This is a genomic window from Mycobacterium cookii, from assembly GCF_010727945.1.
Classification (GTDB): Bacteria; Actinomycetota; Actinomycetes; order Mycobacteriales; family Mycobacteriaceae; genus Mycobacterium; species Mycobacterium cookii.
Genome location: NZ_AP022569.1, coordinates 2,351,109 through 2,802,227, shown reverse-complemented (window position 1 = coordinate 2,802,227; position 451,119 = coordinate 2,351,109). Strand labels below are relative to the sequence as shown.

Here is a 451,119-nt window from a genome sequence, read left to right as displayed (position 1 = left end):
AGAACTTCTCCGCCGGGCACGACCTGGGTTCGGAGTTGGCCCTGGCCGAACGTGCACCCGGACCCGACCAGCTCCCGAGCTTCCGGATCAACGGCGCCAACCGCGATGCCGTCGCCGAAAAAACCTATCTGCAGGAGTGGCACTACTTCTTCCAGAACACCTGCCGCTGGCGTGATCTACGCAAGATCACCATCGCGCAGGTGCAGGGCAACGCGATCTCGGCGGGGCTGATGCTGATCTGGGCGTGCGACCTGATCGTCGCCGCCGACAACGCCAAGTTCAGTGACGTCGTAGGTGTGCGGATGGGCATGCCCGGCGTCGAATACTATGCCCACCCTTGGGAATTCGGCCCGCGCAAAGCCAAGGAGCTGCTGCTTACCGGCGACTACCTGGACGCCGACGAAGCTTACCGGCTCGGCATGGTCTCGAAAATCTTTCCGACCGAAGAATTGGCGGACAAGACTTTGGAGTTCGCCAAGCGCATCGCCGAGCGGCCCACCATGGCCGCGCTGCTGATCAAAGACTCGGTGAACGCGGCATCGGATGCGATGGGCTTCACCGAGGCGCTGCGGCACGCGTTCCACATCCACGAACTCGGCCACGCACACTGGGCGGCGCACAACGAGAATCGGTACCCGATCGGGCTGCCGCCCGACGTCGAGGATTGGCGCAACGCGAAGCCGTCGAAGCAGTCCCAGCGCGATACCCCGTGAGTTTGTAGCGACCTCTCCGCAGGTGGGCAGTGTTTGTGCCCGCCTCTGAGCGACAACTTGTCGCTTTAAGGCAGGCATATCGAGTTCGTCGACCTCCCGGCGTCTGCTATGACTAGAACCTGTTTCAGTTTCGGCCGCGAAGGAGCTGGCATGGAGCTTTCGTTCGAAGACCGGACCTATCTGGTTACCGGTGGTGGCAGCGGAATCGGCAAGGGGGTGGCCGCCGGCCTGGTCGCCTCGGGCGCCTCGGTGATGATCATCGGCCGTAATCCCGACCGGCTGGCCGCCGCCGTGGCCGAGATCGAGGCCGCCACGGGAAACGTCGGCGCGATCCGCTACGAGCCCGCGGACGTCACCAATGAAGACGAGGTCACCCATGCCGTCGATGCGGCGACGGCGTGGCACGGCCGATTGCACGGCGCGGTGCACTGTGCGGGCGGCTCGCTGACCGTCGGCCCGATCACTCATACCGATTCCGAGGCATGGCGACGCACCGTCGACCTGAACGTCAACGGCACCATGTACGTGCTCAAGCACGTCGCGCGCGAACTGGTCCGTGGCGGCGGCGGCTCGTTCATCGGCATCTCGTCGATCGCGGCCAGCAACACCCATCGCTGGTTCGGGCCGTACGGGGTCACCAAATCAGCCATCGACCACATGATGATGTTGGCCGCCGATGAGCTTGGCCCGTCGTGGGTGCGGGTGAACAGCATCCGGCCGGGCCTGATCCGCACCGATCTTGTCGACGCGAGCGTGATCCAGTCGCCGGAGATCAGCGGCGACTACGCACTCTGCACGCCGATCCCGCGGGTGGGTGAGGTCGAGGACGTGGCCAACCTCGCGATGTTCCTGTTGAGCGATGCCGCTACCTGGATCACCGGGCAGTGCATCAACGTCGACGGCGGTCATATCTTGCGCCGCGGCCCGGACTACTCCTCGATGATGGAGCAGATGTTCGGAGCCGACGCGCTGCGCGGCGTGGTCGGATAGCGATTCGACGTCCGCTCACTGAGATGGTGATCTTGCAGTCACGGACTAACGCGGAAGGCTAGCCTCGAGAACAATAAGGCCGGAGGACTCGATGGCTACAACATGGGACACAAGCGACCGCTACGTCGTGATCTCAACGGACACTCACGCCGGCGCCGACCTTCATGATTACCGGCAGTACCTACCTGCGCGTCTGCACGACGAGTTCGACGCCTGGGCGAAGACGTACGTCAGCCCGTTCGACGACCTGATCATCGCGACCGCAAGCCGGAACTGGGATCACAAGCTCCGAATCAGCGAGATGAACGCCGACGGCGTAGCGGGGGAAGTGTTGCTGCCCAACACCGTTCCCCCCTTCTTTCCGACTACTCCCAACATCACCATCAGCCTGCCCCGGACCCGCGACGAGTTCGAGAAGCGTTGGGCGGGCGTGCAAGCGCACAACCGCTGGCAGGTCGACTTCTGCTCGCTGGCACCGATGCGTCGCCGCGGTCTGATTCAGATCTTTCCCAACGACATCGAATTGGCGTTGCAGGAGATTCGCTGGGGTGCGGAGCAGCACTGCTTCGGCGGCGTGCTCCTCCCGCCGGTCTCACCCGGCGATCCGAACGTGGCGCCTCTGTTTCACACTCGCTACGAGCCGATTTGGGCGCTCTGCACGGAATTGGACCTGACGGTGGTCCAGCACGCGGGAGCAGGTAGCCCCGAGATGCCGATGGATCAGCCCGCATCTAACGCGGTGCTGATAACCGAAATGGCGTTGTGGGCACAACGCACGCTGGGACACCTGATCCTGGCCGGTGTCTTCGAGAGGCACCCGACACTGCGGTTCGTCCCTACCGAGCAGGGCACGCTATGGGTGCAATCGCAACTGGCCGTGCTCGACGCCATGGTGCCCACCATGAAGTCGGAGGCGGGTAACCGGACCTACGGGATGTTCGGCGGGTCGTCGGTCGATGCGCTGACGCTGACGCCGAGCGAATATGTCAGGCGCAATTGCTATTTGGCGAGCGAGCTGACGCCGTACGAGTCCGGGATGATCGATTTCATGGGGGCGGACCACATCATGTGGGGGAGCGACTACCCGCACGAGGAGGGCTTCACGCCTCACTCGACGCTCGCGATCCGTTGGGCGCTCCACGACAAGTCGGAGAATGTCTGCCGAAAGATACTGGGCGGCAACGCCGGTCGGTTGTACCGATTCGACCTCGATGCACTGGCGGCCGTCGCTGCGGAGATCGGACCCACAGTCGCCGAGGTGCGCACTCCGCTCGAAGACACCGGCTATCGCGCCCCGGCCGCTTTCGCCTATCGCCCGTTCGAAGGCGGACTGGCGCTCAAGCGTCTTGCCCCGGCCCGCAGCTAGCCGGGGGATCCGCGGTCCTTCGGGTGGATGAACACGCCCTCGGCCTCGACAGTGACCCCGCGCGCATCGGCAAGGTGGCCGATGGCGAAGGTCTTGACCCCGTGCACCCGATCGACCCGGGCTTCCGCGCGCAGCGCACCGAGTGACGTGCCGCGAAGGTAGCGAATGCGAAGTGTGCCAGTGTATGCGGGCCGTCCCGGTTGGTGCGCTGTCGCGCCGAGAACATGGTCGAGCACCATTGCGCACACCCCGCCGTGCACGTGGCCGGGCGGCCCTTCGTAGGCCGCACCTAAAGTGAAGTCACTCCACACCAGACCGTCGGCTCCGTGGTTGATCGACAGGGGAGGGGCGATGGGATTGCGTACACCGATCATCACGTTGCCCCACGCCATTGGCCGGCCGCTGTCGGATTCCTGCACGCCGAAAGAATCCGGCATCGGTGCTGCACTCAATTCACCTGTAACAGCGTCGATTTTCGCTTGGGCTGCAGCGAGAGTTGCCGCATCGACTTGTGTTCTCACCGTGGCGTCGATGAGCCGGCGTACCGACTCCGCGAGTTGTCGAGACGCCGACTCCAGCGTCGCGAGTTCGTCGGTCATCGCACCTCCGTCGCAAATCGGGCGGACAACAGCGTCTATCGCCGAGCGCACACCCGGCAACGCCGTGTCCCGGCCAGCGGTCAGTTACTCCGAACCGGCGGCTCGGAGTTGTTAGCCTGGCGAAGTGGAGGACGGCAATGCGGCGGGCAGGCAGAATCTTGCGGCGACCAGCTGGGCACTGCTCGGCATGCTGTCCTACGAACACGAATTGTCGGGCTATGACATCCGTAAGTGGATCGACTGGAGCATGCGGTTCTTCTACGGCAGCCCCGCCTTCAGCCAGATCTATTCGGAGCTCAGGAAGCTCGAGAAACTGGGCATGGTGACGTCGCGCGTGGAGAATACCGGCGGCACCCGTAACCGCAGGCTCTACAAGATCACCGCTCAGGGACTGGACGCGGTGACCCGATGGGCAAACGAGGCACCGGTCGATCCGCCGACGCTTAAGCACGGACCGCTGCTGCGCGTGACATTGGGACATCTGACCAGTCCGGCGCGGCTCAAGCAGACGCTGCAACAACATGTCGCGTACGCCGACGAAATGCACCGCAAGGCGGCGAAGGATGCGCGGTGGGCCGGCGCGGATGACTCGTGGGCATACGCTCGCGTCGCGTTGCAATGGGCAGAGCGGTATTACGCCAACGAGCGTGAGCTGGCCTTGAAGATGATCAAAGAACTTGATGAGGCGGAAGCTGCGTTCCCGCAACGGGAAAAAGGTGGCCCCATCAAGATCCCCTGGCCTACACCGGACTTCTGGTACGAGATCGAGAAGAAAGCAGACGCCGAAGAACCGGACTGATCAAAGGCTTGCGGCGTGCCGGGCGGCGATGTGGCCGTACACCAATCCCTGGGCGATGGTCGCGCCGGCGCCGGGATAGGTGTTCCCGAACGCGTTGGCCGCGGTGTTCCCGATCCCGTACAAACCCTCGATGACGCTGCCGTCTTCGCGCAGTACCCGCGCGTGATCGTCGGCCCGCAGGCCGCCACAGGTGCCCAGATCACTGAGCACCATCTTCACCGCGTAGAAGGGCCCTTTGTCCAGGGCGCGGAGGCTCGGATTCGGGGTGACGGTGGGATCGCCGTAGTAACGGTCGTAGGCGCTGCTGCCGCGGTCGAAGTCGGCGTCGCATCCGGCCCGCGACATCTCATTGAAACGCGTTACCGTGGAACGAAACACCGGCGCCGGCACGCCCATCTTCTCGGCGAGTTCGCCCAGATCATGAGACCGATGGGCGATGCCTGCCGCGTACCAGGATCGCGGTAGCGGCATGCGCGGAAACAGCGCGCCGGCGAAGACATAGCTGTTGCGGTATTTCTGGTCGAAGACAATCCACATCGGCTCTACCGGGTGGCCCGAGCGTTCGCGTTGCAGCACGAGCTGTCCGAAGGACATGTAATCCGTTGCCTCGTTCGCGAATCGGGATCCGCTGTGGTCGACGATCAGGGAACCCGGCAGCGATCGTTCGGCCAACAACACCGATGGGCTTCCCCCGGGCAGGGGGGCGACGGCCGGAAACCACCATGCCTGATCCATCAGATCGATTGCGGCGCCGAGGTCTTGGGCGGCGTGGATCGCGTCACCGGTGTTTGTCTCGGCTCCGAGGCTGAGATGCTCGCCGAGGGATTCGGACTGAAACTTCCGCCGCATGCCCATGCTGTGATCGAACCCGCCGGCCGCCAACACCACTCCGCGTCGCGCCGTGACGGTGACCTCGCGTCCGTCGTGACGCAGCACGGCGCCGGTGACGCGCTCTCCCTCGGTCGTCAACTGCTGCAACTCGGTGTCGGTCCACACCGGGATGCCCGCGCGGATGACACCGGCGAACAGGCCGGCGGCCAGAGCCTGTCCGCCCGCGACGTAACGTCGGCCGAGCAGTAGTCCGCCCACCCCCTGAGCCAAACGCTTGGCGATCGTCGGCAACCCTTTGCGCGGAACGCGGGTCATCAAGTTCATCCAGCGATAATCAGCGGTGGTGGTGGGCATCGGGATCTTCACTTCCATGACCCCGGGCCGCAAACGGGTCAGGTGCTCGCCGAGGATCGCGGAATTCAGCGGCCGGCATTCGCAGGTCCGTCCGCCGGCGGAGCCGCCTGGCTTCTCCGGGTGATAGTCGGAATAGTCTCTGGCCCAGCTCAATCGGATCGGAGTGGTCCGTCGCAGCATCTCGACGGTCGCCGTGACGTTGCGGAGGTAGCCGATCGACCGATCGACCGGTGCGCTGCCGGCGACCACGGACCGCAGATAGGTTTCGGCTCGCTCCATGGTGTCGCCGGGGGCCTGCTCCTCGAGAATGGAGCTGGCCGGTAACCACAACGCGCCGCCCGAGCGTGCGGTCGAGCCGCCGACATAGGACGACTTCTCTACGATCACCACCGTCAACCCACATTCGTAGGCGGTCAACGCCGCTGCCATACCCGTCCCGGAACCCACGACGAGAAGGTCGACGGTCAGGTCTTGCACCGCTGTACCGGCCGAAATTCTGGTGGGGTGCGCTGACGTCACAACGTTGACCTTAGGTCGCAGAATCGGTGCGGCGAGCGCTTTTCCCTGCCAGCGGGACACCGAGCGCCACATCGACGCCAACCGTTGTACAACGGCGATATGACGTTGCAGGCGAACACCGACGAGGTCCGACGGATCGAGGCCGAGGCCACGCCATCCCGATTTGCTCGCGGCTGGCATTGCCTGGGGCTGGTCGAGACATTCGGCGACGGTAAGCCGCATGCCGTCCATGCATTCGGACGGAAGCTGGTGGTCTTCCGGAGCGGGGACGGGAACATCAGCGTTCTCGACGGCTACTGCCGCCACATGGGCGGCGACCTGTCCCAGGGCGAGGTGAAGGGCAACGAACTCGCCTGTCCGTTCCACGATTGGCGCTGGGGCGGTGACGGCCGCTGCAAGAGGGTGCCCTACAGCAAGCGGGTCCCGAAATTGGCTCGGACCGCGACGTGGATCACGTTGGAGCAGGACGGCATGTTGTTTGTGTGGAACGATCCCGAAGGCAACCCCCCGCCGGCCGGCGTGACGATCCCGCGGATCGCGGGTGCGCTCAGCGACGAGTGGACCGACTGGCATTGGTACACCACCACCGTCGACACCAACTGCCGCGAAATCATCGACAACGTGGTGGATATGGCGCACTTCTTCTACATCCACGGTTCGTTGCCGACACACTTCAAGAACATCTTCGAAGGGCATGTGGCGACCCAGTACATGGACAGCGCGGGCCGCCCCGACCTCGGTGACACCGAAGGCGCACGAATACTCGGCACGACATCGGTCGCGTCCTACTACGGCCCCTCGTTCATGATCGATGAGCTCACTTATCACTACGGGGATGCCGACCACGAAACCGTGCTGATCAACTGTCACTATCCAATTGACGCGAATTCCTTTGTCTTGCAATACGGCATCATCGTGAAGAAGTCCGAGGTGCTGTCCGAGGAGCTCGCAATGCAGACCGCCGTCGCTCTCGGCGACTTCGTCAAGATGGGATTCGAGCAGGACGTCGCGATCTGGACGAACAAGGCGCGTGTCGACAATCCGCTGCTATGCGAAGAGGACGGGCCCGTGTACCAGCTTCGACGTTGGTATGAGCAGTTCTATGTCGATGTCGCCGATGTGACAGCGGACATGGTCGATCGGTTCGAGCACGAGCTCGACACCACAAGTCCACGTGAGGAGTGGATGAAGGTAGTCGAGGCGAACCTGGCTTTGAGCTCTCCGGCGGGAACCGGCTGATGCCGGTTCCGATTGACAGCCGGCTATCGGACTGTCCGATGGTGACAGTGTCCTGCCGACGTTGTGGCGGGCAGATGTTGGCGCGGAAGAGCAGCTGGAATCAGACCAGTGTGCAGTGGAATGCCGAGGCGTCGGCCGGCTGCGTCGAACGTCGACACCCCGCTGCTCAGCGACAGGGGGTCTTCATGGCTTGCTCCGCGCTGGCCGAGTCGATTGCCGGCGCGGTGCGCGACGGTAATGTGCCGATCGTGGATGAATCACTTTGATGTATAGGGCTTTTCGTGATTTAAGCCAGCTGGAATGCGCTGATCGGCGCTTCGTCCGGATAGGTTGACGGGCCGCCGAGGTCGTAGGCTGCGTTGAGGGTCGCGATGAACTCCGGGTCGTGCAGCGGGTCATCGGGTATCGCGAGTTTGATGCCCCGCGCGTTGACGTCCTTGGTCAGGGTGTCGATCGCCTGCTCGATGCTCAGATCGTGGGAACCTTCCATGTTCTTCTTCAGTTCGTCGTAGTCCGCGAAGACCTCAGCCGACCAGTGCACCAGGAACCGCAACTCGTCGGTGTGATGACGCGCTATCTGCTGGTCGCCGTTCATCAGCAGCCAGTAGTCGTTGTCGTCGGGATCGCCGGTGAACACGGTGTCGAACGCCAAACCGGCCGGGATCTGTTGATCCAGTGGGCCGTTCGCCTCGCCGCGATGCACCATCATCTCGTTTTGTACGACGACTCCGCGGTTGTTGATCGGGGGCAGAACCCGGTTGGGTGGGCGTAACGGCCCGTCAGGCCAATAGGTGAAGCCGCTGCCGCCGTCCAGCGAGAACCAGGTGATCACCTGGGCCATCTTGATCAGATACTCCCTGAACAACCCGGACTTGCCCATGACGCTGGTGAGCCACGTCGGCGCGTTCTCGTGCCGCACGCCGCGGAAGCTCGGCGAATCCAAATGCCCCGGATCGCGATTGGCGCACGGACCGTTGATGTTGAACAGCATCAGCTGAGGCTTGGCGTAATCGGCGTTCCAGTAGCTCTTCGCCATGTCCACGAATCGCTGGTTATAGAAGCAGTCATGTAGTTGGGGATAGAGCACCGCGCCGTAGTTGGCGAGATAGCCGCGGAAGGTCGGCGTGAGGAAGAGGTCCAGCGACGGCGTGAAACCCTCCGGGAAGACCCCGCTCATCGTCGCGATGAGTTCCTCTGCCGACGCGAAGTGCTGCGCGATGATCAACTTCCACGGGCCACCGGTATGGACGATGTCGAGCAGACGCGCGCGTTGGTCGGCGGAATAGACGTTGTCGATCTCGCGAGGCGGCGCCGCCGGACGCAACACGTCGGAAAGCTGCATTCGTCGCTCATCGGTGAGCATCAACGGCCCCCTTCTGCTGATTGCGCGGTCGTCAGATTGTCTGCGGCAGCGCCGCGGCGCGGTTGCCCGATGTCCGGTGACCGGGACGCGGATACCAGCGGGTGAGCGAACTTTGCCCGGAGCAACGCCCCGACCTCGGCGACGGCCAGCCGACCTCTGGCCGTCGCGTCGGACCGCATCAGAAAGCCGTGGTACATCCCCGGATAGCGGGTGGCGGTGGTTTGTACACCGGCATCGCGCAGCCGGGTCGCGTACCGCTCACCCCAGTCCCGGATCGGGTCGCAGCCTGCGGTCACGACGATCGCGGTTGGCAGACAGGACATGTCGTCGGCATCGGCCGGAACCAGATACGGGTGATGAGTCGGCCCGACATCGCCGTCGGCCACCTCGTGGAGGTATTCGATGTCATCGCGGGTGAGCATCGGTGCATCGGCCAGCGCGGTGATCGACGGCGCTGTCATGTCGCGATCCAGGCCCGGGTACAGCAGGACCTGTGCACAGATCGCCGGGCCGCCGCGGTCGCGCGCTGCCAACGCGACGCCGGCCGCCAGCGCACCACCTGCGCTGTCACCCACGACAGCGAGACGCTCCGCGTCGAGCCCGAGGCCGCCAGCGTTCTGCGACACCCACGCCGTCGCGGCGAAGGCGTCGTCGAACTGTGCCGGCGGCGGATATTCAGGCGCCAAGCGATAGTCGACGGCCACCAGGGTGGCGCCCGATGTCGCCGCCAGCATGCGGGCGAGTGGCTCGAACGAGTGGTTGGAACCCATGACGAGTCCGCCGCCGTGAAAGTACACCAGCACCGGTTGTCCGGGATCGTTTGTCGGGCGGTAGATTCGGATCGCGATCGAGCCGGTAAGGCCGGGGATCGCGGTCTCAGTGATGTCAACCATGTCGGGCATGTCGTCGGGTAGCGGTGCGGATTCGACCGCGGCGCGCAACGCCGCTAGGCCACGCCGGCGCATCGGGGCAACATCACCGAATGAGGCGACCCGAGCGGCCGCGTCCGAATCCAGCTCGGGTGTGCTCATACGAGCGTCGGTGGGCGTTGTGCGGCAAGGGTTTTGGCCCGAGTAGTCATCGCCGCACCCACCGACTGCTGGGTCAGCAGGTAGAATTTGCCGTCGGCGGCCTGCTCGAAAATCGTCTCGGCGGCCGCCAGCGGGTCCATCGCCTCGGCCTTGATGCGGAGCATCGCTTCGCGCTGCGCGTCCGCGGCGGCGACGTCGCCGGTGTCGACCCCGCCGGCCGATTCGAAGATGTTCGACTCGACCGCGCCGGGCAGCACGGCGTGCGCGCGAATGTGGTCCCCATGGCCGGCGGCCTGAAGATCCAGATAGAGGCATTCGGTCAGTGCCAGTACCGCGTGCTTGCTCATGATGTAGGGCGCCTGCAACGGAATTGCCACCACCCCGCCGACCGACGACAAGTTCCACACCCAGGCACGCTCGCCGGCGGCGATCATCTTCGGCACGAACGCGCGCACGCCATGGAAAACCCCGCTGACGTTGATATCCACCACGCGTTGCCAATTGGCGACCGGAGTGTCCCATAGATAGCCGAACTGCTCGATGCCGGCGTTGTTGACCAACAGGCGCACTGGGCCGAGGTCCTGGTACGTCTTGTCGGCGAGATCTTGGACGGCGTCGACATCGCGCACGTCGCAAGCCACGTCAAGGGCGACACCGCCCGTCATGGACAGCTCGTCACGCAGGGCAGCGATGGCGCCGGCATCGACATCGGCCAGTACGACGGTCATTCCCAACCGACTTGCGTATCGGGCGATACCCGCGCCGATACCGGCACCGGCCCCGGTGATGACGGCGACGCCACCGGAAAAGGTCTGCCGCGCGTTCACGACCCCGCGGCGCTGTCAGCGGTGAGCTCGGACTGCGGGACCGAATTCTGGGTGTCCAGCACCACGTCCATCGTGGTGAACTCCAAGCCGTCCCGGCCGCGGCGAACGCCCACGCTGACCACACCACTGGACACCGCGAACGGCACGAAGTTGGCGATCTGGTTGACGAGAATGTAGAAGTGGGCGTTGGTGATTGCGCCGTCGGCGCCCGTCCGGTGGATGTTGGTGGCGTGGTGTCGTAACGGGTAGGGGCTTTCCTGGCGATGCTGCATCAGCCACGTCATCACCGCGTCGCGTCCGTGGATCTCGGGGGACATCAGGTTCTCGAACGGGCTGGTTCCGGTGTCGCTTCGAGTCAGATAGTGCACGTCCTCAGCGAAGCTGGCGGCCAGATCGTCGTAGAGCGCTTCGTCGTAGTGGTACCAGAAGCCGGCGATGAATTCCTGCAGTTCCGACAGTGTGATGTCGTTGGTCATGCCGGCCAGTCAACTCCGTTGTCGTCTCGCCGATCGCCCGGTCGCCCGGTCAGTGGAACATCGTCTGCCAGAGGTGGCCATTGGCTTCGATACTCGTCACCGTGACCGCAGCCAGGGAATCGATGCCGGTGGGCGGGCCCGCCGCGCCCGAACACGATGAGCTGCGCGAAAACCTGCGACAGGCCGACCCTGGAGTTTTGACGGCAGTCCTGGCCCAGCTCACCGGTGACCCGGCTGTGATCGAGGCGTACGCCGCGAAAATCTCATACATCCCCGATCCGCCCGAGCGGGCCGGTGCGACCGATCCCGATACGGCCGCGGCGTTGGTCGACGCCGTCATCGACGCACTGGGCACGCCGCGGCGTGCCCAGGCGACACCTGCTGACGACCGCGAATTCTTCGCGCGACTGCTGCCGATCGCACTGGGTTCGAAGGTCGACGACGAACAGGTGGATCTGTTGCTCGAGCAGGGCGGTTTCCAACGGTCGCAGCCGACGCTGCCTCGCACCGTGCCGATCCCGGACAGCGTGGAGATCGCCATCATCGGGGCGGGCATCGCCGGGATCAGCCTCGCGCTGGCGGCCGCCGAAGAAGGCGTGCGCTACCAGATCTTCGATCGAAACGCGGAGGTAGGTGGAACATGGTGCACCACAACCTATCCGGGCATCGGGGTGGACACGCCGTCGGCGTACTACTCACTGTCGCGTGAGGTCAATCCGGACTGGAGCAGTTACTACCCCGCAGGTGCGGAGTACCAAAGTTATCTGGTTACGTTGGCCGACAAGCACAAACTGCGCGAGTGCACCCGGTTCGGCACCGAGGTGCAGGCACTGTGGTGGGACGAAGGCCGCAGGCAGTGGCAGATCCATTCGGTGGACGCCGACGGCCGTCGCGGTGTCAGCTTCGCCAGCGTGGTGGTGACCGCGACAGGCTACTTGAACCGCCCGCGCTGGCCCGACATCAAAGGCCGGGAAACGTTCGCGGGCATCAGTGTTCACTCGGCGCTGTGGGATTCGTCGCTGAATCTCGCGGGAAAGAGGGTGGCGATCATCGGAGCCGGTTGTACCGCCGTGCAGATCGTCGACGCCTGCGTCGACCAGGTGGATCACCTGACGGTGTTCCAACGCCAGCCGCATTGGGTGGCGCCGCGGAAACGGCTCACCGACGATGTGCCGGCGCACAAGCGTTACCTGGGCAGGCACCTGCCGTACTACGCCAAATGGAATCGACTCAAGTCCTATTGGGGCACTGCGGACAACAACTACCCAGTGATTCTGCAAGATCCGGAGTGGGCGGAGAACCACCTGTCCATCTCCGCGGCCAACGACGTTCTGTTGCAGATGTGTCTGGAATACATCGAGCGAATGTTCGGCAAAGACACCGCACTGGCTAAGAAGGTCACCCCGGACTTCGCGCCATACGGCAAGCGGATCATCCGCGATCCTGGCGGCTATTACGCGGCCCTGACCCGCGAGCACGTCGATGTCGAGGCCAGCGAGCCAGCCGAAGTCAACACCAAAGGCATTGTCACCCAGAGTGGTCGGCAGATCGATCTCGATGTCATCATCTATGCCACCGGTTATCACCTGGACTTCCTGTCCACCATCGACATCAGGGGCCGCGACGGAAAGAAGCTGGTCGACGAATGGGGCGACAGCCCTCGCGCTTACCGCGGCGGGACCGTACCCGGCTTTCCGAACTTGTTCACGATGTCGGCACCGAATTACAGCCCCGGCCACGGTGCGGGAGCGAACTTCTCGATGGAGGTGCTTGCGCACTACATCATCGAGTGTCTGCAGTTGATGGCGCTGCGCGGCACCAGCACCATCGAAGTCACCCAGCGAGCGTATGAGAAATACGTGGCCGAGATCGATCAGGCGATGAGCCGTACCGTGTGGTGTCACACGCCGAGCGCGCACACCTATTACCGATCCGGGTCGGGCCGCGTCGTGGTGGCTACACCCTACCGACTGGTCGACGTCTGGCAGCAGCATCGCGCGCCGGACGAAGAGGATTTCGTCCTGCGGTGAACCAATTACTCTCCGGTAAAACAGCTTTGGTCACCGGCAGCAGCCGCGGCATCGGGCGCTCGATCGCCCAACGTCTCGCGGCAGAGGGTGCGACTGTGGCCGTGACGGCGCGTGCCCACCACCCGTCGCCCTCGATCCGGTCCGGCGCGGCATCGACGGTGCCGGGCACGATCGTCGAGACCGTAGCGCTGATCGAAGCCGCGGGTGGATCGGCGTTCGGCATCACCGCCGACCTCGAGGACGCCGCCGCGCGCAACCGCATGATCGAGGCCGTGCTGGCCCGCACCGGTCGGATCGACATCCTGGTCAACAACGCCGGTTTCGCCGATTACGCGGTCGTCGAGAAGATGTCGCTGGACACTTTCGACAGGACTGTCGACCACTATCTGCGGACACCGTTCGTACTGACCAAGCTCGCCGTGCCGCACATGCGCAGACAAGGCGCCGGCTGGATCGTCAACATCGGGTCGGTCACCGGTGTCGCCCCGGTCAGGCCGTACCGCGATTACAACAAGACCGCGGGCGACGTCATCTACGCGTCGTGCAAGGCCGCTCTACACCGTTTCACCCAGGGAGTCGCCGCAGAGTTGGTTGACGCCAACATCGCCGTGAACTGTGTTGGGCCATCGACAGCAATACGCACACCTGGTGCAGCACAATTGATTCCGGACGACTTTCCCACCGAGCCGGTGGAGTATCTGGCCGAGACCGTGCTGGCGATGTGTCATCGTCCGGCCGTCGAGCGCACCGGCTTGGTGGCGTTCAGCCTGCATTACCCGTCGTCGCAGCAGTTGCCGGTGCACAGCCTTGACGGCAGGATCGTCCTGCCATCGTTGGATCCGCCGGCCAGTGCGAACCCCAACATCGTCGCGGCCGGGGTTTGAGCCGGCGCCGTCACATCCCCAGGGCATCGTGCTGACCGACGTGACAAAAGCTGTGGCACAAACGATCTCGAACGATCAGATCGGGGCATTCCGGATCGAACCAGCGGTCTACCACCGCCCAGTGGATCGGATGCATCAAATATGGTCCCATCAGTCCGGCGACGTCACTGAACTCCTGCTCGAACACATGCGTCCACGGCGAGTCCCCGATCGCATCGTCCACCCGGCTCAGCTGCCAAGCCTTGATCGCCGGTATGTAATGCGGCATCGACCGCAGTTCGTCCTCGAATCGCGCGACGGTGTCCGCATCGGTCTCGGGCGACACACTGAGCAACAAGGTGCGATAGACCGTGCCCGGGCCGCCGCTGCCCCGCGTCGGCCTGCCCGAGTAACCGGCGCCGTTGATTCGGGTGATCGCGCGGTCCGCCAACAAGTCGGTGAAATACGAAGCGGCGGAAAGCCAGTCACGCTTGGAGGTGAACCGAAGGTGGATCAGCACGTCGCCGCCGTTCCGCGACCCCGGTAGCGTCGGCTCCACGAGGCGATGGCGCGCGCGGGTCGTCTCGGCCCCTGATCGGACAGACGCGACGACGCGGTCCCGTTCTTCGACGGTGACGTCGAGAAGCCGGGTGACGCTATACATCGCAGAGCACGTCGACGTCGGCGGTGGCAGCGGCGACTGAACGGGTCCGCTCGTCAACCAAGTCGCTGATCCGCGACCACCATTCACCCAGAGCCGGGTCCGGCCGACCCTTCCAAGTCATCTCCCACCACGCCTGCGGGCCAGGCAGCGTCCAGATGACCGTGACGGTGTTGACCTGGTCCTCCGACCAGATCGGCGGGCTGACAAGAACGTCGCGCAACGTCATGCCTCGCGCGCGGGCGCCGGGCGCGTAGTCGGCGAGATAGGCATCGACGAATTGTCTGGCACACCCAGCCTTGGTCACCACCCTGTCGATGACGAATACTCGACCGTCAGCCATGGCCGAGCAACCGGTCCAATTCCACGCAGGCCTGTCGTCTGGCCTCATGAGCAATATCGAGCATCGGCATTGTCATGAACCCGTGCACGCCGCCCTCGAACAGGCAGCGAACCGTCTCGACGCCCGCCGCCTCCAGCGCGTGCGCGTAGGCGATGCCTTCGTCGCGGAGTGGATCATGGCCGGCGACAACGACAATCGCGGGCGGCAGCCCCACCAGGTCAGCCCGGAGCGGCGAGGCGTACGGATGGTCCCGATCACCGGTTGCCGGCACGTACTGGTCCCAGTACCACTGCATCGCAGGCCTAGGGTTGTAGAAGCCCTCGCCGAACAAGCGATAGGACTCGGTGTCGAAGTCGGCCGCGATCACCGGGTACAGCAGCAGCTGACCCGCGAGCGGCGGACCCTCGCGGTCGCGTGCCATCAAGGTTGTGACGGCGGCCAGGTTTCCGCCCGCGCTGTCGCCGCCCACCACGATGCGATTCGCGTCGCCACCGATGGCGCCGGCGTTCTCCGCGGCCCATCGGGTTACCGCATAGACATCCTCGGCCGCGTCGGGCCACTGATTCTCTGGAGCCAGCCGATACGCCACCGAAATCACCAAGGCAGGAACGCGATTGGCGATATTCCGACACAGCCCGTCGTGGCTGTCGAGGTCGCAGAAGACGAACCCGCCCCCGTGGGCGTAGACCACTATCGGCAGGCGACGATCGTCGAGCGGGACATAGATCCGGATCGGGATATCGCCGCCCGGCCCCGGGATAGTCGTGTTGCGGACCTCGGCGACCGCTTCGGGTGCGGGCGGCGGCACAAACCGTGACCGGATGGTCGCTCTGGCCTGCGCCCCGGTCATGGTGTGGACGGGCGGAAAGCCGGCGTCCAGGTCCTCGATCAGCGGGGCGAGCTGCGGATCGAGGCTCACGCGTATTGCACGGCCGGCCACGGCGGCCCCGCGGGACACCGGCGCAGCGGCCGGACCGGTTGCAAGGTCGGGGCAACCCGAACGGGCCCGTCTTCGACACTGCGCCAAATCCGCATCGCCGTCATCCTCACCGGGGCAACCAGCCGTTGGTCGAACATCATCCGATTCATCGGGCCGCACACGGACACCGCCGCAACCGCTTCGCCCGGGCAGCCGATTGGTGCTGCGACACAGCCAAACCCGAGTTGCGACTCTTCGCGCTCGAATGCGACGCCGTGTGCGCGAACCTTGGCCAGTTCGGCAGCGAGCTGAGAGCTGCTGAAGATCGAGTATTTGGTCTTGCGGATGTCAAGATCCACCGCTGAATCGTCGTCACAGAAAGCCATGATCGCTTTGCCGACTGCCGTGCAATGTGCGGGTTGGCGGCCGCCGACCCGGGAGGGGATCGCCGACATCAACCGGTCACCGACCTTCTCCAAATAGACCACGTCGGGCCCGTCCAAAACTGCAAGGTGTGCGACAAGTCCTGTGGCGCGGTGTAATTCGCCCAACAGCGGGCCGGCTGCCCGCACCAGACGGTCCTGGTGCACCGCGAGTGAGCCCAGCTCCACCAGGCGCATGCCGAGCTCGTAGTCGCGACCGCTGCGGCGCAGCCAGCGCAGTTGCACCAGGCGCTCGAGCATCCGGTGCGCCGACGAGCGCGGCAGGCCGGTGCGGCGGACGAGTTGCGCCAGCGTCAGCCGCCCGGGCCCGTCGAACGCATCGAGGACCAGTGAGATGCGGTCGATGACGGCACTTGGGGTGGCCGACTCGGCGGCCTCGCTGACGCTGACGGCTTTGGGCATCGTTTCTCCAACCGTTGCATACCTGAGCGGCATATGACTATTAGTCATAATGAGTTGTAGCACAGAGGTGTGGCCGATGTCACCAAAGGCGCCACAAGTCGAGACGATTTCCGATGGCGAAAACGGATCGGCGCAGGTCAGCCCTTGACTGCGGACCGCCCCGCCCGCCGACCGTAGAAGCTGCCGTCACCCAGCGAGACACCGCTGGCGTAGCCCCACGCGGCCAGGCCGGCGGTCGATCGGCCCGCTGCAAAAAGCCCCGGAATCGGCTGGTCGCTGACGTGCAGCACCTCGGCGTCCAACGTGGTCGCGAGCCCACCCAGGGTGAAGCCGCCGGTGCTTTCTCGGAGATCGACGGCGCCGACCGGTGAGCCGATCGGCTTGACCCACTCCTTCTTCTTGTGCAGCAGCGGATCTTCGCCGCGAGCCGCACTTTCGTTGTAGGCGGCCACGGTCGCCTGCAGTGAACCGGCCGGCAGATCGATCTCGCGTTCCAGGTCGGCAACGATGTCGGCCACCCACGTCGCCGGTCGCAGCATGAGTTTCGGTGACCAGGACGCCATCGCCTCATCCTGGGCTTCGCCGTCGATGATCAGGTAGGCGATGTTGTCCTGCTGGTAGAGGGTGAGCTGGCCGACGCGGCCGGGGTAGGTGTCCTCGGCGACGTAACGCTGACCGCGGCCGTTGACCAAGATGCCGCGGACCAGTTGCTGGGGGTCGATGAAGATCGCGACCTCGGTCGCGTCCATGTGGGCCAGGTCCGCACCAAGTGCCTGGGCCATCCGGATGGCCTGACCGTCGTGCTGTTCGATCGATGCTGCCGGACGGCCGGCGATCCGTGGGGCGAAGCGTTTTACCATCGCGTCGTTGTAGGCGAAGCTTCCCGTCGCAAGGACAACCCCGCTGCGGGCCCGGATCGTCATCTGGGTGCCGTACTGCCGGGCGCGGACGCCGACCACCCTGCCGTCGGATTCCACAACCAGGCACTGCACCCGCGCGTCGTAAAGCGCCCGCGCCCCGGCCGCCGTCGCCGTCTCGACGAGCGGCTTCATCAGCATGTAGCCGGCGCTGGCTTCGCCCTGCTTCTTGTTCTGCATCTGCGGCACGTGACCGCGTGGGGCCGGCGTGGCAATGGTGTTGAACGGGAACGAATTTTCGCCTCCGCTGTACATCAATCCCTGATCGCCCATCGGCTCCCAGCCCGGTTCGGCGAAGAATTCCGCTTTGAACGGAACGCCGCAGCCGATGAGCCAGTCGAAGTGCGCGACGCTGCCTTCGCAGTAGTCGCCTATGCGATTCTCGTCGGCGCCGGGGCCCATGGCGACATTGAGAAACGCCGCCATGTTGTCAACGGAATCGGTGAACCCGCAGGCTTTTTGCAGCGCCGTTCCACCGCCGAGATAGATGAATCCACCGGCCATCGCCGCTGCACCGCCCCAGGATCCGGTGCGCTCGAGGACCAGGACGTCGGCGCCTGACCGCGCGGCCTCGACCGCCGCTGCCGCGCCGGCGACTCCGTAACCCGCGATCACGACGTCAGCCTCGTGATCCCACGACCCGATCGATGACGCGGGGATCGGCGTGACGTCGTCGTCGGGTGTCATAGCCGCATGGCCGCTGGCATCTCACCGATCCATTGATGGCCCCAATAGCTGTCGGCGGTGATTTCCTCAGCGGTGTAGAAGGTTTCGTCGACCCGCATACCGTCGGTGCCGAATTCGATATCCCAGTCGCCTGGAGCGCGAACGTAGAACGACACCATCTTGTCGTTGGTGTGACGGCCGAGCGTGGAGGACAGTTGGAAGCCCTCGGCGTTGACCCGATCCAGGGCCTGGCCGACCGCGTCGAGTGTGTCGACCTCGACCATGATGTGAACCAGGCGCGGATCGCGCTGGTGTGCGGCCGGCACGACCGCCAAGCTGTGGTGGCGTTCGTTGATGCCGAGGAAGCGGACGCGGACCGGGCCGAATTCCTTGGGTAGCGGAACACGGAACGCGCCGCGAGACCGGAACCCCAGCACCTCGGTGTAGAAGTCGAACAGACCGTTGGGATCGGTTGCCGGCAAGACGACGTGACCCATACCTTGGTCACCAGTCACGAACGTCGCGCCGAACGGTGTGACCACCGGGCTGTGGTCGAGCACCGCACCGTGGAACACCTCCAGGGCGGTGCCGGCCGGATCGTCAAAGGTAATGACTTCTTCCACCCGACGGGCCTCGGCCTCGTCTGTCGACAATTGTTTGAAGGGCACCCCTGCGCCGTCCAGGGCTGATTTGACCCGCTGCAATGCCGGGTGATCCCGTACCTCCCAACCGACGGCGAGCACCCGGTCGGAATCCCCTGGCACGACGATCATGCGGGCTGCACGCTCGTCCATCCGCAGATACAGCGCAGACGTGTCTGGTCCCTTGCCTTCTGCAAAACCGAGGACCCCGAACGCGAACTGCCGCCAGCGCTCGATGTCATTGGTCGAAATAGTGATGTAACCAAGGCTTTTCAGATCGCTCACGGTCGGTGTCTCTCTAGATCAACGCCCGCAGCGGGCCCTCGGGTGGATCGATGCCCAGCGAACTGAGCGCCGACGCGTGGTAAGCAGTGCCGGGGACATGGATGGCGTGCGCCTGGCCGACGTGCACATCGCGCCAATACCGCTGCAGCGGTTTGTCCATCCGCGCCGCGTTCCCGCCCGATCGGGCGAAGATCTCGTCGACCGCGGAGACCGCGCGCCACACCGCGCGAATCTGGGTGCGGCGGCCGGCGGCACGGTCGGCGAAGGACACCTCCTTGCCGGACGCCACGATGTCGTAGATGCGGTCGGCGTTGGCCAGTAATTCCTGGCGGGCCGCGTTGATGTCGGCGGCGGCCTCACCGATGCCGTACAGGACGTAGGGGTCGTCCTTGATCGCGGTCCCGGTAGCGGCGACACGCTCCCGTTGGTAGTCCAGATGCGCCGCGAGCGCGCCCTCGGCAATGCCGATGGTCGCCGCCGAGATACCCAGCGGGAACATGGTCGACCACGGCATCAGATACAGCGTTTCGGTCATGCCGGCCTCGCGCTGCGCGGTACCGTCCATCACCTTGGCCGCGTCCATCGTCCGATACGCGGGCACGAACGCGTCTTTGACGATCACGTCCTTGGAGCCGGTTCCGCGCAGCCCCACCACATTCCACGAGTCTTCGACGATCTCATAATCCTTGCGCGGCAGGATCATGTGCAGCATCTGCGGCGGCATCACCGGTGCACCGTTGGCGTCGCCGAGCATGGCGCCCAGGATGATCCAGTCGCAGTGGTCGGTGCCCGAGCTGAACCCCCAGCGGCCGTTGAAGATGTAGCCGCCGTCGACGGGCCGGGCAACCCCTTGCGGTGCGTACGGTGAGGCCATCCAGGTGTCGGCGTCGTCGGCCCAGACCTCGGCGGCCACCCTGGGGTCTGCGTAGGCCAGCTGGTAGGGGTGCACTCCCACCACACCCACGATCCAGCCGGCGGCCGGGTCGAGCGCTGCGGTGGCCATCACGGTCTCGGCGAACTCGCGGGGATGGACCTCGAACCCCTGATAGCTCTTGGGCTGCAGAAGCCGGATCAGGCCGGCTGCCTTCATGAGCTTGACGGTGTCGTCGGTGAGTCGTCCGATCTGCTCGGCTTCGGCCGCTTGGTCGCGTAACTGGTCGGCCAAGTCCACCACGCGGTCGATAACACGTTCGCTCATGATGTCGTCCTTAAGTCGCTGGGCTTACTGATGGTCTACCGCAGTCGAAGGCCTGTCCGCTGCCGATCCCGATGAGCGGGCGAAAATCCTTGCGTCGATCGCCGGTGTCCAATGACCGGGAAACCAACGCGGCGGGCGGGCAGGCTTATCTACAGTGATTGCTTGTGACGCTTGACGAACCCTTGGACGCGTTGGTGGTGGGCGCCGGATTCGCCGGCCTGTACGCGTTGCACAAACTTCGCGCCCAGGGGCTCTCGGTTCGAGTGCTCGAGGCCGCGCCTGAAGTGGGCGGCACCTGGTACTACAACCGGTATCCCGGCGCGCGCTGCGACGTCGAGAGCGTCGACTATTGCTATTCGTTCTCCGATGAACTCCAGCAGGAGTGGAACTGGACGGAGAAGTACGCCACCCAGGCCGAGATCTTGCGTTACCTGAAATGGGTTGCCGACAAACTCGACCTCCGTCGCGACATCGTGTTCAACACTCGCGTGGTCTCCGCTGTCCTCGACGAGTCGCGGCTGCGCTGGACCGTCACCACCGGTGCCGGCGAGGTGCTGACGGCGCGGTTCTGTGTGATGGCGACCGGCGCCCTGTCGGCCGCCCTGACCCCGGACTTCCCCGGCTTCGCGGAGTTCACCGGCGAGATCTACCACACGGCGCACTGGCCGCATGATCCCGTCGACTTCACCGGCAAGCAGGTGGCCGTCATCGGCACCGGATCGTCTGGCATTCAATCGATTCCGATCATCGCCGAGCAGGCCGCGCACCTCTACGTCTTCCAACGCACCGCTAATTTCAGCGTCCCGGCCGGAAACACGCCGTTGTCCACCGCCGAGCTCGACGAGATCAAGGCTAATTACGCCGAACGTCGTCGGTTGTCTTGGCGCAGCGGCGGCGGGTCGCCCCATATCACCGCGCCCCGGCCGACGCTCGAGTTCGACCCGCAGGAACGTCGAGCGGCGTTCGAGAAGCGTTGGCAACTCGGCGGTGTGCTGTATTCCAAGACATTCCCCGATCAAATGACCGACTTGGCCGCCAACGAGGAGGCCCGCAAGTTCTACGAGGAGAAGGTACGCGCGGTCATCGAGGATCCGGCTCTCGCCGATCTGCTGATCCCTACCGACCATCCAATCGGAACCAAACGAATTTGCACAGACAGCAACTACTTTCAGACTTTCAACAGGCCCAATGTCAGCCTGGTGAGCGTTCGCGCCACCCCGATCGAATCTGTCGACGCCACGGGAATCAACACCACCGAAGCGCACTACGACCTCGATGCCATCGTTTTGGCGACGGGTTTCGATGCGATGACTGGAGCGTTGACGCAGATCGACATCATCGGCCGCGACGGTAAGACGCTGCGCGACGATTGGGCGCACGGGCCACGGACCTACCTCGGCCTGGGTATCGACGGGTTCCCCAACCTGTTCGTGATTTCGGGACCGGGAGCGCCTGCGGTGCTGGCGAACATGGTGCTGCACGCCGAAGCACACGTGAATTGGATCGCTGACGCGATCGCCTATCTCGACGATAACGGTTACGCCGCAATGGAACCGACGCACGACGCTGTCGACCGCTGGGGCGCCGAATTGGCCCGCCGGGCCGACGAGTCGTTGTTCACCAAAGCCGAATCTTGGTACATGGGTGCGAACGTCCCCGGTAAGCCTCGCGTTTTCATGCTCTTCATCGGCGGCTTCGCCGCGTACAACGACATCTGTGCCGACGTCGCGACTGCCGGATACAAAGGATTCGTCCTGCTGAAGGGCCCAGCCGCCAGCGGCCGGCAGACGGCGGAAACTGGTTGTGATGCAGAGTAATTCAGCACAGCTCACCGGGAAGGTCGTCGTGATCTCCGGTGGCGCCGGCGGTCTCGGCGCGGCGTTCGCGCGGCTCATCGTCGACCGCGGGGGCAGCGTCGTGCTGGCCGACCTGCTGGATGACCAGGGCGCGAAGCTGGCCGGCGAACTCGGTGCGCAGGCGCGCTGCACCCATCTCGACGTCACCGACCCGGAGCAGTGGTCGGCCGCGGTGCGCTACACCCTCGACGAGTTCGGCTCGCTCACCGGGTTGGTGAACAACGCCGGCGTGTCGACCGGTCAGCTTCTCGAGCACGAGCCACTGGAGCACTTCCGAAAAGTGCTGGACATCAACCTGACCGGGGTGTTCAACGGCTTGCAAGCGGTCATCAAGCCGATGCGCGCGGCCGGTGGCGGATCGGTGGTCAACATCTCTTCCGCGGCGGGCATGTTCGGCTTGGCGTTCACCGCCGGCTACGGCGCCTCGAAGTGGGGCGTGCGCGGACTGTCCAAGATCGCGGCGGTGGAGTTGGCACCCGACCGCATTCGGGTCAACTCGGTGCACCCGGGCATGGTGTACACGCCGATGACCGTCAACATCGGCATTCAACCCGGTGAGGGTAACTACCCCAACACCCCGATGGGACGCATCGCCGAACCCGAGGACATCGTCGGCGCCGCCGGCTACCTGCTGTCCGATGACGCCGCATACGTCACCGGGGCCGAGATTGCGGTGGACGGCGGCTGGACCGCCGGACCGACCATGAAATACGTTATGGGCCAATAAAATCCGACAGGAGTACAGATGAAGCGACTCGACCGCAACCGGATCCTGGTGACCGGTGCCGCCTCGGGGATCGGACAAGCAACCGCGCTGCGACTGCTCGACGAGGGCGCCGCCGTCGTCGCCGCCGACATCGCCGCCGACGGCTTGGAGAAGACCCGCGCCAAGGCGCAGGAAGCCGGCTGTGCGGAGCGCCTGACAACGCTCGAGATGAACGTCGGCGACGAGCAGTCGGTCGCCGACGGGGTGCGCTCGGCGGTGGAGACGCTCGGCGGGTTGGACTCGTTGGTGAACGCGGCCGGGATCTTGCGCGCCACTCACACCGACCAGATGAGTCTGGATCAGTGGAATCAGATCATCGGAATCAACTTGACTGGAACTTTTTTGGTGGTCCGGGAAGCGCTGCCGAGCCTGCTGAAGAACACCCGCAGCGCGATCGTAAACTTCAGTTCGACATCGGCGTCCTTCGCGCACCCCTACATGGCGGCCTACGCGGCGAGCAAGGGCGGCGTGCAGTCCTTCACGCACGCGGTGGCGCTGGAGTACGCGAGCAAGGGAGTGCGCGCGGTGTGCGTTGCACCCGGCAGCATCAAATCCGGAATCACCGATGCCACAGCCGGATACCTCCCGCAGGACTCCGACTGGTCGCTGTTCGGCAGGCTGATGCCGATCATGCCGACCACCGAGGAATCCAGCGGCACCGGCATGGCATCCCCGTCGGCGGTCGCCGGTGTGATCGCGATGCTGGTGTCCGAGGACGGCGCGTTCATCACCGGCACCGAGATCCGCATCGACGGCGGGACCCATGCGTGACGCACCTGAGTTATGACGAGACCTTGCGCGAAATCACCACCGATGCAGGCGTTCTGCGCTACCACGAAGCGGGGTTGATCGACTCGGGGCCGCCGTTGCTGCTGCTGCACGGCTCCGGCCCCGGCGTGACGGGATGGCGCAACTTCCGCGGCGTGCTGGGCGCGTTCGCCGAACACTTCCGCTGCCTGATTCTGGAATTCCCGGGTTTCGGCGTGAGCGACGACTTCGGCGGTCACCCGATGATCACCGCCCTGGACGCAGTGGTGCGCTTCGTGGATGCGCTGGAGTTGGACACCGTCGACATCATCGGCAATTCGATGGGCGGCGGCGTTGCGCTCAACTTTGCCATCGCCTACCCCGAACGGGTGCGCCGCATCGTGACCATCGGCGGGATCGGCCGGAACATCCTGACTCCCGCTCCCTCCGAAGGGATTCGGCTACTGCAGGAGTTCACCGAGGAACCGACCCGGGATCGCCTGGTGCGCTGGTTGCATTCGATGGTGTACGACCCCGCGACGGTAACCGACGAGCTCATCGAGGAGCGCTGGAGTCACGCCACCGATCCGCAGACGCTGGCCGGCGCGCGGCGGATGTACAGCAGGGAAGCGTTCGCTCAGATGATGAAGGCTCTCGAGTCGTCCAAGGGGCCGCAGCCATGGGCGGCGATGCACCGGGTGAAGGCGCCGACGCTGATCACCTGGGGCCTCGACGACCGGGTCAGCCCGCTGGATATGGCGTTGATCCCGATGCGCACCATCCCGAATGCCGAGTTGCACGTGTTCCCCAACTGCGGCCACTGGACGATGATCGAGGCGAAAGAAGCTTTCGAAAGCGCGGTGTCGGCGTTCCTGCTCCGGAAGGATCAGTTGACGCAGGGCACGCCGCCACCGTCGATCGGCACTCCCTGATCGGGGGTCGCCTCGGTGGTGTCCGTCTGCTTGCCCGACTTGTAGTCCCAGTTGCCCCAGCTACCTGAGAAGCCGGAAACCGTTGACGGCGTGGTGGATTCGTCCTGCGAGGGCGCCGAGAAGTTGTCGTCGACGATGACCTCGACGTGGCCGTATTGCAGCGTGCGGTTGGGGTGGTCAGGCGGGTCGATGCCGAGCATGCTTGCCACTTCCTTGGCATCGGACTCGGCGCCGGGGGCGTACTCGATCGTCGTCGTGCTGGGTTCGCCTTTGACCCGGTCGCGGACCGAGCCGGTGGTGTAGCCGTCATGCTTCAACGTGCGCGCCACTTTGGTTGCGAGCCCGCTGGTGCTGCTGGCGTTGATCACGTCGACAACCGTTGACGGGCTGGGCGATTCCGCAATCGTCGACGGCGTGGACGACGAGCTTCCGAAGGCCGCGGCCACTTCGGCCTTGATCGCGGCGGGATCGATGATGTTGACGTCCTGACCGTTGATGTTGTCGTAACGCACGACGGGCAGGGTCCGGTATTCGATGGACCCGCCGGCCAGGGCGCCCATCCGGCGGAACTGGTCCTCGTCCCAGCCTGACGACAAGACGACGTCTTTGCGTGCCACCGCCATCAGGCCTTTGAGTTTGCCGATGTCGGTGAAGGTGCCCGAATCCTGGAGTTGATGCATGACCGCCGACAGGAACGCCTGCTGACGGTGAGTGCGGTCGAGGTCGCCGTTCTCGAGGCCGTGGCGCTGCCGGACGAAGGCCAGCGCCTGCTCGGCGTCCAGCGTCTGGCGTCCCGCCGGGAAGTCGGCGCCGGAGTACGAGTCGTACACGGCGTGCTTCAAGCACACGTCGACACCGCCCAGACTTTGGGCGAGATCGTAGAAGCCGGCCAGATTGACTTCGGCGAAGTAGTCGATCGGCACCCCGGTCAGCTTGCGCACCGCCTTCAAGGTGGCGGCCCGGGCGGCTTCGCGGCCCTTGGTCTCGAGTTCCTTTTGGTCGCTGACGCCCTTGTTGATCATCTTCTGCTCGACGTACTGCTTGGTGAGACCGTAGGCCTCTTTGATCTTGATGTGGTTGTAGCCGGGCACGCCGTTGAATGACACCCAGTCGTCACGCGGGATGGAGAATGCGGTCACTTTGTCGTCGGCGCTGATGTGCGCGAGGATCAGCGTGTTGGTGTTGTAGCCACCGTCGTCGGAATCGCCGGCGTGCAGATGCTTGAGCACCGACCACGGCAAATCATCGCCGTTCTGGTCTTTCCGCGAGTCGAGGCCGATGAGCAGAATGTTCTGTCCGTCGCCGGTGGACTTCGGGTCTTCGGCACTCAGAGCCTGCGAGACGGTGATCCCTTTGAGCACGCCGTGGGCCATCCAATATCCCGACCCGGTCGCGGCCATCGCCCCGACGGCTACCAGCGTCCAGCAGGCATGCGCCAACCTGCGGCGCCGGGCCCTGACCGGTGTCGCACGGTGGCGGTGTGAAGAGCTGGAAAGCTGCTGGTCTCCCATGACAATCTTGGTGGTATTCGGGGTGTGCGCCTGACCCGGGATGCGATGCGCGCTCAAAGACTACTTGTGGCCTAGTATGCGGCAGCTTGCTGAAGAACGCGCTGTGGCCCATCTAACCGCTCACGCAGGGTGCTCGCTGTCAAAAGTGCCCCCACCTGCGACGATACGCTCGGCGCCGCTGACTTTGCGGACTGGCGGGGCCGTCAATTTGTGGCCAAATCGTGCCGCTACAGGTCTAAAACTGCCCCATCGGTCGCAGTAGTAACAGCCGCGAACCGTGCCTGAGCGGCCGTTTGCGTGTGCTCGGCCACGTCCGGCAGGGGGTGACTGTGGGTGAGTACCAGCCGTGACACACCGGACTCAGCGGCGATGACGCCGGCCTCGTCGCCGGAGGTGTGTCCGCGCTCGGCGTTGACGGGTTCCCAGGCCTCGTGCAGCAGCGTCGATACCCCCGCGACCTGCCGGATGGTCTGCGGGTCGAATTCGGTGTCGGTGCAATAAGCGACGCTGCCGCCGATGCGGAACCCGGCCGACGGCAGGGGGTGCCGGGTCTGTTCCCATATCTGCACCTCGTGGCCGGCGAAGCTCACGGTGTCCCAGCCCAGCTCCGCCCAGCGTGCCGACGCCAGCGGCGACGTCGTCTGCAGCGGGGCGGCCAGCAACTGGGCCTCGACGATGGTTCGGGTGGGCCGGCCGTAGGACAGCGAGCCGGGGCCGGCGATGGTGAGTTCCCGTCCTCCCAGGGCTCGCCCGCTGACGAAAGCGAGGCCCGTCACGTGATCGAGGTGGAAGTGGCTGAGCGCCACGGTCACCGTGTCGACGCCGTCGAGCAGCGACGGGTCGATGTGCAGGGCGCCCAAACCGGTTCCGGCGTCGAGGATCAACGCCTCGGTGCCGGCGGTGATCAGATAACAGCTGGTCTGCCGGGAGCTGGTCGGGATCCATCCGCCGCTGCCGAGAACTGTCATCCGCATGGTTACTGAACTTACGGCGACAACCCCTGCTGCAGGGCGGCTACCGTCTCCAGATCGCCGAGCGCCGCGACGCCACGTCGAACACCCTCCAGTGCAATGCTTTCCACCTGCATTCCGCCCATCCCGGCGGTGATCAGGGGTGCGACGTAGGCGTACAGCGCGCCTTGCCGGTAGTGCAGCCACAGTTCGTCGGCATCGAGTTCGGGGCCACCGGCGGCGACCAGAGCACGCCGGTAGTCGGTGAGGAGGTCACGCTCGGCGGCCTGCCGGTCGGCGGGCGTCATGCCGGTGATGAGCGTGTAAGCCAACTCGCGGCCCGGATGTCCGCGGCGAACGGCCTGCCAGTCGAGCAAACCGGCCTCATCGTTGCGGAAGTAGACATTGCCGGGATGCGCATCGCCGTGCATGACCGTATTCGGCTGTCGGTCAATGAGTTCGGCGACCGCTCGATATTTCTCGATGATGAAGCGACCGTCCTCGACCCCGATGTCGGTTCGCTCGGCCAGCCGACGGGCCGAGGTGTTCAGCAGCGGTGCGGTCAACAGCGAAGTGTGATCGCCGGACGCGGAGTAAGTCCAGGCGGGCAGTCGTTCCCAGAAGGCCGCATGCAGCCGGGCCAACAGCTCGACGATCTGGCTCGCCTGGTCTATGTCGAGCGGATGCAGGGTGTCGGGAAACACGCACGGATCGACCGCCAAGTCCTCCAGGACGAGCACGAAGCGTCCGGTCAGCGAGTCGAATGCCGACCCGTATGCCACGGGTAAGCCGGTGAGCTGCGGCGCCAGGTCGCGATAGAACAGCACCTCGGTCTGGGCGAGCCGACCGAGTTCGCCCATCAGCCGGGTGGCAACGGTTTCGGCGGGCATCTTGACGAAGACCGACTCGGGAACGCCGTCGCCGGTCAGCGCGAGCCTTGCCCGGGACGACGTGCCCGCGTCGCCGCCGATCATCGATATCGACGTCACCGGTCGCCCGATGATCTGCGAGAGCGACCGGGCGTCGAGGTCGGCGATCGTTCGTGGCAGCGTCCGCATCCGGCCGATCACGGTATCGGTTGCGACGCGCTGCATTCCACGGCCGAGGTGGGCTGCCAGCCCGAGGACCGGCACCACCCGCCGCGATGTGTAAGCCACCGATGCATCTTTACAAGACGGAACTGATCTGTAAAGGCGTGACGGCCCGATGAGTTTGGCGTCCGACGCCTGTCTAACTCGATGTGATGGAGTACAGGGATATGGCGAAGTCCGAGCACGACGACCTGTGGGCGCTGGTGCACACCGAGCGGGCAGCGCTCGCCGGGGACCTGGCAGGCCTTGACGCTGAGCAGTGGCGGCACGAGACGCTGTGTGGTTCGTGGAACGTCGAGGAGGTCGTCGCCCACCTGACGGCCGCGGCGAGCCTGAATCAATGGCGATGGTTGCGCAGTATGTTCTGGGCGCGCTTTCGTCCCGATGTCCACAACCGTCGTCGGCTGGCAGAGCATCGCGGCGATACTGCCGCCGAGACGCTGGACCGGTTCCGTGCGGTCGTCGCAAGCACCGTCGCACCGTCGCCGCATCTCCCCGCTTACCTGGGTGAGGTGGTTGTCCATGCCCAGGACATCCGTCAGCCGCTGGGGCTGGAGCGAACACCGAGCCTCGGAGCACTGACGGCGGCGGCGGAGTTCTTCGCTCAGCGAAACTTCGCCGTGCCCAGCCGTAGTCGCATCGCCGATCTCCGGGTCGAGGCCGACGACGGACTGTTCCGCGCGGGCAGCGGCGCTCTGGTCACCGGGTCAACGCTGGCCCTCGTGATGGGCATGGCCGGACGCATGGCCTATGTCGATGAGCTCAAAGGTCCAGGCGTGCAACTCCTTCGGGCCCGGAGTGGCTAGCATCAGCCGAATTCGATGGGCAGGCTGGTCGGCCCACTCATGCCGAGCAACGGCTTCCACGGCGTCGTTCCGATTCGCCGTGGGTTGGGCAGGCGCTGGGAGAGGATTTTGAGCGCTTCGGCGAGTTCTCGCCGCGCCAGGTTGGCGCCCAGGCAGTAATGCACTCCTCCGCCGAAGGTCAAGATGGGGGGTGGCTCGTCTCGAGTGATGTCGAAGCGCGTCGGATCGTCGTAGACCGCGCAATCACGATTGGCCGCGTAGGTGTTCACCAAGATGAAAGTGCTTGCGGGGAAGGTGTAGTCGCCGATCTCGACGTCGCTGTTGACGCTGCGTACGGTGCTGCACATCGATGGTGAATGTCGCATCGTTTCCTCGACGGCACGCATTGCCAGTTGGGGTTGATCGCGCAGCAGTGCCCACTGCTCGGGGTGATCGCAGAGCACCTGCATGGATGCGGCGAGTTGGCTGCGCGTCGTATCGGTGCCGGCCACCAGAATGCTGAACGCCAACATGCGCAATTCGCCGGCGTTGAGGCGGTCACCCGCGTCCTCGATGGCGATCAGCTCGGATAGCAGATCTTCGGTCAGGCGTTGACGCCTGCGCGCGACCATGTCGTCGATGTAGTCGTCGAACTCGGCCCACGCTTTCAGGACGACAGGCTCCTCTTTGGCGAGATCGCAGTCGAAGCTCACGATTTTGAAGATGTCCTCGGCCCACCGTGAGAATTGTTGCCAATCCTCACGAGGCGCACCGAGCAGCGCGCAGATGATCGGTATCGGGTAGGGCCGCGCGATGTCGGCGACGAACTCGCAACGGCCCGAGTCCGCGACGTGATCGACGAGCTCGTTGACGACGACCTGGATCGTCTCGTCCATGCGCGCTGTCGCCCGCGGTGTGAACGCCTTGGACACCAGGCCGCGCAGCCGGCGATGCTCGTCGCCCTCCATGTTCAAGATGCTGTGCGTAACTCTGTCCCACAGCGGTCCCGACGTGATCCCGTGGGCTGAGAGATGTATTCCCGGAGGAATCACGAATCGTGGATCACGGAGCACGGTTCGGGCCAGCTCGTACGAAAGTATCTCGGGCCCAATGGGTCCCAGAGCGATCGGCGCCTGCTGCTGCGCTGCTCGGAACTGCGGATAGATCTGCTGTGGTGTGTCGGTGAGGTCATAACTCAGAGTCGGTAGTTCAGCGTCGAAGACGCTCGGCCTGACGGCGTCAATGGTCACGACATCTCCTCGCTGATCGGCTCGTCACGGGATGTTGGTCGACAGTAGGGTCAACGGCAGGCCGAGTACTGACAGGTCGATTTCGTCGAGATACGAACCCTCGCCGGAAATGCTCTGCCGGAAACGAATTTTCGACCCGTAGCGTTCGGCGACGGCTTCGGCGTCGGATGCCCCCGGGACGCGGAGCACCACGGTGTACACGCCGTCGCCGTTGCGCTCCACGAAGTCGCTGACCGACGCCGCCACGTCGGCTTTGGCGCCGGGCACCGCGCTGATCAGTTCGATGCCGCCGCTCCAATCCAGATAAATCGTCAAACCGAGTTCAGTCAGCTCGGTGCTGTCGAAGCTGAAGCCGAGTTCGGTGAACATCTTCGCGACGGCCGCCTGGCGCTCCGGCGCGACGGCGAACACCACGTGATGAAGCTGCGTCTCCCGTTCGGTCATGTTCGCAGGACTCCGCGCGGAAGTAGCAGGGGCAGATCGTTGTAGGTCGCGATGCCGGGTGGCGCTGCGACGACGGCCGGTATCGCGGTGATGGCCGGCACGGCTGTGATGGTCAGACCGAGCAGGATGTATTCCTCGATCGTCTCCGCTACGAAATCTGCGGGCGGCTCGAACGCCAGCGTGGTCTTGATCGTCGGCCGACCCTCGACCGTGACGTTGTATCCGAAGCCCATCGTCCACGTCGGCTCCAGCGATTGTCCCTTGGTCCACACGCCACGTACCTCGACGACGTCACGCTCACCGACAAAGCCCTTCCAGCTCACGTCGATTCCGGCCACACAGCCCTTGGCGATCACCCAGTCCCCGGGAAGGTGAACGTCTTCGGTGGCCTGAGCATACTGTGCCTCGCAACGAATCTCGTCGAGCTCAACCCCCAATGCATCGGCGACGATGAGAACGGCCTCGCGAAATATCCCCGACCCTTCCTCAGTCACCGCCGGCAGGTCCGGGTAGTCGATCGGGTATCCGAATCCCATGATCTTCTCGGTCTCCGGTGAGTTGTAGATCGTGGTATCAAACGATTCCACGATGCGCACCCTCTCGATCCTGTCCGAGAGTCCGGCAGAAACGATCGCGAAGAGTTCGATGAAGCCGGGGTTCAGGCCACTGCCGAAGATCGTAGAGCCACCGCGTTCGCAGGCCTGCAGGATGCGTCCGCGCCCTTCGCCGAGTCGATGGCCGGTGATGAACTCGGACGTGGTGACAACGTTGATGCCCGCTTCGAGAACGCGGACCAGATCGTCGACGTCGGCGAACATCTGGTTGTACACCACACAATCAGGCTCGAGGCCGATCAGCGCGTCGATGTCGTGGGTGGCCCGCACGCCGAGTGGCGCGATCCCGCATAGTTCCCCGACGTCGCGGCCGACCTTGTCCGGCGACCACGCGTAGCATCCGACAAGCTCGAGCAGTGAGTTCTCGACGATCGCGTGCACCGACTTCGTGCCGATGTTGCCGGTCGTCCATTGAACTACCCGATAGGTCTGCCGCTCAGCACTTTTCGGCCTACCGTCGATTACGGCGGTCACGGATGCTGAGCACCTTGCTGCTGCCGGGCTACCCGCGCGTCGTGGATGCGCACCAGTTCGCGGAATTTCAGCCGGTGATATTTCGGAACCGGCTGGATGCCCCATTGGTCGCGGGCGGTGTCCTTACCCTCGGCGCCCTCGGGTGGCCCGAACATGGGATACGGAACTTTGCACTCCAAGGTGTCGTCGGAGTAGCGGACCTTGAGCAGTTCGCTGCAGATCTGAGTCAGGCTCAGCGTCGGATAGCCGTAGTAAACCGCCATGAAGGGCAGCGTGAAGGCACCTTCGATCACGAGGGCGACCAGACAGACGATGACGGCCCGTTTGATGTACTTGTGCATCCGGGCGTAGTACGGCGTGGTGCCAGGCGGTAAGTCCTCGCCGGGATCCGTGTCTTCGGTGGACGCCGGTGCGGGTAGTGGTGAAGTCACAACTGTGCTCCTTAAAGTGTTCAGTCGGTGAAGATTTCGCGGTTGACCGTGTGCAGGTACGGGATGGCCAGGAACGGCGTGATGTAGAAGATGTCGTAGAGCCACCAGCCGATGACGGGGAATACCACGCCCGCGTAGCGCACGTCGGCGTACATGGTCATGTTGAACACGTAGGCGCACCAGATCACCACGCCCATCCAGCAGGTGATGACCATCCATTGGTGGCCCCACCGCTTCATCTGCAAGAAGCCGATCGCCGCGGCACAGCGCATTGCGAACACCGTCAGGATCAGCCCCGCCACATACGCTTTCTCGCCGGGGCCTGCGGCGCCGCCAACCCACAGTTCGTTGTAGTGCCAGAAATAACCGGCATCGAACATGTTGCCCCAGCCGACCATCAGCACCCGGTTGATCAACGTGTGATTGGCAACCAGATCCAACGCCCACCCCAGGCTGTTGAGTGCTCCGTCGATCAGCACCAGATAACCGATCAAGGTCACGATCATCGGCCGCACCGACAGGCCTGCTCGTAAAGCCTGGCGCTGCAGCCAGACTCCGCGCATGAAGATGGGGAAGCCGATCAGGCCCGGCGCCCACATCCCCATCAGAGCGGCGCCGACGATCATCCATTTGTCGGCCCGGCGCTGTGCTAGACGAGATTCGTCGTGATGGTCCTCGAGGCTGACCGGGTTGTCAGAGGACCGGTTCAGTAGCGGAAGATTCACAACTCCCACCAGCCGCGCGCGAAGGACATGTAGAGCTGGATGCCGAACATCAGCAACAGGTAGCCGTAGATGACGATCTGCAGGATGATGAGCGCCTTCTTGCGCTGTCGTTCCTTCTGATCCACGGTGGTTGGCTCCTTTCCCAGTTTCTCTGTTAAGGGGTGCGTCAGGCGTCGGCGGTGGCGAGGCTGGCGACCGCGACCTCGCGTAAGCCGTCGTTGATGGCGCCGTCGGTCGACAGTGGCGCGAGGATGCAGGCCTCGGCAGCCTCTAATTCGCTTGCGCCGGAGGCGATCAGCTGCGCGGCGGTGACCAGCACACGGGTCGACGGCGGTTCGAAGTGAAAGGCGTGGTCGGCGGTGCGGATGGCGGTGGCGCAGGCGACCAGTCTTGTCGCGGTCGACGGATTGATGCCCGCTTCGGCAACGACGACCTCGGCTTCTCGGACCGCGGGCAGGTATCTCATCGCAAGAGTGACGAACCGCTGACGGAAGGACGGCTTGAGCTCCTTCAGTGAGCTGCGGTAGGCCGGGTTGTAGGAACAGGCCAGCATGAAAGTGTCCGGCGCTGTGACGACTTCGCCTGCCCGGTCGAGGTAGAGAGCGCGGCGGTGGTCGGTCAACGAATGCAGGATCGCCAGCGAGTCGTGGCGTGCTTCGACGACTTCGTCGAGATAGCAGATGGCGCCGGCCTTGACGGCCCTGGTGAGCGGGCCGTCGGTCCACACCACGTCGCCGCCGGTCACCATGAACCGGCCGACGAGGTCGGAGCTGGTCAGGTCGTCGTGGCAGCTGATGGTGACGACGGGTCGGTTCAGCAGCAGGCCCATGTGCTCGACAAGCCGGGTCTTGCCGCAGCCGGTCGGGCCGGTGAGCATCACCGGCAGCCGCTGCTGGTAGGCCTGCTCGAACAACTGGACTTCGTTGCCGTTCGCGAAATACGTGTTGGTGATCATCTGGTCCTCAGCGTGTTGGCGATCATGCGGTTACCAGCTCACGGTGAACGTGGGCCAACACCCGCGGAAGTTCTTCGACTCTCCGGATGCGTTGGGAGCGAAGGGGTCCGAAGACCTCGGGCAGTGGGTCAACGCGGGTCGGTCCGACACCCAGGTAGTAGATGGATACGCCCGCGTCGTTGGCTTCCTCGACCGCGTGCGCGACATCGGCCCACGCATAGCGACCCTCGTAGCCCTCGTCGGAGATCAGCCCGTCGCCGATCACGATGAGCAGTCGCCGCTCGGAGGGCTGGGCAAGAAGCCGACTGGTCAAGTGGCGCAACGGCGCGCCGAGTCTGGTGTAACCGCCGGTCACCAGACCGAGCCGGCCTGGCGGCACGAAACGCCGATCCTGGAAATCCTTGAGGCAACTGACTTCGACGCGGTGTCGGGTGTTGCCGGTGAATACGAATATTCCGTGGCGCTCCCGGGCCAGGGTCATCGCTTTGGACAGCGCATCGGCGCAGGTCAACTCCAGCTTGAAGATCCGTCCGCCGTGCACACCCAAAGATGAACTGCCATCCAGCAATAGCGCGGTGGTGACGTCGCGGCTGGCGGGCAACAAGTCGCGGAAGATACGCGGTTCGATCGCCTCTCCGGTCGCCAGGTCAATGTAGTGGCGCACGTACTGCTCGACGTCCAGGTCTGAGCCGTCCTCGAGGCGGTTCGTCATCGCCCGGTGGGTGTGTTCTTCGAACCACTTTCGCAGCTCTGCGGACACCGGCTCCGGCGCGCGCGTCGCGGTGGCATGCGTGCGCTCGACGACGGCGACATGGTCGCGCATGAAGCTGTTTGTCCAGGAATTCCACTCGGGGTAGGGGATGCCCGGCCGGTGCTCTGGAGTGACATCGAGGTCGTTGTCCTGAGGCCGGCTGGGTGGTGGCAGGTTGGGGTTACGCACGCCGCCGTCGCCGCCGACCGGCACCGAGTAGGGCCGCGGCAGGCGCTTTTGCGTTGTCGTCCAGGGCATTCGGCCGAGGCTGCGACGCAGCTTCTCGGTCAAGCCCTGCGGCGCCGTGTAGGCCAGGGGCAATTTACCCAGGAGCGGGTCAACTTTCAGCGCAGCCGAGGTGCGTGACATCGAGATCGCCCGGTTGATGATCTCGACGGCATCGGTGTCGGCTGGCAACGCGGTCAGCTCCGGCAGCATCCGGCGTGCTTCCTCGAGCAATCCGGGCCAGTTCGATGCGATCCACCCCAGGGCCACACCGGCCTCGACGAGTGTGACTGCGCGCAGTTCGCGGGCCGACAGCTCGCCGAGCCGATATTCGGTGATCTTCTCCTTGGATGGCGAACATTGAAATGCCACACCGCATGTCAGTGTCCTGCGTGTCCAGTGCCGTGCGATCAGGGGATACGGAACGTGTACAAAATCCAGTGTGGTGCTCAAGCCGAACTCACGACGCTCACCGGTCACCAGACGCACGCCCTCGCGACGGCGCCCGCTCAGGGCGACAGCCGTCACTGCGCAACTGCGTTCGACCGCCATTGCATGTGCGTCGGAGAGTTCGATCATCGACACTCAGAATGTGCCGAGGTTCGAGAACATCCAGTACCAGAACCAGATGACCAGGCCCGTGCCTCCCCACGCTGCGACGTAACGCAGTATCTCCCAGATCCAATCCATGTCAGGCCTCCTTGTCGATGTGCTGTGGCATGCTCCTTGACGTCACCGGATCTCCAAACCTCGCACGGCTGTGGCAATCAAATTCGCCAGCATCGTGGCGCGCGTGTCGGCACTGTCGGTCGTGGTGAGGACGCCGTAGATGCCCAGCAGAAAGAACGTCGCGCTGTAGAAGGCGTCCACTTCCGGATGCACATGCCCGTCGCCTCGCGCCCGTTCGATCTCGTCGACCAAAAGCACGATCACAGGATGATCGCTCCAGTCGTCTTTAGTGGGACGTGTCGGCGAGAAATGCAGCGCTAAAAGCTCTTTGAACAGCAGCGGACCGAGTCGCCGCTCCAGGGCGGTCACAAGACCGACCACTTCGGTCAACGCGTCAGGAAGTCCGTGTGGGTCCTCGAGATATTCTGCGAATGCCGCGGCGATGCCTGCTTCTTCGCTACGTTCCAGCTCAAGCAGTACATGTTCCTTGCTGGGGAAGTGGAAGAAGAACGTCCCGTGGGCGACTCCCGCGGCTGCGACGATCGCATTCACGTCGGCGCCCGTCATCCCCGAGCGCTTGAACTCGGCGATCGCCGCGCCGAGTATGCGCTCCCGGGTTTGTCGTCGACGCATCTCGCGTGCGGTGGCCTTGACCTGTGGCGTCATGGTCTAGCCTTTCTAGCAGTGATTACTGACTAGAGTCAATGATTTAAGTCAATAGCTGGTCAAGTCAGTCGGTGAAGATCTCGCGGTTGACCGTGTGCAGATACGGGATGGCCAGAAACGGCGTGATGTAGAAGATGTCGTAGAGCCACCAGCCGACGACGGGGAAGATGACACCGGCATAGCGGACGTCGGCGAACATCGTCATGTTGAAGACGTAGACGCACCAGATCAGCACGCCCATCCAGCAGGTGATGACCATCCATTGGTGGCCCCACCGCTTCATCTGCAGGAAGCCGATCGCGGCCGCGATCCGCATGGTGAACACCGTGAGGATCAGGCCGACTTCGAGGGCTTTCTCGCCCGGCCCCGCCGCGCCACCGACCCACAGCTCGTTGTAGTGCCAGAAGTAGCCGGCATCGAACATTGCACCCCAGCCGTTCAACAGGATTCGGGCCAGGATGGTGTGATTGGCCACCAGGTCGAGCGCCCACCCCACCGTGTTGATGGCGGCGTCGATGATGACCAGGTAACCAAGTAGCGTCACCAGCATCGGCCGGACCGCCAGGCCGTCGCGTTGCGCCTTGCGCAGCAGCCACACCCCTCGGAGAAACAGCGGGAGGCCGAAGATACCGAGAGCCGCGGTACCGATGAGGATGCTTCCCGAGATGAGCCACTTGTCGGCTTGCCGCTGGGCGAGGTGAGACTGCTCGAAGTGTTCGTCGAGCTGGCTGCCTGTGGTGGTCATCGTGGGCGAACTCAAGGATCCCTCCTACCGGTCGGCTGGCCCGATCCTCCCGAAATGACTGACTCTCGTCAATCAGCTACCGCGTTTCAAGACTCCGCAGCGCGCTGGCGACGTAGTCGTCGAGCATCGCGCTCTGGGTGGGCCAGTCGTGCGTGGTGGTCAGCAACGCATAGAGGCCCAGCAGGAAGAACACGGCACTATTGACCGGAACAACCTGCGGTGCAACGCGACCCAATTGCTGGGCCCGCTCGATCTCCTGTGCGACCCGGACGATGACCGGATGTTCTTTGCTCTCGTCGGTGGGGCGGGTCTGTGAGAAATGCAGAGCAAGAAAGTCTTTGAACAGGCTCGCGCCGAGCCGACGCTCGAGGCCCACGACGAGACGAACCGCCTCCTTGAGGGTGGAGGACAGATCGGGGGCAGCGTCAAGGTAGCGATCGAGCTGTTTGGCGATGCGCTCCTCTTCGCGCCGTTCGAGTTCCAGCAACACGTGTTCCTTGGTCGGGAAGTGAAAGAAGAACGTGCCGTGCGCAACTCCTGCAGCCGCAACGATCGAACCGACGTCGGCGTCTGCCATGCCGGCACGCTTGAACTCGGCGATAGCAGCTCCCAGCAAGCGCTCGCGCGTCTGCAGGCGCTTCGCCTCTCGCGCCGAAGGCTTTTCCACCGTTGCCATGGTCCGTTTCCTCTGATCCCCGTACCCCGCCCGATCTGCAGGATAGCTGCAGCCGCGGCCGCGGGCACCCTTTCATTCCGTTGACTAAAGTCAGTTTTGTTTGTTAGATGAGGACCACGTAATGCCGACGAGAGGATCGGGATGGCGCTTGAGCAGTTCAATCTGGACGGACAAGTCGCGATCGTCACCGGCGCGGGGAAGGGCGTCGGGCAGGGCATTGCGAGAGTCCTGGCGGAGGCGGGCGCAACAGTGGTCGGGACCGCACGTACTGAATCCGATATCCGCGCAACGATTGCCGGTATCGAAGATGCCGGTGGCAGCGGACTGGCGATGACCGCCGATGCCATGAGCCGCCCTGACGGTGAGCGGGTCGTCGCTGCGGCCATGGAACACTTTGGGCGCGTTGATATTCTGATCAACAATGTCGGCGGCTCGACTTATGCACGATTTCTCGACATCACCGACGAGGACTTCCGGCACACCTTCGACTGGTGTGTGACGTCGGCGTTCATCATGAGCCAGCTCGTGGCGCCGCACATGATCGAGGCAGGCCACGGCAACATCGTCAACATTTCCTCTGGCTCAGCCCGTTTCGGTATCCGCGCGCTGACGGCGTACTGCGTCGCCAAGGGCGGACTCGAGGCCCTTACCCGTGCAATGGCGCAGGAACTGGCGCCGAAGATCCGCGTCAACGCGATAGCCCTGGGCTCGTTCGCCACCGATGGCTTGCAGGGAAGCCTCGACCTGATGCCTGGATCGCGAGAAAAGATGGAGGAGACGACACCGCTGCATCGCCTGGGCGACGTCGCCGACCTCGGGCGGCTGTGCGTTTATCTGTCCACCCGGGATTGTTACGCAACCAACGCGATCTTTCATGTGGACGGCGGCATCGACTCGAACAACTCGCCGTTGCCGATTCCCGACTACTGATCAAGGACGGACGCGGGATGCGCAGGGTAGTTCAATTTTCGACCGGTAATGTCGGGGTCCATTCGCTACCGGCGATCATCGGGCGCCCGGATCTAGAATTGGTCGGCGTGCACGCCGCCAGCCCGGACAAGATCGGTCGTGACGCCGCCGATCTGTGCGGGCTGAGCGAGCCGACCGGCATCATTGCGACCGATGACATCGACGCGCTCATTGCGCTGAAGCCGGACTGTGTCGTCTACACCGCACAGGGTGAGACGCGGCCGATGGAAGTCATCGAGCAGATGTCGAAGTTCCTTTCTGCGGGCATCAATATCGTGGCGACATCGATGGTGTGGCTGGTCACGCCTCGCCAGGCCGACGACTGGCTACGGGTGCCGCTGCAACAAGCCTGCGAGGCCGGCAACGCTTCGCTGTATGTCAACGGCATCGACCCTGGCTACTCCGGCGACACCGAGGTGCACTCCGCGCTGAGCCTGGTCACCCGCGCCCGGGCGATCACCGTGCAGGAAATCTTCGACTACGCCAACTACGACGATTACGAATTCACTGGCAAACAAATGGGTTTCGGTGTCAGCGCCGAGGATGATACGCCGATGCTGTTCCTGCCGGGCGTCCTGACCACGATGTGGGGCGGCGCGGTTCGCAACCTCGCCGAGCAGCTGGGAGTGCAACTCGACGAGGTGAGGCAACGCATCGAGCCGTGGTACACCGACAAACGGATCGAATGCAAGATGGCGACGGTGGAGCCGGGTCAAATGGCCGCGGTGAAGTTCGCGGTCGAAGGGGTTCGTGACGAAGTTCCGGTGATCACCATGGAACACATCACGCGACTCACCGCCGACTCGGCCCCGGGCTGGCCCTATCCGCCCGACGGCCGTCCGGGCGTACACCGAGTCGTCGTTGACGGGGATCCTCGCGTCGAGCTGAACACGCACGTGTCACACCCGGGGCTTGACGTCACCGAGGCGGGATGTCTTTCCACCGCAGCTCGGGTAGTCAATGCGATCGACTGGGTCTGCCGCGCGCCGGCAGGGCTGATCGCCGTCGAAGACATCCCTGCGGCAGAAATTATCAGCGGACTGATGTGGTGACTGGACCTAGACCGTCGATCGGACGGGTCGCAGGCAAACGAGTCCTGATCACCGGTGCCGCACGCGGTTTGGGGCGCAGTCACGCGCTCAGACTCGCCGAGGAGGGTGCCGATCTCATTCTCGTCGACCTCTGTGAGTCCCTGCCGGCGCTCGAATACGACTTGGCCACAAAGGACGATTTGGCAGAGACGGTGCGCTTGGTCGCCGAGCACGGCGGCCGCTGCGTGAGCCGAGTCGCTGATGTCCGCGACGAAGCGGCATTGCGCTCAGCTGTCGACGAAGGCGTGGACGAACTGGGCGGATTGGACGGCGCCGTCGCCAACGCCGGTGTGCTCACCGTCGCACCTTGGGACAGAACAACTTCCGATCACTGGCGCACAGTCGTCGATGTGAACCTCATCGGGACGTGGAACACCTGCGTCGCGGCGATCCCGCATCTGCTCGCCCAAGGAGGCGGCAGCTTGGTCAACATCAGCTCGGCGGGTGCGATGAAGGGATTCCCGCTTCAAATTCCCTACACCGCAACCAAGTACGGTGTTACGGGCTTAACGATTGCGCTCGCCAATGAGCTTGCTGCACAGAGTATCCGGGTCAATTCGGTGCATCCTACCGGGACGCCCACCGGTATGGTGCCGCCGTCGTTCGGCGCCACTCTCGGCGAGGAACGTCCGGACCTGATACCGATGTTCGTCAACGCCATGCCCACGCCATGCATCGAACCCGTGGACGTCAGCAACGCGGTGCTGTTCCTGATCTCGGACGAATCGCGTTTTGTCACCGGACTGCAGTTCAAAGTCGATGCGGGAGTGTCGATCAACTAGTGATCATGAAACCGAAGGAGGAGCAATGACGACGGTCGAGCAAGGTCACGCAAACGCAACCAGGTCCCCGGTCGACAAGAAGTATCGCGTAATCCAGTGGGGCGTCGGAAACGTCGGAACGATAGCGCTTCGCCATTTTGCCCATAACCCCGCCTACGAATTGGTCGGGGTGCTCTGCAACCGTCCAGAGAAGGTCGGCAAAGATGCCGGCGAACTCTGCGGTAAGGCACCGACCGGTGTGCGCGCCACCAATGACAAGGATGCTATCGAGGCATTGGAAGCCGACTGCGTCTTCTATGCGCCGCTGTGGTCTGACCCCGACGAGGTCTGCCGACTGCTGCGCGGAGGCAAGAACGTCGTCGCCTCTGGGGGCGCATGGTGGTATCGGACCGAACACAGTCAAGCTGATATCGACAAGATCCACGCGGCGTGTATCGAGGGCGGGACATCGTTTCACGCCGGGGGCGTCAACCCCGGTTTCGCTGGAGACCTGCTCGTTCTGACGCTGGCGCGAATCGTCAGCCAGATCGACACCATCCACATCTACGAGGTGGTGAATTTCGGCAGAGACACCTTGAAGTATCTGTACGAGATGGGCATGGGCAGTGATCCGGCCGGTTTCGAAGACGGCCCCAATCTGCTGGGGCAGGCATGGCCGTTGTTCGCACAGTCGATGGCCATGATCGTCGAGGGAATGGGCAAGACAGTCGACAGGTACACCACCGAGGTCGAGCTCGGGGTCGCCACCCGCGACATCCCGTTCGAAGGCGGCGAGACCAGCGATATGCCGGGGTTCAAAGGTGTGATCAAGGCAGGCACCGTGGCGCGGCAGCATCATAAGTGGACGGCGTGGGTGAACAACAGGCCGCTTGTCGTCTTTCACGAGATCTACACGATGGACACATTCGATGCTATTGAGCCGCAAGAGGACTGGCCGCAGCACTACCACTACCGCATCGTGATCGAGGGTGACTCATCCACCGAGCTCATCCTCCAGGGGGCCGCGGATCCCGACGGCGGTTACGCACTTCCCGGGTACACCTGGACCGCGATGGGACCTGCGAACGCGATACCCGCCGTCGTGGATGCACCGCCAGGGTTCATGAGCCACAACGAACTCGGGCTGATGCCCTTGCGTGGGGTCATACGCGAATAGCATTTCGGACCATTCGGACCTGCCCGAGTGGGCAGATGATCGGTCTTCGGGCCCGCGACCACACGGTTCGGTCGACGCGGGTGTAACGTTGTCAGTGCTGGTGCTCACCAGCGCATCCGGAATGGCTCAGTTTCTCTCGCTGATTGGCCCGAGCATCTGCTCACACCGGACACACGTGGCACTCGCCACAGACACATGTGGCAACTGCCAGTCGGGATAACACTTTGAATGCTTCATCTTTGGCCCAATCGTTGATCGCACCCTTTGGGGCGCAACACTTCTCGTATGTGCCGCGGTTCGGCATCCTCAGCACCTATTCGCCGACGGCGTGCGGGCTCGCGACATTCACTGCCGCGTTGGCGGACAGTTTGACCGCTCGAGGCGTCGACGTCCGTGTCGTACGCATCGCTGACGATCAGCCCTCGACGGAGTCCCTCGTCGTCGGGGAACTCGTCAATGGAGACCCCGCGTCCGCCACCGCCGCCGCCGAAATGCTCAACCGTGCCGACATCGCGCTCATCCAGCATGAGTACGGCCTCTACGGTGGACTCGACGGGGACGAGGTCGTGCAGATCATGGCGGCGCTGCGGGTGCCGTCCATCGTCGTCGCTCACACGGTGCTCAAACACCCGACGCCGCAACAACGTTCGGTGCTCGAACGAGTGATGGCCCTGACCGACCAAGTGGTCGTGATGTCGGAAGGGGCACGCCAACGGCTGTGCGACGGCTTCGTCGTCGACCATCGCAAAGTCACCATCATCCCGCACGGGGCGGTCCTGCCCGCCACCACCGATGTGCGGCATCAGGACAGACCCAGCATTCTGACGTGGGGACTGATCGGCCCGGGCAAGGGCGTTGAACGCGTCATCGACGCTATGACGTCGCTGAAGGACCTGACGAACCCCCCGCGCTACCTGATCGCCGGCCGCACCCACCCCAAGGTGCTCGCCTCCCAGGGTGAGGCATACCGCGAGGCGCTCGGCGCCCAAGCCCGGCGCCTCGGCGTCGCCGACTCGGTGTCGTTCGATGCGGAGTACCGCAGTCCAGCCGCCATCACCGAGCTCATCCAGGCTGCCGCCGTCGTCGTGCTGCCCTACGACTCGAAAGACCAGGTCACCTCTGGCGTACTGGTCGACTCCGTCGCCAGCGGTCGCCCCATCGTCGCCACCGCCTTTCCGCACGCTGTCGAGCTGCTGGGTAGCGGCGCGGGTACCGTCGTGGCCCACGACGATCCGGATGCCCTCGTCACCGCGCTGTCGCGACTTCTGACCGATCCGCACGCGGCCGGCGCCATGGCGACGCGCGCCCGCGAGTTGGCCCCGGCAATGGCGTGGCCCGTGGTCGCCGGCACGTACATCGAGCTCGCGCAACGGCTGGTTGCCGCCCGCTTGGCCGTGGCATGACCGGCCCCGCGCCCCGTCCGGTCTTCGCACACCTGCTTCGCATGACGGACCATCGCGCCACCTTCGAGCACGCCTGCATGGCGGCACCCCGCCGCGAACACGGGTACTGCACCGACGACATGGCCAGGGTGCTCGTCGTCGCTACCCGCGAATCCGACGCACCGGGTCTGGTGAACGGGCTCGCCGGCAAGGCCCTGCAGTTCCTGAACGACGCGCAGTCCCACAACGGCTCCTGCCGCAACCGGATGGACAGCGCGGGCAATTGGACCGACCAGCCCACCACGGGCGACCACTGGGGCCGTTGCATCTGGGGGCTCGGCACGGCTGCCGCCCACAGCGACGTGAGCCTGGTGCGCCGGCTTGCGGTCATTCAGTTCGAGCGCGCCGCCAAGGCCAGGTCGCCGTGGCCGCGGGCGATGGCGCACGCCGCCATCGGCGCCGCCGAACTCCTCACCTTCGAGCCGGGTAACCCGGCCGCCCTGCGATTGCTCGGTGACTACGCCGCCACCGTCGCACAACCCAGCAGTACGCCCGAATGGCCTTGGCCCGAGCCAAGACTGACCTATGCGAACGCGGTTCTCCCGGAGGCGATGATTGCCGCCGGCGTCGCACTCGAGGACGCCGACCTGAAACAATGTGGCCTCGATCTGCTGGAGTGGTTGCTCGACTGCGAAACCGCCGACGGCCACCTGTCGCCCACCCCCGTCGGCGGTCGGGGACCGCACGACGATAAGCCCGCCTTCGACCAGCAGCCCACCGAGGTGGCCTCCCTCGCCGACGCCTGCGCACGCGCCGCGGCCACCGACCCGCGCGCACTCTGGCCCGACGGTATCCGGTTGGCCGCCGCCTGGTTCGAAGGCGCCAACGACGCTGGGCTGCAGATGTGGGAGCCGGAGGCCGGCGGGGGGTACGACGGGTTGCTCGCCGACTGCGTCAACCTCAACCAGGGCGCGGAGTCGACGGTGTCGGTGATCTCCACGCTGCAGCATGCTCAGCGCTTCTCACCTGTGCCGCAATGACTTTGACACACGCCGGACTGGTCACCCGCAACCCGGAGCGGATGGCGGCGAACCCGGCGCGAGTGATCGCGCAGCTCTTCGTGCCCGGGCAGGAGGGCTTCGAGCTTCAGGAGTCCCGTGCGGGCGTGGTGCTCAAGCGCATCCTCGCCCTGACCGACGACGACGTGCACTCGGCCTTGGACGACGTCATCGTTCGCTTCGACGGACGCCACCGCGACCTCGCGGGCACCTTCCGCCGGCACGCCAACGAACTCGCCGATCGGCTTGATCCGACCATCACGCTCTCCGATGCGCGAATGCTCTTGCTGGGTGCCACGTTTACCAGCGAGTACGCCATCGAAGGGGCGGCGTTATGCAATCCGAGCATCGTCGTCCATCCCGATCAGACCGGCACGGCGGCGGGGAGCTTGCGCTTCGCCATGAGCGTGCGGGGAATCGGGGAAGGCCACCGCTCGTCCATTGGATTCCGCACCGGCGTCGTCGACGCCGCGGGCCGGGCCCGGATCGACGAGCCCGCACCATTCGCGGCGAAGGGCCGCGCATCGGGGGCGCTGCTCGACGCGGCGGTGTTCCGTGGTGAATTCGCGTGCCTCGGCGACGTCGGCGAGGCCGCGGACTACGTCTTCGACGCACTCGACGACCGCTTCACGCGCTCCGACCTCGACGAGCGACTCGCCGACCTTCGCCGCCACATGCGCACCCGTGGACACGGGGAACGCACGGCTGCCCTGATCCGCACCATCGCCGACCGCTTCTACTCAATCGAATTCCCTAGTGGCGCTGCGCTTTCCGAACGCGTCCTGTGGCCTGCGATGGAAGCCGAGCAGGCCGGCATGGAGGACGCCCGGTTCGTCCGCTTCGTCGACGACGACGGCTCGGTCACCTACTACGCCACCTACACGGCCTACAGCGGGTCACATATCAGCCAGCAGTTGCTCGATACCAGGGATTTTCAGTCCTTCAGCTCGAGGCCGCTGGTTGGAAGGGCCGCGGCCAACAAGGGCTTGGCGTTGTTCCCGCGTCGCATCAACGGTCGCTACGCCGCCATGTCGCGTTCTGACCGCGAGACCAACACCGTCGCCTTCGCCGATCATCTCGCGGTCTGGACCACCGCGTCGCCCTGCCAGCGGCCGATCGAATCCTGGGAGGCGCTGCAACTCGGAAACTGCGGTCCGCCAATCGAAACCGACGCGGGCTGGCTGGTACTCACCCACGGCGTCGGGCCTATGCGCACCTACAGCATCGGTGCGATCCTGCTCGACCTCGACGACCCGACGACAATAGTCGGCCGGTTGCGTCGCCCGCTGCTCAGCCCTGCGCCCGACGAACAGAACGGCTACGTGCCCAACGTCGTGTACTCGTGCGGCGCACTCGTTCACGCCGACACCTTGGTGATCCCGTACGGGATCGCCGACAGCGCCATCGGCCTTGCCACCGTGCCACTTCCAGAGTTGCTTGCCGACATGAGGTCACTGTGAGTACGACGAAACGGGCCACTGACGACGTGTCCAACCCGCTAGGAGAGTACGTCCTGCACATGGGCGCGGGTTTCGTCGCAAAGGAACGTCCGCACGTGCTGCGGACGTTGGCCACCCTCGCGCCGCATCTCGGCCGGTGGGACCCGCTGGACGTCAAACTCGAAGTGTCGCTGCAGGACCGGGGCCGTAGGGAACAGCGCGTCACGCTGCGGACGACCCTGCCCGGGCTCAGCCCGCTCGTCGCGGTCGCCGGTCATCCCGACATCACGCGCGCGCTGCACGACGCCAAACACGAGTTGATCCGGCAGTTGGAACATCAGAAGTCAACGCACGCGCCCACGCACAATCGCCAGACCATCCGTCACCCTGGTGCTTCGGCCCACCGACGCCGTAGTTAGCAGGTCACGCCCTCACGATCGGCTGCCTGGACTTGTCGGAGTTGTAGGACTCGTCGAGCTCGTTGGGGTCGTAGGACTCGTAGGACTCGTAGGACTCGTAGGACTCGTAGGACGTGCGGGGCTCGTCGGCGTCGTAGGGCTGGTCGGGCTCGTTGGGGTGGTTGGACTCGCCGGCGTCGTGCTCGCCAGGCCTGGCCCCTCGCCGCACCAGTCGGCCACATCCTTCGGGTACTGGTCGAGCGGAGGAGGGCAGCGGTACCCCGGCGGAAAGTTGGCGCCAGCGTTGAGCAGGTCGCAGGGAACGAGGACCTGCTTGCCTTTTTGGGTGTTGCTCACACACTTCACCGGTTGACCCGGCGGCACCGATGGATCGGCGTGAGCTGGGAGCGGGGCGACGGCGGCCACCAATACAGTGCCGAGCATCCAGGCAAGCCGGCGATAGCTCATGAGAACTCCTTTGATCCTTGAGCCCCCTGTCAGGATTGAACTGACGACCGCTCGCTTACAAGGCGAGTGCTCTACCACTGAGCTAAGGAGGCCGGTTTTAACCGGTGACAAGCCTAGCGGGGCGACGATGCGGGCCGGAACGGCCCGCTGAGGAGCCGCGCGATCGGGCTCTGCGGGGCGACGATGCGGGCCGGAACGGCCCGCTGAGGAGCCGCGCGATCGGGCTCTGCGGGGCGACGATGCGGGCCGGAACGGCCCGCTGAGGAGCCGCGCGATCGGGCTCTGCGGGGCGACGATGCGGGCCGGAACGGCCCGCTGAGGAGCCGCGCGATCGGGCTCTGCGGGGCGACGATGCGGGCCGGAACGGCCCGCTGAGAAGCCGCGCCATCAGGTCCGAACTACTCGTCGTGCTCGATGATGCGCTGGGAACGCACGGTCCGCGGCGGCCCGGTCCGTCGGGGGCGACGGCCCGGCAGCGGAATCCGGTCGGCGATATTGCTCAGCGGGTTGACGACCAAGGTCAGCGACGTCACCGCGTCCTGCAGCGTGGCGATGGCAGGCTCCAACGCCTCCATCCCGGGCGCAAGCCGGCTCAGCGTGTCGGCGACCGCGGCCAGCTGCTCGAGCGGCCCGTTGCGGGCGGTCAGCTTGTCGATGAGACCGCCCTCGGCGAGCAGGCGGTCGGCCAGCCCGTCCTCGGCGAGCAGCCGGTCGATCAGCCCGTCGTCGGCGACCAGCTGATCCGCGAGCCCGCCCGGCTTGAGAGCTCGCTCCAGCCCGCCGCCCTCGGCGGTCAGCCGGTCGAGCAGGCCGCCTTCCTGAGTCAGCATGTCGACGACGCCGCCCGGGCGCAGCAGCCGATCGATCGGCCCGTCGGTGGCCAGGGCACGGCCCAGCGGCGCGTCGTCGTCCAGCAGTCGGGCCAGCCGGTTGGCCCGGGTGATCGCATCGTCGATGCCCAGCATGTGCGTGACGGCGTTGGACCGCCCCTCCGTGCCCGCTTCGCCGAGGCTGCGATGCGCCATGCCGAGTGCCGTGGTGGCGACGCCGAGGCCCGCGTCGGCAGCCGCCAGGCCGACCCGCACCGGTGCGGTAGCGAGGTTCGCCAGACTTTTGCCGAGGTTCATCCCCCGAGTCTATTCAGGCGTTACAGAAATCCGTGGTGATTATTGTCAACCGGCTTCCAACTAACTCTCAGCCTGAGCACAGCTAGCTTGGAGGATTCCCTTAGCTAAGTGCGAGGGAATTGACGTCATGTCAGCAGCAATGCACGAATCGCTACCGGAAGCACGGGTCCTCGTCGTCGATGACGAGGACAACATCGTTGAATTGCTGTCGGTGAGCCTCAAATTCCAGGGCTTCGAGGTCCACACCGCCACCAACGGAGCGGCGGCGCTGGACCTGGCCCGTGAGGTCAAACCAGATGCGGTGATCCTCGACGTGATGATGCCCGGAATGGACGGCTTCGGGGTGCTGCGCCGGCTGCGGGCTGACGGCATTGACGCGCCGGCCCTGTTCCTCACCGCGCGTGACTCGTTGCAGGACAAGATCGCCGGGCTGACGCTCGGCGGCGACGACTACGTCACCAAGCCGTTCAGCCTGGAAGAGGTCGTGGCCCGATTACGAGTCATCTTGCGGCGCACCGGCAGAGGCGTCGTGGAGAACCGCAATGCCCGGCTGGCCTTCGCCGACATCGAGCTCGACGAAGAAACCCACGAGGTGTGGAAGGCCGGCGAGCCGGTTTCGTTGTCGCCCACCGAATTCACGCTGCTGCGCTATTTCGTGATCAATGCGGGCACAGTGTTGAGCAAGCCGAAGATCCTGGACCACGTCTGGCGCTACGACTTCGGCGGTGACGTCAACGTCGTCGAATCGTATGTGTCATACCTGCGTCGCAAGGTCGACACCGGCGAGAAACGCCTGCTGCACACCCTGCGTGGCGTGGGCTACGTGCTGCGGGAGCCACGATAGGAAACGCGCGGTTGTCTGCACCACCCACGACGTTCCGTCGAATAATGTTCTGATGCTGAAGCGATTGCGGGCCGCAGTGCCGCTGCGGGTGAGCCTGGTCGCGGCGACCCTGGTGCTGGCGGCCTGTGGTCTCGCGGTCTCGGGCGTCGCGGTCGAGGCGATCTTGCGCAACAGCCAGATCCACCGCGTCGACCGCAACCTGCTCGATGCCAGCCGCGGCTGGGCGCTGGCCGCCCGAACGACATTGCCGGGGCGGCACAGTCCCACCGCCGATCGCCCGCCGTCGAACTACTACCTGCGCAGTACGTTTCCGGACGGCCGAACCTGGTCGGTGGTCAACGACAGGAGAGCAGAACCGGCACTGCCGGCGAACAACGACGTCGGTGCTGTGCCGGTGACCGTTGGCTCGGTCGATCATTCCGGCACGAAATGGCGTGCGGTCTCGGTGCATAGTGGGCAAGGGCGGGTGATGACTGTCGCCTACGACCTGTCGGATTTTCTGCAGACCGACCGGGCGCTGGGATGGCTGCAGCTGGGCATCGGCGTGGCGGTTCTGTTGGTGCTGGGCCTGGCCAGCTATGCGGTGGTGTCGCACAGCCTGCGGCCACTGGCGGAAGTCGAGAAGACCGCTGCGGCAATCGCTCGCGGTCAGTTGGATCGCCGTGTGCCCGAACGTGATCCGCGGACTGAAGTGGGCCGGCTGTCCTCAGCGCTGAACGGCATGCTGGCGCAGATCCAGACGGCGGTGGCGTCGTCGGAGTCATCGGCAGGATTGGCCCGCCGGTCCGAGGAGCGGATGCGCCGGTTCATCACCGACGCCAGCCACGAGCTGCGAACTCCGCTGACCACCATCCGTGGCTTCGCCGAGTTGTATCGCCAAGGTGCGGCCCGCGATACGGAACAGACGATGGCACGGATCGAGAGCGAAGCGCGCCGGATGGGCCTGCTGGTCGAAGATCTGCTGCTGCTGGCGCGGTTGGATGCACAACGCCCGCTGGAAAGCCAACGAGTGGACTTGCTGGCGCTGGCCGCCGACACAGTGCACAACACCCGAGCGATCGCACCGCAGCGCAAGATCACGCTGGATGTGGTTGACGGGCCGGGGATTCCAGAAGTGATCGGCGACGAGGCGAGGCTGCGCCAAGTGCTCAGCAATCTGATGGTCAACGCCGTCCAGCACACCCCGGATACCGCCGACATCGCGGTGCGGGTCGGCACGCGGGACGGCTCCGCGGTACTGGAAGTGATCGACGACGGGCCCGGCATGGCCGAGCAGGACGCGCAACGCGTTTTCGAGCGGTTCTATCGCGCGGACACCTCGCGAGCCCGCAGCAGCGGCGGTTCGGGCCTGGGATTGTCCATCGTCGACTCACTCGTCCGCGCGCATGGCGGCACCGTCGCAGTGACGACCGCACCCGGTCAGGGCTGCCGCTTCTTCGTCAGCCTCCCGCGGATCGTCGACGTGGCCGCGCGCGCTGATTCAGTCGGTTAGCTCGGCGATGGCCGCCTTGATCTTGCGCTGCGCCTCGTCAAGGGATTCCGCGGACGGGTTGCGGTCGACGTTGGCGAAGCCGAAGTCGCTCAGGCTCTTCGCCGGGAAGACGTGGACGTGCAAGTGCGGGACCTCGAGTCCGGCGATGATCACCCCGGCCCGGTCAGCCTCGAACGCTTTCGTGACAGCCTTGCCGATCAATTGGGCGACCGACATGATCCAGCCGAACACTGCCGGATCGACGTTCTGCCATTGATCGATTTCTGCTCGCGGCACCACCAGCGTGTGTCCCTGGGTCATCGGCTCGATGGTCAAGAACGCGACGACGTCGTCGTCGGAGTACACGAACCGGCCCGGCAGTTCGCCGTTGATGATCCTGCTGAAAAGGGTGGGCATCGCTTCAGCATAGGTTGTGCTGCGAGCGGCTAGTCAGTGCCGCCGTCGAGCAACGCCGAAAGCTCGGCCACCGACCACGGCGGCGAATCGTGGTGGTCCCGGTAAGCGAGCAGTGTCGGCGCGGGTTTGGGGAACCGACCGACGAATCCGCCCGAGGCGGCGAAGATCTCACCGGTCCGGTGCCGGGCGAGCTCGCTGGCCAGGTAGACGTAGATCGGGGCGGCGTAGTCCGGTTCGGCGACGTCCAGCGAGCCCTGCATCGAGACGTCGTCGAGCAGGCCGCGGCGATTCAGCTCGGTGATGTGGGCGACGTACTCCGGCCCGGTCGACAGCCGCGTCTTGGCGCCCGGGCACACGACATTCGCCCGCACGCCATGCTCTTTCAGCTCGGCCGCGATCGACAGTGTCAGGCTGTTGACTGCCCCCTTGCCGGCCGGATATCCCGTGCCGCCGTAGTCGCCGAGGAACGCGAACGAGCTGGTGTTGACGATGCTGCCGCTGCCCCGCGCGACCATCTTGGGCGCCGCGGCGCGGCAGGTCGCGAACACCGTGCCCAAGTGCGCGTCGAGCAGAGCGGCGAACTGGGCGGCGGTGATGTCGAGGATCGACGAGCCCGGCGGCTCGGCGATGCCCGCGCAGTTGATCAAGATGTCGATGCGGCCGAATTCTTCAATACACCTGTCCACCAACGACTCTGCGGCCCGCTGATCGGACGGTGAACCGGTATGGGCGACCGCCCGCCCACCGACAGCGGTGATGTCCGCCGTGGTGGACTCGGCGGCGTCGATGTCTCGACCGTTGACCACTACGGCGGCGCCGTGCCGCGCCAACAGCCGCGCGACCGCCGCACCGATGCCCCGCGACCCGCCGACCACGACCGCGCCGCGGCCAGCGAGCAGTGGGCTCACTCCTCGTTGCCGAAGGTCATCGCCTCGAGGTTCCAGTAGCCGCGCATGTTCGCGATCCGCCCGGCGTCATCGACCCGGTAGGTGAACACACCACGCACCTTGCTGGTAATGCCGTTGTCAAACTTGCTGCGCAGCACCAAGATATGCGCGATCTCGGCGGGATCGCTGGACGGAAACGTCTCCTCGCAAGTGATCGTCAACTGGTTGGTGGCGATGTTGGTGTCGTAGAACTCGCCGACGGCGTCCTTGCCCCGCACGCCGTTGCCGCCGGGATTGGTGATCGATTTGCCGATCGGATCCTCGATGACGACGTCGTCGGCCATCAACGCCAGCCAGCCCTCCCGGTCGTGGGCGTGCACGCAGCGCCACGACGACTGCGACGCCGTCAACGCGGGGGACTGCTCAACGGTTTCGGCGGACATGGGGATTACCGGTCGGCGTCGGTGTAACGGATCACGCCGCGAATGTTCTTGCCGTCCAACATGTCCTTGTAGCCGTCGTTGATCTGCTCCAACTTGTACTGCCGGGTGATCATGTCGTCGAGGTTGAGCTTGCCCGCCTTGTACATCGTCAACAGCTGCGGGATGTCGAACTGCGGGTTGCCGCCACCGAAGATGGTGCCCTTGATCGTCTTCTGCATCAGGGTCAGCATCGCCAGGTTCAGTTGGACGTTGTTGTCCAGCAGACTGCCGATCGCGGTCAGCACGCAGGTGCCACCCTTGGCGGTCAAGATCATGTAGTTCTCCACGTCGGCGCCGTGCAGCTCGCCGACGGTGACCACGACTTTGTGGGCCATCAGGCCGTGCGTCACTTCCATAATCCCGCCCATGGCGGCGAAGATGTCGGGGTAGACGTGCGTCGCGCCGAATTTGAGCGCCTGGTCGCGTTTCCACTCGACCGGGTCGATCGCGAAGACGTTGCGCGCTCCGGCGGTCACCGCGCCCTGCAACGCTGCCATGCCGACACCGCCGATACCGACGATCGCGACGTCCTCTCCCGGGCGGATGTCGGCGGTGCGGACCGCTGAACCGTAACCGGTGGTGACACCGCAGCCGACCAGCGCGGCGACCTCGAAGGGGATGGACTCGTCGATCTTCACCACAGAGCTGCGGTGCACGACCATGTACGGCGAGAACGTGCCCAGCAGCGTCATCGGGAAGACGTTTTCGCCACGGGCCTGGATGCGGAACGTGCCGTCGGATACCGCTGCGCCGCCGAGCAGCCCGGCGCCCAGGTCGCAGAGGTTACGCAGGCCGGACTGGCACGTCGGACACTGCCCACAGGACGGGATGAACGACAGCACCACGTGGTCGCCCGGTGCGATGTCCTCGACGCCGGGGCCTACTTCAGTGACGATGCCGGCGCCCTCGTGTCCGCCGAGAACCGGAAAGCCACCCATCGGAATGCCGCCGGTGACCAGGTGGTGGTCGGAGTGGCACATCCCGGCCGCTTCCATCTGGATCTTGACTTCGTCTTTCTGGGGGTCGCCGATCTCGATTTCCTCGATCGACCACGGCTGGTTGAACTCCCAGATCAGCGCGCCTTTGGTCTTCACCGTGAACCTGCTTTCGTCATTGAACGTCGGTTGTGAACGGCCCGAGCTCCACGCAAGCAACCGCTTGGTTGAGTGTAGGTCAGTGGGTGATCCCGGTCACCAGGGGAGCGGTACCCGATCACCAGATCGGCACCGGAGCCTGGCCGAGCGGGTAGTAGCCAGGCAGCTTCTCGCCGGCGATGCTGCGTTGGATCCGGTTCTGCATGCCGGTGCTCAAGTCGCCGGACTCGATCAGGTTGGCGAACATCTTGGCGACGTGCCCGAAGTCGAAGAAGTCCCGCTGCCACTCGATGAGCTGGTCGTCGTTGAGCCGGAACCAGCTGCCGCCGATGCCGTAGATCTCGTCCTGGCTGCCATCGTTCTTGTTGACGATCTGCTTCCAGAAGCCGACGATCTCGCCTTGCTTGTCGTCGATCAGCACCTTCTGGTACTCGTAGACCCAGTTCTCCAGGCCCTCCATCTCCATGCCCAGTGCGACGTCGCGGATCTCGTCGACGCCGACGCACATCACGTCTTCCTTGGGGCCGATGTTCCAGCCGTAGGTGGCCTCGGGGGCGTAGAAGTCTGCCAGCGGTCGCCAATCGCCCGCCTTTTCACAGTCCTTGTTGGCCTGGAGCCAACGGTCGACCCAAGCCTCGAGTTGCTCGCGCGGGTGTGACGCCATTGTCAATCCTCTTCCTGTTTAATGAATAAGGCATGGGTTGGGCACATTTCGACCGCCCGCTCGATTTCGTCGCGGGCCTCCTCGGGTGGCTCGGGATCGACGATCTCGACCTTGCCGCGCTTGGGCACCCGAAAGTAGTCGGGCGCCTCCAGCTCGCACATCGCGTGGCCTTGGCACAAGTCCAAGTCGGCTTCGACGCGGTACCCCATCATCACTCCTTGCCGCGACGGCGATAACGCACCTTGGCCGGCCTGGCCAGCTGCACCACCATCTTGGAATGGTCGTTGTGGTAACTGTCGGCCGGCTGCGCCATCTCGAACTCGTACTCGCGCAACAGAACCGAGAAGATCGCCTTGATCTGCATCTGGGCGAACGCCGCGCCGACACAGCGGTGACGCCCTGCTCCGAACGGAATCCAGGTCCACCGGTTGACGACGTCAGCCTGCTCGGGTTTGTTATACCGATCCGGGTTGAAGGCATCAGGGTCGGGGAAGTCCTCGGGAATCCGGTTCGAGATCGCCGGCGATGCCGCGACGAAGTCACCCTTGTGAATCGGAAAACCCTCGACCTCGAATTCGCCCTGGGCGACCCGCATCAGGATGATCAGCGGCGGGTGCAGCCGCAGGGTCTCCTTGAGAACGTTGTCCAGCTTCGGAATCTGGCGCAGCGCATGGAAACTCACCTCCTGGCCGTCGGCGTAGAGGTCGTCGAGCTCGCGAACCACCTGCGCGTAGGAATCGGGGTGGCGCAGCAGCTCGATCAGTGTCCACGACGAGGTCCCCGAACTGGTGTGGTGCCCGGCGAACATCAGCGAGATGAACATGCCGGTGATCTCGTCGGCGGAGAAGCGGGGATTACCGTCGTCGTCTTTGATCGACACCAGCACGTCGAGCATGTCGCGGTCGCTCTTGTCCGTTGGCGGATTGGCGATGCGCTGGTCCATGACCCCCTGTACCAAGTCGACCAGTGCGGCGCGCGCCTGATCACGGACTCGGAAGCTTTCGATGTCCAGGTAGGCGTCGACGTAGCACAGTGGATCGGTGCCTCGCTCCAACAGGTGGTAGTACTCCGCGAAGCGGTGGTCGAGCTGGTTGCGGAACTTCACGCCGATCAGGCACGCCGTCGAGGTGTAGATGGTCAGCTCGGCGAAGAAGTCGAGTAATTCGATCTCGCCTTCCTCGCCCCAGCCGGCGATCATTTTGCGGACCTCGTTCTCGATGGTCGCCGCGTGGCCCTTCATGTGCTCGCCCCGTAAAGCGGTGTTGTGCAACATCTCGGCACGGCGTTCGGGGCTGGCGTCGAACACGACGCCCTTGCCAAAGATCGGGGTCATGAAGGGATACGCCTCGGCCTGATCCAGATCCTCGTCGGCGGAACGGAAGAAGAACTCGTTGGCTTCGGCGCCGGACAGGAAGATGACGTGCTTGTCGACCAGCTGGAACCAGCCGACGTCACCGCATTCTTCGCGGACCCGCGTCATCAAACCAATTGGGTCGGTGCGGAATTCCTCGAGATGGCCGTGTTCTTCTTCGCCGCCGGAGACCCGGGGCACGGTGGCAGTCGAAGTCATGAAGGCATCCCATCTTCGCCGAGCGCGAGCTTCTGGCGATCCGTGTTGTCGGCCAATGGAGCTTCGGGCTGAAGTTCCATGTTCGCGATGAAGCCACCGCGCGGGGTTTCGGCGACGAACGTGATGGCCCGACCCAGGTCCGCGGCGCGCAGGAAGTAGTCGTGACGGGCCTGGCCCCACTTGGCCCAATCCTCCAGTGCGGGGCCGATTTTCTCGGCCGGCAGGCTCCAGCCCATCGATGTCTTCGTCGGGCCGGGGTGCACGATCGAGGCCCGCACGCCGGTGCCCTCGAGCTCCATCTGGAAGTTGGTGACCATCGCGACCAGCGCGGCCTTGGCGGCGCCGTAGGCGCCCATGTGCGGCCGCTGACGCAGCGCCACATCGGAGCCGACGAAGATCAGGTCGCCGCGCTGCCGGTCCAGCATGCCCGGCAGCACCGCTGAGGCCAACCGGAAGGCGCCGACGAGGTGGATCTGCAGCTGTGACTCGAACTCGTCGCCTGCGATCTCCGCAAGCTTGCCGAAGTAGGTGTCGCCCGCGCCGGCCACCAGCACCTCGATGTCGCCGAGCGCGTCGACCGACTGTGCGACAAAGGCTTTGACCGAGTTCGGGTCGGTGACGTCCAGATGGAATCCGACAGCTTCGCCGCCGTTGGCGTTGATCTTGCCGACGATGTCGTCGAGCTTCTCAACCCGGCGCGCCCCTAAGGCGACCGGGAAGCCGTGCGCGGCGAGTTCGACGGCGGTGGCCTCGCCGATACCGGAGGAGGCGCCCGCCACGATCGCCGGCCGACGTTCTGGCAGCGGAGCGAAGCGGGGCATCTAGGAGACCTCCAGGGTCATCGGAAGGTGCGCGAACCCGCGCACGTTACTGGAATGGACACGAACCGAATTGGCCTCGTCGACCTGGTAACCCTTGATCCGCCCGAACAACTCGGTCAGCGCCACCCGGGCCTCCATCCTGGCCAGGTGGGCACCCAGGCAGAAGTGTGCACCGCTGCCGAAACTCAAGAGCTTGGAACCGATGTCGCGGCCGATGATGAAGTCGTCGGGTTTGTCGAATACGCGTTCGTCGCGGTGTCCCGATCCGGGCAGCAGCAACAGCACATCGCCGTCCGGGATCGTCGTGTCATACAGCGTGAGATCGCCGGATACCGTGCGGGCCAGGATCTGGCTGGAGGTGTCGTAGCGCAACGTCTCCTCCACCCACAGCGGCACCCGCGCGGGGTCGGCGTATACCGAAGTCAGCTGATCGGGGTTGCGGTGGCCCCAAAATGCAGCATTGGCAAGGAGTTTGGTGGTGGTCTCGTTGCCGGCGATCACCATCAGGAACATGAAGCCGAGGACTTCGTCGTCGGTGAGCCGGTCGCCGTCGATCTCGGCCTCCAGCAGCGCCGTGGTCAAATCATCGGTCGGCTTCTTGCGACGCTCGGCGACCATCGCCTGGTAGTACACGATGAGGTTGAGCGATGCCTCGATCGCTGCGGCCGGCACATCGGTGACACCTTCGTCGCGGTGCATGACGCCGTCGGCCCAGGCGCGTACCTCCGCCCGATCCGGGTCGGGGACTCCCATCAACTCGGAGATGACGTCCATCGGCAGCTTGCCGGCGAACTCGTCAACGTAGTCGACAGTGCCCGATGCCGCCTTCTCCAGCATGGTGTCGAGGTGGCGCGTCGCGATCTCGGTGACGCGCGGCTCCAGCTCGCGAATTCGCCTGGGCGTGAAGCCTTTCGACACCAGCGTCCGCAGCCGCAAATGAGCCGGGTCGTCCATGGCCAGAAACGACATGGTCTTGGAGGCGTGCGGTCCCCTGGATGCGGGGTCAAGCGAAACGCCGAAGCGGTTGGACAGCGTGGTGCTGTTTCGGAAACCCTGATGGACGTCGGCGTGCCGGGACAGCGCCCAGAAACCCAACTCCTCGTTGCGATACAGCGGGGCTTCGTCGCGCAGCCGCTGGTAATAGGGGTAAGGGTCTTCGTGGAAGTCGTAGTCGTAGGGATCCAGCAGCGGCTTGTCGACCTGCAGGGTCATCGAGTTTCCCCCTTGTTGAGAATGAGGCCGACCGCGTAAGCGAGATGGTCGGCGATCTGGTGATAGCTGTAGGCCCCGCTGGCGGCGTTGACCAGTGCCCCGAAGAACGCCATCTCCAGCACCGACACGGTGCGCGGATCGGCGTCGGGACCGATGGCTGAGGTGATGCGGCGGTGTATCTCGGCGCCGATCCGGTCGCGCGCGATCCGGACCGCCGGGTCTCCGCCGCCACCGAGCAGCGCCGTCGTGCAAGCCGCGGCAACTTCGGGTTCGTCGGCGACCACCAGAGCAAGGTGGCGCAGCGCCTTGTCGACCCGAGTCGGCATGGGCTCGTTGACATCGGTGAAATAGGGCACCTGTCGCACCAGGTCCAGGTACACCTCGGCGATCAGGTGATTCTTCGACGAGAAATAGGTGTAGGCCGTCGCCGGGGCCACTTTGGCCCGCGCGGCGACCGCGCGCACGGTCAGGTCGGCATAGGACGTCTCACGCAAGACATCGACTCCCGCGGTGAGCACCTTGCGGAACGTTTCTTCTTGTCGACGGTTGCGCGGTACGTCCCGGGCCGGGCCGCCGGCGTCGGGAGTGATCGTGACCACTGGGTCGCTGGACACATGTCCAAGTTATCCGACGAGCTTGATTGGTGGCAAGCCCGTTTCGGAAAACAGCACTTGAACAGCAGCATCTGCGGGCAATGGCAGCCAGGCTCTTGCACTTCGCGGCCGGTGGCGACTATGTTCGACGAAATAATTCCGGACATGTGTCCACTCGACGAGGCGCGGAGGCAGAGATGGCATTGCTGGCCGATGGTGTGAGCTCCCTGCTCATCGACGGCAAGCTGACGAGCGGCAGCCAAGGCACGTTCACGACCGTCAACCCGGCGACCGAGGAAGTTCTGGGCGTCGCCGCCGACGCCGGCGCCGACGACATGGGCCAGGCCATCGAGGCGGCCCGGCGAGCGTTCGACGACACCGACTGGTCGCGCGACACCGCGTTGCGGGTGCGCTGCGTACGCCAGCTCCGCGACGCGATGCAGCAGCACCTCGAGGAGCTTCGCGACCTGACCATCGCCGAAGTCGGTGCGCCACGGATGCTCACCGCGATCGCTCAGCTCGAGGTCCCCGTCAACGATCTGGCGTTCGCGGCGGACACCGCCGAATCGTATGAGTACAGCCAGGATCTCGGCCTGGCGTCGCCTATGGGTATCCCTACCCGGCGCACGATCGCCAGCGAGGCTGTCGGCGTCGTCGGCGCGATCACCCCATGGAACTTTCCGCACCAGATCAACCTCGCCAAGATCGGACCCGCCCTGGCCGCGGGGAACACCGTGGTCCTCAAACCTGCACCGGACACACCCTGGTGCGCGGCCGTACTCGGCGAGCTCATCACCGAGCACACCGACTTCCCGCCCGGCGTGGTCAACATCGTCACCTCGAGCGACCACGGCGTCGGCGCGTTGTTGGCCAAAGACCCTCGGGTGGATATGGTTTCGTTCACCGGGTCGACGGCAACCGGTCGCAGCGTGATGGCCGACGGGGCCGCGACGATCAAAAGGGTGTTCCTCGAATTGGGCGGCAAGTCGGCATTCATCGTGCTCGACGACGCCGACCTGGCCGGCGCGGTGGGTATGGCGGGCTTCTCGGTTTGCATGCACGCCGGGCAGGGCTGCGCGATCACGACGCGGCTGTTGGTGCCCCGTGCGAAATACGACGAAGCCGTCGCCACCGCGGCCGCAACGGTGGGCGGAATCAAGGCCGGGGATCCCACTGATCCCGGAACCATCTGCGGGCCAGTGATTTCGGCGCGTCAGAGGGACCGGATCCAGGGCTACCTCGACTCGGCGATCGCTGAGGGCGGGACGTTCGCATGCGGCGGCGGCAGGCCGGCCGACCGTCACGTCGGCTACTTCATCGAGCCGACTGTGATCGCGGGGTTGGGTAACGACGCCCGCTGCGCCCGCGAGGAGATCTTCGGCCCGGTCCTGACGATGATTCCCTACGACGGCGACGACGACGCCGTGCGGATTGCCAACGACTCGCCATACGGCTTGTCCGGCACCGTTTTCGGCGCCGACCCGGACAGGGCTGCACAAATTGCCGCACGGATCCGGGCGGGCACGATCAACGTCAACGGCGGTGTCTGGTATTCGGCCGATGCGCCGTTCGGCGGCTACAAGCAGTCCGGCAACGGCCGCGAGATGGGTCTGGCCGGTTTCGAGGAGTACCTGGAAACCAAAACCATTGCGACAGCGGTCAACTAGAGGGAGCCCAGAGCGTGAGATTCGAAAACAAGGTCGCGATCGTCACCGGATCCGGTGGCGGTATCGGTCAGGCCTATGCCGAGGCGCTGGCCGCCGAAGGGGCGGCTGTCGTCGTGGCCGATATCAACGCTGAGGCGGCCGACGGCGTGGCCAAGCAGATCAATGCCGACGGCGGCAAGGCCATTAGCATTCCGGTCGACGTGTCCGACCCCGCGTCGGCCAAAGCGATGGCCGACCGCACACTGGCCGAATTCGGCGGCATCGACTACCTGGTCAACAACGCCGCGATCTTCGGGGGCATGAAACTCGATTTCCTGCTCACCGTGGACCCCGAGTACTACAAGAAATTCATGAGCGTCAACCTCGATGGCGCGTTGTGGTGCACTCGCGCTGTCTACAAGAAGATGGCCAAGCGCGGTGGCGGAGCGATCGTCAACCAGTCGTCGACCGCGGCGTGGCTGTACTCGAACTTCTACGGTCTGGCCAAAGTTGGGATCAACGGACTGACTCAGCAGCTGTCCCGCGAACTCGGTGGCCAGAACATCCGGATCAATGCGATCGCGCCCGGACCCATCGACACCGAGGCCAACCGGACCACCACTCCCCAGGAGATCGTCCAAGACATCGTCAAAGGTCTTCCGCTATCCCGGATGGGAAAGCCTGAAGACCTGGTCGGCATGTGCTTGTTCCTGCTTTCCGATGAGGCGTCCTGGATCACCGGTCAGATCTTCAATGTCGACGGCGGACAGGTCATCCGATCATGACGGACCATGTGAAACTGGGCTACATCGGACTGGGCAACATGGGCGCGCCGATGGCCAAGCGAATGACCCAATCACCTGGTGGTGTGACGGTTTACGACATCCGCACCGAGGCGATGACGCCGCTCGCCGAAGCCGGGGCGAGCCTGGCCGACAGCATCGCCGACGTCGCCGCCGCCGATATCGTCCACGTCACTGTGCTCGACGACGCTCAGGTGCGCCAGGTCGTCGGCGAACTCGCCGGCCACGCGAAGCCAGGCACCGTCATCGCAATCCACTCCACGATCAGAGACACCACCGCTGCGGAACTGGCGAACGAATTGAAGCCGCAGGGCATTCACATCGTGGACGCTCCGGTCAGCGGTGGCGCGGCCGCTGCCGAAAAGGGTGAGCTCGCCACTATGGTGGGCGCCGAGCGCGAGGTGTACGAGCGGATCAAGCCGGCGTTCAAACAATGGGCTGGCATGGTGGTCCACGCCGGCGAACCGGGCGCGGGAACCCGAATGAAGCTGGCCCGCAACATGTTGACGTTCACCTCCTACGTCGCGGCGTGCGAGGCCATGAAGCTGGCGGAGGCGGCCGGGCTGGATCTGCAAGCACTTGGCCGGGTGGTGCGTCACACCGACGCACTGACCAGCGGTCCCGGTGCGATCATGGTCCGCGATGACATGAAAGACCTTGAGCCGGAACACTTCCTGTATCAGCCATTCCTGCACACCCGCGGGCTTGGGGAGAAGGACTTGAGCCTGGCGCTCGCCTTGGGCGACGCGGTGTCGGTGGAGCTTCCGCTGGCGCGGCTGGCCTACCAGGGGCTGGCGGCCGGACTCGGGCTGCCGCACACAGAGAAAGAGGCTTAGATGGACGAGCTTCGCCGCAAAGGCCTCGAGAAGATGAACGAGGTCTACGGCTGGGAGATGCCCAACATCGAGGGCGACGCCTATTTCGACCTGACCGTCGATCACCTGTTCGGCTCGATCTGGACCCGACCCGGGCTGTCGATGCGCGACAAGCGGATCATGACGCTCACCGCGGTGACGGCGATCGGCAATCGCGACCTGGCCGAGATCCAGATCAACGCCGCACTGCTCAACGGCGAGCTCAGCGAAACCGAGCTCAAGGAAATGGCCGTCTTCCTCACCCACTACCTCGGCTTTCCGCTGGGTTCTGCGCTCAACGGCGCCGTCGACGCCGTGGTGAACAAACGGAGGAAGGCCGCGGCCAAGGGCGTCGGTGAGGACAAGAAAGCCAACGTCGAGGGCGCGCTGAAGATGCACTCGGGCGAGTAGGCCGTCAATCTCAGTACGGCTGAGCGCCTTTCGGCATGACATACTCCGACGTCGGCGCGGTCACACCGTTGACTGTCGTTCCGCCGTTGAGAATGCCCGGCGCCATGTCCAGCATATTGTTGGGGAATCCGAACCTCGGCTTGGTGAGCGCGTCGAGTCGGGCCAGTTCGTCTGCGCTGAGGTCTACGTCGACCGCTCGGACGTTGTCGTCGAGCTGCGAAAGCCTACGGGCGCCGATGATCACGGACGAGACGCCAGCCTGCGCGTGTACCCAGGCCAGCGCGACGCTGGCGACGTTGGTCTGATGCGCTTCGGCGATGACTTCCAATTCATCGATCAGCGCATAGGTCGTGTCGTTGAGAAAGGCATCGACCATCGCTCCTCGATCGGCGCTGCCCCCGCCGCCGTTGGCGCGGGTGTACTTGCCACTCAGCACACCGCTTTTCAGCGGCGACCACGGCGTGATGCCGAGGCCGAATTCGCTCGCCATCGGCACCAGTTCTTGTTCGATGGCGCGTTCGAGCAACGAGTACTCGACCTGCAGGCCGATGAAGCTTGACCAGCCGCGGAAGCGGGCAATCAGGTTGGCTTCCACGATCTTCCACGCCGGGGTGTCGGAAACACCGATATAGCGAACCTTGCCGGCAGCGACCAGGTCATCCAGGGCGCCCATCGTTTCCTCAATCGGCGTGTTGGCGTCCCAGATATGCAGCCAGTACAGGTCGATGTAATCGGTCTGCAACCGCCGCAGGGAGTTTTCGCAGGCGTTGATCAACGACTTGCGGCCCGAGCCGCCACCATTGGGGTCACCCGGATACAGGTTCCCACTGAATTTCGTTGCCAGCACCAGACGGTCGCGTCGGGCGGCGTGGCGGCCGATGTGGTCCCCGAGGATCTTCTCGGAGTGGCTCCGAGTGTAGAAGTTGGCGGTGTCGATGAAGTTGCCACCAAGTTCAATGTATCGGTCGATGATCTGTTGGGACTCTTCGACACTGGTGCCCCAGCCAAGATCTTCGCCGAACGTCATGGCGCCCAGGCACAGCGGGCTGACGCGCAGGCCAGATCGTCCGAGTGTCACGTATTGATCCAGAGGCATGATGGCGGCTTTCTGGTAGATTGTTCGATTATGCGTTTGTTCATATTCAAACTAGTTCGTATCTGAACGACCTGGCAAGTCGATGTCCGATGCGGCCAGAATCTGGTCCCTGAACTACCGGGTGCTGTTGTCGGTCATCTCCTGCGCCGAGGACGAGATCTGCGCGTTGGGCCTGGAGTCGAAGGAATTGTTCCTGCTTGCCGAGATCGATGAGCATCCCTATCCGGCCGAACTCGCCACGGCGTTGAGCATGCCCAAGGCGACGGTCACCGTGTACCTGAAGCGACTCGAGGCGTCGGGCTTCGTGCGTCGCGAGATCGATCCGTCCGATCTCCGGCGCCATCGCTTGCTACTCACCGCGACCGGGCGCAAGGCCGCCACGGGCGGCATGTCGGCGCTGTCGGAGGAGTTCGACAAGCGCCTTCGGCGCCTGACGGCCGCGCAGCAGAAGGAACTGAAAACCCTGCTCGAAAAGATCGTCTGACCGTCGTCGCACGGCGCGCATCGCCACCCCGCTAAAGTGACTCTCCGTGCGCGTCCTGGTGATCGGCTCCGGTGCCCGCGAGCACGCCCTGTTGCTGGCGTTGCGGGCTGACCCGCAGGTCGACGCACTGGCCATCGCCCCGGGCAATGCCGGCACCGCATCGATAGCCGACCAGCACGACGTCGACGTCTCGTCCGGCGATGACGTCGTCGCGCTGGCGCGCAAGGTTCACGCCGACCTGGTGGTGATCGGTCCCGAAGTGCCCTTGGTGCTCGGCGTGGCCGACGCCGTGCGTGCCGCCGGTATTGCCTGTTTTGGGCCGAGCAAGGCCGCCGCGCAGATCGAGGGTTCCAAGGCCTTCGCCAAAGACGTGATGGCGGCCGCCGGCGTGCGCACCGCGTCCAGTGAGATCGTCGACAGCCCAGCGGATTTGGACGCCGCCCTGGACCGGTTCGGTCCCGGGGCCGGCGATGCGGCCTGGGTGGTGAAAGACGACCGGCTGGCCGCCGGCAAAGGTGTGGTGGTCACGCCGGACCGCGAAGTCGCGCGCGCGCATGCGGCGAGCCTGCTCGAGTCCGGCCACCCGGTGCTGCTCGAGTCGTTCCTGGACGGCCCCGAGGTGTCGTTGTTCTGCGTCGTCGACGGCCAGACTGTGGTGCCGTTGTTGGCGGCGCAAGACTTCAAGCGCGTCGGAGACGGCGACAGCGGCCCCAACACCGGCGGCATGGGTGCCTACGCGCCGTTGCCGTGGCTGCCCGACGACGTCTACCGCGGCATCGTCAGTCAGATCGTGGAACCCGTTGCCGCCGAACTAGTTCGGCGCAATGCCGGCTTCTCCGGTCTGCTGTACGCTGGACTGGCGATCACGTCGCAGGGGCCGGCGGTCATCGAGTTCAACTGCCGATTCGGCGACCCGGAGACGCAGTCGGTGCTCGGCCTGCTGGATTCGCCGCTGGGCCAGCTGCTCTATGCCGCCGCCACCGGCACGCTGGCCGATTTCGGCGAACTGCGTTGGCGCGACGGTGCGGCCGTGACGGTGGTGCTCGCGGCGGAAAACTATCCGGGCCGCCCGCGCGTCGGCGACGTCATCGTTGGCTCGGACGCAGACGGCGTTCTGCATGCCGGAACCGTCCGCCGCGACGACGGCGCGGTGGTCTCGTCGGGCGGACGCGTTCTCTCGGTGGTGGGCACCGGACCGGATCTGGCGGCGGCACGTTCGGCCGCATACGACATCCTGGCGTCGATCAAATTGCCCGGCAGCCACTTTCGCACCGACATCGGTTCGGCGGCCGCCGAAGGCAAGATCCACCTCTAGAAGCCGGCCGCCTGGCCGTCCCGGCGCGGGTCGCTGACCGCGAGGTATCCACCGTCGAGTCGCCAGATCGCCTGGCAACTGCCGAACTGGTTGTAGTCGTCGGTGCTGACCAGCTGGTGGCCGCGCCGCCGCAGTTCGTCCAGCGTGGATGGCGGAAAACCCTTCTCGCAGCACACTTCCAACCCTTGCACCCAGCGGAAGCGCGGGCCGTCGCAGGCTGCTTGCGGATTCTGGCCGTGGTCGACGATGCGCCCCACGACCTGGACATGGCCCTGCGGCTGCATCGGGCCGCCCATCACCCCGAAGCTCATCACCGGTGCGCCGTCTTTACTCAGAAAGCCTGGGATGATCGTGTGGTAGGGCCGCTTGTTGGGTCCGACTTGATTCGGATGCCCCTGTGCGGCAGTGAAATCCGCGCCGCGATTTTGCAAGGCGATGCCGGTGCCGGGTACCACGACGCCGGAGCCGAACCCCATGTAGTTGGACTGAATCATCGACACCATGACGCCGGACGCGTCGGCAGCGGTGAGGTATACCGTTCCGCCGCGCGGTGTCCCGGCGGTCGCCGGCCGCGCTTTGTTCCGGTCGATCAACGCCGCTCGCTCACGCAGATACACCTTGCTCAGGAGCTCGTAAGGGTGCACCGGCATGTGGTCGATGTCTGCGACGTAGGCCTGCGCGTCGGCGAGCGCGAGTTTTAACGCCTCGATCTGCAGATGCACACTGTCGGCGGAATCGACTGGGTACGAGGCCATGTCGAAGTTCTCGAGAATGCCGAGCGCGGCCAGGGCGACGATGCCCTGGCCGTTGGGCGGTATTTCGTGGACCGTGTACCCGCGGTAGTCGCCGGAGATGGTGCCGACCCAGTCGGCGTGATGTGCGGCAAGGTCACTGGCCCGCATGGCGCCGCCGTGTGCGATCGAATGCGCCTCGAGCCGGGCGGCCAGCTCGCCGCGGTAGAAGGCCTGGCCGTTGGTGGCGGCGATCGTCTCCAGCGTGGCGGCGTGGTCGGGCAATGTGACCTGCTCGCCGGGTTTCGGGGCACGGCCGGCCGGCATGAATGTCTCGGCGAAGCCGGGCTGGGACCTGAATAGTGGGATTTGTGCCGCCCACTGCTCGGCGATCGTCGGCGAGAGCAGAAAGCCGTTGCGGGCGTAGGAGACCGCCGGCTCGAAGAGCCGATCGAAGGGCAGTTTCCCGAATTTCGCATGCATCTCAATCCATGCCGACACGGCGCCGGGGACGGTCACCGAATTCCAGCCGAGCGCGGGTACGCCACTGTCGCCGAAATACTCCGGCGTCCACGCGGCGGGGGAGCGCCCGGACGCGTTGAGCCCGTGCAGTTCATCGCCGTCCCACACGATCGCGAAGGCGTCCGAGCCGATGCCGTTGGAGACCGGCTCTACCACCGTCAGCGCAATCGCGCTGGCGATCGCTGCGTCGACCGCGCTGCCGCCGTCGGCCAGCATCCGCAGACCGGCCTGAGCCGCCAGCGGTTGCGTGGTGCACACCACATTGGCTGCCAGCACCGGCTTGCGTGGCCAGGCGTAGGGCAGGTCCCAGGTGAAGGGTTGCACCCGATCAGCCTACGGAGCAGCGGATCGACGCCCAATATCGTCGCCGCTACGGTAATTGATACGATTTACGCTTCTCGCCCATTTTGTAACCCGCACGCTTCCGAATCGAAGGTCGACCACATGTCCCAGCCCGTCATCGTCAGCGCTGTCCGGACCGCCATCGCGACGTCTTTCAAAGGCTCTCTGGTCAACACTCCGCCCGAGGTACTGGCGACCACCATCCTGCAAGAGGCTGTGCGGCGGTCCGGGGTCGAGGTGGCCGACATCGACGATGTGATCTTCGCCGAATCGCACTACGGCGGCGGTGACATGGCCCGCTATGCGGCGTCGGCCTCGGGTATGTCGACGGTCCCGGGTCAGGCGGTCAACAGGCACTGCGCCGGCAGCCTCACCGCAGTAGCGAACGCAGCCGCGCAGATCGGCTCCGGCGCGGAGAAAGTCGTCGTCGGTGGCGGTGTGCAGTCGCTGTCGATGACGCCGCTGATGAACTGGCGCATCCCGGGCCCGACCCTGGAATTCGAAGAGAAGTGGATTCCGCCGACTCACGTCGAGACACCCGAAGCGCCGGGCCGCGACATGTCGATCACCGTCGGATGGAACACCGCGCAGTCAGTCGGAATCAGCCGCGAAGAGATGGACGCCTGGGCATTCCGGTCGCACCAACGTGCCATCGGAGCGATCGACAGGGGCGCGTTCGTCGAGGAGATCGTGCCGCTGAAGATCAAAGGCCTCGATGACGCGCTGATCGAGTTCAGCGTCGACGAGCATCCGCGCCGCGACAGCACGCTGGAGAAGCTGGCCTCGCTGAAGGTGCTGCACCCGGAGATCGAGGGCTTCTCGATCACGGCGGGTAACAGCAGCGGCACCAATGACGCGGCCGCCGCGCTAACGCTGGCCGACGCGGACTTCGCGCGAGCGGGTGGGCTGAAGGTGCTCGGCTCGGTCAAGGCGTGGGCCACGGCCGCGGTTGAGCCGAAGGACACCGGTCTGGGCGCGGTCAAGGTGATCGGCAAGGTGCTGGACCGGGCCGGCCTGGCGCCCGGCGATGTGACGCTGTGGGAGATCAACGAGGCGTTCGCGTCGGTGCCGATCGCCGCGTGCCGTGAATACGGGCTCGACGAGGATCTGGTCAACATTTACGGCAGCGGCTGCAGCCTGGGCCACCCCATCGCTGCCAGCGGTGCGCGGATGCTGACCACCCTGGTGTACGAGCTGGGCCGGCGCGGCGGCGGGATCGGCGTGGCGGCGATGTGCGCGGGTGGCGGCCAGGGTGGCGCCGTCGTGATCGAGGTCTAACTAGCCTGCGTCGATCAGCCGGCTGGCGTGATCGAGGATGCAGTTCAGCCCGTACTCGAAGTTGATGTCGTCGGCCGCCCCGATGCGGTGGCCCTTCTGCGTCAACTGCGCGATCAGCGGCATGGTTTCAGGGTCGACGACCGACATGCCGCTGTGGCGCGGGGATTCGGCGTCGGTCGATTTGTCGTTCAGTCGCTCCAGCACCGCGACACCCTGGGTGTGGACCGAGATGCTGGAGTAGGTGTCGAACGCGTCCTCGGCTGACAGGCCGGCTTCGACCAGCGTGGCGATCGCCTTCTCCAACTTCTGGAAGGCGGCCAGTGTCGCCTCGCGACCGAAGGTGCCGCGGATCAGGATCAGGTCGCAGAGAATCGGGTTGTCCCGGAATGTCTGGCGCATTTTGCGAGCATGCGCGCGCAACGACTCACGCCAATCTTGGCCCTCGACAAAGGGTGTGGCGAAGTCGTATTGGCCTAGGGCTCGATCCGTCATCGCGTTGAGCAGATCGTCCTTTTTTCGGAAGTACCAATAGATGCTCGTCACACCGACGTCGAGGTGCTTGGCCAACAGCGGCATGCTCAAGCCGTCGACCGAGACCTCCGCGGCGACGTCGAAGGCGCCGTTGATGATCTCGTCAACGCTGATCGATCCACGTTCACGCCGTTGCCGCTTGTCCGCGACGGCCTGCCTGGCCAATGTGGGTTACCTCCGTGCTCCCAGCCTGCAATGTAGCGGGCTATCGTATCAAATATCGTAAGGCTTTTGATAGTGGCCGCCGGTCTGATCGGCTGCCCGGTCACGCAGTGAGCAGCGGTGCCATCCAGGTCAATTCGGCAGGCAGTTGCGAACTCCAGAACGACGCGTCGTGGCCACCGGGAGAGAACCCGCCGGCGGGCGGGTTGGGTAGCTGGCCCACGAACTGCTTGGTCGCCGAATAGAACGGGTCGCTGTTTCCGCAGTCCACCCTGATCGGGATCGACGCCAACGTGGGCATCCCGTACACCGAGTTGCTCGCGAAGTCGTCAGGGCCGTCGAACGCGCCAGGCGCGGCAGCTCCCGACGCCAACCACAGCGCCGGACTCACCGCACAGATCGCCGCGGTTCGGCCCGGGCCCAGTCGACCACCTAGCAGCAGGGCGCCGTAACCGCCCATCGACCAGCCCAGAAACCCGACCCGCGAGGTGTCGAGTCCCTGAGAGTTCAGCATCGGGATGAGTTCGTTCAGCACCATGGCGCCGGAATCTTCACCGGAAGCCCTTCTGTGCCAATAGCTTCCGCCACCGTCTACCGCGACCACAGCGAACGGAGGCAGGCCGGCGTTCACTGCCTGGGCCAATCCCTGTTCGACGCCACCGTCCATCACGGTGGCAGCACTGCTGCCCTTGCCGTGCAGTGCGATCACCGGCCGGAGCGGTTTGGTTTGGCCCGGCGGCCGGGCGATCGCCCAGTTGGTGGCGACCCCACCACGTGCCGCCGACACGAATGAGCCGGTCATCATCGTCGGCGCCGCGACGGGCGGCGGGTCGAGCGGAGGGTGTGGCGCCAGCGGAATCCCGGTGCCGGTCATCGTCACCGGCGTCGTCACCGGTGGTCGGCCTGCAAGCAACCGGTCCATCGCGTAGGCGCCGAACACTCCGGCCGCCGCACCGGTGCCCAGGCGCAGCACGGCGCGACGACTCAACTCGGGCATCGGGTCATCATAAAGTGCCGCGGCATCATAAAACCCCGCTGCGCCGGTCGAGGGGGTTTGTCCGAAAGGGGTATGCGGCACCAGCCTGCCTGGCAGCATGTCTGAGGTGACCGCGGCCGTCGCTCCCCAAGGAGCTGTTGCTCCTGAGGTAGCTGTGGCTGCGCCGACCATTGCCGCCGCGCCGGCACCGGTCGCTTCGACGTCTGCCGTCACCCCGAAGCCTGCCGCAACCCCCAAAGGGGCCGTCACCCCGAAGGGTGAACGACGGCGGTACGAACTGGTCAACGCTGCTGCCGATCTGCTGCGTGAGGGCGGATTCGAGGCGGTCCGCCATCGCGCCGTCGCGCGCCGCGCGGGCCTTCCATTGGCGTCGACCACGTATTACTTCTCCAGTCTCGACGATCTGATCGCCAGTGCGGTCAACCACATCGGGATGCTGGAGGTCGCCCGGTTGCGTGCTCAGGTGGCGACGCTGTCTCGCAGGCGCCGCGCCGCCGAGACCACTGCCGATCTCCTCGTCGACCTGCTCGTCGGCAGTGAATCCGAACCGTGCCTTACCGAACAGCTGATCTCGCGATACGAGCGCCACATCGCCTGCGCCCGGCTGCCCGGATTGCGCGACATACAACGCCACAATTTGCGTCAGCGCGTCGATGCCGTCGCCGAGGTCATCGAACGCTCCGGCCGCTCGGTACGCACCGAGGTCGTCTCGGCGTTGATCTGCACGGTCGACGGCGCGGTGGTGTCCGCACTGGTGGACGACAGCCAGGATCCGCGTACTGTCGCGCGCGCAACTGTGATTGATGTCATCGACGCGGTGGCACCGTTCGACCGGGGACCGGTACGGATCTGACGCATCTGCGCCGACTGCGCCTGTCACGCGGCTGTCGAGCGCGATTAGTGAATTCTTGCAGGGCTTTTCAAGCGCCTTGACAGTGAATGCGCAGCCTTCCCGCGTGCATCGTCATCGACCTATTTTTGATGGCTCGACTCCTCCTCACGCGGTTCCCGCGTGCATCGTCATCGACCTATTTTTGATGGCCCGACTCCTCCTCACGCGGTTCCCGCGTGCATCGTCGTCGACCTAGATGTCGAGCGCGTTGCGGATCACGCTCAACTCGCGCTGCGCCTCGTCGAGTAGCGCAGCCACTTGCGCGACTCGCGCACGCAATTCCTCGGTGTCGGGTTGCGGCTTGACGCGATGACGCCCCGTCGGAGCCAGCTTGGCCGGCAGCGTCGGCGTGACGATGTACCCGGTGGCGAAGTCGCCGTACACCGTGACGTCTTCTGGCCGGTGGTACCAATACAGCGCGACGTAGGCGCACAGCACGGCGTCGACGGGATCCTCGTCTCGGTCGAGTTGGACCGGCCGAGTCGCCGCCTCGACACGCTTGCGCAGTTCCACCCAGGACACGTTGTGGTTCACCCGTAGCCGCGGTGTTGCCTTATCGAGCTCCTCGATCAGCGTCATCAGGCGCAGCAGCTCACTGCGTCGGGTCTCGACCGAACCCTTCTTGTACTTCAGTGTCTTGTCCAGCCCGAACAACACGACCGACGCCGGGTGCGGATAGACCTCGATCGCCCGTCGCTGCGAGCTCGAGGCGGGATCCATGTCGAGCGTCAACGCTGTCGCGATGCGGGCGCCACGCGGTTTCCGGAACGCGGGGTTCTCGGTGTTGGCCGGATGCGCCCCCGCCTCGAACCGGTGGAAATCGCGATTCAACGCCGTCTCGCAGGGCCGGGCTCCGGCCGGGTTCCGCACGATCAGCGGCGCATCGATCGCCACCAGGCAGTCGTCGCTGACGTATTGCTCCACTGCGGCCTCGATGCTCTCGTCGTCGTGCGCGGCGCCGACGTGCAGCAGCCGGCCGTCGGCGTCGACAACCGCCACACCGGTGTTGTTCTTCTCGCCCCAGGCGAGATCGAGCCCAACAAAGTGCATGCGCCCCACTGTGCCTGATCCGCGTCGACTGCGGCGCCGTTAAGCTGTGTGTTTGTGACGATCCCCAATGTGCTGGCCAACCGGTACGCCAGCGCCGAGATGGTGGCGATCTGGTCGCCGGAGGCCAAGATCGTCGCCGAACGGCGGCTCTGGCTGGCGGTGCTCCGGGCCCAGGCCGAATTGGGAGTCAACGTCCCCGCCACCGCTGTCGCCGACTACGAACGCGTTCTCGACGACGTCGATCTCGCGTCGATCGCCGCCCGCGAACGGGTGCTGCGCCATGACGTCAAGGCCCGCATCGAGGAATTCAATGCGTTGGCCGGCCACGAGCAGGTGCACAAGGGGATGACCAGCCGCGACCTGACCGAGAACGTCGAGCAGCTACAGGTTCGCCGGTCGCTGGAGTTGGTGTTCGCCCACGGCGTCGCGGTGGTGACCCGGCTGGCCGAGCGTGCGGTGAGTTACCGCGACCTGGTGATGGCCGGGCGCAGCCACAACGTCGCCGCGCAGGCCACCACGTTGGGCAAACGCTTCGCGTCAGCGGCGCAGGAGACGCTGCTGGCGTTGACCCGGCTGCGGGAATTGATCGACCGCTACCCGCTGCGCGGCATCAAGGGCCCGATGGGCACCGCGCAGGACATGCTCGACCTGCTCGGCGGCGACACCGCCAAGCTGACCGATCTCGAACAGCGCATCGCTGAGTTCTTGGGCTTCGCAACGGTTTTGACGAGCGTCGGGCAGGTGTATCCACGCTCGTTGGACCACGACGTGGTGTCGGCTCTGGTGCAGCTGGGTGCGGGCCCGTCGTCGCTTGCGCACACCATCCGGCTGATGGCCGGCCACGATCTGGTGACCGAAGGTTTCGCGGCCGGGCAGGTCGGATCCTCGGCGATGCCGCACAAGATGAACACCCGCAGCTGCGAGCGGGTCAACGGGCTGCAGGTCGTGCTGCGGGGCTACGCCTCGATGGCCGCCGAGCTCGCCGGTGCGCAGTGGAACGAAGGCGACGTGTTCTGTTCGGTGGTGCGCCGAGTGACGTTGCCGGACAGCTTCTTTGCGGTCGACGGGCAGATCGAGACCATGCTGACGGTGCTCGACGAATTCGGCGCCTACCCGGCGGTGATCCAGCGTGAGTTGGACCGCTATCTGCCGTTCCTGGCGACCACCAAGGTGTTGATGGCCGCCGTGCGTGCCGGCGTGGGCCGCGAAGCGGCGCACGAGGTGATCAAGGAGCACGCGGTCACTGCGGCGCTCGCGATGCGCGAGCAGGGAGCCGAGCCCGATCTGCTGGATCGGCTGGCCGCCGATCCGCGACTACCGCTGGACCGCGCCGAGATCGACGCCGCACTCGCCGACCGGAAAGCCTTCATCGGTGCGGCCGCCGATCAAGTCGACGCGGTGGTCGCCGAAGTCGACGCGCTGGTGGCCCGCTATCCCGATGCGGCCAAGTACATACCGGGTGCCATCCTGTGACGCTGGCCGGGGCGCTTTCCCAGATCGACTTCACCGATCTGGACAACTTCGCCAACGGCTTTCCGCATGACCTCTTCGCGGTACACCGTCGCGACGCACCGGTCTACTGGCATCGCCCGACCGAGAACACCCCCGATGACGAGGGGTTCTGGTCGGTTGCCAGCTACCCGGAAACCCTTGCGGTGCTGAAGGATCCGGTGACGTTCTCGTCGGTGACCGGCGGTGACCGGCCATTCGGCGGCACGCTTCTGCAGGATCTGTCCATCGCGGGCCAAGTGCTCAACATGATGGATGATCCGCGGCATTCACAGATCCGCCGGCTGGTCAGCTCGGGGCTGACGCCGCGAATGATCTCCGCTGTCGAGGACGATCTCCGGGCCCGCACCCGCCGACTGCTCGATGCGGTGGTGCCCGGCGAAGCGTTCGACTTCCTCGTCGACATCGCCGCCGAACTGCCGATGCAGATGATCTGCATCCTGCTGGGAGTGCCGGAGTCCGAACGGCATTGGCTGTTCGAGGCGATCGAGCCGCAGTTCGATTTCGGTAGATCGCGCAAGGCGGCGCTGTCCCAGCTGTCGGCCGAGGAGGCCGGCTCGCGAATGTACAACTACGGCCAGGAACTGATCGCCTCGAAGCGGGCCGAGCCGACCGACGACATGTTGTCGGTCGTCGCCAATGCGACGCTCGACGATCTCGACAGGCCGGCCATGTCGGACCTCGAGCTATATCTGTTCTTCAGTCTGCTGTTCAGCGCCGGCGCCGAGACGACCCGCAACGCGGTCGCGGGTGGGCTGCTGGCGCTGGCCGAGCATCCTGGCCAATTGCGTTCGCTACGTGACGATCTGGACGAGTTGCCGGTCGCCGTCGAAGAGATGGTCCGGTGGACATCGCCATCACCGTCAAAACGGCGCACCGCAACCCGCGACGTCACACTCGGCGGACAGACGATCGCCGCGGGGCAGAAGGTACAGATCTGGGAGGGCTCGGCCAACCGCGACGCCGAGGTATTCGACCGAGCCGACGAGTTCGACATCCACCGGAATCCCAACCCGCACTTAGGTTTCGGCCAGGGAATCCATTACTGCCTGGGTGCCAACCTGGCGCGGCTGGAGCTACGCGTGCTGTTCGAGGAACTGTTGTCACGCTTCCAGGCCGTGCAGGTGGTGCGCGACGTGGAATGGACTCGCAGCAACCGCCATACCGGCATCCGGCACCTGGTCGTCGAACTGCGCTAACGCTTCCTGACCGCCATTCCCGCCGAGCGCAATTCGATGGCTGCGAGGCCGTGAATCGCATGCGGATCTCCGGCCCGCCACGCCCCCACCGGATCCGGGGTGACGGCTGCGAGCCGGCCGAGGGGCCGGTTGGCCAACGCCCGCAACGCCAGCAGCTGTGCACCGGCCGGGGTGGCGGCCAGCGCGCCCACGGTCAACTTGCGCCGCACGAACCTGATACGTAACACCAGCCATGGCACCAGCACCCCAAGGGTCGGGGGCGCCGCAACCGCCAGCGCCAGCACGATCGCCAGCCAGCTCGCGGTGGTGTCCAGGTTGTGGCCGGCGCCGGCGATATCGAGTGCGGCCTTGCTGGCCGCGGTGAGCGGCTCGCTGACAGTGCTGCCGACCAGCGGGATGCGGTCGGCACTGTGGCCTGCCGACTTCAGGCTGTCGGCGACACCGTCGGCACCGCCTTGCACCTGTCGACCCACGTCGGCGATCGTCGACACCGCGCTGTGCACCGCCAGGCCGACGAGCGCCCACACGAACGACCAGATCACGACCATGGTGTCGCCGCACAACTGGGCCAGCAGCCGGCCCGGAGTATTGGCGTAGGGAATAAACCGCGACTTCATACCTTCGATCCCAGCACAGGGTCGGTCTGTAGATCGCATTTATGCAGACCGCTCGGCTGGATGGCCGGGTTCCTCAGCGGGCCTAAGTGGCCCGCATCGTCACCCGGCTAGGCTGTCCCGATGCGTCCTGCCCTGTCCGACTACACCCACCTGGCCAGTGGCAAAGTCCGCGAGTTGTACCGCATCGACGACGGCCATCTGTTGTTCGTCGCGACCGACCGCATTTCCGCGTTCGACTACGTGCTCGACAGCGTGATACCCGACAAGGGACGCATCCTGACCGCGATGAGCGTGTTCTTCTTCGACCTCGTCGAGGCTCCCAACCACTTGGCCGGTCCACCGGACGACCCGCGCATTCCCGAGGAAGTTCTTGGCCGGGCCCTTGTGGTGAACCAACTCGAGATGGTCCCGGTGGAGTGCGTCGCCCGCGGCTACCTGACCGGATCCGGTCTGCTGGACTACCAGCAGAGCGGCACGGTGTGCGGCATCACCTTGCCTCCCGGCCTGGTCGAAGCCAGCCGTTTCGCCACGCCCTTGTTCACACCGGCGACGAAAGCCGAACTGGGAGAACATGATGAGAACATCTCGTTCCCGCAGGTGATCAACATGATCGGCGGAGTCCGCGCGAACCAGTTGCGTGACCGCACATTGCAGACCTACGTCCAGGCCGCCGACCACGCGCTGCGAAAGGGAATCATCATCGCTGACACCAAATTCGAGTTCGGCGTCGACGCCAACGACAACCTGGTGCTGGCCGACGAAATCTTCACCCCTGATTCATCGCGGTACTGGCCTGCCGCCGAATACCGTGTCGGCGAGGTGCAGAACAGCTTCGACAAGCAGTTCGTCCGTAATTGGCTGACCAGTCCCGGGTCAGGTTGGGACCGCGGCGGATCGAAGCCGCCGCCCCCGCTTCCGGACAGCATCATCGACGCCACCCGCGCCCGTTACATCGAGGCCTACGAGCGGATCTCCGGCCTCCGGTTCGACGACTGGATCGGTCCGGCCGCATGACCGAACCGACACCGCCGGTCGCCAAACGGGTCGACACCCGGCGAGAGTTTCACGGCGACGTGTTCGTCGACCCCTACGAGTGGCTGCGCGACAAGTCCAACCCTGAGGTGATCGCCTACCTGGAGGCCGAGAACGAGTACGCCGACCAGTCGACCGCGCAGCTCGAGCCGTTGCGGCAGAGGATCTTTGACGAGATCAAAGCCCGCACCAAGGAAACCGACTTGTCGGTGCCGGTCCGCCGCGGCGATTGGTGGTATTACGCCCGCAGCTTCGAAGGCAAACAGTACGGCGTCCAATGTCGTTGCGCGGTCATCGATCCCGATGACTGGAATCCACCGGTGCTCGACGAGGACACCGAGATTCCGGGTGAGCAGGTCTTGATCGACGAAAACGTCGAGGCCGAGGGACATGACTTTTTCTCGCTCGGTGCCGCCAGCATCAGCCCAGACGGAAATGTGCTCGCCTACTCCGTCGACGTGGTCGGTGACGAGCGATACACCCTGCGGTTCAGGAATCTTCGCACCGGAGAGCAATATCCCGACGAGATCGTCGGGGTCGGTGCGGGTGCGACGTGGGCCACCGACAATCGAACGGTCTACTACGTCACCGTCGATGCGGCGTGGCGCCCCGACACCGTCTGGCGGCATCGGCTCGCTTCGGGGCTGGCGGCCGAAAAGGTCTACCACGAAGCCGACGAGAAGTACTGGGTCGCTGTCGGCCGAACCCGCAGCGACGCCTACATCCAGATCGCCTCGGGGTCCGCGATCACCTCAGAGGTGCGTTATGCCGACGCCGCGGACCCGCACGCCGAGTTCGTCGTCGTGCTGCCGCGCCGCGACGGCATCGAGTATTCGGTGGAGCATGCGATTGTCGGGGGCCAGAACCGGTTTTTGATCCTGCACAACGACGGTGCGGTGAACTTCACCCTGGTTGAGGCGCCCGTCGACGACCCCAGCGCGCAACGCACGCTGATCCCGCACCGCGACGATGTTCGACTTGATGGCGTCGACGCGTTCGCCGGCCACCTCGTCGTCAGCTACCGCGGCGAGGCCTTGCCCCGAATTCAGCTGTGGCCCATCGACGGCGACGGATACGGGCGCGCCGAGGAGATCTCCTTCGACTCCGAGCTGATGTCGGCCGGCCTGGCCGGCAACCCGAATTGGGACTCGCCGAAGCTTCGGGTCGGCGCAGGATCGTTCATCACGCCGGTGCGCATCTACGACCTCGATCTGGTCACGGGTGAGCGCACCCTGTTGCGCGAGCAACCGGTGCTCGGCGATTACCGGCGCGAAGACTACGTCGAGCGTCGCGACTGGGCCCAGGCAGCCGACGGCACGAAGATACCGATCTCCATCGTGCACCGTGCCGATATCGAATTCCCTGCTCCGGCGCTAATTTACGGATACGGCGCATACGAGATGTGTGAGGATCCGCGCTTCTCCATTGCCCGGCTCTCGCTGCTGGACCGCGGAATGGTCTTCGCGGTAGCCCATGTCCGCGGCGGTGGCGAGATGGGTCGACTCTGGTACGAGCGTGGCAAGCTGCTGGAAAAGACGAACACTTTCACCGACTTCGTCTCAGTCGCTCAACATCTGGTGGACACCGGCCTCACCCGTCCCGAGCACTTGGTCGCACTGGGCGGCAGCGCCGGCGGCCTGCTCATGGGTGCGGTCGCCAACATCGCGCCTGATCTGTTCGCGGGCATCCTGGCGCAGGTACCGTTCGTCGACCCGCTGACGACGATCCTGGATCCGTCGCTGCCATTGACTGTCACCGAATGGGACGAATGGGGAAACCCGTTGAGCGACAGCGATGTCTACCATTACATGAAGTCGTACTCGCCCTACGAGAACGTCGCCGCGAAGGACTACCCGGCCATCCTCGCGATGACGTCGCTGCACGACACCCGGGTCTACTACGTCGAGCCGGCGAAATGGGTTGCGGCGCTGCGACACACCAAAACCGACGGCAACCCGGTCCTGTTGAAGACCCAGATGACCGCCGGCCACGGTGGTATCAGCGGCCGCTATGAGCGCTGGAAAGAGGTTGCCTACCAATACGCATGGCTGCTGGCAGCCGCAGACCGCGACCACTATGGCAGCGGCCAGGTTGACGATCTCTTAGTGGACCGCTAACCGCTTGCCCGCCGGCGGCGGCTTGTTGGGCAGGAACGCGACCGGCAGCAGGGTCAGCGCGACGACCACAATCGCCACCATCAGGACCAGGGTGTAGGAGTGGGTGAGGTCGTGCATCAGCCGGACGGTGAAATCTGCGGAGACCTCGTGGTGCGACGACGGCGCCGGCGCACCGTGCTTGCCGAATTTTCCGCGCAGGATCCCGAGTTTTTCTGCGGTGCGGATGGTTTCGCTGCGATTGAACTGACTGGTCAAGATCACCGACATCAACGCGGTGCCGACCGCAACTGCGACGTGCTGATTGACGCTGAGTAGCGTCGACCCGCGGGCCACCTCGTGGGGTGCCAATGTCTGCACGGCAGATCCGGACAGCGGAGTCAGCGTGCAGCCCAGGCCGATGCCGGTGATGACCAGCCCCACCAGCAGAATCGGCTGATAGGCCGCCTGTTGCCACGCGCCATATGTGAATACCGTCAACCCAATGGCGATCGATGCGATGCCGACCAACAGCACGTTGCGGGGTCCGCGTTTGTCCATCAGGGTGCCGGCCAGCGGCATCGTCAGCATCGCGCCGAGTCCCTGCGGAATCAGCTGCAGGCCGGACTGCAGCGGGGTTTCGTGGAGCAGCTGCTGAAGATAACTAGGGATCACCAGGACCGCGCCGAAAAAGCCCACCGAGAACGCGAACATCGCCGAGTTGGACAGCGTCACCGCACGATTCTTGAACAGCGCCAGGTCGATCAGCGGATGCCGGGTGCGGTACAGCGCATGCAGAACAAACGCGGTGATCAAGGTGATCCCGATGAGCCCCGGTATCCACACGTGGTTGTCGGTGAAGCTGTCACGGCGCGGCACTGAGGAGATCCCGAACAGCAGTGTCGCCAATCCCGGTGACAGCAACAGCATTCCGACGAAGTCGAACGCCTCCGACGGGCGGGGACGATCCCGCGGAAAAATCAGCGCCGCGGACAACAGCAGGATGACCCCGACCGGCAGGTTGATCCGGAAGATCCACTGCCAGCCGTAAGCGCTGATCAGCCAGCCGCCGAGGACCGGCCCGCACATCGGGGCAAGGAGCATCGGGATGCCGAGCACCGCCATCAACCTGCCGAGCCGTCTCGGGCCCGCTTCGCGGGTCAGGATGATCAGCGTCAGCGGAACCAGCATTCCACCGCCGAGTCCTTGGATGATCCGAAAGGCGATGAGCTCGGTGATGTTTGACGCCATCGAGCACAACAGCGATGCCAGGGTGAACCACAACGCCGCGCCCATGAACAGCCGCTTGGTGCCGAACCGGTCGGATGCCCAGCCGGCCAGTGGGATCACTGTGGCCTGCCCGAGGGTGTAGCCGGTGATCGTCCACGCGACGACGGCCTGGGTGGAGGCGAACTCGCCGATGAATGTCCGCTGCGCGACGCTGACGACGGTGCCGTCCAGGATGGCCATCACCGAAGCGAGAATGCAGACGCCGGCCATCCGCAGCAGTCCGGCGTCGAGGCCGTCGGGGTAGTCATGCGGGTCGACGGCAGCCGGTTCGGTAGTCGCGGCCGACGGCGCCGCGGGAGAGGACATGATCCCACCATAACGAGTATTTAGCTAGCCGACCAACATACTTTGCGCTCGATGAGAGCGGGTAGCGTCGCAGGTTATGACTGTGACCGAGATCGCTTTGACCGGCCTTGATGGCCACCCGACGTCTCTGGCCGACTACAGCGACCGCGCGGTGCTGGTGGTCAACGTGGCGTCCAAGTGCGGACTGACGCCGCAATACGCCGCGCTCGAGCAGCTAGCCCGCGACTACGCCGACCGCGGCCTCACCGTCATCGGCGTTCCGTGTAATCAGTTCATGAGCCAGGAGCCCGGCACCGCGGAAGAGATTCAGACGTTCTGCTCCACGACCTACGATGTGACGTTTCCGCTGTTAGCCAAGACGGAAGTCAACGGGCCGAGCCGACACCCGCTGTACACCGAGCTGACCAAGACGGCCGACGCCGACGGGCAGGCTGGTGACGTGCAGTGGAACTTCGAGAAATTCCTGATCGCCCCGGGTGGCGAAGTGGTCAACCGATTTCGCCCGCAGACGGTGCCTGATGCGCCGGAGGTGATCAAAGCCGTCGAGGCGGTCTTGCCGAATTAGCTGGCAGACGGACTGAACGGACGCTTGTTGTCCGCGTGTATGTCACCGTCTGGACACCTGGCATCGTCAAAATCGAGGTGTGTCTGGGAAGTTGATCGTCTCAGTGTCCGGGATCAGTGAACGCACGTTGGACGACGTCGCCACGTTCTGCGAGACGATGGCTGCGCGGTCGGTGCCGGTGTCGTTTCTGGTCGCCCCGCGCCTCAAGGGTGGTTACCGGCTGGACCACGACCCGGGCACCGTCGAGTGGCTGAGCGACCGGCGTTCGTCAGGTGACGCGATCCTGCTCAACGGATTCGACGATGCGACCACCAAGAAACGTCGCGGCGAGTTCGCGGTGCTGCCCGCGCACGAGGCCAACTTGCGGTTGATGGCCGCAGACCGGGTGCTCGAACACCTCGGACTGCGCACCCGGCTGTTCGCGGCGCCGCGGTGGACGGTGTCGCCGGGCACAGTTACCGCATTGCCGCGCAACGGTTTTCGTCTTCTTGCCGACCTGCACGGGGTCACCGACCTGGTCCGTCACACGACGGTGCGATCGCGGGTGCTGGGCATCGGTGAAGGGTTCCTGGCCGAGCCGTGGTGGTGCCGCATGCTGGTGCTGTCGGCCGAGCGGGTGGCGCGCCGCGGCGGCGTCGTGCGCGTCGCGGTTGCCGCTCATCACCTGCGCAAACCCGGCCCGCTGCAGGCGATGCTCGACGCGGTCGATCTGGCTCTGCTGCAGGGCTGCGAACCGACCGTGTACCAGTGGCGGGTGGATCAGGCCATTCTCGACGCGGCCTGACCACTCAGGTCGCTACTGTGTAGCGCCATGAGCGATACCCACGCAGACGTCGTCATCGTCGGGGCGGGCCTGGCCGGCCTGGTGGCTGCCTGTGAGTTGGCGGATCGCGGCAAGCAGGTGCTGGTCGTCGACCAGGAGAACGCCGCCAACCTCGGCGGGCAGGCGTTCTGGTCGTTCGGTGGCTTGTTCTTCGTCGACAGCCCTGAGCAGCGTCGGTTGGGCGTCCGCGACAGCCACGAACTCGCGCTGCAGGATTGGCTGGGCACCGCGGCGTTCGACCGGCCGGAGGACTACTGGCCGAGGCAATGGGCGCATGCCTACGTCGATTTCGCGGCCGGGGAGAAACGCAGTTGGCTGCGTGCCCGGGGTCTGCAGATCTTCCCGTTGGTCGGCTGGGCCGAGCGTGGCGGTTACGGCGCTCAGGGCCACGGCAACTCGGTGCCTCGCTTCCACATCACCTGGGGCACCGGCCCGGCCATCGTCGACATCTTCGCGCGCCGACTGCGTGACAGGCCCAATGTCCGGTTCGCACATCGGCATCAGGTCGACGAGCTGATCGTCGAGGGCGACGCGGTGACCGGGGTACGGGGGAGCGTGCTGGAGCCGTCGACCGAGCCGCGCGGTGTCTCGTCGTCGCGAACGGTTATCGGGGAGTTCGAGTTTCGCGCTCAGGCCGTGATCGTCACCAGTGGTGGTATCGGCGGCAATCATGAACTGGTGCGGGCGAACTGGCCCACGCGGATGGGACGGGTTCCCGAGCAACTGCTCGCCGGAGTGCCCGCGCACGTCGACGGTCGGATGATCGCGATCACCGAGAAGACCGGTGCGCGGGTGATCAACCGGGACCGGATGTGGCACTACACCGAAGGCATCACCAACTACGACCCGATCTGGCCGCTGCACGGCATCCGGATCATTCCTGGGCCGTCGTCGCTGTGGCTCGACGCCACCGGAAAACGGTTGCCGGTTCCGCTCTATCCCGGCTTCGACACCCTGGGAACGCTGGAGTACATCGCGAAGTCCGGCTACGACTACACCTGGTTTGTGTTGAACGCCAAAATCATTGGCAAGGAGTTCGGGTTGTCGGGTCAGGAGCAGAACCCCGACCTGACCAGTCGCAGTGTCCGTCAGCTGCTGTCGTCGCGGGCCGGATCGGGTGCGCCTGGCCCAGTGCAGGCCTTCCTCGATCGCGGCATCGACTTCGTCAGCGCGGACTCGTTGCGCGAGCTGGTGTTGACGATGAACAAGCTGCCCGATGTCGCGCCGCTGGACTACGCGACGGTGGCCGACGAGGTCACGGCCCGCGACCGCGAGGTCGCGAACCGCTTCACCAAGGACGGTCAGATCACGGCGATACGTGCGGCGCGCGGGTTTCTCGGCGACCGGCTGGGCAGGGTGGTCGCGCCGCATCGGCTGGCCGATCCCAAGGCCGGCCCGCTGATCGCGGTGAAGTTGCACATCCTGACGCGAAAGACGTTGGGCGGGTTGGAAACCGACCTGGATTCCCGTGTGCTCAAGGCCGACGGAACTCCGCTCGACGGGTTGTACGCGGCCGGCGAGGTGGCCGGTTTCGGTGGCGGCGGGGTCCATGGCTACCGGGCGTTGGAGGGAACGTTCCTGGGTGGTTGCATCTTCTCCGGGCGTGCTGCGGGCCGCGGTGCGGCAAGCGACATCGCCTAGCCGTGCGACTGGTTGCACACTCGGCGCAGTCCTAAAAGCGGACCGAACTTTCCTCGGGCAACACCTGGAAGTCGGTGTCGGTCATCTCGGTCAGCCTGCCGTAAAAGATGCCGCGCGCGTCCGGGGCGATGATGCCCTGGTGGATGGGCACCGCCCGGGCGGGCGCCACCGCCCGCAGGTAGTCGACCGCCTCGGAGATCTTCATCCACGGCGCGGCCGCGGGAGTCGCCAACACGTCCACCGGCTCGTCCGGGACGAACAGAGCATCGCCGGGATGCATGAACCGCGCGGGGTGGTCGCCGTCGCCGACGAGGTAGGAGATGTTGTCGATCACCGGGATCTCCGGATGGATGACGGCGTGCCGGCCACCGAGTGCGCGGACGGTCAGCTCGCCGACCGACAGTTCGTCGCCGACGTGCACGGCTTGACACGGTGCATCGAGCTGCGCGGTGGTCTGCGGGTCGGCGTAGAGCGCGGCGCCCGGATTGGCGTCGAGCAGCGCCGGCAGCCTGTCCTCGTCCACATGGTCGGGGTGCTGATGGGTGATCACGATTGCGGAGAGACCGGTGATGCCCTCGAAGCCGTGCGAGAAGGTTCCCGGGTCGAACAGCACGGTGGTGTGGCCGAAGTCGGCGAGAACGCAGGAATGACCGAAATGCGTGAGTTGCATGTCTACGATTGTGCGCTCATGGGGTGCACCGCATGCGCCTAGTCCTGGCGGCGATCCTGATCGCGAACGGTCTGGCGGCGATGTGCGTGCCGCCGGCCGTCGCCGATCCGGAGACCTGTCCGCCGGTGTGTGACCAGATTCCCAATACCGCGTGGATCTCGTCCTCTGCGATACCGCTGGACTCGACCTACCACTGGCCGTCGCTGGCCTCCTCGGCGGTGCCGATGACCGGGACAGCGACGCCGCGCTTCCGGTTCGAGGAGGTCTGCGCGACTCCCGCGTTCGCGCACGACACCCGCGACTCGGCTGTCGCCAGCCGGGCGACGGTGAACAATCCCGCGGGTCAATGGCAGCTGCGGGCCCAGGTCCTGCACTGGCGCGGCGATACCGCGCGTGGCGGCCAGAACGCGTCGTCGGTGTTGGCGATCGCCGCGGCCGCGTTGCGCGGCTGCCAACTGGGCGCCGCGACGGAGTCACCGTCGGTCACCGTCGACGAGCCCGACCGGCTGGCCGCGGTGGTCAGCGGACCGGTGATCATGCACACCTATCTTGTCGCGCAGCCGCAGAACAGCACGCTCAGCGAGCTGACACTGTGGGCGTCGGATCCCGCCCAGCCACCCTGGCCGATAATTTCCGACGCCCAGGTACTGGATGCGATGGGCTCGCCGCTCTGCGCGGCCTACCTCGGCTCGTGCTAACCGGGCGGTCGGCACGTCGACCGGTAGAGTTACCGCCGAGCAGCCAGATCAGTAGGAGGAGTGCCGGTGGCCCGGGTGGTGGTGCACGTGATGCCCAAGGCCGAGATCCTCGACCCGCAGGGTCAGGCGATCGTCGGAGCGTTGGGTCGGCTTGGTCACGGCGGTATCTCAGAAGTGCGGCAGGGCAAGCGGTTTGAGCTCGAGGTCGACGACAGCATCGACGACGCGGCGCTCGCCGAGATCGCCGAGTCGTTGTTGGCCAACACGGTGATCGAAGACTGGACAGTAAGCCGAGAACCGCAGTGACGGTGCGGATCGGCGTCATCACCTTCCCCGGCACGCTCGATGACGTCGACGCTGCCCGCGCCGCGCGAGCGGTCGGGGCCGAGGCGATCAGCCTGTGGCACGCCGACGCCGACCTCAAGGGCGTCGACGCCGTGGTGGTACCCGGCGGGTTCTCCTACGGCGACTATCTGCGCTGCGGCGCAATCGCGAAATTCGCCCCGGTGATGGGCGAGGTTGTCGCCGCCGCCGGCCGCGGACTGCCAGTCCTGGGCATCTGCAACGGTTTTCAGGTGCTCTGCGAGGCCGGGCTGCTGCCGGGTGCGCTGACCCGCAACGCCGGTCTGCACTTCATCTGCCGCGACGTGCGGCTGCGGGTGGCGTCGACGTCGACAGCATGGACGTCACGCTATGAGACCGACGCCGACCTGCTGATCCCGCTGAAGTCCGGTGAAGGCCGTTACGTCGCTTCCGCCGAGGTGCTCGACGAGCTGGAAGGCGAAGGGCGCGTGGTGTTCCGCTACCTCGACAACCCCAATGGCTCACTGCGCGACATCGCCGGCGTCAGCTCCGCCAACGGTCGAGTCGTCGGGCTGATGCCGCATCCCGAGCATGCCACCGAGGCGTTGACCGGTCCGTCCGATGACGGGCTCGGCTTGTTCTTCTCGGCGCTCGACGCGGTGCTGACCGCCTGAGATCAGCGCAGCGCGTGTTCGACTTCGACGGGGCTGTCGCTGTCGGAAAATCCTGCAGCACTGCGTAATTCGCTGAACGCCACACATAGCGCATCGGTGGCCTCGTGCGGGTCGCCGAAGGTCTGGTCGTCGGTGAGCACCGCGATGCCGAGCTGATCGACGTAGCTCCACACCGTGATGTTGACCGGTGCGCCAGGGGACAGCACGCCGGTCGAGTAGATCTCGCTGACCGGCGCGCCACCGAAGTGGCCCCGTTCGCGCGGCCCCGGAACGCTGGAGACCGCGACGTTCATCAGCTTGTTGTGCGCGTCGCGCGAACCCAGCCACCGGAATGCCGCCGGGGCGATCGCCGTCGGTAGGTAACCCAGCATCTGCCCGTACAGCCGCGGACCGAGAATCTCGTGGTCCTCCTTGGCGATCTTGGTCGACAGCGCCACCAGCCCGGCCCGCTCGGCCGGATCGGCGATATGCACCGGCAGCGAGATCATCAGCCCGCTGATCTCGTTGCCAGTTACCCGTTCCGACTTGTCGGTCGCGGTGGGGACCGACGCAATGATCGGACGGTCGGCGGCGCCGTCATAGCTCAGCAACAGCTGCCGCAGCCCGCCGGCGGCGATCGCGAGCACTAGGTCGTTGATCGTGATCCCCAACGCCTTGGCGGTCTCCTTGACGTCGGCCAGCCGGAGGGCGGCGGTGGCGAATCGGCGCTGCGGCGAGACCACGTGGTTGAGGAAGGTTGGCGGCGCGTCGAAATTGTCCGCGAGATCCGGGTGATCGCCGCGCTCCTTGCCGCGGCGGCGCACCCGGGTGAACCCTTTGGCGGCATTTCTGAGCAGGCCGGGCAGCTCCGCGATCTGCGTGACGTGGTCACGGGCGGCGGCCCGCAGCAGCCCCGACGTCGTCGGCGAGACCCCGGCCACATCGTTGTCCCGCTCGTCCGGCGGTGCGTCTTTCAGGTCCATCGCGCGGGCCAGCAGGTTGACCGAGGCGACCCCGTCGGCCAGCGCATGATGGACCTTGCCGATCAGGGCGAACCGTCCGCCGGCCAGCCCTTCAGCGAAATGGAACTCCCACAACGGGCGGCTGCGATCCAGCGGCGTCGACGCCACCGTGCCGATGACGCCGTCGAGTTCGCGACGGCCGCCGGGCGCGGGCACCTGGACCTGGCGCAGGTGGTAATCCAGATCGACGTCGCAGTTCTCCAGCCACATCGGGTGATGCAGTCGCCACGGAATGTCGACGAGCTTGTAGCGCAACGGTTCCAGCAGGTGCAGTCGGCGGCGCAGGTGGTGGCGGAACGTGTCGAAGTCGAATTCGGCGTCGCTGCCAGCCGGATCGATGACCGCGACCTTCAGCGTGTGCGTGTGCAGGTTCGGCGTCTCGCTGTACAGCAGCATGGCGTCCATACCGTTGAGTCTCTTCACGCCCCACCTCTTCGTGTGTCGACATGTCCATGCAACACCTACGCCGAGGCGAATTCGCCGGAATCGCAGTTTCCGGCGAGCAGTTCCGTGGGCTCAGCCGAGGACGGGTAAACGCCGTTGGCGGGCAAGCCGTTTCAGTGCGGTCTGCATCACCTCGCGCACGTGGGCGTCAACCTCGTCGACGTCGGGGTCATCGCCGAAGCGGGCGGTGACATCGATCGGTTCCAGCACCTCGGTGACGATCTTGGCGGGCAGCGGCAGGTTCGGCGGGAAGATCACGCTCAGTCCGAACGGGAAGCCGAAGCTCATCGGCAGGATGTCCATCCGGGCTTTGGTGAGGCCCAGCTTGCGGGCCAGCCAGTTGCCCCGGGTCAAGAACAGCTGGGTCTCCTGCCCGCCGATCGAGACGGTCGGCACGATCGGCACGCCGGCCTCGATCGCGGTCCGGACGTAGCCGGTGCGGCCGTTGAAGTCGATGGTGTTCTCGCTGAACGTGGGGCGATAGGAGTCGTAGTCGCCACCGGGGAACACCAATACGACCGCGCCCGAGTGCAGCGCCTTGGCGGCATTTTCCCGACTGGCCTCGATGACGCCGAGACGGCGCAGTACACCGTCGAGTGGACCCATGAAGATGCCGTAGTGCCCCAGTGTGTAGACGGGGCGGTCATAGCCGAACGCGTCGTAGAACGCCGGCGAGAAGATGAACACGTCCGGTGTCAGCATTCCCCCGGAGTGGTTGGACACCACCAACGCTCCGCCGGCAGCGGGGATGTTCTCGATATTGCGTACCTCGGCGCGATGCCATCTCTTGATCAGCGGGCCGACGGTGTCGGCGACCTGTTTGGTGAACGACGGATCCCACTTGGCGGTCTCGTGCTCGTCGTCGGTCATGGCTCCCCCGCTCATGTTGATCGGCTCGATTGCCCGTGACGATACGGTTGGCAACCGGCAGCTACCGGCGAATATGCTACTCTCCGTTTCCGAGAATCTCATATTCACTTGTGGACGGGCGGAAGATGACCGAGACCGTTCTTGTCACCGGCGCGTTCGGCTTGGTTGGCGCGCAGACGGTGCGGCGCCTGGCCGAGGCCGGCCACCGCGTCGTCGTGACCGACCTCGGTACCCCTGCGCAGCGCAAGACCGTGCTGCCCGCGAACGCCGAGGCACGCTGGGCGGACCTGACCGACCAGGGCGAGGTCGACCGGTTGATAGCCGAAGTGACGCCGACCGTGATCGTGCATCTGGCCGCCGTGATCCTGCCTGCGATGTACCGCATCCCGGCGATTGGTCGGCGCGTCAACGTCGAGGCGACCGCCGCTTTGGTGCGTGCCGCGCAGTCGGCGCCGCGGCCGCCCCGTTTCGTACTGGCGTCCAGCAACGCCGTCTACGGCGCGCGCAATCCGCACCGTAACCCGGAAAGGCTGCGCGCCGACTCGCCGCTGGCTCCGTCCGAACTCTATGGCGAGCACAAGGTCGAGGCCGAAAACCTGGTTCGCGCATCGGGTCTGGACTGGGTGATCCTGCGTCTCGGCGGCGTCATCAGCGTCGAGCCGGGTGCGATGCCGATCAACGGCGACGCGATGTTCTTTGAAAGCGCACTGCCGACCGATGGCCGCATCCACACCGTCGATGTGCGCGACGTGGCGACCGCGTTCACCAAGGCCGCCACGGCCGACGTCGTCGGCGAGGCACTGCTGATCGCCGGTGACGACTCGCATCTGCTTCGGCAGAAGGACGTCGGCTTGGCGATGGCCGCGGCACGAGGCCTGCCGAACGTATTGCCCGCTGGGCTGCCCGGCGATCCGGACAGCGACGAAAACTGGTTTGTCACAGACTGGTTGGACACTTCCCGAGCTCAGGAAGCGCTCTCGTTCCAGCAGCACTCCTGGCCGGACATGCTCGCCGAGATGCGCGCCGCCGCCGGTTGGCGACGTCACGTGATGTTCCTCGTCGCCCCGTTGGCGCGGGTGTTTCTCAATCGGCGGGCCGCGTACCGCAATGCGCCGGGCCGTTACGCCGACCCGTGGGGCGCCATCCGGTCCCGGCTCGGTGACCCCCGCCCCGACTAGCGGGCACTGACGTCGATCTGCGCCGGGTACCCTGCGCGTAATACCGCGACTGTCGACGGCGGGGTGAGTACCGGCGCGGAACCTGTTGTTGGCCTGGGGGATTGCTCACGGTAGGTGTACCCGCTGTCGTCCCAGACCGCGAGGTGATCGCCGACGACTACGGCCAGACCTTGCCCGGTGTCGACGAACACGCCGTCGGGCAGGCTGGTCCACGGCAGGGTTGGTTCGGCCGGGCTTGTCCGCTCGCGGTGCAGTTGGTGGTCTATCTCCTTTGCGTATGGTGTTGCACAGCACTGGCTTTCGCTCCACGCCTGCCGGTACGCGTGGTAGTCGCTGCGTCGGCATTCGGCGCACGGACGATGGCCGGCGGCGAAAGCGACGGCCTCGTCGAGAAAGAACAGCTGGGTGTAGTGATTCGGCGCCCACTGTGGTGCGTGGCGGCCCTTGAACTCCAGCAGGCAGGTGATCCAGGCCTTCGATTGATGGTTGCGGACGATGTCGCGGGCGCCGCGGCCCTCATGCAACCGACCACGGTTGCCCATCCACCCGCCACGACCCGCGACAGCGACGATCTCACCGCGCGGCGTCACCCGGTTGCGTGCGGGCGTCATTGAGCGCCTTCGAGATCCAACAGGGTGCGTTTGGCGACGGGTCCGCCGCGATACTGACCCATCGTGCCGTCGGCGCGGACGACGCGGTGGCACGGCACGACGACGGGGATGGGGTTGGTCGCACACGTCGTTCCGACCGCGCGAACTGCCTTGGGTGAGCCCGACAGCCGCGCCAATGTGCCGTAGCTGGCGGTGGTGCCGTAACCGATGTCGGTCGCCAGATGTTCGAGCACCGTGCGGCGAAACCCCTTCGAGAGTTGCCAGTCCAGCGGCACATCGAAGCGGTGACGGCGTCCGGAGAAATACTCGTCCAGTTGCGATGCGACGGCATCGAGACGCGCCGGCGCGTTCAGCACCCGCGAGCTGATCCGGTCGGAAAGGCTCTGCAGCACAGCGTCATTGCCTTCGCTGTCGAAAGCCACCCGAACCAACCCGATCGGGGTCGCGGCAATCAGCAGTGAACCGACGGGCGAGTCGACGGTACGGTAGGCGACGTCGAGCACGTCGTCGTGTTCGGCAGCGGTGGCTAGTCGGGTGTGCAGGCGGGCGATGTCGGCGTCGTCGACGGGATACAGCGCGGCAAGGTCAATCGAGGTCATGGTCGGACTCCGTGTCGTAGGTGCGCCGCAGCGTGGCGATGCCGTCGGCGGCTGCGCGGCGGGCGGCGGCGGGGCTGCCGCCGAGCAGTGTGGCGATCTCGGCATAGGGCAGCCCGGCCAGGTAGTGATAGGCCACCGCCTGACGTTGCTTGGCCGGCAGCGCCGCAACCGCATCGGTCAACTCGGCGTGCGGTGCGTCGGCGTGATCCGGCGTCGTCGCATCCGGTGTGTCCGCGACGAGGGTGGCCCGTCGAGAAGTGGCCCGGACGACGTCGATTGCCTTGCGGTGAGCGATCGTCACCAGCCAAGCCTCGACGTTGGCGTCGGCAGGCACATCGGGGTAGGCCTTCATCGCGGCCAGGAACGTATCGGACCAGGCGTCGTCGGCGTCGGCGTGGCCGAGCACAGCGCGAACCACGCGCAGCACGGTGGGACCGTGCTGCGACACGATCGTCTCGAACGGCAGCTTTACCACAACGATTGCGGCGCAACCGGTATCGCCTTCTCCAGCTCGAGCAGATATTGCTTGCGGTCCAGGCCGCCGGCGTATCCGGTGAGCTTGCCGGTCGATCCGACCACGCGATGGCAGGCGATGTAAATCGACAGCGGGTTGTGACCGACGAAGCCGCCGATGGCGCGTGGGCTGATGCCCTCGCCGACCGCGCGGGCCAGTGCACCGTAGGTGGTGGTCTGGCCGTAGGGGATCTCGGCGAGCAGCCGCCACACCCGCTGTGCCCGGTCGCTGCCCTGCGGGTTGAGCGGCAGATCGAAATCCTTTCGCTCACCGGCGAAGTACTCGTTGAGCTGCGTGACGGCGTCATCGAATTCCGGGTCAGCGGTGGCGTCGACCCGCGGGCCGAACGTCGTCTGGTCCGGGTGAGTCCAGTGTCCGGGGTAGTAGAGGCCGGTCAGGCCGTCGTCCTCGCGCACCAGGGTGAGGGGTCCGATCGGCGAGTCGATGACGGCGTGGCGGGTCGTGGTGGTCGCGGTGGACATGTGAGCCTCCGAATTCGGCTGAAATGCTGACTACTGAGTAGACGTCTCATCCGGCCGATGTGTGAGGTTGGCCGCCAAATCGGGAAGATTCCGCGCGACGACGTCGGGCTGCGGCAAGCCGGACACGGGAAACAGCGTGTTGCCGGGGCGGGTGATCAGCGCGCCGCTGTAGCCGACCGATTGCGCGCCGATGGTGTCCCAGACGTGGGCGGCGACCATCATGCACTCCGCCGGTGCAACGTCGAGCTGGTCGCACACCCGCTGGTATGTCGCCGGGGCCGGTTTGAACGCTCGGCTCGCGTCGACGCTGAATTGGTGTTCGAAGAAGTGACTCAACCCGGCATGCTCCAAGGGACTCGGACCGTCCGGGTTGGGCGGTGAATTGCTCAGCGTAACCATCCGAAAGCCGTTGTCTCGCAACGATGCCAGCCCGTCGGCGGCATCAGGGTGAGCCGGCATGGTCAGCATGGCCTGCTTGATCGCGCGCACGTCGTCGTCGCTGATCTCGACATTGTGGATATCGGCTAGCATCCGCAACGCACCCTGTCCGAGACTGAAAAAGTCGACATAGTTGCCCGACAACGTCACTGTCATCGAGTACATGACCAACTGGTTGAACCACCCGCGCATCGCCTGCCGGTCGCCGAAAATACGCCCGAAAATCGGCGCTATGGAGTCGATGTCGATCAGGGTTTCGTTGACGTCGAACACCAGAACCGACGGAGCGGCAATCATGCTGCCATCATCTAGTGGTCATTCCACGACGACAACCATTTTTCCGCCAGCCTCACCGGCCTCCATGATCCGATGCGCTTCGCGGATCTCATCGAAAGAGAAGATCCGAGACGGTGCCGCTTCGAGCTGACCGGCTGCCACCTGGGCCGCGATGTCCTGAAGGGGTACGTCGGACAGCGGGAAACCTGGGTTGCCGAAGACGAAGCTACCGAAGAACGACCAATTCACCCCACTGGCCATGCGTAGCAGCGGGTTGAAGTCGACGATCGGGTCCAGACCGCCCAACCATCCAGCCAGGCATGCCGTGCCGCCGCGGCGGAGCATGTCGAGCGAGTCGAGGATTGTGCTGTTGCCGACGAGATCGAGCACGGCATCGATCTGCTTGGCTTCTGCGATCCGCTCGGCCAGTATTGGCGACTCCAATTCGACGCGGAAGACGCCGAGTGCCTCCAGCATGGCGAAACGTGTGCGACTGCGCACGGTAGCGATGACACGTGCGCCCGCAGCAACCGCCATCTTGACGGCGGCCTGGCCGAATGACGAAGTCGCGCCGCGTATTACGACGGTCTGGCCTGCCGATAGTTTGAGGTTGCGGAACAGGCAGGTCCATGCCGTCGCATACGTCTCGGGCAGCGCCGCCAAATCGGCCCACGGCAGTTCCGACTCGATCAGGGCGACGTTGGCCGCGCGTACCCGGGTGTATTCGGCGTAGCTGCCGTTGATGGTTCGTCCCAATCCTCCCATCAGGGCGGCCACCTTGGCGCCGACCGCGAATTCGCCGGAAGGGCACGCGTCCACGGTGCCCACACATTCGATCCCGCTGACCTCGGCGGCTTCTGCCCATTCACCCCGACGCATGTGCGCCTCGGCGTGGTTGACGCCAAACGCCCGGATTTTGATGATGACCTCGCCATCCCTGGGGAGCGGCTTTGGGATGTCGCTGTAGACCAGGCTGTCCAGGCCGCCGAACTTCTCCAGCACGATGGCGCGCATGCTCTCCCCGCCCGGTCGTTCGCGGACCACCGCGGGGGCAGATGGTAGGGCTGTCACGAGGCTCCTCTAAACCATAGTGGGATATGTCGCCCATTATTATGGGACATCTAACCCATAGCTGTCTAGCCGCGGGGCGCAGGTGGCGCGAACGAGCGCGCGTAGTCGACCGCGCCGTAGATTGTTGCCCGCAACGGTTCTGGATCTTCGGTGATGAAGGTGACCATGGCGCCGCCCTGATGCGCGGCGACAAGGGAAACCGCGAGATGCCGTGGGTCTGCGTCGGGGCGTAGGTCGCCACGCCGGCGCATCTCGGTGAGGCCGTTTTTGAACAACGCGATCCACCTGTCGTAACCCGCAGCCAGGTCTTGGTGGATCTCGGCGTCGGCGCCGATCAACTCTCCGGCCAGCGAACCGTAAACGCAGCCACCCCGGCGGTACACGGTGTCGACGTCGGCCATGGTGAGGTCAGCCCATGCTTGCAGGGCCGCGAGGCTGTCGAGGTCGCCGAGTCGCGGTTGGGTGTGAAATGACTGCACGTGTTCGCGGCGCGCGGTGATGACCTTTCGGGTCAAGTCGCGTTTGCCGTCAAAGTAATGGGAGATTTGCGATCCGCTGACCGACGCCGTCGTCCGTACGTCATCAATGCTGGTGTCGGCTACACCACGCCGGAACATCAGGTCGGCGGCGACGTCGACGATCCGCGCACGAGTTGCACGCCCCTTGCGAGTAAGTCCCGATGCTGCGTCGTCGGGCGCGCTGCCGCCAATCTCGCGCCGACCACGGGGTCGACGCGCAGCGCGCGCCACGCGTTCGGCGGGGTTTACGGCGAACAGTCGCGCGTAGTTGAGCGCGAATCGCAGCGCGTCGGCGTGCGGCCATTCCGCTCGATAAGTGAAGCTCAGGGTCGCACCGCCTTGGTGAGCGCTGACGACGAGCAGGGCCAGCTTTCGCGCATCGGCGTCGGAGATCAGGATGTGACGATCTTTCATGCGCTGAAATGAATTTTCTAACAACATGATCCACTGCCAGTAGCCCGCGGCCAGGGTGTCGCGCGTGGTCGCGTCGGACTTTCCGAGTTGTCCGGCCAGAGCGTGATACGTGGGCGTGCCTGAGTAGCCGGTACGCCGCAGATAACGCATGTTCAGATCGATCCAGCGCTCGAAATCGTCGAATGTATCCAGCGTCCGCAGCTTCGGCTGCCGGTGAAAGTCCAGCACGACGTTGGTCTGGCGCTCGACCACCGCACGAATTAATTCCCCTTTGTCGGTGAAGTAGTGGGCGAGTTGCGATCCGCTGACCGACGCGGCTCGGCGCAGCGCGTCCATGTTGAAGGACGAGACACCCTCGCTGAGAATCAATTCGGCCGCGATCTGCACGATCCGATCGCGGGTGGCTTGACCTTTGGCGGTCAGGCGCCGGTCGTCGTGCGGATCGGCCTCGGCCATGGCGTCAGGCTAACGCGCATGTATCGCCGATTATGGGATGTTCAACCCATCAGTACACGGGGTGTCGTCAGATCGTGGAATGGACTCTGGCGAGGAAGGCTCGGATCAGAGCGGTCGTCTCGTCCAGTGCCGACTCCAACAGGAAATGGCCTCCGTCGAGTAGGTGGATCTCAGCGTCGGGTAAATCGGCAGTGAAAGCCTCTGCGCCGGCCGGACCGAAGATCTCGTCACCGCGCCGACGGGTGGCGCGTCGGAAAGGCCGAATCCCAGGTGATCCGGCGCGATGACGTGGTAGCTGTCCGCGAGCGCGGGGACCAGGGCTCGGAACATGTAGGAGCTGGTCGGAAAGCCATGTAGCAGAACCACTGTGGGTGACTGGGGATCGCCGGCCTCCCGAAAGAACAGGCGGTGACCATCCACATTCGCGTAGCGGTGATGTACAGCCGGCATGGGCAATTTCTCCTTTGCCGAGTAAGTGCTGCATAATGGGTCAGACAGCCCATTATGCGCCTTGAGTCGTTACGGCACAAGGCCCTAGCGTTGATCTTCCGGGTAGGCCGCCTATATTATGGGATGAATGACCCACTCTTGCGAGCGACAGGAGTCGATGTGATGGGCGGCGGATTGCGTAACAAGACCGTGGTGGTGGTCGGCCGCGGCAGCGGGATCGCGCGTGCCGTCGTCCTGGCGGCCCGATCGGAGGGCGCGCACGTCGTCGTCGCCGGACGCGACAGAGGCGCATTGGCCGACGCCTACGCCGACGTCGCCGACGCGGGAATCAGCGCCTAAACGGTCGACGTCACCGACGACGACTCGATCGCGGCGTTGGCCGACCGACTGGGCCCCGTCGACCATGTGGTGTCCACCGCGTCTGCTCGCGCCCGTGGAGAGTTGGCCGACCTGCAACGGGAGAATCTGCGGCTATCGTTCGACACCAAGGTCATAGGGCCCACGATGCTCGCCAAATACCTTGCTGCGCAGATGAATCCGGGGGGTTCTTTCGTCCTGTTCTCCGGTGTGCATGCCTTCAAGCTCAACGTCGGCTATCTCGGCGTGGGCATCACGAACGGCGCGGTGGATTTCTTGACCCGGTGGCTCGCGGTCGAGCTTGCCCCGATTCGAGTCAACGCGATCTCGCCGGGCGTCATCGACACCGGTGCGTGGGACTCACTGGGCGATGAAGGTAAGCGGGACTATTTCGCGCACATCAGCTCCCAAAACCCGGTGCGCCGGATCGGAACAACGCGAGACATCGCCGAGGCCGCGCTGTTCGCGATGACCAATACCTTCATGACCGGTGTGACGCTGCGGGTCGACGGCGGCGAATCGCTGACCTAGTGCTACGGGCTCAGCGCTACCGCCGCCTCGGCGGTGTAGTTCAGGAACGTCAGGGTCTCCTGGAGATACAGCTGCACGGTGTCGGCGTCGTGTTCGAGGTAACCGATCGAGACGTCGGTACCCAACTGTAAGTCGAAATCGCCACCGCGCGTGGTCAATACGAATGCGCCGTCGATTGCGGGCGCCCAGATGATGTCGCCGTTCACCAGCCGGTTGATGTGCTCGAGAATCGGATATCCGTGCTCGGTGGTTTCGCTGACCTTGGTGTAGACATCGGCGGACAGCAGAACCGAGTACGGGCCGTCGACACCGGCAAGCCGCAGCTCGGACAGCGCCTGGGTGATGATGTCCGGGATGGCACGCGGATCACCGGGCAGCTTCAGCGGCGGATTGCTGCTGGCGTTGCGAATGCCGTCGATCGACGCGGCGGCGTAGCCCTCGAAGATGGCGCGGTCCTCGGCGAACGCCAGCTTCTTGGCGGCCGCCTTGACCGGGTCCCAGTCGGAGTCCTGCGAACCGCGCTCGACGTCGTCGATCTCCGAACGGGACAGCGTGAACGGAACACGGAGCCGCACAAGGGGCTGACTGGCACGCAGGTGGGTGACCACGCCGTCGGAAGGTGCTTTCACGTCGAGCAGCCGTCCGGTGCTGATCGCCGCCGTTGTCGGTCCACCCGGCTCGCTGACGTCGACCACGCGCCGGCCGGCGATGTGGCGCTTGAAGGTTCGCGTCGCCTCGACTTCGATTTCTGCCCAGGCCTCGTCGGTGATTGGCGCAAGATCGCGGTACAGGTTGTTCATTGCGGGATTCCTTTCAAACTGCCGATCGCCAACGAGCCATCTGCGGGCACGCCTATTGTCGCCGGAGCCGCTTGCGGTGCATCCGGCAGCGGCGGCGGATCGTCGAGGAAGTCGACGGTGGGGGAGAAGAACAGTCCGCCGGTGACGGCGGTGGAGAAGTCCAGGATGCGGTCTGTGTTGCCCGGCGGGTCGCCGAGAAACATGTTGCGCAGCGCCTGCTCGGTGACCCGCGGGGTGCGCGAATAACCGATGAAGTACGTGCCGAATTCGCCCTTGCCGAGCTCGCCGAACGGCATGTTGTGCCGCACCATCTTCAGTTCGTTGCCATCGTCGTCGGTGATGACGTTCAGGGCGATGTGCGCGTTGGCCGGTTTGTCGTCGTCGTCGAGTTCGAGGTCTTCCAACTTGGTCCGGCCGATCACATGCTCCTGCTCGGTGACCGACAGCGCATCCCACGCGCCGATGTCGTGCAGGTACTTCTGCACGTGCACATAGCACGAGCCGGCGAAATCCGGATCCTCGTCGCCGACCGTGGTGGCCGAAACCGCCAGCGCGCCATCGGGATTCTCGGTCCCGTCGACGAACCCGAGCAGATCGCGGTTGTCGAAGAACCGGAAACCGTGCACCTCATCGACCACCGTGACCGCGCCGTCCATCGACCGCAGGATGTGATTCGCCAACTCGAAGCACACGTCCAGCGTCTCGGCGCGAACATGGAACAACAGGTCGCCGGGCGTGGCCGGGGCCTTGTGCCGCGGACCGTCCAACTCGACGAACGGATGCAACTCGGCGGGTCGCGGACCCGCGAACAACCTGTCCCAGGCCTGCGAGCCGATCGAGGTGATCACCGACAGCTTCTTGGCGGGGTCGCGGAATCCCGTCGCCCGCACCAGCCCCGAAATGTCCGGCAGCGCGTCGTGCACGATCTCTTCGCCACCCTGGTCGATGGTGAGCACCAGAAAGATCGCGGCCGGCGTCAGCGGCGCGAGCACCGGTTGCGGGGTGGGGGCGGGCACGGATTCGACCCTAACGTTTCAGGCGAGCCCGTGATGAAAAGATGGGCCCATGGCGGCCACTGCGCAGGGTCTATGCGAATTCATCGACGCGTCCCCGTCGCCGTTTCACGTCTGCGCCACCGTCGCGTCCCGGCTGCGCTCGGCCGGTTACACCGAGCTGGCCGAGGCGGACGAGTGGCCGCGCGCCGGCAAATTCTTCATCGTGCGGGCCGGGTCGCTGGTGGCCTGGGACAGCGGCGACGACGCGGGCGATCGACCGTTCCGTGTCATCGGCGGCCACACCGACAGCCCCAACCTGCGGGTCAAGCAGCACCCCGACCGTGAGGTCGTCGGTTGGCAGGTAATCGCCTTGGAGCCCTACGGCGGTGCCTGGTTGAACTCGTGGCTGGATCGCGATCTGGGCGTCAGCGGGCGGCTGTCGGTGCGCGACGGTGCGGGCATCGCGCATCGGCTGGTCCGCATCGACGAGCCGATTCTGCGGGTGCCGCAGCTGGCGATCCATCTGGCCGAGGACCGCAAGTCGCTCACGCTGGATCCGCAGCGCCATGTCAACGCGGTGTGGGGTGCGGGCGGCGCATCGCGGTCGTTCCTCGGCTACGTCGCCGAGCAGATCGGCGCCGATCCCGGTGACGTGCTCGGCGCCGATCTGATGACTCACGATCTGACTCCGTCCAGACTTTCGGGCGCCGCCGACGAGTTCGTCAGCGCCCCGCGGCTGGACAACCAGGCGTCGTGTTATGCCGGTCTGGACGCGTTTCTGGAAGTGGCGTCAACCGGATACCTGCCGGTGCTTGCGCTGTTCGATCACGAGGAGGTCGGCTCCACCTCGGATCACGGTGCCGACTCGGAGTTGCTGCTCACCACACTCGAGCGGATCGTGCTGGCCGGCGGCGGTGGCCGAGCCGACTTTCTGCGGCGAATCTCCGGGTCGATGGTGGCCTCGGCGGACATGGCGCACGCCACCCATCCCAACTACCCGGAGCGGCACGAGCCGGGCCACCTGATTGCGATCAACGGTGGCCCGGTGCTCAAAGTGCACCCGAATCTGCGCTATGCCACCGATGGCCGCACCGCCGCGGCCTTCGCGCTGGCGTGCCGGCAGGCCGGGGTCCCCCTCCAGCGTTACGAGCACCGCGCCGATCTGCCGTGCGGCTCGACGATCGGCCCGATGACCGCGGCCCGCACCGGAATCCCGACCGTCGACGTCGGCGCTCCGCAGCTGGCGATGCACTCCGCACGGGAACTGATGGGCGCCAACGACGTTGCCGCGTATGCGGCGGCATTGCGGGCATTCTTGTCACCGGGCTGACCTACCATCCCGGTATGGCACTCAACGTGGAGATGATCACTTTCGACAGCACCAACCCCGCACCGCTGGCCGACTGGTGGGCGCAGCACTTCGACGGTCAGACTCAGGAACTCATACCAGGGGAGTTCATCGCGGTCATTCGACCGGACGGGCCTCGGCTGGGCTTCCAAAAGGTCGACGATCCGACACCCGGCAAGAACCGGGTACACCTCGACTTCGGCGCCGGCGACGTCGATGCCGAAGTCGACCGGCTGAAATCCGCCGGAGCCACCGAGGTCGGCCGGCACAGCATCGGCGACAGCTTCCGCTGGGTGGTGCTGGCCGACCCCGACGGCAACGCCTTCTGCATCGCGGGCAGCGGGTAGTCGCCGAGACTCAGTTCCCGGTCACGAACAGCGGGTCGTAGCGGATGACGTTCTCCACGACCATGCCGTCGCGGGTGCGGACCCGGTCGAGCCCGCGGATCTGAAACGGCCCGTCCGGGCCGGTGCCTCGTCCGGTGTAGTGCAGGAAGATCAACTGCTCGCCCGGGGCCGCGCCGTCGACGGTGGCGCTGTCGACGACCTGGAGCTGCAGATCCGATGCTGCATCGAGGATTTCGGCGATCTTCGCGGTGTAGGCATCCAGTCCGCGGACCGGCTCCGGGTCACCCGGCCAGTAGCCGACGATGTCGTCAGCCAAGATGTCCATGCCATGCGACAGGTCGGGTGCGGCCCAGAACGCCGCGAACAGCTCGGCGCTGAACTTCGGGGCAGCAGATTTCAGGTCGGTCATTGTTCCTCCCGGGGTTGGGCGCTTCGGTCGAGCGCGTCACGGCCAGCGTGTCGCGGCGCCGTGCGGCAGCACAATTACCTCCGAGGTCATCGCCGCGGGTAAGCAGTGGTGGCTACGGTTACGTCGTGAGCCAGGCGACGGTCGGTGTCCTGCTGCGTGAATGGCGGACGCGGCGACGGGTGAGTCAGCTGGACCTGTCGCTGAGTGTGGGCGTATCCGCGAGGCACCTGAGTTTCATCGAGACCGGACGTTCCCGGCCCAGCCCCGAGATGGTGATCGCGCTCGCCGAAGGACTCGACATTCCGCTGCGGGAGCGCAACACGTTGTTGCTCGCCGCCGGTTTCGCTCCGCGATATCAGTCCCGTCGACTCGAGGACAGCGCGCTGTCGCCGGCCCGCGACGCTGTTGCCCGTCTGCTCGAGGCGCACGACCCCTACCCGGGTGTGGTCATCGATCGCTGCTGGAACATCGTGGGCGCCAACGCCGCAGCGTCGGCGTTGACCGCCGGGTTGCCCGACGAACTGCTCGGCCCGCCGGCCAACGTCTACCGGCTGTCGCTGCACCCCGACGGACTGGCCGGGCGCACCGTCAATTTCGACGAATGGGGTGGCTACCTGCTGCACCAATTGCGTCGCACTGTTGCGCTTACCGGCGACCCGGCCGTGCGGACGCTGGAGAAGGAAGTATCGGCGTATCCGGGCGTCGAAGCGTTGACGGCGCGGGGCGCGCCACCGGACGCCACGTCGCTGCTGGTGCCGTTCGTGCTCGATGTCGGCGGCGGCCAACGGCTGTCGATGTTCACCACGCTGACGACGTTCGGCACCCCGCTCGATGTGACGCTGGCCGAACTGGCCGTCGAGCTGTTCTATCCCGCCGACGACGCGAGCGCCGACCTGCTGCGCGCTAGCCGGGAGCGCACTGGCCAGGGAATCTAGACTGTCCACCGTGACTGCCTCCGGAAGCGCAACCAGGTGATCGATACCGTCGAGCACGCCGCGGCCACCCCCGACCACCCGCAACCGTTCCGCGAGCTCGGCCTCAAAGAGGACGAGTATCAGCGGATCCGTGACATCCTCGGTCGCCGGCCGACCGACGCCGAGCTGGCCATGTACTCGGTGATGTGGAGCGAGCACTGCTCCTACAAATCGTCCAAGGTGCACCTGCGCTATTTCGGTGAGACCACTACCGAACAGATGCGGGCCGGCATGTTGGCCGGGATCGGCGAGAACGCCGGCGTCGTCGACATCGGCGACGGCTGGGCGGTCACGTTCAAAGTCGAGTCACACAACCACCCCTCCTACGTCGAGCCGTACCAGGGCGCGGCCACCGGTGTCGGCGGCATCGTCCGCGACATCATGGCGATGGGCGCGCGGCCGGTCGCGGTGATGGACCAGCTGCGGTTCGGCGCCGCCGACGCCCCCGATACCCGCCGCGTGCTTGACGGCGTGGTGCGGGGCATCGGCGGCTACGGCAATTCGCTGGGCTTGCCGAACATCGGCGGCGAGACCGTTTTCGACGCCTGCTATGCCGGCAACCCCCTGGTCAACGCGCTGTGCGTCGGCGTGCTCCGCACCGAAGACCTGCACCTGGCGTTCGCTTCCGGCGCGGGCAACAAGATCATCCTGTTCGGGGCGCGGACCGGACTCGACGGCATCGGCGGTGTGTCGGTGCTGGCGTCGGAAACCTTCGGTGGTGACGAGTCGGGCGGCGGGCGAAAGAAGCTACCGTCGGTTCAGGTGGGTGACCCCTTCATGGAGAAGGTGCTCATCGAATGCTGTCTCGAGCTGTATTCCGCCGGCCTGGTGATCGGTATCCAGGATCTCGGCGGTGCTGGAATATCCTGTGCGACTTCTGAATTGGCATCAGCCGGTGACGGCGGCATGCACATCGACCTGGACACCGTTCCGCTGCGCGCGGCGAACATGACGCCCGCCGAGATTTTGTCCAGCGAGTCGCAGGAACGGATGTGTGCGGTGGTGGCGCCGGAGAACGTCGACGCGTTCATGGCGGTATGTCGCAAATGGGAGGTGCTGGCGACCACCATCGGCGAGGTCACCGACGGCGACCGGCTGCGGATCACCTGGCACGGCGAGACCGTCGTCGACGTGCCGCCGCGGACCGTCGCGCACGAGGGTCCGGTCTATCAGCGTCCCGTCGCTCGCCCGGAATCGCAGGATGCGCTCAACGCCGACCGCTCCACCGGCCTCACCAGGCCGAAGACCGGCGACGAGTTGCGCGCGACTTTGCTTGCGCTGCTGGGCAGTCCGCACCTGTGCAGCCGTTCCTACATCACCGAGCAGTACGACCGCTACGTGCGCGGCAACACCGTGTTGGCCGAGCATGCCGACGGCGGCGTCCTGCGTGTCGATGAGACCACCGGTCGCGGCATCGCGATCTCGACCGACGCGTCGGGCCGCTACACCTACTTGGACCCCTACACCGGCGCCCAGCTCGCGCTCGCCGAGGCGTACCGCAACGTCGCCGTCACCGGCGCCACCCCGGTCGCGGTGACCAACTGCCTCAACTTCGGATCACCGGAGGACCCCGGGGTGATGTGGCAGTTCTCCGAAGCCGTCCGCGGATTGGCGGACGGCTGTGTGGCACTGGGCATTCCGGTCACCGGCGGCAACGTCAGCTTCTACAACCAGACCGGGACGACGGCGATCATGCCCACGCCGGTGGTGGGTGTGTTGGGCGTCCTGGATGATGTGAGCCGACGTCTGCCCACGTCCTTCGGCACCCAACCGGGCGAGACGCTGATTCTGCTCGGCGATACCCGCGACGAACTCGACGGCTCGATCTGGGCGCAAGTCACCGCGGACCATCTGGGCGGCCTCCCGCCGACGGTCGACCTGGCGCGCGAACAGCTGCTGGCCGACGTGCTCAGCACCGCCTGCCGTGACGGGCTGGTCTCCGCGGCGCACGATTTGTCGGAGGGCGGATTGGCGCAGGCGATCGTCGAATCTGCGCTGGCGGGCGAAACCGGTTGTCGCATCGTGCTTCCCGAGGATGCCGACCCGTTTGTCATGCTGTTCTCCGAGTCTGCCGGCCGGGTGCTGGTCGCCGTGCCCCATACCGAGGAGACCCGCTTCCAGGAGTTGTGCGCAGCGCGCGGCCTGCCGGCCACCCGGATCGGCGTCGTCGATCGAGGTTCGGACGCGGTGGAGGTCCAAGGACTGTTCACCGTGCCGCTGGCGGAGCTGCGCAGCACGTCCGAAGGAGTGCTGGCCGCACTACTGCGATGAGCGCCGCCCGCCAGCACGCCGATCCGGCCAAAACCCGCGACGCCGTCCGCGTTATTGAAGGCTGGTTACGCGACGACACAGGTCCCGCGCCGAATCGCGTGGCTCTGGCCGCGGCGGTTCGGCTCACCGCGCGGACGCTGGCCGCGGCCGCGCCGGGCGCCAGCGTCGAGGTCCGGATTCCCCCGTTCGTCGCAGTGCAGTGTATTTCTGGGCCGAGGCATACCCGAGGCACGCCGCCCAACGTGGTCGAGACCGATCCTCGAACCTGGTTACTGCTGGCGACCGGGCTGCTGCAGTTGACAGAGGCGAGCGCCGCCGGGACGGTCCAGCTATCCGGCTCGAGGGCCAATGAGATTCAGATCTGGCTACCGCTCGTGCGGCTAGCCGGCTAGGTGTACTGACCACGGACGTTGGTGACGGCGTGGTGTGGTGACAAAGCGAAGACCTCCGAGTGAAGTGCGAGCTGTCTAGGAAAGCACTCACACACCGGAGGTCTTCGTGTCTCACCGTAATGCCCCTTTGTCGGAGCTGGGCCGTCTGCGTTTAGCGCGTTGTGTTGTCGAGGATGGTTGGCCGCTGCGGCGGGCCGCAGAGCGCTTCCAGGTTGCGGTGAGCACCGCGGCGCGCTGGGCAAGCCGGTATCGCGCGTTCGGTGAGGCCGGCATGGCCGATCGGTCCTCGCGCCCGCATCACAGCCCCAACCGGACCCCGACGCGCACCGAGCGGCGCATCATCGGGGTGCGTGTTACTCGACGCTGGGGACCAGCACGTATCGGTTACCTGCTCGGAATTCATCCTCGACGGTGCATCGGGTCCTGACCCGATATCGGCTGGCCAAATTACGCTGGCTGGATCGCCCGACCGGGCGCGTCGTGCGCCGCATGCACTCCGAGCACTGTGGGGATCTGGTTCATGTCGACGTCAAAAAGCTGGGCAAGATTCCCGCCGGCGGTGGTTGGCGCATGTTGGGCCGCTCGGTAGGCCAACGTCACCCCAGGCCGATAAGTCCAGCGGGAAACGCAACGGGTACCGCAATCCTGTGCGCGGCTATCACTTCCTACATACCGCCCTGGATGCACACTCTCGACTGGCCTACAGCGAGCTGCTGGCCGACGAGCGAAAAGACACCGCAGCAGGGTTTTGGCTGCGCGCTAACGCATGGTTCGCCGAATCCGGCATCACCGTACGGAAAGTGTTGACCGACAACGGCTCCTGCTACCGCTCGCACGCCTTTGCTGACGCCCTGGGTCACATCGAACATCGCCGGACCCGACCCTATCGACCCCAGACCAACGGCAAAGTAGAGCGGTTTCACCGCACCCTGGCCAACGAATGGGCCTACGCCCGGCTCTACCGCAGCGACGCCGAACGCTGCCAGGAATTCACCACCTGGCTGCACACCTACAATTTCCACCGCGGCCACACCGCACTCGGCGGCCAACCACCCGCCACCCGCGTACCTAACCTCTCAGGTCAGTACAGCTAGGTCAGTACACCTAGGCCAGCGGCGCAAATCCAGAACGCACCAGATCGACACTGGTGGCGACGATTTCGCCGAGATCCCCGGTACAGCCGTCGTCACCCCATCGTTGGACGGCCATCACAAGAGCCGCTGCGAGGGTGGCTCCCGCGACCTCGGCGACGAGGTCCAGGTTGGCAACGCCCGCGTAGCGCGTCTTGATGAAGTCGGTCAGCACCGTGGCGAAGGACGACTGCACGACGCGCAAATGCGCGGCGATGCGTTCGGCGGATATCAACGTCGAACGGGCCAGCGCGGCTTGGCGAACCACCTCCACGTCGTGCGGAAAAGTCGCCACGCTCGCTAACACGGCATCGAACAGCGACTCCGATGCGGGTCGTTGCGACAACGCCTCAGCCAGCCATTCCAGGTGGGTGTCGTAATCCTGGAACAGAACGGCTTCCTTGCTGGGGAAGTGCCGGAAGAAAGTCCGCTCGGTGACGCCGGCTTCGGTGGCCAGCTGCGTCACCGTCACATTGGCGAACCCCTTGCTGGCGAACTGCGCCAGCGCTACCCGGCGTAACGCCACATGCGTCGATCGCCGGCGCAGCTCATGAAGGTTGGTCGGCTCTGTCATCGCGCCAGATGTTATCTCGAAGTTCCGTAGCATGTCAGGGCTGACATCTTCCAAATGTGTCAGTACTGACATATTCTGCCAGCATGTCTGACTATGACGCGATCGTTGTCGGCGCTGGGCACAATGGCCTGACGGCGGCGGCCATCCTGCAGGGTGCGGGCCTGCGCACGCTCTGCCTGGAGGCCAACACCTACAGCGGTGGAATGGCCGCGACGGTCGAACTCATCGACGGATTCCGCTACGAGATCGCGGGATCGGTGCAATTTCCCACCGCCCCCCAGATCACCAAAGAGCTTGGTCTGGACGCTCTTCCGACCGTCGACGCCGAAGTGATGTCGGTAAACATCGGCGAGTCCGGTGAGGAGCCGATGGTCTTCTACCGCGATCCGATGCAGCTGATGACGCATCTCGGCGAGAAACACGGCGCCGACGCGATCATGGGCATGGCCGAGTTGATCGCCTGGAGTCAAGGGCCCGCGAAAGCGCTGGGCCGGTTCGAGGTACGCACACCGCCGAAAACCCTCGACGAGATGTACGCCTGCGCGGCCAACGAAGCCGAACGTGCCGCCATTCATCAGATGCTGTTCGGCTCGGCGATGGACGCCATCGACCGCTGCCTGCCGGACAGAGAAAAGCACGCAATCATGCGCGGGATGCTCGCGTTCCTGGCCGTCAACTCCACCTATCGCGGTCCGTACACGCCCGGCAGCGCGACCTGCCTGGCCTTCGCACTGGCAGTGCCCGACGACAACACCGCGATGATGACCAAGCTCGCCGGCGGTATCGGTGCGCTCACCGAACACCTGCACGAGCTATTCGTCTCCCGCGGCGGCGAGATGCGCTTCCGGACCAAAGTCGACAAGATCCTGGTGGAAAACGACCGCGTCACCGGTGTCCGACTCCGCGACGGGTCAACGATCAGCGCACCCGTTGTGGTCTCGAACCTCGCGCCCGACCTCACTCTCACCGATCTCGTCGGCGCGGACTGCCTGCCCGCGGACTTGATCGCGAGGCTGAGCGGTCGCGACCACCGCGCGGCATTCATCCAAATGCATTTCGCTCTCGACGGACTGCCGGAGTTCGCTCCGCCCTACGAGCTGCTCAACGAGCCCGGTATGCAGCAGTCCATCGGGATCTTCGGCTCACCCGAAGAACAGCAACGTCAGTGGGAGATGTGCACCCACGGATTGGTGCCCGACAATCCGTCGCTCGGTATGCAGATACCGTCCTGCATGGACCCCGGTCTGGCGCCGGCCGGCAAGCACGCCGCGAGCGCGTATGCGTATGCGTTTCCCGTCGAAGCCAGCCGAGACCAGCACGGCCGTCTGAAAAATGAGATGGCGCAACGGGTTATCGAGAAGATCACCCGCGTTGCGCCCAACTTCCGGGACATCGTCATCCGGCACATAACGTTCGCGCCGTATCACATGCAGACGATGTTCGGCGCCCCGTCGGGCGATTTCTGTCACGGACTGTTGCATCCGGACCTGATGGGGCCGAACCGGCCCGGACCCAAGGGCTTCATCGACCTGCCGATTCCGGTTGAAGGACTGTATTTGGCAAGCGCCGGGTGCCACGGCGGTCCTGGTATCACCTTTACTCCCGGGTATAACGCGGCATATCAGGCGCTCGACGATCGGGCGGTGGGCTAACTGCTCTGCCGAGCCAGCTAGGGACCTGTGTGGCGTATGCGACATCTGGCCTAGCCTGGGGCTCCTGAGCTGAGCAAATCGGCTCCGAGATGGCGCAACACGCCGGATCGATTCGTTAACACGCTCGCCGTTTCCGTAGACTTCGTCTTGTCGCCATCCGCCCTCAGGGAGCCGCCGCACCGTGACCACAGAGCTGCCAGTGCCCGACGAGAATCCACCCGGCGAAGAATGCGGAGTATTCGGCGTCTGGGCCCCCGGGGAACAAGTCGCCAAACTCGCCTACTACGGCCTCTACGCCCTGCAGCATCGCGGTCAGGAGGCCGCGGGCATCGCGGTCGCCGACGGATCGCAGGTGCTGGTGTTCAAGGATCTCGGGCTGGTCAGCCAGGTCTTCGACGAGCAGACGCTGGCCGCGATGGACGGCCACGTCGCCGTCGGGCACTGCCGATACTCCACCAGCGGATCCACCACCTGGGAGAACGCCCAGCCGGTGTTCCGCAACACCGCGGCCGGCACCGGAGTTGCGTTGGGGCACAACGGCAATCTGGTCAACAGCGCTGACCTTGTCACCCGTGCCCGGGAGGCCGGACTGATCAGCGCCAAGGCCCCCGGCGCGGCGAACACCGACTCCGACATGCTGGGCGCGCTGTTGGCGCACGGGGCAGCCGATTCCAGCCTGGAGCAGGCTGCGCTGGAACTACTGCCGACCGTGCGCGGCGCGTTCTGCCTGACCTTCATGGACGAGAACACCCTCTACGCCGCCCGCGACCCGTACGGCGTGCGGCCGCTGTCGCTGGGTCGGCTGGACCGCGGCTGGGTGGTCGCCTCGGAGACCGCGGCCCTCGACATCGTCGGCGCCTCGTTCGTCCGCGACATCGAGCCGGGCGAACTGCTGGCGATCGACGCCGACGGCGTCCGCTCGACCCGCTTCGCCAATCCCGAACCCAAGGGCTGCATCTTCGAATACGTCTACCTGGCCCGGCCGGACAGCACGATCGCAGGCCGATCGGTGCACGGCGCCCGGCTCGAGATCGGCCGCCGCCTGGCCCGCGAAAGCCCGATCGACGCCGACCTGGTGATCGGTGTCCCGGAATCCGGCATCCCGGCCGCGGTCGGCTACGCGCAGGAGTCCGGCATCCCCTACGGCCAGGGCCTGATGAAGAACGCCTACGTCGGTCGCACCTTCATCCAGCCGTCGCAGACCATCCGCCAGCTCGGCATCCGGTTGAAGCTCAATCCGCTCAAGGAGGTCATCCGCGGCAAGCGGCTGATCGTCGTCGACGACTCGATCGTGCGCGGCAACACCCAGCGGGCTCTGGTCAGGATGCTGCGGGAGGCCGGCGCCGTCGAGGTGCACGTGCGGATTGCGTCGCCGCCGGTGAAGTGGCCGTGCTTCTACGGCATCGACTTCCCGTCGCCGGCCGAGTTGATCGCGAACGCCGTCGAGGACGAAGACGAGATGCTCGAAGCGGTCCGGCATGCCATCAACGCCGACACCCTGGGTTACATCTCGCTGCGCGGCCTGACCGCCGCAACCGAGCAACCCACGTCGCGGCTCTGCTCGGCCTGCTTCGACGGCAAGTATCCGATCGATTTGCCGAGGGAAACGGCGTTGGGCAAGAACGTGATCGAGCAAATGCTCGCCAACGCTGCCCGTGGTGTCGGACATCCGGACATCGCCGCCCTCGAGATCTCGCCGGAGGCCGAGCAGGCCGCCGTGCTCAGGCATCCATAGCCTTACGGTTTATTGGCAAGAGTGGCGATACCCGCGCTGAGCGCCGACCGGTAGCCTTTATCGCGATGACCGACCGCGGAAAAGACCCGGCAAACCCGGGCGTCACGTATGCATCGGCCGGAGTGAACATCGAAGCCGGGGATCGCGCCGTCGACCTGTTCAAACCGCTCGCGTTGAAAGCCACCAGGCCCGAGGTCCGCAGCAAGCTGGGCGGGTTCGCCGGGCTGTTCGCATTGCGCGATTACCGCGAGCCGCTGCTGGCCGGGTCCAGCGACGGGGTGGGCACCAAACTTGCGGTCGCGCAGGCAATGGACAAGCACGACACCGTCGGCCTCGACCTGGTCGCGATGGTCGTCGACGACCTGGTGGTCTGCGGCGCCGAACCGCTGTTCCTGCTGGACTACATCGCGCTCGGCCGCATCGTGCCCGAGCGGCTGAACGCGATCGTCGGCGGTATCGCCGAAGGATGCGTGCGGGCAGGTTGCGCGCTGCTGGGCGGCGAGACCGCCGAGCATCCCGGATTGATCGAGCCGGATCACTACGACATCTCCGCGACCGGCGTCGGCGTCGTCGAGGCCGAGGACGTGCTCGGACCCGAGCGGGTCAAACCCGGAGATGTACTCATCGCGATGGGATCGTCGGGGCTGCACTCCAACGGCTACTCGCTGGCCCGCAAGGTCTTACTGGAGATCGACCGGGGGAACCTGGCGGGACACGTCGAAGAGTTCGGCCGCACCCTGGGCGAAGAGATGCTCGAGCCGACCATCATCTACGCCAAGGACTGTCTGGCGCTGGCCGCCGAAACTCAGGTCCGGACGTTCTGCCACGTCACCGGCGGCGGGCTGGCCGGCAACCTGGAACGCGTCATCCCGAACGGGTTGGTGGCCGAGGCGGACCGCGGCACCTGGACGCCGGCACCGGTCTTCGCGATGATCGCCCAACGCGGCAGGGTTGCCCGCGCCGAGATGGAAAAGACGTTCAACATGGGCGTCGGCATGATCGCCGTCGTGGCACCGGAGGACACCGACCGGGCGCTGGCGATCCTGACTGCCCGGCATTTGAACTGCTGGGTGCTGGGCACCATCAACAAGGGTGGAAAAGAAGGCCCGCGAGCAAAGCTCGTTGGGCAGCATCCACGGTTCTAAACTTCGGCTCGACGCCGATGCGCGCGGAGGACGGCGTCAGCGACGCTCGTCACTCCAGGGATCGTCGCCCTCCGACTGGTCGGCGTCGTCATTGCCCGACCCGGACAGCTCCTGCTGAAGCCGATCGAAATCGGTCTGCGGTGAGCTGTACTTCAGTTCTCGAGCAACCTTGGTCTGCTTCGCCTTAGCCCGGCCGCGGCCCATGGGGGAACCCCCTCGCGCAATAACGGAGCGGCCCAACAAGTAGGCGGCTCCGATCTGTGGTCTTTATTGTCCTGGCGACAGTTTACCGTGCCCGGTGGTTGCGCGCTGTTGCGCCCCGCGGGCCGTGTAGACGGTCAACGCACCGTTCCCCGAAGTCGTTCCACGGCCAGCCGACCGGCGCCGGGGCCGTCGAGCGTCGGGAGTGACGCAGCGTCGATCATCGCCGCGACGTCGGCATCGGCACCGGTGCTCAGGGCGGTGTCGGCCGGGATCCCGCGCTTGAGCAACGCCAGGGCCACCGGGCCCAGATCGACGTGTTCGACGACGGTCCCGAGCCGGCCGACCGCGCGGCCGCCCGCGAGCACGGGGTCCCCGGTGACCGGCCGGTCCACCGATCCGTCCAGGTGGAGCAGCGTGAGCATCCGGGGCGGTTTGCCCAGGTTGTGTACCCGCGCGACGGTCTCCTGACCGCGGTAGCAGCCCTTGTCGAGGTGAACGGCCCCCAGACCGGGGCCGCCGATCCAGCCCACCTCGTGTGGGATGGTGCGCTCGTCGGTGTCGACGCCGAGCCGCGGGCGGATCGCCGCGACCCGGTGGGCTTCATACGCCCACACCCCGGCCGGGCGCACGCCGGCCTGCGTCAGCCGCCGCTGCAGATCGGCGACGTCACCGCGGCCGACCAGTACGTCCAACTCGACCTGACCCGGTACCGCCTCGGTCATGCGGCGCGCAAAGCCGCCACCGGCCAGCGGCGTCGCGGTCATCTCGGCGGGCAGTGTGTCGAGTCCGAGTGCGTCGAGCACTGCCCGCTCGCTGAGCTTCGGTCCCAGCAGCGACACCACCGCCAGATCGGCCGGAGCGACGGCGACGTCCGACCAGAACACCATTTTGCGGAGATAGTCCAGAAGCGGCGCGGCCCGCCACGGCTCGGTGTCGAGATAACTGACGCCGCCCAACTCGGTTTGCAGCCAGTGATCTTCGACGCGGCCTTGTCCGTCGAGGCTGAGATTCTGGGTGCTCGCGCCGTCGGCAAGCTCGGCGACGTGCTGCGTCGAAATGCTGTGCAGCCAGGTCTGCCGGTCGGCACCGGTCAGCGTGAGCACGCCGCGGTGTGAGCGATCCACCAGCACAGCCCCGGTCTCGGCGGTGCGCTGTTCGCCCAGCGGATCACCGTAATGCCAGATCGCACCGGCATCCGGGCCGGTTTCGGGGGCGGGAACGGCGGACACACGTCAACTCTACGGGTCGCGACGATAGGCTCTTCGTCCATGACAGGCGTGATCGTCACGCTCGACGGCAAGGTGCACCCGGTGGATGCGCCGCTGTTGTTCGCCGACGACCTCGCCGCCGTGCGCGGCGACGGTGTCTTCGAGACATTGCTGGTCCGCGACGGCGCCGCGTGCCTGGTCGACGCACATCTGGGACGGCTGGCTCACTCGGCCAAGCTTCTCGACCTGCCCGAACCTGACCTGACGGCCTGGCGGCACGCCATCGACGTGGCGGCGCGGCAGTGGACCCGCGACACCGACGACGAGGCCGCGATGCGTCTGGTCTACAGCCGTGGCCGGGAAAGCGGTTCGGCGCCCACCGCTTACGTGACGGTGAACCCGGTCGCCGAGCGGATCGCCGCGGTCCGCCGCGACGGACTGGCGGCGATCACGTTGCCCCGCGAATTGCCGTCGGCCGGTGTCGAGGCGATGCCGTGGCTGCTGGCCGGCGCCAAGACGTTGTCCTACGCGATCAATATGGCCGCGCTGCGGCACGCCGCCCGCCGCGGCGCCGGCGACGTCGTCTTCGTCAGCTCCGACGGCTACATCCTGGAAGGCCCCCGGTCGACGGTCGTGATCGCCACCGCCGGCGACGACGGCAATGTTTGCCTGCTCACCCCGCCGCCCTGGTATCCGATCCTGCGTGGCACCACCCAGCAGGCCCTGTTCACGGTTGCCCGCGCCAAAGGCTACGACTGCGACTACCGCGCCCTGCGAGTGGCTGATCTGTTTGCCGCGCAAGGAATTTGGCTGGTGTCGAGCATGACGCTGGCCGCGCGGGTGCACACCCTCGACGGGCGACAGCTGCCAAGCGCTCCGATAGCGGCGGAATTCGCCGGGCTCGTCGACGCTGCGATTGTCAGCGATCGCTGAAATCGGTTGTCTGCGTGAAGCGCGACGGGTACCTTCGCCAGTACACAGGAAGGGAGGTGGTCCGAGAAATTGATAGCTTATTGGACATGTGAGGTGGCTGCCCGCTAGCTGCACCAGGCGAGGAATCACCTGCGCGCGCTGGCGAATTCCCCGCAGTCACCCGGCCCCCGAGCCTCCGGTTCGTCCAACCTGGAACTACGGCTCGGGGGCTGCCCATTTTCTGGGTCAGCCCCAAACACGGTGTACGGCAACGGCTACAGCGGAGCTGCTACCCCGCGAAACGGGAGAGACGAGCGGACAGGTGTGGTACCAGCCCGCCGTCGGCGTCCACCCGTTCCTCGACATAGGCCAAGTCGCCACCCTCGACGATCCCGTACAGCCGCTTGGCACCGCCGACGAGCACGCCCGATCGGCTACGGGCCAGCGCATCAGTGGCCAATTCCCACGACGACTGATTGAGCGGGCGCCCATAGAACAATTCGATGTAGCCCGCGGAATGCGCCAGCAACAGCTCGATGGCTTGCGACTCGGACGGGTCATCTGGTTCGTCGACGAAACGCCAATAACCTGTTTCCCGTAAGTCGGGTGCGTGGTAGTCGCCGGTGTCGGTGATCCGCCACGACCGAGCTTCCCAGTTCAAGTAGTCCCCACCGTCGTGGGAGACCGTGATCTGTTGTCCGAAGCGGTAATCGCCGTCGGAGCCACGGCCCTCGCCCTCGCCGCGCCACACCCCGACCAGCGGAAGCAACGCCAGTAGAGCATCGTGCAGATTGGCGCCCTCGCGCAGGTTCGCGGTGTCCGCGGGGATCGGCAGGTCGTCGAAGACAGGGATGTTGCGGCCCGCGGTCACCCGGGCTCGTTCAACCGCGGCGGCCACGGCACGGTCCGCGGAACCGGGCAAACGGCCCGTCTCTGCATCGTCGTCGGCGGTACTCAGGCGCCGCTCCTCAGCATCGCTTCGCTCTGCATCGTCGTCGGCGGTACTCACGATTCGTCGGTGACCATCCGGTACAGCGCGTACAACGCGAACCAGCCGATCAGCACGACGGACGCGACGAGCATGATCTCGAAGAACAGAACCACGACGACGAGTCTAGTTTCGGCAGACCCGTCAGGCGATTTTGACGTCGACCTCGTGGATGCCCGCGCCTTTCGGCTCGACGATGGCGTCTCCGTTGCCCGCGGCCGACAGCGCCCGCAGCGTCCAGGATCCGGGTGCAGCGAAGAATCGGAAGTCACCGGTGGCCGACGCGACGACCTCGGCGGTGAATTCCCCGGAGGAGTCCAGCAGCCGCACGAAAGAACCGCCGACGGTTTGGCCGGAGCCATCCACTACGCGGCCGGTGATGACCGTTTCCTTTTCCAGGTCAACGCTGGCCGGCAGGGTTTGTCCTTGCTTCGGCGCAGAGCACATATCAGCTTCCCAACTCGATCGGGGCTCCCACCAGGGAGCCGTATTCGGTCCAACTGCCGTCGTAGTTCTTGACGTTGTGGTGTCCGAGCAGTTCCTGCAGGACGAACCAGGTGTGCGATGAGCGTTCGCCGATCCGGCAGTAGGCGATGGTCTCCTTCTTGCCGTCCAGACCGGCGTCGGCGTACAGCTTCGCCAACTCGTCGTCCGACTTGAAGGTGCCGTCGTCGTTCGCGGTCTTGCTCCACGGCACATTGATGGCGCCGGGGATGTGGCCGGGCCGCTGGCTCTGTTCCTGCGGCAGGTGCGCCGGTGCCAAAATCTTGCCGGAGAACTCGTCGGGCGATCGCACGTCGACCAGGTTCTTCTCGTGGATCGCAGCGAGCACCTCGTCGCGGAACGCGCGGATCGAGTTGTCCGCTGGCTTCGCGGTGTAGCTGGTGGCGGGCCGCTCGACCTTGTCGGTGGAGAAAGCGCGCCCGTCGAGCTGCCACTTCTTGCGGCCACCGTCGAGCAGCTTGACGTCCTCGTGCCCGTACAGCTTGAAATACCAGTACGCATAGGCGGCGAACCAGTTGTTGTTGCCGCCGTACAGGATCACAGTGTCGTCGTTGGCAATGCCGCGGTCGCTGAGCAGCTTGGAGAACTGCTGGGCGTCGACGAAATCACGCCGGACGGGGTCTTGCAGATCGGTACGCCAGTCCAGCTTCACGGCGCCGGCGATGTGGCCGTCGTCGTATGCGCTGGCGTCTTCGTCGACCTCGACGAAGACGACATGGTCGGCGTCGAGATTGCTCTGGGCCCAGTCTGCGGAGACCAGGACGTCGGAGCGTGCCATGGAGGGGATCCTTTCGGTTGCTATCAAGAAGTGCTGGCGGCCGGCTTGAGCCGCACCACGAGCGGGTAGAGCTGGCAGCCCAGGCAGATGCCGAAGGCTGCGTTGAGGAATGCGGCCACCAGTGCGGCGCCGGTCGCGATGACGCCGAGCAGTGAAGCGCTAGAGGCGAAACCGGCGACGGCCACCACCGCGAAGATCAGCCCGACCAGCTGGGCGAATTTCAGCGGCGCGACCGGCTCACGCTCGCGGACCGGTGCCACCCGCGGAGCCACCAGCTTGGCGAATATCAGGCCGTAGGGGTGCCGGCGCGGGCCGGCCGTCGCGCCGATCGCGAAGATGACGGCCTGCACGCCCAGGATGATCGCGGCGGCCACGGTGCTGACGCCGGACACAAGCAGGCCGGCTACCAGCACCAGGGTTGTCACCCAAGCGGCGAATCGAGGTCCGCGGACGTCGACCTGGTCAGCGGTGTTGATGTTTGACATGGTGCTGCTCCTGATTGGTCGTTGCATGAACGGCGGGATGGCGCGCCAGGAGGAGTGTGTTCCTGGCAGCTCCGAGTGCGGCGCGAGAAGGCGCGGCTACTCAGCGGCTACAACAACAACAGCAACAGCCCGCAACGCGGCACAGGTCAACCGTGCGGCGTTTGGTGAGCACAAGCTCGATGCGGGCGGACACGCTCAGCAGCTTACCCAATGGCGACGTCATCAAGCTAATAGCGGTGCCAGCGTGGACCGCAGGTCATCAGCTTTGGGTACACCCGCGGTCCGATAGCGCTGTCGTCCGTCGGCGTCGAAGATGAACGTGGTCGGCAGCGATAGAACCGACAGCCGCTTGGCCGCGCCGGGGTTGTCGTCCATGTCGATCTCCAGATGGGCCACGTCGCCGAGGTCGTCACAGACCTGGTCGACCACGCGGCGCACCTGTTTGCACGGCGAGCACCAGGTCGCGCTGAAATGCACGACAGTCGGCCCGTCGCGGGACAGTCCCAGGTCGCTGGTGTCGACTTTCTCGGCGGTGCCCGGATCGGTCGCCCGAAGGTCACCGGATCGGCGGTTCAGCAGCCAGCCGATCACCGCGGCCAGCACCAGGGCCGCGACAAGCCCGACGATCGCTGCCGTCATCCGCCGAGCTCCTCTCCGGGCCCCCGCCCTGGTGAAGCTGAAATCATTTACGCCGCTCCTCCGGCCCTCTACGGATCGCACTGCCCTGTTGATCGTCGCAGGCTGAGATCATGCCTGGTTGAACCCGTCGAGCGTGATGGTTAATCCCGTCGTGATGCCTTCGATGATCACGTCGGAGCCGCGGGCGCCCTCGTGTGTCGGTGCTACGTCGAAGGGCAGTCTCTGGTCGGGCAGCCTGCCCGCGAACGTCGCCAGCACCGCGTCGCGCTTGTCGTCGGGAACCGGTTCGTTGGCGGTATTGGGCCCGGTCATTACGCCGGTCGGGGTGAACACCAGCGTGGTCTTGTCGGCCATCGACAGATCCACGGCGACGCTGACCCGTTTGTCGAAGTGGGCCGCCCGCGGAGTGCCGGTGAAAACCAGGCCGTGGCTGCCGGAGATGCCGGACTCGGTGGTGCCGCCGGTGGAGCTGTTGGTGACCTGCGGTGGCGCCTCCACGATCAGGTCACGAATGCCCAGGTAGAGGCCCAGATGCCGGGAGTCGATGATGATGCGGCTCTCCAGTTTGCCGACCTTAAACTTGGCGTTGGGTCCGATCAGCCACGACGCGTCGGTCAGGTCGACCGAGTGCATGGTCGCCTCGAGGGTGGCTTTACCGATCACCGGACGGTCGACCGCGCTGGCCTTTATTTCCAGCTGCCGGTAATGGTCCCGCATCGCCTGCGGAATGAGCGGAAACGCGATGATCGCAACGAACGGGTCAAAGCCCAAACGGGCACTCTGACGCACCGACCGCGCGAACCGGTATTCGGCGTAAATACTGGTCCCGAAATCGACGCCGGCGGCTGCGACCAGCACAATCACCGCAGTCAGCAGTACTGCTGCCGCCGCGAGCAGCACCTTTCGCATCCGCATATTGTGGCGTACCCAACCGTAGTCACCGCGCTAAAGACAGGCATGCACGCTATCGTTTAATGACCCTGCCGTTAACTTCACATCTCACCATGAATTTGGGAGACGCCTTTCCCACGACGCTGGAGGGGCTTGCTTGGACCTGTTGCTGCTGACCTCAGAGCCGCACCCCGATGTGGTTCTGCCGTCGTTGTCGCTGCTCGCGCACACCGTACGCACGGCGGCGCCGGATGTTTCTTCGCTGCTGGAAGCGGGCAGCGCGGACATTCTGATCGTCGATGCGCGACTCGACCTGCCCGCCGCCCGCGGCTTGTGCCGGTTACTCGGTTCGACCGGTCGGTCGATCCCGGCGGTCGTTGTAGTGAACGAGGGTGGGCTGGTGGCGGTCAACGCGGACTGGGGTCTGGACGAGATCCTGCTCCCCAGCACCGGGCCCGCCGAGATCGATGCCCGGCTGCGACTACTGGTCGGTCGTCGCGGCAATCTGCAGGACCAGGAGGGCGTCGGCAAGGTCAGCCTCGGCGAACTCGTGATCGACGAGAGCACCTACACCGCGCGGTTGCGCGGACGACCCCTCGACCTCACCTACAAGGAATTCGAGCTGCTGAAGTATCTGGCGCAGCACGCCGGCCGGGTGTTCACCCGGGCGCAGCTCCTGCACGAGGTGTGGGGATACGACTTCTTCGGTGGTACGCGCACCGTCGACGTGCACGTGCGACGGCTGCGAGCCAAACTCGGGCCGGAGTACGAAGCGCTGATCGGCACGGTCCGCAACGTGGGTTACAAGGCAGTCCGCCCGACCCGCCGGCTACCGAGCGGCGAGGCCGACGGCCACGACTCCGAAGCTGAGATCGACAACTACCGGGATCCACTGCCCGATCCGCTGCACAGCCAGTGACGTCACCTCAGTGGCGGGCCGGACTGGCCGCTGAGGATCAACAGCGCATACGCGAAATCATTACTGCGGCAAGCGATGTCGATAAGGTCGCGCCGGTCGGTGAGCAGGTGCTGCGCGAGTTGGCGCAGCAGCGCACCGGGCACCTGGTGGCCGTCAGCGGCGGGCGGGTCGTCGGCTATCTGAATCTTGCGACGGGGCCCGGGTCCGGCATGGCGGAGTTGGTGGTGCACCCGGACGCTCGAAGGCAGGGCATCGGTGCCGCGATGATCCGGGCTGCACTGGCGAAAACCGATGGAAAAAACCAGTTCTGGGCACACGGAACACTGGAATCCGCGCAGGCGACGGCTTCGGCGCTGGGTCTCGAGCCGGTCCGCGAACTCGTGCAGATGCGCCGCTCGCTGCACGGCGTCACCGAGCCGATGGTGCCCGACGGGGTGCGCATCCGGACCTACGCCGGTACCGCCGACGACGCCGAGCTGCTGCGGGTCAACAACGCCGCTTTCGCGACCCATCCAGAGCAAGGCGGCTGGAGCGCCGCCGACCTCGACGAACGGCGTGCCGAGTCGTGGTTCGACCCTGAAGGCCTGTTCCTGGCGTTCGACCCACACACCGACGCGCTGCTTGGTTTCCACTGGACGAAGGTGCATTCCGATCAGGCCGGACTCGGCGAGGTCTACGTCGTCGGCGTCGATCCCGCCGCCCAGGGCAGCGGCCTGGGTGGGCTCCTCACGGCCGTGGGTATCGCACATCTGGCGCGTCAGCTCGGCGGTTCGGCGGAACCCACGGTGATGCTCTACGTCGACGCGGACAACACCGCTGCGCTGAAAACGTACCGGCGGTTGGGATTCAACCAGTTCAGCGTCGATACCGCCTACGCCGCTCGCTGAGCTGTTTACCCGGCGTTCACTCGACCGGTGAATCTTGTCTACGCGCGACGCTTACGTTGCGCGGGGGAATTATCTTCGGAAGCGAGATCAGTGAGGCGCGACGGGCTCGGCGCGGCGCTAGCCAAGGCGCTCACGACGGGCGTTGTCGGATGTGTGGTCCTCGCTGGCTGCGGCAGCGACAAGAATCTGAGCGGAGTATCGCCCGCGCCGACCGGCCCGGTGGACTGCGGCGGCAAGAGCGATCTCACCGCCGAGGGATCGACCGCTCAGCAGAACGCGATCGCGTTGTTCAACAAGGAGTGGGCCGAGCTGTGCCCCGGCAAGAACATCGCCTACAACCCGACTGGATCGGGCGCCGGTCGCGAGCAATTCATCGCGCGCCATGTCGATTTCGCCGGTTCGGAGTCGCCACTGAGCCGCGAGCAGATCGAGCCGGCGACCCAGCGCTGCAACGGAAATCCTGCCTGGCATCTGCCGATGGTGTTCGGGCCGGTCGCCCTCGCCTATCACGTCGACGGGGTCACCTCGCTGGTGCTCAACAGCGATGTGCTGGCCAAGATCTTCAGCGGCGTAATCACCGACTGGAGCGATCCGGCCATCGCGGCGCTCAATGCCGGCGTTGCCCTACCCGATTCCAAGATCACACCGATCTACCGGTCGGACTCCTCGGGTACCACCGACAACTTTCAGAAGTACCTGGCGGCGGCCGCCCCGAACAGCTGGACCAAGGGCGCCGGCAGCGAGTTTCAGGGCGGGGTCGGCGAAGGTGCGCAGAAGTCGGCCGGCATCGTGCAGGCGGTGAAATCGACCCCCGGCGCCATCGGGTACGTGGAGAAGGGCTTCGCCGACCAGAGCGGTTTGCCCTATGCGCGTATCGACAGCGGCAGAGGCGGGGTCGCGCTGACAGACGACGCCGCGCGCAAGGCGATCGACGGCGCAACGTTCGCCGGCGACGGGGATGACCTGAAATTGGATCTGAAATCGATCTACAGCACCACGGTGGCGGGCGCCTATCCGCTGGTGCTGGCTACCTACGAGATCGTCTGCTCCGACGGGTATGACGCTTCCACGAGCGCCGCGGTCAAGTCGTTCTTCACCATCGCCGCCGACAACGGTCAGGGCGGCCTGTCCGCCGCCGGATACGTGCCGTTGCCCGACAAATTCAAGCAGCGCCTGCTCGCCGCGATCAGGGCGATCCAGTGACGACCCCGGACCCGAACACCGCAGGTTCCGGCGAAGTCATCGCCGCGCCCTTCCGTCAGCCGAGGGTGACCCCGACGCTGCCGTGGGGGACGACCGCACCCCATCGCGGCGAGCGACTGTATCGCAGGGTGTCCGCCGGATCCGGTGTACTGATCGTCGTCCTGGTCAGCGCGATCGGCCTCTTTCTGCTGTGGCGCGCGATACCGGCGCTGGCCCGTGACAAGGAGAACTTCTTCACCTACGGCGGGAACTGGGTCACCACCAACACCTCGGCGATGCACTTCGGCATCTTCGACCTCGTTCAGGTCACCGTGTGCGTCGCGCTGTTCGCCCTTGTCCTCGCTATGCCAATTGCGTTGGGGATCGCCATCTTTCTCACGCAATACTCGCCACGCCGGATGGCCGGACCGCTGGCGTACATGGTCGATCTGCTCGCCGCGGTCCCGTCGATCATCTACGGCGTCTGGGGCCTCTACGTATTGGCGCCCCAGCTGCGGCCGGTCGCAACCTGGCTCAACGAGCACCTGGGCGGGGTGTTTCTGTTTGCGACCGGCAACGCGTCGGTGGCCGGGGGCGGCACCGTCTTCACCGCGGGGATTGTGCTGGCGGTGATGATCCTGCCGATCATCACAGCAGTGACCCGCGAGGTGTTCATCCAGACACCGCAGAACCAGGTCGAGGCCGCGCTGGCGCTCGGGGCGACTCGCTGGGAAGTGGTCAAGACCACGGTGCTGCCGTTCGGACGCTCCGGCTACATCAGCGGCGCGATGCTCGGCCTGGGTCGAGCCCTCGGTGAGACCGTCGCGTTGCTGATCATTCTGCGCGGCACCCAAGCGGCGTTCGGCTGGTCGCTGTTCGACGGCGGCTACACCTTCGCGACCAAGATCGCCGCCACCGCTTCGGAATTCAACAACCAGTACAAGGCGGGCGCCTACATAGCCGCCGGGCTGGTGCTGTTCCTGTTGACCTTTGTGGTCAACGCGCTGGCGCGCGCCGGCACGCGCGGGCGAGCCGGAGGCGACGCTCGATGACGTCGATCCTGGACCGCCCGCTCAAGGCCCGCAGATTCACCGGTGTCAGCCTGCGCCGCCGAGCCGCCAACGTCGTCGCCACGGTGCTGGTGACGTCGTCGGTCGCGCTGGCGCTGGTGCCGTTGATCTGGGTGCTGTATTCGGTTGTGACCAAAGGATTCCGGACGGTCAAGTCCACGGTGTGGTGGTCGCATTCACAAGCCGACATGACGGCGTTCCTCGCCGGTGGCGGCGCGTATCACGCCATCGTCGGCACGGTGTTGCAAGGCTTGGTGTGCGCGGCCATCTCCATACCGATCGGTCTGTTCGTCGCGATCTATCTGGTCGAATACGGCGGCGACAGCACGCTGGCCAAGCTGACCACGTTCACCGTCGACATCCTCACCGGCGTGCCTTCGATCGTCGCCGCGCTGTTCATCTACGCGCTGTTCATCGCCACGCTCGGCTTCCCGCGGTCTGGTTTCGCGGTGTCGCTGTCGCTGGTGTTGCTGATGCTGCCGGTGATTGTGCGCGCCACCGAGGAGATGTTGCGGATCGTCCCGCTGGATCTGCGCGAAGCGAGTTACGCGCTGGGTGTGCCGAAGTGGAAGACCATCACCAAGATCGTGCTTCCCGCCGGCCTGTCCGGCATCATCACCGGAGTCTTCTTGGCGTTGGCCCGGGTGATGGGTGAGACCGCCCCGCTGCTGCTCCTGGTGGGCTATTCGCAAGTGATGAACTTCGACATGTCCAGTGGCTTCATGGGTTCGCTGCCGGGGATGATGTACGACCAGACCGCGGCAGGCGCGGGCTCCAATCCCATTCCCACCGATCGGCTCTGGGGCGCTGCCCTTACGCTGATCGTGCTGATCGCCGTCATCAATCTTGGAGCCAGAGTGGGCTCCAGAGTCTTCGCACCCGAAAAGCTAGGCAGGAGCTCTCATGGCTAAGCGGTTGGACCTCAAAGACGTCAACATCTACTACGGCTCGTTCCTTGCGGTCGCCGACGTGTCGCTGTCGGTGCTGCCGCGCAGTGTGACGGCGTTCATCGGCCCGTCGGGCTGCGGGAAGACCACGGTGCTGCGCACGCTCAACCGGATGCACGAGGTGACTCCCGGCGCGCGCATGCAGGGCTCCGTGCTGCTCGATGACGACAACATCTACGGCAACGGTGTCGACCCGGTCGGCGTGCGTCGCGCGATCGGAATGGTGTTCCAGCGACCAAACCCGTTCCCTACCATGTCGATTCGCGACAATGTCGTCGCCGGACTGAAACTGCAAGGTATGCGCAACCGCAAACTGCTCGACGACACCGCCGAACAGGCGTTGCGCGGCGCCAATCTGTGGGACGAGGTCAAGGATCGGCTGGACCGTCCGGGCGGCGGGCTGTCCGGCGGTCAGCAGCAGCGGTTGTGTATCGCGCGGGCTATCGCCGTGCAACCGGATGTGTTGCTGATGGATGAGCCGTGTTCGGCGCTGGACCCGATTTCGACGACGGCGATCGAGGATCTCATCGCGGATCTGAAGCAGGATTACACCATCGTCATCGTCACGCACAACATGCAGCAAGCGGCGCGAGTCAGCGACCACACCGCGTTTTTCAACCTCGAAGCCGTCGGCAAGCCGGGCCGACTGATCGAGATCGACGACACCGAGAAGATCTTCTCCAACCCGACCGAGAAGGCCACCGAGGACTACATCTCCGGCCGGTTCGGCTAGATCGCCGCCAAAGGGGTCAGCCGGAGTTGGCGACGGGTTCTTCGTCGGGTAAGTGGCCGGTCGCCTGGAAGATGACGCGGCGCGCCACCTCGACGGCGTGGTCGGCGAACCGCTCGTAGAAGCGGCCGAGCAAGGTCACGTCGACGGCCGCGGCCACGCCGTGCTTCCACTCACGGTCCATCAACACGGTGAACAGGTGGCGGTGCAGGTCGTCCATCGCGTCGTCTTCTTCGCGGATGCGGGCCGCCTTCTCGGGGTCACGAGTCGACAAGACCTCTTGCGCACTGTTACCCAATTCGACCGCGACCCTGCCCATTTCGGCGAAGTAGCCGTTGACTTCCTCGGGGAGTGCGTGCTGCGGATGGCGACGGCGGGCAATCTTGGCGACGTGCAGCGCCAGCGCGCCCATCCGGTCGATGTCGGCGACCATCTGGATGGCGCTGACGATGGACCGCAGGTCGCCGGCGACAGGTGCCTGCAGCGCGAGCAAGACGAAGGCACTCTCCTCAGCCTTGGAACTGAGTTCGGCGATCTGCTCGTGGTCGGAGATGACCTGCTCGGCGAGCACCAGATCGGCCTGCAGCAAAGCCTGTGTTGCGTGTTCCATCGCGGCTCCGGCCAGCCCGCACATAGCGCCGAGCTGCTCCGAAAGCTCAGCGAGCTGTTCGTGGTAAGCGGTGCGCATGCGGTCAAGACTACGTTCTCGATCTCCGGGCGGGCATGAACCCGCACGAAGTTGGGGATGAACTCGCGGTGAATGCCGGTTCGCCCGACGAACGTCGACGGAGGTGTTATTCGCAGGTGGTGTCGGCGGCGTTGGTCACCGTCAAGTCATCGGGAAGCCTGGTCGGTTGGGTGCTGCTGTTGGCGTTGCGGTCGATCTGCACGCTCACCGACGAGCCCACCGGCGGGGTAGCACCGACCGAGGAGAAGTCCGAGCCGAGCACCACCTGCACGACGTGCCCGGTCCCGGTGATCTGCTCGACCTTCGCATTCGCGAACTCTGCGGCAACCGTCGCGGCGGCCTGCTCGTTACCCGGCGAGAACAGCACGGTGGTGGTCTTGAGCGCGGTCGGATAGTCGTCGGGCGCCTTGACTTTGAACCCCTGGCGCTTGAGCTGACTGCTGGCCGTGCCGGCCAGGCCCGACTTGGCGGTGGAATTGGACACCTGCACGGTGACGTCGCGCGGCGAGGCCGTCAAGGCCTCGAGCCGCTCGGGATGCGGGTCGGGAGCCTTGCTGGTCTGGCTCTGGTTCGCCTTGCTGGTCATCGTCTTGGTGGGTGGGCTCGTCGTCGCATTGAGGTCGTTTTCGCCGGGCAGCGGCTCGTCGTTGATGATCGCGTTGAACAGCGCGCGCATGTCCGCGGTCCGCGGTGGCTCGTCGCCGTTCTCATCGGTGACACCGGTCGGCACCGTCACGAACGAGACGTGGCCCGCGGTCATGCCCTGCACCGACTGGCCCAGCTGGACGAGGTCCCTGGTCTTGACGTTGTCGACGTAGCTGTCGCTGATGAACAGGTTGACGACGTTGTTGAGCTTGTTCACCGAGAAGAACGTGTCCTTGGAAATCAGCGAGCGCAGCAGCGAGGACAAGAACAGCTGCTGACGCTTGATGCGTCCGTAGTCGCCGTTGTTCTCGGTGGTGACGTTGCGGGCCCGCACGTAGTTCAGCGCGGTCTTCGAGTCGATCAGCTGGCGTCCGGAATGCGCGAGCACGGTGCCCAGCTCATAGTCTTTGAGCGGAGTGGAGCTACACACCTCGACGCCGCCCAGCGCGTCGACCATCTTGGCGAAGCCGGCGAAGTCGACGGCGATGAACCGGTTGATGCTCAGGCCGGACAGCTTCTGGATCTCCTTCACCAGACACTTCGGCCCGCCGAACGAGAACGTCGAATTCAGCTTCGTCTCGGTGTAGACGTATCGGGACCCCCACTTCTTGGTGTCCGCGTCATACAGCGGACCGTATTCCCCGGTGTCGGGATTCCATGCCTCGCACTGGATCGGGGTGATCGCCAGGTCGCGCGGAAACGACACTGTTACAACACGTTTCCGGTTCGCCGGGACATTGACCAGCATGATGGTGTCAGACCGGGCTCCGCCGGCGTCCGCGGTGTCGCCGGCGCCCATGGACGCGTTGGCCCCGGCGCGCGAGTCCATCCCGACGATCAGGAAGTCCTCATCGCCGAACTGTGCGTTCGGGTCGACGATGTCGCGCGACTGCGGGTCCAAGGCGCTGATGTTGTTCAGCCGGTGGTTCTTCGAGGTGCTCCATTGCCAGGCTCCGCCGGTCATCGCCAGTGCCGCCGCGGCGATCGTGGCAGCCGCCAACCGGCCGGCGATCATCAGCGCACCGCGGTGGCGTTTCCGCTTCGGCGCCGGGTGTTCGTCATCGTCTTCGTCCAGCTCGTCGAGGTCGGCCGGCTCGGTGGCTGCGGGCGGGGGCGGGTCGACAAGTCGCGCCGGCCGCAGCGGGGCCGGCGTTGTGGGCAACACCGCGGTCCGCTCGACAGCGGCAGCCGCGAGCAAATGATCGGGCTCGGGAGCGGCGTGGTGATGACGCGGCCGATCGGCGACCGGGACGCCCATCTTGGCGATCAGGTCGGCGACGGTCAGCCCACCCTCGGCGTGGGATCCGCCGGCGTCATTGCCGTCCTCGTCTTCGGTGGCGTGCTCGACGGGCGGGCGCGACGCAGCTGCGGGCGATGGCCGTCGATGGGCGACGGCGACCGACCGCGGCGCCGATCCGAACCGTTCCCACGGCGCGGCGCCTCGCGATCCTTGCGGCGTTCCGGTAATCCCTAACTCGTTGCCGTCGTGGTCGCGAGTGGGTCTACCGGCGCCTTGGTCGCCGTCACTCATGTCTTACCCGGCCTCCGAATCTGGTGGGTGCCCCACGCGTGCGTGCACGCACATCCGCGCGGCGCTGCCGGCATGGCAGCGTGGCGCAGCGGTGGCAACGGGCTCGGCCCCCAGTGCGTGTTGCAACAAGTTCCACATCGTACTGAGAGAGCCCCTCGAACGCGATCTCGGGAGGGTCTCGCTTTCAGCCGCCCGAGTGCATCACGTCGGCCCCGACCGGGACCGTGCAGTCGTCGCGGTCGGTCAACCAACCGTCCGGCAAGGCGACCCGGGACGGTGAGCCCTGACGTCCACGAGGCCCGCCGGCGGCCGCCGGAAACGGCGCCGTCGGGTCGAGCCGGCCCAGCAGCGAATCGAGTTCATCGCACGTCTTGACCAGCGCCAATGCTCGTCGCAGCTCCGATCCGGCCGGAAAACCATGCAGATACCAGCCGATGTGCTTTCGGATGTCGCGCATGCCCTTGTCTTCGCCGAAATGGGCAGTCAACAGCTCGCCGTGCCGACGGATGATGTCGGCGACCTCGCCCAGATTGGGTGGCGTCGGCGACGGGTTGTCGGTGAACGCCGCCGACAGCTCGGCGAACAACCACGGCCGGCCCAGACAGCCCCGGCCGATTACGACGCCGTCGCAGCCGGTCATGGCCATCATGGTCAGCGCGTCGCTGGCTTCGAAGATGTCGCCGTTGCCCAGCACCGGGATCGTCTGGACATGCCGCTTGAGGGCCGCGATCTGCTCCCAGTCCGCGGTTCCCGAATAACGCTGCGCAGCGGTGCGGGCATGCAAGGCGACGGCCGCGGCACCTTCTGATTCCGCGATCTTGCCGGCGTCGAGGTGAGTGTGATGCTCGTCGTCGATGCCGACCCGGAACTTGACGGTCACCGGGATGTCGGTGCCTTCGGTACCGCGCACCGCCGCGGCGACGATCTGGCCGAACAGCTGCCGCTTGAACGGCAGCGCCGCCCCGCCCCCGCGCCGGGTGACCTTGGGAACCGGGCAGCCGAAATTCATGTCGACATGGTCGGCGAGCCCGTCGTCGGCGATCATTTTCACCGCTTTATAGGTGGTCGCCGGGTCGACGGTGTAGAGCTGCAGCGATCGCGGCGACTCGTCGGCGGCGAACGTGGTCATATGCATGGTGACCGGATGCCGCTCGACGAGAGCGCGCGCCGTCACCATCTCGCACACGTAGAGCCCGCTGACCGTGCCGACGCGCGCCTGCTCGAGTTCACGGCACAGGGTGCGGAACGCGACGTTCGTCACCCCGGCCATCGGCGCCAACACCACCGGGCTGGCCAGCGGGAAAGGACCGATACGCAAGGCCGGTTACCTCCGGCTCAGGGACAGCGTGCCTTCGGTGCGATGCAGCTCCATGGCGGTGATCTTCTTGCCGGTGCGGGCTTCGCGCTCGAGCTGGCGATGCTTGGAGATCTCGAACTTGTCGCACGACGCTTCGAGCTCTTTGATCAGCACGGCGAGGTCGTCGCGCTCGCGCGCGGCCTGTCCGGAGAAATCTTCGCGTTCGAAGATGCGCCACTTCTTCAGCACCGGCATCACGACCTCGTCGAGGTGGATGCGCGGGTCGTACACGCCGCCGACGGCGATCATCACGGCCTTACGGCGGAACTCCGGCACCGAGAATCCGGGCATCTTGAAGTTGCGCAGCACCCGGTGCAACGCATGCATCGCCCGGTTCGGCGCGATCTCCAAGCCCGCTTCGCTGACGTCGCGGTAGAAGATCATGTGCAGGTTCTCGTCCTGCGAGATCTTGGCCAGCAGCTGGTCGGCGATCGGCTCGTTGCAGGCCTTCCCGGTGTTGCGGTGTGAGACGCGGGTGGCCAACTCCTGGAACGTCACGTAGACGACGGAGTCGAAGAGGTTCTCGGCGAGCAGATCACCCTGCTGGTTCTGGCCCGGGCTGAAGCCGCGGTTCACCACCTCGAGGCGCAACTTCTCCAGCTCGATCGGGTCGACGGCGCGGGTCACCACGAGGTAGTCGCGCAACGCGATGCCGTGCCGGTTCTCCTCGGCGGTCCAACGGTTCACCCATTCGCCCCAGGCGCCGTCCATGCCGAAGCTCATCGCGATCTCGCGGTGATACGACGGCAGGTTGTCTTCGGTCATCAGGTTCTGCACCATCGCGACCTGCGCGACATCGGTCAGCTTGGTCTGGCCCGGCTCCCAGTCCTGGCCGCCGAGGGCGTAGAAGTTCTTGCCGTCCGACCACGGGATGTAGTCGTGCGGGTTCCAGGCCTTGTGCACGCTCAAGTGCCGGTTCATGTACTTCTCGACGACCGGCTCGAGTTCACGCAACAGGTCCAGGTCTTGTGGATCCGGCACGACGCCCCTCCCAGTTATCTGTGTCTGTCGGTTTCATCAATATATCTGTGTCCGTCGGTGACATTCAAGTTCCGTGCAGGCGAGTCACCGGGCGGCGGCGCACCACCGGTGCCCGCTAGTGTGTCTCGACCCTGCTGAGCAGCATGTCTACGCAGTAGTCGATGAACTGCTCGCGGGTGGCCGCCAGCCGCCCGTCCAGGTAGGCGGTGAACAAAGCGGTGAGGCCGCCGATCAGGCTGGTGGCGATCATCTTCTGCCGCACCGGGTCGCCGATCTGGGTCAGCTTGCCTTGGAGCAGGTCGATGAAATTCGGCATCCACTCCGCACCCGACTGCACCAGTACCGGTTCCACCGCCGGGGCCAGCAGCAGCACCCGGCCGCGCACGGGGTCGTCGACCATCAGCGCGACGAACCGCTCGACAGCTTCGCGCGGCGTCGTCGCCGACATCAGCGCCGACATCGCCCGGGTGCAGACGTCGTCGTAGACGGCGCGGACGAACTCGTCGCGATCGGCGAAGCTTTCGTAGAAGTAGCGTTCGGTCAGCCCGGCCTCCCGGCACACCGCCCGCACGGTCACCGCCGGGCCGCTCTCCCCGCCGAGCAGTTGCACGCCGGCGCCGACGAGTTCGTCGCGCCGCATGGCCTGGCGATCTTCCAGCGGAACACCCGACCAGCGACGCGCGCGTTGACCGGACGGCACGGCACTCCTAGACTCTTGTTGACAACGCATGTAGTCAGTTTGACCGAATCGAACAGGAAACTTAATCAGTGACTCAAGATACGTCCGAGGTGCGCCCGGTCGGGACGGGTTGCCCGGTTTCGCCGCTGGGATACGAAGCCCCGCCACAGCCGCTCGGACCCGACTCGCTGACCTGGCGATACTTCGGCGACTGGCGCGGCATGCTGCAGGGCCCGTGGGCCGGTTCGATGCAGAACATGCACCCTCAACTGGGCGCGGCCGTCGAAGACCACTCGACGTTCTTCCGCGAGCGCTGGCCGCGACTGCTGCGGTCGCTGTATCCGATCGGTGGCGTCGTCTTCGACGGCGATCGCGCGCCGACCACCGGGGCCGAGGTGCGCGACTACCACATCGACATCAAGGGCACCGACGATCTGGGCCGCCGCTACCACGCGCTGAACCCCGACGTCTTCTACTGGGCACACTCCACCTTCTTCGTCGGCACCCTGCACGTGGCCGAGCGGTTCTGCGGTGGCCTCTCCGAAGATCAGAAGCGGCAACTGTTCGACGAGCACATCGAGTGGTACCGGATGTATGGCATGAGCATGCGCCCGGTGCCCAAGACGTGGGAGGACTTCCAGGTCTACTGGGATCACATGTGTAACGAGGTGCTGGAGAACAACTTCGCCGCGCGCGAGGTGCTCAACCTGGCAGAGTTACCGAAACCGCCTTTCGCGGAATGGATTCCGGACCCGGTGTGGGCGCTACAGCGCAAACTGCTGCACCCGTTCTTCGTCTGGGTGACTATCGGGCTCTACGACCCGCCGGTGCGGGAACTGATGGGCTACACCTGGTCGCGGCGCGACGAGTGGTTCCACCGCCGGTTCGGCGACCTTGTGCGACTGGTCTTTTCGGTCGTGCCCTCGCGCTACCGCAAGCATCCGCGGGCCCGGGCCGGCTTCGACCGTGCTAACGGCCGGATCCCGATGGACACCCCGCTGGTGCAGACGCCGGCGCGCAACCTGCCACCGCTCGACGAGCGGGATAATCCAAAGCACTACTGCCCCAACGTCTGACGTTCCTTCCACAACCGGTAGACCTCGACTGCCGCATCACGCGGATCGTAGCGCATCGGCAGCCGCCGCTGCTGCCAGTCTTTGCCGAACTCGTCGTAGAACGTCGACAGCTCGAAATACTTCCGGTCGTCGGCGTAATACGGCGCATACTGCTCGCGCGATGTCAGGAAGACGACCTCGTCGGGCGAGCAGTAATACAGCGAGCCCAGGCACATCGGGCAGGGGTGGGCCAGCACGTAGATGGTGGTGCCGGTCAGATGCTCGGTGCCGAGTTTCACGCACGCTGCGCGGATGGCCAGGATTTCGGCGTGAGCCGTCGGATCATGGCTCTGCGCAACCTCATTGGCGCTTTCGGCCAGGATCTCGCCGTCTTTGACGATCACCGTGGCGAAGGGCCTGCCGCCTTCGGCCACATTCTGCCGGGCGAGATCGATGGTCCGCTGCGCGAAGTCCATCAGTGGACGTGCTCGTGCGCCTCCTCGAGCCCGGTTTGGTGCACATGGGAATGGGTGTGCTCGGTCCCGTCATCGTGGGTGTGGGTGTGCACGTGCTCGATGTGCTGATGGTCGTGGCTGTCATGCGGGTGCGCGTGCTCGACGCCGGCGTGCGCGTGCTCGTGCGAGTGCGCGCCTTCGTGGGTGTGCTCAGTCATTGTCGATACTCTCCTTTGTTGCGAAAACTCTTGTCTGTCTTCACTTCTTGACGACCCGTAGCCCGTCATCGCCGCGATGATGGCGCGGGACTCCTGGGCCGGCGTGCTCGGCGTTGTGGACGGCGTCGACGACAAGCTGCCGAACGTGGTTGTTCTCCAGGCTGTAGAAGATCGTCGTGCCCTCCCGGCGGGTCTGTACCAGTCGTGCCATCCGCAACTTGGCCAGATGCTGAGACACCGACGGCGCCGGTTTGCCGACGTGCTCGGCGAGGTCGTTCACCGACATCTCGCGGTCGGCCAGGGACCACAGCACCTGCACACGGGTGGCGTCGGCCAGCATGCGAAATACCTCAACGACCAGGCTGACCTGATCGTCGGGCAACCGGACGTTCTCATTACCTGCATGCATACGCAGATATTAAGGCATGCGCGACGGAATGCCAATAACTAGGTGATCTATATTGTTTCGAGACGATGGGAGCCGCGATGTCGATACGCAGCGAAAGCGACAGCTGGGATCTGGCGACGAGCGTGGGCGCCACGGCGACGATGGTGGCGGCCAACCGGGCTTTGGCATCCGAGGCCGGCCTGATCGACGACCCGTTCGCCGCGCCATTGGTCCGCGCGGTCGGCATCGACGTCTACACGCGACTGGTCAACGGCGAGATCCCCGTCACGGACAGCGCCGAGTTCGACCCGGCCCGGATGGGCCGGAGCATGGCGGTCCGCACGCGGTTCTACGACCGGTTCTTCGTCGACGCGACCCGCCATGGCATCCGGCAGGCGGTCGTCCTCGCCGCCGGTTTGGATGCGCGGGCATACCGGTTGCCGTGGCCGCAGGGCACCGTGCTCTACGAAGTCGACCTGCCGGACGTCATCGAATTCAAGACGTCGACGCTGGCTGCCATCGGCGCTGCGCCGACGGTCGAGCGCCGGACGGTCGCCGTGGATCTGCGCGACGATTGGCCGGCCGCGTTGCGGGCCGCCGGTTTCGACCCGCAGGCGCCGTCGGCGTGGAGTGCCGAAGGGCTCGTCGTCTACCTGCCGCCCGAGGCGCAAGACGCCCTGTTCGGCAACATCACCGACCTCAGCGCTCCGAAGAGTCAGGTGGCCTCCGAGTTCGTGCCCGACACAACGATTTTCAACGACCCGCGCTGGCGCAGCCATCACGACCGGATGAGCGAACTGGGTTTCGAGATCGACTTCAACGACCTCGTCTACCACTACGAGCGCAGCCACATCATCGAGGACCTGACCAATCGGGGCTGGCAGGTGTCGCATCGCACCGTCGCCGAGATGCATGCCGCCAACGGTTTCGTCTATTCCGACGACGAAGTCGCGCAGGCCTTCAGCGACATCACCTATCTCAATGCGGTTCGCAGCTGATCAGTCGGTGAAGTCGATTCGCACCGACACCGGCGTGGTCTCCAGCGCCTTGACGACCTTGGACCCCACTCGCCCGAACTTGCGGCCGCGCGCGACGACATCGTCATCGGGCCGGAATGTCGCCACCCCGGCGCGCCATCGAGCACCTTGTCGGACACGGACGTTGGGGTTGTCGGCGATATTCCTGCCCCACCCGGACCGGGTGCCGTGCTGAGAGATGACCCATGCCCCGCGGTCGTCGAACTGCGCTGAAACCGGAACCCGGCGTGCCTGACCGGTCTTGCGGCCGACGGTTTCCAGTTCGGTGGCCAGCGCGGTCCGCAGCCCGAGTCAGCTCAACGCTTGGACGGCCGGGTTGAGCACTCGTCCGACAGCTCGTTCTCTGCGGAACTTGCGCAGCGTCTTGTTGTCATTCGTCACGGCTGTCTCCGATTGTGAAGGGTTCGACGTGTTGCCCTCACGGTAGTAGACCAATCGGTATAGTTCAACCCATGTCCGCACGAGATGCGCTGATCGCCAGCATCACCGGGCTGGTGCAACGTCGAGGTGTCGCCGGCGCCGGCCTCGGTGCCCTCCTGGAGGACAGCGGCGTCGCGAGGCGAACCGTCTACCTGAACTTCCCCGGCGGCAAAGCGGAACTCGTCACCGAAGCCACCCGCATCGCCGGCCAGTCGTTGAGCGCCGTCATCCGGTCGGCCGATGACAGCGCCGACCCGGTTCAGGCGGTCCGGACTTTCATCGACCAGTGGAAGGTGCATCTCCGCGCAACCGACATGGAAGCAGGCTGTCCGATCGTCGCCGCGATCCTCGGCCGCTCGGAAGCGCCGGAAGCCACGCGGGCCGCAGCCGAGGCCATCGACGAGTGGCGTGCCATCCTCGCCGATCGACTTGTCAGTTCCGGCGCCGACCCGGATACCGCCCGTTCGCTGGCGACGATGGCGATCGCAGCGATCGAGGGCGCGGTGGTGATCGCACTCGCCAGCGGATCGACGGATGCCCTCGATGACGTCGGACGTCATCTGGTCGAGGTCATCCGGCTGCACCTGCCGGCCGAAAGCTGACGGCGCCGGCTGCGAAAAGTGGCTGAGCGACCCGACCTTGCGGCCAACTACCAATTTCCTGGCAACATACTGTGCACGGATCGCGGCTGCTGGTTATGCTGATCCCGGCGTAGCTAGGCCGGTTCGGCGCGTGCCCGGTCGCCAAGCTTTCGCAGAGGGGCTCTTTGCTGAAATAGCCACTGAGGGAACAAAATTGTGTTAAAGCACCCTCGCACCATTGTCGACATGGTGTCCGCCAGGTCTTCGTCGCACGACCCCGCGTACATCTTTCTCTTAGACGGCACGGCGGCGTCCGAATCACGGTGGACCTACGCCGACACCGCGGAACGCGCGGCGGCAGTCGCGGCATGGCTGTCGTCTCGGGGCGTAGGCCGCGGATCACGCGTCGTGTTGGCCGTCAATCCGAGCCTCGACTACATCGCCGCGCTGTTCGGCACCATGATGCTCGGCGCCGTCCCGGTACCCTGCTTTCCGCCGTCTCGTCCCAAGGAACTGGACCGCTTCCACGCGATTGTCTTGGACTGCATCCCGCACGCGATCGTCATCGACGCGATGTACGACGCCCAAATCGAAGCGCTGCAGCGCAGGCTGGCGTGCGCTGGCATCGATCCGCTGATTTTTTACATCGACGAACTGGACACCCGCGTCGAGGCGGTGACCCCCGCGCCGTGCTCACCCGATGACCTCGCCCTGATTCAGTACACGTCCGGGTCGACGGGATCGCCGAAGGGCGTCTGCATCACCCACGACAACCTGATGAGCAACTGCGAGGTGTTGTCCCGCAGCATGGGGCCGGACCCAAACCGGGTCGGCCTCTCGTGGTTGCCGCCGTACCACGACATGGGGTTGATGGGCACGATCATCCTGTCGCTGCACCACGGCTGGCCGCTGGTGCTGATGTCGCCGTTGCACTTCGTCCAAGACCCCCGCCGCTGGTTGGAGGCCATCACCGACTACCGCGTGTCGATCACCGTCGGCCCGAACTTCTCGCTCGACGCCTCCGCCGAGGCACTGGACGACGATCTCGAAAACCTCGATCTCTCAACCGTCAAGGAGTTCTACTGCGGAGCCGAACCCATCAGCGCGCACACCCTGGCCCGCTTCGAACAGCGTGCGGTACCACTCGGATTCGACGTCACCGCGCTGATTCCCTGCTACGGGATGGCAGAGGCGACGCTGTTCGTCGCCGGAAAACGAAAAGGGCGCCGCTACAACACTGTCGATGGCCCCGACGGTGTCGTCGTCAGCTGCGGTGAAGTCGATTCCGAGCACGTCGTGCGGATTGTCGACCCTGAATCGGACCGTCTGGTCCAACCCGGTGAGATCGGTGAGATCTGGGTCCGTGGCCGCAGCGTCGCCACCGGCTATTTAAACCGAGATGCACTGACGGACGCAGTATTTCACGCGCGGATCGATGGAGAGGACGCCGATTATCTGCGCACCGGCGACCTCGGTTTCATCCGCGACGACGAACTGTTCGTCACCGGACGTATCAAGGACCTGATCATCGTCAGCGGGCGCAACATCTACCCGCACGACGTCGAGGCCAGTGTGGTGCGCGCCGACCCGTCGCTGCGGCGTGCGGTGGCGTTCTCGGTGCCGGGCGACGGAACCGAACGTCTGATCGTCGTCGCCGAGGCGCCCACGTCGCAGATCTCGATCGACTGCCGCACCAAGCTCGCAGACGCCGTGCGCTCCAGCGTGACGTCGGAATTCGGTGTCGGACCCGACGTCCACATCTGGCCGAGGAAAACCATTCCCACCACCACCAGCGGAAAGGTCCGGCGGCACGAGGCCAAACGGCTCTTCCTGGCAGACGCGATACAAGGGGTGCTGGCATGAGCGCCGAATTCGCCACCACCCCTTCGGTTCACGACCGCGATGTGCTGGCTTCACGACTGGCATATCTGACCGTCGGACTACCAGTCGCGGGAACTGTGGGCGCGGTCGTCTACGCGTTCTACTTCGGGGTGACAGCATGCGACGTGGCGTTGTTCGTTGGCATGTATCTGATCACCGCGCTCGGTGTCGAGGCAGGACTGCACCGTTACTTCACCCACCGGTCCTTCGAGGCGTCCGAACCGGTCCGGGTTTTCCTCGCGATCGCAGGGTCGATGGCCGCGCAGGGGCCGGTTGTGTTCTGGGTTGCCAACCATCGGTTGCATCACGCTTTCGCCGACACCGACCGTGACCCGCATTCGCCCAGGCCGCGGGGCACCGGGTGGCGGGGACGTGCCAAAGGCCTGTGGCACGGTCACGTCGGGTGGCTGTTCGACGTCAAGAAGATCGACTGGAGCCGGCATACCCGGGACTGGCTCGCTGACCGCAGGGTGATGAAGATCAACGCCTGGTATTTCACCCTGGTGGCGCTGGGGATCGTGATCCCCGGTGCCGTCGGCGGGCTGGTCACCCAATCGGTGCACGGCGTGGTCGGCGGGATTCTCTGGGGCGGCTTCGTGCGGATCTTCGCCCTGGATCAGGCCACGTGGGCGGTGAACTCGCTGGGCCACACGATCGGCACCCGTACGTTCCCGGTACGGGACCAAAGCCGCAATATCGCCGCGCTGGCCCCGCCCACGTTGGGCGGGTCGTGGCACAACAACCACCACGCCCGACCCGCACTGGCCCAGACCCGGCGGCAGTGGTGGCAGCTCGATCTGGCCGGCGATTTCATCCGACTCCTCGACCGACTCGGTCTCGTGCACCAGGTGCGGTACGTCAACTCGCAGTCCGACCTTGCAGATGGGGCGCCATGACAGCCGAAATGCACGATGCCGCAATGTCATCGCCCACACCGTCGTCCGGTCAGGGAGAATCGCTTGCCAAGGCGATCCTGCAACTGAACCCGACCAGCGCACGGGCCAAGCGGGTGGTCGCGCTGGTCACCATCGGCATCCCGGCGCTCGGGTTCGGCTTCGGGGTCTACCTGGTTGCCGCGGGGCGGGCCACCGTGGTCGACTATGTTCTGTTCGGCGTGTTCTACGCGATACAAATGTTCGGGATCACCATCGGATTCCACCGCTACGTCGCCCACAAATCCTTCAAGACGTCGCGGTTCTTCGAGGGTGTGCTGATGATCGCGGGCTCGATGGCCCTGGAGGGACCGCTGCTGTTCTGGGTCAGTACGCACCGCCGTCATCACCGCTATGCCGACGAGCAGGGCGATCCCCACTCGCCGAACCTGAGCGGCGGCACTATCGGCGGCAAGCTGAAAGGTCTTTGGTACGCCCATATTCCGTGGATGTTCAGTGACCAGGAATCCAGAGCGACGGTGTTCGCCCCCGACGTGCTGCGCGATCGCCGACTGTACAGCTACAACCGGAGCTACCCCATCTGGGGACTGGCCGGGCTGCTGGTACCCGCCGCCATCGGCTGGACCGTCGGTGGCACCGTCGCTGCGGCGTTGTCCGGCTTCATTTTTGGTGGACTGGCGCGGGTGTTCGTGGCCAATCAGGCGGCGTGGTGCGTCGGCTCGGTCAGCCACATGATCGGGTCGCGACCGTTTGCCAACCGCGACGACAGCGCCAACAACTGGCCGGTGGCCTTCTTTACTTTCGGCGAGGGACTGCAGAACAACCACCACGCTTTTCCCGGCGCCTATCGACACGGAATGCGCTGGTGGGAACCGGATCTCAGTGGCTGGGTGATCGCGGTGCTGGCGAAATCGCACATCGTCTGGGACCTGCACATGCCCAGCCGCGCGGCGATCGACCACCGACTACGCCGCAACCGCGCCACCGCGGCTGCCGTGTCCGCCCAAGGGGAAGGGTGACGATGTTCAGGAGAAGCAAGACACCGGCGATCGATGGACCGCTGACCCACGAGTCGTTGCGTTCCTGGCTGGTGGCCGATCTGGCACGACGGGTGAAATGCCCGGAGTCGGACGTGGACACCGCAAAACCCTTCGAAGCCTACGGACTCGACTCACGAACGGCGGTCCAGGTATCGGGCGCGTTGGAGAAGGTCGTCGAGCGACGACTCTCGCCGGCAATCCTGTTCGACCACGGCACGATCGACGACCTCGCCGCGCACCTTACCCGCGAGCTCCATCTTCCGGACTGAGCATTTCTGAAGGAGCCAGCCATGACGCAGACGCAATCTCGACCTGACCTTCCGACCAACCCCGACCCGGGGTTCGTCGAGTTCATCAGGAAGAGCAGGGCGCTCGAAGGGCAGAAGTTGACTGCGGTCATCCCACGGGAATACATGCAGCCGTCGATAATTCGCGGTCTCGCCAGCCTGGCGATGAGCCTGACGCTGTACGCCGGCTCGCTGGTCGGCATCGCCTGCGTCGACCGGTGGTACCTGATCGTTCCGTTGATCGGGGTCGCAGGGCTGGGCGGATGGGGACTGCACTGCATCGGACACGATTGTGGACACGGCTCCTTTTCCCGCAACCGCCGATTGAACTTCGCGATCGGCCAATTCGCGCTGCTACCACTGATGTACCCGTTCCACGCCTGGCGGCACGAGCACAACAACCATCATTCCCACACGAACAACCTGGAGTTGGACGAAGACTGGCGCCCGATCTCCAGAGAGGTCTACCGCCGGATGCCGCTGGGTCACCGCTTCGTCTACTTCAGCACACGCACCTGGGCACTCGGTACCGGTTCCATCCACTACTGGCTCAAGTCCAGCTTCAAGCCGTCGCGCTTTCCCAAACGGCGAATGCGACGCGAGGCTCGCCGGTCGATCGGGATCGTAGCGGTCGTGGGTGGTGGATATCTCTGCGCGCTCACCTATTTCACCGGCGTGCAGGGTCTGCTGCTGTACTTCGTGGCACCGTGGTTCGCGACCCATCTCTGGTTCTCGATGACGACGATGATGCATCACAGCGCCGAGGACATTCCGTATCTGCCGAACCAATATTGGACCCGAAATGCAAGCCGGCTGCTGGTGACCACCGACTACCTCTACCCGCGGTGGTTGTTGTTCTGCACGCATTACATCTCGCTGCACACCGCCCACCACGTCGCTCCGTCGGTGCCTCACTACCACCTGCCGAAGGCTCAGGCCGCGCTCATCCAGCGGTACCCGGACATGGTTCGCGTCGAGAAGGCCAGCATCGGCCGACTCTGGAACATTATCCGCAAATGCCTGTTCTACGACCCGGTTTCGGGTCTCTACGGCACACACCCCATGCCGAGGGCGTCGGCTCCGACAACCACCGCCGGCGCAGCGTGAGGGGGCGCGGGATGCTCGCCGCGGCAACCGCACGTGGCTACCGTGTCGTGCCGCGATTGGCCGGCCGCGTTCACGCGTCGACGTTCGTCGACACCCGGGGCCTCGGCCGGGCGCCGAGCGATATGTGTCCCTTGGGTGCTCGCCGGATCGAGATGACCGATGTGTACCGAGTCGCCGCCGCCTACCAGTGGGGCGACCGTGAGCCCGGTGTGCTCGCCACCCATGGCTGGGGCACAGACAGCACCACGATGTCGGCTGTCGTGGATGTCGCTGTAGCGCATGGTGAATCGGCAATCTGCTTTGACGCTCCGGGACATGGCGTATCGCCAGGCTGGCAGTCCACCATAGGTGAGTATGCCGATGCCATCGCCGCTGTGCTACAGCGCTTTCCGAGCATCCACACGGTGGTCGCGCATTCCCTCTCGGCGATCGCGGCCGTCGACGCAGTTGCGAAGACGAGCCCCGCGGTGCGGGCGCTACTGCTGCTGGCACCTGTGTGCTCACTACGCACCGTCATAGAGAGTTGGGTGGCACAGCAGCGGCTCCCGAGTGGTGTGACGGAATTGATTGCAAACGAGTTGAATCGGCGCGACGGTATCCCGGTACCGGACTGGGACATCAGGGCTATGGAGCTGGCTCCCGCCGTGCAAGTCTGTATTCTGCACGACCCGCAAGACAATTCGGTTCCGGTCAGCCACGCCCACCAGATAGTCGCCGCGGTGGGGGCTGAGCTGATCGAGACGCCCGGCCTCGGGCACCAAGGGATTCTCGGCAGCGCGCAGATGCGCACCGCGTTGACCTCACTCCTGGCGCGCCAGGACCTTTGCCAGCCGCCACCTCGAAAGGCAGCCCGATGACGATGCCAGGCCCCGCAACCGGTTCCGTACCGGCCGTGCTTCGCGAACGCGCGATCCTGCAGCCGAACGAACCTGCGTTCACCTTCGTCGACTACGACGCCGACCCGGATGGTGTTGCGGAAACTCTTACGTGGTCGCAGCTGTATCAACGGACCTGCTGCGTGGCCACAGAGCTGCGTCGGATCGGCGCGCCGGGCGACCGGGCCGCGATCGTCGCGCCGCAGAGCCTCGACTACATCGTCGGTCTGCTGGGCGCTTTCGAGGCGGGGCTTATCGCTGTGCCTTTGTCGGTGCCGCACGTCAAGCTCCACGACGAACGGGTCAACCGGATCCTGGCCGACTCGGCCCCGACCGTCTTACTGACCACCTCAGCCGTTGCCGGCGGAGTCGCCGAGTATGTGCGCGAACAAGAAGTGCCGTGCAACGCCAAGTTCCTCGAAGTCGATGCGTTGGATGCCAGTGGCACAAAGGGATTCGCCGGACGCAGCCCGCAGGACGGCACGGCGTTGCTGCAGTACACCTCAGGATCGACGCGCTGGCCGGCCGGCGTGATGGTGTCCCATCACAACCTGGTGGCGAACTTCGAACAGGCGATGACCGGCTACTACGGCGACACCGACGGTATCGCGCCGCCGGATGCCACCGTGGTCTCGTGGCTGCCGTTCTACCACGACATGGGTCTCTTCATTGGGGTCTGCGCACCGATCCTGGCCGACATGCACAGCGTGCTGACGAGTCCGATGGCGTTCCTGATCCGGCCCGCACTGTGGATGCAGTTGATGGCCTCCCAGCCACAAACCTTCACGCCCGCACCGAATTTCGCCCTCGAGCTGGCGGTGCGCAAAACAAGCGACGACGACATGGCAGGCCTGGATCTAGGCGGGGTGACCCACGTCGTGTGCGGCGCCGAGCGCGTCCATGTCGCGACGGTGGACCGATTTACCGAGCGGTTCGCCCGATTCAACCTGCGGCCCGAAGCGATTCGCCCGTCGTACGGGCTGGCTGAAGCCACCGTGTACGTGGCGGCGCGTGCGCCGGGGAAGCCGCCGCACGTCGTCCACTTCGAATCCGACAAGCTCTCGGCCGGCCACGCCGAACCGCTCTGCGACTCGACCGGTACCGCGTTGGTGAGCTACGGCGTTCCACTGTCGCCGACCGTCCGCATCGTCGATCCGGACTCCAGAACCGAGCAACCAGCCGGCGCGGTCGGGGAGATCTGGCTGCGCGGCGACAACGTTGCGCGGGGCTACTGGGGACGACCCGACGCGACGGCCGAGACGTTCGCCGGGCACCTCGTCGAACCGTCGGACGGCACACCCGCGGGGCCCTGGCTGCGCACCGGCGATCTCGGTGTCATCAGCGACGGCGAGCTGTTCATCGTGGGCCGGATCAAGGACCTGCTGATCATCAACGGGCGGAATCACTATCCGGACGACCTCGAGGCGACGGTCCAGGAGATCACCGGAGGCCGCGTCGCCGCGATCTCGGTTCCGGGTGCCGTCAATGAGCAGGTGGCCCTGGTTGTCGAGTACAAGGTGCGCGGCAGCTCGGACGACGAGATCGCAAGCCGGGTCGACGGGGTGAAGAGCGACGTCAACGGGGCGGTGGCGATCAGTCACGGCATCCGCGCCGTCGATCTCGTGCTGGTTGCGCCCGGCTCGATCCCGATCACCACCAGCGGCAAGATCCGACGCCAAGCTTGCGCCCAGCTGTACTGCGAGGACCGGCTGACGCGAGTCGGCTAGCCGTTTCGGTGCCCCCACCAGGGCTCGAACCTGGGACCTGCGGATTAAAAGTCCGTAGCTCTACCAACTGAGCTATAGGGGCGCGAGGCACAAGGATACTGTGTGCCCGTTTGAGGATTCGGTACCCGGTGACCTAAGCTGACGTGGCTCCAACGAACCACGTTGCGAGTACCCCCGAAGAGATTCGGTTCTGGCCCCCATCGTCTAGTGGCCTAGGACGCCGCCCTTTCACGGCGGTAGCACGGGTTCGAATCCCGTTGGGGGTACGTGCGACGCGCTAGCGCGGAGCAGGTGGTAACAGCAAGGCCCTGTGGCGCAGTTGGTTAGCGCGCCGCCCTGTCACGGCGGAGGTCGCGGGTTCGAGTCCCGTCAGGGTCGCAAGATATGTGGTGAGGCACTCCGGTTGGACCCCAATCCGGTTAACACAGTGCCTTCCGGCCAGGTAGCTCAGTTGGTACGAGCGTCCGCCTGAAAAGCGGAAGGTCGCCGGTTCGATCCCGGCCCTGGCCACCAGCCCGGCCGACGTCAGATTACGTACGGCGCTATCAGAGCGGTAGCACCCAGCACCGCCAACCCGATCACGAACGCGACAATCGTAAAGCCCATCACCTGACGGACATTGAGTTTCGCAATCGCCAGCAGGGGCAGCAGCCAAAACGGCTGGACCATGTTCGCGACCCCCTCACCGACCGCCACCGCCATGGAGATCAACCCGAGATAGGCCGGCGAGTGTTGACCGATCGCCAGCGCCGAGCCGACCGCGATCGGGCCCTGAACGGCCCAGTGTCCGCCGCCCGACGGCACGAACAGGCTGATAACCAGTGAGCCGATGAAGGTCAGGAACGGCAGTGTGTATTGCGTCGCACCACTGACGACCGCCTGGGCCAGCAGCGTCTGCAGCGGCTTGGCCCCGGTGGCCGCATGCGTTGGCAGATAACCGAGCAGGCCCACCAAGCCGCCGTACAGCGGATACTGCAGCAGCAGCGGACCGGACACCTTCGCGGCGTCGGTGAATGCCCGGATGAATCGGATCGGTGTGCGGTGCAGCAACGCGCTGGTGATCGTGAACAACATGATCATCGACGAGATGTTCAGCGCGAAACCGCTGATGCAGAAGTAGGCAATGCCCGCGGCGAACACGAGGACGTTCAGGATCCACAGGTCTTCCAGCCATTCAGCAAACGTTTTCGGGCCCTCGGCCTCGACCACCGGCCGGTCCTCGTCGTCAAACACTGCGGCATCCGGCGCCAGGCTCTGCGCCGGCTCCATCCGCCAGATCGCGATTGCGAGCAGCGCCAGCACGACGATCACCGACAGCCAGCTGTAGGGCTGGAAGATCGTCAACGTCAGCGGCACGGTGATGCCGGTCATTTTGTGGATTACGTTGATCGGGCTGCCGTTGTCCGTGTTCGCCAGCGCAATCGATGATGAAAGTCCTTGCGTCCAGACGATGAAACCCATGAACGCCGCCGCAATGAGGTAGCCGAAATGTGCTTCGGTAAAGCGCCTGGCGACCTGCCGGGCGACCAGCGCACCGGCCACCAGCCCGAGTCCCCAGTTCAGCAGGGAGAGCACCGCGCTGACGCCAAAGCACAGCAGAGCTCCCTGGACCTGCGTCGACGGTTTTCCGGCGATGTAGACGATGGCCCGCTTCAGGACCGGCGCCTCGGCGAGCGTGTAGCCGGTCACGAGGATCAGCACCATCTGGAACGCGAACGTGAAGATGTTCTGCGGTCCCCACACCCCGCCGTACCACGCCTTGAGCATGCCGCTGGGCGCCGCGCCGTTCACCAAAAGGGCGACCAGCGCGGCGACGATCAGGGTCAGGATGACGGCGAACAGAAACGGGTCGGGCATGAGGCGTTCGACATACCGGACGCACAGCGCGGTGAAGGACGGCAGCACGCCGCGGCGTTTGGGGTCGGCCTCAGGCTCCCGGCTCGTCATTGGCTCACCCTAGTGGGCCGGTCAGCCATGATTGGTCGAAATACATTGGTGTAGGCGAGAACTCCGCGAGCTAGTCGAATTCGATGGGCAGCGTCAACGGCCCGCTCAGGCTCACGACGGGTTTCCACGGCGCTGGTCCCGCACGCCGCGGGTTGCGCAGTCGAGCCGTCAGCACATTCAGCGCCTCGGCGATCTCACGCCGGGCCAGATTGGCGCCCAGGCAGTAGTGCACGCCTCCGCCGAAGGTCAATATGGCCGGCGCCCCCTCGCGGGTGATGTCGACGCGATCCGGGTTGTCGTAGACGGTCGGATCCCGGTTGGCCGCCGCGGTGTTGACCAGCACCATGGTGCCCGCCGGGAAGATGTAGCCGCCGAGTTCGACGTCGTCGACCACGAGTCGCAGTGTCCCGCCGGCGATCGGAGAGTGGCGCATCGTCTCTTCCACCGCCTGCATGGCCAGGTCGGGATGCGCTCTGAGCAACTCCCACTGATCCGGGTGTTCGCAGAGCACCTGCACCGAGGCGGCCACCTGGTTGCGGGTGGTGTCGGTGCCCGCCAACAGCAGACCGCCCGCGAGCATGCGCAATTCGGCGGCATCGAGACGATCCCCGTCGTCCTCGGCGCGAATCAGATCGGAGAGCAGGTCGTCGGTCAGGTTGTGCCGGCGGTGCGCGACCATGTCGTCGACGTAGTCGTCGAGCTCAAGCCAGGCCCGCATGACGACGGGCTCGAGTTGGCGAATGTCGGCGGTGAAGCTGAAGGCCTTGAAGATGTCGTCCGCCCACGACGAGAACTGTTGCCAGTCTTCGCGAGGCGCGCCGAGCAACGCGCAGATGATGGGGACGGGGTAAGGCCGCGCGAGGTCGGCGACCACATCGCAGCGCCCGGCGTCGACGACCTCGTCGACGAGATCGTTCATCACTCCGACCATCGCCTCGTGCAAGCGCGCAACGGTCCGCGGGGTGAACGCCTTGGAGCACAGACCGCGTAACCGGCGATGTGTCTCACCCTCCACGCACAGCAGGCTGTTGACGACCTTGTCCCACAACGGACCCGAGGTAACGCCCTGTGCCTGCAAGACGATGCCGGGCGGGATCTGGAACCGGTCGTCCCGCAGCACGGACCGCACGAGGTGATAGGACAGCACTTCGGGTCCGATCGGCCCGATCGCGACAGGCGCCTGCCGTTGAGCTGCCTGGAAGCGGGGATACACCTCGGCGGGCGACTCGTCGGGGCTGTAGCTCAGCGTCGGAAGATCGGCGTCGAAAATCCTGCGGGGAGCGGTACCGACGGTCATACGACCTCCTTTGGCGGCCCCGTCAGCATAAATGCGGTCTTCGCGCGAACCGGAAAACCTAGGTAAACTACAGACATGTAATTCGGCGTCGACGCGGGCGCGGGCCGCCCCCGTCGGCAGAAGGAACAGCTGATGGACCCACTCAAGATATGCAGTGTCGAATTCGACGATCGGGATCCGTACCGCGCGACCTTCAACGTCCACCTGTCCCGCGACATGACAGATTTCGAGCGCCAGACCCTCCCTCCGTTGCTGTCCGGCGGTTTCTCGCCGTCGGAGGCGCGAGGTTCGGCGGTGGTGGCCATCAGGAACGCGACCATCACGATGATCGAAGACCACCGGGACCTGCTCAAGCAGATCGTGGCCGAAGCCGAATCGCTGGCCAAGACGATGGAACACGAGTTGCGCGCGGTGGCCAGTCACGTCGCGGCCAGGGTCGAGGACGTGCGGGAGCGTGCGGCCGCCATCGACTGGAGCTGAAAACACGCCCGTTGACGGCAGACTGAGGTCTATGGCCGTTGCTCGTTTTCTTGTTGCTCTGCTTCTCGTCATCGTCGGCGGCGCCGCCCGTGCCTACGCAGACGTCCCGCCGCTGAGTGCTCAAGCACGTGCCGCGGGATTCGTCGACGTCCGCTCGGTGGTCCCCAACGCGCTGATCGATCTGCGCTATGCGACGACGAACAATTTCACCCACGTCCAGCTGTATCCCGCCGACGCCCGCTGCCTGGTGCACGAATCCATGGCACATGGGCTCGCGTCGGCCGCCAAGGCGCTGGCGGCGACGGGAGACTTTCTGGTCTTCTGGGACTGCTATCGGCCGCACGACGTGCAGGTCAAGATGTTCAACGTCGTGCCGAACCCAGCGTGGGTGGCAAAGCCCGGCAACTATGCGAAGAGTCACGAGTCGGGGCGTTCGGTCGATGTGACGATGGGCAATACGGCCGAGCAGTGTCCGCGCTGCCTCGTCGACATGGGCACCGACTTCGACGACTTCTCGCCGCGGGCAACGGCTTTCGCCACCGACGGGGTTAGCACCGGTCAGCAAACGAACCGGCGCCGACTGCGCGACGCAATGAGCGCCGGCGGTCTGTCGGTGTACTCCGGTGAGTGGTGGCATTTCGACGGGCCCGGCTCCGGAACGCAACGGCCGATCCTCGACGTCCCAGTCGATTAATCTGTCTCAAAATATGAGACTTCTGTTTCGTATTATGAAACAGTCGCCGTAATCTGTTGCTATGGCAGGTAAGCGGCAAGCGGTCTACACCCACGGGCATCACGAATCGGTACTGCGCGCACACCGGCGGCGCACCGCCGAGAACTCCGCCGGCTACCTCCTGGCGCACGTGCGACCGGGGATGTCACTGCTCGACGTGGGCTGTGGGCCCGGAACCATCACCGCCGACCTTGCTGCGCGGGTCGCGCCCGGCCGGGTCACCGCCGTCGAAATGACCGACGATGCGTTGGATTTGGCGCGCGCCGAAGCGCAGGCTCGTGGACAGTCGAACATCGTCTTCGCGACGTCCGATGTGCACGCACTCGACTTTCCCGACGACACCTTCGATGTCGTGCACGCCCACCAGGTGCTCCAGCACGTCGGCGACCCGGTGCAGGCGCTCCGGGAGATGCGGCGAGTGTGTAAACCGGGCGGCGTGGTCGGGGTGCGGGACTCCGACTATGCGGGCTTCATCTGGTTCCCGCAGTTGCCGGCGCTGGACCGCTGGATGACGCTGTACGTCACGGCGGCGCGGGCCAACGGCGGCGAGCCCGACGCCGGGCGGCGACTGTTGTCCTGGGCGCAGCAGGCCGGGTTCGACGACATCGCGCCCACGGGCAGCCTGTGGTGTTTCGCGACGCCGGAGGACCGCGACTGGTGGGGCGGGATGTGGGCGGACCGGATCGTCGAGTCGGCCTTGACTCGACAGTTGCTCGACTCGGGGCTCGCGACCCCCGCGGAACTCGAGGAAATCTCAGCGGCGTGGCGGGAGTGGGCCGCGGCGCCCGATGGCTGGTTCGCCATCCCAGCCGGCGAGCTCGTCTGCCGGAAGTAGTTGATCTCTGCAGGTCAGAGGCTGCGGTATTGGCATTCTCGTTTTTTAGAAGTACGTTATCGAACAGCGATAACGATACTTTGGAGGGTTCCGTGCGTCTCGGAGTGATGATCGGTGCCGAGCGGGGCGATTCGGCGCGCAAGGTCACCAAACTGCTGGCCGATATCGAATGGGCCGAGGCCGCAGGTATGGATACCGCGTGGATTCCTCAGGTGCCCAACGACTTCGACGCGCTACTGGCTGTCGCGCTGATGGGCACCCGCACCACCCGCATCGAACTCGGCACCGCCGTCGTGCCATTGCAGTTGCAGCACCCGGTTGCGTTGGCCCGTCAGGCTTTGTCGACCCATGCCGCCACCGGAGGTCGACTCGCGTTGGGCGTCGGGCCGTCGCACCACTGGATCATCCAGGACATGCTCGGGCTGCCTTACGAGAAGCCCGCCGCTTACACCCGCGACTATCTGGAGGTTCTGCGCGCCGCGTTCGCCGGGCCCGGCCAGATCGACGTCGAGAACGAACACTTCACAGTGCACAACCCGAACGATCTCGCCCCGGTGGCACCGCTGCCCGTATTCGTCGCGGCACTCGGACCGGTGATGCTGGCCCTGGCCGGCGAGCATGCCGACGGCACCGTGCTGTGGATGGCCGACGAGCGATCAGTCGCCGAGCATGTGGTGCCGCGGATCACCAAAGCCGCCGACAACGCCGGCCGGCCTGCGCCGCGAATCGTCGCCGGGATACCCGTGTGTCTCTGTGCGGCAAGCGAAGTCGACGCAGCCAAAGAACGCGCGAATAGGATCCTGGGTGAAGCCGAGGTGTCGCCGAACTACCAGCGGCTGCTGGACTATGGTGACGCGCGCGATGTCGGCGACATCTGCGCGGCCGGCGACGAGGAGGCCATCCTGACGCGGATGCGGCGGTTCGCCGACGCCGGTGTGACCGACCTGTCGGTGCGGCTGTTGCCGATCGGCGAGACCCGCGACGAGCTGGTCGCATCCAAGCGACGCACCCGCGAGGTCATCGCCGATCTCGGCGCCCAGCTGCGCTGATCGGCCCGGCACTCGAAGCGTTAGCCCCGCTGCGGATTGGTGTAGACGCGGGTCGGCGAGATCAGCACAGCGGTGCGACGCTCGTCGCGCATCACTTGGTCGTAGGTGTCCCAGTCGTCGTGGGTGCCGCCGGCCGCGGTGAAGATTTCCCGCAGCAGCAACCGGAGTCGTTCGTCATCGACCCCCGCGTGCGGATCGTCGGGCCCGATCAGTTGCGCCCGTCCCTCGACGGTGGCCCACTGCCACCCCGCGCGTGCCGTGACGGTGGTCCGCGGATCGGCGCGCAGGTGGGCCAGCTTCCGGGCGCCGCCGATCGCCACCAGTGCGACGACCGGTTCGCCCGTCAGCGGATGGGTCGAGACCCCCGCGTTGACGACCGATGACTGAGCGCTGCCGTCGCTACGCAGCGTGGTGAATACGACGAGTCCCTGTTCTTTGGCGAGCAGCGCAGCGAAGGCGGGCAGATCGGTCATGGTTGTGGATCCCTTCCGGTCGGATAGTGCTGTTCAGCCCCGGAAAGCCGCATTCCATTCCCTACTCGTACAGCACGGTGATCGACGGGGTATCGGGCACGGCCTGACAGGTCAAAATGTAGCCGTCGGCGATCTCGTCGTCTTCCAGCACGTCGTTGGTCCGCATGGTGGCGGCGCCGTCGATCAGTTTGGCCATGCACGTCCCGCAATTGCCGGCCTCGCAACTGAACGGCGGGGACAGGCCGGCGCGCCGCGCGCTCTCCAGCAGCGTCTCGCCCGGCACTCGCGGTACCGATGCCTTCTTGCGCTCCAGACGGATCGTCACGGTGCCACCCGCATCGACGTCGCCGGCGGCTTCGGAGACAACCGGTGCGGGCGCCTTGACCGGAGGCGATGCGTCGAAGTCTTCGACGAGCACCCGCATGGAGGTGGGCAGGGCAGCCCGCACCACGGTCATGAAGCCCTCCGGGCCGCACACATAGCAGTCGGCGTCGGTGTCGGTGCCGACGAACTTCTCGACGGCGGCCGCGTCCAGCAGCCCGTGCTGGTCGTCGAGACGGCGGTCGACCGTCAACCGGCCGGGGTACTGCGCTGCCAGGTCGTCGATCGTGGTCTCGAAGATCACCGAGGCCCGATCGCGGTCGGCGGTCAGAATTCGGACCGACCGGTCCGTGGTCGCCAGCGCGCTCTTGACCAGCGACAGGATCGGTGTGACGCCGCTGCCACCGGCGAAGGCCAGCAACGGGGCTGAATTCTGGCTCAGCACAAAGGTTCCCGCGGCCCGGGTCATGGTCAGTTGGTCGCCCTCGACCACGTTGTCGACGATCCAGTTCGAGACTCTGCCGCCGTTGACCCGCTTGACCGTCGTCGTCACTTCGGCGTCGGTCTCCGGTGCGCTTGACATCGAATAGGAGCGGTACAGCTCCTCGCCGTCGACGGTCACTTTGAACGTGCAGAACTGCCCGGCGCGATAGTGGAACGGCTGCTCCTCGGGGGCGAGCACATACGTGCGGCTGTCCGCGGTTTCTTTGATGATCCGGGTCACCGTGGCCCGGTGAAACACGTGGCGGTCCGCCATTCCTGCACCTTCCACACTTTGCGTTCTTCGCTTCAGAGAATACTATTCTCTCAAAACGATAGGATGTTCTCAATTGTCCTCGCTGCCGCTTAGCCCGTTGTCGAAGCTCGCTGAGCCGACCGTGCTTGCGTTCGAGGACCAGTCCTACACCTTGGCCGAGCTCAACGCGCTTGCCGACGGTCTGGCGGCGCGTCTGTCCGAGCACGGTGTGACGGCCGGCGGGCGGGTCGCGTTGATGACATCCAATCGCCCGGAATTCGTCGTCGCGCTGCACGCCATCTGGCGGTTGGCCGCCGCGGCGGTGCTGATCAGCCCGGCCTGGAAGCGGGCCGAGGTCGAGCACGCGCTGGCGGTGACGGACCCGTCGCACGCCGTCGGCGACCAGGCGGTGTTGTCGGAACTCATGCCGATGCTGAACCTCGATGAACCCATTTCGCCGGGGAATCCGGTGCCGGGTTCGACGCCGAGGCCGGACGCCGACGCGGTGCTGGCGTTCAGCTCCGGTACGACGGGCCTGCCGAAAGCCGTTCGGCACAGCCACAAGTCGCTACAGGCTGCCGTCCGGAACTGGCGCGGCGCGCTGAAATTGACCGCCCGCGACCGGATTCAGATCGCCACGCCGCCGTCCCACATCCTCGGTTTGCTCAACATCATGACGGCGATGCAGGCGGGAGCGTGGATGCGACTGCACCGCCGTTTCGACGTCGACCGGATGCTGTCGCACATCCAAGACGACCGCATCACCGTCGAGATGGCAGTCGCGCCAATCGCTTTGGCCATCGCCTCGCATCCCGGTCTGGAATCCTACGACCTCTCGTCGCTGCGGTTCATCGTGTGGGGTGCGACGCCGGTCAGCGCCAGCATCGCCGAAACCGTCACCCGGCGCACCGGTGTCGGCTGGTTGCCCGCGTACGGCACTACCGAGTTGCCGGTCATCGCCTGTAATCCGATCGGCGGCGCCCGCCTCGACTCGGTCGGCCGGCCGGTGCCCGGCGTCGACGTCCGGGTGACGTCGCTGCAGACCGGCGAGCCCGTCGGACCCGGTGAGGTGGGCGAGATCCAGGCCCGCTCGGATTCGCTGATGGCCGGTTACCTGCCGTGCGAGGCGACCCGGGATGTCATGTCCGACGACTGGTATCGGACCGGCGACGTCGGCTATCTCGATGCCGGCGGCTGGTTACGGATCACCGACCGGTTCAAGGAAATGATCAAGGTCCGCGGTTTCCAAGTGGCGCCCGCCGAAGTCGAGGCAGTGCTGCACAGCCACCCCGCCGTCGACGACTGCGCGGTGTTCGGAATCCCGAATGGTGCCGACGGCGAGTCCGTTGTCGCTGCCGTCGCGGCCCGTCAACCGGTCGAGGCCACTGAGCTGGTGGCGCTGGTGGGCGAGCGCCTTGCGTCGTACAAACGTCTGAGCCGTGTCGAGTTCGTGCCCGAAATACCTCGGCTGCCTTCCGGAAAGGTGCTACGCCGAGTTCTCAAGGAGCGCTATGGATGTACGTCTGACAGCTGAACAGCAACAACTGCGCGACGCCGCGGCGAAACTAGCCGACGACCTCGGGCCGGGATCGGTAGCCGAGCTCGCCGACGACGCACGAATCACCCGGCTGGACAAGCAGATTCATACGACGGGCTGGCGATCGCTGCGATCTGACGAGGCCTCTGGGGTGGAGGTCGCCATCGTTGCCGAGGAATTCGGCCGCGGATTGGTCGACGCGCCGTTCCTCGGCCCGGTGCTGGCCGACGACCTGGCCCGCCATGTCGGCGGCGACGGCACCGGCTCGACCATCGCAATAGACGGACACGCGATCGACTCTCGCGGCTTCCGACGCGCATTGACGTTGGACGGTACGACCGTGTCGGCCAGCGAGATCGGTTCCGCGCGCGACGTCGTCGACCTCACCAGGGCCGCCGCTGATCTCGCCGGAAAGCCCTCGGCCGTCGGCGAAGTCGACTCCAACGCCGCGCAGCGGTGGCTGGCGCTCGCGCTGGCCACCACGTCGGCGGACCTGGTCGGCACCGCCCGCGGCGCGCACACCTTGGCGTGCGACTATGCGAAAATCCGCGAGCAGTACGGCAAGTCGATCGGCTCGTACCAGGCGATCGCGCATCTGCTCGCCGAAAGCCTGGCGCTGATCGAAGGGTCGATCAGCATCTTGCGGCACGCCGCGTGGGCGGTGGACGAACTGTCGCCGGCCGAGGCCATCCGCGCCGGCCGGTACGCCAAGGTCTACTGCGCGCGCGCCGCGCGCACGGTCTGCGAAACCGCGATCCAGGTGCACGGCGGCATCGGCAACACCTGGGAGTGCCTCGCGCACGTATATCTGCGCCGCGCGCTGACCTCGACTCAACTGTGGCCCGTCAAGCTGGAGGAGATCGACGTTGGACTTCCGTGATTCTGCCGACGAAGCCGAGTTCAGGGAGCGGCTGAGAGGTTGGCTTGCGCTGCACGCCAAGGACTTTCCGAGCTCGGGCGACGAGTACTGGTCGCGGGCGGGGGAATGGCACCGCGCGTTGTATGAGGGCGGCTTCTTCGGGCTGTCCTGGCCGAAAGAATATGGCGGCCAGGAACTGCCGCCGGTCTACGACGTCATCCTCGACGAGGAACTGGCCCGCGCGGCCGCCCCGCCGCGGCCCAGCCTCGGCTACCTGGTCGCCGGCCTGAGCCGGCACGCCAGCACGGAGCTCTGCGGCCGGTTCCTGCCGGGAATGATCAACGGCACCGAGCGGTGGTGTCAGGGCTTCAGCGAGCCCGGCGCCGGTTCGGATCTCGCGTCGTTGACCACGACCGCCACCCGCGAAGGCGACAACTACGTCATCAACGGCCACAAGATCTGGACCAGCTACTCCGACGTCGCGGACTGGTGTCTGCTGTTGGCCCGCACCGATCCGGAAGCCAAGCGCCACCGCGGCATCTCGGCGTTCATCATCCCGATGAAACAGCCTGGCGTGCAACAGCGTCCGCTGCAGATGATCAACGGCGTCACCACCGAATTCGGTCAGGTGCTCTTCGACGGCGCGCTGGTGCCGGCCGAGAACATGGTGGGTGCCCCCGGCGAGGGCTGGCCGCTGGCGATGACGGTGGTCGGTCACGAACGCGAACCCTCCACGCTGGGCTACGCCGCGCGCTACGGGAAGCTCGTCCGCCAGCTCGCCGCGCGGGTTGATGGGCCGCCGGATGAGGAACTCGCTTGGGCCGCAGTGCAAACCGAGATGCTGACCCACCATGTCCGCCGGCGGCTGTCCGAACAGCTCGACGGGGTGACACATACCTCGGACGGGTCGCTGGACAAACTGCTGATGACCTGGGTCGAGCAGTCGGTCGGGCACGCGGCATTGGCCGTGGGCGGCATCGACGACCCGAATTCGCTGAGCGCTTACCTTTACAGCCGTGCGCAAAGCGTGATGGGCGGGACATCGCAGATCCAGAAGAACATCATCGCCTCACGAATATTGGGACTGTGAAGCGGGTCACGACCATCAAACAAGGAGCCTGACATGTATGGCATGCCGACCGAAATCGACGTCCAAGCCGACGGACCGCTGCGGATCATCACGCTGAATCGGCCCGAGTCACTCAACTCGGTCAACGACGACTTGCATCATGGGCTGGCCAAGCTGTGGCAGCGGATGAGTGACGACCTCAGTGCCCGCGCCGCGGTGATAACCGGTGCGGGACGGGCGTTTTCAGCCGGCGGTGACTTCAAGTATCTCGAAGAGTTGTCCAACGACGCGGCGTTGCGGGCCAAGACCATTGCGGATGGACGCGAGATCGTGCTGGGCATGGCGCGCTGCCGCATTCCGGTGGTGGCCGCGGTCAACGGGCCGGCGGTCGGCCTGGGCTGCAGCCTGGTCGCGCTGAGCGACATCGTCTACATCGCCGAGGACGCGTATCTCGCCGACCCGCACGTCCAGGTCGGACTGGTGGCCGCCGACGGTGGACCGCTGACCTGGCCGCTGCACATCAGCCTGCTGTTGGCCAAGGAGTACGCACTGACCGGTGCCCGCATCTCGGCTGCGCGGGCCGTCGAGCTCGGCCTGGCCAACCACGCCGTGGCCGACCCGCTCGACGAGGCGGTCAAGGCCGCCAGGAAGATTCTCGAATTGCCGCAGCAGGCGGTCGAGAGCACCAAGCGGGTGCTCAACGTTCACCTCGAACGCGCGGTGCTGGCGACGATCGACTATGCGCTGTCGGCGGAGAACCAGTCCATGCAGACAGAGGACTTCCGCAACATCGTCGCCAAGTTCAACGCCGGCAAGAACTGACGTAAACCGGCACGCGACCGAATTGTCGCTCAGAGGAGGGCAATTCGGACGTCGCGCAGACCGGGCCGGTTACTTCGGCGGGAACCGCAGCGCGCCGTCCAACCGGATGACCTCACCGTTGAGGTAGTCGTTCTCGATGATGCTCTGCACGAAGGCGCCGTATTCGCTCGACCGTCCCATCCGCTTGGGGAAGGGAACCTGCGGACCCCAGTACGCCTCGAGCTGGTCGCCCGCTTTGCCGTACGCCGGGGTCAGGAAGGTGCCGGGCGCGATGGTGACGACGCGAATACCGAGCGGGGACAGGTCGCGCGCCGCGACCAGTGTCATGCCGACGACGCCGCCCTTGGCTGCCGCGTAGGGCAACTGGCCGATCTGGCCCTCGTAGGCGGCGATCGATGCGGTGTTGATGATGACGCCGCGGGCACCCTCGTCGAGCGGCTCCTGGCGGGCGATCGCGGCAGCGGCCAGCCGCAACACGTTGAAGACGCCGGTCAGGTACACGTCGATCGTCGTCTTGAAGCCATCCAGGTCGAGCGGTGAGCCGTCTTTGCCGACCAACCGGCCACCGCTGGCCGGGCCGCCATGGGCGTCCACCGAGATGCGCAGCGGGCCAAGTGATTCCGCCTCGGCCAAAGCTGCATTCACATCGTCGGTGTTCGTCGCATCAGTGCGGACGTAGCGGGCGTCGAGCTCGTCGGCGAGCGCGTTGCCTTTGTCGTCGGCCAGGTCGGCGATCACCACCTTGGCTCCCGCGGCATGCAGCCGGCGAACTGTGGCCTCGCCCAGACCGCCTGCGCCGCCGACGACAATCGCTGAACTCCCGCTGATCTGCATTAGTGTTTCCCTTCTTGCAATTCACGCTCTCACACTGCGAGAATACTATTCTCGCGTCGCCGCGAGCGCTGGGCCCTGCTAGTCGAATCGGGGAGAGTCATGAACAACGAAGTTCTGGTCGTCATCGGTGTCGGTGGAATGGGCGTATCGATCGCCCGTCGCGTCGGTGCCGGGAAAACGATTGTGCTCGCCGACATCAACGCCGCGGGACTGGAAGCCACTGCGAGCGGGCTCACCGACGACGGTCATCACGTGCTGACCCGCGAAGTCGACGTCACCTCGCGGAGCTCAGTGGCCGCGGTCGCCGAAACGGCCCAGGCGGCGGGCCGAGTCACCGCGGTCGTGCACACCGCGGGTCTGTCGCCGGAGCAGGCGTCGGCGGAGGCCGTGCTGGCCGTCGACCTGCTGGGTGTCGCATTGTCTATCGACGAGTTCGGCAAAGTGATCGAGCCCGGCGGCGCCGGTGTGGTGATTGCCAGCATGGCCGGTCATATGCAGCCGACGCTGGACCCCGCGGTTCAACAGCAGTTGGCTACGGTGCCCCCCGAAGACCTGCTCGGTCTGGACGCGTGCGCAGGCATCACCAGCAGCCAGGCGGCTTACCCATTCGCCAAGCGGGCCAACCAAATTCGGGTTGCCGCAGCGGCCGCGGCCTGGGGTGAACGCGGTGCCCGGATCAACTCCATCAGCCCCGGCATCATCTCCACGGCGATGGGACGACTGGAGTTGGGCGGCCAATCCGGCGCGATGATGCGCGCGATGGTCGACAACTCCGGCCTGCGGCGTCTCGGCACGCCCGAAGACATCGCGGCGGCCACCGAATTCCTGCTGGGTCCGTCGGCGGCGTTCGTCACCGGCACCGATCTGCTCGTCGACGGTGGGGTCGTCGGCGCAATCCAGACCGGCACAATCGATCTGGCGAAAGCGTTCGCTAACCTCTAGTCGACGGACTTTCCGGTCGCCGCGGCGTGGCCAGCGCGGTAGCCGAAAACCATTGCCGGGCCCAGGGTTCCGCCGGCACCGCCATATGCGCGTCCGGTCACGCCGCCCATCGCGTTGCCGGCGGCGAACAGGCCCGGTATCGGTGCGCCACTGACGTGCAGCACGCGCCCGTCGCGGTCGGTGCGTGGACCGCCCTTGGTTCCCATGGCGCCGACCGAGATCGGAACGGCGTAGAACGGCGCGGTGTCGACCGGGCCGAGTGTCTTGCCGGCCAGCGTGGTCGCGCGGTCGTCTCCCCAGTAGCCGTCGTAAGCGCTTGAGCCACGGCCGAAGTCAGGATCCGAGCCGTCCTCGACGTGGTGGTTCCAGGCCTCGATGGTGCGGGTGAGCCCGTCAATCGCGATGCCGGTCTTCTCGGCCAGCTCGCGCAGGTCCGCCGACTTGCAGAACCAGTCGGGAACGGGGCCCTCTGGCTCGACACCGAGGAACCCGTAGCGCTTCAGGTGCAGCGAGTCGAACACCATCCAGGCCGGGTCGTTGATGTAGCCGTCGCGCGGGTCGAGGTAGTGAAACGCACCGGCCATCGAGTTGTAATCGCATGCCTCGTTGACGAATCGCTTCCCGGCCCGGTTGACGATGATGCAGCGTGGGCGGGTGCGCTCGAGTCGCACGCTGCGACTGCGGGGATGCCCGTCGATCGTGTCGCCGGGGATCTGCACGACCGGCACCCACCATGCTTCGCCCATATTGGCCAGGTCGGCGCCGTGGGCCATCGCCATCCGCAGGCCGTCGCCGGTGTTGTTCGGCGGCGAGACGGCGCCGTGCATCGGCCCACGCAGAAAAGCGTTGGCCAACACCGGATCCCACTCAAAGCCGCCGGTACCCAGAATGACGCCGTGACGGGCGCGCACAGCCAACTGCCGACCGTCCGAATCCACTCGCACCCCGACGATCTCGCCGTCTTCGGCGATCAGTTCCACCGCGCGGGCATTGGTCTGCGGCGTCACCCCGGCGTCCAGCAACCCCTTCAGCAGGCCGGCGATCAGCGCCGTGCCGGCCACGCAGAGGTCGGCGTTTTCGTCCGCCCCGGCATGCAGGCGGGCCCGGGTCTCGGCGTCGAAGCCGACGTTCGACCAGTCCTGGGGGAACGCGGTGATGCGGTCCCGCCACTCGCCGAGTTGGTTGAGGTCGACCGGAGTCACGGTCAGCGAGCGGCCGCCACCCGGCTGGCCGCCGGGCAGTTCCGGCTTGTAATCGGGAAAGCCGGTGGCGATTTCGAAATGCAGGCGGCTGTGTGCCTCGACGAAGTCGAGCATCGCCGGGCCGGTCCGAACGAAGGTGTCGACCATTGCGTCGTCCATCGAACCCAGCGACTGCGCGCGCAGATAACTCAACGCGTCGGCGACCGACAGCTCGCCGTCGGGTGAGCGGTCGTGCGCCGGAATCCACACCACGCCGCCCGAAACCGCGGTGGTGCCACCGAACGTCGCGGATTTCTCGTAGACCGCCACCGAGGCACCGTTAGTCGCGGCGGTCAGGGCAGCCGTGAGAGCGGCTCCGCCACTACCGAGCACAACGACGTCGACGTCGTGGTCCCAGGCAGGCATAAGAGTTTCCTTCCTATTCGCGTCAGCTCAGGCTGGGTCAGTTGAGAATGGCCGATAATTCCTTGGCCGCCTTGATGACTGCGTCCTTGCCGCGCACGACTACGTCTTCGCGATGCGAGATCAAGTTGATGCACGCCGGCGCAGACGGCGGGTCGCGATGCACCGGGACCGCCAAACCGTAGGTGTTCGGCTCGATCTCACCGTGGGTGATCACCCAGCCTTGCTCGCGTGCGCTGACCACCAGGGCACGCTCGTCGGGCCGAGGGGGCAGGCTGGCCAGCAGCGCGATACCCGCCGCGCCCCGGTCCAGCGGATACCGACTGCCCTCGTGGAACGCCAACTGATAGGCGACCTGCGTCGGTACGATCACCGCGATCGCGACCTGTTGGTCGCCCTCGGCGACCAACAACGACACCGTGGTACCCAGGTCGTCGGCCAGAGCGCGCAGGATCGGCACGCTCAGCTGGCGGACATTGCGATCGAACGACGCGCCGAGCACCGCCAGACCCGCAGCCGGCCGGTAGCGGCCGTCTTCGCCCTTGGCGACGAATCGGAACTGCGCCAGCGTGGCCAGCAGACGGTAGGCGATCGTCCGGTGCACGCCGATCCCGTCGGCGACCTGCTGGACGGTCAGCCCAGCGGGGGCATCGGCCACCAGTTGTAGCGCGGTCAGTCCCCGGGCAAGCGTCTGCGATCCGGGTGCGGTGTTCGGCGGTGCGTCCCGCATGTCAGCGCGCCGTTCTCGGGTCGGTGAATGGGACACCGACGTGCCTTGACAGACACCCCGTCGAGCGTGATGCTCTATACATAATGCACATCAGTGTGCGATTTTAGCACACAGCATTAGTGGAAGACGAGAACAAGATTTCCGCCAGAACGGCAAGAGAGGGACCGGTGGCCGAGCACGAAAGCGTGTGGAGTGACCTGCAAGGTGTGTCGTTCACGCAGGGTTACCTGGACGCCGGCGGTGTGCGAACCCGTTACCTGCACGCGGGTGATTTAGCCCAGCCGGCACTGATCCTGCTGCACGGTTCCGGCGGTCACGCCGAGGCGTACGTCCGCAACCTCGAGGCGCACGCCGAGCATTTCTCGACGTGGTCGATCGACATGCTGGGGCACGGCTACACCGACAAGCCTGGCCACCCACTGGAGATCAGCCACTACGTCGATCATCTGCTCGCCTTTCTCGATGCGATCGGTGTGCAGCGCGCCCACCTGTCCGGCGAATCGCTCGGCGGTTGGGTGGTGTCCCGCGCCGCCGTCGATCACCCCGACAAGGTCGACCGGTTGGTACTCAACACCGCGGGCGGTTCGCAGGCCGATCCCGAGGTGATGAAGCGGATCATCACGTTGTCGGTGGCTGCCGCCGAAGACCCGAACTGGGAAACCGTTCAAGCGCGGATCAAGTGGTTGATGGCCGACAAGTCGAAGGATTACGACGACCTGGTCGCGAGTCGGCAGCGGGTCTACCGTCAACCAGGTTTCGTCTCGGCGATGCGTGACATCATGGCGTTGCAGGACCCCGAGATCCGGGCTCGTAACCTGTTGGGTCCGAACGACTATGGCTCGATCACCGCGCCCACCCTGGTGCTGTGGACCAGCGACGACCCGACCGCCGACGTCACCGAAGGCCGCCGGATCGCGTCGATGATCCCCGGTGCGCGGTTCGAGGTGATGCCCGGTTGCGGGCACTGGCCGCAGTATGAGGACGCCAAAACCTTCGACCGCCTGCACATCGACTTCTTGCTGGGCCGCTGATGGCGACCGCTGGGCACAATGGCGCCGAAGCCGACGTCTACGATGCAGACGTCGTGATCGTCGGCGCCGGCCCAGTGGGTCTGACGCTGGCGAACATCCTTGGCCTGCAAGGTGTTGGCGTGCTGGTGCTCGAGGAGCGGGAATCGCTCATCGACTACCCCCGCGGCGTCGGACTCGATGACGAGTCGCTGCGCACCTTCCAGGCGATCGGTCTGGTCGACAAGATCCTGCCGCACACGGTGCCCAATCAGATCCTGCGTTTCGTCGACGCCAAACGCCGGGTGCTCGCCGAAATGGCCCCGCCCGACGCGCGTTTCGGGTGGCCGAAGCGCAATGGCTTCGTGCAGCCGCTCGTCGACGCCGAATTGCTCCGTGGCTTGGACCGGTTCGACCACGTCGAGGTCCGCTGGGCCCATCCGATGGTGTCCTGCAGCGAATTCGCCGACGCGGTCACCGTCGAAGCCGGCAGCGACGGGCGCACGTCCACCGTGCGTGCCCGCTACCTGGTCGGCTGCGACGGTGGACGCAGCGCGACCCGTCGGCTGATGGGTGTGAGCTTCGACGGCACCACGTCGCCCACCCGGTGGCTCGTCGTCGATATCGCCAACGATCCACTCGGACACCCCAACAGCGAGGTCGGCGCCGACCCGCAGCGCCCCTACGCCTCGATCTCGATCGCGCACGGTATCCGCCGGTTCGAGTTCATGATCCACGCCGACGAAACCGACGAGCAGGCTGAGGATCCCGCGTTCCTGGAGCGCATGCTCGCCATGTTCGTGCCGTATCCCGATCGCGTCGACGTCATTCGGCATCGCCTTTACACTCACCACTCCCGCATCGCGGATGCGTTCCGCCGTGGGCGGATGCTGCTGGCCGGAGACGCCGCGCACCTGATGCCGGTGTGGCAGGGGCAGGGCTACAACAGCGGAATCCGCGATGCGGCGAATCTCGGCTGGAAGCTGGCGGCAGTGGTGAACGGCGCCGCAGGCGACCGGCTGCTGGACACCTATGACGTCGAACGCCGCAAGCACGCCCGGGCGATGATCGACCTGTCCACCTTGGTCGGCCGGGTGATCTCGCCGACCAACCGCCGCGTCGCCGGCGTGCGCGATGCGCTGATCCGGTCGGCCTCGATTGTGCCGACGCTCAAGCGATATGTGCTCGAGATGCGGTTCAAACCGATGCCGCGTTACGAGCAGGGTGCTGTCGTGCACTCGCAGCCCCGCAACCCGGCGTCTCCGGTGGGCACGTTGTTCATCCAGCCCACCGTCGACACCCGGGAACGGCAGAACGTCCTGCTCGACGACGTCCTCGGTGAATGGTTCGCGGTGCTGTGCTGGAACAACAATCCGCGGGCAATCTTGGGCGACAAAGCATTTGCGCAGTGGCAGCAGTTGGGCGCGACGTTCATCGCAGCGCGGCCGCAATCGCAACTGCAGTGGACCGGTCACGACGATCCGGACGTGACGATCGTCGGGGATCGCACCGGGCAGATCAAGGCCTGGTTCGACACCCAGAAGGAATCCGTGCTTTTCCTGCGCCCCGATCGCTGTATCGCGGGTGCGTCCATCGCCCAACTCGCTCCGGAGCTGAGCGCGTCGCTTTTCGACGTCCTCACCTTGACACCGGGAGGAAACCGTGCCGCTCGCCCTGTGCTGCATGTCCCACAGCCCGCTGCTGAATCTGCCCGGACCGTCGCAGGACCTCCTTGATGACATCGACGGCGCGCTCGGCCAGGCAAGGGATTTCGTCGCGGACTTCGATCCGCAGGTCGTCGTCATCTTTGCTCCCGATCACTACAACGGCTTCTTCTACAAGCTGATGCCTCCGTTCTGCATCGGCACCGACGCGCAAGGCGTCGGTGACTACGGCACCCACAAAGGCCCGCTCGATGTCCCCGAAGCCACGGCTGTTGCCTGCGCGAAGGCGGTGTTGTCCGCCGGAGTCGACGTCGCGATTTCGGCGAGCATGGACGTCGATCACGGCACCGTGCAGCCGTTGGAGATGTTGTTCGGCAAGGCGACAGCCCGCCAGGTGATCCCGATCTTCATCAACTCCGTCGCCACGCCGCTGGGACCGCTGCACCGGTGCCGGACGCTCGGCACGGCGGTCGGTAGCTACCTGGCGACATTGGGCAAGCGCGTGCTGGTGGTGGGATCCGGTGGCCTGTCGCATGATCCGCCCGTTCCGACGTTGGCGACGGCGACACCGCCGGTGGTCGAGCGGATCGTGCACGGCAAGCCGATGACCCCCGAGGGACGGCAGGCGCGGCAGACCGCGGTGATGAACGCGGCCAGGAGCTTCGCGAGCGGAGACAGCGCCCTTCAGCCGCTCAACCCGGAATTCGACAAGCAATTCCTCGACATCCTCGACAGCGGGCACCTCGACGAGCTGGACAAATGGTCGAACGCCTTCATCGCGAAGGAGGGCGGTAACTCCGCGCACGAAATCCGCACCTGGGTCGCGGCTTTCGCGGCGCTGGCGGCGGCCGGGCCGTACCAGACGGATGTCCGCTACTACCGGCCGGTGCCGGAACTGATCGCCGGCTTCGCGGTCCGGACGGCGGTGCAGGCGTGACAGACTCGGACAAGATCGTCGACGTCCTGGTCGTCGGCTCCGGCGCAGGCGGAATGACGGCGGCGCTGGTCGCCGACGCTTCCGGGCTGGACACCCTCGTCGTCGAAAAGTCGCCCCAGTTCGGCGGTTCCACGGCGCTGTCCGGCGGTGGCATCTGGGTGCCCGGCGCGCCATCGCAGCGGCGAGCCGGCTTTGAACTGCGGCCAGACGATGTCGTCGAATACATTCGGCAGATCACCGGCGGCCTGGTCAGCGACGCGCGCATTCGGCAGTACGTCGATGCGGCGCCGCAGATGATGGAATTCCTGGAACACCTCAGCCCGTGGTTCGAGTTCGTCTGGAAGCCCGGCTATGCCGACTACTACCCCGAACTGCCCGGCGGCTCCGAGCAGGGCAGCACGATCAATGTGCCGCCGATCGATCTGCGCAAACTCGGCGAAGACGAACAGCTGCTGCTGACCCCGCTGGCGCTGGCTCCGCGAGGAATCTGGCTGGGCCCCAAGGAGCTTCGCTCGTTTTATCAGGTCAGGCAATCGTGGGCCGGTAAAGCTGTTCTGGTCAAGCTGGTCTGGCGGATGATGCGAGCGCGGGTGTTCGGTGAACGCATCGCGGCCATCGGGCAGTCGCTGGCCGCGCGGCTGCGGCTGGCCATGAAGGATCGTGGAGTGCCGCTGTGGCTGAACGCGCCGATGACGCAGCTGCTGACCAGTCCCGACGGCGCCGTCACCGGCGCGGTCGTCGTGAAAGACGGTCAACCGCAACGTATCCAAGCCAGAAGAGGCGTCGTGCTGGCCACCGGGGGATTCGACCACGACCTGGCCTGGCGCAAAGAGCACCTGCCCGAGGTCGACCAGGACTGGAGCTTCGGTAACCCGGCGGCCACCGGCGACGGCATCCGCGCCGGCCAGCAGGTGGGCGCCGACACCGATCTGCTCGACGAGGCGTGGTGGTTCCCGGCCATCCAATGGCCGGACGGCCGAATGCAATTCATGCTCAACGAACGCATGATGCCGGCACAGTTCATCGTCAACGGCGCCGGCAAGCGGTTCATCAACGAGGCGGCGCCCTACATGGACTTCGGTCACGCGATGATCGAAGGCCAGAAGTCCGGCGTCACCCACATCCCGTGCTGGCTCATCACCGACCACAGGTCGTTCAACCGCTACGTGGTCGCCGGACATCTGCCGATCCCGAAGATCCCCGGCGCCCCGGTGCCGACCGGGCGCAAAGTGCCCAAAGCCTGGCTGGAGTCCGGAGTGGTCAAAGCGGCCGACAGCTGGGATGAGCTCGCGGCGAAAATCGACGTGCCGGCCGCGCAACTTCGAAGCACTGCAGCACGTTTCAACGAGCTCGCGGCCGGCGGCCACGACGACGATTTCAACCGAGGTGACAGCGTTTACGACAATTACTATGGAGACCCAACCCTGCCCAACCCCAACCTGCACCCGCTGGGCAAACCGCCCTATTACGCATTCCGGATGGTCCTCGGCGATCTGGGCACCTCGGGTGGATTGCGCACCGACGAACACGCGCGGGTATTGCGCAGCGACGACACGGTGGTGCACGGCCTCTACGCCGTGGGCAACACCTCCGCGCCGGTGATGGGGCGCAGCTACGCCGGTGCCGGGGCAACCATCGGGCCGGCCATGACCTTCGGCTACGTCGCAGCCCGACACCTTGTCAGCGAAAGCTCAACTCACTCAATTGTTCCGGGAGGTACACATTGAAAATCTCACTGTTCTACGAATTCGCTCTGCCCCGTCCGTGGTCGGACGACGACGAGCATGTCCTGCTCAAGGACTGCCTCGACGAGGTCGAGGCCGCCGACAAGGCCGGCTTCTCCACCGTCTGGCTGACCGAGCACCACTTCCTGGAGGAGTACTGTCATTCCACCGCGCCGGAGATCTTCCTGGCCGGGGCCAGCCAGCGAACCAAGGACATCCGGCTGGGCTTCGGCATCATGCACCTGCCGCCGGCGGTCAACCATCCCGCCCGGGTCGCCGAGCGCATCGCCACCCTCGACCTGATCTCGGACGGGCGAGTGGAGTTCGGCACCGGTGAGTCCTCCTCGATCGGCGAACTCGGCGGCTTCAACATCGATCCCGCCGACAAGCGCGCGCAGTGGGAAGAGGCGCTGGAGGTGTCGATCCGCTGCATGATCGAGGAACCCTTCACCGGGTTCAAGGGCGAGCACATCGAGATGCCGGCCCGCAACGTCGTCCCCAAGCCGTTGCAGAAGCCACACCCGCCGGTGTGGGTCGCCTGCACCCGGCCGGCCTCGGTACAGATGGCCGCCCAGAAGTGCATCGGCGCACTGAGTTTCGCCTACACCGGTCCGGGTCCGCTGACCGAGCGGGTGAACGGCTACTACAAGGAGTTCGAAGAGAGCGGTGTGCCCATCACTCCGGCGATCAACCCGAACATCCTCGCCATCGGCGGCGACCTGTCGATGATGGTCGCCAAGACCGACGAGCAGGCGATTCAGCGCCTCGGCATGGGCGGCGGCTTCTTCTCGTTCGGGATCATGCATTACTACCTGACCGGTGTGCACACACCGGGTCGCACCGGGGTCTGGAAGCGTTATCTCGAAGAATGCGAAAAGGATCCGACGCTGGCCTACGGTCCGGGTCGCGGGGCGATCGGGTCACCGGCCACCGTCCGGGAATTCCTCCGCGGCTACGAGGAGAGCGGTGTCGACGAGATCATCCTGCTGCTCAACCCGCGCAGCCACGAGGGCACGATGGAGTCCATCGAGCTGATGGGCAAAGAGGTGCTGCCCGAATTCATCGAGCGCGACCAGAAGGCGGTGGCCGAGAAGGCGAAACGGCTGGCGCCGGTCATCGAGAAGGTGGAGTCCCGTCGGCCCGAACCGGTCGCGCCGAAGTTCGACGAGAACTACTCGTTCGGCGGGCTGCCCACCGGACGCGGCGGCAAGTTCACCGCGAGTGAGATTCCCGAGGCCATGGCCGAGATCAACGAGGGCCGTGTTCAGGCCGCTCAGCGCCTGAAAGATGCGAAGTCCTGATGCCGGAAGCCGTTTGACACTTGGCAAAAATCGACGAGCTGTGGCGTTACGACGGGCGCCGCGTGGTGGTGACCGGGTGCGCGTCGGGCATCGGCGCGCACCTCGTCCGGCAGCTCACCGAGCTCGGCGCCGACGTCGTCGGGTTGGACAAACAGCCGCCGGGCGCTGACGTCGCGGAGTTCCACGCCCTCGACCTCACCGACCCCGCGTCCATCGACAACGCGCTCACCGCGATCGGCGGACCCGTCGACGCGTTGTTCAACGTCGCCGGCGTGTCCTCCGGGATCGGCGATCCGCTGCGCGTCGTCACGATCAACTTCCTCGGCCTGCGCCATGTCACCGAAGCGATGCTGACCAAAATGCCGGCCGGGTCGTCCATCGTCAGCGTCTCCTCGCTGGCGGCGCGCGACTATCGCGAGCATCAACTGCTCGTCGCCGGTCTGTTGGACACCCGCACGATGTCCGACGGAATCGACTGGTGTCAGCGTCATCCCGACGCCCTGGCCGACGGGGGCTACCGGTTGTCCAAAGAAGCGATCATTCTGTACACCATGCAGAACACCGCGGCGCTGGGCGCCAACGGGATCCGGATCAATTGCACCGGGCCGGGTGTCACCGAAACCCCGATCCTCGATCAGCTGCGCTCCGCCTACGGGCCGGCTTTTCTCGACGACATCCCCAAGCCGCTGGGCCGGGTCTCCGATCCCGAAGAGCAGGCCGCCGTTCTGGTGTTCTTGAACAGCCAGGCCGCCAGTTACATCTCGGGCCAGGTGCTCTGGGTCGACGGCGGCAATCTCGGCGCCGCGACGGCACGCGAACTCGAGGAAGGCCGCAACCTGTGGCCGGCCTGACCGACTTCCGCCGAGTCGCCGGCGAGGTCCGCAACTGGGGAAGGTGGGGCGACGACGACGAACTCGGCACCCTCAACTTCATCACCGCCGACAAGGTCGCCCAAGCAGCCAGTCTGGTCAAGCACGGCAAGGTGTTTCCCTTGGGGGTGGACTTCGGTTCATCGGGCCCGCAAGGCGCATTCAAATACCGGCACAACCCCATTCACACGATGACGGTCGATGGTGGCGACGCGCGTTCACTGCCACGGTTCGGTCTGGATTGGTCCGCCAACTCTGCCGCCCAACAAATGGCGGGGTACTTCCAGGACGACCTCTTTCGCTTCAACGACGACATGGTCGTCATGCCGCTGCAGTGCGCCACCCAGTGGGACGCGCTGTCGCATGTGTACTACGAGGACCAGCTCTACAACGGCTTTCCAGCCGACTCGGTGACCAGCTTCGGTGCGCTGCACTGCGGTATCGACAAGGTCGACGGCAAGGGCATCACCTCGCGCGGGGTCCTGCTCGACGTGGTGCGGCATCGCGGGGTCGAGACATTCCTCGAACTGGGCAATCCGATCACCCCTTCCGAGTTGGATGAGGTGGCTCGGGCGCAGGGGGTCACGGTCGGCCGAGGTGACATCGTTGTAGTCAGAACTGGTTGGTGGGCAAGGTTTTTGGAGACGGGCGACGGCGGCGAGCCTGGCTCGGGTTTGGACTGGCAGTGCGCATCCTGGCTGCATGACCACGACATCGCTGCGGTGGCTGCCGACAACCTGATGGTCGAGGACCCGATATCCGGGGTGCAGGGAACATTGCTGCCCATGCACATGCTGTGCCTGCGGGACATGGGGCTGATGCTCGGCGAGTACTGGGATCTCAACGCGTTGGCGGCGGATTGCGCCGCCGACGGAGTGTATGAGTTTCAGCTCATCGCACCGCCACTGAGATTTGTCGGCGCGGTGGGTTCTCCGGTGAATCCCATCGCGATCAAGTAAGGGCAGCATGGATATTCAGCACAGGACCGCGGTCGTCGATGGTCTGATCACCGGCTATCTTGAAGCCGGCGACGGTGACCCGGTCATCCTGCTGCACGGCGGCGAGTTCGGCGTCAGCGCCGAAATCGCTTGGGAGCACACCGTACCGGCGCTCGCCGCCGAGTACCGGGTGCTGGCTCCGGACATGCTGGGATTCGGGCAGTCGGCCAAGGTCATCGACTTCAACGATGGACGCGGCATGCGGATTCGCCACATCGCCCGGCTCTGCGAAGTGCTGGACATCGACTCGGCGCATTTCGTCGGCAACTCGATGGGTGCCATCAACCTCTTGGTCGACGCCACCTCGGAGTCACCCGTCTTGCCGATGCGCAGCCTGGTGGCGATCTGCGGCGGCGGCGACATCCAGCGCAACCAGCACATGGAGGCGCTGTACGACTACGACGCCACGCGGCCGGCCATGCGCCGGATCGTCGAGGCGCTGTTTCACGACCCGTCGTATCCCGCCGACGACGACTACGTCGGGCGCCGCTACGAATCGAGCGTCGCGCCCGGAGCCTGGGAGTCGCTGGCCGCGGCGCGTTTCCGGCGCCCCGGCGCACCGCCGCCGCCGAGCCCGTCGAGCAAGCGCGCCTACCAGCGCATCACGGTTCCGTCGCTGGTGGTCGAGGGTGGCTGCGACAAGCTTCTGCCACCCGGATGGGCCAAACAGATCGCTGATCAGATACCGCAGGGGCGCTCAGCCGTCGTCGACGCGGCCGGCCACTGCCCGCAGATCGAGCAGGCCTCAATCGTCAACGAACTGCTGCTCGAATTCTTCGCCAGTGCCGGTCCGACCAGCTGATACGCCCACACGCAAAGCTGCCACAAAGGCGGCATTCATCTTTTATTAAGCTCCAGGCGGTTTGCTGTTAACGGTAAGTTGTCCCGTTACAACCAGACGGCGCGCCGAACAGGAGTTGTTGTGAAGTCCACCCGATGCACCGCGGCGCTGAGCCTGCTGGTCGTCGGCGTCCTGCTGTCGGCGTGCGGCGGGAACAACAGCGCCTCGACCCCGTCGTCCGGGTCGAATCACTCATCGGTGCCGGTCAACTGTGGCGGCAAGAAGAAACTCATGGCCAGCGGCTCGACCGCGCAGACGAATGCGATCGAGCAATTCGTCTACGCATATATCCGCGCCTGCCCGGGTTTCACCATGGACTACAACGCGAATGGCTCCGGCGCCGGCGTGCAGCAGTTCGTCAGCAACGAGACCGACATCGGCGGCTCGGACAAACCGCTGGACCCGGCCAAGGGCGAACCCGAGCGGGCGCAGCAGCGGTGCGGTTCGCCGGCCTGGGACCTACCGGCGGTTTTCGGTCCGATCGCGGTCACCTACAACCTCGACGGCGTCACGACATTGAACCTGGACGGCCCCACCGCCGCGAAGATCTTCAACGGCGCCATCACCACGTGGAACGACCCGGCCATCAAGGCGCTCAACGCCAGCGTCAACCTGCCCGCGACGCCGATCAACGTGGTGTTCCGCAGTGACAAGTCCGGCACCACATTCAACTTCCAGAAGTATCTCGCCGCCGCCTCCGACGGGGCCTGGGGTAGAGCCACCGACGAGACGTTCGACGGCGGCGTCGGACAGGGCGCGGCCGGTAACGAGGGCACAGCGGCGGCGCTGCGATCCACCAATGGAACGATCACGTACAACGAATGGTCATTCGCGGTCGGCCACCAGCTGAGCATCGCCCAGATCGTGACGTCGGCCGGTCCGGATCCGGTGACGATCACCACCGACTCGGTGGGCAAGACGATCGCCGGGGCCAAATTCGCCGGGCAGGGCAATGACCTGGTGGTCGACACGTCGTCGTTCTACAAACCGGCGCAGGCAGGCGCCTACCCGATCGTGTTGGCCACCTATGAGATCGTCTGCTCGAAGTATCCGGATTCCGCGACCGGCGTGGCGGTGAAAGCGTTCATGCAAGCCACCATCGGTGCAGGGCAGGACGGCCTGGACCAATACGGCTACATCCCGATGCCGAGCTCGTTTCAATCGAAATTGGTTGCGGCCGTGGACGGTATCTCGTGAACACGGGTTCTCGAGTCGGGTCGTGGTTCGGGCCCTATCGGCTGATGCGGCTGCTGGGCCGCGGCGGGATGGGCGAGGTCTACGAGGCCGAGGACACCCGCAAGGGTCGCGTTGTCGCGCTCAAGCTGATTTCGCCGCAATTCTCCGACGACCCGATGTTTCGTACCCGGATGCAGCGCGAAGCCGGCGCCGCCGGCCGACTGACCGAGCCGCATGTGGTGCCGATCCACGACTATGGCGAGATCAACGGGCAGCTGTATCTGGACATGCGGCTGATCGACGGCGCCAACCTCGCTGCCGTGCTGAAGCGGACCGGGCCGATGAGTCCGCCGCGGGCGGTGGCCATCGTGCGGCAGATCGCGGCAGCACTGGACGCGGCGCACGCCGGTGGGGTGACGCACCGCGATGTGAAGCCGGAGAACGTGCTGATCACCGGCGACGACTTCGCCTATCTGGTGGATTTCGGGATTGCACGCGCCGCCGCCGACCCGGGGCTGACCCAGACCGGTGCGGCGATGGGCACTTACAAGTACATGGCACCGGAGCGGTTCAGCGACAACGAAGTCACCTATCGCTCCGACATCTACTCGCTGGCGTGCGTGTTGGGCGAATGTCTCACCGGGACACCGCCGTTCCGCGCCGACAGCATTGAACGGTTGGTCGCCGCACATCTGATGGAACCCGCCCCCCGGCCCAGCCGGCTGCGGCCCGGACGGATCCCCGCGGCGCTGGATGACGTGGTCGCCAAGGGCATGGCCAAGAATCCCGCGGAGCGTTACCTCAGCGCCGGTGACCTGGCCAACGCAGCCCTGCACGCACTGACCGCACCCGAACAGCACCAGGCCGAGAGCATCTTGCAGCACACCGAGGACGCCGCCAATGCTCACACCCTGATTCGCCCGGCCGCCGCCGCCGGCACGGGCGCCCGTAGTTGGGCGGCGCCCCCCGCCGGCGGGGGCGGCTGGAGCAGTTACCCCCCGGCCAACGCGACACCGGACGGCGCCCACCAACCCGACTTCACTCCCAGCGGGCCGCCGCGTCGCGACAGGCGCAAGCTGTGGATGCTGATCGGCGCCGCCGTCGTCCTGCTCGTCGCTGCGTTCGGATATGTCGTCAGACCGCACCACGGCGCGTCGACGGCCGAGGCGTGCGGGCAAAATGTGTTGCCGTTCAACGGACTCAACTTCCGTCTCTCACCCGGCGGGGTGGCAGTGGATTCGGCGGGTGCCGTGTACGTGACCAATCAGGGCATGTACGGCCGGGTGGTGAAGCTGACTCCTGGGTCGGATACGCCGACGGTCCTGCCGTTCACCGGTCTGTACCAGCCCCAGGATGTGGCGGTGGATTCTGCCGGAGCGGTGTATGTCACGGACTTCAACCACCGCGTCGTCATGCTGCCGGCCGGATCCAACAACCAGACGCAGCTGCCGTTCACCGGCCTGAGCTACCCCGAAGGCGTGGTGGTCGACAGCGCCGGCAACGTCTACGTCGCCGACCGGGGCAACAACCGTGTCGTCAAGCTACCGGCCGGCACCAACACCCCGACCGTCCTGCCGTTCAACGGTCTGAATAATCCCGACGGGGTGGCCGTGGACGGCGCAGGCGATGTCTACGTCACCGACTCCGACAACAACAGAGTGGTGAAGTTGGCGGCAGGCTCCAGCGAGCAAACGGTCTTGCCGTTCAACGGAATCGGGGTGCCCTGGGGCATCGCCGCCGACGGCGAAGGCAATGTCTTCGTCAGCGAGCACGACAACAATCAGGTGCTGAAACTGCCCGCCGGCTCCAACGTGGCGACCCCGCTGCCGCTCGACGGCCTCAACACACCGCTGCAGCTCGCGCTCGACAAAGACGCCAATGTGTACGTGGCCGACCGTGGTAACGACCGGGTGCTCAAGCTTCTGGTGGCCGGGTGCGCTAAGTAGTCGCGCGACCGGCCCGCTTGGCCTTGGTCAGCGCCACCGGATTCGTCATCAGCCGACTGGCTACGGCGGCCATCAGATAGATCAGCGCGACGACGATGATCAACGTCAGTGCGGCACCCCAAACCCGCAGGAATCCGGCATGTTCCGGGTTGTTGAGTTCGGAGTAGATCAGCAACGGCAGCGACGCCATATTGCCGTTGAATATGTCGAAGTTGACCGATCGGCTGTAACCGACCAGCACCAGCACGGGTGCGGTCTCGCCCATTACTCGTGCGATCGCCAACAGTACGCCGGTGATGATGCCCGGCAACGCGATCGGGACGACGATGCGCATGGTGGTCTTCCACTTGGGAATCCCTAACGCGTAGCTGGCTTCTCGCAGATCGTTGGGCACCAGCCGGAGCATCTCCTCGTTGGAGCGCACCACGACCGGCAACATCAGCAGGACCAGCGCGAGTGACACCGCGAACCCGCTCTGCTGAAATCCCATGGTGGCGATCCAGAGGCTGAAGATGAACAACGCCGCCACGATCGAGGGCAGCCCGGCCAGCACGTCGACCATGAAGGTGGTGTATCGGGCCAGTCGGCTGGTCTGATATTCGGCCAGGAGCACCGCGGTCATGAATCCCAGTGGCACAGCGATAATAGCCGCCACAGCTGCCTGGGCCACCGTGCCGAACAGTGCGTGATAGACCCCGCCGGCAAACTGCTCGGGCAGCACCCCGCGCAGTGAGTGGCTCCACCAGCCGGGCTGTGTGATCGCGAACCAGCCTCGTTGCACGACAATCCACAGCAGCCAGACCAGTGGCACCAACGCGATGACGAACGACGCGACGAAAAACGTTGCCGCGACTCTGTTTTTGAGCCTTCGACCGATACTGATCGGCGCGACGGCCGACGCCTTGACAGGCACGCTGAGCCGCGGCCCGCTCATACTTTGACCGCCCTGCCGACGACCGCGCGCGCGGCGGCGTTCACCAGGAACGTCAGGACGAAGAGCACGAATCCAGCCGAGATGTACGCTCCGGTGGGCAGCGGTTCGCTGAATTCGCTTGCCGCGGAGGCAATTTTAGACGCAAACGTGTAGCCGCCGTCAAACAGTGACCACGCCCCCGCGGAAGCGGACGCGCGCAGGATGATCAGCACCGCAACGGTTTCGCCCAGAGCGCGACCCAACCCGAGCATCGATGCGGCCACGGCTCCGCTGCGACCGAACGGCAGCACGGTCATCCGTACCACCTCCCATTTGGTCGCGCCCAGCGCCTGCGCGGCTTCGGTGTGGCTGGTCGGGGTCTGCCGGAACACTTCGCGCGACACCGAGGTGATGATGGGCAGGACCATCACTGCAAGCACCACGCCGGCCGTGAAGATGTTGCCGCCGCCGGCCATGGACACGTCGCCCGCCTTGAAGAGAAACAGCCACCCGAGCTCGCGGTTGAGCAGTGACTCGATCGGTTCGAGCTGCGGAGCCAGCACGAAGATTCCCCATAACCCGAAGACGATCGACGGCACCGCGGCGAGCAGATCGACGATCGCGCCGAAGGGGCGTGACAATCTGGCCGGTGCGTATTGGGTCAGGAATATCGCGATGCCGATCGCAATCGGTACCGCCAGCGCCATCGCCCACAGCGAGCTCAGCACCGTCACCATGAACAGGTCGCGGATGCCGAACGCCAGGTTGCCGCCGGTGGTGTCGAACTGCGCGCTGGTGAAGAAATTCGCGTGGTTGGCGCGCAGTGCGGGGATCGCTTTGATCAGAAGGAATATCCCGATCATCGCCATCGCGATGATGACCGTCGAACCGGCCATGGCGGCGAGCGCTTTGAACACTCGGTCACCCACCCGCGCCCTCGGCTTTTCGCTGGTTTTAGGCACGGGCACCGCCGCGGTCGACGTGAGGGTCATCGCTCAGGAGATGGCGTTGACCGCTGTTGACAGCCCTGTCTTGAAACCGTCGGGGATAGGGATGTAGCCGTTGTCCGCCAGGCCCTTCTGGCCGGGTCCGATCGTGGCCTGCAAGAACGCCTTGACCGCGGTGCCGACCTGGCTGTCGGAGTACTTCGAGCAGACAACCTCATACGTCGCCAACACGATCGGGTACGCGCCCGCCTGCGTCGGCTTGTAGAACGACAGCGTGTCGAGGATCAGGTCGTTGCCCTGACCTTTGATCTTGGCGCCGGCGATCGTCTTGCCGACCGAATCGGAACTGATCGCTACCGGGTCGGGTCCTGCCGATGTGACGATCCTGGCCATGTTCAGCTTCTGGCCCTGGGCGAACGACCACTCGTTGTAGGTGATCGATCCGGGAGTGCTCTTGATCGCCGCGGAGGTGCCGTCGTTGCCCTTGGCGCCCTCACCGACACCGCCGCTGAAGGACTTTCCGGCGCCCTTGCCCCACGCCCCGTCGGATGCGCCGTCGAGGTAGTGCTGGAAGTTGTCGGTCGTGCCCGACTGGTCACTGCGGAACACCACGTGAATGGGCAGATCGGGCAGCGTGGTGCCCTTGTTGAGTGCCCCGATTGCCGGGTCATTCCAGTTCTTGATCGCGCCATTGAAGATCTTCGCCGTGGTCGGCCCGTCCAGGGCCAGCGTGGTCACGCCGCTGACGTTGTAGGTCACCGCGATCGGCCCGAACACCACCGGCAGATCCCACGCGGGCGAACCGCACCGCTGCTGCGCCTTGGTGTGCTCATCGTCGCTCAGGGCCGAATCGGATCCACCGAAGTCGGTCTGTTTGCCGACGAACTCGTTGATTCCGGCACCCGACCCGTTGGCCGTGTAGTTCAAGGTCTGACCCGGGCACGCCTGCTCGAAGGCGTTGACGAACCGAGCCATCGCATTTGCCTGCGCGGTGGACCCGCTGGCTTTCAGGGTCTGCTTTCCGCCGCAGTTAACGCCCGACGCCGACGACTTCGACGTTGCGTTGCCTTCGTTTGCGGTGTTGTTGTCGCCACACGCGGACAGTATGAGTGCGCCGGATGCCAGCACGCTCAGCGCTGCGCCAAATCGGTTGAGTCGCAAATCGATTCCTTTGAACGGTCGGGTTGATGAGTTTCTTTCACTGCGCCACGGGACCAAGCCGGACCGCAAGCCAGTGCCGACAGTCGGAAGCGTGGCTGCTCTAAACGAACGCTGGGAGGATTTGAAGTAAACAAATCGGCTCACCACGCCGAACGTAGCACCGCGGTCTACGTCGCAACTTGGCGCCGCATAAATCAATCACTTGACTTAAGTAGCGCTGCGCCGATTAACTCATCGACATGGTCAACGAACTGATCGGCAAGGTCGCGATCGTCACTGGCGGCGCCTCGGGCATCGGTGCCGGCATCGTCGAAAAGTTCGTCGCCGAGGGCGCACGGGTGGTGATCGCCGACATCGAACGCGATCGCGGCGAAGACTTCGCCGCCACGATCGGCGCCGACGTGACGTTCCGGTCGGTCGACGTCTCCGACCCGGCGCAAGTCGGCGCACTGGTCTCGAGTGCCATCGAGACCTTCGGCCGCCTCGACGTGATGGTGAACAACGCCGGCATCTCCAGCAAGATGCATCGCAGTTTCCTCGACGACGACCTCGCCGACTTCCAGCGCGTCATGGCGGTGAACGTCCTCGGCGTGATGGCGGGCACCCGCGATGCGGCGCGGCAGATGGCGACCAGCGGTGGCGGGTCGATCATCAACATGTCATCGATCGGAGGGATCCAGGCCGGCGGGGGAGTCATGGCCTACCGTGCATCCAAGGCGGCGGTCATCATGTTCACGAAGTCGTCCGCAATCGAGCTGGCGCACTTTGATGTGCGGGTCAACGCCATCGCGCCGGGCAGCATCCCCACGCCGATCCTCGCGTCGTCGACCTCGGGCAAGACGCGTGAAGAACTCGAACGCTTCGAGCAGAAGCTCCGCGCGCAGATGCGCGCCGACCGCCCGCTGCAACGCGAAGGTACGCCCGAAGACGTGGCCGAGGCCGCGTTGTATCTCGCCGGCGACCGGTCCCGTTACGTCACGGGCACCGTGATGCGCGTCGACGGCGGAACGGCCGCCGGGAAAGTCGTACGCCGTCGGAGCGAAGAAAAGAATTAAATCAATCACTTGACTTAATCAGTGGGGTGGCGTTGACTGGCCGGGTGACTACTGCGAGGGCCGCGCGCAGCGAGCGGGCCAGCACCACACAGGAGGCGATCCTGACCGCGGCCGAGCGGCTGTTCGCCGAGCATGGTGTTTTCGCCGTTTCCAACCGCCAGGTCAGCGAGGCTGCCGGGCAGGGAAACAACGCCGCGGTCGGCTATCACTTCGGCACCAAGACGGATCTGGTGCGGGCCATCGAGCAACGGCACCGGGAACCGATCGAACGTCTGCGGGAAGACATGGTCGCGCGGACCCTGCAGTCCGATGAGGCCGGCGACATGCGGAGCTGGGTCGCCTGCCTGGTGCGCCCGCTCACCGATCACCTTGCGGCTCTGGGCAATCCGAGCTGGTACGCGCGCTTCGCCGCGCAGGTGATGACCGATCCCGCGTACTACAACATCGTCGTCAAGGACGCGCTGTCGTCCGACTCGCTGGTTCAGGTGATCGACGGGATCAACCGGTGTCTTCCCGAACTTCCGGTCGACGTCCGGGTGGAACGCAATCTGATGGCGCGCAACCTTCTGATGCACACCTGCGCGGATCGTGAACGGGCCTTGGCCGCCGGCGCATCCGCGCCCTGGTCGTCGTGGGAGGCGGCCGGGACCCGTCTCATCGACGCGGTGGTGGGTCTGTGGCTGGCGCCCGTCACGCCGCACGATTAGAAGAAGTTGATGATGAAAGTAACTGTGGATCAGGACAAATGCGCATCATCGGGAAATTGCGTGATGCATGCGCCGGAGATCTTCGACCAGCGCGACGATGACGGAGTCGTCGTCGTTCTCGACGAGAACCCGCCCGCCGATCAGGCCGACAACGCTCGCAAGGCCGAGGCAGGCTGCCCGGCACTAGCCATCCACATCGAGGAGTGAGAAGTGTCCGACACGCTCACCGGTAGCGCCACCGAGACGATCCCGGACGTCCCGGAATATCCGATGGCACGGGCCGCAGGCTGCCCGTTCGCACCGCCACCAGACGTGATGGCGCTTGCCGAGGCGCGGCCGCTGTCCCGAGTCAAGATCTGGGACGGCAGCACCCCGTGGCTCATCACCGGATACGAGGCGGTACGAACGCTGTTCTCCGACTCGCGCGTCAGCGTCGACGACCGGCGCCCCGGCTTTCCGCACTGGAACGAGGGCATGCTGTCGACAGTGCACAAGCGTCCGAGGTCGGTCTTCACCGCAGATGCCGAGGAGCACACCAGGTTTCGCCGGATGTTGTCGAAGCCGTTCACCTTCAAGCGGGTCGAAGGTCTGCGGCCGGCGATCCAGCAGATCACCGACGACGCGATCGATGCCATGCTGGCTGGGCCGCAGCCCGGCGAGATCGTCTCGGCGCTTGCCCTGCCGGTGCCCTCACTGGTGATCAGCCAACTGCTCGGCGTGCCCTACGAGGACGCCGAGATGTTCCAGCACCACGCCAATGTCGGCCTCGCGCGGTATGCCGCCGCCGAGGACACCATGAAGGGCGCGATGAGCCTGCACAAGTACCTGGCTCAACTCGTCGAGGCCAAGATGGAAAATCCGGCCGAGGATGCGGTGTCGGATCTGGCGGAACGGGTCAAGGCCGGCGAGCTCAGCGTCAAGGAGGCCGCGCAGCTGGGCACCGGCCTGCTGATCGCCGGTCATGAAACCACCGCCAACATGATCGGTCTGGGCGTACTGGCGCTGCTGCAATATCCCGACCAGGCGGCGGTGCTGCGCGAGACCGACGACCCGAAAGTCGTTGCGAACGCCGTCGAGGAACTGCTGCGCTACCTGTCCATCATCCAGAACGGCCAGCGCCGGGTTGCGGCTGAGGACATCGAAATCGCCGGTGAAGTCATCCGTGCCGGCGAGGGCATCATCATCGACCTGGCCCCGGCCAACTGGGATGCCGAGGAATTCACCGAGCCCGATCGGCTGTACCTGCACCGCTCGGGTGCCGGCCAACACGTCGCGTTCGGTTACGGTCGGCATCAGTGCGTCGGTCAGCAGCTCGCCCGGGCCGAACTGCAGATCGTTTTCCACACTCTGTTCCGCCGGATTCCCACGTTGGAACTCGCCGTGCCGATCGACGACATTCCGTTCAAGCACGACCGACTCGCCTATGGCGTCTACGAACTGCCGGTGAACTGGTGAAAACGCTCGCCAGCCGACCCGGGATAACTAGTCTCGAAAATATACGAATCCGATTGGAGGGCCACTGATGTCGCCTCAAACAAGCACGCTTTCGCTGTATCCGGCCGGAGGTTTCGGAGCGCCCAAGGACCGACACGGACACGCCGAGAACATCAACGTGGGCCTGCCGGAGGGGACGGTCGTCTTCTCCGCGGACAACCACATTTCGCTGGCCGACGACATCTTCTACAACCGCTTCCCCGAGGCCCTCAAAGAAAAGGCACCGCGGATCTGGTACGAGGACGGTGCCTACCAAGTCGGCCGCAAAGGGCAGTCGTTCCTGCCCGGCGACTTCAGCGCGGTGCTGATGCAGTACGACGATCTGCCCGGCGCGGCGAGCACCAACATCGAGGCCCGGATTCAGGAGTTGCGCGAAGACGGTGTCGACAAGGAACTCGCGTTCCCCAACGCCATCCTGGCGCTGTTCCACTACCCGGACAAGGAACTTCGCGAGCTGGCATTCCGGATCTACAACGAGTACATCGCCGAATTGCAGGAGCAGTCCAACGGGCACTTCTATGGCGCCGGGTTGATCAACTGGTGGGACCCCGAAGGGGCCAAGCGGACGCTGGCAGAACTGAAATCGTTGGGGCTCAAGACCTTCCTGCTGCCGCTGAACCCGGGCAAGGACGACGACGGCAACATCATCGATTACGGCAGCGACAGCATGAAGCCGGTCTGGGACGAGATCGAAGCCGCCGGGCTTCCCATTACTCACCACATCGGGGAGACGCCGCCGAAGACCCCGTGTCAGTTCAACAGCGTGGTCGTCGGCATGATGATCAACATCGACGGCTTCCGGGAACAGTTTGCCAAGTATGTGTTCACCGGAATCCTCGACGATCACCCAGGCCTGCGGATCGGCTGGTTCGAAGGTGGAATCGCCTGGGTGCCTTGGGCATTGCAAGACGCCGAGCATCTGGTCGCGTCATACCAGCACATGTTCAACCGGCCGCTGGAGCACGACGTGAGGTACTACTGGGACACCCACATGAGCGCGTCGTTCATGGTCGATCCGCTGGGGCTTCAGTTGATCGACCAGATCGGCATCGACAAGGTGATGTGGTCGTCCGACTATCCGCACAATGAAAGCACGTTCGGCTACTCGGAGAAATCGCTCGCCGCAGTCGTCGAGGCTGTGGGGCCGCAGAACGCCACCAAGATCGTCAGCGGTAACATCACCAGATTCCTGGGCCTGTAGGCCAATTCGATGACGTCAACCACTTCGTTCTCGGCCACAGTGTCGTCTGCCGACGATATTCCGGAGACACCGGACATCGAACGGATGCGTCGCGAGACAGGTGCGCGGCTACGTGCGGCGATGGCCGATCGTGGTGTGGACGCGCTGATCCTGCTGGGTAACAACAGCGTGGTGTATGCGACCGGGGTGAGCTGGCCGCTGGGTGACGCCGGGTTGTCGCATGTCGAGCGACCGGTCGCGGTCGTTCTCGCCGACGACCCGCACCCGCACTTGTTCCTGCCTTTCCGCGAAGGCTCGGCATCGGAATCGGGTTTGCCCGCAGACCATTTGCACGGTCCGGTGTACCTGGAGTTCGACGAGGGTGTGGAGAATTTCGCGCGCGTGGTCGAGGAGCTGGTGCCGGCGGCGGCCGTCATCGCGGTCGACGAGCTCACCGGCGCCATGGGGCGCGCGCAGCGACGGCTGTTCCGCTCCGGACGGCCCGTCGACGCAGCCCAGATTGTCGGCGCAGCCAAGCTGATCAAGACGCCCGACGAAATGGCCTGCATCCGAACCGCGGTGCGGATCACCGACACGGCGATGGTGGACGTCCAAGCCGCGCTGGCGCCGGGAATTCGGCAGATCGACCTGTCGGCGAAGTTCACCCGCCGGACGTTCGAACTGGGCGCGATGGCCAACATGCTGGATTCGATCTGGCAGGTGATGCCGAAGAACAAAGCGGACGGGGTGTGGACCACTCACGGCGATCTGGCTCTGCCGCTGTTGACAACTGAGCGCGAACTGGCCGCCGGTGATGTGCTGTGGACCGACGTCAGCATCACGTATCAAGGCTACTGTTCCGATTTCGGCCGCACCTGGCTCGTCGGTGCCGAGCCGACACCCCGTCAACACGCGCAGTACTACAAATGGCAAGAGATCATGGACGCCGTGCTCGGTGTGACGCGCGCCGGCGCCACCGTCGCCGACCTGGGTCGCGCGGCGACCAAGGCCAACGGCGGTGCGCGCCCGTGGCTGCCGCACTTCTACCTCGGGCACAGCATCGGCGTCAATGCTGCCGAAACACCCATGATCGGAACCGATCTCGGTGACGAGTTCGACGAGAACTTCGTCCTCGAGCCGGGCATGGTGATGGTCCTCGAGCCCGTGGTGTGGGAGGACGGCACCGGCGGTTACCGCAGCGAAGAGATCATTGTCATCACCGAGGACGGGCATATCCGGTTGACCGACTACCCCTATGCCCCGTACGGAGAACACTGATGCCACGCGCCGACGACGATGCGGAGCGCAGCGACGGGGAGGAGTGGCGCCAATGAGAACCGAGGTTCTGGCCGACGACCGCGCTCTGCGCGTCGGCCGCCGCGAACGCGCACTGGCGCAGATGGAACAGCACGACCTCGACGTGCTGGTGCTCGGACGGCAGGCCAACGTGCGCTACGTGTCCGGCGCACCCCAGTTGTGGGTCGCCGGGACGAGGCCGTTCGGGCCGACATGTGTGGTCGTGCGGGAGACCGGCGCGATCCATCTGCTCAGCACCTGGGACGAGGGCGTGCCGGACGATATCCCGCACGAGAACCTCTATGGCATCGCCTGGAATCCGATGAACACCATCGCGAATCTGCAGCGCATCGAGGGCGCGTCGACAGCGAAGCGTGTTGGTACGGATGCGCTTTCGCCCGGGTTCGCACAGCTGCTCCCGACTGCGTTCCCGAACGCCGAGCTGGTCGACGGTGAGCTGGCCATGCGCGCGGCCCGGCGGATCAAGACCCCCGAGGAAGTGACGGCGCTGCGCGAGGCGATCCGGGTGGCCGAACTCGGCCTGGCGGCGGCCGTCGCCGAACTGCGGCCTGGCATCAGCGAAAAGACCTTGGCGGGTGTGTTGTTGGAGGCGATGGCGGCCGGCGGGGTGAGCACCCCGTCCACTCAGGACGCCGCCTGGGTCACTTCCCGAGAGCATCCGTGGCGTCGCGCCAGTCCCGACGGATTGGTGCACGACGGCGACCTGGTGGCGTTTTCGTCCGGGGTGCTCGACGGCGGCTACACCGGTGAGGTCGGCCGGACCTGGCCGGTCGGCGACGTCGGCGCTGCCTCTGACCTCTACCGCCGTTGGGATACGCTGTGGCACCGGCTTTATGAGGCATGCGAGCCGGGTGCGCCGGCGATCGACCTGCTGGCCGCCTACCAGGCCGCGGGCGAGGAACTGCCACCGATGCCGATCGCGCGGGGTCTGGGTTTGGGATTCGACCCTCCCGTCGTGTCGCAGCATCTGCCGGCCACCGCCGCCGAGGAGCGGCTGGAAGCGGGCATGGTGCTCGCGGTCACCGGGTATGTCTGGCAATCGGGAGTCGGTGCCGTGTTCGGGCGAGAGGCGGTGTTGATCACCCCCGACGGTCCCGAAATCCTGACGTCGAGCCCGTTCGCGAATGTCGCAGTCGGTGCCTGACAGTGGCTGAGAATACCAGGCCGTCCGCCGAGGAGATCATCCTCTACGACAAGGATCCGACGACCAAGATCGCGACGATCACCTTCAACCGGCCCGAGTTCCTCAATGCGCCGACCGCGGCGGCCCGCCTCCGCTACGCCGACCTGCTGCACGGCGCCAACGTCGACGACGACGTCAGGGTGGTCGTCATCCGGGGTGTCGGCGACGATTTCGGCAGCGGCGCAGACCTTCCCGAGGTGATGGAGGGCGCGGACTCGCCCGCATTCCGGCTCGCCGAACTGCGGGTGGACAACGACGACGTTCGCTATCCGCCCAAGGGTTCGTATCGGCACGGCGCGAACATCGGTGCGTGGTACGCGAATTCGCAGGCCGGTAACCGATCGCTGCAGGAGTTCAAGAAGATCAGCATCGTCGAGGCCAAGGGATACTGCTACGGGTGGCATTTCTATCAGGCCGCCGACGCCGACCTGGTGATCGCCAGCGACGATGCGCTGTTCGGCCATCCGTCCTTCCGCTACTACGGGTGGGGGCCGCGGATGTGGACCTGGGTACAGACCATGGGGCTGCGCAAGTTTCAGGAAATGGTCTTCACCGGAAGGCCGTTCACCGCCGACGAGATGTTCCAGTGCAACTTCTTGAACAAAGTGGTGCCCCGCGACCAGTTGGAGGCCGAGGTCGACAAGTACGCGAACTCCTGCGCCCGCAACCGCCCCACCGACACCATCTTTATGCAGAAGGCGTTCTTCGAAATGGTGAAGCAATACCAAGGTGAATACCTGGGCAGCATGATGAGCGCGATGTTCGAGTCGATGGGCAGCCTGGTCAGACCCGATGCCGGCGACCTGATGCTCGGAGATGCCATCGACAGCGGGCTCGCCGACGCGGTCAAGGACAACGACGCCAAGTTCCCGCCCGACTTCAGACTGAGTAAGTCCGGCCGGGCGAAGAAAGATTAGACGGTGGCGGCAGAGACGGGTCCGCTTCATGGCTACACCGTGGTCGAGTTGTCCACCGGAATCGCCGGGTCATACTGCACCAAGATGATGGCCGATGGCGGAGCCCAGGTGATCAAAATCGAGCCCCCGCAGGGTGATCCGCTGCGCCAGTGGTCGGCGTCCGGTGCCGAGATCCCGGCCGGCGGCGACGGCGCCCTGTTCGGTTATCTGGCCGGCGGCAAGCACAGTGTGGTCGCGGATCCAGACGTCGACGCCGAGTTCGTCAACCAGCTGCTGGCGGGCGCGGACGCGGTGGTGTGGTCGCGGGGTTCGTCGCTGGCCGAGAGCGACGCCTTCACTCCCGCCGCGCTGCGGCGCAACCATCCGGACTTGACCGTCACGTCGATCACCCCGTTCGGTTTGGACGGCCCGTGGTCTGAGCTGCCGGCGACCGAGTTCACGCTGCAGGCGTGGTCGGGTGGCATCGTCGGCCTCGGACGCGGATCACCGGACCGGGCACCGGTATTCGTGGGTGGCCAAGTCGGCGAATACCTCGCCGGTGCGTTCGCCAGCGCGGCGACATTGGCATCGCGACGCCGCGGCGTCGGTGAGCTTCTCGACCTGTCGATGCTCGAAACGCAGATTGCCGGACTCACGTATTACCCGGTCACCTTTTTCCAGATGCTCGGACGGCCGTGGCGCGATGCCCGCAAGCTCACCGTGCCGGGTATCGCCTGCGCCAAAGACGGTTTGGTGGACGTCGGCTGCGGCACCGCGCAGCAATGGTTCGACCTCTGCGCGATGATCGGCCACCAGGACTGGATCGACGAGGAATCGCCGCTGTCGATCACCGAGCAGGCCAACGAGAAAGCCGCCGAGATCTATTCGTGGTTCCAGAGCCAGAACATCGACGACATTCGCGACCTCGCCAGCGCCTTCCGAATCCCCAACGCGCCGGTGGCCAACGGCGCCAACATCACCGGGCTGGACCAGTTCGAGTATCGGCAGACCTTCCTCGACAATCCCCGCGATGGCTTTCGACAGCCCGGCCCGCCGTATCGGATGCAGCCGGCGAAGCTGTCCCCGCCCCACGCAGCTCCGCGGCTCGGCGAGCACACTGCGCACTACCGAAAAGCCAGGCCGCCCGTGGCCCACAAGCCCGATGGCACCGCGGATCGCCTGCCTTTCAACGGCTTACGCGTGCTGGACATGACGACCTTCTGGGCCGGACCGAGCTGTACGCATTTTCTCGCCATGCTCGGCGCCGAGGTGATCCATGTCGAGTCGACTCGCAAACCCGACGGCACCCGGTTGATCGCGGGCATCCCGGTCACCGAAGAGCAGTGGTGGGAGAAGTCGCCGATATTCTCGGCACTCAACACCAACAAAAAAGGCCTGACCCTCGACCTGCAAACCTCGGCGGGCCGAGACCTGTTGCGCCGCCTCATTGCAACCTCTGACATCGTCGTCGAGAACTTCACCCCCCGGGTATTGGACCAGATCGGCATCGACTTCGAAGTGGTCCAGACGATACGCCCCGACGCGATCCTGCTGCGGATGCCCGGGTTCGGGCTGGACGGCCCGTGGCGCGACAACCCGGCTTTCGCCTATGTCATCGAAGCAGCATCCGGAGTGAGCTGGCTGACCGGCTACCCGGATCGCAACCCCTACGAGCCGTACTCGGTCGGCGATCCCAACGCGGGTGTGCACGCGGTCAACGCGTTGTTGTTGGCGCTGGAGCATCGCCGTTGCACCGGTGAGGGCCTGTTGATCGAAGCCGCTATGATCGACGCGGCGGTGAACATCGCCGCCGAGCAGGTGATCGAATACTCCGCGTACGGAGCGCTGTTGCAGCGGGCCGGTAATCGCGGACCCACGGCCGCACCGCAGAACCTCTACCAGACCGCCGACGTCGACGAGTTCGGCCGCCTCGACAGTTGGGTGGCGGTCGCGGTCGCGAACGACGAGCAGTGGACAGGGCTGTGCGAGGCGCTCGGCCGACCGCAGTGGGCCGTGGATCCCGTCCTGAACACCGTCGCCGGCCGCCGCGAACGACATGACTTCATCGACGATCAGCTGGCTGCATGGTGTCGGGACCGCAGCGGCGATGACATCGTCCAATGTCTCTGGGATGCAGGCGTTCCGGTGGGCAAAGTCATGCAGCCGCACCGCCAGACCGAGATTCCGCAGCTGCAGTTCCGGCGCTTCTTCGAGGACGTCGGCCACCCGGTCAACAACCGCGTACCGCACAGCACCGTGCCGGTGCGGTTCTCGGCCGGACCTGACCGATTCCATCGGCGGCCCGCGCCACTGCTCGGCGAGCACAACTACGAATTGCTCACCGAACTCGGGCTGAGTGAGCAGCAGATCGCTGAGTTGGAGGCCGACGGCGTCATCGGCCGTGCGCCCGGCAGCGCGAGAAGGGCCGCGGCGCGGTGACCATCAGCCCGTCGGACATCATGCTCACCGGCCGTGTCGCGGTGGTCACCGGAGGCGGCGCCGGCATCGGACGTGGCGTCGCCGCCGGCCTGGCGGCGTTCGGCGCCTCGGTGGCGATCTGGGAGCGTAATCCCGACAGCTGCGCAGAGGCCGCGAAAGCCATTGGCGCACTGGGCATCGTCACCGATGTGCGAGACAGCGATCAGGTCCACGCGGCGTTCGACCAGACGCTGGCCGAACTCGGCCCGGTGACGATCCTGGTGAACAACGCCGGCGGTGTGTTCTTTTCTCCGCTATTGGATACCAGCGAAAACGGTTGGGACGCTTTGTACAAAGCGAATCTGCGGCACGTGCTGCTCTGCACTCAACTTGTGGCCCGCGCCCTGGTGAACGCCGAATTGTCGGGCAGCATCATCAACCTGACGTCGATCGAAGGGGTACGCGCGGCACCCGGCTACGCGGCGTACGCCGCCGCCAAGGCCGGCGTGATCAACTACACCAAAACCGCCGCGTTCGAGCTGGCGCCGCACGGTATTCGAGTCAACGCGATCGCGCCCGACCTCACCATCACTGAGGGACTGATGGCGCTCTCCCCGGATGGACTGGCACCCGAGTTGGGCCAGGCGATCCCGCAGGGGCGAGCCGGGCACGTCGACGAAATCGCTTGCACGGCAGTGTTTCTGGCTTCGGACATGGCGAGCTACATCACCGGCCAGACCATTCACGTCGACGGCGGAACCCAGGCCGCGGGTGGCTGGTATCACCACACCGCCACCGGCGGATTCAAGTTCGGACCCGGCTAGCTAGTGACTCCATCCTTCGCCGGCCTGATCGTCGAAAGTCTGGTCGATGCGGTCGAACCGGCGACGGATTGACGCGCGAGCGGCGGAGTGCGGCAACACGTACAAGCGGTTGGCCACAATCGCGTCGGCGGTCAGGCGCGCCACCTCGTCGACGTTCAACGTGTCGGGAAGCGCCGGAGTGCTCGTCGACGCCAGCCCGTAATCGGCGCCGCGGATCCGCTCGGAATTCGACACCAGCTTGGTCTCCACGACCATCGGGCACAGCACCGAGACACCGATGCCGTCGTCCTTGACCTCACGGGCCAGGTTCTCGGCGAGGCCCACGACGCCGTATTTCGCGACGCTGTAGGCCCCGAGGCCGACATTGGGCATCAGGCCGGCGAACGACGCGGTGAAGGCGATGTGGCCGCCGCTGCCCTGCGCGAGTAACCGTGGCAGGAACGCCTCGACGGCGTGGATGGAACCCCACAGGTCGATGTCGATCACCCAGCGCCAGTCCTCGTGGTTCATCTGCGCGATCGGGCCGGCGACCACGATGCCGGCATTGCTGAAGACGACGTCGACCTGGCCGAGAAGGCGAAACGCCTCATCGGCGAGGTGGACCATCTCGTCGAGATGCCGGACGTCGCACATGACGCCGTGGGCGTCGTAGCCCTCGCCGTGCAAGTGTGCCACCGCCTGTTCCAGCCGGGGCTTGTCGACGTCGGCGAGCACGATTCGCGCTCCACGACGGGCGAATTCAGTGGCAGTGGCGAACCCGATGCCGTTCGCGCCACCGGTGACAACAGCGCCTTTACCGTCGAATCCGTCCATGGCGCGACGGTAACCGATCGATCCGGGCGAGCGACGACGGCCCCGTGCTAGCTCGCGATGGAATCCAGCGCGGCGCGGGTTTCGAGGTCGACGAAGGCTTCCGCGTAGCGCTGCGCCAGCGCCAGGCAGATCTCGGCGCTTTGCCAGGCGTCCCCGCCGCTGAGCGTGGCCATCCAAATCGCCAACCCGTGCGCGACCGACGAGCGATAGCGCAGCCACACCTCGTCGGCGCTCGGCTTGTCATCGTCCGGCAACGTCAGCGCGGACCGGTATTCCTCGACGAGTTCGCGCTCACTGGCACGACGGTCAGCGGTGGTCAGCGCCCCTTGCAGGAAATAACCGAGGTCGAGGGCGAAGTTGCCGCGACGCGCCATCTGCCAATCCAGGAATCCGACGGTGTCGTCCGGCAGCACATAGGTGTTCCCGATGTGCGGATCACCGTGCAGCAGCGTCTGCGGCGTCTCGGTCAGCGTGCCGATGTAGCGGGCCCAGATGTCGACGAACAGTTCCTTACCTGTCATCGCCGGGATTTCGGCGGGAACGGAATCGCCCAGGCGTTGGTGCGCGATCTCCAGTGGTGCGTACTCCAGACCGGCGAACGCGACGAACGGCTCGACCCAGTTGAGCGCTGGATTGGCCGTGGTCTTCGCACCCCAGAATTCGCCATGCAGCCTGGCCAGCCCGCGAACGCCGCTGGCCGCCTGATCGATTGTCAACGGCCGCGTGGAATCCCGCGGGTCGGCGCCGCGCGCGACGACATCCTCCATGATCATCACGAAGTTGGACGCCTCTTCGTCGATGATCGCAGTGTAGACGGTCGGATGATCAAGCGGCAGAACGACTCCCGAGGTGAACAGTCGCGGCTCGTGAAACAGTCCACTGGTCAGCGCGACGAGCTCGGCATGCGCCGGGTCCACTGCCTTGGCGAACACGGTGGCCGGTCCGGTTCCGGCGAAATATTCCAGCCCGAGCCGGGCTCGCCGGTTGGTGCCGTCGTCACGAAGCACCACCTCGACGTCGCCGACAACGGCGTCAGGATGGCTGCGGCTCAGGGCCGCGGTCATCCACGCCGGGGTGATCTCGTCCCAGTCGTTGGGAATCGACAATTCGGCGAGCGTCACTTCAGGCAGCTACCACCGTCGACGGGCAGCGTGACGCCGGTGACGTAACGCGCTTCGTCGGACGCCAGGAACAGCACCGCGTTGGCGATGTCCTCGGGCTCGACCCAGCCGATCGGCAGGGTGTGCATCAGCTGCCCGACGACCTTCATGTCCTCGGGGCCCGGGTTCTCCAGGTCGGGGCGGAACAGCCGCATGGTGCCGTCGTTCATGAACAGTGGGGTGTTGACGTTGGTCGGGTGCACGGAGTTGACGCGGATGTTCTGGGCGCCGAGCTCGACGGCGAACGTGCGCATCAAGCCGACCACCCCGTGCTTGGCGGCGACGTAGTGACCGGTGTGCGGGTAGGCCTTGAGCCCACCGACCGAGCTGGTGAGGATGATCGAACCGCCGTTGCCACCCGCGATGATATGCGGCACACCGGCTTTCACGGTCTTCCACACACCGCCGAGGTTGATGTCGATCATGGCGGTCCAGTCTCTTTCGCTGGTCTTGTCCAGCGTCTGGCCGCCGTTTCCGATGCCTGCGTTGGCGACGATGATGTCGAGCTTGCCGAGCTGCTCGACGCCGGTGTCCACCGCGGCCTTGAGCGCGTCGTAGTCACGGACGTCGACCTCGGCGGTGTAGATCCGGCGGTTGAGTCCCTTCACCAGGTCGGCGGTCTCGGCCAGATCCTCTGGTGTGGAGGCGGCGATCAGGTCGACGGTGTCGATCTTCTTACAGATGTCCACCGCGATGATGTCGGCGCCCTCCTGCGCCAGTCGCACCGCGTGCGCGCGGCCCTGACCGCGGGCCGCGCCGGTGATGAATGCGACCTTGCCTTCGACTCGACCCGCCATCGTTACCTCTTCCTATTGTGTGGATTGCTCAACCGACGATCGCCGGCATCGTGTCCCAGCCGCGCACGGTGGACGTCGGAGACAATGCGGCACGGCTGAGGTCGACCTCCCATTCCGGGAAGCGCTTCAGAATCTCTTCGAGCGCGATGCGCCCCTCCAGCCGGGCCAGCGCCGAGCCGAGACAGTAGTGCGTGCCGACGCTGAAGGACAGGTGCTGGCGTGGCTCGCGGTGAATGTCGAAAACGTCACCGTCCGGCGGGAATTGACGATGGTCGCGGTTGGCGGCACCGATGAGCATCATCATCGCGCTGCCCTCCGGAACCGTCTGGCCGTAGTACGTGACGTCGCGCGTGACGTAGCGGGCGACGTGCGGGGCCGGCGGCTCGAAGCGCAGCAGTTCCTCGATCGCCGCGGGGATCAGGGCCGGGTTCTCGGCCAGCTCTCGCCGCTGATCGGGATGCTCGGCCAAAACTTTTCCGGCCCAACCGATCAGCCGGGTGGTCGTCTCGTTGCCCGCGCCGGAGACCACGCTGATGTAGGTCAGCAACTCTTCGCGGGTCAGCCGCCGCGTGACGCCCTTCTCGTCGACGAATTCGACGTTCAGCAGATCGGTCATGATGTCGTCGGAGGGGTGCTCGGCGCGCCAGTCGATAAACTCGGCGAAGAACTCACCGCTGTTCATGCCGGCGGCGGCATCCATGGGTTTGCCTGCCTCCGTGCGCATTTGGTCGCTCGTCATGTCGCGCGCGGCTTCCTGGTACTCCTCGGGAACACCGAGCAGCATGCCGATGACCCGCATCGGCATCTGGGCGCCGAGGTCGCCGACGAAGTCGAAATGACCGGAGCCGACGATGGGATCCAAACTGTGCGCACAGAATTCGCGGATCTTCGGTTCCAGCGCGGTGATCTTGCGCGGGGTGAACATCCGGGCCAGCAGCTTGCGGTGCACGTCGTGCAGTGGCGGGTCCTCGAAGATGATCACGCCGGGGGGTATGTCGATGTTGGCTTTGATCAGCTCGATGATGGCGCCGCGGGCCGAACTGAATGTCGCGTGATCGACGATCGCGTCGTCGACATCGGCATAACGGCTCAGCGCATAAAAGTCGTGCTGCTCGTTGTAATAGAGCGGTGCCTCTTCGCGGATCGCCCGAAAGGCCTGATAAGGGTCGGCATTGATCTCCACGTCGTACGGGTCGTAATAGACGCCATCGGGAGCGGTGACGGTCAAGGGTTTACCTCTCGGGCAACTTGTCGTTGGCACTGGAAATCTGCGGCAACTCTGTCATCAGCTACCGGTGGTGTCAACGACGAATCCGTTTTCGCTACCCATCATTCTGCTGCGAGGAGAATATCATTCTCCTACGCTCTGAGCTGGTGCGATATGCGCACGGTTGTTGTCGCCGTCGTCGCGGAAACGCAACAGCGCCTCCTGGGCATACGAGGCGACCAACTCGCCGCCTTCGGTGAGAACGTCGCCACGGCCAAAGCACCGGCCGTGAGCCAGGACTGGGCTGTGCTGACGCAGCAGCAGCCAGCGATCGGTGCGGAACTGCCGGTGAAACCACACCGTGTGCGAGGTGACGGCGGAGGTGAACAAGGTGCCGTTGCCGCTGTGGGTGTAGCCCTCGATAGGACGCAGCGCGGTGCCGATCAGCGTGAGGTCGGTGGCATAGGCCGTCAGCGCCGGCGCGAGATGCGCGTCGACAGGCGGCGTCCGCATCCACACTTCGAATCGTGGTGGGCCCGCGGCGACAGCGCTCAGATCGTCGGCGGAGCGGGTTTCCCAGGGGATCAGGTCAAGGTCGACCCGATGATCGTCGTCCAACACCGCCGAAACGGCTTCGCAGTCTTGGTTTTCCGGACCGTCTTCGACGGCGTGCATGCTGACCGCGCTGCTGGCCAGCACGGCATGAGGTTGGTGGGCGGTGATGGTCAGGCTGGCAAACGACCGACCCTCGTGCTGACGCGTCGCGTGGTAGCGAACCGGATCGGCCGCGCGGCCTTCGCGGGCGAACACCGTGTGCACCGACTTGACGGCCTTGTCGGGACACGTCAGGCTCGCGGCCCAGATGAACTGTCCGAGAAGTTGACCACCGAACACCCGGTGGTAGTTCAGCTGTTGGCTCGCACCGTCAAACGTCGAGTCATCGGCAGGACCGCGCAGATCCAGGCAGCCGAGCAAGTCGGTCCACAGATCGGGCACGCGATCAGTGTAAGTTAAATTCTCACCGAGCGGTAATGAGGTTCTCGTCCGTTAATCGCCGACGAATCCACGCGAGCAGAAGTCCCAGACCTCGTCGGCGGTGATGGGTTTGACCGTCGCCTCGTCGGACCCGCCGCTGGACTGCGCGATGAACATCACCGTCTGCATGGTCATGGCAGCCATCCGCTTCGGGTTCACGCCCGCACGCAGTTCCCCGGCTTCGCTGGCGGCCTCCATCAGCTCGGTTAGCAAACTCACCAATGGTGCATGAGCTACCTTGACCTCTTCGGGGTGTGAAACCAGCAATCGTGGTGCGAAGTCGGTGAACAGCGGCCGCTTGGCGGTCGGGTCGGGTCGGGACGCCTCGAAGAGCAACTCGACCGCGACTTTCAGCCGCTCGGCGGGGTCCGAGTGATTGTCCGTTGCGGCGCGGATCTGGTCGGCCGAGCGGCTCAACGCGTCTTCGAAGAGCGCGAGCAATAGCTCGTGCTTGCCGTCAAACTGCAGGTAGAAGCTCCGCAGCGACTGCCGGGACCGGTCGACGACCTCTTGCACGGTGAAGTCCGTGCTGCCCTTTTCGATGATGATGGCCTGGGCCGCGTCGAGGAACCGTTGGACGCGCTGCGCCGCCCGCAATTTCGCCGTCTTAATCGACCGCTCAACCGCGCGCTGCTTCCAAGCCGGCTCTTCGCTTGGGCTGGTCACGGACGGCTCGGGTGATTGCCGCGAGGGGAGAACATGGTTGGACTGTACCGGAGAACGCCGTGTCATTGGTGTGCTCTCCCCCTCGCGGGACGACGTGTTTGAGATTGTAACTTTCTCGCCACGAGAATACTATTCTCTTGCTGCTCTCCGGGGAAGCAGAATGGCAATAGCCGGCCGCTGATCGGCATCAGAAGGAGCTCAGATGCAACTGACCTTCGATGCCGACGTCGAGAAATTCAGAGCGGAATTCGTGGCGTTTCTGGACGCGCATCTGCCGGACGACGCCGAAACCATGCAACGGTCGCGCTCGTCGTCGGACGTCCCGCCGTGGGCGCGACGGTGGCAGCGACTGCTGTTCGACCACGGTTGGCTGCTGCCCGGCAACCCGCCGGAATTCGGCGGCCGCAACGCCACGGTGCTGCAGCAGTACGTGCACGCCGAAGAGTTGTCGCGGCGGCGGATCTATCCGAGCTTCAACCCGCAGGGCGTCGGCATCATCGCCGCCTCGATTCTGTCGTTCGGCACGTCCGAGCAGAAGCAGCAGTGGGCGGTGCCCATCCTGCGTGCCGAGATCGCCGCATCGTTGGGGATGAGTGAGCCGGGCGCCGGTTCGGATCTGGCGTCGCTGAGTACCAAGGCGGTGCGGGACGGCGACCATTTCGTCGTCAACGGCCAAAAGGTGTGGACGTCGGGTGCCCACGACGCCGACGTCTTGCTGACGTTCGTGCGGACCGACCCCGATGCGCCCAAGCACAAGGGGATCAGCGTGCTGCTGATCCCCACTGACAGTCCCGGGTTGTCGCGCAGGCCATTCGCGTCGGCGTCGGATCGCGAGGACTTGGATTTCAACGAGGTGTTCTTCACCGACGTACGCGTGCCGGCCGAGAATCTCGTCGGACCGCTGAACGAGGGCTGGCGGGTCGCCAACGGGTCACTCGGGCACGAGCGCACCATGCTGTGGATGGGATATGCCGACCAATTACAGGAATTGACGGTCGATTTCAGTCCGTCGGGAGCCCTCGAATGCGATCACTACGCGACGTTGGCGATGGACTGCGAGGCGCTCCGGCTGCTCGGGTCGGTGGCCGTCGCCCGGGCCGCGCGCGGCGACGAGGATGTGGCGGCTATGTCGGTGCTGAAATTGCTTGGCTCCGAGGCGGTTCAGGCTGCGACCGGACATGTGCTGAGCTCGGCGGGTGGTGACGGGCTGATCCACCCCGCTCTCACCGGACCGTATGCGCCGTTGAACCTGGATTCGCATTTCGCCAGCTGGTTCGACCGCTACTTCCGCACCTTCGCGGCGACCATCGCCGGTGGTACGTCGGAGATTCAGCGCAACATCATCGCGCAGCGGATCCTCGGCCTGCCGCGCAATTGACGAGTGCTCGCCGGCTCACAGCTGGGCAACGCGCGGTGCAAACCCGTTGGTGCGTAACATCGCTCCCGCTTCCCGGGTGAGCTCGCGCGAACTGCCGAGCAATCCGTCCAGCACCAGCGTGCGCTTGACGTGCCGGTGCAGTTCATGCTCGGCGGTGAAGCCGATACCGCCGAGAACCTGCTGGCAATGGCGGGCGGCGGTCAGCGCCGCTTGGCCGGCCGCGGCCTTGGCGAGCAGGTAGCTCAAGTCGTCGGGTGCGGCGGCAGCCGCCGCCAGCGTGGCTTCCGCGCCTTCGACGGCGACGAGTGTCTCGGCCAGTCGATGCCGAATCGCCTGGAACGACGCGACGGGCCGACCGAACTGCGTGCGGTCCAACGCATGTCGGCGAGCCAACGCCAACATCGCGCGGCCGGCACCGACCAACCACCAGCCGAGCGCATAACGTCCCGCGCCAATCGGCACCGAATCACCCTCAGGCACCGGGTGTATCGGCAAATCCTCGCCCAATACCGAGCTGGGCTCGCCAGTCCGGGCCCAGATGACCCAGGAGTCGCCGGTGTACCGCATGGGTACTACGCCGCCGCCTTCGCGCCCGGCCGCACGCAGCAGTACGTCGTTGAGCACCGGAGCGTGCGCGCCTGTCTCGCCGAGCAGCCGAAAGACCAAAGGTACTGCGGCGTATGGCATTTCATCCAACATCTCGAGCCAGCCCAGCTCGGCCAATGCGGCGTCGAGTTGCTGGCCCGACGCCGACGCCATCGTCTTACGCAGGCCTTCCTCCAGCAGCTGCAAGGATTCGGCGTCCACGCTCACTCCTTGCCCAGATCCAGCAGCCGGCGCGCGATGATGTTGCGCTGGATCTCCGCGGTGCCGCCGTAGATGGTCGCCGCGCGGGAATAGAGGTATTCGGAGCGCCACGGTGTGTCGTCCAACTCCACGGTTCCGGGCAACAGATCGCGCACGGTGTCATAGAGCCGTTGCTCGGCGCCGGCCAGCAGCACCTTGTCGATCGAGGTGTCGGGTCCGAGTCGTGCCCCGTCGAGCAGTCGGTGCTGGGTTTCTCGCGATCGGCAGCGCAGCGTATGAAGCGCGAGATATGCCGCACCGAGCTCATATTCGTCAGGATCGCGTGCTTCCGCGATGAGCTCGTCGAAGCGTGAGTAGAGGTAGGCGATGCGCTGCCAGAAACAGCTCGAGCGCTCATACGGCAGCAGGTCCATGGCAAGCTGCCAGCCGTCTCCCGGCTTGCCGAGCATCCGGGTTGCCGGGATCACGACGTCGTCGTAGTACACCTCGCAGAATTCATCGACGCCGTGCATCGTCTGCAGCGGCCGGATGGTGATGCCGGCGGTATCCAAGTCGACGAAGAACGCGGTGATCCCGTCGTAGCCGGGCGCTGTGCGAGTGAGCAACACGCACCGCGTGGAGAACTGCGCGTAGCTGGTCCACACCTTCTGCCCGTTGACGATCCAGTTGTCGCCGTCCTGCACCGCGCGTGTGCTCAGCGACGCCAGGTCGCTGCCGGATCCTGGCTCGGAAAACCCTTGGCACCATTGCTCTTCGCCCCTGAGTAGCCGCGGCACCATTTCGGCGGCGAGCTCTGCCGGGGCGTAGTCGATCATGGTGGGCGTGAGCACCTCGAGCATCGAATACGGGCCCGGTTCGGCGAGACGGCGGCCCACCACTTCTTCGCCGACGACTGCGCGAAGGATGGCCGGACCGCCCAACCCGCCGACTTCGAGGGGCCAGCCGTATCGCATCCAATCGGCGTCATACAGCGCCCGGCTGACGCGACGGTACTGCAGCATGTGTCCCTGCAGCGTATGGTCCGGGCCCGGCGTCAGATCGTTGTCGTCGAGCCAGGCCCGCAAGCCCGCGCGGAACTCGTCGACTTTCATGCTTGAGCTGAAGGCCGCCCGATAGCGTGCGGGCGCCCTGAGTCGTGCACACCGCTACGCCGAATGAACGTCATGGCGCGGGTTTTCAACCGCCAGCCGTCATCCGTCCGCACGTAGGTGTCCTTGTAGTAGCCGATACGCATGTCGTGGGTGGCGTTGTCGATGAAGCACAGCGGCTGCGTTCCGGTCGCCGTGTCACCGTCCAATTCGATGACCGGTGTCGCGGTCATGAACAGACCCTTGGGCGCGGCATCGACGAGCACCGGAAACCGGTCCAGCGAATAGGTTTCGCCGAACGCGCTGTAGGTGCCGTCCGGCGTGAACACGGCGATCAGGCCGTCGATGTCTTCCTGGGTGATCGTGACCGCGTAGCGGGCCAGCAACTGCTGGATCTCGACGAGGTCCTCAATTCGATCCGACATAGACTTTGCCGCCTTTCATAACAAAGTTCACATGCTGGGTAACCGTGATGTCTTCCAACGGGTTTCCCGGTACCGCGATGATGTCGGCGAGCTGGCCCTCGGCCAGCCGGCCTCGGTCGGTGACATTGATCAGCTCGGCTGCGGTCACGGTGGCGGCCCGCAACACCGCCAGTGGCGGCATACCCCATTCCACCAACGTGACGAGCTCATCGGCGTTCTTGCCGTGCGGGATTGCCGGGGCGTCCGTGCCGACCGCGATCTTCACCCCGGCCTGGTAGGCAGCCTTGATCGACGTTTCGGCCTTGGGGAACATCTCGGCCGCCTTGTCCTGCAACGCCTTCGGAGCGCGGGACACATCCATCGCCTGGGCGAGCCTGCGGGTCGTCACCAGGAACCGGTCGTTGTCGACCAGCATCTGGATGGCCTCGTCATCCATCAGAAACCCGTGCTCGATGCAGTCGATCCCGCACGCGACCGCGTGCTTGACCGCTTCAGCTCCGTGTGTATGCGCCGCGACACGCAGCCCCCGCCGGTGCGCCTCATCGACGATCGCGCGCAATTCCTCATCGGAATAGTGTTGCGCCCCAGCCTCACCGGTCAACGACATCACGCCGCCCGAAACGCACACCTTGATCAGCTGGGCGCCGTGCTTGATCTGGTAACGCACAGCCTTACGGATTTCGTCGACTCCGTTGGCGATGCCCTCTTCGACTGTGAGCTCGAGTGCACCGGGCATGAACGCGGCGAACATCGTCGGGTCCAGGTGCCCGCCGGTGGGCGTGATTGCGTGGCCGGCCGGGACGATTCGGGGTCCTTCGATCCAGCCCGCGTCGATGGCCTTGCCCAGCGCGACGTCGAGCAGGTAACCGCCGGTCTTGACGAACAGGCCCAGGTTGCGCACGGTGGTGAATCCCGCCCGCAGCGTGCGGCGGGCGTTGCCGACCGCACGCAGCACGCGCGTCGGGGGATCGTCCTGCACCTGGGACAGCCCGGGCGTCTCGCCCCGCCCGCCCATCAGCAGATTGACTTCCATGTCCATCAGTCCGGGCAGCAGGATCGAGTCGCCCAAGTCGATGATGTCCCCCTGGGGTTGCCCGCCGAGGCCCACGATCCGGTCCTCGTCGACGCGCACGATCCCGGGCGAGACGATCTCGCCGGCGTCGATGTCGAGCAGTCCGGCGGCCTTGAGCGTCAGCACAGTCTCAGATCACCGGCTCCCGAAGCACTTCGACCCAGGCCGCCCCGCTGTCGGGCACTCGCGGCTGCTTCCACGCTTCGATCGGGAACGACACCATCACCAGCGATTGCATGATGTGCATCAGAGTCCTCGCGTCCTCGGGCAGGTCGTCGAGCGGGAACTTGTCGCAGTACTCGATCACATCGTTGAGCTTCGGGAAAGCCACATCGTAGAACGCCTGCATCTCGGCCATCGAAGAGGCCAGCCGCTTGGCGTAGCGCTCGGGCTCGGTGGCCAGATCCCACTCCAAAAACGGCTCCAGTGCCGCGAATTCAGACGGAAGCGCCATTGCTTTGATACTCCTTCACGTAGTCACCGGTCGTCTTGTGCAGATGACGGATCAAGATCTCCTGGTCGCACAGCAGGAACTGCTCGACGGCCCGGGTGCCGATCATGGTCTGGGTTGCTTCCAGCGTATTGGCGTCCTGCAGCGCGTATTCCTTGAACGTCACGGCAGCCAACTCCTGGGCCAGGCGTTCGCGCGCATTGCGCGGCGGGACGAAATACAGCGTGGACTCGAAGATGTGCTTGTCCACCGCGGTCGGCCAGTAGTGGTAGGTCAGGAACCAGCCCGGTTCCCAGATCAGCAGCATGAAGTTCGGATAGAACAGCCACGAGTCGATACCCCACTGCGGAACCCGCTTGACGTTGACTCCTGGTGGCAAGTCCAGGTTCTCGATGATCTCCGGTTTGTCCCACGGCCCGAACAACCCGCTGCGCAACACCTGGTCCAGGGGCTTGACCATCGACATGTCCGGGGGAGGCGCCTGACCACCCCAGGTCGACTGCAGGCTGTGCGGACCGGCCACTTCGTAGTGCAGCGCCTCGTAGCCGAACTTCTGGATCTTGGCGGCCTCTTCCTTGGTGTACTGCCCTTGGTGCAGGATCGGCGCGTGGTAGAACTCGACGAACGCGTCGATGAACAGCTTCCAGTTGCTGCCGACCTCTGCCCGGTAGGAGTAGGTCTCCGTCATCTCGCCGAACGGGTAGCCCTCGATGCTCTTGGCGAGCGGGCCCAGATAGTCGACCAGCGGGGCCGCGTTGTTGTCGAAGTTGATGAAGATGAAGCCTTCCCACACCTCGCAGCGCACCGGCGCCAGGCCGTATTTGCTCTTGTCGAGGTCGAAGAATTCGTCTTCTTGCTGGACGAAGGTCAGGTCACCGTCCAGGCTGTAGCGCCACGCGTGGTACTTGCAGGTGAACTGGCGGCACGTTCCCGAGGTCTCCTCATTCGGAAAGTCGTTCCACACCAACTTGTTTCCGCGGTGGCGGCAGACATTGTGGTAGGCCTTGACCGAGCCGTCCTTGGTCTTGACGATGATGACGGATGTGCCTTTGCCCGCCGACGGCAACTCTTTGGTGAAATAGCTGCCAGTGCGCGGGAGCCGGTTGACCCGGCCGACGTTGAGCCAAGTCTTCTTGAACACCGCCTCGCGTTCGGCTTCGAAGAACTCCGGGTCGATCGAGTCGCTGTAGTCGACCGGCGCCGTCCCCAGCTCGGGATAGTTCTCTGTCCAGCTGCCGGCGGCCGGTTTCGGAAAGTGTGCCAACGTCCTTACCTCTCTGGTGTCTCGTCGCCGTGGTCTCCTTCGACCTCGACGCCAAACGTGTTCAGTGCCATTGCAAGTGCGACGTAGTTACCGACGGTGAAGACCAGGTCCATCCGCTGCCGCTCGTCGAGTTGTGCGCTGAGCGCGGCCCACGTCTGGTCGGACATGTTCGACTTTTCGTCGAGCTCGTCGACCGCGCACAACAACGCGCGGTCGAAGTCGTTGTCCGCGTTGCCGGATCGCACGGCCTCGATGTCGGCGTCCGACAAACCCACTTCGTGGGCCATCTCCACGTGGTGCGTCCACTCGTAGCTGCAGCCGCGACGATGCGCAACGCGCAGGACGACCTGCTCGCGGATGCGGGCCGGCAGCGTCGACCCGTAGAGCAGGTAGGTGCTGAAGCGCAGATACGCCCGGGTGAGCTTCGGGTGGCGCACCATGGTGGACAGCAGGGTGCCCGCATCGTCCGGATTGCGCCGCTCCTCGGGCAGCATGCCTGACACCGCGTGCCGGGCAGCGTCGTCCCACTCATCCGCCGGCAACGGGGGCAGACGCATACGGCCTCCTCACTTACGAGAATCATATTCTCATATTTGACCAATAGGTTTCCACGAACGCTTGGATTGGTCAATCTTTTGCCGTTCAGCTGGGGCAACGACGTTCCGGCGGGAGGCGCGGATGGCGACGCCGTGGCACCCCGGAACGTGGCAGGGGTAGCCTCAAGATGTTGATTCTCGCGAACTGAGAAGCTAATTTCCATTACAGGGGCGAACTCAACGGCGAAAGCTATTGGTCGACGGATCGGCCACTAGCGCGGCGATCGCCGACGAATCGCAGGCCGACGACCAGGGGGCCCCGAACGGAGCCCCAATGGAGAGGAACGGGCAGTGAATAAAGAAGACATGATTTTGATCAGTGTCGACGACCACACCGTCGAGCCGCCGGACATGTTCAAGAACCACCTGCCGAAGAAGTACGCCGACGATGCGCCGCGCCTGGTGCACAACGAAGACGGCTCCGACACCTGGCAGTTCCGCGACACCGTGATCCCCAACGTCGCGCTTAACGCGGTCGCCGGCCGGCCCAAGGAGGAGTACGGGCTGGAGCCGCAGGGCCTCGATGAGATCCGCCCGGGTTGCTACAACGTCGACGAGCGAGTCAAGGACATGAACGCCGGCGGCATCCTGGCCTCGATCTGCTTTCCGTCGTTTCCCGGTTTCGCCGCGCGGTTGTTCGCCACCGAAGACCACGACTTCTCCATCGCGCTGGTGCAGGCATACAACGACTGGCACATCGAGGAATGGTGCGGCGCGTACCCGGCCCGCTTCATCCCGATGGCGATACCGGTGATCTGGGATGCCGAGGAGTGCGCCAAAGAGGTGCGACGGGTTGCGAAGAAGGGCGTGCACGCGCTGACCTTCACCGAGAATCCCGCCGCGATGGGCTACCCGAGCTTCCATAACGATTACTGGAAACCGTTGTGGGAAGCGTTGTGCGACACCGACACCGTGATGAATGTGCACATCGGATCGTCGGGCCGGCTGGCGATCACCGCGCCGGATGCGCCGATGGACGTGATGATCACGCTGCAGCCGATGAACATCGTGCAAGCCGCCGCAGACCTGTTGTGGTCCAAGCCGATCAAGGAATATCCGGACTTGAAGGTCGCCCTGTCCGAGGGCGGCACCGGCTGGATCCCTTACTTCCTGGAGCGGGCCGACCGGACCTACGAGATGCACTCGACGTGGACGCACCAGGACTTCAAAGGCAAGTTGCCCAGCGAGGTGTTCCGCGAGCACTTCCTGACCTGCTTCATCAGCGACAAGGTCGGAGTCGCACTGCGCAACGAGATCGGCATCGACAACATCTGCTGGGAGGCCGACTACCCGCACAGCGATTCGATGTGGCCGGGTGCCCCCGAGGAGCTGTGGGACGTGTTGTCGCGGAACAATGTTCCGGACGACGAGATCAAGAAGATGTCGTATCAGAACGCGATGCGCTGGTACTCCTTCGATCCGTTCAGCCACATCACTGAAGCTCAGGCCACGGTTGGTGCGTTGCGCAAAGCCGCTGAGGGACACGATGTCTCGATCCGGGCGCTGTCGAAACACGAGCACGGTGGCGCCAGCTTTGCCGACTTCGCGGCCAGCGCCAAGGAACTCACCGGAAACAAGGACTGACGCGCCACCGGTCTTCGTCTGCCCGTGGCGGTCGCAAGTGCGGCGAAGCCGGACGCAGCGGGCCGGCACCGAAAGCCGGTGCGGCAATTCATTCAAAGGAGATTTCGCAGTGGCCGGCGGTGGGATGAACTTCGAGCTGACCGATGACCAGGAGCTGATCCGCAAGTCGGTCGCCGAGCTGGCGTCGAAGTTCGACGACCAGTACTGGATGGAAAAAGACCTGGCGCACGAGTTCCCGCAGGAGTTCTACGACGCGATCGCCAAGGGCGGCTGGCTCGGTATGACGATCCCCGAGGAGTACGGGGGCCACGGACTCGGCATCACCGAGGCGACGCTGCTGCTCGAGGAGGTGTCGCGCTCGGGTGCGGCCATGAACGGCGCCAGCGCGATTCACCTGACCATTTTCGGCATGCAGCCGGTCGTCAAGCACGGCTCTGATGAGTTGAAGGCCAGGACGCTCCCGCGGATCGTCAACGGCGATCTGCACGTGTGCTTCGGCGTCACCGAACCCGGTGCGGGCCTTGATACATCGCGTATCACGACGTTCGCCAAGCGCGAAGGCGACACGTACCGGATCAACGGGCGCAAGGTCTGGATCTCCAAGGCGCTGGAATCCGAGAAGATTCTGCTGCTGACTCGTACCACGCCGTTCGATCAGGTCACGAAGAAGACCGACGGGATGACGCTGTTCCTCACTGACCTCGATCGCGACCACGTCGACATCCGGCCGATCAAGAAGATGGGCCGCAATGCCGTCAGCTCCAACGAGGTCTTCATCGACGATCTGATCGTCCCGGTCGAGGACCGCGTCGGCGAAGAGGGGAAAGGCTTCAAGTACATCCTCGACGGTCTCAACCCGGAGCGGATGCTGATCGCCGCCGAAGCGCTCGGCATCGGACGTGTCGCGTTGGACAAGGCCGTGAAGTACGGCAATGAGCGAGTCGTGTTCAACCGCCCGATCGGTATGAACCAGGGCCTGCAGTTCCCGCTGGCCGACTCGCTGGCCCGTCTCGACGCCGCGGAACTCATTCTGCGCAAGGCGACCTGGCTGTACGACAATGGGAAACCCTGTGGGCGCGAAGCGAATACCGCGAAGTACCTGTGCGCGGACGCCGGATTCGCAGCGGCCGATCGGGCGCTGCAACTGCACGGCGGGATGGGCTACTCCGAGGAGTACCACGTGTCGCGCTACTTCCGCGAGTCCCGCCTGATGAAGATCGCGCCGGTCAGCCAGGAGATGATTCTCAACTTCCTTGGCGAGCACGTGCTCGGCTTGCCGAGGAGCTACTGATGGCGCGGTCGCTGTTCGACCTGACTGGTCGCTCGGCGCTGGTCACCGGGTCGGGCACCGGAATCGGCGCTGCTGTTGCCGGAGCGTTGGCCGCAGCCGGGGCGGCGGTTCTGGTCAGCGATGTGGACGCCGACGCGGCTTCGGCTGTCGCCCAACGTATCTGCGCAGACGGCGGGAAGGCGGAAAGCACCGCGCTTGACGTCCGGGACCGCGCGGCGGCTGAGGCGGCGGCCGAACACGCGGCCGGACTCTCCGACGGCGTGCTGCACGTTCTGGTCAACAACGCCGGCGTGACGGCGCCGGGAATGTTCGCCGACCTCACCGACGAGAGCTTTCATCGGGTGCTGGACATCCATCTGATGGGCGCCGTGCACTGCGCGCAGGCCGCGCTGAAGTTTCTGCCCACCGACGGCAGGGGCCGCATCATCAACGTGGTGTCGTCGGCTGGGATCACCGGCACACTGGGCCAGGTGAACTACTCGGCCGCCAAGGCCAGCATCATCGGGTTCACCAAGTCGCTGGCCCGCGAGATGGCGCGCAACAACATCCTCGTCAACGCGCTCGCGCCACTTGCCGCTACCAAGATGACCGAGACCATTCGGACCAACGAGAAATTCGCGGAGAACATGATGAACCGAATTCCGTTGAAGCGCTGGGCCGAACCCGCAGAGGTTGCCGGTGCATTCGTCTTCCTGGCCTCCGATGCCGCCTCCTACATCACCGGTCAGGTGTTGCCGGTGGATGGCGGCATGGTGATGTGATGCCGGAAACCCGAGGGCCGCTGACGGGCGTCACCGTGGTGGCCTTGGAGCAGGCGGTCGCCGCGCCGATCTGCACACGGGTGCTCGCCGATTTCGGTGCTCGTGTGATCAAGGTGGAAAACCCCAAGGGCGGCGACTTCGCCCGGCATTACGACGACGTCGTCAATGGCCTTGCCGCGCACTTCGTTTGGGCCAATCGCGGTAAGGAATCGGTGACCCTCGACCTGAAGACCGAGGCGGGACTCGACATTCTGCACCAGCTTCTCGACCGGGCCGACGTGTTGGTGTCCAATCTCGCGCCCGGCGCGGTCGCCCGGCTCGGCGTCGGCGCAGCCGATCTGGAGCAGCGCCATCCGAACGTGATCGCGGTCGAAATCGACGGCTATGGCCCGGGCGGACCGCTGTCCCACAAGCGCGCCTACGACCTGCTCGCGCAGGCGGAGTCCGGTGCCTGCGCGGTCACCGGTCATCCCGGCGCGCCGGCCAAACCCGGACCGCCGGTGGCAGACATCAGCACCGGGCTGTATTCGGCGCTCTCGATCGTCGCTCTGCTGTACTCCCGCGACGCCCAATCGTCTCCCGGCCGGCACGGCAACACGGTCGCGCTCAGCCTGCTCGACACCATGACCGAGCTGATGGGGTATCCGCTGACCTACACCCAGCACTCCGGGATCGACCAGCAGCCGTTGGGAATGAGCTCGCCCGCGGTCGCGCCCTACGGCGCCTATCGCACCGGCGATGGTCAGACCGTCGTCCTCGGCACCACGAACGATGCCGAGTGGCAACGACTGTCGCGTCAGATCATTCATCGCGACGACCTGGCCGACGACCCCCGGTTCGCCAACAACTCGTCACGGTGTGCGCACCGCGCCGAGCTGGACGAGGCCATCGGTGCCTGGTGCGCACAGCACGACCTGGACCACGTGCAGAAAACGGCGGACGCCGCCGGCATCGGGAACGCGCGATACAACCTGCCCAGCGAGGTGCTGGTGCACCCTCAGCTGACCGCCCGGGACCGCTGGCGAGAAGTCGACACGCCCGCCGGCCCGATCCAGGCGCTGCTTCCCCCGCCGGTCATCTCCGGCTTCACGCCGGCGATGGGCGCGGTGCCCGGGCTGGGGCAGCACACCGACGCTGTGCTGGCCGAACTCGGTGTCGCCGCAGGCGAGATCGACCGACTGCGGGTACTGGGCGCAGTAGGACCGGCCTACTCACCATGACCGACCAGCCGGTGCTGCTCTGCGACGACCGTGACGGTGTCCGGACGTTGACGCTGAACCGACCGCGGCGCAAGAACGCGATCAACCGTGAGCTGTGGGTCGCGCTGGCCGAGGCGCTCATCGCCGCAGGCAAGGACCGTGGCGTGCGGGCGGTGGTGATCACCGGTGCCGACGGCGCATTCTGTTCCGGCGCCGACATCTCGACGCCCGACGACAGCCATCCGGTGCACAAGCTGCAACGGCTGACCGATGTGGCGCTGGCACTGCACGAATTGCGGGTGCCGACGATCGCCAAGGTCAACGGCGTCGCGGTCGGTGCCGGCTGGAACCTGGCGCTCGGATGCGATCTGGTGGTGGCAACACCGGAATCGACGTTCTCGCAGATCTTCTCCAAACGTGGCCTGTCGGTCGATCTTGGCGGCTCCTGGTTGCTGCCGAAAATTGTTGGCCTGCAACAAGCCAAGCGGCTGGTGCTGCTGGCCGACACCATCGATGCGGCGGAGGCGCACGCGCTGAACCTGGTCACCTGGGTGGTCGGCGCCGCCGAGATCGACGCGTTCGTCGCCGAGGTGGCCGCGCGGCTGGCGGCCGGTCCGCCCATCGCGTTGGCGCACAGCAAGGCGCTGCTGAACGAGGGCGCCGACCGGACCATGCGCGATGCGCTGGCCAACGAGGCCCGCGCCCAGGTCGGCAATTTCGCGACGGTCGATTCGGCGGAGGCGTATGCCGCGTTCGCCGAAAAGCGCGACGCGTCGTTCACTGGTCAATGGGCAGTACCGAGATCGGAGCAGAAGAATGCGTGAAACAGTCATCGTCGAGGCAGTGCGAACACCCGTCGGCAAGCGAAACGGCGGCCTGTCGAGCATGCACGCCGCCGACCTGTCGGCGCTGGTGCTCAACGAGTTGGTGGCGCGCACCGGCATCGACCCCAACATCGTCGACGACGTGATCTGGGGATGCGTATCCCAGGTCGGCGACCAGTCCAGCAACATCGGCCGCTACGCGGTACTGGCTGCGGGCTGGCCCGAAAGCATCCCGGGCACAACGATCAACCGGGCGTGCGGGTCCAGCCAGCAGGCTCTCGACTTCGCGGTGCAGGCGGTGATGTCGGGCCAGCAGGACGTCGTGGTGGCCGGCGGGGTCGAGGTGATGAGCCGGGTGCCACTGGGCTCGGCCAGGGCAAGCGGACAGCCCTACGGCCCCAAAGTCCTTGAACGATATGACGGTTTCTCGTTCAACCAGGGCTTGTCGGCGGAGATGATCGCCAAGAAGTGGGGGTTTTCCCGCACCCGGCTCGACGAGTATTCGTCGTTGTCGCACGAACGGGCCGCAGCCGCGCAGGACAACGGCGCGTTCGCCGACCAGATCGTCCCGGTCTTTGTGGACGACAAAGCAGTCACCGCCGACGAAGGAATCCGGCGAGGCACGACCGTCGAAAAACTGGCCGGCCTCAAGCCGGCGTTCGACGAGGCCGGAGTGATCCACGCCGGCAACTCGTCGCAAATCTCCGATGGCGCAGCGGCTTTGCTCGTGATGACCTCGCAGATGGCGGTCGAGCTGGGCCTGACCCCACTGGTGCGCTACCGGGCCGGCGCCGTGACGGGAGCTGATCCGGTGCTGATGCTTACCGGACCCATCCCGGCCACCGAGAAAGTGCTGAAGAAGGCCGGCGTCTCGATCGGCGAGGTCGGTGCGTTCGAGGTCAACGAGGCTTTTGCCCCGGTGCCGCTGGCGTGGCTCGACGAAACCGGTGCCGACCCGGACCGGCTCAACCCGTTGGGCGGAGCGATCGCCCTCGGCCACCCGCTCGGCGCATCGGGCGCGGTGCTGATGACCCGCCTGGCGTACCACATGCGCGACAACGGGATTCGCTTCGGACTGCAGAGCATGTGCGAAGGTGGCGGCACCGCCAACGCCACCCTCGTCGAACTTGTTGCCTGACTGGGGAAGTCATGCGTCGAGACCTGTTCACCGAAGATCACGAATCATTCCGCGGACTGGCCCGGGACTTCATCGAAAAGGAAGTCGTCCCGGCTTATCCGCAGTGGGAGAAGGCCGGGCGGATGCCGCGCGACGTCTTCAAGCAGATGGGTGCGCTCGGGATGCTCGGGATGGCGATTCCCGAGGAGTACGGCGGCGGCGGGATGCCCGACTACCGCTACAACGTCGTGCTGCAGGAGGAGGCGGCCAAGGCGCTGGTGACGCTGTCGACCGTCCGCACCCAACTTGAGGTGATCCTGCCGTATTTCCTGCACTACGCGAATGAGGAGCAGCGCAAGCGCTGGTTCCCCGGTCTGGCCGCCGGGACGCTGCTGACCGCCGTCGCGATGACCGAACCCGGCACCGGATCCGACCTCGCCGGCATGCGCACGACGGCCAAACGGGACGGCGACCACTGGATTGTCAACGGCGCCAAGACATTCATTACCGGTGGCATGCAGGCCGACCTGGTGATCGTCGTCGCCCGCACCGCGACCGACCCCGACAACCGGCGCAGGGGCCTGACGCTGTTCGTCGTCGAGGACGGGATGGAGGGCTTCACCCGCGGTCGCGAGCTGGAGAAAATGGGCTGCAAGGTGCAGGACACCGCCGAGCTGTCGTTCGTCGATGTCCGGGTGCCTGTCGAGAACGTGCTCGGCGACGAGGGTGAGGCGTTCGGCTACCTCGGCCACAACCTGCCGCAGGAACGTCTGACGGTGGCTGTCGGTTCGGTGGCGCAGGCGCGCTCGGCGATCGCCGCGGCCATCGACTACACCAAAGACCGCAAGGCATTCGGCACCCCGGTCGCGTCATTCCAGAACACCAAATTCGAGTTGGCCGCCTGTTCGACCGAAGTAGAGGCCGGCCAGGCGATGCTGGATCGCGCGGTCGCGCTGCACGTCGAGGACGAGCTGTCGGCCCCCGACGCCGCGCGCGTCAAACTGTTCTGCACCGAGATGCAGCAACGGGTCATCGACCGGTGTCTGCAGCTGTTCGGCGGCTACGGCTACATGATGGAATATCCGATCGCCCGGCTGTACACCGATGCACGCGTGGCCCGCATCTACGCCGGCACGAGTGAAGTGATGAAAGTGATCATCGCCAAGTCGCTGGGTCTGTAGCGGCGGCGCGACAGAATGTTTTCGGCTGAGACCCTTGTCACACTCGGCCCAACCAACCTACTGTGTGCTCAGTTAGTTGGTTGAACGAAGGAGCTCGGTGCCCGAATCACGGCCGTACGACTCGTTGCGCGCCAAGGGCGAGGATCGCAAACAGCGGATCCTGTCCGTCGCGCAGCGGTTGCTCACCCGCAACGGGTGGCGCAACACGACGCTGGCCCAGATCGCCGGCGAGGCCGGTGTCAGCCCCGCCGGGTTGCTGCATCACTTCGAATCCAAAGAGCAGCTGTTGAACGCGGTGCTCGACGTCCGCGACGCCGACGACGACTCGCACGCGGACCGGGCGGGCGACCTGATCTCGGAAGTTGCCGCCGTCGCCGAGCGGTACTACCGATCACCCGAGTTGATCGGCACGTACGCGGTGCTGCTCGCGGAGAACGTGCACCCCGACGCACCGCTGCACGACCGGCTGCAAAGCCGGTATCGCGATGCGACCGCGATCATCAGCGAGCTGATCCGACGCGGCCAGCAGGCCGGTCAGTTTCGGATGGACATGGATGTCAGCGTCAAGGCAGTGCAGATTCTTGCCTTCATCATCGGAATGGAGACCACATGGTTGCTCAACCCTTCGATACCACTGACCGAGGTCTTCAAGGAGTACGCGGAATCGTTGGCCCGGGACATGGCTCCGCCGAACCCGACATGAGGTACCGGCTCGACGTCGTCGCCGCCGATGTCGCCGATGTGGTGCGCTTCGCGGGCGGGTGGCTGTTCGACCGGGCGATCGCCGGGTGGGACGTGACGGTCCTGGTCGCCGACCATCCGGACGAACGACCGTTGCGGATTCTCGGCGCCCAGATCGTCGACCTGGAGTACGCATTGGCGACGGCGGGGCACCGGCTGCCGCCGCAGACCCTGGCCGTGGCGGCCGACCTGTTCGACTGCGACCCTCGCGTTCGCGAAGGTGTCCTGCAGGCACTCGACCAGGGCGCGACCGAGGTCACCCTGTGGGGGCAGACCTGGCCGGCCGAGTTGGATGACAGCGTCGGCCTGGTTCAGCACCGGCTCAGCGCCGCCGCGCAGGCCTTCAAGGCGCAGGCCTTCGCCGCGGCGGCTCTTCCCCCGATCCCGATCGAGCCGATCGAGACGTTTCGCAGCCGGGTGACGGCCAGCCCGGCCGTCGAGGCCGACCTGATCCCGGCCGGCTGAGCCGATTTCCTTCTTCTCGACGCTGGATTCGCAGCGCGTTGACGGCGCCGCCTGCGGTATGGAAATCTAATGCTCATCTCTGAGAGGCTCATTCTCACGAGCCGAGATTGGAACGGTGCGAGATGGTGAACGACTTCGCCGATAAGGATTTTTTCCGTGGTAGCGAGCTGATCGCCGACCCCTACCCGTTTTACGAGGCGCTGCGGCAGCAGTGCCCGGTGGCCAAGGAGAAGCACCACGACGTCACGATGGTGACCGGCTGGGAAGAAGCCTGCGCGGTCTTGAACGACGCCGAGACGTGGTCGTCGTGCAACTCGGTGACCGGCCCGTTTCCCGGCTTCCCGGTCAGCCTGGAGGGCCTGGGTGACAGCGACATCACCGAGTTGATCGAGCAGCACCGCGACGAGCTGCCGTTCAGCGATCAGCTGCCCACCCTCGACCCGCCGACCCACACCAACCACCGCTCGCTGCTGATGCGGCTGATCACCCCGAAGCGCCTCAAGGAAAACGAGGACGCCATGTGGGAGCTCGCCGACCAGGTGCTCGACGACTTTCTGGCGCCCGGCGAGGGCGACTGGATCAAGGGCTTCTCCGGTCCCTTCACGCTGCTGGTGATCGCCGACCTGCTCGGCGTGCCGATCGAAGACCGCGACAAGTTCGTCAAGGGCATCCGCGAGAACTCCGGTGGCGGCGTCGGGGGCACCGGCAAGGAATCGCTGGCGCACAGCCCGCTGGAATTCCTCTACGGACTGTTCTCCGACTACGTCCGGGATCGTCGCGCCGCACCCCGCGACGATGTGCTGACCGGCCTGGCTACAGCCACCTATCCTGACGGCACCACGCCCGAGGTCGAAGACGTCGCCCGGGTCGCGGCCAATGTCTTCTCGGCAGGTCAGGAAACGACTGTGCGGCTGCTCGGTGCGTCGCTGCAGACGTTGGGGGAGCGGCCCGACATCCAGGCGCAGTTGCGCAAAGACCGCAGCCTCATCCCGAACTTCATCGAGGAGTCGCTGCGCCACGAGAGCCCGGTCAAGGGTGACTTCCGGTTGAACCGCAAGCCGGTCAACATCGGCGGCGTCGACCTGCCCGCGGGCACCACGGTGATGATCGTGCAGGCCGCCGCGAACCGCGATCCGCGGCGATTCGAAGACCCGACCACGTTCGACCCGGCCAGAAAGAATGCCCGCCAACATATCTCGTTCGGACGCGGTATTCACAGCTGCCCAGGCGCTCCGCTGGCCCGCGCCGAAACACGGGTGGCCCTCGAGCGACTGCTGGACCGCACGTCCGACATCAGGATCAGCGAGAAGCATCACGGGCCCGCCAATGACCGCCGCTACCAATACGTTCCGACGTACATCCTGCGCGGACTGACCGAGCTGCACCTGGAGTTCACGCCCGTATGAAAGTCTGGGTAGACGATCAGCGCTGCCGTGGCCACGGGGTGTGCACCACGCTGTGCGAAGAGGTGTTCAGCCTGACCGACGACGGGTACGCGGTGGCAATAGATTCCGAGGTGCCGGCGCAATTCGAGGCTGCCACCGAAGAGGCCATCGCGTCCTGTCCCGAGCAGGCCATCGTCAAGCGTTGACCAGATACCAAAGCCGGTAAGGAGTTTCACGCAACTATGCCAAAAGGGTATGTCATTCTCACCGAAGCGATCAACGATCCGGAAGGCATGAAGGCCTACGGCCGGGCTGCCGGAGCGGCGATGGACGGAGTCAACATCCTCGCGGTGGACACCAATCCCACGGTCATCGAAGGCGATTGGCACGGCGACCAGACAGTGGTGCTGGAATTCGAGTCGGTGGACGCGGCTCGCGCGTGGTACGAGTCGGAGGCCTACCGGAACGCCGCGAAGTTACGTCAGGCCGCCGCTGACTGCAACGCGGTGATCATCTCCGGATTCGGCTGAGCCGCAACCGCTTACGTCAGGGATGCACCCCGATCTCGTCGCAGATCGGCGGAATGATGATGAAGGCTCCGCGAGGGGTGCAGAACGGGTGCGGCGGCGCCGGTGGCGGCGGAGGTGGAGGAGTGAAGATCGGGGCCGGGATGTCCGCCGAGATGAAGCTGTCCAACGGATTCCCGTGGATGTCAACCATTCGCACGTTGCCCTGACCGAACGGAACTTCATACCAGGTGTGGCACACACCCATGTCCCACTGAATGTTGCCGAACGGCAAAGCTTGCCCGGGGCACCAGGTGTGGGGCTGCGCAGCAAATGGGTCGGCTTGGGCGGTACCTGCGCTGAGTCCTGCCCCGGTGACCGCGACGCTGCCGGCCAGCAGCGCGCCCGAGATGATCTTCTTCAGCGTGCTGGTGTTGTACATAGCGGCTTCCTTTCACGTTTGTCGTGTGGAAAATTACCGCCTACCGCTTGATAGATTCTTAACATCTACTCCGCCGCTGATCCCAACGCGGCGACGAAGTGAAATCGCTTTTGCCCGAACAACGCTCGGCAGTTAACTACTCGCTGATGGAAATGGCCTGCCGCGGGCATTGACGAACCGCCTCGAGCACCAGCGCCTCGTTCTCCGGCGTGACTTCGTCCTGCAGCACGGTCAGTGTGTCGTCATCCTCGAGTCGGAAGACCTCCGGCATGACGCCCATGCACACCCCGTTGCTCTCGCACAGACCCCAGTCGACTTCGATCTTCTTCGTCATCGCAACACCTTCACCGGGACATTCAGCCAGCCCGCGACGTTCTGCATGGTGACTCGCCGGCAGCCGTCCCAGTCGACCTCGTAATTGGGCATGAAGTCGAGCAACTTCTCCAGGGCGACGCGGCTTTCCATCCGGGCCAGTGCCGCGCCCAGGCAGCTGTGGATCCCGTATCCCAAACCGAGGTGCTGCGCTTCGGTCTGGTCGCGGTCGATGTCGAATGTGTCGGCGTCGGTGAAGGCGTCCGGGTCGCGGTTCGCCGCGGCGTTCATCACGAACACCGGCTTGCCCGCCGGTATGGTGCCGCCGCTGGTGTGCGCTTCTTTCAACGTCCAGCGGACGTTGTACTGCACCGGGCCTTCGTAGCGCAGCAACTCTTCGACGGCGCCGGCCAACTTGCTGCGGTCCGCTTTCAGCTTCTTCCACTGCTCCGGGTTGCGGGCGAAAAGCACCATTGCGCTGCCGATCAACTTGGTCACAGTCTCAGCACCGGCACCGCCCAAAAGCGTGGCGAAACCGCATATTTCGATATCGTCCAGCTTGCGGGTCTGACCGTCTTCGCCGGGGATTTCGGCGGCGATCAGCTTGCTGATCATGTCGTCCTGCGGGTTTTGCCGCCGTTCCTGCACCAGGCCGAAGTAGTACATCGCGGTGTCGATGTTGGCCTGCATTCCCGCTTCGCTGACCTCGATCTGTCCGGGTTCCCGGGACAGGCTGGTGTCGATCCAGTGCCGCACCTGCTGGCGGTATTCCTCCGGAACCCCGGCCATCCGGGTGATGACCTCGACAGGGAAAGGTCCGGAGAAGTCCTGCACCACGTCGAAGTTGTCAGGGTCGACGGCACCGAGATATTTGTCGATCACTTCGTGAACGGTCTCGGTCTGCGATTGCACGGCCCGCGGGGTGAAGGCTTTGTTCAGCAGGCTGCGCATGTGCCGATGGTCCGGCGGATCCATGAAGATGATGGATCTCATCTCGGGCGATAGGCCTTTGCGCACCATCGCCAGATCGCAGCCCCGGCTCGATGAGTAGGTCTCGTAATCCTTCAGGGCCGCCGCCACGTCTTCATGACGGGTGATCGCGTAGAAGTCCTCTTTTTCGTCGTAGTAGAGCGGAGCGTCCTCGCGCATTCGGCGATATATCTCGAACGGATTGGTGAAGTACTCGTCGGAGAACGGATCAAAGACGACCTTGGCTTTGGTCATGACACCCTCCTCAGCGCCGAATAAGCCGCTGAAAACCTTTACGACGGAATGCTTGACTGTAACGCTAACGGTAGCCGCATCTTCGCGGACCGAAAAGACCTCATTTCGCCGTCGCGCCCGCGTCGATGGCGTCGTCGAGCACACCGAGGTCGCTGCCCAGTTCGGCGGCGATACCCCTGACCACGGCAAGGTCTTTGCCGACGAATTCGCCTGCGGTTTTGATGAACGAGGCGATGGATCCGCCCGCGGCGACGATGTCCAGCACCCGGCTCGATGCGCTGCCGTGGGGAAGAGCGCTGAGCAGCGCCGACTCTGTCACGCCGAGTTGCGCGCCCAGTCTGACGGCCTCGGCGAGCAGTCCGATGTGGGCCGCGAACAGGGCGTTGTTGACCAGTTTCACCTTCTGACCCGCTCCCAGCGGGCCCACATGCAGGACCGGATCGCCGTAACAACTCAACACCGGTCGGACGCGCGTCAGGGTGTGGTCGGCGCCGCCGACGAACAAGGTCAATGTTCCGGCCGCGGCGTTGTGCGGGCCTCCGCTCACCGGTGCATCCACCACCTCTATGCCGCGGGGCGTCGCCCGCTCGGCGATGCTCTCGACGGTGCGGGGGCTTCCGGTGGTGTGCAGCACCAGAGCTGAGCCGGCCGGCATCGCCGCGACCACACCGCCAGCCAGGCAGACCTCACGGACCTGCTCGTCGGTGAACACACAGACCACCGCGACTTCCGCGGCCGCGCACACTTCGGCGATCTCGGCGACGGATCTCCCGCCCAATTCGGTGATGGCGGCGCGCTTGTCGGCGGTGCGGCTCAGGACATCGACATCGTGTCCGGCCCCGACGAGACGGGCCACCATCGGACGTCCCATCCGCCCGGCGCCGATGAATCCGATTCTCACCGTGGGTGTTTCATCAGGGCCAGCGTGGCGTCGGCGGCATCCAGCACAGCTCCGCCGGTAAAGTTCGCGCGGTCGGTCAGGTCGGCGAGCAGCCGAATGTCCTTTTGCAGCAGTGCGCCCGCCAGGTCTGCCAGCCGATCCAGACCGCTGTCACCGCCAAGCACGTTGAGACCGAAGCTGTTCCCGCTGCCGCGAGAGATGACTTCGGTAAGGCGATCAGGCAGTACGCCGAGCGCCTCGCCAAGTGCCAGGGTGCTGGCCGCCGTTCCCAGGTTCGCGGTGAAGAGCAGATTGTTCAGCAGTTTCGCGGTCTGTCCGGAGCCGAGCTCACCCAGGTGCACAATCGGGTCGGCGTAGCTCTCGAACACCGGGCGGCAGCGGTCGACGACGTCGGGCTCGCCACCGGCCATGACCAGCAGGCGTCGTTCCGCCACGGCCGGCGCACCCCCGCTCACTGGCGCGTCGATCACTGAAACATCCTGTGCTGCCGCCTTTTCTGCCAATTGATGGCAGGTGTTGGGGTGCACGGTGCTGTGGATCGCGATGATGCCGCCCGGCTTGAGCCCGGTCAGCACCCCGTCCTCACCCGTCGCGACCTCCTCGACGTCCGCATCGCCGACCACGCAGAGGCACACTAGATCGCTGTCGGCCGCGAGTTCGGCGGGCGACGCTGCGACTTTCGCGGCGGTGCCGGCATACCGCTCCAGCGACTCCGGCCTGCGCGCCCACAACGTGGTGGGGAACCCGGCGTCGATGATGCGTCCGGCCATCGGGCCGCCCTGGCTGCCCAATCCGATGAATCCGACGTGCATCACCCGGTCTCCACGCCGATGCAGGTGTCGGCGAACTCGAGAACCGACGCGTGATAGTCCGCAGCGGTGTGGCCGAGGCTGATGTTGTGTGCTGCCCCGCGCTGCTCGTTGAGTCGGAAATTGGGTGCACCCGAGAACAGCGACGCAATCTCCTCCAGCGCAGGCTGATCCGAGAGCCAGATTTTTTCGTGCTCGGCGACGCTGAACTGCACCGGCACCCGAACTTCAGGCGCAATGGCCGGAAAGTCCTGGCGGGCCCAGTTCAACACCATCTGGGTTTCGTAGGGTGGAGCCCCTTGGTAAACCGTTGCACCGCTGAGGACTTCGGGCGGATAGAGTTCGGTGGGATGCCACAACAGCTCGCGCATGCCGGCGGGGCGGTGTTCGAGGGTTGTCGCTTTGAGGATCTCGCGGGCCGCGGGATGATAGCGACGGCCGGTGCCGGCCAGTTCAACGCCGAGCAGGTCGTCGCGCTGCGTCTCCGCGGCCATCCGCAGTGCCAGTTCGCAACCACCGGAATGGGCCATCAGGAAGAGTCCGGCGCCGCGGGGCCGTTCGTTGAGAACCTTGTCCACCGCGCCATATGCGAGCGCGACCCGTTGCCCGGGTTCGGCCATCGCCTCGGGGTAGGCCGCGGAGCTGCCGTACCCGGGCCGGTCGAGCGCGACGACGGTGTATCCGCGCGCCGCGCCGGCCCGCAGCAACGACGACTCGGGGTGGCCGGGACAATCGAAATACAGTGCGGTGGTGCCGCCGCCGTGAATCGCAACGATTACCGCACGCGGGTCGGGCACCTCGGCGACGAGAGCCGACATCGGAACCCCGTCGACGATGACAAGTCTCGGCTGAATCATGCGCCGCTCCTCAGCATCGCTGCGTCCCCCTCGCCGCTGCGCGGCTGGAGGCACCCCCACTGCATCGTCGTCGGCGCGGGCCGAATCATGACTCGGCTCGCAGCAGCAGCACCCCGCTCGGCGTCAGGCCGCCGCTGCTGACCACTCCGACGCGGGCGCCGGCGACTTGTCGCTCACCGGCTTCACCGCGCAACTGGGTGATCGCCTCGTGCAGCAGACCCATGCCGTGCGTTCGACCGTGCGACAGCTGCCCGCCATGGGTGTTCAGCGGGAGTTGTCCGTCGCGGGCGATGTTCTTGCCGCCGTCCAGAAACTCCTTCGCCTCGCCGATCCCGCAGAAACCCAGCGCTTCGATCCAGGACAGGCAGTTCATGGTGAACCCGTCGTACAACTCGGCGACGTCGACGTCCTGCGGTGTGAGCGAGGTGCGCGACCACAGGTGCGCGGCTTGGCCGAGCACCTGCGGTTCGTGGGTCAATGTGCTTTGGTCCCAATCGATTCGCTCGATGATCTGGGTCCCGACCGCGTCGACGAGCACCGGCGGTTTTGCGGTGTCGCGCGCGGCATCGACGGCCGACACGATCACCGCGATCGCGCCGTCGCACGGCACGTCGCAGTCGTAGAGCCCGAACGGCGTGGTGATCGGACGCGCGTTGAGGTAGTCGTCCATGGTCATCGGTGACCGGTACACCGCGGTGGGATTGATTTCGGCGTTCGCGCGCTGGTTCAGCGCGATCCAGCCCAGCGTCTCTTTCGTCGTGCCATAGCGGTGAAAGTGCCGCTGCGCGTTCTGCGCCAAGGTGTGTGCCGCCGACGTCGCACCGAACGGCAGCAGCCAGTCGGCGCGACGGCCCCCGGACACTGGAATTTTGCCCTGTTTCATCTGCTCGTTGAAGGTGGCTTCCCACAGCGTCCGGAAGCACAGCACATGGCGGGCCAGCCCGCCGGCGACGGCGAGCATCGCGGCGATCACCGATCCGCCGGGACCGAAGGTTTCGATCCCGCCGTTGTGCCATGTCGGCCGAATGCCCAGCGCCGCTTCGAGTGCGGTGACGCCGCCTTCGCCGAAGCCACCGAGGTTGCCGCCGCCGGGGTAGGTCGACAAGCCGTCGATGTCGTCGAGGGTCAGCCCGGCGTCGGCGACGGCGGCCTCGCAGGCCACAACTGTCAGCGACAGCGGCGGAACCATCAGCCGTCGGCCGATCTCCGACATGCCGATTCCGGTGAGCGCCACCTTGTCTTCGAACTTGTCCGCCGTGAGCATCGGCCGGACGTACTCGCCGAAGCGTTCCGGTGCGATCTCGTCGATCGGCAGCGCGGCAGGGGCGGCATCCTCGAGGAGACGAAACAGCGGCAGCCAGACGTCCTCATGCTGCTCGAAGACCACCTCGACCTGTTGGCCCAATTCCAGTTGCTCCGGGTCACATTCGACGATGTTGGTGGTCAGCCGCACCCGTGGGTCTTCGGCGAGGGCGACTTGGGCGACGACGTACGGAGCGGGCAAGCCGGGCACACTGAATCGATGGTTGACGGTGAAGCCGGCCAGCGTGGCCCGGCCTGACACCGCCCGAACGGTCAGGTTGTGCGAGCGACAGTACCGGCACACCGGTGCGGGTGGATGGATGAGGGCAGTGCAATCCGCACATTCCTGCAAGCGCAGCTTTCCGTCCGCGCCTGACGTCCAGAAGAATTCGTTGTCTTGAGTGATCAGCGGCAGCGGGCGCCCGGTCAACGGGTGAACCCCCACTCGGCTTCGTTCGCTTCGGTTTTGAGATGTTCGGCCGGATCCTCGTCGGTGCACTCCGACATCGGATGCGGACCGCCGCGATGCTCACCCCACTCGGTGATCGCGTGCACCGGGCAATCCAGCAACGCCCGCATCACCGCGTCGCGGTCAGCTTCGGCCACGTCGCCGCTGCCCTCCAGCGACGCATAGCCCCAGTCGTCGAGCGAGAAGTATTCCGGCGCGTGCTTGGCGCATACCCCGAAGCCGTCGCACACCGTGCGGTCGAGACGGATTCTCACGCGTGGCTCACCGCCTCCACCTCGTAGGGTCGGTCGGCGACGAAAGCGCCGACTTGGCATGTCTGGCAACCATTGTCGACATGGCTGCCGACCTCATCGGCAAACTTGTCGAGCAGGCTCGCGGCGACGTTGGTCGCGGCGTCCAACGTCGCGCAGGCGCCACGTCCGCGAAGCACCACCGACCACCGGCGCAACCGGGCGACATCCTCATCGGTGGCGACGCCGTCCCGCAGGGCGGTGGCGACCGCGGCCATCGCCGCCGTCCCGTTGAAACACGAGCCGCACTGCCCGGCGTTCTCGCGGTCGAAATACGCCAGCACCGAAGCCGCGACGGCGACCGGGCAGTCGTCGGTGATCACGGCAATCGCGCCGTTGCCCAACCCGCAGCCGAGCCCGCGTAGCGTCTCGTGGTCCAGCGTCGCATCCAGCACGCGGCGGTCGAGCAAGCCGGCGAAGTAGCCGCCCAGCAGCGCACCTCGGACTTCGTTCGGTGAAACACCGTGCAGGGCAAGCAGCTCGGTGAACGGCAGACCGTGCGGTACTTCGTAGAGGGCTGGCGGCCGACCGGCACCGGTGAGCGTGACCAGGAAGCTGCCGGGAGACAGCGACGTGCCCAGTGATCGGTAATCGGCTGACCCGTGGCGCAGCAGGTATGGCAGGTTGGCCAGCGTCTCCACATTGCTCACCAGCGTGGGTAGGCCCCCGACGCCCTCCTGGAACGGCCGCGGCGGCTTGTCGGTGGGTTTGACCGGACCGCCGTTTATCGCGCGGACCGCCGCGGTTTCCTCGCCGGCGATGTATCCGGGCTCGACATTCCACACCTCAACCGCGATGCCGCCGAACACTTCCGGCCCGACCTCGGCCAGAGCGGCTTCGACACTGGACGTGGAATCGGGGTCGGACACGTAGACGTAGGCACGGTCGGCGTTCACCATCGCGGTGGCAAGCCGCAGCCCGTCGAGAATCAGATGCGGCCGGTGCCGCAGCAGCCACCGGTCCTTGATCGAAGCCGGTTCTCCCTCTTCGCCGTTCGCCACGACGATGGCTCCACCGGCAGGCCGACCGTTGTCGCGCACCGCCCGCAACTTGACTGCGAGCGGAAAACCGGCCCCACCGCGACCCAGCAGCCCAGCGGATTCGACCTCGCCGAGCAGTTCGTCCGCACCGGCAAGAGGCTGGTAGCCACCGAGTCCGCGGTACGCGGTCAGATCTTCTCTGCCAGGCCCGGGTTGACCGCCGATCAGCCTGGGCGTGAAGCCGGGCGACGAGGCGATGGTGATTGACGGTGCGGCGCTGGTCTCCATCACTTCGCTCCCGACCTCACCGTTAGGCTTGCGCACATGCGGACCGCAGTCGTGCGCGTCAATGTCGACCCCGACAACGTGCTGGCGCCTGAACAACTAACCGAGTGCATGACAGTGCTCCTCGGCAGTGCCGGCAACGTGGGCGTCGACGTCGTCATGAAGGACCTCGGAGCGATGCCCGCCGGCCGTCGCGAGGTCGAGCTGTTGATCGCCTGCACCGATGTCGACGTGGCCAAGCACACGGCGATCGAGCTGTGCGCGAAAGCTTTTCCCACCACGCCGGTTGCGGGCGTGGTCACTTTCGTCAGCCGGGGAACCGACGACGATGCGCACGGCGTGCTGGCCGGGTTCGGGCTCACCGGCGAGATCGAACGGACGCCGGACCACGAGGGTTTCGACGTTGTCTACGTGACGTTGCGTGAGGACGACCTCGAGCACATTCCGGAGAGCCGGATATACACGGCGCTGGCGGCGTCGCTGAACTGCGAGGTTCACCTCCGCGTGGTGTAAAGCGCTGCGGCACATCACGATTTCAGGAACTTCAGGATGGCCGGGGCGGCCTGCACCCAGGTGTCGAACATATTGAAGTGCTTGACCTCGCCCCGTGCGCGTGCCTCGGATGCGCGCTCCCACGCATCCTCCGGCCACGGCGGGTCGATCAGCTTTGAGCCCTTGATCAAGCAGCTGACTTCCAGCGATGTCCGCTTCGGGTGATCCATGTCGTTCTCACCACCGCGAATGATCAACGTGGGAACCTGAATTCGATCGAACATCTCGTCATCGACACCCGGAATCGTCTGTCCTGGTTTGGACACGAAGGCGTTGAGCCACCGCAGCATCAATTTGAGGAACTGATCGGAGTCGAGGTCGAGGAACCGTTTCTCGTTGTCGGGGTTCTCCTCGATGCGCTCGCGCCATTCCGGAACCTTGATCACACCGTCCATTCCGGTGCCGCGCACCGCGAGAATGCTGGGGACGATGTAGTACGACCCGAGGACGAACGTGCCGTAGATGCCGCCGACGATGTTCCACACCACGAGCTTCTCCACGAGTTCGGGGTACAGCATCGTGGTGAGCATGGAATCCCTTGCGCCACCGGACCCGCCGGCAAGGATGCACCGGTCGAAGCCGAGCCCGGTCACGAGTTTGTGCAGGGTCTCGGCGCGCATGTGCGATTCGCTCTGCCCGTAGAACTGCACGTCGGATGCGCCGCAGTTGGGGCGGTCCCACATCAACACCCGGTAGCCTCCGGCGGCGAGCGCCTCCGCCAGCGGGCGCAGACCCGGGATCTCTTTGCTGAACCGGCCACCGGGTGTCAGGGCGATGAGATCGCCTGACTCGCCGAGGATTTCGTAAACGACCTTGCCACCGTTGACCTCGACAGAAGACACTGATATCCCTTCTACGTCAGGCTTGCACCACGACGTCGTCGCCGACGACTCGCACCGGGTAGGTGCGGATGCTCCATTCCGGCTTGACCGCGGTCGTGCCGGTCGCCAGCTCGAAACCCCATTGGTGCCAAGGGCAGTAGATGTATTCCATATCGCGCACCATCACGGCATCACCGGGCGCGGTCTCGTCCACGATGGTGCGTCCCCGGGGACGCCCCGAGCACAGCGGACCGCCTTGGTGCGGGCAGTAATTCGCGATGGCGTAGAAGGTGCCGTTGACGTTGTAGACGCCGACCCCGTGCCGCCCGATCGGGACCATTTTGTGCTTGCCCGGCGGGATTTCGCCGACGGTGGCGACAACGTGCTCGCGACCCTGGGCAAGTCGGGGCTCGGGCCGCTTGGTCTCTGGCCCTGCGTTTTCGGAAGGCAACTCAGAGCACCCGGACTTGACCCTCAAGGACGGGAACCGTCTCGGGAAGGTGGTAGGTCGCGATGCCGTTCTTGTACATCACCGCATCCCGGGCGTGCTTGGGCAGGTGCTTGACCAACCAGCGCGGGTCGTCGAAGGTCCAGTGCGGGTAGTCCGAGGAGAACAGCAGGATCTTCTCGCACTCCATCCACTCCAGCGTGCGGGTCAGCTCGGTCTTGTCCTCCGGGTAATCCAGCGGCTGCGTGGTGAATTTGATGTGGTCCTTGACGTATTCCGACGGCTTGCGCTTGATGTCGACCCACGACTTGCGCGCTTCGTAGATCGCGTCCATCCGCCACATCAGCGGCAGGATCCAGGTGAACGCGTGCTCGACGAACACGATCCGCAACGTCGGGAAGCGGTCGAAGACACCGTCGAAGATCAGGCTCATCACCTGGTTGGCGGCCAGCAGCGAGTAGGTGACCATGAAGTCGTGGTTGTAGCTGGGGTATCCCACCGGCGGGGCCGGCAGCTCGTCGAACTGGCTGCGGGACAGGTGGCAGCTCACGGGCATGTCGTGCTTGCTGGCTGCGGACCAGATCGGGTCGTACTTCGGGTGGCCCCATGACGGCCTCGGTTCGGCCTTGATCAGAATCTGCGCCATGTAGGGGTGCCCGGCCCACTTCTCGATCTCGCGAGCCGACTCTTCGGGCTCCTCGATCGCCGCGCAGATCGATCCGCGCCACCGCTCGTGCCAGTTGTTATGGCTGTCGAGCCAGTGGTGGGCCTGCCACTCATTCAGTGCGGCGGCCATCGCGTGCTGCGCCTCGGGCATCCGGGCCGGGTAGGCGCCGGGTTCCAGAATGCCGATGTCGGAACCCGCTTCCATGATCAGCTGGCGGAACGCCATGTCCGGGTCGCTGCCGGGGAACTCGCCGTCCGGCGGGAAGGCATCGGTGCGCATCGCGTAGGCGTGCGCGTAGTCGGGGGCGTCGTAGTAGATCTGGTCGCCCACATTGCGACTCAGAAAGTACTTGCTGCGCCACGGTTCGGGGATGTACGGGACCAGCTCGCCGCGCCGCGGCACCGGGTGGACATCCGAGTCGACGCACCGCACGGCGATGCGCTCCGCGGCCGGAACACGCTCCTGCGAATGGGTCAGCGTCATCTCGATCTCCTCGCTCTCCCTGATTTCCTTCTACTGTGCGCCTGAGCCGACGGCGATGTCTATGCCGTAGAGCTCGGCGGCGTTGCGCCAGCACACCTTGTCGCGCTGCTCGGTGGAAAGGGCCTTTGGCAACTTCTTGATGTCACCGCACTGCCAGTGCGGGTAGCTAGAGCCGAACATCACCATGTCGTCCTTGCCGGTGAATCCGAACCATTCGCCGGCGAAATCGGTGTCGCCGGGTCCGTCGAGGCTGCCCTGGACGAAGTACACGTGCCCGGGCAGGTAGTCGCTGGGAATCCGCGGCGCCCATGGAGTCTGCTCGAGGTGCGGCCGGCCGAAGGTGTCCATCCGCCAGATGAACGGCGTGATGAAATCGGCGGCGCCGTCGCCCCAGACGAATTTCAGGCCGGGAAAGCGCTCGAAGACTCCCTCGGCGATCATGTTCATCTGGTGGTACACGTAGTTCAGCGCCATGAAGCTGACGTAGTGCTCGTAGGTGCGGGTGTTGCCGTTCGGCGTCGGTGGATTGGCGATGCCCGAGCCGACCTCGATGTGCGCCGCGACGGGTAGGCACGCATCGGCCGCCGCTTCCCAGAGCGGCCAGAACTGCGGTTTGCCGTAGACCTCGCGGGACTGCAGCGGGATACCGATTTGCACCACCCGAGGGTGGCCGCGCCACTTTTCGATCTCCTTCAGCGCGCCGGCGATGTCGTCGGGGTTCACTCGAATCGTGCCGCGGAACCGGTCGCCGAACTGGCTGTGCTCCAGCCACTTCGACACCATCATCTCGTTGTGCGCGGCGTGCAGCGCGGAGCCCAGATGCCGGTCCGGCATGATGCCGCGCGCCATCGGATGCAGGACGGCCACATCCACCCCGCGCTTCGAAAACAGTTCGTTGCCGACGATGTCGGGGTCAGAGCCCGGGTACTGGCGATCGGGTCCCTCGGTGTTGGGCGCGTATTCGCCGCCCGGCGCCCCGTACCAGTCCATCTCGTAGTCGGGGAAGCCCCGGCTCTTGAACGGCTCGCGCAGAACCGAGCGCAATTCCTTGTTGGACGAGAAGAAGATGTGCACGCTGGCGTCGATCAGCGGTGTGCGCGTCCCGTCCGGGTGCTCGATCACCTAAACCACCCTTCGCGGCTCCGACGTCTGTGTCGGGCCTTCTGACCCAATACGATAGCTAAACTAACATTTGCCTAGGGCGTTACTCAATGGGTTTCCGGTAAGCATTTCGATTAATCATAAGGCCTGATAGATGTCAATATTGCCGGTAGCCGCCGTAAGCGTTGTTCTTCGCTGGCGATAATATCATTCTCGCTTTCTACGGGCGCCGACAGTGATGCCGGCCGCCCGCTCCATCGGCTTGATCGCCGACGTGAAATCGGAGTCGGCGCCCTCCTCGGCGAGCGTCGCTTCCCAGAGCCGCCGCACGGCTTCGGCGATCTCGACGGGCACGCCGAGGGCTTTGGCCTCGTCGAGGTAGAGCCGGACGTCCTTGACCATCAACCCGGTGGCAAACCCGTAGTCGAACGTGCGGGGCAGGATCGCCCGGGGGAACTTGTCGCGACTGGCACTCGTCGCACCCGAGCTCGCGTTGAGGACGTCGATCATGACTTCCGGGTCGAGGCCGGACTTGACGCCCATCACGACGACTTCCGATGTCGCGACCAGCACCGTGGCGGCCAGGATGTTGTTGGCCAGCTTCATCGTCTGCGCCGAACCGGGCTGCTCCCCGACGTGCATCGGTCGGCCGATCGTCTCGAGCACCGGCCGTAGGACGTCGAATTCCGGACGGGGTCCCGAGACCATCAAGGCCAGGGTCCCGGCTTCGGCTCCGCCGACGCCGCCGCTGACCGGGCAGTCGATCGCTGCGATGTCGTGTTCGGCGAGCAGGCCGTGGATGCGCACCGCGGTGTGCGTGCCGACCGTCGACAGGTCGACGTAGCGGGCGACCCGGTCACCCTCGGCCACGCCGGCGGCCACGTCGAGCGCCGCCGCCGGGGAGGGCAGGCTTGCCAGCACGGTGTCGGCGGCGTCGGCAACCTCCTTCGGCGACGACGCCGGATTGGCGCCCAGTGCGGCGAGGCGGTCGAGGGCCTCGGCGCGGGTGTCGAAGGCGGCCACCCGGTGTCCCGCGGCGACCAGACGTCGCGCGATCGGAAAACCCATGTGGCCCAAGCCGATAAAGCCAATGTCCATCGTGATCGCCTACTCCTCGCGCACGCGTGCCCTGCGGCCGGACCATTTCCTGCGAGATTGTCACTGTGCTATTAAGAGAATAGTATTCTCACTCCCAAGTTAACTGTTCTAAGGAGCTGGCCGGGATGCTGTTGGAATTCGACGAGGATCAACGGCTCTGGCAGGAAACCGTGCGCGACGCCGTCGGCAAGCAATGCCCTCCGGCGCTGGTCAGGGGTATCGCCGAGGACGGCGTCGACCCGACCCCGGTGTGGAAGGCCTACGTCGAGCACGGCTGGACCGAGATGAACGATCCCGAGAACGCTGTCGAGTTGGCGATCGTCCTGGAGGAATTGGGCCGCGCCACCGATCCCACTCCGTACTTGGCGACGATGAGCCAGTTTGCGCCGTTGGCGGGGGACCGCTTCGATTCGCGGGTATCCGGCGCCGCGGTCTACAACGGGGTGACGGCCCACCGCGACGGCGACGGCTGGGTGCTGGACGGCACCGCCCGCCATGTTCTCGACGGCGACCGCGCCGAGCGACTCGCCATCGTGACCGACGCCGCCGTCTTCGTCGTCGACGTCGATGAAGCCGGCGGGCAGGTCTCCCGGCGGCGAAGTTCGGTCTTCGACCCGATTCTGCACGTCGCGGATCTGAGCGTCGACGGGTTGCGCCTGCCCGACACCGCCCGGGTCGCCGTTGACACCGAGCGGGCGCAGCACATCGCGCTGATGGGTATGGCGATGACGATGGTCGGAGCGTGCCAACGCATTCTGGACCTGGTGCTCGACCACGTCCGCAGTCGCCACCAGTTCGGTGTGCCGATCGGATCGTTCCAGGCGGTCCAGCACAAAGCCGCCGACATGCACGTCGCGATCGAGCGGGCGCGGGCGCTGAGCTACTACGCCGCGCTGACGATCGCCGCCGACGACTCCCGCAGGCGGTTGGCCGCCACGATGGCCAAAGCCGCTGCGGGCGAATGCCAGGCCCTGGTATTCCGGCACGGTCTGCAACTGTTCGGTGCGATGGGCTTCACCTGGGAGAACGATCTGCAATTTGCGCTCAAGCGCGCCAAAGCCGGCGAGTTGATGCTCGGCGGCACCGCTGAACATCGAGCAAAGGTCACCGAGGAATACCGTGCAGCTAACCTTTGATCCAGACGTCGAGTCATTTCGCGACGAGTTCGTCGCCTTCCTCGACAAGCATGTCCCTGCCGCCGCTGCCGAAGCCATCGAGCGGCCGAAGTCGGTGTCGCACATGCCGCAGTGGGCCCGGCGCTGGCAACGACTGCTCTTCGACAACGGCTGGCTGCTGCCCACCCAACCGCCTGAGTTCGGCGGCCGGAACGCCTCTGTCCTCCAGCAATACGTGTACCTGGAAGAGCTGTGTAAGCGCCGGATCTACCACAGCTTCAATCCGCAGGGCGTGAATATTATTGCGGCGTCGCTGATTTCGTTCGGCAGCGATGAGCAGAAGAAGCGCTGGGCGGTGCCCATCCTGCGGGCCGAGATCACCGCGTCGCTGGGCATGAGCGAGCCGAGCGCCGGTTCCGACCTGGCCTCGTTGCGGACCAAGGCAGTCCTCGACGGCGACCACTTCGTGGTCAACGGGCAAAAGGTGTGGACATCCGGCGCCCACGACGCGGACGTCCTGCTGACGTTCGTGCGCACCGACCCGGATGCCCCGAAACACAAGGGAATCAGCGCACTGGTGATCCCCACCAATACCCCCGGCGTGACGCGACGACCGTTCCCGGACATCTGCGGTCAGGACAACCTGGACTTCAACGAGGTGTTCTTCGAGGACGTGAAGGTGCCCGCGGAGAACCTGGTCGGGCCACTCAATCAGGGTTGGGGGGTGGCCAACGGGTCACTCGGACACGAACGCACGATGATGTGGCTCGGCTTCGCCGACCGTCTCGACAACGTCATCTCGGACTTCGAACCGAAGGATGACCTCGAGCGCGATCACTACGCCACGGCGATCATGGATCGACAGGCGCTTCGGTTGCTCGGATCGGTGGCGCTGGCCCGCGCCGCTCGTGGCGAAGAGGACGTGCCCGCGCTGTCGGTGCTCAAACTGCTCGGTTCCGAAGCCGAACGGCAAGCCTGCGAAAACGCCTTGTCCGCAGCGGGTTCCGACGGTCTGCTGCATCCCGTCCTGACCGGGCCCTACGAGCCGATGAACCTTGACCACTACTTCGGCAGTTGGTTCGAACGCTACGCACGCAGCTTCTCCGGCACCATCGCCGGCGGAACCTCCGAGATCCAGCGCAACATCATCGCCCAACGAGTGCTGGGGCTGCCCGCCCGCTAGTGAGCGCCGACTTCAGAACCGAACGAGACTTAACGGCCAGCTGGCGGTTCCGCCCGGCGCGCCACCACAGCCGGCGTCAAATGTGGAATCCACCGAACCGCTCAGCGTCACCGCATCCCACGTATACGTGTCGTGCGACGGCAGGAAGTAGACCGTGCAGCGCACACCGTCGGGCACGTCGACAGTCGTCGTGTAGCGGCCGTTCGCCAGATGTGCAACGGCGTACCACGGTGTCGCTTGGCCATTCGGCCTGGGCTGGGCCTGCATCTGGACGCAGTCAGCGGGGTGTCCTGGCTCGCACGGCCGGATATCCCACAACCACGAATGGCCCGGGTCGCGTGGTGACTGCACTTCGTAGTTGCCGTACGGCATCCCGGCGTGTGCCACCGGAGCCAGCGTCAGCGCCGCGGTCATCAACGGAACGCTCAGCGTCAACGATTTCACGTCCTGCCCCTCCGTTCGTCTCCTGGAAGACCTGGGTCGGCTGAATATAAGCCGTCTGGTCGCGGCCTTGCGTGGTATTGCCAAGTTAAGTGCCGACGTAGTGAAGCGTTCAGTCGATGACGGCGGATTCCTTGCGTTCGGTGATCGGCAGCGCCAGCTGCTGGTCGTCGCAAATCCGCTGCAACTTCTCCAGCGTCTCGTCCAGCCCGGCGCCGAGGCGCTTACCCGGGGTGAAGGTCGCGGGCAGATGCCGCATGCCCTGGATGACGCCGATCGTCTCGTAGTGCACGGTGCCTTCGGGATCGCACTGGTAGTCCGGCATCCGGTCGAGCACCGCGGTCAGCATTGATTTGAACACGGTACGCGCCACGTTGGATCCGATGCAGCGATGGACGCCGAGGCCGAAGCTGAAGTGCCGGTTACCTTTACGGTCGAGGACTATCTTGTTCGGATCGCTGAACACCGACGGGTCGCGGTTGGCCATGGCCCACGAGATCCACAGCCGCTCGCCCTCTTTGAACTGCGTTCCTTCGATTTCCACGTCGTCGGAGAAGGTGCGCCCGTCGCCCGGTGCGGGGGTGTAGTAGCGCAGGAATTCCTCGGTGGCGGAGTCGAGCAGGGTGTCGCGCTCGCGGCTGAGCCGGGCGCGCTCGTCGGGGTGCTGGGAGAGCCACTCCATCGAGTGCGCGGTCAACGCGGTGGTGGTATCGAAGCCGCCGCCGATCACCAGCCCGAGGTTGCCCATGATCTCCAAGTCGGGCGCGGGCTCGCCGTCGATGCGTAACTGTAGGAGCCCGTTGACGATTCCCGGTCGAGGGTTCTCCCGGATCTCGATCATGTTGTTCAGCAGATCCAGACCCATTTGCCGATGCATGGCGACGATCTTGTCGATGTCGGGGGAATGCTCGGGCGTGTACACCGATGCGTGCACCGGTTCGCTGTACATCGACCAGTTCTTCAACGGGATGCCCAGCATCGCCAGCGTCAGCACGGCGGGCACGATGTTGGCGAGGTCGTCGACGAAGTCGATGTGGCCGCTCTCGATCTTCTCGTCGAGGCACGCGCGCGTGACCTCGTCGATGAAGGGAGCCCATCGTTTGACCGCGGCCGGTGACAGGTAGGGGTTGAGCACGGTGCGATAGATGCGGTGCTCGGGTTCGTCCATCTCCAAGATGCCGCCCCGCACCCCGCTGGCGCGCTTGGCCTTGGGGATCGAAATGCCTTGATAGCCGCGGCGTTCGCCGTTGATGTCGTGATCGTTTGAGACGACTGGGCATCGGGCGAGTTCGAACACTGCGTTGCTGCCGCCCGCCACCCAGTGACCGTCGTAAGTGTCGGACCACGCGACCGGACACTTCTCGTGGATCTCTTCGGTGATCTTTTCGAACTGGATGCGGTACTCGGGCGTGTGCCGGTCGAAGTGATACCGGTTCTTCTTGCGATCGCTGTCGCCTGCGATGTCGTCGTCGACGCTCACGATGGGCCCTCCGTGATCAAGATGGCTTGCTCGGGGCAGGAGTGCGCGGCCTCCCGCACGACGTCTTCCTGGTCATGCGGGACGTCTTCGGAGACTGCTGATGCGTGACCTTCGATGTCGTCGAGCACGAACGAATCCGGCGCGATCATCGAGCACAGCGTGTGCCCCTGGCAACGCTCTGGATCAACCCGAACTTTCACTAGTCTTCCTCGCTCCTCTGAAGATTCCGCAGCCAAATCCGTGCGGCGGCTAGGTGTTTCGGCCGCCGTTCACACCCAAGATCTGACCGGTGATGTATCCGGCTTCCTCGGACACCAGGAACGCGCACGCCGCCGCGATGTCTTCGGGCTTGCCCATCCGCCGCACCGGTGTTGCCGCAATGGTCTTTTCGATGTCGCCGAGGTTGCCGCGCTTCTCGGCGCTGCGCAGCATCGGAGTGTCGATGAAGCCCGGGGGAACGGCGTTGACGGTGATGCCGTTCGGCCCGTACTCCAGCGCCAGTGACTTGGTCAGCCCGTTGACGGCCGACTTGGCGGCGACATAGTGCGACATGAAGGGTGCGCCGGAGTGAGTGCTCGAGGAGGAGATGTTGACGATGCGTCCCCAGCCCGCATCGAGCATGTCGGGCAATACGGCCTGGATCATGTGGAAGACCCCGTTGAGGTTGACGTCGATCAGCCGCTGCCATTCCGCGAACTCGATGTGCGCGAAACGCTTGAACCCATCGAGCCCGGCCGCGTTGACGAGAACGGTGACCGGACCGAGTTGTTCGCGGATGCCGGCCAGCGCGGCGTCGATCTGCGTGCGATCGGTCACGTCGGCGGTGAACGCGGACAGGGCGTCGGACGGCGTGCGGTCCAGGGTTGCGACCTGTAATCCGTCTTTGCGGAGTCGCTCCGCGACGGCCAGGCCGATTCCCGAACCGCCCCCCGTGACAACGGCCGTCCTCATGTGGTCACCCGGTCGAAGACCGCCTCAAGCACAAAGAATCTCCCTTCCGAATATGAGAACCTTACTCTCACGTTCCGGCCGCTCGCAAGACGGCCCAGAAACCCTGCTCAGCCTGCGAAGACGGCGGAATTCATGATCACCCATATCGGTTCCGAGTATGCCAGTCTCGTTTCTCCCGTTTGGTTGAATTCTCGTTGGCGGAATGTAAGATTCGCCCGGGATGAGAATGAAATTACCCGCGTGTCGAGGAGTCTGGAATGCCATCGCACGACACGGCCACAGCCACCATGAGCGATAGCTCGCCGACGGAAGCTGGGGCCGCGCACGCCAATTGGCGACTGCTGATCAATGCAGCTGTTCGCGGGGCGGCCTGATGGGCGGGCCGTTGGAGGGCATCCGGGTCCTCGAAGTCGCCATGTACGGGTTCGTCCCGTCCGCGGGCGCGGTGCTCGCCGAGTGGGGCGCCGACGTCATCAAGGTCGAGCATGCTGTCACCGGTGATCCGCAGCGCGGCCTGCGGCAGACGGGGTTGCTGCGCGTCGAGGGTGATCCCAACCCGAACATCGAGCACGCCAACCGGCGCAAGCGCAGCGTCGGGCTGGACATGTCGGTGCCCGAGGGCAAAGAGGTCCTCTACGAGCTTGCCCGCCGATCGGATGTTTTCCTGACCAGCTTCCTGCCGGGGCATCGGAAGAAGTTCGGCATCGACGTCGACGACATCCGCGCGGTCAACCCGAAGATCATCTACGCCAGGGGCAGCGCGCTGGGTCCGCGCGGCGCCGAGTCGGAAAAAGGCGGCTACGACATGACCGCGTTCTGGTGCCGAGCCGGAACCGCCGCCACCATCACCCCGCCCGGAACCGAGGGCATGGTCGGTCCGCCCGGACCGGCGTACGGCGACACCATCTCCGGGACCAACCTCGCCGGTGGCATCGCGGCGGCGCTGCTCAAGCGCGAGCGCACCGGCGAACCGTCGGTCGTCGACGTCTCGCTGCTGGGCAGCGGCCTGTGGTCGCTGGGACACACGGTGGCGCTGACCACGCACCTCCATCAGCGGATGGAGGCATTCCCGCCGGGCGTGCACGGTTCGCCGATCAACCCGCTGGTGGGCCTGTATGCGACGTCGGACGGTCGCTACATCTCTTTTGTGATGATGCAGGCCGGCAAGTTCTGGGCTGACGTGTGCAGGCACATCGACCAGCCCGAGCTGGCCGACGACCCGCGCTTCGACACGAGCGAGAACATCGCCGCCAACACCGCCGAGGCCGTGCAGATCCTCAGCAAGGCCATCGCCACCCGCAGCCTCGCGGAATGGAGCGAACGCTTCGCCACGCTCGCCGGACCGTGGGCGCCGGTGCAGGACACCTTGCAATCGGCCAACGACGCTCAGGTGCGCGCGAATGAATATGTAGTGCAGGCCGGTGAACTCGAGCTGGTCGCCAACCCGGTGCAGTTCGACGTCGCCGCACCGGTGTCGGGGCCTGCCCCGGGGTTCGCCGAGCAGACCGACGAGATCTTGGTGGAGCTCGGGTTGGACTGGGACCGCATCATCGAGCTCAAAACTATCGGTGCCGTCACTTAATTCGGAGGTCCCTCTGTTGTCAATTTTCACTCCCGCCGCTCTCGGCATGGGTCATAATCGCCGGACGCTTAACGAAGTGGGAATTGTCCGGCCCGCCCTGCTCGAGAGCGCGATATCACGCGAGCGATACGGAGGGACGGTGGGCACCGATGGCGATTAAGGGAGCGGAGCGCTGGTCCACGGGTATCAGCTTGCCGAACGGTCTCTCTGGCGCAATGCAGGCCGTCGGCGGTCTGTTCGCGATGAGTGCCGACGCGATCAAGTTCGCGTTCCGCAGACCGTTTCAAGCACGCGAGTTCTTGGAGCAGTCCTGGTTTATCGCACGCGTGGCGTTGGCTCCGACGTTCTTGGTAGCCATTCCGTTCACCGTCTTGATCAGCTTCATCCTCAACATTCTGTTGCGGGAATTGGGCGCCGCGGACCTCAGCGGCGCCGGTGCGGCTTTCGGCGCAGTCACCCAGGTCGGCCCGCTGGTGACGGTGTTGATCGTGGCCGGTGCCGGCGCGACGGCGATGTGTGCAGACCTCGGCTCACGAACGATCCGTGAAGAGATCGATGCGATGGAGGTGCTGGGCATCAACCCGGTCCAGCGTCTGGTGACGCCCCGGATGCTTGCTGCCGGGTTGGTCGCGCTATTGCTCAACAGTCTGGTCGTCATCATCGGAATCGTTGGCGGCTACGTGTTCTCGGTGTTCGTCCAGGACGTCAACCCCGGCGCGTTCGCCGCGGGGATCACCCTGCTGACCGGGGTGCCCGAGGTGATCATCTCCTGCGTCAAGGCGGCACTGTTCGGCGTCATCGCCGGCCTGGTGGCGTGCTACCGGGGGCTGACCGTATCCGGCGGCGCCAAGGCGGTGGGCAACGCGGTCAACGAAACCGTGGTGTACGCGTTCATGGCGCTCTTCGTTGTCAATGTGGTCGTTACGGCGATCGGCATCCGATTCACGACAAAGTGATGGTGGGGGACATGCCGTGACGTTAGTGCGTTCGCTCAGGATGACCTATCCGCGGGCATTCCGCGTGTTCGGTCAATGGCGCAGGCCTGTCGGCACTCTCGCCTCGGTTGGCGACCACACCGTGTTCTACGGAAAGGCATTGGCCGGCATACCCTTCGCCGTCACTCGCTACGGGCGAGAGATCATCCGTCTGATTGCCGAAATCAGCATGGGTGCGGGAACATTGGCAATGATCGGCGGAACCGTTGTGATTGTCGGCTTCCTGACGCTGGCCGCCGGTGGCACGCTCGCGGTCCAGGGCTACAGCTCGCTGGGTAATATCGGCATCGAGGCACTTACCGGATTCTTGGCGGCGTTCATCAACGTCCGTATCGCGGCACCGGTGGTCGCCGGAATCGGTTTGGCCGCGACGTTCGGTGCCGGTGTGACAGCGCAGTTGGGCGCCATGCGGATCAGTGAAGAAATCGACGCGTTGGAAGCGATGGCGATTCGGCCGATCTCGTACCTCGTCAGCACCAGGATCGTGGCCGGCATGCTGGCGATAACCCCGCTTTATAGCATTGCCGTCATATTGTCTTTCCTCGCAAGCCAATTCACGACCGTGGTGTTGTTCGGCCAGTCGGGTGGCCTGTACAACCACTATTTCAACACCTTCCTTAACCCGATCGACTTGTTGTGGTCGTTCCTGCAGGCGGTGCTGATGGCCCTCGCCGTCCTTCTCCTGCATACCTACTACGGGTTTTTCGCGTCAGGCGGGCCGGAGGGCGTCGGGGTGGCAACCGGCAATGCGGTACGCACCTCCCTCATCGTCGTGGTATCGGTAACGCTGCTGGTTTCGCTGTCGATCTACGGCTCAAACGGAAACTTCAACCTCTCGGGATAGGAAACACATTCCATGCCCCACAACGGGATTCGCGTACTCACGGGACTGGTGTCCGTCGCGGTTGTCGCCGCGATCGTTGCCGTCGCTGTGGGCTTATTCCGGGGCAGCTTCACCGAAACCCTGCCGGTGACCGTGCTGTCTCCACGGGCCGGCCTGGTGATGAACCCGGACGCGAAAGTGAAGATGCACGGGGTTCAGGTGGGCAAGGTTGCCTCGATTGAGTCGCGGCCCGACGGTCAAGCCGTCCTGCACTTGGCGATGTATCCCTCTGAGATGCACCTGATTCCGGCCAATGTGCTCGTCGACCTCACCGCGCCAACGGTGTTCGGCGCCAAGTTCGTCGAGCTGGTCCCGCCGGCGGAACCATCAGCGCAGCCCCTGCATGCCGGTCAGATACTCGACAGTCAACACGTCACCGTTGAGGTCAACACGGTGTTCAAACAGCTGACATCGGTGCTGGGCACACTCGACCCCGCGAAGCTCAACGAGACCCTCGGTGCTATCTCGCAGGCACTCAGCGGGCGGGGCGAAAAGATCGGTCAGGCCTTCAGCGACCTCGACTCGTTCCTGGCGAAGTTCGATCCGTCCCTTCCCGCGCTGAGCCACGACATCGCAATGTCAGCACCGACATTCAGGGCCTACGGCGATGCGTCGGCGGATCTGGTGAAGACCCTTGAGAACTCGGTGAAGATCAGCAAGTCGATCGTCGACGAGCAACGCAACCTTGACGCATTCCTGATCAGCGCGATCGGTTTGGCCAACGTCGGCAACGACGTCCTGGGCGCCAACCGGAAGGGGCTGACGGACGTTTTCCACCTACTGGCGCCGACTACCGATCTCCTCAACGAATACGCCCCGGCGCTGACGTGCACTTTCGCCGGTGACGCGGAGTTGTCGAAGACGCCGCCGTTGCCGGAACCGAGCATCGCGATCTCAGCCAGTCTCACGTTCGGTGCCGAACGCTATCGGTATCCGCAGAACTTGCCCAAGGTTGCGGCGACAGGCGGCCCCCACTGCATGAACCTTCCCAGGATTCCCTTCAACAGCAAGGCGAAGGTTCTCATCGCAGATACCGGCTCCAACCCGGTGGTGTACGGGAATCCGCAGTTGCTGCTCAACTTCGATGGCCTCAAACAGCTCTTGTATGGCCCGATTGACGGCCCACCGCGCAATCCCGCTCAGGTTGGACAACAAGGATGAGGGGCTCACTGGGCCCGACGCTGGTCAAGTTCGGTGTCTTTGCCGTCGTGATGTCGGTGCTGACCTTGTTTTTGTTCTTCACCTTCGGCCAGTACCGCACCGGTGCAGTCACCGGCTATTCGGCGCGCTTCAACGATGCGTCACGTCTGAAGGCCGGCGACTCGGTGCGGGTCGCCGGCGTCCGGGTGGGCACCGTCAACGGTGTTGCCCTGCAGCCGGACAAAAAGGTGGTGGTGAAGTTCGACGCGGACCGGTCCGTCGTGCTGACCGACGGCACCAAGGCGGCGGTTCGTTACCTCAACCTGGTCGGTGACCGGTACCTCGAATTGGTCGATGGCCCGGGGTCGACTCGGCGGCTGCCGGCCGGCGGGCAGATCAACGTCAGTCATACCGCGCCCGCGCTTGACCTCGATCTGCTGCTCGGAGGACTGAAACCGCTTATTCACGGCCTGAATCCGCGAGATGTCAATGCGCTCTCGTCAGCGCTGTTGGAAGTGTTCCAGGGTGAGGGCGGCACCCTGCAGTCGCTGTTCAACAAGTCGACGTCGTTCACGAATACGCTGGCCGACAACGACCAAACCATCGAGCATCTGATCGACAACCTGAACACCGTGGCGGCCACCCTGAACAAGGACGGCGGCCAATTCTCCGGGGCAATCGATCGTCTCGAGAAGCTGGTGACGGGACTGGCGAACGACCGCGACACCTTCGGTCCCGCCATCGACGCGCTGAGCAACGGCACCCTCACGTTGGCAGACCTATTGGGCAAAGCAAGGCCACCGCTGTCCGGCACCGTAGAACAGCTCAGGCGGCTGGCCCCGAACCTCGATAGCGACAAGGACCGCCTCGATGCCGCACTTCAGAAGGCGCCCAGGAACTTTCGCAAGCTGGTCCGGCTCGGCGTGTTCGGCGCGACCATCCCGTACTTCCTCTGCCAAATCACGATCCGTGGCACGGATCTGTCAGGCAAGACCGTGATTGCTCCCTGGTTCACATCCCATGAGCAGCGGTGCGAGGAACCGGAACCGGAACCGGGGAGACACTGATGCTGAAATACCGCGGAACCGGGCTGATCAAAGCTGGATTCATCGGCGCCGTCCTGATCGGGATGCTCATCCTGGTGGGCCTGTCGCCCGATCGGATTGTGGCGCTGGCGACCAACGTCCGCTACCAGGCGATGTTCTCCGAAGCCGGCGGGCTTGCCACCGGCAACGCGGTAACTGTGTCGGGAATCAAAGTTGGCACGGTGTCGGATGTGTCGTTGCACAACGGCGATGCTCTCGTCACGTTCACGATGAAAGGCAACGTTCCGCTCGGCAAGGACACCAGCGCGCACATTCGCACCGGCACTCTGCTGGGCGAACGTGTGCTGACCCTGGAGTCGGCCGGCGGCGGAACAATGCATCCGCTGGATGTCATCCCGATATCCCGGACCTCCTCGCCCTATTCGCTGACGCAGGCGGTCAGTGACTTCACGGCGTACGCCGACCAGACAAACACCGCGACCCTGAACCAGTCACTGGACACGTTGTCGGCAACTCTCAACCAAATCGCCCCACAATTGGGACCTACCTTTGACGCAGTCAGCCGGTTGTCGCAGAGCCTCAACAACCGCAACACGAGCCTGGCCGACCTGTTCAAGAGTGCCAGCGCTGTCACCGGGATCCTGTCCGAACGCAGTCAACAGGTCAACAAGCTCATTCTGAACTCCGACGATCTGCTGCAGGTCTTGGCGGGGCGGCGGAACGAGATCGTTCAACTGCTTGCGGCTACGTCGATGGTTTCCAAGCAGCTTTCCGGATTGGTGCATGACAACGAAAGTAAGTTGGCGCCGGCACTGCAAAAGCTTAATTCGGTGACTGCGGTGCTGGAAAAGAACCGCGACAACTTCGAGAAAGCAATACCCGGCCTCGCAAAATTCGAGATCACCGTGGGTGAGGCCATCTCCAGTATGTATGCCTACTCGGCGTTCGTCCCGAACTTCCTTGTCCCGCAAATCTTCCAGCCCTTCATGGATTACCTCTGGGGATTCCGCACCTTCGATACTGGGCGCGGTCCGGGATTCCCGTCGCCGGTACCGCGGTCGCTCGTCCCGCAGCTGTATAACGGCGCTCCGCTGTGCCCTGGCTGTACGTATGGCGGCCGGATCGGGGGAGGGCAATGATGTCGGTGACCTCGAGGATCTCCCGACTTCCGCGCAACAGGCTCACGTCCATCGCCGCCGTAGTCCTGGCGGGGCTTCTCGTTGCCGGTGCGGCCTTCGCGGTGCGACAGATCTTTTTCGGCCCGAACACCATCACCGCCTACTTCACGTCGGCCACCGCGATTTATCCCGGTGACCAGGTGCGGGTTTCGGGTGTCAAAGTCGGCACCATCAAATCCATTGAGCCCCAGGGTACGAAGGCGAAGATGACCTTGCACGTCGACCGCGACGTGCCTATTCCGGCTGACGCGAAAGCGGTTATCGTCACCCAGAACCTGGTGGCCGCCCGGTACGTTGAGCTCACTCCCTCCTACCGGACCAGCGGCCCGGTCATGGCTGACGGTGCGGTGATACCGGTCGAGCGCACGGCCGTTCCGGTGGAGTGGGACGAGGTCAAATCCCAATTGATGCGGTTGGCAACGGATTTGGGCCCGAACGCCAAGGTGTCGACACCGTCGATATCGCGGTTCATCGACAGCGCCGCCAACGCGCTAGAGGGTGGTAACGGCGAGAAGTTGCGCCAGACGCTGGCTCAGCTGTCCGGAGTGGCGCGGACCATCTCGAACGGCAGCGGCAACATCGTCGACATCATCAAGAATTTGCAGATCTTCGTCACCGCGCTGCGCGACAGCAACATTCAGATGGTGCAGTTCAACAACCGACTGGCCACGCTCACCAGCGTGGTCAACGACAACAAATCCGAGCTGGACGCGGCGCTGACCGACCTGTCGTCGGCGGTCGGCGAGGTGCAGCGTTTCATCGCCGGGACCCGCGATGAGGCCAGTGAGCAGATTGACCGATTGGGTAAGGCCATCCAGCCTCTCGTCGATCAGCACATGGGTCTGGAGAACATTCTGCACGGCGCGCCGACCGCGCTCAGCAACTTCTTCAACGACTACAACGCCGATACCGGAACCATCGTGGGTGGATTCGGGATCGCGGATTTCGCCAATCCCGTGCAGTCCGGTCTGCTCCTTCCGCTGCCGATTCCTGGGTGCGGACAAGTCCAAGCGATCGGGAACGTCACGTCAACCGAATCGGGCAAGCTGTGCTCGCTGTTCCTCGGGCCCGGTTTGCGGGTGCTGAACTTCAACAGCCTGCCAATCCCGATCGATCCATTCATTCAGAAGTCGGTCGACCCGGCCAACGTCGAATACAGCGAAGCGCGGCTCGCACCCGGCGGCGCGGGCCCGAAGCCTGGACCGCCGGAAACCCCGCCGGCCGTGTCTGCGTACACCGGACTGAACGGTGACTCGGCTGTACCCGGCCCGGCACCGTCGGTGCCACTGCCCCGGATACCGGGGGCGGCGATGCCGCTGCCGCCACCGCCGTCGAGACCGGAGGCCCCGCCGCCGGCGCCGAGCGTACCGGGAATGCTGCTTCCAGCCGAAGGCCCGCAACCGTGACCGCCCGGATCGCGGTGCGGCGACTGCTCGCCATCGGATGTTGCGTGATGCTGACCGGCACCGGTTGTGCCTTCCACGGCCTGAACTCGCTGCCGTTGCCCGGCGCGGTGGGCCGCGGACCAGATGCCGATACCTATCACGTTGAACTGGCGAATGTCATTACGATGGAGTCGAATTCGCCGGTGATGATCGACGACGTCGTGGTTGGCAGCGTGGGCCCGATGACGGTGAAAGACTGGCACGCAGACGTCCAGATCTCGGTCAAGCACGATCTCGCCATCCCTGCCAACGTGGAAGCCAGCATCGGTCAGACCAGCCTGTTGGGCTCCATGCACTTGGAGCTCAATCCGCCGCTAGGGCAGCCCGGTGTGGGCCGGCTGCGGCCGGGCGCCACCATCCCGCTGAGTCGATCGTCGACCTATCCCTCGACCGAGCAAACTCTGTCGTCGCTGTCGCTGATCATCAACGGTGGTGGACTGAGCCAGATCGGCGAGATCATCCACAATTTCAGCGCCGCACTGGCCGGACGTGGGGGCGCCGTTCGCGATTTGATCAATCGCTTCGACACGTTCGTGGGGACACTCGACCAACAGCGCGACAACATCGTCGCGTCCATCCAGGCACTGGATCAGCTTGGCGGCACCTTCGCGGCACAGCGCGACGTCATCACCCAGGCGCTGCGTCAGGTCCCGCCCGCGCTCGATGTGCTGATCAAGGAGCGGCCACGCCTCACGGCCGCTCTGGACGCCCTGCGCAAATTCAGCAACACCGCTACCGGGCTGATCAACGACACTCAGGCCGACCTGGTCAGAAATCTGAAGAATCTGGAGCCGACCGTCAAGGGGCTCGCCGACGTCGGACCCGACCTTGATACTGCGCTCGCGGCATTGACGGTGTTCCCGTTCACGCAGAACTTCGTCGACCGCGCCATTCGAGGCGACTACTTCAACCTGCACGTCATACTGGATCTTTCGATTCCACGGCTCAAGCAAGGCCTGTTCCTCGGGACGCACTGGGGACAACTCGGGGAACAGCAGATACCCGCGCCCGGGGACCCGCCCTACCTGCAGTACACACGTGATCCGTTGCACGGGGGCTTCGGGCCGCGGCCTGGTCCGCCGCCACCCGGCGCGCCGGCGCCACCGGCCGGGATACCGCCGGCCGGCCCACAGGCGCCGCCGCCACCTGGCCCACCAGCGCCGGGGCCTCAGCCGAATCTTCAGTTCAGCGCTCCCCTGCCGGGACCCGCCGCTGCATCGCCTCCGGGGCCAGCTGCGCCGAATGCTGCACCGCCGCAAGGGATTCCGCCGTCGGAGGGGGGCAGGTAGATGCTGACGCGCTTCGTCCGGATTCAGCTACTGATCTTCACGATCATCGGGATCATCGGCGTGGTCGCGATGGCCCTGTTCTACGTACAGGCGCCGACCCTGCTCGGTATCGGTCGGATGACTGTCACCCTCGAGCTGCCGGCGACCGGTGGTCTTTATCGGTTCTCCAACGTGACCTACCGCGGAGTGCAGGTCGGCAAGGTCACTGCCGTATCGCTTACCGCGAAGGGCGCCAAAGCGACGCTGTCGCTGGGCACTTCGCCCAAGATCCCGGCGAACCTGCAAGCCGATGTGCTGAGCGTGTCCGCGGTGGGCGAGCAATTCGTGGACTTGCGGCCACGCACCGATTCAGGGCCGTATCTGCACAACGGCTCAGTTATTGCCATGCACGACACCACGATTCCGCAAGCGGTCGGACCGATGCTCGATCAAGTGAGCGCCCTGGTCAAGAGCCTTCCCAAAAACAAGATCGGTCAACTGCTCGACGAGTCCTTCCAGGCCTTCAACGGGGCCGGATACGATTTAGGGTCACTGACCGATTCGGCGTCGCGAATCTCCGCCGACTCCAATAGCATTGTCGAGCGCACGCGCGCCCTCACCGAAGACGCACAGCCGCTGCTCAACGCGCAGGCGCAGACGACCGACTCGATCCGGCTGTGGGCGCGTAGCCTTGCCGGGATTTCGGATGTGCTGGCCAACGATGACTCCCAAGTGCGCACGGTGTTGCAAAACGGTCCCGGGGCGCTGGACGAGGCCTCGCGGCTCTTCCAGCAGATCAAGCCGACGTTGCCGCTGTTACTTGCCAACCTGACCACGATCGGGCAGATCGGCATCACCTACCACCCCTCGATTGAGCAGCTGCTAGTGCTGCTGCCGGCGGCGGTTGCCTACGAGCAGACGGCGGGCAGTACGAACTGGCCCGACGGTCAGTCCCGGGGCGACTTCGCGCTCACCGTTGACGATCCGCCGATTTGCACTGTCGGCTTCTTACCGCAAAGCCAATGGCGATCCCCGGCCGACACGAGCGATATCGACACCCCGGATGGGTTGTACTGCAAACTTCCGCAGGACTCACCGCTTGCGGTTCGCGGCGCCCGCAACTATCCGTGCATGGGGCATCCCGGAAAGCGCGCGCCCACCGTCGAAATCTGCAACAGCGACAAGCCGTACATGCCGTTGGCAATGCGCCAGCACGTGCTCGGCCCGTCTCCGCTGGATCCCAACTTGCTTGCCCAGGGCATACCACCCGACGACCGGGTCACCGCGGACAAACGAATCTTCGGCCCGATCGAGGGAACACCGCTGCCGCTGGGGGCTATCCCACGGGGAACACCCGCCGGTCCGCGGGGAGCGACTCCACCGCCGGGCACGCTGGGCGCGGCCGTACCACCGGTGCCGTCGGCGGCCAACATGTCGACGCAGGCGGCGGACTTTCCGCCGATAGCGCCACTCGACGTACCGCCGCCGGCCGCCCTGCACCGGCCGCCTGCGCCCCCGAGGCCACCGGCAGTGATCGACGGAGGCCGGCCGCAGGCGGCCCCAAGTTCGTTCGGCGGCAAGACAACTAAGCCCGTCCCGTCGGTCGCGGTCGCCACGTACGACCCGCGTACCGGTCGCTACCTCACTGCGGACGGGAAGTTTTACGAGCAGTCGGACCTGGCAGCGTCGGCGGCGCCCAAGAAGTGGCAAGACCTGCTTCCGACATAAACGAACGGCTGATCGATCGACTGCCGGTCAGCCGATCTTGTCTATTCGAATCGGCATATCGATGCTCAGCCACTGGTTCTGCCCGCAGGCGCCGCTCGGGCCGACCGTCTTGTTCCGGCCGGCCATTACCGGCGACCCGAGTTTTATGAAACCGCTGCCGTCGGGATCAACGGGATAGAAAGAGAAAGTCTGCTTTCCGGTGAACGCGGTGCCGTCTTCACACCGCTCCCAGTTCGGCACTTCACGTCTGGCGTACCACGAGGTCCCGTCAAGCATGTATAACCGGGCGCTCCAGCCCTCGTCGCTTTTCACCGTGCCGTCGCATTCCATGTAGGTCATGCACGTGGAGCTCAGCGTCCAGGTTTGCACCGTCGTCGGCTCGCCGTTGTACTGCTCGTTGTACTTGGCCCAGTTGCCGATCGACGTGACGCGGTACGTGCCGTTGAGAGCGACGTCTTCCTTCGTGTACGCCCGAGCCGTGAACGCCGGACCTACAAAGCCAACTGCACTGGTAGCCAACAGCATTGCTGTGGCGACGGTCCCAAGTGGTCGCATCGTCTGCTCCTCGACGCGCTCAATCCAACTGTGTCGGAGCCGGTGACGGCACCGGTAGCGGCGTTCTCGCCTGATGAGAATAACACCGGCACGTTCGACCTGATATGGGTTCGAATGAGAAGACGCGGAGCTTATGTCACCGGATCCAATTTCGAGATCAACCACGAGCCGCCGACCTTCGTGAGCGTTATTCGCACGGCGCTCGGGGTTATCAACGGTTGCGGCTTGTCCTTGCCTGTTGTGGTTTCGTTGAGGAAGACCAGCACGACGGCGGAGTTCTGCTCCAGTTCGGACACGGCCGCTCTCACCACCGCGGCGGTCTGCCCGAGGTGCTTTTGCTGCACCGTCGGAATGACGAACTCTTTGGTGAATTTGTCGTAGTAGGCGAGAAAGTCCCCGGTGAGATGTGACCTCGCCCTGGCGAAGTCACGATCCATGTTCTCGCTCGAGTAGGACAGCGCCGCGACGGCGCCTTCGGAGGCAGCTTGGATCGCCCGCTGGGCCGCGGCGTCATCGAGCTGTCGATCCGGACGGTACTGAAGAACGAATAGGCACGCAGCCAGTCCCACCGCCGCGATGACCGATGTCGTCAAAAGTATTGAAGCCCAGTGCGCGAGAAGGCGAGACGCCACCAGGTCGACCGCAGCCGCTCTGTCGGGACGTGGCTCGTCGACAGAAGGAGCGTCGCTGCGGACGTTCTGCGAGTCTGGATCCTCGTCGGCGATCTCCGCATCGTCGAGCGGCGACTCTGGCTCGGAATTCATTGGACGAAATCAAGTTTCGACATCTTGAGCCGATCCCCATCCCGATCGATATTGACACTGAGTCGCCAGAAGACCGGCGGCCGCGCCGACTTGTCGGGGTTGATGGTGTCGGACTTCGCGACCACCAGGACCACTGCCGAATCATCTGTCATCGACTCGACCGCTGCATCTTGCACGGTGGCCTTGGTGGTGACCTGCGCATCCTGAGCATTTTTGGCCATGTAGCTCGACGTCGCTTCCAGCTGGCTCTTGAGCGCTCCTGTTGTTTCGTCGATGCTGCGCTGGACGTTCTCCGTAGCGTGCGCGGGATCAATCGACATCATTGTTTCAATTCCCTCCCGGGCCGCGGCGACGAACTCTTCCGCGTGCTGGCGCCGCTGCACGAGCGTGCGGTGCTGCCAGACGATGTAACCGCTGGCCGTCAGTGCGGCGCAGAGCAGTACGATCGCGGAGCCGACGCCCACCGCTTTCCCGGTAGGACGACGGAGCCGCCGCGGCCACCGAAGCCTTGATCGCCGGCGAGCCGGCTTGGCTTCGACAATGTCAGCGTCGTCGGTCTGTTCGCTTGAACCGGCGTCGGCCTCTCGGCGCAATTCGGCCGCGCGTGCTCGTGCGGCCTCGGCGCGCTCCTCGGCACGAACGAGCTCTGCTTCCGCTTCCGCGAGCGCATCTGGAGCTTCGGTGGTGGGTGAGTCGGCGTCGGAGTCCGTCACTGGTCCTGGGCAATCGCCGTCGCGAGCGCACCGCTACTCACGGCTCGTTCCGGGCTACACACGGAGAATCACGTTATCACCCCAAAGTCGCTGGCCGGACCGGGTGTGGTGGCGCGCAATATCCCCGCGCTACCACCTGCATGTGATCTTCTCCGAAGAAGAGAATTTTCTTATCGCCCATGCAAAACTATTTTGGTGCGTCTCATCGTGGTGATGGTGGCTGCGCTGATCGGAGTTGGCGCGCTGATGCCGCCGACGGCTGCCGCAGGGCCGACGGTCTGCGACTACCCGGCCTGCACTCCAGGCATCGCTCCGAACATGGTGTTGGGCGCGCCGTGCGACAACACCACCTACTACGCATTCGGTGTCTCGGGCGGTTATGTGCCCGCCACCCAACCCGGACGGCTGATGTTTTGCGGCTCGCCTAGGCGATACCAGCCGCGATGGTTCCGCTCACCGCCGATGGCGGGCATCAAGGACGAAAACGCCGACTGCGGGAAGTTCTTGAATTACGTTGCGCAGGCGCCCGACGGCCTGTTCCTGATCTGCATCGCGCAGGAGGGTCACGCCTTCTGGACCCGCGCCGACACGTAAGCATTGCTGCCGCAGCGTATTTGCCCCTCAATCCTGCCGGTGCAGGAAGCCATGCAGGATCGCTTGGACGAGTTCGTCGACGATCGCTTGTTTCGGCGGTGGCTCGTTTCCGAAGTAGGTGGAGCGCAACGCCGCCATGCCGGCGATCATGGCGACGGTCGAATGGGCGGGCAGGTCGGGGTTGTTGCTGCGCAAGCCGCGGATGCGCATGCCTTCTGCGCCGATCTGACTGAGCACGTTGAGGGCTCGCCTGATGTCGGCGATGCCCGTCTCGGCGAGTTCTCCTTCGCTGAGTGCCTGGGCAGCCATGAGCGTCAACAGCAGGCCCTGGTGTTCGACGAAGAGGTCGTAAAGCTCGCCGACGAAGCGCCGGGTCAACTCTTGTTCGTCGGCGTCCTCGTGGACGACCGACTCCCACGTGCGGCCGAAATCATCGACGAATTCGGTGAACGGCAAGACCAGGGCTTCGCGAAACAACCCTGCCTTCGAGCCGAAGTTGCGGAACAGCAGGTGTTCGGTAACGCCTGCGGCCTCGGCGATTTCGCGGGTGGTAGTGCTGCGGTAGTCCTGACGGGCGAACAGGTCGCGGGCCGCGGCGAGCAGAAGCTTGCGTGGTTCACCCCGCGGCCGACGTAGCACCGGGGCCGCGGCCTCAGCCGGCTTACCGGCAACAGAACGCTGAGGCACGGGTAATCACTCCTCGACGTGGACCTGATGGTTGACTGTTCATAGGATAGTCGTCACTATCTAAAGGGATGCATTCCTCACTGGAGAGGTGTTGGGCGTGGGTGCTGTGATCATGCTAGGCACGTTGTTCGGCTTGATAGCTCTGGTATTCGGCTTGGTCCTGCGTTTCGACCCGGAAGCGCGACGCGCTTCCAGCATCGAGCGCCGCCCGTGAGCGACAAGATGACGCCATTGCTGGAAGGACAGATGTACTTCGCGTACATCTCCGGTATCGCGTTCTTCCTCATTGGTGTCTACCTCAGCTTCCGCCGCCGCCGCCTGCACCCGCTGTTGCTGTTGTGCATCTCGGCGCTGTCGTTCTCGTGGATCGAATCCCCGTATGACTGGGCGATGTATGCGCAGTTCCCGCCCGCTCTGCCGCGAATGCCGTCATGGTGGCCGCTGAACGTGACGTGGGGCGGGCTGCCGTCGTCGGTGCCGATCGGCTACATCTCCTACTTCGTACTGCCCGCGCTGACCGCCGCTGGTCTGGGGCGCTGGCTGAGCGCAAAATTCAACTGGCGCAGGCCGATCACTCTGCTCACGGTCGGCCTCGCCGTCGGCTTCTGCTGGGCGTTCGTCTTCAACGCCATCACCGGCGCTCACTTCGGCAACTTTTACTACGGCTACGTGATCCCCGGACTCGCGATCTTCGAGGGCACCAAACACCAGTACCCGCTGTATGACTCGCTGGCCATGGGCATCGAGATGATGGTCTTCACCTATCTATTGGGCCGCACCGATTCCGAGGGCCGCAACGTCATCGAGATGTGGGCCGACAGCAAGGCGAAAAACCATCTCCAGTCGGCGGTGTTGTCGATCGTCGCCGTGATCGTCGTCGGGCACGTGGTCTACGGCTCGGTGTTCGCGCCGCATCTGATCACGAAGCTGGGCGGCTGGGTGACGGCAGGACCCACCGAACAGCTCTTTCCGGGCACGCCCAATCAGCCCCGCTAGCAGAAGGCAGATCTTGAGCAATTCGACGACTGAGCTGTACTACGACCCGTTCGATCACGCCATCGACGACGACCCCTATCCGGTGTGGAAGCGGATGCGCGCCGAGGCGCCGCTGTATTTCAACGACAAGTACAACTTCTACGCGCTCAGCCGCTATGACGATGTCGGACCGGCGTTGCACGATTGGCAGACATACCGGTCCGGACACGGCACCACCGCCGATGTCTTGTTCAGCGGCATCGATATTCCGCCCGGCATTCTGCTGTGGGAAGACCCGCCCCTGCACGATCTGCATCGTCGCCTGCTATCCCGGGTGTTCACTCCGCGCCGCATGCTCGCGGTCGAGGGCATGGTCCGCGACTTGTGCTCGCGCGCACTGGATCCGCTGCGTGGCTCGGATGGATTCGACTTCGTCGGCGATCTCGGCGCGATCATGCCGATGCGGACGATCGGTTACCTGCTGGGCATCCCCGAGGAGGGTCAGCAGCAGATCCGCGAGCGAAACGACAAGAGCATCACGGTCGAATCCGGGGGCAGCCTGCTGAGCGCGACGACCCTGGAAGAGTCGATCGGCCAGTTCGCCGACTACATCGAGTGGAGAGCAAGCCATCCGTCGGACGACTTGATGACAGAACTGCTCAATGCGCAGGTCGAAGAACCAGACGGGACGATGCGCCCACTCGACCGGGGCGAGGTCATCGCCTACACGGCGATGATCGCGGGCGCGGGCGGTGAGACCACCGCGCGATTGATCGGCTTCATGGGTGAGTTGCTCGGTGAAAACCCGGATCAGAGAAGGGAATTAGTAGCTGACCCGTCGCTGATTCCGTCGGCGGTCGAGGAGACGTTGCGCTACGAGCCGCCGTCACCGGTGCAGGGGCGTTACGTCGCTCAGGACACCGAGCTCTACGGCCAGACCGTCACCGAGGGCTCGTACATGCTCTTGCTCAACGCGTCGGCCAACCGCGACGAGACGCACTTTGACGACCCGGATCGCTACGACATCCACCGCACCGGAGGGCATCTGAGCTTCGGCCAGGGTCTGCATTTCTGCCTCGGTTCGTCGCTGGCGCGGCTGGAAGCGCGGGTCGCCTTCGAAGAGGTGTTCAAACGCTGGACCGACTGGGACGTCGATTACCAGAATGCCAGCAGGGCAAGGACTTCCAGCGTACGGGGCTGGGCCCGGCTGCCCGTCAAAGTCGCATGAGCCAACTCAGGAGGAAACTATGACCGCAGGTAAGTATCGCGTCGTGGTATGGGCCACGGGCGGGATCGGGTCGATCGCCATCCGCACCATCACCAACCGTCCCGAACTCGAGCTGGTCGGGGTGTGGGTGCACTCCGACGACAAGGTCGGCAAGGATGCCGGCGAGCTGGCCAACGGCGATCCCATCGGTGTCACCGCCACCAACGACGCCGACGCGCTGATCGCCCTCAAGCCGGACTGCGTGGTCTACGCAGCCAGCGGACCCGAACGCGACGCGCTAGCGATTCCGGACTACGTGAAACTGCTGGAATCCGGGATCAACGTCGTCACCACCAGCACCACTCGACTGGTCAACCCGCACGCCTACGAACCTGCCGAGTGGCGCGAACAACTCGTCGCCGCGGCCAAACAAGGGCAGGTGTCGCTGTACGCCTCCGGGATCGAACCCGGCTTCGCCGCCGACTACCTGCCGCTCGTGCTGTCCACGCAATCGTCGTCGATCGAGAAGATCCACTCCTATGAGATCGGGCTGTACGACGACTACGGCGTGCCCGACATCATGATCAACGGACTGGGCTTCGGCCAGCCGCTGGACTACCAGCCCTGGATCTCGTTCCCCGGCGCGATCGCCGGCGAGTGGGCGGGTCAACTCCGATTGATCGGCGACGCCTTCGGGGTCGAAGTCCAAGAGGTCCGTGAGGATTTCGACCGCACCGTCACCAACGAAACCCTTGAAGTCGCGATGGGTACCGTCGAGGCGGGAACGTGTGGTGCAATCCGCATGAAAGCCATCGGCGTCGTTGACGGGCGCGAGGCAATCATCGTCGAGCACGTGACCCGGCTCGCGCACAGCGTTGCCCCGGACTGGCCGACCGGTATCGGCGACCTGTCCTACCGCGTCATGATCACCGGCGATCCCGACATCGACTGCACTTTGGCGGCAACCCTACGTGACCCCCGTCGAGCCGGTATCGGCTCGATGACGTCGGGTGCCGGCGCGATGGTGGCCACCGCGATGCGCGTCGTCAACGCAGTGCCCTATGTCGTCAACGCCGCGCCCGGCCTGCTGAGCGCCGTCGACCTCCCGTTGACCATTCCCAAGAACGTCTTTGCCACGCAACAAGTTTGAGTAGAGCGTGACTACCCGGGTCATCCAGTGGGCTACCGGCCCGGTGGGATCTGTTCAGCTCGCTCGATATCCCGATGACGTTGCCGCGGAACGCATTCGGCTGAGCTAGCGAGCCGGCTCCAGCGCGGGACGCGGCGTGAACGTGAGGTGCAGGTCGCTGAGCCCACGCAGGATGTAGGTCGGCTCGAAGGTGTAACGCCGCCCGTCGGCCGGCCCATGCTGGGTTTCGCTGATCGCGATGTCCGACATCCGGTCCAGGATCCGCTCGATCGACACGCGACCCTCGACGCGCGCCAACGGTGCACCGGGGCAGGAATGCACGCCGCGGGCGAACGCCATGTGCTCGCGGACGTTCTTGCGGTCGAGCTGGAATTCGTGCGGGCTGTCGAAGCGGCGCGGGTCACGATTGGCGGCGCCCGGCAGCACCATCACGACGGTGCCGATCGGAATGTCAACGCCGCCAACGGTGGTCGCCCTGCGGGCCAGCCGGGAGTCGCTCTTCACCGGGCTCTCCATCCGCAGCGACTCCTCGATGAAGTTGGGAATGAGGCTGCGGTCCTCACGCAGCTGCCGCTGAATCTCCGGACGGTCGCCGAGAGCCTGCAGGGCGGCCGAGAGCAGCTTCGCGGTGGTTTCCTGTCCGGCGGCGAAAAGGAAAGTCGCCGAACGACTTACCTCGATGACGTCCGGCGTCGAGCCGTCTGGGTACTTCGCCGTCGCCAACGACGTCAGCACGTCGTCGCGGGGAGCGCTGCGCCGATCTTCGATATAGGAGCAGAACTTGTCGTCGAGCCACTCCAGCGGGTTGATGCCCACCGACTCGAGATCGAGCGCGCCCACCCGCGCACCCGGACGGTCCGCGCCCAGTACGGTGCGGAACTGCTTGTGGTCTTCTTCCGGAACACCGAGCAGGTCGGCGATCACCAGCGTGGCGAACGGCTTGGAGTATTCGGAAATGAACTCGCACTCACCGTTGTCCAGAAACTCCTCGAGTTGGCGGTCGGCGAGGCGCCACATGAACTCTTCGTTTTCCTTCAGCCGGCTCGGCGTGAGCAACCGGCTCAGGATCGAACGCGCCCGGGTGTGGTCCGGCGGGTCCATGGTGACCATGTGCTCGAACATCGGGAACTGGCTGCGGTGAGCATCGATCAAGGGAGTGAGGTCATCGCCCTCGATCTCGAACGGCAGCGGTGGAAACGGACCGCCGAGCGCGACGATGTTGGAAAACGTCTCCGGATCCTTGTAGACCGCGTTCGCCTCTTCCCAGCCGGTGACCGCGACCACGTTGTGGTGCGGCAACCGCAGCACCGGGTTCTGACTACGCAGGTAATCGAAGTACGGGTGCGGATCGGGAACCAGGGACTGATCGGTGAAGAAGTCGATCGAATCGAAGTTGCTCATCTAAGCGCGCCTCCCGAGGCTGGTCTGCCCATTGATGTTTGGGCAACCGTGGTGTGGGGCGGCGGGCTGCTATGAGCCTTTGCGCCGTCCTGGACTGAGATCAACGAAAGTGCAGTAATTGCTGAGCACCTGCTTAGCATGACGCTAATGTCGTGGTCAAGGCGAGAGCGACGCCTGACATTACGATCGGCACGTTCAGCAACACATCGACGGGAGCGTGGAGCCAAGCCATGACGTCGGAGCGCAGGATCGGGGCGCCGGAAGCCAAGAACCGCGGCGTCCTGCTCGACGCTGCCGAACACCTGATGCTCGAAGAAGGCTATGCCGCAGTCACTTCGCGTCGGGTGGCGGAAAAAGCGGCGCTGAAACCACAGCTGGTCCACTACTACTTCCGCACCATGGACGACTTGTTCCTCGCGGCGTTCCGGCGTCGCGCCGAAGCGGGCCTCGAGGTGCAGGCGCAGGTGCTGCAATCCCCGCAACCGTTGTGGGCGCTGTGGCGGTTCAGCACCGATCCGGCCGCCACCGCGATCACCATGGAGTTCATCGCGGTGGCCAACCACCGCAAAGCGCTGAAGGCCGAAATCGCCTACTACGCGGAGCGCTTTCGCGAGGAGCAACGCAAAGCGCTGACGACGATCCTGGATCGTTACGACGTTGCCCGGGTGCAAATCCCGCCGTTGGTGTGGTCGGTGCTGATGACAAGCGTGTCCCGGGTGCTGGTGATCGAGCGGGCGCTCGACATGTCCGCCGGGCATGACGAGACGATCGAGATCGTCGAGAGCTATCTGCGCCATTTGGAAGGCGACCCCGAAATCTAGTCGCCTCACCAGTTACGCAGCGAACAGAGCGCGCCCTTCGGCCCATCCTGCGAGGCCTTGACGACCCCGTCGACGATCAGAGCGCAGTGAAACATCGGCGTGCCCGGTTCGGTACCGGTGCTGACCGCGACCATCGCGTACTGGTCGGGATTCGCCAGCATCACCGGCGGTGACACCCAGGGATGGCCCGGCGCGATGTCGGCCTGGACGTTGGGCGTGAACTGGTACGGGTTGTGGCTGTAGTTGGAGAACTTCCCAGGGTCCTGGTCGAGGTAGTAGATGTCGGCCCAGATCGGGCTGGCCGCCGTGATGACGTACTTGACCTCGTGCATGGGCGGGTCATCCGCCCGAGCCGGCACGGCGACCAGCGCACTCGCCGCGGACAGCGCGGCAATCGCGATCGTGCCTTTACCGATGGTTGTCATGCGCACCTCCGGCCACCCATTGACGCAGGGGCGATATCGGCATTCTCCTCGGCGGAGAACAGCATCACCATTGCCTGTCACATGACCCTAACGTCTGCCGGTGGGGGGCTTGCGCCAATGCGCAAAATTCCCGTCGAACCTGTCGCTCAGCACCTGAGGGCATTGCGGTAGCCTCGGACTGAGAATAGTATTCTCACAAACTGGTAAGGAGGATTTCATGGGCCAGCTGTCGCACCGGGAAGACGTCCCGTTTCCGATCTTTGACGCCGACAACCATCTCTACGAACCGCCGGAGGCGCTGACCAAGTTCCTGCCCAAGGAGTACAAGGACTATGTCCAGTACGTCCAGATCAACGGGCGGACCAAGATCGCGATCCGCGGCCAGATCAGCAACTACATCCCCAACCCGACCTTCGAGGTCGTCGCCCGGCCGGGTGCCTGGGAGGAGTACTTCAAATACGGCAACCCGGACGGCAAGACCAAGCGCGAACTGTTCGGTGAGCCGATGCGGGCCATCCCGGCGTTCTTCGAGCCCGGACCACGCCTGGAGGAGATGAACAAGCTGGGTCTGGACCGCACCCTGATGTTCCCGACGCTGGCCAGCCTGCTGGAGGAGCGGCTGCGCGACGACCCGGTCGCCATCCACGTCCTGGTCCACGCGCTCAACGAGTGGCTCGATGAGGTCTGGGGCTTCAACTACCAGAACCGGATCTTCACCACCCCGGTCATCACCCTGCCGATCGTCGAGAAGGCGATCGAGGAGTTGGAATGGGCGGTCAAGCGCGGTGCACGCTGCATCCTGGTCCGTCCGGCACCGGTCCCAGGCTTCCGCGGCCCGCGGTCGTTCGCGGTGCCCGAGTTTGACCCGTTCTGGGAGCGGGTCGTCGAGCACGACCTGCTGGTCGGTATGCACTCCAGCGACAGCGGCTACTCCCGCTACACCTCGGAATGGGACGGCGCCGACCAGGAGATGCTGCCGTTCCAGACCAACGCGATGGGCATCCTCAACGAGTGGCGGCCGATCCAGGACTCGGTCGGGTCGTGGGTGATCCATGGTGCGCTCTACCGCCATCCCAAGCTGAAGGTCGCGATCGTCGAGGCCGGCTCGAAGTGGATGACCCCGTTGCTCGACGGACTGGCCGAGGTCTTCCGGAAGGCCCCGGAGGCGTTCCCGAGCGACCCCGTCGAGATGGTCAAGAACCGGATCCACGTCAGCCCGTTCTTCGAGGACGGCATCGACGATCTGGTCAACCTCGTCGGCGTGGATCAGGTGTTGTACGGCTCGGACTGGCCGCATCCGGAAGGACTGGCGGAGCCGACCTTCTACGTCAACGCGCTGTCGCACCTGTCCGTGGACGACCAGGCGAAGATCATGGGCGGCAACCTGTCTCGTCTCGTCACGGTATAGCGGCCCCTGAAGATTCAAAACTGGGAGACCATCCCCGAGATGGTCTCGAGCGCAGCGGACCGCTTCGGTGACGCAGAAGCGATTGTCGACGGTCCGCTGCGCTACACCTTTCGCGACGTTGTCGACCGGATCCGCTGCGCTGCGGGAGCTTTCGCTGACCTAGGCATCGCCAAAGGCGACCGCGTCGCGCTCTGGGCACCGAACTCGGCGGAATGGATCATCGCCGCCTTCGGACTGCTCACCGCCGGGGGCGTGTTGGTGCCGGTGAACACGCGGTTCAAGCCGGAGGAAGCCGGCGACATCATCACCCGCAGCGCGGCCAAAGCTGTCCTCGTCCACAAGGGTTTCCTCGGTCAGGATTTCACCGCACCGGCCGGCATACCCGTCATCGACCTGAAGTCCGATTTCCTTTCCAGCGGCTCACCATTCGAGCGATCGGTCAGCGGCACCGATATCGCCGACATCATCTTCACCTCCGGCACCACCGGACGCCCCAAGGGCGCGATGATGAACCACTACCAGACGCTGCGGATGTACGAGGAATGGGCCACGCTCGCGGATCTGCGCGAGGGTGACCGCTACCTCCAGATCAACCCGTACTTCCACACTTTCGGCCTGAAGGCGGGCTTGATCTCCTCGTTCCTGCGTGGTGCGACGATGCTGCCACTCGCGGTGTTCGATGTCGACTCGGTGGTGAATCTCATTGACCAAGAACGCATCACAATGCTGCCCGGTCCGCCGACGATGTACCACTCGTTGCTGACGGTCTCCGATAAGACCAAGCTCGCGACGCTGCGGGCAGGGGTGACCGGTGCCGCCGACATCCCGGTCGAACTGGTGCGCCGCATCCACGACGAGCTGCCCTTCCAGACGCTGATGACCGGCTACGGCCTTACCGAAGCCGGCAACGTGACGCTGTCGCGGCCCGGAGACTCGTTCGAGGACGTGGCCACCACCGCGGGCCTGCCTTGCGAGGACGTCGAGGTGCGCATCGCCGACGACGGCGAGGTGCTGGTCCGGGGATACGGGGTGATGCAGGGCTACCTCGACGACCCCGTGGCCACCGCGAACGCGATCGACAGCGACGGCTGGCTGCACACCGGAGATCTGGGGAATTTCGACGATGCCGGTCGGCTGAGGATCGACGGGCGTAAAAAGGACATGTTCATCGTTGGCGGCTTCAATGCCTACCCTGCTGAAATCGAGGGCTTCATGCTGGAACACCCCGCGGTCGCTCAGGTCGCCGTCGTCGGTGTGCCCGACGAGCGGCTCGGGCAGGTGGGCAAGGCCTTCGTGGTGACGAAAGCGCCTGTGTCGGAGTCCGACCTGATGTCGTGGTGCCGCGAACGGATGGCTGGGTTCAAGGCCCCGCGATATGTCGAATTCCTCAGTGAGTTGCCGTTGAACGCCACTGGGAAGGTGATGAAGGACCAGCTTCGATGAGTCCAGGAGGCCCGCCTTCGCATTCGATGGTGATCGCATCGGACTACCGCGTGCCCGACCCGGACCAGGTGTGGCCACTGCTGCAGCGCCGTAGGTCCGCGCTGGCCGGCATCGGTGCGCACCATGTTCTGGTCTACACCTCGACACACGATTACGGCCGCGTGCTCGTGACGATCGGAGTGCGCAGCCGGGAACCGATCGTCGAGCTGTTGCGGTCACGGGTGTTCTTCGACTGGTTCGACGCCGTCGGCGTCGAGGACCTTCCGGCGGTGTTCGCCGGCGAGATCGTCGAACGGTTCGGATCCGTCGACGTGCCAGCCCGCACGGCGCCCGGCGTCGTCGTCGCCGCAATGGCGTCAGTAGACGATGTGGCCACGCTGACCACTGAAATCCGTGGTGCCTTGCCGAGATTCGAGGCCGCCGGCATCCGGGAGACTCGGCTGTTCCGTGCTTTCGACGATGGTCACGAGGTGATGATCCTGCAGGAACTCGACGACGAGGACCGCGCGCGGCAGTGGATCGAAAATCCCGACCACGCCGCCCCGTGGATAGCGGGTGCCGGCAGGGGCGCCTATCCACCGGTGTTCGTCGGCACGTTCTCCGACATGATGCGCATCGAAGAATGAACGGGCCGTTCGGTGTTCGTCTGCTTGTGTAACGGCATCACCAGCCAGGTGGTGGCCGATGCCATCGCCGGCGGCGCGTCGACGACCAAGGAGATTTCGAAAGCCTGCGGGGCGGGCGCCGAGTGTGGCCGGTGCCGGCGCACCCTGCGACTGCTGCTCGGCGCGCAGGGTGGCGACCGGAAGCGCCTGCGCCTCTAGCGCTTAGCGGCGCGGGCTGCCGTCCGCGGAGGTGGGCGCGACGAGTTGGGTCAACAGGTCGGGGATGTCGAGTCGCGGCACGACCGCCTCGATCAACACCATCCGGTCGCGGTGATCGGCCGCCGCGACGAACGCGTCGTCGAGTTCGCCGTAGTTCTCGGCGCGGAAGAAGAGATGGTTGGTCACGCCGAGCGCGGTGGGAATGTCGGCCCAGCGCCACGCGACGATGTCGTTGTAGGGCGCTGTTTTTCCGTGAATCATCCGCTCGATGGTGTAACCGTCGTTGTTGACCAGGACGATCACCGGCGACAGTCCCTCGCGCGAAAAGGTGCCCAGCTCTTGAACGGTCAGCTGGGCGGCGCCGTCGCCGATCAGCAGCACCGGCCTGCGATCGCGTTCGGCAAGTCCCGCGCCGAGGGTGGCCGGCAGCGTGTATCCGATCGACCCCCACAACGGCTGGCCGATGAACGTCACGCCCTGGGGTAGCCGGTGGGTGGCCATGCCGTAAAACGAGGTGCCCTGATCGGCGAGGACGATGTTGCCGGGGGTGAGCGCGTCACAGAACCTGTCCCACAACACTTTTTGGCTCAGCGGTAGGTCGCGGTCGGGCTTGCTCGGTTGCACCTGGTGGGACGGCGACGTGACCGCCGGCGACTTGACACCCCGCTTGGTGAGAATCGAGGTGACAGCATCCAGCGCGGCTCCCATCTCCAGCGGCGCGAACACCAGGTTGCCGACCGTGCTCTGCTGTACCCCGACGTCGATGGTCCTGGCGGGATCGATGCGCTGACTGAAGAAGCCACTGACCATGTCGGTGAACACCACGCCCGCGGTCACCAGCACGGGCGCGTCCTCGATCGCACGACGGACCGGTTCGGCGCTCGCCGCGCCCGCATAGATGCCCAGAAATTCCGGTGCACTCTCGTCGACCAGGCTCTTGCCCCACGTAAGCGTGGCGTGTGGGACCACGTCGGCTGCCAGCAGCGCCTCGAGCTTGTCGACGGTGTTGAGGCGGTGCACCAACAGGTCGGCCAGCACGGTCAGCTGCTGGTCGGCGATGAGTTCGGCTGCGGCATCGGCGAATTGCGCCAACGCCCGCGGGCTGGTGCCGCCGGTATATCGGGGCAGCGGGGCGGTCGGGGGTTCGGTTTCGAAGCGGGCCACATCGGTGGGCAACAGCAGATACCCGGGCCGTCGCTGTTCGCGTACTTCGCTGAGCACCCGGTCGATCTCCCTGGTCGCCGTCGCCGGCATGAGATTGGCCTGGGCACAGGTGATTTCCCGGCTGACGCGCAGGAAGTGCTCGAAGTCGCCGTCGCCCAGCGAATGATGCAGGGCCCGGCGGGTGCCCTGCGCGTCTTTCGACGGCCCGCCGACGATGTGCACCACCGGCACGTGCTCGGCGTAGCTACCCGCGATCGCGTTCGCCGCCGACAGCTCGCCGACCCCGAATGTGGTTACCACAGCTGATAATCCACGCAGCCGGCCATAGCCGTCGGCGGCGTATCCGGCGTTCAGCTCGTTGGCGTTGCCGACCCATCGCAGCTGCGGGTGCGCCACGATGTGGTCCAGGAATTCCAGGTTGTAGTCACCGGGCACGCCGAATACTTCGGTGACACCGAGTTCGGCCAGGCGGTCCAGCAGGTAATCGCCGACGGTGTAGGACGGGTCATTCACGAGGACGACGGTACGCGTCTGCGGTCGAAAACGCCGTCCGCGCGGCGTCGCCTCGCTATCGTCCGGACATGGCAATCAACGAAACCCGCGAAATCGTCATCGAGGCCAGCCCGGAGGAGATCCTGGACGTCATCGGCGATCTGGACACCGTGACCGAATGGTCGCCGCCGCATCAGAGCGCCGAAGTGCTCGAGAAGGACAAGAACGGGCGCCCGCTCAAAGTGAAGATGAAGGTGAAGGCGGCGGGCATCACCGACGAACAAGTGGTGGCCTACACGTGGAGCAAGAACAAGGTCAGCTGGACGCTGATCAGCTCCGGTCAGCAACGCTCGCAGGACGCGTCGTACACGCTGACGCCCGACGGTGACAACACCAAAGTCACCTTCGAACTCAGCGTCGACCCGGTGGTGCCGCTGCCCGGTTTCGTCCTCAAGCGCGCCATCAAAGGAACGGTCGACACCGGGACCAAGGGTCTGCGCGACCGGGTGCTGGAACTCAAGAAGGGCGACGCTTGACCGGCCCCCTGGACGGGGTGCGGGTGATCGAACTCGGCGGCATCGGACCGGGCCCGCACGCGGGGATGGTGCTCGCGGACCTGGGCGCCGACGTGGTGCGGGTACGCCGGCCCGGCGTGGCGATCGCGAGCGCGGCGAAGCCGGGTGAAGCGGGTCGCCACCGAACGACACTGACGATGCCCGCCGAGGATCGCGACCTGCTGCACCGCGGCAAGCGAACCGTGGACTTGGACGTCAAGGCCGACCCGAAGTCGCTGCTGGATCTGGCCGCGAAGGCCGACGTGCTGCTGGACTGCTTTCGCCCCGGGACCTGCGAGCGACTCGGCATCGGCCCGGACGACTGCGCGGCGGTCAACCCGCGGCTGATCTTTGCGCGCATCACCGGATGGGGACAGGACGGGCCGCGGGCCAGGACCGCAGGCCACGACATCAACTACCTGTCGCAGACCGGGGCGCTGTCGGCGCTCGGTCATCGTGACCGGCCGCCGATGCCGCCGCTGAATCTGGTCGCCGACTTCGGCGGCGGTTCGATGTTCGTTCTGTTGGGCATCGTGGCCGCGCTGTACGAGCGGGAGCGGTCGGGCAAGGGTCAGGTGATCGACGCCGCGATGGTCGACGGCGTCAGCGTGCTGGCCCAGATGATGTGGACGATGAAGTCGACCGGCGCGCTGCGCGACCAGCGCGAAGCGTTTCTGCTCGACGGCGGCGCACCGTTCTACCGCTGCTATGAGACCGCCGATCGCAAGTACATGGCCGTCGGCGCTATCGAGCCGCAGTTCTTCGCCCAGCTGCTCGCCGGAGTGGGCCTGGCGGCCGACGAGGTGCCCGGCCAATTCGAAATTGGTTCGTACCCAGAGATGTTCGAAGTCTTCACCGAGCGATTCGCGAGCAAGACGCGCGACGAGTGGGCGAGCGTCTTCGACGGTACCGACGCGTGCGTCACGCCGGTTTTGACGTGGAGTGAAGCCGCCGCCGACCCCCATCTCACCGCGCGGGCGACGGTGATCAACACGGGCGGAGTCGACCAGGCCGCACCGGCGCCACGGTTCTCCCGCACACCGCCCGGACCGGTTGGGTCGCCGCCGGCCGCCGCTACCCCGCTCGACGAAATCGGCTGGTAATTCCGCAGTTGCCGATGGAAAGCGGACCGCGTTGCTAGCTTGAGTGACAGTGGCTGTTCGAGCATCTCGAGAGATCGTCATCGACGCGCCGCCGGGGGTCATCCTGGAGGCGTTGGCCGACGTCGGGTCGTTGTCGTCGTGGTCGCCGGTGCACAAGCGGATTCAGGTGCTGGACTGGTATTCCGACGGTCGGCCCCATCACGTGAAGGCCACCATCAAGATCTTCGGATTGGTGGACAACGAGATCCTGGAGTACCACTGGGGGCCCAACTGGGTGGTCTGGGATGCCGCCGACACATTCCAGCAGCGCGGGCAACATGTGGAGTACAACCTGCACCCGGTCGGTGTGGACAAGACCCGGGTGCGTTTCGACATCACCGTTGAGCCGGCGGGGCCGGTGCCGGCGTTCGTCGTGCGGCGGGCCAGTGAGATCGTGCTCGACGCCGCGACCAAGGGGTTGCGGGACCAGGTGATGGCCGCCCGGGGATCCGAGTCGTCGACATAGCGATCGCGTCGAGTTAAACGGTGGCCCAGCGGTGGGCAGCACTGGCACGGTAGGACCTCGTGCGGGTGTGGCTGAGCGGCTAGGCAGCGGCCTGCAAAGCCGTATACACGGGTTCGAATCCCGTCACTCGCTCCACGGGCTCAGCTTGAGCAGGAGAGCAAATCCTGGAAGGCGTGCTCCATGCATTCGGCGTATGTCGCAGGGTCGGGCAGCGCGTCGCGATCCGCGGTGGCGCCGATCGACAAGATGCCGTTGTAGCTCGCCACGACGTGGATGAGGTTCAAGCCACCGATCAGCGGCCCGAGGCCGGCGGCGCGGAGCAACCGCGCGCCGGCGAAGAAGATCGGCTCGGTAGGTCCTGGCACGTTGGTCACGGTCGTGTTGGCGACGGTCGGGCCGGAGAACGGAAGCACGCTCGCCGCTTTCGCCGCCACACCGAGCAACGAGGTCGGCACCGTTCCGATCAGCTCGACGAGTTGAGTCCTCGTCGACTGATCGGACTCCGAACGGCTGCCCGCCGTCGACGCGGCGATTGCGGCCAGTCGCTCGAGCGGGTCGGCGATATCGGTACCGAGCGTCTGCAGCCGACCGAACAACATGTTGCCCTTGCCGCCGCTGTTGCCCGCATCGCGCAGCGAGATCGGACAGGCCGCGACGAGTGAGTCGTCGGGAAGTTCGCCGTGGCCGTCCAGATATCGGCGAAGGGTTCCTCCCACGTAGGCGAGTGCGACGTCGTTGACCGTCGAACCGGGCACCCGCGCCTTGATCCGCTTGAAGTCGGCGAGGTCGTGGAACCGGGCCTCGAAAACACGGTGCGGTGACACCGTTTCGTTGAAACGGGTCGTCGGGGGAAACGACGGTGCGCCGGCCTCGGCGACCCTGGACACTCCACGGACCAGCTGGCCGGGCAGACCCGCCAAGCCGCGCACGACCTTGGGGGCGCTCGACGCGAGCACCGTGCCCGCCCGCACCGGATAGAGCGCCGCCTTGATCATGCTGTGCGACAACAAGTTTGCGGTCGTCGGCAACGGGGCGGGCTGCCAGGGGCGGTCCGGCGCCGCCGGGCGTGGGCCATCCGCGGCGAGGTCGTGCATCGCGGCGATCATCTGCACGCTGGCCATGCCATCGACCGCACAGTGATGCAGTTTGAGCGCCATCGCGAACGAGCCCTTCGGCACTCCCGGAATGGAATTCAGCCCTTCGATGACGGTGATCTCCCACGGCGGACGTCGCAGGTCGATCTGTCGGGCGTGCAGCCGTGCGACCTGAATGCACAGCTGCCGCCAGTCACCGGGCTGAGGCAGCCCGATGTGGCGGACGTGATATTCGAGATCGAAGCTGGGATCGTCCACCCAGTACGGTCGGTCGAAGCCGCCCGGCACCTCAATCAGCCGCCGCCGGAAGACGTCCGCGAGGTGCAGCCGCGCGTCGAGTTCTTCGAGGATCCCTTTGAAGGTGACCTTGCCGCCCGGGGCGGTCGAGGGGTCGTAGATCAGCAGCATCTGGATCTGCAGCGGGGTGGCAGACGTTTCCGCGCGCAGCATCATGTCGTCGGTCCAACTCAGCTGCTGCATTTTCCCAACACTAGGCTCCGCGAACGCGGTTGCGTTGCTAGTTTGCTAGTAGTGGCCGTACAAGCATCGCGAGAGGTCGTCATCGATGCGCCGCCGGAAGTCATCCTGCAGGCGCTGGCTGACGTCGGCTCGGTCCCGTCATGGTCGTCGGTGCACCGCAGGGCCGAAGTCATCGACTCCTATCCCGACGGCCGTCCGCATCATGTGAAGGTAACCGTCCGGGTGTCCGGCATCGTCGACACCGAAGTGCTCGAATACCACTGGGGCCCGGACTGGCTGGTGTGGGACGCCGACAAGACTGTGCAGCAGCATGCTCAGCACGTCGAGTACACGCTGCAGCGCGAGACCGAGGACAAGACGCGGGTGCGCTTCGAGATCACGCTGGAGCCGTCGGTGCCGATACCGGAATTCCTGGTTAACCGGGCGCGCAAGAAAGTTCTCTACGCGGCCACCGAAGGACTGCGACGGCGGGTCATGGAAGCCGCCGGCTCGGATCGGTCGACATAATCGGTTCGTCGCGCAGCCGGCCGAGCCGGCGGATCGCTTCGTCGATGGTGTCCTCACGCTTGCAGAATGTGAAGCGCACCAGGTGATTCCACCGATTCCAGTCCTCCGCGGCGGGATCGCAGAACGCCGTGAGCGGGATCGCGGCCACCCCGACCTGCTCGGGCAACGCCGCGCAGAATGCGGTGCTGTCGTCGTAGCCCAGTGGACGCGGATCGGCGCACACGAAGTAGGTGCCCGCGCTGTCGTGCACCCGGAAGCCGACCTCGGTCAGACCGCTCGTCAGCCGATCCCGCCTGTGCTGCAATGACTTTCGCAGCCCGGCCACCCAGGCGTCCTCGGTGTTGAGCGCGTCGGCCACCGCCCGCTGAAAGGGTGCGCCGCCGACGTAAGTCAGATACTGCTTGGCGGCCCGCACCCCGTGCAGGAGTTCAGCGGGTCCGCACGCCCAGCCGATCTTCCAGCCGGTGCAGTTGAACATCTTCGCCGCGCTCGAGATCGTGACGGTGCGTTCGGCCATCCCGTCGAAACTGGCCAGCGGAATGTGCCGGTGATCGTCGAATACCAGGTGCTCGTAGACCTCGTCGGTGATCACCAGCAGGTCGGCGTCGACCGCGATCTCGGCGATCGCGGCCAGCTCGTCCTCACTGAGCACGGTGCCGGTGGGGTTGTGTGGGGAGTTCAGCATCAGCGCCCGGGTGCGTGGGGTCACCGCACGGCGTATCGAATCGACGTCCAGCGCGAAGCCGCGGCCGTGCGGCACCAGCGGCGCGACCACCCGCTGCGCGCCGGCCATCGCCACCACCGGCGAATAGGAGTCGTAGAACGGCTGGATCAGGATCACCTCGGAGCCGGGTTCGACCAGGCCGAGCACCGCCGACGCGATGGCTTCGGTGGCCCCGACCGTCACCAGCACTTCGGCCGCCGGGTCGTAGTCGATCCCGTAGGTCCGTTTGCGTTGGGCGGCGACCGCCTCGCGCAGCGCCGGGATGCCGATTCCCGGCGGGTACTGGTTGACGCCCTCGGCGATGGCATCCTGGGCAGCCTTGAGCATCGCGGGCGGCCCGTCTTCGTCGGGGAACCCCTGGCCGAGGTTGACCGCGCCGACCCGGGCCGCCAGCGCCGACATTTCGGCGAACACCGTGGTTGCGTACGGTCGCAGTCGCGACACCGTCATGGGTTCTCAGGGTAAAGCGTGCATCTGCCGGCAGACGGTCCAGCACTCCCAACCAACAGGTTGGCCGGGCACTTTGTTACGGTGGCGCCCAGAGGACTAGCGTCGCAAGCATCCGATACCCGATTTTCGAAGAGGAATCAGCCATGTCCGAAGAAGCCTTCATCTACGAGGCCATCCGCACGCCACGCGGCAAGCAGCGCAACGGCTCGCTGAACGAGGTCAAGCCGCTGAACCTGGTCGTCGGCCTGGTCGACGAGCTGCGCAGGCGGTTCCCCGACCTCGACGAGACCCTGATCAGCGACATGATCCTGGGCGTGGTGTCGCCGGTCGGCGATCAGGGTGGCGACATCGCCCGCACCGCGGTGCTGGCCGCCGGACTGCCGGAGACCACCGGTGGCGTGCAGCTGAACCGGTTCTGCGCCTCGGGCTTGGAGGCGGTCAACACCGCCGCGCAGAAGGTGCGCTCCGGCTGGGACGACCTGGTGCTGGCCGGCGGTGTCGAGTCGATGAGCCGCGTGCCGATGGGTTCCGACGGCGGCGCCTGGGCGACCGACCCGGAGACCAACTACCGGATCGGCTTCGTGCCGCAGGGCATCGGCGCCGACCTGATCGCCACCATCGAGGGCTTTTCCCGTGAGGACGTCGACGCGTACGCGCTGCGTTCGCAGGAGAAGGCCGCGGCGGCCTGGTCGGGCGGCTACTTCGCGAAATCGGTTGTGCCGGTCCGCGACCAGAATGGACTGCTCATCCTCGACCACGACGAGCACATGCGGCCCGAGACCACGCTGGAAGGTCTGGGCAAGCTGAAGACCGCGTTCGACGGCATCGGTGAGATGGGCGGATTCGACGACGTCGCGCTGACGAAGTACCACGCCGTCGAGAAGATCAACCACGTCCACACCGGCGGCAACAGCTCCGGCATCGTCGACGGTGCCGCGCTGGTGCTGGTCGGCAGCGAGTCGGCGGGCAAGTCGCAGGGCCTGACCCCGCGGGCCCGCATCGTGGCCACCGCCACCAGCGGCGCCGACCCGGTCATCATGCTGACCGGCCCGACCCCGGCCACCCGCAAGGTGCTGGACCGCGCCGGCCTGACGGTCGACGACATCGACCTGTTCGAGCTCAACGAGGCCTTCGCCTCGGTGGTGCTGAAGTTCCAGAAGGACCTCAACATCCCCGACGAGAAGCTCAACGTCAACGGCGGCGCCATCGCGATGGGCCACCCGCTGGGCGCCACCGGCGCCATGATCACCGGCACCATGGTCGACGAACTCGAGCGCCGCAACGCACGACGCGCGCTCATCACACTGTGCATCGGCGGCGGCATGGGTGTCGCCACCATCATCGAGCGGGTTTAAGGGTTAAGGAACAAAAGCCATGGCAGAGAACACCATTCAGTGGGACAAGGACGCCGACGGCATCGTCACGCTGATACTCGACGACCCGACCGGCTCGGCGAACGTGATGAACGAGCACTACGCCGAGTCGATGCACAACGCGGTGGAAAAGCTTGTCGCCGAGAAGGATTCGATCACCGGGGTGGTCATCACCAGCGCAAAGAAGACCTTCTTCGCGGGCGGTGACCTCAAGGGCATGATCAAGCTCGGCCCGGAGAACGCCGGTGAGGCGTTCGACACAGTCGAGTCGGTCAAGCGTGACCTGCGGGCGCTGGAGACGCTGGGCAAGCCGGTGGTGGCCGCCATCAACGGCGCCGCGCTCGGCGGTGGCCTGGAGATCGCGCTGGCCTGTCACCACCGGATCGCCGCGGACGTCAAGGGTTTGGTCGTCGGTCTTCCCGAGGTGACGTTGGGCCTGCTGCCGGGCGGCGGCGGGGTGACCCGCACCGTGCGGATGTTCGGCATTCAGAACGCGTTCATGAACATCCTGTCGCAGGGCACCCGGTTCAAGGCCGACAAGGCCAAGGAGACCGGCCTGGTCGACGAGATCGTCGGCTCGGTCGAGGAGTTGGTGCCCGCCGCCAAGGCGTGGATCAAGGCCAACCCGGATTCACACACCCAGCCGTGGGATGTCAAGGGCTACAAGATGCCTGGCGGTACTCCGTCCAGCCCCGCGCTGGCCGGCATCCTGCCCTCCTTCCCGGCGCTGCTGAAGAAGCAACTCAAGGGTGCGCCGATGCCGGCACCGCGGGCCATCCTGGACGCGGCCGTCGAGGGTGCGCAGGTCGACTTCGACACCGCGAGCCGCATCGAGAGCCGGTACTTCACCCAGCTGGTCACCGGCCAGGTCGCCAAGAACATGATCCAGGCGTTCTTCCTCGACCTGCAGCACATCAACGGTGGTGGATCGCGCCCCGACGGCATCGAGCCGGTCAAGATCAACAAGATCGGTGTGCTCGGCGCGGGCATGATGGGCGCCGGTATCGCTTACGTCTCGGCGAAGGCCGGATACGAGGTGGTGCTCAAGGACGTCGAGATCGCGGCCGCAGAGAAGGGCAAGGCGTACTCGGAAAAGCTTGAAGCCAAAGCACTTCAACGTGGCAAGACCACCGAAGAGAAATCCAAGGCGCTGCTGGACCGGATCACCCCGTCCGCCGACCCGGCCGACTTCAAGGGCGTCGACTTCGTGATCGAGGCGGTGTTCGAGAACCAGGACCTCAAGCACAAGGTGTTCCAGGAGATCGAGGACATCGTCGAGCCCAACGCGTTGCTCGGCTCCAACACCTCGACGCTGCCGATCACCGGTCTGGCGACCGGCGTGAAGCGCCAGGAGGACTTCATTGGGATCCACTTCTTCTCGCCGGTCGACAAGATGCCGCTGGTGGAGATCATCAAGGGCGAGAAGACTTCTGACGAGGCGCTGGCCCGGGTGTTCGACTACACCCTGGCGATCGGCAAGACCCCGATCGTGGTCAACGACAGCCGCGGGTTCTTCACCTCTCGGGTGATCGGCACCTTCGTCAACGAGGCGCTCGCGATGCTCGGCGAGGGCGTGGAGCCGGCCAGCATCGAGCACGCCGGTTCCCAGGCCGGGTACCCGGCGCCGCCGCTGCAGCTGTCCGACGAGCTCAACCTGGAGCTGATGCACAAGATCGCGGCCGCCAGTCGCAAGGGCATCGAAGACGCCGGCGGCAAGTACGAGCCGCACCCCGCCGAGGCTGTCGTCGAGAAGATGATCGAGATCGGCCGCCCGTCGCGGTTGAAGGGCGCCGGCTTCTATGAGTACGTCGACGGCAAGCGCACCCGCCTGTGGCCGGGTCTGCACGAGACGTTCAAGTCGGGTTCGACCGAGCTGCCGTTGCAGGACATGGTCGATCGGATGCTGTTCGCCGAGGCGCTGGAAACCCAGAAGTGCCTCGACGAGGGCGTGCTCACGTCGACCGCTGACGCCAACATCGGCTCGATCATGGGCATCGGGTTCCCGCCGTACACCGGTGGTAGCGCGCAGTTCATCGTCGGCTACGAAGGTGCGCACGGTGTCGGCAAGGAAGCCTTCGTCGCGCGGGCTCGCGAGCTGGCCGCCAGGTACGGCGACCGGTTCCTGCCGCCGGCCTCGCTGACCTAGCCGGAGCGCTGGAAGAGGTAGTACCGCGTCGGGGTCTGCTCGGCGTCGAGTTCCCGTTCGGAGCCGGTCGACAGCAATGTCCAACCGGGGGCGAACCGTCGTTTCATCTCGGCCGGTTCTACGCCGCGTACGCCGAACCGGCCGCCGGGAACGAACGCGGTAATGAGCAGCCGTGCTTGTGCTACTGCGACGGCGGTGACCTCGTTGACGTACGCGTCGCGGTCGGCGTCGCTCATGTTGTGCAGGCAGCCGTTGTCCACGATTAGCTCGAAGTTGTCGCCGAGTCCGGCCGAGCTCAAGTGGGTGACGTCGGCGCCGGCGAAATTGACGGTGGCGCCCCTGGCGTCCGCCTTGGCTCGCGCCTTGTCCAACGCCTGCTTGACGTAGTCGACCGCAGTGACCTGCCAGCCATGCTCGGCCAAATAGATCGAGCAGTCGCCGGTGCCGCACCCGAGTTCGAGTGCGTTGCCCGGCGGCAGGGCGTCGCTGCCTTCGATCAGGTTGCGCAGGCTCTGGGCCAGCGGGTGGCCGTCCCAGGGCGTGAAGCCAAGTCGGTAGAAAATCCGAAACAGTGTCTGCTTGGAGCCCAGCAGGTCAACTTTCATGGGTGTGCTGCCAAACCTCGGTGTAGTCAGGCACCCGCATCGAGTCGTACATCCGCACTCCTTTGCTGTTGAATTTCGCGACCGTTCTGGTGATCGATGCAGGCAGCAACGAGACCAGCCGGAGGGCCTGCGTCACCGCCCACACCGCGGTAGCCGAGCCCGGGACGAGACTCTTGGCGGCCCCGCGCGCAAAGGCGCGACTCCGCAGGACGGGTTCGCGCATTTCTCGCTCATAGGCCGCGAACGCCCGGCCGAGGTCGCCGTGCGCCCGGGCCAGCTCGCCGGCGAGCACATAGGCGCCGAGCACCGCGAGGCTGGTGCTGCCGCCCACCGCGGGCCCGGGACAGTACCCGGCGTCGCCGACCAGCGTCACCCGTCCGCTCGACCAGGCGTCGAGTTGTAACTGGGTGATGGAGTCGAAGTAAAACGACGGCGTCCGATCGAGCTCGTCCAGCCACCGATCCACCTGCGGATCCATCCCCGTGAATGTGGCGCGCAGTAGTTCCTTCTGCCGCAGAACATCTCGGTGGTGGTAGTGAAGTTCCTGCTTGCTGCCGAACATGAACAGCGCGCGCGCATCCGTCAGATGCTCGGCGCTGTAGATCCCTGCGAGGCGACCGGCGCCGACGTGCAGGACCATCTCCCCCTGATCGGCCAGTGCTTTCGGCGCCGACACCACCGCCAGATAGCCACCGATGAACCGGGTGAGCCCCGCCTCCTCGCCGAAGGTCAGGCGCCGCACGTTCGAGTGCAATCCGTCGGCGCCGACTATGACGTCGAAGCCGCGTGGCGGCGCGTGTTCGAAGGTCACCTCGCCGTCGGGGGATATTGCCGCGATCGAGTCGCCGAACAGGTACTCGACGTCGTCGCGGCCGGCGTCGTAGTAGACCTCGCTGAGGTCGTCACGCATGATTTCAACGTGCCGATCCGACGCCGCACCAACGATTTTCGTGAGATCGATACGCGCTGGACGGCGCCTGCCCTCCCGATACAGCCGCAGTGTGTCTGTTCCCGTTGCGAGCGCCTCGATGCGCGGCAACACGCCCATCTTCTCCGAGATCTCCATCGATGGCCGGAACAGGTCGACGGCATGGCCGCCGGTTTTGCGTAAGGTCGGGGCGCGCTCGACGACGGTCACGGTAAAACCACGCCGGGTTAGCCAGTAGGCCAGCACGGGCCCGGCGATGCTGGCGCCCGATATGAGGATCCGCATCTCGCACCTCCGCGGTCAACGTTAGAAGCCTCGGCGGGCGGATACCACTGCGGTGGTCGGCACCTTTTTGCCCGCCTCTCAGCGACAACGGCGGTCCGCAGGGCCAGCACGCGTTGGTGAATCCGGTATTCGGTCGAACGCGGAATGTAGGCGGGGCCGTAGCGGCCGCGGCCGAGTCGGTGCACCCGCCCGTGCTCGATCTCCCAGCGCAACGCGTCGGAGACCGCTTTCGATGGCCGACCACGAAGGCAAAAGCCGTGGTAATCAAGGGCATCGATTAGCTCGACCACCGTCGCCGGGCCGTGCAGAGCCAAGTGCAGGGTGAGCACGTAACGCAGATCGGTGCCTCGAAGATCCATCGCCGCACCGTCGCACGCCGGTCCGACACCGCGCGTGGTTGTCGCTGAGAGGCGGGCAAAAAGAGTGTCAGGTCAGCGCCGCCGCGAGCCGGCGCCACTCCTCGCGTGGATAGGCCTTGGCGTCGCTGAGCAGTACCTGGACGCACACGTGGTCAGCGCCGGCCTGTCGATGTTCGTCGACCCTGCGCAGGATCGCCGATTCATCGCCCCAGGCGATGATCGCGTCCAACAGGCGATCGCTGACCTGCGCCACATCGTCTTCGGTGAAGCCGATGCGCAGCATGTTGTTGGCATAGTTCGGCATTGCCAAGTACGAGCGCAGCCAGCCGGCGCCGATCTCGCGGGCCTCGTCGGCATCGTCGGTGAGGATCACCGTCTGCTCGGGGAGCAGCAGCGGACCCTCACCCAAAGTCGAACGGGCAGAGGCGGTGTGGTCCGGGGTCACCAGATACGGGTGGGCACCGCCCGCGCGGTGCGCGGACAGCGACAGCATCTTGGGACCGAGCGCGGCCAGCACACGACGGTCGACGGGCACCGGTTGCTCGGTGGCATCGATGCCGTCCAGGAACGACTCCGTGGCCGCCAACGGCTTGCGGTATCGCCCCGGCTCACGGGCGTCGATCAGCGGCGCGTGGCTCACCCCGATACCCAGCAGGAAACGATCGCCATGAGCGCCGGTCAGCCGCGCATACGACGACGCCACGTCCTCCGGCGAGTGCATCCAAAGATTCAGGATGCCGGTGGCGATCACCGTCCGACTGGTGGCCGCAAGCAGGCTCTCCACCGCATCGAACACCTTGCCGCCGACGTCGGGAATCCACAGCGCTGGATAGCCCAGCTCGTCCAATTCGGCTGCGGCCTCGGCGGATTCCGCCGGGTCGCCGTAACGCAGCTGGCTGCTCCAAATACCCACACCGGAAAGTCGCATACGGTTCATGTTGCCAGACTCCAGGGCCGTTTCCGGGCCCGGCTAGAGTCCCACAATATGCAGTTCGGATTCTTCATCCCGCAGGGCTGGCGTCTCGATCTCGTCGGCATCGACACCAAAGAACACTGGGCGGTGATGCGCGACCTTGCCGAATACGCGGACCACAGCGCGTGGGATTCGGTGTGGGTCTACGACCACTTCCACACAGTGCCGATGCCGACCAGCGAAGCCACCCACGAGGCGTGGTCGTTGATGTCGGCCTACGCGGCGACCACATCGCGGGTCAAGCTCGGCCAGATGTGCACGGCGATGAGCTACCGCAATCCGGCCTACCTCGCCAAGGTCGCGGCGACCGCCGACATCATCTCCGGTGGCCGCATCCAAATGGGCATCGGCGGCGGCTGGTACGAACACGAGTGGCGCGCGTACGGATACGGTTTTCCGTCGGCCGGCGCGCGGCTGGGACGACTCGACGAGGGCGTCCAGATCATGCGCGATGCGTGGCGCGACGGGAAGGTCAGCTTCGCGGGTAAGCATTACCAGGTCGACGGCGCGATAGTGTCACCGAAACCGCTGCAGCACAACGGGATTCCGCTGTGGATCGCGGGCGGAGGTGAGCAGAAGACGCTGCGCATCGCGGCAAAGTACGCGCAGTACACCAACTTCACCGGCGAACCCGAAGGCTTCGCCCACAAGTCCGAAGTCCTCGCCGGGCACTGCCGCGACGTGGGCACCGACTACGACGCCATTGTCCGCTCGGTGAACGTCAACGCGGTTGTCGGCACCGACGAGAACGACGTCAACGACCGCATGCGGCGCATCCGCGACCGACTTGTCGGCTCCGTTCCGGAGTCGGCGGCCGACGCGATGCTCGGCGGAACCAGCGGACCCGATTCGGCCGTCGGCACACCCGAGCAGGCGGTCGAGCGGCTGCAGCGGTTGCGTGACCTCGGCTGCGAATATGTGATCTGCTACTTCCCGGAGGCCGCCTACGACCGGTCCGGGGTGGAACTCTTTGAGCGCGAGGTGATTCCGGCGCTGAGCTAGACGTCGCTGGTGTTGTAACGGATCTTGACCGGCGGGGCGGCCAACAGCGGAGGAAGCTGGGTGATCTTGCCCGGGCCCGCCCGAAAGGCGCGGTAGGCTTCGTCGGCCTCGACCGACTCCCAGAGTTCGTAGATCAGCCAGTGCGCTTCGTCGTCTTCGTCGATGAGCACGTCGGTTCGCATGTTGCCGTCGAAGGCACGGGTGTCCTGCAGCACCCGTCCCATTAGCTCGCGCCCCGCGGCGACCTCCTCGGGCTTGAATCGCAGTTCCAGCGTCACCGTGACCGTCATCGTCATCTCCTCGTGTCGTCAGGCCGTACTGCTCACCGGGAGCATGCTATTGAACCTACGGTCGACCCATCGGACGAAGTCGGGCGCCTCCGGAATCTGGTCTGCTTTGGCGAACAAATCGGCCAGCCGCTGCAGCCGCTGCCACAGTGAAAAGCCAAGAACGTCAGCGGTTTCCAGCAGTTTGGGGTCGACCTGTCTGGCCTCGACCCAGGGCGAAAGTCCGACCGCCACGCCCAGCGCGACCCCGGTGAGACCACCGAACAGCAGACCCTCGACGACGCGCACACCGGACACCTGGAGAGCCTCGACGAGCTTCCCGCTCTTGATCAGTTGCCACCCGGCATCGACGATCAATTGTGGTGCCGGCACGACGTCCGCGGACAGCAACCCGGTAGCGCTGAGCAGCTGCCAGGCCACCACGAGCAGCACCGGCGACAACAACCGGATCACGCTCCACTGATGAGCGCCCCAGAGAAGCCTGACGGTCGATGTCGCGGCAGCATCGGCACCCGTGCGGGCAGGACTGCTCACCATTGCCACGACGGTGGCAGACCGGTCGGTCGGGTTGAAGGTTTTCACTCCGGATGAAACGAAAGCGCCCGCCCTCGATCAACAAATGAGAATGCGGTTTCCGCTTTTGCGGAATGCTGTTGTACGGTCTGGTGAGCGCATTATCGTCCCGGCGGATGACGGAGGACCCGCGATGCAGAAGGCAATCGATCCCAGCATCTCTACCTGGCCCGACGACCATCCGCAGCTGATCGGGAGTCGATGCGGCGACTGCAATGCCACCACCTTCCCGGCGCAGGACCTGTGCCCGCGGTGCAGCGCCGCGGCGATGACCGAGCACCTACTGCCACGCAGCGGCACCCTGATCGCCTGGACCACCCAGGGCTTCCCGCCGGGTGCGCCGTACGCCGGTCCGACCGGCGATGACTTCGTCCCGTTCGGGGTGGGCCTGGTGCAGCTTGGCGACGAGATCCGGGTCGAGGGCCGGCTGACCGAGAACGACCCCGCCAAATTGAAGTTCGGGCAGTCGGTCGAGCTCACCATGATTCCGTTCGCCACCGACGCGGACGGCAATGAGATCGTCACGTTCGCGTTCCAGCCGGTCTAGTGGTGATCGCAAGCGCGGCGGAGCCGGGCGAAGCGGGTCGCCACCATCTATAAGGAGAAACCATGACCAACGATGTCGCCATCATCGGTGTGGGCCTGCATCCCTTCGGCAGGTTCGACAAGACAGCCATGCAGATGGGCGCCGAAGCCATCCAGTTCGCGTTGAAAGACGCCGGGGTCGGCTGGAAGGACATCCAGTTCGGCTTCGGCGGCAGCCACGAGGTGTCCAACCCGGACGCGGTGACCCGGCTGGTCGGGCTGACGGGCATCACGTTCACCAACGTGTTCAACGCCTGCGCCACCGCGGCCAGCGCGATTCAGCAGACCGCCGACACCATCCGGTTGGGCAAGTACGACATCGGGATCGCCATCGGGCTGGACAAGCACCCACGCGGCGCGTTCACCGATGACCCCGCCAAGCTCGCGCTGCCGCAGTGGTATGCGAACAACGGGCAGTTCGTCACCACCAAGTTCTTCGGGATGAAGGCCAACAAGTACCTGCACGACCACAACATCTCGCAGGCCACGCTGGCGAAGGTGGCGGCGAAGAACTTCCGCAACGGCGCGATCAACCCGAATGCGTTCCGCCGCAAGCCGATGTCGGAGGAGCAGATCCTCAATTCGACGGTGCTGAACTACCCGCTGACGCAGTACATGTTCTGTGCGCCCGACGAGGGTGCCGCCGCGGTCATCATGTGCCGGGCCGACATCGCGCACAAGTACACCGACAAGCCGGTCTACGTGCGCGCCAGTGAGATTCGCACCCGCACCTACGGCGCCTACGAGGTACACGCCACGTTCGCCCCGCTGGACGAGGACGTCTCGCCCACCGTCTACGCGGCCAAGGCTGCCTACGAAGCCGCGGGCATCGGGCCTGAGGACATCGACATCGCGCAGCTCCAGGACACCGACGCGGGCGCCGAGGTGATTCACATGGCCGAGACCGGTTTGTGCGCCGACGGCGAGCAGGAAAAGCTATTGGCTGACGGCGCAACCGAAATCCACGGCTCGATGCCGGTCAACACCGACGGCGGGCTGATCGCCAACGGCGAGCCGATCGGTGCGTCGGGCCTGCGTCAGATGCACGAGCTGGTCCGCCAATTGCGCGGCGAGGCGGGCGAGCGTCAGGTGCCCGGCAACCCGCGCGTCGGCCTGGCCCAGGTGTACGGCGCTCCCGGCACCGCCTCGGCGACCATCCTGTCGCTCTGAGGTTGGGGACTGTCTACAGGGCCGGCCCCAGCAGGTCGTCGGCGTCACGAATGACATAGCCATAGCCCTGCTCGGCGAGAAAACGCTGCCGGTGCGCGGCGTATTCGGCGTCCAGGCTGTCGCGGGCCACCACCGAATAGAACACCGCGCCGCCGCCGTCCGCCTTCGGCCGCAACAGCCGGCCCAGACGCTGCGCCTCTTCTTGGCGTGAGCCGAATGTCCCCGAAACCTGCACCGCGACAGAGGCTTCCGGCAGATCGATGGAGAAGTTCGCGACCTTGGACACCACCAGCGTGCTGACCTCGCCGCGGCGGAAAGAGTCGAACAGCGCCTCGCGCTCTGCGGTCTTGGTCGAGCCCTGGATCACCGGGGCGTCCAGCACCGCGCCGAGTTCGTCGAGCTGATCCAGGTAGGCGCCGATCACCAACGTCGGCTCGTCGGGATGCTTACTCAGAATCGACTGGACCACAGCGATTTTCGAATGCGCCGTCGAGCAAAGCTTGTAGCGCTCCTCTGGTTCGGCGGTGGCATAGATCATCCGCTCGTTGTCCGTCATCGTGACCCGCACCTCGATGCATTCGGCCGGCGCGATCCAGCCCTGAGCCTCGATGTCTTTCCACGGTGCGTCGTAGCGTTTCGGGCCGATCAGCGAAAACACGTCGCCCTCGCGGCCGTCTTCGCGGATCAGCGTCGCCGTCAACCCCAGCCGTCGCCGCGACTGAAGGTCGGCGGTCATCCGGAACACCGGCGCGGGCAGCAGATGCACCTCGTCGTAAATGATCAGGCCCCAATCGCGGCTGTCGAACAACTCCAGGTGCCGGTATTCGCCTTTGGTGCGACGGGTGATCACCTGATACGTCGCGATGGTGACCGGCCGGATCTCTTTACGCTCGCCGGAGTATTCGCCGATCTCCTCTTCGGTCAACGACGTCCGGGCGATCAGCTCGCGCTTCCACTGCCGGCCCGCAACGGTGTTGGTGACCAGGATGAGCGTCGTGGCACTGGCTTTCGCCATCGCGGCGGCACCGACGAGCGTCTTGCCCGCCCCACAAGGCAGGACCACCACGCCCGAGCCGCCCGCCCAGAACGAGTCGGCCGCCATCTCCTGGTAGTCGCGCAGCTGCCAGTCATCCTGCTGCAGGCTGATCGGATGCGCCTCGCCGTCGACATAGCCAGCGAGATCTTCTGCGGGCCAACCGATCTTGAGCAGCATCTGCTTGACTCGACCACGCTCACTGGGATGCACGACAACGGTGTCGTCATCGATGCGGGTCCCCAGCATCGGCGCAATCTTCTTGTGGCGCAACACTTCTTCGAGTACCGCCCGGTCCAGGCTGACCAGCGTCAGGCCGTGCACGGGGCTCTTCACCAGCTGCAGCCGGCCGTAGCGGGCCATCGTGTCGACGATGTCGACCAGCAGCGGCTGCGGCACCGCGTAGCGCGAGAAACTGACCAGCGCGTCGACCACCTGCTCGGCGTCGTGGCCCGCGGCGCGCGCATTCCACAGCGCCAGCGGCGTGATGCGATAGGTGTGCACATGCTCCGGCGCACGTTCCAACTCGGCGAACGGCGCAATCGCGGCACGCGCAGCGCCGGCCAGCTCATGGTCGACTTCGAGCAGCACCGTCTTGTCGGACTGCACGATCAAAGGTCCGTCAGTCATTCAGTGCCGCTCCTCCTCATCACTTCGTTCTGCATCGTCGACGGCACGCATAGATCTCTATTATCCGTTCTCCGCCGACATGACCGACGTGATGCGGTGAATCGCGAACTCGCGGGCCCGGCTGGAAGCCGAGTCGAACGCCATCAGCTGGCCCCCGGTCACCGCGATCGGCGCGACGACCCGTTGGGTGGCGACCCCGGCCGCATCGACATAACCGATGAGCACCGTCTCTTGTTCCCGGGCGGCGCGCTGCAGCAACGACATCGCCACCGCCGGATCGATCCGCATATGGGCGAACGGCGCGGTCGTCACCTTGCGCAGCACCGAGACAACCGCGCTCAGCGTCTCGCTGCTCGGGTGGGACACCGGCCGGTGCGGCCGACGGCGCTGCGGCGCGGCGACCCGCGCCCCGCGGGCCCGGATGTCGACGACGGCTCCGGTGGAGTCTTCGGCCGCCGGGGCGAAACCGGCGTCCTGCAAGGCCGTAAGCACTTCGCTGATCGGCGCCTGCGATATCGCGACGGTCGGGGCCAGCACCCGCAGCCCGAGAGGCTCGGCGGCGGCCGCTGCCTGGGCCAGCAACGTCGGGTCCTCGCATCGTACGAACGACGCCGCCATGCCGATCCGCAGTTGCCCGTGCCGGCGGGCGACGTCGTCGATCAGATATGTCAAACCTTGCGGGACAGGTGTTTTCGAATGCCTGCTGAACAGCGTATGCAGCTCGTCGGCGGTTTTGCCGACATCCAGGGCATGCCGGATGGACTGTTCGCTGACGCGATACACCATCGCCGTACCGGCCGATTCGACAGTGGCCACCGTCGCCAGTTGCTCGGCCAGATCGCGTTCCAACGGACCGGGCACCACGACGGTCAGGTCGGCCTGTACCAGGAAGTGATCGATCGGCGTCGGCAGGGCGCGCGCCATCGCGCTGACGGCGTCGGCCTCGTCACCGCCGATGAATGCGCGCCCGGGTGTGCTGATCGCGCCCCGGCCAACGAGGCCCAGCTGGTGTGCCTCGTCCAACAGGTCGGCGACCGGGCCGGGCTGGAGTCGCTTGGACCATCGCGGCCTGCGCCAGATCAACGCCGTCGAAGCGGTGTCTTTGTCCACGCCGGCACCGGCGGGCAGTTGGGCCAGCATCTCAAGCAGCAGCCGGCGGTCCAGCGGGGCGGCTGTCGAATACAACGAATCCGACAGGGCGGCATAAGGTTTGGCGTCGGGTCCGCGGCTACCGATCAACGCCGGCCGCGCGGCCAGGTCAAGCCATGTGGTGGCCAGCAGATGCCAGCGCTCGGCGATGGGCGCCTCGGCGAATCGGTCGGCGGTCACCGTCGGCGCCCAAAAGGGCGGATCGCCGCTGACCGGCTGCGGCTCGGGGACGCCGCTGGCGATCAGCCCCGCGGCGGCGGTCAACTCCAAGAGCAGACCCAGCCGGGCCTCGTCGATGCCGGTCACTTTGGCCAGACGCCTGACCTCCCGCACGCCCAGGCCGCCACTGCGCAGCTCGGAAATCGGTGCCGCGCTGAGGGATTCGACGAGGAGATCCACTTCGCGCAACAGGTCGATGACGGCGCCTGCCGCGACGGCGTCGATGTCGGCCGACGTCGTTGTGGACACCACCGGGTCGGGTGCTGCCAGCCGCACCGGCCCGGGCTCCTCGCCGCGCAGCACCTGGCCGACATGACGCGGCAGGATCACCGTGTCGGCGTCGATACGGCGCAGCAGCCCGAGGGCGAGTAGTTGCGGCACCGGGCGATCCGCGGGCGCGCCGGGCGCGGCGTCTCGGGTGCGGCCCAGCGGGGAACCTTCCAGCAGCCGGTCCAGCAGCTCCCGCTGCGGATCGTCGAGGCCGTCGATCAGCTCGGCGATCTGATCGGGGTTCACCGAGGCGTCTTCCAGGGTCACCTGGCCGGGATGCCAGGGCAGTCCGGCGCCGGCATCCTGCGCCACCCGCAGCTCGCCGTCGCCCCAGGCGAGGGCGCGGTCCTTGAGGTCGGCCAGTGCATTGAGCACCTCGGCTTCGGGCGCCCGGTCGCCGATCAGCGTGAGCAGCTTGGCGACGGGGACCGGCGTCGTGTCCGCGTGCAGCACCACCAGCGCGTCGATGACCGCCAGCCGCAGGAAATCCAGCTCGTCGGTGGCCGCTTTCAGCGACTGGCGAGCCTGAGCGCGGGCGGCGAGCGCGGCGATGCTGCCGGGCGGCGGCTGGGCCAGGTCGGGTCGCAGCTCCAGCAGACGAATGAGCCGCTCGTCGGGCAACTCGGCCAGCCAGGACCCCAGCGGGACGCCCTGGGTGTGTTCGGTCATTGCTGACCAGCGTAAAGCAGCCGAGCGAGTCCGCATTCCGGTGCCGGGTGACGACGGGAATCGGAGAGCCGAGCACTCAAGATGGTCGCAGACCTGTCAGAATGTAGCCGTGGCTGACAACGGCAAGAAGGCGCAGAGGACCCGGTACGTCGACAAGGGTTGGCCGACGACCGACCCGGACGACCATGCGGTGAGCGAACTGGCGTCCGACCGAACTGGCGCGCTGTCGCCCTTCGGCGACCTGGTCTTCCCGCTGCCCGCCGACGATCTGCCCTACGTTCACCCCGTCACGGACGTCAGCCGCTGAGTGCGGCGCTCGCCGTATCTAGGCGAGCGACGACAGCGCGGGGTTTCCGTTCACACTCTGCGACTGAATGGCTTTCAGCACGTCCGTGAGGTAGCTCGGGTCCATACTCTGTGGCGCGACGGTCCACTGCGACACGGTGCTGGCCTGGTGAACTTCCTGCGATGCGTCGGTCGGTGAGGTCATGTCGACGGTCTCGGCCTGCGGGGCCGGGGCGGGCGGCGCGGGGTCCTCGGCAGGCGGCGGAGCGTCTGGCGCGGGCGCCTCAGCGGCGACTTCCTGCACCGGCGGGGCCGGCGGAGCGGGCTCGGGCGGAGGGGGCGGAGCGTCGACCGCGGCCGGCTCGGCCGGCGGCGGGGGAGCAGGCTCCGGCGCAGGCGGCGGGGGCGGGGGATCGGCCGGCGGAGGCGGTGCCGGGGCGTCGAATGCGACAGGCACGACCGGCGGCGGCGCGTCCGGTGCGGGTGCGTCGGCGACGACGTTGCGCGGGGTAGCGCCGGACAGTCCGCGACCGCACACCGGCCAGGCACCGCGGCCCTGGGTCGCGAGCACCCGCTCGGCGACCGCGATCTGCTGGTCCCGGGTGGCCTGGTTCGCCGACGTGGCGTACTCGCCACCACCGTGCGAGGCCCACGTGCCCTGCGAGAACTGCAGTCCGCCGTGGTAGCCGTTTCCGGTGTTGATGGCCCAGTTGCCGCCCGACTCGCACGCGGCAACACGGTCCCATTCGCTGTCGGGCGCCGCTGCTGCATTGCCGGCGAGGGCGATACCGCCACCGCCGATCACCGCGCCGGTAAAGGCCAGTTTGGCAACGCCGACGGTTGACGTGGTGGGTTTACGGTGACGTCCGCTCATACCCCAGTGATTCCTCTCGTAATGCGCCTGCGAGGTCAGCTGTCGGGTTCGGGCGGAAGAGGTCGCCCGGCCTTCGTCGAATCCATGGGAAACGCGTCGGCTTCACCCCAAGGAACCGCGGGCGGTTCCTGGTCCTAAATACGGCGGACCGTTGGGTCCCCCGCCTCCATCCACGGGTTTCGTTGTGCTCGCCTATTGGATGGAGCTCGGCGCTATAGGCGAGAAGACCAGCCGCTCTGGGTGTCTCGGGCGAGTCCGTCGACGACGCTAGCTTCTGTTTGCGGCCGAGTCATTTTCTGCGAAATCCAGCGTTTCGCCTCCGGCGCAGTCGGAAAACGCCAGGAGCGTCGTTCGTTTGCGCTGGTCGAGGGCACCGCAATCGAGCCGTTGCCGCGCCGTGATCATTCCGTTATGTGACTGATCTCACATGACTCAACACACATAACCCCCGGTCACGTGACGGTCAGTTTCGCGTCGCGCTCGGAGGCGCCCACGGAGCCGGGCGATGCACCGGCACGATCTCTTTCCCCAGCGGCACCAGCGATACCGGGATCAATTTCAGATTGGCCAGCGCCAACGGAATCCCGACGATCGTGGCGGCCATCGCAACGGCGCTGACCAGGTGTCCGATCGCCAGCCAGATCCCGCACAGCAGCAGCCAGATGACGTTGCCGATCAGGGCGCCGGACCCGGCGCCGGGCCGGTCGACGATCGTGCGCCCGAACGGCCACAACGCGTAGGACGCGATGCGCAGCGACGCGAAACCGAACGGAATGGTCACGATCAGCAGGAAGCAGATCACCGCGGCCAGCACATAGCCGAGTGCCAGCCACAGGCCGCCGAAAACCAGCCAGATGACGTTCAGGATCAGCCGCATTGAGTACTCCGACGCATGCATCCGGCTACCGAGAAACTCCGGTGCTCAGCCGGCACCGGCCCGAGTAGGATCGGACGGCATCGCGTCCTGCGCAGGCGGGGCGTTTTGTTGTGTAGCCCATCGAGTTATCCGTCAGACAAGCAGGTGAGACCGGTGCCGACTGGCAAGGTGAAGTGGTACGACGCTGAGAAGGGATTCGGGTTCTTATCTCAGGAGGACGGCGAGGACGTCTATGTCCGTTCCTCGGCGTTGCCCGCGGGAGTCGAAGGACTCAAGGCCGGTCAGCGCGTCGAATTCGGCCTCGCTTCCGGCCGCCGCGGCCCCCAGGCCCTGAGCCTGAAACTGATCGACCCGCCACCGACGCTGGCCGGCCGTCCGCGCCGCGAAGGGCCCGCCGAACACAAGCACAGCCCTGATGAGCTGCACGGCATGGTCGAGGACATGATCACGCTGCTGGAGGGAACGGTGCAGCCCGAGCTGCGCAAGGGCCGCTATCCCGACCGCAAGATCGCCCGCAAGGTCTCCGAGGTCGTCAAGGCCGTCGCCCGCGAACTGGACGCCTGATCGGGTGTACCCCGCGACCCCGCGGGGAACCCTCACAGTCGAATTGCCGCAGGAGCCGATTCGAGTGAGGGAAGTCCGATGGCACAGCAAGCGCACGTCAGCGAGGAACAAGCACGAGCGGTAGCCGAGGAGTCCCGGGAAAGCGGTTGGGACAAGCCGTCGCTGGCGAAGGAACTATTTCTCGGTCGTTTTCCGCTCGACCTCATCCATCCGTTCCCCGAGCCCTCGGCGGACGAGGCGGCCCGGACCGACGCATTTCTGGGGAAGCTGCGTAAGTTCCTCGACACCGTCGACGGCAGTGTCATCGAGCGCGATGCGCAGATTCCCGGCGAATATGTGAAGGGCCTCGCCGAATTGGGTTGCTTCGGCATGAAGATCCCGTCGGAGTACGGCGGGCTGGGCCTGTCGCAAGTCGCCTACAACCGGGCGTTGATGCTGGTGTCGACCGTGCATGCCAGCCTCGGGGCGTTACTGTCCGCGCATCAGTCGATCGGTGTGCCGGAGCCGCTCAAGCTTGCCGGCAGCGACGAGCAGAAGCGAAAGTTCTTGCCGCGCTGTGCCGCTGGGGCTATATCGGCGTTCCTGCTCACCGAGCCGGATGTGGGCTCCGATCCTGCGCGGCTGGCCTCGACGGCGACTCCCATCGACGGCGGAGCCGCCTACGAGCTTGACGGTGTGAAGCTGTGGACGACCAACGGGGTGGTCGCCGAACTGCTGGTGGTCATGGCGACCGTACCGAAGAGCGAGGGGCACCGCGGCGGCATCAGCGCGTTCGTCGTCGAGGCCGACTCACCGGGAATCACCGTGGAGCGGCGCAACAAGTTCATGGGATTGCGCGGCATCGAGAACGGTCTGACCAGGATGCATCGCGTTCGGGTGCCCGCCGAGAACCTCATCGGGAGAGAGGGCGACGGCCTGAAGATCGCATTGACGACGCTGAACGCCGGGCGGCTCTCGATACCCGCGATCTGTGCGGGATCGGCCAAGTGGTCGCTGAAGATCGCCCGGGAGTGGGCCGGCGAGCGGGTGCAGTGGGGCAAGCCGGTCGGCGAACACGGCGCCGTCGTCGAAAAGATCTCGTTCATGGCCGCAACGAGTTACGCGCTGGAATCGGTGCTGGAGTTGTCCGGTCAGATGGCCGACGAGGGCCGCAACGACATCCGGATCGAGGCGGCGCTGGCCAAGCTGTGGTCCAGCGAGATGTCCTGCAGGATCGGCGACGAGTTGCTGCAGATCCGCGGTGGGCGTGGCTATGAAACCGCGGAGTCGCTGGCCGCGCGTGGCGAGCGGGCGGTGCCGGTCGAGCAGGTGGTCCGCGACCTGAGGATCAACCGGATCTTCGAAGGGTCCAGCGAGATCATGCGACTGCTGATCGCCCGTGAGGCCGTCGACGCCCACCTCAGCGCCGCTGGTGATCTGGCGAACGCGAAAGCCGACCTCCGGCAGAAGGCGAAGGCGGCGGTCGGTGCGAGCGGTTTTTACGCAAAGTGGTTGCCGCAGTTGGTGTTCGGCGAAGGCCAGCGGCCGACCGCGTATCGCGAGTTCGGCAACTTGGCCACACACCTGCGATTCGTCGAGCGGTCCGCGCGCAAGCTCGCCCGCAACACCTTCTACGGGATGGCGCGCTGGCAAGCAGCCATGGAGCAGAAGCAGGGATTCCTCGGCCGTGTCGTCGACATCGGTGCCGAGTTGTTCGCCATGGCGGCGACGTGTGTGCGGGCCGAATCGCAGCGAGTCGCCGACGTGCGACGCGGTGAGCAGTCCTACGAGTTGGCCGAAGCGTTCTGTCAGCAGGCGACGCTGCGGGTCGAGGCGCTTTTCGAAGCCCTGTGGACCAACACCGACGGCACCGACGCGGAGTTGGCCCGCAACGTGCTGAAGGGTCGCTACACCTGGCTGGAAGAGGGGATCGTCGACCAGTCCGAGGGCACCGGGCCGTGGATCGCGCACTGGGAGCCCGGTGAGTCGACCGAGACCGATCTGTCGCGGCGCTTCCTGACCGTGGCTAAAACCTGACAGGCGCTATGCGCCGTGGCCTGTCGGCACTCGCTCGCCGTCGGCCACCGGACCAGGTGGTGTTCCTTCGCCAAAAGGCTTGCCCCCGAGAGCGTCCCGGCCGTGCGAGGTCAGCCAGGTGCTGAGATCAGGCCCCTTGGGCACGATCCCGGTGGGGTTGATGTCGGTATGCACCAGGTAGTAGTGCTGTTTGATCTGGACGAAGTCGGTGGTGTCGCCGAACCCAGGTGTCTGAAACAGGTCGCGTGCATACGCCCACAACACCGGCATCTCGCTGAGCTTGGACCGATTGCATTTGAAGTGGCCGTGGTAGACGGGATCGAAGCGGGCCAGTGTGGTGAACAACCGGACGTCGGCTTCGGTGATCGTCTCGCCGACGAGATAACGCTGCGTCTCCAGCCGGCTGCTGACCCAGTCAAGCGCTGTGAACAACCGGTCGAACGCTGCGTCGTAGGCCTGCTGTGAACCAGCGAAGCCACACCGGTATACGCCGTTGTTGATCTCGGTGTAGATCCGCTTGTTGACCTCGTCGATCTCATCGCGCAGCGGTTCGGGGTACAGCTGGGGAGCTCCGCGACGATGGTAGGCGGTCCATTGCGTCGACAGGTCCAGCGTCATCTGGCTGAAGTCGTTGGTGACCACCGCACCCGTCGGCACGTCGACGATTGCCGGCACAGTGATGCCCTTGGGGTAGTCGGGAACGCGTTTGAAATACGCGTCCTGCAGCCGGGGAATCTTGAGGACCGGATCGACGCCACCGGGGTCGAGGTCGAATGTCCAACTGCGCTTGTCGTGAGTCGGGCCGCAAAAGCCAATGGAGATAACACTTTCCAGGCCCAGCAGTCGTCGGACGATGATCGCTCGATTGGCCCACGGACAGGCGCGGGCGACGATCAGCCGATATCTGCCCGGCTCGACCGAATAGCCGTCACGGCCGTCTGCGGTGATGCGGGTGGTGATGTAAGCGGTATCGCGGGTGAACTCGCCCGCACCGGCAACGTAGGACGCCATGACTCCGACAGTGCCTGATCCGTCGAGTTCGGTCCACCGCGAATCTACGGGATCGCGTTCTAACCTAATATTTGGTCAACGGAGAAAGGGCTCGCCGTGGACGTCGACACTTTGCTCACCACAACAAGGTCTGCCCGCAGATCGCTCGACCTCGAGGCGCCGGTGGATCTCGACGCAATCAGCGAGTGCCTGCGCGTCGGACTGCAAGCGCCCAACGGATCAAACCAGCAATCGTGGCGGTGGCTGGTCATCGCAGAGCCGTCGCTGCGCACGCGAATCGCCGACCTTTACCGCGAGGCCTATCTGGAAAAAGTCGGCGGGCAGCTGATCGCGGGATTTCTTCCAGCCGGGTCCCCGGAAGCACGCCTGATGTCGTCTACGGAGTGGCTGGTGGAACACCTCGGTGAGGTTCCGGTGCTGGTGATTCCTTGCTACCAGCCCACCTACCCGCGCACCGACGGCGACGAATCGTTCTATCAGGCAACGCTTTACGGCTCGATATTCCCCGCGGTGTGGAATTTCCAGCTCGCGTTGCGCACCCGCGGGTACGGCACCTGCATCACAACGCTTCACCTGCAACGCGAGCGGGCCGTCGCCGATCTGCTCGGTATCCCGCAAGGCTACGTCCAGGGTTGCCTGCTGCCGGTGGCGAAGCTGAAACCGGGTTGCGCGGTCAAGCCCGCGCAACGCCGACCTATTGACGAAGTCATCGGTATCGACGGATGGAAAGGCGGCAACCACTGATGGGTGACGACGAGCAGTTGAAAGAGCAAGTCAGGAACTTGACTGACCGGGCGGAGATCCACGACTGCTTGCAGCGCTACGCCCGGGGTATCGACAGGCAGGATCGCGAGCTGCTGCGATCGGCCTACCACGACGGGGCGGTCGACGATCACGTCGGATTCGTCGGCCTGGTGGATGATTTCATCGATTGGGCGTTCGCCTATCATCAGACCCAGACCCGTCACCAGCATTATTTGCTCAACCACAGCGTCGACATCGACGGTGACACAGCCCATTCCGAGACCTACTACCTCTTCGTGGGCACCGACCGCGAACCCGCCAATCACCTCACCATCTCCGGCGGCCGCTACGTCGACCGACTCGAGCGTCGAGATGGTCGATGGGGCATCACTCATCGTGTCTGCGTGGTCGAATTCAACGCCGAATCGCAGTCGCAGATCACCGACGAGGTGATCGCGATGATGCCCCAGGTCAGATTCGGCACTCGCGACACGACGGACCCGTCCTACGACCGACCACTGGTGGCGGCGCGGGCGACGTCTTGACCCCGGCCTCCTCGAGGTTTCGAAGTGCCTGCTGGGGGACATTCTGCTGACAACCAACTGCTCAGAGGAAGATCTCGCGTGAACCAGCCGGACGACACCCCTGCTCCAATACCCGAGGACGCCAGGGAGGTCACCGAGTACCAGCGCGAGGAGCAGGATCAGCTGGAGCACCAACACGATGACCCGGACGCGCCAGGCACGCAGCAGACTCAAGGCGATATCGCTGACGAAAGTTCGCGTTAGCTCTCCGATTTCGCGTCAGTCTCGTCGTGCCGCCGCGGTCCGCTGGTTGCTGCCGTCGCCCTCCTGCTCGACCATCACCGGCCGGTTGCCGCCGAGGCCGGGGATCAGCGAGTCGCCGTGGAAGCTGACCACGGTCTGCGCCAGACCCAGAATCAGCACCGAGCCGACGACGCTGAATCCGACCCACAAATCGGTGTAGAGCAGGACACCCAGCGCGCCGCCGAGGACCCAGGCCAACTGCAACGTCGACTCCGAACGTCCGAACGCCGACGCGCGCGACTCCTCGGGCAGGTCGTCCTGCAGCGACGCGTCCAGCGCCGCCTTGGCGATCGCGCTCGAACCCGACGTGACCAGTGTCGCGACGGCGGCCATCATCAAGTTGCCGGCCACCGCCGCGGCCAGCGCGATGCCGGTGACCGCCAGAGTGCAGCGCACCGCCAACACCGACGGCCGGCCCAATCGCAGCCGCGCGCTGGCGAAGTTGCCGGCGAAGTTGCCGATGGCGGCGGCCGCACCGATCAAACCCAGCATCCCCAGTTGCACCCAGCCGCTGGCCTGATGAGCTTTCGCGACGAACGCCGGATAGAGGAACAAAAAGCCGACCATGACCTTGATCGTGCAGTTGCCCCACAACGAGGTGATGATGTTGCGGCCCAACGGTTGTCGAAGCGCACCGCTCGCCCGGCGGACCTCCTCGGTCCAACTGCGGCGCTGGTTGTCCTGGCGGTATCGCAGCGTGGCTGGAACTTCACCGGCCGTCACTTCGACCCAGCGCGGAATGTGCATGGACAACATCGCGCCCGCCACGGTGACCGCGACAACCACGAACAGCGCGCCGGGCAACTGCAAGAGGTGGTTGCAGGCGTACTCGATTCCGCTGGCGATGCCGCCGCCGACAATGGTGCCGCCCAGCAGACCGAACATCGTCAACCGCGAGTTCACCCGAACCAGATCGATCGTCGGCGGCATCACCCGCGGGGTGACGGCGCTGCGCAGCACGCTGAACGACTTCGAGAACACCATCATCGCGAGCGCACATGGGTACAGCACCCAGGATGGGTAACCGCCGGTCGCGCCGTCGTAGTTGGCGATCAGCACCACCGCTAGCACCGTGCGCAGCGCGAACGACGCGGCCAGCGCCACCCGCCGGCCGTGCTGCAGCCGGTCGAGCGCCGGACCGATCAGCGGCGCGATCACCGCGAACGGCGCGATGGTGATCAGCAGGTACAGCGCAACCTTGTCCTTGCTCTCACCGGTGGCGGCGGCGAAGAACAGCGTGTTGGCCAATGCGACGGCCATCGCGGCGTCGGTGGCGAAGTTGGCCACCACCGGCCAGGTCAGGGCGGTCAGGCCGGACTTGTCGGCGCCGTCGGCGGTGGCGGCGCGCTGGACCAAGTCGTACATTCGCGAACCCATTTCGCGGCTGCGCTGGGCGGCGGCGCGGGTCACGGTCACGCGTTCACCGCCCTGGGTGGAGCGCTGCGGCTCAGTGCGGCGCTCGGGTTCGGTACCGCGGTTCAGCGGTGGCAGATATCGATTGGCGCTGGGCATGGGCTCGCGCGGCGACGATGCAGAGCGCGTAGCGCGATGAGGAGGAGCCGCGCCATCAGGCTCGCGCGGATCCGGCGGGCGGCGGCGGTAATCCGCGTCGTCGGTCGGATAGTTGGCCATGCCCGGGTGCTCGCCTGCTGGGGTACGGCCACGGGCCGGCGGTCGGCCCGCATCCGGGTGATCGCGGCGCCGTCCAGACATGTATCGATTGTCACCCACGCGGGCCGCGGCGTTGCGTAGGCGACCGGTGTGGCCGTGCGACATGGATGTACGGCAGAATTGGGGGCCAATGGAAACAACGGACGATGTGACCGGATCGCCCGCAGGAGCGGGACCGGCGACCACCGAGGAGTGGTCGCCCGAGTTGGCGACGGTCTTGACCGGTTCGGCCGAACTGGCCCGGGCGGCCATCGCCGAGTTCAGCGGCGACGACACGGTAGGCGACTACCTCGGCGTGGGTTACGAGGACTCGGCCAGCGCCACCCATCGTTTCCTGGCCAACCTGCCCGGTTACCAGGGCTGGCAGTGGGCGGTCGTGGTGGCCGGCTACCCCGGCACCGATCACGCAACGGTCAGCGAAGTGGTGCTGGTCCCGGGGCCGACGTCGCTGCTGGCGCCGGAATGGGTGCCGTGGGATCAGCGGGTCCGGCCCGGCGACTTGAGCCCGGGCGATCTGCTGTCGCCGTCGCCGGATGACCCGCGGCTGGTGCCCGGGTTCATGGCCTCCGGCGACCCGCAAGTCGACGAGACGGCCGCCGAGATCGGGCTCGGCAGGCGTCAGGTAATGAGTGCGTGGGGTCGCACCGAGGCGGCTCAGCGCTGGCACGACAGCGAGTACGGGCCGCGTGCGCAGATGGCGCAGTCCACCAAACGGATATGCCGTGACTGCGGATTCTTCCTGCCGCTCGCCGGTTCGCTGGGAACGATGTTCGGGGTGTGCGGCAACGAGCTGTCGGCCGATGGGCATGTCGTCGACTTCGAGTACGGCTGCGGAGCGCACTCCGACACCCCCGCTCCAGCTGGTAGCGGCTCGCCGATGTACGACCCGTACGACGACGGCGTCCTCGAGGTCAGCGAACCACCCGCCGAGCCGAGCTAGCCGCTTTCGGCGGCGGCCTTGATCCTGGCCAGCGAGGCGTTCATGCCCTCGACGAGCTCGCGCTCGAAGCTGGCCGTTCCGCCGAAAAGCGCATTCACGGCCATGTCGGACACCGCTTTGACCCCGTTCTCCGCGTGCCGGCTCTCGATCACCCTGGTGCCGCCGGGGATTTGCTCCAGCTCGTAGCTCCAGATGGTGTTGTTCATGTTGACCCGGAACGCCAGCTTCTCCTCCGGGACCATCTCGACGACGGTCGACGTCGTCGTCCAGAACATCCGGTTGCGCCGGTTCAGGTTGAGCGTGCGGGTGCCCTGCCGGACTGGACCCAGTGGCCGCATCAGTCGACATTGCGGACTCCACTGTGGCATCCGACGGAAGTCGCTGATCAGCGCCCAGACCTTGGAGACGGGTGCATTGATATCCACTTGAGCTTGCAACAGCGGCGCTGCCATCGACGCGTACCTCCTGGTCAGTCGGGACTGCGATGAGTCGTCAGCCCCGTTTGGGCGCCACGCGCGCCCCGGCGGGCAGCATCACGCTGCCACAGAAAGATCGTGGTGCCCAGCACGCCGACCCCAAGCCCCGCCAGCGTCATCGGTCGCCAGTCGGCTAGAGCCGGTACGGCGAACGTGGCCACCGCGGCAATGAGCCAGGCCAGCGCCCCGACGGCGATGACCGGCCACGGGTCTAGCAGCACAGCGGGCAACCGCGGCGGTGTGGGTTCGTCGGACATGGCACTCAAGATAGCCCGACGACGATGCCGGCCGCTTGCGGCCGGAGGAGGAGTGGGCACTCAAGATAACGCGGTTAGTCCCGACTCCGTGATTCATGGCAGGCGGGTGGGCGTTCTGTCGTAGCGTTTCCGCTGTGATCGATGGCGATAGCCGATTGGCCAGTGACCTGTCGCTGGCGGTCATGCGGCTTTCCCGGCAGTTGCGGTTTCGCCGCCCACAGTCGCCGGTGTCGTTGTCGCAGCTGTCCGCCATGGCCACGTTGGCGAACTGTGGCCCGATGACGCCGGGCGCGCTGGCGATCAGGGAGCGCGTCCGCCCGCCGTCGATGACGCGGGTGATCGCTTCGTTGGCCGAGCTGGGTTTCGTGGACCGCGTGGCGCACCCCGACGACGGCAGGCAGGTGCTGGTTTCGGTGTCCGCGGCCGGCGCCGAGTTGCTCGAGGCCGAACGCCAGGCCAGCCAGGAGTGGCTCGCGCAACGGCTGGAGACGCTGGGCGCCGCCGACCGCGATACGCTGCGCGTGGCGGCCGACCTGATCTTGGCCTTAGTTGACGAAAGCCCTTGACCGCGAACCACTTTGATCGCGTTGACGGCGTGCACGTCTGCGATATCACTGATCCCGACGACGTGCGGCTCGATAATTTCCGCGACCTGAACAGCATCGACAGACGGCCCGACCTGCCCAGCGGCAAAGGCCTGGTGATCGCCGAGGGCGTGTTGGTGGTGCAGCGGATGCTCGCCTCACCGTTCACGCCGCTGGCATTCCTCGGCACCGACCGCAGATTGACCGAACTCGCAGCGGATCTGGCCGGCAACCCGGCGCCCTACTATCGGGCGTCGGCCGAGGTGATGGCGGCCGCCGTCGGCTTTCATCTCAACCGCGGAGTGCTCGCCGCGGCGCGGCGGATACCGGAGCGCAGCATCGAGCAGGTGGCCGAACACGCCCGGACCATTGCCGTGCTCGAAGGAGTCAACGATCACGAGAACCTGGGCTCGATCTTCCGCAACGCCGCCGGCCTCGACGTGGACGCCGTGGTGTTCGGCAGCGGTTGCGCCGACCCGTTGTACCGGCGCGCGGTGCGCGTCTCGATGGGCCACGCCCTGTTGGTGCCGTATGCGCGGGCCGCGGATTGGCCTGCAGACTTGAATACGTTGCGGCAGATGGGCTTTCGATTGCTGGCGATGACGCCCGCACCCGGCGCGACAACCCTGCCGGCGGCGATGACGGCGACGCACGGTGAGCGGGTCGCCATTCTGGTCGGTGCCGAAGGGCCGGGTCTGAGCCACGCCGCGCTGAAGGCGAGCGATCAACGGGTGCGCATCCCGATGTCGCGTGGCACCGACTCGCTGAACGTCGCCACCGCTGCGGCGCTGGCGTTCTATGAACGCGCTCGGGCTTGATTGCCCGATTTTCCCCCGCAAGCGGGAGGTGCCCCCACCTCATCGCGCTTCGCGCTCTGCATCGTCGTCGGGCTAGGCTCGGCCGGTGACCGACGAATCTACGCCGTGGGCAACGGGTTTGACCGTTGCCGGATTCGTCGCCGCAGTCACTGCGGTCGCCGTTGGGGTGCTGAGTCTGGGGCTGATACGGGTGCACCCGTTGCTCGCCGTCGTGTTGAATCTCGTCGCGGCCGGCGGGTTGGCGCCGACGCTGTGGGGCTGGCGGCACACACCGGTGTTGCGCTGGTTGGTCCTCGGCGCGGGAGTGGGCGTGACGGGCGCGTGGCTCGCCCTGCTGGCGATGACGCTGCTGGGTTAGCGCTGCCCGCTGGAGCGAACGCCCAGCAGCACGTCTTCCCACGCCGGCACGGCCGGCTTGCCACGGCGGGCGCGTGCCGTCGGCTCGGCCTTGGGTTCAGGCTCCGGAGTCTCGGCGGGCTCCGGCGGCGCAGGCACCGGCTCGTCGAAGTCGAGTTGGGCGACCGCGGCGACGGGCCGCAGCGGACGGTCGAAGTTCGGGTCGATCAGCTCACTGGCTGCGTCGTCGACCGCAGTGACCGTGCCGCCGTGCGCGCCCGGGCAGAAGCGAAAGTGCGCGACGTTGTCGGAGCGACCGGCCTTCCAGCCCAGCTGAACGGTCCAGCGCCCGTCTTCGTTGCGCCAGGCGTCCCAGCTGCAGTTGTCCGGGTTCAGGCCCCGCGCCACCAGTGACGACGTCACGGTCTCCAGCAGCGTCAGCACTGCCGGGCCGTCGGCGAGAACCGGATGCGCGGCGGTTGCCAGCTCGGCCGCTCGCGCGCGCTCCAGCAGCACCGGGTGGGCGAACCGTTCCACCCGTGCGATGTCCACCCCGTTGGCTTCCGCGAGTTGTTCAACCGACGCACCCGACCGGATGCGGGCCTGAATCTCCTTGGGGCTGAGCATGTTGGTGACCTCGATGTCGATGTGAGTTTGAGCCACCCGGGCCCCGTCGCCGCGCAATGCGGCACGCAATCGGTCGTCGACGCGGATCTCGAACTTGTCGGCGGGGTCGTCACCCTCGCAGATGATGTGTTTGCCGTCGAGATCGAGTCCGACGATCTTGAGTTCCCGCATGATGTCTCCTCGCAGGCTCCTCCCGAGTCCAGCTCGCCAGGCCTGCCCACGCGCACTGTAACTCAGTCAGCGGCCGCCAACAGGGCGGACACGCGGCAATAGCTGGGGTTTTTGTCCCGCGCGCGTCAGAGGTGCTCGACCACCCAGTCGACGCACTCGGTCAGCGCGCTGACATCGTCGGGCTCGACGGCGGGGAACATCGCGACCCGCAACTGGTTGCGGCCGAGTTTGCGGTACGGCTCGACGTCGACGATGCCGTTGGCGCGCAACACCTTGGCGACCGCTGCGGCGTCGACGTCATCGTTGAAGTCGATGGTGCCCACCACGTGCGAGCGCAGCTTCGGGTCGGCGACGAACGGCGTGGTGTACGCCCGGTCGGCCGCCCAGCCGTACAACCTCTGCGACGAGTCGGCGGTGCGCTTGACCGCCCAGTCCAGCCCGCCGTTGCCGTTGAGCCAGTCGAGCTGCTCGGCCAGCAGCACCAGCGTCGCGATGGCCGGGGTGTTATAGGTCTGGTTCTTCAAGCTGTTGTCCACCGCGATCGGCAGCGACAGGAAGTCGGGCACCCAACGGCCGGACTCGGCGATCGCGTTGATGCGGCTCAGCGCGGCCGGGCTCAGAATGGCCAGCCACAGGCCACCGTCGCTGGCGAAGTTCTTCTGCGGCGCGAAGTAATAGGCGTCGGTGTCGGCGATGTCGACCGGCAGGCCGCCGGCGCCTGAGGTGGCGTCGATGACGACCAGCGCGTCACCGGAGCCGTGCGGCCGGGTGACCGGCACCGCGACACCCGTCGAGGTCTCGTTGTGCGCCCAGGCGATCACGTCGACCGACGGGTCGCTCTGCGGGTCGGGCGCGCTGCCCGGCTCGGCCTTGATGATGATCGGTTCACCGACGAACGGGTTCTTGGCCACCGCCGAAGCGAACTTCGAGCTGAACTCGCCGTAGCTGAGGTGCAACGACCGCTTGTCGATGAGGCCGAATGCCGCAGCATCCCAGAACGCCGTCGCTCCGCCGTTGCCCAGCACCACCTCGTAGCCGTCGGGCACCGAGAAGAACTCCCGCAGTCCGGTGCGTACCCGGCCGACTAAATCCTTGACCGGGGCTTGCCGGTGCGAGGTACCGAACAGCCGCGCCGCGGTGGTCGACAAGGCCTTGAGCTGCTCAGGCCGAACCTTGGACGGGCCGGACCCGAAGCGTCCGTCGCTGGGTTTGATGCCGTCGGGAATCGTCAGTGCCTCAGCCATGATCACCAGGCTAGTGCCCGCCATCGTGTGAGCTAGACCACACCAAAACAGAGGATCGCGCCTGAACCACACCGCGGCGGAGGGTCTAGTAAGTTTCCGATACCTCCGGTACTGTCTTGGACATAGCACGTCCAAATGTAAACCTCGTTGGGGAGGCTAAGTAATGGTCCAGGCAGGGACGGCCCAGAAGCGGGCTAGGACGAAAATCGTACGCCGGTGGCGTCGCAACATGGATGTCCTGGACGACCCGAAGTACGTGGAGATGCTGAACACGCTGTCCGAGGGGTCAGTGCGTCGCAACTTCAACCCGTACACCGACATCGACTGGGATTCGCCGGAGTTCAAGGTCATCGACAACGACCCGCGCTGGATCCTGCCGAAGACCGACCCGCTGGGTAAGCACTCCTGGTACCAGTCGCAGCCGCAACAGCGCCAAATCGAGATCGGCATGTGGCGGCAGGCCAACGTGGCGAAAGTCGGTTTGCACTTCGAATCGATCCTGATCCGCGGACTGATGGAGTACGCGTTCTGGGTTCCCAACGGCTCGCCGGAATACCGGTACTGCTTGCACGAGGCCGTCGAAGAGTGCAACCACACGATGATGTTCCAGGAGATGGTGAACCACATCGGCGCCGACGTGCCCGGCATGCCGCGACTGCTGAAGTGGATCCAGCCGGCCATCCCGCTGGTGGCCGGGCCGCTGCCGATCCCGTTCTGGTTCGGGATCCTGGCCGGCGAAGAGCCGATCGACCACACCCAGAAGAACGTGCTGCGCGAGGGCAAGGAACTGCACCCGATCATGGAGCGGGTGATGGCCATTCACGTGGCCGAGGAGGCTCGCCACATCTCGTTCGCGCACGAGTACCTGCGCAAGCGGGTGCCGGAGTTGCCGCGCCGCAAGCGTTTCTGGCTGTCGCTGTTCGTGCCGCTGACCATGCGGATCCTGTGTTCGGCGATCGTGGTGCCGCCCAGGGCTTTCTGGCGCGAGTTCGACATTCCGCGGCAGGTTCGCAAGGAGGTGTTCTTCTCCTCACCGGAGTCGCGCCAGATGTTGCGCGACATGTTCGGTGATGTCCGGATGCTGTGCCGCGACACAGGTTTGATGAACCCGTTGGCCAAGCTGATCTGGCGGATCTGCAAGATCGACGGCAAGCCGTCGCGCTACCGCAGCGAGCCGCAGCGTCAGCACCTCACGGCCGCTGCCTAGAAGACTTATGCCGCACGTCATTACCCAGTCGTGTTGCAGCGACGGGTCCTGTGTTTACGCCTGTCCGGTGAACTGCATCCACCCCTCGCCGGACGAGCCGGGCTTCGCGCAGGCCGAGATGCTGTTCATCGATCCGGTCGCCTGCGTGGACTGCGGGGCCTGCGTGAGTGCCTGTCCGGTGGGCGCTATCGCGCCCGACTCGCGACTGACGCTCGAGCAGCAACCGTTCATCGCGCTCAACGCGTTGTTCTATGAGCCCGTCCATGCGTCCCGCCCGGCCGGCGAGAAGCTGCCGCCGACATCCAAACTGGCGCCGGTGATTCCGGCGCCGGAGGTGCACGCCGACCACGGCGGCCCGCTGATGGTCGCCATTGTGGGATCCGGGCCGGCGGCGATGTACGCCGCTGATGAACTGCTCACCCAGCAGGGTGTTCGGGTCAATGTCTTCGAAAAGCTCCCTGCCCCTTATGGATTGGTGCGCGCCGGGGTGGCCCCGGATCACCAGACCACCAAGCGGGTCACCCGGCTCTTCGATCGGATCGCCCGTCGCCGCGAATTCCGGTTCTTTCTCAACGTCGAGGTCGGCAAGCACCTGAGCCACGACGACCTACTGGCGCACCACCACGCGGTCATCTACGCGAGCGGTGCGCCCAACGACCGCCGGCTGGACATCGACGGGATGGATCTGCCCGGCACCGGCACCGCCACCGAGATGGTGGCCTGGATCAACGGCCACCCCGACTTCACCGATCTGCCAGTCGATCTCAGCCACGAGCGGGTCATCGTCATCGGCAACGGCAACGTCGCCCTCGATGTGGCCCGCGTGCTCTGCGCAGACCCCGGCGAGCTCGCTCACACCGACATCGCCGATCACGCGTTGACCGCGCTGCGTGCCTCGCTGGTGCGGGAAGTGGTGATCGCCGCTCGGCGCGGACCGGCGCACTCTGCGTTCACCCTGCCGGAGTTGATCGGTCTGACGAATAGCGCAGAAGTGGTACTCGCGGCCGCCGACCGCGATGCGGTGCACAACGACCTCGCCACCGTCTCGGACAGCTTGACCAGGCAGAAGCTCGAGGTCTTGAGCGCGCTGGGTGACGCCGCGGCACCGGCAACCTCGCCGCGGCCGAGGATCCGGCTGGCCTACAACTTGACACCCAAGCGCATCCTGGGCGAGCAGCGAGCCACCGGGATGCTGTTCGACGTCACCGGCACCGACGAGGTTCAGCAGCTCGACGCCGGCCTGGTGTTGACGTCGATCGGCTACCACGGCAAGGCAATCAAAGACCTGCCGTTCGACGAGGACGCGGGCGTGGTGCCCAACAACGGCGGCCGGGTGGTGGACGCGGACTCCGGCAGGCCCGTGCCCGGAGCCTACGTGGCGGGCTGGATCAAGCGTGGGCCGACGGGGTTCATCGGCACCAATAAATCGTGTGCGGCGCAGACGGTGCAGCGGCTTGTCGACGACTTCAATGCCGGCGCGTTGGCGGCACCCACCGCCAAGTCCTCGGCATTGGACAAATTCGTCCGGTCCCGTCAGCCCGACCTCGTGGACGCCGACGGCTGGCGCGCCATCGACGCCGCCGAGGTGGCCCGCGGCGCCGTCGACGACCGCCCGCGCAGCAAGTTCACCTCGATCGCCGACATGCTCGATGTCGCGGCCGCCGCGCCGGCGCCGTCACTGCGGCACCGGCTCGTCGATCGACTGCGCGAGCTCGCCGACCTCGCCTAGCCTGACTGGCCCACAAAGGCGGCAATCTCGTCATAGCTGACTTCGCGCACCGGCTGTCCGAGTGACCATTGGTGACCGAAGGGATCGACGACCATGCCGTAGCGGTCACCCCAGAACTGCTCGTCGAGCGGCATGACCACGGTGGCGCCCGCGTCGAGTGCTCGTTGAAACCTGGTGTCGACGTCATCCACCGTCAGGTGGATGGTGACCGGCGTTCCGCCCAGCGACGTCGGCGTCATCGACTTACCGCCGGACATCTCCGGAAAATCGTCGGCGAGCATCACCAGGAATCCGTTGATCCGCAAAGCGGCATGGATGAGCTTGCCGTCAGGCCGGGGCACTCGCCCGATCTCGACAGCGTCAAAAGCTTTGATGTAGAAGTCGATCGCCGCGGCAGCGTCGTCGACGACCAGATGCGGGGACAGCGCGGGTTCAACGGGAATCGCCATAGTGGCCTCCTGGGTGGCTTCGGATGAAACGGTCGGACACCTGTATGACTCCGACCGCGATGAAATCTCATCACCGACCACCGACAAGGCGTCAGGCCTTCGGGATCCGATCCCAGCCCGCGACGGACTCCGGGCTGCGCGGTCCGGGACCGACGTAAATGGCGGCCGGGCGAACCAGCTTTCCCAGTCGCTTCTGCTCCAGGATGTGCGCGCACCACCCGGCGGTCCGTCCGCAGGTGAACATCGCCGGCATCATCCGGGCCGGAACCTCGGCGAAGTCGAGAATGACTGCGGCCCAGAACTCGACGTTGGTCTCGATCGCCCGGTCCGGACGTCGCTCCCGCAGCTCGGACAGCGCAGCCTGCTCGACGGCCAGGGCCACCTCGTAGCGCGGCGCGCCCAGCCGCTTGGCGGTCGCGCGCAGCACGCGCGCGCGTGGATCCTCGGCGCGGTAGACGCGGTGACCGAAGCCCATCAGCTTCTCGCGGCGGTCGAGGATTCCCTTGACCAGGGCGCGCGCGTCGCCGGTGCGCTCGGCCTCTTCGAGCATCGGCAGCACCCGGGCCGGCGCGCCGCCGTGCAGCGGGCCACTCATCGCCCCGACCGCACCCGACAGCGACGCGGCGACGTCAGCGCCGGTCGACGCGATCACCCGGGCGGTGAACGTCGACGCGTTCATCCCGTGCTCGGCGGCCGAGACCCAGTATGCGTCGACGGCCTCGACATGCTTGGGATCGGGTTCGCCCTGCCAGCGAGTCATGAAACGTGCTGTGACCGTTGAGCATTCGTCGATGATCCGCTGCGGCACCGCAGGCTGGTAGATACCCCTGGCCGACTGGGCGACATAGGACAGCGCCATCACCGACGCGCGGGCCAACTGCTCGCGGGCGGTGGCATCGTCGATGTCGAGCAGCGGCTGGTAGCCCCAGATCGGCGCCAGCATGGCCAGGCCGGCCTGGACGTCGACGCGGACGTCGCCGCTGTGAATGGGGAGCGGGAACGGCTCGGCGGGCGGCAACCCGCGGCCGAATTCCCCGTCGACCAGCAAAGCCCAGACGTCACCGAATGTGACGCGTTGACCGACCAGGTCTTCGATGTCGACACCGCGGTAGCGCAGGGCGCCACCGTCTTTGTCGGGCTCGGCGATCTCGGTGGTGAATGCCACCACACCCTCGAGTCCGGCAACGAAATTCTCCGGGACCTTGTCCGAGATGACAGTCATGGCCAGATTCTCCCACGGCGGCGCACACTCGTTGCTACCGGTCGGTAACTAGCAGTAGCGAAGTGATCGTGAGCTCTCAGCACCCGATGCTGGCTCGTAGCGTGCGATACCCCTCGTGAGGGCGCCCCGATGTCCACGACGCAGTGGGCGGCGGGCAGTGCGAACCAGTTCTCTTGTCCCGCAACTTGTTTGATTGGCGTCGGCGACCACGCTAGTTGTTTGACGGTGGTGGTTGGGGTTGGAAGGGTTCGTACCACCACCAGTCGGCGCGTTCCCCGGTAGGTCCCGGGCAAGGTGCGACCGCGGGCGGGGGTTGAGTTGGTGGGCGTGCCAGCGATCCCGGGCGCAGGGATCGACCCTGGTCGTCGGTGATGACGAGGGCGCCGGCGGTTCCCTTGATGGTGATGACGCCGCGATGGTGCAATCGGTGGTGATAGGGGCATAGCAGCACCAGGTTGGCCAACTCGGTGGGGCCGCCGTCTTCCCAGTGCCGGATGTGATGGGCGTGCAACCCACGGGTGGCATCACAGCCCGGAACCGCGCAAGTGCGGTCGCGATGCTCCAGCGCACGGCGAAGCCGCCGGTTGACCAGCCGGGTCGCCCGGCCCGCACCGATCACCTCGCCGTGACGTTCGAACCACACCTCGCACGTGGCGTCACACGTCAGGTATCTACGTTCGGCGTCGGTGAGCAGCGGACCCAGGTGCAGTGCTGCAGCACGCTGCTCAACGTCGACATGCACCACCACGGTCGTGTGCTGCCCGTGCGGCCGGCGGGCCGCCTCAGCGTCCCAGCCGGCCTCGACCAGGCGCACGAACGCCTCGGCGGTGCTCGGCAACGGGGGCCGCTCAGCTGAAGTGCCCGCGTCGTTGCCGTGATCGTGCTTCCATTCGGCGATCAGCGCATCACGATGAGAAGCCAGGGCGGCCTCGAACTTCGCGGCGTCATGGTGGCCGAGTGCGATCCGATAGCAGCTGCCATGCTCGTTGGTGGTCGTGGTGATTGAGCGCTCGGGCTCGGGCCGAGGATTGGGTTCAGGTCGCGGTTCCAGCTTCACGGCGGTGCGGAGCTGCGTTACCGTGGCGCAGCGCGCCAACTGCGCGTAGTGCTCATCGGATCCCGTACCGCCACGCGCCGCAATAACGCCGACCTGGTCGAGCGATAGTCGGCCCTCTCGCATGCCTTGAACACAGCGCGGGAACTCGTCCAGGCGGCTCGCGACCGTGGTGATCGTCTGCGCATTTGCCGGCGACCAGCCGGTTTTCCACGCCACCAGTGCCGGCACCGATCGCGCGCCGGTGGCGCCGCCCAATTGGTCGCGATCGATCTCGGCCACGATCTCGACTAAGCGCCCATCGATGGCGTTGCGCTGACCGGTCAACTCGGCCAACTCCTCGAACAGCACCTCAAGACGCTCGCTGGGACTTCCCACCAGAGCGCCAGCGGATGCAATAGAGGACATGACGTCAGCATCGCAGCCACCTACGACAAATCCGGGCCAGCCGATTTCCGCTTGCGACTACCGCTACATCCTCACCTCGTTCATTCAGCCGCGAGTAGCGTGGGCGCGATGGTGGCACCCGACAACGAGCACCTCGCGAAGATGCGCAAGGAGTATGGCTCGAAGGAGCGGGACGGCAGCTCGGACCTCGACGCCGACTGGCTCGATGACGGATGGCTTGCGTTGCTGCGCACTTGGATTGGCGATGCCGAACGCGCGGGCATCGCCGAACCCAACGCGATGGTGCTGGCCACCGTCAGGGACGGCCGACCGGTCAGCCGGTCGGTGCTGTGCAAGGGCGTCGACGAGGACGGCATCACTTTTTTCAGCAACTACGACTCGGCCAAGGGCGACGACTTGGCGGCGACGCCGTACGCGTCGGTGACCTTCCCCTGGTACCTGCTGAACCGGCAGGTTCATGTCCGCGGTCCGGTGACCAAGGTCGACCCGCAGGACACCGAGAGCTACTGGTCGAAGCGGCCGCGGGGCTCGCAGCTGGGCGCGTGGGCGTCGCGTCAGTCACACCCGATCGCCTCCCGTGCCGCGCTGGTTGATCAGTTGGCGCAGGTGACCGGCCGGTTCGCCGAGACCGAGCAGGTCCCGGTGCCGCCGAACTGGGGCGGCTATCGCATCGCGCCCGTTGAAGTCGAGTTTTGGCAGGGGCGAGAAGACCGTCTACACAACAGGATTCGTGTCGTCGGCGGACGGATCGAACGCCTGCAACCGTAGCCCGGTGACAATGCGCACAACCGCCGTCGAGGCAAGAGGTCAGGCCCTTAAACTGGCGCGGTACGATGCGCCGGGCGGTGGGCCCACGGCCTCCGAGAGGGGACATTGCCCCCGCGCAGGCGCACCGCCCGGATAACGACTACCTTCACTTATACGCATTCTGTAGGGCCAGCATCAGCCGAGACCGCAAAGGGGTTCCCGTGGCCGCAACCGACGAGACCGCCACTCTTAAGTACCCGGGTGGTGAGTTGGATCTCAACATCGTCCACGCGACCGAAGGTGCCGACGGCATCGCGCTCGGCCCGCTGCTGTCCAAGACCGGCTATACGACGTTCGACAACGGGTTCGTCAACACGGCGTCCACCAAGAGCGCCATCACCTACATCGACGGCGACGCGGGCATCCTGCGCTATCGCGGCATCCCGATCGATCAGCTCGCCGAGAAGTCGACGTTCATCGAAGTGAGCTACCTGCTGATCTACGGCGAGCTGCCGACCACCGAGCAACTCGCGGCTTTCACCCGGCAGATCCAGCTGCACACCATGCTGCACGAGGACCTCAAGCGGTTCTTCGACGGCTTCCCCCGCAACGCCCACCCGATGCCGGTGCTGTCCAGCGCGGTCAACGCCCTGTCGGCCTACTACCCGGACTCGCTGGAGCCCCACGACCACGAGCAGGTCGAGCTGTCCACGATCCGGCTGCTGGCCAAGCTGCCCACCATCGCCGCCTACGCCTACAAGAAGTCGGTCGGCCAGCCGTTCCTCTACCCGGACAACTCGCTGACGCTGGTGGAGAACTTCCTGCGGATGACGTTCGGCCTGCCCGCCGAGCCCTACGACGTCGACCCCGAGATCGTCCGGGCGCTGGACATGCTGCTGATCCTGCACGCCGACCACGAGCAGAACTGTTCGACCTCGACGGTACGGCTCGTCGGGTCGTCGCAGGCGAACTTGTTCACCTCGATCTCCGGCGGCATCAACGCGCTGTGGGGCCCGCTGCACGGCGGGGCCAACCAGGCGGTGCTCGAGATGCTCGAGAATATCCGCGAAAGCGACGACGACGTCAGCGATTTCGTTCGCAAGGTGAAGAACCGCGAAGAGGGCGTCAAGCTGATGGGTTTCGGCCACCGCGTCTACAAGAACTACGACCCCCGCGCGCGGATCGTCAAGGAGCAGGCCGACAAGATCCTGGCCAAGCTCGGCGGCGACGACGACCTGCTGGACATCGCCAAGCAACTCGAAGAGGCAGCGCTCACCGACGACTACTTCATCGAGCGCAAGCTGTACCCCAACGTCGACTTCTACACCGGGCTGATCTACCGGGCGCTCGGGTTCCCCACCCGGATGTTCACCGTGCTGTTCGCGCTGGGCCGGCTGCCCGGCTGGATCGCGCACTGGCGGGAGATGCACGACGAGGGCGACAGCAAGATCGGCCGTCCGCGCCAGATCTACACCGGCTACACCGAACGCGACTACACCACCATCGACGCCCGCTAACTCTGAGCAAACTCTAGTACCGCCATCGCGGCGTTGTGGCCGCCGATACCGGAGACCGCTCCGCCGCGTCGCGCACCCGATCCGCACAGCAGTATCCGGTCGTGCCCGGTGGCCACGCCCCATCGCCGCGCCGGGGTGTCCAACGGATCGCCGTCGTCGGCGAACGGCCAGCACAAGCCGCCGTGGAAGATGTTGCCGGCGGTCATGCCCAGCCGCTGCTCCAAGTCCAGGGTGGTCGTCGTCTCGATGCAGGGCAGCCCGTTGGCGTCGGCTAACAAGACATCCTGAATCGGTTCGGCGAGAAGCGAATTCAGCGACGACAACACGGCATCGGTGAGGGTGTCACGCGCGTCGCCGAATGCCGGATGCGGCGTGTGCAGACCGAACACAGTCAACGTGTGCGCGCCGGATTCGCGCAGCGCGGGGGAGACGATGCTCGGGTCGGTCAGCGAATGGCAGTAAATCTCGCACGGCAGCGGATCCGGCAGCACCCGCGCGGCGGCCTGCGAGTACGCCGCGTCCAGCTGCGTCCAAGTTTCGTTGACGTGCAGCGTTCCACCGAACGCCTGCTCGGGCGTCACAGCGCTGTCGCGAAGTCGCGGCAGCTGCTTGAGCACCATGTTGACCTTCACCTGTGCGCCGGCGGCGCCCGGTCGCGCCGGCTCGCCGAGCAGGCCGGCCAACGTCGCGGGCGTCACCCCCGAGAGCACGAATCGGCCGTGCACCACATGCTCCTCGTCGCGTCGGCGGTAGCGCACCTCGCCGTCTGGGGTGACGGCGAAAACCTCAGCGCCGGTGATGATTTCGGCGCCATTCGCCGCTGTCGCCAGGGCCGCGCTGACGGCGCCCATGCCCCCGACCGGGACGTGCCAGTCGCCGACGCCGCCGCCGAGCAGGTGATACAGGAAACAGACGTTCTGCTCCAGCGACGGGTCGTCGAGTCGGGCGAAGGTGCCGATCAGCGCGTCGGTCGCGACGACGCCACGGACCAGATCGTTGCCCAGCGTCGCGGTGATCGCCTCGCCGATCGGCCGCTCGACCAGGTCCCGCCAGACTGCCGCATCACCGACGTGCGCGCGGGCCTGCTCGCGGCTGCGCAGCGGCTCCAGCAGCGTCGGCCAGAGCCGTCCGGTCACCAGCCGGCAGCGCCGGTAGAACTCCGCGAACGCGGCCTCGTCGCCGCCGGCGCCGATGGCGCCGAATGTGCTGCGTGGGCCGACCAGCAGGCCAGTGCGTCCCGCGGTCGCCGGGTCGGGGGTGTAGGACGAGTACGCCCGCGGGGCGAGCCTGATCACGGCGCCCAGGTCGTCGACGATGCGCGACGGCAACAGGCTCACCAGGTAGGAGTACCGGGAGAGCCGGGCGTCGACGCCGTCGAACAGCTGCGCCGACACCGCCGCGCCACCGACCTCGTCGAGTCGTTCCAGCAGCTGGACCCGCAAGCCGGCCTGCGTGAGGTATGCGGCGGCGACCAGACCGTTGTGGCCGCCACCGACGATGACCGCGTCGACGTCACGCGCAGTCATCTGCTCAGCCCAGGTAGCCCTCGACCTCGTCGGCGGGCCGCACCGCGGCGTCGCCGGGGTCGCCGCCGGTCTCGCGCAGCGCGCGCCGTTGCCGCAGCAGATCCCAGCACTGGTCGAGCTGGATCTCTATCTGGCGCAGCCGCTTGTGCTCGTCGGATTCACTGATTTCGTGGTGCTGTAGCCGCTCTCGCAGCACCTTCTCCTCAGCGACGAGCTCGTTGATTTGCGATAAAGCTTCGGTGTCTTCCACGCGTCAAGTGTGCCCGACTCGAGCCTGATTGTCGGGCTCCTCAGCGGCCGATGCTCGGCCGCATCGTCACCCGACTGAAGCCTGATGATCGGGCTCCTCAGCGGCCGATGCTCGGCCGCATCGTCACCCGACTAGGGTCGTCTGGGTGTCAAGCAAACCTGAGATCGAATTTCCCAGTGGCCCAGCTCCCGCACAACTCGTCATCGAAGACCTGGTGGTCGGTGACGGACCCGAAGCGGTGCCCGGCGGCACCGTCGAGGTGCACTACGTCGGCGTCGACTACGACAGCGGCGAGGAATTCGACAGCTCGTGGGGTCGCGGCCAGCCGATCGCGTTCCCGTTGCAGGGCCTGATCCAGGGCTGGCAGGACGGCATTCCCGGCATGAAGGTCGGCGGCCGCCGCCAGCTGATCATCCCGCCGGAGCAGGCGTATGGGCCGACCGGCTCAGGTCACCAATTGTCCGGTAAGACACTGATTTTCGTCATCGATCTGCTCAGCACCCGCTGAGTCAGCGCGGCGGCGGAAGCTCCAGCAGCAGGCGCAGTCCGCCCAGCGGGCTTTCTTCCAGCGTCGCCGTGCCGCCGTGCAGATGGGCCTGCTGGGCGACCAGTGCCAGGCCCAGCCCGGAGCCCGAGTGTGACGCGGTGGAGCCGCGGGAGAACCGCTCGAACACGATTTGGCGTTCCTCTTCGGGCAGCCCGCTGCCGTTGTCGTCGATGGCGATCTCGACGCCGGCCCGCGAGCTCACCGCCGACAGCTGGACGCGGGTGGCGCCACCGTGTTTGACGGCGTTGGCGATCGCGTTGTCCACGGCAAGCCGAAGTCCGGCGGGCAGTCCGACGATGATGCAGGTCGGCGACGGCGCCAAGGACACATCCAGGTCGGGGTAGATCCGCATGGCGTCGTGCGCGGCGCGGTCGAGTAATTCGGTGATGTCAACCGGCACATGGTCTTCTGAGGTCGACAGCTCGCCTTGGGCCAGCCGTTCCAGCGCCGACAACGTTGCCTCGATGCGGGACTGGGTGCGGATGACATCGTGCAGCACCTCTTTGCGTTGCTCATCCGGAAGGTCAAGGGTGGACAGCACTTCCAGGTTGGTCCGCATCGCGGTCAGCGGCGTGCGCAACTCATGCGAGGACACCGCGGCGAAATCCCGAGCTGAGGCCAACGCCTCGATCGTCCTGTTCTGCTCGTCCCAAATCCGTTGCAGCATGCCGCGCATGGCCTCGGCGATTTCGACGGCCTCGCTGGCGCCGCGCACCTCGACCTGTGGTCGCTCGTCGCCCGCGTCGATGGCCCGGGTCTGCTGTGCCAGCCGTTTGAACGGTCGTACCGCGAAAGTGGCCAACAGCCAAGCGAATACCGCTGCCGCGCCGATCGAGAACAGACATATCAAGATCACTCGACGGTGCAGATTATTGGTGTCGGCGATGGTGGCGTCATAGGTCGCGCCAACGGCCACCAACATCGGATGCGGCGCAGGGATATTCACCGTGCGCACGCGGTAGCGCACACCGTTGACGTAAGTGTCGGCGTAGCCGGCGGGCAGCTCGGGCAGCGTGACCGTCGTGTTGGAGGTGACCTCCCCGTTGACGTGACGCACGGTGATCACCGCGTCCTGGTCGTTGGGGGACTTGGGAATCTGGCCGAGGCCGCGGGGCAGGAACGGGATCGCGAAACCGGCCGCCTCGTCGAGACGGCGGTCCAGCCTTTCCTTGCGGTCGTTGGTGATGCCGACCCAGACGACCACTCCGACGATCAGCACCGGGATCGCCGCGCCGATGGCAGTCGCCACCACCACCCGGGCGCGTAGCGACGGTGTGCGGGTCAGGATTCTCGACAAGAAATTCATGTTCAAGCCGTCACTGCATGCGCAGTACGAAGCCCACGCCGCGCACGGTGTGCAGCAGCCGGGGGCCGCCGTTGGCTTCGAGTTTGCGGCGCAGGTATCCGATGAAGACATCGACGACGTTGGTGTCAGCGGCGAAGTCGTAACCCCACACCAGCTCCAGCAGCTGCGCACGGGACAACACCGCGGTCTTGTGCTCGGCCAGCACCGCCAGCAGGTCGAACTCGCGCTTGGTCAGGTCGACGTCGACGCCGTGCACCCGAGCGCGACGGCCCGGGATGTCGACCTCCAGCGGCCCGACGGTGATGGTTTCCGACGACGATGTCGCGGTGGCTCCGCGCCGGCGCAGCAGCGCCCGCACCCGCGCCACCAGCTCGGCCAGCACGAACGGCTTGACCAGGTAGTCGTCGGCGCCTGCTTCCAGGCCGGCCACCCGGTCGTCGACCGAGCTGCGCGCCGACAGCACGCAGACCGGGACGTCGTTGTCCATCGCGCGTAGCGCGGTCACCACGCTGACGCCGTCGAGCACGGGCATGTTGATGTCGAGAACGATTGCGTCCGGCCGGGTTTCGGTGGCGCTACGCAACGCCTCGGCGCCGTCGACCGCGGTCGACACCTCGAATCCGGACAACCGCAGTCCGCGCTCCAACGAGGCAAGCACGTCGGAGTCGTCGTCGACAACCAAAACCCGGGGTGAAGACCCAGCAGCGTCCATGCCGCCCATGATGCCTGATTGTTGCCCTTAGCTGTGGGAACACCCGCTCGACGCACCCAGCTCAATTCCCGCGGGACGGCGGGAATCGCCTGGCGCCGGGTTCCAGGGGCAGCTGCAGGGAGTTCACCAGGTAGCTGACGGTGCGATAGGTGCCGGCCAGCATGAGCAGTTCGAGCAGCGCCGCGTCGCTGTGATATCGGGTGAGATCCGCCCAGAGCGCGTCGTCTACCGTGCACTTCTCCTGCAGGCTGTCGCACAACCGGATTAGCACCCGATCGGCCTCGGACCAGCAGGTGTCATCGGGTCCGCCGACGGTCAGCGATGTGATGTGTTCTTCTGTCAGGCCGGCTTTCGCAGCGAACGCGCTGACGTGCACACCCCACTCGTACTCGGCGCCGCAGGACGCCGTCACCCGGTCGATGACGATCTCGCGTTGCCGGATGGTCAGCTGCCCCCGGTCGAGCAGCCCGGCGTTGAAGAACTTGAAGAACAGCCGACGGTCGCGCGCCAGCGTGGTGAACAGCGCCAGGGGCGGGCGGCCGCGCATGATCGCGTCGATCGCTTGCTGCATGTCGTCAGGAAACGGACCGGCGGCCGGCGCGATGCGGGCGCTATCATTTTTATAGCGTGTCATGTGACCGAAATTAGCCCTGGTGCTACAAAATGTAAAGCATGAATTCGCCCCGCATCGGTTCGTCGGCCCGCGGATCGCGATCGGGTCGGCCGGTCATGGTGGCCCTCGATGTGCTCGGTCGCCGCGGCGCGCTGCGCCTGCTCTGGGAGTTACGTGCCGGGCCGCTGACGTTCCGGGCGTTGCAAACGGCCTGCGATACCAACCCGAGCTCGCTCAACACTCGGTTGAAGGAGCTGCGAGAGCTACGCATCGTGGACCACGGGGACGCGGGTTATTTCTTGACGCGACATGGTCATTCGCTGATGGCGGCACTCGGGCCGCTGCAGACCTGGGCGCACCGCTGGGCCGCCGACACATTCGAGTCAGCGGTAGACCAGACCTGACAGCCGCCAGGCCAGCTTGGTGCGCACCGCCGGGATGCCGGCGGCCAGTCGGGTCAACCCGTTGCGAGCCGGGCGCGCCGCCCGTGGCAGCGTCGCCAGCCGGGTCAGCCGTCCGGTCGTGGTCAGCACTTGTCGCGCGACCGGCCTGCGGCTGGCGCTGTAGGCGTCCAGCGCGCTGTCGCCATCGCCATTTAGCGCGTCGCGCAGGCCGTCAGCGAGCGCGACGGCGTCCTGGATGCCGAGGTTCATGCCCTGTCCGCCGGCGGGGCTGTGCAAGTGGGCGGCGTCGCCGGCCAGCAGTAGCCGCCCTGCGCGATAGCTGTCGGCAACCCGGTGGTGAATCCGGAATCTCGATCCCCAGATCAATTCGGTGACAGTGGTGCGCCCCGGGCCGAACCCACGAGTGTCCAGGATGTTCTGGACGAACTCGACCGACGGCTGCTCCGGCGCGTGGGCGGTCGGCGCGATGACCCGGTGGATGCCGCCGGGCAGCGGCGCCAGCACATTCATGCCGCTCATCGCATAGAACAGGATGATCTCGGCGTCGGGCGCCTCCCCGGCGAGTCGGACGTCGGCCAGCGCGAAAGCTTCGGCGTATTCGCCACCGGCAAAGCCGATGCCGGCCAGCTGACGCACGGTGCTGCGCGCGCCGTCGCAGCCCACCACAAATCGCGCCCGGATGGTCTCGCCGTCGCCGAATGTCGCGGTGACGCCGTCGGCGTCCTGCGACAAGCGGGTCAGCTCTTTAGGCCGGCTTACCTCTCCGCCCAGCTCGGCCAGCCGCTCGACGAGCAGCGCCTCGGTGGTGGCCTGCGAGAGCATCAGCGTGTACGGGTAGCTGGTCGGCAGTTCGGAGAAATCGATCGCCATCAACGTCCGCGTGCCATCCCGCATGGTGAAACGAGGGGCGATGAGCCCCGACTTCACCATGCGTCTGGAGACGTCGAGGTGTTCTAGCACCTCGAGCGTGCGGGCGTTGACGGCGGCCGCGCGCGATGTGTTGGCGCCCTCGACCAGGCGGTCGACGACCATCACCTCCGCGCCGTGGCGCAGCAGTGACGCGGCGAGTGTGAGCCCGGTCGGGCCGGCCCCCACGACGAGGACGTCGGTGTCGATCATGGTGGTCTCCTCTCGATTGAGTCAACGCTTGTTGGCATAGCCATCGTGCGCTGATTTCCGAGCGAAGTCAACACCCGTTGGCCTACAATTGTTGGCATGCGGAAATCGTCGGACGACACCAAGGCCGCCATCCTCGCGGCGGCCAGGGAGCGATTCGGCAAGGCAGGTTTTCAGGCCGCCACAATTCGCGCGATCGCCGCCGATGCCGGCATCGACCCTTCGATGGTGATGCGGTACTTCGGCAACAAGGACAAGCTGTTCGCCGCCGCGGCGGAGTTCGATCTGCGGCTTCCGGACCTGGCCGCGATCGACCGCACCGCGGTGGGCTGCGCGCTGATCAGCCATTTCCTGCAACGCTGGGAGGGTGACGAGGCGCTGGTGATCCTGTTGCGCTCCAGTGCCACCAACGGTGACGCCGCACTGCGCATGCAGCACATCTTCACGACGCAACTGCAACCGCTGGTCGCGACCCTGGTTCCGGCCGACGAAGTCCGGTGGCGGTCCGGGCTGATCGCCACCCAGATCCTGGGCGTGGCGTGGTGCCGCTTCGTCTTGAAGTTGCCGCCGGTAGTCGACATGACCCAAGCCGACATCATCGACTTGGTCGGGCCGACGATCCAGCGTTACCTCGGGCTGCCGGACCGCTAGCGCAGTCCGATGTTGCGGTAACGCCGTAGCCGGGTCGCCATCCGGTCGGGCATCGCACGCAGCGCGTGGAGTTCGGCCGCGATCGCCGCGGACAGTCGTTCGGAGAACTCGACCGGCTCGTCGGCGGCATCCGGGTGCTCGGGCACGACGGCGTCGACGATGCCGGACGCCAACAGGTCGGCCGATCGGACGCCCTGGTCGGCGGACAGCTCGGCAGCGTGGGCGGTGTCGCGAAAAACGATCGCGCTGGCGCCCTCGGGTGGCAGCGGCGCCAGCCAACCGTGCAGCGCCGACAGCACCCGGTCGGCGGGCACCATCGCCAGCGCGGGGCCGCCGCTGCCCTGGCCGAGCAACACCGACACGGTCGGGGTGTCCAGGGTGACCAGCTCGGCCAGGCAGTGGGCGATCTGACCGGCCAGCCCGTCCTGCTCGGCTTCGACCGACAGCGCCGGGCCGGCGGTGTCGATGACCAGCACCAGCGGTAACCGCAGACCGGCGGCCAACGACATACCGCGACGCGCTTCGCGCAGGGCGGCCGGCCCGACCAGTCCGCCGATGACACGCTGCTGGCCGAGCAACACCGCGGGTTGACCGGCGAACCGGGCCAGCGCCAGCAGCATGGTCGCGGCTTCGCCCTGCCCGGTGCCCGACAGCAACACCTGGTCGGTGCAGCCGTGTCGCAGTAGGTGCCGGACGCCGGGCCGATCAGGTCGCCGCGAGGCCAGCACCGAGTCCCAGGCCGGGATGTCGGGCAGCGGCTCAGTCCCGGCCGGCGGTTCCGGGGCCGGGCCCGGGTCGTCCGCGACGACGGTCAGGGCCCGGTCCAGGATGCCGCGCAGTTCGTCGAGCGGTACGACGGCGTCGACCACACCGTGCCGCTGCAGATTCTCGGCGGTTTGGACGTCGGGGGGAAACGGTTCGCCGTAGAGCTGCTCGTATACCCGTGGCCCCAGAAAACCGATCAGGGCGCCGGGCTGCGCGAACGTGACGTGGCCCAGTGAGCCCCACGACGCGAACACCCCGCCGGTGGTCGGATGACGCAAGTAGACCAGATACGGCAGGTGCGCCTGTTTGTGCAGGTTGACCGCGGCGGCGATCTTGACCATCTGCAAAAACGCGACGGTGCCCTCCTGCATCCGGGTGCCGCCCGAACACGGCGAGGCCAGCAACGGCAGCCGCTCGGCGGTAGCGCGTTCGATGGCCACGGTGATCCGCTCGGCGGCGGCGACCCCGATCGAGCCGGCGAGGAAGTCGAACTCGCAGACCACCACGGCCACCCGGCGGCCGAACACCTGGCCCTCGCCGGTCAGCACCGATTCGTCGCGTCCGCTGGCGGCGTGTGCCTCGGCCAGTTCGCGGGTGTAGCTCTCGCCGGCAGAGACGGCGATGGGCGTGCTGTCCCAGCTGACGAACGATCCCTCGTCGAGTACCGCGTCGCGCAGTTCGTCGGTCCCGATCCGGCTCACGAGGCCGGTGTCGGATCCAGGATGACGCCGGTGTCCTCGACGTAGCGGTCCCACAGCGTCAGCAGCTCGGCCAGCTTCTCGGGGTGCGTCGCGGCCAGGTCGTTGATCTCGCCGGGGTCGGCGGACAGATCGTAGAGCTGCCAGTCACCCGGTCCGTACGGCTCGGGCAGGTGCAGAGCTTTCCAGTCGCCTTGCCGAATTGCCTTGCGGCCGAACAACTCCCATCCGGTGTCGGCCGTGTCGGCGTGCACCGATCCGGCGCCGGACAGATACGGCAACAGCGACCGACCGCGCATGGGCGCAATTTCGCGCCCCCGGTATTCGGTGCCCGGGTGCTCTACGCCGGCCAGCTCGAGCACGGTCGGCGCGATGTCCATCACCGTGCTGAACGCGGTGCCGATCTGCTGCTGGCGGTCGAAGCCCGGCCACGTGACGAACCCGACCACGCGGATGCCGCCCTCGGCGGTGAACGCCTTGTGCAGTCGCGACGGCGCCGTGGCGGCCTGCGCCCAGCGCGGGCCGTACCAGATGAACGAATTGGACGCTCCGGCGTTGTCGAGGCTGTTGTCCCAGTTCTTCTCGATCTCGGCGGCGATCGCGCCGCCGAGGATCGGCAACGACTCGAGGATCGCGCCCTCGGCGCCGTTGTCGGACAGGAAGACGACGACGGTGTTGTCCAGCTCGCCGGTCTCGGTGAGGTAGTCGATCACCCGGCCGATGTTGTGATCCATCCGGTCCACCATGGCCGCGTAGACCTCCATGGCCCGGGCGGACGCGGCTCGCTGCTCGGCGGTCATGTCGGCCCATTCCGGCTCCCCGTCGGCGACCACGGGGTGGGCGACGACGTCGGGTGGGCACAGCCCGAGCTTCTTGAGCGCGGCCAGTCGCTGTTCGCGCAGCGCGTCGGGGCCGTCGTCGTAGCGGCCGCGGTATTTCGCGATGGTGTCGGTCGGTGCCTGCAGCGGCCAGTGCGGCGCCTGGAACGGCAGATACGCGAAGAACGGCTGTTCGGGGTCGGTGCGCTCGCGGAAATACCGCAGCAGCGTGTCGGCGTAGAAGTCCGACGAGTAGAAGTCGTCTGGAACGGTGACGAACTGGTCGTTCTCGGTGTAGCGCGACATCATCGGGATGAAGTCGCCCGGAACGTTGCTGTAATGGCTTGCGCCACCGGGCAATAGCGCGAACGACCGATCGAATCCACGGGACCACGGCGAGGTGTCGATGGTGTTGCCGAGATGCCACTTGCCCGCCATCAAGGTCAGGTATCCGGCGTCCCGCAGCAGTTCGGGCAGGGCGACCACCCGGTCGTTGAGATGTCCCTCGTAGCCGGGCTGTCCGCGGAACTGCGGGGCGACCTCGAGCATGGTGCCGATGCCCGCGATGTGGTGGTCGGTGCCGGTCAGCAGCATCGACCGCGTCGGTGAACAGGCGGGTGCCGAGTGAAAGTCGGTGAACCGGAGTCCGGCGTTGGCCAGCCGGTCCAGGTTGGGGGTCTCGATTTCGCCGCCGAATGCGCCGATGTCGGAGAAGCCGAGGTCGTCTGCCACGATCACCAGGAAGTTAGGCCTTGTCACGGTGAAGCATCCTGTCAGGTGTTTCGGCCGATGGGAACGCTCCGCCTACCGCCGAGTAGATGCCGTCTGAAACGTCACTAGGCTATGTCCCATGATCGGTCTGACCCGTGTCGAAGACGTCTTGACCATTGAGTTGCAACGTCCCGAACGACGCAACGCGCTCAACTCCCAGTTGGTTGAGGAGTTGCGCGAGTCGGTGGAGAAGGCGGCAGGCGAGGATGTCCGGGTCGTCGTGCTGACCGGTCAGGGCACCGTGTTCTGCGCCGGCGCCGACCTCAGCGGTGACGCGTTCGCCGCCGACTATCCCGACCGGCTGATCGAACTACACAAGGCGTTGGACGCGGCGCCGATTCCGGTGGTCGGCGCGATCAACGGGCCCGCGATCGGCGCGGGCCTGCAACTGGCGATGCAGTGCGACCTGCGGGTGGTGTCACCGGAGGCGTTCTTCCAGTTCCCGACATCGAAATACGGCCTGGCGCTGGATAACTGGAGCATCCATCGGCTGTCCTCGCTGGTCGGACACGGCCGCGCGCGGGCGATGCTGCTGACAGCGGAGAAACTGACCGCCGAGACGGCGTTGCAGACCGGGATGGCCAACCGGATCGGCACTCTGGCCGACGCGCAGGCCTGGGCCGCCGAGATCGCCGGCCTGGCCCCGTTGGCACTGCAGCACGCCAAGCGGGTGCTCAACGACGACGGCTCGATCGAAGAGCCCTCGCCGGTGCAGAAGGAGTTGTTCGACAAGGCGTGGGGCAGTCAGGACGTCATCGAGGCGCAGGTCGCACGAGTGGAGAAGCGGCCGCCGAAATTCCAGGGGGCCTGATCGGATGTTGCGGGGGGCGTTGCGATTCGCGGTGGGCACGGTCTCACTCGCGACGGGCGGATGGGTGTTGCGAGCGCTGCACGGCGCGCCGGCCGCGCTGGGAGCCCAACCGTCGGACATCCGCGCGGTCGCCGATCGCTCACCGAACTTCCGCGACGGGGTGTTCGTCAACCTGGAGCCGGCCTCGTTCAACATCGACGCCGAAGAGCAGCGAAACATCCTGTGGGAGTTGATCAGTAGCCGGAATCAAGCGCGGCCCACGGCGGAGATCCCGCTGGACACCCCCGAGCCGCGGGCCTTCGAAGCTCCCGCCGGCCAGATCGCGGTCAGCTGGTTCGGTCACTCCACCGCGTTGCTGGAGATCGACGGCTACCGCGTCCTGACCGACCCGGTGTGGAGCCAACGCTGTTCACCGTCGGACGTCATCGGACCGGGACGCATGCATCCGCCGCCGGTGTCGCTGGAGGCACTGCCCGCCCTGGACGCGATCGTGATCAGCCACGACCACTACGACCACCTCGACATCGACACGATCGTCGCACTCGCCCGCAGCCAGTGGGCGCCGTTCGTCGTTCCGCTGGGTGTCGGTGCGCACCTTCGTAATTGGGGCATCCCGGATGAGCGCATCATCGAACTCGACTGGAACGAGCAGACCAAAGTCGACGAGCTCACCCTGGTCTGTACCCCGGCGCGGCACTTCTCCGGCCGTTTCCTGAACCGCAACGGCACCCTGTGGGCGTCATGGGCGATCATCGGCCCCGCGCACCGGGCGTACTTCGGCGGCGACACCGGCTACACCAAGAGCTTCGCCGATATCGGCACCGACCACGGACCGTTCGACGTGACCCTGATGCCGGTGGGCGCGTACAACAAGATCTGGCCGGACATCCACATGAACCCCGAGGATGCGGTGCAGGCGCACCTCGACGTCAACGGTGGACTGCTGGTGCCGATCCACTGGTGCACCTTCCGGCTGGCGCCGCACCCGTGGGCCGAACCGATCGAGCGGTTGCTCGCCGCGGCCGAGGCCGCCGCCGTCAAGGTTGCCGTCCCTAAGCCGGGCGAGCGGGTGGACCCCACGGCGGCGACCGAATCGGAGCAGTGGTGGCGGCTCACCGATCAGCCGTGATACCCCTAATCACAAGTTCCAATGGATAAAGGACGCGACATGGGATTTCTGGACAAGGCCAAGGACCTGTTGGCGCAGAACGCCGACACGGTCGGCTCCGCGATCGACAAGGCCGGTGAGTTCGTCGACTCCAAAACCGACGGCAAGTTCAAGGACACCGTGAACCAGGTGCAGGAGGCGGCGAAGAACGCCTTGAAAGACGGCACCAAGGACGAGCAGTAGAAGTCACCCATGGCGAAACTCTCCGGATCCATCGATGTACCGCTGCCACCCGAAAAGGCTTGGGCCAACGCGTCTGATCTGTCCCGCTACAAGGAATGGCTGACGATCCACCGGGTGTGGCGCAGCACGCTGCCCGAGCAGTTGGAGAAGGGCACGGTCATCGAGTCGATTCTCGAAGTCAAGGGCATGGCCAACCGGATCAAATGGACCATCGTGCACTACAAACCGCCGGAGTCGATGACGCTCAACGGCGTCGGCGTCGGCGGTGTCAAAGTCAAGTTGTTGGCCAAGGTCAAACCCAACGCCGGGGATTCGGTTGTCAGTTTCGACGTGCACCTGGGCGGCCCGGCGCTGTTCGGGCCGATCGGCATGATCGTCGCCGCGGCACTGCGCAGCGACATCGACGAATCGCTCAACAGGTTCGTCACGGTGTTCGCACCCGCCTGACGCTACTGTCGCGGTATGTCCCGCCTGCGCCCCGGATGGCTGGTTGCGCTGTTCGCCGCGATGGTCTCGATCAGCGCATGGCTGCCGTGGTTGACGACCCGCGCCAACGGCGGCGGTTGGGCCAACGCGATCGGCGGCAGCATCGGCAGCCTGCACCTGCCACACGGGTTCGGGCCGGGCCAGCTGATCGTGTTGCTGTCCTCAGCGTTGCTGGTGGCCGGAGCGATGGTGGGCAGAGGCCTGTCGGTGAAGCCGGCATCGTTTGTCGCACTGGCGGTTTCGCTGGTCGTCGTCGCGCTCACGGTGCGGTACTACGCGGTCAACGTCAAGCCGCCGGTTTCGGCTGCCTACGGTTTGTACGTGGGCGGTGTCGCGGCGGCCGCTGCGACGCTGTGCTCGATGTGGGCGTTGGTGTCGTCGTTCCGCGGTCACCGCTAGCCGACGCTGACCTGGTCACCCGTCAGGGGCAGCGCGCATTGATCGCAGGTCAACAGCCCGAGGAGCGGCTTGCCGCAACAGATGTGGGTGATCAGTACCGCCGGGCCTTCCGGTGCGTGGAACCATCGCTGGCCACACTGCAGCGCGGTGACGATGACGGGGAAGAACGCGCGGCCCTTTTCGGTGAGCTGGTAGCAGGTGCGCGCCGGGCCGGTTTGGCGCGACACGCACAGCACACCGTTGGCGCAGAACGTCTGCAACCTGCTTGCCAGTAGCGACGGCGGCGCCCCGAGCTGAGCCTGAAAATCGGTGAAGCGACTGGTACCCAGGAATGCGCATACCAATAGCGCTGCTGCCCAACGATTTCCGAACACGCTCATGGTCTCCGGAAACAGACCGGCCTGGCCGCGGCTGGTGTCGCCCGTCGATCGGCGACGAGTCACCGCCTCGGGCACCGAGCGTGGCCACGAACCACTCGGGCCCCATTGCGCGGTTACCTCTTTCTCGGTCACCACCTCGCCGCACGATTGGCAGCTCAGCGTGGGCGCGAAATCGCTGTCGCAGGCCGTGTGCCGCATACCCGGAAGGCGGTCGGCCTGCTCAGGCACCCATCGTCGTTCCCATTCCCAGATCGACAGCAGCACCGGCCACAACGCCCGCCCGCGTTCGGTAATCAGATATTCGGCGCGCACCGGCCGGGACCGGTACACCGTGCGATCGAGCAGGCCGTTCTCCGTCAGCGCCCGCAACCGGTTGGTCAGCACCGAATTCGAGATGGGCAGGCGCTCCATGAACTCGCCGTAGCGGGTCGCCCCCAACAGGGCCTGCTGGATGATCAGCAGCGTCCACTCGTCGCCGAGCAGACCCAGGATCCGGCCGACGGCGTTGATGCCGCCGGGTGTCAGCGCGGTCGGCTCGGCCGCGTCGGACGTCACAGCCCGATGGCGCCGGCGGCTGAGTCGGCGTCCCGCCAGCGGCGCAATTGCGACCCCGACGCCCAGGTGGCGTGGGTGCCGCTGGAAATCCGTTCGGGCAGCGCCAGTTTGCAGAGCGGACCGTCGCCGACGCGGGCCGCATCGAAGATCAGGCAGTACGAGGCGTCGGCGTTCATGTCGGTGGTCAGCGTGATCAGGTAGCCGTCGTCCTCACCCGTGGCTCCCGGTCGCGGAGCCATCGCTGCCTCACTGCCGTAGACGCCGTCGCTGAACCGGAAGTGCTCCTCACCTCCGGTGCGCAGATCATGCTTGACCAGGCCGTCGAACAGGAACCAGCCCGGCTTGCCGGTGGCGGCGTACGCGTAGCGGTAGTCACCGGACGTGTAATCGGGGTTCATCACCCCGAACTCGGTGATGGACTCCGACAACTGCTCTTCATGCACGGCGCCGGTGACCAGGTTGAACCGCCAGCGGTGCAGCCGGGCCTGTAGACGGTCCAGCGCCAGGAAGCGAAAGAGCTTGTCCCACTTGTTTCCACCGGTGTCCAGGGGCTGGGGCGCTCCTTCGAAGAACCCGTCGAGCACGATCTCGTCGCCGTCCTCGTAGGCGTTGACGAAATGCAGCACGAATGTCGGGTCGGCCTCGAACCAGCGGATCCGGTCGCTTCCGCCGCGGCGCGGCAACACCGCGAAGCGGGACGGCATGTCGGGATAGAACCGCGGTAAGTGCACGTCGTGTTCGAGCAGCTGCGGATCCCAGAACAGCGGGAAATCGTTGAGTATGACGTAGTTTTCGGTGAACGCCATGTCGTGCGGCAGCCGTGGTCCGGGTAGCGGAACATCGACGTAGTGCGCCAACTCGTTGCGCTCGTCGACGACGCCGTAGTGCATGTATGGGGCCTGCTTGCTGTAGTTGAAGAACAACAGCTCGCCGGTCTTGCCGTCGACTTTCGGATGCGCTGAGACTCCCCAGTCGCTGGGGAAGTATCCGTTCCAAGTTTCCTTGCCCAGCGTGTTCCCCGACAACGGGTCGACGCGGTAGAGATCGCCGCACTGGTAGAAGCTGGTAAGCGCGACTCCGCGGTGGACGATGACGTCGGTGCTCGACGCGTCCTTCATCCGGGTGCGCGCCCCCCAGCCGTCGTCGCGTTTGGCGAGTTGCACTGGCTCGGCCAACCCGGGCCACAGCGGCCCGCCGGCCTCGTTCTCCGCCGCAAACCCGTCTGTGCGGATAAACCGGTTGCGGTAGAACGCTTTTCCGTCGCGAAACCCGACAACGTGCACCATGCCGTCGCCGTCGAACGGATGATACGTCTTCAGTGACGGATGCAGCGGGTTCTCGGTGTTACGCAGGTAGACGCCGTCGAGATCATCCGGAATCCGGCCTTCCACGGCCGTCAGGTCGTCGGCGTCCCACTCGCTGGTCTGCGGCCGCCACGGACCGGTGCGGTACGGGTGATCGTCGTCTTCGGGCAGGGTCGACAGGAACTTGCCGACGACTTCGATATCCATCAGTGCACCTCGCTGACGACGAAGCTGACCGTGGTGGCGGTGCTGCCACCGAAGTTCAGCGTGCCAAAGGTTTTCGCGTTCTCGACCTGGTAGTCGCCGGCCGTGCCGCTGACTTGCTTCGCCGCGTCGAGAAGCATCCGCACACCCGACGCACCGACTGGGTGGCCCCCGCCGATCAGCCCGCCACTCGGGTTGATCGGCAGTCGTCCGCCGTTCTCGATCTCGCCGTGCTCGATGGCCTTCCACGATTCGCCGGGCCCGGTCAGGCCGATGTGGTCGATGGCCAAATACTCACTGGGACTGAAGCAATCGTGTACCTCGAAGCCGTGGACGTCGTCGAGCGTCACCTGTGCTCTTCGCAGTGCGTCGAGCACCGCACTGCGGACATGCGGCAGCACGTACGGGTCGTCGGCGGCGCGGTCGAGCTTTTGCTGCAGGCCCAGTCCAACGGTGCAATGACCCCAGCCGGTGATCCGGGCGATCGGTCGCGCGTCGGGATGCTCGCGCAGGTAGTTATCGTTGACCAGGACGACTCCCGCTCCGCCGTCGGTCATCTGGCTACAGTCGAACCGCCGCAGCCGGCCTTCGATGAGCGGGTTGCTGACGTCGTCGTCGCTGATCGGTTGAGGCACAGACCATTCGCGGGTCTGGGCGTTGGGGTTGCGCCGCGCGTTGGCGAAGTTGAGTTGCGCGATCGCCCGCAGATGGCTGTCGTCCAAGCCGTAGCGGCGGTCGTATTCGTCGGCGACCTTCGCGAACATCGAGGGCCACAGGAATTTGGCGTCGGCGCCCTCGTGGCCCGTCCATGCCGCGGCGCCAAGATGCCGGGCCGCGGTATCGCCAGGCACGGTCTTCTCCAGTTCGACCCCGAGCACCAACGCTGTGTCGTAGTTGCCGGACCGCAGGTCGGCCATGGCGGACAGCGCCGCCACGCTTCCGGACGCGCAGGCGGCTTCGTGGCGGGACGCCGGCGTATCCCACAGCCCGTCGCAGACGGTGGCCGGCATCGCGCCGAGGTGGCCTTGTTCGGCGAACATCTCACCGAACGCGTTGGCGACGTGGACCACCCCGATATCGGAGGCGTCGACTTTCGCCGCGGCGAGGGTGGCGTCGACGACTTCGCGGGTGAGGTCCGCGAAATCGAGGCCTTCTCTGGTGAGGTTTCGGGCGAAGTCGCTCTGATATCCGGCGAGGATCCAGACATCCGTATTCATAGCCACACGTTAGTTCAGTTAGAAGAGTGACACACATGGAGTGGCGTTTTTAGGACGGCCCCGCCGGCTCTCGGCTGAACCGACAGGACCTCGGCGCACGCATAGGTCGACCTAAGCGCTTGCCTCTGCACGCGCATTGCCCTCGATGGCAGATGACAAACCTTTGTCGGGAAATCCGGACTAATCGTTTCCGCGCGCGACAGCCCGCGCGGGGTCGGAACTCCATTGCGACCAGGAGCCGGGGAAGAGCGCTGCTTGGTAACCGAGCGTGGCGAGCGCCGCGACCGTGATGCTGGCTGTCACGCCGGAACCGCAGTACGCGCCGAGTCGGCCGTCGTGGTCGGGCACCAGTCGCGCGAGCGCGTCGTCGGCCAGGAACGTCCCGTCGTCGGCGAGCACGCGGCCGCTCGGCAGGTTCTTCGCACCGGGGATGTGCCCGGCGACCGGATCGATCGGCTCGACGTCGCCGCGGAAGCGTTCCGGGGCGCGGGCGTCGAGCAGCGCGACGTCACCGACCTCCTCCGCAGTCAGCGTCGGCAGCGCGCCGGCGTACAGGTCGTCGTGCAGCACGGTCGCATCGCCGGGGGTGGGCGTCACCGGGCCGGAGTCCACCCCGCCGCCGGCAGACCGCCACGCGGACAGGCCACCGTCCAGAATGCGGACGTCGCTGATCCCGGCTGCGGTCAAGACCCACCAGGCCCGCGCCGAGCCCGCGCGGTTCCAGTCGTCGTAGACGACGGTCGGCACGCCCTGCCGGACGCCCCAACGGCGCGCGGCGGTTTCGAGATTTCCGCCCGACGGCAGCGGATGGCGGCCGCGGGCCGTGACGGAGTTATCGCTGAGCTCGTCTTCGAGCGAGACATACACCGCGCCGGGCAAGTGGCCCTCCAGATAGGTTGCCCGGCCGTCGGGCTCATCGAGCCGCCAGCGCACATCGAGGATCGTCACCGGATCGCCGGCCGCGACCAGGCGGGACAACTCCGCGGCGGTGATGAGCACCTGACCGCGAAAGGTCAAGGCTTGAAACCCAAATCGTGCAAGGCATCGACGCAGCCGGCCAGCCAGTCGTTCATGTTCGCGGGCGCAGGGCCGCCGCCGACTTCCACCTGGCAGGCGAGTCCGGCGTCGTAGCCATGCTTCATCTCGTCCGCGAGGTACGCATGATTTTGCGGGTTCGAGAAATAGTCGTGCTCGGCCTTATAGCCGTCCTGATACGACGGGCCATGGGCCGCTTGGCTACTCGAGCCGTGCGTACAGGGTCCGGGCTGGCACTGCGGATCCGCGCCGGCCGGGGCGGGCGCAATCACGGCGGCGGTGGCGGTGGCTGCCACCAGAAGGATCAAACGGTCGAGCATGTGGCGCATCATCCCATGCTCCGACGGTGGCCTGGCAGAGAATCAGGGCGTGACCAACCGCATTCAAGCACTCCTGGGCGTCCAGTACCCCGTAGTTCAGGCGCCGATGACCTATATCGCCAGGGCTGAATTGGCCGCCGCAGTCTCCGAGGGCGGCGGCCTGGGCATGATCGAGACCCTGACGCCCGAGGGTCGCGCCGACCTGCGCCGGGTCCGTGAACTCACGGCCCGCCCGGTCGCGGCCAACCTGATGATTCAGGGCTGGAAACGTGATCCGTCGATCGTCGACGAGTTGGCCGCCGCCGAGGTTCGCCACGTGTTCACCTCCGCCGGTGACCCGGCACTGTTCACGAAACGGCTGCACGACGCCGGGATGACCGTCGTGCACGTAATCGGATCGCTGAAGGGCGCGATGAAAGCCGTGGACGCGGGCGTCGACGCGCTGGTGGTCGAGGGAGTGGAAGGCGGCGGGTTCAAATCCGCCCTCGGTGCATCCACGCTGGTGCTGCTTCCGCTGGTGGCCGATCGTGTCGACCTTCCGATCATCGCGGCGGGCGGGATCTGCGACGCCCGCTCCGCGGCGGCCGCCGTGGTGCTGGGCGCCGAGGGTGTGCAGATGGGCACCCGAATGCTGGCCAGCCATGAGGCCGCCGTCCATCACAACTTCAAGGACGCCATCATGGCCGCCGGCGATGACGGCACCGTCATGCTGGATCTTCCCGGCAACCCGACGATGCGGGTGCTGCGAACCGGTCTCGCGGCCCGCGTCGCAGCGGCCGACTCCGAAGTACAGCTGCTCGGCCGGATCACCGACCTGTACTTCGACGGTGACATGGAAGCCAGCGTCGCCAATACCGGTCAGGTGTCCTCCCGCATCGTCGATCTGCAACCGGCGTCGCGGATCGTCGAACAAACCTGGGCCGAGATCGAGACCGCTTTGACCGAAAGCCGATCTCGGCTCGGCCGACGCGGCGCAGCACAATGAGGCCCACGCGGCTGGCGTACGCTGCCGGTGGTCAATCGAATTCGCTCAGTCGTCGGTGTGGTCTGTGAGCTTTGGGTTGTCGGCGCGTAAAGATCGGCTTTATCAGCTCCACACCGAGACAGAAGAGTTGCCATGCCCGTCCCCAGCCCGTTCATCGACCAGAAGACTGGGCGGATCTCTTTTCCCGACAACAGCAGCCTTGTCCGTCATGTCGAGCGGTGGGCCAAGATGCGCGGGGATCGGTTGGCCTACCGCTACCTCGATTTCTCGACCGAGCGCGACGGCGTCTACAAGGACCTGGCCTGGTCGCGGTTCAGTGCGCGCAACCGCGCCGTCGGTGCGCGACTGCAGCAGGTCACCAAACCGGGCGACCGCGTCGCAATCCTCGCTCCACAGGGCCTGGACTACATGGTGGCGTTCTACGGCGCGCTGTACGCCGGGGCTATTGCGGTGCCGTTGTTCGACCCCGCAGAACCAGGGCACACCGGCCGGCTGCACTCGGTGCTGGGCGACTGCGCGCCGTCCGTCATCCTGACCACCGCCGACTCCGCGGACGGGGTCCGCAAATTCTTTCGCCAAGACCGCCCGGCCAACGAGCGGCCCCGTGTCATTGCCGTCGACGCCATTCCCGATGAGGTCGCCGAAACCTGGGAGCCGATAGTGGCGGACCCGGACGACATCGCCTACCTGCAGTACACCTCCGGATCCACCCGCGCCCCGGCCGGAGTGAAGATCACCCACCGGGCGGTGGCCACCAACCTGGCGCAGCTCATCACCTCGCTACAGGTCGAAGAGGGCCAACGCGGCGTCATGTGGCTGCCGCTGTTTCACGACATGGGCCTGGTCACCGCCATGGTTCCGTCGGTCGTCGGACACTGCATCACGATCATGAGCCCGACCGCCTTTGTGCGCCGCCCCAGCCGATGGATACGGGAGTTGGCGGTTCAGCCCGACGACGACGGCCCGACCTTCTCGGCGGCGCCGAACTTCGCCTTCGAGCACGCCGCGTTACGGGGCCTGCCGAAAGACGGTGAGCCAGAACTCGATTTGAGCAACGTGTTCGCCTTGCTCAACGGCAGTGAGCCGGTTTCCACCGCGTCGATGCGCAAGTTCAATGAGGCGTTCGCCCCGTACGGCCTTCCGGCGACTGCCATCAAGCCGTCCTACGGCATGGCGGAGGCGACGCTGTTCGTCTCCACCACCGACATGAAGCGCACGGCCACCACGATTTACGTGGACCGCGACGAGCTGGGCCGCGGGCGGTTCCAGATCGTCGCCGACGCCGCGCCCACGGCTGTGGCGCAGGTGTCGAGCGGAGTCGTCGCGATCGACCAGTGGGCCGCCATCGTCGATTCCGCCACCGCTGCAGAGCAACCCGACGGCCACGTCGGCGAGATCTGGCTCCACGGCAACAACATCGGCGCGGGCTATTGGGGCCGCGACCGCGACTCCGAAGAGACCTTCGGCAACACCCTCACGTCACGCGCGACACCGTCGCACACCGAGGGTGTGCCAGACGACGGCCGATGGATGCGTACCGGCGATTACGGCGCCTACTTCGGCGGCGAGTTGTACGTCACCGGCCGGGTCAAGGACATGGTGATCATCGACGGCCGCAATCACTATCCACAAGACCTCGAGTACACAGCGCAGGAAGCCAGTAGTGCACTGCGTGCCGGCTATGTGGCTGCCTTCTCCGTGCCGGCCAATCAGCTGCCGTCGCAGGTGTTCGACGTCGACCCGGAGGACTCGTCGGAGCAACTCGTGATCGTCGGCGAGCGCACCCCCGGCGCGCACAAGTCCGACATCGGTTCGATCGTCGACGACATTCGCGCCGCGATCGCGGTGCGTCACGGCGTGACCGCGCGTGACGTCATCCTGGTGCCGGCCGGCGCGATCCCGCGGACCTCCAGCGGCAAAGTCGGCCACGCCGCGTGCCGGGCTGCCTACCTCGACGGCAGCCTGCGCGGCGGCTACGTCACGACGTGAGTGCCCCGGCTCGGCCAACGGTCGGCGGGCTGCGCCTCAGCCGACATCTGAATAAGTGATCGGGGGGTCCCACTCTTCGGGACGGCCCGATGCGGGCGGGGCGGATGTCCGCGACCTGTCCTGCAGTATCGGATCGGTGTCTGCCGTCGCAATGGCCGCGGTCAGCGCCTCAACTACCTGACAAGCCTCAGCTGTCGTGATCGGGTCACCAGGGATGTCAACAGCAATCCGCCTTTGGATGCGCCCGTCAAGGTCTTGCTTGCCGATGACAGCGACGGTGATGGGGTAAGACCGTCCGTTGTGGGTCGTGTGCTCGACTGTCCAGCGCTGCCCGTCGAAAAGTCGTCGGCCGTCTTCCCAGGGCCCGATCCATGTTGCGTCTTTAGGTTTGCGGGTCAAGCTGGGCTCCTCTGTAGACCCCCCTGGCGCGAAACAATACGCTACGCAGCGTAACTATTTTCTTGGGTTCACCGGTCTAGGAATCCTTAACCGAAAAATGGCCTCTGACGTGCCCCCGGCAGGATTCGAACCTGCGACACCGGCTTTAGGAGAGCCGTGCTCTATCCCCTGAGCTACGAGGGCTGAAAACATCGTTAAACCTAGCCGCTCGGCCGCGTTGAGCGAGTGCGGGTCTCAGATCCAGACGAAGATTCGCGGATTGCCGGGGCCGTCGGGTGCGGGCTCCCGCGGGAACGACACCGGCGCCTCGATGCCGGCGAGTTTCACGTTGACCGCTGTCGCATCGGCGGCGATGGCGACAATCTTGCCAATGTCGTAGCTGCGCTCGTCGTCCCATTTGATCGTGGCGCTGCGCCCGAGGTGATGCACGGACAGGTCTTCGGGCGCGACCTCCGTCGACTCCGGCGGCGCGGCGCCGTCCAATTCCTCTTCGGCCGGCGCGGGCCCGGCGTCGTCGGCCCAGGCCATTTCGTCGCCGAAATACTCGCCGTCGTCGCCGGCTTGCTTGAGCCGCCCCAGCGCTGGTTTCGGCGGCTGCTCGTCCGGGGTCTCGTCATCGATCCACAACCGCCAGCCCGGGGGTGGCGGCGGCCAGGCCGGATCCGGCGACCAGTCCGGGTGCGGCACCCATCCTTTTGGCGGCTTCGGCCAGTTGGGGGGCGGGTTGTAGCGCATCAAACCACCATACGGAATGCGGCGCTCAACGCAGTTCTGCGATCACTTTCGCGATCGTGTCGACATGGTTTTCCTGGAAGGTGAACGACGTCAGCCCGTAGGTGTCCCGGTAGCCGCTCAGTGTGTCGGCGATGTCGCGCGGCGATCCGCTGAGCACGGTGGGCAGCGCGAGCAACTCTTCGTCGGAGAGCTTGACGAACCTGCGGGCGAGTCTGAGATCGGGCTTGCCGGAGCTGTCCGAGGGCACCGCGTTGATCCCCAGGTTCAGTTCCAGACTGTCGAACCGGTCGCCGGCGGCGTTGCGAACGAAGTCGATGCGCTCGGCCAGCGGGTCGGCCACCTCAGCGTTGCCGGCACCCGTCAACCCGATGATGTCGGCGTGCTGCGCGGCGATCGTCAGCAGTCGATTTCCGTTGCCCGCGATCAGGATCGGAACATTCGGCAGGTGCTTCTTGAGGTAGGTGGTCATGTGCTCGAGGTAGTCGACGCGCTGCCGCGCGGTCGGGTAGGGCAGCTCGGCGGCCTCGAACTCCTCACGCACATAGCCCGCGCCGAGGCCGAGGTCGAGACGGCCGTCGCTGAGCTTGTCGAGTTCGCCGGCATCGCGCGCCAGCAACGCGGGCTTGTAGAACCCGGCGTTGAGGACATAGGTCCCCAGTCGCACCGTGGACGTCGCCGCCCCGATCGCCGTCAGCACCGGAAACGGTGCCGGCGCGCCGAGGTGGTCCGGCAGATGCAGAACGTCGAAACCGATGTCCTCCAACCGTTTTGCCTTGTCGCGCAGTTCCGCACTCGACTTGGCGGAGTGGATACCCACCGCGAAGCGAAAACCTTGTGTGGCCACCGGCCACCTCCGATCGTGTCGTTAGGGGGACTGCAATTTCCAGGTGCGGGCGGCGTCCGCAAGACCCTGCACCAGAGCCGAGGTGATTGGCGACAACCCGTCGTCGCCGGGGAGGGGACTGCGTGGGCTGATGCCGCGAACGCGGGTGGGCAACTCCAATTGCGTTCCACCGCAGCGGGTCTGGTTGACCGGGTTCTGCGGATGCAGTCCGCGCAGCTCGACGGGAATCTCGTCGAGGTCGGTGACGACGCGGTATCCCGGCAGGTCGAGGTGATCGGCCAGGTGGGCGGCCAGCGTGCGGTTTCCGCCCCCGGCCAGCAGCTGGGTGGCGCGCCCGATCCGCCCGTAGCCGTGCAGCGACACCGCGACGTCGACGTGGCCGAGGAACTCGTCCAGCCGTGCCGACTCAGTGCGGCGGAACTGCGCCGACGACAGGTGGTGCGGATAGCGGTCGGGGTGCCGGATCGAATACACCGACGCGCCGGCTTTGTCGGCGGCCCGTTCGGCGATCACGTCGGTCATTTCTTCCAGGCCCCCGCCGTGGATCGCCAGAAAACCGAACCGCGACCGCAGCAGGCTGGTCTCGACCACCCCGCTGTCGGACAGCAGCTCGGAAAGTGATTGCGGCGCAGGCGTCGTGGGACGCGAGCGGGGCCGGGGCCAGCGGGCCGGATCCCAGCGGCGCAGGAAATCGATCCAGCGCTGCGGCAAACCATGATGCTGGGCGCCGTCGATGATGCGCTCCAGGTAGCCGGGCCGCGGCGGGCCGGGATTGACCCGGTGGTCGATATAGACCCAGGCGTCCCAGGGCCCGCCTTCGGTTTGCACGGTCAGCCGGTTGCGGCGGTAACGCTCCGGCACGCCCTCGGCGCTGTCCAGGGTGGCCAGATCGTGGTCGGAGATCTGCCAGACGACGCCGTGCACCTGCGTTCCGTCGAACGGCTCGACGGTGGCCACGCCGCGCTGGTTGATCAGCCAATCATGGTCGGCGAGGACTGCCCGTCGCGGATCGGAAGCATCGGGACAGCGTGCCGCCATCTGCCGCACGCACAGGTTGGACCCATACGCGAAATAGGAATGACGGCGCCGGTGCGTCACGCGTTCGATGTTAGCCGAGCGAAATATCCGGGTCGGTGTGCGACGACGGCGATCTGAGCCCGCAGTGACCGCGAGGTTAAATCCGTGCGTCGCCGTGCCGGCACCGCCGGGATCGGTGGCAGGATTGATCGATGATCGACGCGGGCTACGACGACACGCGAGATCGCGACACCATCGAGCGTGAGTTGCGACTGCTGGTCAGTGTCCGCAATGCCTATCGCGAACGCGGCGGGGCGATGCCGTCGATAAGCCAGATGGATGCGCTGCTCGACGAACTCCTCGAGCTGGATCGGCCGCGATAACCGCAGCGGGACAACGGGACTCGCGGTTCTACGTCGAACCCCTGCCGGTGAGCGTGAGGCTGATCAGCGCCACGTTGAGCAGGCTGATCAGCACGCCGATCAACCAGCCGACGCCGGTCGTGACGCGGTGATTGGTGTCGACCCCCATCAGCGCTCGATCACTGGTCAGGCGTACCAGCGGCAGCAACGCGAACGGGATGCCGAACGACAACGCGACTTGCGACAGCACTAACGTGCGCGTCGGATTAAATCCCAGAGCCAGAATCACCAGCGCGGGCGCCAGCGTCACCAGCCGTCGCACCACCATCGGTATCGACCGGTAGATCAATCCCTGCATGATCATCGCGCCGGCGTAGGCGCCGACAGAAGACGACGCCAGCCCCGACGCCAACAGTCCGACGGCGAAGAACACCGCGATCACCGGGCTCAGCGTGTCGTGCACGGCGTGGTAGGCGACCTCGATGGAACTGACGCCGCGTCCTTGCATATTCAGCGCTGCGACCAGCAGCATCGCCGCATTGACCCCACCCGCGACGACCATCGCCAGCACCACGTCCAGCCGGGTGATGCGCAGCAGCCGGTGTCGTTGCGGGCCGGGATCGGGATGGCCGTGGCGGTCCAGCGCCAACCCGGAATGCAGGTACACCGCGTGCGGCATGACCGTCGCGCCCAAAATGGCGGCCGCCAGCAGCACGCTCTCCTTTCCGTGGAACTGCGGAATCAGGCCGCCGACCACGTCCCCCGGCGGTGGTGTCGCCACGAAGAAGCTTGCGGTGAAACCGATCGCGATGACCAAGAGCAGTCCGGTGATGACACGCTCGAACAGTTGCTGGCCCCGTCGGTCCTGGATCTGCAGCAGCAACAGCGACACCGCGCCGGTGATCACGCCGCCGAGCAGCAGCGGCAGGTGGAACAGGATGTGCAGGGCTATGGCCCCGCCGATCACTTCGGCCACGTCGGTGGCCATCGCGACGATCTCGGCCTGCGCCCAGTAGACCAGCCGCGCGGGGCGACCGAGCTGCGCTCCGATTGCTTCCGGCAGCGTGCGTCCGGTCACCAGCCCGAGCTTGGCCGAGAGGTATTGCACCAGACCCGCCATTACGTTCGCGATGACGATGACCCACAACAGCGAGAAGCCGAATTGTGCTCCCGCGCTGACATTCGCGGCCACATTGCCCGGGTCGACATAGGCGATCGCGGCGACGAACGCGGGTCCGAGCAGATACCAGCCCGCCTTGACCGGGGCGCGGGTGTCCTGGGCCACCTAACTCACTTTCCGTGCACGAATAAGAAAGTTAGGTTAGCCGAAACCTTCACTCCACCGAATACAGCCCGCGGCCGGTGATCAGCGGGAGATCCAGCGTGGTTCGGATGCCGGCGGGAGCGGCTACCACCGCGGGGATCGCGTTGACCACGCGCATCGCCGTCGCCACCAGACCGGCGTGATTGTGGTCGCCGTTGGGGCTGCCCAGGCATACGTCGATGCCGTAGGACGGCTCGCCGGTGATCTCGATCCGGTAGGAGCCGCCGGGTTGTGCCGGCTGCGGCCAGTCCGGGCGGAGATCGGCTCGCAACCGGGTGACGTGCTCCAGGATGACGACGGGATCGCCGGCGACCAGACCGAGCACCTCGAACCGCAGGGCCGCGGCGCTGCCTTTCGGAATATGACCCGAGGCGATGTCGAAGTCCTCGGGCGCCGGTTCGCGCACGTACATCTCTTCGACCGTGTCGAGTTCGAGGCCGAGTCCGGCGGCGAGCTGACGCACCACCGACCCCCAGGCCAGGCTCAGCACGCCCGGTTGCAGCAGCATCGGGATCTCGTCGAGCGGCTTGCCGAACCCCATCACGTCGAACATGACGGTGGCGCTGTCGTAGGTGGCGTAATCGACGATCTCCATACAGCGGATCTGCTGGATGCTCTGGCAGGTACCGGCCAGAGCCAGCGGGATGAGATCGTTGGCGAACCCGGGGTCGATGCCGTTGACGAACAGGCTCGAATTACCTTCTCGGGCAGCATCTTCGATCGGTGTCAGCATGTTGTCGGGCAGCACGTTCCAGGGGTACTGCAAAAAGACGGCGCTACTGCCGACGACGTTGACGCCCGCGGCCAGGATCCGACGGTAATCCTCGAGCGCATCGGGCAGCCGGTTGTCGGCCATCGCGGTGTACACCGCGCACTGCGGACCGGTGGCCAGCACCGCGCCGAGATCGGTGGACGCCTTTATGCCCGTCGAGACGTCAAGGCCGGCAAGCTCTCCGGCGTCTTTGCCGACTTTGGCGTCCGACGACACCCACACCCCGGTCAGCTCGTAGTCCGGGTTGGTGATCAGTGCCCGCAGCGCATGGACACCGACATTGCCGGTGCCGATCTGGGCGACCCGGATGCTCACAGGTCCGGAATCGGTAGGTCGAGGTTGGGAAAGGTGATGCCGCCGTCGACTTCGATCACCTTGCCGGTCAGGTAGGCACCCGCGGGCGACGCCAAATACACGGCAGCAGCTGCGATTTCGTCAGGCTGACCGAGTCGGCGCATTGGTGTCACTTTCTCCATCGGCACGCGAAACTCGTCGTTCGAGGCGACGATGTCGAGTGCCGACGTGGCGATCGAGCCCGGCGCGATGGCGTTGACCCGAATCCGCGGGCACAGGTCCAGTGCAGCCAGTCGGGTGTAGTGCGCGAGCGCGGCCTTGGCGGTGCCGTAGGCGGCGAACCCGCGGCCGGCGACCCGTCCCATCGTCGAGGTGATGTTGATGATGTTGCCGCCGCCGGAGTGCTCCAGCATCAGCGGCACGGCGGCGGTGGTCAGCGCATGGGCGGTGGCGACGTTGAACGTGAACGCCGCTTTGAGGTCCTTGGTCGACGTGGTCAGCAGGGAGTTGGGCATGGTGCCGCCGACGTTGTTGACGACGATGTCCAGCCGCCCGAACGCCTCGACGGCCTGGCCGGCGAGCTCAGCCGTGGCCTCGGGCTGCGCCAGGTCGGCCATGACGATGTGGGCGCGACGTCCTGCGGCACGGACCTTTTCAGCAACGGCCTCTAGTTCGGATTGCGTGCGGGAGGCGATGACGACATCGGCGCCGACGTCCGCGAACGCCAGCGCGATGGCGGCGCCGAGACCACGCCCGCCTCCGGTGACGACGGCGACTTGGTCGTCGAGTCGGAATTTGTCCAGGATCACGGGCGTCACCGTAACAACTCGCAGACGGCCGGGGAACCCCATTTCTGAAACGCGTTCTAGTTTCGTGATCCGCGTCTGGAGTCGTGTTGTCGGGGTCGGCAGTATAATCGAATGTATGTTCGATTCAGTGGAGCAGCCGATGACGAGCGAGTCGGCTGCATTGCTCGAACAGGCCCGCGACGCAGCCCGAACGGAAGCGCAGGCCACGGCGCGGCGTCTCGTCGCGGTCGGCGACTTCATGCGGTTGCGCGAACGCCAGCATGGTGACCGGGAGGAGTGGGTCGCCGACCCGTGGGATGCGATTTCCGCCGAACTGGCAGCGGCGCTTCGGATCAGCCGCGCGCTGGCATCGAGCTACATGCGCGATGCCGAGATACTGCGGGATCGTCTACCCAAGGTCGGGGCGTGTCTGGCGGCCGGCGACATCAACTACGCGATGTTCAACGTGATCGCTCACCGCACCGCGCTGATCACCGACGAGAACGCGCTCGCGGCTGTCGACGCACAACTGGCGCTGCGGGCACCGCGCTGGCCTTCGCTGACTCGCGGCAGGCTGGCGATGCGGGTCGACGCCATCGTGCTGCGGGTCGATCGAGACGCGATTCGCCGCACCAACAAAGAAGTCAAAGACCGCTATCTCAATGTGTCAGTGTCGATGTCGGGCATCTCCGAGGTGTACGGCAACGTATTCGCCAGCACTGCCGTCGCATTGGACCGCCGACTGGACGAGTTGGCGGGCACGGTGTGCGAGGCCGATCCGCGAACGAAGACGCAGCGACGGGCAGACGCGCTGGCCGCCCTGGTCGCGGGTGACGCCCGGATGATGTGCACCTGTGGCGATTCGGCCTGCATCGAGACCCGCGGACGCATGCGCAATCGCAATGTGGTGATTCATATTGTTGCCGAGCAGGCCAGCGTCGACGGCACCGGAGCCACACCCGGATTCATGGCTGGCGCCGACGAGTTGATCCCGTCCGAAGTAGTCGCCGAATTGGCCAAATCGGCTACGCTGCAACCGTTGACGGTTCCAGTGGCGGCTGAGCCGCGGTACACGCCCTCAACCGCGTTGGCCGACTTTGTGCGGAGTCGCGACCTGACGTGCCGAGCTCCTGGTTGTGACCAGCCCGCGATGCACTGCGACATCGACCACACCGTTCCTCACGCTGACGGCGGCGCCACTCATCCGTCGAATCTCAAGTGCTTGTGTCGAAAACACCATCTGCTCAAGACTTTCTGGGGCTGGCGCGACAGGCAGCTGGCCGACGGCACAGTGATATGGACGCTGCCGTCGGGGCTGACCTATGTCACCAGTCCCGGCAGCGCCATCCTGTTCCCCGCGCTGACGGTGCCCACCGGGGAATCACGCTCGCCTTCGCCGACCGCCGATGACCGCTGTGGCGATCGGACCGCGATGATGCCGACCCGTCGACGCACGCGAGCGCAGCAGCGATCGCAGCGGATAACCGCCGAGCGCAACCTCAATCGCAACGACAGATTGGTCCGACTACGTGCCCACACCTATGCGCGCGCTGGGTCCGACGACGAACCGCCTCCGTTCTAGGCCTCAAAGGCAGTAGCGTCAAACCATGTCGCGCTGCATCGTCGGAGGGTTCGTCGCCATGCTGATCGCCGCGGAGTTGCTCGCCTCGGCGCCGCCGGCCAGCGCCGGCTGCCAATACGGGGGACCCGTCCTCAGTAAGTGCGATGGGCCTGTCCAACCCGACGGCACATGGCAACGCTGCGTGGCAGTTCCGCACCTGATCTACAGCGGCGCGAGTTCTTTCCTGGCGCCGGAGAAACACTGCGACGTGCTGGGTCCCGACCAGCACCCCGGCGATCCCGGTTTGGCCGAACCGCCGACCCACATCGACTGAGTCGAAATCCGAAAGACTATGGCGGACTTGATCGATGCGTGGCGCGCGCTGTTTGCACGGCTCACCCCCGCAACGGACGTCACAGATGTGGGCCAATCCCTCATAAGCGACTGGAGTCAGCCGCACCGGAAGTACCACAACGTCCACCATTTGCGCGATGTGCTCGCCAACGTCGACGAGCTTGCCGAGAATGCCGCGGACGCAGACCTCGTTCGGTTGGCTGCGTGGTATCACGACGCTGTCTACAACGGTCGGCACGACGATGAAGAGGAGAGCGCGAGGCGTGCCGAGAGTGAGCTAAGCGCGCTAGGGCTGGAATCGACGTCGGTCTGCGAGGTCGTGCGCTTGATTCGGCTGACCGCGGGCCACAACCCAGGCGACGGCGACCGCAACGGAGAAACGCTCTGTGATAGCGACCTGGCGATCCTCGGGGCGACTCCCGAGCGATACCGTGCGTATACGAAAGCAGTCCGCTCCGAGTACGCGCATGTCACCGATGTCGAATTCCGTCGGGGCCGTGCGGCCATCTTAGAAGCTCTGCTCGCCGCACCCACGCTCTTTCGCACACCGCTTGGTGAGCTGCGCTGGGAGGTCGCAGCTCGGAGCAATCTGGCCAGCGAACTTCGCAGCCTAAGGTCCGAGCGAAGCGAGTAGCTAGTATTCGTAGAGCGATTGTCTCCAACGGTCGAGCAGAATGCTCTGACGCTCGTCCGAATGCTTAATGTTCATTGCCCACAGGCCGAAATCGTAGTCTTCAAGCTCGGCGCCGTAGGTATCCCATTCGTCTTGGATATTGGGGACTTCGTAGTTGACCCGGTGCTCGTAATTGTCATGCCGCAGCCAGAAAGATGCCTGGCCTGAGTCGTATCGCTTCCACTCCAGTTCCGCGGAGCGGAGATCGAATTCCGCGTCGTTCTCGAAGCCAATCTCTATTTCGCCGACGCCACTTGCGTGGATGATGAGTCTATCGTTGCCGAGCGTTCCATAGATGCCCGATCGTGGAATTTCGGAGATCTCACCGTCGGGGCGATAGATATTAACGATCGTGTGCGCCGACGTATCATAATCTGCCATCTCGTACCACTTGTCATGCGACAGAAGACGTATTACGTTCATTTTTTCGTTCCCAAACCGAGGTCATCGCCACCGGGTCGCTTCGCACCTTCGATGATCTGTGCGTATGTCTTACCTTGATCCCTAAGTTGCTGGAAAGACGGGCCGAGGGGATCACCGTACTTCTCGATATTCCGAGCAAATATGATATGTCTCAGCTCCTTCGGCGTGCGCTCTTTGTACTCTTCGCCAAGCCTGCGTCGCAGAGCGTTCATCTCTCGCGCAATTTGCTCTTCCGACGCGCCTTCGGCGCGAAGCCGTTCCTCTAAAGCTGGCAACAGCGTTCTGACATCTTTGATGTAGTGCTGTCGCAGCGGAGGCAGATGAGCAGTATCCGGCTCACCGGTGGGTTCGTCAAAGTTCCTCGCTATTTTCCTCACCAGCCCTTCCCGGACGATGGTGCTGCCACCAGCGGCTTCCGCAGCGTAAGCCGCGATCAGCTGGATTCGTGCGCTTTCCCCCAATTTTTAATCGGGGTCGAGTCAGGACTTCGCCGCTGCCCCGCTGTCGCTGGAGCGTGCTTCACGCTGGCCTCCAATTTGGCCAACAGGTCCGAGACGTCTTCGGTCTCATCCAGTTCTTTCGGCTGCTCCTCGGATGTAAACGCCTCTCCGCCTTCGAGTTTAGCTTCCACCAATTCCCGCAGCTGGTCTTGGTAGTCGTCGTGGTCGCGATCGGGGTTGAAGTCGTCGGCCATCGAGTCGACGACCTGGCCGGCCATCTTGAGCTCCGCCGGTTTGACGTCGACCTTCTTGTCCGGCAACGGAAAGTCGGGATCGCGGATCTCGTCGGGCCACAGCAGCGTGTGGATCACCATGACGTCGCGCTTGCTGAAGTCCTTGACCCGCAACGCCGCAAGCCGGGTCTTGTTGCGCAGCGCGAAATGCACGATGGCCACCCGATCGGTGTCGGCTAGCGTCTTGGCCAGCAGCACATAGGATTTGGTGGACCTGACATCAGGTTCGAGAAAGTAGCTGCGGTCGTACAGCAATGGGTCGAGTTCGGCGGCCGGGACGAATTCCAGGACTTCGATCTCACGGCTGCGCTCTTCGGGCAGCGTCGTCGGAGGCATTGCTCGAACGGGCCTGCGCCGCATACCGAACGGAAACGCAGGCCACCGCGCGGCGCCTCGTCGTGATCGGCGATTTCATACCGCTGCGGGAACGTCAAGCATAGTGACCGGCGGAGTGGGTCGGCGATTGCCGCCGAACTGCCAGCGGCGCTTCGGGTCAGTCGCGCTCTGGCATCGAGCTACCCGCGCGACGCCGCGGTGCTGCGGGATCGTCTACCCAAGCCCGGTTTGGCCGACCCGCCGGCGCACATCGACTGAGCGGTCCTAGCCCCAGCTTCCCGGGGTGCCCTGGGGTACCTGTTGGCCCAGCCAGTTGCAGGGCATCATGGTCCGCCAGGCGGTGAACGCGCACTGCTGCTCAGGTGTCAGTGGACTCGGACCGGCGCACGGTGGGCCTGCGGGCCCACCGCATATCGGGTCGGCGACCGCCGCCGGCGCTGCGCTGCTCAGATTGAATGATGCGGCGGACACCGCGATCGCGAATACAGCCAGCGCTGTTCGGATGTGAATCATGTCGAGCACTTCTGAGAAGGCGGCCCCCCGGTTTGGCCACGCTGCGCTAAACGATAGTCGCGGACCCCTGTTGACGCAGGTGAACTGGTGCGAATTGCGTTCTTAGGGCCGATCGGCTCTACCTTGCGGGTTATGTTTCTGCCAACGTCTGGACTATGACCGAAGCTTCTGAACCTGCGGCTGCGCCGACGACTGCTAAATCCTGGAAAGACGACGGACCCGGCGCGGGAGGCCGCCTCTACCAAGCGGCGGCGTGGGTTGTCATCGTCGCCGGCATCGTATTTGTCGCCGCGATCATCTTCTTTTCGGGACTGAGATTCGGATCGTTCTCAGATTTCCACGGTGGCTGGCACCGGGGTGGCGGCGACGGCCGCAACGGCACCTGCCCGATGATGGAGTCCGGCGACATGATGGGGCCCGGGGGAATGATGCAAATGCCCGGAATGATGCAACAGGGCAAAATGATGGGACCTGAGGGAATGATGGGTCCTCGGCAGCCGACCCAGACACCGCCACCTGGCCAGCAACCCAGCGGGTAGCCGGCGCAAGCCGGTTAGGACTTGGACGCTGCCTTGGCCGGTGCCTTCTTGGCGGCGGTCTTTTTCGCCGGTGACTTTTTCGCAGCCGCGTTTTTCGCGGGAGTCTTCTTGGCGGGTGCCTTTGCGGCACTTGACTTTTTGGCCGGTTCCTTGCCGTCGCTGGAGCGCGCTTTCACGCTGGCCTCCAACTTGGCCAACAGATCCGAGACATCTTCGGTCTCATCCAGTTCTTTCGGCTGCTCCTCGGAGGTAAACGCCTCTCCGCCTTCGAGTTTGGCCTCGACCAATTCCCGGAGCTGGTCCTGGTAGTCGTCGTGGTAGCGGTCCGGATTGAAGTCGTCGGCCATCGAGTCGACCACCTGTCCGGCCATCTTGAGCTCCGCCGGTTTGACGTCGACCTTCTTATCCAGCACCGGAAAGTCGGGATCGCGGATCTCGTCGGGCCACAGCAGCGTGTGGATCACCATGACGTCGCGCTTGCTGAAGTCCTTCACCCGCAACGCCGCAAGCCGGGTCTTATTGCGTAACGCAAAATGCACGATGGCCACCCGATCGGTGTCGGCCAGCGTCTTGGCAAGCAGCACATAGGATTTGGTGGACTTTCCATCCGGCTCGAGAAAGTAGCTGCGGTCGTACAGCAGCGGGTCGAGTTCGGCGGCCGGTACGAATTCCAGCACCTCGATCTCACGGCTGCGCTCCTCGGGCAGCGTCGCGATGTCGTCGTCGGTGATGATCACTGACTGGCCGTCGTCGGAATCGTAGGCGCGGGCAATGTCGCGGTACTCGACGACTTCACCGCACACTTCGCAAACCCGCTTGTACCGGATGCGGCCGTTGTCCTTGGCGTGTACCTGGTGAAACTTGATGTCGTGGTCTTCGGTGGCGCTGTACACCTTGACCGGGACGTTGACCAGCCCGAAAGAGATCGAGCCCTTCCAGATGGAACGCATAAAGCCAGTATGCCCATACAGCTAGCCGGATATGCGCCTAACGGCGCTGCGACGCGGCGGCCAATGCGGCCCGATCCGGCAGGTCAGCGCCCGCTCGGCCGACGGTGAGCGCCGCCGTGGCGCTACCCGCCTCGAGTATCGCCGTCAGCGCGTCGATGCCGATCCCGGCGAGCTCGGCACGCCGCCCGGCGCCCAGCAGGCCGAGGCCCCACAGTGCGTCGAGCAGACCGACCATGAACGAATCGCCGGCTCCGACGGTGTCGACCACGCGAACCGCGCGAGTGGGCACGCCTGCCTCGCCGGCAGCGCAGACCGCCATCGCGCCCTGGTCGGCCAGCGTCACCACCACCAACGCGGGACCCAGCGCCAGCCAGGCGCGCGCAAGTTGCTCGGGCGATCGGTCGGGGTCGAGCCAGTGCAGATCTTCCTCGCTGACTTTCACGATGTCGCTGCGCTCGACCAGATGCTCGATGCGTTGCCTTGCCAGTTGCCCGTCGGCAATCAGCGACGGCCGCACGTTGGGGTCGAAACTCACCGTGGCCGAAAGGTGATAGGCATCGACGAGCGCCGCGACCGCCAGACATCCCGGCTCTTGCACTGCCGCAATCGATCCGGTGTGAACGAGCAGTGGCGGCGCCACCGGCGGTGTCCCGGACAGCTGCCAGTCCAGATCGAACTCGTATACAGCCGAACCGTTCTCGGCAACGGTTGCCCGAGCGGTAGACGTCCGCTCGGCGGTCTGGCTCCCCGAAACAAGTTGCACGCCTGCCGCGTTCGCGTAGTCGGCAATGCGCCGGCCATAAGCGTCGTCGCCGATGCGGGTCAGGAAGTCGACGTCGCGGCCCAGCCGGCCCAGTCCGACGGCGACGTTCAGCGGACTGCCGCCGACGTGCTCGTCGTCGCCGACGATGTCGATCAGGGCTTCGCCGATCACCAGCCCGCGAGTCATTGCACTAATTCCTCCAAGGTCGCGCGAGCCCCTTTGTTGTGCAGGGAATCCAGCGCCGCGCTGTAGGCCTGGACGAAGCGCGGCTGGTGAGCCAGATCGCCGAACACTGAACCGATTTCGATGAATGCGCAGGGATTCTCATACTGCGAGCGGGCGATCGGGATCAGCGAGTCCGCGAGCTGGTCCACCACCTCGTACGGCTCGCCCCATTCGTCGGTGCCCTCGGCATAGCGGGCCCAACTCGCCACCACCGCCGCCGCGAACTTGACAGACCCGTCGTTGGCCAGGTTGTCGCTGATCACCGGGATCAGCCATTTGGGGATGCGATCCGACGAGAAGGCACACAACCGCGCCACGGTGTCGCGCACGCCGGGGTTGGAGAACCGCTCGATCAGAGTGCGGCTGAACTCGTGCAGGTCGATCCCGGGCACCGGCGGCAGCGTCGGGATGGCCTCGGATTCGAAATAGCCAAGCAGGAATTCGGCGAACACGCGATCACTGGCCGCCTCGTGGACGAACTGGAACCCGCACAGATGCGCGAAGTAGGCCAGGCACTGGTGGCCCGCATTCAGCAGTCGCAGCTTCATCAGCTCGTACGGGGCGACATCGTCGACCAGCAGCACGCCCGCCTGCTCCAGCGGTGGCCTGCCAGCGGCGAACTTGTCTTCGAGCACCCAGGCCGTGAACGGCTCGGCCACCACCGGCCACCGGTCGTTGACACCGAAGTCGCGCCGGACTTCTTTGGCCATCTCCAGCGTGGTGGCCGGAGTGATCCGGTCGACCATCGAATTCGGGAACTCGACGTGCTCGCCCACCCACTCCGCCAGTTCGGGATCGCGGCCTTCGGCGTTCGCGAGCACGGCCCGTCCGGCGATCTCGCCGTTGTTCTCGATGTTGTCGCACGACACGATCGTCGGTGCCGCGATCCCGCGGCGACGACGCCGGTCCAGCGCCTCGACGATCAATGCGAACGCCGGACCGTCCGCGTCACGGTAACCACCCTCGGTGATCGTCAGCGAGATGATCCGGGTGGACGGCGCGGCCAGCACCTCCAGCGCGGACTCCGGGTCGTCGGGAGCGTAGCGGTAGTCGATGATCGAGCCGATCACCTGCGCGTCCCGGCCGCCGTCCGGTTTCTCCAGAATCAGCGTGTAGAGCCCATCCTGATCTGTCAGGACGTCGCGCATCGTCCAGTCAGCCGGCATCACGCCGACCCCGCAGATGCCCCATTCCCGCGCCAGGCCGGCCTGCAACAGCCGGTCGATGTACATCGCCTGATGTGCGCGGTGGAAGTGACCGGCGCCGATATGCGCGATGCCGACAGTGACAGTGCTGCGATCGTAATTCGGAGCCTCGATCGGCAGCTTGGCGAGCGTTAGGTTGTTCAGATCTATGGCGTCAACCACGATTGCCCATCTCCTCTCAGGGCCGCGGCCTGTCTCGACACCAGGGTCGCGGCACCATCTTCGACGGTACGGCGGTTACGGCCGAGGCGTGGCCTGCGGCAGTGGCTGGCCGACGCCTAAGTGAGAGAGGAACCGGCAGCCGTCACCGCTGACAACAACAGGACGTCGGCGAGCGCACGCCACGAGTCGGTGATCGCGACCGCGCCCGCGTCGATCAATTCCGCACGGCGGCTTGCTTGTTCGTCCGCCGGGACGAACATGACGTTGCCGACGGCGAGGTAGCCGGCCGCGACCGCCGAGGTGACACCCGGCACCGAATCTTCGACGGCCAGACCCTGATGGGCTTCGACGTTCATCACCCGGCCGGTGTGAAGGTAAACGGCGGGGTCGGGCTTGCTGGTCGGCACCGGGAGAGAGTCCTCCGCGCTGAACCGCAATGCCTCCGGGATGAGCGGATCGAGGCCCGTCGCGGCGAACGACGCGTTCAGCCGTGCGCTGGCGCTGGAGCTGACCGCGGTCAGCAGATACCGCGACGCGAGGTCTCGCAGCGGCTCGAGCACCTGTGGATCCGGCTGGAGCGTAACGGCCAGATGAGCGGTGACCTGCTCGCGCTCCTGCTGCACCCACTGCTCGAGCTCGTCGGCGGTCAGCGCCCGACCCGCGGCCAGGTCGCTTTCGGACGCGACCCGTGCGTCGGCACGTCCCTCGGCCAGGACTTTCTCGAACGGCACACCGGCCAGCGCGGCCAGATCCGTCGCGGTGCTGCGAAAGTTCTTGCCGACAGCTTTCTTTCGCAACTCGTCACCGCTGAGCGGCGCGGTCACGCCGAACCTGGCCAGGAACCGACTGGTCACATCGGCCGAGGCGTCGAATGCCGGTCCCTCCGACGGGAACAGGTTGTCATCCGCGTCGCACAACAACGTGGTGATCGGTGCGGGATCGAAATCGCGCACGAACGTCAGTCCTTGCGTGTTCATCACGACACCAGCTCCCGTATGTCGTCGTCCAGCGCCCGGCGCAGCGTCGTGATCACGCCGTACTCGTCGATATCGGCGACCAGCTCGCTGAAGCGTTCGGTGAAGCCCGGAATCGCCCGCAGCTCGGCGAACATGTCGTGACGCAGCACCGCGTCGGCGTTGTCCATGTTGGCCAACTTAGTGAGTAATTCCGATTCGGGGTCGTCGATCTGGTAGCTGCGGCCCTGGAGGTCATAACCCCGCAGGTAGCGGGCCCAGCCGGCAATCGCCAGCATCAGCAGGTTGTGCGGCCGGTCCGCAGCGATCGCCTCGTGCAGCGACGGCAGGATGAACGACGAGATCTTCGACGATCCACGGCGGGCCAACCTAGACAATTGGTCGCTCATCTGCGGGTTGCTGAGTCGGCTCAACAGCGTGTTCCGGTACTCGGCGTTGTTCATGCCGGGCACCGGCGGCAGCAGCGGCTGAATCTCGTCGGCCATCAGCTGCTCGATGTAGTCGAAGAACACCTGATCGCGCATGGCTTCGTCGGTGCGCTGGAAGCCGGCGACCGTGCCCAGGCACGCCATCGCGACGTGGGTCCCGTTGAGCAGCCGGGTCTTGACCGTCTTGTGGTCACTGACATCGGTGACGAACTCCGCGCCGACCTCGTCCAGCGGCGGACGGCCGTTGCTGAAGCTGTCCTCGATGATCCACTGCGAGTGCGGCTCGGTGACGACCGGCCACTTGTCGGCGATGCCGAAGGTGCGTTCCACGAACTCGCGCTCGGACTTCGAGGTCCGCGGCGTGATGCGGTCGACCATGGTCGCCGGGAACGCGACATTGGCGTCGATCCAGCTGGCCAGACCGGGATCCTTCAGCGCGGCGAAGGACACCAGCGCGATGCGGGCCGCCGGGGTGTTGTCCGGAAGGTTGTCGCAGCAGAGCACGGTGAATGGCGCGACGCCGGCGCGGCGGCGGTGATCGAGCGCCTCGACCAGGTACGGCCACGCGGTCGCGTAGGTGTCGGTCGCGAGGAGGTCGGCACGCACGTCGGGGTGGTCGGCATCGAACTCGTGGGTGACCGGGTCCAGGAAATACCCGTTGCTGGTGATCGTCAGGCTCACGATCCGGGTCTGCGGATCGGCCAGGGCGGCACGGACCGCCATGCCGTCGTTGGGGGCGTAGTGGATCGAGCCGATCGAGCCCACCACGCGCGCGGTCGGGTCGTTGTGGCCACGCTCGACGACGGTGTACAGCCCGTCCTGAGTCGACAGCAGATCGCGGGCGTCGGGGGAGTGCAGGCTGACGCCGGTGACACCCCAGTCCGTGGAGATGCCCGAGCAGGCGAGGTCGTCGAAGTAGACGGCCTGGTGTGCACGGTGGAAGTTGCCCGCGCCGATGTGCACGACGCCGCGCTGCAACGTCGTGCGGTCGTAAGTCGGCACGTCGATACGCCGAGAGTGGAGTCGAAGGGTTGCATCACTGAGTGGGACGCCATTATTTGGACGCCAGGGGATCACGTTGCGCATGCGCTGGCGCATGCCCGGTGCGCGGGCGCCTAAACGCTCAGTGCCCTTTCTCACAATCGTTAACGGGCAGGACATAATTCGTGGTCAGAGGCCATAATTGGCGCTCAGGCGCGTACTTTGGCTGGTATGGCGCGGGTGAAACTTACGAACGCCGACAAGGTGCTGTACCCCGCGACGGGAACCACCAAGTCCGACATCTTCGACTACTACACCGGCATCGCGGAATTCATGGTGCCGCACATCGCCGGTCGCGCGGCCACCCGAAAGCGTTGGCCTAACGGCGTTAACCAATCGTCCTTCTTCGAAAAGCAGCTGGCCGCTTCGGCTCCCGACTGGTTGCCCCGCGCAAGTGTTGTGCACAAATCGGGCACAACCACGTATCCGATCATCGACAGCGCCGACGGGCTGGCGTGGATCGCTCAGCAGGCCGCACTCGAAGTGCACGTGCCGCAATGGCGTTTCGTGGCCGAGTGGACCCGAAAGGGTGAAGAAATCAAGCCCGGTCCGGCCACCCGTCTGGTCTTCGACCTCGACCCCGGCGAAGGTGTGACGATGGCGCAGCTCGCCAAAGTAGCCCGCGCAGTGCGTGATTTGATCGCCGACATCGGCCTGACCACCTTCCCGCTGACCAGCGGCAGCAAGGGTATGCATCTCTACTGCCCGCTGGACAAGCCGGTGAGCAGCCGGGGAGCGGTGGTGTTGGCCAAACGTGTTGCTCAGCAACTGGAAACGACGATGCCCAAGCTGGTGACTGCCACCATGACCAAGAGCCTGCGGGCGGGCAAGGTGTTCGTGGACTGGAGTCAGAACAGCGGCTCCAAGACCACCGTCGCGCCGTATTCCCTTCGTGGACGTGAACATCCGACCGTTGCCGCACCACGAAGCTGGGAGGAGCTCGACGACACGAAGCTCCGACAGTTGCGTTACGACGAGGTGTTGAAACGGGTCCAGCGTGATGGTGACCTGCTCGCGCCGCTCGACGCCGACGTACGCATCCCCGACCGGTTGACCAAGTACCGCAGCATGCGCGACGCGTCGAAAACACCTGAACCGGTGCCGAGCACCAAACCGGCTGCCGGCCAGGGCAATTCTTTCGTGATCCAGGAACACCACGCCCGCCGGCTGCACTACGACTTCCGCCTCGAACGCGACGGCGTCCTGGTGTCCTGGGCGATTCCGAAGAATCTGCCGGAGACCACCGCCGTCAACCATCTGGCGGTGCACACCGAGGACCATCCGTTGGAGTACGGCAACTTCGAGGGCACGATCCCGAAAGGGGAGTACGGCGGAGGCAAGGTGGTGATCTGGGATTCCGGCACCTATGACACCGAGAAGTTTCGCGACTCAGGCGAAAAGGGCGAAGTCATCGTCACGCTGCACGGCCGGCGAATACGGGGTCGCTACGCGCTGATTCAGACCAACGGCGACCAGTGGTTGGCCCATCGGATGAAAGACCAGCACGTCTTCGAGTTCGACGAGTTGGCCCCGATGCTGACCACCCACGGCTCGGTTGCGAAACTCACCGCGTCGCAATGGGCATTCGAAGCCAAGTGGGACGGCTACCGGCTGCTGGTCGACGCCGACCACGGCGAAATTCGGCTGCGATCACGCAGTGGACGTGACATCACCAAGGAGTTCCCCCAACTACGTTCCGTGGCCGACGATCTCACCGAACACCACGCCGTGCTGGACGGCGAGGTCGTCGCCCTCGACGCGTCCGGTGTGCCGAGCTTCTCGGAGATGCAGAACCGGGCACGGGCCACCCGGATCGAGTTCTGGGCGTTCGACCTGCTCTATCTGGACGGTCGGTCGCTGTTGCGGGCCCGTTATCGCGACCGCCGGCAACTGTTGGAGACGCTGGCCACGGGCGCGAAGGGCCTCATCGTCCCGGACTTGCTGTCCGGTGACGGAGCGCAAGCGCTGGAGTACTCGCGAAAACACCAGTGGGAGGGCGTGATCGCCAAGAAGCGGGACTCGACCTATCAGCCGGGCCGTCGCTCGGCGTCGTGGATCAAGGACAAATACTGGAACACCCAGGAGGTCGTCATCGGCGGCTGGCGCGCCGGTGCGGGCGGGCGCAGCAGCGGGATCGGCTCACTGTTGATGGGCATTCCCGGCGCCGACGGGCTGCGCTTCGTCGGGCGGGTCGGTACCGGGTTCACCGAGCGCGACCTGGCGAATTTGAAGAAGACACTGAAGCCGCTGCACACCAACGAATCTCCCTTCGATGCAAGGCTTTCCACCCAGGACGCGAAAGGTGTGACATTCGTGCAGCCGACACTGGTCGGCGAGGTCCGCTACAGCGAATGGACGTCGGATGGTCGGCTGCGTCAGCCCAGCTGGCGTGGGCTGCGGCCCGACAAGGAACCTGGCGAGGTGGTCAGGGAATAGCCGAGTCTAAGCGCGACGCCGGGCGAGCAAGGACGTCAAAAGGAGTTCGAACGCTCGATCGTCCAGCGGTTCCGGGGCGCTGGTGAATTCGCTCTCGTTGCCATGTTCCGTCCGCTGTGCTCCGCTGTGCTTCTGCGTCAACCTGGCGAGAAGAACTGACCCCCGGACGAGTTCCGATACTGCCGAGTACAAGTCAAGAGCCGTCTGCTCGTCGAGACCAGCGCGGACCATGCTGGCAATCGCTTTCTGCGTTTCCTGTTCGCCGAGCCGTCGCGCCATCGGGCTGAGTGCGCCTCGAATAAGGATCAGATCCGTCAGCACCGGATCGCCGAGGAAGGTCCGACGCACGCCGCGCGCATGCGCCATCAACGACTCGCGCCAATCGTCGGACTCGACATAGGCCGGCAACCCGCTGCGGCGCAAAGCGCGGTCGGTCATGACGTCGAGAAGCTCTGACTTATTGCGAACGTGCCAGTAGATGCTGGTTACGCCGACGTCGAGCGATTTGGCGACCAGGGGAATGCTCACCTCCTCGATTGAGGAGTCCGCTGCGATTGCAAAGGCCGCTTCCACGATCGCGTCTTCGGTCAGCGAGCCTCGCGCTCGTCGGACTGATTGTCGCCGCGGCTTCGAAGCCTGCACGCTAACCCCCACCCGCCGTGCGACATTCATCGCGCCATGATCAGCGCCGCGTCTGACGCGTCACGATCGACGGACCGGCCAGCGGCGCGGACACGAGTCCGGGTGGGGCGTCGATGACCGCCGGGATGGCGTTGACCGCGGCCATCGCGGTGGCGACGACCCCGGGGTTGGTGCTGTCGTCGGGCGCGGGGTCCAGACCGAGGGCGAGCGTCATGTTCGGGTTTCCCTCGATGCGGAACACCATGCCGCCCTTGCCGGATTGGGCTGGGCGAGGCCAAGAGTCGGGCCAGGGCGTCGAGGTCACCGCGGCGAAGTACTGAACCGACACGACGGGGCGATCGTGCCGGATCGCGGCGAGCTGCCACCGGTGGCCGCATATCGTGTCCCTCGGGATCACCCCGAGTGCGGTGTCGAGGTCGTCCGGGGCCAAGATCGTCTCCCAGTCCAGCGCCACCCTGTCCACCTCGACGGACAATGTGTCGGCGATGTAGCGCACGACGGGCTCCCAGTCGTTGTTCACCTTGCCGACAGCGATGCGAATCGGGACGTGGCCGTTGGGCTTTCCGAAACCCATCGACTCGTGGAGCACCTCCCAGATCGGATAGGACAGGTCGAGGTCGAGGGCGTACTCGTCCATGCGGTAGGTGTCGATCACACCGGCACCGGCCAGCAGGGCGGTGGGCAGATTGAGGCTGACGAAGCCGGGTTCGCATCCGGTGGCGTAGAAGGTCGAGTTGCCTTCACGTGCGGCGTTTTCGATTGGTTCACGCCACATCGCCGGTGCTGCCTTCGGATACACCATGGGAATGGCGGAGATGGTGACGACGTTGATCCCGGCTTCCAGGTAGCCCACGATGTCGGCGATCACCTCGTCTTCGCGTCGGACGGCGGTCGCACAGTAGGCGATGCAATCGGGTTTGGCGTCCAGGACCGCCGACACATCGTCCGTCGCGGTGATGCCGACATCGGGGCGGCCGCACAACTGACCGGCATCAGTGCCCACCTTCGTCGGCGAGGACACCTTGAGCGCGACGAGGTCCAGTGCGGGGTCGTCGGCGATCCCCCGCAGCGCCACGCTTCCCGTCATGCCGGTGCCGACGTGACCCACACGACGCTTAGCGGAGGGGGACGAAGTCATAGTCGGCGCCTCTCAGGAGGTATCTGCTTTGCCAATACGTCGAATAGAGCTTTACTGTAGAGGCAACTAGTAAGACTTACCAGTGAGCGGTACGGTTCAGTGAGCGGCGGACGAGTTCCGGACGTGGTCGACCTCACGCAGAAGTGGCTTCGCAGCAGCCTGGATCTGTCGAAATGTCATGGCGCGCAGAGGATGTATGGCAAGAACTAGCGCAATGCGATTGTCGGCGTCGAGTATCGGTGCGGAAATCGTCGCGACCGGGTGCGCGCCACGGGTGCTGTCGTCCGGCAGCGGGTCCGCCGACGCGAATTCCACCCGCAACCGGTCGATGACGGAACGCATTGTGTGGGGGATCGCGTCTCCAGACAGCGTGCCAATCGCTTGGGCCGCTTGGCTCAGCGCCGGTGTCATCCAGTCGACGTCGTAGCCGCGCTCGCGGGTGCGGGTCAGCACTGTGCGCAAGCGCTGATGAAGACCCGCATCGTCGGCAGCGCCGCGCCGCATCCAGGCTTCTTGCTCGTCCGCGCTATCCCAAGCCGCGAAAGCGATACCGAATGGCGGTGCGTAAGGGATGCGCTCGTTGGGCTGAACGACAGCGGACAGGTCGGCGGGATTTTCGAACGCGGTGATCACCAGGTCGTCACCCACCCGTTCCAGGACGGATGCAGCCATATCCGTCGTATCGGCGAGTCGCCGGATCGAGGTGCGTGCGAGATGGGCCAGCGGGCGGCCGATGTCGAGGCTGGACGCGACGAGCGTCAGTGCAGGGCCGAGCGTGAATGCTTTGGTCGCCGGATTGCGAGTGATCCAGCCGCGATCGGTGAGCGTCTTGAGGATCGCGTGCGCGGTGCCCTGAGACAGGCTCAGTTCTCGGACGACGTCCGAGAATCGAACCTCGCCTCTGCCGGGGCGACTGAGTAACTCGACAATGTCGAGTACTCGTTCGGTCGGTGCCGAACCGGATCCGCGCACCCTTGACTCCCTTCGATCGGCATCTTACGGTCGATTCAGAATTTAGAGAATCAATTCTCGATTATTAGAGAATAATAACCCGGCGGGGATGTGAGCCCATGCGTGCAGTCGTTTTGCGAGACGGCGAACTGACGGTTCGAGAAACTGCCGATCCGATTGCGGGGCAAGGTGATCTGCTTCTCAAGACCCTAAGCACGGCGATCTGCGCGTCGGACGTGCACTTCATGGACCATCCGGAGCTCGCGATTGACGATCCCACCGGACGGTCGCTGTACGACGTCGACCGCGACATCGTCATGGGCCACGAATTCGTCGGCGAGGTCATCGGCCACGGGCCAGGCTGTAGCGACGCCTTCCCGATCGGAGCGCGAGTGACGTCAATGCCGATCCGGTTGGTCGACGGTGGAGCCGGCGGGTTGCGGATCATCGGCCAGCATCCGGAGGCGCAGGGAAGCTTCGGCGAACTTCTGGTCGTTCCCGAAGCGACGGCGAAGGTCGTGGCGGGCGACGTCTCCAGCGACGCCATCGCCGTCGTCGACTGCTTCGCGGTCGGCGAGTTCTACGTTCGGTCCGCCAATCTGCAACCCGGTGAGGTGCCGATCGTCATCGGGGCGGGAGCCGTTGGCCTCTCCGCCGTCGCCGCCCTATCGAGCCGCGGCATCGAGCCGATCATCGTCTCGGACTTCCAGGCCGACCGGCGTGAGTTGGCGCGCAGCGGATTCGGTGCCCACGTGTTGGTCGATCCCGCCGAAGAGTCGGTGTTCGACGTCTTCCGTAAGGTTCGTGCCGAACACAAGCTGGGAGGTTCGGCTGTGGTGTTGGAATGCGTGGGGGCGCCGGGGCTCATCGACAAGCTCGTGTCCGAAGCGGAGTTCCTGACGCGGATCTATTGCGCCGGAGGCTGGTACACCGGGGACACGCTGAGCATCACGCAGGCAACCCGCAACGGATTGACTCTGCAGTTCGGCGGCGGCCCGATGCCGCAGGACTGGTTCGGCGTCCTCGACGCCGTCGTCGAGGGACGGCTCGACCCGATGCCCAGCGTCGGCAGCGTCATCGGTCTCGACGAGGTGCCCGACGCGATCGAGCGGGCCCGCCGATCCGAGGGGCCACCCCGCGTCGTCGTACACCCGAATGGAGATGTCGCATGACCGACAGAGACGAGATCGTCGAACTCACGGTGCGCTATGCGACCGCCATCGACAGTCGCCAATACTCCTTGTTGACAACGGTCTTCGCCGACGACGGCCACGTGGACTACGGGGAGATCGGTCAGTGGACCGGAGGCGCGGAGGTGGCCGAGTTCATGGAGGCTGCCCACGTCGGGGCAACTCACACCATGCACCGAATGACCAACCAGGCCGTGAATATCAACGGGGACACCGCGACGGTCCGGACCTACGTCGATGCCCTGATCCTGTTCGAGGGCGGAGGTGTCAACCCCATTGGCTACTACGACGATCACGTCGTACGTACCGACGCGGGATGGCGGATCTCACGCCGCACGTACACCTCGGTCCGACTGACAGCGGTACCAGCGCAATGACCGACGACTTCGCAACCAAGTACGGGCCGTGGGCGATCGTCGTCGGCGCTTCCGACGGCTGCGGAGCGCTGTTCGCCGAGCGACTCGCTTCTGAAGGTGTGAGCGTCGTGCTGGTCGCCCGTCGCCAGCATGTGCTCGACGAGGTGGCACAGGGCATTCGCGAGCGCACCGGTGCGCAGACGCGGACGATTGTTGTCGACCTGACCGACGCCGACGCATCGACAACCATCATCGATGCCACCGCGGATCTCGAGGTTGGCATGCTGGTGTACTGCGCGGGCGCCGACCCGAAATACCAACCTTTCCTTAACAATCCGATATCGGCGGCGGAAGTCCTGCTGCAGCGTAATTGTCTGGTGATGATGCGCCTCTGTCATCATTTCGCCGGCCCCATGGTCGAGCGGGGCAGAGGCGGCATCGTGAACTTCACCTCGGGGGCCGCACTGGCCGGTGGCCGCAACATGGTCGCCTACGGCGGCACCAAGGCGTTCGACTTGGTGTTCACCGAGGGACTGTGGGCGGAGTTGCACGACAAGGGCGTGGATGTGCTGAGTCTGGTCCTGGGCTTGACCGACACACCGGCGTTGCGACAGTTGGAGTTCGAGCGCGGGCGCCTTGCATCTGTGGACGAGGCCCCGCAGGGTGCGACCGCTGCCGCGAGCGTGGTGGACGAAGCCTTCGCCAACCTCGGCAACGGTCCGACGATCGCCACGGGTGATGACGTCCGCATGGGCATGGAGCTTTTCAAGTCGATGTCACGCAACGAGGTGGTTCGCCTGCTCATGCAAGTAGGTGCCGAAGTCATGGGTTCGGACGCACGGCCGGGCAGCTGAGCGCCACGATGTTCACTCTTCGATTCGACATGCGAGCGCCCGCGATAGGTGCACCGCCAACCGACTTGTACGCCGCAGCAACTGAGATGTCGGCGTGGGCCGAGACCCGTGGCTGCGTCGCCGCGGTGCTGTGTGAACATCACTGCGCCGACGACGGTTATCTCCCGTCGCCGCTGCTGCTCGGCGCGGCCATCGCCGCACGCACCGAGCAGCTGATGCTGAACCTGGTGATCCTCCTACCGCTCTACGATGTGGCCCGCCTGGCGGAGGACATCGCCGTGCTGGATCACATCAGTGCGGGCCGGGCCACCTACGTCTTCGGGATCGGCTACCGCGCTGAGGAATACGCTCACTTCGGGTTGTCCATGTCCGATCGCGGTCGCCTTGCCGACGAGAAGCTGGGTTTGTTGCGCCGGCTGCTCGCGGGAGAAGAAGTCGAACACGGTGGCCGGCGGATGAAAGTGACTCCGCGCCCACGAACGCCGGAGGGTCCCATGATGAGTTGGGGCGGTGCGAGCCTCGCCGCGGCTCGGCGTGCGGGGCGCAACGGCCTCGGCCTGCTCGCCAACGGTGGGGTACCGGGTATGCAGGAGGAATACGAGAAGGCCTGCCGCGACAATGGTTTCGAGCCTGGCTTCGTGCTCATACCCGACCGAGATACCGCGTCGAACTGTTTCGTCGCCGACGATGTCGGCGCGGCGTGGGACGAGATCGGCGAGTATCTGCTGCACGATGCCATGGCCTACTCGGAGTGGAACCCCGACAATCAGGTGTCGGCCAATATCACCACTGCGAAGACCGTCGACGAACTCCGCCATACGTCGCCGACCCACGTGATCCTGTCGGTCGAGGAGGCAAGACAGCGCCTCGCCCAGGGCGAGATCTTCAACCTCTCACCGCTGTGCGGCGGGATTCCACCCGAAATCGCGTGGCCCTATCTGAAGAGATTCGCCGCACTGAACTAGTTGAAAAGCTACGTCGCGTCAGGGCCCGTCGGCCGCCGTAATTGGGTTGTCGGATTCATTACTGGTCAGAGAGTAGGAAGCCTCGATCGCTTCCAGCAAGCCCCGGGTCGCCAGCTCGTCGGCCAACTCGTTGTCGGCGACTCCCGAATGCCCCTTCACCCAGAACCACTCGACCCGGTGCCGCGAGCACGCTTCCCGAAGCCGCATCCAGAGGTCGACGTTCTTCACCGGCTGCTTCGCGGCGGTCTTCCAACCGTTGCGCTCCCATCCGAGCACCCACTTGGTGATGCCGTTGCGGACATAGGTGCTGTCGGTGTGCAGGTGCACCGTCACGGATCTGGTGAGTGCCTCCAGCGCCATGATCGGTGCGGTCAACTCCATCCGGTTGTTGCTCGTCTCGCCGGGTTCGCCGCCGCACATCTCGCGGACGTGGTGACGGTGCCGCAACACCGCTCCCCAACCGCCTGGCCCGGGGTTCGGCCGGCATCCACCGTCGGTGTGGATGATCACGACATCCTCGGTCATGCGCCGAGAATAGGTGCTGAGATCATCGCCGACCGGACCGACATTCCGAGCTCATGGTGCCGGAGCGTGGTGATCCGGCGTCCGGGCTGCACGGCCGGTTTGACCAGCGCTGTGCGATCGCCGAAATACGCGGCGGTCGCGTCGATGTCCGCGACGACGTACGTGATGCCCCAGAGCGTGGATGGCCCCTCGGTCGCGGTCTGCGGCGAACCGACGACCTCGATGATCACCTCGCCGAACCGGAAGAAGATCTGACGGATCGGGCGTCCGCCGAGTTCGCCGTCCCGCTCGCGGCGCGGTTCGGCGCCGATACCGGCCAGCGACTCGACCGTTCGACGCAGGTCAGGCGACAGCAGGACGATGTGGTCGATCGCGGTGACGCCGTTCGCGTGCTCCGCCGGAGTCGCGGCGACCGAGTCTGACCTTGTCGTCGGGATGCCGTCGAGGTCGACGGGCGAATCGCGCGACGGCAGGCCGCGTAGCGACCACCCGACGATGCCGGTACCGCGGTCGGACTCGGCCAGCCGGACCCGAACACCCCCGATCCGGCAGACTGCGCCGGCGTCGCCGCCGGAATCAACACAGAACCCGGCTCGCACCCAGGCGTCCGCCGGGTCGGCGACCTCGATTTCGGCGACGGTGATGGCCATAGTCGAATACGGTATCTCGATGCGGTGGCTGACATTTCGTGATGACACTGGCCAGCGGACCGGGGTACTCGCCGGCGACGCGGTTCACGTGCTGGAGCCTGGTGTGACTCTGCTCGACCTGATCGGGCGCGGCGCCGATGCGCTGGCCGAGGCGGGGGAGCGGGCGCTGCGATCCGCGCCCACGGTGCGCCTCGACCAGGTGACATTGATGGCGCCGATCCCCCGACCGCCGTCGATCCGCGATTCGCTGTGTTTCCTCGACCACATGCGCAATTGCCAGGCGGCGATGGGCGGCGGCCGGGTGCTCAAGGACAGCTGGTATCACATTCCCGCCTTCTACTTCGCTTGCCCGGCCACGGTTCTCGGTCCGTACGACGATGCCCCGATGGCACCCGGAAGTGCTTGGCAGGATTTCGAATTGGAGATCGCCGCGGTCGTCGGCACAGCAGGCAAGGACCTGTCGGTCGCCGAAGCCGAACAGGCGATCATCGGCTACATGATCTTCAACGACTGGTCCGCGCGTGATCTGCAGATGCTGGAAGGCCAACTGGCGATCGGTCAGGCCAAGGGCAAGGACAGCGGTGTGACGCTCGGCCCGTATCTGGTCACGCCCGACGAACTGCAGCCCTATCGCCGCGACGGCGCGTTGGACCTGCAGGTGACCGCGTCGGTCAACGACGAGGTGATCGGTTCCGGCTCGACCGCGCAGATGGATTGGAGCTTCGCCGAAGTGATCTCCTACGCCTCGCGTGGGGTGACACTGAGCCCCGGCGACGTGTTCGGCTCCGGCACCGTGCCGACCTGCACACTGGTCGAACACCTCGACGCCACCGCGCCGGAATCCTTCCGTGGCTGGCTGCGCGACGGCGACATCGTCACGCTCACGGTGCAGGGTCTGGGCGAGACCCGCCAGACGGTGCGGACAACGCCTGCGCCGCAACCACTTCCGCCGCGGCCCAACCCGGACGCCGTCCCCGCCAAGCCGCGGGTCAACCGGGCGCCGGCCAAGATCCCCTACACCCGCGGGCTGCACGAGGTCGGCGACCGGGTGTGGGCGTGGCTGCTGCCGGACGGCGGATACGGCTGGAGCAACGCCGGCCTGGTCGCCGGCGACGGTGCGTCACTTCTGGTCGACACGCTGTTCGACCTGCCGTTGACCCGCGAGATGCTGACCGCGATGGCGACCGTCACCGACCGCGCGCCGATCACCGACGCGCTGATCACCCACTCCAACGGCGACCACACGCACGGCAACCAACTGCTGGACCCCGCGGTGCGGGTGATCGCGGCCACCGGCACCGCCGAGGAAATCGCCCACGGGATGGCGCCCGAGATGCTGGCGATGACCCAGACGGCCGACCTAGGTCCGGTGGCCACCCCGTATCTACGAGAACGGTTCGGGCCCTTCGACTTCAGCGGCATCGTGGTGCGCAACGCCGATCAGACCTTCGACGAGCGCCTCGTCATAGAGGTCGGCGGACGTGAGGTGTGCCTGTTGAACCTCGGGCCGGCGCACACCGCCGCGGACTCGGTGGTGCACGTGCCCGACGCCGGGGTGCTGTTCGCCGGCGATCTACTGTTCATCGGCTGCACACCGATCGTGTGGGCCGGCCCGATCGGCAACTGGATCGCCGCCTGCGACACGATGCTGTCGCTGGACGCGCCGACCGTCGTGCCGGGCCACGGCCCGGTCACCGACGCGGACGGAATCCGGGCTTTACGTGGATATCTCGTGCACGTCGTCGAGCAGACCGACGCCGCACACGACAAAGGACTGTCGTTCGTCGAGGCGGCCGACAGCATCGACCTCGGTGAATACGCGGACTGGCTGGACGCCGAGCGTGTGGTCGTCAACGTCTACCAGCGTTACCGCGAATTAGACCCGGACACACCGCAATTGCCGGCGATGGGGTTGCTGGCGATGCAAGCCGACTGGTTCGCCAAACACGGTTAGCGACGGGTAGCCCGGACGAACCCGATCGACGCCGGTGTTCCGGCTCGAGCTTCGGCGTCCAGCGGCGCCAGCCCGGCTGCGGCGAACAGATCGGCGAGCCCGGACCTATCGGCGTCCCAGCCGTGACCGCCCAAATAGGCGGCCACGTCGGTGTGCTCACCGGGATAGGTCAGGTCGGGAATGTCGAGCTCCAGACCGTGTTCGCGCCAGCTGTCGGTGATGATCCGGGCCTGCTCCCGTTCCTTCTCGGTCTGGCCGCGCACCGTCCCGTAGTCGGCGGCGAAGGTGCTGCCCGTGGCGCTGAGCTCGATGACGCTGTCCAGCAAGCGGACCTCGGCGTCGGGCGGCAGGAATCCGATCAAGACCCCTTCAGCCAGCCACGCCGTCGGTTGCCTGGCGTCGAAACCGGCACTCCGCAACGCCGCGGGCCAGTCCGCACGCAGGTCGATGCCGACCGGCCGGTGTTGCGCGCCGGGCACTGCGCCGAGGCCGGCCAGCGTGGTGGTCTTGAATTCGATCACCTCGGGCTGGTCGATTTCGTACAGCGTGGTCTGCGCCGGCCAGGACAGCCGGTAGGGACGGGCATCGAGTCCCGACGCCAGGATCACCACCTGGCGAACTCCCGCACGGCCGGCCTCGGCGAAGTAGTCGTCGTAGATGCGGGCCCGCGCGGCGAACGTGTCGACCATCCGCGGGAATCCGGCATCATCGTCGACGTCGGCGAAATCGATTTCGCCGGAAGCGACCCTGGTGAAAAGGTTCAGCCCCACCGCGCGGACCAGCGGCTCGGCGAAGGGGTCGTCGATCACCGGATCGGGGCGTCGGCTGGCTGCCGCGCGGGCGGCCGCGACCATGGTGGCGGTGGCGCCGACGCTGCTGGCCAGGTCCCAACTGTCGCGGTCAGTTCTTGGCATGCGCGACACGCTAGGTGGCGACACTGAGCGTTGGCTTACGGTTGCGGTTATGGCTGCTGTGGAATTGCAAACGCTTGACGAGAAAATCGCGTGCGTCACGCTGAATCGGCCCGACAAGTTGAACGCCATCGACGGGTCGCTGATCGACGGGATGGACGCTGCGCTGGATTCGCTCAGTAGTGGCGCGTTCCGGGCGGCGATCCTGACCGGGGCGGGTCGCGGGTTTTGCGCGGGCGCCGACTTGAGCGGCACCGGAACGGCGTGGACGAAGAATGCGCCGGACACCCCGGGATTCAAGGTCAGCTACGACGCCCAGGTGCGCCTGGCCAACCTGTACGTCCGGCTCTACGAGCTGCCGATACCGGTGATCGCCGCCGTGAACGGTGTCGCCGTCGGCGGTGGGCTGGCGTTCGCGCTGCACTCCGACATCCGGATCGCCTCGGAGCAAGCCAGATTCGGCTCGGTGTTCATCAAGGCGGGGTTCTCCTCGATGGACATGGGCACCAGCTACCTGCTGCCGAAGATGGTCGGCGCCGGGGTGGCGCGAGAATTGATGCTGACCGGCCGCATCATCGACGCCGACGAGGCCTACCGGATCAAGCTGGTGCACGAAGTGGTGGCGCCTGACCAATTGATGGCCGCCGCGCTGACGATGGCCCGCTCGATTGTCGGGAACAACGCCTACGGGGTGTGGCAGACCAAGATCGGGCTGAACACCGCGCTGGATGCACCCAGCCTTCGGCACGCGATCGAGATCGAGAACCGCACCCAGATCCTGAGCGGATTCACCAATAACCCGCTGGAGGCGGCCAGAGCGCACCAGGAAAAGCGCGCACCGGTATGGGATCCGCTGTAGCCGTGAGACTTTGGCGGCAGACCGCCGCTACGCTTTGGCGATCACCCGCTCGGCGAACTCCTCCAGGTTGCGGATCTTGGCGTCCAGCGGCTCGGTGTCCTGCCCCATGATGTAGGGCATGCGGAAACCGACGATCACGTCGGTAACGCCCTTGTCCTCGAGACGCTTCACGCCGTCCAGGGTGAAGCCGTCGACTGAGATCACATGGATCTCGAAGGGGCCGGTCTTGCCTTCCTCCCCGCGAAGTTGCTTGAGCCGCGTGATGAGCCGATCGAGTTCCTCTGGATCGCCGCCACCGTGCATCCAGCCGTCGGCGCGGGCGGCCCGGCGCAGGGCGGCATCGGCGTGCCCGCCGATGAGAATCGGGATCGGCTGGGTGGGCGCGGGCGTCATCTTGGTCTTGGGGATGTCATAGAACTCGCCGTGGTATTCGAAGTAGTCGCCGGTGGTCAGCCCGCGGATGATGTCGATGCATTCGTCGATTCGCTTGCCGCGCTTGGCGAACGGCACACCCATCAGCTCGTAGTCCTCTGGCCATGGGCTGGTGCCGACCCCGAGTCCGACGCGGTTTCCGATCAGTGCCGCCAGCGAGCCGGCCTGCTTGGCCACCAGGGCCGGCGGCCGGATCGGAAGCTTGAGGACGAAGAAGTTGAAGCGCAGCGTCGACGTCACCGCGCCCAGCGCCGCAGTCAACACGAACGTCTCGATGAACGCCTTGCCGTCCAGAAACTCCCGGTTGCCGTCCGGTGTGTACGGATACTTCGAATCCGATTCGAACGGGTAGGCGACGCTGTCCGGAATCGTCATGCTGGCGTATCCGGCCGCCTCGGCGGCTTTGGCCAACGGGATATAGAACGTCGGGTCCGTCATCGCCTCCGCATAGCTGAACCGCACACCGTCTCCTGTCATCGGGGGCCGCACGAATGATGCAAATAGTAGGGCGTATTGCCTGCGTATTCGGCGGAGCGGACAATAGGGGCTTCGCCGTTGAGCGACGATCGGAGCGAACATCGTGTCGTCACACCCGCAGGGCGCCGCCGACGATCGCGGCGAGGCGGCCAGGCGGCGTGCCGACGAGCTACATCAGCGCGGTGCCGACCTTCGGGCGGGTCTGCCGTCGAACGCCGAGACCGCCGAGCATGCTCGAGTGCGTGCGCAGGAGTCGCAAGAACGCTCCCGCCGGGCCCACCAAGCCGCCGCCAAGCGACACCACGCTGCCGGCGCGGCGCACCGGCGCAGCGCGGCCACGCACGAGCAGGTGGCGATGCGGGCCGATGATGCAGACGTCGACGCACATCAGGATGCGGCCGAAGTGCACCGGGCGGCGGCGGCGCTGCACGACACGGCCGCCATCGAACAGCAGCGCGAAGCGAATTAGCCTGTCAGGGCTGCGCTTCCATCAACAGCAGTGCCCCGTTGACGGTGCCACTGGGCGCCGCTTGAAAAGCTGTGCACAACAACCGGATTGGAGTGGACCGACCGCGTCGGTTCACCGCCTCGATCAGCGCCTCGCCGGCGTGGTCGGGATCGACGAACGCCTGGCCGATCAGCGGCCGGATATCGTCCGTCGGCAGCCCGATGTCCAGGCTGGTCAGGACGGCTCCGGTGGTCTCGTCTGCGCGCAGACCCCACAATTCCTCGCAACCCCGGTTCCACACCAGCACGCGCATCTCGCGGTCCACGACCACCAGGCCGAGGTGGACAGAATTGATCAACGAGTCCAAGAACCCGTGGGCATGGTCGAGCTCTTCGCTGCGTTCGCTCAACGCGTCGTTGATGGTATGTAACTCGTCGTTGGTGGACTGCAGCTCCTCGTTCATCGTCTCGAGTTCTTCGTTGGTGGACTGCAATTCCTCGTTGGTGGTCTCTAACTCCTCCACCGTCGACTGCAGTTCCTCGTTGGTGGTCTCGAGTTCTTCGTTGGTGGATTGCAACTCCTCGTAGGCCGCCTCCAATTGGCGGTTGGTGTGAACCAGCTTGTCGAACAGCGCTCGGGTCGCCGTGACATCGAAGAACACGATGGACACGCCGAGCAGCCCGTTCTCTGTGTCGACGAGCGGGTTGATGTGAATCTCGAACCAGACGGTCTCGGCGCCCGGCCGAGCCCATTCGACATCGGGAATCCTGATGGAACGGCGTTCCACCTTGGCCTGCTCCAGGTACCCGCGTAATTCGATTGGACGATAGGAGATCTCGAGATCTCGAAGCAGGCGGCCGATGTCGCGGGCCGACAGCCCGAACAACGATTCGGCCTCCTCGTTGACCATCGCCACGGTGTCTTCACCGGTCACCACGATCTGGGCCACCGGACTCGCGCGAAATGCCAACTCTCGCACGGTCATCAGGGCGGAAAGGTCGCCGTGCCGTTCATAGAGCGTCGCGGCCGGATCGTAGCGTTCCATCCCGGTGTAGGACCCGGGCGCTTTGCGGAAGATCCGCTGCTTGAGGCTCAACGGCGTGAACCAGTCACTGTGACTCAACAACATCTCGGCGTGGCCGAGGAACAGCACCCCGAGCGGGGCTAACGCAAAGTGCATCTTGCCCAACATGATTCGCTGTGTCTCTGCGTTCATATACATCAGCGTGTTGCGGCAGACCAGCAGATCCACCCGTGAGATCGGCGCGTCCTTGACCAGGTCGTTGCGGCCGAAGATCACGCTGCGCCGGAGGTCTTTGTTGAGGGTGTACCGTCCGTTGACTTGCTCGAAGTGTCGCTTCAGCAGAACCTCCGGCACCGACTCGACCGACTTCGCGTCATAGCTAGCCGCCCGGGCCTCGGTGAGAGCATCCTCGTCGACATCGGTCGCATAGATCTTCACGCGCTGCCGAAAAGCGTCCGGACTCATCGCATCGGCGAGCAAAATGGCCAGGCTGTAGGCCTCTTGGCCCGAAGCGCAGCCCGCGCTCCACACCCGGATCGGCGCGTCCGGCTCGCGCTCGGCGAGCAGGCTCGGTATGACCTCGGATTTGACGTATTCCCACGCTTCGGGATCGCGGAAGAACGCCGTGACATTGATGAGGATGGTGTTGAACAGCGCCGAGAATTCTTCAGAGCTTGCCTGAAGCTCGTCGAGATACTGCTCGTAGGTGTCAAAGCCGGCCTGGCTCATGCGGTGTCGTACTCGCCGCACCAGGGTGGTGCGTTTGTATCCGGTGAAATCGAACCCTCGCGAATCCCGCATGAATCGCAGCAGGGCCTCGAATGATTCGTCTACGTTCGGGTCCATCTCGTCCTGTCCCGCCAGCTGTCGCGGCGAAACTGAACACTACTCGCGGTGCGCATGGCGCAGCCGGTTCTCCGGGCCGATCACCGCCCACACGGTTTTGCCCGACGGTGTGGGTGTGCTTCCCCAGGCCCGGCTTATCGCGGCCATGATCGCCAGCCCGGAGACCTGGTCTCCACCGCGGAACGCGTCCTCGCGCCGGGCGGCCGGCGTCGAGCTGTTGTCCTGCACCGAGATGGTGACCAGCGGACCCTCGCTTTCCAGGATCACCACCGGGGCGCTGACCGTGTGCTGCAAGACATTGTCGACGAGCACGTTGACGACCACCATCGCCACCGAGATGAGGCCGGCCTGCGACCAGGCCGTCAATTGGTCGGTCACCAGATCACGGGCCATGCCCACGCTGGCGGTGGACGCCGGCAATTCGGAGCGACATCGGTGCCGGACAGGCCGTGCGTCGTCGACGACAGCTCGCCGAGCCGACTCGACAGCGGCGTACACCGGCACGTAGCGCGTCACGCCGCTGCGCGCGATGGTTGCACGCCGGCCGGAATGCGCACACACCAACATGATCGGGACATCCGGCCAGGTGCTGACGTGCCAGCGCGCGCTGGTGAAGACAGACCATGCCGAGGATGCGGGAACGTCGAGCCCGTTGACGTCGACGAGAACGGCGCGCGGTGCGTCCAGGGCGGCCTTGATGACGGCGTCGCGCAGCGTTGGGTAGGTGCTGCTGTCGAGTACTCCGTTGACGGTCAGTAGGCAGGTATCGCCCGCGGTGTCGACTTCGACGGCAACTCGGCTGGCAGGCCTACTCATCGCGCTCGCGACGTTCGGTGCAGCCCGCCGACAGCCGCTCGCTCAGGACGTCCCCCGCGCGCTCTGCCTCGTCGACGATCGCCTGGTAGCGGTCTCGCGCCATGCCAGGACCTGCTTGGTCGGCCAGCCTGCGGGCGAGTACGGCTTTCTCCTGAAGCGCGCCCACGGCAACCCGCAGAGCGCTCTCGATCTCACCGTCGTGCGACTGCAGTAACTTGTCGCCGATCCCCGCGTGATGGACGTCGGCGACGGGTTCGGCGGCGGCCTGAGAGGAGTCTCGTTCGGCCAGCTCCATGAGCAGCTGACCCATCTTGCCGGCAGATGTCTGGTGATCGATGACGCCGGCATCGATGGCGTTGCGCGGCATCGCCGGAAACAGCGCCTCGTCGGGGAGTTGGGCGATCGTGGTGCCATGGCGCGACCGGATGGCGGCCAACCCCGATGTGCCGTCGTCGAGCACACCCGACAGCAGCACGCCGATCGCGCGATGACCGCATGCGGACGCCACCGAGCGAAACAGCGCGTTGATGGCGGGACGCTGACCATTCTCGGTGGGGCCCTCCGACAAGACGGTTCTGTCACCGTCGACGAGCAGATGGCGATTCGGCACGGCGACCCGGATTGTGCCGGGCGCCAATGGCTCTCCATGAACGGCATCAGTCGCCGGCAGCGGCCCGCTTCGGTCGAGAATGCGCGCCAGGACGCTCGGCGCATTGATAGGCATGTGCAACACCACAAGGACGGCGTAGGGCAAACCCGGCGGCAGACCGGCGGCGAAACATTTCAGCGCCTCGACTCCTCCGGCTGACGCCCCGACGGCGACCACTTCGGGCGGAGCGTTTGGGATCGGCATAGCGTTTCCTACGATTCCCGGCTTACCGACGGGGCTGCAGCGGCAACCGCGTTTGGACAGACTTCTGAGGCGACTATGCGCTTCTGCGGCCGGTCCGGCAAGCCGCGACGGGGCTTATGCGCGCGGTAGGACGTTTGCGAGCGCGAATGGCGGCGGGCCCACCCCGGCGATCGAATGTGTGCCCTGCGGTGTCTTTTCGGTGATTCGCGCCGGCGTGTTCCGATCACCCACCGCCAGGCTCACTGTCCGACTCTGGTTGACGAGGTCCTCGGCCAGCGTATCGAAAACAGTTCCCTGCCAATGGTATTGGCCGTCGATCGGATCGAGGTGACCTGCCAGCCGTACGCGCACCTGCTGGCAGGTGCCGGCCAGGGTCAGCGTCGCCGCACCGTCGTAGACGTCGCCGGTTGCATCGAGCGACGGCGTCAGGTCGAACGCCGATGCCCTCGGGCGCGGCGACGGGCCGATCAGGTGCGCCCGTTCGTTGAACACCTGCTGGGTGCTGCGGCGTACCTCGATGCGGGTGTTTCCGGCCGCGATTCGCAGGCAGACGATGACGGATTGCAGCGCGGCCTGGCGGTCCGGGCCGCCGAGCGTGAAGTAGTTGGGCAGGCCGTGCAGCGCCACCCCGAGGTAGGGCTCGGCGCCGTCGATCCACAGCTGTCGAAGTGTCCGCCCGCCGGGGCCGACCAGCGGTGCGGCTCCGCCGCCGACCGCGAAGCCGGTTCCGTAGACAACAACGTCGGCGTCGTGGTGCACGCCGTCGGCGGTGCGGACACCCGCGGTGGTCACCTCTTCGAACGGCGACGTGATCACCGTGGCCGAACGGCGGCGGGCGAAGCGCGCGAAACGACGCGACCGCGGGACGACGCGACGCGGCGGCAGCGGGAAAACCTTGACCTGCGCCGCAGACCCGACCATCGTCTCGATCAGCCGGCCCGCGTTCGAATCGGCGCCGAGGACCGCGACCCGCCGGCCGGTCGGGTCGAAGTCCCGGGGCGGTGTCGCGGCGTGGAACGAGACGCCGCGAAATTCCCTGCGGCCGAACAGGTCCGGGATGAACGCGGCCAGCGGCGGTTCGTTGGTCACCACTATTCGGGCGTGGCAGGTGGCGTCGCCGTCGGTGGTCAGCGTCCAGGTGCTGGTGGTGTCGTCGAAAACCGCACTGCGCAACGTGGGTCCGATGACCGCAGCCTCGATGCCCGCGGCCCGCAGTCCGGCCACGACGCTGTTGTCGCCGCTGACAACAACGCCGTGGCAGTCTTCGGTCACAGGAACTTGGTGCGCGCCCAGCCGCGGCGCGCGATCGGGCCCATCAGGTTGACCTCGTCCAAAAATGCGGCCAGTGGGGCGAATCCGGCCACCTGAACCTCGTGCCGGTGTGGGCTGGTGCGCGCCATCTGGCGTGCCTGCCGGGCGTCCAGCCCGACCCGCGCGTATTGAACTTTGTTGGTGAACAGGTAGCGGAAAAACCATCCACCCAGCCCGTTGACGTTGCCGACGAACCAGCGCTCCGGTCGTCGCATCTTCGGTGTGCGCTTGCGCAGGCCGTCTCGCGCGAACTGAATGTGCCGAGCCTCTTCGGTGACGTGAATCCGCATGAGCCGCTGGATGATCGGCTGCAGTTCCGGATCGTCCATCATCTGGCGCTGCAGCGAGTCGAAGATCTCCTCGCCGATCAGCGCGGCAACCCAGAGCACCGAGCCGCGGAAGAAGAACGGCAGCGTGTTGATGATCATCCGGTGGTAGAGCCGCGGGCGCACCGGCTTGGCTCCGACCCGCTCGATGGCCTTACCGAACATCACCATGTGTCGTGTCTCGTCGCCCAGTTCGGTCAGGGCGTAATGGGTCGAGCGGCTGGTCGGGTCGGTGTGCATGATCTTGCGTAGCAGCGCCTGGTTGAGGATGTTCTCGAACCAGATACCGGCCGACAGGGTGTTCACTAGTTCCTGGCGGGACAACTCGATGCGCTGTGCCCGGGTCATGCTGTCCCACAACGGTGTTCCGTACAGGGACACGGTCCGGGGCGGCAGGAAGAATTTGTCCGGGTCCAGCGGCGCGTCCCAGTCGATGTCGACGACGGGCTCATACGACTTCTTGACCGATCCCTTGAGCAGACGCTCGGAGAACTCCTGGCGGTCGGGTCCGGTGGGCTTTACCGCGGTAGTCATCGTCGACGCCCCTTTCTCGGTGCCTACGCGAACGGTAGGGAGCGGCGGCAAAGATGTCAATACCTGCGGTACCGGGTACTTGTGGTTGCGGATTGTTCAATACCGCGTCGGGCACAGTTGGATCACGAACGACTGTTCCGGGCCTTGTGCCGAGTAGGTTCAGCCGCATGGGGCCATTTTTCATTCGCGCCGCGCTGACTGGTTTCGCCATGTGGGTGGTCACCCGCCTGGTCCACGGCCTCAGCTTCGTGGGCGGCGACACCCGCCTGCAGCGCATTGGCATCATCTTCGTCGTGGCGGTGATCTTCGGCCTGGTCAACGCCTTCATCAAGCCCATCGTGCAGATCCTGTCGATCCCGCTGTACATCCTCACGCTGGGCTTGTTCCACATCGTCGTCAACGCGCTGATGCTGTGGATCACCGCGCGGATCACCGCTAACACCACCCACTGGGGCCTGGCGATCGATCACTTCTGGTGGACCGCGATCAAGGCCGCCGTCGTGCTGTCGATCGTCAGCTGGGTGTTGTCGCTGGTGTTCGGCAACGTGCGGCGCTCCGTCCGGGGCTGACGGCACACTGGAGACATGCCTGAACTACCCGAGGTCGAAGCGCTGGCCGACTACCTTCGCCGGCACGCTGTCGGTCGGACGGTCGGGCGCGTCGACGTCGCCGCGCTGTCGGTGCTCAAGACTTTCGATCCGCCGATCAATGCGCTGCACGGTCTGACCGTCACCGGCGCCGACCGGTGGGGCAAATATCTCGGCCTGCACGCCGGTGAGCTCACCCTGATCACTCACCTGTCCCGGGCCGGCTGGCTGCGCTGGTCGGAGAAGTTGACTGCGGCCCCGCTGAAACCCGGCAAAGGCCCGATCGCGCTGCGCGTCCACCTCGGCACTCCCGGCGAATCGCCGGGCTTCGACCTCACCGAGGCCGGCACCCAGAAGCGGCTGGCGGTCTGGCTTGTCACCGACCCCAAGCAGGTGCCCGGCATCGCCGCCCTGGGGCCGGATGCGCTGCAACTCAGCGTCGACGACCTGGCCGGGCTGCTGGCCGGAAACACCGGCCGGATCAAGTCCGTCATCACCGACCAGAAAGTGATCGCCGGGATCGGCAACGCCTACAGCGACGAGATCCTGCACGTCGCCAAGCTGTCGCCGTTCGCCACCGCGGGAAAACTGTCGGAGGGCCAACTGGCCGGACTGCACGCCGCGATGAACTCGGTACTCTCCGATGCGGTGTCGCGATCGGTGGGCCAGCAGGCGGCGACGCTGAAGGGCGAGAAGCGCTCCGGAATGCGGGTGCACGCCCGCACCGGTCTGCCGTGCCCGGTGTGCGGTGACACGGTCCGGGAGGTGTCGTTCGCCGACAAGTCTTTTCAGTACTGCCCCACCTGCCAGACCGCGGGCAAGGTGCTGGCCGACCGGCGGATGTCGCGTCTGCTGAAATAGTCGGATGACTCGGCAGAAGATACTGATCACCGGGGCGAGTTCCGGCCTGGGTGCCGGGATGGCTCGCGCGTTCGCCGCCAAGGGACGCGACCTGGCGCTGTGCGCCCGTCGTACCGACCGGCTCGACGAGCTCAAAGCCGAACTCGCGCAACGATATCCAGACATCACGGTTGCGGTCGCCGCGTTGGACGTCAACGACCACGACCAGGTTCCTAAGGTGTTCGCAGAGCTGTCCGACGCACTCGGCGGGATCGACCGGGTGATCGTCAACGCCGGTATCGGCAAGGGCGCGCGGCTGGGATCGGGCAAGCTGTGGGCCAATAAGGCGACCATCGAAACCAATCTCGTTGCGGCCCTTGTGCAAACCGAGACGGCACTGGAGATGTTCAATGAGCAGGGGTCCGGGCATCTGGTGCTGATCTCGTCGGTCCTCGGCGCCAAGGGTGTGCCCGGCGTGAAGGCGGCCTACGCGGCCAGCAAGGCCGGCCTGAGTTCACTGGGTGAATCGTTGCGCGCCGAATACGCCAAGGGCCCGATCAGGGTGTCGGTGATCGAGCCGGGCTACATCGAGTCGGAGATGACGGCGAAGTCGAAGACAACGATGTTCATGGTGGACAACGACACTGGGGTGAAGTCACTGGTCGCGGCGATCGAGCGGGAACCGGGCCGGGCCGCGGTGCCGTGGTGGCCGTGGGGCCCGATGGTGCAGCTGATGCGGGTCCTGCCGCTGTCGCTGACCAAGCGATTCGCCTAGTCAGTGCGGAACGGCGTGTAATGCGCTGAATCGGAGGTGAATTCGGGCTTGCCGTAGGTGGCGAGCCGGAGCTCGAGCAGCCCGATGACGTAGGCATCGGTGACGTCCCGAAGCACGGGGATGCGGCTGGCATGGGTCACGGCGGTGAAACGTCCGATGATGAAGGGCGCGGTCAGGGCGACGCGCATGAGATCCGTCGACGCGAGTGAGACGCCCATGGCCTCGGCGACGTTGCGGTCACCGCCGCAGAATGTCCGGACGAACGTGAGCTTGCTGAAACTCTTTTCGACCGCCTCGGCGCACCGGTCGAAAAGCGTGGTGTCAGGGCGCAGGTAGGCCGCCATCGTGCCTTGCACGAGTTCGCGGCAGATGTTATCGAATCCGTGCCGCAGCAGTGCCGAGCGCGCGTGCATGACATGGACGATGTCGGCGGGTTCGGAGGGCAGCAGTTCCTCGGGTAGGCCGAGCAGAAAGCAGCGGTACCTGGCGAATTCGACGACGGCGCGTTCTTCGGCGGTGAACTCCGTCCGGCCTTGCTGTCGAGCTTTGCGTGCCAAGAGATACTGGCCGATCATGCCGGCGGGCATCTGGTCTACCTGCGGGACCGGCATGCCGTAGACAGCGGTGTCCCATTTGCCGGACTTCTTCAGCGCGTTGTAGCGGACCATCGAGTGCATCAGTCGGACCATGGCGGCGGCTTCGAAACCGGGGCCGTAGCGGTCCAGCGCACCGGGCAGGGTGGTGACGGCGAAGAAACTGGCCGTCTCGTTGACCCGCCGGGCGGCCCGTTTGCCCGAGAGTGCGCCGGTCAGGGCCATCGGCAAAGCGGCGTAGGTGTTGGTGAAGGTCGCGATGAAGGCGCCGCGGGTAATGAAGGGAGCCAGCAGCGCGGCGGGGATGCGCTCCTGCCGGGCGCCTTCGCGGACCAGGTCGAAGTCGATCCACTCCGGGGTGGCCTCCATGGCTCCGATGAACGACGCGAGTTCGGCCGGCGCGTCGAGTACCGCCTCGATTCCCTGTCGGCAGGCCGTCTTGAGCATGTCGATCAGCTGCGCGACGCTGTATGTGTTCATCAGCGCCGCATAGGGATCGGCGACGACGTCGCCGAGCATGGTGGCCGTGCTGATCAACTCCGTGACGCGATCGTCTTGCAGGATCGGCGCGCGGTCGGCGACCCAGGTGGGCAGGGCCGAGTCGACGTCGGGCTCGGTGGCCAGGCGATCTGGTTGCTGGTCGAAGTCGAACTCTCCGTAGAGCTCAGGCTGCAAATCGCGCTGGCTTCGCACTCGTTGCGCGAGTTCGGGGTAGTACGCCACCATCACAACCTCCGGCTAACTAACACTTAGTGAGTAATACTCACAAGTTGTTAGTTATGCTGTCAAGGGTGACCACCGTGGACATGCCGAGGCGGCGCATGACCGCCGAAGGGCGGCGCGAACAGATCTTGGACGTCACCCACGCCGTCGTCGACGCCGAAGGGTTTCACGCCGCCACGCCGAACCGGATCGCGCGCGAGGCCGGCATCAATCGATCACTGATCTATCAGCTGTTCGGCGATCCGGCGCAGCTCTTCGTCGCGCTGATCGACCGTGAGGCGGCACGGGCCGGCGCGCAGTTCGCCGAGGCGATCTCCGGATTGGATGCTGCCGCCGAGGACCAGTCGCTCGTGGTCGCATTCGACGGTGTGCTGGCCGCTGTCGATGCCCACCCGGCGACGTGGCGGCTGTTTCTGTTTCCGCCGCAGGGCGCGCCACCGGAGTTGTACAGCCGTCTGGCTCAAGCTCAGGCTGTTGTGTTGCAGTTCTTCGTCGGCGAGCTGCTGAGCCGCAATCCTGAACTGCACGAGCCGGAATACACCGCGCGAATCCTGCACGCTTCCGGTCGCGAATTGCTGCAGCTGCACCTCAGCGATCCACAGACCGCGACCCAGGAGCGTCTGCGCACCTTCGTGCGCCGCCTCGGTTCCGACCTCGTGGGCCGCGCTCAGCCGACCCGGCCTCTCTCTCGGCGGTAACGCCGTACCAGAGTGTCGGTCGAGCTGTCGGTTTGCTTGTCAGGCGCGGCGTCCTCGGTGATCACCGGCAGCAGCGCCTTGGCCTGAGTCTTGCCCAGCTCGACACCCCACTGATCGAACGAGTCGATGCCCCACACGACGCCCTCGGTGAAGACCTGGTGTTCGTAGAGCGCGATCAACTGGCCCAGGACCGATGGGGTCAGCCGGGTGGCCAGAATCGACGTGGTCGGACGGTTGCCGGGCATGACCTTATGCGGCACAACGTCTTTCGGCGTACCTTCGGCGGCGATCTCTTCGGCGGTCTTACCGAACGCCAGCACCTGGGTTTGGGCGAAGAAGTTGCTCATCAGCAGGTCGTGCATGCTGCCGGTGCCGTCGGCGGTGGGCAGGTCGTCGATGGGCTGGCTGAAGCCGATGAAGTCGGCCGGCACCAGCCGCGTGCCCTGGTGCAGCAGTTGGTAGAAGGCGTGCTGGCCGTTGGTTCCCGGTTCGCCCCAATAGATTTCACCGGTGTCGGCGGTCACCGGGGTTCCGTCGGCGCGGGTCGACTTGCCGTTGGATTCCATGGTCAGCTGCTGCAGGTAGGCCGCGAACCGCGACAGGTCGTTGGCATACGGCAGTACCGCTCGCGACTGGGCGCCGAAGAAGTCGGAATACCACAGCCCGATCAACCCGAGCAGGGCCGGCGCGTTGGCTTCCAGCGGTGCCGTCCTGAAGTGCTCGTCGACAAGGTGGAAACCAGACAGGAAGTCCGCGAAGGCTTCTCGGCCGATCGCGGCCATCACCGAGAGCCCGATCGCCGAGTCGACCGAGTACCGTCCACCGACCCAGTCCCAGAAGCCGAACATGTTGGCGGTGTCGATGCCGAACTCGTCGACCAGCTTCTTGTTGGTGGACACGGCGACGAAATGCTTGGCCACCGCGTCGTCGCCGAGCGCGTCGGTCAGCCAGCGCCGGGCCGCCGTCGCATTCGTGAGCGTCTCCAGCGTCGTGAAAGTCTTGGATGCGATCACGAAAAGCGTTGTGGCCGGATCCAAGCCGTCCAGCTTCGCGATCAGGTCGGCCGGGTCCACGTTGGAGACGAAACGCGCCGAGATGCCGGCGTCGACGTAGTGCCGCAGCGCCTGGTAGACCATCACCGGCCCGAGATCCGAGCCGCCGATCCCGATGTTGACGACGGTGCTGATCCGCTTACCGGTGGCGCCGGTCCACTCGCCGCTGCGCAGCCGATCGGTGAAGTCACCCATCCGATCGAGCACCTCGTGGACGTCGGCGACCACGTCCTGTCCGTCGACGGTCAGCTTTGCGTCGCGGGGGAGTCGCAAAGCGGTGTGCAGCACCGCGCGGTCTTCCGACACATTGATGTGCGTCCCGTCGAACATCGCGTCGCGGTGCTGTTCCAGGTCGACGGCCTTGGCCAGGTCGATGAGGAGTTTGACCGTCTCGCGGGTGATCCGGTGCTTGCTGTAGTCGATATAGAGGTCGCCGACGCTGAGGGTGAACTCGTGCCCCCGGTCGGGGTCGTCGTCGAACAGTTCACGCAGTTGGGTGTTCTCGATCTGCGCGTGATGCTGTTGCAGTGCGTGCCAGGCCGGGGTCGCTGATACGTCGGGAATGTGGTCAACCGCAGTCATGCTTTCCGACCCTAGTCAGGTTGACCAGGGCTGTGCTGACGACGAGATGAACGGGTGGCTAACCGGGTCAGTGACCGAGCCGGCCGCGGCCCAGCCGGAGCAGCAGCATGGCCAGGTCTTTGCCTTCGGGTCCGAGCTCGCTGTAGCGCTCGATGACCTTCATCTCGCGGCTGTGCACCAGCCGGGTGCCACCGGATGCCATTCGGGCTTTGCCGATCGCCCTGGATACCTCGGTGCGACGCCTGACCGCGGCCAGGATCTCGGCGTCGAGCCGGTCGATTTCGTGGCGCAGGTCGTCGATGTCGGTGAGTTGTTCGGTTTCGACTGTCATTTCAGACTCCGGAATCTCATGGTGTGGAGGGTTTTGCGGATTCATCCGGTTTCGGGCCTCACACAAGAGACGAGCCCCGGATCTCAGAAGCGGACCGCGGGGCTCTGGGAAGCAGCTAAACCACGGGCACCGCTGGCCGGTACCCGTAGAAAAATCGCCACTGCGCATTGAGCACGAAATGAGTGTGCCATTAGGAGGCGTTCCAGCGCAAAGGTGTCGCCGAACAGCGGTAGGTTGGGGCAGTCATGACCTCGCCGGCGACGATAGACAGGGCAATGCGATCTGGAAGGGCAGGAGGAGCGGCGAAATCACGAGTGCGCGCGTAACCGATTCCGAAACTGAGCAGCTTCTCGACGGCCTCAACCCGCAGCAGCGCCAGGCGGTTTTGCATGAGGGCTCGCCGCTGCTGATCGTCGCGGGCGCCGGATCCGGCAAGACGGCCGTGCTGACCCGTCGCATCGCCTACCTGTTGGCCGCCCGCGACGTCAGCCCCGGTCAGATTCTGGCGATCACGTTCACCAACAAAGCCGCCGCGGAAATGCGTGAGCGGGTGGCGACGCTGGTCGGCCCGCGGGCCCGCTCGATGTGGGTGTCGACATTCCACTCGACCTGCGTGCGGATTCTGCGTAACCAGGCGTCGCTGATCGAAGGCCTCAACTCCAACTTCTCCATCTACGACGCCGACGATTCGCGACGCCTGCTGCAGATGATCGGCAAGGACATGGGCCTCGACATCAAGCGGTTTTCGCCACGGCTGCTGGCCAATGCCATCTCGAACCTGAAGAACGAACTGATCGACCCGCAGCAGGCGGTCGCCGACCTGACCGACGAGACCGACGATCTGGCCCGCACGGTCGCCGCGGTCTACACCGAATATCAGCATCGGCTGCGGGTGGCCAACGCGCTCGACTTCGACGACCTGATCGGCGAGACGGTCGCGGTGCTGCAGGCCTTCCCGCAGATCGCCGACCATTACCGCAGGCGGTTCCGGCACATCCTGGTCGACGAATACCAGGACACCAACCACGCCCAATACGTCCTGGTGCGCGAATTGGTCGGCCGTGAAAGCGAAACCGAGGACAGCGTCCCGCCCGGCGAACTCTGCGTGGTCGGCGATGCCGATCAGTCGATCTACGCGTTCCGCGGGGCCACCATTCGCAACATCGAAGACTTCGAACACGACTACCCCGACGCGACGACGATTCTGCTGGAACAGAACTACCGCTCCACGCAGAACATCCTGTCCGCGGCCAACTCGGTGATCTCCCGCAACCCCGAGCGCCGGGACAAGCGGCTGTGGACCGACGCCGGCGAGGGTGAGCTGATCGTCGGCTACGTCGCCGACAACGAGCACGACGAGGCGAGGTTCGTCGCCGAGGAAATCGATGCGCTCGCGGCAAGCAGTGGCATCAGCTACAACGACGTCGCCGTCTTCTACCGCACCAACAACTCGTCGCGATCATTGGAAGAGGTGTTCATCCGAGCCGGCATTCCCTACAAAGTCGTTGGGGGAGTGCGGTTTTACGAGCGCAAAGAGATTCGCGACCTGGTTGCCTACCTGCGGGTGCTGGACAACCCCGGTGACGCGGTCAGCATGCGGCGCATCCTCAACACCCCGCGGCGCGGCATCGGCGATCGCGCCGAGGCGTGCGTGGCGGTGTACGCGGAGAACACCGGCTCGAGCTTCGCCGATGCGCTGGAGGCCGCCGCCGAAGGCAAGGTGCCGATGCTGAACACCCGCTCGGCCAAGGCGATTGCGGCCTTCGTGGAAATGCTCGACGAGTTACGCGGGCATTTGGACGGCGAACTCGGCGAGCTCGTCGAGGCTGTGCTCGACCGCACCGGTTACCGCGACGAACTCGAGTCGTCGAGTGACCCGCAGGATCTGGCGCGGCTCGACAACCTGAACGAATTGGTCAGCGTCGCACACGAATTCGCGACCGACCTGGCCAACGCCGAAGCTCTCGGAACCGACCTTGACGACGAGGACGTGCCGGACCTTGGTGTCCTTGCCCAGTTCCTCGAACGGGTGTCGTTGGTGGCCGATGCCGACGAGCTTCCTGAGCACGGGTCCGGCGTGGTGACGCTGATGACCCTGCACACCGCCAAGGGGCTGGAATTCCCGGTGGTGTTCGTGACCGGCTGGGAAGACGGAATGTTCCCGCACATGCGGGCTTTGGGCGATCCCCGCGAACTGTCCGAGGAGCGTCGACTCGCCTACGTCGGGATCACCCGGGCGCGCCAGCGGCTGTTCGTCAGCCGGGCCAAGGTCCGGTCGTCGTGGGGTCAGCCGATGCTCAATCCCGAATCGCGGTTCCTGCGCGAGATCCCGCAAGAGCTGATCGAGTGGCGGCGCACCGACCCGACCCCGTCGTTCAGTGCGCCGGTGAGCGGAGCCGGCCGATTCGGCGCGCCGCGGCCGTCGCCGACCCGCAGCGGCGGCGGTAGCAAGCGCCCGCTGTTGACGCTGGCACCCGGCGACCGGGTCACCCACGACAAGTACGGGCTGGGCCGCGTCGAAGAGGTGTCCGGGGTCGGCGAATCGGCGATGTCGTTGATCGACTTCGGCAGCTCGGGACGGGTCAAGCTGATGCACAACCACGCGCCGGTCGCGAAGCTCTAGCCGGGCAATCCAGCTCAGTCGTCTAGTAGCCAGTCCCTGGTGCGCGGCAGCATCGTCAGCACCGCGCTGGCGATCGGCAGGAGTGGCAGCGTGTGCACGATCCACGCCACGCGTGCACCGGCGATGAACACGCCCAGATACGTCAGGATCGCGACGACCGCACCGGCCACGATCAGGTAGCGGCCGAGGGTTTGACGCAACAGCAGCAGAATCACCCCGCCGACTGTGGCCATGGCGAACACCAGCCCCAGGAAGGCCACTGCGACGCAGAACAGGCGATCGGAGTGCCACCAGCCGGCGATCAGCTCGGTCGCCACCACCGAGGTGGCCCAACCGCTGACGATGCTGACGGCCGCTGCGGCTATCGCCGGCGCTGCGCTGGGCTGGAAGGCCGGCGCAGGGGCGTACGGCGGAGGCGAGACCGGACGGGGCGGTGGTGCCTGGCGCGGAATGTGGGTGGTGCGGGTGTCTTCGACCACCGGCATCGCGCCGGTCGGGGCGCGTCGAATGATGCCGGTCTGAGGGGCGCCGCCCGCACGCATGGGACCACTCGGCGGTTGCGTGGGCGGGCGATCGAGCGGTGGGGGAGTGTTCGGGTCAGTCACCGGTCAACCGGCAAAGGTGCCGACACTGAGGCCCCGCTTGGCCAGCCACGGCACGGGATCGATCCGCTGCGAGCCGCCCAGTAGAACTTCGAAATGCAGGTGCGGGCCGGTGGAGTTGCCGCGGTTGCCCATGGTGGCGATCTGGTCGCCGGCCATCACCCGTTGACCGACGCTGACCAGCGTGGTGTTGACGTGGCCGTACAGCGTGACCGTGCCGTCGGCGTGCCGGATCTTGACCCACATTCCGTAGCCCGCGGTCGGACCGGCGTCGATGACCAGCCCGTCGGACACCGCGTGGATCGGGGTGCCGATGGAGTTCGCGAGGTCGATGCCGGCGTGCAGCACACCCCACCGGTAGCCGAAGCCAGAGGTGAAGATTCCCTTGGTCGGCATGACGAAAAGCGGCTGCTGCAGCCGGGCTTCGCGCTCGGCGCGCTCCTGGGCGAACGCGACGCCGTGCGCCAACTCGGCGTTGTGCACTGCCACATTCGCAGCGGGCCGCACGGCGACCATCTGCATGCCCTGGGCGGAGGTGCTGATCGGCCCGCCGGTCAAGGCCGCGGCGTCGGCGGCCAGCACGGTCTGCGCTTTGGAGTGATCGGGGGTCTGGGTGGCGGAGTGCGCAGCTGCGGCTGCGGCGCCGGCGGCCATCGCGCCGATCAACACCCGGCCCCGGGTCGGCCCGGTCAGTTGTTTGCGGTGCTGCGCCCGCCGGGCCCACGGCTCCGCGTCGTCGCGATCGCGGCGCGGGTCACGGTGATGCGCTCCGATCAGGCGCTCGGTGCTCGCTTCGGTGACGCTGGGGGCGTCGAGAGCCATCACTACGAGGTTGTCAGTGTCGTCCAGGTCGTCGAGTTCGGGTGCGCGCAGGACCTGCGCTTCCTTGTCGAAAGCAGAGTTTTCGCTGAAGTCCAGATCATCGAGTTTTCCGAACTCATTGAACGGAATGATGTCGGTGACTTCGTTGCGATGAAGGGCTGGCCTGCGGTTGCGCGACGCCGAGAGCTCTCCCCGAACAGGAGACGGTGCCGGAATTTGCTGGGTCAACCTGATTGTCCCTCGAGCCGTAACCATAACGTTATCTGGACTCTGAGAAGGTAACCAACCGGCGCGTGGCGTCGCAAGTCCAGTCAGAAATCCACCCGGGATTGTGATTCGGATCACTCCCGGCGCTCCGGTGAGATCTGCCACATCCACCGATGCCGACGACGGAACGCTCTGGCCGTCTCGATACAGTTCCCGCAAGCGGGCGATGGAAAACCCAGGGCCCGCGTGAGAAACGAAAAACTAGGCCGACACACAGAAGTGAGCCCATGGATCTTTTCGAGTATCAGGCGAAGGAACTGTTCGCCAAGCACAACGTCCCGACGACACCCGGGCGGGTGACTGACACCGCCGAGGGAGCCAAGGCGATCGCCGAAGAGATCGGCCGCCCGGTGATGGTGAAGGCCCAGGTCAAAGCCGGCGGCCGCGGCAAAGCGGGCGGCGTGAAATACGCCGCGACCGCCGACGACGCCTACAACCACGCGAAGAACATTCTCGGCCTGGACATCAAAGGCCACATCGTCAAGAAGCTGCTGGTGGCCGAGGCCAGTGACATCGCCGAGGAGTACTACATATCCTTCCTGCTCGATCGCGCCAACCGCACCTACCTGGCCATGTGCTCGGTGGAAGGCGGCATGGAGATCGAGGAGGTCGCGGCCACCAAGCCCGATCGGCTGGCCAAGGTCCCGGTGAACGCCGTCAAGGGTGTCGACCTTGCGAGCGCCCGCTCGATCGCCGAGCAGGGCCACCTGCCCGCCGAGGTGCTCGACGCCGCGGCGATCACCATCTCCAAGCTGTGGGAGGTCTTCGTCGGCGAGGATGCCACGCTGGTCGAGGTCAACCCGTTGGTGCGCACCCCGGACGACCAGATCCTCGCGCTGGACGGCAAGGTCACCCTCGACGCCAACGCCGACTTCCGGCAGCCCGGCCACGTCGAGTTCGAGGACCGCGACGCCACCGACCCGCTGGAGTTGAAGGCCAAGGAGCACGACCTGAACTACGTCAAGCTCGACGGCCAGGTCGGCATCATCGGAAACGGCGCCGGCCTGGTGATGTCGACGTTGGACGTCGTGGCCTACGCCGGCGAAAAGCACGGTGGGGTGAAGCCGGCCAACTTTCTCGACATCGGCGGCGGCGCCTCGGCCGAGGTGATGGCCGCCGGACTTGACGTCGTCCTGGGTGACCACCAGGTCAAGAGCGTGTTCGTGAACGTGTTCGGTGGCATCACCTCGTGCGACGCCGTCGCCACCGGAATCGTCAAGGCGCTGGAAATCTTGGGTGACGAGGCCAACAAGCCGCTGGTGGTCCGGCTGGACGGCAACAACGTCGACGAGGGCCGGCGCATCCTGTCCGAGGCGGCCCACCCCCTGGTGACACTGGTGCCGACGATGGACGAAGCCGCCGACAAAGCCGCCGAGCTGGCGAGCGCCTGAGCAAGGAGAAATGACCTCATGGCTATATTCCTGACCGCTGAAAACAAGGTCGTCGTCCAGGGCATCACCGGCTCGGAGGCCACCAAGCACACCGCGCGGATGTTGGCGGCCGGCACGAAGATCGTCGGCGGGGTGAACGCCCGCAAGGCCGGCACGACCGTCGCGCACAAGGACGTCAACGGTGACCCCATCGAGCTGCCGGTGTTCGGCAGCGTCGTCGAGGCCATCGAAAAGACCGGCGCCGACGTGTCGATCATCTTCGTCCCGCCGGTGTATTCCAAAGACGCGATCATCGAGGCGATCGACGCCGAGATCCCGCTGCTGGTTGTCATCACCGAGGGAATCCCGGTGCAGGACAGCGCATATGCCTGGGCCTACAACCTCGACAAGGGTGGCAAGACCCGCATCATCGGCCCGAACTGCCCCGGCATCATCAGCCCCGGCCAGTCGCTCGTCGGCATCACCCCGGCCAACATCAGCGGCCCCGGGCCGGTCGGCCTGGTCTCCAAGTCCGGCACGCTGACGTACCAAATGATGTACGAGCTGCGCGATTTCGGGTTCACGACGTCGATCGGTATCGGCGGCGACCCGGTGATCGGCACCACCCACATCGACGCCATCGAGGCCTTCGAGAAGGACCCCGAAACCAAGGTCATCGTGATGATCGGCGAAATCGGCGGCGACGCCGAGGAGCGGGCGGCCGACTACATCAAGGCCAACGTGTCCAAGCCGGTCGTCGGTTACGTCGCGGGATTCACTGCGCCGGAAGGCAAGACGATGGGCCACGCCGGCGCCATCGTGTCCGGCTCGTCGGGCACCGCGGCCGCCAAGAAGGAAGCCCTCGAGGCGGCCGGCGTCAAGGTCGGCAAGACACCGTCGGAGACCGCCGCGCTCGCCCGGGAGATCCTGCAGAGCCTGTAGGAATTGGAACACGTTACAGGTTTCGGTTAGCCTGACGAACTAACACTTCTCAGGAGGCCTGTAATGGCGGTTGGCGCTATAGACCCCCGTACTCCCGTCGTCGTCGGGGTTGGCCAGTTCACCGAACGCATCGACGATCCCGGTTACCGCGGCCTGTCCTCCGTCGACCTGGCGACCGAGGCCGTGCGGGCCGCACTCGCCGACACCGGTGCGGACGTGGGCACGGTGGCGCAGGCCATCGAGGTGTTCGCCGGCCTGCGCCAGTTCGAGATCTGCACCCCGTTCACCAAGCCGCCGCTCGGTTGCTCGGACAACTACGTGCGGTCGGTGGCCAACCGGGTCGGCGCCGATCCGGCGCGCGCGGTGCTCGAGCCGATCGGCGGCAACGGTCCGCAGAAGCTGATGACGGAGTTCGCCGGGGCGATCGCCGCCGGTGACATCGAGGTCGCGTTGATCCTCGGGTCCGAGCCCGGGTCCACGGCGAAGTACTTCGCCGGCCGTGACGACAAGCCGGACTTCACCGAGCACGTCGGCGGCCAGCTCGAGGACCGTGGATACGGTTTCGAGCAGTACATGAGCGAGTACACCGCGAAGCACGGGCTGACTGGAGCGCCGGTGCAGTACGGGCTGCTCGACAACGCCCGCAGAGGACGGCTCGGGTTCGGCGTCACCGATTATCGGCACGCGATGGCCGAGCTCTTCGCTCCATTCTCCAAAGTTGCTGCCAAGAATCCGTTTTCGTCGTCACCGGTGGAACGGTCGGTGCAGGAGATCGAAACGGTCACCGACGAGAACCGGATGATCTGCGATCCGTATCCGCGGCTGCTGGTGGCGCGCGACACCGTCAACCAGGGGGCTGCTGCGCTGGTGATGTCGGTGTCGGCGGCCCGGCGACTCGGAGTGCCGGAGGGCAGGTGGGTCTATCTGCGTGGGCATGCCGACCAGACCGAGCAGGACCTGCTGGACCGCGTCGACGTCAGTATCAGCTACTCCGCCAAACAAGCTGTGGCAGAGGCGCTTCGGGTCGCCGACATCGGCATCGACGGCGTGGCGACATTCGACCTCTACAGCTGCTTCCCGTTTCCGGTCTTCGCGGTGTGCGATGACTTCGGGCTCACCGCCGATGACCCACGCGGTTTGACGCTCACCGGCGGGCTGCCGTATTTCGGCGGCCCCGGCAACAGCTATTCGTTGCACGGCATCGCCGAGACCGTGGCCGCCATGCGCGACAAGCCGGGCTCGTTCGGGCTCGTCGGCGCCAACGGCGGTGTGATGAGCAAGTATTCGGTGGGGGTGTACTCGACCAACGCCGGCGAGTGGGCGGTCGACCGCAGCAAGGAATTGCAGCAGAACATCGCTGCGCTGCCGAAGGTGCCGGTCACTCGAAATGCCAACGGCGCGGCCACCATTGAGACGTACTCGGTCCACTACGACTGGCCGGCGACGACCGGTGTCATCATCGGCCGGCTCGACGACGACGGCTCGCGGTTCATGGCGCTCAGCGAGGACGAGAATCTGGTGGCGTTGATGACCGACGGTGACCCGCTGGGTGCCCGCATCACCGTGCAGTCGACCGGCGAGGGCATCAACCGGGCTGCACTGCGCTGACTACCCCGCGCTGTTGATCGTGTCGACCAGACCCTGGCAGTCGGCGACCGTCACCGTCAGCGCCGAGTGATCCCGTAGACCCAGCACCCGGCGGATGCGCGGCTCGAAGTGGATGCACGCGCCTTGGGCGGCGTTGGTGCCGAACGTCAGCCCGTCGTCGGCCAGCGACAGTCGCGCGCCCACCGCGGTCCACCACCGGTACGGGCCGGTGACATGGGCGTGCACCACCTGCGACAGCGGCGCGTCGACATGTAGCGGCCCGTACCGGGCGACCAGCCGACCGTCCTCGGTGACGGTGACGCCCTGCGTGCCCGGCCACAGCCGGAACGGCAGCCAGATAGGAGTTAGCCGGCTTTCGTATCGGTAAGGGAAGAACCGGCCCTGCGCGTCGTCGGCTGTCACGATGCGCTTAAGGCTAGACCGCAGCGGCGAGCTTGCCGGCCAATCGCTCCACGTATGCGGCGACCTCGTCGTGCGATTTGTCGGGCAGCCCGAACAACACCTCGGTGACGCCGAGTTCGGCCCAGTGCGCCAACTTCTCCGGCACCGGCTTGAAGTCCAGCGCCACGATCTGCGGTGCGCCGTCCCGGCCAGCGGAAGCCCAGGTGTCCTGCAGCAACTTCACCGGCCCGTCGATGTCGAAGTCGCGCGGAGTGGTGATCCAACCGTCGGCGCTGCGCGCGATCCACTTGAAGTTCTTCTCGTTGCCCGCCGCCCCGACCAGCACCGGGATGTGCGGCTGCACCGGCTTCGGCCACGCCCAGCTGGGCCCGAAGTTGACGAACTCACCTGCGAAGGAAGCCTCTTCCTGGGTCCACAACGCGCGCATCGCCTCGATGTACTCGCGCAGCATGGTGCGACGCCGCCCCGCGGGGACGCCGTGGTCGGCGAGCTCGTCGGTATTCCAGCCGAACCCGACGCCGAGGCTGACCCGCCCACCGGAAAGGTGGTCCAAAGTCGCGATGGATTTGGCCAGAGTGATCGGATCGTGCTCGACGGGCAATGCCACCGCGGTCGACAGCCGGACGCGTGAGGTCACCGCGCACGCCGCGCCGAGGCTGACCCACGGATCCAACGTGCGCATGTAGCGATCGTCAGGCAGCGTCTCGTCACCGGTCGTCGGATGGGCGGCCTCGCGCTTCACCGGGATGTGGGTGTGTTCGGGCACGTAGAACGTCTGAAATCCGTGGTCGTCGGCGAGTTTGGCCGCCGCTGCCGGAGAGATACCGCGATCACTGGTGAACAGCACAAGCCCGTAGTCCATGGATGAATTAGAACGTGTTCCAATCTGGCGGGCAAGCGCCGGGGGTGAGGTGGCGGGCCTCGGCATCCCGCCGAGGTCCGCGCCGACCCACCGGCCGAGGTGCGCTAGCGTGGATGATCGGCTCGCGTCGCAACCTCTCGCGCCAGCCGTCGCCACGGCGTTCAGCGAGCGTTCCAAGGTAGCCTCGCGAGGAGCGGCGCGCGGGAGCAGCTGCGCCGTATGACAATGGCGCCGCAACAGCATTGGAAGGCACAGGAGAAGCCATGAGTTACCCGCCCGGCAGTCCCGGATATCCGCCCGCACAGTCGGCGGGCTCCTACGGGGCCCCCGCCGCATCGTCGTTCAACAAAGCCGGCGACGCAGAAAGCAACCTGCAGCATTACCTGACGATCGCGGTGCTGGCTCTCGGCCTGGTCATCTACCTGGTGAGCTACGGTCCGCTGATCACCCACGTGCTTCCCAACGGCGACGAGCTCGTCGAAAAGGACCCGATTCCGGTCGGCCTGGCGCTCGTGGCGGGCCTGCTGGCCGGCGTGAGTCTGCTGCCCAAGGCCAAGGATTACGCCGGGGTGTTCACGGTGATCGCCACCGTGGGCGCCCTGCTGCTGATCGAGGACGCCATCGGTGCGACCGGCCGCGGCTGGGCGCTGTGGGCCGCAGTCGCCGCCGCCGTCGTCCAGTCTTCGATCGCCGCCAGCGCGCTGTTGCTGGAAGCGGGCGTCATCACTCCGCCTGCGCCGCGGCCCAAGTACGACCAGTACGGGCACTACGGTCAGTACGGCTACTACGGACAGCAGGCTCCTTACCAGCAGTCCGGATATGGGGCGCAGTACGGCGGCTACCCGACGGGGCCCACGACCGGCGGCTTCAGCGCGCAGCCTGGACCGCAGCCGAGCTCGCCGCAGAGCCAGCAGCACGGATCGCCCACCCCGCCAACGGGATTCCCCAGCTTCAGCCCGCCGCCGTCGTCGTCCGGCTCCGGTTCGCCCGGTCAGGGAAACTCCGCGGACCACGCCGGCTCCGGTCACGGCCAGCACTCCTACGGCCAGGGTCAGCAGCCGCAGGCTCCGTCCTCGCCGTCGGGCCCGTCACAGTCCTGACGGTGCGCTGTCGGGCGCGGCGGCTCGCCTACCAGGGGATCTGTCGGTAACGTGCTCGAAGCGTGACGTCGGTGCAGGACAGTCGAAGCGCGGGCGCCCGACAGGCCCGTGATCTCCTCCGGGTCGCGTTCGGCCCGGCCGTGGTCGCGCTGATCATCATCGCGGCAGTGACGCTGCTGCAGCTGGTCATCGCCAACAGCGATATGACCGGCGCCTTGGGCGCGATCGCCAGCATGTGGCTGGGTGTACACCAGGTGCCGATCTCCATCGGTGGCCGCGAGTTGGGCGTGATGCCGCTGCTGCCGGTGCTGCTGATGGTGTGGGGCACCGCACGCACCACCGCGCACGCGACGCCGGCCACCTCGTCGTGGTTCGTCATCAGGTGGATCGCCGCGTCGGCGGTCGGCGGACCGCTGCTGATCGCCGCAGTCGCATTGGCCGTCATCCACGACGCCGCATCGGTGATCACCGCGCTGCAGACGCCGAGTGCGCTACGGGCTTTCGTCAGTGTGCTTGTCGTCCACGGCATCGGGGCGTCCATCGGCGTCGGCTCGCGGGTCGGCCGCCGGGCGCTGGCGGCATCGCCGCTGCCGGGCTGGCTGGGTGAGTCACTGCGCGCCGCGACGGCGGGTGTGCTGGCCCTGTTCGGATTGTCGGGTTTGGTCACCGCCGCTTCCCTGGTCGTGCACTGGGGCACGATGCAAGACCTGTATGCGATCACCAACTCCGTCTTCGGCCAGTTCAGCCTGACCGTGTTGTCGGTGCTGTATGTGCCCAACGTCATCGTCGGGACCGCGGCGATGGCGGTGGGCTCCAGCGCGCATCTGGGCTTCGCGACGTTCAGTTCGTTCACCGTATTCGGCGGCGACATGCCGGCGCTGCCGGTGCTGGCGGCAGCGCCTCATCCGCCGTTGGGCCCGGTGTGGGTCGCGCTGCTCATCGTCGGCGCGTCGGCGGGGGTCGCTCTCGGCCAGCAGTGTGCGCGACAGCCGTTGCCGATCTTCTCGGCGATCGCCAAGCTGGGGACCGCGGCGTTGCTGGCGGCGGTGTCGGTGGCAGTGCTGGGTTATGCGGGCGGCGGGCAACTGGGCAACTTCGGCTCCGTCGGAATCGACCAGGGCACTTTCGGTTTCGCGGTGTTTCTGTGGTTCGCCGCGGTCGGCTGGGTTACCGTCGCGATGGCCGGCGGGATTCGGTATCGGCCGCGGAAGCCGAAGCCGAAGCCGGTGCGGGCGCGCGAACCGATCGCCGAACCACTCGTTGACGAAGACGTCCCCCTCGACCCGATTCCCGAGGTCGAAGACGACGACCACAGCGTCCCCGCTGAGCCCGGCCTCGATGCCGACGACCCGCCCACGCCCCACTAGGGTCGATGGCGTGCAGCAAACCTTCCGCGTGCCGCCCAGCGCACCGGCACGAGTGGTGGTGCTGGCATCTGGTACCGGTTCGCTGCTGGCGTCGCTGCTCGATGCCGCCACCGGTGACTATCCGGCGCGGGTGGTCGCCGTCGGCGTCGATCGCGACTGCGCGGCTGTCGACATCGCCGCAGCGGCATCATTGCCGACTTTCACGGTCCGCCTGGCTGACCATCCCGACCGGGCCGCCTGGGACGCCGCGCTCGCCGAGGCGACCGCGGCACATTCGCCCGACTTGGTCGTCTCCGCGGGATTCATGAAAATCCTTGGGCCACAATTCCTGTCGAAATTCGAGGGCCGCACCCTGAACACCCACCCGGCATTGCTGCCGGCATTCCCGGGTGCACACGGGGTGGCCGACGCGCTGGCCCACGGCGTGAAGGTCACCGGCTGCACGGTGCACCTGGTGGACGCGGGCACTGACACCGGCCCGATACTGGCTCAGCAAGCCGTCGCGGTGCTCGACGATGACGACGAGCAGACCTTGCATGAACGCATCAAGGTCGTCGAACGACAACTCTTGGTTGATGTGATCGCCGCGGTCGCGACCGGCGGCGTGACGTGGATCGGACGAAAGGCGAGTATCGGATGAGCGACCGCGCCAGCGACGATGCAGAGCGCAGCGATGAGGAGGAGTGGCGCAGATGAGGCGCGCCAGCGACGATGCAGAGCGCAGCGATGAGGAGGAGTGGCGCAGATGAGGCGCGCCAGCGACGATGCAGAGCGCAGCGATGAGGAGGAGTGGCGCGTATGAGCGACAACGGTAAAAGACCGATCCGGCGCGCTTTGATCAGCGTGTACGACAAGACCGGGCTGGTCGAACTTGCGACCGGCCTGCACGAGGCCGGTGTCGACATCGTCTCCACCGGATCGACCGCGAAAACCATTGCCGATAACGGCATTCCGGTGACCCCGGTGGAGAAGGTCACGGGTTTCCCGGAGGTGCTGGACGGCCGGGTCAAGACCTTGCATCCCGCCGTGCACGCCGGCCTGCTGGCCGATCTACGCAAGCCCGAACACGCGGCCGCGCTCGAGAAACTGGGGATCGCGGCGTTCGAGCTGGTTGTGGTCAACCTGTACCCGTTCAGCCAGACCGTGGAGTCCGGCGCGGGCCCCGACGAGTGCGTCGAGCAAATCGACATCGGTGGGCCGTCGATGGTGCGCGCCGCCGCGAAGAACCATCCCAGCGTCGCCGTGGTCACCGACCCGCTCGGCTACGACGGAGCGCTCGCCGCCGTGCGTAACGGCGGGTTCACGCTTGCCGAGCGTAAGCGGTTGGCGTCGTTGGCATTTCGGCACACCGCGGAGTACGACGTCGCGGTGGCCGGGTGGATGGAGTCGACGCTGGCACCCGAGCAGCCCGCGTCGGAGTTCCCGGAGTGGTTCGCCGCGACCTGGCGCCGCTCGGCACAGTTGCGTTACGGCGAGAACCCGCATCAGCAGGCCGCGCTCTACGTCGACGACAGCGGATGGCCCGGCCTGGCCCAGGCCGAGCAGCTGCACGGAAAAGAGATGTCGTACAACAACTTCACCGATGCCGACGCGGCGTGGCGGGCGGCATTCGATCACGAGCAGACCTGTGTGGCGATCATCAAGCACGCGAACCCGTGCGGGATCGCGGTCTCCTCGGAGTCGGTGGCCGATGCGCACCGCAAAGCCCACGAGTGCGACCCGCTCAGCGCGTTCGGCGGGGTGATCGCGGCCAACACCGAGGTCACCGTCGAGATGGCCGAATACGTCAGCACCATTTTCACCGAGGTGATCGTGGCGCCGGCCTACGCGCCGGGCGCCGTCGATGTGTTGGCCCGCAAGAAGAACGTGCGGGTCCTCGTCGCGTCCGAACCGCTCGAAGACACCGCAGAGCGCCGCCAGATCAGTGGCGGGCTGCTCATCCAGCAACGCGACCGCATCGACGCCGACGGCGACAACCCGGACAACTGGACGTTGGCAACCGGCGACCCAGCCGACCCGGCCACGCTGGCGGATCTGGTCTTCGCGTGGCGAACCTGTCGCGCCGTCAAATCCAACGCGATCGTCATCGCCGGGGGCGGCGCGACCATTGGGATCGGCATGGGACAGGTGAACCGTGTCGACGCGGCGCGGCTGGCGGTCGAGCGTGGCGGCGACCGGGTCAGCGGCGCGGTCGCGGCCTCGGATGCGTTCTTCCCGTTCCCGGACGGCTTGGAGACACTGACCGCCGCGGGCGTGAAGGCGGTCGTCCACCCGGGCGGGTCGGTGCGCGACGACGAGGTCACCGCTGCCGCCGCGAAGGCCGGTGTGACGCTCTACCTGACCGGCGCTCGGCATTTCGCGCACTAGGCGTTGATTTCGTCCCGCACCGGGTTCCGACGTGTAGCAAAAGTTAGGTAAGGCACTCCATTGCGCGGGTTTGAACGCGCGCCGACCGTTGTGCAAAGCATTGCCAATTGCGGAGATTGGTCGCCTTGATTCGGGTCCGAACAAGATCAGATCGGCCTACAGTCGGGAATCAGGACCGCCGACGGCGGTGAGTCCTGTGCGATCCGAAGGTATTCGAGAGGAAGAAATGCCCGCGATAACAAAAAGAACAGCGTCGTTCTCAATCGCAATTGCAGCTTTTGCACTGGTCGGTGCGGGTTGTCATCAGTCGAACAACTCCAGCAACGCCTCGAGTTCGTCAGCTGCGTCGTCCTCGTCATCTGCGATGACGTCATCGGCCGCTATGGCTCCGTCGTCGACCGGCGCCGCGCCAACCTCGACGCAGATCGCCGGAAAGAACGGCACCGAGTACACCGTTGAGGGACCGATCCTGGCCAAGTGGGAGACCCTCAACGACGAGCAGAAGAAAGACCTGGGCGCTCCGTACGACAACCAGAAGAACACCTTGGACAACAGCGGCGTCTACCAGCAATACGACGGTGGCGTCCTGATCTACCGCAACGGCGGCCCCGTCTACCTCGTCTGGGGCAAGATCCGCGACGCGTGGAACGACAACCAGGCCTCGCAGGGCAAGCTCGGCTACCCGACCGCCGACGAGATGAAGGAGCCCGACGGCTCCTACAAGTCGACGTTCGAGCACGGCACGATCACCTGGAAGGAAGGCGACGAGAAGGCGACTGTCACCGCCAGCTAGCCGCACAACTCACCGCAACGAGGCCGGGCAATCCACGCGATTGCCCGGCCTTGTTCTCGCCGGGAGGACCGGGGCGGTGCCGTATTCGCCGAGCCGTCGTAGCGTGGAGTGGTGACCGCTGCGAATAATCTGCCCCGCACCGTCGGCGAACTCCGTGCCGCCGGGCATCGCGAACGGGGAGTCAAGCAAGAAATCCGCGAAAATCTGCTGGCACGCCTCGCCGAGGGCGCTGAGGGTGGAGCGATCTGGCCAGGCATTCTGGGCTTCGAGGACACCGTTCTACCGCAGCTGGAGCGGGCGCTGATCGCCGGCCACGACTTCGTGCTGCTCGGTGAACGTGGGCAGGGCAAGACCCGGTTGCTGCGGGCATTGACCGGACTGCTCGACGAGTGGACGCCGGTGATCGCCGGCGCAGAGCTCGGCGAGCACCCGTATTCGCCGATCACGCCGGAGTCGATCCGCAAAGCGGCCACGCTCGGCGACGACCTCCCGGTCGAGTGGCGACACCGCAGCGAGCGCTACACCGAGAAGCTGGCCACCCCCGACACCAGCGTGGCCGACCTGGTCGGCGACATCGACCCGATCAAGGTCGCCGAAGGCCGGAGCCTGGGCGACCCTGAAACCATTGCCTACGGCCTGATTCCGCGGGCGCACCGCGGCATCGTCGCGGTCAACGAGCTGCCCGACCTGGCCGAACGCATCCAGGTGTCGATGCTGAACGTGATGGAAGAACGCGACATCCAGGTGCGCGGTTACACCCTGCGGCTGCCGCTCGACGTCCTCGTCGTAGCCAGCGCCAACCCTGAGGACTACACCAACCGTGGTCGCATCATCACTCCGCTCAAGGACCGGTTCGGCGCCGAGATCCGCACCCACTACCCGCTGGAGCTCGACGCCGAGGTCGAGGTGATCCGCCAGGAAGCCCACCTCAGTGCTCAGGTGCCCGAGTACCTGGTTCAGGTGATCGCGCGGTTCGCCCGCTACCTACGCGAGTCCAACTCCGTCGATCAGCGATCCGGGGTGTCGGCGCGGTTCGCGATCGCCGCGGCCGAGACGGTCGCCGCCTCCGCGCGGCACCGCGGCGCGATGCTGGGCGAGACGGACCCGGTGGCCCGGGTGGTCGATCTGGGAACCGTGATCGACGTGCTGCGCGGCAAGCTGGAATTCGAGTCCGGCGAAGAAGGACGCGAGCAGGCCGTGCTCGAACATCTGCTGCGCCGTGCCACCGCCGACACCGCATCGAGAGCATTGGGCGGTCTGGATGTTGGTCCGCTGGTGGCCGCGGTCGAGGGTGGTTCAGCGGTGACGACCGGTGAGCGCGTGTCTGCCAAAGACGTGCTCGCGGCGCTCCCGGACCTGCCGGTGATCGAGGCGATCGCCAAGCGGCTCGGCGCGGAATCCGAGGGCGAGCGCGCCGCGGCGCTCGAATTGGCGTTGGAAGCATTGTATTTGGCCAAGCGCATCGACAAGGCATCCGGAGAAGGCGAAACCGTCTATGGCTAAAGGGCATTCGTCGCGGTATTCGGCGTACACCGGCGGGCCGGACCCGCTGGCTCCGCCGGTGGACCTGCGCGAGGCGCTCGAACAGATCGGTCAGGACGTGATGGGGGGTACGTCGCCGCGTCGGGCGCTGTCGGAGCTGCTGCGGCGTGGCACGAAGAACATGACCGGTGCCGACCGGTTGGCGGCCGAGGCCAACCGCCGGCGACGAGAACTGTTGCGCAACAACAACTTGGACGGCACGCTGCAAGAGATCAAGAAGCTGCTCGACGAGGCGGTGCTGGCCGAGCGCAAGGAACTGGCCAGGGCCCTGGACGACGACGCCCGCTTCGGTGAATTGCAACTCGACGCGCTCCCGCCGTCGCCGGCCAAAGCCGTGCAGGAGTTGTCGGAGTATGACTGGCGCAGCAACGAGGCACGCGAAAAGTACGAGCAGATCAAGGATCTGCTCGGCCGGGAGATGCTCGACCAACGTTTCGCCGGCATGAAGCAGGCGCTGGAAGGCGCCACCGACGAGGACCGCCAGCGGGTCAACGAGATGCTGAACGATCTCAACGAGTTGCTGGACAAGCACGCGAGAGGTCAAGACTCCGAGCAGGATTTCCAAGACTTCATGGACAAGCACGGCGAGTTCTTCCCGGAGAACCCGCAGAACGTCGAGGAGCTGCTGGATTCGCTGGCCAAGCGGGCCGCGGCCGCGCAGCGGTTCCGCAACAGCCTCAGCCCCGAGCAGCGTGCCGAGCTGGATGCGTTGGCGGAGCAGGCATTTGGATCGCCGGCGTTGATGGAGGCGCTCGGCCGGCTCGACGCTCACCTGCAGGCGGCCCGGCCGGGTGAGGACTGGGATGGCTCGTCGCAATTTTCCGGCGACAACCCGCTGGGCATGGGTGAAGGTGCGCAGGCGCTGGCCGATATCGGCGAGCTGGAACAACTCGCCGAGCAGCTGTCGCAGAGCTATCCCGGCGCCACGATGGACGACGTCGACCTCGACGCGCTGGCCCGTCAGCTGGGCGACCAGGCCGCCATCGACGCCCAGACGCTCGCCGAACTCGAGCGCGCGCTGGTGAACCAGGGTTTCCTCGACCGCGGCTCGGACGGCCAGTGGCGGCTGTCGCCGAAGGCGATGCGACGCCTGGGCGAAACCGCGTTACGCGATGTCGCACAGCAACTTTCCAGCCGTCGCGGTGAGCGTGAACTCCGGCGGGCCGGCGCCGCGGGCGACCTGACCGGCGCCACCCGGCCGTGGCAGTTCGGTGACACCGAGCCGTGGAACGTCACCCGCACGCTGACCAACGCGGTGCTGCGGCAGGCCGGAACGTCGGCGGACAATCCGGGCTCGATCGCCATCACCGTTGACGATGTCGAAGTGTCGGAGACCGAGACCCGCACTCAGGCCGCGGTCGCGCTGTTGGTCGACACGTCGTTCTCGATGGTGATGGAGAACCGCTGGCTGCCGATGAAGCGCACCGCGCTCGCGCTCGATCATCTCGTTCGCACCCGATTCCGTTCAGATGCGTTGCAGATCATTGCTTTCGGCCGTTACGCGCGTACCACGACCAGCGCGGAGCTGATGGGCTTGGAAGGCGTATACGAGCAGGGCACCAACCTGCATCATGCGCTGGCGCTGGCCGGCCGGCATCTGCGGCGGTACCCCAACGCGCAGCCCGTGCTGCTCGTCGTCACCGACGGTGAGCCGACCGCGCATCTCGAAGACGTCGACGGCAGCGGACGTTCCTCGGTATTTTTTGACTACCCGCCGCACCCGCGGACCATCGCCAACACCGTGCGGGGCTTCGACGAAATGGCCAGGCTCGGCGCCCAGGTGACGATCTTCCGGCTCGGCAGTGACCCCGGGCTGGCCCGCTTCATCGACCAGGTTGCGCGCCGCGTCGAGGGTCGGGTCGTCGATCCCGATCTCGATGGGCTGGGCGCGGCTGTGGTCGGCGACTATCTGCGGTCTCGCCGGCGCCGGTAGGCCGGCGGTTCAGCGCTGGGTCTTGCGGTTCTTCCGCTTGATGCCGACGCCGCCCCACAGCGAGAAGCCGTGAATGCGCACGGTCGGTGCGCCGGGCGTGCCTTCGCCCGGAACATCATGTTCGAAGCCGCCCATCACCCCGTGGCCCTTGATCTCCACGTTGACCTCGGGCGGCAGCAGGATGGTCTGGCCGCCCATGATCGACGTCGCGTGAATCTCGACATCGGTGGAGGTGAAGTCGGCGTAGCGCAGGTCGATGACGCCACCGCCCCACAGCGCGAACGTGGTCAGCTTCTTCGGCACGTTCCAACGGCCCCGCCGCTCGAATGCACTCATGATGGCCAGCAGCAGCATCGACGGCGCGGGTTTGGCCGGGCTACCGCTCCGGGGACTGACCGACGAACCCAGCAGATCTGACCGCAACCGATCGAGATCCTCGTAAGTTTTCGCCGCGTACGCCTTGGTCAGCCGGTCTTCGTAGTCGCTCATCTGCAACTTGCCCTGAGCCGCGGCATCGGTCAGTAGCTGCGCTACCTCGATACGGTCGGTCTCACCGGCACGCGTCATCGCGTTCCGCTGATCCTGCGCCCCTCGCTGGGCCGATTTGCTCATCAGAGACGAGCCTACGTCTAACAAATTTTGCTGCAAGGGATCTTCACCAAACTGCTACGCCACGTTGGAGAACTCACTCAGCTGCCGCTGCCGAGCTTTCCGCGGCGCGTTGGGTCAGCCGGTCGTAAATCGGTTGAGACCGCAGCGCGATCGCGACGAGCATCGCGACGGCGCAGGCTCCGAGCATGGGTGGCAGTTGATTGGTGTTGCCGGTCATTTCGGTCGCCAGGATCAGGCCGGTGACGGGGGCGTGCACCGACGCGGTGAAAAAGGCGGCCATGCCGATGACAGCGCAAGCGGCCAGGCTCGGCGTGACGTGCGGCGTCAGGTGCACGGCGACGAGGCCCACCAGCAGTCCGGCGTGCGAGCCGAGCACGAGCATCGGCGCGAACAATCCGCCCGGGGTGGCGGCGGCGTAGGAGACGACACCGAGCGCGAACCGCAGCGCGAGCACACCGGCGACGGCCACCAGCGCGCCGTGTTCCACCAGCGCGTTCTGGGTGAGGTTGTCGCCGCTGCCCGCCAGATCCGGCGCCGCCCAGACGATCAGCCCGACCAGCGCGCCGGTCAACGCGGCGCGAACCTCCTTGGGCCAGCGGCTGCCGTCGGCTCGGCGCAGGGCGCGCATCACCGCCTCGTTGTAGAGCACCCCGAGCAGGCCGGTGACGAGCCCGATCGCCAGCACCCAGCCGGACTCCACAAGCCGCGGGTCGGCCAGCGGCTTCATGTGGAACTCGTATCGCGACGGCATCAGCAGCCGGGCGGCGGCGAAGCCGGACGCGGACGCCACCAGGGTGGCGACCGTGGTGCGCGGGTCGAACCGTTTGACGAGTTCTTCGAGGACGAAGACGCCGCCCGCGATGGGCGCGTTGAAGGCGGTGGCCAATCCGGCCGCGGCGCCGCCGGCGACCAGGATGCGGAGGTCAGCGATGTTCCGGCGGGTCAAGGTGGCGACCATGACCGCAGCGGTACCACCCATCTGAACGGACGGCCCTTCGCGGCCGAGCGCCATGCCGCTGCTGATGGCCAGCAGTCCGCCCACGTATTTGACCGGCAGGATGCGGAATCGGTCGGGTCGAACCCGGCCGTCGGCGACCGCTTCGACACGCGGAATTCCGCTGCCCTCGGCATGCGGTTCGACGCGGTGCACCAGAGCGGCCGCGATGGCGGCGGCGGCCGTGCAGACGAGGACGACGACGATCAACCCCCACCAGGTGCCGTGCGCCCAGTGGGCGAGGTGTCCGCGCAGTCGCGCGCCCTGTTCGAGGAGGAGCCGGAAGCTTGCCGCACTGACTCCGGTGAGCACGCCCACCAAGGCGGCCGCGAGCACGAACCCGATCAGACTGTCGGCGCTTTCGCCCTGGGCGTCAACCGGATGCGTCGTCGGACGCCGCCACCCGGTGAACAGGCTGCGCAGCACATCTCGGGCGGGCACGTCTAAGGAGCCTAATGGCCGGGCCCGACTCCTCAGCGGGCCGCTACCGGGCCCGCATCGTCATCCGGCGTGGCTGAATTGCCGGACTCCTCAGCGGGCCGCTATCCGGCCCGCATCGTCATCCGGCGGCCCAGCGCGGTGGCCGCTTCTCCAGGAACGACAACATGCCCTCGCGGGCCTCGTCGGAGACGAACAACCTCGCCGACTCGGCGCCGAGTCGTTCCGCGTCGCGGTCGAAGCCCTCGAGGATGGCCGCGGTGGTCAGCGCCTTGGACGCGGCCAGCCCTTGCGGCGACCCGCGCCCGATGTCTGCTACCAGCGACGCCACTGCGGCCTCGACATCGTCGGCGGCCACGGTGATCAACCCGATCTCAGCGGCGACGGCGGCATCGAACTTTTCGCCGGTCAGGTAGTAACGCGCCGCGGCCCGCGCCGACAGCTTCGGCAGCAGCGTCAGCGAGATGATCGCCGGCGCGACGCCGATGCGGGCTTCGGTGAGCGCGAAGGTGCTCTGCGACCCGGCGACGGCGATGTCGCAGGCGGCGACCAAGCCCATGCCGCCGGCGCGGACGTGGCCGTCGACGGCGGCGATCACCGGCCGCGGCGACTCGACGATGGCGCGCAGCAGCGCCGCCATCTCCCGGGATCGTTGCGCGGTTGCCTCGTACGCCGATGGTGGCGACCCGCTTGGCCCGGCTGCGCCGCCCTCGCGATCGCCACGAGGATCTGAGCTCGTTGCTTGCGACCCTGCCGAGAGATCGGCGCCGGCACAGAACGTGTTGCCGGTGTGGCCGAGCACCACGGCCCGCACCGACGGGTCGTCCGCGGCATCACGCAGGCCCTGATGCAATTGGCCGACCAGCGCGGCCGACAGCGCGTTGCGGTTGTGTGGCGAATTCAGCGTCAGCCGCGCCACATGGCCGTCGACGCTGTATTCGACTACCCGGTCCATCAGTAGCTGCGCGGCAGGCCGAGCGATGTCTGCGCGACGAAGTTGAGCACCATCTCCCGACTGACCGGTGCGATCCTGCCGAGGCGGGCCGAGGCCATCATGGCCGCGACGCCGTACTCCTTGGTGAGCCCGTTGCCGCCCATCGATTGGATGGCCTGATCGACCGAGCGGGTAGCTGCCTCGGCCGCAGCGTATTTCGCCATGTTGGCCGCTGTGGCGGCACCGCCGTCGTCGCCGTTGTCGTAGAGTGTCGCGGCTTTCTGCATCATCAGCTTGGCCAGTTCGACCTCGATGTGGCACTGCGCCAACGGATGTGACAGTCCCTGGTGTGCGCCGATCGGCGTGCCCCACACCTGGCGGGTCTTGACGTAGTCGGCGGCCCGGTCGAGCGCGAAGCGCCCCATGCCGACGCTGCTGGCCGCGCCCATGATGCGCTCCGGGTTCAGTCCCGCGAAAAGCTGTGCGATGGCGGCATCTTCGGCGCCGACCAGCGCGTCGCTGGGCAGCCGGACGTCGTCGATAAACACCTGGAACTGCCGCTCCGGGCTAATGATCTCCATGTCGATCGGGGTGTAGGTGAAGCCGGGCGTGTCGGTCGGCACCACGAACAGCGCCGGCCGCAGCTTCCCGGTTTTGGCCTCCTCGGAGCGGGCGACCACCAGCACCGCCTGGGCCTGGTCCACGCCGGAGATGTAAACCTTCTGCCCCTTGAGGATCCAGTCGCTGCCGTCGCGGCGTGCGGTGGTGGTGATCTTGTGCGAGTTGGATCCGGCGTCGGGTTCGGTGATCGCGAACGCCATCGTGATGGTGCCGTCGGCGATACCGGGAATCCAGCGCTTCTTCTGCTCCTCGGTGCCGAACTTGGAGATGATCGTGCCGTTGATGGCAGGTGAGACCACCATCAGCAGCAGCGCGCTGCCCGCGGCCGCCATTTCTTCCATCACCAGTGACAGCTCGTACATTCCGGCGCCGCCGCCACCGTACTCCTCAGGCAGGTTCACCCCCAGGAAGCCGAGTTTGCCTGCCTCGGACCACAGTTCGTCAGTGTGCTCCTGAGCGCGGGCCTTCTTCAGGTAGTACTCGCTGCCGTATTTGGCGGCCCAATCGGACACCGCCTTGCGCAGCGCCCTGCGATCTTCATTCTCGATGAAGCTGCTGTCGGTCATGTGGATCTCCTTGTTGGTTACGAATCCTCGGGGGTTTCGACGCGCGCCAGGATGGCGCCGACCTCCACTTGATGTCCGGTGTCGACATTGAGTTCGGCGAGCATGCCGTCGGCCGGTGCGGTGATGGTGTGCTCCATCTTCATCGCTTCCAGCCAGATCAGCGGCTGACCGGCCGTCACGGCATCACCGATCGCAGCCCCGAGCCGAATCACGTTGCCCGGCATGGGAGCTACCAGCGAGCCTTTCTCGACGGCCGACCCCGGCTCGGGGAAGCGTGGCAACGCCGTCAGGTGAACCGGCCCGCGCGCCGAGTCGACGTAGACGTCCTGCCCGTAGCGGTTCACCGTGTACCTGCGGGCCACCCCGCTGCCATCGGCCAACACCACGTCGTCGGCCGACGCCGAGACCAACTGGAGCGATTCGTCACCGGGCAGCATCAAACCCGTTCGGGTGAAGCGGTATTCGACGCGGTGCTCGTCGCCGCTGTCGTCGACATAGGTTTTGACCTGGTAACCGGACGCCAGGTTGCGCCAACCGCTGGGTATGGAGCCGAACACCCCGGATGTCTTGGCCGTCGAGCGGTTGTGCGCCGCATCGGCAAGCGCGGCTGCGATCGCCGACAGCCGAATGTCCTCGGCGTCGACCAGCGGACGGGCCAGCTCGGCCAGGTCGTGGGTGGCGAAGAACGCCGTGTCGGTGGCGCCGTCCAGAAATGCCTGGTGCCGCAAGACGTTGACCAGCAAATCGCGGTTGGTGCGCACACCGTGGATGCGGCTGCGGGTCAGCGCATCGGCCAGCACCATCGCTGCCTGGTGGCGGGTCGGGGCATACGAGATGACCTTGGCCAGCATCGGGTCGTAGTGGATCGAGACGACCGACCCGTCGACGATGCCGGAGTCCAGCCGGATTCCCGTGCGCGCGCCGAGGGTGGCGAACTTGGTGCGCGCCGTCGGCACGTCGATGTGCTGCACCAGGCCCGCCTGAGGCTGCCAGTCCTTGGCCGGATCCTCGGCGTACAGCCGCGCCTCGATCGAATATCCTTGTGCCGCTGGTGGTTCAGCATCCAACCGGCCGCCGTCGGCAACGTGGATCTGCAGCTCGACCAGGTCGAGTCCGGTGGTCTCCTCGGTGACCGGGTGCTCGACCTGCAGTCGGGTGTTCATCTCCAGGAAGTAGAACTCGCCGTCGTTATCGGCGAGGAACTCCACGGTGCCCGCCCCGGTGTAGCCGATCGCGCCGGCAGCCAGCCTGGCCGCCTCGAACAGCTTGGCCCGCATGCCCGGTACCCGCTCGACCAACGGCGACGGCGCTTCTTCGATGATCTTCTGGTGTCGACGCTGGATCGAGCATTCCCGTTCGCCGACGGCCCACACGGTGCCGTGGGTGTCGGCCATGACCTGGACCTCGACGTGATGTCCGGTGGGCAGATAGCGCTCGCAGAACACGGTCGGATCGCCGAATGCCGATTGGGCCTCACGCTGAGCGGCGGCGACTTCGCTTGGCAATGCGTCCAATTCATGCACCACCCGCATGCCGCGCCCGCCGCCGCCGGAGGATGCCTTGACCAGCACCGGCAGTTGGGCGGTGGTGACCGATTCCGGGTCGAGTTCGTCGAGCACCGGAACACCGGCCGCCGCCATCATCTTCTTGGATTCGATCTTGGAGCCCATCGCGCGCACCGCGTCGATCGGGGGACCGATCCAGGTCAGGCCCGCATCGGCGACGGCCTTGGCGAATTCGGCGTTCTCCGAAAGGAACCCGTAGCCCGGATGCACCGCGTCGGCTCCGGCGGCGCGGGCTGCGGCGATCAGCGCCTCGGTGTTGAGATAGTCGTTGACCTTCGGCAGGCGCACCCGGGCGTCTGCCTCGGCCACATGTGGCGCGTCGGCGTCCGGGTCGGTGTCCACCGCGACCGTGCCCAGGCCCAGCCGCCGGCACGTGGCGAACACGCGCCGGGCGATCTCCCCGCGATTGGCGACAAGTACTCGATTAATTGACACCGGCGATCACATCCGGAAGACGCCGAAGTTCGACGTCCCTTTGATCGGGCCATTGGCGATGGCGGACAGACACATTCCCAGCACGGTGCGGGTGTCGCGCGGGTCGATCACGCCGTCGTCGTAGAGCATGCCGGAGAGCACCATCGGCAGCGACTCGGCCTCGATCTGGCCTTCGACGGCGGCCCGCATCGCGGCGTCGGCCTCCTCGTCGACCTGCTGGCCGCGGGCCTCGGCCGCCGCCCGTGCCACGATCGACAGCACGCCCGCCAGCTGCGCGCCACCCATGATCGCGGATTTGGCGCTGGGCCAGGCGAATAGGAACCGGGGATCGTAGGCGCGCCCGCACATGCCATAGTGGCCGGCACCGTACGACGCGCCGATCAGCAGCGAGATGTGCGGGACGGTCGAGTTGGAGACGGCGTTGATCATCATCGAGCCGTGCTTGATCATGCCGCCTTCCTCGTAGTCCTTGCCCACCATGTATCCGGTGGTGTTGTGCAGGAACAACAGTGACGTGTCGTAGCGGTTGGCCAACTGGATGAACTGGGTGGCCTTCTGTGATTCCTCGCTGAACAGCACGCCGCGGTGGTTGGCCAGAATGCCGAGCGGGTAGCCGTGCAGCCTCGCCCAGCCGGTCACCAGCGACGAGCCGTACATCGGCTTGAATTCGTCGAATTCGGAGCCGTCCACGATGCGGGCGATCACCTCGCGGGGATCGAACGGGATGCGTAGGTCAGCCGGCACAATGCCGATCAGCTCTTCGGCATCGAGCAGCGGCTCGATGACCGGCCCGGGCGCCGGTCCCTGTTTGCGCCAGTTCAGCCGGGCCACGATGCGGCGCCCGATCCGGATCGCGTCGAGTTCGTCGGCGGCGAAGTAGTCGGCCAAACCCGAAATGCGGGCATGCATTTCGGCACCACCCAGCGATTCGTCGTCGGATTCCTCGCCGGTGGCCATCTTCACCAGCGGGGGACCGGCAAGGAACACCTTGGAGCGTTCCTTGATCATCACCACGTGATCGGACATACCCGGCACGTAGGCACCACCCGCGGTTGAGTTGCCGAACACCAAGGCGATGGTGGGGATCCCGGCCGCCGACAGCCGGGTCAAGTCGCGGAACTGTTGCCCGCCCGGGATGAAGATCTCCTTCTGGACGGTCAGGTCACCGCCACCCGACTCCACCAAGGTAATCACCGGCAACCGGTTTTCCAAGGCAATCTGGTTGGCGCGGAAGCCTTTTTTGATGGTCCACGGGTTGCTGGTGCCACCTTTGACGGTGGGATCGAACGCGGTGACCATGCATTCGACGCCCTCGATCACGCCGATACCGGTCACCGTGGTGGCCCCGACCTGATATTGGCTGCCGTAGGCGGCCAGCGGGCTGAGTTCCAGGAACGGCGAATCGGGGTCGAGCAGCAGCTCGATGCGCTCGCGAGCGGTGAGCTTGCCGCGAGAGTGGTGGCGCTCCACGTACTTCGGTCCGCCGCCCGCCAGAGCCTTGCCGTGCTCGACGTCGATCTCGGCGAGCTTGGCCATCATGGCCTCCGCCGCGTCGGAGTACGCTTCGGCCCTCGGGTCGAGGGTGGAATGCAATATCACAGCGACCACCGACGATGCAGAGCGTAGCGATGGGGAGGAGGCGGACAGATCATGATTGATATCCCAACGTCTTGGCGGCCAGTGCGGTCATGATTTCGGTTGTTCCACCGCCGATTCCGAGGATCCTCATATCGCGGTATTGGCGTTCGATCTCGGATTCGGCCATGTAGCCCATCCCGCCGAACAACTGAACTCCTTGATTTGCCACCCATTCTCCGGCTTCGACCGCGGTGTTCTTGGCGAAGCACACCTGGGCCAGCAGATTGGTCTCGCCGGCTTGCTGGCGCTCGACGACGTTGCGCGCATAGACCCGGGCGACGTCGATGCGGCGGGCCATCTCGGCCAGCGTGTTCTGCACCGACTGGCGGGATATCAGCGGACGGCCGAACGTCTCGCGGTCGCGGCACCACTGGACGGTGATGTCCAGACAGCGCTGTGCACTCGAATACGCCTGCGCGGCGAGGCCGATTCGTTCTGCGACGAAGGCCTGCGCGATCTGGGCGAAGCCGCTGTTCTCGGCGCCGACGAGATTCTCGGCGGGAACCCGTGCATCGACGTAGGACAACTCGGCGGTGTCCGAAGACCGCCAGCCCATCTTGTCCAGCTTGCGGGTTACTTCGAATCCTGGTGTGCCCTTTTCGACGACGAGCAGCGAAACGCCGGCGGCGCCCGCGCCGCCGGTGCGCACCGCGGTGACGACGTAGTCGGCCCGCACGCCGGAGGTGATGTAGGTCTTGGCGCCGTTGACGATGTAGTGGTCGCCGTCTTTGACCGCCGTGGTGCGTAGATGCCCGACGTCGGAGCCCCCGCCGGGTTCGGTGATCGCCAATGAACCGATCAGCTCACCGGCCAGCGTCGGGCGGACGAAAGTGTCGATCAGCCGCTGGTCGCCCGACTCGATCATGTGCGGCACGGCGATACCGCAGGTGAACAGTGACGCGAACACACCGCCGGGGACGCCGGCCTCGTGCAATTCCTCGCAGATCACCACGGCGTCGGCTCCGTCGCCGCCGCCACCACCGACAGCCTCCGGGAAGTTCGCGCCGAGCAGGCCGGATTGGCCTGCGCGGCGGTGCAATTCGCGTGGTAAATCGCCGCTGCGTTCCCACTCGTCGACGTGTGGCAGTATTTCCCGGTCGGCGAACGAGCGGGTGGTTTTGCGGAGCTGGTCGCGCTCAGGTGTGGTCCAGATGCTCACAGCAGCCCTTCTGGTATGTCGACGTGACGGCTGCGCAGCCATTCGCCGAGCCCTTTGGCCTGGGGATCGAAGCGCGCTTGGTAGGCCACCCCCTGGCCGAGGATGCCGTCGATGACGAAGTTCACCGCGCGCAGGTTGGGCAGCAGGTGCCGGGTCACTGGCAGGTGGGCTGTCTCGGGCAGTAGGTCTTTGAGCAACTCGACGGTGAGGGTGTTGGCCAGCCAGCGCCACTGCTCGTCGGTGCGCACCCAGACCCCGACGTTGGCCGACCCGCCTTTGTCGCCGCTGCGGGCGGCGGCGATCCGGCCCAGCGGGACCCGCCGGGTCGGTGTGCCAGCCAACGGCTCCGGCAGCGCCGGCGCATCAGCCGGTTCGAGCTCGAGAGTGTCCGTGGCGCAGGGAATCTCGATGCGGGTGCCGTCGGCGTGCACGGCTGTGTGCCGCACCTTGGCGGCGTCGACGAAGCCGGGGGTGAACACCCCGTAGACCTGACCGTCGCCGGGCGGCGCGGTCACGGTGAATCCCGGATAGCTCGCCAAGGCCAATTCGACTGCAGCCGAAGAGAACTGGCGACCGACGTTAGCCGGATCGGGGTCACGGACCACGCAGCGCAGCAGCGCGCTGGCCGCCTCTTCGGTGTCGGCGTCCTCATGGTCGGTGCGGGCCAGCGTCCATTCCAGCTCGGCCGGCTTGACGGTCAGAGCGTCCTCCAGTTGCCGTCGTACCAACGCGGCCTTGGCGTCGATGTCCAACCCGGTCAGCACGAACGTCATCGAATTGCGGAAACCGCCAATGCTGTTCAGCGACACCTTGAGCGTCGGCGGCGGGGGTTCGCCGGCCACGCCGCTGACCCGGACCCGGTCGTCGCCATCGGAGGACAGCTCGATGGTGTCCATCCGGGCGGTGACGTCCGGGTTGGCGTATCGCGCGCCGGTGATCTCGTAGAGCAGTTGGGCGGTGACGGTGTCGACGCTGACCAGCCCGCCGGTGCCGGGGTGTTTGGTGATCACCGACGAGCCGTCGGCGTGAATCTCGGCCAGCGGGAAGCCGGCGTAGCTCAGGTCTGGAATTTCGGTGAAGAACGAGAAGTTGCCGCCGGTGGCCTGGATGCCGCACTCGATGACGTGGCCGGCGACCACGGCGCCCGCGAGTTGGTCGTAGTCGGTCCGGCCCCAGCCGAAGTGCGCGGCCGCGGGCCCGACCGTCACCGACGCGTCCGTCACCCGACCGGTCACCACGACATCCGCGCCGGCGTTGAGGCAGTCGACGATGCCCCAGGCGCCCAGGTAGGCATTGGCGGTCAGCGGCTTGCCCAGGCCCAGTTCTTCCGCCCGGGGGGAGAGGTCGTCGCCGTCGACGTAGGCGACCCGGACCGGCACCCCCAGGCGCTCCGCCAGCGCCCGTACGGCGTCGGCCAGTCCGGCGGGATTGAGGCCGCCGGCGTTGGCGACGATGCGCACCCCACGGTCCTGTGCCAGTCCCAGGCATTCCTCGAGTTGAGTCAGGAAGGTCTTGGCGTAACCGCGTTCGGGGTGCTTCATCCGGTCGCGACCGAGGATCAGCATGGTCAGCTCGGCCAGATAGTCACCGGTCAGGTAGTCCAGTTCGCCTCCGACCAGCATTTCCCGCATCGCGGAAAGCCGATCGCCGTAGAAGCCGGAGCAGTTCCCGATGCGAACCGGAGCCGGGGCACCCACAGCAGACGCCACCCGTGTACTCCCTCCGTCGGACGTACCAACCAACCGGTAGGTTAGCGGGTACCGCCGGTCCTACGTCAAGGCTGCCCAGTGATCTTCGGAGCCGATTTTTGCCTGCAGCAGGTCACCGACTACTATTGGCCATAATCGTCGCTGCCTAGGCTCGTTCCGCGGCGACCCCCCTACCAGGAGTAAGGCCTGATCATGGCTGTGCCAAAGCGCAGGATGTCGCGCTCGAACACCCGCAGTCGGCGCGCGCAGTGGAAGGCCGCCAAGCCTGAGCTTGTCGGTGTGACGGTGGCCGGTCAGCAGCACAAGGTGCCTCGCCGGCTGCTCAAGGCGGCGCGCCTCGGTCTGATCGATCTCGAGCGACGCTAAATTATTTGCCGTGAGCACTGTCTCCCGGCGTATTGACGAGCAATTCGCGGCAGTCGGTTTGCCGACCTCTCAGCCGGTTCTCAGGCGATTGGATGAAACTGGTGGTCGTGCGAATTCTTGTCGTTGACGACGACCGCGCAGTGCGCGAGTCACTGCGTAGATCCCTGTCCTTCAATGGCTACTCCGTGGCATTGGCGGAAGACGGCGTCGAAGCCCTGGAGATGATCGCTGCCGACCGACCCGACGGGGTCGTTTTGGATGTGATGATGCCGCGGCTGGACGGCCTGGAGGTGTGCCGCCAGCTCCGCAGCACGGGCGACGATCTGCCCATCCTGGTCCTGACCGCCCGCGACACGATCTCCGAGCGGGTCGCCGGTCTGGACGCGGGTGCTGACGACTATCTGCCCAAGCCCTTCGCGCTCGAAGAGCTGCTCGCTCGCATGCGTGCGCTGTTGCGCCGCACGAAAATCGAAGACAACACCGAATCGGTCGCGATGACATTCGCTGATCTCACCCTCGATTCGGTGACGCGCGAAGTCACGCGGGGAAACCGCCAAATCAGTCTTACCCGCACAGAATTCGCTTTGCTGGAAATGCTGATCGCCAATCCGCGACGTGTCCTGACCCGCAGCCGGATTCTCGAAGAGGTCTGGGGTTTCGACTTTCCCACCTCGGGTAATGCGCTGGAAGTGTATGTCGGATACCTCCGTCGCAAGACCGAAGCCAACGGCGAACCGCGATTGATCCACACCGTCCGCGGAGTGGGTTACGTGCTTCGCGAAACACCCCCCTGATGCCGCTGAAGTCCCTCAAGACGTTGTTCCGCCGCCGAAATCGGGGCTCGCTGCGAACCAGTACCTCGTTGTCGCTTCGGTGGCGGGTGATGCTGCTGGCCATATCGATGGTGGCCATGGTCGTCATCTCGATGGCCGTCGCGGTGTACGCGGTGATCTCCGCGGCGCTCTACAAAGACATCGACAACCAGCTGCAGAGCAGGGCGCAGCTGTTGATCGCCAGCGGATCGTTGGCCGCCGATCCGGCCAAGGCCATCGAGGGCACCGCGTATTCCGATGTGAACGCGATGCTGGTGAACCCGGGCCGGTCGATCTTCACCGCCAACCAGGAAGGCCAGAGCCTGCCGGTCGGGCAGGCGGAGAAGGCGGTCATCCGCGGCGACCTGTTCATGTCCCGCCGAACGGCGTCCGGTCAGCGAGTGCTGGCCGTACACCTGCCGAACGGCAGTTCGCTGCTGATCTCCAAGAGCCTGGCGCCGACCGATGCGGTGATGACCAAGCTGCGGTGGGTGCTGCTCATCGTCGGCGGCGTGGGGATGGCCGTGGCGGCCGTCGCCGGCGGCATGGTCACCCAGGCCGGGCTGCGTCCGGTCGGCAGGCTCACGCGGGCGGCCGAACGCGTGGCGCGCACCGACGACCTGCGGCCCATCCCGGTGTTCGGCAGCGACGAATTGGCCCGGCTGACTGAGGCTTTCAACATGATGTTGCGTGCGCTGGCCGAATCCCGCGAACGCCAGACCCGCCTTGTCGCCGACGCCGGTCACGAACTGCGTACCCCATTGACGTCGCTGCGCACCAACATCGAACTGCTGATGGCGTCGACGCAGCCGGGCGCCCCGCCGATACCCGAACAGGAAATGGTCGATCTGCGTACCGACGTGATCGGGCAGATCGAGGAATTGTCCACGCTGGTCGGCGATTTGGTGGATCTCACTCGCGACGACGCCGGCGGAGCGGTGCAGGAGCCGGTCGACATCAGCGAGGTCATCGACCGGAGCCTGGAGCGAGTTCGCCGGCGCCGCAACGACGTTGAGTTCGATGTCGAGGTGACGCCCTGGCTGGTCTACGGCGACAGTGCCGGGCTGTCCAGGGTCGTGGTGAATCTGATGGACAACGCCGCCAAGTGGAGTCCAGCGGGCGAGCACGTCGGCGTGCGGCTTCGGCAGTTGAATGCAACGCACGCCGAGTTGGTGGTCTCCGACCACGGGCCGGGTATCCCGGCGCACGAGCGTGAGTTGGTGTTCGAGCGGTTCTTCCGCTCGACCACTGCTCGGGCGATGCCCGGTTCGGGCTTGGGCCTGGCGATCGTGAAGCAGGTGGTGCTCAAACACGGCGGCGCGCTTCGCGTCGAGGAGACCGTTCCCGGTGGCGAGCCCCCCGGAACGTCGATATTCGTCTTGCTGCCGGGGCGTCCGATACCGGTCTCCGATTTCCCCGCCGACGGGAAAGACGCGCTGGATATCGACGGCGCAGCAACGCCGGGGAACTCTCCAGGTCCAGCGAACGTTATCTCAGTCGACTCTCAGACCACGCAGGCAAGGTAGTTATCCAGTTACTGTTTGAGTCTGACCCCTCTGCACGAGAAAGAGCGACCTAGCGACATGACGAATCACCCGAGGTATTCGCCACCGCCGCAGCAGCACGGATACCGTCCCGGTTCCGAACAGCGCGGAGCCACAGGCTATGGGCAGCAGCAAACATATCCGCAGGGGTATGACTGGCGTTACGGACAGCAACCACAGCAACCACAGCAGCGACAGCCGTACGGTCCGTTCGCCGGCGGTCCGGGCGGGCCGTTGCCGCCCCAGCCGGGAGGGCCGCGAAAGCGTTCTCGCGCAGGCGCATTGACCGTTGGCGCAATCGCGGTCGCCGTGGTCTCGGCGGGCATCGGCGGCGCGGCCGCATCGGTGATCGAGCATCACGGCCAGCTCGCCGCGACTGCCGACGGGGCGTTGCCGGGCGGCGCGACTCCGGGTATGCCGGCGGCCAATGCGCCGGCGGGCAGCGTCGAGGCGATCGCCGCCAAGGTGGTGCCCAGCGTGGTCATGCTCGAGACCAATATCGGTCGTCAGTCCGAGGAAGGGTCGGGCATCGTCCTGTCCGCGGACGGGTTGATCCTGACCAACAACCACGTCGTCGCGACCGCGGCCGGGAAGCCGCCTTCGCCGCGCGACCGCGAGCAGCGGCCCGACGACCAGGCCCCTCCTGGCGCCCCGGAGCCCGACCCGGCGGCCCCCGGCGGAGCCAAGCCGAAAACCACGGTGACGTTCTCGGACGGACGCACCGCTGAGTTCACCGTCGTCGGTACCGACCCGACGACCGACATCGCAGTCGTTCGCGTGCAAGGCGTTTCGGGCTTGACACCGATCAACCTCGGCTCGTCGGCGAATTTGCGGGTCGGCCAGCCGGTGATGGCGGTCGGTTCGCCGCTCGGCCTGGAGGGCACGGTCACCACCGGTATCGTCAGCGCGCTCAACCGGCCGGTGTCGACGACCGGTGAGACCGGCAACCAGAACACCGTGCTCGATGCCATCCAGACCGACGCCGCGATCAACCCGGGTAACTCCGGCGGCGCGTTGGTCAACATGAGCGGACAACTGGTCGGCGTCAACTCGGCGATCGCCACGCTCGGCGGTGAGTCGCAGGACGCGCAGAGCGGCTCGATCGGACTCGGCTTCGCGATCCCCGTCGACCAGGCCAAGCGCATCGCCGACGAGCTGATCAGCAGCGGTACCGCGGCGCACGCCTCACTGGGCGTTCAGGTCACCAACGACAAGGCGACCCCTGGCGCGAAAGTCGTCGACGTGGTGCCCAACGGCGCGGCGGCTGCCGCCGGCATGCCCGGCAACGTAGTGGTCATCAAGGTCGACGACCGCACCGTCAACAGCGCCGACGCGTTGGTGGCCGCCGTGCGATCCAAGGCGCCCGGCGACAAAGTGACGCTGACGTACAAAGACCCGTCAGGCGCCACCAAGAAAGTACAGGTCACGCTCGGCAAGGCGCAGCAGTGATGAGAGTCGCCGCGCCGCGGTTGGACCCCAGATATACGGTTGCACCCATGGAACAGGGCGCGGAGTTGGTGGGCAGGGCACTCGTCGTCGTCGTTGACGACCGAACCGCCCACGGCGACGAGGACCATAGCGGTCCGTTGGTCACCGAGCTGCTGACCGAAGCCGGCTTCGTCGTCGACGGCGTTGTGGCCGTCGCCGCCGACGAAGTGGAGATCCGCAACGCGCTCAACACCGCGGTCATCGGGGGAGTGGATTTGGTGGTCTCCGTCGGTGGCACCGGCGTGACCCCTCGCGATGTCACCCCCGAAGCGACGCTGGACATCCTCGACCGCGAGGTCCTCGGTATCGCCGAGGCGATCCGCGCCTCGGGGTTGTCCGCGGGCATCATCGAAGCGGGGCTGTCGCGTGGTCTGGCCGGAATCTCGGGCAGCACGTTGGTGGTGAACCTCGCCGGCTCCCGCTACGCGGTGCGTGACGGCATGGCGACCCTCAACCCGCTCGCCACCCAGATCATCGGCCAGTTATCCAGTTTGGAGATCTGACGTCGGCATGAGCAGGCCGGTCGGCGACGATCGCGAGGTAGTTCCGCAAACATCGGCAGACGAACGTGATCCAGATGCGAGTCGCGATGTGGAAGCCCACGAACAATGGCTGCGGGACAATGCGCCGCCGCACCACCTCTGAAGCGGCCGCCCCGGGACTACCTGTCCTCGATGGTGGGGCTCTCCGGAGCGTTGGCCGAGTGATGCCCTGATGAGCCGCCGCCGGCTTCGGCGAGCTGATCCCGGATCTGCGTGAGCAGGCTGAGCTCGGTGTCCTCGGCTTGCTTGACCTCACCACGCTTGCGCAGCGTGTTGTAGGGCAGCACGACCAAGAAGTACACCACCGCCGCGATGATGATGAAGTTGATGGCGGCGGACAATGCGACGTTGAAGTCGATGAATTGACCTCCGCCGATATCGACTTTCAAAATCCCGACGTCGGACTTTCCGCCGGCACCGATCCGATCGACCAGCGGCTGGATGACACTTTCGGTGAACTTGGTGACCAAACCGGTAAAAGCGGTACCGATGACGACCGCTACCGACAGGTCGATGATGTTGCCGCGTGCCAGAAACTCCTTGAAGCCCTTCAACATCGAGATGTCCTTTCTCCGGTGGGTAAGCGACAAACGAGATAGAGCCCAAGAAAAACGCTAGTCGAGTCGAGCGGGCCGTGTAAGAGTTTGCTGCCGATCCGGCCGCCGCAGTCAGTGCAGCGTGAGCGTCACGCTCTGCGTTAGCGCGGCGCCGGCCACCGCGTTGGCCGAGGCGGCCGGCAGCGCGATCAGCACCAGACGGTCGTTGGCCGCGCCCTGAGCCTTCGGCTTCGCCGAGACCAGGACCACGACCGCATCGGTCGCGACGACGTGCGAGTTGGGCGGCGAGCTGTTTTCGAACGCGGCCACGACGTCGACGACGTCGCCTGGGCGCACCAGGTCGATCAGCGCGCTGTCCGCCGGGTGCACCGGCACGATCCGGGCGTCGGGCCCCGCGGCCGACTCGGCCAGGCGGCGGCCCAACAGCCGAACGTCGGTGAGCACTTCGCCGCGCCGCGTTGGTCCGGCCAGTGTGGAGCCGACCACGGTGTGGACGTCGGATTGTGAGCCATCGGGAATTGTTAGGGCCGAACGGTTTTCGAGTCGTATGTCGTCGGCTGTCAGCGCGGCGCCCGGGCTCAGGTCGCGGGCGGCAACAACCACTTGGGCTTGGTTACCGTCGGGGTCGGGCCGCAGCGCAGCGGCACCGGCGAGCAGCACCAGGCCGCCCGCGGCAATACGACGGGCCAGCACGGTTCGCGACCAATCCGGTCGCAGCCATTGTGAAATGCGGTCCGGCAACGACGGATTCAACGATTTCGGCGAATCGCCCACGCGACAACCGTAGGCGCGGCACGACGATGTATGCGGCCGTGGACCGGCCGCTTGTGGATAACCGGCTAGCTCGAGGTGGTGGCAGCCGACTTCGAAGTCGACGAGCTGGAAGAGCTGTCGCTGGACGAACTCGACGAGCTGCTCGACTTCTCCGACGAGCTCGACTTGTCGCTGGACGAGCTCGAGCTGTCGCTGCTGGACTTCTCCGATGAGCTCGACGTCGACGAGCCGTTGCTGCCCGAACTCTTCGTCGACTCGCGGCTGTCGGTGCGGTAGAAACCGCTGCCCTTGAACACCACTCCGACGGAGTTGAACAGCTTGCGCAGCCGCCCCGAGCACTTGTTGCAGGTGGTCAGCGAATCTTCGGAGAAGGACTGGACCGCGTCGAAGCGATCGCCGCACTCGGTGCAGGCGTAGCTATAGGTCGGCACACAAACCTCCGTGATGGTCTAAACAGTTAGCACTCTACAGTCTCAAGTGCTAGAACCGCCATGTGGCGCGTGTCATTCCCGGCGCGGCGAGGCCGCTGCCGTGGATCAGCGGGCGAGCAGGCGATCCTTCTCTTTGCTGAATTCCTCGTCGGTCAAAAGCCCGGAATCGCGGAGGTCGCCGAGTTTGATCAGAGCCTCGGCGAACTCGTGAACGTCGGCGGCAATCGCCGCCTTATGTCCGGTCGAGGACGCGGACGTCGCCGACGCAGCACGAACGCCGGCAGCGGACACGACGCGCTGTTGGGGTCGTCCTGGCGTCGGAGTACCGCCGATCGCCCGGCCGGCCATGTTCGCCAGCGCCATCTCACTGAAGAGGCTGCCGGGGCTGCTGGCTGCCATGACTTCCGGGGCGGCGGCCAGGCCGGCGGACGGCGACGTCAACGCGGCGAGCCTGATCTCCGGGGCCGCCACGGTCCAGGCTTGCGGCACCGACAGCCTTCCGACCGTCGGAGCCTGGCCGAGACCCGCCGTCACAGACGGGAGCTCAGCGGGGCTCAATGCCATCGCGGGCTGCGTCAAAATCGTGTCGAGGACAACGCCCCCGGGCAAGCGAAAACCGGCGTCGCGCAACGTTCTCAAAATATCGTCGGCCTTATTTTGCGTCGCCTCATCCCGGAGTTCGTCGTCGTCGAACGACAAGTCGGTGAATATAGAGGTGGTGTTCAATGGAGTCAGCCCAGCCTGAGCCACATTGGGCAAGAACAGCACGACGTCAATAAGGTTCGCCAGCGTGTTCAACGGGTCAGTAACCGCCGCCGGCGATGTGAGGCCCTGCACTGCCGCGGAGGTCGCCAGGGACGCCGCCGCCTGCGCACCCGCCGCGGGCGACGCTCCGGTGGTCGTCTGGGGCGCCGGGGTGAACGGAGTCAGCGTCGTCGCGGACGCCGAGGCGCCCGAGTAGCCGTACATCGCCGACGCATCCTGTGCCCACATCTCGGCGTAGAGACTCTCGGTGAACGCGATCGCCGGGGTGTTCTGCCCGAACAGATTGGTCGCGACCAGCGCCTGCAACAGAGTTCGGTTCGCTGCGATCACGGGCGGCGGCACCATCGCGGCGAACGTCACCTCGAAGGCGGCCGCCGCCGCTTTGGCTTGGGTGGCTGTCTGCTCGGCCTGCAAGGCGGTCGATCGCATCCACGCCACGAAGGGTGCGACGGCGGCTGTCATCGCTGCCGATGCGGCGCCAAGCCAAGGCCCGGCGCTCAGCTCCGAGACCACCGATCCGTATGAGGTTGCCGCCGAATGTAACTCGGCGGCAAGCCCGTCCCAGGCCGCCGCGGCGGCCAGCATCGGCCCTGATCCAGGACCGACATACATCCGCCCGGAGTTGACTTCCGGTGGCAAAAAGGCGAAATCCATTGCTGCACAACCTCCTAGCTGATCGTCATCGCTTCGGTAGCCGCGCCGGGTGCTAGCGCCGATCGCTGCATAGCTGCAGCTTGCGCCTCTATCAGCTGATTGCGTCGACAAATGTTTGGATTAACTTCGACCGGAACGCAAGACCGTGCGCGAGAGTCATATGGCATGAGGACCCGCCGCCGCCGCAACCATGCGTTGGCGATGCTGATCGTCCTCGCCATCGCCGCCGGCGTCGGCTGGTTGTACTACCGCGACAACGTCGACCGCGAACCCGATCCGTCGCCGACCGCGACTCCGAGTTACGACGCGGTCCGCGGCGAGTTGGAAGCGCTACCGGTGCGAGGCTGGGACCCCGTGCGCGACTTCGACCGCTTCCGGTTCGGCGAGCCGTGGAGCGACGAGGTCAACGTGGAGTTCGGTCACAACGGCTGCAACACCCGCGACGACATCCTGCGTCGCGATCTGGCCGATCTACGGGTGCGGCCGGGGACGTGCTTCGCGCAGAGCGGCATCCTGCATGACCCCTATACCGGCGCGACCATCGACTTCGTCCGCGGTCCGGACACCTCCTCGGCCGTACAGATCGACCACGTGGTGTCGCTGTCCGACGCCTGGTACACCGGCGCGCGGGCCTGGGACGACCAGCGCCGCCGTGACTTCGCCAACGACCCGCGCAACCTGCTGGCCGTCGGCGGTCAGGTCAACTTCGACAAGGCTTTTCGCGACGTCGCCTCGTGGCTGCCGCCCAACGCCGCGTTCCGGTGCGCGTTCGTGGCCCGGGCGGTCGACGTGAAAACCGCCTACCAACTGTGGGTGTCGGCCAAGGAGAAGGACGCGATGCGACGGGTCCTTCGGGACTGCTAACCGGCTAACTCGACCAGACCGCGGCCCGGGGTCAACGCGTGGGTCATCGGCACGTCGTGCGGCTCGTGCGGCAGTTCGTCGAGCAATTCCTCGTCGCGGACCACGGCGATCAGGCGCGCGCCCGGATCCCGCAACACCAGCGTGCGGTCGTAGAAGCCGCGACCCCGGCCCAACCGGGCCCCGGAACGGTCGACGGCCAGCGCCGGGACGAGCACGATGCCGGCCTCGGCCACCGCGGTGGCAGGAAGCCACGGCCGGGCCGGTTCGAGCAGCCCGAACCGTGCGGTCACCAGCTGCCCCGGCCGGTATGCACCCCACTGCATCGCCGTCGCGGAGTCGTCGGCGGCCGTACGCGCAACCGGCAGCAGTACCCGGTCGGCGTGCCGCAGCAATGCGTCCAGCATCTCGACAGACCCAGGCTCGGCACCGACGGGCACATAGGCGCACACCACCTCGGCGCTGTTCAACTGGGCATCGACGTGTTCGGCCAGCGACTGCGCCTCGGCCGCCCGGACGTCGTCGTTCACCGAACGACGGGCTGCCAACAGCCGTTCTCGCAATGCGGCCTTGCCCGCGCTCGCCACAGGGTCAACGATATGGTTTCAACGATGTCTCGCTCACAGGTTTCGGTTCCACGCACCGCGATAGTGCCCGCGGCCGGTCTGGGCACGCGTTTCCTGCCTGCGACCAAGACCGTGCCCAAAGAGCTGCTTCCCGTCGTCGACACCCCGGGCATCGAGTTGGTGGCCGCCGAGGCGGCCGCGGCCGGCGCCGAGCGGCTGGTCATCATCACCTCCGCGGGCAAGGACGGCGTGGTCGCGCACTTCGTCGAAGACCTGGTGCTGGAAGGCACGTTGGAGGCGCGGGGCAAGAAGGCCATGCTGGCCAAGGTTCGTCGGGCGCCGGGGCTGATCAAGGTCGAGTCCGTCGTGCAGACCGAGCCGCTGGGCCTCGGACACGCGATCAGCTGTGTCGAGCCGGTGCTGTGGGCCGACGAGGATGCCGTCGCGATCCTTCTTCCCGATGACTTGGTGTTGCCGACGGGTGTGCTGGAGACGATGTCGAAGGTGCGCGCCGAGTACGGCGGCTCGGTGTTGTGCGCGATCGAGGTGAAGCCCGACGAGATCAGTGCCTACGGCGTTTTCGACGTCGAGCCGGTGCCCGGCGCCGACAGGGACGTCCTCAAGGTGAAGGCCATGGTGGAGAAGCCGAAGGCCGAAGACGCGCCGTCGCTGTATGCGGCGGCGGGCCGCTACGTCCTGGACCGCGCCATCTTCGATGCGCTGCACCGGATCAAGAAAGGCATCGGCGGCGAAATGCAGCTCACCGACGCCATCGCGCTGCTGATCGACGAAGGACACCCGGTCCACGTCGTCGTTCATCGCGGCTCCCGACACGACTTGGGAAATCCCGGCGGCTACCTCAAGGCTGCGGTTGACTTTGCCTTGGACCGTGACGACTACGGGCCGGACCTGCGGCGGTGGCTGGTCACTCGGTTGGGCCTCGCCGAAGCCGAAGACTAGCGGCTGGTCCGTCGCAGCTCGACGGCAGAAAGGCGCGCTGTGCGTTCGGTAGAAGAGCAACAAGCCCGGGTATCGGCCGCCGCGGTGGCGCCGAGGCCGGTGCGCGTCGCCATCGCCGAGGCACAAGGCCTGCTGTGCGCCGAAGAGGTCGTCACCGAGCGCCCGTTGCCCGGTTTCGACCAGGCCGCGATCGACGGGTACGCGGTGCGCAGCGTCGACGTTCTCAGTGTCGGTGAAGCCTCCGATGATCGCGTCGACGACGAGGCCGGGTCGGTGGCGCATGACGGAGTGACGCTTCCGGTGATGGGCAGCATCCAGGCCGGCACCCGGACACCCAGCAGGCTGCAGCCGGGGCAGGCCGCGCGAGTGCAGACCGGTGCGCCGCTGCCGACGCTGGCCGACGCGGTGCTGCCGTTGCGCTGGACGGACGGCGGACAGTCCAAGGTGCGGGTGCTGCGCGGTGTCCGCTCCGGTGCCTACGTGCGACGTACCGGTGATGACGTGCAACCCGGTGACGTCGCCGTGCGCGCCGGGACGATCATCGGCGCTGCGCAGGTCGGGCTGCTGGCCGCGGTGGGCCGGGAACGGGTGTTGGTGCATCCGCGTCCGCGGGTGTCGGTGCTGGCCGTCGGCGGAGAACTGGTCGACATCTCCCGCACCCCCGGCAACGGGCAGGTCTACGACGTCAACTCCTACGCCCTGGCCGCCGCCGCGCGGGACGCCGGCGCGGAGGTGAACCGGGTCGGGATCGTCAGCAACGATCCCAATGAGCTCGGCGAAGTGGTCGGGGGGCAGCTCAACCGCGCCGAGATCGTGGTGATCGCCGGCGCGGTCGGGGGAGCCGCGGCTGAAGGGGTACGTTCGGTGCTCGCCGAGCTCGGCGACATGGAAGTCACAAGGGTCGCAATGCATCCCGGCTCCGTGCAGGGCTTCGGACAGCTGGGCCGCGACGGTGTGCCGACGTTTCTGTTGCCCGCGAATCCGGTCAGCGCGCTGGTGGTGTTCGAGGTGATGGTGCGGCCACTGATCCGGCTGTCGCTGGGTAAGCGGCAGCCGATGCGCCGAGTCGTGCAGGCTCGCACGCTGTCGCCCATCACCTCGGTGGCGGGCCGCAAGGGTTTTCTGCGCGGCCAGCTGATGCGCGACCAGGACACCGGCGAATACCTGGTGCAGGCGCTCGGGGGTGCACCCGGCGCCTCGTCGCACCTGCTGGCGACGTTGGCTGAGGCAAACTGTCTGGTCATGATTCCCCGGGACGCGGAGCAGATCCGCACCGGCGAGATCGTCGAAGTCGCGTTCCTGGCTCAACGTGGCTGACCGGCTCGGCGGATTGCGTTCGTGAACCTCTGGGGCTCCAGCTCTCAACATCCCGGCTGGCCGACCCGGGTTGGACCGCTGCGGGTGGCCGCCGGTGTCGTGCGGCTGCGCGCGGTGCGGCTGCGCGATGCGTCGCAATGGAGTCGCATCCGCCAGGCCGACCGAGCGCATCTCGAGCCCTGGGAGCCCAGCACCGAGGCCGATTGGACTGTCCGCCATTCGATTTCGGCGTGGCCCGCGGTGTTTTCCAGTCTGCGCTCTGAAGCCCGCAAGGGTCGCATGCTGCCGTACGTGATCGAGCTGGACGGCGAGTTCTGCGGGCAGCTGACCATCGGTAACGTGACCCACGGTGCCTTGCGGTCGGCGTGGATCGGCTACTGGGTGTCCAGCTCGGTCACCGGCGGCGGCGTCGCGACCGGAGCGCTGGCGCTCGGCCTGGACCATTGCTTCGGCCCGGTGATGTTGCATCGCGTGGAAGCCACGGTGCGACCGGAGAACGCCGCGAGCCGGGCGGTGCTGGCAAAGGTTGGATTTCGTGAAGAGGGGCTGCTGCGCCGCTACCTGCAAGTCGACGGAGGCTGGCGCGATCACCTGCTGGTGGGCCTGACAGTCGAGGAAGTGTACGGGTCGGTGACGTCAGCGCTGGTGCGTGACGGTCACGCCAGTTGGGTCTAGCTGGACATAGTCGAGCAAATATGCGCGGCGTGTCGTGTTACAAACGTGACTTTAGTGACCAATGATGCTTGTCAGAGGTAAATTACAGGGATGTAGTTGTCCTGGACGAACCTCGATCGGATGCGTCGGCTACCGGTCATGCCTGTCGGTGAAAGGAGCGGGTCACGATGCCAAGTATCCCGCAATCATTGCTCTGGATATCGCTCGTGGTGCTCTGGCTGTTCGTGTTGGTCCCGATGCTCGTCAGCAAGCGCGACGCGGTGCGTCGCACCAGCGACGTGGCGCTGGCGACGCGCGTGCTGAACAGCGACACGGCGGGCCGGCTGATCAAGCGAGTCGGGGTGTCGGCAGGACACCGTACTGACCCGGACTGGCAACCCGAACACGACGAACACGACGAATACGACGAACTCGACGACGCCGACGACGATGACGCACCGACGTCACGCGTCGTCGCCGCGGTCGCGGTCACGGCGCCTGTCGAAGTGACCGGGCCCGATTATCTGGACGTCGACGTCATCGACCCGGACTCCCCGGCCCTGCCGGCAGGCGAAGCCGTGGCCGAGGAAGAGACCGACGATACCGAGGTGAGTCTTGCCCTCGACGACGACGAGGACGAGGACGCGGTCGACGACGACGATGCTGACCAATACGAGTACGTCGACGACACGTCGGGGATACCGGTCGCCGCCGAAGAACCGCCGCCTGCGACCACACCGGCGTTCTCCCGTCGGCATCGGCATGACGCGGACACCGCCGCCGCGGTCACTGCTCGCAAGTACGCCTTCCGCAGGCGGGTGCTGATGGTCATGGCGTCGATGTTGGTGGCCTCGGCCGGAGCGGCCTTCCTGTTGACCTCCTCGGCGTGGTGGTTGTTCAGCGTCACCGCGGCAGCGACCGTGCTCTACCTGGGATATCTGCGCCGGCAGACCCGGATCGAAGCGCGCGTGCAGCGCCGCCGGATGCAGCGGATGGCCCGTTCGCAATTGGGCGTGGAAAACACCTACGACCACGAGTTCGATGTGGTCCCGTCGCGGTTGCGCCGTCCGGGGGCCGTGGTCCTGGAGATCGACGACGAGGACCCGATCTTCGAGCATCTCGAATACGCGCCGTACGCGAGGGATTACAGCTGGCACCGGGATCTGCCGCGAGCCGTCGGGCAGTAGACGGTTCGGCGAGTTCGGCAGCGACTGGTAGCCTGCTACCGATCAGGGGCTATGGCGCAGTTGGTAGCGCGACTCGTTCGCATCGAGTAGGTCAGGGGTTCGATTCCCCTTAGCTCCACAGAGTTTGTGGTCAGGCCGGGCTAATTTCTGCTCAGCAGAATCTCCGGGGGCGGGAAGACAACCGGCATCGATGGCGCGCAGACATGATCCGGCGTGGGCCTTGATGATCGGCGCGTTCGGCGGTGGGCTCGCTCTTGCGACAGCCGTACTGGCCGTATGCGGCACCGGTTCAGATGGCATCGCGATCGGGGTGCGCCTGACAGCACGCTGGTCGTTCCTTTTCTTCTGGCTTTCCTATACCGGCGGCGCGATGGCTGTGCTGTTCGGCCCGGCGTTCGCCGGGTTGGCGCGGCAGGCCCGAGCGCTGGGTCTGGCGTTCGCCGCCGCGCTTCAAGTTCACATCGGACTGGTCATCTGGCTGGGCGTCGTCAGAGGCCAGATTCCGCTTCAGGGTGCCGTGTTGTATTTCTTCCTGGTCGGACTGCTGTTCACATATCTATTGGTGCTGCTGTCCTTTGGAATCGGAACGCGCAACCTGGGACGGCTGTGGCGGCCCGTGTTGCTGCTGGCTACGACGTACATTCTGATCGCGTTCGGCCGGGACTTCGTGCCGGGCGCATTTGACCGAAAATCGCTGGACTGGCTCTACGCCGCCGAATATGTGCCGTTCGCGCTACTGAGCCTTGTCGCGATTCCGCTGCGCCTTGCCGCGTTTTTTCGCAAGCGCCTTCGCGTGCCAGCTGCCGCGTCCTGACGCTACGGCTCGAATGCGGGCGCGACGAAGCGCTGCACAATCCGGCGCTCGGTGTCGGCATCGGCGGCCGGCCAGTAGATCAGTGACATGACGACTCGCGCGATCCAGAAGGCAGCGAGTTCGTCGTCCTCGGTGAGGCCGTTGAGTTCCGTCGATAATCCGGCGACGATCGCGGAGTCTTTCAACCACGACATATCCTGGGCGCGAATCGATCTCAGCATGAGTTGACCCAGCGGGTCGGATCGAATCTCGGCCAGCGCCACCGTGATCGCCGTGACGATCCGCTCAGAACCACTGAGATGCTCTACTGCGCGACGAACCCCGTCAGTGATTCGGCTCGCGGCCCGCCGCAGCGCCTCATCGCGAATCTTGGCCTTGCCTCCTGCATGCCGGTAGACCGTGGCGGGTGAGCAGTGGACCCTTGCGGCGAGTGTTTCGATGGTGAACGCGTCCAAACCTTCTCGGGCGAACAGGTCGGTAGCGACGGCATAGATCCGCTCCGCCGCCGCCTCCTGCCGCGTTCGTCCCAATACCCAGTCGTCGCGAGCCATGAGAGTCAGTTTCTCACTATTGAGAAAGATATGGTGATAATTCTCACGGCTTGCGCAGGTCAAATGCACCGTGTGCGAGGTGGTGCTCGACACCTCCGGAACTGTGCCTCTCAACTTTCCCGTCACTCGTTGACGGGTCGAGGGGCGGCGATCAGCCTGGGTGAATGACCGTGCGCGACGGCCGGCTCGGCCTCGAATTGTTCGACGACGAGAGCATTCAGAATCCCTATCCGCTTTACGAGCGGATGCGCGCTCGAGGGCCGGTCCATCCAGTCGGCGACTCCGGATTTCACGCGGTGTGTACCTGGGACGCGATCAACGACGTGATAGCTCGGCCAGAAGACTTCTCCTCCAACCTGACCGCCGTGCTGACCTACCAAGACGGCCAGGTCGGTACGTTTGCGATGGGGGAGCTCGGCGGAGACATCCAAGCCTTGGCTACTGCCGACGATCCCGCTCATGCGATACACCGCAGGTTGTTGGTGCCACAGTTTGCCGCCAAGCGCGTCAAAGTTCTCGAAGGCCTCGTCTATCAGGCCGCACAGCAACTGTGGGACAACGGCATTCACCTCGGCTCCATCGAGTGGATGTCCGCGATGGCCAATCGTCTGCCGATGATGATCGTCAGCCGCTTGATCGGGCTTCCCGACGAGGATGCCGAACAAATCATGCGCTGGGGATTTGCCGCCACCAAGCTCGTCGAAGGACTCGTCGGCCAAGTCGAGCTGGACCGGGCCGGCGTCGCCACCATGGAACTTGCCGGATACATCAGCGAGCATTTCCAGCGGGCCGCCGCCAACCCGAAGGACAACCTGCTCGGCGACCTCGCAATCGCCCGCGCTGCTGGCCAACTGGGAGATATGACGGCGCTCAACATCATGGCCACGTTGTTCAGCGCCGGAGGCGAGTCCACCGCATCGTTGATCGGCTCAGCGGCGTACATGCTCGCCAGCAGGCCGGACGTCCAGCGGCATGTGCGTGAAAACCCTGGTCTCCTTGGCGGTTTCCTGGAAGAGGTGCTCCGCCTCGAACCGCCGTTCCGCGAGCACTATCGCCATGTCGTCTGCGACACGACGCTAGCCGGGGTAGACCTGCGGGCAGGAGACCGGCTGCTGCTGTTGTGGGGTTCTGCCAATCGAGACTCGTCACACTTCGACCACCCTGACGAGTTTCGGCTCGACCGCCGAGACGGCAAAGGGCATATAAGTTTCGGCAAGGGCGCACACTTCTGCGTCGGTGCTGGTATCGCCCGCCTCGAAGCCATGATCGTGATCGGCGAACTCCTGCGTCGCACATCGTATTTCGCAACATCCGAGCCCGTCCGCTGGTTACCGAGCCTGCTCGTCCGGCGTCTCGAACGACTCGAGCTGGCGGTTGCCTGCTGAGGGCGCGTCACGGCACTGTGTGCTCAATTGCCTCTCGCAGCGCTTTGCCCATCGCGCTCATGCCGGACAGTGCCGCGCCCGTCGCGCTGCGGTCTGACGTATCCCAGTTGGCGATCACGGCGTATGAGAATCGGAAACCGTTGTGCCCCACAGTCCCGACGTCGGCTCTGATCCCAGGATCGCTGCCTGTCTTGTTTCGCAGGAAGAAGTCGCCGCTCGACGTCGCATGCGACAGTGGGTCGAGTCCGAATGCGGACGCCACCATGGAGAGATCGACGCCCGTCGCAAGCCAGTCGCCCACTGTCACCGAGACTGCCTGCGATACCAGCTCTTTCGCGGATATCCGGCTCATCAGGCTCGACAACTCCGATGCCGATCCGGTCGAAAATGTCGCCGGGTCGCCTGGTCCGCGATGGTGTCGAACGTAGTCGAGCACCGCCGTATCTGCCAAGCCCAGCGACGCGCCCAGCTCCCGAACCCGTTGCAGGCCAATGCGCTTCACAAGCACATTGGTCGCCACGTTGTCGCTGACGCTGGCCACCAAGATGCAGAGGTCATGCACTGACAGCTCATCGATGCGTAGGTGCTGCCACAGGCCCGAGTCGGCGATCAGCAGCGTCGGGTCTCGAGCGAGAAGTTCGCCGCCGCTGAGCATCCCCGCGTCACACTGCCGTGCGACCTCGACGAGGATCAGCAGCTTGCCGACGCTCGCGATCTCCATGCTGCGGTCGGCGTTGCGGCCGGCCAGTGCATCACCCGTGGCATCTCGGATGGAGATTGCCCAGTCGATATCCGTCGCGGCGTTCACCACGTCGTCGATCGACGCCTGCAGCGTGCGGTGCGGCATTCTCGCTCCAACCGTCGTGCCGGGCATTCTCAAGAGCATTGTTGTACCGTCGCATACGCAACTCCACATGTGGGTGTTGGCGGACGAGGGAGCAGTACCCGCTCAGACAAGACTGACTCGGAGGAGGGTCTTGTCGTGGCGTGGCTGATACTCGTGCTGGCCGGCTTTTTCGAATCGGTGTGGGCGATCGCGTTGGGCGAATCCCACGGCTTCCATCGCTGCATCCCCACGCTGATTTTTGCGGTCGCTCTGCCGGTCTCCATGGTCGGACTGGCCGCAGCGATGAACTCGTTGCCGACCGCGACCGCCTACGCGGTGTGGGTGGGCATCGGCGCCAGCCTGACCGCGCTGTGGGGGATCGCCACCGGCGCAGAGCCGGCATCGCTTGCTCGGGTGGCGCTGTTGGCGCTCTTGGTGGGTTCCGTGGTCGGACTCAAGCTCGTGAGCTAGCCGCGGTGCGGTTGGCGTTCTTCGGTCGAATCATGGTTTTTGCCAACAGGTTTCAGGTGTGCCGGCTGAACCGCGCTCGGCCAGGCCAGTGGATTGAGATTGCGGAACGGATCGTCGGCGCGGATCGCCTGTAGGTCGGCGAGAATTTCCTGCAGCGACCGTCGGGTGTTCTCTCGAACCGTCTCGACCCAGCTCGCGGCGCTCGCGCTGCCCGGCCGGGTGGTGTCGATCGGTTCTCCGAACGCCAGGTACATCCGCTGCGGGCGGGGGATGAGCGTCGGGCCGACACCGCGCATCAGTGGCATGGCCATGTCGGTGCGACCGGACAACCGCTCACTGAGCGATTGGCTCAACTTGCCCCACCTGCTGTCGCGGGCAAACAGGCTCTGGTACACGTCATCGCCGCCGACCAGCCCGACGGGAACAATCGGATAGTCGTTATCGATGGCCACCCGCGCGAACCCACTGCGACCCTCCCAGCGCAGTTGGTACTCCTCGCCTTTGAACTTGGCGATCTCGCGGCCACCGCCCGGAAACACCAGCACGGTTTGGTTGTGCCGCATCAGTTCTCGCGCGGTGTCGGGGTGACCGACCACACCGCCGTAGGCCGCGATCACGTCTTTGGCAAGACCACGCGCCTCGCCCATACCCCGCTCGGCCAATGGCCGGACTCGCACACCCAGTTCACGCCGCAGGTAGTACGAGGTGAGGTACACCTCCAGGAAGGTCTGAGTGTGGTTGCCGACGAGGAGGAACCGCCCGTCGCGCGGCAGGTTCGTCAACCCGTCGACGTAGGGCCGATACAGCTCGATCAGCGGATGGATGTTGTCGCTGACATTGCCCAGCAGGTGTTTCAGCGCTTTCGCTCGACGAGACGGGTTCATGATCGCGTCCAGGTCCTCAGCGGTCACGGTCTTCTTGCCTTCCGGCGGTCGTAGTCGCATAGGCCGGCTCCCCTCAACATTTCGACGACGTGGCACCACGCTACCAGACGAACTAGTTCGTTCGGTTACGATGCTGCTGTGAGGTCGAAGACAGAGCTGCGCGAAGAGATCCTCGCCGCCGCCCGCGCCGAGTTCGCTCAGTACGGACTGGCGGGGTCCCGCATCGACCGGATCTCGTCCGCCGCCCGGGCGAGCAAAGAGCGGTTGTACGCGCATTTCGGCGACAAGGCGACGCTGTTTCGGGACGTCGTCGCCGCGGACGGTCGGCGATACTTTGCCGCGTTTCGTATGCGGCCCGAGGCGGTAGCGGAGTTTGTCGGCGACGTCTATGACTTGGCGCGCAGTCACCCCGAGCACCTGCGAATGCTCACCTGGGCGAGGTTGGAGGGCCTGACGATCGAACCGCCGGCGTTCGATGACGAGGCGCCACCGGACCACGCTCTCGCGACGATCGAGGCCGCCCAAGCGGCGGGCAAAGTCGACTCGTCGTGGGCGCCGGCTGACTTACTGGTCTTGCTGTTCGGAATTGGCTTGGCGTGGGCCCAATTTCCCGATCCACATCCTGAGGCCGCCGCTGACCCGACCGTCGTCGCATCGCGGCGTGCGGCCGCCGTCGAAGCGGCCTCGCGGATCATTGCGCCGACCGCTCGATAGACCAGAGCGATGCCGCGAATCGGTCGCCTGCGTTCACAAGAAGTTCGGACTTCCGGACTATTGCTCGATCAGTTCACCTGCGACTGCCTCGATGAACCATAATCGGGACGTGGAGCGACGACGGAACGGCCGCGGGGGGGAGTCGCCGATGGCGACTTTGAAGCAGTTGCCCGCGCTCGTCGTGCTCGAAAGAATCCCGGTCCCCGTGCTCGCGATCGCGCAGGACGGCGCACTGGTGTTCGCCAATTCGGCATTCTCCGACATGGTCGGCCGCGCACCAGACGACGTGCTGTCGTTGAAATTCGAGGAGATCTTCCACCTGCCGCTCACCGCTGAATCGGCGGTGTCGATTGTTCAGTCGCTGGCGAACGAGGTCGTCGAGTTGGCACATCGGGACGGGTCGAGCGTGCGCGCGTTGATGAGCAGGTCGGCGTTGATTCGCGCCGACGATGACATCGCGTTGGCCACGTTCCAGGACCTGACCGAGCAATTGTGGCTTGACGAGCGCTAGGTTCCGGGAGTCGCCGGCGGGCTGATGGCCTTGACCGCCAGCGCCGTGCGCCGCTTGAGGAATTGGTTGAAGTAGCTCATGCGGTCGGGTTGCACAATTGCCCGCAACACCGTCGAGAACGCCTTCTCGAAATCGCTCAGCAAAACCACCGGGTCGTCCAGCGTGCTGGCCTGGCGCATACCCATATAGATCGACACCAGCAGGCGTCCGATGTCCTGCGGATCCCCGTGTTCGACGATGTCTCCCTCGCGAATCCCGCGCTCGGCGATCTCTCCGAGTAATTCGATCCAGCCACCGAGCAGGCGTTCCTGCAATTTCTCGGTTCTTCCCACTGACTCGAGAAGATTGAAAGCCGCCCTGGTGACGTCCTGGGTGATGTCGTCGATGGCCACCAGGTAGGTGACGTCGATGAGGCTCTCCAACCCGGACAGCTTCCGCGCGAGCAGGTCTTTGATCTGGCTGGCCGATTTGGCGGTCTGCTCGTCGACGATCGCCAAGGCGAGCGCGTGCTTGGAGCGGAAGTGAAAATACATCGCGCCCTTGGTCAATTGCGCATCCGACAGGATGTCGTCGAGGCCGACCGCGTAGTACGGACGCTGGGCGAATTGGTGGGCGGCGGCTCGCAGAATGTGCTCGCGAGTCGTGTCGGACCGCTTGTCCGTGGATTCGGTCATGATGGCATCTCTATCTGGGTTAGATGGTGCTCGAGGTGAGGGCCTGGCTGTCGGCCAGGAAGGGCATCGGCATCCAGCGCGACGACAACAGTGACTCCATGGCATTGCCGGGCAGCGGGCGCGACAGCAGGTAGCCCTGCGCCCGGTGGCAGCCGTGTCGCATCAGGGTCAGGGCCGCCGCGGGGGTTTCGACGCCCTCGGCCACCAGTTGCAGGTCGAACGCTTCGGCGAGACCGATGATCGCGCGGACAATCGCCAGATCGCGGCTGCTGGTGCCGAGATCGCGAACGAAGGACGTGTCGATCTTGAGGGTGTCGACCGGCAGCGATTTCAGGTGCGACAGAACGGCGTAACCCGTGCCGAAGTCGTCGATGGCGATTTGGACGCCGACTTCTTTCAACGCCTCAAGGGTTTTACGGGTGGTGTCGATGTCGCGTACGACAGCACGTTCGGTGATTTCCAGACATATCGAGCCTCCGTCGATACCGAATTCGTCGATGGTTTCGGCCACGCTGCTCACGAATCCTCGGCTGATCAATTGGCCCGGCGACACGTTGAGGCGAAGCGTGATGTTCTGCCCGACGCCGCGGGAACGCCATCGGCTGAATTCCGCGATGGCCTTACGCATCACCCATTTGCCCAAATCCCCGCCCAGATTGGCGGATTCAGCCACGCCGATGAACGACTCCGGTAGCAGCAGGCCCCACGTCGGATGCCGCCACCGCACCAGCGCTTCGGTGGCGACGATCGCGCCGGTCCACAGGTCGACCTCGGGCAGATAGTGCAGCAGCAGCGCGTCGTTGTCGATCTCGCCGCTCAGGTGAAGTTCGATGTCATTGCGGAACAGGCGTTGCAGCGACATGTCGTCGCTGGACACCGCGGCGCTGTTGCCGCCGGCACGTTTTGCTGACAGCACGGCCTCGTCCGCACGATGAAGGACGTCGCTGGTGGTGTCGCGTCCCGGCATGCCGACCGCGACACCCACGCTGACGGTGCGGGTGATCATGTGGCCGCCCAGTGTCATCCGATCACGCAGAGCGGTGCACAACTCCTCGCCGGTCTTCTGCGCCGTTTCGATCGACATCGATCGATCAGGCACGACGACGAACTCGTCGCCGCCGAGTCGGGCGGTCAAGCTCTTGGCGCCGGCCTTCAATCGAAGTTGCTCGGCGAATGTCCGGATGAACCAGTCACCGGCGGTGTGGCCGAGGTAGTCGTTGATCGACTTGAGGCGATCGAGGTCGAGGTAGAGCACCGGGACCGGACCGGGCCGACCCGGGGCGAGCCGTTCGGACAGATGCGCGATCAGTGCGCGGCGGTTGTGCAGACCGGTCAGATCGTCGTGCTCGGCGAGGTTGCGAAGTTTCTCTTCGGCCGTGATGCGGGCCTGCAGTTGCGCAAGCAGGGATGCGACCGTCTGAATAACGTTCAGCTCGTCGGTGCGCCATTTCTTGCGCCGGAATTTCATGCAGATCAGCTGGCCGGTGGTGACGCCCCCGGAGATCAATGGTGCTGCGGCTGCCGATGGCGAGGGAATCTTGGCGGCGTCGAGGCCCCATCGCTCCTGTGCGCCCGCGACCCAGCGTGCGTACGTGGGCTCGGACGGTTCCGGTCGAACAACCGTCAACTTCTTGCCGTTCTCGCACAACGACAGGATCGGGTCGGCGCTGCTGAAGTGGGCGACGGTCAGCCAATCCGGGACCGAGCCGTCTCGCCGCGGCGGCCAGAACGCGACCAGCTTGGACACCCTGACCTTGTGGTCGTTGTGGCGCAGGAATGCGGCGTCTATATCGAGATCCTCGACGAGTTCGGCAAGGACCTGTTCATTCACCGCGGCAACCGTCGACGCCGTCGTCTCCATCAGCCGGGTGGCGACGCGGGCGACCAGGTTGCGCGACAAGGTCTCCTCCGATGTTGAGGCGTAGCTCTGATGCCGCGTCTGAATTTGTGGCCTGGAAGTGTTAGGTGTCGGTCATTCGGTATCGAAACTGGAGCGCAGCAGTCCGGGAAGTATATACGCCGCGCTTGGCCGATGCCGGACTACACGATATGACGATTCCCGTTAAGACACCCCCACGCGAATGGACATTTTCGTCATCGAATGACCAGTGCGGACCACCAAATAAACTGCTTGATTTAACTCGCGCGCGGGTGTTCACTGGGTCGGTGACCGCAGCCAGAGTCCTGCGCAACGAGCGATCGACCGGCACCCGGGAATTGATTTTGTCCGCAGCTGAACGGTTGTTCGCCGAGCGCGGCATGTACGCGGTGTCGAACCGGCAAATCAGCGAAGCAGCAGGCCAGGGCAATAATGCCGCAGCGTGCTATCACTTCGGTAGCAGAACTGATCTGTTGCGCGCCATCGAGAGCAAACACCGGCTGCCCATCGAGGAATTGCGCGGACAGATGCTGGCCGGCATCGAGGGCTCGACCGAGTTGCGCGACTGGGTGGGAACTCTGGTGCGCCCGCTCACCGACCACCTGACCGCGCTGGGCACTCCGAGTTGGTATGCGCGCTTCGCCGCGCAGGCGATGGCTGACCCCACCTATCGGCAGGTGGTGACCAAGGACGCGCTCGGGTCGCCGATGCTCGTGCTGACCATCGACGGGATCAACCGCTGCCTGCCCGACCTGCCCAAGCGAGTCCGCTTCGAACGCATGGTGATGGCGAGGAATCTGCTGATGCACACCTGCGCCGAGCACGAAGGTCAACTGGCCGAGCACGGTCCGCGGGCGCGATCCAGCTGGCCGATCGCGGCTGAAGGACTGATCGACGCGATCGTCGGGCTATGGCGGGCACCGGTGCACCGCATCGTCGTGCGCGCCTCGTAGAAGGAGCGATATGTCTGACACCCTGACCGGTGACACAGCTGAGGCCGCGGCCGAGATCCCGAACTACCCGATGGCCCGGGCGGCGAGCTGCCCGCTGGCGCCCGCACCGGTTGCGCTGGAGCTCAACGCCGCCAAACAGCTGAGCAGAGTGCGGATTTGGGACGGCAGCACGCCGTGGCTGATCACCGGCTACGACGCGATCCGTTCGCTGTTCGCCGACTCGCGGGCGAGCGTCGACGACCGCAGGCCGGGTTATCCGCACTGGAACGAGGGCATGCTGGCAACCGTCGACAAGCGGCCCCGCTCGGTGTTCACCTCGGATGCCGAGGAGCACACCAGGTTTCGGCGCATGCTGTCCAAACCGTTCACCTTCAAGCGGGTCGAGGGCCTGCGCCCGGCCGTCCAGAAGATCACCGACGACCACATCGACGCGATACTCGCCGGCCCCAAGCCGGCCGATCTGGTTGAGACGCTGTCGCTTCCGGTTCCCTCGCTGGTAATCAGTCAGTTGTTGGGCGTGCCGTATTCGGACGCGGAGTTCTTCCAGGAGCAGGCATCCAGAGGGATGGGCCGCTACGCCACGGCCGAGGAGTCGGCCGAAGGCGCTACCGCGCTGGCGCGCTACATCGCCAAACTCGTTCGCGCCAAAATGGAGAACCCGACCGAGGACTTGGTGGGCGACCTGGCCGAGCGGGTCAACGCCGAGGAACTCAGCGTCCGCGAGGCGGCACAGTTGGCCACCGGCGTGCTGATCGCCGGTCACGAGACCACTGCGAACATGATCAGCCTGGCCATTGTCGCGCTACTGGAGCATCCCGATCAGCTGGCGCTGCTGCGCGATACCGACGATCCGAAGGAAATCGCCACTGCTGTCGAGGAATTGATGCGTTACCTGAGCATCATTCAGACCGGGCAGCGCCGGGTGGCCGTCGAGGACATCGCGGTCGCCGGCGAGGTGATCAAAGCCGGCGAGGGCATCATTCTCGATGTCCCGCCGGCCAACTGGGACCCTCGCCGCTACCCGCATCCCGATCAGCTGGATCTGCGACGGGAAGACAACCCGCACGTGGGCTTCGGCTACGGGCGACATCAGTGTGTGGGGCAGCAACTGGCCCGGATGGAGTTGCAGATCGTGCTGCACACGCTGTTTCGGCGTATCCCGACGTTGCAGCTCGCCGTGCCCGTAGAGCAGCTGCCGTTCAAGCACGACGCCCTGGCCTACGGAATTTACGAACTACCCCTGACGTGGTGACCAACCCGCCGGATTTGTCGCTGGTCGTGCCCGACCTGTCGGGCCGGCTGGCCGTGGTGACCGGAGCCAACAGTGGCCTGGGATTCGGCCTGGCCCGGCGACTGGCCGCGGCGGGCGCCGACGTGGTGATGGCAATCCGCAACCGGGCCAAGGGCGAAGCCGCGATCAACAAGATCCGCGCCGACGTTCCCGACGCCAAGCTGACCATCCGACAGCTCGACCTGGCGTCGCTGAAAAGCGTTGTGGCGCTGGGGGAAGAGTTGATGGCCGAGGGCCGGCCGGTCGACGTCCTGATCAACAACGCGGGAGTGATGACGCCACCGCGGCGTGAGCAGACCGACGATGGGTTCGAGCTGCAGTTCGGCGCCAACCATCTCGGTCACTTCGCGCTGACGGCGCTGCTGCTGCCGCTGCTGCGTGCCGCAGAGTCGGCACGGGTGGTGAGCGTCAGCAGCCTGGCCGCGGGGCAGAGCAATATCGATTTCGACGACCCCAATGCGCAGCGCGGCTATAAACCGATGCATTCCTACGGGATCGCGAAACTCGCGCAGTTGATGTTCGCCGTCGAGCTCAATCGGCGCAGCGAAGCCGGCGGTTGGGGGGTGCTGTCCAATGCGGCCCATCCCGGGCTGAGCAAGACAAACCTGCTCAGCGGGGAGTCGTTCATCAGGGGCAGGCCGACACTGGGGGCACGGTTGGCCCGGCTGTCGTGGCGGTTGGTGCCGTTCATGTGGCTGGATATCGACGAGGGCATCAAACCCACGCTGTACGCCGCGGTGTCGGCTGACGCCCACGGCGGCGCGTACTACGGACCCCGCGGCCTCTACGAAAGTGCCGGAGGCGGAGTGACTTTGGCGAAGATGCCGAAGATGGTGCGCAGTATGGCCGACAGCGAGCGGCTGTGGCAGCTCTCCGAACACCAGACCGGCGTCAGCTTTCCGCCGTAACCAAACCCGGACCACGTCAATGAGGAAGTGGTAGCAATGGCGTTCGTCGGACGCGACCGGCCGGCCGTTTTCGGCACCGCGGTAGAGAAATCCGGACTCTCCATACCGCAGCTGTCCAAAGAGTTAATCTGCAAGTATCTGTCTGATCTGAAACTGATTGGTGCGCTGGAACAATGACTAATGCCACTGTGCTTTATCCACCTGAAGGCTTCGGTGCGCCGAAGAATCGCCGCGGCCACGCCCGAGGCGACGTCGGACTTCCGGCGGGCACCGAAGTGTTCTCCGCCGACACTCACATTTCCCTGGCCGCCGATATCTTCTACGAACGTCTCCCCGACGACCTCAGGGACGGCGCGCCGCGGATCTGGTACGAGGACGGCGCCTACCAGATCGGCCACCAGGGCCAGTCGTTCCTGCCCGACGTGTTCACCGCGGTGCTGATGCAGTACGACGATCTGGCTGGCGCGGCCACCGACAACATCGAAGCCCGGGTGCGCGAACTGCACGAAGACGGGGTCGACCGGGAACTGGCCTTCCCCAACGCGCTACTGGCCATGTTCGGCTTCCCGGACAAGCCGATGCGCGAACGCGTCTTCCGGATCTACAACGAGTACATCGCCGATCTCCAGGAACGCTCTAACGGCCACTTCCTTGGTGTGGGCTTGATCAACTGGTGGGATCCGGCTGGCGCCCAGCGGACACTTGCCGAGCTGAAATCACTTGGCCTGAAAACGTTCTTGCTGCCGCTCAACCCGGGCAACGACGCCGACGGCGTCATGATGGACTACGCGTGCCGCGCGATGCGCCCGGTGTGGGATGCGATCGAGGAGTCCGGCCTGCCGGTGACACACCACATCGGCGAAACCCCGCCGAAGGCGCCCTGCGAAGTCAACAACGTCGCGGTGGCCATGATGGTCAACATCGACGGATTCCGGGAAATGTTCTCCAAGTACATCTTTGGCGGCATCCTCGACCGCCACCCCAGCCTGCGGATCGGCTGGTTCGAAGGCGGGATCGCCTGGATTCCGCCGGCCCTGCAAGACGCCGAGCACGTTCTCGCGTCCTACCAGCACATGCTGGACCACCGGTTGGATCATGACATCCGGTACTACTGGGACACTCACATGAGCGCCTCGTTCATCGTCGACCCGCTCGGACTCAGCCTGATCGAACAGATCGGTGTCGACAAGGTGATGTGGTCTTCCGACTATCCGCACAACGAAAGCAGTTTCGGATATTCCGAGCAGTCGCTGGCCGCGGTCGTGGAAGCGGTCGGACCGGACAACGCCGCCAAGATCGTCAGCGGCAACATCACGAAATTCCTGGGTCTGCCATGACGGTCGCCACCAGCACGCCGAGTTTCGTCATCCCCGACGAGCCCGATCGGGCGCGCATGCACCGCGAGACCAACGCGCGACTGCGCGCGGCGATGGCCGATCACGGCGTCGACGCGCTGATCCTTCTGATGAACGACAACGTGGTGTACGCGACGGGCGCGAGTTGGCCGGTCCTGGATGCCGGGTTATCGCACGTCGAGCGACCGGTCGCCATCGTGCTGGCCGACGACGAACACCCGCACCTGTTCTACCCGTTCCGAGAAGGCGCAGCGTCCGAGTCGCAAGTACCCGACGATCACCGGCACGATGCGCTGTATCTCGAATTGGACGAGGGCGTTGAGCAATTCGCACGGGTGATCGGCGACCTGATACCGGCCGGTGCCGCTGTCGCGGTCGACGAGATCACCGGCGCCATGCGACGAGCCGCGGATCGTGTCTTCCCCGGCGGTCCACCGTCGGATGCCTCGGTCGTCGTCGGGGCGGCGAATCTGGTCAAGACACCCGACCAAATCGCTTGCCTGCGCATGGCCATTCGCATCACCGAACAGGCGATGGTCGATGTACAACAGCAGCTGGCACCCGGTGTGCGGCAGACCGATCTGTCGGCCAGACTGGTGCGCCGGGTCTTCGAACTGGGTGCGACGGCCAACATGTTGGAGGCGATCTGGCAGGTGATGCCGCCGTCACGCGCCGAGGGTGTGTGGACGACGCACGGCGACCTCGCGCTGCCATTGCTGACCAACGAACGCGAACTCGCCCGGGGTGACGTCCTGTGGACCGACATCAGCATCAGCTACGCCGGATACTGCTCGGATTTCGGTCGCACCTGGATCGTCGGGGACACGCCGTCGCCTCGTCAGCAGGCGCAGTACCAGCAGTGGCAGCACATCCTCGACGCAGTGCTGAAGGTGACGAAAGCCGGCGCGACATCTGGTGATCTCGCGCGCGCGGCGATCGCCGCGAACGGTGGCAGCAAGCCATGGCTGCCGCACTTCTACCTTGGCCACGGCATCGGCACCTACCCTGCCGAACAGCCGATGATCGGCACCGACCTGGGCTCGGAATACGACGACAACTTCGTCTTCCCGGTCGGCATGACGCTGGTGCTCGAGCCGGTGGTGTGGGAAGACGGCACCGGCGGTTACCGAAGTGAGGAGGTCGTGGTCATCACCGACGACGGCTATATCCGGCTCACCGACTACCCCTACACGCCCTATGGCGAGCAGACGTGAGCACTGAGGTTTTGCCCGACGCAAGGGATTTGCGGATCGGGCGGCGGGAACGCGCGCTGGCGCAGATGGAAGCCCACGACATCGACATCCTGGTGCTGGGTCGCCAGGCCAACGTCCGCTATGTGACCGGTGCACCGCAGCTGTGGATCGGCGGAACGCGGCCGTTCGGTCCGGTCTGCGTGGTGGCGCGCGCCAGCGGCGAAATCCATCTGATGAGCACCGACGACGAGGGCGTACCCGAGGAGATCGGCCGCGATAGGCTCTACGGCCTGGCCTGGAATCCGATGACGTTCATCGACGTGCTGAAGAACATCGACAGCGCGTCGACGGCGCGTCGGGTCGGAACCGACGCGATATCACCGACTTTCGGCACGCTGCTGCCGATGGCCTTCCCGAACGCCGAATTCGTCGACGGGGAGCAGGCGATGCTGGCGGCGCGGCGGGTCAAGACGTCCGACGAGATCGCGGCGATGTCCGCCGCGCTGCGAGTGGCCGAGATGGGAATCGCCGCAGCCGTCGCCGAATTGCGGCCCGGGCTATCCGAGCAGACATTGGCCGGTGCGGTGCTCGAAGCGATGGCCGCCGGCGGAGTCAGCACGCCGGCCACCCAGGACGCCGCATGGGTGACCTCGAAAGAACACCCCTGGCGACGCGCACATGGCGACGGGCAGCTGCGTGCGGGCGACCTGATCGCGTTTTCCGCCGGCGCCCTGGCCGACGGCTATGTCGCCGAGGTGGCCCGGACCTGGCCGGTGGGCGACGCCAACGGCTCGACGACCCGGCTGTATGAACGCTCGAACCGGCTGTGGGACAAGCTTATTGCGGCCTGCCGGCCCGGAGACAAAGCCAGCGGTCTGCTCGCCGCTTACGACGACGCCGGTGAGCCGCTGCCGCCGATGGCGGTCGCGCACGGGCTGGGGCTCGGTTTCGACCCACCGGTGGTGTCCCGACAGCTTCCAGCCACGGCCGCTGCCGAACACCTGGATCCGGGTATCGTGCTGGCGCTCACCGGCTACGTGTGGCAGGAGGGCGTCGGCGGAGTGCTTCGCCGCGACGCCGTCCTCATCACCGACGACGGGCCGGAGGTACTGACCGCCAGCCCGTCATGGCATTGACGCCGTGTCGAGGATCTGACCGAACTGCCTTGATTCCCAGAGGTTCAGCGCATTGGTGAACATCTGCAGCGGGGCCCGGACGCTCTCGTCGTTTTTGATGGGCGGATCTTTCCGGGTCAACGTCGCAGCGGCGTCGCCGAACCGCGACCGGATCAGCGCGGGCACGTCGAGTAACCAGGCGACCGCCATGACCCCGACGTACAGCATGATCTGGTCGTGCAGCGCGGGCACGCTGAGATCCGGCCAGCCGCAACCGCGGACCTCTGCGGCGAACAACTCCAGTAGCTCGTCGAAATGGTCGTTCCACAACCCGGTTTCGGCGCCCGACAACGCTCCCCACAGTGCCATCGCCACGTTCATCCGGCCGGCGCATCCCCAGTCCATCAGTCCGCAGTGCAACACGTCATCGGTATCACGCCAGAACCAGGCGTTGTCGATGTTGGCGTTCCAGTGGCACAGCGCGATGTAGTCCGGGTCGCCGGCCAGCCCGTCCCAGATCGCCGCCTCGTGCCGCAGATATCGGGGCGCTTCGTCTCGTAGGCGCGTGATGAATTGCGGTGAGCAGACATTGGCGGGCAGCAGTCCGGGGCAGGTCTGTGCGAATCGGGCGAGTTGGTCCAGTCGCCGGTGCAGCTTTTCGGGGGACATCGACACCCGCTCACCGACCTGTGCGCTCTGCATGTCGATCGGGAACCGTGCGGCGTGGGCGGCCGACAGGGGGTAGCCGGCCAGTCGGCCCAGCGCCGACACCAATGCCCGGTAGTGCTCGAGCGGGTCGGGCATCTGGTAGTCCAGGCACTTGTGGTACTGACGCTCGATACCGTTGGCGCCAAATTGGATTCGTTCGGTGATCAGGATCCCGGTGCCGCTGTCGCGGTGATAGTCGGCGAACAACACGTCCGGCACGGTGATCGGAAATCCGGGTTCACGGGACAGGGCGGCGAAGAGGACTTCGGATTCCATCTGGGTTTTCCCGCGGTCGCGGATCGGATCGTCGAGGTCGCGGGAGAACTTCACGAACAGGTCGGTGGGAGCGCCGGACGGAGTGTCGTACGCAACGCGCAGCAGGGCCTTGCGGCCGGTGCTTCCGCCCGCGAAGTCGTCGCACTGGCTGATCCGCTCGACGGTGTGACCGGCGCCCAGTGCGCCGGAGGCCCGGAACGCCTGGGTGAGAAATGTTGTGCCGGAGCTACGCAACGTCGCGGGGTCAGCCGGTATTGACAGGCCGAAGTGATCGCCGGTGGCCCATTGCTGGGTCATTACCAGGTCTGCTCGGCGGCCCGGACCAGCATGTGATTGACGGCGACTCTGCGGTTTCGGGTGACGACGTACAGTACGGCGTCGGCGATGTCCTCGGGCGCCAACTTGACCATGCCGGCGGTCTGGCGGTCGAACGCCTCACGCCGGTCCGGTGGCAGGTGGTCGCTGATCTCTGTGTCGACGGTCCCGGGCCCTACTACTCCGACGCGGACGCGCTTACCGATCAGTTCCTGTCGGATGCCCTCGCTGAACGCGTTCACCCCGAATTTGGTCAGCGAATAGACCGCGGTGCCTGGCCGGGCGACCCAGCCGGCGGTTGAGCTGATGGTGACCAGATCGGCGACGCCGCGCGGCGAGTCCGCGGCTGCGTCGATCAAGTGGGGGATGGCGGCCCGCGTCACGTAGAGCACCCCTTGCACGTTGACGCGCACCAGGTCGTCCCAATCCTGAAGTGGCGCTTCGACGGCCGGTGCCATCCGCATCAGCCCGGCGTTGTTGACCACGGTGTCCAGGCGTCCCAGCTCGTGAACGATGCGTTGCACCGCCGCACCGACCTGGTCGGCGTCGGTCACGTCGGCCGGCACCGCCAGCGCGGTGCCGCCGGCCGATTCGATGTCGGCTTTGACCTCGTCCAGCCGATCGGCGCGGCGGGCCATCAGCGCGACGGCGGCGCCCTGAGCGGCCAGTGCCGCTGCCGTCGCGGCGCCGATACCGCTGCTGGCGCCGGTCACCAGCGCCACCGTGCCGGCCAGCTCAGTCATCTGCGCCGCTCCTCCTCATCGCTGCGCTCTGAATCGTCGCCGCCGCCGTCATGTCCCCTCCATCGCGTGCGAACCGAGGATCTCGTCACGAACATAGTCGTCGTGCTCACCGAGGTCGGGCGCACCGCGGGCGATTTCGGCCTCGACGGCCGACATCCGCCACGGCGCGGCGAGCACCGGGCGTTGGCCCTCGCGGTGATCGCTGACGAAGCGGAAGAGCTCGCGATCCCACAGCAGCGGATCGCTGATGATGTCGGTGGCCGTCGCACTCTTGCCCGCCGGCACACCTGCGGCCCGAAGTTGTTGCGCCAGTTGACTCGCATCGCGGTGCCGGATGAAGTTGGCGATGTCGTGGTCGAGCGCATCAGTGTGCTGGAGCCGATCCGGCATCCTCTGGTATCGCTCGTCATCGAGCAGCGCGGCGGCGCCAAGCACGTCACACAGCGAGCGCCACTGCATGTCGTCGGCGACCGCAATGCTGATCCAGTCCCCGCCGGAGCACGAATAGCAGCCGTGCGGCGCCATGTCGGCATGCCGGTTGCCATCCGGCAGCAGCTGCGTGCCGGTCAATTCTTGTTCGAGCAGGCAGTCGCCGATCATCGTCGACAGCGTCTCGACCGCTGACACGTCGACGAATTGGCCCTCGCCGGTCAGGTCGCGGTGCAGCAGCGCCACGATGGCCGCGAACGCGGCGGCGGCGCCGACGGTCGAGTCGCCGTAGCGCATGCTGGTGCCCAGCGGGGGCCCACCCGGATAGCCCACCAGCGACGCCATGCCGGCCAGAGCGGCGAAGCACGGCGCGTAGCCGGTCTGGTAACCGAGCGGCCCGTCGTTACCCCACATCTTGATCGACACCGAGATGATGTCCTGCTTAGCGGTTTTCAGCTGGTCGTAGCCGAGCCCCATCCGCTCCATCGCGCCGGGTCGCAGGTTGTTGATGACAATGTCGCTCTGCGCGATCAGCTCGGTGAGCCGGTCCAGATCCACCGTCGACTTGAGGTCGAGTTCGACGCTGAGCACTTCGGGATTGATGGATAGGAAGTACGGGGCGTGGTTGATATCGGTGCCGCCGTAGGCGCGCATCTCGTCGGGGTGGGTCGAGCTTTCCACTTTGATCACCTCGGCACCGAGAAACGCCAGTAATTTACCGGCGTAGGGGCCGGCCCACACTTTGGTGAGCTCCACGACGCGAACGCCTTCCAGCGGACCGCCGCGTGAAAACTTGGGCAATTTGAGTTGTCCCACTGACAGTTTCGCTACCGGACGCGGTGCGTCGAGGCCGCCCAGGATCTCAGCGGTGTGTTGCCCCAATCCGGGCGCGGGGCTGCTGATGCGCGCCGGCGATGCGGTGAGCAGATACGGCACGCCGGGGTAGGACGCGTGCCCCAGCACCGGGTGGGTGACCTCGTGGAAGAAGCCGCGATGCCGGTACTGCGTCGAATTCTTCAGATCGGCGGCACTTCTCACCGGAACCAAGGGGACACCCAGTCGCTGGGCCTCCTCGGATGCGGAATCTTTGGTCAGGCCGCGGACCCACTCGGCGAAGCCGTTCCGGAATGTCGCAACCTTCTCCGGGGTGACCGAGAACTCCAGCCAATCATCGTCGAATGCGTCGAGCCAGTCTGGTTGGCCCATCAGCCGTTTCAGGGCCGACCAGTGGTTACCGCTGGTCATGTACAGGTAGACGAACCCGTCGGCGCAGGCGAAGAAGGAGGCCGGGCCCTGCTGGTCGTAGTCGTCGCGGGTGTTCTCCGGGGAGACCTCACCGGTGATGAACCTGCCCAGCACGCAGTCGGCACGCGACGCCAGCACCGCGTGTGCCGACACGTCGATGGACTGGCCGCCGCCGGTGTGCAGATGCCAGAACAGCGACGACGCGACACAGAGTGCCGCGTCGAGCCCGGCCTCGTAGTCGGCGAGGAAACGACCCGGTCCCTTCAGCGGCGGCTTGGCCGCATCGGCGTGGCTGGGTGTGTGGTATCCCCACCCGCTGCTGTGAAAGACATTGAGGCTCTTCGCGTTGTGCAGTTCCGGTGGTGCCTGTGCGCCGAAGGGCGTGACCGAGCAGAACACCACACCCGGGTGACGAGTAGCGAGTTGGCGCACCGGTAGCTCGCCGACGACGGCGTCGGCGGTCGCGATGATCTGATGCAAGAGCTCAGTCTCGTCGACGTCGAGTTCGACCGAACGCTTGTTGGTGTTCAGGTAGGCGAACAGCGCACTTCGCTCCGGGCCGCCGCCGGCACCGACGATCGGGGCCATCGCCCGGGTCGGGCTACCTCGACCCGGACGTTCGACCTTGATCACCTCGGCGCCGAAGTCCGCGAGAAGCTTGCCGCAGTATTCTCCGGCAACCGATTCGGCAAGCTCGACGATCCTGAAACCCGTCAACGCCGACATGTGCGACCCCGAGACGTCAGGGCTTGGCACGCCCCGAGCGGCTCAGCCGCCACTCGGGCGGGAAGTTCAAGTCGTTGTCCTTCACGACGTTGTTGAGACCCTTCTCGAAAGTGCCGCCGGTGAGGTCGACTTCTTCCGCGTCGTTCTTGATCAACGGCAGCATGCCTTCGACCATGCCGGTCAGCAGGCTGCCGAAGTACTCACCCTTGTGCTGCTTGTACAACTCGAGGAACGTCTTCTGCACCGCGACGGTGTCGGTCGGGCGGGACCGCGAGCACGCCAGCGCGTACTTCTCGGTCTCGGCCTCCAGCTTGTCGCGGGGCACCACGCTGTTGATGAAGCCGCACTCGTACATTTCCTTGGCGGTGAAAGGCCGCCCGGTGAACAGCATTTCGGAGAACTTACGCAGGCCCATCGTCTCGGCCCACCACCACAGCCGCGGGCCCCACCCAACGTAGCGGAATGCCGGATGGCCGAACAACGCGTCGTCGGAGGAGATCACCAGGTCGGCGTCACCGGCCTGGTAGAAGTGCCAGCCGTAGCAGTACCCCTTGGCCTCGATGATGCTGATCTTCCTAAGCTCCTGCAGCGGGCGGTTTCCGGCGCGGGCCTTGGCGTAGAAGTCGGTGACGGTCGACAGGTAGCGGTAGGAGCCGCCGGGCGGGTATTTGACGTCGTCGTCGTTGATCGCCAGCTCGTGATGCAGCGGCAGGCCGGGATTCTCGAGCATGGGACGCTGTTCGGGCAGATCGCCGCCGCTGCCGAAATCGTCACCCTCGCCACGGATCACGACGACCTTCACGTCGTCGTCGACATTGCACTTGTGGATCAGGTCGGCGTAGTTCTGCCGCATGCCCAGGCTGGTGGCATTCTGGGCCTCGGGACGGTCGAAGGTGATGTAGGCGATCCGGTTCTTCTTGTCCTTCTCGAACCTGATGTACTGCTCGGCTTCCTTCTTCAGCTTTTCGTAGTCGAACTCAACCATTAGTCATCTCCAGTCTTGATTGTTGATTATTTGAGCAAGCTGCCCGCGTCGACGGGAAGCGAAACGCCTGTGATGTAACGGGATTCATCAGAGGCAAGAAACAGCACGGCATTACTGATGTCTACCGGTTCCACCCAGGGCACCGGCAACGTGTGCATCATCTGCGAGATCGGCGCGAAGTCCTCCGGCCCCGGGTTCTCTTTGTGTGGCGCGAACAGCCGAAAGGTGTTTTCGTTCATCACCATTGTGGTGGCGACCTGGGTGGGTAGCACCGAGTTGACCCGGATCATGTGCTGGCCGAGTTCGACGGCGAAGGTGCGCATCAGGCCGATGACACCGTGCTTGGCGGCGATGTAGTGGCCGGTGTTCGGGTAGGCCTTGCGCCCGCCGACCGAGCTGGTGAGCACGATCGACCCGCCGCTGCCGCCCGAAAGGATATGCGGCACGCCCGCTTTCACCGTGTGCCACACGCCGCTGAGGTTGATGTCGATCATGTCTTGCCAGACGTTCTCACGAATCTTGTGCAGCGGCCTGCCGTCGGTACCCACGCCGGCATTGGCGACGATGATGTCGAGGCGGCCGAGTTGTTCGACACCGCTGTCGACCGCGGCCTTGAGCCCGTCGTAATCGCGGACCTCGACCTGAGCGGTGACGATGCGCCGGTCCAGATTCTTGACCAGGTCGGTGGTCTCGGCCAGATCCTCGGGCGTCGAATGGGGGTAGGCCAGATTGTCGATCGGCCCGCAGACATCGACGGCGATGATGTCGGCACCTTCCTGGGCCAGTCGCACGGCGTGGCTGCGGCCCTGCCCGCGGGCCGCGCCGGTGATGAACGCGACCTTGCCCTCGACGCGGCCGGTCATGGCGTGGAAGCCGGCATCGACTCCCACCCCCGCACCGTCGACGTCGGGCTGAGCCGGGCGTTCGCCAAGTCGACGTCCCACTCAGGGAAGCGCTTGAGCAGCTCCTCGAGGGCGACGCGCCCTTCCAGTCGGGCCAGCGCCGACCCGAGGCAGAAGTGCGTGCCGACGCTGAACGCGAGGTGCTGACGGAGTGGACGGTGGATGTTGAACTCTTCACTGTCCGAGCCGAATTGGCGTGGGTCGTGGCAGGCGGCGCCGATCAGCATCATCATCACGCTGCCTTCGGGCACCGTCTGGCCGTGGAAACTGACGTCGCGCGCGACGTACCGTGCTGCGTGCGGAGCGGGCGGTTCGAACCGCAGCAGTTCCTCGATGGCTTGCGGTATCAGCGCCGGGTCATCGACCAGTTCGCGGCGCTGGTCTGGGTGTTCGGCGAGAACCTTTCCGGCCCAACCGATCAGGCGGGTCGTGGTCTCGTTGCCCGCGCCCGCGACGACGTTGAGGTAGATCAGCAGTTCGTCGCGGGTCAGGCGGCGGGTGGCACCGGTCTCGTCGACGAACTCGACATTGAGCAGTTCGGTCATGATGTCGTCGGATGGGTGCTCGGCGCGCCAATCGATGTAGGCGGCGAAGATCTCACCGGTGGCCAGGCCATGTTCATGGTCCATGGGTTTGCCGGCTTCGGTGCGCATCTGCCGGTTGGTGTGGTCGCGGATGAATTCCTGGTCGTCCTCCGGGATGCCGAGCAGCATGCTGATGACTTTCATCGGCATCTGGGCGCCGAGGTCGGCGACGAAGTCGATGTGCCCGGTGCCGATCAGCGGATCCAGCGACTCCGCGCAGAAGTCGCGGATCTGCGTCTCCAGCGCAGCGATCTTGCGCGGGGTGAACATGCGCGCCAGCAATTTTCGGTGGATGTCGTGGATCGGCGGATCTTCCATGATCAGCAGGCCCGGGGGAATGTCAAGGTTGGCCTTGATCAACTCCAGAATGATGCCGCGCGCTGAACTGAATGTCGCGTGATCGACCAGACCCTTGTCGACGTCGTCGAATCGGCTCAGCGCATAGAAGTCGTGCTGGGCGTTGTAGTACAGCGGCGCCTCTTCGCGCAGGCGGCCGAACATCGGATAGGGGTTGGCGTTGAGGACGACGTCATAGGGGTCGTAGTAGACATCCTCGACGTCGTGAGCCTCTGTGTCGGTGCTCATCGCCACGAAACTTGCCTTTCGCCACAACTTTCCGAGATTCGGATGTGCCGGATACCGGCGTGGGTGTCGTCAGTCTGTCAGCGTGTGCGACGGTTCGGGCGATTTGTACCTTCTGCTTAATAGAACCGCGCTCGTCGGCTTACCGGCGACCGATTAACTCTATTGCCGTAGAGAACCACACGGGCCGGTATTGAGCAAGAACTCCGCTCTTATCGCCGCGGCAGCGATCGCGTCAAGGGCGGCTGCAGCACGGCGCCGTCGTGGGTGAGCCGGCCCCGCTGGTCGCTGCGCAGGATGCCGGTGACGATCGCCGCCAGGACGGCGTCGAGTTGTTCGGGGCTGTCGATGATCCGATCGCCGTGCACGAACCGGAGCATGAGCCCGTTGATGAAGGTCAGTGTCACGTTGCTGAGATCGTCCACGACATCGGGATCCAGATCCGCGCCGTGCGGCAGCAGCTGCACCAGGATGTCGTGGTGCATTTTGGTGAAAGCGTCGGTGGCGCGTTGCAGGGTCGCGGCGATGACCGGATCCCGGGTGGCCTGAATGGTCAACTCATAGCGCGCTTTGGTGAGCTTCAGCTGCGGGTCGACGCCGGACTGGATGACGACTTTGGCCAGCGTCGAGGCCGACGCCCCGTCGTCGAGGCCCGGGCTGTCGGCGACGGCCTGCAGCGCCGCCAAGTCGAGTTCGACCATCCGCTCGGCGATCGCGTGCAGCAACGCCGAGCGGGTGCGGAAGTAGAACGAGGTCGTGCCGTCGGGCACGCCGGCGCGGCCGTCGACTTTCAGGTGGCTCAGGCCCTTGGCGCCGTCATCGGCAAGCAGCTGGATCGCCGCGTCGCAGAGCTCGCGGCGACGTTGGTCCGGATTGGGTTTGCGTCGTTTTTGTATGCGGGCAGTGTAGCGGCCACCCACCCGCGGTTTAGATGTCAAAGCTGATCCCAGGGTGAGTTAGGTTGTCGTCCGAGATCAGGCTACTCTATATTCGTAGTGTAAGCCCGAGAATTGCGTAACCCGTCGAACGGACTTCATGTGGCCGCTCCCGCCAGCCCGCTCCCTCAACTGCACCGCCCCGCTCGTCTGCCCCGCGCAGCGTCGGCGCGAACGCCCGCCGCGGACTTCGGCCGGTACCAGTTTCAGGTGGTGGCCGCCGACATCGCCGACGCGGTGACGTCGATCGGCGGCCTGATCTTCGATCGGGCGATGGCGGGGTGGGACGTGTCCGTCGTCGTCGACGGTGATCACGTCATCGACGACCGGCCCGTCAGGATTCTGGGCGCCCGGGTGACGCTCGTGCCGGACCGACTGGCGGTGCTGCCCGCGCCGCAGATGCTCGCGGTCGCCGGTGACGTGATCGTGAAGAGCGAAGCCGTCCGCCGGCAGGTTCTCGCCGCGGGCGAGGACGCCGTGACCGAGGTGCTGCTCTGGGGCCGAGCCCACCCGCCGAGCCTGAACTGCAAATACATTCCGGTCCGGCACCGGCCGAGCGCGGCCGCCCAGGTGTTCAAATCACACGCCATGGCCGCCGGGGGAGCGACCGTCGCCGAAGCCGCCGATGAGGGTTTCTACTCCATGGTCTGACCGTCAACCGGGCTTGGCGGCGGTGACGAACTGCAGTGAGCGCTGGGTCTGCTGCTGCACGTCGACCAGACCCGACGACGTGAACAGTTCGGTGAACGCGTGTCGCTCGAACATCTGCAACCCGATCACGCGGGCGCCCGCATTCATCGCCTTACGCACCGGCGCTGGCTGCCCGGCGTAGCTGGTCAGTATCGCCACCCGACCGCCCGGCCGCAGCACCCGGACCATCTCGTGAGCCACCAGGAACGGCTCGGGCATCAGATACAGCGCGCCGAAACAGCAGACGGCGTCGAAGGTTTCGTCGCCGAACGGCAGCGTCCCCGCATCGCCGCGGACGTAGCAGGTACGTGACCCGCTGTTGTCCAGCACGGCGCGGGTCAGCATCGGCACCGAGATGTCCAACCCGACGGCCAGGCCGTCGTCGGGCAGTCGTCTGGCCAGCTGACCGGTGAAATTGCCTGGTCCACAGGCGATGTCGAGCAGCCGGTGCGCGCCGGAGAGTGCCAGCGCCTCGGCCGCGCGGCTTTGCTCAGCGCCGGTGGTGACACCGCTGGCGACGTAGAACGCCACCGGGCGCCACACGCGCTCGTACACGGTGGCGACCAGCGGACTGTTCATCGCCCGCTGCGCCAGCGTCGGTGTCTCGCTGACGACCGACTTGCCTAGCACGTCGAGAAAGCCGTGCCGCAGGGTGGCCGGGCGGTCGAGCAAATCGCGGGTTGTCTGGAGCGGATCTGCGGTGCTAGCCATGCCGTGAGTCTGACGCGCGGCCCGTCGTGATGCGCATTCGGGGCGCGTCCTTGCAGCGCTACGATCGCAACCCATAACCTGGGCAGCATCGAACCGCGACCGGACAGGGGCGGCATTGTGACCGAACTGACCGCGCTACGCGCCGTCGAACTCGCCGCACTGGACATCTTCAAGGGATGTCCTGCCGAGGACTTGATGCCGCTGGCGGCCAGCCTGCAGCCGTTGGAAGCCGTTGCCGGTCAGACCCTGATGCAGCAGGGCGAGCAGGCGGTGTCCTTTCTATTGATCTCGTCGGGAACGGCCGAGATCAGGCATGTCGCCGACGACGACACGGTGACCGTCGAGGAGGTGTCGGACGGAATGATCGTCGGTGAGATCGCACTGCTGCGCCACATTCCGCGGACCGCGACGGTCACCACCACCGAACCGCTGATCGGGTGGATCGGCGACAGCGACGCGTTCGCGCGATTGGTGCACATCCCCGGGATCATGAGCCGGTTGGTACGCACGGTCCGTCAGCGACTCGCAGCGTTCGTCACGCCGATCCCGGTACGGGTTCGCGACGGGACGGAGTTGCTGCTTCGGCCGGTGCTGCCCGGCGACAGCGCGCGAACCCTGCAGGGGCACGTCCGATTTTCCAGCGACACCCTCTATCGGCGATTCATGTCGGCGCGCGTGCCGAGCACGGCGCTGATGGACTACCTGGCCGAGGTCGACTACGTCGACCACTTCGTCTGGGTGATGACCGACCTCGACGGCAACCCGATGGCGGATGCCCGTTTCGTGCGAGAGGATCACGATCCCACCGTCGCCGAGATCGCGTTCACCGTCGCCGACGAGTATCAGGGGCGCGGAATCGGCTCGTTTCTGATTGACGCGCTGTCCATCGCGGCCCGGGTCGCCGGAGTCGAAAAGTTCACCGGCCGCATGCTTGCCGACAACGTCGCGATGCGCACGATCATCGATCACTACGGCGCGGTCTGGCACCGCGACGACGTCGGGGTTGTCACCTTCATCGCCGACGTTCCCGATCCGCATCGTTCGCCGTTGGGCAGAGACATGGCCGCCGAGATCAACCACTCTGCACGCCAAGTCATTCGGGCCGTCAACTAGCATGCGACGATCGGTCGTGGCGGCAGCGGTCCTGCTGCTCACTGGGTGTACTCACCCCGCTGAACGTGCGCCCGCGCCGTCGGCCAAACCGGCGACTCGTCACATCGACCCCGGCAACATCAGGCGGGTGCGACGCGACCTACCGTCCGGTTACGAAGTGCACGCTGCGTCCGGAATTACTGCACCGCAGTCGATTTGGGGCATCGGTGCGGGTGGTTCGGCCAGTCCCAGGCGCTGCGGTGCACTGGCGGATCCGGCAGCCGGTCGCGGTCAAACCGCTCAGGGCATTTCGGGATCGGGTGCCGGTGGCACGATCTACGCGATGGTGGTGGCCGCGCCGACGGGCCCGGTGGGGCTGGACCAGTCGCTGACCGGCCAATGCCGGCAGTGGAGCATGACCGGCAAGCGTGCCGTCGCACGCGTTCACCTTGTCGACGCGCCGCACATCGACGGAGCCGAAACCCTCGGCATGGCAGCCGAAATCACCACTTCGGTGGAGGGCGGCAATCAAATCGTCTCCCGGGCAGACACTTTCACCGCATACTTGGGCGACTACTACGCGTTCACCACGTTGATCAGTGACCCGGGGTCGCCGAATCCGGCACTGACTCCGCAGTTCACCGCCGACCTGTTGGCGAAAACCGTGTCGGCCTTACGCGGCTGATAGGCGTGCGTTAGATTGAGGCCAATGATGCGGACGGCTGCAGCTATCGGATGTGTCTGCCTGATGGCGGCGTGTTCATCGCACGGATCATCGGAGACCGTGACTGCCGATATCACCAAGATTTCGCAGGTGAAGTCGTTGTTCGGCCCGGAATACAAGATCAAGGACGTCCCGAAGACTGCCATCGATCCCAAGGTGCTGTCCACGCATAAACTTCCGCCGGGCCTGACGTTCCACCCACCCGACTGCTCGTCGTTCGTGGTCGGTGAGGACATGCCCGCGGGCCTGCAGGGCAACATGGCCGCGGTGGAGGCCGAAGGACACGGCAACCGCTACATCGCGATGGCGGTGCAGACCTCAGCCCCGATTCCGTTCAGCGACCCGGGCCGCAACTGCCAGAAGGTGGCGTTCGAAGGGGGCCGCGTCCGTGGACTCATCGAAGTCGTCGACACCCCGCAGATCGATGGGACGCGCACCCTTGGAGTGCACCGGGTCATCCAGACTGTCGTGCAGGGAAAGCCGCGCAGCGGCGAACTGTACAACTACACCGCGCATTTCGGCGACTATCAGGTGATCGTCACCGCCAATGCGGTGACGGTCCCCGGCCAACCCGCCTCGCCCGTAGACACCAAGCGAGCGTGCGACCTGCTCGTCAAGTCGGTCGCCTTGACCAAGGGCTGACGACTAGCGAACGTCTCTGGGCCGGAACTGGATACTGACCCGCGGCCCGATGCACGCCGACGTTTTCGGCACCGAGTGCTCCCAGGTCCGCTGACACGAGCCGCCCATCACCAACAGGTCACCGTGCGCCTGCGGCAGCCGCAACGACGGGCCACCACCGCGGGGCCGCATTGCGAAAGTGCGCGTAGCGCCGAGGCTGACGATCGCCACCATGGTGTCCTGCGTGCTGGCTCGGCCGATGGTGTCGCCGTGCCAGGCCACGCTGTCGGAGCCGTCGCGATACCAGCACAGGCCCACGGTGGTGAACGGCTCGCCGAGTTCGCCGGCGTAGATGTCGTTGAGCCGGCGGCGAAGCCGGGCCAATCCGGGATGTGGCGGGTCGGTGACGGTGAAATCGTGGAAACTCACCAGACGGGGAACATCGAGGACGCGGTCATACATCTGGCGCCGTTCGGCGCGCCACGGAACCGCTTCCAGCAACTCGCCCAACAGCTCGTCGACGCCGGTCAACCATCCGGCGCGGATGTCGATCCACGCCCCGTCGCCCAGTGATCTGCGGTCGTTCGCTTCGAACAACGACTCCTGTACCGCGATCGTCACGGCGCCGAGTCTATCGCACAATTGTTCGATTTTCGCGTGGCGGTACGACCGTGTCAGAGCCGGGCTGCACCGGGTCCCTGCGCGCCGAGGACGTCGTCGGGGTTGAACAGCGCGCAGCTGCGCAGGCTCAGGCAGCCGCAACCGATGCAGTCGGCGAGGTTGTCCCGCAGCCGTTCTAGATGAAGGATCCGGTCGTCGAGATCGGAGCGCCAACCGGCCGACAACCGCGCCCAGTCCCTGCTGGTCGGAACCCGATCGGCGGGCAGCGTCGCCAGCGCCGTGCGGACGCGGGCCAGCGGAATGCCCAGCCGGTGCGACATCTTGATGAACGCGACCCGGCGCAGAGTGTCCCGGCTGTAGCGGCGCTGATTGCCCGATGTGCGCCTGCTGGTGATCAGCCCTTGGCGTTCGTAGAAGTGCAGCGCCGAGATCGCGACGCCGGCCCGACGGGCGAGTTCGCCGGGAAGCAGCTCTTGGCCGTCCACAACCTGAACGATACTTGAGGTCGCTTTCCGCGTTACCGTGCTAGATGTGAGCTTGGGTGTGGATTCCGAGGTGGGCGCACTGCGGGTGGTGATCGTGCACCGGCCCGGTGCCGAGTTGCGCCGACTCACACCGCGCAACAATGACGATCTGCTGTTCGACGGGCTGCCGTGGGTCGCACGGGCCCAGGAGGAGCACGACGAGTTCGCCGGGCTGCTGCGCTCTCGCGGTGTCGAGGTGCTCTTGCTGTCGGATTTGCTGAACGAGGCGCTGGCCAGCGGCGCGGCCAGGATGCAGGGCATCGCGGCGGCGGTCAATGCCCAACGCCTCGGATCTCCTCTGGCGCAGGAGCTTTCGGCTTACCTGCGCGGCCTCGAACCGGCGAGGTTGGCCGATGTGTTAACCGCAGGTATGACGTTCGACGAACTGCCGTCGAACGCGCGCCCGGATGACTCGCTGGTCCGCCGCATGCATCGCAACACCGACTTCGTCATCGAGCCGTTGCCGAACCTGGTGTTCACCCGCGACTCGTCGATCTGGGTCGGACCCCGGGTGGTGATCCCGTCGCTGGCGCTGCGGGCACGAGCCCGCGAGTCGTCGCTGACCGACCTGATCTACGCACACCATCCGCGATTCACCGGCGTTCGGCGCGCCTACGAATCGCGTACCGCGCCGGTAGAAGGTGGCGACGTGTTGCTGCTGGCTCCGGGGGTGCTCGCGGTCGGAGTGGGCGAACGTACCACACCGGCAGGCGCAGAAGCTTTGGCGCGCAGCCTGTTCGACGACGGTCTGGCCGAAACGGTGCTGGCGGTGCCGTTGGCTCAGCGACGCGCGCAGATGCACCTGGACACCGTGTGCACGATGGTCGACACCGATGCGGTGGTGATGTACGCCAACGTCGTGGACACGTTGTCCGCGTTCACCATCGCGCGCACGCCGGACGGGGTTCGGATTTCCGATGAAGCGCCGTTCGTCGACGCCGCGGCCGACGCGCTGGGCATCGCGAAGTTGCGCGTCATCGACACCGGACGCGATCCCGTTGTGGCCGAACGAGAACAGTGGGACGACGGCAACAATACGTTGGCGCTGGCGCCGGGTGTGGTCGTTGCCTATGAGCGCAACTCGCGAACCAACGCCCGCCTGGAAGACGCCGGCATCGAGGTGCTGACGATCGCCGCGTCCGAACTGGGTACCGGGCGTGGCGGCCCGCGGTGCATGGCATGCCCTGCCGCCCGCGATCCGCTGTAATGTTCTGCGTTTCAGCGTTTCCGGTTTCGATTCGATAACCGACACGCGCGCTGCCGGACACCGGGTGGTAACGATCCGGCATCCGGGTTGCCGTTGTCCCATGCAACCTGTCAGCGTGGTGGTCGTGACGATCGATACTGACCGCGTGCCCTACACCGAGTCGCAGCCTTATCGCTGCGGGCGCGGCCACTGGTTGCTGCCGGACCGCATGGTGGCCGGAAGCATGTCGTGCTCCTGCCGTCGGGGACGACACACGACGTGGGAATGCGAATGCGGCGACGTCACGTACGCGCCGAAGCTCAAAGAGTCGTGCAGCCTGGGCGGCTAGATGATCTCTGCGCGAAACAGAAGCCAAGGCAGTAAATTACGCGGCATCACGACCCTGGCTTCTGTATGGCGGCACCGCGGCGTCGCCGACTAGCCCAAGCGCCCGCGAAACCCGCGCAACGACGTCGCGCGGACGGTCTTCCTTGATCACCTTGATCACGTGCCAACCGAGCCGTTCAAACATTTCTGCTCGTCGAATGTCTTTGACATATTGCCTGCGGTCCGTGCGATGTTGGTCGCCGTCGTACTCGAGAGCGACGAGCTTGTCCCGCCAACCCATATCGAGGTAGGCGACCAGCTGTCCATCGGTCACTCGAATCTGCGTGACGGGCCGGGGAAGCCCAGCGTCGACCACAACAAGTCTCAACCACGATTCCCTCGGTGATTCTGCGCCCGCGTCCATGAGGTCGAGGACCTGTCGTGCTCGCTTATTGCCGCGGGCGCCCGGATACCTGTCGATGAGGTGCATGGCCTCCCGAGCCGTGAGACCCGTCGCGCCGGCAAGTGCATCGAGATGAGCGACAGCCTCGGTCCGGGGCAGGTGGCGGGCAAGGTCATAAGCCACTCGAGCTGGCGTGGCAACCGAGATTCCGGCGATCGATGCGACCTCGTCCGCCTGAAATCGCTCGCTGCGAACGATGATGCCCGGAGGGCAGTGGTTGTTGCGCCAGAGCAGCTCGACTGGCGCGTGTTCCCCGACCCATCGTGCGCCGTACAGCGCCGAAGCCGCTCGACCGGTAACGAGCGCCCTCCGGCCGGACCACAGCCAGGCGCCGATCGTCATAACCTCCAACGATCGGGGCATCGACTTCGGAATGTAGACGTCGCGAAAGATCGGCCGATAATTCCAGCGCAGCTGTCCGCGAGTCAGCGAGCCTGAGGCTAGCGACGCGCTTCCGATGATGACTTCGTCCATGCATCTGATCGTGATCGGTGGCACCGACATATCGCCAGTCAGAAGCCAGGGCTGTGGATAGGCGCGAAACCACAGCCTTCGCTGCTGTTTCGCGGTCAACCACTAACGCCAGCTGGGTAGCCAGATCTCCATATTCCAGGTGTTCTGCGAGATGGGCTGGCCGGTCAGCACCGGGAAGAGCCAGGCGAAATTCGTCAAAACCAATGCGACGTAACAGGACACCGCGATGAGCCCGAGGGTGCGGCGTTCGCTGTTCTTGTTGGGTTTGTACAAGATGTCGCCGAGAATCAGCGCGATCGCCATCGCCAAGAACGGTCCCATGGTGGCCGCGTAGAAGAAGTACATCTGCCGGTCGATGTCGGCGAACCACGGCAGCCAACCGGCGCAGTAGCCAACCAGCACCGCGGCGTAACGCCAGTCGCGGCGCACGAACGTCCGCCAGCACGCATAGCCGAGCACCGGGACCGCCAGCCACCACATCGCCGGCGTCCCAACCAACATCACGGCCTTGACGCATGACTGCGCGCCGCAACCCGGAACGTTCTGCTGGTCGATGGCGTAGAGCACCGGCCGCAGCGACATCGGCCACGCCCACGGTTTGGATTCCCACGGATGATGGTTACCCGCGGCATTCGTCAGGCCGGCGTGAAACTCGTAGGCCTTCGCGGTGTAATGCCACAGCGAGCGGATCGCATCGGGCAGTGGGAATTTCGTGTGTGATCCGATCGACTGGCCGACCTCGTGGCGGTCGATGGCGGTCTCGGAGGCGAACCACGGCGCGTAGCTGGCCAGGTAGACACCGAACGGGACGAGCACCAACGCGTACACGGTGGGGATCAGATCCCGGCGAATCGTCCCCAGCCACGGCCGCAGCACCCGGCATTGCCTGCGCGCCGCGACATCGAACCCCAGTGACATCAAGCCGAAGAACACCACAAAATACAGCCCGGACCACTTTGTCCCGCAAGCCAATCCGAGCAGCACGCCAGCACCGAACCGCCACCACCGCACACCGAGCCGCGGACCCCAGATCGTCTCGTCGATGCGGCCTTCGGTCAGCGCGACGTAAATGCGCTCGCGGACCTGATCCCGGTCGACGATCAGCGCGCCGAACGCGGCGACCACCAGGAACGCCAGGAACCCGTCGAGCAGCGCCGTGCGTGCCACCACGAAGCTGACCCCGTCGGCGATCAATAGCATCCCGGCGATCCCGCCGACCAGCGTCGACCGACTGATACGCCGCACGATCCGGACGACCAGTGCCACCATGACGATGCCGAGGACCGCGCCGGTGAAGCGCCAGCCCAGCCCGTTGTAGCCGAAGAGTGCCTCGCCGATCGCGATCAACTGCTTGCCCACCGGCGGATGGACGACGAGGCCATAGCCGGGGTTGTCCTCGACACCGTGGTTGTGCAGCATCTGCCAGGCCTGCGGCGCGTAGTGCTTCTCATCGAAGATCGGCGTGCCGGCATCGGTGGGCGACCCCAGGTTCACTGTTCTCGTCACCGCGGCCAGCGCCGTGACGACGCCGGTCACCACCCAGCCCTGCAACCGGTCGACCGGTCCGAAGTCAGGCGCCTGTTCGGTTGGCCCCGGGCTGATCACCGGTACCGCAGCCTCGTCAGCGACGAGTTCATCGGGCGGAGCGGTCACGCGACCGATCGTAAGCTGTGGGCCGTCACGTCCAGGCAAACAGCCTCCCATCAGGATTTTTGCCAGGGGCGACGCTGCCAACAACACAGGCAAGCCAGTTTTACTCGATCTTGACCGCATTGTGAATCGTCTCACCGACGATCGTTAACGTGAGTACGCTTCAAGCCGTGGAGCTGGGGGTTTTGGGACCTCTCCAGGTCCGGCAGAACGGCACACCGTTCACGATTCCGGGCGGGAAACCGCGCGCCATCCTGACGATGCTCGGCCTGCACAGCGGTTCGGTGGTGTCGGCCGAAACGCTCATCGAGTTGCTCTGGGGCGACGATCCACCCCGCACCGCCGCGAAGGCCCTGCAGACCCACATCTCCGCGGTGCGCCGCACCCTGGGAGACGGCTTCGTGTTGACCGAGGGAGTGGGGTGGACCCTCGCCGAGAGCGAGGTTGATGCCTCGCGTTACAAGACGGCCGCTCGATTGGGACGCGATGCCGCCGCGACTCACGACATGAGCCAAGCGGTGACCCGCTTCGAGCAGGCGCTGACTCTTTGGCGCGGCACTCCCGAATTACCCGATACCCGCCGGGGAATATCTGAGAAGACGCGGTGGATCGAAGGACATGCCGCGCTCGTGGAGGATCGGGCCGACGTGCTGCTCACGACGGGCCGGGCCGCGGAGATCATCGGCGATCTCGAGGCGGCGGTGGCCGATGCGCCGTTGCGCGAAAGGCGTTGGGGACAGCTGATGCTCGCCCTCTATCGGGCCGGCAGGCAGGGTGAAGCCCTTGGCGCTTACCAACGGGCACGGACGCTGCTGGCCGACGAGTTGGGAATCGATCCCGGGCCGGAGCTTCGCCGGCTCGAGACCTTAATCGTCGGACAGGACGCTGCGCTGGAAATCCCTGCTGCACAAGATCTTCCGTCGGTCACGCGCACCGTCACCTTCCTGCTGACCGACATCGAGGGATCCACGGCTGCCTGGGAGGCCGACGCCGGCGCCATGGCGGCGGCGCTCGCGCGCCACGACGATCTCGTCCAACAGGTCGTCACGTCCCGCGCCGGCCGGCTGATCAAGACGCGTGGCGAGGGCGATGCCACCTTCTCGGTCTTCGAACGGGCCTCGGCGGCCGCAGCCGCCGCTATCGAGCTTCAAGAGGCAATCTCCCACGAACCGTGGGGGCTCCAAGAACCAATGCGTATCCGCGTTGCACTGCATACCGGAGAGGTCGAGCTGCGCGACGGCGACTACTTCGGTAGGGCGGTCAATCGGGCTGCCCGCCTGCGGTCGTTGGCGATCGGCGGCCAGATCCTATGCTCTGGTGCGATCGCCGAGCTCGTCGTTGACTCGCTGCCCGACGACGTTGTGCTCGCCGATGTAGGGATGCGTCAGCTCAAGAACCTGGCCCGCCCTGAGCACGTTTTCGAGCTGCGGCTGGAGACCTCCGCACCGCCTCAAGAGGCAAACGACGCACCAATCGAGCGTCCGGACCTCCCCGCTGTCCTGACCGGCCCCGGACCGTTCGTGGGGCGCGGCCGTGAACTCGAAGGGCTGGTGTCCGCCTGGCAGACCGCGCTGGCCGGCGGTACGCATGCGGTGCTGATTGCCGGCGAACCAGGAGTAGGCAAGACACGTTTGGCCGGCGAGTGGTCCCGGCAGGCTTACCAGTTAGACGCGATCGTGCTCTACGGTCGCTGCGATGAAGATCTCGGTGCGCCATATCAACCCTTTGCGGAGGCGCTGCGTTCGCTCGTGCCCTGTCTTGGCGCCAGCCGACTCCGCGGAATGCGGGGCGTTGAAGCATTACTTCCTCTGGTTCCCGGGCTGACCGACCTCCTTCCTGATCTGGCCGCGCCAACCCGCGCCGACCCGGAGACCGAACGCTACGCACTGTTCGACGCCGTCGTCGCACTGTTGGAAGTCGCCTCCGCCGGCGCACCCGTCGTGCTGATCCTCGACGACCTGCACTGGGCGGCCAAGCCCACGCTGCTGTTGCTGCGGCATCTGCTGCGCTTCGGTGATCGCGCGCGCGTGCAGATCGTCGGCACGTACCGCAGCACCGACCTTGACCGTTCCCATCCCCTCGCGGCGATGCTCGCCGACCTGCATCGCGGTGCCGGTTCGGGCACCGCCAACCGCCTTGCGCTCACCGGCCTCGACGAAGATGACGTGACCGCATATGTCACCGAGGCCGGTTACAACGACGAAGAACTCGCCCGGGCGTTGGCCTCGGTAACCGGTGGGAACCCGTTCTTCCTCATCGAGGCGCTGCGGCACGTGGACGAGACCGGCGGCGTATGGGATCCGACCACATTGCCACAAGGTGTCCGAGAAACCGTGAGCCGCCGCCTATCACGTCTTACAGCGGAGACGAACACAGCGCTCGCCGCGGCCGCGGTCGTCGGTAGCCGGTTCGCCCTGGACCTCGTGGAGAAGGTGGTCGAGCAGGACCTGGTTGACGCGTTCGACGAGGCGTGCAAGGCCGGCATCGTCATCGAAGAGCCGGGCGGCCGCTACCGGTTCAACCACGCCATCGTCCGACAGTCGCTGCTCGCCGAGTTGCCGTCGGTGCGGCGCCTGCGGCTGCACCAGCGCATCGCCACGACGCTCGAGAACGAGCCCGGCGCCGACGACGAGCTGCTTGCCGAACTGGCTCACCATTACTTCGAATGTGCTTGGGCGGGAAACGCGGCCAAAGCTGTCGAGTACTGCCGACGCGCCGCGGACCAGGCGGTGGCTCGTCTCGCTTACGAGGGCGCCGCCGACCTTTACGGCCAGGCCTTGCACGCGCTGGAGGAGATCGACGACGAGCTTCCCGACCGCGAGGACCAGGCCGGCGAGCTACTGGTGGCGCGCTGCGAAGCTCTGCTGGCCGCCGGTGACGTGGCATCTGCGGCAGGCGCGGTCGCCCAATTGCAGCACGCGACAGTCAATTCGGCGCGGCTTGCGGCATGGGCGACGTGCTTCGATGGCCAGCTGTCAATGCTCATCCATCCCGAGCGACTGGATGAGGTTGAAACCGCTTTAGGCTTGGCCGCCCAAAAACTGGCCGAATTAGACGATGCGGCAGGCGAAGCCACCGCTCATACTATTCGGGCCGCATGCCTTGCCCGCCTCGGCCGAATTGGTGACTGCGAAATCGCGCTGGACGACGCTCTCACGGCGGCCAGGCGGGCGCGTGATCATCGCCGGGTCAACGCGGTGTTGGCGGGCGCGCCTCTCGCCGCGCTGTGGGGCCCGAACCCGGTCCCGCGTGCGGGCGGACGGTGTCTCGATGTGGTGCGGCTGCTGCGAATCACGACCGATTCTCCTGCGGTTGAGGCGACGTCGACACGGTGCCAGGCCGTGTTGGAGGCCTTCCGCGGACGCGCCGAGGCGGCGCGGCGGATGATCGACTCGGCACGGCGTACTGTCACCGAACTCGGCCTGCGCCATGCCCTTCTGGAAGTTCAGCAGTTTGCCGGCATTGTCGAGTTGGTCGCCGACGATCCGGCCGCAGCCGAGACACATCTGCGCAAGGCGTACAACGGCTTTCGTCGGATGGGCTTGGACGCCGACACCGCCGAAACGGCCGCGTTGCTGGGTCGGACGTGTCTGGCGCTCGATCGAGACGCCGAGGCCGACGAATTGTGCTCGGAGAGCGAGCATCTCGCTGGGCACGCACTGAAGGCCTCAATCGCCTGGCGCACGCTGCGGGCGAAGCTGCTTGCGCGGGGCGGTGATCACGTCGAGGCCCGACGGGTTGCCGAGGCTGCGGTCAGCCTAGCAGCGAGCACCGACGCGCTGGTCGACCATGGCGAAGCATGTCTTTCACTGGCAACGGTTTTGGGCACCGCCGGTGACGCTGCGGGGGCTCGCGCCGCTGCCGAACGGGCGGTGGATCTGTATGAACGGAAAGGTGCTGCGGCACTTGCCGAGAAGGCGCGGCTCATCCTCGGCGATAGCGGCCGACCCTCTGCCCCGGCTCCAGCCGAATTACCGCCGGTTGTCGAACTCGACAATGCATGCATACGGTCCGGCAAACGCGTTGCGGCTGCGATCAATCGCGAAGCCTGGGACGAATTCGAGCGACTCTATGCGCCCGAGGTTTTCAGCGAGAGTCACCGGAAGGTCATTGGCTTTACCCATGCCGCCGGCGCGATTGTCCCACCGGAAGACTGGGCACATGAGGTTGGACGAATTCTAGGGGCGAGCGGCGTGCACGTCACCGCGCACGATATCGCCGTGCGAGGCGAGCGCCTGGCTCTCTGTCGAATGGCGGTGGGCACTGCCGATGCGAGCCCTGGCGCGCCGCGGGACGAATTTCTCCAGATATACGCCATCGACGAAGAGGGTCGAATCTGCCTGCAGATCTTTTTCGACATGGAAGACATGGAAGCCGCGATCGCCGAACTCGACGCCGCGCAGGCACGCTTCGCGGAAGACGCACACCGTCAGGTTCGGCGGCTGGAAAGCACTGCGAGCCAAGCGGTCGAACGCTATTTCGCACACTTCGCAGCCCGGGACTGGGACGCGCTGGCGAAGATATTGGCCGACGACTTTGTGGGCGACGATCGTCGCCGAGTGGTGAACGGCGGCGTCCGCAACGGTCGAGATGCCGAAATTGCAAACATGCGGGCGATCGCCGAGATCGGCTATGTCGACATAACGTCGACCCCCATCGCGACCCGCGGCGAGCGCCTCGTGCTCGCTCGTCACTCGTTCACTAACCGCGACTGGCCCGAGCCGCTCGACGACGAGATGATCGACGTCGTCGAGATCGACTCCCAAGAGCGGATAGTGGCACAAATCGCGTTCGACTCCAACAACATCGACGCAGCACTAGCCGAGCTCGATGCGAGATACCTCGCCGGCGAAGCGGCAGCCTACGCACATGTCCTGCGGCCCGTAATGGACACGGTGGGGGAGCTCAATCGTCACGAGCCGGGGCCAATGCTTGGGCGGCTTGTGTTTGCCGATCATCGACGCGTCCCGTTCGGGTCGGCGGAAAACTATGGGCGAGCGATCGAGGAGCTGTGGACACTGGTGCCCGACGCCCGCTATTGGACGAAGGCCGTACATGCGCTCGACGCCCACGGGCTAGTCTCCACCCTCGTCATCGAAGGGACCGACGCACACGGGAACGAATTGCAGTGGGGCCGCACCTTTTTGTTTCTTTCCGGCGGACCGCTGGTGGAGGTCTACGAAGAGGCAGACCTCGACGCCGCGCTTGCCCGCTTCGGGGAGCTGCGCCCGCAGATGCGGCGGCTGGAGAACGCGGCAAGCCATGCGGCCGAGCGCCACTCGGCGTACTTCGCGGCCCGCGACTGGGATGCGCTCGCGGACGTACTGGCTGACGAGTTTGTCACCGACGATCGCCGTCGTGCCGTAAACGCGGGGATCCGGCACGGGCGAGATGCCGAGATCGCAAACATGCAGGCCGCCGCCGAGGTCGGGATCACCTACACGGCGTTTGTTGTCATCGCAACCCGCGGCGAGCGCCTAATCCTGACGCACGCCTCGGTCGGCGGTGGCGGCGGGTCCGCGGAGTTCAGCACGGATGTCATGAGCGTCGTTGAAATTAACTCGCACAATAAGATCGCGGCGTTTGTCATATTCGAGCTCGACGACTTCGACGCCGCCCTAGCCGAGCTCGACGCCCGATATCTCGCCGGCGAAGCGGCCGCCCACGCGCGCGTATGGTCACGGATCATGGCCGGCCACGCCGCGCTCAACCGGCAGGAGCTGCCGCCGATCACACCGGACTGCGCAACCATCGACCACCGCCTCGGGACGGCGTTCGCGCCCGGCGAGCTGGTCGAATACCTTAGTGCGGGGTGGGATCTCAAGCAAACGACCCGGAATTACGTCGAGGTTGTGCATCGACTGAGCGACCTCGGAGCGGTCTGGACCGATGTGGGGCAAGGAGTCTCGGACGAGGGCTTCGACGCCGAGTGGCAGGTGATCACTGTTGCCACGGTGGAAGATGACATGGTCAACCGCTGCGAGATTTTCGATGAGGGCGATCTCGAAGCAGCACTCGCGAAATTCGACCAGCTCAGCCGGCCGGCACCGCGGCTGGAAAATGGGGCCAGCCAAGCGTCCGAGCGGTATATGGCGCACTTCGCCGCGCGTGATTGGGATGCGCTGGCGAAGGTGTTGGCCGCCGACATCTGTGTGGACGATCGCCGGCGGCTCGTAAACGCAGGGATCAAGCACGGTCGGGATGCCGAGATCGCTAACCTGCAAGCGGCCGCCGAAGTCGGAATCGCCCACTTCGCGTCCGTCGTTATCGCAGCCCGTGGACAACGCCTCATCCTTGCGCACGTCTCGGGCGGCGAAGGCAGCGGGTCCGGGGAATTCCTCAACGAGGTGCTGGGCCTGATCCAAATCAACTCCGACGGTGAGATCTCGGCGATTGCCGTGTTCGACCTCGACGACTTCGACGCCGCCATAACGGAACTCGACGCCCGTTACCTCGCCGGCGAAGCGGCTCCCCACGCGCACACCTGGTCGGTGATCACGGCTGGCTACGCGGCGCTCAATAGACATGAACTGCCTTCGACGACGACAGATTGGGTCAACATTGACCACCGCCGGGGAACATCGTTTGCGTCCGGTGAAATGCCTGCGTTACTTGACGCGGCGTGGAATCTCACGACGGAACTCAGGCATTCCGTCGAGGCTGTGCATCGCCTGAATGATCTCGGAGCGGTCATCACCAACACGTCGCGTGAGACCTCGAAAGACGGCTTCGACGCCGAGTGGCGGGTGATCACCGTTGCATCGGTGGAAGGCGACATGCTCAGTCGCTGCGAGGTTTTCGACGAGGCAGACCTCGACGCCGCGCTCGCGAGGTTCGATCAGCTCAACCCGCCGCCACCGCGGCTGGAAAACGCGGCAGGCCGAGTCGCCGAACGCGCCTCGGGTTACTTCACGACCCGTGACTGGGATGCGCTTGCGGACGTACTGGCTGACAACTTCGTCACCGAAGATCGCCGTCGGGCCGTAAACGCGGGGATCCGGCACGGGCGAGATGCCGAGATCGCAAACTGGCAGGCGGCCGCCGACGTCGGCTTTACGAACTTGACGCTGACAGACGTTGCGACTCGGGGTGGGCACCTCATCCTTATCCATCTTGAAGCCTCGGGCCGCGACCCCGAGGCGATTCGAGGTGAATTCCTGGTCGTCATCGAGATCGACGCCGACGAACGGATCGTGGTATTCGTGGTGTTCGATCTCGACGACCTGGAAGCCGCGATCGCGGAACTCGACGCGCGGTACATCGCCGACGAAGCGGCACCCCACGCGCACACGTGGTCGGTAATCGCGGGTGTTATCGTTGCGCATAATCGGCGGGAAATCGCGCCGGTGACAACGGATATGGTGAGTCTCGACCACCGCCGCGGGGCAGCGTTTGCGCCCGGCGAAGGTCTCGAATACATCCGTATCGGCTGGGACCTCGGCCAAAGCCTCAAGACCTACATCGAGAGAGCACATCGGTTGAACGACCTCGGTGCGGTTTTCACGTGGGCGGGACACGGGACCTCGCGCGAGGGCTTTGACGCCGAGTGGCGGGGGGTCACCTTGATGACCGTCGACGGCGAAATGGTCTCCCGCATGGAGGTATTCGATGAGGGAGACCTAGACGCTGCTCTCGCGAAGTTCGATCAGCTCAGCCGACCGACGCCACGGCTGGAAAACGCGGCAAGTCAGGCGTACGAGCGCTTCCGAAGGTACTTCGCCGACCGCGACTGGGCTGCCATGGGGGAGCTGCTGACCCCCGATACATCTGTCGACGACCAGCGACGAGTCGTGAACGCTGAGATCAGGCGGGGCCGGGATGTCGAAATCGCGAATATGCGGGCCTTCGCGGACATTGGGGCCAAGAAGAGTACGGCGACAGTCATCGCGATTCGAGGCGAACACCTTGTCCTCTGCCGGACCTGTATCGCGGGCGACGACGAGCAACCTGGGGGATTCCGCATCGAGATGCTCAATATCGTCGAGACCACCGCCGAGATGCGGATCCTGGCACGCGTCGCATACGACCCAGACGATATCGACGCAGCCATCGAAGAACTCGACGCCAGGTACATCGCCGGTGAGGCAGCACCATATCGAGACGCGTGGTCCGTCATCGCTGCCGGCTACGCCGCGCTCAACCGGTACGAGGTCCCGCCATCGGCGCCGGACTACGTGAACATCGATCACCGGTTACGGGCGACGTTCGAGGCGGCGGATCTGGGCGAAAACCTCCGCACTGCTTGGGATCTCACTCCGGAGCTTACGGGCTATATCGAGGTTGTGCATCGGCTGAGTGGCCTGGGAGCGCTCGTCACGCACGCCGCGCATGGAACCACGCAAGACGGCTTAGACGCCGAGTGGCGAGGGATCCACTTTTTGACGCTCGACGGTGGCATGGTCAACCGCTGCGAAATGTTCGATGAGGCAGATATGGACACCGCGCTCGCAAAGTTCGACCAACTCGGCATTCCGGCATTGCGGTTAAAAAATGCTGTAGCAGAACGCATTTCGGTGCATATCTCGACCCGCGACTGGGAGGCCCTGGCACAGGATTTCGCCGACGACTACTGCCTCGATGACCGTCGCCGGGTCGTGAATGCCGGAGTGATGCATGGCCGAGACGCCGGCGCCGAGAATACACGGGTGGCCGCCGAAGTCGGCTTGTTGACGAACTTCACGTCGACAATCATTGCGAGCCGGGGCGAACGCCTCACTCTCGAGCGCTTTCACGCTTCCGGCGCCGACCCCGAGTCGATTCAAAATGAGGCCCTCAACATCGTCGAAATCGACGCCGACGAGCGGATCGCAGCGGTCGTCATGTTCGACGTGGATGACATCGACGCGGCCATTGCCGAACTCGACGCCCGCTACCTCGCCGGCGAGGCGGCCGCCCACGCACTGACGTGGGCCCGCGTCACCCGAGCGTATGCAGCGCTCAACAGGCGCGAACTCCCAGCGACGACGCGGGACTGGGTAAATATCGATCACCGGCGACTCGCACCGATCGCAGACGGCGATCTCGGCGCATACCTCCGTGCAACGTGGGACCTCTCGCCGCAATCCGGCATCTACATCGAATCCGCGCATCGGTTACACGAGAGTGGCGCGGTCGTTACCCACGTCGTGAATGGGAGCTCCCAGCAGGGTTTTGACGCCGAGTGGCGGACTGTCGTCCTGACGACGTACGAAGGCGACAAGATCAGCCGCTGCGAGCTATTCGACGAGGCCAACCTCGACGCCGCGCTTGCGCGTCTCGAGGAACTGCAACCGCAGCCACGACGACTGGAAAACGGGGCAAGCCGTCTCCACGAGCGCTTCCTGGAGTACTACGCGGCAGCGGACTCGCAGGCGATGGCGGAGATGCTGGTCGACAACTATTGCAGCGACGATCGCCGTCGGCTGGTCGGCTCGGGAGTCCGACATGGTCGAGACGCCCACATCGCAGACATGCGGGCGAGGGCAGAGCTGTGGAACACGAATCTGGAATCGACCGTCATGGCGATCCGCGGTGAGCGCCTCGCCCTCATGCGCATCGGTTTGTCGGACCGCGATGACGAGCCCGAGGCATTTTCCACAGAAGCGCTCGCCATCGGCGAGATCGACGCCGACGAGCGGCTCGTCGCGACGGTCACATTCGACTTCGACGAAATCGACGCTGCCTTCGAGGAACTCGACGCCCGGTATCTCGCCGGAGAAGCGGCCGCCCACGCGCACACATGGTCGGTCATCGCGAACGTCAACGCAGCGTTCAACCGGCACGAGATGCCTTCGGTGACGCCGCACTGGGTCAATATCGATCACCGGCCTGTGACAGCTTTCGCGCCCGGTGACATGGCGGAGTACATCCATGCCACGTGGGACGTCGCGCCGGACATCAGGAACCGCATCGTGGCCGTGCATCGTTTGACCGACCTCGGAGCGGTCAACACTCAGACGACACATGGGATCTCGCAAGAAGGTTTTGAGGCCGAGTGGCGGGAGATAACGCTCCTGACGGTCGAAGGCGACTCGCTCGACCGCATCGAGATCTTCGACGAGACCGACATGGACGCCGGCTTCGCCCGCTTTGAGGAACTGCAGCGGCAACCACCACGGCTGAAAACCGCGGCAAGCCGAATCATCGAGCGGTACCTGGCGCACTTCGCAGCCCGCGACTGGGCCGCCTTGGCGAAGCTACTTGCCGACGACATTGTCTCGGACGACCGCCGCCGTGTCGTGAACGCAGGGATTCGACGCGGCCGAGATGTGCACATCGCGGACAATCGAGTCGTCGTCGAGGTCAGCGCACCGACCATGTCTTCGAACGTCATCGCGGCCCGCGGCGAGCGCCTTGCCCTCGCTCATCTCCATATCTTCAACCGTGGCATGTCCGGCGAGGTAGGCGCCGACGTGCTCGGCATCGCCGAGATCGACGCCGACGAGCGGATCGTCGCGCTGGTCACGTTCGACCTTGACGACATCGACGCCGCCTTCGAGGAGCTTGATGCCCGCTATCTCGCCGGCGAAGACGCCGCCTGCCAACGCGTTTGGTCGGTCGTCACCGAGGGCTATGCCCAACTGAATAAGCACGAACTACCCGTTTGGACATCGGATTGGTTGACGATCGACCACCGGATGCGTGCCACTTTCGAGGCGGCTGATCAGATCGCGTACATCCGCGGCGCATGGGATATCACGCCAAACCTCAAGATGTACATCGAAGCCGTGCATCGGCTAAGCAGCCTCGGAGCAGTCGTCACCCATGCGGCGTATGGGTCGACGCCAGAAGGCTTTGCTGCCGAATGGCGCATGATCGAACTTCTGGTGGTCGGGGACGACAACATTAACCGCTGCGAGCTGTTCGACGAGGCGGGCCTGGACGCCGCGATGGCGCGCTTCGCGGAGCTGCAACCGCAGCCACGGCGACTGGAAAACGCCGCAAGCCAACTAGTCGAGCGTTTCCGGGCCTTCTTCGCGGAGCGCAATTGGGCTGCAGTCGCTGAGAATTCGGCCGATGAAGTATTCACCGAAGATCGCCGTTCGGTTGTCAGCAGCGGGATTCTGCACGGACGAGACGTTGACCTCGCGAACGTACGGGCGATCGCCGACCTCGGGGCGACCGATCTAAGGTCGACGGTCATCGCAACCCGTGGCGAGCGCCTTGTCCTCACCCGACTCCGCCTCTCGGGCCGAGATCACCGACCGGAGGCGTTCCACAGTGAAATGCTCGGCATCGTCGAGATCGATGCAAACAACCGGGTCGCGGCGCGCTTCCTATTCGACATCGACGACATCGATGCTGCATTCGAGGAACTCGACGCCCAGTATCTCGTCGGCGAGGCGGCCGCGTATTCGCGCGTGTGGTCGGTTATCGCGAGGACCACCGCCGCGTTCAACCGGCACGAGCTACCGCCGACGATGTCGGATTGGGTAACCATCGACCACCGGACGCTCGCCCCGGCCGACGCGAGTGATCTGCCGGCGGCCATGCACGCCATTTGGGACCTCACGCCGGACCTCAGCACCCACATCGAGGCGGTGCATCGGCTCAGCAGCTTCGGAGCGGTGGTCACCTATACGGCGTACGGGACCTCAATAGAAGGCTTCGCCGCCGAGTGGCGAATGGTCGACCTTCTCGGTGTCGAACGCGACCGGATCAAACGATGCGAAATCTTCGACGAGGCAGACCTGGACGCCGCGCTGGCGAGGTTCGACGAGCTCGAGCGGCAGACGCCTTCCTTCGGGAATGCCGCGACCCGAATCTGGCCACGCGTGGCCCAGGCGGTCAACCGCCGCGACGTGGATGGGCTCCTTGCGCTCGCCGGTCCGGATTACCGATTTGAGGATCGGCGAAAAGGCCTGCGCGATGGATTCGAAGGTCAAACACGGATGCGGGAGGTCGTGCGGACCATCTTCGAGATGACGCCCAGCAGCTGGCGGTTGGAGGTGGAGCCAATCGCTATCAGGGGACCGCGGCTCTCGTTAGTCCGCGAGTATTATCGCGACGTCGACGAGGCCGACCGGCCGATCGTGGTGGAGCTCTTGCAATTCGCGGAAGTCAACGACGACGACCTATTGCAGGAGCTCATCAGCTTCGATCCCGACGACCTTGACGACGCCTTCGCTGAAATCACTGCCCGATGGGTCGCGTCGGGGGAGGTTGCCTATCCCGACCTCATCCAAGCGGTGGACCGGATCAACGCGACGATCAACCGTCATGACTGGGATGCTGTCGCAACACATTTCGCTGGCGCCGACTACGTCAACCACCGACAGCTGGCGCAATCGGTCAACGGCACGATCGCCGACTGGCTGACATCAATGCAGACAATTGCATCCCTCGTGCCCGACTTATGGGTCGAGCTCGCCGAGGTTCTGGCGCGCTCTGCGATAGGCATCGTGGGCCGGATAGCTCTGAAGGGCACGTCGACCGATGGCGTCGCGGCCGAGATTTCGTTCGTCGTGCTCATGCTTCTCCGCGGTGAACGTGTCACCCGTCTGGAGGCCTTCGATGAAGATCAACGCGACGTGGCCCTCGCCCGGTTACAGGAATTCAACCGACCGGTCTGATTCATGGGAGGTCGGCCGACCGATCGTAGGCTGTGCCCCATGACCGCCCGCCGACGACGATGCAGAGCGAAGCGATGCTGAGGAGCGGCGCATGACCGAAGGCCGACTGCTGCTGGGCGCCACGCCGTTGGGCCAGCCGTCCGATGCGTCACCGCGGCTAATCGCCGCCCTGGCGTCGGCCGATATGGTGGCCGCCGAGGACACCCGCCGGGTGCGGACGCTGGCCAAGGCGCTCGATGTCCGGATCGGCGGCAACATCGTCAGCTTCTTCGATCACGTCGAGGCCGCCCGGGTGCCCGAGCTGGTCGACGCGATCAGCGCGGGCGCCACCGTGCTGGTCGTCAGCGACGCGGGCATGCCGCTGATCAACGACCCGGGCCACCGGCTGGTGGCGGCGTGTGTGGAGGCAGGTCTGCCGGTGCAGTGCCTGCCCGGTCCGTCTGCGGTGACGACCGCGCTGGCGGTTTCGGGGTTGTCGTCGGAGAAGTTCTGCTTCGAGGGGTTCGCGCCACGCAAGCAAGCCGCGCGCAAGAGTTGGCTGGCGTCGCTGGCGACGGAGCAGCGCACCGCGGTGTTCTTCGAATCGCCGCGCCGGCTGGCCGCTTGCCTGCAGGACGCCGTCGATCAGCTTGGCGGGGACCGTCGGGCCGCGGTATGCCGTGAGCTGACCAAGGTGCACGAGGAAGTGGCACGCGGATCGCTGCAGGAGTTGGCCGCGTGGGCGGCCGACGGCGTGCTGGGCGAGATAACCGTGGTGTTGGCCGGTGCCGTGCTACGCGCCGATCTGCCGACATTGGTGGCTCGGGCGAATGAGTTGGTCGACGCCGGCATGGGCGTCAAAGACGCTTGCGCGCAGGTGATTGCGGCTACGCCCGGAGCCGCATCACGGCGTGAGCTCTACGACGCGGTGCTGCGATCGCGCGACTGACGCGGCTTGACTTGGCTCACGATTTGCGGTTCGAGGTAGCCGCGGCGGTGGCCATGCCGGAGGCTGGGGTAAGCAGCGGTCGGTGGCCAATCGGGCGTGCCGCTTAGAGGTGACTACGGCCTACCCCGGCTCGGATCGACGGCCGAAACTTGTCGGACCCGGCTGTAATGATGCGGTTATGTCCTTGACCGCGTCGTCTCCTGAAGTGGTGAGCCCTGCCGAGCGTGTGGAGGTGTTGTTCGGGGAGTTGGCGGAGTTGGCCGGTCAGCGCAACGCCATCGATGGGCGCGTTGTGGAGATTGTCGCCGAGTTGGATCGCGACGAGCTGTGGGGGGCTACGGGTGCACGGTCGGTGGCAGCGTTGGTGGCTTGGAAGCTGGGCTCGTCATCGGGAAATGCCCACACGATCGCGACAGTGGCGCGCCGGCTGCAGGAGTTTCCCCGCTGCGCGGCGGGCATGCGGGAAGGTCGACTGTCGCTGGATCAGATCGGGGTGATCGCGGGACGGGCAGGCGAGGGCTCCGATCAGCATTACGCCGAGCTCGCCGCTGTCGCGACGGTCAACCAGCTGAGCACCGCGGTGAGATTGGAACCGCGACCCGAACCTGATCCTCGACCTGAACCACCCCCGCGCTCGATCAGCAAGACCGCCGACGCGGCGTCGAGCTGTTGGCGGATCAAACTTCCCCACGACGAGGCGGCGACGTTCGACGCGGCATTGGCGTCTCATCGGGATGCGCTGTTCGCCGAGTGGAAACAGGACCACGGCCACGGCGAGCCCGCCGGCGATCATGTACCGCCGCTGCCCACCACTGTCGACGCGTTTATGCGCCTAATCGAAGCCGGATGGGACGCCGAGGCGGCCCGCCGCCCACACGGGCAGCACACCGCCGTGGTGGTGCACGTCGACGTTGCCCAGCGCGCGGCGGCGCTGCATCTGGGTCCGCTGCTCACCGACGCCGAACGCCGGTACCTGACCTGTGATGCCACCTGTGAAGTCTGGTTCGAACGGGACGGCCAGGTCATCGGCGCCGGGCGGGCGACCCGCCAGGTCAACCGGCGGCTTCGCCGCGCGCTCGAGTACCGCCATGCCGCGTGCGCGGTTCCGGGTTGTGGGGCCACCCGCGGGCTACACGCACACCACATCCGGCACTGGGAAGACGGTGGTCCGACCGAGCTGTTCAACCTGGTGCTGGTCTGCCCGTATCACCACCGGTTGCACCATCGCGGCGTCATCACCATCGCCGGAACCGCCGACGATCTCATCGTCACCGACAGCTCTGCTCGACAACTCAGCTCAGGATCTCTCGCACGTCCGCCGACCCTTCCCCCGCCCGATGTCCCACCGTGTCCCGGGCCAACCGGCGAGCGCGCCGACTGGTGGTGGTACGAACCCTTCCAGCCGCAGGCGCCACCAACATATAATTAGGTCAGTGCTGGAGCAGGTCGTGACTGGCACCGTACCCAGGTCTAAACAGCTTCAGGCACAGCGGAATTCATTCGCGATGCTAGCTATCGGGTCTTGATACTCAACGCCGCATTTAAACCCGCAACTCTGCCGGGATGGGCGTGAAAGACGCCTGCGCGCAAATGATTGCGGCTACGCCGGGGGCGCCGTCACGGCGTGAGCTCTACGACGCGGTGCTGCGATCGCGGGCCTGAAGCGGCTGAAGCCGCACCCGCGCCGATGATCGGCGCCGCCTTGTGCAGGCATTCCTCCCACTCGGCGTCGGCGTCGGAGTCGGCGGTGATGCCGCCGCCGGAACCCAGCACCGCGTTGCCGACGGCGTCGAACTCCACCGTCCGGATCGCCACGTTGAGCTCGCAGCCGGCTATCGGCGAGGCCAAACCGACTGTGCCGCAGTAGACTCCGCGCCTGGTCTGCTCCCACTGCGAAATCAGTTGTCGCGCTCGGAGTTTGGGTGTGCCGGTGACCGACGCGGGCGGGAATGCCGCGTCCAGCAGAGCTGACATCGGCAGCTCGACGGGCATCTGCGCCGACACCGTCGACACCAGGTGCCAGACACCCGGAGCCGGCCGCACCACCAGCAGCTCCGGCACCGTCACCGACCCGGTGACGGCGACCCGGCTCAGGTCGTTGCGGACCAGGTCGACGATCATGACGTTCTCGGCCACGTCCTTGCTCGAGGCCCGCAGCGACGACGGGGGAGCCGTCAGCGGCACCGTGCCCTTGATCGGGCTGGACGTGACGACATCGCCGCGCCGGCACAAGAAGAGTTCCGGTGACAGCGAGGCCACCGCGCCCCATGACCCGGCGACGTAGGCCGCCCGCGCCGGCGCGGTGCGCGTGATGCCGTCGATGAAGAAATCCAGCGGTTCCCCGGTGATGGTGCCGGCGAACTGCGTGCACACGCAGGCCTGATACACCTCGCCGGCCCGGATCGCTTCCAAACAGGCCAGCACGCCCTCGCGGTGCGCCTTGCGGTCGGCCGAGTCCCAGTCCATCCGGAACGCCTGCGCCGGTACCGGTGTGCTCAGCGCGTGGACCAGCCAGTCGGGCATCGGCGCTCCGGACAAGCTCTCGTACCACCACTGCCGGTCGCGGTCGCACCGCAGCACGCAGTCCGTCCAGCCGCCGGCGGCCTCCGGGATCCGGGCCGGACACCCCGCCGAACCCGCATCGGGGTAGGACAGGTAGCCCACCCAGCCACCGCCGACCGCGGTGCTGTGCGAACCGGGTGGCACGTCGAAGGCGTTTTCGGTCTCGATAGGCCGGATATCCACGCTCGGTGCGATCAACGCCGACGCGCCGAACCAGCCCCCGGTCAGTGCCGCCGGCGGCGGCAATTCCCACCGGTTCGCGGCGTCGCCGACGGCGCGCAGCACCTCGGGAGCGCTGCCGAGATCACCGAGCCGGTCGATTCGCACGCCCCCAGCTTTGCAGAAATCTCAGCTGCGGCTGATTTTGCGTACGGTCGCGGCCGCCGCGAGCTTGTCAGGGTTACGCATCGCGTAGAAGTTGGTGATCGTGCCGTCGATGATCTCGACGGTGAAAAGGCCCTCGAGATAGTCGGCGACATAGATGGCGATCGCCGGCGCGGCGTTGCAGGTGACCAGCTCCACCCGGACGTCGGGGACCTGCATTCCCTTGCTGACCAGACCGACGACCGCCCTGGCGACCTTGTCGGCGCCGATCACCGGTCGACGGGCCGCGCTGGCCTTGCCGCCGCTGTCGGCGGTCCACACCACGTCGGGGGCCAGCATCGACATCACCATCTGCACGTCGCCGCCTGCGGCCGCCGCCATGAATTCGGTCGCGATGCGGGCGTTCTGTGCAGGGTCGACCGGGGTGAAGCGTTTGCGTCGGGCGTGCACGTGCTCGCGGGCCCGGTGGGCGACCTGCCGAACGGCGGGCACCGATTTGTCGACCGCAGAGGCGATTTCGTCATAGTCGAAGCCGAACACCTCACGCAGCACGAAGACCGCGCGTTCGTCCGGGCTCAACGTCTCCAGCAGCACCAGCATGGCCATCGAAACCGATTCGGCCAGAACGACATCGGCCGACGGATCTTGCTCGTCGAGCAGCAATGGCTCGGGTAGCCACGGTCCGACGTAGTCTTCTCGACGCCGCGCGTCGGCCCGCAAAGTGTTGAGCGCCTGACGAGTGACCAGCCGCGCCAGATACGACTTCGTATCGTGGACGTCGGCCAGGTCTACCTGCGCCCAGCGCAGGTAGCTGTCCTGTAGTACGTCGTCGGATTCTGTTGTGGAGCCGGTGATCTCGTAGGCGATGGTGAAGAGCAGCGGGCGCAGCAGGATGAATCGTTCGGCGTGCTCGTCGGCGGCGGTCACGGCACCGAGATCGCATCGGATGCGAACTTCTCGGATCGCTTGCCGCCCTTGAGCCAGCGGTACCATCCCGGTTTGGCGGCTTCGCGGCGAATGCCCCACACGGTGCCCTTGCAGATCGCCTCCTTGATCGCCGCGGCCGCCCGGCCGCCTATCACCAGGTTCAGCGGGGTGTCGTCGGGCCGGGAGGTCTGGATGGTGCCGTAGCCGCGGCCGAGGCTCACGCACTGTCCGGTGAACGCCTGGTTGATGGCCGCGGGCGGCGTGCCGGCGATGCGGCTGAGCACGGTGTTGGCGGCCTGCGCGCCGAGCGGAATGGCGGCCTGGCAGCTCATCCGCAGCGGGTGGTCGGAGGGCGCGGCGGCGTCGCCGGCCGCCACGATGCGGGCATCGTCCACGCTGGTCAGTGTCTCATCGGTGAGCAACCGTCCGAGGCTATCGGTGCGAAGCCCACTGCGGGCGGCCAGATCTGGCACCCCGAAGCCCGCCGTCCATACCGTCACCGCGCTGGGCAGCAGCGCGCCATCGGCCAGCGCCACCTCATCGTGGCGGACCTCGGCGACCGTCGCGGTCTCGAACACGTCGACTCCGAGGCGGCGCAGCCACTTGGCCACCGAACGCCGTCCGGGCTTGCTGAGCGACGGCCCCAGCGTCCCGCCGCAGACCAGGTTCACCCGTCGGCCCTGCTCGGCCAACTCCGACGCCGTCTCGATGCCGGTCAGTCCGGCGCCGACGACGGTGACCGGCGCGTCGGGGTGCAGTTCGTCCAGCGTGTCACGCAGCCGCTCGGCGTGTTCGAATTCCGCGACGGAATAAGCGAATTCAGCCGCACCGGGGACCGCGGCCGGGACCGCTCCGGTGCTGCCCACCGCGTAGATGACGTAGTCGTAGTCCAGCACCGCGCCGGACGTCAGCTCGACGGTGCGGGCAGTGGCGTCGATGCGCTCGGCGCCGTCGACGACGAGTCGGATGCCTTCGCCGAGCAGGGTGCCGTAGTCGACGGCGGCGGTGCCGCTGCCGGCGACCATTTGGTGCAAGCGGATTCGTTCGACGAACACCGGCCGCGGGTTGACCACGGTGATGTCGACATCGGCGCGCAGGCGCAGATGGTTGGCGGCCAGTGTGCCGGCGTATCCGCCGCCGATCACGACGATGTGAGTGCGCTGGGCGGTCATGGTTGTCTCCTGTTCTCGGGATGTGCTGCCCTCAAGACACCGCGGCGGCTGCGGATGTGACTCGCTGTGACCAGGCTCACTGCGAGGCGACGACCGCGGCGGTCAGAAGATCGATGCGGGCCTCGCGG

Annotated in this window: 451 protein-coding genes, 8 tRNA genes, 9 pseudogenes and 2 riboswitches (2 of these 470 running past the window's edge); of the genes and pseudogenes, 234 read left to right on the top strand and 234 right to left on the bottom strand. The window is 65.6% G+C overall.

Annotation, left to right across the window (positions count from 1 at the left end):
- The 3 genes from G6N27_RS13245 to G6N27_RS13235 form a co-directional block, all read left to right on the top strand.
- On the top strand, positions 1-713 hold the 3' portion of the coding sequence (locus tag G6N27_RS13245; RefSeq protein ID WP_163776735.1) for an enoyl-CoA hydratase. The gene continues 202 nt to the left of window position 1, outside the view; 713 of the gene's 915 nt are visible here — the last part of the coding sequence; its start codon lies off the left edge, out of view; it ends in the stop codon at positions 711-713.
- 150 nt (positions 714-863) lie between these two features.
- Complete coding sequence (locus G6N27_RS13240; protein WP_163776734.1) at positions 864-1,703, top strand: SDR family oxidoreductase; 840 nt, start codon at positions 864-866, stop codon at positions 1,701-1,703.
- 91 nt (positions 1,704-1,794) lie between these two features.
- Positions 1,795-3,069 carry an amidohydrolase family protein gene (locus G6N27_RS13235; RefSeq protein WP_163776733.1) on the top strand — a complete coding sequence of 425 codons (1,275 nt, stop codon included), beginning with the start codon at positions 1,795-1,797 and terminating at the stop codon, positions 3,067-3,069.
- Here G6N27_RS13235 and G6N27_RS13230 read toward each other — a convergent pair.
- A complete protein-coding gene (locus tag G6N27_RS13230) occupies positions 3,066-3,668 on the bottom strand; it encodes a PaaI family thioesterase (RefSeq protein ID WP_163776732.1) in 603 nt (200 codons plus the stop codon). The genes G6N27_RS13235 and G6N27_RS13230 overlap by 4 nt on opposite strands.
- Positions 3,669-3,792: 124 nt before the next feature.
- Here G6N27_RS13230 and G6N27_RS13225 point away from each other — a divergent pair, with 124 nt between their 5' ends.
- Positions 3,793-4,467, top strand: coding sequence for a PadR family transcriptional regulator (locus tag G6N27_RS13225; protein WP_232064574.1), 675 nt, complete (start codon positions 3,793-3,795; stop codon positions 4,465-4,467).
- Here the strand turns inward: G6N27_RS13225 and G6N27_RS13220 are convergent, their stop codons facing one another.
- Positions 4,468-6,171: a 3-ketosteroid-delta-1-dehydrogenase gene (locus G6N27_RS13220; RefSeq protein WP_163776731.1), complete on the bottom strand. Its 1,704-nt coding sequence runs from the start codon at positions 6,169-6,171 to the stop codon at positions 4,468-4,470.
- A gap of 99 nt (positions 6,172-6,270) precedes the next feature.
- Between G6N27_RS13220 and G6N27_RS13215 the strand changes: the two genes are divergently transcribed.
- Together G6N27_RS13215 and G6N27_RS25290 are read left to right on the top strand one after the other, a co-directional pair.
- Positions 6,271-7,410, top strand: a complete 1,140-nt coding sequence (locus G6N27_RS13215) for a Rieske 2Fe-2S domain-containing protein (protein WP_163776730.1) — start codon at positions 6,271-6,273, stop codon at positions 7,408-7,410.
- Complete coding sequence (locus tag G6N27_RS25290) at positions 7,410-7,676, top strand: ferredoxin (RefSeq protein ID WP_170308169.1); 267 nt, start codon at positions 7,410-7,412, stop codon at positions 7,674-7,676. Before G6N27_RS13215 ends, G6N27_RS25290 begins: the two co-directional genes overlap by 1 nt.
- A 20-nt stretch (positions 7,677-7,696) precedes the next feature.
- Here the strand turns inward: G6N27_RS25290 and G6N27_RS13210 are convergent, their stop codons facing one another.
- The 4 genes from G6N27_RS13210 to G6N27_RS13195 are packed head-to-tail and all read right to left on the bottom strand — an operon-like array spanning position 7,697 to position 11,107.
- Positions 7,697-8,773 (bottom strand): hypothetical protein, encoded by a 1,077-nt coding sequence (locus G6N27_RS13210; RefSeq protein ID WP_163776729.1) that lies wholly within the window; start codon positions 8,771-8,773, stop codon positions 7,697-7,699.
- The gene (locus G6N27_RS13205; RefSeq protein ID WP_163776728.1) at positions 8,773-9,804 is read right to left on the bottom strand and encodes an alpha/beta hydrolase; all 1,032 of its coding nucleotides are present in this window, start codon (positions 9,802-9,804) and stop codon (positions 8,773-8,775) included. The genes G6N27_RS13210 and G6N27_RS13205 overlap by 1 nt, the downstream gene beginning before the upstream one ends.
- Complete coding sequence (locus tag G6N27_RS13200; RefSeq protein WP_163776727.1) at positions 9,801-10,631, bottom strand: SDR family NAD(P)-dependent oxidoreductase; 831 nt, start codon at positions 10,629-10,631, stop codon at positions 9,801-9,803. The genes G6N27_RS13205 and G6N27_RS13200 overlap by 4 nt, the downstream gene beginning before the upstream one ends.
- Entirely contained in the window at positions 10,628-11,107 is a 480-nt protein-coding gene (locus G6N27_RS13195) for a nuclear transport factor 2 family protein (protein ID WP_163776726.1), read from the bottom strand. Before G6N27_RS13195 ends, G6N27_RS13200 begins: the two co-directional genes overlap by 4 nt.
- A 122-nt stretch (positions 11,108-11,229) precedes the next feature.
- On the opposite strand from G6N27_RS13195, the gene G6N27_RS13190 reads away from it, so the two are divergent.
- Together G6N27_RS13190 and G6N27_RS13185 are read left to right on the top strand one after the other, a co-directional pair.
- A complete protein-coding gene (locus tag G6N27_RS13190; RefSeq protein WP_163781764.1) occupies positions 11,230-13,137 on the top strand; it encodes a flavin-containing monooxygenase in 1,908 nt (635 codons plus the stop codon).
- The gene (locus G6N27_RS13185; RefSeq protein ID WP_163776725.1) at positions 13,134-14,021 is read left to right on the top strand and encodes an SDR family NAD(P)-dependent oxidoreductase; all 888 of its coding nucleotides are present in this window, start codon (positions 13,134-13,136) and stop codon (positions 14,019-14,021) included. The genes G6N27_RS13190 and G6N27_RS13185 overlap by 4 nt, the downstream gene beginning before the upstream one ends.
- A gap of 10 nt (positions 14,022-14,031) precedes the next feature.
- Here G6N27_RS13185 and G6N27_RS13180 read toward each other — a convergent pair whose 3' ends face one another.
- The 7 genes from G6N27_RS13180 to G6N27_RS13150 form a co-directional block, all read right to left on the bottom strand.
- The gene (locus tag G6N27_RS13180) at positions 14,032-14,664 is read right to left on the bottom strand and encodes a Dabb family protein (RefSeq protein ID WP_163776724.1); all 633 of its coding nucleotides are present in this window, start codon (positions 14,662-14,664) and stop codon (positions 14,032-14,034) included.
- Positions 14,657-15,004, bottom strand: coding sequence for a hypothetical protein (locus G6N27_RS13175; RefSeq protein ID WP_163776723.1), 348 nt, complete (start codon positions 15,002-15,004; stop codon positions 14,657-14,659). Before G6N27_RS13175 ends, G6N27_RS13180 begins: the two co-directional genes overlap by 8 nt.
- Positions 14,997-15,923, bottom strand: a complete 927-nt coding sequence (locus G6N27_RS13170) for an alpha/beta hydrolase (RefSeq protein WP_163776722.1) — start codon at positions 15,921-15,923, stop codon at positions 14,997-14,999. Before G6N27_RS13170 ends, G6N27_RS13175 begins: the two co-directional genes overlap by 8 nt.
- Positions 15,920-16,768 carry an IclR family transcriptional regulator gene (locus G6N27_RS13165; protein ID WP_163776721.1) on the bottom strand — a complete coding sequence of 283 codons (849 nt, stop codon included), beginning with the start codon at positions 16,766-16,768 and terminating at the stop codon, positions 15,920-15,922. The genes G6N27_RS13170 and G6N27_RS13165 overlap by 4 nt, the downstream gene beginning before the upstream one ends.
- Positions 16,769-16,905: 137 nt before the next feature.
- On the bottom strand, positions 16,906-18,372 hold the full coding sequence (locus G6N27_RS13160) for an FAD-dependent oxidoreductase (protein ID WP_163776720.1): 1,467 nt from the start codon (positions 18,370-18,372) through the stop codon (positions 16,906-16,908).
- Positions 18,369-19,277: a biphenyl-2,3-diol 1,2-dioxygenase gene (gene bphC / locus G6N27_RS13155; RefSeq protein WP_163776719.1), complete on the bottom strand. Its 909-nt coding sequence runs from the start codon at positions 19,275-19,277 to the stop codon at positions 18,369-18,371. The genes G6N27_RS13160 and bphC overlap by 4 nt, the downstream gene beginning before the upstream one ends.
- Positions 19,278-19,290: 13 nt before the next feature.
- Positions 19,291-20,475, bottom strand: a complete 1,185-nt coding sequence (locus tag G6N27_RS13150; RefSeq protein ID WP_163776718.1) for an acyl-CoA dehydrogenase family protein — start codon at positions 20,473-20,475, stop codon at positions 19,291-19,293.
- 164 nt (positions 20,476-20,639) lie between these two features.
- On the opposite strand from G6N27_RS13150, the gene G6N27_RS13145 reads away from it, so the two are divergent.
- Genes G6N27_RS13145 through G6N27_RS13130 form a run of 4 tightly spaced genes read left to right on the top strand, consistent with a single transcriptional unit; the run spans position 20,640 to position 24,776 of the window.
- The gene (locus G6N27_RS13145) at positions 20,640-22,292 is read left to right on the top strand and encodes a flavin-containing monooxygenase (protein ID WP_372512990.1); all 1,653 of its coding nucleotides are present in this window, start codon (positions 20,640-20,642) and stop codon (positions 22,290-22,292) included.
- Positions 22,282-23,058, top strand: coding sequence for a glucose 1-dehydrogenase (locus tag G6N27_RS13140; protein ID WP_163776716.1), 777 nt, complete (start codon positions 22,282-22,284; stop codon positions 23,056-23,058). The genes G6N27_RS13145 and G6N27_RS13140 overlap by 11 nt, the downstream gene beginning before the upstream one ends.
- A gap of 18 nt (positions 23,059-23,076) precedes the next feature.
- Entirely contained in the window at positions 23,077-23,868 is a 792-nt protein-coding gene (locus G6N27_RS13135) for an SDR family NAD(P)-dependent oxidoreductase (protein WP_163776715.1), read from the top strand.
- Complete coding sequence (locus G6N27_RS13130; RefSeq protein ID WP_163776714.1) at positions 23,865-24,776, top strand: alpha/beta fold hydrolase; 912 nt, start codon at positions 23,865-23,867, stop codon at positions 24,774-24,776. The genes G6N27_RS13135 and G6N27_RS13130 overlap by 4 nt, the downstream gene beginning before the upstream one ends.
- On the opposite strand, the gene G6N27_RS13125 is transcribed toward G6N27_RS13130, so the two are convergent.
- The 3 genes from G6N27_RS13125 to G6N27_RS13115 form a co-directional block, all read right to left on the bottom strand.
- Positions 24,731-26,287, bottom strand: a complete 1,557-nt coding sequence (locus G6N27_RS13125) for an LCP family protein (RefSeq protein WP_163781762.1) — start codon at positions 26,285-26,287, stop codon at positions 24,731-24,733. The genes G6N27_RS13130 and G6N27_RS13125 overlap by 46 nt on opposite strands.
- A gap of 227 nt (positions 26,288-26,514) precedes the next feature.
- Positions 26,515-27,261, bottom strand: coding sequence for an MBL fold metallo-hydrolase (locus G6N27_RS13120; RefSeq protein WP_163776713.1), 747 nt, complete (start codon positions 27,259-27,261; stop codon positions 26,515-26,517).
- An 11-nt stretch (positions 27,262-27,272) separates the two neighbouring features.
- Positions 27,273-28,394, bottom strand: a complete 1,122-nt coding sequence (locus G6N27_RS13115; RefSeq protein ID WP_232064572.1) for an ecdysteroid 22-kinase family protein — start codon at positions 28,392-28,394, stop codon at positions 27,273-27,275.
- Between the two features lie 101 nt (positions 28,395-28,495).
- Between G6N27_RS13115 and G6N27_RS13110 the strand changes: the two genes are divergently transcribed.
- A complete protein-coding gene (locus G6N27_RS13110; protein WP_163776712.1) occupies positions 28,496-29,134 on the top strand; it encodes a maleylpyruvate isomerase family mycothiol-dependent enzyme in 639 nt (212 codons plus the stop codon).
- A 2-nt stretch (positions 29,135-29,136) separates the two neighbouring features.
- Here G6N27_RS13110 and G6N27_RS13105 read toward each other — a convergent pair whose 3' ends face one another.
- The 11 genes from G6N27_RS13105 to G6N27_RS13060 all read right to left on the bottom strand — a co-directional run bounded on the left by G6N27_RS13105 (position 29,137) and on the right by G6N27_RS13060 (position 37,738).
- On the bottom strand, positions 29,137-30,363 hold the full coding sequence (locus G6N27_RS13105) for a cytochrome P450 (protein WP_163776711.1): 1,227 nt from the start codon (positions 30,361-30,363) through the stop codon (positions 29,137-29,139).
- Positions 30,364-30,387: 24 nt separating this feature from the next.
- The gene (locus G6N27_RS13100; protein ID WP_163776710.1) at positions 30,388-30,807 is read right to left on the bottom strand and encodes a VOC family protein; all 420 of its coding nucleotides are present in this window, start codon (positions 30,805-30,807) and stop codon (positions 30,388-30,390) included.
- Entirely contained in the window at positions 30,804-31,895 is a 1,092-nt protein-coding gene (locus tag G6N27_RS13095) for an NAD(P)H-dependent amine dehydrogenase family protein (RefSeq protein WP_232064570.1), read from the bottom strand. Before G6N27_RS13095 ends, G6N27_RS13100 begins: the two co-directional genes overlap by 4 nt.
- Entirely contained in the window at positions 31,892-32,326 is a 435-nt protein-coding gene (locus G6N27_RS13090) for a hypothetical protein (protein WP_163776709.1), read from the bottom strand. The genes G6N27_RS13095 and G6N27_RS13090 overlap by 4 nt, the downstream gene beginning before the upstream one ends.
- Positions 32,327-32,346: 20 nt before the next feature.
- Positions 32,347-33,051 (bottom strand): hypothetical protein, encoded by a 705-nt coding sequence (locus G6N27_RS13085; RefSeq protein ID WP_372512991.1) that lies wholly within the window; start codon positions 33,049-33,051, stop codon positions 32,347-32,349.
- Entirely contained in the window at positions 33,048-33,176 is a 129-nt protein-coding gene (locus G6N27_RS25515) for a hypothetical protein (RefSeq protein ID WP_264072759.1), read from the bottom strand. The genes G6N27_RS13085 and G6N27_RS25515 overlap by 4 nt, the downstream gene beginning before the upstream one ends.
- 41 nt (positions 33,177-33,217) lie before the next feature.
- Complete coding sequence (locus tag G6N27_RS13080) at positions 33,218-34,006, bottom strand: CbbQ/NirQ/NorQ/GpvN family protein (protein ID WP_163776708.1); 789 nt, start codon at positions 34,004-34,006, stop codon at positions 33,218-33,220.
- A gap of 22 nt (positions 34,007-34,028) precedes the next feature.
- Positions 34,029-35,561 (bottom strand): nitric oxide reductase activation protein NorD, encoded by a 1,533-nt coding sequence (locus G6N27_RS13075; RefSeq protein WP_163776707.1) that lies wholly within the window; start codon positions 35,559-35,561, stop codon positions 34,029-34,031.
- A 153-nt stretch (positions 35,562-35,714) separates the two neighbouring features.
- Positions 35,715-36,317 carry a TetR/AcrR family transcriptional regulator gene (locus G6N27_RS13070; RefSeq protein ID WP_163776706.1) on the bottom strand — a complete coding sequence of 201 codons (603 nt, stop codon included), beginning with the start codon at positions 36,315-36,317 and terminating at the stop codon, positions 35,715-35,717.
- A 64-nt stretch (positions 36,318-36,381) separates the two neighbouring features.
- Positions 36,382-37,062 carry a hypothetical protein gene (locus tag G6N27_RS13065; protein WP_163781754.1) on the bottom strand — a complete coding sequence of 227 codons (681 nt, stop codon included), beginning with the start codon at positions 37,060-37,062 and terminating at the stop codon, positions 36,382-36,384.
- Positions 37,063-37,138: 76 nt separating this feature from the next.
- Positions 37,139-37,738 (bottom strand): TetR/AcrR family transcriptional regulator, encoded by a 600-nt coding sequence (locus tag G6N27_RS13060; protein WP_163776705.1) that lies wholly within the window; start codon positions 37,736-37,738, stop codon positions 37,139-37,141.
- Between the two features lie 141 nt (positions 37,739-37,879).
- Between G6N27_RS13060 and G6N27_RS13055 the strand changes: the two genes are divergently transcribed.
- The 8 genes from G6N27_RS13055 (at position 37,880) to G6N27_RS13020 (ending at position 46,034) form a co-directional block, all read left to right on the top strand.
- On the top strand, positions 37,880-38,668 hold the full coding sequence (locus G6N27_RS13055) for an SDR family NAD(P)-dependent oxidoreductase (RefSeq protein WP_163776704.1): 789 nt from the start codon (positions 37,880-37,882) through the stop codon (positions 38,666-38,668).
- A 17-nt stretch (positions 38,669-38,685) separates the two neighbouring features.
- Entirely contained in the window at positions 38,686-39,759 is a 1,074-nt protein-coding gene (locus G6N27_RS13050; protein ID WP_163776703.1) for an NAD(P)H-dependent amine dehydrogenase family protein, read from the top strand.
- A 68-nt stretch (positions 39,760-39,827) separates the two neighbouring features.
- Positions 39,828-40,580 carry a mycofactocin-coupled SDR family oxidoreductase gene (locus G6N27_RS13045; protein WP_232065078.1) on the top strand — a complete coding sequence of 251 codons (753 nt, stop codon included), beginning with the start codon at positions 39,828-39,830 and terminating at the stop codon, positions 40,578-40,580.
- Positions 40,581-40,605: 25 nt separating this feature from the next.
- Positions 40,606-41,736: an NAD(P)H-dependent amine dehydrogenase family protein gene (locus G6N27_RS13040; RefSeq protein ID WP_163776702.1), complete on the top strand. Its 1,131-nt coding sequence runs from the start codon at positions 40,606-40,608 to the stop codon at positions 41,734-41,736.
- A 239-nt stretch (positions 41,737-41,975) separates the two neighbouring features.
- Positions 41,976-43,139, top strand: coding sequence for a glycosyltransferase (locus G6N27_RS13035; protein WP_232064568.1), 1,164 nt, complete (start codon positions 41,976-41,978; stop codon positions 43,137-43,139).
- Positions 43,136-44,158, top strand: coding sequence for a glycosyltransferase (locus tag G6N27_RS13030; RefSeq protein WP_163776700.1), 1,023 nt, complete (start codon positions 43,136-43,138; stop codon positions 44,156-44,158). Before G6N27_RS13035 ends, G6N27_RS13030 begins: the two co-directional genes overlap by 4 nt.
- Entirely contained in the window at positions 44,155-45,636 is a 1,482-nt protein-coding gene (locus G6N27_RS13025; RefSeq protein WP_163776699.1) for a glycoside hydrolase family 130 protein, read from the top strand. The genes G6N27_RS13030 and G6N27_RS13025 overlap by 4 nt, the downstream gene beginning before the upstream one ends.
- Positions 45,633-46,034: a hypothetical protein gene (locus G6N27_RS13020; RefSeq protein ID WP_232064566.1), complete on the top strand. Its 402-nt coding sequence runs from the start codon at positions 45,633-45,635 to the stop codon at positions 46,032-46,034. Before G6N27_RS13025 ends, G6N27_RS13020 begins: the two co-directional genes overlap by 4 nt.
- Positions 46,035-46,038: 4 nt before the next feature.
- Here G6N27_RS13020 and G6N27_RS13015 read toward each other — a convergent pair whose 3' ends face one another.
- The 3 genes from G6N27_RS13015 to G6N27_RS13005 all read right to left on the bottom strand — a co-directional run bounded on the left by G6N27_RS13015 (position 46,039) and on the right by G6N27_RS13005 (position 47,608).
- Entirely contained in the window at positions 46,039-46,242 is a 204-nt protein-coding gene (locus tag G6N27_RS13015; RefSeq protein WP_163776698.1) for a hypothetical protein, read from the bottom strand.
- 259 nt (positions 46,243-46,501) lie between these two features.
- A tRNA-Thr gene (locus G6N27_RS13010) sits at positions 46,502-46,573 on the bottom strand.
- Positions 46,574-46,879: 306 nt separating this feature from the next.
- On the bottom strand, positions 46,880-47,608 hold the full coding sequence (locus G6N27_RS13005) for a hypothetical protein (RefSeq protein WP_163776697.1): 729 nt from the start codon (positions 47,606-47,608) through the stop codon (positions 46,880-46,882).
- A gap of 127 nt (positions 47,609-47,735) precedes the next feature.
- Between G6N27_RS13005 and G6N27_RS13000 the strand changes: the two genes are divergently transcribed.
- Positions 47,736-48,452, top strand: a complete 717-nt coding sequence (locus tag G6N27_RS13000) for a response regulator transcription factor (RefSeq protein ID WP_163776696.1) — start codon at positions 47,736-47,738, stop codon at positions 48,450-48,452.
- The gene (locus G6N27_RS12995) at positions 48,418-49,944 is read left to right on the top strand and encodes a sensor histidine kinase (RefSeq protein ID WP_372512992.1); all 1,527 of its coding nucleotides are present in this window, start codon (positions 48,418-48,420) and stop codon (positions 49,942-49,944) included. The genes G6N27_RS13000 and G6N27_RS12995 overlap by 35 nt, the downstream gene beginning before the upstream one ends.
- On the opposite strand, the gene G6N27_RS12990 is transcribed toward G6N27_RS12995, so the two are convergent.
- The 10 genes from G6N27_RS12990 to G6N27_RS12945 all read right to left on the bottom strand — a co-directional run bounded on the left by G6N27_RS12990 (position 49,933) and on the right by G6N27_RS12945 (position 57,684).
- Positions 49,933-50,340 carry an HIT family protein gene (locus tag G6N27_RS12990; RefSeq protein ID WP_163776695.1) on the bottom strand — a complete coding sequence of 136 codons (408 nt, stop codon included), beginning with the start codon at positions 50,338-50,340 and terminating at the stop codon, positions 49,933-49,935. The genes G6N27_RS12995 and G6N27_RS12990 overlap by 12 nt on opposite strands.
- A 29-nt stretch (positions 50,341-50,369) precedes the next feature.
- A complete protein-coding gene (locus G6N27_RS12985; protein ID WP_163776694.1) occupies positions 50,370-51,248 on the bottom strand; it encodes an SDR family NAD(P)-dependent oxidoreductase in 879 nt (292 codons plus the stop codon).
- Positions 51,245-51,670: a nuclear transport factor 2 family protein gene (locus G6N27_RS12980; protein WP_163776693.1), complete on the bottom strand. Its 426-nt coding sequence runs from the start codon at positions 51,668-51,670 to the stop codon at positions 51,245-51,247. Before G6N27_RS12980 ends, G6N27_RS12985 begins: the two co-directional genes overlap by 4 nt.
- Positions 51,671-51,675: 5 nt before the next feature.
- Positions 51,676-52,803, bottom strand: a complete 1,128-nt coding sequence (locus tag G6N27_RS12975) for an NDMA-dependent alcohol dehydrogenase (RefSeq protein ID WP_163776692.1) — start codon at positions 52,801-52,803, stop codon at positions 51,676-51,678.
- Between the two features lie 118 nt (positions 52,804-52,921).
- Positions 52,922-53,467, bottom strand: a complete 546-nt coding sequence (locus G6N27_RS12970) for a nuclear transport factor 2-like protein (protein WP_163776691.1) — start codon at positions 53,465-53,467, stop codon at positions 52,922-52,924.
- Between the two features lie 2 nt (positions 53,468-53,469).
- The gene (locus G6N27_RS12965; RefSeq protein WP_163776690.1) at positions 53,470-53,676 is read right to left on the bottom strand and encodes a ferredoxin; all 207 of its coding nucleotides are present in this window, start codon (positions 53,674-53,676) and stop codon (positions 53,470-53,472) included.
- A gap of 2 nt (positions 53,677-53,678) precedes the next feature.
- Positions 53,679-55,037: a cytochrome P450 gene (locus G6N27_RS12960; RefSeq protein WP_163776689.1), complete on the bottom strand. Its 1,359-nt coding sequence runs from the start codon at positions 55,035-55,037 to the stop codon at positions 53,679-53,681.
- Entirely contained in the window at positions 55,034-55,858 is an 825-nt protein-coding gene (locus G6N27_RS12955) for an SDR family oxidoreductase (protein ID WP_163776688.1), read from the bottom strand. The genes G6N27_RS12960 and G6N27_RS12955 overlap by 4 nt, the downstream gene beginning before the upstream one ends.
- A complete protein-coding gene (locus G6N27_RS12950) occupies positions 55,859-57,070 on the bottom strand; it encodes a cytochrome P450 (RefSeq protein WP_163776687.1) in 1,212 nt (403 codons plus the stop codon). It abuts the gene before it with no gap.
- Positions 57,067-57,684, bottom strand: a complete 618-nt coding sequence (locus G6N27_RS12945; RefSeq protein ID WP_163776686.1) for a TetR family transcriptional regulator — start codon at positions 57,682-57,684, stop codon at positions 57,067-57,069. The genes G6N27_RS12950 and G6N27_RS12945 overlap by 4 nt, the downstream gene beginning before the upstream one ends.
- Positions 57,685-57,860: 176 nt before the next feature.
- Here G6N27_RS12945 and G6N27_RS12940 point away from each other — a divergent pair, with 176 nt between their 5' ends.
- From G6N27_RS12940 to G6N27_RS12925, 4 genes are read left to right on the top strand one after another with little or no spacing between them, the layout of a single operon-like run.
- Positions 57,861-59,330 carry an aldehyde dehydrogenase gene (locus tag G6N27_RS12940; RefSeq protein WP_163776685.1) on the top strand — a complete coding sequence of 490 codons (1,470 nt, stop codon included), beginning with the start codon at positions 57,861-57,863 and terminating at the stop codon, positions 59,328-59,330.
- A gap of 14 nt (positions 59,331-59,344) precedes the next feature.
- A complete protein-coding gene (locus G6N27_RS12935) occupies positions 59,345-60,094 on the top strand; it encodes an SDR family oxidoreductase (protein WP_163776684.1) in 750 nt (249 codons plus the stop codon).
- Positions 60,091-60,948, top strand: a complete 858-nt coding sequence (locus tag G6N27_RS12930) for an NAD(P)-dependent oxidoreductase (protein ID WP_163776683.1) — start codon at positions 60,091-60,093, stop codon at positions 60,946-60,948. The genes G6N27_RS12935 and G6N27_RS12930 overlap by 4 nt, the downstream gene beginning before the upstream one ends.
- Positions 60,949-61,377, top strand: a complete 429-nt coding sequence (locus G6N27_RS12925; protein WP_163776682.1) for a carboxymuconolactone decarboxylase family protein — start codon at positions 60,949-60,951, stop codon at positions 61,375-61,377.
- A 10-nt stretch (positions 61,378-61,387) separates the two neighbouring features.
- On the opposite strand, the gene G6N27_RS12920 is transcribed toward G6N27_RS12925, so the two are convergent.
- Positions 61,388-62,473: an aldo/keto reductase gene (locus G6N27_RS12920; protein ID WP_163776681.1), complete on the bottom strand. Its 1,086-nt coding sequence runs from the start codon at positions 62,471-62,473 to the stop codon at positions 61,388-61,390.
- A gap of 82 nt (positions 62,474-62,555) precedes the next feature.
- Between G6N27_RS12920 and G6N27_RS12915 the strand changes: the two genes are divergently transcribed.
- Positions 62,556-62,957: a MarR family winged helix-turn-helix transcriptional regulator gene (locus G6N27_RS12915; protein ID WP_163776680.1), complete on the top strand. Its 402-nt coding sequence runs from the start codon at positions 62,556-62,558 to the stop codon at positions 62,955-62,957.
- Between the two features lie 46 nt (positions 62,958-63,003).
- Entirely contained in the window at positions 63,004-64,272 is a 1,269-nt protein-coding gene (gene purD, locus G6N27_RS12910) for a phosphoribosylamine--glycine ligase (protein ID WP_163776679.1), read from the top strand.
- Here purD and ggt read toward each other — a convergent pair.
- A complete protein-coding gene (gene ggt, locus G6N27_RS12905; RefSeq protein WP_163776678.1) occupies positions 64,269-65,849 on the bottom strand; it encodes a gamma-glutamyltransferase in 1,581 nt (526 codons plus the stop codon). The genes purD and ggt overlap by 4 nt on opposite strands.
- A gap of 120 nt (positions 65,850-65,969) precedes the next feature.
- On the opposite strand from ggt, the gene G6N27_RS12900 reads away from it, so the two are divergent.
- A complete protein-coding gene (locus tag G6N27_RS12900) occupies positions 65,970-67,145 on the top strand; it encodes a thiolase family protein (protein WP_163776677.1) in 1,176 nt (391 codons plus the stop codon).
- On the opposite strand, the gene G6N27_RS12895 is transcribed toward G6N27_RS12900, so the two are convergent.
- Together G6N27_RS12895 and G6N27_RS12890 are read right to left on the bottom strand one after the other, a co-directional pair.
- Entirely contained in the window at positions 67,146-67,841 is a 696-nt protein-coding gene (locus G6N27_RS12895) for a TetR/AcrR family transcriptional regulator (RefSeq protein WP_163776676.1), read from the bottom strand.
- A gap of 100 nt (positions 67,842-67,941) precedes the next feature.
- On the bottom strand, positions 67,942-68,835 hold the full coding sequence (locus G6N27_RS12890) for an alpha/beta hydrolase-fold protein (protein WP_163776675.1): 894 nt from the start codon (positions 68,833-68,835) through the stop codon (positions 67,942-67,944).
- Positions 68,836-68,932: 97 nt separating this feature from the next.
- Here G6N27_RS12890 and G6N27_RS12885 point away from each other — a divergent pair, with 97 nt between their 5' ends.
- Positions 68,933-69,688: a TetR/AcrR family transcriptional regulator gene (locus G6N27_RS12885; RefSeq protein WP_163776674.1), complete on the top strand. Its 756-nt coding sequence runs from the start codon at positions 68,933-68,935 to the stop codon at positions 69,686-69,688.
- Between the two features lie 231 nt (positions 69,689-69,919).
- On the opposite strand, the gene G6N27_RS12880 is transcribed toward G6N27_RS12885, so the two are convergent.
- Positions 69,920-70,777, bottom strand: a complete 858-nt coding sequence (locus G6N27_RS12880; RefSeq protein ID WP_163776673.1) for a DUF429 domain-containing protein — start codon at positions 70,775-70,777, stop codon at positions 69,920-69,922.
- Positions 70,778-70,831: 54 nt separating this feature from the next.
- Here G6N27_RS12880 and purB point away from each other — a divergent pair, with 54 nt between their 5' ends.
- Both purB and G6N27_RS12870 read left to right on the top strand, forming a co-directional pair.
- Entirely contained in the window at positions 70,832-72,250 is a 1,419-nt protein-coding gene (purB, locus tag G6N27_RS12875; protein WP_163776672.1) for an adenylosuccinate lyase, read from the top strand.
- On the top strand, positions 72,247-73,485 hold the full coding sequence (locus G6N27_RS12870; protein ID WP_163776671.1) for a cytochrome P450: 1,239 nt from the start codon (positions 72,247-72,249) through the stop codon (positions 73,483-73,485). The genes purB and G6N27_RS12870 overlap by 4 nt, the downstream gene beginning before the upstream one ends.
- Here G6N27_RS12870 and G6N27_RS12865 read toward each other — a convergent pair.
- A complete protein-coding gene (locus G6N27_RS12865) occupies positions 73,482-74,102 on the bottom strand; it encodes a hypothetical protein (protein WP_163776670.1) in 621 nt (206 codons plus the stop codon). The genes G6N27_RS12870 and G6N27_RS12865 overlap by 4 nt on opposite strands.
- Before the next feature lie 120 nt (positions 74,103-74,222).
- On the opposite strand from G6N27_RS12865, the gene G6N27_RS12860 reads away from it, so the two are divergent.
- Both G6N27_RS12860 and G6N27_RS12855 read left to right on the top strand, forming a co-directional pair.
- Positions 74,223-75,116 carry a phosphoribosylaminoimidazolesuccinocarboxamide synthase gene (locus tag G6N27_RS12860; RefSeq protein WP_163776669.1) on the top strand — a complete coding sequence of 298 codons (894 nt, stop codon included), beginning with the start codon at positions 74,223-74,225 and terminating at the stop codon, positions 75,114-75,116.
- Positions 75,113-77,251 (top strand): S9 family peptidase, encoded by a 2,139-nt coding sequence (locus G6N27_RS12855; protein ID WP_163776668.1) that lies wholly within the window; start codon positions 75,113-75,115, stop codon positions 77,249-77,251. The genes G6N27_RS12860 and G6N27_RS12855 overlap by 4 nt, the downstream gene beginning before the upstream one ends.
- Here the strand turns inward: G6N27_RS12855 and G6N27_RS12850 are convergent.
- Positions 77,237-78,823: a DHA2 family efflux MFS transporter permease subunit gene (locus tag G6N27_RS12850; protein WP_163776667.1), complete on the bottom strand. Its 1,587-nt coding sequence runs from the start codon at positions 78,821-78,823 to the stop codon at positions 77,237-77,239. The two genes, G6N27_RS12855 and G6N27_RS12850, sit on opposite strands and share 15 nt — an antisense overlap.
- A gap of 76 nt (positions 78,824-78,899) precedes the next feature.
- Between G6N27_RS12850 and G6N27_RS12845 the strand changes: the two genes are divergently transcribed.
- The 3 genes from G6N27_RS12845 to G6N27_RS12835 all read left to right on the top strand — a co-directional run bounded on the left by G6N27_RS12845 (position 78,900) and on the right by G6N27_RS12835 (position 81,852).
- Positions 78,900-79,388: a glutathione peroxidase gene (locus G6N27_RS12845; RefSeq protein ID WP_163776666.1), complete on the top strand. Its 489-nt coding sequence runs from the start codon at positions 78,900-78,902 to the stop codon at positions 79,386-79,388.
- 79 nt (positions 79,389-79,467) lie between these two features.
- Positions 79,468-80,172: a DUF2334 domain-containing protein gene (locus tag G6N27_RS12840; RefSeq protein WP_163776665.1), complete on the top strand. Its 705-nt coding sequence runs from the start codon at positions 79,468-79,470 to the stop codon at positions 80,170-80,172.
- A 27-nt stretch (positions 80,173-80,199) separates the two neighbouring features.
- A complete protein-coding gene (locus G6N27_RS12835; RefSeq protein WP_163776664.1) occupies positions 80,200-81,852 on the top strand; it encodes an FAD-binding dehydrogenase in 1,653 nt (550 codons plus the stop codon).
- Between the two features lie 31 nt (positions 81,853-81,883).
- On the opposite strand, the gene G6N27_RS12830 is transcribed toward G6N27_RS12835, so the two are convergent.
- Entirely contained in the window at positions 81,884-82,522 is a 639-nt protein-coding gene (locus G6N27_RS12830; protein WP_163776663.1) for an MBL fold metallo-hydrolase, read from the bottom strand.
- A 32-nt stretch (positions 82,523-82,554) separates the two neighbouring features.
- Here G6N27_RS12830 and G6N27_RS12825 point away from each other — a divergent pair, with 32 nt between their 5' ends.
- From G6N27_RS12825 to purQ, 3 genes are all read left to right on the top strand, one after another.
- Positions 82,555-83,220, top strand: a complete 666-nt coding sequence (locus G6N27_RS12825; protein ID WP_163776662.1) for an ATPase — start codon at positions 82,555-82,557, stop codon at positions 83,218-83,220.
- A 66-nt stretch (positions 83,221-83,286) separates the two neighbouring features.
- Complete coding sequence (purS, locus tag G6N27_RS12820) at positions 83,287-83,526, top strand: phosphoribosylformylglycinamidine synthase subunit PurS (protein WP_163776661.1); 240 nt, start codon at positions 83,287-83,289, stop codon at positions 83,524-83,526.
- Positions 83,523-84,197, top strand: a complete 675-nt coding sequence (gene purQ / locus G6N27_RS12815; protein ID WP_163776660.1) for a phosphoribosylformylglycinamidine synthase subunit PurQ — start codon at positions 83,523-83,525, stop codon at positions 84,195-84,197. Before purS ends, purQ begins: the two co-directional genes overlap by 4 nt.
- Before the next feature lie 2 nt (positions 84,198-84,199).
- Here purQ and G6N27_RS12810 read toward each other — a convergent pair whose 3' ends face one another.
- Positions 84,200-85,621 (bottom strand): WS/DGAT/MGAT family O-acyltransferase, encoded by a 1,422-nt coding sequence (locus G6N27_RS12810; protein ID WP_179963286.1) that lies wholly within the window; start codon positions 85,619-85,621, stop codon positions 84,200-84,202.
- A gap of 93 nt (positions 85,622-85,714) precedes the next feature.
- Positions 85,715-86,527, bottom strand: a complete 813-nt coding sequence (locus G6N27_RS12805) for a lysophospholipid acyltransferase family protein (RefSeq protein WP_163776659.1) — start codon at positions 86,525-86,527, stop codon at positions 85,715-85,717.
- A 110-nt stretch (positions 86,528-86,637) separates the two neighbouring features.
- Here G6N27_RS12805 and G6N27_RS12800 point away from each other — a divergent pair, with 110 nt between their 5' ends.
- On the top strand, positions 86,638-87,690 hold the full coding sequence (locus G6N27_RS12800) for an NAD-dependent epimerase/dehydratase family protein (RefSeq protein ID WP_163776658.1): 1,053 nt from the start codon (positions 86,638-86,640) through the stop codon (positions 87,688-87,690).
- On the opposite strand, the gene G6N27_RS12795 is transcribed toward G6N27_RS12800, so the two are convergent.
- The 8 genes and pseudogenes from G6N27_RS12795 to G6N27_RS12760 form a co-directional block, all read right to left on the bottom strand.
- The gene (locus G6N27_RS12795; protein ID WP_163776657.1) at positions 87,687-88,301 is read right to left on the bottom strand and encodes a hypothetical protein; all 615 of its coding nucleotides are present in this window, start codon (positions 88,299-88,301) and stop codon (positions 87,687-87,689) included. The genes G6N27_RS12800 and G6N27_RS12795 overlap by 4 nt on opposite strands.
- On the bottom strand, positions 88,298-88,900 hold the full coding sequence (locus G6N27_RS12790) for a methylated-DNA--[protein]-cysteine S-methyltransferase (protein WP_163776656.1): 603 nt from the start codon (positions 88,898-88,900) through the stop codon (positions 88,298-88,300). Before G6N27_RS12790 ends, G6N27_RS12795 begins: the two co-directional genes overlap by 4 nt.
- Positions 88,887-89,348, bottom strand: coding sequence for an RNA polymerase sigma factor (locus G6N27_RS12785; protein WP_408632607.1), 462 nt, complete (start codon positions 89,346-89,348; stop codon positions 88,887-88,889). Before G6N27_RS12785 ends, G6N27_RS12790 begins: the two co-directional genes overlap by 14 nt.
- 20 nt (positions 89,349-89,368) lie before the next feature.
- A complete protein-coding gene (locus tag G6N27_RS12780; RefSeq protein WP_179963285.1) occupies positions 89,369-89,896 on the bottom strand; it encodes a methylated-DNA--[protein]-cysteine S-methyltransferase in 528 nt (175 codons plus the stop codon).
- A 30-nt stretch (positions 89,897-89,926) separates the two neighbouring features.
- Positions 89,927-90,628 carry a haloacid dehalogenase type II gene (locus tag G6N27_RS12775; RefSeq protein ID WP_163781741.1) on the bottom strand — a complete coding sequence of 234 codons (702 nt, stop codon included), beginning with the start codon at positions 90,626-90,628 and terminating at the stop codon, positions 89,927-89,929.
- A gap of 21 nt (positions 90,629-90,649) precedes the next feature.
- Complete coding sequence (locus G6N27_RS12770) at positions 90,650-91,624, bottom strand: zinc-binding alcohol dehydrogenase family protein (protein WP_163781739.1); 975 nt, start codon at positions 91,622-91,624, stop codon at positions 90,650-90,652.
- Between the two features lie 122 nt (positions 91,625-91,746).
- Positions 91,747-93,069, bottom strand: a complete 1,323-nt coding sequence (locus G6N27_RS12765) for a TetR/AcrR family transcriptional regulator (protein WP_163776654.1) — start codon at positions 93,067-93,069, stop codon at positions 91,747-91,749.
- A 67-nt stretch (positions 93,070-93,136) separates the two neighbouring features.
- A pseudogene (locus tag G6N27_RS12760) lies at positions 93,137-93,519 on the bottom strand (alpha/beta fold hydrolase).
- A 123-nt stretch (positions 93,520-93,642) separates the two neighbouring features.
- Here G6N27_RS12760 and G6N27_RS25285 point away from each other — a divergent pair.
- On the top strand, positions 93,643-93,858 hold the full coding sequence (locus G6N27_RS25285) for a hypothetical protein (RefSeq protein WP_232064562.1): 216 nt from the start codon (positions 93,643-93,645) through the stop codon (positions 93,856-93,858).
- Between the two features lie 36 nt (positions 93,859-93,894).
- The gene (locus G6N27_RS12755; protein WP_232064560.1) at positions 93,895-94,407 is read left to right on the top strand and encodes an SDR family oxidoreductase; all 513 of its coding nucleotides are present in this window, start codon (positions 93,895-93,897) and stop codon (positions 94,405-94,407) included.
- A gap of 2 nt (positions 94,408-94,409) precedes the next feature.
- On the opposite strand, the gene G6N27_RS12750 is transcribed toward G6N27_RS12755, so the two are convergent.
- On the bottom strand, positions 94,410-95,207 hold the full coding sequence (locus G6N27_RS12750) for a family 1 encapsulin nanocompartment shell protein (protein ID WP_163776653.1): 798 nt from the start codon (positions 95,205-95,207) through the stop codon (positions 94,410-94,412).
- A complete protein-coding gene (locus G6N27_RS12745; protein ID WP_163776652.1) occupies positions 95,204-96,223 on the bottom strand; it encodes a Dyp-type peroxidase in 1,020 nt (339 codons plus the stop codon). The genes G6N27_RS12750 and G6N27_RS12745 overlap by 4 nt, the downstream gene beginning before the upstream one ends.
- Positions 96,224-96,272: 49 nt before the next feature.
- Between G6N27_RS12745 and G6N27_RS12740 the strand changes: the two genes are divergently transcribed.
- Together G6N27_RS12740 and G6N27_RS12735 are read left to right on the top strand one after the other, a co-directional pair.
- Positions 96,273-97,532, top strand: a complete 1,260-nt coding sequence (locus G6N27_RS12740) for a M18 family aminopeptidase (protein ID WP_163776651.1) — start codon at positions 96,273-96,275, stop codon at positions 97,530-97,532.
- A gap of 14 nt (positions 97,533-97,546) precedes the next feature.
- Positions 97,547-97,897, top strand: coding sequence for a VOC family protein (locus tag G6N27_RS12735; RefSeq protein WP_163776650.1), 351 nt, complete (start codon positions 97,547-97,549; stop codon positions 97,895-97,897).
- A gap of 10 nt (positions 97,898-97,907) precedes the next feature.
- Here G6N27_RS12735 and G6N27_RS12730 read toward each other — a convergent pair whose 3' ends face one another.
- Complete coding sequence (locus G6N27_RS12730; RefSeq protein ID WP_163776649.1) at positions 97,908-98,306, bottom strand: nuclear transport factor 2 family protein; 399 nt, start codon at positions 98,304-98,306, stop codon at positions 97,908-97,910.
- A gap of 125 nt (positions 98,307-98,431) precedes the next feature.
- On the opposite strand from G6N27_RS12730, the gene G6N27_RS12725 reads away from it, so the two are divergent.
- From G6N27_RS12725 to G6N27_RS12710, 4 genes and pseudogenes are all read left to right on the top strand, one after another.
- Positions 98,432-99,241, top strand: a complete 810-nt coding sequence (locus tag G6N27_RS12725) for a helix-turn-helix domain-containing protein (RefSeq protein WP_163776648.1) — start codon at positions 98,432-98,434, stop codon at positions 99,239-99,241.
- 36 nt (positions 99,242-99,277) lie between these two features.
- On the top strand, positions 99,278-101,551 hold the full coding sequence (purL, locus tag G6N27_RS12720; RefSeq protein WP_163776647.1) for a phosphoribosylformylglycinamidine synthase subunit PurL: 2,274 nt from the start codon (positions 99,278-99,280) through the stop codon (positions 101,549-101,551).
- Positions 101,548-101,943, top strand: coding sequence for a sterol carrier family protein (locus G6N27_RS12715; protein ID WP_163776646.1), 396 nt, complete (start codon positions 101,548-101,550; stop codon positions 101,941-101,943). The genes purL and G6N27_RS12715 overlap by 4 nt, the downstream gene beginning before the upstream one ends.
- Before the next feature lie 106 nt (positions 101,944-102,049).
- Positions 102,050-103,037: pseudogene (locus G6N27_RS12710) on the top strand (IS481 family transposase).
- Between the two features lie 10 nt (positions 103,038-103,047).
- On the opposite strand, the gene G6N27_RS12705 reads toward G6N27_RS12710, so the two are convergent.
- On the bottom strand, positions 103,048-103,647 hold the full coding sequence (locus G6N27_RS12705; protein WP_163776645.1) for a TetR/AcrR family transcriptional regulator: 600 nt from the start codon (positions 103,645-103,647) through the stop codon (positions 103,048-103,050).
- A gap of 83 nt (positions 103,648-103,730) precedes the next feature.
- Between G6N27_RS12705 and G6N27_RS12700 the strand changes: the two genes are divergently transcribed.
- The 3 genes from G6N27_RS12700 (at position 103,731) to purM (ending at position 108,179) form a co-directional block, all read left to right on the top strand.
- Positions 103,731-105,299, top strand: a complete 1,569-nt coding sequence (locus tag G6N27_RS12700) for a phytoene desaturase family protein (RefSeq protein WP_163776644.1) — start codon at positions 103,731-103,733, stop codon at positions 105,297-105,299.
- Positions 105,300-105,480: 181 nt separating this feature from the next.
- Positions 105,481-107,034, top strand: coding sequence for an amidophosphoribosyltransferase (purF, locus tag G6N27_RS12695; RefSeq protein WP_163776643.1), 1,554 nt, complete (start codon positions 105,481-105,483; stop codon positions 107,032-107,034).
- A gap of 65 nt (positions 107,035-107,099) precedes the next feature.
- On the top strand, positions 107,100-108,179 hold the full coding sequence (purM, locus tag G6N27_RS12690; RefSeq protein ID WP_163776642.1) for a phosphoribosylformylglycinamidine cyclo-ligase: 1,080 nt from the start codon (positions 107,100-107,102) through the stop codon (positions 108,177-108,179).
- Positions 108,180-108,215: 36 nt separating this feature from the next.
- Here the strand turns inward: purM and G6N27_RS12685 are convergent, their stop codons facing one another.
- Together G6N27_RS12685 and ygfZ are read right to left on the bottom strand one after the other, a co-directional pair.
- Entirely contained in the window at positions 108,216-108,383 is a 168-nt protein-coding gene (locus G6N27_RS12685) for a DUF3073 domain-containing protein (protein ID WP_163776641.1), read from the bottom strand.
- A gap of 134 nt (positions 108,384-108,517) precedes the next feature.
- Complete coding sequence (gene ygfZ / locus G6N27_RS12680) at positions 108,518-109,612, bottom strand: CAF17-like 4Fe-4S cluster assembly/insertion protein YgfZ (protein WP_163776640.1); 1,095 nt, start codon at positions 109,610-109,612, stop codon at positions 108,518-108,520.
- Positions 109,613-109,660: 48 nt separating this feature from the next.
- Between ygfZ and G6N27_RS12675 the strand changes: the two genes are divergently transcribed.
- Positions 109,661-110,524, top strand: coding sequence for an aminodeoxychorismate lyase (locus G6N27_RS12675; RefSeq protein WP_163781737.1), 864 nt, complete (start codon positions 109,661-109,663; stop codon positions 110,522-110,524).
- A gap of 268 nt (positions 110,525-110,792) precedes the next feature.
- Here the strand turns inward: G6N27_RS12675 and G6N27_RS12670 are convergent, their stop codons facing one another.
- The 7 genes from G6N27_RS12670 to lmeA form a co-directional block, all read right to left on the bottom strand.
- Positions 110,793-111,461, bottom strand: a complete 669-nt coding sequence (locus G6N27_RS12670) for an FABP family protein (protein WP_163781735.1) — start codon at positions 111,459-111,461, stop codon at positions 110,793-110,795.
- A 174-nt stretch (positions 111,462-111,635) separates the two neighbouring features.
- Positions 111,636-111,938 carry a DUF1416 domain-containing protein gene (locus G6N27_RS12665; protein WP_163776639.1) on the bottom strand — a complete coding sequence of 101 codons (303 nt, stop codon included), beginning with the start codon at positions 111,936-111,938 and terminating at the stop codon, positions 111,636-111,638.
- 1 nt (position 111,939) lies between these two features.
- The gene (locus tag G6N27_RS12660; RefSeq protein WP_163776638.1) at positions 111,940-112,773 is read right to left on the bottom strand and encodes a sulfurtransferase; all 834 of its coding nucleotides are present in this window, start codon (positions 112,771-112,773) and stop codon (positions 111,940-111,942) included.
- A 23-nt stretch (positions 112,774-112,796) separates the two neighbouring features.
- Positions 112,797-113,258, bottom strand: a complete 462-nt coding sequence (locus G6N27_RS12655) for a DUF4395 domain-containing protein (RefSeq protein WP_163776637.1) — start codon at positions 113,256-113,258, stop codon at positions 112,797-112,799.
- 100 nt (positions 113,259-113,358) lie between these two features.
- Positions 113,359-113,481, bottom strand: coding sequence for an Ms5788A family Cys-rich leader peptide (locus G6N27_RS25690; RefSeq protein ID WP_372513036.1), 123 nt, complete (start codon positions 113,479-113,481; stop codon positions 113,359-113,361).
- Complete coding sequence (locus G6N27_RS12650) at positions 113,481-113,897, bottom strand: TlpA family protein disulfide reductase (RefSeq protein WP_163776636.1); 417 nt, start codon at positions 113,895-113,897, stop codon at positions 113,481-113,483. Before G6N27_RS12650 ends, G6N27_RS25690 begins: the two co-directional genes overlap by 1 nt.
- Positions 113,898-114,005: 108 nt before the next feature.
- Positions 114,006-114,812 (bottom strand): mannan chain length control protein LmeA, encoded by an 807-nt coding sequence (lmeA, locus tag G6N27_RS12645; RefSeq protein WP_163776635.1) that lies wholly within the window; start codon positions 114,810-114,812, stop codon positions 114,006-114,008.
- 133 nt (positions 114,813-114,945) lie between these two features.
- Between lmeA and G6N27_RS12640 the strand changes: the two genes are divergently transcribed.
- From G6N27_RS12640 to pstB, 6 genes are all read left to right on the top strand, one after another.
- The gene (locus G6N27_RS12640; RefSeq protein WP_163776634.1) at positions 114,946-115,707 is read left to right on the top strand and encodes a winged helix-turn-helix transcriptional regulator; all 762 of its coding nucleotides are present in this window, start codon (positions 114,946-114,948) and stop codon (positions 115,705-115,707) included.
- Complete coding sequence (mshD, locus tag G6N27_RS12635) at positions 115,704-116,594, top strand: mycothiol synthase (RefSeq protein ID WP_163776633.1); 891 nt, start codon at positions 115,704-115,706, stop codon at positions 116,592-116,594. Before G6N27_RS12640 ends, mshD begins: the two co-directional genes overlap by 4 nt.
- 90 nt (positions 116,595-116,684) lie before the next feature.
- Entirely contained in the window at positions 116,685-117,797 is a 1,113-nt protein-coding gene (pstS, locus tag G6N27_RS12630) for a phosphate ABC transporter substrate-binding protein PstS (RefSeq protein ID WP_163776632.1), read from the top strand.
- 77 nt (positions 117,798-117,874) lie between these two features.
- Complete coding sequence (gene pstC / locus G6N27_RS12625; protein ID WP_372513037.1) at positions 117,875-118,828, top strand: phosphate ABC transporter permease subunit PstC; 954 nt, start codon at positions 117,875-117,877, stop codon at positions 118,826-118,828.
- Entirely contained in the window at positions 118,825-119,757 is a 933-nt protein-coding gene (gene pstA, locus G6N27_RS12620) for a phosphate ABC transporter permease PstA (protein ID WP_163776630.1), read from the top strand. Before pstC (G6N27_RS12625) ends, pstA (G6N27_RS12620) begins: the two co-directional genes overlap by 4 nt.
- Positions 119,750-120,526, top strand: coding sequence for a phosphate ABC transporter ATP-binding protein PstB (pstB, locus tag G6N27_RS12615; protein ID WP_163776629.1), 777 nt, complete (start codon positions 119,750-119,752; stop codon positions 120,524-120,526). The genes pstA (G6N27_RS12620) and pstB overlap by 8 nt, the downstream gene beginning before the upstream one ends.
- Positions 120,527-120,542: 16 nt before the next feature.
- On the opposite strand, the gene phoU is transcribed toward pstB, so the two are convergent.
- The 5 genes from phoU to G6N27_RS12590 all read right to left on the bottom strand — a co-directional run bounded on the left by phoU (position 120,543) and on the right by G6N27_RS12590 (position 126,455).
- Positions 120,543-121,211, bottom strand: coding sequence for a phosphate signaling complex protein PhoU (gene phoU / locus G6N27_RS12610; RefSeq protein ID WP_163776628.1), 669 nt, complete (start codon positions 121,209-121,211; stop codon positions 120,543-120,545).
- 106 nt (positions 121,212-121,317) lie between these two features.
- On the bottom strand, positions 121,318-123,387 hold the full coding sequence (locus G6N27_RS12605; RefSeq protein WP_163776627.1) for an LCP family protein: 2,070 nt from the start codon (positions 123,385-123,387) through the stop codon (positions 121,318-121,320).
- A gap of 184 nt (positions 123,388-123,571) precedes the next feature.
- A complete protein-coding gene (dusB, locus tag G6N27_RS12600) occupies positions 123,572-124,657 on the bottom strand; it encodes a tRNA dihydrouridine synthase DusB (protein WP_232065075.1) in 1,086 nt (361 codons plus the stop codon).
- Positions 124,658-124,711: 54 nt separating this feature from the next.
- Complete coding sequence (locus G6N27_RS12595) at positions 124,712-125,725, bottom strand: acyl-ACP desaturase (protein WP_232064558.1); 1,014 nt, start codon at positions 125,723-125,725, stop codon at positions 124,712-124,714.
- 115 nt (positions 125,726-125,840) lie between these two features.
- Positions 125,841-126,455 (bottom strand): TetR/AcrR family transcriptional regulator, encoded by a 615-nt coding sequence (locus tag G6N27_RS12590; RefSeq protein ID WP_276045003.1) that lies wholly within the window; start codon positions 126,453-126,455, stop codon positions 125,841-125,843.
- A 38-nt stretch (positions 126,456-126,493) separates the two neighbouring features.
- On the opposite strand from G6N27_RS12590, the gene G6N27_RS12585 reads away from it, so the two are divergent.
- Complete coding sequence (locus G6N27_RS12585; protein ID WP_163776624.1) at positions 126,494-127,480, top strand: oxygenase MpaB family protein; 987 nt, start codon at positions 126,494-126,496, stop codon at positions 127,478-127,480.
- On the opposite strand, the gene G6N27_RS12580 is transcribed toward G6N27_RS12585, so the two are convergent.
- Genes G6N27_RS12580 through G6N27_RS12570 form a run of 3 tightly spaced genes read right to left on the bottom strand, consistent with a single transcriptional unit; the run spans position 127,462 to position 128,541 of the window.
- Complete coding sequence (locus tag G6N27_RS12580) at positions 127,462-127,938, bottom strand: nucleoside deaminase (protein ID WP_197746540.1); 477 nt, start codon at positions 127,936-127,938, stop codon at positions 127,462-127,464. The genes G6N27_RS12585 and G6N27_RS12580 overlap by 19 nt on opposite strands.
- A complete protein-coding gene (locus G6N27_RS12575) occupies positions 127,935-128,132 on the bottom strand; it encodes a CbtA family protein (protein WP_163776622.1) in 198 nt (65 codons plus the stop codon). The genes G6N27_RS12580 and G6N27_RS12575 overlap by 4 nt, the downstream gene beginning before the upstream one ends.
- 40 nt (positions 128,133-128,172) lie before the next feature.
- Entirely contained in the window at positions 128,173-128,541 is a 369-nt protein-coding gene (locus G6N27_RS12570; protein WP_163776621.1) for an ArsR/SmtB family transcription factor, read from the bottom strand.
- 77 nt (positions 128,542-128,618) lie between these two features.
- Between G6N27_RS12570 and G6N27_RS12565 the strand changes: the two genes are divergently transcribed.
- A complete protein-coding gene (locus tag G6N27_RS12565) occupies positions 128,619-129,518 on the top strand; it encodes a class I SAM-dependent methyltransferase (protein ID WP_179963284.1) in 900 nt (299 codons plus the stop codon).
- Here G6N27_RS12565 and G6N27_RS12560 read toward each other — a convergent pair.
- Positions 129,519-129,938 (bottom strand): annotated as a pseudogene (locus G6N27_RS12560) (nitroreductase family deazaflavin-dependent oxidoreductase).
- A gap of 71 nt (positions 129,939-130,009) precedes the next feature.
- Here G6N27_RS12560 and G6N27_RS12555 point away from each other — a divergent pair.
- The 8 genes from G6N27_RS12555 to G6N27_RS12520 all read left to right on the top strand — a co-directional run bounded on the left by G6N27_RS12555 (position 130,010) and on the right by G6N27_RS12520 (position 138,368).
- Complete coding sequence (locus G6N27_RS12555; RefSeq protein WP_163776619.1) at positions 130,010-130,579, top strand: TetR/AcrR family transcriptional regulator; 570 nt, start codon at positions 130,010-130,012, stop codon at positions 130,577-130,579.
- 195 nt (positions 130,580-130,774) lie between these two features.
- Positions 130,775-132,421 (top strand): fatty acyl-AMP ligase, encoded by a 1,647-nt coding sequence (locus G6N27_RS12550; protein ID WP_163776618.1) that lies wholly within the window; start codon positions 130,775-130,777, stop codon positions 132,419-132,421.
- Positions 132,418-133,335, top strand: a complete 918-nt coding sequence (locus G6N27_RS12545; protein WP_163776617.1) for an acyl-CoA desaturase — start codon at positions 132,418-132,420, stop codon at positions 133,333-133,335. Before G6N27_RS12550 ends, G6N27_RS12545 begins: the two co-directional genes overlap by 4 nt.
- A gap of 23 nt (positions 133,336-133,358) precedes the next feature.
- Positions 133,359-134,351, top strand: a complete 993-nt coding sequence (locus tag G6N27_RS12540) for an acyl-CoA desaturase (protein WP_232064555.1) — start codon at positions 133,359-133,361, stop codon at positions 134,349-134,351.
- Positions 134,352-134,353: 2 nt separating this feature from the next.
- On the top strand, positions 134,354-134,641 hold the full coding sequence (locus G6N27_RS12535) for an acyl carrier protein (RefSeq protein WP_163781728.1): 288 nt from the start codon (positions 134,354-134,356) through the stop codon (positions 134,639-134,641).
- A 21-nt stretch (positions 134,642-134,662) separates the two neighbouring features.
- Positions 134,663-135,766, top strand: coding sequence for a fatty acid desaturase (locus G6N27_RS12530; protein ID WP_163776616.1), 1,104 nt, complete (start codon positions 134,663-134,665; stop codon positions 135,764-135,766).
- An 11-nt stretch (positions 135,767-135,777) separates the two neighbouring features.
- On the top strand, positions 135,778-136,623 hold the full coding sequence (locus G6N27_RS12525) for an alpha/beta fold hydrolase (RefSeq protein ID WP_163776615.1): 846 nt from the start codon (positions 135,778-135,780) through the stop codon (positions 136,621-136,623).
- On the top strand, positions 136,620-138,368 hold the full coding sequence (locus tag G6N27_RS12520; protein WP_372513035.1) for an AMP-binding protein: 1,749 nt from the start codon (positions 136,620-136,622) through the stop codon (positions 138,366-138,368). The genes G6N27_RS12525 and G6N27_RS12520 overlap by 4 nt, the downstream gene beginning before the upstream one ends.
- 9 nt (positions 138,369-138,377) lie before the next feature.
- Here G6N27_RS12520 and G6N27_RS12515 read toward each other — a convergent pair.
- Positions 138,378-138,450 (bottom strand) — tRNA-Lys (locus G6N27_RS12515).
- 111 nt (positions 138,451-138,561) lie between these two features.
- Here G6N27_RS12515 and G6N27_RS12510 point away from each other — a divergent pair.
- The 3 genes from G6N27_RS12510 to G6N27_RS12500 all read left to right on the top strand — a co-directional run bounded on the left by G6N27_RS12510 (position 138,562) and on the right by G6N27_RS12500 (position 138,881).
- Positions 138,562-138,634: transfer RNA gene (locus G6N27_RS12510), tRNA-Glu, on the top strand.
- A gap of 38 nt (positions 138,635-138,672) precedes the next feature.
- Positions 138,673-138,746, top strand: a tRNA-Asp gene (locus G6N27_RS12505).
- A gap of 58 nt (positions 138,747-138,804) precedes the next feature.
- Positions 138,805-138,881 (top strand) — tRNA-Phe (locus tag G6N27_RS12500).
- A 12-nt stretch (positions 138,882-138,893) separates the two neighbouring features.
- Here G6N27_RS12500 and G6N27_RS12495 read toward each other — a convergent pair.
- Together G6N27_RS12495 and G6N27_RS12490 are read right to left on the bottom strand one after the other, a co-directional pair.
- Positions 138,894-140,315, bottom strand: coding sequence for a TIGR00366 family protein (locus G6N27_RS12495; RefSeq protein ID WP_163776614.1), 1,422 nt, complete (start codon positions 140,313-140,315; stop codon positions 138,894-138,896).
- Positions 140,316-140,385: 70 nt separating this feature from the next.
- Positions 140,386-141,612 carry a cytochrome P450 gene (locus G6N27_RS12490; RefSeq protein ID WP_163776613.1) on the bottom strand — a complete coding sequence of 409 codons (1,227 nt, stop codon included), beginning with the start codon at positions 141,610-141,612 and terminating at the stop codon, positions 140,386-140,388.
- Between the two features lie 132 nt (positions 141,613-141,744).
- Here G6N27_RS12490 and G6N27_RS12485 point away from each other — a divergent pair, with 132 nt between their 5' ends.
- The 4 genes from G6N27_RS12485 (at position 141,745) to G6N27_RS12470 (ending at position 144,709) form a co-directional block, all read left to right on the top strand.
- Positions 141,745-142,092, top strand: coding sequence for a hypothetical protein (locus G6N27_RS12485; RefSeq protein WP_163776612.1), 348 nt, complete (start codon positions 141,745-141,747; stop codon positions 142,090-142,092).
- Between the two features lie 31 nt (positions 142,093-142,123).
- Positions 142,124-142,786 carry a M15 family metallopeptidase gene (locus G6N27_RS12480; protein ID WP_163776611.1) on the top strand — a complete coding sequence of 221 codons (663 nt, stop codon included), beginning with the start codon at positions 142,124-142,126 and terminating at the stop codon, positions 142,784-142,786.
- A gap of 61 nt (positions 142,787-142,847) precedes the next feature.
- Positions 142,848-143,660 (top strand): class I SAM-dependent methyltransferase, encoded by an 813-nt coding sequence (locus tag G6N27_RS12475; RefSeq protein WP_163776610.1) that lies wholly within the window; start codon positions 142,848-142,850, stop codon positions 143,658-143,660.
- 92 nt (positions 143,661-143,752) lie between these two features.
- Positions 143,753-144,709, top strand: coding sequence for an LLM class F420-dependent oxidoreductase (locus G6N27_RS12470; protein WP_163776609.1), 957 nt, complete (start codon positions 143,753-143,755; stop codon positions 144,707-144,709).
- A 20-nt stretch (positions 144,710-144,729) separates the two neighbouring features.
- Here the strand turns inward: G6N27_RS12470 and G6N27_RS12465 are convergent, their stop codons facing one another.
- A complete protein-coding gene (locus G6N27_RS12465) occupies positions 144,730-145,182 on the bottom strand; it encodes a TIGR03618 family F420-dependent PPOX class oxidoreductase (protein ID WP_163776608.1) in 453 nt (150 codons plus the stop codon).
- A 61-nt stretch (positions 145,183-145,243) separates the two neighbouring features.
- The gene (locus G6N27_RS12460; protein WP_163776607.1) at positions 145,244-146,260 is read right to left on the bottom strand and encodes a ferredoxin--NADP reductase; all 1,017 of its coding nucleotides are present in this window, start codon (positions 146,258-146,260) and stop codon (positions 145,244-145,246) included.
- 82 nt (positions 146,261-146,342) lie between these two features.
- Here G6N27_RS12460 and G6N27_RS12455 point away from each other — a divergent pair, with 82 nt between their 5' ends.
- Genes G6N27_RS12455 through G6N27_RS12440 form a run of 4 tightly spaced genes read left to right on the top strand, consistent with a single transcriptional unit; the run spans position 146,343 to position 150,526 of the window.
- Complete coding sequence (locus G6N27_RS12455; protein ID WP_232065074.1) at positions 146,343-147,773, top strand: class I adenylate-forming enzyme family protein; 1,431 nt, start codon at positions 146,343-146,345, stop codon at positions 147,771-147,773.
- On the top strand, positions 147,751-148,656 hold the full coding sequence (locus tag G6N27_RS12450) for an acyl-CoA dehydrogenase family protein (RefSeq protein ID WP_163776606.1): 906 nt from the start codon (positions 147,751-147,753) through the stop codon (positions 148,654-148,656). Before G6N27_RS12455 ends, G6N27_RS12450 begins: the two co-directional genes overlap by 23 nt.
- The gene (locus G6N27_RS12445; RefSeq protein WP_163776605.1) at positions 148,643-149,725 is read left to right on the top strand and encodes an acyl-CoA dehydrogenase family protein; all 1,083 of its coding nucleotides are present in this window, start codon (positions 148,643-148,645) and stop codon (positions 149,723-149,725) included. Before G6N27_RS12450 ends, G6N27_RS12445 begins: the two co-directional genes overlap by 14 nt.
- Before the next feature lie 33 nt (positions 149,726-149,758).
- On the top strand, positions 149,759-150,526 hold the full coding sequence (locus G6N27_RS12440; protein ID WP_163776604.1) for an enoyl-CoA hydratase/isomerase family protein: 768 nt from the start codon (positions 149,759-149,761) through the stop codon (positions 150,524-150,526).
- A 69-nt stretch (positions 150,527-150,595) separates the two neighbouring features.
- Here the strand turns inward: G6N27_RS12440 and G6N27_RS12435 are convergent, their stop codons facing one another.
- Positions 150,596-151,360, bottom strand: a complete 765-nt coding sequence (locus tag G6N27_RS12435) for an SDR family NAD(P)-dependent oxidoreductase (RefSeq protein ID WP_163776603.1) — start codon at positions 151,358-151,360, stop codon at positions 150,596-150,598.
- A 99-nt stretch (positions 151,361-151,459) separates the two neighbouring features.
- On the opposite strand from G6N27_RS12435, the gene G6N27_RS12430 reads away from it, so the two are divergent.
- A complete protein-coding gene (locus tag G6N27_RS12430; RefSeq protein ID WP_163776602.1) occupies positions 151,460-152,302 on the top strand; it encodes an SDR family oxidoreductase in 843 nt (280 codons plus the stop codon).
- Here G6N27_RS12430 and G6N27_RS12425 read toward each other — a convergent pair.
- Entirely contained in the window at positions 152,299-153,909 is a 1,611-nt protein-coding gene (locus G6N27_RS12425) for an FAD-dependent oxidoreductase (protein ID WP_163776601.1), read from the bottom strand. The genes G6N27_RS12430 and G6N27_RS12425 overlap by 4 nt on opposite strands.
- A 37-nt stretch (positions 153,910-153,946) precedes the next feature.
- Positions 153,947-154,636: an IclR family transcriptional regulator gene (locus G6N27_RS12420; RefSeq protein WP_163776600.1), complete on the bottom strand. Its 690-nt coding sequence runs from the start codon at positions 154,634-154,636 to the stop codon at positions 153,947-153,949.
- Between the two features lie 167 nt (positions 154,637-154,803).
- Here G6N27_RS12420 and G6N27_RS12415 point away from each other — a divergent pair, with 167 nt between their 5' ends.
- The 10 genes from G6N27_RS12415 to G6N27_RS12370 all read left to right on the top strand — a co-directional run bounded on the left by G6N27_RS12415 (position 154,804) and on the right by G6N27_RS12370 (position 167,099).
- Positions 154,804-155,667, top strand: a complete 864-nt coding sequence (locus G6N27_RS12415) for an alpha/beta fold hydrolase (RefSeq protein ID WP_163776599.1) — start codon at positions 154,804-154,806, stop codon at positions 155,665-155,667.
- Positions 155,667-157,379, top strand: a complete 1,713-nt coding sequence (locus G6N27_RS12410) for a bifunctional 3-(3-hydroxy-phenyl)propionate/3-hydroxycinnamic acid hydroxylase (protein ID WP_163776598.1) — start codon at positions 155,667-155,669, stop codon at positions 157,377-157,379. The genes G6N27_RS12415 and G6N27_RS12410 overlap by 1 nt, the downstream gene beginning before the upstream one ends.
- Positions 157,327-158,244, top strand: coding sequence for a 3-carboxyethylcatechol 2,3-dioxygenase (locus G6N27_RS12405; protein WP_232064976.1), 918 nt, complete (start codon positions 157,327-157,329; stop codon positions 158,242-158,244). Before G6N27_RS12410 ends, G6N27_RS12405 begins: the two co-directional genes overlap by 53 nt.
- Entirely contained in the window at positions 158,241-159,971 is a 1,731-nt protein-coding gene (locus G6N27_RS12400; protein WP_163776596.1) for an FAD-binding protein, read from the top strand. Before G6N27_RS12405 ends, G6N27_RS12400 begins: the two co-directional genes overlap by 4 nt.
- Positions 159,968-161,269: an LLM class flavin-dependent oxidoreductase gene (locus G6N27_RS12395; protein WP_163776595.1), complete on the top strand. Its 1,302-nt coding sequence runs from the start codon at positions 159,968-159,970 to the stop codon at positions 161,267-161,269. Before G6N27_RS12400 ends, G6N27_RS12395 begins: the two co-directional genes overlap by 4 nt.
- Positions 161,270-161,289: 20 nt before the next feature.
- The gene (locus G6N27_RS12390) at positions 161,290-162,120 is read left to right on the top strand and encodes a coniferyl-alcohol dehydrogenase (protein ID WP_163776594.1); all 831 of its coding nucleotides are present in this window, start codon (positions 161,290-161,292) and stop codon (positions 162,118-162,120) included.
- Entirely contained in the window at positions 162,108-163,097 is a 990-nt protein-coding gene (locus tag G6N27_RS12385; RefSeq protein WP_163776593.1) for a cyclase family protein, read from the top strand. The genes G6N27_RS12390 and G6N27_RS12385 overlap by 13 nt, the downstream gene beginning before the upstream one ends.
- A gap of 7 nt (positions 163,098-163,104) precedes the next feature.
- A complete protein-coding gene (locus G6N27_RS12380; protein WP_163776592.1) occupies positions 163,105-163,938 on the top strand; it encodes an alpha/beta fold hydrolase in 834 nt (277 codons plus the stop codon).
- Positions 163,939-164,058: 120 nt separating this feature from the next.
- Positions 164,059-165,174 (top strand): phosphate ABC transporter substrate-binding protein PstS, encoded by a 1,116-nt coding sequence (gene pstS, locus G6N27_RS12375; protein ID WP_163776591.1) that lies wholly within the window; start codon positions 164,059-164,061, stop codon positions 165,172-165,174.
- A gap of 44 nt (positions 165,175-165,218) precedes the next feature.
- Positions 165,219-167,099, top strand: coding sequence for a serine/threonine-protein kinase PknD (locus G6N27_RS12370; RefSeq protein WP_163781722.1), 1,881 nt, complete (start codon positions 165,219-165,221; stop codon positions 167,097-167,099).
- Here G6N27_RS12370 and pstA (G6N27_RS12365) read toward each other — a convergent pair.
- From pstA (G6N27_RS12365) to pstS (G6N27_RS12355), 3 genes are read right to left on the bottom strand one after another with little or no spacing between them, the layout of a single operon-like run.
- Positions 167,092-168,033, bottom strand: coding sequence for a phosphate ABC transporter permease PstA (gene pstA / locus G6N27_RS12365; RefSeq protein WP_163776590.1), 942 nt, complete (start codon positions 168,031-168,033; stop codon positions 167,092-167,094). The genes G6N27_RS12370 and pstA (G6N27_RS12365) overlap by 8 nt on opposite strands.
- Positions 168,030-169,004 carry a phosphate ABC transporter permease subunit PstC gene (pstC, locus tag G6N27_RS12360; RefSeq protein WP_163776589.1) on the bottom strand — a complete coding sequence of 325 codons (975 nt, stop codon included), beginning with the start codon at positions 169,002-169,004 and terminating at the stop codon, positions 168,030-168,032. The genes pstA (G6N27_RS12365) and pstC (G6N27_RS12360) overlap by 4 nt, the downstream gene beginning before the upstream one ends.
- A 3-nt stretch (positions 169,005-169,007) precedes the next feature.
- Complete coding sequence (gene pstS / locus G6N27_RS12355; RefSeq protein WP_163776588.1) at positions 169,008-170,120, bottom strand: phosphate ABC transporter substrate-binding protein PstS; 1,113 nt, start codon at positions 170,118-170,120, stop codon at positions 169,008-169,010.
- Positions 170,121-170,359: 239 nt separating this feature from the next.
- On the opposite strand from pstS (G6N27_RS12355), the gene G6N27_RS12350 reads away from it, so the two are divergent.
- The 10 genes from G6N27_RS12350 (at position 170,360) to G6N27_RS12305 (ending at position 181,194) form a co-directional block, all read left to right on the top strand.
- Positions 170,360-171,175, top strand: coding sequence for an SDR family NAD(P)-dependent oxidoreductase (locus G6N27_RS12350; protein ID WP_163776587.1), 816 nt, complete (start codon positions 170,360-170,362; stop codon positions 171,173-171,175).
- A gap of 44 nt (positions 171,176-171,219) precedes the next feature.
- Positions 171,220-171,882, top strand: coding sequence for a TetR/AcrR family transcriptional regulator (locus tag G6N27_RS12345; protein ID WP_163776586.1), 663 nt, complete (start codon positions 171,220-171,222; stop codon positions 171,880-171,882).
- 12 nt (positions 171,883-171,894) lie between these two features.
- Positions 171,895-172,089, top strand: coding sequence for a ferredoxin (locus G6N27_RS12340; protein WP_163776585.1), 195 nt, complete (start codon positions 171,895-171,897; stop codon positions 172,087-172,089).
- A 3-nt stretch (positions 172,090-172,092) separates the two neighbouring features.
- Complete coding sequence (locus G6N27_RS12335) at positions 172,093-173,337, top strand: cytochrome P450 (RefSeq protein WP_163776584.1); 1,245 nt, start codon at positions 172,093-172,095, stop codon at positions 173,335-173,337.
- Between the two features lie 67 nt (positions 173,338-173,404).
- The gene (locus G6N27_RS12330; RefSeq protein WP_163776583.1) at positions 173,405-174,577 is read left to right on the top strand and encodes an amidohydrolase family protein; all 1,173 of its coding nucleotides are present in this window, start codon (positions 173,405-173,407) and stop codon (positions 174,575-174,577) included.
- Positions 174,578-174,586: 9 nt separating this feature from the next.
- The gene (locus tag G6N27_RS12325; RefSeq protein WP_163776582.1) at positions 174,587-175,834 is read left to right on the top strand and encodes a M24 family metallopeptidase; all 1,248 of its coding nucleotides are present in this window, start codon (positions 174,587-174,589) and stop codon (positions 175,832-175,834) included.
- 52 nt (positions 175,835-175,886) lie between these two features.
- Positions 175,887-177,017 (top strand): M24 family metallopeptidase, encoded by a 1,131-nt coding sequence (locus G6N27_RS12320; RefSeq protein WP_163776581.1) that lies wholly within the window; start codon positions 175,887-175,889, stop codon positions 177,015-177,017.
- Between the two features lie 2 nt (positions 177,018-177,019).
- Complete coding sequence (locus tag G6N27_RS12315) at positions 177,020-177,973, top strand: enoyl-CoA hydratase/isomerase family protein (RefSeq protein ID WP_163776580.1); 954 nt, start codon at positions 177,020-177,022, stop codon at positions 177,971-177,973.
- A 39-nt stretch (positions 177,974-178,012) separates the two neighbouring features.
- On the top strand, positions 178,013-180,391 hold the full coding sequence (locus G6N27_RS12310) for a CaiB/BaiF CoA-transferase family protein (RefSeq protein ID WP_163781720.1): 2,379 nt from the start codon (positions 178,013-178,015) through the stop codon (positions 180,389-180,391).
- Positions 180,388-181,194 (top strand): SDR family NAD(P)-dependent oxidoreductase, encoded by an 807-nt coding sequence (locus G6N27_RS12305; protein ID WP_163776579.1) that lies wholly within the window; start codon positions 180,388-180,390, stop codon positions 181,192-181,194. Before G6N27_RS12310 ends, G6N27_RS12305 begins: the two co-directional genes overlap by 4 nt.
- Here G6N27_RS12305 and G6N27_RS12300 read toward each other — a convergent pair whose 3' ends face one another.
- The 6 genes from G6N27_RS12300 to G6N27_RS12275 form a co-directional block, all read right to left on the bottom strand.
- Entirely contained in the window at positions 181,195-182,007 is an 813-nt protein-coding gene (locus tag G6N27_RS12300; protein WP_163776578.1) for an SDR family NAD(P)-dependent oxidoreductase, read from the bottom strand.
- A 47-nt stretch (positions 182,008-182,054) separates the two neighbouring features.
- On the bottom strand, positions 182,055-183,128 hold the full coding sequence (locus tag G6N27_RS12295) for a phosphotransferase (RefSeq protein ID WP_163776577.1): 1,074 nt from the start codon (positions 183,126-183,128) through the stop codon (positions 182,055-182,057).
- A complete protein-coding gene (locus G6N27_RS12290) occupies positions 183,125-183,964 on the bottom strand; it encodes a mycofactocin-coupled SDR family oxidoreductase (RefSeq protein ID WP_163776576.1) in 840 nt (279 codons plus the stop codon). Before G6N27_RS12290 ends, G6N27_RS12295 begins: the two co-directional genes overlap by 4 nt.
- A gap of 28 nt (positions 183,965-183,992) precedes the next feature.
- On the bottom strand, positions 183,993-185,192 hold the full coding sequence (locus tag G6N27_RS12285) for a cytochrome P450 (RefSeq protein WP_163776575.1): 1,200 nt from the start codon (positions 185,190-185,192) through the stop codon (positions 183,993-183,995).
- A gap of 123 nt (positions 185,193-185,315) precedes the next feature.
- Positions 185,316-186,167: an acyl-CoA thioesterase gene (locus tag G6N27_RS12280; RefSeq protein ID WP_163776574.1), complete on the bottom strand. Its 852-nt coding sequence runs from the start codon at positions 186,165-186,167 to the stop codon at positions 185,316-185,318.
- 51 nt (positions 186,168-186,218) lie between these two features.
- Complete coding sequence (locus tag G6N27_RS12275) at positions 186,219-186,872, bottom strand: TetR/AcrR family transcriptional regulator (protein WP_163776573.1); 654 nt, start codon at positions 186,870-186,872, stop codon at positions 186,219-186,221.
- Positions 186,873-187,074: 202 nt separating this feature from the next.
- Between G6N27_RS12275 and G6N27_RS12270 the strand changes: the two genes are divergently transcribed.
- Positions 187,075-188,250 (top strand): acyl-CoA dehydrogenase family protein, encoded by a 1,176-nt coding sequence (locus G6N27_RS12270; protein WP_163776572.1) that lies wholly within the window; start codon positions 187,075-187,077, stop codon positions 188,248-188,250.
- 15 nt (positions 188,251-188,265) lie between these two features.
- Here G6N27_RS12270 and G6N27_RS12265 read toward each other — a convergent pair whose 3' ends face one another.
- From G6N27_RS12265 to G6N27_RS12235, 7 genes are read right to left on the bottom strand one after another with little or no spacing between them, the layout of a single operon-like run.
- Positions 188,266-189,009, bottom strand: coding sequence for an acyl-CoA dehydrogenase family protein (locus G6N27_RS12265; RefSeq protein WP_163781719.1), 744 nt, complete (start codon positions 189,007-189,009; stop codon positions 188,266-188,268).
- A gap of 50 nt (positions 189,010-189,059) precedes the next feature.
- Positions 189,060-190,148: an acyl-CoA dehydrogenase family protein gene (locus G6N27_RS12260; RefSeq protein ID WP_163776571.1), complete on the bottom strand. Its 1,089-nt coding sequence runs from the start codon at positions 190,146-190,148 to the stop codon at positions 189,060-189,062.
- Positions 190,145-190,570: a nuclear transport factor 2 family protein gene (locus tag G6N27_RS12255; protein ID WP_163776570.1), complete on the bottom strand. Its 426-nt coding sequence runs from the start codon at positions 190,568-190,570 to the stop codon at positions 190,145-190,147. The genes G6N27_RS12260 and G6N27_RS12255 overlap by 4 nt, the downstream gene beginning before the upstream one ends.
- Positions 190,554-191,768, bottom strand: a complete 1,215-nt coding sequence (locus G6N27_RS12250) for a metal-dependent hydrolase family protein (protein ID WP_163776569.1) — start codon at positions 191,766-191,768, stop codon at positions 190,554-190,556. The genes G6N27_RS12255 and G6N27_RS12250 overlap by 17 nt, the downstream gene beginning before the upstream one ends.
- 4 nt (positions 191,769-191,772) lie before the next feature.
- Positions 191,773-192,096, bottom strand: a complete 324-nt coding sequence (locus tag G6N27_RS12245) for a hypothetical protein (RefSeq protein WP_163776568.1) — start codon at positions 192,094-192,096, stop codon at positions 191,773-191,775.
- Positions 192,080-193,357 (bottom strand): aromatic ring-hydroxylating oxygenase subunit alpha, encoded by a 1,278-nt coding sequence (locus G6N27_RS12240; protein ID WP_163776567.1) that lies wholly within the window; start codon positions 193,355-193,357, stop codon positions 192,080-192,082. Before G6N27_RS12240 ends, G6N27_RS12245 begins: the two co-directional genes overlap by 17 nt.
- 5 nt (positions 193,358-193,362) lie before the next feature.
- On the bottom strand, positions 193,363-193,914 hold the full coding sequence (locus G6N27_RS12235; protein WP_163776566.1) for a carboxymuconolactone decarboxylase family protein: 552 nt from the start codon (positions 193,912-193,914) through the stop codon (positions 193,363-193,365).
- Between the two features lie 330 nt (positions 193,915-194,244).
- Between G6N27_RS12235 and G6N27_RS12230 the strand changes: the two genes are divergently transcribed.
- The 12 genes from G6N27_RS12230 to G6N27_RS12175 all read left to right on the top strand — a co-directional run bounded on the left by G6N27_RS12230 (position 194,245) and on the right by G6N27_RS12175 (position 205,031).
- The gene (locus G6N27_RS12230; protein WP_163776565.1) at positions 194,245-195,537 is read left to right on the top strand and encodes an amidohydrolase family protein; all 1,293 of its coding nucleotides are present in this window, start codon (positions 194,245-194,247) and stop codon (positions 195,535-195,537) included.
- Between the two features lie 124 nt (positions 195,538-195,661).
- Positions 195,662-196,828 (top strand): acyl-CoA dehydrogenase family protein, encoded by a 1,167-nt coding sequence (locus tag G6N27_RS12225; RefSeq protein ID WP_163781717.1) that lies wholly within the window; start codon positions 195,662-195,664, stop codon positions 196,826-196,828.
- On the top strand, positions 196,828-197,589 hold the full coding sequence (locus G6N27_RS12220) for an SDR family NAD(P)-dependent oxidoreductase (protein ID WP_163776564.1): 762 nt from the start codon (positions 196,828-196,830) through the stop codon (positions 197,587-197,589). The genes G6N27_RS12225 and G6N27_RS12220 overlap by 1 nt, the downstream gene beginning before the upstream one ends.
- The gene (locus G6N27_RS12215) at positions 197,589-198,809 is read left to right on the top strand and encodes a CaiB/BaiF CoA transferase family protein (protein ID WP_163776563.1); all 1,221 of its coding nucleotides are present in this window, start codon (positions 197,589-197,591) and stop codon (positions 198,807-198,809) included. The genes G6N27_RS12220 and G6N27_RS12215 overlap by 1 nt, the downstream gene beginning before the upstream one ends.
- The gene (locus G6N27_RS12210; protein WP_163776562.1) at positions 198,806-199,612 is read left to right on the top strand and encodes an enoyl-CoA hydratase/isomerase family protein; all 807 of its coding nucleotides are present in this window, start codon (positions 198,806-198,808) and stop codon (positions 199,610-199,612) included. Before G6N27_RS12215 ends, G6N27_RS12210 begins: the two co-directional genes overlap by 4 nt.
- Positions 199,605-200,750, top strand: a complete 1,146-nt coding sequence (locus tag G6N27_RS12205) for a thiolase family protein (protein ID WP_163776561.1) — start codon at positions 199,605-199,607, stop codon at positions 200,748-200,750. The genes G6N27_RS12210 and G6N27_RS12205 overlap by 8 nt, the downstream gene beginning before the upstream one ends.
- An 11-nt stretch (positions 200,751-200,761) precedes the next feature.
- The gene (locus G6N27_RS12200) at positions 200,762-201,910 is read left to right on the top strand and encodes an acyl-CoA dehydrogenase family protein (RefSeq protein ID WP_163776560.1); all 1,149 of its coding nucleotides are present in this window, start codon (positions 200,762-200,764) and stop codon (positions 201,908-201,910) included.
- 97 nt (positions 201,911-202,007) lie between these two features.
- Positions 202,008-202,613 carry a TetR/AcrR family transcriptional regulator gene (locus tag G6N27_RS12195; protein ID WP_163776559.1) on the top strand — a complete coding sequence of 202 codons (606 nt, stop codon included), beginning with the start codon at positions 202,008-202,010 and terminating at the stop codon, positions 202,611-202,613.
- Positions 202,610-203,116, top strand: a complete 507-nt coding sequence (locus G6N27_RS12190) for a hypothetical protein (RefSeq protein ID WP_163776558.1) — start codon at positions 202,610-202,612, stop codon at positions 203,114-203,116. The genes G6N27_RS12195 and G6N27_RS12190 overlap by 4 nt, the downstream gene beginning before the upstream one ends.
- 125 nt (positions 203,117-203,241) lie before the next feature.
- Positions 203,242-204,522: a cytochrome P450 gene (locus G6N27_RS12185; RefSeq protein WP_372513034.1), complete on the top strand. Its 1,281-nt coding sequence runs from the start codon at positions 203,242-203,244 to the stop codon at positions 204,520-204,522.
- Positions 204,519-204,707, top strand: coding sequence for a ferredoxin (locus tag G6N27_RS12180; protein ID WP_163776556.1), 189 nt, complete (start codon positions 204,519-204,521; stop codon positions 204,705-204,707). The genes G6N27_RS12185 and G6N27_RS12180 overlap by 4 nt, the downstream gene beginning before the upstream one ends.
- 36 nt (positions 204,708-204,743) lie before the next feature.
- Positions 204,744-205,031 carry a DUF1330 domain-containing protein gene (locus G6N27_RS12175; protein WP_163776555.1) on the top strand — a complete coding sequence of 96 codons (288 nt, stop codon included), beginning with the start codon at positions 204,744-204,746 and terminating at the stop codon, positions 205,029-205,031.
- 16 nt (positions 205,032-205,047) lie between these two features.
- Here the strand turns inward: G6N27_RS12175 and G6N27_RS12170 are convergent, their stop codons facing one another.
- The 10 genes and pseudogenes from G6N27_RS12170 to G6N27_RS12130 all read right to left on the bottom strand — a co-directional run bounded on the left by G6N27_RS12170 (position 205,048) and on the right by G6N27_RS12130 (position 212,881).
- A complete protein-coding gene (locus G6N27_RS12170) occupies positions 205,048-205,449 on the bottom strand; it encodes a hypothetical protein (protein WP_163776554.1) in 402 nt (133 codons plus the stop codon).
- 136 nt (positions 205,450-205,585) lie between these two features.
- Positions 205,586-205,783: a ferredoxin gene (locus G6N27_RS12165; RefSeq protein ID WP_163776553.1), complete on the bottom strand. Its 198-nt coding sequence runs from the start codon at positions 205,781-205,783 to the stop codon at positions 205,586-205,588.
- Positions 205,780-206,985 carry a cytochrome P450 gene (locus G6N27_RS12160; protein WP_163776552.1) on the bottom strand — a complete coding sequence of 402 codons (1,206 nt, stop codon included), beginning with the start codon at positions 206,983-206,985 and terminating at the stop codon, positions 205,780-205,782. The genes G6N27_RS12165 and G6N27_RS12160 overlap by 4 nt, the downstream gene beginning before the upstream one ends.
- A gap of 100 nt (positions 206,986-207,085) precedes the next feature.
- A complete protein-coding gene (locus G6N27_RS12155; RefSeq protein WP_232065072.1) occupies positions 207,086-207,844 on the bottom strand; it encodes an NAD(P)-dependent oxidoreductase in 759 nt (252 codons plus the stop codon).
- Between the two features lie 38 nt (positions 207,845-207,882).
- Entirely contained in the window at positions 207,883-208,698 is an 816-nt protein-coding gene (locus tag G6N27_RS12150) for an NAD(P)-dependent oxidoreductase (RefSeq protein ID WP_163781715.1), read from the bottom strand.
- Positions 208,698-209,552 carry an alpha/beta hydrolase gene (locus tag G6N27_RS12145; RefSeq protein ID WP_232065071.1) on the bottom strand — a complete coding sequence of 285 codons (855 nt, stop codon included), beginning with the start codon at positions 209,550-209,552 and terminating at the stop codon, positions 208,698-208,700. Before G6N27_RS12145 ends, G6N27_RS12150 begins: the two co-directional genes overlap by 1 nt.
- Positions 209,550-209,639 (bottom strand): annotated as a pseudogene (locus G6N27_RS25280) (hypothetical protein); the annotation flags it as partial. The gene G6N27_RS12145 and the pseudogene G6N27_RS25280, both read right to left, overlap by 3 nt.
- Entirely contained in the window at positions 209,638-211,284 is a 1,647-nt protein-coding gene (locus G6N27_RS12140; RefSeq protein WP_232064975.1) for a thiolase C-terminal domain-containing protein, read from the bottom strand. The pseudogene G6N27_RS25280 and the gene G6N27_RS12140, both read right to left, overlap by 2 nt.
- Positions 211,281-211,577, bottom strand: coding sequence for a ferredoxin (locus G6N27_RS12135; RefSeq protein WP_163776550.1), 297 nt, complete (start codon positions 211,575-211,577; stop codon positions 211,281-211,283). The genes G6N27_RS12140 and G6N27_RS12135 overlap by 4 nt, the downstream gene beginning before the upstream one ends.
- Positions 211,574-212,881, bottom strand: a complete 1,308-nt coding sequence (locus G6N27_RS12130) for an NADH-ubiquinone oxidoreductase-F iron-sulfur binding region domain-containing protein (protein WP_163781709.1) — start codon at positions 212,879-212,881, stop codon at positions 211,574-211,576. The genes G6N27_RS12135 and G6N27_RS12130 overlap by 4 nt, the downstream gene beginning before the upstream one ends.
- Positions 212,882-212,917: 36 nt before the next feature.
- Here G6N27_RS12130 and G6N27_RS12125 point away from each other — a divergent pair, with 36 nt between their 5' ends.
- Complete coding sequence (locus G6N27_RS12125; RefSeq protein ID WP_163776549.1) at positions 212,918-213,391, top strand: hypothetical protein; 474 nt, start codon at positions 212,918-212,920, stop codon at positions 213,389-213,391.
- A gap of 14 nt (positions 213,392-213,405) precedes the next feature.
- Here G6N27_RS12125 and G6N27_RS12120 read toward each other — a convergent pair whose 3' ends face one another.
- The 5 genes from G6N27_RS12120 to G6N27_RS12100 form a co-directional block, all read right to left on the bottom strand.
- The gene (locus G6N27_RS12120) at positions 213,406-214,272 is read right to left on the bottom strand and encodes an alpha/beta fold hydrolase (protein ID WP_163776548.1); all 867 of its coding nucleotides are present in this window, start codon (positions 214,270-214,272) and stop codon (positions 213,406-213,408) included.
- A gap of 16 nt (positions 214,273-214,288) precedes the next feature.
- On the bottom strand, positions 214,289-214,702 hold the full coding sequence (locus tag G6N27_RS12115; protein ID WP_163776547.1) for a Rieske (2Fe-2S) protein: 414 nt from the start codon (positions 214,700-214,702) through the stop codon (positions 214,289-214,291).
- A 1-nt stretch (position 214,703) separates the two neighbouring features.
- Entirely contained in the window at positions 214,704-215,849 is a 1,146-nt protein-coding gene (locus tag G6N27_RS12110) for an amidohydrolase family protein (RefSeq protein WP_163776546.1), read from the bottom strand.
- A gap of 30 nt (positions 215,850-215,879) precedes the next feature.
- Positions 215,880-216,971 carry an amidohydrolase family protein gene (locus G6N27_RS12105; protein WP_163776545.1) on the bottom strand — a complete coding sequence of 364 codons (1,092 nt, stop codon included), beginning with the start codon at positions 216,969-216,971 and terminating at the stop codon, positions 215,880-215,882.
- Between the two features lie 186 nt (positions 216,972-217,157).
- Complete coding sequence (locus tag G6N27_RS12100) at positions 217,158-218,048, bottom strand: NAD(P)-dependent oxidoreductase (RefSeq protein ID WP_163776544.1); 891 nt, start codon at positions 218,046-218,048, stop codon at positions 217,158-217,160.
- Between the two features lie 125 nt (positions 218,049-218,173).
- Between G6N27_RS12100 and G6N27_RS12095 the strand changes: the two genes are divergently transcribed.
- Positions 218,174-219,184: an acyl-CoA dehydrogenase family protein gene (locus G6N27_RS12095; RefSeq protein ID WP_163776543.1), complete on the top strand. Its 1,011-nt coding sequence runs from the start codon at positions 218,174-218,176 to the stop codon at positions 219,182-219,184.
- On the top strand, positions 219,168-220,346 hold the full coding sequence (locus G6N27_RS12090) for an acyl-CoA dehydrogenase family protein (RefSeq protein ID WP_163776542.1): 1,179 nt from the start codon (positions 219,168-219,170) through the stop codon (positions 220,344-220,346). Before G6N27_RS12095 ends, G6N27_RS12090 begins: the two co-directional genes overlap by 17 nt.
- A 12-nt stretch (positions 220,347-220,358) precedes the next feature.
- Here the strand turns inward: G6N27_RS12090 and G6N27_RS12085 are convergent, their stop codons facing one another.
- The 4 genes from G6N27_RS12085 to G6N27_RS12070 all read right to left on the bottom strand — a co-directional run bounded on the left by G6N27_RS12085 (position 220,359) and on the right by G6N27_RS12070 (position 223,218).
- Complete coding sequence (locus G6N27_RS12085) at positions 220,359-220,760, bottom strand: hypothetical protein (protein ID WP_163781708.1); 402 nt, start codon at positions 220,758-220,760, stop codon at positions 220,359-220,361.
- Between the two features lie 139 nt (positions 220,761-220,899).
- Positions 220,900-222,267, bottom strand: a complete 1,368-nt coding sequence (locus G6N27_RS12080; RefSeq protein ID WP_163776541.1) for a cytochrome P450 — start codon at positions 222,265-222,267, stop codon at positions 220,900-220,902.
- Positions 222,264-222,467: a ferredoxin gene (locus G6N27_RS12075; RefSeq protein ID WP_163776540.1), complete on the bottom strand. Its 204-nt coding sequence runs from the start codon at positions 222,465-222,467 to the stop codon at positions 222,264-222,266. Before G6N27_RS12075 ends, G6N27_RS12080 begins: the two co-directional genes overlap by 4 nt.
- A gap of 49 nt (positions 222,468-222,516) precedes the next feature.
- Complete coding sequence (locus G6N27_RS12070) at positions 222,517-223,218, bottom strand: SDR family NAD(P)-dependent oxidoreductase (protein ID WP_163776539.1); 702 nt, start codon at positions 223,216-223,218, stop codon at positions 222,517-222,519.
- Positions 223,219-223,591: 373 nt separating this feature from the next.
- Here G6N27_RS12070 and G6N27_RS12065 point away from each other — a divergent pair, with 373 nt between their 5' ends.
- The 9 genes from G6N27_RS12065 to G6N27_RS12025 all read left to right on the top strand — a co-directional run bounded on the left by G6N27_RS12065 (position 223,592) and on the right by G6N27_RS12025 (position 234,483).
- Positions 223,592-224,800 carry a CaiB/BaiF CoA transferase family protein gene (locus G6N27_RS12065; protein ID WP_163776538.1) on the top strand — a complete coding sequence of 403 codons (1,209 nt, stop codon included), beginning with the start codon at positions 223,592-223,594 and terminating at the stop codon, positions 224,798-224,800.
- Between the two features lie 149 nt (positions 224,801-224,949).
- The gene (locus G6N27_RS12060; protein WP_163776537.1) at positions 224,950-225,756 is read left to right on the top strand and encodes an MlaE family ABC transporter permease; all 807 of its coding nucleotides are present in this window, start codon (positions 224,950-224,952) and stop codon (positions 225,754-225,756) included.
- A 40-nt stretch (positions 225,757-225,796) separates the two neighbouring features.
- On the top strand, positions 225,797-226,639 hold the full coding sequence (locus G6N27_RS12055) for an MlaE family ABC transporter permease (RefSeq protein WP_163781706.1): 843 nt from the start codon (positions 225,797-225,799) through the stop codon (positions 226,637-226,639).
- Positions 226,640-226,651: 12 nt separating this feature from the next.
- A complete protein-coding gene (locus tag G6N27_RS12050) occupies positions 226,652-227,839 on the top strand; it encodes an MCE family protein (RefSeq protein WP_163776536.1) in 1,188 nt (395 codons plus the stop codon).
- On the top strand, positions 227,836-228,885 hold the full coding sequence (locus tag G6N27_RS12045; protein WP_163776535.1) for an MCE family protein: 1,050 nt from the start codon (positions 227,836-227,838) through the stop codon (positions 228,883-228,885). The genes G6N27_RS12050 and G6N27_RS12045 overlap by 4 nt, the downstream gene beginning before the upstream one ends.
- The gene (locus G6N27_RS12040) at positions 228,885-230,003 is read left to right on the top strand and encodes an MCE family protein (protein ID WP_163781704.1); all 1,119 of its coding nucleotides are present in this window, start codon (positions 228,885-228,887) and stop codon (positions 230,001-230,003) included. The genes G6N27_RS12045 and G6N27_RS12040 overlap by 1 nt, the downstream gene beginning before the upstream one ends.
- Complete coding sequence (locus G6N27_RS12035; RefSeq protein WP_179963374.1) at positions 230,003-231,448, top strand: MCE family protein; 1,446 nt, start codon at positions 230,003-230,005, stop codon at positions 231,446-231,448. The genes G6N27_RS12040 and G6N27_RS12035 overlap by 1 nt, the downstream gene beginning before the upstream one ends.
- Positions 231,445-232,776, top strand: coding sequence for an MCE family protein (locus G6N27_RS12030; RefSeq protein WP_163776534.1), 1,332 nt, complete (start codon positions 231,445-231,447; stop codon positions 232,774-232,776). The genes G6N27_RS12035 and G6N27_RS12030 overlap by 4 nt, the downstream gene beginning before the upstream one ends.
- The gene (locus tag G6N27_RS12025) at positions 232,777-234,483 is read left to right on the top strand and encodes an MCE family protein (protein WP_163776533.1); all 1,707 of its coding nucleotides are present in this window, start codon (positions 232,777-232,779) and stop codon (positions 234,481-234,483) included.
- 27 nt (positions 234,484-234,510) lie between these two features.
- On the opposite strand, the gene G6N27_RS12020 is transcribed toward G6N27_RS12025, so the two are convergent.
- The 3 genes from G6N27_RS12020 to G6N27_RS12010 form a co-directional block, all read right to left on the bottom strand.
- Positions 234,511-235,038, bottom strand: a complete 528-nt coding sequence (locus tag G6N27_RS12020) for an Rv2253/PknI dimerization domain-containing protein (protein ID WP_163781700.1) — start codon at positions 235,036-235,038, stop codon at positions 234,511-234,513.
- A gap of 131 nt (positions 235,039-235,169) precedes the next feature.
- Positions 235,170-235,802, bottom strand: coding sequence for a hypothetical protein (locus G6N27_RS12015; RefSeq protein ID WP_232064972.1), 633 nt, complete (start codon positions 235,800-235,802; stop codon positions 235,170-235,172).
- On the bottom strand, positions 235,799-236,266 hold the full coding sequence (locus G6N27_RS12010) for a hypothetical protein (RefSeq protein ID WP_232064971.1): 468 nt from the start codon (positions 236,264-236,266) through the stop codon (positions 235,799-235,801). Before G6N27_RS12010 ends, G6N27_RS12015 begins: the two co-directional genes overlap by 4 nt.
- A 462-nt stretch (positions 236,267-236,728) precedes the next feature.
- Between G6N27_RS12010 and G6N27_RS12005 the strand changes: the two genes are divergently transcribed.
- The gene (locus tag G6N27_RS12005) at positions 236,729-237,109 is read left to right on the top strand and encodes a hypothetical protein (RefSeq protein WP_179963395.1); all 381 of its coding nucleotides are present in this window, start codon (positions 236,729-236,731) and stop codon (positions 237,107-237,109) included.
- A 27-nt stretch (positions 237,110-237,136) separates the two neighbouring features.
- On the opposite strand, the gene G6N27_RS12000 is transcribed toward G6N27_RS12005, so the two are convergent.
- Entirely contained in the window at positions 237,137-237,796 is a 660-nt protein-coding gene (locus tag G6N27_RS12000) for a TetR/AcrR family transcriptional regulator (protein WP_163776531.1), read from the bottom strand.
- Between the two features lie 210 nt (positions 237,797-238,006).
- Here G6N27_RS12000 and G6N27_RS11995 point away from each other — a divergent pair, with 210 nt between their 5' ends.
- Genes G6N27_RS11995 through G6N27_RS11985 form a run of 3 tightly spaced genes read left to right on the top strand, consistent with a single transcriptional unit; the run spans position 238,007 to position 241,128 of the window.
- The gene (locus G6N27_RS11995; RefSeq protein WP_163776530.1) at positions 238,007-238,792 is read left to right on the top strand and encodes a spirocyclase AveC family protein; all 786 of its coding nucleotides are present in this window, start codon (positions 238,007-238,009) and stop codon (positions 238,790-238,792) included.
- A gap of 13 nt (positions 238,793-238,805) precedes the next feature.
- Entirely contained in the window at positions 238,806-239,999 is a 1,194-nt protein-coding gene (locus G6N27_RS11990) for a cytochrome P450 (RefSeq protein ID WP_276045000.1), read from the top strand.
- 19 nt (positions 240,000-240,018) lie between these two features.
- Positions 240,019-241,128 carry an NAD(P)H-dependent amine dehydrogenase family protein gene (locus G6N27_RS11985; protein WP_163776529.1) on the top strand — a complete coding sequence of 370 codons (1,110 nt, stop codon included), beginning with the start codon at positions 240,019-240,021 and terminating at the stop codon, positions 241,126-241,128.
- Positions 241,129-241,233: 105 nt separating this feature from the next.
- Here the strand turns inward: G6N27_RS11985 and G6N27_RS11980 are convergent, their stop codons facing one another.
- Positions 241,234-242,529 (bottom strand): cytochrome P450, encoded by a 1,296-nt coding sequence (locus G6N27_RS11980; RefSeq protein ID WP_163776528.1) that lies wholly within the window; start codon positions 242,527-242,529, stop codon positions 241,234-241,236.
- A gap of 230 nt (positions 242,530-242,759) precedes the next feature.
- Between G6N27_RS11980 and G6N27_RS11975 the strand changes: the two genes are divergently transcribed.
- Positions 242,760-243,350, top strand: a complete 591-nt coding sequence (locus G6N27_RS11975; RefSeq protein ID WP_163776527.1) for a TetR/AcrR family transcriptional regulator — start codon at positions 242,760-242,762, stop codon at positions 243,348-243,350.
- Between the two features lie 5 nt (positions 243,351-243,355).
- Here the strand turns inward: G6N27_RS11975 and G6N27_RS11970 are convergent, their stop codons facing one another.
- Complete coding sequence (locus tag G6N27_RS11970) at positions 243,356-243,775, bottom strand: hypothetical protein (RefSeq protein WP_163776526.1); 420 nt, start codon at positions 243,773-243,775, stop codon at positions 243,356-243,358.
- Positions 243,776-243,992: 217 nt separating this feature from the next.
- On the opposite strand from G6N27_RS11970, the gene G6N27_RS11965 reads away from it, so the two are divergent.
- Genes G6N27_RS11965 through G6N27_RS11950 form a run of 4 tightly spaced genes read left to right on the top strand, consistent with a single transcriptional unit; the run spans position 243,993 to position 247,450 of the window.
- Positions 243,993-245,183 (top strand): amidohydrolase family protein, encoded by a 1,191-nt coding sequence (locus G6N27_RS11965; protein WP_163776525.1) that lies wholly within the window; start codon positions 243,993-243,995, stop codon positions 245,181-245,183.
- Between the two features lie 39 nt (positions 245,184-245,222).
- On the top strand, positions 245,223-246,626 hold the full coding sequence (locus G6N27_RS11960) for a FadD3 family acyl-CoA ligase (RefSeq protein ID WP_232064970.1): 1,404 nt from the start codon (positions 245,223-245,225) through the stop codon (positions 246,624-246,626).
- On the top strand, positions 246,623-247,252 hold the full coding sequence (locus G6N27_RS11955) for a fatty-acid--CoA ligase (RefSeq protein ID WP_163776524.1): 630 nt from the start codon (positions 246,623-246,625) through the stop codon (positions 247,250-247,252). The genes G6N27_RS11960 and G6N27_RS11955 overlap by 4 nt, the downstream gene beginning before the upstream one ends.
- A 12-nt stretch (positions 247,253-247,264) precedes the next feature.
- Positions 247,265-247,450: a (2Fe-2S)-binding protein gene (locus tag G6N27_RS11950; RefSeq protein ID WP_163776523.1), complete on the top strand. Its 186-nt coding sequence runs from the start codon at positions 247,265-247,267 to the stop codon at positions 247,448-247,450.
- A gap of 3 nt (positions 247,451-247,453) precedes the next feature.
- On the opposite strand, the gene G6N27_RS11945 is transcribed toward G6N27_RS11950, so the two are convergent.
- The gene (locus G6N27_RS11945) at positions 247,454-249,127 is read right to left on the bottom strand and encodes an alpha-keto acid decarboxylase family protein (RefSeq protein WP_163776522.1); all 1,674 of its coding nucleotides are present in this window, start codon (positions 249,125-249,127) and stop codon (positions 247,454-247,456) included.
- A 68-nt stretch (positions 249,128-249,195) separates the two neighbouring features.
- On the opposite strand from G6N27_RS11945, the gene G6N27_RS11940 reads away from it, so the two are divergent.
- From G6N27_RS11940 to G6N27_RS11925, 4 genes are all read left to right on the top strand, one after another.
- Positions 249,196-249,642: an SRPBCC family protein gene (locus G6N27_RS11940; protein ID WP_163776521.1), complete on the top strand. Its 447-nt coding sequence runs from the start codon at positions 249,196-249,198 to the stop codon at positions 249,640-249,642.
- A complete protein-coding gene (locus G6N27_RS11935) occupies positions 249,639-250,763 on the top strand; it encodes a CaiB/BaiF CoA transferase family protein (protein WP_163776520.1) in 1,125 nt (374 codons plus the stop codon). Before G6N27_RS11940 ends, G6N27_RS11935 begins: the two co-directional genes overlap by 4 nt.
- A gap of 49 nt (positions 250,764-250,812) precedes the next feature.
- Positions 250,813-251,268, top strand: a complete 456-nt coding sequence (locus G6N27_RS11930; protein WP_163776519.1) for an SRPBCC family protein — start codon at positions 250,813-250,815, stop codon at positions 251,266-251,268.
- A 61-nt stretch (positions 251,269-251,329) separates the two neighbouring features.
- Positions 251,330-251,403: transfer RNA gene (locus G6N27_RS11925), tRNA-Cys, on the top strand.
- A gap of 5 nt (positions 251,404-251,408) precedes the next feature.
- Here G6N27_RS11925 and G6N27_RS11920 read toward each other — a convergent pair.
- Complete coding sequence (locus tag G6N27_RS11920; RefSeq protein WP_163776518.1) at positions 251,409-252,842, bottom strand: WS/DGAT/MGAT family O-acyltransferase; 1,434 nt, start codon at positions 252,840-252,842, stop codon at positions 251,409-251,411.
- A 51-nt stretch (positions 252,843-252,893) separates the two neighbouring features.
- Here G6N27_RS11920 and G6N27_RS11915 point away from each other — a divergent pair, with 51 nt between their 5' ends.
- Positions 252,894-253,349, top strand: coding sequence for an SRPBCC family protein (locus G6N27_RS11915; RefSeq protein WP_163776517.1), 456 nt, complete (start codon positions 252,894-252,896; stop codon positions 253,347-253,349).
- On the opposite strand, the gene G6N27_RS11910 is transcribed toward G6N27_RS11915, so the two are convergent.
- Complete coding sequence (locus tag G6N27_RS11910) at positions 253,315-254,523, bottom strand: pyridoxal phosphate-dependent aminotransferase (protein WP_163776516.1); 1,209 nt, start codon at positions 254,521-254,523, stop codon at positions 253,315-253,317. The two genes, G6N27_RS11915 and G6N27_RS11910, sit on opposite strands and share 35 nt — an antisense overlap.
- Positions 254,524-254,666: 143 nt before the next feature.
- On the opposite strand from G6N27_RS11910, the gene G6N27_RS11905 reads away from it, so the two are divergent.
- Together G6N27_RS11905 and G6N27_RS11900 are read left to right on the top strand one after the other, a co-directional pair.
- Positions 254,667-255,878, top strand: a complete 1,212-nt coding sequence (locus tag G6N27_RS11905; protein ID WP_163776515.1) for an acetyl-CoA C-acetyltransferase — start codon at positions 254,667-254,669, stop codon at positions 255,876-255,878.
- A 19-nt stretch (positions 255,879-255,897) separates the two neighbouring features.
- Positions 255,898-258,042, top strand: coding sequence for a 3-hydroxyacyl-CoA dehydrogenase NAD-binding domain-containing protein (locus G6N27_RS11900; RefSeq protein ID WP_163776514.1), 2,145 nt, complete (start codon positions 255,898-255,900; stop codon positions 258,040-258,042).
- On the opposite strand, the gene G6N27_RS11895 is transcribed toward G6N27_RS11900, so the two are convergent.
- The 4 genes and pseudogenes from G6N27_RS11895 to G6N27_RS11880 all read right to left on the bottom strand — a co-directional run bounded on the left by G6N27_RS11895 (position 258,039) and on the right by G6N27_RS11880 (position 261,147).
- Positions 258,039-258,632 carry a class I SAM-dependent methyltransferase gene (locus G6N27_RS11895; protein ID WP_163781690.1) on the bottom strand — a complete coding sequence of 198 codons (594 nt, stop codon included), beginning with the start codon at positions 258,630-258,632 and terminating at the stop codon, positions 258,039-258,041. The genes G6N27_RS11900 and G6N27_RS11895 overlap by 4 nt on opposite strands.
- A 4-nt stretch (positions 258,633-258,636) precedes the next feature.
- Complete coding sequence (locus G6N27_RS11890) at positions 258,637-259,860, bottom strand: FAD-dependent monooxygenase (protein WP_163776513.1); 1,224 nt, start codon at positions 259,858-259,860, stop codon at positions 258,637-258,639.
- Between the two features lie 89 nt (positions 259,861-259,949).
- Positions 259,950-260,219, bottom strand: a pseudogene (locus tag G6N27_RS11885) (hypothetical protein); the annotation flags it as partial.
- Between the two features lie 67 nt (positions 260,220-260,286).
- Complete coding sequence (locus G6N27_RS11880; protein ID WP_163781688.1) at positions 260,287-261,147, bottom strand: LLM class F420-dependent oxidoreductase; 861 nt, start codon at positions 261,145-261,147, stop codon at positions 260,287-260,289.
- A gap of 57 nt (positions 261,148-261,204) precedes the next feature.
- On the opposite strand from G6N27_RS11880, the gene G6N27_RS11875 reads away from it, so the two are divergent.
- A complete protein-coding gene (locus G6N27_RS11875) occupies positions 261,205-262,194 on the top strand; it encodes an LLM class F420-dependent oxidoreductase (protein WP_163776512.1) in 990 nt (329 codons plus the stop codon).
- On the opposite strand, the gene G6N27_RS11870 is transcribed toward G6N27_RS11875, so the two are convergent.
- Together G6N27_RS11870 and G6N27_RS11865 are read right to left on the bottom strand one after the other, a co-directional pair.
- On the bottom strand, positions 262,191-262,484 hold the full coding sequence (locus G6N27_RS11870; RefSeq protein WP_163776511.1) for a putative quinol monooxygenase: 294 nt from the start codon (positions 262,482-262,484) through the stop codon (positions 262,191-262,193). The genes G6N27_RS11875 and G6N27_RS11870 overlap by 4 nt on opposite strands.
- An 18-nt stretch (positions 262,485-262,502) precedes the next feature.
- Complete coding sequence (locus G6N27_RS11865; protein ID WP_163776510.1) at positions 262,503-263,018, bottom strand: ABC transporter permease; 516 nt, start codon at positions 263,016-263,018, stop codon at positions 262,503-262,505.
- Between the two features lie 169 nt (positions 263,019-263,187).
- Here G6N27_RS11865 and G6N27_RS11860 point away from each other — a divergent pair, with 169 nt between their 5' ends.
- On the top strand, positions 263,188-263,601 hold the full coding sequence (locus G6N27_RS11860; RefSeq protein WP_163776509.1) for a Zn-ribbon domain-containing OB-fold protein: 414 nt from the start codon (positions 263,188-263,190) through the stop codon (positions 263,599-263,601).
- A gap of 62 nt (positions 263,602-263,663) precedes the next feature.
- Positions 263,664-264,809 carry a thiolase family protein gene (locus G6N27_RS11855; RefSeq protein ID WP_163776508.1) on the top strand — a complete coding sequence of 382 codons (1,146 nt, stop codon included), beginning with the start codon at positions 263,664-263,666 and terminating at the stop codon, positions 264,807-264,809.
- A 13-nt stretch (positions 264,810-264,822) separates the two neighbouring features.
- On the opposite strand, the gene G6N27_RS11850 is transcribed toward G6N27_RS11855, so the two are convergent.
- Both G6N27_RS11850 and G6N27_RS11845 read right to left on the bottom strand, forming a co-directional pair.
- On the bottom strand, positions 264,823-266,472 hold the full coding sequence (locus G6N27_RS11850; protein WP_163776507.1) for a DNA repair helicase XPB: 1,650 nt from the start codon (positions 266,470-266,472) through the stop codon (positions 264,823-264,825).
- Positions 266,473-266,532: 60 nt separating this feature from the next.
- Positions 266,533-268,779, bottom strand: a complete 2,247-nt coding sequence (locus G6N27_RS11845) for a helicase-associated domain-containing protein (RefSeq protein ID WP_163776506.1) — start codon at positions 268,777-268,779, stop codon at positions 266,533-266,535.
- 109 nt (positions 268,780-268,888) lie between these two features.
- Between G6N27_RS11845 and G6N27_RS11840 the strand changes: the two genes are divergently transcribed.
- The gene (locus tag G6N27_RS11840; protein WP_163776505.1) at positions 268,889-269,086 is read left to right on the top strand and encodes a hypothetical protein; all 198 of its coding nucleotides are present in this window, start codon (positions 268,889-268,891) and stop codon (positions 269,084-269,086) included.
- Positions 269,087-269,104: 18 nt separating this feature from the next.
- On the opposite strand, the gene G6N27_RS11835 is transcribed toward G6N27_RS11840, so the two are convergent.
- Both G6N27_RS11835 and G6N27_RS11830 read right to left on the bottom strand, forming a co-directional pair.
- Positions 269,105-269,938 carry a transglycosylase family protein gene (locus G6N27_RS11835; RefSeq protein WP_163776504.1) on the bottom strand — a complete coding sequence of 278 codons (834 nt, stop codon included), beginning with the start codon at positions 269,936-269,938 and terminating at the stop codon, positions 269,105-269,107.
- An 8-nt stretch (positions 269,939-269,946) separates the two neighbouring features.
- Positions 269,947-270,142: riboswitch (cyclic di-AMP (ydaO/yuaA leader) on the bottom strand.
- A 259-nt stretch (positions 270,143-270,401) separates the two neighbouring features.
- Positions 270,402-270,815: a YccF domain-containing protein gene (locus tag G6N27_RS11830; RefSeq protein ID WP_163776503.1), complete on the bottom strand. Its 414-nt coding sequence runs from the start codon at positions 270,813-270,815 to the stop codon at positions 270,402-270,404.
- Between the two features lie 153 nt (positions 270,816-270,968).
- On the opposite strand from G6N27_RS11830, the gene G6N27_RS11825 reads away from it, so the two are divergent.
- Positions 270,969-271,379 (top strand): cold-shock protein, encoded by a 411-nt coding sequence (locus G6N27_RS11825; protein WP_163776502.1) that lies wholly within the window; start codon positions 270,969-270,971, stop codon positions 271,377-271,379.
- Between the two features lie 78 nt (positions 271,380-271,457).
- Positions 271,458-273,395: an acyl-CoA dehydrogenase family protein gene (locus tag G6N27_RS11820; RefSeq protein ID WP_163776501.1), complete on the top strand. Its 1,938-nt coding sequence runs from the start codon at positions 271,458-271,460 to the stop codon at positions 273,393-273,395.
- Between the two features lie 6 nt (positions 273,396-273,401).
- Here the strand turns inward: G6N27_RS11820 and G6N27_RS11815 are convergent, their stop codons facing one another.
- The gene (locus G6N27_RS11815) at positions 273,402-274,406 is read right to left on the bottom strand and encodes a glutathione S-transferase family protein (protein WP_163776500.1); all 1,005 of its coding nucleotides are present in this window, start codon (positions 274,404-274,406) and stop codon (positions 273,402-273,404) included.
- 96 nt (positions 274,407-274,502) lie between these two features.
- Between G6N27_RS11815 and G6N27_RS11810 the strand changes: the two genes are divergently transcribed.
- The 3 genes from G6N27_RS11810 (at position 274,503) to G6N27_RS25065 (ending at position 275,938) form a co-directional block, all read left to right on the top strand.
- On the top strand, positions 274,503-275,150 hold the full coding sequence (locus tag G6N27_RS11810; RefSeq protein WP_163776499.1) for a nitroreductase family protein: 648 nt from the start codon (positions 274,503-274,505) through the stop codon (positions 275,148-275,150).
- Positions 275,150-275,695: a nuclear transport factor 2 family protein gene (locus tag G6N27_RS11805; protein ID WP_163776498.1), complete on the top strand. Its 546-nt coding sequence runs from the start codon at positions 275,150-275,152 to the stop codon at positions 275,693-275,695. Before G6N27_RS11810 ends, G6N27_RS11805 begins: the two co-directional genes overlap by 1 nt.
- 78 nt (positions 275,696-275,773) lie before the next feature.
- Positions 275,774-275,938: a hypothetical protein gene (locus G6N27_RS25065; RefSeq protein WP_170308167.1), complete on the top strand. Its 165-nt coding sequence runs from the start codon at positions 275,774-275,776 to the stop codon at positions 275,936-275,938.
- Positions 275,939-275,953: 15 nt separating this feature from the next.
- On the opposite strand, the gene G6N27_RS11800 is transcribed toward G6N27_RS25065, so the two are convergent.
- Positions 275,954-277,609: an MFS transporter gene (locus G6N27_RS11800; RefSeq protein WP_232065069.1), complete on the bottom strand. Its 1,656-nt coding sequence runs from the start codon at positions 277,607-277,609 to the stop codon at positions 275,954-275,956.
- A gap of 169 nt (positions 277,610-277,778) precedes the next feature.
- On the opposite strand from G6N27_RS11800, the gene G6N27_RS11795 reads away from it, so the two are divergent.
- Positions 277,779-278,588 (top strand): DUF3027 domain-containing protein, encoded by an 810-nt coding sequence (locus G6N27_RS11795; RefSeq protein WP_163776496.1) that lies wholly within the window; start codon positions 277,779-277,781, stop codon positions 278,586-278,588.
- Here the strand turns inward: G6N27_RS11795 and G6N27_RS11790 are convergent.
- On the bottom strand, positions 278,585-279,040 hold the full coding sequence (locus tag G6N27_RS11790) for an SRPBCC family protein (protein ID WP_163776495.1): 456 nt from the start codon (positions 279,038-279,040) through the stop codon (positions 278,585-278,587). The genes G6N27_RS11795 and G6N27_RS11790 overlap by 4 nt on opposite strands.
- Positions 279,041-279,057: 17 nt before the next feature.
- Positions 279,058-279,321, bottom strand: coding sequence for a DUF2530 domain-containing protein (locus G6N27_RS11785; RefSeq protein WP_163776494.1), 264 nt, complete (start codon positions 279,319-279,321; stop codon positions 279,058-279,060).
- A gap of 134 nt (positions 279,322-279,455) precedes the next feature.
- On the opposite strand from G6N27_RS11785, the gene G6N27_RS11780 reads away from it, so the two are divergent.
- The 3 genes from G6N27_RS11780 (at position 279,456) to G6N27_RS11770 (ending at position 281,081) form a co-directional block, all read left to right on the top strand.
- On the top strand, positions 279,456-279,887 hold the full coding sequence (locus tag G6N27_RS11780; RefSeq protein WP_163776493.1) for an Rv0880 family HTH-type transcriptional regulator: 432 nt from the start codon (positions 279,456-279,458) through the stop codon (positions 279,885-279,887).
- Positions 279,884-280,723 (top strand): TrmH family RNA methyltransferase, encoded by an 840-nt coding sequence (locus G6N27_RS11775; protein WP_163776492.1) that lies wholly within the window; start codon positions 279,884-279,886, stop codon positions 280,721-280,723. The genes G6N27_RS11780 and G6N27_RS11775 overlap by 4 nt, the downstream gene beginning before the upstream one ends.
- Positions 280,724-280,808: 85 nt before the next feature.
- Positions 280,809-281,081 (top strand): DUF2537 domain-containing protein, encoded by a 273-nt coding sequence (locus G6N27_RS11770; protein WP_163776491.1) that lies wholly within the window; start codon positions 280,809-280,811, stop codon positions 281,079-281,081.
- Here G6N27_RS11770 and sepH read toward each other — a convergent pair.
- Entirely contained in the window at positions 281,078-281,857 is a 780-nt protein-coding gene (gene sepH, locus G6N27_RS11765; protein WP_163776490.1) for a septation protein SepH, read from the bottom strand. The genes G6N27_RS11770 and sepH overlap by 4 nt on opposite strands.
- Positions 281,858-281,982: 125 nt before the next feature.
- Positions 281,983-283,101: a phosphoserine transaminase gene (gene serC, locus G6N27_RS11760; RefSeq protein WP_163776489.1), complete on the bottom strand. Its 1,119-nt coding sequence runs from the start codon at positions 283,099-283,101 to the stop codon at positions 281,983-281,985.
- A gap of 163 nt (positions 283,102-283,264) precedes the next feature.
- On the opposite strand from serC, the gene G6N27_RS11755 reads away from it, so the two are divergent.
- Positions 283,265-284,308 carry an AurF N-oxygenase family protein gene (locus G6N27_RS11755; RefSeq protein WP_163776488.1) on the top strand — a complete coding sequence of 348 codons (1,044 nt, stop codon included), beginning with the start codon at positions 283,265-283,267 and terminating at the stop codon, positions 284,306-284,308.
- A 7-nt stretch (positions 284,309-284,315) separates the two neighbouring features.
- Positions 284,316-286,037 (top strand): FAD-dependent oxidoreductase, encoded by a 1,722-nt coding sequence (locus tag G6N27_RS11750; RefSeq protein WP_163776487.1) that lies wholly within the window; start codon positions 284,316-284,318, stop codon positions 286,035-286,037.
- Here G6N27_RS11750 and G6N27_RS11745 read toward each other — a convergent pair.
- The 3 genes from G6N27_RS11745 to G6N27_RS11735 all read right to left on the bottom strand — a co-directional run bounded on the left by G6N27_RS11745 (position 286,034) and on the right by G6N27_RS11735 (position 289,170).
- Positions 286,034-286,486 (bottom strand): VOC family protein, encoded by a 453-nt coding sequence (locus G6N27_RS11745; protein ID WP_163776486.1) that lies wholly within the window; start codon positions 286,484-286,486, stop codon positions 286,034-286,036. The genes G6N27_RS11750 and G6N27_RS11745 overlap by 4 nt on opposite strands.
- 91 nt (positions 286,487-286,577) lie before the next feature.
- Complete coding sequence (locus G6N27_RS11740) at positions 286,578-287,708, bottom strand: citrate synthase 2 (RefSeq protein WP_163776485.1); 1,131 nt, start codon at positions 287,706-287,708, stop codon at positions 286,578-286,580.
- A 211-nt stretch (positions 287,709-287,919) separates the two neighbouring features.
- Entirely contained in the window at positions 287,920-289,170 is a 1,251-nt protein-coding gene (locus G6N27_RS11735) for an HNH endonuclease signature motif containing protein (protein ID WP_163776484.1), read from the bottom strand.
- A gap of 108 nt (positions 289,171-289,278) precedes the next feature.
- Here G6N27_RS11735 and pdxH point away from each other — a divergent pair, with 108 nt between their 5' ends.
- Positions 289,279-289,938, top strand: a complete 660-nt coding sequence (gene pdxH, locus G6N27_RS11730) for a pyridoxamine 5'-phosphate oxidase (RefSeq protein WP_163776483.1) — start codon at positions 289,279-289,281, stop codon at positions 289,936-289,938.
- A 200-nt stretch (positions 289,939-290,138) separates the two neighbouring features.
- Positions 290,139-291,434, top strand: coding sequence for a citrate synthase (locus G6N27_RS11725; protein ID WP_163776482.1), 1,296 nt, complete (start codon positions 290,139-290,141; stop codon positions 291,432-291,434).
- Here G6N27_RS11725 and G6N27_RS11720 read toward each other — a convergent pair.
- A complete protein-coding gene (locus G6N27_RS11720) occupies positions 291,431-292,960 on the bottom strand; it encodes a phytoene desaturase family protein (protein ID WP_163776481.1) in 1,530 nt (509 codons plus the stop codon). The two genes, G6N27_RS11725 and G6N27_RS11720, sit on opposite strands and share 4 nt — an antisense overlap.
- 4 nt (positions 292,961-292,964) lie before the next feature.
- Positions 292,965-293,210: a DUF2630 family protein gene (locus G6N27_RS11715; RefSeq protein ID WP_163776480.1), complete on the bottom strand. Its 246-nt coding sequence runs from the start codon at positions 293,208-293,210 to the stop codon at positions 292,965-292,967.
- Positions 293,211-293,355: 145 nt separating this feature from the next.
- Here G6N27_RS11715 and G6N27_RS11710 point away from each other — a divergent pair, with 145 nt between their 5' ends.
- Positions 293,356-293,718: an FKBP-type peptidyl-prolyl cis-trans isomerase gene (locus G6N27_RS11710; protein ID WP_163776479.1), complete on the top strand. Its 363-nt coding sequence runs from the start codon at positions 293,356-293,358 to the stop codon at positions 293,716-293,718.
- Between the two features lies 1 nt (position 293,719).
- On the opposite strand, the gene G6N27_RS11705 is transcribed toward G6N27_RS11710, so the two are convergent.
- The 3 genes from G6N27_RS11705 to G6N27_RS11695 are packed head-to-tail and all read right to left on the bottom strand — an operon-like array spanning position 293,720 to position 296,409.
- Positions 293,720-295,063, bottom strand: coding sequence for a sensor histidine kinase (locus G6N27_RS11705; RefSeq protein ID WP_163776478.1), 1,344 nt, complete (start codon positions 295,061-295,063; stop codon positions 293,720-293,722).
- Between the two features lie 10 nt (positions 295,064-295,073).
- Complete coding sequence (gene prrA, locus G6N27_RS11700) at positions 295,074-295,784, bottom strand: two-component system response regulator PrrA (protein WP_163776477.1); 711 nt, start codon at positions 295,782-295,784, stop codon at positions 295,074-295,076.
- 52 nt (positions 295,785-295,836) lie between these two features.
- Positions 295,837-296,409: a carboxymuconolactone decarboxylase family protein gene (locus tag G6N27_RS11695; protein WP_163776476.1), complete on the bottom strand. Its 573-nt coding sequence runs from the start codon at positions 296,407-296,409 to the stop codon at positions 295,837-295,839.
- Positions 296,410-296,447: 38 nt separating this feature from the next.
- On the opposite strand from G6N27_RS11695, the gene G6N27_RS11690 reads away from it, so the two are divergent.
- Positions 296,448-296,792, top strand: coding sequence for a winged helix-turn-helix transcriptional regulator (locus G6N27_RS11690; RefSeq protein WP_163776475.1), 345 nt, complete (start codon positions 296,448-296,450; stop codon positions 296,790-296,792).
- Here G6N27_RS11690 and G6N27_RS11685 read toward each other — a convergent pair.
- On the bottom strand, positions 296,772-297,911 hold the full coding sequence (locus tag G6N27_RS11685; RefSeq protein WP_163776474.1) for an FAD-dependent oxidoreductase: 1,140 nt from the start codon (positions 297,909-297,911) through the stop codon (positions 296,772-296,774). The two genes, G6N27_RS11690 and G6N27_RS11685, sit on opposite strands and share 21 nt — an antisense overlap.
- A 96-nt stretch (positions 297,912-298,007) precedes the next feature.
- On the opposite strand from G6N27_RS11685, the gene G6N27_RS11680 reads away from it, so the two are divergent.
- On the top strand, positions 298,008-298,559 hold the full coding sequence (locus tag G6N27_RS11680; RefSeq protein WP_163776473.1) for a TetR/AcrR family transcriptional regulator: 552 nt from the start codon (positions 298,008-298,010) through the stop codon (positions 298,557-298,559).
- Here G6N27_RS11680 and G6N27_RS11675 read toward each other — a convergent pair.
- Positions 298,556-300,025, bottom strand: coding sequence for a carboxyl transferase domain-containing protein (locus tag G6N27_RS11675; protein WP_163776472.1), 1,470 nt, complete (start codon positions 300,023-300,025; stop codon positions 298,556-298,558). The two genes, G6N27_RS11680 and G6N27_RS11675, sit on opposite strands and share 4 nt — an antisense overlap.
- Positions 300,022-301,599: an arylsulfatase gene (locus G6N27_RS11670; protein ID WP_163776471.1), complete on the bottom strand. Its 1,578-nt coding sequence runs from the start codon at positions 301,597-301,599 to the stop codon at positions 300,022-300,024. Before G6N27_RS11670 ends, G6N27_RS11675 begins: the two co-directional genes overlap by 4 nt.
- A gap of 91 nt (positions 301,600-301,690) precedes the next feature.
- Between G6N27_RS11670 and G6N27_RS11665 the strand changes: the two genes are divergently transcribed.
- Genes G6N27_RS11665 through G6N27_RS11645 form a run of 5 tightly spaced genes read left to right on the top strand, consistent with a single transcriptional unit; the run spans position 301,691 to position 304,658 of the window.
- Positions 301,691-302,422 carry an enoyl-CoA hydratase gene (locus G6N27_RS11665; protein ID WP_163776470.1) on the top strand — a complete coding sequence of 244 codons (732 nt, stop codon included), beginning with the start codon at positions 301,691-301,693 and terminating at the stop codon, positions 302,420-302,422.
- A 4-nt stretch (positions 302,423-302,426) separates the two neighbouring features.
- Complete coding sequence (locus tag G6N27_RS11660; protein WP_163776469.1) at positions 302,427-303,551, top strand: MBL fold metallo-hydrolase; 1,125 nt, start codon at positions 302,427-302,429, stop codon at positions 303,549-303,551.
- 39 nt (positions 303,552-303,590) lie between these two features.
- Entirely contained in the window at positions 303,591-303,773 is a 183-nt protein-coding gene (locus G6N27_RS11655; protein WP_163776468.1) for an antitoxin, read from the top strand.
- A 9-nt stretch (positions 303,774-303,782) separates the two neighbouring features.
- Positions 303,783-304,220, top strand: coding sequence for a type II toxin-antitoxin system Rv0910 family toxin (locus G6N27_RS11650; RefSeq protein WP_163776467.1), 438 nt, complete (start codon positions 303,783-303,785; stop codon positions 304,218-304,220).
- A gap of 15 nt (positions 304,221-304,235) precedes the next feature.
- Positions 304,236-304,658, top strand: coding sequence for a hypothetical protein (locus tag G6N27_RS11645; protein WP_163776466.1), 423 nt, complete (start codon positions 304,236-304,238; stop codon positions 304,656-304,658).
- On the opposite strand, the gene G6N27_RS11640 is transcribed toward G6N27_RS11645, so the two are convergent.
- From G6N27_RS11640 to G6N27_RS11620, 5 genes are all read right to left on the bottom strand, one after another.
- Positions 304,655-305,593: a winged helix-turn-helix transcriptional regulator gene (locus tag G6N27_RS11640; RefSeq protein ID WP_232064969.1), complete on the bottom strand. Its 939-nt coding sequence runs from the start codon at positions 305,591-305,593 to the stop codon at positions 304,655-304,657. The two genes, G6N27_RS11645 and G6N27_RS11640, sit on opposite strands and share 4 nt — an antisense overlap.
- A complete protein-coding gene (locus G6N27_RS11635; RefSeq protein ID WP_163776465.1) occupies positions 305,590-307,104 on the bottom strand; it encodes a carotenoid oxygenase family protein in 1,515 nt (504 codons plus the stop codon). Before G6N27_RS11635 ends, G6N27_RS11640 begins: the two co-directional genes overlap by 4 nt.
- Entirely contained in the window at positions 307,104-308,318 is a 1,215-nt protein-coding gene (locus G6N27_RS11630) for an acetyl-CoA acetyltransferase (protein ID WP_163776464.1), read from the bottom strand. Before G6N27_RS11630 ends, G6N27_RS11635 begins: the two co-directional genes overlap by 1 nt.
- A 180-nt stretch (positions 308,319-308,498) precedes the next feature.
- Complete coding sequence (locus G6N27_RS11625; protein ID WP_163776463.1) at positions 308,499-309,335, bottom strand: sulfurtransferase; 837 nt, start codon at positions 309,333-309,335, stop codon at positions 308,499-308,501.
- Positions 309,332-309,673, bottom strand: coding sequence for a hypothetical protein (locus G6N27_RS11620; protein ID WP_163776462.1), 342 nt, complete (start codon positions 309,671-309,673; stop codon positions 309,332-309,334). The genes G6N27_RS11625 and G6N27_RS11620 overlap by 4 nt, the downstream gene beginning before the upstream one ends.
- Positions 309,674-309,722: 49 nt before the next feature.
- Here G6N27_RS11620 and G6N27_RS11615 point away from each other — a divergent pair, with 49 nt between their 5' ends.
- The gene (locus tag G6N27_RS11615) at positions 309,723-310,658 is read left to right on the top strand and encodes an NAD(P)H-dependent flavin oxidoreductase (protein ID WP_163776461.1); all 936 of its coding nucleotides are present in this window, start codon (positions 309,723-309,725) and stop codon (positions 310,656-310,658) included.
- A gap of 132 nt (positions 310,659-310,790) precedes the next feature.
- On the top strand, positions 310,791-312,647 hold the full coding sequence (fadD32, locus tag G6N27_RS11610) for a long-chain-fatty-acid--AMP ligase FadD32 (protein ID WP_163776460.1): 1,857 nt from the start codon (positions 310,791-310,793) through the stop codon (positions 312,645-312,647).
- A gap of 36 nt (positions 312,648-312,683) precedes the next feature.
- Here the strand turns inward: fadD32 and G6N27_RS11605 are convergent, their stop codons facing one another.
- The 5 genes from G6N27_RS11605 to G6N27_RS11585 all read right to left on the bottom strand — a co-directional run bounded on the left by G6N27_RS11605 (position 312,684) and on the right by G6N27_RS11585 (position 315,663).
- The gene (locus tag G6N27_RS11605) at positions 312,684-313,046 is read right to left on the bottom strand and encodes a hypothetical protein (RefSeq protein ID WP_163776459.1); all 363 of its coding nucleotides are present in this window, start codon (positions 313,044-313,046) and stop codon (positions 312,684-312,686) included.
- A 110-nt stretch (positions 313,047-313,156) separates the two neighbouring features.
- Positions 313,157-313,229 (bottom strand) — tRNA-Arg (locus G6N27_RS11600).
- Between the two features lie 51 nt (positions 313,230-313,280).
- Positions 313,281-313,781 carry a DUF4139 domain-containing protein gene (locus tag G6N27_RS25275; RefSeq protein ID WP_232064967.1) on the bottom strand — a complete coding sequence of 167 codons (501 nt, stop codon included), beginning with the start codon at positions 313,779-313,781 and terminating at the stop codon, positions 313,281-313,283.
- Positions 313,782-313,806: 25 nt separating this feature from the next.
- A complete protein-coding gene (locus G6N27_RS11590) occupies positions 313,807-314,625 on the bottom strand; it encodes an LLM class F420-dependent oxidoreductase (RefSeq protein WP_163776458.1) in 819 nt (272 codons plus the stop codon).
- Between the two features lie 21 nt (positions 314,626-314,646).
- A complete protein-coding gene (locus G6N27_RS11585; protein WP_163781683.1) occupies positions 314,647-315,663 on the bottom strand; it encodes a poly-gamma-glutamate hydrolase family protein in 1,017 nt (338 codons plus the stop codon).
- A gap of 191 nt (positions 315,664-315,854) precedes the next feature.
- On the opposite strand from G6N27_RS11585, the gene G6N27_RS11580 reads away from it, so the two are divergent.
- Positions 315,855-316,025: a hypothetical protein gene (locus tag G6N27_RS11580; protein ID WP_163776457.1), complete on the top strand. Its 171-nt coding sequence runs from the start codon at positions 315,855-315,857 to the stop codon at positions 316,023-316,025.
- Between the two features lie 28 nt (positions 316,026-316,053).
- Here G6N27_RS11580 and G6N27_RS11575 read toward each other — a convergent pair whose 3' ends face one another.
- The 3 genes from G6N27_RS11575 to G6N27_RS11565 are packed head-to-tail and all read right to left on the bottom strand — an operon-like array spanning position 316,054 to position 319,203.
- On the bottom strand, positions 316,054-317,289 hold the full coding sequence (locus G6N27_RS11575; protein WP_163776456.1) for an Nramp family divalent metal transporter: 1,236 nt from the start codon (positions 317,287-317,289) through the stop codon (positions 316,054-316,056).
- A 49-nt stretch (positions 317,290-317,338) separates the two neighbouring features.
- Positions 317,339-318,415: an NAD(P)H-dependent amine dehydrogenase family protein gene (locus G6N27_RS11570; RefSeq protein WP_163776455.1), complete on the bottom strand. Its 1,077-nt coding sequence runs from the start codon at positions 318,413-318,415 to the stop codon at positions 317,339-317,341.
- Positions 318,412-319,203, bottom strand: a complete 792-nt coding sequence (locus tag G6N27_RS11565; protein ID WP_163776454.1) for an SDR family oxidoreductase — start codon at positions 319,201-319,203, stop codon at positions 318,412-318,414. The genes G6N27_RS11570 and G6N27_RS11565 overlap by 4 nt, the downstream gene beginning before the upstream one ends.
- A gap of 115 nt (positions 319,204-319,318) precedes the next feature.
- On the opposite strand from G6N27_RS11565, the gene G6N27_RS11560 reads away from it, so the two are divergent.
- Genes G6N27_RS11560 through G6N27_RS11550 form a run of 3 tightly spaced genes read left to right on the top strand, consistent with a single transcriptional unit; the run spans position 319,319 to position 321,731 of the window.
- The gene (locus G6N27_RS11560) at positions 319,319-320,764 is read left to right on the top strand and encodes an HNH endonuclease signature motif containing protein (protein WP_163781681.1); all 1,446 of its coding nucleotides are present in this window, start codon (positions 319,319-319,321) and stop codon (positions 320,762-320,764) included.
- A 25-nt stretch (positions 320,765-320,789) separates the two neighbouring features.
- Positions 320,790-321,077 carry a CDGP domain-containing protein gene (locus G6N27_RS11555; protein WP_163776453.1) on the top strand — a complete coding sequence of 96 codons (288 nt, stop codon included), beginning with the start codon at positions 320,790-320,792 and terminating at the stop codon, positions 321,075-321,077.
- 18 nt (positions 321,078-321,095) lie between these two features.
- Positions 321,096-321,731, top strand: a complete 636-nt coding sequence (locus G6N27_RS11550; protein WP_163776452.1) for an HD domain-containing protein — start codon at positions 321,096-321,098, stop codon at positions 321,729-321,731.
- On the opposite strand, the gene G6N27_RS11545 is transcribed toward G6N27_RS11550, so the two are convergent.
- The 3 genes and pseudogenes from G6N27_RS11545 to ku (G6N27_RS11535) form a co-directional block, all read right to left on the bottom strand.
- Positions 321,732-322,151: a hypothetical protein gene (locus G6N27_RS11545; protein ID WP_163776451.1), complete on the bottom strand. Its 420-nt coding sequence runs from the start codon at positions 322,149-322,151 to the stop codon at positions 321,732-321,734.
- A gap of 38 nt (positions 322,152-322,189) precedes the next feature.
- Positions 322,190-322,654, bottom strand: a complete 465-nt coding sequence (locus G6N27_RS11540; RefSeq protein ID WP_163776450.1) for a hypothetical protein — start codon at positions 322,652-322,654, stop codon at positions 322,190-322,192.
- Positions 322,627-323,250: pseudogene (gene ku, locus G6N27_RS11535) on the bottom strand (non-homologous end joining protein Ku); the annotation flags it as partial. The gene G6N27_RS11540 and the pseudogene ku (G6N27_RS11535), both read right to left, overlap by 28 nt.
- Before the next feature lie 84 nt (positions 323,251-323,334).
- Between ku (G6N27_RS11535) and G6N27_RS25685 the strand changes: the two are divergent.
- Positions 323,335-323,520, top strand: a complete 186-nt coding sequence (locus G6N27_RS25685) for a DUF222 domain-containing protein (protein ID WP_163781679.1) — start codon at positions 323,335-323,337, stop codon at positions 323,518-323,520.
- A 6-nt stretch (positions 323,521-323,526) separates the two neighbouring features.
- Here G6N27_RS25685 and G6N27_RS11525 read toward each other — a convergent pair whose 3' ends face one another.
- Positions 323,527-323,775, bottom strand: a complete 249-nt coding sequence (locus tag G6N27_RS11525) for a hypothetical protein (RefSeq protein WP_163776449.1) — start codon at positions 323,773-323,775, stop codon at positions 323,527-323,529.
- Positions 323,776-323,930: 155 nt separating this feature from the next.
- Here G6N27_RS11525 and G6N27_RS11520 point away from each other — a divergent pair, with 155 nt between their 5' ends.
- Positions 323,931-324,314, top strand: a complete 384-nt coding sequence (locus tag G6N27_RS11520; protein ID WP_163776448.1) for a hypothetical protein — start codon at positions 323,931-323,933, stop codon at positions 324,312-324,314.
- Positions 324,315-324,328: 14 nt separating this feature from the next.
- Here the strand turns inward: G6N27_RS11520 and ku (G6N27_RS11515) are convergent, their stop codons facing one another.
- From ku (G6N27_RS11515) to G6N27_RS11495, 5 genes are all read right to left on the bottom strand, one after another.
- A complete protein-coding gene (gene ku / locus G6N27_RS11515; RefSeq protein ID WP_163776447.1) occupies positions 324,329-325,264 on the bottom strand; it encodes a non-homologous end joining protein Ku in 936 nt (311 codons plus the stop codon).
- 37 nt (positions 325,265-325,301) lie between these two features.
- Positions 325,302-326,213 (bottom strand): carbohydrate kinase family protein, encoded by a 912-nt coding sequence (locus G6N27_RS11510; protein WP_163776446.1) that lies wholly within the window; start codon positions 326,211-326,213, stop codon positions 325,302-325,304.
- Complete coding sequence (locus G6N27_RS11505; protein WP_456320144.1) at positions 326,210-327,607, bottom strand: mannitol dehydrogenase family protein; 1,398 nt, start codon at positions 327,605-327,607, stop codon at positions 326,210-326,212. The genes G6N27_RS11510 and G6N27_RS11505 overlap by 4 nt, the downstream gene beginning before the upstream one ends.
- A 128-nt stretch (positions 327,608-327,735) precedes the next feature.
- Positions 327,736-328,596: an HAD family hydrolase gene (locus G6N27_RS11500; protein WP_163776445.1), complete on the bottom strand. Its 861-nt coding sequence runs from the start codon at positions 328,594-328,596 to the stop codon at positions 327,736-327,738.
- Complete coding sequence (locus tag G6N27_RS11495) at positions 328,596-330,107, bottom strand: mannitol dehydrogenase family protein (RefSeq protein WP_163776444.1); 1,512 nt, start codon at positions 330,105-330,107, stop codon at positions 328,596-328,598. Before G6N27_RS11495 ends, G6N27_RS11500 begins: the two co-directional genes overlap by 1 nt.
- A gap of 126 nt (positions 330,108-330,233) precedes the next feature.
- Between G6N27_RS11495 and G6N27_RS11490 the strand changes: the two genes are divergently transcribed.
- Positions 330,234-332,498 (top strand): ATP-dependent DNA ligase, encoded by a 2,265-nt coding sequence (locus tag G6N27_RS11490; protein WP_163776443.1) that lies wholly within the window; start codon positions 330,234-330,236, stop codon positions 332,496-332,498.
- Between the two features lie 6 nt (positions 332,499-332,504).
- On the opposite strand, the gene G6N27_RS11485 is transcribed toward G6N27_RS11490, so the two are convergent.
- The 3 genes from G6N27_RS11485 to G6N27_RS11475 form a co-directional block, all read right to left on the bottom strand.
- Positions 332,505-333,170, bottom strand: a complete 666-nt coding sequence (locus tag G6N27_RS11485) for a TetR/AcrR family transcriptional regulator (protein WP_163776442.1) — start codon at positions 333,168-333,170, stop codon at positions 332,505-332,507.
- 10 nt (positions 333,171-333,180) lie between these two features.
- The gene (locus G6N27_RS11480) at positions 333,181-334,278 is read right to left on the bottom strand and encodes a dihydrodipicolinate reductase (protein ID WP_232064964.1); all 1,098 of its coding nucleotides are present in this window, start codon (positions 334,276-334,278) and stop codon (positions 333,181-333,183) included.
- 96 nt (positions 334,279-334,374) lie between these two features.
- Positions 334,375-335,250, bottom strand: a complete 876-nt coding sequence (locus G6N27_RS11475; protein ID WP_163776441.1) for an IclR family transcriptional regulator — start codon at positions 335,248-335,250, stop codon at positions 334,375-334,377.
- 98 nt (positions 335,251-335,348) lie between these two features.
- Between G6N27_RS11475 and G6N27_RS11470 the strand changes: the two genes are divergently transcribed.
- From G6N27_RS11470 to G6N27_RS11455, 4 genes are read left to right on the top strand one after another with little or no spacing between them, the layout of a single operon-like run.
- Positions 335,349-336,401, top strand: a complete 1,053-nt coding sequence (locus G6N27_RS11470; RefSeq protein WP_163776440.1) for a zinc-binding dehydrogenase — start codon at positions 335,349-335,351, stop codon at positions 336,399-336,401.
- Positions 336,398-336,796, top strand: coding sequence for a nuclear transport factor 2 family protein (locus tag G6N27_RS11465; RefSeq protein WP_163776439.1), 399 nt, complete (start codon positions 336,398-336,400; stop codon positions 336,794-336,796). The genes G6N27_RS11470 and G6N27_RS11465 overlap by 4 nt, the downstream gene beginning before the upstream one ends.
- Entirely contained in the window at positions 336,793-337,629 is an 837-nt protein-coding gene (locus tag G6N27_RS11460) for an SDR family NAD(P)-dependent oxidoreductase (RefSeq protein ID WP_163776438.1), read from the top strand. Before G6N27_RS11465 ends, G6N27_RS11460 begins: the two co-directional genes overlap by 4 nt.
- A gap of 8 nt (positions 337,630-337,637) precedes the next feature.
- Positions 337,638-338,594 carry an LLM class flavin-dependent oxidoreductase gene (locus tag G6N27_RS11455; RefSeq protein WP_163776437.1) on the top strand — a complete coding sequence of 319 codons (957 nt, stop codon included), beginning with the start codon at positions 337,638-337,640 and terminating at the stop codon, positions 338,592-338,594.
- An 18-nt stretch (positions 338,595-338,612) separates the two neighbouring features.
- On the opposite strand, the gene rnhA is transcribed toward G6N27_RS11455, so the two are convergent.
- Complete coding sequence (gene rnhA / locus G6N27_RS11450; protein ID WP_163776436.1) at positions 338,613-339,119, bottom strand: ribonuclease HI; 507 nt, start codon at positions 339,117-339,119, stop codon at positions 338,613-338,615.
- Positions 339,116-339,769, bottom strand: coding sequence for a VOC family protein (locus G6N27_RS11445; RefSeq protein WP_163776435.1), 654 nt, complete (start codon positions 339,767-339,769; stop codon positions 339,116-339,118). The genes rnhA and G6N27_RS11445 overlap by 4 nt, the downstream gene beginning before the upstream one ends.
- 19 nt (positions 339,770-339,788) lie before the next feature.
- Between G6N27_RS11445 and G6N27_RS11440 the strand changes: the two genes are divergently transcribed.
- Positions 339,789-341,723, top strand: a complete 1,935-nt coding sequence (locus tag G6N27_RS11440; RefSeq protein WP_163776434.1) for a fumarylacetoacetate hydrolase family protein — start codon at positions 339,789-339,791, stop codon at positions 341,721-341,723.
- Here G6N27_RS11440 and G6N27_RS11435 read toward each other — a convergent pair.
- Positions 341,720-342,637 (bottom strand): SAM-dependent methyltransferase, encoded by a 918-nt coding sequence (locus G6N27_RS11435; protein ID WP_163776433.1) that lies wholly within the window; start codon positions 342,635-342,637, stop codon positions 341,720-341,722. The two genes, G6N27_RS11440 and G6N27_RS11435, sit on opposite strands and share 4 nt — an antisense overlap.
- A gap of 58 nt (positions 342,638-342,695) precedes the next feature.
- Here G6N27_RS11435 and G6N27_RS11430 point away from each other — a divergent pair, with 58 nt between their 5' ends.
- Positions 342,696-343,493, top strand: coding sequence for an enoyl-CoA hydratase/isomerase family protein (locus G6N27_RS11430; RefSeq protein WP_179963394.1), 798 nt, complete (start codon positions 342,696-342,698; stop codon positions 343,491-343,493).
- Between the two features lie 27 nt (positions 343,494-343,520).
- Here G6N27_RS11430 and G6N27_RS11425 read toward each other — a convergent pair whose 3' ends face one another.
- Positions 343,521-344,387 carry a TIGR03619 family F420-dependent LLM class oxidoreductase gene (locus tag G6N27_RS11425; RefSeq protein ID WP_163781674.1) on the bottom strand — a complete coding sequence of 289 codons (867 nt, stop codon included), beginning with the start codon at positions 344,385-344,387 and terminating at the stop codon, positions 343,521-343,523.
- Positions 344,388-344,505: 118 nt separating this feature from the next.
- Here G6N27_RS11425 and G6N27_RS11420 point away from each other — a divergent pair, with 118 nt between their 5' ends.
- Positions 344,506-344,871 (top strand): hypothetical protein, encoded by a 366-nt coding sequence (locus tag G6N27_RS11420; RefSeq protein WP_163774184.1) that lies wholly within the window; start codon positions 344,506-344,508, stop codon positions 344,869-344,871.
- A 4-nt stretch (positions 344,872-344,875) separates the two neighbouring features.
- On the opposite strand, the gene G6N27_RS11415 is transcribed toward G6N27_RS11420, so the two are convergent.
- The 5 genes from G6N27_RS11415 to G6N27_RS11395 form a co-directional block, all read right to left on the bottom strand.
- The gene (locus G6N27_RS11415) at positions 344,876-346,720 is read right to left on the bottom strand and encodes a CheR family methyltransferase (protein ID WP_163776431.1); all 1,845 of its coding nucleotides are present in this window, start codon (positions 346,718-346,720) and stop codon (positions 344,876-344,878) included.
- Between the two features lie 39 nt (positions 346,721-346,759).
- Complete coding sequence (locus G6N27_RS11410; protein ID WP_163776430.1) at positions 346,760-347,536, bottom strand: STAS domain-containing protein; 777 nt, start codon at positions 347,534-347,536, stop codon at positions 346,760-346,762.
- Positions 347,529-348,389, bottom strand: a complete 861-nt coding sequence (locus G6N27_RS11405; RefSeq protein WP_163776429.1) for a chemotaxis protein CheB — start codon at positions 348,387-348,389, stop codon at positions 347,529-347,531. Before G6N27_RS11405 ends, G6N27_RS11410 begins: the two co-directional genes overlap by 8 nt.
- A gap of 114 nt (positions 348,390-348,503) precedes the next feature.
- A complete protein-coding gene (locus G6N27_RS11400) occupies positions 348,504-349,484 on the bottom strand; it encodes a DUF4873 domain-containing protein (protein ID WP_372513054.1) in 981 nt (326 codons plus the stop codon).
- Between the two features lie 173 nt (positions 349,485-349,657).
- Positions 349,658-350,560 (bottom strand): AurF N-oxygenase family protein, encoded by a 903-nt coding sequence (locus G6N27_RS11395; protein WP_163776427.1) that lies wholly within the window; start codon positions 350,558-350,560, stop codon positions 349,658-349,660.
- A 167-nt stretch (positions 350,561-350,727) separates the two neighbouring features.
- On the opposite strand from G6N27_RS11395, the gene G6N27_RS11390 reads away from it, so the two are divergent.
- The 4 genes and pseudogenes from G6N27_RS11390 to G6N27_RS11380 all read left to right on the top strand — a co-directional run bounded on the left by G6N27_RS11390 (position 350,728) and on the right by G6N27_RS11380 (position 352,762).
- A complete protein-coding gene (locus G6N27_RS11390) occupies positions 350,728-351,129 on the top strand; it encodes a phage holin family protein (protein WP_163776426.1) in 402 nt (133 codons plus the stop codon).
- Positions 351,130-351,144: 15 nt separating this feature from the next.
- A pseudogene (locus G6N27_RS25270) lies at positions 351,145-351,339 on the top strand (DNA-formamidopyrimidine glycosylase family protein); the annotation flags it as partial.
- A 201-nt stretch (positions 351,340-351,540) separates the two neighbouring features.
- A complete protein-coding gene (locus tag G6N27_RS25265; protein ID WP_232065066.1) occupies positions 351,541-352,008 on the top strand; it encodes a zinc finger domain-containing protein in 468 nt (155 codons plus the stop codon).
- A 4-nt stretch (positions 352,009-352,012) separates the two neighbouring features.
- Entirely contained in the window at positions 352,013-352,762 is a 750-nt protein-coding gene (locus G6N27_RS11380; RefSeq protein ID WP_163776424.1) for an SDR family oxidoreductase, read from the top strand.
- On the opposite strand, the gene G6N27_RS11375 is transcribed toward G6N27_RS11380, so the two are convergent.
- Complete coding sequence (locus G6N27_RS11375; RefSeq protein WP_163776423.1) at positions 352,759-354,081, bottom strand: oxygenase MpaB family protein; 1,323 nt, start codon at positions 354,079-354,081, stop codon at positions 352,759-352,761. The genes G6N27_RS11380 and G6N27_RS11375 overlap by 4 nt on opposite strands.
- A gap of 95 nt (positions 354,082-354,176) precedes the next feature.
- Between G6N27_RS11375 and G6N27_RS11370 the strand changes: the two genes are divergently transcribed.
- Entirely contained in the window at positions 354,177-354,776 is a 600-nt protein-coding gene (locus G6N27_RS11370) for a TetR/AcrR family transcriptional regulator (RefSeq protein WP_170308196.1), read from the top strand.
- On the opposite strand, the gene pgi is transcribed toward G6N27_RS11370, so the two are convergent.
- Together pgi and G6N27_RS11360 are read right to left on the bottom strand one after the other, a co-directional pair.
- Positions 354,746-356,410 (bottom strand): glucose-6-phosphate isomerase, encoded by a 1,665-nt coding sequence (pgi, locus tag G6N27_RS11365; RefSeq protein WP_163776421.1) that lies wholly within the window; start codon positions 356,408-356,410, stop codon positions 354,746-354,748. The two genes, G6N27_RS11370 and pgi, sit on opposite strands and share 31 nt — an antisense overlap.
- Positions 356,411-356,477: 67 nt before the next feature.
- Complete coding sequence (locus G6N27_RS11360) at positions 356,478-356,786, bottom strand: chorismate mutase (RefSeq protein WP_163776420.1); 309 nt, start codon at positions 356,784-356,786, stop codon at positions 356,478-356,480.
- A gap of 262 nt (positions 356,787-357,048) precedes the next feature.
- Here G6N27_RS11360 and pcrA point away from each other — a divergent pair, with 262 nt between their 5' ends.
- Complete coding sequence (gene pcrA, locus G6N27_RS11355) at positions 357,049-359,364, top strand: DNA helicase PcrA (RefSeq protein ID WP_232065064.1); 2,316 nt, start codon at positions 357,049-357,051, stop codon at positions 359,362-359,364.
- A gap of 14 nt (positions 359,365-359,378) precedes the next feature.
- Here pcrA and G6N27_RS11350 read toward each other — a convergent pair whose 3' ends face one another.
- Both G6N27_RS11350 and G6N27_RS11345 read right to left on the bottom strand, forming a co-directional pair.
- On the bottom strand, positions 359,379-359,969 hold the full coding sequence (locus G6N27_RS11350; RefSeq protein ID WP_372513051.1) for a hypothetical protein: 591 nt from the start codon (positions 359,967-359,969) through the stop codon (positions 359,379-359,381).
- A gap of 3 nt (positions 359,970-359,972) precedes the next feature.
- Entirely contained in the window at positions 359,973-361,043 is a 1,071-nt protein-coding gene (locus G6N27_RS11345; protein WP_163776418.1) for a M23 family metallopeptidase, read from the bottom strand.
- 239 nt (positions 361,044-361,282) lie between these two features.
- Between G6N27_RS11345 and sucC the strand changes: the two genes are divergently transcribed.
- The 3 genes from sucC (at position 361,283) to G6N27_RS11330 (ending at position 364,975) form a co-directional block, all read left to right on the top strand.
- Positions 361,283-362,446 (top strand): ADP-forming succinate--CoA ligase subunit beta, encoded by a 1,164-nt coding sequence (gene sucC, locus G6N27_RS11340; protein WP_163776417.1) that lies wholly within the window; start codon positions 361,283-361,285, stop codon positions 362,444-362,446.
- An 18-nt stretch (positions 362,447-362,464) separates the two neighbouring features.
- Complete coding sequence (gene sucD / locus G6N27_RS11335) at positions 362,465-363,367, top strand: succinate--CoA ligase subunit alpha (RefSeq protein WP_163776416.1); 903 nt, start codon at positions 362,465-362,467, stop codon at positions 363,365-363,367.
- A gap of 63 nt (positions 363,368-363,430) precedes the next feature.
- Positions 363,431-364,975 (top strand): acetyl-CoA acetyltransferase, encoded by a 1,545-nt coding sequence (locus G6N27_RS11330; RefSeq protein ID WP_163776415.1) that lies wholly within the window; start codon positions 363,431-363,433, stop codon positions 364,973-364,975.
- On the opposite strand, the gene G6N27_RS11325 is transcribed toward G6N27_RS11330, so the two are convergent.
- Together G6N27_RS11325 and G6N27_RS11320 are read right to left on the bottom strand one after the other, a co-directional pair.
- Positions 364,976-365,377, bottom strand: coding sequence for a hypothetical protein (locus G6N27_RS11325; protein WP_163776414.1), 402 nt, complete (start codon positions 365,375-365,377; stop codon positions 364,976-364,978). It lies immediately after the preceding gene.
- A gap of 13 nt (positions 365,378-365,390) precedes the next feature.
- The gene (locus tag G6N27_RS11320) at positions 365,391-366,239 is read right to left on the bottom strand and encodes an LLM class F420-dependent oxidoreductase (RefSeq protein ID WP_163776413.1); all 849 of its coding nucleotides are present in this window, start codon (positions 366,237-366,239) and stop codon (positions 365,391-365,393) included.
- A 263-nt stretch (positions 366,240-366,502) separates the two neighbouring features.
- Here G6N27_RS11320 and G6N27_RS11315 point away from each other — a divergent pair, with 263 nt between their 5' ends.
- The 8 genes and pseudogenes from G6N27_RS11315 (at position 366,503) to G6N27_RS11285 (ending at position 375,341) form a co-directional block, all read left to right on the top strand.
- Complete coding sequence (locus G6N27_RS11315) at positions 366,503-367,339, top strand: DUF5336 domain-containing protein (protein ID WP_163776412.1); 837 nt, start codon at positions 366,503-366,505, stop codon at positions 367,337-367,339.
- Positions 367,340-367,401: 62 nt separating this feature from the next.
- The gene (locus G6N27_RS11310) at positions 367,402-368,706 is read left to right on the top strand and encodes a cell division protein PerM (RefSeq protein ID WP_372513049.1); all 1,305 of its coding nucleotides are present in this window, start codon (positions 367,402-367,404) and stop codon (positions 368,704-368,706) included.
- A 10-nt stretch (positions 368,707-368,716) separates the two neighbouring features.
- The gene (purN, locus tag G6N27_RS11305) at positions 368,717-369,346 is read left to right on the top strand and encodes a phosphoribosylglycinamide formyltransferase (protein ID WP_163776411.1); all 630 of its coding nucleotides are present in this window, start codon (positions 368,717-368,719) and stop codon (positions 369,344-369,346) included.
- An 18-nt stretch (positions 369,347-369,364) separates the two neighbouring features.
- Positions 369,365-369,438 (top strand): annotated as a pseudogene (locus G6N27_RS25680) (hypothetical protein); the annotation flags it as partial.
- 66 nt (positions 369,439-369,504) lie between these two features.
- On the top strand, positions 369,505-371,073 hold the full coding sequence (purH, locus tag G6N27_RS11300; RefSeq protein WP_163776410.1) for a bifunctional phosphoribosylaminoimidazolecarboxamide formyltransferase/IMP cyclohydrolase: 1,569 nt from the start codon (positions 369,505-369,507) through the stop codon (positions 371,071-371,073).
- Between the two features lie 382 nt (positions 371,074-371,455).
- Positions 371,456-371,866 carry an LGFP repeat-containing protein gene (locus tag G6N27_RS11295; protein WP_232064963.1) on the top strand — a complete coding sequence of 137 codons (411 nt, stop codon included), beginning with the start codon at positions 371,456-371,458 and terminating at the stop codon, positions 371,864-371,866.
- Positions 371,867-371,974: 108 nt separating this feature from the next.
- A complete protein-coding gene (locus G6N27_RS11290) occupies positions 371,975-373,369 on the top strand; it encodes an ATP-binding protein (protein ID WP_163776408.1) in 1,395 nt (464 codons plus the stop codon).
- Positions 373,362-375,341, top strand: coding sequence for a vWA domain-containing protein (locus G6N27_RS11285; protein ID WP_163776407.1), 1,980 nt, complete (start codon positions 373,362-373,364; stop codon positions 375,339-375,341). Before G6N27_RS11290 ends, G6N27_RS11285 begins: the two co-directional genes overlap by 8 nt.
- A gap of 9 nt (positions 375,342-375,350) precedes the next feature.
- Here the strand turns inward: G6N27_RS11285 and G6N27_RS11280 are convergent, their stop codons facing one another.
- From G6N27_RS11280 to G6N27_RS11245, 8 genes are all read right to left on the bottom strand, one after another.
- On the bottom strand, positions 375,351-375,953 hold the full coding sequence (locus tag G6N27_RS11280; RefSeq protein WP_163776406.1) for a DUF1707 SHOCT-like domain-containing protein: 603 nt from the start codon (positions 375,951-375,953) through the stop codon (positions 375,351-375,353).
- Between the two features lie 73 nt (positions 375,954-376,026).
- On the bottom strand, positions 376,027-377,388 hold the full coding sequence (locus G6N27_RS11275) for a ClC family H(+)/Cl(-) exchange transporter (protein WP_163776405.1): 1,362 nt from the start codon (positions 377,386-377,388) through the stop codon (positions 376,027-376,029).
- A 118-nt stretch (positions 377,389-377,506) separates the two neighbouring features.
- On the bottom strand, positions 377,507-378,340 hold the full coding sequence (locus G6N27_RS11270; protein ID WP_163776404.1) for an enoyl-CoA hydratase family protein: 834 nt from the start codon (positions 378,338-378,340) through the stop codon (positions 377,507-377,509).
- Positions 378,340-379,506 (bottom strand): acyl-CoA dehydrogenase family protein, encoded by a 1,167-nt coding sequence (locus G6N27_RS11265; RefSeq protein ID WP_163776403.1) that lies wholly within the window; start codon positions 379,504-379,506, stop codon positions 378,340-378,342. The genes G6N27_RS11270 and G6N27_RS11265 overlap by 1 nt, the downstream gene beginning before the upstream one ends.
- 17 nt (positions 379,507-379,523) lie before the next feature.
- A complete protein-coding gene (locus G6N27_RS11260; RefSeq protein WP_163776402.1) occupies positions 379,524-381,506 on the bottom strand; it encodes an acetyl/propionyl/methylcrotonyl-CoA carboxylase subunit alpha in 1,983 nt (660 codons plus the stop codon).
- A gap of 6 nt (positions 381,507-381,512) precedes the next feature.
- Positions 381,513-383,102 (bottom strand): acyl-CoA carboxylase subunit beta, encoded by a 1,590-nt coding sequence (locus tag G6N27_RS11255; protein ID WP_163781670.1) that lies wholly within the window; start codon positions 383,100-383,102, stop codon positions 381,513-381,515.
- A gap of 52 nt (positions 383,103-383,154) precedes the next feature.
- On the bottom strand, positions 383,155-384,303 hold the full coding sequence (locus G6N27_RS11250) for an acyl-CoA dehydrogenase family protein (RefSeq protein ID WP_163776401.1): 1,149 nt from the start codon (positions 384,301-384,303) through the stop codon (positions 383,155-383,157).
- On the bottom strand, positions 384,300-386,012 hold the full coding sequence (locus tag G6N27_RS11245) for an acyclic terpene utilization AtuA family protein (RefSeq protein WP_163776400.1): 1,713 nt from the start codon (positions 386,010-386,012) through the stop codon (positions 384,300-384,302). The genes G6N27_RS11250 and G6N27_RS11245 overlap by 4 nt, the downstream gene beginning before the upstream one ends.
- 192 nt (positions 386,013-386,204) lie before the next feature.
- On the opposite strand from G6N27_RS11245, the gene rpmF reads away from it, so the two are divergent.
- The 5 genes from rpmF (at position 386,205) to G6N27_RS11220 (ending at position 390,725) form a co-directional block, all read left to right on the top strand.
- On the top strand, positions 386,205-386,378 hold the full coding sequence (rpmF, locus tag G6N27_RS11240; RefSeq protein ID WP_163776399.1) for a 50S ribosomal protein L32: 174 nt from the start codon (positions 386,205-386,207) through the stop codon (positions 386,376-386,378).
- Positions 386,379-386,485: 107 nt separating this feature from the next.
- Entirely contained in the window at positions 386,486-387,172 is a 687-nt protein-coding gene (locus G6N27_RS11235; RefSeq protein ID WP_163781668.1) for a response regulator transcription factor, read from the top strand.
- Complete coding sequence (locus G6N27_RS11230; protein WP_163776398.1) at positions 387,172-388,716, top strand: HAMP domain-containing sensor histidine kinase; 1,545 nt, start codon at positions 387,172-387,174, stop codon at positions 388,714-388,716. The genes G6N27_RS11235 and G6N27_RS11230 overlap by 1 nt, the downstream gene beginning before the upstream one ends.
- A gap of 57 nt (positions 388,717-388,773) precedes the next feature.
- Positions 388,774-390,183 (top strand): S1C family serine protease, encoded by a 1,410-nt coding sequence (locus G6N27_RS11225; protein WP_163776397.1) that lies wholly within the window; start codon positions 388,774-388,776, stop codon positions 390,181-390,183.
- Positions 390,183-390,725 (top strand): MogA/MoaB family molybdenum cofactor biosynthesis protein, encoded by a 543-nt coding sequence (locus G6N27_RS11220; RefSeq protein WP_163776396.1) that lies wholly within the window; start codon positions 390,183-390,185, stop codon positions 390,723-390,725. Before G6N27_RS11225 ends, G6N27_RS11220 begins: the two co-directional genes overlap by 1 nt.
- A 158-nt stretch (positions 390,726-390,883) precedes the next feature.
- Here G6N27_RS11220 and mscL read toward each other — a convergent pair whose 3' ends face one another.
- From mscL to G6N27_RS11200, 4 genes are all read right to left on the bottom strand, one after another.
- Positions 390,884-391,321, bottom strand: coding sequence for a large-conductance mechanosensitive channel protein MscL (gene mscL, locus G6N27_RS11215; RefSeq protein ID WP_163776395.1), 438 nt, complete (start codon positions 391,319-391,321; stop codon positions 390,884-390,886).
- A 111-nt stretch (positions 391,322-391,432) separates the two neighbouring features.
- Positions 391,433-392,095 carry an SAF domain-containing protein gene (locus G6N27_RS11210; protein WP_163776394.1) on the bottom strand — a complete coding sequence of 221 codons (663 nt, stop codon included), beginning with the start codon at positions 392,093-392,095 and terminating at the stop codon, positions 391,433-391,435.
- Between the two features lie 65 nt (positions 392,096-392,160).
- The gene (locus tag G6N27_RS11205) at positions 392,161-392,526 is read right to left on the bottom strand and encodes an FmdB family zinc ribbon protein (RefSeq protein WP_163776393.1); all 366 of its coding nucleotides are present in this window, start codon (positions 392,524-392,526) and stop codon (positions 392,161-392,163) included.
- Between the two features lie 105 nt (positions 392,527-392,631).
- A complete protein-coding gene (locus tag G6N27_RS11200) occupies positions 392,632-393,945 on the bottom strand; it encodes a PPE family protein, SVP subgroup (protein ID WP_163776392.1) in 1,314 nt (437 codons plus the stop codon).
- A 165-nt stretch (positions 393,946-394,110) separates the two neighbouring features.
- On the opposite strand from G6N27_RS11200, the gene G6N27_RS11195 reads away from it, so the two are divergent.
- Positions 394,111-394,809: an HNH endonuclease family protein gene (locus G6N27_RS11195; RefSeq protein ID WP_232064961.1), complete on the top strand. Its 699-nt coding sequence runs from the start codon at positions 394,111-394,113 to the stop codon at positions 394,807-394,809.
- Here G6N27_RS11195 and G6N27_RS11190 read toward each other — a convergent pair.
- Positions 394,806-395,393 carry a 5-formyltetrahydrofolate cyclo-ligase gene (locus G6N27_RS11190; protein WP_163776391.1) on the bottom strand — a complete coding sequence of 196 codons (588 nt, stop codon included), beginning with the start codon at positions 395,391-395,393 and terminating at the stop codon, positions 394,806-394,808. The two genes, G6N27_RS11195 and G6N27_RS11190, sit on opposite strands and share 4 nt — an antisense overlap.
- A 24-nt stretch (positions 395,394-395,417) precedes the next feature.
- Between G6N27_RS11190 and G6N27_RS11185 the strand changes: the two genes are divergently transcribed.
- From G6N27_RS11185 to G6N27_RS11160, 6 genes are all read left to right on the top strand, one after another.
- Positions 395,418-396,332 (top strand): UTP--glucose-1-phosphate uridylyltransferase, encoded by a 915-nt coding sequence (locus tag G6N27_RS11185; RefSeq protein ID WP_163776390.1) that lies wholly within the window; start codon positions 395,418-395,420, stop codon positions 396,330-396,332.
- A gap of 39 nt (positions 396,333-396,371) precedes the next feature.
- Positions 396,372-397,649: a molybdotransferase-like divisome protein Glp gene (glp, locus tag G6N27_RS11180; RefSeq protein WP_163776389.1), complete on the top strand. Its 1,278-nt coding sequence runs from the start codon at positions 396,372-396,374 to the stop codon at positions 397,647-397,649.
- A 21-nt stretch (positions 397,650-397,670) separates the two neighbouring features.
- Positions 397,671-398,324 (top strand): GNAT family N-acetyltransferase, encoded by a 654-nt coding sequence (locus G6N27_RS11175; protein WP_163776388.1) that lies wholly within the window; start codon positions 397,671-397,673, stop codon positions 398,322-398,324.
- Between the two features lie 167 nt (positions 398,325-398,491).
- Positions 398,492-399,490 carry a divisome protein SepX/GlpR gene (gene sepX / locus G6N27_RS11170; RefSeq protein ID WP_163776387.1) on the top strand — a complete coding sequence of 333 codons (999 nt, stop codon included), beginning with the start codon at positions 398,492-398,494 and terminating at the stop codon, positions 399,488-399,490.
- 45 nt (positions 399,491-399,535) lie between these two features.
- A tRNA-Ala gene (locus G6N27_RS11165) sits at positions 399,536-399,608 on the top strand.
- 105 nt (positions 399,609-399,713) lie between these two features.
- Positions 399,714-400,304: a hypothetical protein gene (locus tag G6N27_RS11160; protein WP_163776386.1), complete on the top strand. Its 591-nt coding sequence runs from the start codon at positions 399,714-399,716 to the stop codon at positions 400,302-400,304.
- Positions 400,305-400,306: 2 nt separating this feature from the next.
- Here the strand turns inward: G6N27_RS11160 and G6N27_RS11155 are convergent, their stop codons facing one another.
- Positions 400,307-400,855, bottom strand: a complete 549-nt coding sequence (locus G6N27_RS11155) for a TetR/AcrR family transcriptional regulator (RefSeq protein ID WP_163776385.1) — start codon at positions 400,853-400,855, stop codon at positions 400,307-400,309.
- A 164-nt stretch (positions 400,856-401,019) separates the two neighbouring features.
- Between G6N27_RS11155 and G6N27_RS11150 the strand changes: the two genes are divergently transcribed.
- On the top strand, positions 401,020-402,240 hold the full coding sequence (locus tag G6N27_RS11150; protein WP_163776384.1) for a cytochrome P450: 1,221 nt from the start codon (positions 401,020-401,022) through the stop codon (positions 402,238-402,240).
- A gap of 7 nt (positions 402,241-402,247) precedes the next feature.
- Here the strand turns inward: G6N27_RS11150 and G6N27_RS11145 are convergent, their stop codons facing one another.
- Positions 402,248-403,087, bottom strand: a complete 840-nt coding sequence (locus G6N27_RS11145; protein ID WP_163776383.1) for a serine hydrolase — start codon at positions 403,085-403,087, stop codon at positions 402,248-402,250.
- A gap of 55 nt (positions 403,088-403,142) precedes the next feature.
- Positions 403,143-403,209: riboswitch (guanidine-III (ykkC-III) riboswitch) on the top strand.
- 13 nt (positions 403,210-403,222) lie between these two features.
- On the opposite strand from G6N27_RS11145, the gene G6N27_RS11140 reads away from it, so the two are divergent.
- Positions 403,223-403,537, top strand: a complete 315-nt coding sequence (locus G6N27_RS11140) for a DMT family transporter (RefSeq protein ID WP_163776382.1) — start codon at positions 403,223-403,225, stop codon at positions 403,535-403,537.
- Here G6N27_RS11140 and G6N27_RS11135 read toward each other — a convergent pair.
- Positions 403,534-404,481 (bottom strand): lysophospholipid acyltransferase family protein, encoded by a 948-nt coding sequence (locus G6N27_RS11135; protein WP_163776381.1) that lies wholly within the window; start codon positions 404,479-404,481, stop codon positions 403,534-403,536. The genes G6N27_RS11140 and G6N27_RS11135 overlap by 4 nt on opposite strands.
- A gap of 78 nt (positions 404,482-404,559) precedes the next feature.
- Here G6N27_RS11135 and G6N27_RS11130 point away from each other — a divergent pair, with 78 nt between their 5' ends.
- Together G6N27_RS11130 and G6N27_RS11125 are read left to right on the top strand one after the other, a co-directional pair.
- Complete coding sequence (locus G6N27_RS11130; protein ID WP_163776380.1) at positions 404,560-405,135, top strand: TetR/AcrR family transcriptional regulator; 576 nt, start codon at positions 404,560-404,562, stop codon at positions 405,133-405,135.
- 148 nt (positions 405,136-405,283) lie between these two features.
- Positions 405,284-405,646: a PAS domain-containing protein gene (locus G6N27_RS11125; RefSeq protein WP_163776379.1), complete on the top strand. Its 363-nt coding sequence runs from the start codon at positions 405,284-405,286 to the stop codon at positions 405,644-405,646.
- Here G6N27_RS11125 and G6N27_RS11120 read toward each other — a convergent pair.
- Together G6N27_RS11120 and G6N27_RS11115 are read right to left on the bottom strand one after the other, a co-directional pair.
- Positions 405,643-406,323: a TetR/AcrR family transcriptional regulator gene (locus G6N27_RS11120; RefSeq protein WP_163781663.1), complete on the bottom strand. Its 681-nt coding sequence runs from the start codon at positions 406,321-406,323 to the stop codon at positions 405,643-405,645. The two genes, G6N27_RS11125 and G6N27_RS11120, sit on opposite strands and share 4 nt — an antisense overlap.
- 16 nt (positions 406,324-406,339) lie before the next feature.
- Positions 406,340-408,181, bottom strand: coding sequence for a putative bifunctional diguanylate cyclase/phosphodiesterase (locus G6N27_RS11115; protein WP_163781661.1), 1,842 nt, complete (start codon positions 408,179-408,181; stop codon positions 406,340-406,342).
- Between the two features lie 290 nt (positions 408,182-408,471).
- On the opposite strand from G6N27_RS11115, the gene G6N27_RS11110 reads away from it, so the two are divergent.
- Genes G6N27_RS11110 through G6N27_RS11080 form a run of 7 tightly spaced genes read left to right on the top strand, consistent with a single transcriptional unit; the run spans position 408,472 to position 415,035 of the window.
- Entirely contained in the window at positions 408,472-409,152 is a 681-nt protein-coding gene (locus tag G6N27_RS11110) for a TetR family transcriptional regulator (protein WP_163776378.1), read from the top strand.
- A gap of 10 nt (positions 409,153-409,162) precedes the next feature.
- On the top strand, positions 409,163-410,404 hold the full coding sequence (locus tag G6N27_RS11105; protein ID WP_163776377.1) for a cytochrome P450: 1,242 nt from the start codon (positions 409,163-409,165) through the stop codon (positions 410,402-410,404).
- Positions 410,398-411,351, top strand: coding sequence for an SDR family oxidoreductase (locus G6N27_RS11100; RefSeq protein WP_372513048.1), 954 nt, complete (start codon positions 410,398-410,400; stop codon positions 411,349-411,351). Before G6N27_RS11105 ends, G6N27_RS11100 begins: the two co-directional genes overlap by 7 nt.
- A gap of 36 nt (positions 411,352-411,387) precedes the next feature.
- Positions 411,388-411,528 (top strand): hypothetical protein, encoded by a 141-nt coding sequence (locus tag G6N27_RS11095; protein WP_163776375.1) that lies wholly within the window; start codon positions 411,388-411,390, stop codon positions 411,526-411,528.
- On the top strand, positions 411,525-412,688 hold the full coding sequence (locus G6N27_RS11090; protein WP_163776374.1) for an amidohydrolase family protein: 1,164 nt from the start codon (positions 411,525-411,527) through the stop codon (positions 412,686-412,688). Before G6N27_RS11095 ends, G6N27_RS11090 begins: the two co-directional genes overlap by 4 nt.
- A complete protein-coding gene (locus G6N27_RS11085) occupies positions 412,685-413,920 on the top strand; it encodes a M24 family metallopeptidase (RefSeq protein ID WP_232064960.1) in 1,236 nt (411 codons plus the stop codon). The genes G6N27_RS11090 and G6N27_RS11085 overlap by 4 nt, the downstream gene beginning before the upstream one ends.
- Positions 413,917-415,035: a M24 family metallopeptidase gene (locus G6N27_RS11080; RefSeq protein ID WP_163776373.1), complete on the top strand. Its 1,119-nt coding sequence runs from the start codon at positions 413,917-413,919 to the stop codon at positions 415,033-415,035. The genes G6N27_RS11085 and G6N27_RS11080 overlap by 4 nt, the downstream gene beginning before the upstream one ends.
- Here G6N27_RS11080 and G6N27_RS11075 read toward each other — a convergent pair.
- From G6N27_RS11075 to G6N27_RS11045, 7 genes are all read right to left on the bottom strand, one after another.
- Entirely contained in the window at positions 415,024-416,295 is a 1,272-nt protein-coding gene (locus G6N27_RS11075; RefSeq protein ID WP_163776372.1) for a hypothetical protein, read from the bottom strand. The genes G6N27_RS11080 and G6N27_RS11075 overlap by 12 nt on opposite strands.
- Positions 416,295-417,056 carry an SDR family NAD(P)-dependent oxidoreductase gene (locus tag G6N27_RS11070; RefSeq protein ID WP_163776371.1) on the bottom strand — a complete coding sequence of 254 codons (762 nt, stop codon included), beginning with the start codon at positions 417,054-417,056 and terminating at the stop codon, positions 416,295-416,297. The genes G6N27_RS11075 and G6N27_RS11070 overlap by 1 nt, the downstream gene beginning before the upstream one ends.
- A gap of 48 nt (positions 417,057-417,104) precedes the next feature.
- Positions 417,105-419,456, bottom strand: a complete 2,352-nt coding sequence (locus tag G6N27_RS11065) for a CaiB/BaiF CoA transferase family protein (RefSeq protein WP_163781658.1) — start codon at positions 419,454-419,456, stop codon at positions 417,105-417,107.
- A 16-nt stretch (positions 419,457-419,472) separates the two neighbouring features.
- Positions 419,473-420,441: an enoyl-CoA hydratase/isomerase family protein gene (locus G6N27_RS11060; RefSeq protein ID WP_163776370.1), complete on the bottom strand. Its 969-nt coding sequence runs from the start codon at positions 420,439-420,441 to the stop codon at positions 419,473-419,475.
- A gap of 26 nt (positions 420,442-420,467) precedes the next feature.
- On the bottom strand, positions 420,468-421,304 hold the full coding sequence (locus tag G6N27_RS11055) for a mycofactocin-coupled SDR family oxidoreductase (protein WP_163781655.1): 837 nt from the start codon (positions 421,302-421,304) through the stop codon (positions 420,468-420,470).
- Positions 421,301-422,512 carry a cytochrome P450 gene (locus G6N27_RS11050; protein WP_163776369.1) on the bottom strand — a complete coding sequence of 404 codons (1,212 nt, stop codon included), beginning with the start codon at positions 422,510-422,512 and terminating at the stop codon, positions 421,301-421,303. The genes G6N27_RS11055 and G6N27_RS11050 overlap by 4 nt, the downstream gene beginning before the upstream one ends.
- Before the next feature lie 209 nt (positions 422,513-422,721).
- Positions 422,722-423,405 (bottom strand): TetR/AcrR family transcriptional regulator, encoded by a 684-nt coding sequence (locus G6N27_RS11045; protein WP_163781653.1) that lies wholly within the window; start codon positions 423,403-423,405, stop codon positions 422,722-422,724.
- A gap of 141 nt (positions 423,406-423,546) precedes the next feature.
- On the opposite strand from G6N27_RS11045, the gene G6N27_RS11040 reads away from it, so the two are divergent.
- A complete protein-coding gene (locus tag G6N27_RS11040; RefSeq protein WP_163776368.1) occupies positions 423,547-424,095 on the top strand; it encodes a hypothetical protein in 549 nt (182 codons plus the stop codon).
- Between the two features lie 3 nt (positions 424,096-424,098).
- Here G6N27_RS11040 and G6N27_RS11035 read toward each other — a convergent pair whose 3' ends face one another.
- Positions 424,099-424,845, bottom strand: coding sequence for a class I SAM-dependent methyltransferase (locus G6N27_RS11035; RefSeq protein WP_163776367.1), 747 nt, complete (start codon positions 424,843-424,845; stop codon positions 424,099-424,101).
- A gap of 117 nt (positions 424,846-424,962) precedes the next feature.
- On the opposite strand from G6N27_RS11035, the gene G6N27_RS11030 reads away from it, so the two are divergent.
- From G6N27_RS11030 to G6N27_RS11020, 3 genes are read left to right on the top strand one after another with little or no spacing between them, the layout of a single operon-like run.
- The gene (locus tag G6N27_RS11030; protein ID WP_232064958.1) at positions 424,963-425,958 is read left to right on the top strand and encodes a GNAT family N-acetyltransferase; all 996 of its coding nucleotides are present in this window, start codon (positions 424,963-424,965) and stop codon (positions 425,956-425,958) included.
- 1 nt (position 425,959) lies between these two features.
- On the top strand, positions 425,960-426,622 hold the full coding sequence (locus G6N27_RS11025; RefSeq protein ID WP_163776366.1) for a DUF5642 family protein: 663 nt from the start codon (positions 425,960-425,962) through the stop codon (positions 426,620-426,622).
- A gap of 24 nt (positions 426,623-426,646) precedes the next feature.
- Entirely contained in the window at positions 426,647-427,303 is a 657-nt protein-coding gene (locus tag G6N27_RS11020; RefSeq protein ID WP_163776365.1) for a DUF5642 family protein, read from the top strand.
- A 3-nt stretch (positions 427,304-427,306) separates the two neighbouring features.
- On the opposite strand, the gene G6N27_RS11015 is transcribed toward G6N27_RS11020, so the two are convergent.
- Positions 427,307-427,903, bottom strand: a complete 597-nt coding sequence (locus G6N27_RS11015) for an alpha-ketoglutarate-dependent dioxygenase AlkB (protein ID WP_179963373.1) — start codon at positions 427,901-427,903, stop codon at positions 427,307-427,309.
- 53 nt (positions 427,904-427,956) lie between these two features.
- The gene (gene soxR, locus G6N27_RS11010) at positions 427,957-428,388 is read right to left on the bottom strand and encodes a redox-sensitive transcriptional activator SoxR (RefSeq protein WP_163776363.1); all 432 of its coding nucleotides are present in this window, start codon (positions 428,386-428,388) and stop codon (positions 427,957-427,959) included.
- Between the two features lie 37 nt (positions 428,389-428,425).
- Between soxR and arcA the strand changes: the two genes are divergently transcribed.
- Together arcA and G6N27_RS11000 are read left to right on the top strand one after the other, a co-directional pair.
- On the top strand, positions 428,426-429,634 hold the full coding sequence (gene arcA / locus G6N27_RS11005; protein ID WP_163776362.1) for an arginine deiminase: 1,209 nt from the start codon (positions 428,426-428,428) through the stop codon (positions 429,632-429,634).
- A gap of 124 nt (positions 429,635-429,758) precedes the next feature.
- Complete coding sequence (locus G6N27_RS11000; protein WP_163776361.1) at positions 429,759-429,962, top strand: hypothetical protein; 204 nt, start codon at positions 429,759-429,761, stop codon at positions 429,960-429,962.
- Between the two features lie 36 nt (positions 429,963-429,998).
- Here the strand turns inward: G6N27_RS11000 and G6N27_RS10995 are convergent, their stop codons facing one another.
- Together G6N27_RS10995 and G6N27_RS10990 are read right to left on the bottom strand one after the other, a co-directional pair.
- Positions 429,999-430,877 carry a hypothetical protein gene (locus tag G6N27_RS10995; protein ID WP_163776360.1) on the bottom strand — a complete coding sequence of 293 codons (879 nt, stop codon included), beginning with the start codon at positions 430,875-430,877 and terminating at the stop codon, positions 429,999-430,001.
- A gap of 102 nt (positions 430,878-430,979) precedes the next feature.
- Positions 430,980-432,530 carry a dolichyl-phosphate-mannose--protein mannosyltransferase gene (locus G6N27_RS10990; RefSeq protein WP_372513047.1) on the bottom strand — a complete coding sequence of 517 codons (1,551 nt, stop codon included), beginning with the start codon at positions 432,528-432,530 and terminating at the stop codon, positions 430,980-430,982.
- 167 nt (positions 432,531-432,697) lie between these two features.
- Between G6N27_RS10990 and G6N27_RS10985 the strand changes: the two genes are divergently transcribed.
- The 4 genes and pseudogenes from G6N27_RS10985 to G6N27_RS25260 all read left to right on the top strand — a co-directional run.
- Complete coding sequence (locus G6N27_RS10985; RefSeq protein WP_163781649.1) at positions 432,698-445,078, top strand: BTAD domain-containing putative transcriptional regulator; 12,381 nt, start codon at positions 432,698-432,700, stop codon at positions 445,076-445,078.
- Positions 445,079-445,169: 91 nt separating this feature from the next.
- Positions 445,170-446,006 (top strand): 16S rRNA (cytidine(1402)-2'-O)-methyltransferase, encoded by an 837-nt coding sequence (rsmI, locus tag G6N27_RS10980; RefSeq protein WP_163776358.1) that lies wholly within the window; start codon positions 445,170-445,172, stop codon positions 446,004-446,006.
- Positions 446,007-446,184: 178 nt separating this feature from the next.
- Positions 446,185-447,435, top strand: a complete 1,251-nt coding sequence (locus G6N27_RS10975; protein WP_163776357.1) for an HNH endonuclease signature motif containing protein — start codon at positions 446,185-446,187, stop codon at positions 447,433-447,435.
- Between the two features lie 131 nt (positions 447,436-447,566).
- Positions 447,567-447,668: pseudogene (locus tag G6N27_RS25260) on the top strand (16S rRNA (cytidine(1402)-2'-O)-methyltransferase); the annotation flags it as partial.
- On the opposite strand, the gene G6N27_RS10965 reads toward G6N27_RS25260, so the two are convergent.
- From G6N27_RS10965 to G6N27_RS10950, 4 genes are all read right to left on the bottom strand, one after another.
- Positions 447,624-448,895 carry an aminodeoxychorismate synthase component I gene (locus G6N27_RS10965; protein WP_163776356.1) on the bottom strand — a complete coding sequence of 424 codons (1,272 nt, stop codon included), beginning with the start codon at positions 448,893-448,895 and terminating at the stop codon, positions 447,624-447,626. The pseudogene G6N27_RS25260 and the gene G6N27_RS10965 overlap by 45 nt on opposite strands.
- Before the next feature lie 21 nt (positions 448,896-448,916).
- On the bottom strand, positions 448,917-449,819 hold the full coding sequence (locus G6N27_RS10960; protein ID WP_232064954.1) for an RNA polymerase sigma-70 factor: 903 nt from the start codon (positions 449,817-449,819) through the stop codon (positions 448,917-448,919).
- The gene (locus G6N27_RS10955) at positions 449,816-450,991 is read right to left on the bottom strand and encodes an NAD(P)/FAD-dependent oxidoreductase (RefSeq protein WP_163776354.1); all 1,176 of its coding nucleotides are present in this window, start codon (positions 450,989-450,991) and stop codon (positions 449,816-449,818) included. The genes G6N27_RS10960 and G6N27_RS10955 overlap by 4 nt, the downstream gene beginning before the upstream one ends.
- 76 nt (positions 450,992-451,067) lie before the next feature.
- Positions 451,068-451,119: the final stretch of a TetR/AcrR family transcriptional regulator gene (locus G6N27_RS10950; RefSeq protein WP_163776353.1), read on the bottom strand. The gene runs 527 nt beyond the window's last position; 52 of the gene's 579 nt are visible here — the last part of the coding sequence; its start codon lies off the right edge, out of view; it ends in the stop codon at positions 451,068-451,070.

What these genes read in the sequence shown, in the direction of transcription:
- G6N27_RS12770 (WP_163781739.1), bottom strand. Translation starts at nt 91,624, where the DNA reads ATGCGCGCCATCGTGCTGGAGAAGTTCGGCGGCCTGGACAGCCTGGTC.
- G6N27_RS12575 (WP_163776622.1), bottom strand. Translation starts at nt 128,132, where the DNA reads ATGACTGAGCACACCCACGAAGGCGCGCACTCGCACGAGCACGCGCAC.
- G6N27_RS12930 (WP_163776683.1), top strand. Translation starts at nt 60,091, where the DNA reads ATGACGGACCATGTGAAACTGGGCTACATCGGACTGGGCAACATGGGC.
- G6N27_RS12050 (WP_163776536.1), top strand. Translation starts at nt 226,652, where the DNA reads ATGCCCCACAACGGGATTCGCGTACTCACGGGACTGGTGTCCGTCGCG.
- G6N27_RS11830 (WP_163776503.1), bottom strand. Translation starts at nt 270,815, where the DNA reads ATGCGGCTGATCCTGAACGTCATCTGGCTGGTTTTCGGCGGCCTGTGG.
- G6N27_RS11865 (WP_163776510.1), bottom strand. Translation starts at nt 263,018, where the DNA reads ATGGTGAGCAGTCCTGCCCGCACGGGTGCCGATGCTGCCGCGACATCG.
- G6N27_RS11695 (WP_163776476.1), bottom strand. Translation starts at nt 296,409, where the DNA reads ATGACACGCTATAAAAATGATAGCGCCCGCATCGCGCCGGCCGCCGGT.
- sepH (WP_163776490.1), bottom strand. Translation starts at nt 281,857, where the DNA reads ATGCGGGAACTCAAGATCGTCGGACTCGATCTCGACGGCAAACACATC.
- G6N27_RS11025 (WP_163776366.1), top strand. Translation starts at nt 425,960, where the DNA reads ATGCGACGATCGGTCGTGGCGGCAGCGGTCCTGCTGCTCACTGGGTGT.
- G6N27_RS11965 (WP_163776525.1), top strand. Translation starts at nt 243,993, where the DNA reads ATGGGCCAGCTGTCGCACCGGGAAGACGTCCCGTTTCCGATCTTTGAC.
- G6N27_RS11850 (WP_163776507.1), bottom strand. Translation starts at nt 266,472, where the DNA reads ATGACTGACGGACCTTTGATCGTGCAGTCCGACAAGACGGTGCTGCTC.
- G6N27_RS12915 (WP_163776680.1), top strand. Translation starts at nt 62,556, where the DNA reads ATGTCCGATGCGGCCAGAATCTGGTCCCTGAACTACCGGGTGCTGTTG.
- G6N27_RS11955 (WP_163776524.1), top strand. Translation starts at nt 246,623, where the DNA reads ATGAGTCCAGGAGGCCCGCCTTCGCATTCGATGGTGATCGCATCGGAC.
- G6N27_RS12845 (WP_163776666.1), top strand. Translation starts at nt 78,900, where the DNA reads ATGACTGTGACCGAGATCGCTTTGACCGGCCTTGATGGCCACCCGACG.
- G6N27_RS11360 (WP_163776420.1), bottom strand. Translation starts at nt 356,786, where the DNA reads ATGAATCCGCAAAACCCTCCACACCATGAGATTCCGGAGTCTGAAATG.
- G6N27_RS11855 (WP_163776508.1), top strand. Translation starts at nt 263,664, where the DNA reads ATGACCAACGATGTCGCCATCATCGGTGTGGGCCTGCATCCCTTCGGC.
- G6N27_RS11265 (WP_163776403.1), bottom strand. Translation starts at nt 379,506, where the DNA reads ATGACCGACAGCAGCTTCATCGAGAATGAAGATCGCAGGGCGCTGCGC.
- G6N27_RS12750 (WP_163776653.1), bottom strand. Translation starts at nt 95,207, where the DNA reads ATGAACAACCTGTACCGCGATCTTGCGCCAATCACCGACGAGGCCTGG.
- G6N27_RS12130 (WP_163781709.1), bottom strand. Translation starts at nt 212,881, where the DNA reads ATGGAGACCAGCGCCGCACCGTCAATCACCATCGCCTCGTCGCCCGGC.
- G6N27_RS11230 (WP_163776398.1), top strand. Translation starts at nt 387,172, where the DNA reads ATGCCGCTGAAGTCCCTCAAGACGTTGTTCCGCCGCCGAAATCGGGGC.
- G6N27_RS13230 (WP_163776732.1), bottom strand. Translation starts at nt 3,668, where the DNA reads ATGACCGACGAACTCGCGACGCTGGAGTCGGCGTCTCGACAACTCGCG.
- ku (WP_163776447.1), bottom strand. Translation starts at nt 325,264, where the DNA reads ATGCGTTCCATCTGGAAGGGCTCGATCTCTTTCGGGCTGGTCAACGTC.
- G6N27_RS12425 (WP_163776601.1), bottom strand. Translation starts at nt 153,909, where the DNA reads ATGCCTGCCTGGGACCACGACGTCGACGTCGTTGTGCTCGGTAGTGGC.
- G6N27_RS12055 (WP_163781706.1), top strand. Translation starts at nt 225,797, where the DNA reads ATGACCTATCCGCGGGCATTCCGCGTGTTCGGTCAATGGCGCAGGCCT.
- G6N27_RS12940 (WP_163776685.1), top strand. Translation starts at nt 57,861, where the DNA reads ATGGCATTGCTGGCCGATGGTGTGAGCTCCCTGCTCATCGACGGCAAG.
- pstA (WP_163776630.1), top strand. Translation starts at nt 118,825, where the DNA reads ATGACGTCGATCCTGGACCGCCCGCTCAAGGCCCGCAGATTCACCGGT.
- G6N27_RS11745 (WP_163776486.1), bottom strand. Translation starts at nt 286,486, where the DNA reads ATGGCGATTCCCGTTGAACCCGCGCTGTCCCCGCATCTGGTCGTCGAC.
- purH (WP_163776410.1), top strand. Translation starts at nt 369,505, where the DNA reads ATGAGCGACAACGGTAAAAGACCGATCCGGCGCGCTTTGATCAGCGTG.
- G6N27_RS12290 (WP_163776576.1), bottom strand. Translation starts at nt 183,964, where the DNA reads ATGGCGGGTCGAGTCGAAGGCAAGGTCGCATTCATCACCGGCGCGGCC.
- G6N27_RS12165 (WP_163776553.1), bottom strand. Translation starts at nt 205,783, where the DNA reads ATGACGAAGAAGATCGAAGTCGACTGGGGTCTGTGCGAGAGCAACGGG.
- G6N27_RS12450 (WP_163776606.1), top strand. Translation starts at nt 147,751, where the DNA reads ATGGATGTACGTCTGACAGCTGAACAGCAACAACTGCGCGACGCCGCG.
- G6N27_RS11560 (WP_163781681.1), top strand. Translation starts at nt 319,319, where the DNA reads ATGTTCGATTCAGTGGAGCAGCCGATGACGAGCGAGTCGGCTGCATTG.
- G6N27_RS11220 (WP_163776396.1), top strand. Translation starts at nt 390,183, where the DNA reads ATGAGAGTCGCCGCGCCGCGGTTGGACCCCAGATATACGGTTGCACCC.
- G6N27_RS13180 (WP_163776724.1), bottom strand. Translation starts at nt 14,664, where the DNA reads ATGTATAGCGTCACCCGGCTTCTCGACGTCACCGTCGAAGAACGGGAC.
- G6N27_RS13005 (WP_163776697.1), bottom strand. Translation starts at nt 47,608, where the DNA reads ATGAACCTCGGCAAAAGTCTGGCGAACCTCGCTACCGCACCGGTGCGG.
- G6N27_RS11060 (WP_163776370.1), bottom strand. Translation starts at nt 420,441, where the DNA reads ATGGTTGAGTTCGACTACGAAAAGCTGAAGAAGGAAGCCGAGCAGTAC.
- G6N27_RS12025 (WP_163776533.1), top strand. Translation starts at nt 232,777, where the DNA reads ATGCTGACGCGCTTCGTCCGGATTCAGCTACTGATCTTCACGATCATC.
- G6N27_RS25690 (WP_372513036.1), bottom strand. Translation starts at nt 113,481, where the DNA reads ATGACGTCGCCATTGGGTAAGCTGCTGAGCGTGTCCGCCCGCATCGAG.
- G6N27_RS12805 (WP_163776659.1), bottom strand. Translation starts at nt 86,527, where the DNA reads ATGAGCGGGGGAGCCATGACCGACGACGAGCACGAGACCGCCAAGTGG.
- G6N27_RS12485 (WP_163776612.1), top strand. Translation starts at nt 141,745, where the DNA reads ATGGACCCACTCAAGATATGCAGTGTCGAATTCGACGATCGGGATCCG.
- G6N27_RS11465 (WP_163776439.1), top strand. Translation starts at nt 336,398, where the DNA reads ATGACCGACAGAGACGAGATCGTCGAACTCACGGTGCGCTATGCGACC.
- G6N27_RS11905 (WP_163776515.1), top strand. Translation starts at nt 254,667, where the DNA reads ATGTCCGAAGAAGCCTTCATCTACGAGGCCATCCGCACGCCACGCGGC.
- G6N27_RS13205 (WP_163776728.1), bottom strand. Translation starts at nt 9,804, where the DNA reads ATGAGCACACCCGAGCTGGATTCGGACGCGGCCGCTCGGGTCGCCTCA.
- G6N27_RS11470 (WP_163776440.1), top strand. Translation starts at nt 335,349, where the DNA reads ATGCGTGCAGTCGTTTTGCGAGACGGCGAACTGACGGTTCGAGAAACT.
- G6N27_RS13075 (WP_163776707.1), bottom strand. Translation starts at nt 35,561, where the DNA reads ATGATCGAACTCTCCGACGCACATGCAATGGCGGTCGAACGCAGTTGC.
- G6N27_RS12705 (WP_163776645.1), bottom strand. Translation starts at nt 103,647, where the DNA reads ATGACAGAGCCGACCAACCTTCATGAGCTGCGCCGGCGATCGACGCAT.
- G6N27_RS11485 (WP_163776442.1), bottom strand. Translation starts at nt 333,170, where the DNA reads ATGAATGTCGCACGGCGGGTGGGGGTTAGCGTGCAGGCTTCGAAGCCG.
- G6N27_RS13050 (WP_163776703.1), top strand. Translation starts at nt 38,686, where the DNA reads ATGCGCAGGGTAGTTCAATTTTCGACCGGTAATGTCGGGGTCCATTCG.
- G6N27_RS12040 (WP_163781704.1), top strand. Translation starts at nt 228,885, where the DNA reads ATGCTGAAATACCGCGGAACCGGGCTGATCAAAGCTGGATTCATCGGC.
- pgi (WP_163776421.1), bottom strand. Translation starts at nt 356,410, where the DNA reads ATGACTGCGGTTGACCACATTCCCGACGTATCAGCGACCCCGGCCTGG.
- G6N27_RS11805 (WP_163776498.1), top strand. Translation starts at nt 275,150, where the DNA reads ATGGGTGACGACGAGCAGTTGAAAGAGCAAGTCAGGAACTTGACTGAC.
- G6N27_RS12325 (WP_163776582.1), top strand. Translation starts at nt 174,587, where the DNA reads ATGACGTCAACCACTTCGTTCTCGGCCACAGTGTCGTCTGCCGACGAT.
- G6N27_RS13025 (WP_163776699.1), top strand. Translation starts at nt 44,155, where the DNA reads ATGACTTTGACACACGCCGGACTGGTCACCCGCAACCCGGAGCGGATG.
- G6N27_RS12210 (WP_163776562.1), top strand. Translation starts at nt 198,806, where the DNA reads ATGACCGACCAGCCGGTGCTGCTCTGCGACGACCGTGACGGTGTCCGG.
- G6N27_RS11870 (WP_163776511.1), bottom strand. Translation starts at nt 262,484, where the DNA reads ATGACGGTCACGGTGACGCTGGAACTGCGATTCAAGCCCGAGGAGGTC.
- G6N27_RS13030 (WP_163776700.1), top strand. Translation starts at nt 43,136, where the DNA reads ATGACCGGCCCCGCGCCCCGTCCGGTCTTCGCACACCTGCTTCGCATG.
- G6N27_RS11070 (WP_163776371.1), bottom strand. Translation starts at nt 417,056, where the DNA reads ATGACTGAGCTGGCCGGCACGGTGGCGCTGGTGACCGGCGCCAGCAGC.
- G6N27_RS11620 (WP_163776462.1), bottom strand. Translation starts at nt 309,673, where the DNA reads ATGCTCGACCGTTTGATCCTTCTGGTGGCAGCCACCGCCACCGCCGCC.
- G6N27_RS12155 (WP_232065072.1), bottom strand. Translation starts at nt 207,844, where the DNA reads ATGGTGGCCCGTCTCGTCGGGGCCGGACACGATGTCGATGTCCTGAGC.
- G6N27_RS12780 (WP_179963285.1), bottom strand. Translation starts at nt 89,896, where the DNA reads ATGTCCACCGCGACCACCACGACCCGCCACGCCGTCATCGACTCGCCG.
- G6N27_RS11460 (WP_163776438.1), top strand. Translation starts at nt 336,793, where the DNA reads ATGACCGACGACTTCGCAACCAAGTACGGGCCGTGGGCGATCGTCGTC.
- G6N27_RS12565 (WP_179963284.1), top strand. Translation starts at nt 128,619, where the DNA reads ATGTCGATACGCAGCGAAAGCGACAGCTGGGATCTGGCGACGAGCGTG.
- G6N27_RS11635 (WP_163776465.1), bottom strand. Translation starts at nt 307,104, where the DNA reads ATGGATATCGAAGTCGTCGGCAAGTTCCTGTCGACCCTGCCCGAAGAC.
- G6N27_RS12270 (WP_163776572.1), top strand. Translation starts at nt 187,075, where the DNA reads ATGCAACTGACCTTCGATGCCGACGTCGAGAAATTCAGAGCGGAATTC.
- G6N27_RS12350 (WP_163776587.1), top strand. Translation starts at nt 170,360, where the DNA reads ATGGTCAACGAACTGATCGGCAAGGTCGCGATCGTCACTGGCGGCGCC.
- G6N27_RS12045 (WP_163776535.1), top strand. Translation starts at nt 227,836, where the DNA reads ATGAGGGGCTCACTGGGCCCGACGCTGGTCAAGTTCGGTGTCTTTGCC.
- G6N27_RS12260 (WP_163776571.1), bottom strand. Translation starts at nt 190,148, where the DNA reads ATGAAAGTCGACGAGTTCCGCGCGGGCTTGCGGGCCTGGCTCGACGAC.
- G6N27_RS13175 (WP_163776723.1), bottom strand. Translation starts at nt 15,004, where the DNA reads ATGGCTGACGGTCGAGTATTCGTCATCGACAGGGTGGTGACCAAGGCT.
- G6N27_RS12495 (WP_163776614.1), bottom strand. Translation starts at nt 140,315, where the DNA reads ATGACGAGCCGGGAGCCTGAGGCCGACCCCAAACGCCGCGGCGTGCTG.
- G6N27_RS12265 (WP_163781719.1), bottom strand. Translation starts at nt 189,009, where the DNA reads ATGGCGTCGGCGTCGGGCCAGCAACTCGACGCCGCATTGGCCGAGCTG.
- G6N27_RS11755 (WP_163776488.1), top strand. Translation starts at nt 283,265, where the DNA reads ATGGTCCAGGCAGGGACGGCCCAGAAGCGGGCTAGGACGAAAATCGTA.
- G6N27_RS13060 (WP_163776705.1), bottom strand. Translation starts at nt 37,738, where the DNA reads ATGGCAACGGTGGAAAAGCCTTCGGCGCGAGAGGCGAAGCGCCTGCAG.
- G6N27_RS11295 (WP_232064963.1), top strand. Translation starts at nt 371,456, where the DNA reads ATGGCTCCGTCGTCGACCGGCGCCGCGCCAACCTCGACGCAGATCGCC.
- G6N27_RS12735 (WP_163776650.1), top strand. Translation starts at nt 97,547, where the DNA reads ATGGCACTCAACGTGGAGATGATCACTTTCGACAGCACCAACCCCGCA.
- G6N27_RS13120 (WP_163776713.1), bottom strand. Translation starts at nt 27,261, where the DNA reads ATGCGGATGACAGTTCTCGGCAGCGGCGGATGGATCCCGACCAGCTCC.
- G6N27_RS12800 (WP_163776658.1), top strand. Translation starts at nt 86,638, where the DNA reads ATGACCGAGACCGTTCTTGTCACCGGCGCGTTCGGCTTGGTTGGCGCG.
- G6N27_RS12685 (WP_163776641.1), bottom strand. Translation starts at nt 108,383, where the DNA reads ATGGGCCGCGGCCGGGCTAAGGCGAAGCAGACCAAGGTTGCTCGAGAA.
- G6N27_RS11345 (WP_163776418.1), bottom strand. Translation starts at nt 361,043, where the DNA reads ATGGTTACGGCTCGAGGGACAATCAGGTTGACCCAGCAAATTCCGGCA.
- G6N27_RS12925 (WP_163776682.1), top strand. Translation starts at nt 60,949, where the DNA reads ATGGACGAGCTTCGCCGCAAAGGCCTCGAGAAGATGAACGAGGTCTAC.
- G6N27_RS12765 (WP_163776654.1), bottom strand. Translation starts at nt 93,069, where the DNA reads ATGGCCGAGGCCGATCCGCACGACGACCGGCGCCTGACCGCCAAAGGT.
- G6N27_RS13240 (WP_163776734.1), top strand. Translation starts at nt 864, where the DNA reads ATGGAGCTTTCGTTCGAAGACCGGACCTATCTGGTTACCGGTGGTGGC.
- G6N27_RS13100 (WP_163776710.1), bottom strand. Translation starts at nt 30,807, where the DNA reads ATGACCGAACGGGAGACGCAGCTTCATCACGTGGTGTTCGCCGTCGCG.
- G6N27_RS12950 (WP_163776687.1), bottom strand. Translation starts at nt 57,070, where the DNA reads ATGACCCTGCAGGTCGACAAGCCGCTGCTGGATCCCTACGACTACGAC.
- G6N27_RS11370 (WP_170308196.1), top strand. Translation starts at nt 354,177, where the DNA reads ATGACCGCCGAAGGGCGGCGCGAACAGATCTTGGACGTCACCCACGCC.
- G6N27_RS25275 (WP_232064967.1), bottom strand. Translation starts at nt 313,781, where the DNA reads ATGCGCTACAACCCGCCCCCCAACTGGCCGAAGCCGCCAAAAGGATGG.
- G6N27_RS12475 (WP_163776610.1), top strand. Translation starts at nt 142,848, where the DNA reads ATGGCAGGTAAGCGGCAAGCGGTCTACACCCACGGGCATCACGAATCG.
- G6N27_RS11900 (WP_163776514.1), top strand. Translation starts at nt 255,898, where the DNA reads ATGGCAGAGAACACCATTCAGTGGGACAAGGACGCCGACGGCATCGTC.
- G6N27_RS11075 (WP_163776372.1), bottom strand. Translation starts at nt 416,295, where the DNA reads ATGACCCAGCAATGGGCCACCGGCGATCACTTCGGCCTGTCAATACCG.
- pdxH (WP_163776483.1), top strand. Translation starts at nt 289,279, where the DNA reads ATGGTGGCACCCGACAACGAGCACCTCGCGAAGATGCGCAAGGAGTAT.
- G6N27_RS12740 (WP_163776651.1), top strand. Translation starts at nt 96,273, where the DNA reads ATGGCGGCCACTGCGCAGGGTCTATGCGAATTCATCGACGCGTCCCCG.
- G6N27_RS11680 (WP_163776473.1), top strand. Translation starts at nt 298,008, where the DNA reads ATGCGGAAATCGTCGGACGACACCAAGGCCGCCATCCTCGCGGCGGCC.
- G6N27_RS11155 (WP_163776385.1), bottom strand. Translation starts at nt 400,855, where the DNA reads ATGGCTCGCGACGACTGGGTATTGGGACGAACGCGGCAGGAGGCGGCG.
- G6N27_RS11875 (WP_163776512.1), top strand. Translation starts at nt 261,205, where the DNA reads ATGCAGTTCGGATTCTTCATCCCGCAGGGCTGGCGTCTCGATCTCGTC.
- G6N27_RS11050 (WP_163776369.1), bottom strand. Translation starts at nt 422,512, where the DNA reads ATGAGCACCGACACAGAGGCTCACGACGTCGAGGATGTCTACTACGAC.
- G6N27_RS12380 (WP_163776592.1), top strand. Translation starts at nt 163,105, where the DNA reads ATGGATATTCAGCACAGGACCGCGGTCGTCGATGGTCTGATCACCGGC.
- G6N27_RS12005 (WP_179963395.1), top strand. Translation starts at nt 236,729, where the DNA reads ATGGTGGCTGCGCTGATCGGAGTTGGCGCGCTGATGCCGCCGACGGCT.
- G6N27_RS11090 (WP_163776374.1), top strand. Translation starts at nt 411,525, where the DNA reads ATGACTAATGCCACTGTGCTTTATCCACCTGAAGGCTTCGGTGCGCCG.
- G6N27_RS12970 (WP_163776691.1), bottom strand. Translation starts at nt 53,467, where the DNA reads ATGGCGTCACACCCGCGCGAGCAACTCGAGGCTTGGGTCGACCGTTGG.
- G6N27_RS11790 (WP_163776495.1), bottom strand. Translation starts at nt 279,040, where the DNA reads ATGGCAGCGCCGCTGTTGCAAGCTCAAGTGGATATCAATGCACCCGTC.
- G6N27_RS11960 (WP_232064970.1), top strand. Translation starts at nt 245,223, where the DNA reads ATGGTCTCGAGCGCAGCGGACCGCTTCGGTGACGCAGAAGCGATTGTC.
- rnhA (WP_163776436.1), bottom strand. Translation starts at nt 339,119, where the DNA reads ATGACCGAGGATGTCGTGATCATCCACACCGACGGTGGATGCCGGCCG.
- G6N27_RS13065 (WP_163781754.1), bottom strand. Translation starts at nt 37,062, where the DNA reads ATGACCACCACAGGCAGCCAGCTCGACGAACACTTCGAGCAGTCTCAC.
- G6N27_RS11395 (WP_163776427.1), bottom strand. Translation starts at nt 350,560, where the DNA reads ATGACTACCGCGGTAAAGCCCACCGGACCCGACCGCCAGGAGTTCTCC.
- G6N27_RS11380 (WP_163776424.1), top strand. Translation starts at nt 352,013, where the DNA reads ATGACTCGGCAGAAGATACTGATCACCGGGGCGAGTTCCGGCCTGGGT.
- G6N27_RS11160 (WP_163776386.1), top strand. Translation starts at nt 399,714, where the DNA reads ATGATCGGCGCGTTCGGCGGTGGGCTCGCTCTTGCGACAGCCGTACTG.
- G6N27_RS11065 (WP_163781658.1), bottom strand. Translation starts at nt 419,456, where the DNA reads ATGTCGGCGTTGACGGGTTTCAGGATCGTCGAGCTTGCCGAATCGGTT.
- phoU (WP_163776628.1), bottom strand. Translation starts at nt 121,211, where the DNA reads ATGCGCACCGCTTACCACGAACAGCTCGCTGAGCTTTCGGAGCAGCTC.
- G6N27_RS11125 (WP_163776379.1), top strand. Translation starts at nt 405,284, where the DNA reads ATGGCGACTTTGAAGCAGTTGCCCGCGCTCGTCGTGCTCGAAAGAATC.
- rsmI (WP_163776358.1), top strand. Translation starts at nt 445,170, where the DNA reads ATGACCGAAGGCCGACTGCTGCTGGGCGCCACGCCGTTGGGCCAGCCG.
- G6N27_RS12540 (WP_232064555.1), top strand. Translation starts at nt 133,359, where the DNA reads ATGTCATCGCCCACACCGTCGTCCGGTCAGGGAGAATCGCTTGCCAAG.
- G6N27_RS12370 (WP_163781722.1), top strand. Translation starts at nt 165,219, where the DNA reads ATGCGGCTGCTGGGCCGCGGCGGGATGGGCGAGGTCTACGAGGCCGAG.
- G6N27_RS25285 (WP_232064562.1), top strand. Translation starts at nt 93,643, where the DNA reads ATGAATGACCCACTCTTGCGAGCGACAGGAGTCGATGTGATGGGCGGC.
- G6N27_RS13040 (WP_163776702.1), top strand. Translation starts at nt 40,606, where the DNA reads ATGACGACGGTCGAGCAAGGTCACGCAAACGCAACCAGGTCCCCGGTC.
- G6N27_RS11795 (WP_163776496.1), top strand. Translation starts at nt 277,779, where the DNA reads ATGGAAACAACGGACGATGTGACCGGATCGCCCGCAGGAGCGGGACCG.
- G6N27_RS11150 (WP_163776384.1), top strand. Translation starts at nt 401,020, where the DNA reads ATGACCGTGCGCGACGGCCGGCTCGGCCTCGAATTGTTCGACGACGAG.
- G6N27_RS11375 (WP_163776423.1), bottom strand. Translation starts at nt 354,081, where the DNA reads ATGGTGGCGTACTACCCCGAACTCGCGCAACGAGTGCGAAGCCAGCGC.
- G6N27_RS12490 (WP_163776613.1), bottom strand. Translation starts at nt 141,612, where the DNA reads ATGACCGTCGGTACCGCTCCCCGCAGGATTTTCGACGCCGATCTTCCG.
- G6N27_RS11835 (WP_163776504.1), bottom strand. Translation starts at nt 269,938, where the DNA reads ATGAGCGGACGTCACCGTAAACCCACCACGTCAACCGTCGGCGTTGCC.
- G6N27_RS11800 (WP_232065069.1), bottom strand. Translation starts at nt 277,609, where the DNA reads ATGGCCAACTATCCGACCGACGACGCGGATTACCGCCGCCGCCCGCCG.
- G6N27_RS12965 (WP_163776690.1), bottom strand. Translation starts at nt 53,676, where the DNA reads ATGGGGTACCGCGTCGAAGCCGACTTGGACTTGTGCCAAGGCCACGCG.
- G6N27_RS12880 (WP_163776673.1), bottom strand. Translation starts at nt 70,777, where the DNA reads ATGCACTTTGTTGGGCTCGATCTCGCCTGGGGCGAGAAGAACAACACC.
- G6N27_RS12125 (WP_163776549.1), top strand. Translation starts at nt 212,918, where the DNA reads ATGCGGACCGCAGTCGTGCGCGTCAATGTCGACCCCGACAACGTGCTG.
- G6N27_RS11185 (WP_163776390.1), top strand. Translation starts at nt 395,418, where the DNA reads ATGTCTCGCTCACAGGTTTCGGTTCCACGCACCGCGATAGTGCCCGCG.
- G6N27_RS12340 (WP_163776585.1), top strand. Translation starts at nt 171,895, where the DNA reads ATGAAAGTAACTGTGGATCAGGACAAATGCGCATCATCGGGAAATTGC.
- G6N27_RS11440 (WP_163776434.1), top strand. Translation starts at nt 339,789, where the DNA reads ATGCGGTGGCTGACATTTCGTGATGACACTGGCCAGCGGACCGGGGTA.
- G6N27_RS12320 (WP_163776581.1), top strand. Translation starts at nt 175,887, where the DNA reads ATGAGAACCGAGGTTCTGGCCGACGACCGCGCTCTGCGCGTCGGCCGC.
- G6N27_RS12555 (WP_163776619.1), top strand. Translation starts at nt 130,010, where the DNA reads ATGTCCGCACGAGATGCGCTGATCGCCAGCATCACCGGGCTGGTGCAA.
- G6N27_RS12835 (WP_163776664.1), top strand. Translation starts at nt 80,200, where the DNA reads ATGAGCGATACCCACGCAGACGTCGTCATCGTCGGGGCGGGCCTGGCC.
- G6N27_RS12460 (WP_163776607.1), bottom strand. Translation starts at nt 146,260, where the DNA reads ATGGCGGACCGCCACGTGTTTCACCGGGCCACGGTGACCCGGATCATC.
- G6N27_RS12790 (WP_163776656.1), bottom strand. Translation starts at nt 88,900, where the DNA reads ATGACCTCGATTGACCTTGCCGCGCTGTATCCCGTCGACGACGCCGAC.
- G6N27_RS11455 (WP_163776437.1), top strand. Translation starts at nt 337,638, where the DNA reads ATGTTCACTCTTCGATTCGACATGCGAGCGCCCGCGATAGGTGCACCG.
- G6N27_RS13160 (WP_163776720.1), bottom strand. Translation starts at nt 18,372, where the DNA reads ATGACACCCGACGACGACGTCACGCCGATCCCCGCGTCATCGATCGGG.
- G6N27_RS11645 (WP_163776466.1), top strand. Translation starts at nt 304,236, where the DNA reads ATGTCCCGCCTGCGCCCCGGATGGCTGGTTGCGCTGTTCGCCGCGATG.
- G6N27_RS11495 (WP_163776444.1), bottom strand. Translation starts at nt 330,107, where the DNA reads ATGCGCAACGTGATCCCCTGGCGTCCAAATAATGGCGTCCCACTCAGT.
- G6N27_RS11985 (WP_163776529.1), top strand. Translation starts at nt 240,019, where the DNA reads ATGACCGCAGGTAAGTATCGCGTCGTGGTATGGGCCACGGGCGGGATC.
- G6N27_RS13125 (WP_163781762.1), bottom strand. Translation starts at nt 26,287, where the DNA reads ATGGGAGACCAGCAGCTTTCCAGCTCTTCACACCGCCACCGTGCGACA.
- G6N27_RS11740 (WP_163776485.1), bottom strand. Translation starts at nt 287,708, where the DNA reads ATGACTGTCATCTCGGACAAGGTCCCGGAGAATTTCGTTGCCGGACTC.
- G6N27_RS12065 (WP_163776538.1), top strand. Translation starts at nt 223,592, where the DNA reads ATGGGCGGGCCGTTGGAGGGCATCCGGGTCCTCGAAGTCGCCATGTAC.
- G6N27_RS11285 (WP_163776407.1), top strand. Translation starts at nt 373,362, where the DNA reads ATGGCTAAAGGGCATTCGTCGCGGTATTCGGCGTACACCGGCGGGCCG.
- G6N27_RS12330 (WP_163776583.1), top strand. Translation starts at nt 173,405, where the DNA reads ATGTCGCCTCAAACAAGCACGCTTTCGCTGTATCCGGCCGGAGGTTTC.
- G6N27_RS11660 (WP_163776469.1), top strand. Translation starts at nt 302,427, where the DNA reads ATGTTGCGGGGGGCGTTGCGATTCGCGGTGGGCACGGTCTCACTCGCG.
- G6N27_RS12535 (WP_163781728.1), top strand. Translation starts at nt 134,354, where the DNA reads ATGTTCAGGAGAAGCAAGACACCGGCGATCGATGGACCGCTGACCCAC.
- G6N27_RS12175 (WP_163776555.1), top strand. Translation starts at nt 204,744, where the DNA reads ATGCCAAAAGGGTATGTCATTCTCACCGAAGCGATCAACGATCCGGAA.
- purM (WP_163776642.1), top strand. Translation starts at nt 107,100, where the DNA reads ATGACCGACCGCGGAAAAGACCCGGCAAACCCGGGCGTCACGTATGCA.
- G6N27_RS11630 (WP_163776464.1), bottom strand. Translation starts at nt 308,318, where the DNA reads ATGAATACGGATGTCTGGATCCTCGCCGGATATCAGAGCGACTTCGCC.
- G6N27_RS13215 (WP_163776730.1), top strand. Translation starts at nt 6,271, where the DNA reads ATGACGTTGCAGGCGAACACCGACGAGGTCCGACGGATCGAGGCCGAG.
- G6N27_RS12160 (WP_163776552.1), bottom strand. Translation starts at nt 206,985, where the DNA reads ATGACCAAAGCCAAGGTCGTCTTTGATCCGTTCTCCGACGAGTACTTC.
- G6N27_RS12465 (WP_163776608.1), bottom strand. Translation starts at nt 145,182, where the DNA reads ATGACCGATCTGCCCGCCTTCGCTGCGCTGCTCGCCAAAGAACAGGGA.
- G6N27_RS11270 (WP_163776404.1), bottom strand. Translation starts at nt 378,340, where the DNA reads ATGGACCGGGTAGTCGAATACAGCGTCGACGGCCATGTGGCGCGGCTG.
- G6N27_RS11410 (WP_163776430.1), bottom strand. Translation starts at nt 347,536, where the DNA reads ATGAGTAGGCCTGCCAGCCGAGTTGCCGTCGAAGTCGACACCGCGGGC.
- G6N27_RS11280 (WP_163776406.1), bottom strand. Translation starts at nt 375,953, where the DNA reads ATGAGCAAATCGGCCCAGCGAGGGGCGCAGGATCAGCGGAACGCGATG.
- G6N27_RS11550 (WP_163776452.1), top strand. Translation starts at nt 321,096, where the DNA reads ATGGCGGACTTGATCGATGCGTGGCGCGCGCTGTTTGCACGGCTCACC.
- pstB (WP_163776629.1), top strand. Translation starts at nt 119,750, where the DNA reads ATGGCTAAGCGGTTGGACCTCAAAGACGTCAACATCTACTACGGCTCG.
- G6N27_RS12085 (WP_163781708.1), bottom strand. Translation starts at nt 220,760, where the DNA reads ATGACCGCGGCGCTGACGCTGGCTCCGGTGGCACACGCCGGGATGCCG.
- serC (WP_163776489.1), bottom strand. Translation starts at nt 283,101, where the DNA reads ATGGCTGAGGCACTGACGATTCCCGACGGCATCAAACCCAGCGACGGA.
- G6N27_RS12855 (WP_163776668.1), top strand. Translation starts at nt 75,113, where the DNA reads ATGACCGAACCGACACCGCCGGTCGCCAAACGGGTCGACACCCGGCGA.
- sucC (WP_163776417.1), top strand. Translation starts at nt 361,283, where the DNA reads ATGGATCTTTTCGAGTATCAGGCGAAGGAACTGTTCGCCAAGCACAAC.
- G6N27_RS12235 (WP_163776566.1), bottom strand. Translation starts at nt 193,914, where the DNA reads ATGCGTCTGCCCCCGTTGCCGGCGGATGAGTGGGACGACGCTGCCCGG.
- G6N27_RS12245 (WP_163776568.1), bottom strand. Translation starts at nt 192,096, where the DNA reads ATGGCGCTTCCGTCTGAATTCGCGGCACTGGAGCCGTTTTTGGAGTGG.
- G6N27_RS11085 (WP_232064960.1), top strand. Translation starts at nt 412,685, where the DNA reads ATGACGGTCGCCACCAGCACGCCGAGTTTCGTCATCCCCGACGAGCCC.
- G6N27_RS13135 (WP_163776715.1), top strand. Translation starts at nt 23,077, where the DNA reads ATGAAGCGACTCGACCGCAACCGGATCCTGGTGACCGGTGCCGCCTCG.
- G6N27_RS11655 (WP_163776468.1), top strand. Translation starts at nt 303,591, where the DNA reads ATGGGATTTCTGGACAAGGCCAAGGACCTGTTGGCGCAGAACGCCGAC.
- G6N27_RS12520 (WP_372513035.1), top strand. Translation starts at nt 136,620, where the DNA reads ATGACGATGCCAGGCCCCGCAACCGGTTCCGTACCGGCCGTGCTTCGC.
- G6N27_RS11415 (WP_163776431.1), bottom strand. Translation starts at nt 346,720, where the DNA reads ATGGACCCGAACGTAGACGAATCATTCGAGGCCCTGCTGCGATTCATG.
- G6N27_RS12145 (WP_232065071.1), bottom strand. Translation starts at nt 209,552, where the DNA reads ATGATTCAGCCGAGACTTGTCATCGTCGACGGGGTTCCGATGTCGGCT.
- G6N27_RS12435 (WP_163776603.1), bottom strand. Translation starts at nt 151,360, where the DNA reads ATGCAGATCAGCGGGAGTTCAGCGATTGTCGTCGGCGGCGCAGGCGGT.
- G6N27_RS12410 (WP_163776598.1), top strand. Translation starts at nt 155,667, where the DNA reads ATGGCGACCGCTGGGCACAATGGCGCCGAAGCCGACGTCTACGATGCA.
- sepX (WP_163776387.1), top strand. Translation starts at nt 398,492, where the DNA reads ATGCCAAGTATCCCGCAATCATTGCTCTGGATATCGCTCGTGGTGCTC.
- G6N27_RS11480 (WP_232064964.1), bottom strand. Translation starts at nt 334,278, where the DNA reads ATGACTTCGTCCCCCTCCGCTAAGCGTCGTGTGGGTCACGTCGGCACC.
- G6N27_RS12665 (WP_163776639.1), bottom strand. Translation starts at nt 111,938, where the DNA reads ATGTGCTCTGCGCCGAAGCAAGGACAAACCCTGCCGGCCAGCGTTGAC.
- G6N27_RS11390 (WP_163776426.1), top strand. Translation starts at nt 350,728, where the DNA reads ATGGGGCCATTTTTCATTCGCGCCGCGCTGACTGGTTTCGCCATGTGG.
- mscL (WP_163776395.1), bottom strand. Translation starts at nt 391,321, where the DNA reads ATGTTGAAGGGCTTCAAGGAGTTTCTGGCACGCGGCAACATCATCGAC.
- G6N27_RS11035 (WP_163776367.1), bottom strand. Translation starts at nt 424,845, where the DNA reads ATGGCTAGCACCGCAGATCCGCTCCAGACAACCCGCGATTTGCTCGAC.
- G6N27_RS11820 (WP_163776501.1), top strand. Translation starts at nt 271,458, where the DNA reads ATGGCACAGCAAGCGCACGTCAGCGAGGAACAAGCACGAGCGGTAGCC.
- G6N27_RS11980 (WP_163776528.1), bottom strand. Translation starts at nt 242,529, where the DNA reads ATGAGCAACTTCGATTCGATCGACTTCTTCACCGATCAGTCCCTGGTT.
- G6N27_RS11445 (WP_163776435.1), bottom strand. Translation starts at nt 339,769, where the DNA reads ATGGCCATCACCGTCGCCGAAATCGAGGTCGCCGACCCGGCGGACGCC.
- G6N27_RS11525 (WP_163776449.1), bottom strand. Translation starts at nt 323,775, where the DNA reads ATGATTCACATCCGAACAGCGCTGGCTGTATTCGCGATCGCGGTGTCC.
- G6N27_RS11975 (WP_163776527.1), top strand. Translation starts at nt 242,760, where the DNA reads ATGACGTCGGAGCGCAGGATCGGGGCGCCGGAAGCCAAGAACCGCGGC.
- G6N27_RS12430 (WP_163776602.1), top strand. Translation starts at nt 151,460, where the DNA reads ATGAACAACGAAGTTCTGGTCGTCATCGGTGTCGGTGGAATGGGCGTA.
- G6N27_RS12825 (WP_163776662.1), top strand. Translation starts at nt 82,555, where the DNA reads ATGCGCCTAGTCCTGGCGGCGATCCTGATCGCGAACGGTCTGGCGGCG.
- G6N27_RS11195 (WP_232064961.1), top strand. Translation starts at nt 394,111, where the DNA reads ATGAGGACCCGCCGCCGCCGCAACCATGCGTTGGCGATGCTGATCGTC.
- G6N27_RS11920 (WP_163776518.1), bottom strand. Translation starts at nt 252,842, where the DNA reads ATGCAGCAGCTGAGTTGGACCGACGACATGATGCTGCGCGCGGAAACG.
- G6N27_RS12890 (WP_163776675.1), bottom strand. Translation starts at nt 68,835, where the DNA reads ATGCCCGAGTTGAGTCGTCGCGCCGTGCTGCGCCTGGGCACCGGTGCG.
- G6N27_RS12650 (WP_163776636.1), bottom strand. Translation starts at nt 113,897, where the DNA reads ATGACGGCAGCGATCGTCGGGCTTGTCGCGGCCCTGGTGCTGGCCGCG.
- G6N27_RS12215 (WP_163776563.1), top strand. Translation starts at nt 197,589, where the DNA reads ATGCCGGAAACCCGAGGGCCGCTGACGGGCGTCACCGTGGTGGCCTTG.
- lmeA (WP_163776635.1), bottom strand. Translation starts at nt 114,812, where the DNA reads ATGCGGATGCGAAAGGTGCTGCTCGCGGCGGCAGCAGTACTGCTGACT.
- pstC (WP_163776589.1), bottom strand. Translation starts at nt 169,004, where the DNA reads ATGACCCTCACGTCGACCGCGGCGGTGCCCGTGCCTAAAACCAGCGAA.
- G6N27_RS13235 (WP_163776733.1), top strand. Translation starts at nt 1,795, where the DNA reads ATGGCTACAACATGGGACACAAGCGACCGCTACGTCGTGATCTCAACG.
- G6N27_RS11705 (WP_163776478.1), bottom strand. Translation starts at nt 295,063, where the DNA reads ATGAATTTCTTGTCGAGAATCCTGACCCGCACACCGTCGCTACGCGCC.
- G6N27_RS12900 (WP_163776677.1), top strand. Translation starts at nt 65,970, where the DNA reads ATGTCCCAGCCCGTCATCGTCAGCGCTGTCCGGACCGCCATCGCGACG.
- G6N27_RS11860 (WP_163776509.1), top strand. Translation starts at nt 263,188, where the DNA reads ATGCAGAAGGCAATCGATCCCAGCATCTCTACCTGGCCCGACGACCAT.
- G6N27_RS12440 (WP_163776604.1), top strand. Translation starts at nt 149,759, where the DNA reads ATGTATGGCATGCCGACCGAAATCGACGTCCAAGCCGACGGACCGCTG.
- G6N27_RS12605 (WP_163776627.1), bottom strand. Translation starts at nt 123,387, where the DNA reads ATGAGTGACGGCGACCAAGGCGCCGGTAGACCCACTCGCGACCACGAC.
- G6N27_RS12865 (WP_163776670.1), bottom strand. Translation starts at nt 74,102, where the DNA reads ATGAAGTCGCGGTTTATTCCCTACGCCAATACTCCGGGCCGGCTGCTG.
- G6N27_RS12110 (WP_163776546.1), bottom strand. Translation starts at nt 215,849, where the DNA reads ATGACGCTGACCCATTCGCAGGAGCGTGTTCCGGCCGCGGAGCGCATC.
- G6N27_RS11105 (WP_163776377.1), top strand. Translation starts at nt 409,163, where the DNA reads ATGTCTGACACCCTGACCGGTGACACAGCTGAGGCCGCGGCCGAGATC.
- G6N27_RS10995 (WP_163776360.1), bottom strand. Translation starts at nt 430,877, where the DNA reads ATGGACGAAGTCATCATCGGAAGCGCGTCGCTAGCCTCAGGCTCGCTG.
- G6N27_RS12795 (WP_163776657.1), bottom strand. Translation starts at nt 88,301, where the DNA reads ATGACGCCCGCACGCAACCGGGTGACGCCGCGCGGTGAGATCGTCGCT.
- G6N27_RS12525 (WP_163776615.1), top strand. Translation starts at nt 135,778, where the DNA reads ATGCTCGCCGCGGCAACCGCACGTGGCTACCGTGTCGTGCCGCGATTG.
- G6N27_RS12225 (WP_163781717.1), top strand. Translation starts at nt 195,662, where the DNA reads ATGAACTTCGAGCTGACCGATGACCAGGAGCTGATCCGCAAGTCGGTC.
- G6N27_RS11095 (WP_163776375.1), top strand. Translation starts at nt 411,388, where the DNA reads ATGGCGTTCGTCGGACGCGACCGGCCGGCCGTTTTCGGCACCGCGGTA.
- G6N27_RS12830 (WP_163776663.1), bottom strand. Translation starts at nt 82,522, where the DNA reads ATGCAACTCACGCATTTCGGTCATTCCTGCGTTCTCGCCGACTTCGGC.
- G6N27_RS12590 (WP_276045003.1), bottom strand. Translation starts at nt 126,455, where the DNA reads ATGCGTTGTCAACAAGAGTCTAGGAGTGCCGTGCCGTCCGGTCAACGC.
- G6N27_RS12180 (WP_163776556.1), top strand. Translation starts at nt 204,519, where the DNA reads ATGAAAGTCTGGGTAGACGATCAGCGCTGCCGTGGCCACGGGGTGTGC.
- G6N27_RS12920 (WP_163776681.1), bottom strand. Translation starts at nt 62,473, where the DNA reads ATGCCTCTGGATCAATACGTGACACTCGGACGATCTGGCCTGCGCGTC.
- G6N27_RS11020 (WP_163776365.1), top strand. Translation starts at nt 426,647, where the DNA reads ATGATGCGGACGGCTGCAGCTATCGGATGTGTCTGCCTGATGGCGGCG.
- G6N27_RS12255 (WP_163776570.1), bottom strand. Translation starts at nt 190,570, where the DNA reads ATGTCGGATCGAATTGAGGACCTCGTCGAGATCCAGCAGTTGCTGGCC.
- G6N27_RS11940 (WP_163776521.1), top strand. Translation starts at nt 249,196, where the DNA reads ATGGCAATCAACGAAACCCGCGAAATCGTCATCGAGGCCAGCCCGGAG.
- G6N27_RS11815 (WP_163776500.1), bottom strand. Translation starts at nt 274,406, where the DNA reads ATGGCGTCCTACGTTGCCGGTGCGGGCGAGTTCACCCGCGATACCGCT.
- G6N27_RS11055 (WP_163781655.1), bottom strand. Translation starts at nt 421,304, where the DNA reads ATGACCGGCCGCGTCGAGGGCAAGGTCGCGTTCATCACCGGCGCGGCC.
- G6N27_RS12015 (WP_232064972.1), bottom strand. Translation starts at nt 235,802, where the DNA reads ATGAATTCCGAGCCAGAGTCGCCGCTCGACGATGCGGAGATCGCCGAC.
- G6N27_RS12300 (WP_163776578.1), bottom strand. Translation starts at nt 182,007, where the DNA reads ATGGACGGATTCGACGGTAAAGGCGCTGTTGTCACCGGTGGCGCGAAC.
- G6N27_RS10955 (WP_163776354.1), bottom strand. Translation starts at nt 450,991, where the DNA reads ATGACCGCCCAGCGCACTCACATCGTCGTGATCGGCGGCGGATACGCC.
- G6N27_RS11145 (WP_163776383.1), bottom strand. Translation starts at nt 403,087, where the DNA reads ATGCCGCACCGCACGCTGCAGGCGTCGATCGACGACGTGGTGAACGCC.
- G6N27_RS12480 (WP_163776611.1), top strand. Translation starts at nt 142,124, where the DNA reads ATGGCCGTTGCTCGTTTTCTTGTTGCTCTGCTTCTCGTCATCGTCGGC.
- G6N27_RS12990 (WP_163776695.1), bottom strand. Translation starts at nt 50,340, where the DNA reads ATGCCCACCCTTTTCAGCAGGATCATCAACGGCGAACTGCCGGGCCGG.
- G6N27_RS11720 (WP_163776481.1), bottom strand. Translation starts at nt 292,960, where the DNA reads ATGACTGCGCGTGACGTCGACGCGGTCATCGTCGGTGGCGGCCACAAC.
- G6N27_RS13195 (WP_163776726.1), bottom strand. Translation starts at nt 11,107, where the DNA reads ATGACCAACGACATCACACTGTCGGAACTGCAGGAATTCATCGCCGGC.
- G6N27_RS13210 (WP_163776729.1), bottom strand. Translation starts at nt 8,773, where the DNA reads ATGCTCACCGATGAGCGACGAATGCAGCTTTCCGACGTGTTGCGTCCG.
- G6N27_RS12955 (WP_163776688.1), bottom strand. Translation starts at nt 55,858, where the DNA reads ATGCCCCGCTTCGCTCCGCTGCCAGAACGTCGGCCGGCGATCGTGGCG.
- G6N27_RS12405 (WP_232064976.1), top strand. Translation starts at nt 157,327, where the DNA reads ATGTCCCACAGCCCGCTGCTGAATCTGCCCGGACCGTCGCAGGACCTC.
- G6N27_RS11320 (WP_163776413.1), bottom strand. Translation starts at nt 366,239, where the DNA reads ATGGACTACGGGCTTGTGCTGTTCACCAGTGATCGCGGTATCTCTCCG.
- G6N27_RS12200 (WP_163776560.1), top strand. Translation starts at nt 200,762, where the DNA reads ATGCGTCGAGACCTGTTCACCGAAGATCACGAATCATTCCGCGGACTG.
- G6N27_RS11845 (WP_163776506.1), bottom strand. Translation starts at nt 268,779, where the DNA reads ATGACCGAACACACCCAGGGCGTCCCGCTGGGGTCCTGGCTGGCCGAG.
- rpmF (WP_163776399.1), top strand. Translation starts at nt 386,205, where the DNA reads ATGGCTGTGCCAAAGCGCAGGATGTCGCGCTCGAACACCCGCAGTCGG.
- G6N27_RS12960 (WP_163776689.1), bottom strand. Translation starts at nt 55,037, where the DNA reads ATGACTTCGACTGCCACCGTGCCCCGGGTCTCCGGCGGCGAAGAAGAA.
- G6N27_RS13070 (WP_163776706.1), bottom strand. Translation starts at nt 36,317, where the DNA reads ATGACGCCACAGGTCAAGGCCACCGCACGCGAGATGCGTCGACGACAA.
- prrA (WP_163776477.1), bottom strand. Translation starts at nt 295,784, where the DNA reads ATGGGCGGCATGGACGCTGCTGGGTCTTCACCCCGGGTTTTGGTTGTC.
- G6N27_RS11405 (WP_163776429.1), bottom strand. Translation starts at nt 348,389, where the DNA reads ATGCCGATCCCAAACGCTCCGCCCGAAGTGGTCGCCGTCGGGGCGTCA.
- G6N27_RS12190 (WP_163776558.1), top strand. Translation starts at nt 202,610, where the DNA reads ATGAGGTACCGGCTCGACGTCGTCGCCGCCGATGTCGCCGATGTGGTG.
- G6N27_RS13190 (WP_163781764.1), top strand. Translation starts at nt 11,230, where the DNA reads ATGCCGGTGGGCGGGCCCGCCGCGCCCGAACACGATGAGCTGCGCGAA.
- G6N27_RS12100 (WP_163776544.1), bottom strand. Translation starts at nt 218,048, where the DNA reads ATGGACATTGGCTTTATCGGCTTGGGCCACATGGGTTTTCCGATCGCG.
- G6N27_RS11910 (WP_163776516.1), bottom strand. Translation starts at nt 254,523, where the DNA reads ATGACGGTGTCGCGACTGCGACCGTACGCAACCACGGTGTTCGCCGAA.
- G6N27_RS13140 (WP_163776716.1), top strand. Translation starts at nt 22,282, where the DNA reads ATGCAGAGTAATTCAGCACAGCTCACCGGGAAGGTCGTCGTGATCTCC.
- G6N27_RS12205 (WP_163776561.1), top strand. Translation starts at nt 199,605, where the DNA reads ATGCGTGAAACAGTCATCGTCGAGGCAGTGCGAACACCCGTCGGCAAG.
- G6N27_RS12860 (WP_163776669.1), top strand. Translation starts at nt 74,223, where the DNA reads ATGCGTCCTGCCCTGTCCGACTACACCCACCTGGCCAGTGGCAAAGTC.
- G6N27_RS12170 (WP_163776554.1), bottom strand. Translation starts at nt 205,449, where the DNA reads ATGTACAACACCAGCACGCTGAAGAAGATCATCTCGGGCGCGCTGCTG.
- pstA (WP_163776590.1), bottom strand. Translation starts at nt 168,033, where the DNA reads ATGAGCGGGCCGCGGCTCAGCGTGCCTGTCAAGGCGTCGGCCGTCGCG.
- G6N27_RS11735 (WP_163776484.1), bottom strand. Translation starts at nt 289,170, where the DNA reads ATGTCCTCTATTGCATCCGCTGGCGCTCTGGTGGGAAGTCCCAGCGAG.
- G6N27_RS25290 (WP_170308169.1), top strand. Translation starts at nt 7,410, where the DNA reads ATGCCGGTTCCGATTGACAGCCGGCTATCGGACTGTCCGATGGTGACA.
- G6N27_RS11685 (WP_163776474.1), bottom strand. Translation starts at nt 297,911, where the DNA reads ATGATCGACACCGACGTCCTCGTCGTGGGGGCCGGCCCGACCGGGCTC.
- G6N27_RS12530 (WP_163776616.1), top strand. Translation starts at nt 134,663, where the DNA reads ATGACGCAGACGCAATCTCGACCTGACCTTCCGACCAACCCCGACCCG.
- G6N27_RS12020 (WP_163781700.1), bottom strand. Translation starts at nt 235,038, where the DNA reads ATGCGACCACTTGGGACCGTCGCCACAGCAATGCTGTTGGCTACCAGT.
- G6N27_RS12150 (WP_163781715.1), bottom strand. Translation starts at nt 208,698, where the DNA reads ATGCACGTCGGATTCATCGGATTGGGCAGCCAGGGCGGCCCGATGGCC.
- G6N27_RS12420 (WP_163776600.1), bottom strand. Translation starts at nt 154,636, where the DNA reads ATGCGGGACGCACCGCCGAACACCGCACCCGGATCGCAGACGCTTGCC.
- G6N27_RS11750 (WP_163776487.1), top strand. Translation starts at nt 284,316, where the DNA reads ATGCCGCACGTCATTACCCAGTCGTGTTGCAGCGACGGGTCCTGTGTT.
- G6N27_RS11580 (WP_163776457.1), top strand. Translation starts at nt 315,855, where the DNA reads ATGATCGACGCGGGCTACGACGACACGCGAGATCGCGACACCATCGAG.
- sucD (WP_163776416.1), top strand. Translation starts at nt 362,465, where the DNA reads ATGGCTATATTCCTGACCGCTGAAAACAAGGTCGTCGTCCAGGGCATC.
- fadD32 (WP_163776460.1), top strand. Translation starts at nt 310,791, where the DNA reads ATGCCCGTCCCCAGCCCGTTCATCGACCAGAAGACTGGGCGGATCTCT.
- G6N27_RS12730 (WP_163776649.1), bottom strand. Translation starts at nt 98,306, where the DNA reads ATGACCGACCTGAAATCTGCTGCCCCGAAGTTCAGCGCCGAGCTGTTC.
- G6N27_RS11135 (WP_163776381.1), bottom strand. Translation starts at nt 404,481, where the DNA reads ATGCGACTACGACCGCCGGAAGGCAAGAAGACCGTGACCGCTGAGGAC.
- G6N27_RS12655 (WP_163776637.1), bottom strand. Translation starts at nt 113,258, where the DNA reads ATGTCAAACATCAACACCGCTGACCAGGTCGACGTCCGCGGACCTCGA.
- G6N27_RS12060 (WP_163776537.1), top strand. Translation starts at nt 224,950, where the DNA reads ATGGCGATTAAGGGAGCGGAGCGCTGGTCCACGGGTATCAGCTTGCCG.
- G6N27_RS10975 (WP_163776357.1), top strand. Translation starts at nt 446,185, where the DNA reads ATGTCCTTGACCGCGTCGTCTCCTGAAGTGGTGAGCCCTGCCGAGCGT.
- G6N27_RS13110 (WP_163776712.1), top strand. Translation starts at nt 28,496, where the DNA reads ATGGCGAAGTCCGAGCACGACGACCTGTGGGCGCTGGTGCACACCGAG.
- G6N27_RS12660 (WP_163776638.1), bottom strand. Translation starts at nt 112,773, where the DNA reads ATGGCACGCTCCGACGTCCTGGTCTCCGCAGACTGGGCCCAGAGCAAT.
- G6N27_RS11545 (WP_163776451.1), bottom strand. Translation starts at nt 322,151, where the DNA reads ATGGCAGATTATGATACGTCGGCGCACACGATCGTTAATATCTATCGC.
- G6N27_RS11880 (WP_163781688.1), bottom strand. Translation starts at nt 261,147, where the DNA reads ATGCGACTTTCCGGTGTGGGTATTTGGAGCAGCCAGCTGCGTTACGGC.
- G6N27_RS11520 (WP_163776448.1), top strand. Translation starts at nt 323,931, where the DNA reads ATGACCGAAGCTTCTGAACCTGCGGCTGCGCCGACGACTGCTAAATCC.
- G6N27_RS13165 (WP_163776721.1), bottom strand. Translation starts at nt 16,768, where the DNA reads ATGCCCAAAGCCGTCAGCGTCAGCGAGGCCGCCGAGTCGGCCACCCCA.
- G6N27_RS12570 (WP_163776621.1), bottom strand. Translation starts at nt 128,541, where the DNA reads ATGCATGCAGGTAATGAGAACGTCCGGTTGCCCGACGATCAGGTCAGC.
- G6N27_RS11650 (WP_163776467.1), top strand. Translation starts at nt 303,783, where the DNA reads ATGGCGAAACTCTCCGGATCCATCGATGTACCGCTGCCACCCGAAAAG.
- G6N27_RS11585 (WP_163781683.1), bottom strand. Translation starts at nt 315,663, where the DNA reads ATGGCGGCACGCTGTCCCGATGCTTCCGATCCGCGACGGGCAGTCCTC.
- dusB (WP_232065075.1), bottom strand. Translation starts at nt 124,657, where the DNA reads ATGGCCGGGGTGACGAACGTCGCGTTCCGCACCCTGTGCCGTGAACTC.
- G6N27_RS11225 (WP_163776397.1), top strand. Translation starts at nt 388,774, where the DNA reads ATGACGAATCACCCGAGGTATTCGCCACCGCCGCAGCAGCACGGATAC.
- G6N27_RS12715 (WP_163776646.1), top strand. Translation starts at nt 101,548, where the DNA reads ATGAGCGCCGCCCGCCAGCACGCCGATCCGGCCAAAACCCGCGACGCC.
- G6N27_RS11690 (WP_163776475.1), top strand. Translation starts at nt 296,448, where the DNA reads ATGAATTCGCCCCGCATCGGTTCGTCGGCCCGCGGATCGCGATCGGGT.
- G6N27_RS11500 (WP_163776445.1), bottom strand. Translation starts at nt 328,596, where the DNA reads ATGAACACGCAAGGACTGACGTTCGTGCGCGATTTCGATCCCGCACCG.
- G6N27_RS12850 (WP_163776667.1), bottom strand. Translation starts at nt 78,823, where the DNA reads ATGTCCTCTCCCGCGGCGCCGTCGGCCGCGACTACCGAACCGGCTGCC.
- G6N27_RS13080 (WP_163776708.1), bottom strand. Translation starts at nt 34,006, where the DNA reads ATGATCACCAACACGTATTTCGCGAACGGCAACGAAGTCCAGTTGTTC.
- G6N27_RS11315 (WP_163776412.1), top strand. Translation starts at nt 366,503, where the DNA reads ATGAGTTACCCGCCCGGCAGTCCCGGATATCCGCCCGCACAGTCGGCG.
- G6N27_RS11490 (WP_163776443.1), top strand. Translation starts at nt 330,234, where the DNA reads ATGGCGCGGGTGAAACTTACGAACGCCGACAAGGTGCTGTACCCCGCG.
- G6N27_RS11970 (WP_163776526.1), bottom strand. Translation starts at nt 243,775, where the DNA reads ATGACAACCATCGGTAAAGGCACGATCGCGATTGCCGCGCTGTCCGCG.
- G6N27_RS11435 (WP_163776433.1), bottom strand. Translation starts at nt 342,637, where the DNA reads ATGCCAAGAACTGACCGCGACAGTTGGGACCTGGCCAGCAGCGTCGGC.
- G6N27_RS11200 (WP_163776392.1), bottom strand. Translation starts at nt 393,945, where the DNA reads ATGGATTTCGCCTTTTTGCCACCGGAAGTCAACTCCGGGCGGATGTAT.
- G6N27_RS12095 (WP_163776543.1), top strand. Translation starts at nt 218,174, where the DNA reads ATGCTGTTGGAATTCGACGAGGATCAACGGCTCTGGCAGGAAACCGTG.
- G6N27_RS12220 (WP_163776564.1), top strand. Translation starts at nt 196,828, where the DNA reads ATGGCGCGGTCGCTGTTCGACCTGACTGGTCGCTCGGCGCTGGTCACC.
- G6N27_RS11555 (WP_163776453.1), top strand. Translation starts at nt 320,790, where the DNA reads ATGTCGCGCTGCATCGTCGGAGGGTTCGTCGCCATGCTGATCGCCGCG.
- G6N27_RS11510 (WP_163776446.1), bottom strand. Translation starts at nt 326,213, where the DNA reads ATGACTCGCGGGCTGGTGATCGGCGAAGCCCTGATCGACATCGTCGGC.
- G6N27_RS12545 (WP_163776617.1), top strand. Translation starts at nt 132,418, where the DNA reads ATGAGCGCCGAATTCGCCACCACCCCTTCGGTTCACGACCGCGATGTG.
- G6N27_RS12885 (WP_163776674.1), top strand. Translation starts at nt 68,933, where the DNA reads ATGTCTGAGGTGACCGCGGCCGTCGCTCCCCAAGGAGCTGTTGCTCCT.
- G6N27_RS12070 (WP_163776539.1), bottom strand. Translation starts at nt 223,218, where the DNA reads ATGAGGACGGCCGTTGTCACGGGGGGCGGTTCGGGAATCGGCCTGGCC.
- G6N27_RS13000 (WP_163776696.1), top strand. Translation starts at nt 47,736, where the DNA reads ATGTCAGCAGCAATGCACGAATCGCTACCGGAAGCACGGGTCCTCGTC.
- G6N27_RS12980 (WP_163776693.1), bottom strand. Translation starts at nt 51,670, where the DNA reads ATGTCCGCCGAAACCGTTGAGCAGTCCCCCGCGTTGACGGCGTCGCAG.
- G6N27_RS12035 (WP_179963374.1), top strand. Translation starts at nt 230,003, where the DNA reads ATGTCGGTGACCTCGAGGATCTCCCGACTTCCGCGCAACAGGCTCACG.
- G6N27_RS11665 (WP_163776470.1), top strand. Translation starts at nt 301,691, where the DNA reads ATGATCGGTCTGACCCGTGTCGAAGACGTCTTGACCATTGAGTTGCAA.
- G6N27_RS11785 (WP_163776494.1), bottom strand. Translation starts at nt 279,321, where the DNA reads ATGTCCGACGAACCCACACCGCCGCGGTTGCCCGCTGTGCTGCTAGAC.
- G6N27_RS11115 (WP_163781661.1), bottom strand. Translation starts at nt 408,181, where the DNA reads ATGGAGACGACGGCGTCGACGGTTGCCGCGGTGAATGAACAGGTCCTT.
- G6N27_RS13055 (WP_163776704.1), top strand. Translation starts at nt 37,880, where the DNA reads ATGGCGCTTGAGCAGTTCAATCTGGACGGACAAGTCGCGATCGTCACC.
- G6N27_RS11330 (WP_163776415.1), top strand. Translation starts at nt 363,431, where the DNA reads ATGGCGGTTGGCGCTATAGACCCCCGTACTCCCGTCGTCGTCGGGGTT.
- G6N27_RS12700 (WP_163776644.1), top strand. Translation starts at nt 103,731, where the DNA reads ATGTCTGACTATGACGCGATCGTTGTCGGCGCTGGGCACAATGGCCTG.
- G6N27_RS13150 (WP_163776718.1), bottom strand. Translation starts at nt 20,475, where the DNA reads ATGAGCGAACGTGTTATCGACCGCGTGGTGGACTTGGCCGACCAGTTA.
- G6N27_RS11890 (WP_163776513.1), bottom strand. Translation starts at nt 259,860, where the DNA reads ATGCGGATCCTCATATCGGGCGCCAGCATCGCCGGGCCCGTGCTGGCC.